The organism is Brevibacillus sp. HB1.1 (assembly GCF_013332445.1).
Classification (GTDB): domain Bacteria; phylum Bacillota; class Bacilli; order Brevibacillales; family Brevibacillaceae; genus Brevibacillus; species Brevibacillus porteri.
In genome coordinates, this window is record NZ_JABMIV010000002.1 from 1 (window position 1) to 461,373 (window position 461,373).

The 461,373-nt window shown below is 46.2% G+C and carries 393 protein-coding genes, 6 pseudogenes, 2 riboswitches and 1 other annotated feature (1 of these 402 only partly in view); of the genes and pseudogenes, 113 read left to right on the forward strand and 286 right to left on the reverse strand.

The window, feature by feature from the left end; all coding sequences use genetic code 11:
* Nucleotides 1-380: 380 nt before the first annotated feature.
* From HPY27_RS05010 to HPY27_RS05020, 3 genes are all read right to left on the reverse strand, one after another.
* Entirely contained in the window at nt 381-704 is a 324-nt protein-coding gene (locus HPY27_RS05010; protein WP_017248943.1) for a hypothetical protein, read from the reverse strand.
* A 156-nt stretch (nt 705-860) separates the two neighbouring features.
* Nucleotides 861-1,451, reverse strand: a complete 591-nt coding sequence (locus tag HPY27_RS05015; protein WP_017248942.1) for an NAD(P)H oxidoreductase — start codon at nt 1,449-1,451, stop codon at nt 861-863.
* Between the two features lie 44 nt (nt 1,452-1,495).
* Complete coding sequence (locus HPY27_RS05020) at nt 1,496-2,299, reverse strand: MerR family transcriptional regulator (protein ID WP_017248941.1); 804 nt, start codon at nt 2,297-2,299, stop codon at nt 1,496-1,498.
* A 157-nt stretch (nt 2,300-2,456) separates the two neighbouring features.
* Here HPY27_RS05020 and HPY27_RS05025 point away from each other — a divergent pair.
* Nucleotides 2,457-2,769, forward strand: a pseudogene (locus tag HPY27_RS05025) (DinB family protein); the annotation flags it as partial.
* A 182-nt stretch (nt 2,770-2,951) separates the two neighbouring features.
* Here the strand turns inward: HPY27_RS05025 and HPY27_RS05030 are convergent.
* On the reverse strand, nt 2,952-3,164 hold the full coding sequence (locus HPY27_RS05030) for a transposase (RefSeq protein WP_174224472.1): 213 nt from the start codon (nt 3,162-3,164) through the stop codon (nt 2,952-2,954).
* Nucleotides 3,165-3,648: 484 nt separating this feature from the next.
* Nucleotides 3,649-4,230, reverse strand: a complete 582-nt coding sequence (locus tag HPY27_RS05035; RefSeq protein WP_017248938.1) for a TetR/AcrR family transcriptional regulator — start codon at nt 4,228-4,230, stop codon at nt 3,649-3,651.
* 212 nt (nt 4,231-4,442) lie between these two features.
* On the opposite strand from HPY27_RS05035, the gene HPY27_RS05040 reads away from it, so the two are divergent.
* From HPY27_RS05040 to HPY27_RS05110, 16 genes and pseudogenes are all read left to right on the forward strand, one after another.
* Nucleotides 4,443-5,714 (forward strand): MFS transporter, encoded by a 1,272-nt coding sequence (locus tag HPY27_RS05040; protein ID WP_173621937.1) that lies wholly within the window; start codon nt 4,443-4,445, stop codon nt 5,712-5,714.
* A gap of 131 nt (nt 5,715-5,845) precedes the next feature.
* Nucleotides 5,846-6,787 carry an alpha/beta fold hydrolase gene (locus HPY27_RS05045; protein ID WP_173621936.1) on the forward strand — a complete coding sequence of 314 codons (942 nt, stop codon included), beginning with the start codon at nt 5,846-5,848 and terminating at the stop codon, nt 6,785-6,787.
* Nucleotides 6,788-7,312: 525 nt separating this feature from the next.
* Nucleotides 7,313-8,128, forward strand: coding sequence for a MerR family transcriptional regulator (locus HPY27_RS05050; protein ID WP_173621934.1), 816 nt, complete (start codon nt 7,313-7,315; stop codon nt 8,126-8,128).
* Nucleotides 8,129-8,150: 22 nt separating this feature from the next.
* A complete protein-coding gene (locus HPY27_RS05055; protein WP_173621933.1) occupies nt 8,151-8,420 on the forward strand; it encodes a hypothetical protein in 270 nt (89 codons plus the stop codon).
* Nucleotides 8,421-8,591: 171 nt separating this feature from the next.
* A complete protein-coding gene (locus HPY27_RS30335) occupies nt 8,592-8,720 on the forward strand; it encodes a hypothetical protein (protein WP_256436619.1) in 129 nt (42 codons plus the stop codon).
* Between the two features lie 179 nt (nt 8,721-8,899).
* Entirely contained in the window at nt 8,900-10,099 is a 1,200-nt protein-coding gene (locus HPY27_RS05060) for an MFS transporter (protein ID WP_017248932.1), read from the forward strand.
* A gap of 242 nt (nt 10,100-10,341) precedes the next feature.
* Nucleotides 10,342-10,500 (forward strand): hypothetical protein, encoded by a 159-nt coding sequence (locus tag HPY27_RS05065; protein WP_158527468.1) that lies wholly within the window; start codon nt 10,342-10,344, stop codon nt 10,498-10,500.
* Nucleotides 10,501-10,781: 281 nt separating this feature from the next.
* Nucleotides 10,782-11,264: a GNAT family N-acetyltransferase gene (locus HPY27_RS05070; protein ID WP_017248931.1), complete on the forward strand. Its 483-nt coding sequence runs from the start codon at nt 10,782-10,784 to the stop codon at nt 11,262-11,264.
* Nucleotides 11,265-11,281: 17 nt separating this feature from the next.
* Nucleotides 11,282-11,383, forward strand: a pseudogene (locus HPY27_RS30030) (class I SAM-dependent RNA methyltransferase); the annotation flags it as partial.
* A 439-nt stretch (nt 11,384-11,822) separates the two neighbouring features.
* Entirely contained in the window at nt 11,823-12,590 is a 768-nt protein-coding gene (locus tag HPY27_RS05075) for an isocitrate lyase/PEP mutase family protein (RefSeq protein ID WP_173621929.1), read from the forward strand.
* A gap of 1,017 nt (nt 12,591-13,607) precedes the next feature.
* Nucleotides 13,608-14,951 carry an enoyl-CoA hydratase-related protein gene (locus HPY27_RS29940; RefSeq protein ID WP_217368472.1) on the forward strand — a complete coding sequence of 448 codons (1,344 nt, stop codon included), beginning with the start codon at nt 13,608-13,610 and terminating at the stop codon, nt 14,949-14,951.
* A 220-nt stretch (nt 14,952-15,171) separates the two neighbouring features.
* Nucleotides 15,172-15,420 carry an ArsR/SmtB family transcription factor gene (locus HPY27_RS05090; RefSeq protein WP_371814304.1) on the forward strand — a complete coding sequence of 83 codons (249 nt, stop codon included), beginning with the start codon at nt 15,172-15,174 and terminating at the stop codon, nt 15,418-15,420.
* 79 nt (nt 15,421-15,499) lie between these two features.
* Nucleotides 15,500-16,681 (forward strand): MFS transporter, encoded by a 1,182-nt coding sequence (locus tag HPY27_RS05095; RefSeq protein WP_174224473.1) that lies wholly within the window; start codon nt 15,500-15,502, stop codon nt 16,679-16,681.
* A 19-nt stretch (nt 16,682-16,700) separates the two neighbouring features.
* Nucleotides 16,701-18,030: pseudogene (locus HPY27_RS05100) on the forward strand (ISL3 family transposase).
* A gap of 292 nt (nt 18,031-18,322) precedes the next feature.
* Nucleotides 18,323-19,111 (forward strand): enoyl-CoA hydratase/isomerase family protein, encoded by a 789-nt coding sequence (locus tag HPY27_RS05105; protein WP_238144441.1) that lies wholly within the window; start codon nt 18,323-18,325, stop codon nt 19,109-19,111.
* Between the two features lie 131 nt (nt 19,112-19,242).
* Nucleotides 19,243-20,413, forward strand: a pseudogene (locus tag HPY27_RS05110) (NAD-dependent succinate-semialdehyde dehydrogenase); the annotation flags it as partial.
* Nucleotides 20,414-20,855: 442 nt separating this feature from the next.
* On the opposite strand, the gene HPY27_RS05115 reads toward HPY27_RS05110, so the two are convergent.
* Nucleotides 20,856-22,163: an aminotransferase class I/II-fold pyridoxal phosphate-dependent enzyme gene (locus HPY27_RS05115; RefSeq protein ID WP_174224474.1), complete on the reverse strand. Its 1,308-nt coding sequence runs from the start codon at nt 22,161-22,163 to the stop codon at nt 20,856-20,858.
* 178 nt (nt 22,164-22,341) lie between these two features.
* Between HPY27_RS05115 and def the strand changes: the two genes are divergently transcribed.
* The 3 genes from def to HPY27_RS05130 all read left to right on the forward strand — a co-directional run bounded on the left by def (nt 22,342) and on the right by HPY27_RS05130 (nt 24,149).
* Complete coding sequence (gene def / locus HPY27_RS05120; RefSeq protein ID WP_174224475.1) at nt 22,342-22,863, forward strand: peptide deformylase; 522 nt, start codon at nt 22,342-22,344, stop codon at nt 22,861-22,863.
* 19 nt (nt 22,864-22,882) lie between these two features.
* Nucleotides 22,883-23,893: a homoserine dehydrogenase gene (locus tag HPY27_RS05125; protein WP_174224476.1), complete on the forward strand. Its 1,011-nt coding sequence runs from the start codon at nt 22,883-22,885 to the stop codon at nt 23,891-23,893.
* A 100-nt stretch (nt 23,894-23,993) separates the two neighbouring features.
* Nucleotides 23,994-24,149, forward strand: a complete 156-nt coding sequence (locus tag HPY27_RS05130) for a hypothetical protein (RefSeq protein WP_017248920.1) — start codon at nt 23,994-23,996, stop codon at nt 24,147-24,149.
* Nucleotides 24,150-24,213: 64 nt separating this feature from the next.
* Here the strand turns inward: HPY27_RS05130 and HPY27_RS05135 are convergent, their stop codons facing one another.
* The gene (locus tag HPY27_RS05135; protein ID WP_173621920.1) at nt 24,214-24,987 is read right to left on the reverse strand and encodes a CAP domain-containing protein; all 774 of its coding nucleotides are present in this window, start codon (nt 24,985-24,987) and stop codon (nt 24,214-24,216) included.
* 7 nt (nt 24,988-24,994) lie between these two features.
* Nucleotides 24,995-25,147, reverse strand: a riboswitch (cyclic di-AMP (ydaO/yuaA leader).
* A gap of 84 nt (nt 25,148-25,231) precedes the next feature.
* Entirely contained in the window at nt 25,232-25,576 is a 345-nt protein-coding gene (locus HPY27_RS05140) for a rhodanese-like domain-containing protein (protein WP_254612827.1), read from the reverse strand.
* A 430-nt stretch (nt 25,577-26,006) separates the two neighbouring features.
* Here HPY27_RS05140 and HPY27_RS05145 point away from each other — a divergent pair, with 430 nt between their 5' ends.
* Nucleotides 26,007-26,210, forward strand: coding sequence for a cold-shock protein (locus HPY27_RS05145; RefSeq protein WP_007729289.1), 204 nt, complete (start codon nt 26,007-26,009; stop codon nt 26,208-26,210).
* A gap of 138 nt (nt 26,211-26,348) precedes the next feature.
* Here HPY27_RS05145 and HPY27_RS30725 read toward each other — a convergent pair whose 3' ends face one another.
* From HPY27_RS30725 to HPY27_RS05155, 3 genes are all read right to left on the reverse strand, one after another.
* Nucleotides 26,349-26,456 carry a hypothetical protein gene (locus tag HPY27_RS30725; protein ID WP_354142434.1) on the reverse strand — a complete coding sequence of 36 codons (108 nt, stop codon included), beginning with the start codon at nt 26,454-26,456 and terminating at the stop codon, nt 26,349-26,351.
* Entirely contained in the window at nt 26,453-26,722 is a 270-nt protein-coding gene (locus HPY27_RS05150) for a hypothetical protein (RefSeq protein WP_020477524.1), read from the reverse strand. The genes HPY27_RS30725 and HPY27_RS05150 overlap by 4 nt, the downstream gene beginning before the upstream one ends.
* A 443-nt stretch (nt 26,723-27,165) precedes the next feature.
* Nucleotides 27,166-27,612, reverse strand: coding sequence for a hypothetical protein (locus HPY27_RS05155; RefSeq protein ID WP_017248915.1), 447 nt, complete (start codon nt 27,610-27,612; stop codon nt 27,166-27,168).
* 114 nt (nt 27,613-27,726) lie between these two features.
* On the opposite strand from HPY27_RS05155, the gene HPY27_RS05160 reads away from it, so the two are divergent.
* The 14 genes from HPY27_RS05160 to HPY27_RS05225 all read left to right on the forward strand — a co-directional run bounded on the left by HPY27_RS05160 (nt 27,727) and on the right by HPY27_RS05225 (nt 41,607).
* Nucleotides 27,727-28,467 (forward strand): 2-phosphosulfolactate phosphatase, encoded by a 741-nt coding sequence (locus HPY27_RS05160; protein WP_371814316.1) that lies wholly within the window; start codon nt 27,727-27,729, stop codon nt 28,465-28,467.
* Nucleotides 28,468-28,547: 80 nt separating this feature from the next.
* On the forward strand, nt 28,548-30,137 hold the full coding sequence (locus HPY27_RS05165) for a catalase (RefSeq protein ID WP_017248913.1): 1,590 nt from the start codon (nt 28,548-28,550) through the stop codon (nt 30,135-30,137).
* A 146-nt stretch (nt 30,138-30,283) separates the two neighbouring features.
* Nucleotides 30,284-30,859: a TetR/AcrR family transcriptional regulator gene (locus HPY27_RS05170; RefSeq protein WP_174224478.1), complete on the forward strand. Its 576-nt coding sequence runs from the start codon at nt 30,284-30,286 to the stop codon at nt 30,857-30,859.
* 77 nt (nt 30,860-30,936) lie between these two features.
* The gene (locus HPY27_RS05175; protein WP_174224479.1) at nt 30,937-33,051 is read left to right on the forward strand and encodes an RCC1 domain-containing protein; all 2,115 of its coding nucleotides are present in this window, start codon (nt 30,937-30,939) and stop codon (nt 33,049-33,051) included.
* Between the two features lie 165 nt (nt 33,052-33,216).
* Complete coding sequence (locus tag HPY27_RS05180) at nt 33,217-33,600, forward strand: BlaI/MecI/CopY family transcriptional regulator (RefSeq protein WP_069844905.1); 384 nt, start codon at nt 33,217-33,219, stop codon at nt 33,598-33,600.
* Between the two features lie 14 nt (nt 33,601-33,614).
* Nucleotides 33,615-35,810, forward strand: coding sequence for a M56 family metallopeptidase (locus HPY27_RS05185; protein ID WP_174224480.1), 2,196 nt, complete (start codon nt 33,615-33,617; stop codon nt 35,808-35,810).
* A gap of 149 nt (nt 35,811-35,959) precedes the next feature.
* A complete protein-coding gene (locus tag HPY27_RS05190) occupies nt 35,960-37,117 on the forward strand; it encodes a diguanylate cyclase domain-containing protein (RefSeq protein WP_173621915.1) in 1,158 nt (385 codons plus the stop codon).
* Nucleotides 37,118-37,338: 221 nt separating this feature from the next.
* A complete protein-coding gene (locus HPY27_RS05195) occupies nt 37,339-37,797 on the forward strand; it encodes a GreA/GreB family elongation factor (RefSeq protein ID WP_035291094.1) in 459 nt (152 codons plus the stop codon).
* Between the two features lie 116 nt (nt 37,798-37,913).
* On the forward strand, nt 37,914-38,180 hold the full coding sequence (locus tag HPY27_RS05200) for a hypothetical protein (protein WP_017248906.1): 267 nt from the start codon (nt 37,914-37,916) through the stop codon (nt 38,178-38,180).
* A 154-nt stretch (nt 38,181-38,334) separates the two neighbouring features.
* Complete coding sequence (locus HPY27_RS05205) at nt 38,335-38,805, forward strand: hypothetical protein (RefSeq protein WP_017248905.1); 471 nt, start codon at nt 38,335-38,337, stop codon at nt 38,803-38,805.
* A gap of 7 nt (nt 38,806-38,812) precedes the next feature.
* Nucleotides 38,813-40,165: a DNA primase gene (locus HPY27_RS05210; protein ID WP_174224481.1), complete on the forward strand. Its 1,353-nt coding sequence runs from the start codon at nt 38,813-38,815 to the stop codon at nt 40,163-40,165.
* Between the two features lie 64 nt (nt 40,166-40,229).
* On the forward strand, nt 40,230-40,418 hold the full coding sequence (locus HPY27_RS05215; RefSeq protein ID WP_017248903.1) for an alpha/beta-type small acid-soluble spore protein: 189 nt from the start codon (nt 40,230-40,232) through the stop codon (nt 40,416-40,418).
* 118 nt (nt 40,419-40,536) lie between these two features.
* On the forward strand, nt 40,537-40,974 hold the full coding sequence (locus tag HPY27_RS05220; protein ID WP_174224482.1) for a MarR family winged helix-turn-helix transcriptional regulator: 438 nt from the start codon (nt 40,537-40,539) through the stop codon (nt 40,972-40,974).
* Between the two features lie 90 nt (nt 40,975-41,064).
* A complete protein-coding gene (locus HPY27_RS05225; RefSeq protein ID WP_174224483.1) occupies nt 41,065-41,607 on the forward strand; it encodes an NAD(P)H-dependent oxidoreductase in 543 nt (180 codons plus the stop codon).
* Between the two features lie 28 nt (nt 41,608-41,635).
* Here the strand turns inward: HPY27_RS05225 and HPY27_RS05230 are convergent, their stop codons facing one another.
* Entirely contained in the window at nt 41,636-42,358 is a 723-nt protein-coding gene (locus tag HPY27_RS05230; RefSeq protein WP_174224484.1) for an EAL domain-containing protein, read from the reverse strand.
* 224 nt (nt 42,359-42,582) lie between these two features.
* Here HPY27_RS05230 and HPY27_RS05235 point away from each other — a divergent pair, with 224 nt between their 5' ends.
* The 9 genes from HPY27_RS05235 (at nt 42,583) to HPY27_RS05270 (ending at nt 50,771) form a co-directional block, all read left to right on the forward strand.
* Entirely contained in the window at nt 42,583-43,197 is a 615-nt protein-coding gene (locus tag HPY27_RS05235; RefSeq protein WP_174224485.1) for a superoxide dismutase, read from the forward strand.
* A gap of 13 nt (nt 43,198-43,210) precedes the next feature.
* On the forward strand, nt 43,211-43,456 hold the full coding sequence (locus HPY27_RS30035) for an ArsR family transcriptional regulator (RefSeq protein WP_254612829.1): 246 nt from the start codon (nt 43,211-43,213) through the stop codon (nt 43,454-43,456).
* Between the two features lie 29 nt (nt 43,457-43,485).
* The gene (locus tag HPY27_RS30040) at nt 43,486-43,848 is read left to right on the forward strand and encodes a helix-turn-helix transcriptional regulator (protein ID WP_254612830.1); all 363 of its coding nucleotides are present in this window, start codon (nt 43,486-43,488) and stop codon (nt 43,846-43,848) included.
* A 218-nt stretch (nt 43,849-44,066) separates the two neighbouring features.
* The gene (locus tag HPY27_RS05245; protein WP_174224486.1) at nt 44,067-44,942 is read left to right on the forward strand and encodes a hypothetical protein; all 876 of its coding nucleotides are present in this window, start codon (nt 44,067-44,069) and stop codon (nt 44,940-44,942) included.
* 98 nt (nt 44,943-45,040) lie between these two features.
* A complete protein-coding gene (locus tag HPY27_RS05250; RefSeq protein WP_069844915.1) occupies nt 45,041-45,802 on the forward strand; it encodes a CsxC family protein in 762 nt (253 codons plus the stop codon).
* Between the two features lie 265 nt (nt 45,803-46,067).
* Nucleotides 46,068-46,280: a hypothetical protein gene (locus HPY27_RS05255; protein WP_017248895.1), complete on the forward strand. Its 213-nt coding sequence runs from the start codon at nt 46,068-46,070 to the stop codon at nt 46,278-46,280.
* Between the two features lie 80 nt (nt 46,281-46,360).
* Nucleotides 46,361-48,874, forward strand: coding sequence for a hypothetical protein (locus HPY27_RS05260; protein ID WP_174224487.1), 2,514 nt, complete (start codon nt 46,361-46,363; stop codon nt 48,872-48,874).
* A gap of 255 nt (nt 48,875-49,129) precedes the next feature.
* Entirely contained in the window at nt 49,130-50,329 is a 1,200-nt protein-coding gene (locus HPY27_RS05265; RefSeq protein ID WP_173621906.1) for an MFS transporter, read from the forward strand.
* 76 nt (nt 50,330-50,405) lie between these two features.
* Nucleotides 50,406-50,771 carry a MerR family transcriptional regulator gene (locus HPY27_RS05270; protein ID WP_069844919.1) on the forward strand — a complete coding sequence of 122 codons (366 nt, stop codon included), beginning with the start codon at nt 50,406-50,408 and terminating at the stop codon, nt 50,769-50,771.
* Nucleotides 50,772-50,818: 47 nt separating this feature from the next.
* Here HPY27_RS05270 and HPY27_RS05275 read toward each other — a convergent pair whose 3' ends face one another.
* Complete coding sequence (locus tag HPY27_RS05275; RefSeq protein WP_017248891.1) at nt 50,819-51,577, reverse strand: SDR family oxidoreductase; 759 nt, start codon at nt 51,575-51,577, stop codon at nt 50,819-50,821.
* Between the two features lie 150 nt (nt 51,578-51,727).
* Between HPY27_RS05275 and HPY27_RS05280 the strand changes: the two genes are divergently transcribed.
* From HPY27_RS05280 to HPY27_RS05300, 5 genes are read left to right on the forward strand one after another with little or no spacing between them, the layout of a single operon-like run.
* Complete coding sequence (locus HPY27_RS05280; RefSeq protein WP_173621904.1) at nt 51,728-52,159, forward strand: hypothetical protein; 432 nt, start codon at nt 51,728-51,730, stop codon at nt 52,157-52,159.
* A gap of 16 nt (nt 52,160-52,175) precedes the next feature.
* Complete coding sequence (locus HPY27_RS05285; protein WP_174224488.1) at nt 52,176-52,634, forward strand: DUF2628 domain-containing protein; 459 nt, start codon at nt 52,176-52,178, stop codon at nt 52,632-52,634.
* Between the two features lie 32 nt (nt 52,635-52,666).
* The gene (locus HPY27_RS05290) at nt 52,667-53,068 is read left to right on the forward strand and encodes a hypothetical protein (RefSeq protein WP_017248888.1); all 402 of its coding nucleotides are present in this window, start codon (nt 52,667-52,669) and stop codon (nt 53,066-53,068) included.
* 32 nt (nt 53,069-53,100) lie between these two features.
* Nucleotides 53,101-53,742: a hypothetical protein gene (locus HPY27_RS05295; protein WP_017248887.1), complete on the forward strand. Its 642-nt coding sequence runs from the start codon at nt 53,101-53,103 to the stop codon at nt 53,740-53,742.
* A 45-nt stretch (nt 53,743-53,787) separates the two neighbouring features.
* On the forward strand, nt 53,788-54,723 hold the full coding sequence (locus HPY27_RS05300; protein ID WP_174224489.1) for a DUF4261 domain-containing protein: 936 nt from the start codon (nt 53,788-53,790) through the stop codon (nt 54,721-54,723).
* A 117-nt stretch (nt 54,724-54,840) separates the two neighbouring features.
* On the opposite strand, the gene HPY27_RS30045 is transcribed toward HPY27_RS05300, so the two are convergent.
* Entirely contained in the window at nt 54,841-55,152 is a 312-nt protein-coding gene (locus HPY27_RS30045) for a hypothetical protein (protein ID WP_254612831.1), read from the reverse strand.
* 56 nt (nt 55,153-55,208) lie between these two features.
* Nucleotides 55,209-55,736, reverse strand: a complete 528-nt coding sequence (locus tag HPY27_RS30050) for a hypothetical protein (RefSeq protein WP_254612832.1) — start codon at nt 55,734-55,736, stop codon at nt 55,209-55,211.
* Between the two features lie 120 nt (nt 55,737-55,856).
* Here HPY27_RS30050 and HPY27_RS05310 point away from each other — a divergent pair, with 120 nt between their 5' ends.
* Nucleotides 55,857-57,794: a hypothetical protein gene (locus HPY27_RS05310; RefSeq protein ID WP_174224490.1), complete on the forward strand. Its 1,938-nt coding sequence runs from the start codon at nt 55,857-55,859 to the stop codon at nt 57,792-57,794.
* Between the two features lie 187 nt (nt 57,795-57,981).
* Here the strand turns inward: HPY27_RS05310 and HPY27_RS05315 are convergent, their stop codons facing one another.
* Both HPY27_RS05315 and HPY27_RS05320 read right to left on the reverse strand, forming a co-directional pair.
* Nucleotides 57,982-59,013 (reverse strand): YkvI family membrane protein, encoded by a 1,032-nt coding sequence (locus tag HPY27_RS05315; protein WP_174224491.1) that lies wholly within the window; start codon nt 59,011-59,013, stop codon nt 57,982-57,984.
* A 155-nt stretch (nt 59,014-59,168) separates the two neighbouring features.
* Entirely contained in the window at nt 59,169-60,563 is a 1,395-nt protein-coding gene (locus HPY27_RS05320; RefSeq protein ID WP_174224492.1) for a hypothetical protein, read from the reverse strand.
* Nucleotides 60,564-60,797: 234 nt separating this feature from the next.
* Between HPY27_RS05320 and HPY27_RS05325 the strand changes: the two genes are divergently transcribed.
* The 3 genes from HPY27_RS05325 (at nt 60,798) to HPY27_RS05335 (ending at nt 64,287) form a co-directional block, all read left to right on the forward strand.
* On the forward strand, nt 60,798-62,099 hold the full coding sequence (locus HPY27_RS05325) for an AAA family ATPase (RefSeq protein ID WP_174224493.1): 1,302 nt from the start codon (nt 60,798-60,800) through the stop codon (nt 62,097-62,099).
* A 12-nt stretch (nt 62,100-62,111) separates the two neighbouring features.
* Complete coding sequence (locus HPY27_RS05330; protein WP_174224494.1) at nt 62,112-63,830, forward strand: hypothetical protein; 1,719 nt, start codon at nt 62,112-62,114, stop codon at nt 63,828-63,830.
* Nucleotides 63,831-63,987: 157 nt separating this feature from the next.
* Complete coding sequence (locus tag HPY27_RS05335) at nt 63,988-64,287, forward strand: MarR family transcriptional regulator (protein WP_017248611.1); 300 nt, start codon at nt 63,988-63,990, stop codon at nt 64,285-64,287.
* Nucleotides 64,288-64,347: 60 nt separating this feature from the next.
* Here HPY27_RS05335 and HPY27_RS05340 read toward each other — a convergent pair whose 3' ends face one another.
* On the reverse strand, nt 64,348-65,226 hold the full coding sequence (locus HPY27_RS05340) for a 5'-3' exonuclease (protein WP_069844931.1): 879 nt from the start codon (nt 65,224-65,226) through the stop codon (nt 64,348-64,350).
* Between the two features lie 248 nt (nt 65,227-65,474).
* Here HPY27_RS05340 and HPY27_RS05345 point away from each other — a divergent pair, with 248 nt between their 5' ends.
* From HPY27_RS05345 to HPY27_RS05395, 11 genes are all read left to right on the forward strand, one after another.
* Nucleotides 65,475-65,681 carry an alpha/beta-type small acid-soluble spore protein gene (locus HPY27_RS05345; protein WP_007729231.1) on the forward strand — a complete coding sequence of 69 codons (207 nt, stop codon included), beginning with the start codon at nt 65,475-65,477 and terminating at the stop codon, nt 65,679-65,681.
* Between the two features lie 186 nt (nt 65,682-65,867).
* On the forward strand, nt 65,868-66,125 hold the full coding sequence (locus HPY27_RS05350; RefSeq protein ID WP_017248609.1) for a hypothetical protein: 258 nt from the start codon (nt 65,868-65,870) through the stop codon (nt 66,123-66,125).
* A 104-nt stretch (nt 66,126-66,229) separates the two neighbouring features.
* Nucleotides 66,230-67,105, forward strand: coding sequence for a M23 family metallopeptidase (locus HPY27_RS05355; RefSeq protein ID WP_017248608.1), 876 nt, complete (start codon nt 66,230-66,232; stop codon nt 67,103-67,105).
* Between the two features lie 14 nt (nt 67,106-67,119).
* Nucleotides 67,120-67,935, forward strand: coding sequence for a GTP pyrophosphokinase (locus tag HPY27_RS05360; RefSeq protein WP_017248607.1), 816 nt, complete (start codon nt 67,120-67,122; stop codon nt 67,933-67,935).
* Nucleotides 67,936-68,006: 71 nt separating this feature from the next.
* Nucleotides 68,007-69,227, forward strand: coding sequence for a D-alanyl-D-alanine carboxypeptidase family protein (locus HPY27_RS05365; RefSeq protein WP_174224495.1), 1,221 nt, complete (start codon nt 68,007-68,009; stop codon nt 69,225-69,227).
* Nucleotides 69,228-69,400: 173 nt separating this feature from the next.
* The gene (locus HPY27_RS05370; RefSeq protein WP_174224496.1) at nt 69,401-70,276 is read left to right on the forward strand and encodes a glycosyltransferase; all 876 of its coding nucleotides are present in this window, start codon (nt 69,401-69,403) and stop codon (nt 70,274-70,276) included.
* Complete coding sequence (locus HPY27_RS05375) at nt 70,236-70,988, forward strand: glycosyltransferase family A protein (protein ID WP_174224873.1); 753 nt, start codon at nt 70,236-70,238, stop codon at nt 70,986-70,988. Before HPY27_RS05370 ends, HPY27_RS05375 begins: the two co-directional genes overlap by 41 nt.
* Before the next feature lie 183 nt (nt 70,989-71,171).
* Nucleotides 71,172-71,879 (forward strand): purine-nucleoside phosphorylase, encoded by a 708-nt coding sequence (gene deoD, locus HPY27_RS05380; RefSeq protein WP_017248603.1) that lies wholly within the window; start codon nt 71,172-71,174, stop codon nt 71,877-71,879.
* Nucleotides 71,880-71,959: 80 nt separating this feature from the next.
* Nucleotides 71,960-72,649: a DUF4241 domain-containing protein gene (locus HPY27_RS05385; RefSeq protein ID WP_174224497.1), complete on the forward strand. Its 690-nt coding sequence runs from the start codon at nt 71,960-71,962 to the stop codon at nt 72,647-72,649.
* A gap of 1,655 nt (nt 72,650-74,304) precedes the next feature.
* Nucleotides 74,305-74,961 carry a UPF0016 family protein gene (locus tag HPY27_RS05390; protein WP_174224498.1) on the forward strand — a complete coding sequence of 219 codons (657 nt, stop codon included), beginning with the start codon at nt 74,305-74,307 and terminating at the stop codon, nt 74,959-74,961.
* Nucleotides 74,962-74,987: 26 nt separating this feature from the next.
* Nucleotides 74,988-76,094 (forward strand): toxic anion resistance protein, encoded by a 1,107-nt coding sequence (locus HPY27_RS05395; RefSeq protein WP_174224499.1) that lies wholly within the window; start codon nt 74,988-74,990, stop codon nt 76,092-76,094.
* A 192-nt stretch (nt 76,095-76,286) separates the two neighbouring features.
* Here the strand turns inward: HPY27_RS05395 and HPY27_RS05400 are convergent, their stop codons facing one another.
* The 6 genes from HPY27_RS05400 to HPY27_RS05420 form a co-directional block, all read right to left on the reverse strand.
* Complete coding sequence (locus tag HPY27_RS05400; protein WP_017248597.1) at nt 76,287-76,574, reverse strand: putative quinol monooxygenase; 288 nt, start codon at nt 76,572-76,574, stop codon at nt 76,287-76,289.
* A 33-nt stretch (nt 76,575-76,607) separates the two neighbouring features.
* Nucleotides 76,608-77,084, reverse strand: a complete 477-nt coding sequence (locus HPY27_RS05405; RefSeq protein WP_173621885.1) for an Rrf2 family transcriptional regulator — start codon at nt 77,082-77,084, stop codon at nt 76,608-76,610.
* Nucleotides 77,081-77,323, reverse strand: coding sequence for a DUF896 domain-containing protein (locus tag HPY27_RS05410; RefSeq protein ID WP_174224500.1), 243 nt, complete (start codon nt 77,321-77,323; stop codon nt 77,081-77,083). The genes HPY27_RS05405 and HPY27_RS05410 overlap by 4 nt, the downstream gene beginning before the upstream one ends.
* Nucleotides 77,324-77,343: 20 nt before the next feature.
* The gene (locus HPY27_RS30560) at nt 77,344-77,958 is read right to left on the reverse strand and encodes an LLM class oxidoreductase (RefSeq protein WP_371814306.1); all 615 of its coding nucleotides are present in this window, start codon (nt 77,956-77,958) and stop codon (nt 77,344-77,346) included.
* The gene (locus HPY27_RS30565) at nt 77,934-78,335 is read right to left on the reverse strand and encodes an MsnO8 family LLM class oxidoreductase (protein ID WP_371814307.1); all 402 of its coding nucleotides are present in this window, start codon (nt 78,333-78,335) and stop codon (nt 77,934-77,936) included. Before HPY27_RS30565 ends, HPY27_RS30560 begins: the two co-directional genes overlap by 25 nt.
* Before the next feature lie 186 nt (nt 78,336-78,521).
* Entirely contained in the window at nt 78,522-79,169 is a 648-nt protein-coding gene (locus HPY27_RS05420; RefSeq protein WP_174224501.1) for a nitroreductase family protein, read from the reverse strand.
* A gap of 200 nt (nt 79,170-79,369) precedes the next feature.
* Between HPY27_RS05420 and HPY27_RS05425 the strand changes: the two genes are divergently transcribed.
* A complete protein-coding gene (locus HPY27_RS05425; RefSeq protein WP_173621884.1) occupies nt 79,370-79,726 on the forward strand; it encodes a winged helix-turn-helix transcriptional regulator in 357 nt (118 codons plus the stop codon).
* A 74-nt stretch (nt 79,727-79,800) separates the two neighbouring features.
* On the opposite strand, the gene HPY27_RS05430 is transcribed toward HPY27_RS05425, so the two are convergent.
* Nucleotides 79,801-80,115: a DMT family transporter gene (locus tag HPY27_RS05430; protein WP_173621883.1), complete on the reverse strand. Its 315-nt coding sequence runs from the start codon at nt 80,113-80,115 to the stop codon at nt 79,801-79,803.
* On the reverse strand, nt 80,078-80,458 hold the full coding sequence (locus HPY27_RS05435) for a DMT family transporter (RefSeq protein ID WP_305852153.1): 381 nt from the start codon (nt 80,456-80,458) through the stop codon (nt 80,078-80,080). The genes HPY27_RS05430 and HPY27_RS05435 overlap by 38 nt, the downstream gene beginning before the upstream one ends.
* 130 nt (nt 80,459-80,588) lie before the next feature.
* On the opposite strand from HPY27_RS05435, the gene HPY27_RS05440 reads away from it, so the two are divergent.
* On the forward strand, nt 80,589-81,443 hold the full coding sequence (locus HPY27_RS05440) for a LysR family transcriptional regulator (protein ID WP_174224502.1): 855 nt from the start codon (nt 80,589-80,591) through the stop codon (nt 81,441-81,443).
* Nucleotides 81,444-81,495: 52 nt separating this feature from the next.
* On the opposite strand, the gene HPY27_RS05445 is transcribed toward HPY27_RS05440, so the two are convergent.
* The 14 genes from HPY27_RS05445 to HPY27_RS05510 all read right to left on the reverse strand — a co-directional run bounded on the left by HPY27_RS05445 (nt 81,496) and on the right by HPY27_RS05510 (nt 93,717).
* A complete protein-coding gene (locus HPY27_RS05445) occupies nt 81,496-82,365 on the reverse strand; it encodes a PhzF family phenazine biosynthesis protein (protein ID WP_174224503.1) in 870 nt (289 codons plus the stop codon).
* 158 nt (nt 82,366-82,523) lie between these two features.
* Complete coding sequence (locus HPY27_RS05450; RefSeq protein ID WP_173621881.1) at nt 82,524-83,030, reverse strand: NUDIX hydrolase; 507 nt, start codon at nt 83,028-83,030, stop codon at nt 82,524-82,526.
* Between the two features lie 62 nt (nt 83,031-83,092).
* On the reverse strand, nt 83,093-83,761 hold the full coding sequence (locus HPY27_RS05455) for a YqeB family protein (RefSeq protein WP_174224504.1): 669 nt from the start codon (nt 83,759-83,761) through the stop codon (nt 83,093-83,095).
* Nucleotides 83,758-84,369, reverse strand: a complete 612-nt coding sequence (locus HPY27_RS05460; protein WP_174224505.1) for a TetR/AcrR family transcriptional regulator — start codon at nt 84,367-84,369, stop codon at nt 83,758-83,760. The genes HPY27_RS05455 and HPY27_RS05460 overlap by 4 nt, the downstream gene beginning before the upstream one ends.
* A 180-nt stretch (nt 84,370-84,549) precedes the next feature.
* Nucleotides 84,550-85,344, reverse strand: a complete 795-nt coding sequence (locus HPY27_RS05465) for a 2-keto-4-pentenoate hydratase (RefSeq protein ID WP_017248584.1) — start codon at nt 85,342-85,344, stop codon at nt 84,550-84,552.
* Nucleotides 85,345-85,356: 12 nt separating this feature from the next.
* Nucleotides 85,357-86,379 (reverse strand): 4-hydroxy-2-oxovalerate aldolase, encoded by a 1,023-nt coding sequence (dmpG, locus tag HPY27_RS05470; protein ID WP_174224506.1) that lies wholly within the window; start codon nt 86,377-86,379, stop codon nt 85,357-85,359.
* Between the two features lie 25 nt (nt 86,380-86,404).
* Nucleotides 86,405-87,292 (reverse strand): acetaldehyde dehydrogenase (acetylating), encoded by an 888-nt coding sequence (locus HPY27_RS05475; protein WP_174224507.1) that lies wholly within the window; start codon nt 87,290-87,292, stop codon nt 86,405-86,407.
* 22 nt (nt 87,293-87,314) lie between these two features.
* The gene (locus tag HPY27_RS05480) at nt 87,315-88,100 is read right to left on the reverse strand and encodes a 2-keto-4-pentenoate hydratase (RefSeq protein ID WP_174224508.1); all 786 of its coding nucleotides are present in this window, start codon (nt 88,098-88,100) and stop codon (nt 87,315-87,317) included.
* Nucleotides 88,101-88,138: 38 nt separating this feature from the next.
* Nucleotides 88,139-89,605: an aldehyde dehydrogenase gene (locus tag HPY27_RS05485; RefSeq protein ID WP_174224509.1), complete on the reverse strand. Its 1,467-nt coding sequence runs from the start codon at nt 89,603-89,605 to the stop codon at nt 88,139-88,141.
* Between the two features lie 10 nt (nt 89,606-89,615).
* Nucleotides 89,616-90,077: a RidA family protein gene (locus HPY27_RS05490; RefSeq protein WP_174224510.1), complete on the reverse strand. Its 462-nt coding sequence runs from the start codon at nt 90,075-90,077 to the stop codon at nt 89,616-89,618.
* Nucleotides 90,074-91,078: an amidohydrolase family protein gene (locus HPY27_RS05495; protein ID WP_174224875.1), complete on the reverse strand. Its 1,005-nt coding sequence runs from the start codon at nt 91,076-91,078 to the stop codon at nt 90,074-90,076. The genes HPY27_RS05490 and HPY27_RS05495 overlap by 4 nt, the downstream gene beginning before the upstream one ends.
* Nucleotides 91,069-91,605, reverse strand: a complete 537-nt coding sequence (locus tag HPY27_RS05500; protein ID WP_174224511.1) for a 3-hydroxyanthranilate 3,4-dioxygenase — start codon at nt 91,603-91,605, stop codon at nt 91,069-91,071. Before HPY27_RS05500 ends, HPY27_RS05495 begins: the two co-directional genes overlap by 10 nt.
* 30 nt (nt 91,606-91,635) lie before the next feature.
* Nucleotides 91,636-92,199 (reverse strand): NADPH-dependent FMN reductase, encoded by a 564-nt coding sequence (locus tag HPY27_RS05505; protein WP_174224512.1) that lies wholly within the window; start codon nt 92,197-92,199, stop codon nt 91,636-91,638.
* Between the two features lie 30 nt (nt 92,200-92,229).
* Nucleotides 92,230-93,717 (reverse strand): 4-hydroxyphenylacetate 3-hydroxylase family protein, encoded by a 1,488-nt coding sequence (locus tag HPY27_RS05510; RefSeq protein ID WP_173621874.1) that lies wholly within the window; start codon nt 93,715-93,717, stop codon nt 92,230-92,232.
* A gap of 335 nt (nt 93,718-94,052) precedes the next feature.
* On the opposite strand from HPY27_RS05510, the gene HPY27_RS05515 reads away from it, so the two are divergent.
* Together HPY27_RS05515 and HPY27_RS05520 are read left to right on the forward strand one after the other, a co-directional pair.
* A complete protein-coding gene (locus HPY27_RS05515) occupies nt 94,053-94,721 on the forward strand; it encodes a Crp/Fnr family transcriptional regulator (protein ID WP_173621962.1) in 669 nt (222 codons plus the stop codon).
* Between the two features lie 18 nt (nt 94,722-94,739).
* Nucleotides 94,740-95,372, forward strand: coding sequence for a Crp/Fnr family transcriptional regulator (locus HPY27_RS05520; RefSeq protein ID WP_017248573.1), 633 nt, complete (start codon nt 94,740-94,742; stop codon nt 95,370-95,372).
* Nucleotides 95,373-95,450: 78 nt separating this feature from the next.
* Here the strand turns inward: HPY27_RS05520 and HPY27_RS05525 are convergent, their stop codons facing one another.
* The 20 genes from HPY27_RS05525 to HPY27_RS05620 all read right to left on the reverse strand — a co-directional run bounded on the left by HPY27_RS05525 (nt 95,451) and on the right by HPY27_RS05620 (nt 117,251).
* Nucleotides 95,451-97,406 (reverse strand): GTP-binding protein, encoded by a 1,956-nt coding sequence (locus HPY27_RS05525; protein ID WP_173621872.1) that lies wholly within the window; start codon nt 97,404-97,406, stop codon nt 95,451-95,453.
* Nucleotides 97,407-98,017: 611 nt separating this feature from the next.
* Complete coding sequence (locus HPY27_RS05530) at nt 98,018-98,491, reverse strand: DUF4358 domain-containing protein (protein WP_173621871.1); 474 nt, start codon at nt 98,489-98,491, stop codon at nt 98,018-98,020.
* Nucleotides 98,492-98,496: 5 nt separating this feature from the next.
* A complete protein-coding gene (locus tag HPY27_RS05535; RefSeq protein ID WP_174224513.1) occupies nt 98,497-99,636 on the reverse strand; it encodes a DHHW family protein in 1,140 nt (379 codons plus the stop codon).
* Between the two features lie 14 nt (nt 99,637-99,650).
* A complete protein-coding gene (locus HPY27_RS05540) occupies nt 99,651-101,057 on the reverse strand; it encodes an MBOAT family O-acyltransferase (RefSeq protein ID WP_174224514.1) in 1,407 nt (468 codons plus the stop codon).
* Nucleotides 101,058-101,078: 21 nt separating this feature from the next.
* Complete coding sequence (locus tag HPY27_RS05545) at nt 101,079-101,765, reverse strand: GDSL-type esterase/lipase family protein (protein ID WP_174224515.1); 687 nt, start codon at nt 101,763-101,765, stop codon at nt 101,079-101,081.
* A gap of 113 nt (nt 101,766-101,878) precedes the next feature.
* Nucleotides 101,879-103,699 (reverse strand): HAMP domain-containing sensor histidine kinase, encoded by a 1,821-nt coding sequence (locus tag HPY27_RS05550; RefSeq protein WP_174224516.1) that lies wholly within the window; start codon nt 103,697-103,699, stop codon nt 101,879-101,881.
* Nucleotides 103,696-104,370 carry a response regulator transcription factor gene (locus HPY27_RS05555; protein WP_017248566.1) on the reverse strand — a complete coding sequence of 225 codons (675 nt, stop codon included), beginning with the start codon at nt 104,368-104,370 and terminating at the stop codon, nt 103,696-103,698. Before HPY27_RS05555 ends, HPY27_RS05550 begins: the two co-directional genes overlap by 4 nt.
* A 415-nt stretch (nt 104,371-104,785) precedes the next feature.
* The gene (locus HPY27_RS05560) at nt 104,786-105,427 is read right to left on the reverse strand and encodes a beta/gamma crystallin family protein (RefSeq protein ID WP_173621865.1); all 642 of its coding nucleotides are present in this window, start codon (nt 105,425-105,427) and stop codon (nt 104,786-104,788) included.
* A gap of 260 nt (nt 105,428-105,687) precedes the next feature.
* On the reverse strand, nt 105,688-105,912 hold the full coding sequence (locus HPY27_RS05565; RefSeq protein WP_017248564.1) for a hypothetical protein: 225 nt from the start codon (nt 105,910-105,912) through the stop codon (nt 105,688-105,690).
* 3 nt (nt 105,913-105,915) lie between these two features.
* On the reverse strand, nt 105,916-106,233 hold the full coding sequence (locus tag HPY27_RS05570) for a heavy metal-binding domain-containing protein (protein ID WP_173621864.1): 318 nt from the start codon (nt 106,231-106,233) through the stop codon (nt 105,916-105,918).
* A 584-nt stretch (nt 106,234-106,817) separates the two neighbouring features.
* The gene (locus HPY27_RS05575) at nt 106,818-107,288 is read right to left on the reverse strand and encodes a hypothetical protein (protein ID WP_174224517.1); all 471 of its coding nucleotides are present in this window, start codon (nt 107,286-107,288) and stop codon (nt 106,818-106,820) included.
* Between the two features lie 264 nt (nt 107,289-107,552).
* Nucleotides 107,553-108,164, reverse strand: coding sequence for a DUF4304 domain-containing protein (locus HPY27_RS05580; RefSeq protein WP_174224518.1), 612 nt, complete (start codon nt 108,162-108,164; stop codon nt 107,553-107,555).
* Nucleotides 108,165-108,202: 38 nt separating this feature from the next.
* A complete protein-coding gene (locus HPY27_RS05585; protein WP_254612833.1) occupies nt 108,203-108,622 on the reverse strand; it encodes a ribosomal maturation YjgA family protein in 420 nt (139 codons plus the stop codon).
* 433 nt (nt 108,623-109,055) lie between these two features.
* The gene (locus HPY27_RS05590; protein ID WP_174224520.1) at nt 109,056-110,492 is read right to left on the reverse strand and encodes a sensor histidine kinase; all 1,437 of its coding nucleotides are present in this window, start codon (nt 110,490-110,492) and stop codon (nt 109,056-109,058) included.
* Nucleotides 110,493-111,146 carry a response regulator transcription factor gene (locus HPY27_RS05595; RefSeq protein WP_174224521.1) on the reverse strand — a complete coding sequence of 218 codons (654 nt, stop codon included), beginning with the start codon at nt 111,144-111,146 and terminating at the stop codon, nt 110,493-110,495.
* Between the two features lie 87 nt (nt 111,147-111,233).
* Nucleotides 111,234-112,019, reverse strand: coding sequence for a hypothetical protein (locus tag HPY27_RS05600; RefSeq protein WP_174224522.1), 786 nt, complete (start codon nt 112,017-112,019; stop codon nt 111,234-111,236).
* 92 nt (nt 112,020-112,111) lie between these two features.
* Nucleotides 112,112-112,897 carry a hypothetical protein gene (locus HPY27_RS05605; RefSeq protein WP_174224523.1) on the reverse strand — a complete coding sequence of 262 codons (786 nt, stop codon included), beginning with the start codon at nt 112,895-112,897 and terminating at the stop codon, nt 112,112-112,114.
* A 257-nt stretch (nt 112,898-113,154) separates the two neighbouring features.
* Nucleotides 113,155-115,344, reverse strand: a complete 2,190-nt coding sequence (gene katG / locus HPY27_RS05610) for a catalase/peroxidase HPI (RefSeq protein ID WP_174224524.1) — start codon at nt 115,342-115,344, stop codon at nt 113,155-113,157.
* 422 nt (nt 115,345-115,766) lie between these two features.
* Nucleotides 115,767-116,519, reverse strand: coding sequence for a GNAT family N-acetyltransferase (locus tag HPY27_RS05615; RefSeq protein ID WP_174224525.1), 753 nt, complete (start codon nt 116,517-116,519; stop codon nt 115,767-115,769).
* Between the two features lie 135 nt (nt 116,520-116,654).
* Nucleotides 116,655-117,251: a class I SAM-dependent methyltransferase gene (locus HPY27_RS05620; protein ID WP_174224526.1), complete on the reverse strand. Its 597-nt coding sequence runs from the start codon at nt 117,249-117,251 to the stop codon at nt 116,655-116,657.
* A gap of 198 nt (nt 117,252-117,449) precedes the next feature.
* On the opposite strand from HPY27_RS05620, the gene HPY27_RS05625 reads away from it, so the two are divergent.
* Nucleotides 117,450-118,241 carry a MerR family transcriptional regulator gene (locus tag HPY27_RS05625; protein WP_174224527.1) on the forward strand — a complete coding sequence of 264 codons (792 nt, stop codon included), beginning with the start codon at nt 117,450-117,452 and terminating at the stop codon, nt 118,239-118,241.
* Complete coding sequence (locus tag HPY27_RS05630) at nt 118,238-118,858, forward strand: GNAT family N-acetyltransferase (protein ID WP_174224528.1); 621 nt, start codon at nt 118,238-118,240, stop codon at nt 118,856-118,858. The genes HPY27_RS05625 and HPY27_RS05630 overlap by 4 nt, the downstream gene beginning before the upstream one ends.
* A gap of 65 nt (nt 118,859-118,923) precedes the next feature.
* Here HPY27_RS05630 and HPY27_RS05635 read toward each other — a convergent pair whose 3' ends face one another.
* From HPY27_RS05635 to HPY27_RS05755, 25 genes and pseudogenes are all read right to left on the reverse strand, one after another.
* Nucleotides 118,924-119,982 carry an NAD(P)/FAD-dependent oxidoreductase gene (locus tag HPY27_RS05635; RefSeq protein ID WP_174224529.1) on the reverse strand — a complete coding sequence of 353 codons (1,059 nt, stop codon included), beginning with the start codon at nt 119,980-119,982 and terminating at the stop codon, nt 118,924-118,926.
* Nucleotides 119,983-120,083: 101 nt separating this feature from the next.
* A complete protein-coding gene (gene pepT / locus HPY27_RS05640; protein ID WP_174224530.1) occupies nt 120,084-121,316 on the reverse strand; it encodes a peptidase T in 1,233 nt (410 codons plus the stop codon).
* A 306-nt stretch (nt 121,317-121,622) separates the two neighbouring features.
* Complete coding sequence (locus tag HPY27_RS05645; RefSeq protein ID WP_174224531.1) at nt 121,623-122,177, reverse strand: dihydrofolate reductase family protein; 555 nt, start codon at nt 122,175-122,177, stop codon at nt 121,623-121,625.
* A gap of 104 nt (nt 122,178-122,281) precedes the next feature.
* On the reverse strand, nt 122,282-123,124 hold the full coding sequence (gene dapF / locus HPY27_RS05650) for a diaminopimelate epimerase (RefSeq protein ID WP_173621854.1): 843 nt from the start codon (nt 123,122-123,124) through the stop codon (nt 122,282-122,284).
* Nucleotides 123,125-123,194: 70 nt separating this feature from the next.
* Entirely contained in the window at nt 123,195-124,178 is a 984-nt protein-coding gene (locus tag HPY27_RS05655) for an ABC transporter ATP-binding protein (protein WP_173621853.1), read from the reverse strand.
* The gene (locus HPY27_RS05660) at nt 124,175-125,170 is read right to left on the reverse strand and encodes an ABC transporter ATP-binding protein (RefSeq protein WP_174224532.1); all 996 of its coding nucleotides are present in this window, start codon (nt 125,168-125,170) and stop codon (nt 124,175-124,177) included. Before HPY27_RS05660 ends, HPY27_RS05655 begins: the two co-directional genes overlap by 4 nt.
* A gap of 37 nt (nt 125,171-125,207) precedes the next feature.
* The gene (locus HPY27_RS05665; RefSeq protein ID WP_069844984.1) at nt 125,208-126,101 is read right to left on the reverse strand and encodes an ABC transporter permease; all 894 of its coding nucleotides are present in this window, start codon (nt 126,099-126,101) and stop codon (nt 125,208-125,210) included.
* Nucleotide 126,102: 1 nt separating this feature from the next.
* Entirely contained in the window at nt 126,103-127,041 is a 939-nt protein-coding gene (gene nikB / locus HPY27_RS05670; protein WP_174224533.1) for a nickel ABC transporter permease, read from the reverse strand.
* 46 nt (nt 127,042-127,087) lie between these two features.
* A complete protein-coding gene (locus tag HPY27_RS05675; RefSeq protein ID WP_174224534.1) occupies nt 127,088-128,389 on the reverse strand; it encodes a serine hydrolase domain-containing protein in 1,302 nt (433 codons plus the stop codon).
* A gap of 31 nt (nt 128,390-128,420) precedes the next feature.
* Nucleotides 128,421-130,064 carry an ABC transporter substrate-binding protein gene (locus HPY27_RS05680; protein ID WP_174224535.1) on the reverse strand — a complete coding sequence of 548 codons (1,644 nt, stop codon included), beginning with the start codon at nt 130,062-130,064 and terminating at the stop codon, nt 128,421-128,423.
* Nucleotides 130,065-130,106: 42 nt separating this feature from the next.
* Nucleotides 130,107-131,186, reverse strand: coding sequence for a M42 family metallopeptidase (locus HPY27_RS05685; RefSeq protein ID WP_174224536.1), 1,080 nt, complete (start codon nt 131,184-131,186; stop codon nt 130,107-130,109).
* Between the two features lie 25 nt (nt 131,187-131,211).
* Nucleotides 131,212-132,783, reverse strand: coding sequence for an AMP-binding protein (locus HPY27_RS05690; RefSeq protein WP_174224537.1), 1,572 nt, complete (start codon nt 132,781-132,783; stop codon nt 131,212-131,214).
* A 20-nt stretch (nt 132,784-132,803) separates the two neighbouring features.
* The gene (locus tag HPY27_RS05695; RefSeq protein ID WP_017248536.1) at nt 132,804-133,574 is read right to left on the reverse strand and encodes an enoyl-CoA hydratase/isomerase family protein; all 771 of its coding nucleotides are present in this window, start codon (nt 133,572-133,574) and stop codon (nt 132,804-132,806) included.
* Nucleotides 133,561-134,445 (reverse strand): amidohydrolase family protein, encoded by an 885-nt coding sequence (locus HPY27_RS05700; protein ID WP_017248535.1) that lies wholly within the window; start codon nt 134,443-134,445, stop codon nt 133,561-133,563. The genes HPY27_RS05695 and HPY27_RS05700 overlap by 14 nt, the downstream gene beginning before the upstream one ends.
* On the reverse strand, nt 134,432-135,094 hold the full coding sequence (locus HPY27_RS05705) for a TetR/AcrR family transcriptional regulator (protein WP_174224538.1): 663 nt from the start codon (nt 135,092-135,094) through the stop codon (nt 134,432-134,434). The genes HPY27_RS05700 and HPY27_RS05705 overlap by 14 nt, the downstream gene beginning before the upstream one ends.
* A gap of 243 nt (nt 135,095-135,337) precedes the next feature.
* Entirely contained in the window at nt 135,338-137,590 is a 2,253-nt protein-coding gene (locus HPY27_RS05710; protein ID WP_174224539.1) for an ATP-binding cassette domain-containing protein, read from the reverse strand.
* Nucleotides 137,591-137,755: 165 nt separating this feature from the next.
* Nucleotides 137,756-139,018: a molybdopterin molybdotransferase MoeA gene (locus HPY27_RS05715; RefSeq protein ID WP_371814308.1), complete on the reverse strand. Its 1,263-nt coding sequence runs from the start codon at nt 139,016-139,018 to the stop codon at nt 137,756-137,758.
* Nucleotides 139,019-139,028: 10 nt separating this feature from the next.
* Nucleotides 139,029-139,893, reverse strand: a pseudogene (locus HPY27_RS05720) (GTP 3',8-cyclase MoaA).
* Nucleotides 139,883-140,035 (reverse strand): annotated as a pseudogene (locus tag HPY27_RS05725) (formate dehydrogenase accessory sulfurtransferase FdhD); the annotation flags it as partial. The pseudogenes HPY27_RS05720 and HPY27_RS05725, both read right to left, overlap by 11 nt.
* A 123-nt stretch (nt 140,036-140,158) precedes the next feature.
* Nucleotides 140,159-140,509 carry a Na-translocating system protein MpsC family protein gene (locus HPY27_RS05730; RefSeq protein WP_026043098.1) on the reverse strand — a complete coding sequence of 117 codons (351 nt, stop codon included), beginning with the start codon at nt 140,507-140,509 and terminating at the stop codon, nt 140,159-140,161.
* A gap of 14 nt (nt 140,510-140,523) precedes the next feature.
* The gene (locus HPY27_RS05735) at nt 140,524-140,919 is read right to left on the reverse strand and encodes a phosphate-starvation-inducible protein PsiE (RefSeq protein WP_017248528.1); all 396 of its coding nucleotides are present in this window, start codon (nt 140,917-140,919) and stop codon (nt 140,524-140,526) included.
* Nucleotides 140,916-141,395: a helical membrane plugin domain-containing protein gene (locus HPY27_RS05740; protein WP_174224541.1), complete on the reverse strand. Its 480-nt coding sequence runs from the start codon at nt 141,393-141,395 to the stop codon at nt 140,916-140,918. The genes HPY27_RS05735 and HPY27_RS05740 overlap by 4 nt, the downstream gene beginning before the upstream one ends.
* On the reverse strand, nt 141,395-144,346 hold the full coding sequence (gene fdhF / locus HPY27_RS05745) for a formate dehydrogenase subunit alpha (RefSeq protein ID WP_174224542.1): 2,952 nt from the start codon (nt 144,344-144,346) through the stop codon (nt 141,395-141,397). Before fdhF ends, HPY27_RS05740 begins: the two co-directional genes overlap by 1 nt.
* 333 nt (nt 144,347-144,679) lie before the next feature.
* A complete protein-coding gene (locus HPY27_RS05750; protein ID WP_174224543.1) occupies nt 144,680-147,343 on the reverse strand; it encodes an IPT/TIG domain-containing protein in 2,664 nt (887 codons plus the stop codon).
* Nucleotides 147,344-147,413: 70 nt separating this feature from the next.
* Nucleotides 147,414-147,839, reverse strand: coding sequence for a VOC family protein (locus HPY27_RS05755; protein ID WP_017248525.1), 426 nt, complete (start codon nt 147,837-147,839; stop codon nt 147,414-147,416).
* Nucleotides 147,840-148,027: 188 nt separating this feature from the next.
* Here HPY27_RS05755 and HPY27_RS05760 point away from each other — a divergent pair, with 188 nt between their 5' ends.
* The gene (locus HPY27_RS05760; protein WP_174224544.1) at nt 148,028-150,085 is read left to right on the forward strand and encodes a LuxR C-terminal-related transcriptional regulator; all 2,058 of its coding nucleotides are present in this window, start codon (nt 148,028-148,030) and stop codon (nt 150,083-150,085) included.
* Between the two features lie 46 nt (nt 150,086-150,131).
* On the opposite strand, the gene HPY27_RS05765 is transcribed toward HPY27_RS05760, so the two are convergent.
* From HPY27_RS05765 to HPY27_RS05785, 5 genes are all read right to left on the reverse strand, one after another.
* A complete protein-coding gene (locus tag HPY27_RS05765) occupies nt 150,132-151,217 on the reverse strand; it encodes a serine hydrolase domain-containing protein (protein WP_174224545.1) in 1,086 nt (361 codons plus the stop codon).
* A complete protein-coding gene (locus tag HPY27_RS05770; RefSeq protein ID WP_017248521.1) occupies nt 151,214-152,650 on the reverse strand; it encodes a serine hydrolase domain-containing protein in 1,437 nt (478 codons plus the stop codon). The genes HPY27_RS05765 and HPY27_RS05770 overlap by 4 nt, the downstream gene beginning before the upstream one ends.
* A 27-nt stretch (nt 152,651-152,677) precedes the next feature.
* The gene (locus tag HPY27_RS05775) at nt 152,678-154,297 is read right to left on the reverse strand and encodes an ABC transporter substrate-binding protein (RefSeq protein ID WP_174224546.1); all 1,620 of its coding nucleotides are present in this window, start codon (nt 154,295-154,297) and stop codon (nt 152,678-152,680) included.
* Nucleotides 154,298-154,394: 97 nt separating this feature from the next.
* Nucleotides 154,395-155,417, reverse strand: coding sequence for a MerR family transcriptional regulator (locus HPY27_RS05780; RefSeq protein ID WP_017248519.1), 1,023 nt, complete (start codon nt 155,415-155,417; stop codon nt 154,395-154,397).
* A 164-nt stretch (nt 155,418-155,581) separates the two neighbouring features.
* Nucleotides 155,582-156,538 carry a PLP-dependent cysteine synthase family protein gene (locus HPY27_RS05785; RefSeq protein ID WP_174224547.1) on the reverse strand — a complete coding sequence of 319 codons (957 nt, stop codon included), beginning with the start codon at nt 156,536-156,538 and terminating at the stop codon, nt 155,582-155,584.
* A 127-nt stretch (nt 156,539-156,665) separates the two neighbouring features.
* On the opposite strand from HPY27_RS05785, the gene HPY27_RS05790 reads away from it, so the two are divergent.
* Nucleotides 156,666-157,223: a helix-turn-helix domain-containing protein gene (locus tag HPY27_RS05790; protein WP_017248517.1), complete on the forward strand. Its 558-nt coding sequence runs from the start codon at nt 156,666-156,668 to the stop codon at nt 157,221-157,223.
* Between the two features lie 67 nt (nt 157,224-157,290).
* On the opposite strand, the gene HPY27_RS05795 is transcribed toward HPY27_RS05790, so the two are convergent.
* From HPY27_RS05795 to HPY27_RS05870, 16 genes are all read right to left on the reverse strand, one after another.
* Entirely contained in the window at nt 157,291-158,217 is a 927-nt protein-coding gene (locus HPY27_RS05795) for a D-alanine--D-alanine ligase (protein WP_174224548.1), read from the reverse strand.
* Nucleotides 158,218-158,263: 46 nt separating this feature from the next.
* The gene (locus HPY27_RS05800; protein ID WP_174224549.1) at nt 158,264-159,754 is read right to left on the reverse strand and encodes an aminotransferase-like domain-containing protein; all 1,491 of its coding nucleotides are present in this window, start codon (nt 159,752-159,754) and stop codon (nt 158,264-158,266) included.
* Nucleotides 159,755-159,952: 198 nt separating this feature from the next.
* Nucleotides 159,953-160,231, reverse strand: coding sequence for an aspartyl-phosphate phosphatase Spo0E family protein (locus HPY27_RS30570; protein WP_035291073.1), 279 nt, complete (start codon nt 160,229-160,231; stop codon nt 159,953-159,955).
* A 310-nt stretch (nt 160,232-160,541) separates the two neighbouring features.
* A complete protein-coding gene (locus HPY27_RS05810) occupies nt 160,542-161,930 on the reverse strand; it encodes a helix-turn-helix domain-containing protein (protein WP_174224550.1) in 1,389 nt (462 codons plus the stop codon).
* A 209-nt stretch (nt 161,931-162,139) separates the two neighbouring features.
* The gene (locus HPY27_RS05815) at nt 162,140-163,465 is read right to left on the reverse strand and encodes an aminopeptidase P family protein (protein WP_254612834.1); all 1,326 of its coding nucleotides are present in this window, start codon (nt 163,463-163,465) and stop codon (nt 162,140-162,142) included.
* A gap of 212 nt (nt 163,466-163,677) precedes the next feature.
* The gene (locus HPY27_RS05820) at nt 163,678-165,309 is read right to left on the reverse strand and encodes a peptide ABC transporter substrate-binding protein (protein WP_174224551.1); all 1,632 of its coding nucleotides are present in this window, start codon (nt 165,307-165,309) and stop codon (nt 163,678-163,680) included.
* 27 nt (nt 165,310-165,336) lie between these two features.
* The gene (locus tag HPY27_RS05825; protein ID WP_174224552.1) at nt 165,337-166,293 is read right to left on the reverse strand and encodes an ABC transporter ATP-binding protein; all 957 of its coding nucleotides are present in this window, start codon (nt 166,291-166,293) and stop codon (nt 165,337-165,339) included.
* Nucleotides 166,286-167,308 carry an ABC transporter ATP-binding protein gene (locus HPY27_RS05830; protein ID WP_174224553.1) on the reverse strand — a complete coding sequence of 341 codons (1,023 nt, stop codon included), beginning with the start codon at nt 167,306-167,308 and terminating at the stop codon, nt 166,286-166,288. The genes HPY27_RS05825 and HPY27_RS05830 overlap by 8 nt, the downstream gene beginning before the upstream one ends.
* A 13-nt stretch (nt 167,309-167,321) precedes the next feature.
* Entirely contained in the window at nt 167,322-168,269 is a 948-nt protein-coding gene (locus tag HPY27_RS05835; protein ID WP_174224554.1) for an ABC transporter permease, read from the reverse strand.
* Nucleotides 168,270-168,273: 4 nt separating this feature from the next.
* On the reverse strand, nt 168,274-169,206 hold the full coding sequence (locus HPY27_RS05840) for an ABC transporter permease (protein WP_083261520.1): 933 nt from the start codon (nt 169,204-169,206) through the stop codon (nt 168,274-168,276).
* Between the two features lie 109 nt (nt 169,207-169,315).
* Nucleotides 169,316-169,420, reverse strand: a riboswitch (SAM riboswitch).
* A gap of 120 nt (nt 169,421-169,540) precedes the next feature.
* Nucleotides 169,541-170,332, reverse strand: a complete 792-nt coding sequence (locus tag HPY27_RS05845; protein WP_017248507.1) for a sulfite exporter TauE/SafE family protein — start codon at nt 170,330-170,332, stop codon at nt 169,541-169,543.
* Between the two features lie 31 nt (nt 170,333-170,363).
* Nucleotides 170,364-171,782 (reverse strand): MBL fold metallo-hydrolase, encoded by a 1,419-nt coding sequence (locus tag HPY27_RS05850; protein WP_174224555.1) that lies wholly within the window; start codon nt 171,780-171,782, stop codon nt 170,364-170,366.
* A 26-nt stretch (nt 171,783-171,808) separates the two neighbouring features.
* Entirely contained in the window at nt 171,809-172,384 is a 576-nt protein-coding gene (locus HPY27_RS05855; RefSeq protein ID WP_174224556.1) for a DUF1641 domain-containing protein, read from the reverse strand.
* A gap of 34 nt (nt 172,385-172,418) precedes the next feature.
* Nucleotides 172,419-173,618: an FAD/NAD(P)-binding oxidoreductase gene (locus HPY27_RS05860; protein WP_174224876.1), complete on the reverse strand. Its 1,200-nt coding sequence runs from the start codon at nt 173,616-173,618 to the stop codon at nt 172,419-172,421.
* A gap of 132 nt (nt 173,619-173,750) precedes the next feature.
* On the reverse strand, nt 173,751-174,395 hold the full coding sequence (locus HPY27_RS05865) for a response regulator (RefSeq protein ID WP_017248503.1): 645 nt from the start codon (nt 174,393-174,395) through the stop codon (nt 173,751-173,753).
* A complete protein-coding gene (locus HPY27_RS05870; RefSeq protein WP_173621824.1) occupies nt 174,373-175,464 on the reverse strand; it encodes a PAS domain-containing sensor histidine kinase in 1,092 nt (363 codons plus the stop codon). The genes HPY27_RS05865 and HPY27_RS05870 overlap by 23 nt, the downstream gene beginning before the upstream one ends.
* Before the next feature lie 291 nt (nt 175,465-175,755).
* On the opposite strand from HPY27_RS05870, the gene HPY27_RS05875 reads away from it, so the two are divergent.
* On the forward strand, nt 175,756-176,973 hold the full coding sequence (locus tag HPY27_RS05875; protein ID WP_174224557.1) for an MFS transporter: 1,218 nt from the start codon (nt 175,756-175,758) through the stop codon (nt 176,971-176,973).
* A 24-nt stretch (nt 176,974-176,997) separates the two neighbouring features.
* Here HPY27_RS05875 and HPY27_RS05880 read toward each other — a convergent pair whose 3' ends face one another.
* From HPY27_RS05880 to HPY27_RS05895, 4 genes are all read right to left on the reverse strand, one after another.
* Nucleotides 176,998-177,630 carry a YczE/YyaS/YitT family protein gene (locus HPY27_RS05880; protein ID WP_174224877.1) on the reverse strand — a complete coding sequence of 211 codons (633 nt, stop codon included), beginning with the start codon at nt 177,628-177,630 and terminating at the stop codon, nt 176,998-177,000.
* Nucleotides 177,631-177,737: 107 nt separating this feature from the next.
* Complete coding sequence (locus HPY27_RS05885; protein ID WP_174224558.1) at nt 177,738-179,558, reverse strand: PAS domain S-box protein; 1,821 nt, start codon at nt 179,556-179,558, stop codon at nt 177,738-177,740.
* 233 nt (nt 179,559-179,791) lie between these two features.
* Nucleotides 179,792-180,361, reverse strand: coding sequence for a cupin domain-containing protein (locus HPY27_RS05890; RefSeq protein WP_174224559.1), 570 nt, complete (start codon nt 180,359-180,361; stop codon nt 179,792-179,794).
* Between the two features lie 103 nt (nt 180,362-180,464).
* Entirely contained in the window at nt 180,465-181,151 is a 687-nt protein-coding gene (locus HPY27_RS05895) for an MOSC domain-containing protein (RefSeq protein WP_174224560.1), read from the reverse strand.
* Nucleotides 181,152-181,277: 126 nt separating this feature from the next.
* On the opposite strand from HPY27_RS05895, the gene HPY27_RS05900 reads away from it, so the two are divergent.
* Nucleotides 181,278-182,174, forward strand: a complete 897-nt coding sequence (locus HPY27_RS05900; RefSeq protein ID WP_174224561.1) for a LysR family transcriptional regulator — start codon at nt 181,278-181,280, stop codon at nt 182,172-182,174.
* 88 nt (nt 182,175-182,262) lie between these two features.
* Here the strand turns inward: HPY27_RS05900 and HPY27_RS05905 are convergent, their stop codons facing one another.
* The 4 genes from HPY27_RS05905 to HPY27_RS05920 all read right to left on the reverse strand — a co-directional run bounded on the left by HPY27_RS05905 (nt 182,263) and on the right by HPY27_RS05920 (nt 185,497).
* A complete protein-coding gene (locus tag HPY27_RS05905; protein WP_174224562.1) occupies nt 182,263-182,877 on the reverse strand; it encodes a MarR family winged helix-turn-helix transcriptional regulator in 615 nt (204 codons plus the stop codon).
* Nucleotides 182,878-182,987: 110 nt separating this feature from the next.
* Entirely contained in the window at nt 182,988-183,227 is a 240-nt protein-coding gene (locus HPY27_RS05910; protein ID WP_017248494.1) for a glutaredoxin family protein, read from the reverse strand.
* 207 nt (nt 183,228-183,434) lie between these two features.
* Nucleotides 183,435-184,799: a sensor histidine kinase gene (locus HPY27_RS05915; RefSeq protein ID WP_174224563.1), complete on the reverse strand. Its 1,365-nt coding sequence runs from the start codon at nt 184,797-184,799 to the stop codon at nt 183,435-183,437.
* Nucleotides 184,800-184,810: 11 nt separating this feature from the next.
* Nucleotides 184,811-185,497, reverse strand: coding sequence for a response regulator transcription factor (locus HPY27_RS05920; RefSeq protein WP_064199512.1), 687 nt, complete (start codon nt 185,495-185,497; stop codon nt 184,811-184,813).
* A 147-nt stretch (nt 185,498-185,644) separates the two neighbouring features.
* On the opposite strand from HPY27_RS05920, the gene HPY27_RS05925 reads away from it, so the two are divergent.
* Complete coding sequence (locus HPY27_RS05925; protein ID WP_017248491.1) at nt 185,645-186,319, forward strand: C40 family peptidase; 675 nt, start codon at nt 185,645-185,647, stop codon at nt 186,317-186,319.
* 127 nt (nt 186,320-186,446) lie between these two features.
* Here HPY27_RS05925 and HPY27_RS05930 read toward each other — a convergent pair whose 3' ends face one another.
* Entirely contained in the window at nt 186,447-187,295 is an 849-nt protein-coding gene (locus HPY27_RS05930; RefSeq protein WP_173621819.1) for a M15 family metallopeptidase, read from the reverse strand.
* 197 nt (nt 187,296-187,492) lie between these two features.
* Here HPY27_RS05930 and HPY27_RS05935 point away from each other — a divergent pair, with 197 nt between their 5' ends.
* On the forward strand, nt 187,493-188,155 hold the full coding sequence (locus HPY27_RS05935) for an S-layer homology domain-containing protein (RefSeq protein WP_174224564.1): 663 nt from the start codon (nt 187,493-187,495) through the stop codon (nt 188,153-188,155).
* A gap of 52 nt (nt 188,156-188,207) precedes the next feature.
* Here the strand turns inward: HPY27_RS05935 and HPY27_RS05940 are convergent, their stop codons facing one another.
* The 9 genes from HPY27_RS05940 to HPY27_RS05980 form a co-directional block, all read right to left on the reverse strand.
* Entirely contained in the window at nt 188,208-189,044 is an 837-nt protein-coding gene (locus HPY27_RS05940; protein WP_017248488.1) for a M55 family metallopeptidase, read from the reverse strand.
* A gap of 24 nt (nt 189,045-189,068) precedes the next feature.
* A complete protein-coding gene (locus HPY27_RS05945) occupies nt 189,069-190,490 on the reverse strand; it encodes a serine hydrolase domain-containing protein (protein ID WP_174224565.1) in 1,422 nt (473 codons plus the stop codon).
* A 265-nt stretch (nt 190,491-190,755) separates the two neighbouring features.
* Nucleotides 190,756-191,904 carry an acyl-CoA dehydrogenase family protein gene (locus HPY27_RS05950; protein ID WP_173621815.1) on the reverse strand — a complete coding sequence of 383 codons (1,149 nt, stop codon included), beginning with the start codon at nt 191,902-191,904 and terminating at the stop codon, nt 190,756-190,758.
* Between the two features lie 36 nt (nt 191,905-191,940).
* A complete protein-coding gene (locus HPY27_RS05955; protein ID WP_174224566.1) occupies nt 191,941-192,732 on the reverse strand; it encodes a citryl-CoA lyase in 792 nt (263 codons plus the stop codon).
* Nucleotides 192,733-192,871: 139 nt separating this feature from the next.
* Nucleotides 192,872-194,746: an ABC transporter ATP-binding protein gene (locus tag HPY27_RS05960; RefSeq protein ID WP_174224567.1), complete on the reverse strand. Its 1,875-nt coding sequence runs from the start codon at nt 194,744-194,746 to the stop codon at nt 192,872-192,874.
* The gene (locus HPY27_RS05965; RefSeq protein ID WP_173621812.1) at nt 194,743-196,482 is read right to left on the reverse strand and encodes an ABC transporter ATP-binding protein; all 1,740 of its coding nucleotides are present in this window, start codon (nt 196,480-196,482) and stop codon (nt 194,743-194,745) included. The genes HPY27_RS05960 and HPY27_RS05965 overlap by 4 nt, the downstream gene beginning before the upstream one ends.
* 240 nt (nt 196,483-196,722) lie before the next feature.
* Nucleotides 196,723-197,544 carry a helix-turn-helix domain-containing protein gene (locus tag HPY27_RS05970; RefSeq protein WP_254612835.1) on the reverse strand — a complete coding sequence of 274 codons (822 nt, stop codon included), beginning with the start codon at nt 197,542-197,544 and terminating at the stop codon, nt 196,723-196,725.
* 191 nt (nt 197,545-197,735) lie between these two features.
* Entirely contained in the window at nt 197,736-198,104 is a 369-nt protein-coding gene (locus HPY27_RS05975; RefSeq protein WP_174224569.1) for a nuclear transport factor 2 family protein, read from the reverse strand.
* Nucleotides 198,105-198,327: 223 nt separating this feature from the next.
* Nucleotides 198,328-199,440: an NADH:flavin oxidoreductase gene (locus tag HPY27_RS05980; protein ID WP_174224570.1), complete on the reverse strand. Its 1,113-nt coding sequence runs from the start codon at nt 199,438-199,440 to the stop codon at nt 198,328-198,330.
* Between the two features lie 441 nt (nt 199,441-199,881).
* Here HPY27_RS05980 and HPY27_RS05985 point away from each other — a divergent pair, with 441 nt between their 5' ends.
* On the forward strand, nt 199,882-200,559 hold the full coding sequence (locus HPY27_RS05985; RefSeq protein ID WP_174224571.1) for a GNAT family N-acetyltransferase: 678 nt from the start codon (nt 199,882-199,884) through the stop codon (nt 200,557-200,559).
* Between the two features lie 272 nt (nt 200,560-200,831).
* Here HPY27_RS05985 and HPY27_RS05990 read toward each other — a convergent pair whose 3' ends face one another.
* From HPY27_RS05990 to HPY27_RS06045, 12 genes are all read right to left on the reverse strand, one after another.
* Nucleotides 200,832-201,260 carry a MarR family winged helix-turn-helix transcriptional regulator gene (locus tag HPY27_RS05990; RefSeq protein WP_017248478.1) on the reverse strand — a complete coding sequence of 143 codons (429 nt, stop codon included), beginning with the start codon at nt 201,258-201,260 and terminating at the stop codon, nt 200,832-200,834.
* 228 nt (nt 201,261-201,488) lie between these two features.
* Complete coding sequence (locus HPY27_RS05995; protein WP_174224572.1) at nt 201,489-203,069, reverse strand: lipase family protein; 1,581 nt, start codon at nt 203,067-203,069, stop codon at nt 201,489-201,491.
* Between the two features lie 51 nt (nt 203,070-203,120).
* Complete coding sequence (locus HPY27_RS06000; protein WP_174224573.1) at nt 203,121-203,849, reverse strand: thioesterase II family protein; 729 nt, start codon at nt 203,847-203,849, stop codon at nt 203,121-203,123.
* Between the two features lie 30 nt (nt 203,850-203,879).
* Complete coding sequence (locus HPY27_RS06005) at nt 203,880-204,587, reverse strand: 4'-phosphopantetheinyl transferase family protein (RefSeq protein WP_174224574.1); 708 nt, start codon at nt 204,585-204,587, stop codon at nt 203,880-203,882.
* Nucleotides 204,584-206,383, reverse strand: a complete 1,800-nt coding sequence (locus HPY27_RS06010; RefSeq protein ID WP_173621806.1) for an ABC transporter ATP-binding protein — start codon at nt 206,381-206,383, stop codon at nt 204,584-204,586. Before HPY27_RS06010 ends, HPY27_RS06005 begins: the two co-directional genes overlap by 4 nt.
* 2 nt (nt 206,384-206,385) lie before the next feature.
* A complete protein-coding gene (locus HPY27_RS06015; protein ID WP_174224575.1) occupies nt 206,386-208,167 on the reverse strand; it encodes an ABC transporter ATP-binding protein in 1,782 nt (593 codons plus the stop codon).
* Between the two features lie 83 nt (nt 208,168-208,250).
* The gene (tycC, locus tag HPY27_RS06020) at nt 208,251-227,714 is read right to left on the reverse strand and encodes a tyrocidine non-ribosomal peptide synthetase TycC (RefSeq protein ID WP_174224576.1); all 19,464 of its coding nucleotides are present in this window, start codon (nt 227,712-227,714) and stop codon (nt 208,251-208,253) included.
* A 104-nt stretch (nt 227,715-227,818) separates the two neighbouring features.
* Nucleotides 227,819-238,588: a tyrocidine non-ribosomal peptide synthetase TycB gene (tycB, locus tag HPY27_RS06025; RefSeq protein ID WP_174224577.1), complete on the reverse strand. Its 10,770-nt coding sequence runs from the start codon at nt 238,586-238,588 to the stop codon at nt 227,819-227,821.
* Nucleotides 238,589-238,682: 94 nt separating this feature from the next.
* Nucleotides 238,683-241,961, reverse strand: a complete 3,279-nt coding sequence (tycA, locus tag HPY27_RS06030; protein ID WP_174224578.1) for a tyrocidine non-ribosomal peptide synthetase TycA — start codon at nt 241,959-241,961, stop codon at nt 238,683-238,685.
* A 708-nt stretch (nt 241,962-242,669) separates the two neighbouring features.
* A complete protein-coding gene (locus HPY27_RS06035) occupies nt 242,670-243,818 on the reverse strand; it encodes an AI-2E family transporter (RefSeq protein ID WP_174224579.1) in 1,149 nt (382 codons plus the stop codon).
* 259 nt (nt 243,819-244,077) lie between these two features.
* Nucleotides 244,078-245,268: an MFS transporter gene (locus HPY27_RS06040; RefSeq protein ID WP_017248469.1), complete on the reverse strand. Its 1,191-nt coding sequence runs from the start codon at nt 245,266-245,268 to the stop codon at nt 244,078-244,080.
* A 3-nt stretch (nt 245,269-245,271) separates the two neighbouring features.
* Nucleotides 245,272-245,688, reverse strand: coding sequence for a MarR family winged helix-turn-helix transcriptional regulator (locus tag HPY27_RS06045; protein WP_174224580.1), 417 nt, complete (start codon nt 245,686-245,688; stop codon nt 245,272-245,274).
* A 74-nt stretch (nt 245,689-245,762) separates the two neighbouring features.
* Between HPY27_RS06045 and HPY27_RS30060 the strand changes: the two genes are divergently transcribed.
* The 4 genes from HPY27_RS30060 to HPY27_RS06060 all read left to right on the forward strand — a co-directional run bounded on the left by HPY27_RS30060 (nt 245,763) and on the right by HPY27_RS06060 (nt 248,915).
* A complete protein-coding gene (locus HPY27_RS30060; RefSeq protein ID WP_254612836.1) occupies nt 245,763-246,143 on the forward strand; it encodes a hypothetical protein in 381 nt (126 codons plus the stop codon).
* A 231-nt stretch (nt 246,144-246,374) separates the two neighbouring features.
* Nucleotides 246,375-246,830, forward strand: a complete 456-nt coding sequence (locus HPY27_RS30065) for a hypothetical protein (RefSeq protein ID WP_254612837.1) — start codon at nt 246,375-246,377, stop codon at nt 246,828-246,830.
* 92 nt (nt 246,831-246,922) lie between these two features.
* The gene (locus HPY27_RS06055; RefSeq protein WP_254612838.1) at nt 246,923-247,663 is read left to right on the forward strand and encodes a MerR family transcriptional regulator; all 741 of its coding nucleotides are present in this window, start codon (nt 246,923-246,925) and stop codon (nt 247,661-247,663) included.
* A 31-nt stretch (nt 247,664-247,694) separates the two neighbouring features.
* Entirely contained in the window at nt 247,695-248,915 is a 1,221-nt protein-coding gene (locus HPY27_RS06060; RefSeq protein WP_174224581.1) for an MFS transporter, read from the forward strand.
* 49 nt (nt 248,916-248,964) lie between these two features.
* Here the strand turns inward: HPY27_RS06060 and tyrS are convergent, their stop codons facing one another.
* The 14 genes from tyrS to HPY27_RS06130 all read right to left on the reverse strand — a co-directional run bounded on the left by tyrS (nt 248,965) and on the right by HPY27_RS06130 (nt 268,000).
* Nucleotides 248,965-250,233 carry a tyrosine--tRNA ligase gene (tyrS, locus tag HPY27_RS06065; RefSeq protein ID WP_017248464.1) on the reverse strand — a complete coding sequence of 423 codons (1,269 nt, stop codon included), beginning with the start codon at nt 250,231-250,233 and terminating at the stop codon, nt 248,965-248,967.
* 58 nt (nt 250,234-250,291) lie between these two features.
* Nucleotides 250,292-250,521, reverse strand: a binding site (T-box leader).
* Between the two features lie 75 nt (nt 250,522-250,596).
* Nucleotides 250,597-252,096: an ATP-binding cassette domain-containing protein gene (locus tag HPY27_RS06070; protein ID WP_174224582.1), complete on the reverse strand. Its 1,500-nt coding sequence runs from the start codon at nt 252,094-252,096 to the stop codon at nt 250,597-250,599.
* A 313-nt stretch (nt 252,097-252,409) separates the two neighbouring features.
* Nucleotides 252,410-254,074 (reverse strand): DUF6138 family protein, encoded by a 1,665-nt coding sequence (locus HPY27_RS06075; RefSeq protein WP_174224583.1) that lies wholly within the window; start codon nt 254,072-254,074, stop codon nt 252,410-252,412.
* 38 nt (nt 254,075-254,112) lie between these two features.
* Entirely contained in the window at nt 254,113-255,174 is a 1,062-nt protein-coding gene (locus HPY27_RS06080; protein ID WP_371814317.1) for a suppressor of fused domain protein, read from the reverse strand.
* A 148-nt stretch (nt 255,175-255,322) separates the two neighbouring features.
* Nucleotides 255,323-255,961, reverse strand: coding sequence for an RNA ligase family protein (locus HPY27_RS06085; RefSeq protein WP_173621798.1), 639 nt, complete (start codon nt 255,959-255,961; stop codon nt 255,323-255,325).
* Between the two features lie 14 nt (nt 255,962-255,975).
* Nucleotides 255,976-256,938, reverse strand: a complete 963-nt coding sequence (locus tag HPY27_RS06090) for an AAA family ATPase (protein WP_174224584.1) — start codon at nt 256,936-256,938, stop codon at nt 255,976-255,978.
* A 110-nt stretch (nt 256,939-257,048) separates the two neighbouring features.
* A complete protein-coding gene (locus HPY27_RS06095; protein ID WP_173621797.1) occupies nt 257,049-257,867 on the reverse strand; it encodes a hypothetical protein in 819 nt (272 codons plus the stop codon).
* Nucleotides 257,868-257,973: 106 nt separating this feature from the next.
* The gene (locus tag HPY27_RS06100; RefSeq protein ID WP_174224585.1) at nt 257,974-259,449 is read right to left on the reverse strand and encodes a protein adenylyltransferase SelO; all 1,476 of its coding nucleotides are present in this window, start codon (nt 259,447-259,449) and stop codon (nt 257,974-257,976) included.
* Nucleotides 259,450-259,769: 320 nt separating this feature from the next.
* On the reverse strand, nt 259,770-260,798 hold the full coding sequence (locus HPY27_RS06105) for an alcohol dehydrogenase catalytic domain-containing protein (protein ID WP_174224586.1): 1,029 nt from the start codon (nt 260,796-260,798) through the stop codon (nt 259,770-259,772).
* Nucleotides 260,799-260,830: 32 nt separating this feature from the next.
* Nucleotides 260,831-262,330: an aldehyde dehydrogenase family protein gene (locus tag HPY27_RS06110; protein WP_174224587.1), complete on the reverse strand. Its 1,500-nt coding sequence runs from the start codon at nt 262,328-262,330 to the stop codon at nt 260,831-260,833.
* A gap of 45 nt (nt 262,331-262,375) precedes the next feature.
* Entirely contained in the window at nt 262,376-264,034 is a 1,659-nt protein-coding gene (locus HPY27_RS06115) for a flavin-containing monooxygenase (protein ID WP_174224588.1), read from the reverse strand.
* Nucleotides 264,035-264,169: 135 nt separating this feature from the next.
* Nucleotides 264,170-265,609 carry a DUF1254 domain-containing protein gene (locus tag HPY27_RS06120; protein WP_174224589.1) on the reverse strand — a complete coding sequence of 480 codons (1,440 nt, stop codon included), beginning with the start codon at nt 265,607-265,609 and terminating at the stop codon, nt 264,170-264,172.
* 24 nt (nt 265,610-265,633) lie between these two features.
* Complete coding sequence (locus tag HPY27_RS06125; RefSeq protein ID WP_174224590.1) at nt 265,634-267,037, reverse strand: DUF1254 domain-containing protein; 1,404 nt, start codon at nt 267,035-267,037, stop codon at nt 265,634-265,636.
* Nucleotides 267,038-267,055: 18 nt separating this feature from the next.
* Nucleotides 267,056-268,000 (reverse strand): alpha/beta hydrolase, encoded by a 945-nt coding sequence (locus HPY27_RS06130; protein ID WP_371814309.1) that lies wholly within the window; start codon nt 267,998-268,000, stop codon nt 267,056-267,058.
* 151 nt (nt 268,001-268,151) lie between these two features.
* Between HPY27_RS06130 and HPY27_RS06135 the strand changes: the two genes are divergently transcribed.
* Nucleotides 268,152-268,844 carry a LuxR C-terminal-related transcriptional regulator gene (locus tag HPY27_RS06135; RefSeq protein WP_174224591.1) on the forward strand — a complete coding sequence of 231 codons (693 nt, stop codon included), beginning with the start codon at nt 268,152-268,154 and terminating at the stop codon, nt 268,842-268,844.
* A gap of 78 nt (nt 268,845-268,922) precedes the next feature.
* Here the strand turns inward: HPY27_RS06135 and HPY27_RS06140 are convergent, their stop codons facing one another.
* From HPY27_RS06140 to HPY27_RS06175, 8 genes are all read right to left on the reverse strand, one after another.
* Complete coding sequence (locus HPY27_RS06140; RefSeq protein ID WP_174224592.1) at nt 268,923-270,119, reverse strand: acyl-CoA dehydrogenase family protein; 1,197 nt, start codon at nt 270,117-270,119, stop codon at nt 268,923-268,925.
* A 128-nt stretch (nt 270,120-270,247) separates the two neighbouring features.
* Entirely contained in the window at nt 270,248-270,655 is a 408-nt protein-coding gene (locus HPY27_RS06145) for a MaoC/PaaZ C-terminal domain-containing protein (protein WP_017248449.1), read from the reverse strand.
* Nucleotides 270,656-270,682: 27 nt separating this feature from the next.
* On the reverse strand, nt 270,683-271,135 hold the full coding sequence (locus HPY27_RS06150) for a MaoC family dehydratase N-terminal domain-containing protein (RefSeq protein ID WP_174224593.1): 453 nt from the start codon (nt 271,133-271,135) through the stop codon (nt 270,683-270,685).
* Nucleotides 271,136-271,172: 37 nt separating this feature from the next.
* Complete coding sequence (locus HPY27_RS06155; RefSeq protein WP_174224594.1) at nt 271,173-271,988, reverse strand: SDR family NAD(P)-dependent oxidoreductase; 816 nt, start codon at nt 271,986-271,988, stop codon at nt 271,173-271,175.
* 25 nt (nt 271,989-272,013) lie between these two features.
* The gene (locus HPY27_RS06160; RefSeq protein WP_017248446.1) at nt 272,014-273,192 is read right to left on the reverse strand and encodes a lipid-transfer protein; all 1,179 of its coding nucleotides are present in this window, start codon (nt 273,190-273,192) and stop codon (nt 272,014-272,016) included.
* Nucleotides 273,193-273,324: 132 nt separating this feature from the next.
* The gene (locus tag HPY27_RS06165) at nt 273,325-274,911 is read right to left on the reverse strand and encodes a long-chain-fatty-acid--CoA ligase (RefSeq protein WP_174224595.1); all 1,587 of its coding nucleotides are present in this window, start codon (nt 274,909-274,911) and stop codon (nt 273,325-273,327) included.
* Nucleotide 274,912: 1 nt separating this feature from the next.
* Complete coding sequence (locus tag HPY27_RS06170; protein ID WP_174224880.1) at nt 274,913-276,454, reverse strand: class I adenylate-forming enzyme family protein; 1,542 nt, start codon at nt 276,452-276,454, stop codon at nt 274,913-274,915.
* Nucleotides 276,455-276,493: 39 nt separating this feature from the next.
* A complete protein-coding gene (locus tag HPY27_RS06175; RefSeq protein WP_174224596.1) occupies nt 276,494-277,276 on the reverse strand; it encodes an enoyl-CoA hydratase/isomerase family protein in 783 nt (260 codons plus the stop codon).
* Between the two features lie 209 nt (nt 277,277-277,485).
* Here HPY27_RS06175 and HPY27_RS06180 point away from each other — a divergent pair, with 209 nt between their 5' ends.
* The 3 genes from HPY27_RS06180 (at nt 277,486) to HPY27_RS06190 (ending at nt 279,386) form a co-directional block, all read left to right on the forward strand.
* Complete coding sequence (locus HPY27_RS06180; RefSeq protein ID WP_174224597.1) at nt 277,486-278,397, forward strand: LysR family transcriptional regulator; 912 nt, start codon at nt 277,486-277,488, stop codon at nt 278,395-278,397.
* Nucleotides 278,398-278,579: 182 nt separating this feature from the next.
* Complete coding sequence (locus HPY27_RS06185; protein ID WP_015891070.1) at nt 278,580-279,014, forward strand: SRPBCC family protein; 435 nt, start codon at nt 278,580-278,582, stop codon at nt 279,012-279,014.
* Nucleotides 279,015-279,386, forward strand: a complete 372-nt coding sequence (locus HPY27_RS06190; RefSeq protein ID WP_017248440.1) for an ArsR/SmtB family transcription factor — start codon at nt 279,015-279,017, stop codon at nt 279,384-279,386.
* A 114-nt stretch (nt 279,387-279,500) separates the two neighbouring features.
* Here the strand turns inward: HPY27_RS06190 and HPY27_RS06195 are convergent, their stop codons facing one another.
* The 7 genes from HPY27_RS06195 to HPY27_RS06225 all read right to left on the reverse strand — a co-directional run bounded on the left by HPY27_RS06195 (nt 279,501) and on the right by HPY27_RS06225 (nt 287,725).
* Nucleotides 279,501-280,076 (reverse strand): hypothetical protein, encoded by a 576-nt coding sequence (locus HPY27_RS06195; RefSeq protein WP_173621782.1) that lies wholly within the window; start codon nt 280,074-280,076, stop codon nt 279,501-279,503.
* Between the two features lie 174 nt (nt 280,077-280,250).
* Complete coding sequence (locus tag HPY27_RS06200; protein WP_174224598.1) at nt 280,251-281,606, reverse strand: M20/M25/M40 family metallo-hydrolase; 1,356 nt, start codon at nt 281,604-281,606, stop codon at nt 280,251-280,253.
* A 35-nt stretch (nt 281,607-281,641) separates the two neighbouring features.
* Nucleotides 281,642-282,607: an ABC transporter ATP-binding protein gene (locus tag HPY27_RS06205; RefSeq protein WP_174224599.1), complete on the reverse strand. Its 966-nt coding sequence runs from the start codon at nt 282,605-282,607 to the stop codon at nt 281,642-281,644.
* A 19-nt stretch (nt 282,608-282,626) separates the two neighbouring features.
* The gene (locus HPY27_RS06210; protein ID WP_026043082.1) at nt 282,627-283,592 is read right to left on the reverse strand and encodes an ABC transporter ATP-binding protein; all 966 of its coding nucleotides are present in this window, start codon (nt 283,590-283,592) and stop codon (nt 282,627-282,629) included.
* A 10-nt stretch (nt 283,593-283,602) separates the two neighbouring features.
* The gene (locus HPY27_RS06215) at nt 283,603-285,147 is read right to left on the reverse strand and encodes an ABC transporter permease (RefSeq protein ID WP_174224600.1); all 1,545 of its coding nucleotides are present in this window, start codon (nt 285,145-285,147) and stop codon (nt 283,603-283,605) included.
* Between the two features lie 17 nt (nt 285,148-285,164).
* Entirely contained in the window at nt 285,165-286,085 is a 921-nt protein-coding gene (gene nikB, locus HPY27_RS06220) for a nickel ABC transporter permease (RefSeq protein ID WP_017248436.1), read from the reverse strand.
* A gap of 29 nt (nt 286,086-286,114) precedes the next feature.
* On the reverse strand, nt 286,115-287,725 hold the full coding sequence (locus HPY27_RS06225) for a glutathione ABC transporter substrate-binding protein (RefSeq protein ID WP_217437914.1): 1,611 nt from the start codon (nt 287,723-287,725) through the stop codon (nt 286,115-286,117).
* A 248-nt stretch (nt 287,726-287,973) separates the two neighbouring features.
* On the opposite strand from HPY27_RS06225, the gene HPY27_RS06230 reads away from it, so the two are divergent.
* Together HPY27_RS06230 and HPY27_RS06235 are read left to right on the forward strand one after the other, a co-directional pair.
* Nucleotides 287,974-289,986 carry a sigma-54 interaction domain-containing protein gene (locus tag HPY27_RS06230; protein ID WP_174224881.1) on the forward strand — a complete coding sequence of 671 codons (2,013 nt, stop codon included), beginning with the start codon at nt 287,974-287,976 and terminating at the stop codon, nt 289,984-289,986.
* A gap of 86 nt (nt 289,987-290,072) precedes the next feature.
* Nucleotides 290,073-291,038, forward strand: coding sequence for a DHH family phosphoesterase (locus HPY27_RS06235; protein WP_017248433.1), 966 nt, complete (start codon nt 290,073-290,075; stop codon nt 291,036-291,038).
* 61 nt (nt 291,039-291,099) lie between these two features.
* On the opposite strand, the gene HPY27_RS06240 is transcribed toward HPY27_RS06235, so the two are convergent.
* Nucleotides 291,100-291,690: a dihydrofolate reductase family protein gene (locus HPY27_RS06240; protein ID WP_174224602.1), complete on the reverse strand. Its 591-nt coding sequence runs from the start codon at nt 291,688-291,690 to the stop codon at nt 291,100-291,102.
* Nucleotides 291,691-291,852: 162 nt separating this feature from the next.
* The gene (locus tag HPY27_RS06245; RefSeq protein ID WP_017248431.1) at nt 291,853-293,331 is read right to left on the reverse strand and encodes an Lsa family ABC-F type ribosomal protection protein; all 1,479 of its coding nucleotides are present in this window, start codon (nt 293,329-293,331) and stop codon (nt 291,853-291,855) included.
* Nucleotides 293,332-293,763: 432 nt separating this feature from the next.
* On the opposite strand from HPY27_RS06245, the gene HPY27_RS06250 reads away from it, so the two are divergent.
* Entirely contained in the window at nt 293,764-294,393 is a 630-nt protein-coding gene (locus HPY27_RS06250) for a hypothetical protein (RefSeq protein WP_174224603.1), read from the forward strand.
* A 129-nt stretch (nt 294,394-294,522) separates the two neighbouring features.
* Here HPY27_RS06250 and HPY27_RS06255 read toward each other — a convergent pair whose 3' ends face one another.
* The 24 genes from HPY27_RS06255 to HPY27_RS06370 form a co-directional block, all read right to left on the reverse strand.
* Nucleotides 294,523-295,371, reverse strand: coding sequence for a VOC family protein (locus tag HPY27_RS06255; RefSeq protein ID WP_017248429.1), 849 nt, complete (start codon nt 295,369-295,371; stop codon nt 294,523-294,525).
* 208 nt (nt 295,372-295,579) lie between these two features.
* Nucleotides 295,580-297,625 (reverse strand): heterodisulfide reductase-related iron-sulfur binding cluster, encoded by a 2,046-nt coding sequence (locus tag HPY27_RS06260; protein WP_174224604.1) that lies wholly within the window; start codon nt 297,623-297,625, stop codon nt 295,580-295,582.
* Nucleotides 297,626-297,710: 85 nt separating this feature from the next.
* Nucleotides 297,711-298,526 (reverse strand): SDR family NAD(P)-dependent oxidoreductase, encoded by an 816-nt coding sequence (locus tag HPY27_RS06265; RefSeq protein ID WP_174224605.1) that lies wholly within the window; start codon nt 298,524-298,526, stop codon nt 297,711-297,713.
* Nucleotides 298,527-298,562: 36 nt separating this feature from the next.
* Nucleotides 298,563-299,714 (reverse strand): acyl-CoA dehydrogenase family protein, encoded by a 1,152-nt coding sequence (locus tag HPY27_RS06270; protein WP_017248426.1) that lies wholly within the window; start codon nt 299,712-299,714, stop codon nt 298,563-298,565.
* 28 nt (nt 299,715-299,742) lie between these two features.
* Complete coding sequence (locus HPY27_RS06275; RefSeq protein WP_174224606.1) at nt 299,743-300,207, reverse strand: MaoC family dehydratase; 465 nt, start codon at nt 300,205-300,207, stop codon at nt 299,743-299,745.
* Nucleotides 300,204-300,947: an SDR family NAD(P)-dependent oxidoreductase gene (locus tag HPY27_RS06280; protein ID WP_174224607.1), complete on the reverse strand. Its 744-nt coding sequence runs from the start codon at nt 300,945-300,947 to the stop codon at nt 300,204-300,206. The genes HPY27_RS06275 and HPY27_RS06280 overlap by 4 nt, the downstream gene beginning before the upstream one ends.
* Before the next feature lie 15 nt (nt 300,948-300,962).
* On the reverse strand, nt 300,963-302,207 hold the full coding sequence (locus HPY27_RS06285; RefSeq protein WP_174224608.1) for an acyl-CoA dehydrogenase family protein: 1,245 nt from the start codon (nt 302,205-302,207) through the stop codon (nt 300,963-300,965).
* A gap of 18 nt (nt 302,208-302,225) precedes the next feature.
* Nucleotides 302,226-302,606: a MaoC/PaaZ C-terminal domain-containing protein gene (locus HPY27_RS06290; protein ID WP_173621768.1), complete on the reverse strand. Its 381-nt coding sequence runs from the start codon at nt 302,604-302,606 to the stop codon at nt 302,226-302,228.
* Between the two features lie 13 nt (nt 302,607-302,619).
* The gene (locus HPY27_RS06295; RefSeq protein WP_173621767.1) at nt 302,620-303,027 is read right to left on the reverse strand and encodes an FAS1-like dehydratase domain-containing protein; all 408 of its coding nucleotides are present in this window, start codon (nt 303,025-303,027) and stop codon (nt 302,620-302,622) included.
* Nucleotides 303,024-304,628: a long-chain-fatty-acid--CoA ligase gene (locus HPY27_RS06300; RefSeq protein WP_173621766.1), complete on the reverse strand. Its 1,605-nt coding sequence runs from the start codon at nt 304,626-304,628 to the stop codon at nt 303,024-303,026. The genes HPY27_RS06295 and HPY27_RS06300 overlap by 4 nt, the downstream gene beginning before the upstream one ends.
* Before the next feature lie 55 nt (nt 304,629-304,683).
* Nucleotides 304,684-305,877, reverse strand: a complete 1,194-nt coding sequence (locus HPY27_RS06305) for an acyl-CoA dehydrogenase family protein (RefSeq protein WP_174224609.1) — start codon at nt 305,875-305,877, stop codon at nt 304,684-304,686.
* Nucleotides 305,878-305,902: 25 nt separating this feature from the next.
* Nucleotides 305,903-307,084 carry a lipid-transfer protein gene (locus tag HPY27_RS06310; RefSeq protein WP_174224610.1) on the reverse strand — a complete coding sequence of 394 codons (1,182 nt, stop codon included), beginning with the start codon at nt 307,082-307,084 and terminating at the stop codon, nt 305,903-305,905.
* A 176-nt stretch (nt 307,085-307,260) separates the two neighbouring features.
* Complete coding sequence (locus HPY27_RS06315; RefSeq protein ID WP_174224611.1) at nt 307,261-308,442, reverse strand: CaiB/BaiF CoA transferase family protein; 1,182 nt, start codon at nt 308,440-308,442, stop codon at nt 307,261-307,263.
* On the reverse strand, nt 308,439-308,855 hold the full coding sequence (locus tag HPY27_RS06320) for a PaaI family thioesterase (protein WP_017248416.1): 417 nt from the start codon (nt 308,853-308,855) through the stop codon (nt 308,439-308,441). The genes HPY27_RS06315 and HPY27_RS06320 overlap by 4 nt, the downstream gene beginning before the upstream one ends.
* A gap of 228 nt (nt 308,856-309,083) precedes the next feature.
* Entirely contained in the window at nt 309,084-310,991 is a 1,908-nt protein-coding gene (locus HPY27_RS06325) for an alkyl/aryl-sulfatase (protein WP_174224612.1), read from the reverse strand.
* A gap of 139 nt (nt 310,992-311,130) precedes the next feature.
* On the reverse strand, nt 311,131-312,174 hold the full coding sequence (locus HPY27_RS06330) for a zinc-dependent alcohol dehydrogenase family protein (protein WP_174224613.1): 1,044 nt from the start codon (nt 312,172-312,174) through the stop codon (nt 311,131-311,133).
* 26 nt (nt 312,175-312,200) lie between these two features.
* Nucleotides 312,201-313,799, reverse strand: coding sequence for a long-chain-fatty-acid--CoA ligase (locus tag HPY27_RS06335; RefSeq protein ID WP_174224614.1), 1,599 nt, complete (start codon nt 313,797-313,799; stop codon nt 312,201-312,203).
* A 32-nt stretch (nt 313,800-313,831) separates the two neighbouring features.
* Nucleotides 313,832-314,974 carry an aldehyde dehydrogenase family protein gene (locus HPY27_RS06340; protein ID WP_217437901.1) on the reverse strand — a complete coding sequence of 381 codons (1,143 nt, stop codon included), beginning with the start codon at nt 314,972-314,974 and terminating at the stop codon, nt 313,832-313,834.
* Between the two features lie 267 nt (nt 314,975-315,241).
* Nucleotides 315,242-316,210, reverse strand: a complete 969-nt coding sequence (locus HPY27_RS06345) for an electron transfer flavoprotein subunit alpha/FixB family protein (RefSeq protein WP_174224615.1) — start codon at nt 316,208-316,210, stop codon at nt 315,242-315,244.
* A gap of 22 nt (nt 316,211-316,232) precedes the next feature.
* Complete coding sequence (locus tag HPY27_RS06350; protein WP_173621759.1) at nt 316,233-317,000, reverse strand: electron transfer flavoprotein subunit beta/FixA family protein; 768 nt, start codon at nt 316,998-317,000, stop codon at nt 316,233-316,235.
* 34 nt (nt 317,001-317,034) lie between these two features.
* Nucleotides 317,035-317,802, reverse strand: coding sequence for a 3-hydroxyacyl-CoA dehydrogenase (locus tag HPY27_RS06355; protein WP_174224616.1), 768 nt, complete (start codon nt 317,800-317,802; stop codon nt 317,035-317,037).
* A gap of 21 nt (nt 317,803-317,823) precedes the next feature.
* Nucleotides 317,824-318,600, reverse strand: coding sequence for an enoyl-CoA hydratase/isomerase family protein (locus tag HPY27_RS06360; RefSeq protein WP_173621757.1), 777 nt, complete (start codon nt 318,598-318,600; stop codon nt 317,824-317,826).
* A gap of 161 nt (nt 318,601-318,761) precedes the next feature.
* A complete protein-coding gene (locus HPY27_RS06365; protein ID WP_174224617.1) occupies nt 318,762-320,012 on the reverse strand; it encodes an MFS transporter in 1,251 nt (416 codons plus the stop codon).
* A 224-nt stretch (nt 320,013-320,236) separates the two neighbouring features.
* Complete coding sequence (locus HPY27_RS06370; RefSeq protein WP_017248406.1) at nt 320,237-322,303, reverse strand: sigma-54-dependent Fis family transcriptional regulator; 2,067 nt, start codon at nt 322,301-322,303, stop codon at nt 320,237-320,239.
* Between the two features lie 212 nt (nt 322,304-322,515).
* Here HPY27_RS06370 and HPY27_RS06375 point away from each other — a divergent pair, with 212 nt between their 5' ends.
* The 3 genes from HPY27_RS06375 (at nt 322,516) to HPY27_RS06385 (ending at nt 325,692) form a co-directional block, all read left to right on the forward strand.
* Nucleotides 322,516-323,709, forward strand: coding sequence for an MFS transporter (locus tag HPY27_RS06375; protein ID WP_017248405.1), 1,194 nt, complete (start codon nt 322,516-322,518; stop codon nt 323,707-323,709).
* A complete protein-coding gene (locus HPY27_RS06380) occupies nt 323,693-325,093 on the forward strand; it encodes a M14 family zinc carboxypeptidase (RefSeq protein ID WP_371814310.1) in 1,401 nt (466 codons plus the stop codon). The genes HPY27_RS06375 and HPY27_RS06380 overlap by 17 nt, the downstream gene beginning before the upstream one ends.
* Nucleotides 325,094-325,221: 128 nt before the next feature.
* The gene (locus HPY27_RS06385; RefSeq protein ID WP_173621754.1) at nt 325,222-325,692 is read left to right on the forward strand and encodes a GbsR/MarR family transcriptional regulator; all 471 of its coding nucleotides are present in this window, start codon (nt 325,222-325,224) and stop codon (nt 325,690-325,692) included.
* Nucleotides 325,693-325,784: 92 nt separating this feature from the next.
* On the opposite strand, the gene HPY27_RS06390 is transcribed toward HPY27_RS06385, so the two are convergent.
* The 3 genes from HPY27_RS06390 to HPY27_RS06400 form a co-directional block, all read right to left on the reverse strand.
* The gene (locus HPY27_RS06390) at nt 325,785-326,279 is read right to left on the reverse strand and encodes a YdhK family protein (protein ID WP_174224619.1); all 495 of its coding nucleotides are present in this window, start codon (nt 326,277-326,279) and stop codon (nt 325,785-325,787) included.
* A gap of 491 nt (nt 326,280-326,770) precedes the next feature.
* Nucleotides 326,771-326,989, reverse strand: coding sequence for a hypothetical protein (locus HPY27_RS06395; protein ID WP_173621752.1), 219 nt, complete (start codon nt 326,987-326,989; stop codon nt 326,771-326,773).
* Between the two features lie 30 nt (nt 326,990-327,019).
* Nucleotides 327,020-327,364, reverse strand: a complete 345-nt coding sequence (locus HPY27_RS06400) for a winged helix-turn-helix transcriptional regulator (RefSeq protein WP_007721669.1) — start codon at nt 327,362-327,364, stop codon at nt 327,020-327,022.
* 167 nt (nt 327,365-327,531) lie between these two features.
* On the opposite strand from HPY27_RS06400, the gene HPY27_RS06405 reads away from it, so the two are divergent.
* Entirely contained in the window at nt 327,532-328,530 is a 999-nt protein-coding gene (locus HPY27_RS06405) for a hypothetical protein (protein ID WP_017248399.1), read from the forward strand.
* Between the two features lie 2 nt (nt 328,531-328,532).
* Entirely contained in the window at nt 328,533-329,123 is a 591-nt protein-coding gene (locus HPY27_RS06410) for an NAD(P)H oxidoreductase (RefSeq protein WP_174224620.1), read from the forward strand.
* 169 nt (nt 329,124-329,292) lie between these two features.
* On the opposite strand, the gene HPY27_RS06415 is transcribed toward HPY27_RS06410, so the two are convergent.
* The 6 genes from HPY27_RS06415 to pdhA form a co-directional block, all read right to left on the reverse strand.
* Complete coding sequence (locus HPY27_RS06415; RefSeq protein WP_174224621.1) at nt 329,293-329,727, reverse strand: hypothetical protein; 435 nt, start codon at nt 329,725-329,727, stop codon at nt 329,293-329,295.
* A gap of 430 nt (nt 329,728-330,157) precedes the next feature.
* On the reverse strand, nt 330,158-330,508 hold the full coding sequence (locus HPY27_RS06420; protein ID WP_017248396.1) for a VOC family protein: 351 nt from the start codon (nt 330,506-330,508) through the stop codon (nt 330,158-330,160).
* Nucleotides 330,509-330,639: 131 nt separating this feature from the next.
* Entirely contained in the window at nt 330,640-332,085 is a 1,446-nt protein-coding gene (gene lpdA, locus HPY27_RS06425) for a dihydrolipoyl dehydrogenase (protein ID WP_174224622.1), read from the reverse strand.
* Nucleotides 332,086-333,387 (reverse strand): dihydrolipoamide acetyltransferase family protein, encoded by a 1,302-nt coding sequence (locus HPY27_RS06430; protein WP_174224623.1) that lies wholly within the window; start codon nt 333,385-333,387, stop codon nt 332,086-332,088.
* Nucleotides 333,388-333,404: 17 nt separating this feature from the next.
* Entirely contained in the window at nt 333,405-334,388 is a 984-nt protein-coding gene (locus HPY27_RS06435) for an alpha-ketoacid dehydrogenase subunit beta (protein WP_174224624.1), read from the reverse strand.
* On the reverse strand, nt 334,385-335,452 hold the full coding sequence (pdhA, locus tag HPY27_RS06440) for a pyruvate dehydrogenase (acetyl-transferring) E1 component subunit alpha (protein WP_173621746.1): 1,068 nt from the start codon (nt 335,450-335,452) through the stop codon (nt 334,385-334,387). Before pdhA ends, HPY27_RS06435 begins: the two co-directional genes overlap by 4 nt.
* Nucleotides 335,453-335,682: 230 nt before the next feature.
* Between pdhA and HPY27_RS06445 the strand changes: the two genes are divergently transcribed.
* Entirely contained in the window at nt 335,683-337,092 is a 1,410-nt protein-coding gene (locus HPY27_RS06445; protein ID WP_017248391.1) for a sigma-54 interaction domain-containing protein, read from the forward strand.
* A gap of 79 nt (nt 337,093-337,171) precedes the next feature.
* Here HPY27_RS06445 and HPY27_RS06450 read toward each other — a convergent pair whose 3' ends face one another.
* The 7 genes from HPY27_RS06450 to HPY27_RS06480 all read right to left on the reverse strand — a co-directional run bounded on the left by HPY27_RS06450 (nt 337,172) and on the right by HPY27_RS06480 (nt 344,413).
* Nucleotides 337,172-337,663: an SRPBCC family protein gene (locus HPY27_RS06450; RefSeq protein WP_174224625.1), complete on the reverse strand. Its 492-nt coding sequence runs from the start codon at nt 337,661-337,663 to the stop codon at nt 337,172-337,174.
* Nucleotides 337,664-337,682: 19 nt separating this feature from the next.
* Nucleotides 337,683-338,510 (reverse strand): carbohydrate ABC transporter permease, encoded by an 828-nt coding sequence (locus HPY27_RS06455; protein ID WP_017248389.1) that lies wholly within the window; start codon nt 338,508-338,510, stop codon nt 337,683-337,685.
* Nucleotides 338,511-338,522: 12 nt separating this feature from the next.
* Nucleotides 338,523-339,833: a carbohydrate ABC transporter permease gene (locus HPY27_RS06460; RefSeq protein WP_174224626.1), complete on the reverse strand. Its 1,311-nt coding sequence runs from the start codon at nt 339,831-339,833 to the stop codon at nt 338,523-338,525.
* A gap of 108 nt (nt 339,834-339,941) precedes the next feature.
* The gene (locus tag HPY27_RS06465; protein WP_174224627.1) at nt 339,942-341,279 is read right to left on the reverse strand and encodes an ABC transporter substrate-binding protein; all 1,338 of its coding nucleotides are present in this window, start codon (nt 341,277-341,279) and stop codon (nt 339,942-339,944) included.
* 17 nt (nt 341,280-341,296) lie between these two features.
* Nucleotides 341,297-342,361 (reverse strand): Gfo/Idh/MocA family protein, encoded by a 1,065-nt coding sequence (locus tag HPY27_RS06470; protein ID WP_173621742.1) that lies wholly within the window; start codon nt 342,359-342,361, stop codon nt 341,297-341,299.
* A gap of 11 nt (nt 342,362-342,372) precedes the next feature.
* Complete coding sequence (locus HPY27_RS06475; RefSeq protein WP_017248385.1) at nt 342,373-343,341, reverse strand: sugar phosphate isomerase/epimerase family protein; 969 nt, start codon at nt 343,339-343,341, stop codon at nt 342,373-342,375.
* A gap of 64 nt (nt 343,342-343,405) precedes the next feature.
* The gene (locus tag HPY27_RS06480) at nt 343,406-344,413 is read right to left on the reverse strand and encodes a LacI family DNA-binding transcriptional regulator (protein ID WP_026043074.1); all 1,008 of its coding nucleotides are present in this window, start codon (nt 344,411-344,413) and stop codon (nt 343,406-343,408) included.
* A 180-nt stretch (nt 344,414-344,593) separates the two neighbouring features.
* Between HPY27_RS06480 and HPY27_RS06485 the strand changes: the two genes are divergently transcribed.
* Nucleotides 344,594-345,481, forward strand: coding sequence for an NAD-dependent epimerase/dehydratase family protein (locus HPY27_RS06485; protein ID WP_173621740.1), 888 nt, complete (start codon nt 344,594-344,596; stop codon nt 345,479-345,481).
* A 22-nt stretch (nt 345,482-345,503) separates the two neighbouring features.
* Here HPY27_RS06485 and HPY27_RS06490 read toward each other — a convergent pair whose 3' ends face one another.
* The 7 genes from HPY27_RS06490 to HPY27_RS06520 all read right to left on the reverse strand — a co-directional run bounded on the left by HPY27_RS06490 (nt 345,504) and on the right by HPY27_RS06520 (nt 352,102).
* Nucleotides 345,504-345,992, reverse strand: a complete 489-nt coding sequence (locus HPY27_RS06490) for a MarR family winged helix-turn-helix transcriptional regulator (RefSeq protein WP_174224628.1) — start codon at nt 345,990-345,992, stop codon at nt 345,504-345,506.
* A gap of 145 nt (nt 345,993-346,137) precedes the next feature.
* The gene (locus HPY27_RS06495) at nt 346,138-347,475 is read right to left on the reverse strand and encodes a serine hydroxymethyltransferase (RefSeq protein ID WP_174224629.1); all 1,338 of its coding nucleotides are present in this window, start codon (nt 347,473-347,475) and stop codon (nt 346,138-346,140) included.
* Between the two features lie 11 nt (nt 347,476-347,486).
* Nucleotides 347,487-348,149 carry a GntR family transcriptional regulator gene (locus HPY27_RS06500; protein ID WP_174224630.1) on the reverse strand — a complete coding sequence of 221 codons (663 nt, stop codon included), beginning with the start codon at nt 348,147-348,149 and terminating at the stop codon, nt 347,487-347,489.
* Between the two features lie 193 nt (nt 348,150-348,342).
* Complete coding sequence (locus HPY27_RS06505) at nt 348,343-348,942, reverse strand: TetR/AcrR family transcriptional regulator (RefSeq protein WP_174224631.1); 600 nt, start codon at nt 348,940-348,942, stop codon at nt 348,343-348,345.
* Nucleotides 348,943-348,949: 7 nt separating this feature from the next.
* A complete protein-coding gene (locus HPY27_RS06510; RefSeq protein ID WP_173621737.1) occupies nt 348,950-349,699 on the reverse strand; it encodes an alpha/beta fold hydrolase in 750 nt (249 codons plus the stop codon).
* 155 nt (nt 349,700-349,854) lie between these two features.
* Nucleotides 349,855-350,787 (reverse strand): response regulator, encoded by a 933-nt coding sequence (locus HPY27_RS06515; protein ID WP_017248377.1) that lies wholly within the window; start codon nt 350,785-350,787, stop codon nt 349,855-349,857.
* Nucleotides 350,788-350,791: 4 nt separating this feature from the next.
* Nucleotides 350,792-352,102: an ATP-binding protein gene (locus HPY27_RS06520; protein WP_035291059.1), complete on the reverse strand. Its 1,311-nt coding sequence runs from the start codon at nt 352,100-352,102 to the stop codon at nt 350,792-350,794.
* A 217-nt stretch (nt 352,103-352,319) separates the two neighbouring features.
* Between HPY27_RS06520 and HPY27_RS06525 the strand changes: the two genes are divergently transcribed.
* Together HPY27_RS06525 and HPY27_RS06530 are read left to right on the forward strand one after the other, a co-directional pair.
* A complete protein-coding gene (locus HPY27_RS06525; RefSeq protein WP_035291144.1) occupies nt 352,320-353,297 on the forward strand; it encodes a glutaminase in 978 nt (325 codons plus the stop codon).
* 43 nt (nt 353,298-353,340) lie between these two features.
* On the forward strand, nt 353,341-354,756 hold the full coding sequence (locus tag HPY27_RS06530) for an alanine/glycine:cation symporter family protein (RefSeq protein ID WP_173621736.1): 1,416 nt from the start codon (nt 353,341-353,343) through the stop codon (nt 354,754-354,756).
* Nucleotides 354,757-354,808: 52 nt separating this feature from the next.
* Here HPY27_RS06530 and HPY27_RS06535 read toward each other — a convergent pair whose 3' ends face one another.
* Together HPY27_RS06535 and HPY27_RS06540 are read right to left on the reverse strand one after the other, a co-directional pair.
* Entirely contained in the window at nt 354,809-357,394 is a 2,586-nt protein-coding gene (locus HPY27_RS06535; RefSeq protein WP_174224632.1) for a metallophosphoesterase, read from the reverse strand.
* Nucleotides 357,395-357,396: 2 nt separating this feature from the next.
* Entirely contained in the window at nt 357,397-358,662 is a 1,266-nt protein-coding gene (locus tag HPY27_RS06540; protein ID WP_174224633.1) for a class I SAM-dependent methyltransferase, read from the reverse strand.
* Nucleotides 358,663-358,840: 178 nt separating this feature from the next.
* Between HPY27_RS06540 and HPY27_RS06545 the strand changes: the two genes are divergently transcribed.
* On the forward strand, nt 358,841-359,545 hold the full coding sequence (locus HPY27_RS06545) for a MerR family transcriptional regulator (protein WP_173621733.1): 705 nt from the start codon (nt 358,841-358,843) through the stop codon (nt 359,543-359,545).
* Here HPY27_RS06545 and HPY27_RS06550 read toward each other — a convergent pair whose 3' ends face one another.
* Entirely contained in the window at nt 359,546-359,944 is a 399-nt protein-coding gene (locus HPY27_RS06550; protein ID WP_238144715.1) for an enoyl-CoA hydratase-related protein, read from the reverse strand. It abuts the gene before it with no gap.
* Between the two features lie 295 nt (nt 359,945-360,239).
* Complete coding sequence (gene gnd / locus HPY27_RS06555) at nt 360,240-361,136, reverse strand: phosphogluconate dehydrogenase (NAD(+)-dependent, decarboxylating) (protein ID WP_017248370.1); 897 nt, start codon at nt 361,134-361,136, stop codon at nt 360,240-360,242.
* Between the two features lie 171 nt (nt 361,137-361,307).
* Here gnd and HPY27_RS06560 point away from each other — a divergent pair, with 171 nt between their 5' ends.
* The 3 genes from HPY27_RS06560 (at nt 361,308) to HPY27_RS06570 (ending at nt 365,266) form a co-directional block, all read left to right on the forward strand.
* A complete protein-coding gene (locus HPY27_RS06560; RefSeq protein WP_017248369.1) occupies nt 361,308-362,174 on the forward strand; it encodes a MurR/RpiR family transcriptional regulator in 867 nt (288 codons plus the stop codon).
* 196 nt (nt 362,175-362,370) lie between these two features.
* Nucleotides 362,371-363,912 carry a gluconokinase gene (gntK, locus tag HPY27_RS06565; RefSeq protein WP_174224634.1) on the forward strand — a complete coding sequence of 514 codons (1,542 nt, stop codon included), beginning with the start codon at nt 362,371-362,373 and terminating at the stop codon, nt 363,910-363,912.
* 25 nt (nt 363,913-363,937) lie between these two features.
* Complete coding sequence (locus HPY27_RS06570; protein ID WP_017248367.1) at nt 363,938-365,266, forward strand: GntP family permease; 1,329 nt, start codon at nt 363,938-363,940, stop codon at nt 365,264-365,266.
* A gap of 75 nt (nt 365,267-365,341) precedes the next feature.
* Here the strand turns inward: HPY27_RS06570 and HPY27_RS06575 are convergent, their stop codons facing one another.
* Complete coding sequence (locus tag HPY27_RS06575; protein WP_017248366.1) at nt 365,342-365,764, reverse strand: VOC family protein; 423 nt, start codon at nt 365,762-365,764, stop codon at nt 365,342-365,344.
* A 192-nt stretch (nt 365,765-365,956) separates the two neighbouring features.
* Here HPY27_RS06575 and HPY27_RS06580 point away from each other — a divergent pair, with 192 nt between their 5' ends.
* Nucleotides 365,957-366,169: a glycine zipper domain-containing protein gene (locus HPY27_RS06580; RefSeq protein ID WP_026043071.1), complete on the forward strand. Its 213-nt coding sequence runs from the start codon at nt 365,957-365,959 to the stop codon at nt 366,167-366,169.
* 99 nt (nt 366,170-366,268) lie between these two features.
* On the opposite strand, the gene HPY27_RS06585 is transcribed toward HPY27_RS06580, so the two are convergent.
* The 3 genes from HPY27_RS06585 to gltB all read right to left on the reverse strand — a co-directional run bounded on the left by HPY27_RS06585 (nt 366,269) and on the right by gltB (nt 374,094).
* Complete coding sequence (locus HPY27_RS06585; protein WP_254612840.1) at nt 366,269-368,209, reverse strand: hypothetical protein; 1,941 nt, start codon at nt 368,207-368,209, stop codon at nt 366,269-366,271.
* A 65-nt stretch (nt 368,210-368,274) separates the two neighbouring features.
* Entirely contained in the window at nt 368,275-369,354 is a 1,080-nt protein-coding gene (locus HPY27_RS06590) for a WG repeat-containing protein (RefSeq protein WP_174224635.1), read from the reverse strand.
* Between the two features lie 126 nt (nt 369,355-369,480).
* Nucleotides 369,481-374,094: a glutamate synthase large subunit gene (gltB, locus tag HPY27_RS06595; protein WP_174224636.1), complete on the reverse strand. Its 4,614-nt coding sequence runs from the start codon at nt 374,092-374,094 to the stop codon at nt 369,481-369,483.
* Between the two features lie 124 nt (nt 374,095-374,218).
* Here gltB and gltC point away from each other — a divergent pair, with 124 nt between their 5' ends.
* Nucleotides 374,219-375,121: a glutamate biosynthesis transcriptional regulator GltC gene (gltC, locus tag HPY27_RS06600; RefSeq protein ID WP_017248361.1), complete on the forward strand. Its 903-nt coding sequence runs from the start codon at nt 374,219-374,221 to the stop codon at nt 375,119-375,121.
* Nucleotides 375,122-375,212: 91 nt separating this feature from the next.
* Entirely contained in the window at nt 375,213-375,647 is a 435-nt protein-coding gene (locus HPY27_RS06605; protein WP_174224883.1) for a VOC family protein, read from the forward strand.
* Nucleotides 375,648-375,699: 52 nt separating this feature from the next.
* On the opposite strand, the gene HPY27_RS06610 is transcribed toward HPY27_RS06605, so the two are convergent.
* Genes HPY27_RS06610 through HPY27_RS06655 form a run of 10 tightly spaced genes read right to left on the reverse strand, consistent with a single transcriptional unit; the run spans nt 375,700 to nt 384,015 of the window.
* The gene (locus HPY27_RS06610) at nt 375,700-376,218 is read right to left on the reverse strand and encodes a GNAT family N-acetyltransferase (protein WP_173621727.1); all 519 of its coding nucleotides are present in this window, start codon (nt 376,216-376,218) and stop codon (nt 375,700-375,702) included.
* 27 nt (nt 376,219-376,245) lie between these two features.
* Nucleotides 376,246-377,088 carry a MetQ/NlpA family ABC transporter substrate-binding protein gene (locus HPY27_RS06615; RefSeq protein WP_174224637.1) on the reverse strand — a complete coding sequence of 281 codons (843 nt, stop codon included), beginning with the start codon at nt 377,086-377,088 and terminating at the stop codon, nt 376,246-376,248.
* Nucleotides 377,089-377,129: 41 nt separating this feature from the next.
* Nucleotides 377,130-377,798 (reverse strand): methionine ABC transporter permease, encoded by a 669-nt coding sequence (locus tag HPY27_RS06620; protein ID WP_174224638.1) that lies wholly within the window; start codon nt 377,796-377,798, stop codon nt 377,130-377,132.
* Nucleotides 377,795-378,580: a methionine ABC transporter ATP-binding protein gene (locus HPY27_RS06625; protein WP_017248356.1), complete on the reverse strand. Its 786-nt coding sequence runs from the start codon at nt 378,578-378,580 to the stop codon at nt 377,795-377,797. The genes HPY27_RS06620 and HPY27_RS06625 overlap by 4 nt, the downstream gene beginning before the upstream one ends.
* Nucleotides 378,581-378,584: 4 nt before the next feature.
* Nucleotides 378,585-379,742, reverse strand: coding sequence for a M20 peptidase aminoacylase family protein (locus HPY27_RS06630; RefSeq protein ID WP_174224639.1), 1,158 nt, complete (start codon nt 379,740-379,742; stop codon nt 378,585-378,587).
* A gap of 4 nt (nt 379,743-379,746) precedes the next feature.
* Nucleotides 379,747-381,096 (reverse strand): LLM class flavin-dependent oxidoreductase, encoded by a 1,350-nt coding sequence (locus HPY27_RS06635; protein WP_174224640.1) that lies wholly within the window; start codon nt 381,094-381,096, stop codon nt 379,747-379,749.
* 24 nt (nt 381,097-381,120) lie between these two features.
* Complete coding sequence (locus HPY27_RS06640; RefSeq protein ID WP_174224641.1) at nt 381,121-381,963, reverse strand: MetQ/NlpA family ABC transporter substrate-binding protein; 843 nt, start codon at nt 381,961-381,963, stop codon at nt 381,121-381,123.
* 30 nt (nt 381,964-381,993) lie between these two features.
* On the reverse strand, nt 381,994-382,644 hold the full coding sequence (locus HPY27_RS06645; protein WP_100169679.1) for a methionine ABC transporter permease: 651 nt from the start codon (nt 382,642-382,644) through the stop codon (nt 381,994-381,996).
* A 2-nt stretch (nt 382,645-382,646) separates the two neighbouring features.
* A complete protein-coding gene (locus HPY27_RS06650) occupies nt 382,647-383,666 on the reverse strand; it encodes a methionine ABC transporter ATP-binding protein (RefSeq protein WP_026043069.1) in 1,020 nt (339 codons plus the stop codon).
* A gap of 58 nt (nt 383,667-383,724) precedes the next feature.
* Nucleotides 383,725-384,015 carry a glutaredoxin family protein gene (locus HPY27_RS06655; protein ID WP_069845492.1) on the reverse strand — a complete coding sequence of 97 codons (291 nt, stop codon included), beginning with the start codon at nt 384,013-384,015 and terminating at the stop codon, nt 383,725-383,727.
* A gap of 346 nt (nt 384,016-384,361) precedes the next feature.
* Here HPY27_RS06655 and HPY27_RS06660 point away from each other — a divergent pair, with 346 nt between their 5' ends.
* Nucleotides 384,362-385,378: an LLM class flavin-dependent oxidoreductase gene (locus HPY27_RS06660; RefSeq protein ID WP_017248349.1), complete on the forward strand. Its 1,017-nt coding sequence runs from the start codon at nt 384,362-384,364 to the stop codon at nt 385,376-385,378.
* Between the two features lie 102 nt (nt 385,379-385,480).
* On the opposite strand, the gene HPY27_RS06665 is transcribed toward HPY27_RS06660, so the two are convergent.
* From HPY27_RS06665 to HPY27_RS06680, 4 genes are all read right to left on the reverse strand, one after another.
* On the reverse strand, nt 385,481-386,272 hold the full coding sequence (locus HPY27_RS06665; RefSeq protein ID WP_174224642.1) for an SDR family NAD(P)-dependent oxidoreductase: 792 nt from the start codon (nt 386,270-386,272) through the stop codon (nt 385,481-385,483).
* A 190-nt stretch (nt 386,273-386,462) separates the two neighbouring features.
* Nucleotides 386,463-387,488, reverse strand: coding sequence for an AraC family transcriptional regulator (locus tag HPY27_RS06670; protein WP_017248347.1), 1,026 nt, complete (start codon nt 387,486-387,488; stop codon nt 386,463-386,465).
* Between the two features lie 76 nt (nt 387,489-387,564).
* Complete coding sequence (locus HPY27_RS06675; RefSeq protein ID WP_174224643.1) at nt 387,565-388,545, reverse strand: ABC transporter substrate-binding protein; 981 nt, start codon at nt 388,543-388,545, stop codon at nt 387,565-387,567.
* A gap of 149 nt (nt 388,546-388,694) precedes the next feature.
* Nucleotides 388,695-389,408 carry a helix-turn-helix transcriptional regulator gene (locus HPY27_RS06680; protein ID WP_371814311.1) on the reverse strand — a complete coding sequence of 238 codons (714 nt, stop codon included), beginning with the start codon at nt 389,406-389,408 and terminating at the stop codon, nt 388,695-388,697.
* Between the two features lie 386 nt (nt 389,409-389,794).
* Between HPY27_RS06680 and HPY27_RS06685 the strand changes: the two genes are divergently transcribed.
* Nucleotides 389,795-390,619: a hypothetical protein gene (locus HPY27_RS06685; protein WP_174224644.1), complete on the forward strand. Its 825-nt coding sequence runs from the start codon at nt 389,795-389,797 to the stop codon at nt 390,617-390,619.
* A gap of 40 nt (nt 390,620-390,659) precedes the next feature.
* On the opposite strand, the gene ybaK is transcribed toward HPY27_RS06685, so the two are convergent.
* The 14 genes from ybaK to HPY27_RS06755 form a co-directional block, all read right to left on the reverse strand.
* Nucleotides 390,660-391,139 carry a Cys-tRNA(Pro) deacylase gene (gene ybaK / locus HPY27_RS06690; RefSeq protein WP_017248343.1) on the reverse strand — a complete coding sequence of 160 codons (480 nt, stop codon included), beginning with the start codon at nt 391,137-391,139 and terminating at the stop codon, nt 390,660-390,662.
* A gap of 115 nt (nt 391,140-391,254) precedes the next feature.
* Nucleotides 391,255-392,832, reverse strand: a complete 1,578-nt coding sequence (locus HPY27_RS06695) for a glutathione ABC transporter substrate-binding protein (RefSeq protein ID WP_174224645.1) — start codon at nt 392,830-392,832, stop codon at nt 391,255-391,257.
* Between the two features lie 373 nt (nt 392,833-393,205).
* Nucleotides 393,206-393,496 (reverse strand): hypothetical protein, encoded by a 291-nt coding sequence (locus HPY27_RS06700; RefSeq protein WP_017248341.1) that lies wholly within the window; start codon nt 393,494-393,496, stop codon nt 393,206-393,208.
* Between the two features lie 24 nt (nt 393,497-393,520).
* Nucleotides 393,521-395,179: a hypothetical protein gene (locus HPY27_RS06705; RefSeq protein ID WP_174224646.1), complete on the reverse strand. Its 1,659-nt coding sequence runs from the start codon at nt 395,177-395,179 to the stop codon at nt 393,521-393,523.
* A gap of 2 nt (nt 395,180-395,181) precedes the next feature.
* Nucleotides 395,182-398,649, reverse strand: coding sequence for a DUF4132 domain-containing protein (locus tag HPY27_RS06710; RefSeq protein WP_174224647.1), 3,468 nt, complete (start codon nt 398,647-398,649; stop codon nt 395,182-395,184).
* A gap of 19 nt (nt 398,650-398,668) precedes the next feature.
* A complete protein-coding gene (locus HPY27_RS06715) occupies nt 398,669-399,808 on the reverse strand; it encodes a VWA domain-containing protein (RefSeq protein WP_017248338.1) in 1,140 nt (379 codons plus the stop codon).
* Complete coding sequence (locus HPY27_RS06720; protein ID WP_174224648.1) at nt 399,793-402,195, reverse strand: DUF5682 family protein; 2,403 nt, start codon at nt 402,193-402,195, stop codon at nt 399,793-399,795. The genes HPY27_RS06715 and HPY27_RS06720 overlap by 16 nt, the downstream gene beginning before the upstream one ends.
* Complete coding sequence (locus HPY27_RS06725; protein ID WP_026043067.1) at nt 402,156-403,256, reverse strand: ATP-binding protein; 1,101 nt, start codon at nt 403,254-403,256, stop codon at nt 402,156-402,158. The genes HPY27_RS06720 and HPY27_RS06725 overlap by 40 nt, the downstream gene beginning before the upstream one ends.
* Nucleotides 403,257-403,455: 199 nt before the next feature.
* Nucleotides 403,456-404,316: a tryptophan 2,3-dioxygenase gene (gene kynA / locus HPY27_RS06730; protein ID WP_106833920.1), complete on the reverse strand. Its 861-nt coding sequence runs from the start codon at nt 404,314-404,316 to the stop codon at nt 403,456-403,458.
* An 80-nt stretch (nt 404,317-404,396) separates the two neighbouring features.
* Nucleotides 404,397-405,392 (reverse strand): aliphatic sulfonate ABC transporter substrate-binding protein, encoded by a 996-nt coding sequence (locus HPY27_RS06735; protein ID WP_173621712.1) that lies wholly within the window; start codon nt 405,390-405,392, stop codon nt 404,397-404,399.
* Between the two features lie 29 nt (nt 405,393-405,421).
* A complete protein-coding gene (locus tag HPY27_RS06740; RefSeq protein WP_174224649.1) occupies nt 405,422-406,177 on the reverse strand; it encodes an ABC transporter permease in 756 nt (251 codons plus the stop codon).
* Nucleotides 406,110-406,952: an ABC transporter ATP-binding protein gene (locus HPY27_RS06745; protein ID WP_017248332.1), complete on the reverse strand. Its 843-nt coding sequence runs from the start codon at nt 406,950-406,952 to the stop codon at nt 406,110-406,112. The genes HPY27_RS06740 and HPY27_RS06745 overlap by 68 nt, the downstream gene beginning before the upstream one ends.
* Nucleotides 406,953-407,140: 188 nt before the next feature.
* On the reverse strand, nt 407,141-408,625 hold the full coding sequence (locus tag HPY27_RS06750; RefSeq protein ID WP_173621711.1) for an amidohydrolase family protein: 1,485 nt from the start codon (nt 408,623-408,625) through the stop codon (nt 407,141-407,143).
* Nucleotides 408,626-408,807: 182 nt separating this feature from the next.
* Entirely contained in the window at nt 408,808-409,419 is a 612-nt protein-coding gene (locus tag HPY27_RS06755; RefSeq protein ID WP_017248330.1) for a DedA family protein, read from the reverse strand.
* Between the two features lie 253 nt (nt 409,420-409,672).
* Here HPY27_RS06755 and HPY27_RS06760 point away from each other — a divergent pair, with 253 nt between their 5' ends.
* Nucleotides 409,673-410,449, forward strand: coding sequence for a hypothetical protein (locus HPY27_RS06760; protein WP_174224650.1), 777 nt, complete (start codon nt 409,673-409,675; stop codon nt 410,447-410,449).
* Between the two features lie 124 nt (nt 410,450-410,573).
* Here HPY27_RS06760 and HPY27_RS06765 read toward each other — a convergent pair whose 3' ends face one another.
* The gene (locus HPY27_RS06765; protein WP_174224651.1) at nt 410,574-411,086 is read right to left on the reverse strand and encodes a GNAT family N-acetyltransferase; all 513 of its coding nucleotides are present in this window, start codon (nt 411,084-411,086) and stop codon (nt 410,574-410,576) included.
* Nucleotides 411,087-411,365: 279 nt separating this feature from the next.
* Between HPY27_RS06765 and HPY27_RS06770 the strand changes: the two genes are divergently transcribed.
* The gene (locus tag HPY27_RS06770) at nt 411,366-413,111 is read left to right on the forward strand and encodes a cysteine desulfurase-like protein (protein WP_174224652.1); all 1,746 of its coding nucleotides are present in this window, start codon (nt 411,366-411,368) and stop codon (nt 413,109-413,111) included.
* A gap of 40 nt (nt 413,112-413,151) precedes the next feature.
* Here the strand turns inward: HPY27_RS06770 and HPY27_RS06775 are convergent, their stop codons facing one another.
* The 5 genes from HPY27_RS06775 to cyoE form a co-directional block, all read right to left on the reverse strand.
* Nucleotides 413,152-414,759, reverse strand: a complete 1,608-nt coding sequence (locus HPY27_RS06775) for a SagB family peptide dehydrogenase (protein WP_174224653.1) — start codon at nt 414,757-414,759, stop codon at nt 413,152-413,154.
* Nucleotides 414,760-414,781: 22 nt separating this feature from the next.
* The gene (locus HPY27_RS06780; RefSeq protein WP_173621706.1) at nt 414,782-416,722 is read right to left on the reverse strand and encodes a TOMM precursor leader peptide-binding protein; all 1,941 of its coding nucleotides are present in this window, start codon (nt 416,720-416,722) and stop codon (nt 414,782-414,784) included.
* Entirely contained in the window at nt 416,719-418,662 is a 1,944-nt protein-coding gene (locus HPY27_RS06785) for a putative thiazole-containing bacteriocin maturation protein (RefSeq protein WP_174224654.1), read from the reverse strand. The genes HPY27_RS06780 and HPY27_RS06785 overlap by 4 nt, the downstream gene beginning before the upstream one ends.
* A gap of 155 nt (nt 418,663-418,817) precedes the next feature.
* Nucleotides 418,818-419,114, reverse strand: a complete 297-nt coding sequence (locus HPY27_RS30575; RefSeq protein ID WP_082192166.1) for a heterocycloanthracin/sonorensin family bacteriocin — start codon at nt 419,112-419,114, stop codon at nt 418,818-418,820.
* 181 nt (nt 419,115-419,295) lie between these two features.
* Nucleotides 419,296-420,213, reverse strand: coding sequence for a heme o synthase (gene cyoE, locus HPY27_RS06795; RefSeq protein WP_017248322.1), 918 nt, complete (start codon nt 420,211-420,213; stop codon nt 419,296-419,298).
* Between the two features lie 180 nt (nt 420,214-420,393).
* Here cyoE and HPY27_RS06800 point away from each other — a divergent pair, with 180 nt between their 5' ends.
* Complete coding sequence (locus tag HPY27_RS06800; RefSeq protein ID WP_017248321.1) at nt 420,394-420,993, forward strand: TetR/AcrR family transcriptional regulator; 600 nt, start codon at nt 420,394-420,396, stop codon at nt 420,991-420,993.
* Between the two features lie 13 nt (nt 420,994-421,006).
* Here the strand turns inward: HPY27_RS06800 and HPY27_RS06805 are convergent, their stop codons facing one another.
* The 24 genes from HPY27_RS06805 to HPY27_RS06915 all read right to left on the reverse strand — a co-directional run bounded on the left by HPY27_RS06805 (nt 421,007) and on the right by HPY27_RS06915 (nt 448,493).
* Nucleotides 421,007-422,203 carry an MFS transporter gene (locus HPY27_RS06805; RefSeq protein ID WP_174224655.1) on the reverse strand — a complete coding sequence of 399 codons (1,197 nt, stop codon included), beginning with the start codon at nt 422,201-422,203 and terminating at the stop codon, nt 421,007-421,009.
* A gap of 23 nt (nt 422,204-422,226) precedes the next feature.
* On the reverse strand, nt 422,227-422,601 hold the full coding sequence (locus HPY27_RS06810; RefSeq protein WP_174224656.1) for a hypothetical protein: 375 nt from the start codon (nt 422,599-422,601) through the stop codon (nt 422,227-422,229).
* Nucleotides 422,602-422,658: 57 nt separating this feature from the next.
* Complete coding sequence (locus HPY27_RS06815) at nt 422,659-422,994, reverse strand: hypothetical protein (RefSeq protein WP_026043065.1); 336 nt, start codon at nt 422,992-422,994, stop codon at nt 422,659-422,661.
* A gap of 10 nt (nt 422,995-423,004) precedes the next feature.
* Nucleotides 423,005-423,187, reverse strand: coding sequence for a WCX domain-containing protein (locus HPY27_RS30730; protein ID WP_483296511.1), 183 nt, complete (start codon nt 423,185-423,187; stop codon nt 423,005-423,007).
* Nucleotides 423,151-423,366: a WYL domain-containing protein gene (locus tag HPY27_RS30080; RefSeq protein WP_254612842.1), complete on the reverse strand. Its 216-nt coding sequence runs from the start codon at nt 423,364-423,366 to the stop codon at nt 423,151-423,153. The genes HPY27_RS30730 and HPY27_RS30080 overlap by 37 nt, the downstream gene beginning before the upstream one ends.
* Nucleotides 423,367-423,558: 192 nt before the next feature.
* Nucleotides 423,559-424,905: an acetyl-CoA carboxylase biotin carboxylase subunit gene (accC, locus tag HPY27_RS06825; RefSeq protein ID WP_017248316.1), complete on the reverse strand. Its 1,347-nt coding sequence runs from the start codon at nt 424,903-424,905 to the stop codon at nt 423,559-423,561.
* 14 nt (nt 424,906-424,919) lie between these two features.
* A complete protein-coding gene (locus HPY27_RS06830) occupies nt 424,920-425,369 on the reverse strand; it encodes an acetyl-CoA carboxylase biotin carboxyl carrier protein (RefSeq protein WP_174224657.1) in 450 nt (149 codons plus the stop codon).
* 20 nt (nt 425,370-425,389) lie between these two features.
* On the reverse strand, nt 425,390-426,955 hold the full coding sequence (locus tag HPY27_RS06835) for an acyl-CoA carboxylase subunit beta (RefSeq protein WP_017248314.1): 1,566 nt from the start codon (nt 426,953-426,955) through the stop codon (nt 425,390-425,392).
* Between the two features lie 4 nt (nt 426,956-426,959).
* The gene (meaB, locus tag HPY27_RS06840; RefSeq protein ID WP_017248313.1) at nt 426,960-428,012 is read right to left on the reverse strand and encodes a methylmalonyl Co-A mutase-associated GTPase MeaB; all 1,053 of its coding nucleotides are present in this window, start codon (nt 428,010-428,012) and stop codon (nt 426,960-426,962) included.
* Nucleotides 428,009-430,180, reverse strand: a complete 2,172-nt coding sequence (scpA, locus tag HPY27_RS06845; RefSeq protein WP_174224658.1) for a methylmalonyl-CoA mutase — start codon at nt 430,178-430,180, stop codon at nt 428,009-428,011. The genes meaB and scpA overlap by 4 nt, the downstream gene beginning before the upstream one ends.
* On the reverse strand, nt 430,180-432,303 hold the full coding sequence (locus HPY27_RS06850; protein WP_174224659.1) for a methylmalonyl-CoA mutase family protein: 2,124 nt from the start codon (nt 432,301-432,303) through the stop codon (nt 430,180-430,182). The genes scpA and HPY27_RS06850 overlap by 1 nt, the downstream gene beginning before the upstream one ends.
* A gap of 31 nt (nt 432,304-432,334) precedes the next feature.
* Entirely contained in the window at nt 432,335-432,850 is a 516-nt protein-coding gene (gene accB / locus HPY27_RS06855; protein WP_174224660.1) for an acetyl-CoA carboxylase biotin carboxyl carrier protein, read from the reverse strand.
* A 240-nt stretch (nt 432,851-433,090) separates the two neighbouring features.
* The gene (locus HPY27_RS06860; protein WP_026043063.1) at nt 433,091-433,738 is read right to left on the reverse strand and encodes a TetR/AcrR family transcriptional regulator; all 648 of its coding nucleotides are present in this window, start codon (nt 433,736-433,738) and stop codon (nt 433,091-433,093) included.
* Nucleotides 433,739-433,818: 80 nt separating this feature from the next.
* The gene (locus HPY27_RS06865; protein ID WP_174224661.1) at nt 433,819-434,721 is read right to left on the reverse strand and encodes a M15 family metallopeptidase; all 903 of its coding nucleotides are present in this window, start codon (nt 434,719-434,721) and stop codon (nt 433,819-433,821) included.
* Nucleotides 434,722-434,817: 96 nt separating this feature from the next.
* Nucleotides 434,818-436,395, reverse strand: coding sequence for a glutathione ABC transporter substrate-binding protein (locus tag HPY27_RS06870; protein WP_174224662.1), 1,578 nt, complete (start codon nt 436,393-436,395; stop codon nt 434,818-434,820).
* Between the two features lie 95 nt (nt 436,396-436,490).
* A complete protein-coding gene (gene msrB / locus HPY27_RS06875) occupies nt 436,491-437,462 on the reverse strand; it encodes a peptide-methionine (R)-S-oxide reductase MsrB (protein WP_174224663.1) in 972 nt (323 codons plus the stop codon).
* Between the two features lie 174 nt (nt 437,463-437,636).
* Nucleotides 437,637-439,016, reverse strand: a complete 1,380-nt coding sequence (locus HPY27_RS06880; protein WP_174224664.1) for a M20/M25/M40 family metallo-hydrolase — start codon at nt 439,014-439,016, stop codon at nt 437,637-437,639.
* A 31-nt stretch (nt 439,017-439,047) separates the two neighbouring features.
* Nucleotides 439,048-441,063, reverse strand: a complete 2,016-nt coding sequence (locus tag HPY27_RS06885; RefSeq protein ID WP_174224665.1) for a S9 family peptidase — start codon at nt 441,061-441,063, stop codon at nt 439,048-439,050.
* Nucleotides 441,064-441,068: 5 nt separating this feature from the next.
* The gene (locus HPY27_RS06890) at nt 441,069-442,871 is read right to left on the reverse strand and encodes a S9 family peptidase (RefSeq protein WP_174224666.1); all 1,803 of its coding nucleotides are present in this window, start codon (nt 442,869-442,871) and stop codon (nt 441,069-441,071) included.
* 80 nt (nt 442,872-442,951) lie between these two features.
* Complete coding sequence (locus HPY27_RS06895) at nt 442,952-444,580, reverse strand: peptide ABC transporter substrate-binding protein (RefSeq protein WP_017248302.1); 1,629 nt, start codon at nt 444,578-444,580, stop codon at nt 442,952-442,954.
* A 36-nt stretch (nt 444,581-444,616) separates the two neighbouring features.
* On the reverse strand, nt 444,617-445,564 hold the full coding sequence (locus HPY27_RS06900) for an ABC transporter ATP-binding protein (protein ID WP_026043062.1): 948 nt from the start codon (nt 445,562-445,564) through the stop codon (nt 444,617-444,619).
* Complete coding sequence (locus HPY27_RS06905; protein WP_026043061.1) at nt 445,565-446,584, reverse strand: ABC transporter ATP-binding protein; 1,020 nt, start codon at nt 446,582-446,584, stop codon at nt 445,565-445,567. It lies immediately after the preceding gene.
* Nucleotides 446,585-446,612: 28 nt separating this feature from the next.
* Nucleotides 446,613-447,557 carry an ABC transporter permease gene (locus tag HPY27_RS06910; RefSeq protein WP_174224667.1) on the reverse strand — a complete coding sequence of 315 codons (945 nt, stop codon included), beginning with the start codon at nt 447,555-447,557 and terminating at the stop codon, nt 446,613-446,615.
* A gap of 3 nt (nt 447,558-447,560) precedes the next feature.
* Nucleotides 447,561-448,493, reverse strand: coding sequence for an ABC transporter permease (locus HPY27_RS06915; protein ID WP_017248300.1), 933 nt, complete (start codon nt 448,491-448,493; stop codon nt 447,561-447,563).
* A 397-nt stretch (nt 448,494-448,890) separates the two neighbouring features.
* On the opposite strand from HPY27_RS06915, the gene HPY27_RS06920 reads away from it, so the two are divergent.
* Both HPY27_RS06920 and HPY27_RS06925 read left to right on the forward strand, forming a co-directional pair.
* Nucleotides 448,891-450,201 carry a helix-turn-helix domain-containing protein gene (locus HPY27_RS06920; protein WP_174224668.1) on the forward strand — a complete coding sequence of 437 codons (1,311 nt, stop codon included), beginning with the start codon at nt 448,891-448,893 and terminating at the stop codon, nt 450,199-450,201.
* Between the two features lie 130 nt (nt 450,202-450,331).
* On the forward strand, nt 450,332-451,273 hold the full coding sequence (locus HPY27_RS06925) for an alpha/beta hydrolase (RefSeq protein ID WP_174224669.1): 942 nt from the start codon (nt 450,332-450,334) through the stop codon (nt 451,271-451,273).
* Between the two features lie 99 nt (nt 451,274-451,372).
* Here the strand turns inward: HPY27_RS06925 and HPY27_RS06930 are convergent, their stop codons facing one another.
* The 3 genes from HPY27_RS06930 to HPY27_RS06940 all read right to left on the reverse strand — a co-directional run bounded on the left by HPY27_RS06930 (nt 451,373) and on the right by HPY27_RS06940 (nt 455,706).
* Entirely contained in the window at nt 451,373-452,260 is an 888-nt protein-coding gene (locus HPY27_RS06930) for a DMT family transporter (RefSeq protein WP_173621692.1), read from the reverse strand.
* A 200-nt stretch (nt 452,261-452,460) separates the two neighbouring features.
* Nucleotides 452,461-454,530: an acyltransferase family protein gene (locus HPY27_RS06935; protein ID WP_174224670.1), complete on the reverse strand. Its 2,070-nt coding sequence runs from the start codon at nt 454,528-454,530 to the stop codon at nt 452,461-452,463.
* A gap of 975 nt (nt 454,531-455,505) precedes the next feature.
* Entirely contained in the window at nt 455,506-455,706 is a 201-nt protein-coding gene (locus HPY27_RS06940; RefSeq protein WP_017248292.1) for a hypothetical protein, read from the reverse strand.
* A gap of 190 nt (nt 455,707-455,896) precedes the next feature.
* Between HPY27_RS06940 and HPY27_RS06945 the strand changes: the two genes are divergently transcribed.
* Nucleotides 455,897-457,507 carry a multicopper oxidase family protein gene (locus tag HPY27_RS06945; RefSeq protein ID WP_174224671.1) on the forward strand — a complete coding sequence of 537 codons (1,611 nt, stop codon included), beginning with the start codon at nt 455,897-455,899 and terminating at the stop codon, nt 457,505-457,507.
* 45 nt (nt 457,508-457,552) lie between these two features.
* Here the strand turns inward: HPY27_RS06945 and HPY27_RS06950 are convergent, their stop codons facing one another.
* The gene (locus HPY27_RS06950) at nt 457,553-459,517 is read right to left on the reverse strand and encodes an ATP-dependent DNA helicase (RefSeq protein WP_174224672.1); all 1,965 of its coding nucleotides are present in this window, start codon (nt 459,515-459,517) and stop codon (nt 457,553-457,555) included.
* 167 nt (nt 459,518-459,684) lie between these two features.
* Between HPY27_RS06950 and HPY27_RS06955 the strand changes: the two genes are divergently transcribed.
* Nucleotides 459,685-460,044: a Lin0512 family protein gene (locus tag HPY27_RS06955; protein ID WP_017248289.1), complete on the forward strand. Its 360-nt coding sequence runs from the start codon at nt 459,685-459,687 to the stop codon at nt 460,042-460,044.
* On the opposite strand, the gene HPY27_RS06960 is transcribed toward HPY27_RS06955, so the two are convergent.
* Complete coding sequence (locus tag HPY27_RS06960) at nt 460,041-460,370, reverse strand: MGMT family protein (protein WP_106834013.1); 330 nt, start codon at nt 460,368-460,370, stop codon at nt 460,041-460,043. The two genes, HPY27_RS06955 and HPY27_RS06960, sit on opposite strands and share 4 nt — an antisense overlap.
* Nucleotides 460,371-460,450: 80 nt before the next feature.
* A protein-coding gene (gene pepF / locus HPY27_RS06965) for an oligoendopeptidase F (RefSeq protein ID WP_173621687.1) crosses the window boundary here: on the reverse strand, nt 460,451-461,373 show its 3' portion. Its footprint extends 877 nt past the window's final position; only the last 923 of its 1,800 coding nucleotides appear in the window; its start codon lies off the right edge, out of view; the stop codon is at nt 460,451-460,453.

A 461,373-nucleotide genomic window follows, 5' to 3' on the forward strand; every position in this document is an offset into this window, starting at 1 on the left:
AGGGCAGGATAGTTGAGAAAATCCTATATAACTCAAGCCCAATTATGTAAAACAAGGGGGGGAGTAAGTGCCGTGGAAATTGATCAGTAAAGGGGAACATAGGGCAATCGTACTTGCTGACAGGCACTACACCCAAAATAACCAGTTTTGTCGACCAGGCAAGAATCTTGTGTTGCTCACTAAGGTGGAGAAGCGCTTTGGTTGTTGAAGTAAGATCTTGAAGGTTTTGAAACTCAGGTAGAGTTTTCTACGGATTAAAAATTATTTTTATTGGGATAGAAGACATCGCATGGTAAAAGAGGTGACCACTTCTTTTCATTTGGATGGGTTCCAAATTGAGAAACCTAAAGATCTGCCCCCTGCCTATAAGGAAGTGAAACTTAATGGTACTTTTGCATACGCGAGGATGGAAAGCCTTGAAAAGAAAAGTCACGATCTGAAAGTTGAGTCACATTGTCGCAAAGCATTTGTTTTTCAGATTCCTGAAACGGTGTATAGGCCCACAATTGGTTGTTCTTCACATAATAAATTCCCATTGAGAATTCATAGGTTTTGGGATCGGAGTGGAAGAGATCAAAAGTAGCTCCCAGTTGAACCACACCTTGATCAGTTATCCTACGTTTCAAGTTTTTATCAACGAATACCAAGTTGTTATTGCCGTCAATGGTGAAATAACCATTCTCAAAATATTGTCCTGGTGCCAAAACTACTTGCTTCGTCTGGGTCTCAACCCTTTTGGGTTTCGTGTAAGCCTTAGTACCTTCTTTGGGAAACTGGGGATACCTAAGGGAGCCGTTTAAGAGTTCCGCGTAGTATCCACTTCTTTATCCATAAATCGCATATTGCTCATCCAATTCAACTTAAAAGGCTTGCCCGATCTGATAAGCCTCGTTCAATAAAGTGGCAAAATGAGCCTCGCTCTTTTCTTTCGAGCTACCATCAAATTTTCCATATGAATTATACATAAAGTGTACATGGGTATCTTGAACGCCGGTATATTGCGCCAAGCCTACGTTCAGGTGATGCTCCACCATCAAATGATAATTGCGTTTTTCAAATTGACTCTGTGTCTCGCCAACCATGGTGATCCATCTTATTTTTTGAACTGGCAATTTGCCTGTGCCATAAGCAAATCCATAGTTCCACACCCGATCGATGTATCCTTTCATGATGGCAGGCATGCTGTACCACCATATCGGGAAAAGAAAGGCCAATGCATCGCTTGCTCGGATCCGATCCATTTCGCGCTGCACCTCGTCTGAGTATGCTTTGTTCGGATTACTCCAATCAGGCTCATCGATTGTATGCAAGATCGGATTGAATCCTTCGGCATACAAATCGGCGATTTCGAATTCATGTCCTGCTTCGGTCAAGCCAGCCGTGAACCGCTTCGCCATGCTCGCTGTGAGCGAATCTGGTCTTGGATGGGCAACGACAACTAGTATTTTCATAAGGGTTCCTCCAAATTGATCTGAGAGTACCCTCAGTCTAAACCCTACAATGATTGTAGGGTCAAGGAGTTTATTTGAACCTGCAATTCCCACACACTGGTGTAACAAAATTCGTAGATGTCGCTCACTGTCTCAATTTTTTGATCCAAAATATGTTGACGCAGCAAACTGTAATAGGTAGGAGAGTTTGCGTGGCTATCTTCGATAAGAAGCGTTAAATAAGTGCCTTCTGCCATGTGATGAGCCCGGAATCCTTCTGGAACGACCGTTGGGTTGACGAGAAATAAATAGGAAGCATTCGTTCGCTCATCAAAGAAAGTGGGCTGTGTCACAATAAAGCCGGGTTCCGTATTGATATAATCAACCTGGTTGGAAAAGGGCAGGAATGAGCGGTAATATTCGGTTTCCTGCTCCTTATATGTAGATACGTCAATCAATTTGCAAAATATTTTTCTTGCCTCGTATCGCCGAACGGAAATCTGATTTTTTGGCTCTGCTCGCAACGCCATGAGACGATTGCGTTTGTCTTCGAGCTCTATTTTCAACGATTGCATCTCTCTCATTTTCTGTTCCAGCCGCTCGAGCTGGACGGCGTAAACATGATCCATCCGGTCAGCATTCCACTGTGTCTTCGCTAACTCTTTTATTTCAGAGAAGGGGATGTCCATGCTTTTAAACTTTTTAATCCGATGCAGAAGCGGAAGCTGATACAAAGAATAGTATCGATATCCTGTTTCTCGATTGATATGGACAGGAGAAAATAAACCGATTTTATCGTAATATCTCAGCGTTTGCAGAGGGATGTTAAACATTGCGGATATTTCTCCGATTCGAAAATAGGGTTCCATTTGGCTTCATCACTCCTCTGTTTTCAATTCTTCTTACGGGCTTCGATTAACTTTTCCAACTTTTACTAAAATGATATAATAAGCGGAAAATAGGTTCATTTACAAGGAGGAGACAAAAGTGGAAGCGGTGATTGAATAGTACGGTCGCGGATCCGTAATGCTCTGTGAAGCCATTGAAGGCTTGGCCGAGGAGGAACTTCGTTTCAAGCCCGCACCTGATAAATTGAGCATCCATCAAATTATTATTCATGTGACGGATTCCGAGATTTTGTCCACACACAGGCTGAGAAAAGTCTTGGCGGAGGTGGAGCCGCTACTAATTTCCTTTGACCAAAACGCATGGGCAAAAGACTTGGGATACGATTTATTGGACCGTGAACAGCATTTGCTTTTGTTCCAATTGCTACCCTAGTATGCAGACAATTCTGGACCATCTGACAGTAGAACAAAGCGAGCGGGTGAGGGAGCACTTCATTGACGTTTTCCAATGACTTGGCGGTAGTGATCGTTGCCTTTTCATTGAACATAGATATCGTCGGCAGCGAAGCCAGCCGTTTCTTCCCTAGCATCGCGGGCAGAAGTGGCTCGTAGCTCGTAGCTCGTAGCTCAAATCATCGGCATGGTCGTCGGTATGATAACCCGCCACATTCTATTAAATTTTCAGCAGAACCACCTCGTCATTCGGATGATTCCGATGGTGAACCGGATCGTCGACCACAAGGATTTGCTTCACAGTCTTAGATAGACCGACTTGATGATCGAATTCTTTATACAGAAGAAGACCAGCGTCCGAAGTCAGATCGCCGCCATCAAAATTAACTTTCATTCGGGAGTTGAAGTTCGTTCGTAACTCTTGACTTGACATCTAAGAACCCCTTGGGAGCGTGTTTGTTGACCAATTAAGGTTACTAAATAACCGGCTCCCTGTTAAGCGGAGCCGGTTTTAACGAGTTGGAATCTGATTTCAATGCGGAACATTTAGTGGCTTAGAACTTTTGTATGCGCCTATTCCAAAGATAAGTAAGGAATGAAACTGCAGCGAGCACCAAACCCAAACTGGCGACACCAGTCCATCCTATTGTATTCCATACGGCACTACCCGCAGCTGATCCAATAGCACCCGTCGCAACTCAGTATAAGTACGAACCAATGTTACAAGAGAGCATTAAATGTTTGTAAGAGTGCCTTTGAAATCATGCCATGTTCAAAGCCACTCCCTGAATATTTCAGGTTTTCTTGTCCTAGGCTGCCGTTGTCTCATTATTCGGGATCAGTTTAAAGCTTTATTTTCTTCGAACACCTCAAAATCAGTTCCAAAGGATCGCTGAGCACTTCAAATGACAAACGATTTACTCCAGAAAGGCGATAATGGTCGCAACAGCGTTGTCCGCAAATGTTCGATCGGGGCGGGATTTCATCAACGTGGTAAGACCGATCATTGAAACGACGAGTGTCTGGGCGAGCGCTTTGGCTCTCACATGATTCCCCAGTTCGCCGGATCGCACACCCTGTTCAATGATTTCCTGAAAGATCGCCGCCAAATACATCTGGTGCTCTCTGGTCAGCTCTTCAAATTTGGCATCATGTGGAGCAAGCTCGACCATGACATTGAGGCAAAAACATCCCCGACTTGGACCTTCCTCGTATCCTTCCGCCACAATGCCCGCAAAGAAAGCGCGAAACGATTCTTTGACAGACGGCACGCTCTGCAGTCGGGCGCGCACATAAGAAGCGTGGGATTGATTGTATTTGCGAAGTGTAGCTTCAAAAAGCTCCTTTTTGTCTCCGAACGCGGCGTAGAGACTAGGGCGTTGAATGCCCATTTTTGCCGTTAAATCGCTTAATGAAGTCGCTTCGTAGCCCTTCTCCCAAAACAGTTCCATCGCGGCATGTAGTGCTTGCTCTTCATTAAACTCCCGAGGGCGAACCATAAGCTATCCTCTTCCTTTTCATATCGTTCAGTACATTAAAATCATATCTTGCGGTAAAAGAATAGTCAAATTTTTTCGGTTTTCCCTTGACAAATTACGGAAGTATAATATATATTTCACTTCATCCAGTTATGTACCGAATGGTATAATATACTTATCAGTATGTAACTGAATAAGGTTAACCAATCCAATCAGAAAGGGTGTGAGGGGATATGAAAAACCTTCAAGACATAGTGGAGGGAGGTGCCGGAGAAAACTGGAGTGCCGGGAAGGCTTCCTCGAGTAAAACCGATGCTCGTGCTTCCACGTCACATTCATCGCTGCCACGTAGGCTCTCGTTGTTGTTTGCCGTTGCTTGTGGGCTTGCTGTAGCGAACGTTTATTATGCACAGCCACTGCTTGACGCTATGGCAGTCGAGTTCGGTATCCGTGAGTCGACTATCGGGGTTGTTGTCACCATCACCCAGATCGGGTATGCACTTGGCCTTCTGCTGTTGGTGCCGCTTGGCGATTTGCTGAACCGCAGACGGTTGATCGTCGGTCAGTCAGCATTATCTGTTGCGGCGCTAGCCGCTGTCGGTTTCTCACCAAACAGCACACTGCTCTTTATCAGCAGCGCTTTGGTTGGGTTACTCGCGGTGGTCACGCAGGTGCTGGTTGCATTCTCGGCCGCATTGGCAACGCCGGCTGAGCGCGGCCGTGTAGTCGGGACGGTGACTAGCGGCATTGTCATCGGTATTTTGCTGGCGCGGACCATCGCGGGGTTCATGGCCGATCTCGCGGGATGGAGGGCGATCTATTTCCTCTCAGCGGCGTTGACGCTGCTCATCACTGTTATGTTGTTTCGTGTGCTACCGCCGCACGACGAGGTGAAGGAAAAGATTGCTTATCCGCAATTGCTGCGATCGGTTTTCATGTTGTTCTTGGAGGAGCCGATTTTGCGCATACGCGCTTTGATCGCCTTTTTGATCTTTACCTCGACTTCAGTCTTGTGGACGCCAATGGTGTTTCCACTCAGCCAACCGCCTTTTTCACTCTCTCATACGGAGATCGGTCTGTTTGGTCTAGCTGGAGCCGCCGGAGCGTTGGGTGCGGCCCGGGCAGGGCAAATGGCGGATCGCGGCTGGAGTCAGAAAGTTTCCGGCACCGGGCTGCTCATCATGTCCCTATCTTGGCTACCAATTGGATTTACTATTCATTCCCTGTGGGCTTTGATTGCCGGCGTAATCGTCTTCGATCTTGGGTTACAGGCCGTACATGTCACGAATCAAAGCATGATTTACAGTGTGCGCCCCGAGGCTCATAGCCGGCTTACGGCCGGATATATGATTTTCTATTCCCTCGGCAGCGCTGTCGGTTCGTTCCTCTCGACGTTCGTTTATGCGTGGGCTGGTTGGAGTGGTGTATGCCTATTAGGCTCAGCCATCAGCTTTCTGGCACTATTATTCTGGGCGTTTACCCGTCAGTTGACGCCCACCGCTTAGACATCAAACGGAGAACTGGCACATACCACTGATTGCCATCATGCTGCTCGTCAATTATGACTGTAGGAAGATTTTATACTGTTTCATCCAGCTAGATTTTCCGAGGCAATTCAAAGGAGGGAACATTTCTCATGACGTATTCTTATAACCTCAACCGCGATCCGTTTGCGGATTGCGAAGGTACCTACCCATTCACACCGCACTTCACCGACGCTCCCGGGTTTGCCATGCACTATGTTGACGAAGGGCCGCACGGAGGTGAGACTGTGCTTTGTCTTCATGGAGAGCCAACCTGGGGCTATCTGTTTCGGCACCTCATCCCGGTCCTGAGCTCGGATTGTCGTGTCATTGTCCCTGATCATATGGGGTTCGGCAAAAGTGCGACTCCTCTGAATCGTAGCTACTGGCTGCAAGATCATATCGACAATCTCGAACGGTTCGTGCTTGCGCTTGACCTGCGGGAAATCACGTTAATTATGCACGATTTTGGCGGGCCAGTGGGGATGGGACTCGCCGCCCGCCATCCAGATCGCATCCGCAGGCTGATCACGACCAATGGGCCGACACCGTTCGGCCAGTCCAGCCTCGGAGACCGGTTGAGCGCCAATGTCGTCGTCTCGCCTTGGTTCCAATGGGTTGTTCAAGCGGAGAAGGACGGGAGTCTCGAGGCCGTGTTGGGCCAACTCGGTTTTAATATTCTCAGCACGCTCAAACTGAACGGTTTTGAGAACCATGCCCTGATTACCGACACCTGGCTGGCGGCTTACGGCTCGCACTTTGCCGATCCGGCAGATTGTCTAGGCGCGATCGGCTGGGCAAAAGGGTATGCTACAGGCGCGCACCAGTTTGAAGTACCTAATGCCGAAGCCATCCGCATGATTTGTACCAAGCCAGCAATGGCCATTTGGGGAGAGTCTGATCGCACTCTGCACGCTGAACATTTTCTGCCACTGTTCACGGAGTTGTTCCCCGACGCTCCCGTTCATCGGCTTGCAGGCGTGGGTCATTATTGCCTGGAAGATGCACCGAATGAAGTTGGACGTCTCATTGCAGACTTCATCTACCGTAACTGAAACGTGGTCTCGAAGGAACCGACTCTCAAAAGAGGATTCTTGTGACTCATTATCGTACGATAGAGATCGACGGACTGAACATTTTCTATCGCGAAGCCGGAGACAACAACAGGCCGGGTTCTGCTTTTACGCATTGCTTTCCCGCTTCTCCTTTATGTTTCGCGATCTGACCGAGCGACTTTCCGATCAATTTCTCATTTTCGTACCGGATTATCCCGGTTACGGGTACAGCGATGCACCGTTTGAGTATACGTTTGACCGGCTAGCAGACATCCGGAGAAAGTATCGTTTCTCGTCGTACAGAACGCTGCTGGCTTTTAATGACCTGTCGTCCCTAGATCCAGCTGCACATCGATGTGCGGCTTTTTTTTCTGTTCGGAAGTCCGCTCAGTCGAATTGGAACCAGAGAACGGCGGCGGAACTGTTCTGAATTTTCTCTGTCTGCTTGACTCTCCCCTTAACGGGAAAGTTATACTTCGGAAGAAGTGAGCAGATTCACAATATTTGCTATTGAGGGGTGCATTTATGTTCAAAATCAGCGAGTTTTCGAAGATAAGCCAAGTGTCTGTCAAGACGCTTCGGTACTACGACCAGCTGAATTTGCTCAAGCCGGCCCATACCGATCCTTACTCCGGATACCGATTCTACACTGCCGATCAGTTGTTCCAGCTTCACCGCATTTTGGCCTACAAAGAACTGGGGTTCTCGTTAGAGCAAATTCGCCGGATGATTGACGAGCAAATTCCGCTTGAGCAAATCAGAGGGATGTTCCGGATCAAGCAGCATGAGATTCAGTCCATTGTGGACAAAGAGCAGGCCAAGTTGGTTCGCATCAAAGACCGGCTACATGCCATCGAGAATGAGGGAAAACAGGAGGTGACGCATAATGTCGTGCTGAAAGAAGTGGAACCGCAATTGGTGGTGTCTTATCGGCAAAGAACTTCTTTTCGGCAAATTCCGGAGATGTTTCGGCAGCTGGACGATTATTTGGGCAATGCCGGTCGGCCGTCCTTGTCGCAGATCGTTTTGTGGCATGACTGCTTGGAAAGCGATGACGATATGGACATTGAAGCAGCCCGGCTACTGACCGATAAAATGGTAAGCCAGCCGCCCTTTGTGGTCCAACGGTTACTGGGTGTTCCGCTGATGGCCACACTGATCCATCATTGTCGGACGACGAGCCGCTGCACTGCAAGCACGGAACTGGCGCTGTGGATTGAGCGAAATGGTTATCGAATGATCGAAAACGAGCCGCGGCGCGAAATTTGCATCCCTCATGAACAGACAGGCGATCCGGAAGCTTATGTCGCTGAGGTGCAGATTGCCGTCAAGAGAGCTTAGTTTACTCGTGGGAGGGGGAGAGGTGTTCACCGCCTTGTTGGGCGCTATCTCCTTGATTTCCAGCTCGGTGACCATTCCCAAGGGGCTGAAAGGGGCGCGGAGTTCCGCAACGGTATATCAGCTTAGTGTTTCTACTCTATGGGGCCGTGTCCATCTTCAGTACGTTGATTGGTGGGAAATTGGCCGCACGGGATGGGAGCAGCAAGCTTCGGTATGTGTTCCTGATTCAGGGCGTCATTCTCGCATCGCTGTATGTTTCCGCGAATACGCTGGTAGCTGGTTAGGGGATTGATCAGCATCTCCTTTATTGCCCTGGTCCTCTATGCCGAGGAATTCCACGATACAATTATATTTCATCGATTTGGCCAACCAGCATTTTCCGACTGCTCGGGATTTAGCCTCGTCTCTTACACCCGTATCCGTCAATGTCGGCATTGCGGTCGGGTCGGCGCTCGGAGGATGGGTGACAACGAACATCAGGCTGATCGATGTATCCTGGTCCGGAGGCATCGTGGCAGTTGCCGCGTCCTTGCTGGCAGTAGTCAGCTATCGTCTCGACCGCAAAGCCATGAGGGACAGAAAGTTTTCGTGAATGGAACGTCTCCAGGGCAGCAATCGGCAGTCAGTCCGAATGCCTACTCGTAACGGCACTCAGCCCACTATTTGCAAGACTTTTGCATCGGATATAAGAGCAGCTGCCCGTTGCTTTTCTTTTATCTAGATTATGTACCAATTGGTATTTAATATGGCTGATCAATACGGAGGGATACTATGTCTAAGGTTGCTTTGAATCAAGCCGAACCGTCGAAAACTAGTATTCGCAGTTGGCTGGCGATCGTTGTTCTCGGCATTGCCATGTTTACTGTTGTTGCCACCGAATTCGCTCCGATCGGACTGTTATCGTCTATCGCTTCCGATCTTGGGCGCAGTCCCGGAACGGTAGGACTCATCGTGACGGCCTATGCGCTGATTGGCGCAGGCAGCGCGCTACTATCCGCCGTACTGCCGAACCGATTTCCGCGGAAGCCGCTACTCATCGGGCTAATGGTAGTGCTGGCTGCCGGGAATGGACTTGCGATGATCGCCCATTCGTTCCCGGTTCTGATGCTGGCGCGGGTTATCGGAGCGCTATCGCATGGCGTTTTCTGGGCAATGGTGGCCGCGCTTGCGACACAGATGGCTCCTCCGAACCGGATGGGACTTGCGACTTCGATCGTTTTCGGCGGCATGTCGATTGCGAACGTGCTGGGTGTTCCGCTGCTCAACCTGATCGGACAGACATGGGGCTGGCGTTTGGCATTTGGCATCCTCGTCGCGGCCTGCATGCTCACGGCGCTGTTAATGGCCATCGTACTGCCGCAAATAAAGGCCGAAGGATCGGTTGGATTCGCCACCTTGGCCAGTGTGCTGCGTAGCAGCAAGCTGTGGCGCGTCTATACGGTGGCAATCTTCACGGTAGCTGCGCATTTCGCAGCGTTCACATACATCGAACCGTTTCTGAGAAACGTCCCTGGCATTGACCCCGCTATGATCGCCGCTCTGCTCTTTGGCTTCGGGGCCGCCGGCTTGCTCGGAAATGTGCTTACCGGGGGGCTGATCGACCGCTTTATGAAGCCGGTCATCGCCGTATCACTGTTGCTTATGTTCGCATCGCTCATTGGTCTGGGCACGATCGGGCTAAGTTCCGGGGTTGGGCCAGTGCTGGCGCTGCTCGTTGTCTGGGGTGCCGCAATCTCGGTACTTTTTATCGGTATCCAGACATGGGTATTGCGAACTGGTGGGAAGGAGGCCATACCGGCGTCTGCCGTGTATACGACCGTGTTCAATTCCTCTTCTGGAGCGGGAGCTGTACTCGGTGCATTCGTCCTTAACAATGCCGGTTTGTCTGCCATTATGACCTCAGCCGGTCTGGTTATCGTCATGGCTTTTACTATCGTAGTATTGGATCGTGGGGTGAGGAAGACATCATAACGCTGGGCAGGATGCAGTGATCCCCCGATTGAACTAAGACATAAGAGAAGGGTGTTTGCAAATGTCCAAATGAGCGGGAAGATAGTCAGTCTTTTATTTGTCGTCTTCTGTACCAATGGCGTGCAGGGTAGCCGGTATGCGGGCAAGTTGTTCGGCAAGCATTTATCGAGAACGGCGATACTTTATCTGATCGATTTGACGGTGTGCTACATTCTTTTTCAAAATGCAGGGGCGTCACTCATATGGCTCGTCGGTATTGTTGTACTATGGGAGCCGTGCATACAAGTGGGCTTATCGTCAGTCAAATCTGGATGACAGCGACAGCACCCGAAGCACAGGAATTTGCAAACAGTCTGTTCGTCTCCTTCTCAAATCTTGGTGTCAAAATCGGTAGTCCGTAAGAGACTGGCTGATTGCTATCTCCGGTACGGGGGAATCGTGTGGGGCGGAATTCTGTTTGCTACGCTTGCCAAATCGCTTACTCATCAGGGTCACACAGTGCTGCATTCCCTATGAAGCTCTTCGCAGACCATTAAGAAAGAAGCGAAAAATCGATGTTCCATTGGGCTGCCACCGTCCAATCATAGAGATTATATATGGTCAAAATTGATTTGTTGACATTGATCAGTCGTTTGGTTAATTCTTTAGTGGAAGTTATACATACAAGAGGAGGAAACATAGCATGCTTGAAACAGTGCTCACGATCACTTCGATGCAGACCCCCGAAGAGGCTCAGGCCTTCAAAACACTTAACGAGGAATGGATCGCCCTCCTCTTTGCCATCGAAGAGGAAGACCAGATTATCCTCAATAACCCAGTGGAGAACATCGTGAACAAAGGAGGAGACGTACTCATCGCACGCGATGGCGATTCGATCGTCGGATGCGTTGCACTCGTTCCGACTGGAGCCGGTGTGTTCGAGCTCTCGAAGATGAGCGTTACACCCGAGGTGCGGGGGCGCGGATACGGACGGAGAATCATCCATGCCGCCATTAACCGCGCACGCGGGCTTGGCGCAACATCGCTCTTTTTGGGCAGTAGCACCAAGCTACCGAACGCTGTTCATCTTTACGAATCGGTTGGGTTCAAGCACGTTCCTGTTGAGCAGATCGGGCCCATGCCCTATGTAAGAGCGGATGTGTTTATGGAGTTGAAACTAAAATGAATATGGAGACAAGATTATCGACGAATCCGTCAGTGTTAGCACGAGATCTGCGCGTGCTGGAATATGGAGGCTATCGTACAGAAAAGGTGCAACCGGTGGGTATGTACCAACGTAGCTGATACGACTTGCAAAAGCATGGATGGAAATGGGAATTTCATGAAATACACTTATAAAGGATGATCAGGTTCCCGTGTCGGGAAATTCCTTTCGAGAAGATTCGTTAGATGGGTGCGACAGGATCGAATCGCCTGATACCGGAAGGAAGCAGTTGGAAGATGAGCTTTAAGTGTTATTTGAACGAGGTTTAGGATGAAAGAGAGTCAGCAAAGTTTTACAGGGGAATCTGTTTTCTTTCATGCGACAAAATTCGAATAACATCTCCACTAAGCTTTGCAACTATATTGCCGATTCATTTTTTTTAGACACGGCGCTTATTAAATCCGTTTGATAGAATATAGAAATTATTGCAAAACTGAATCTGACTGATCAGTATCATTTTGGTATTGTCACGTTCGGACTTACTACAAAGAATTTCAGTGGTGCAGAGGGGATAAAGGTATGAGCAAAATTCAGGAGTTTAAAGTATTACATGAATCAAACGAGCTTTTATTGTTAGGTAACGCTTGGGACTTGTTTTCTGCATTGTCTCTGGAGAAAGCCGGATTCAAAGCTATCGGTACAACGAGTTGGGGAATAGCGAAAAGCTTAGGTTATCCGGATGGTGAAACAATTGAATTTGACACAATACTAAATCGCATAAAAACGATATTGGATCATGTTAACATCCCTGTTTCTGCCGATATAGAGACGGGTTATGGAAAAGATGAGAAAACGATAGTCGAGAATGTATTGAAACTTGCGGATATAGGGGTTGCGGGGATCAATATAGAGGATTCTTACAAGGATCAAGCAGGTCTCAAACCATTGAACGAACAATGCGAGCTTTTATCGAAAATAAGAATGTCACTAGAGAAGAGCGGCTATAAAGATTTTTATATTAATGCAAGGACAGATACCTATTTGCTGAATATAGATCCGAGAAACGAAACGATGGCCCGGGCGCAAGCCTATGTGGAAAGTGGCGCAAGCGGAATTTTTGTTCCTGGATTGAGGGATGATAACGAAATCAAAGCGGCTGCAGTGCAAATTGCCGCTCCTCTAAACCTTATGTCTGCGCCAGGGCTTACAAGATGCAAAAAGCTCAAGGAGCTTGGAGTAAAGCGTCTAAGTCTCGGGGGCGCCTTATATCGCAAGCTTGAAACGTTATTGGACACGTGCGCGGCTCATATTTATGAATCTCAGGATACGTCTTTGCTATTCGATTGAATGCAGAAAGGATAGCTAAATGAACAAGCTTCTAATATGCCATCGAAATGCGATAACAGGTGGAATACAATCATCAACTGTAAAACAACTGCTAGGCATAAAATCTGTAGCAATTGCCCCGTGATCAATTCCTGTTTGAGATGATGCGACCGAGAGCCACTCCTATCCCGAAGAAATTTGAAACTGGTATGGAGTCGTACGGTCAGGGCGGAAGCAAAGGTAATGAAGAAAGGACAAACCGTTGGATTCATTGATTGCAGTGTATTTGACGAGAACCAAAGTCTTGTGGCAGTGTGGTAACACAGGTGTGAACTCGCTTGGCGATGTTTTCAACAGTCTGTATCGGGAAAGGTGTAAGTAAGGTGCACATCATCGTCGGGGGAATGCATTATACAATAACAGCCTGGGCGGGACAGGCTCTATATGGTAGAAGAAGCCCCGAAAAAGGGGCTTCTTCTTTCAAGGATTGGTTATTTTGTAGTATCGCCTTGGATTTATGCTTACGTGAATCCAAGCAGTGCTTCGGTTCAGCTTTCAAATAAACAATTCAATTATACTGAATTTTTCTAAAGAACTAAATAAGCGTCAATTGAATCCCTTCCAAACATAGTGAAGCTAATAAAAATTAGCCTTGGGAGGGGTTTTGTTGTATGAGGCCGCTAAACGCATTCTGGGTTTTAGTCCGCACACTTTGAGAGCGTATTCCCTTCAGATAAGGGTTTAGAGGTCAGGGTTCAGGCTTCAGGTTATGGTCTTTTTCTGTCCCCATTAGCGTTCGATCAGAGGATAAATTATCTTCTTAAATGTGGTATTATCATTTCATACGTGTTTGAATTTTTTGACTGAATAGTCGAGTAGGTGAGGGTGAAAACAGCTTATTATGATTGACTTTTCACAAGTGGAACTATATAGTTCTAAAATAATGATCAAGATGTAAACTATCTGATATATACTTTAGTAACATCATACAGTTGAGTCTTGATAGAAGTGTAAATATTGAGATAACGGAGTGTTTCGATGAACATGAAAGATCTCATTCTTTATTCCCAAGATGAAGGAATAGCAAAAATCACTTTAAATCGTCCTGAATCCTTAAATGCTTTGAACTTAGAATTACTTCTAAGCCTATCTGAAACCTTAGATAAAGTTAAGGTAGATCAGAATGTAAAAGCTGTAATTATAACTGGAGCTGGAGAAAAAATATTTTCTGCAGGTGCGGATATTAAGCTATTACACTCTTTAACTCCCCTTGAGGTAAGAGATCTAGCGAAACTTGCTGTCGAGATTACTCATAAAATAGAATCCTTGGGTAAAGTAGTAGTTGCTGCTATAAACGGCACAGCATTAGGAGGAGGACTTGAGATTGCAGAAGCCTGTATGCTGCGTATTGCAGCATCACATGCGCAACTAGGACATCCTGAAGTTCGGATTGGTGCAGTAGCTGGTTTCGGTGGTACCACTCGCCTCCCACGATTAATCGGAAAGGGCCGAGCAGCAGAACTTTTACTAACTGGAAATTCTATCAACGCGGAACAAGCATATAATATGGGACTAGTAAATAAAGTAGTTGAACCTGGGAAATTACTTATAGAAGCCGAAAATATGATTCGAGGAATTTTATCCCAATCGCCTATGGCAGTAAAATTAACTTGGGAGGCTCTGCACCACGGCCTTAATTTAACATTAGAAGAGTCTGCCCAACTCGATGCGAATTACTTTGGTTTAGTCGCTTCCACTGAAGACTTCAAAATCGGTACGAAATCCTTCATAGATAAGACAACACCGGTGTATAGTAAAATCACAAATAAAGAACACGTGATCCAAGTCGCTGCACAATTATTTTTGAAAAATGGCAATACATCAATGGATGAAGTGATGAAAATAAGTAAAGTTTCAAAATCCAATATTTACTATCACTTCAAAAGCAAAGAAGATCTTCAATTAGCTGTTGTAAAGTATTGGACTAGTTTATATGAATCCTGTCTGATAGAAGCCTCAAAGCAAGATCATCGACCTGTCAGAGAGCGTTTAAGTGATTTTACTGAATTGCTTTTAGGTGGCTTGATAGAAAGAAATGGAGGTGGGAATTGTCCATTCATTTCTTTGTACATCCAGTCTTCCGAACAATCTTCTGATGTAAAGGATGCTATCACTCTTTTTTTCCGTGAAATTGAACCGATCGTCATAAAAATATTTAAACAAGGGAAGGATAATAATGAATTCAATAAAACTGTTCACCCTAGACAGATGGCATTATTATTCTTAAGCACATTAGAAGGTTCTCTTATTCTCGGAGAAATGATGAAGGACCCTTTACTTATTAAACAAACAATAGACAACTTCTTTCTTCTTCTTGATTAACATATTTCTCATTCGCTCACCTCTATATATAAAAAAACAGGCAATCCAGTCTGTTTTTTTTGGGGTATTCGGATTTTTTAGTGGAGACAAACTCAAAACATCTCCCTTATAAATCGGAGAATATGGTGGTATTTTGCTAAAGACTTGATTTGTAGCAATATCTTAGTACAATGGTTTTATGACTACTCAAAAATCATTGAATAATGAGCACAGGGTCAAAATGTTTCAAGCATTAGCTGATGAAACAAGATTGGAAATCATACGAGTTCTATACGCCAAGAAGAAGGAGATGAATTGCGGAGAAGTTGGGGACATTTGCAATACTTCGAAGTCGAATACTTCGTATCATTTGCGTACTTTAAGGGAGGCGAAATTGATTAAGGTACGAAAAGAAGCTCAAACGAAGTATACGAGTATCGACATGGAGACCTTTGAATCTTACTTGCCGGGATTTCTTGATACGTTGTAGAAAGAAATTCTTTTTTTTCTTCATTAGTTCAAAAGTTCTTGTACAACAAAACTAGGATCGATAGGAGAAGGTGAATCGCATGATTAAGTTAACAGCTTTATTTTTTCTCATCATGTTTGTTATCGGTACAGATACATTTTTGATTTCTCCGCTCATCCCCACTCTTCAGAAATTGTTTCATATCCCGACCGAATATGCCGGTTGGATGGTCGGGGCATATGCGTTGGGATATGCCATATTTGCTCTGATAGCTGGACCGCTTTCCGATGGATGGGATCGCAAAAAAGTAATGTTTTCCGGCATGGTTTGCTTCGCGGTTTCAACCATTTTATGCGGCTTTGCGACAGGATTTTGGACGATGTTTTTATTCCGTTTTTTAGCCGGAATCAGCGCAGCATTCACAGCGCCGCAAGTCTGGGCCTCTATTCCTGCTCTGTTCCCTGCGGCAAAGACCGCCAAAGTATCAGGAATCGTAATGGCAGGCTTGGCTGCTTCCCAAGCGTTCGGCATACCGATTGGAGGCATGCTTGCTGCAACCCGTTGGTCTTATCCTTTTTTTACAATCGGTGCGTGCTCGTTGTTGGTGGCGATATTCATCCCCTATGCTTTGCCCGAAATGAAACCGAATCAAGACCAAAGAACCAAGCTTCCGATATTTAAAAGATACGTCCCGTTATTGACAAGCCGAATCGCGAGAAGATCTTTCCTGGCTCATTTCTTATTTCAATGTGGATTTTTTGCTGCCTTTTCTTTCATTGGAAAATGGATGACGGACCGCTATCATCTTTCGGTTGATCAAGTGGGGTACGTAATGTTTTTTCTTGGGCTAGGGAACTTAGTGGGAAGCTTTAGCGGTGCTTATGTGATCAAAATGTTGAATCGTTTCAATACGATGGTTGTGGGCATTCTCGTCTCTATTGCATGTTTTATTGCTTTGCCTCACCTGCCATCGGTTGCGTCTTTCGAAGGGGTATACTTTTTCATATTCGTAAACATGGGAATCGTCTTTCCGCTCATAATGGGAATGCTGAATTCATTAAATCCGACAATTCGTGGCACGATCTCTAGCTTGGCCAATTCGATCATGTACGCTGCGACAACGCTCGGCTCTTGGTTCGCCGGCTTGATTTATGCGACATTTAACGGTTTTTCCGCCGTAGGCATATTTGCGGCAATATGCTTTGCCGGTTCGTTGTTCTCTTTTATAGCAAGTGGTATTTTGACTAATCACGCTAAAACAAAAAAGGACTATGCATCATAAATGCATAGAAGAAATTCATATGGATATTCTAAATCTTCCTAAATTCAACATCCTAAGTATTAGTGAGAATAAATATGATTTTCTAATACAAGTGGTGACGAACTCTCCACCTTCAGCTTGCCCTCATTGTGGATGCAAAGCGAACCTCTACAAGCACAGTAACAGGGAACATGTTTGTATGGACTTACCTATTCACGGTAAGCATGTAGGGCTACTCATAAAGCGTCAGAGGTATCGTTGTCGTGAATGTTCTCAGACCTTTTGGGAACGCTTGGACCACACCATTGACGCAACGCGGAACTGTACAAAGCGTTTGTTGTCCTACGTAGAGAAGCAAAGCCTTAGGCGTACATTCGTCAGTATTTCAGAAGAAGTGGGGCTTAACGAAAAGACGATCCGCAATATCTTTCGCGATTACATTAACCACCTCGAAGAAACATTTCGGTTTGTAACACCTAATTGGCTTGGCATAGATGAAATTCAAATAATCAAGCCTCGTTGCGTATTAACCAACATTGAAGAACGAACATTACTGGACATTCTACCTAATCGAAATAAGGAAACAGTTGTTGGATACCTCTCACGTCTTCCGAACAAAGGGCGAATACAGTATTTCACGATGGATATGTGGAAACCGTATAAAGACGCTGTGAAGGCTGTTATGCCAAAGGCTACTATCATCGTCGATAAGTTTCACGTTGTCCGTATGGCGAACCAAGCGTTAGAAACCATCCGCAAACAGATTAGAGGTGGTTTATCACCAACGGAACGGCGTGGGCTCATGCACGACCGATTTATCCTTCTGAAACGCCATAAAGAGCTTACAGAGATGGATAAAATAACGCTTGAACTATGGACGAAGAATCACCCCACTCTCGGTATTGCGTATAGCTTGAAGGAATCATTCTTCGATATTTGGGATTGCGATTCAAGACAAAAGGCATTTATCAAATATAACGATTGGAAAGCCAAAATACCGAAGGAACTCCAATCCGCTTTTGAGCCTCTTACAAAGGCCATGATGAATTGGGACGAAGAGATATTCGCTTACTTCGACCACCGCATTACTAACGCTTATACGGAATCTCTGAACAGCCTTATCCCTGTCATTAACCGTTTGGGGTAGGGGCTATTCATTCGAGGCCCTGCGAGCCAAATTTCTCTTTACAGAGGGGCTTGCAAAGGATCGTAAATATCAAAAGCGTATGGATGACTACGAACACCGAGATTACAACTTCCCGATGTTCGATAATGCGCCTCCCGTCGGTGTGGTTCGTGAGCGTGGCGAACAGCTTCGTGGTATCTACATTTCCACCTTGATTGAAAAATTAGAGAAGGGCGAATTCTAAGCCCTTTTCCGCTTCTGAGAGAAATTCTCCTCAAAGGTAAATGAAGTAGTACGAATTTTTTGTGTAAAGGGGTATTGACTCCGGAATGTTAGTACTATATATTTCTAATCATACACCAGGATTATCCATGACTCATTTTTTATAGCCTTAAGTAGTACTAAACGTTTCTAAAACACAGAGAGTTCTCAATACTTATCAAGTGAAAAAATTTTATAATAAGAGGTGATTTTATTTTCGAGATTAAATTAGTACCATTTAGTTCCTATAACCTTACAAAAGAATGGAGAGATGTATGATGTCACATAATGATGTCGTTCTTTATTCGATTAAAAATCGTATTGCAACCATTGCGCTAAATAGACCTGAATCATTAAATGCTTTAAACCGAGAAGTACTTGAACAGCTTTCAGTTGCATTAGAAAAAGCAAAAAAAGACCAAGAAGTAAAGGCGGTTATTATAACAGGTACTGGAGAAAAAGTATTTTCTGCTGGTGCTGATATTAAATTCCTTAATTCCGCTACCCCTCTTGAGGTAAGAGATTTTGCAAAACTAGCTGTTGAAGTCACTAGTAAAATTGAATCCTTAGGTAAGGTAGTAGTAGCTGCCCTTAACGGATCTGCATTAGGTGGCGGTCTTGAAATAGCCGAATCTTGTATGCTTAGAATTGCTGTCAATCATGCTAGAATTGGTCATCCAGAAGTTCGTATTGGTGCGGTAGCTGGATTTGGCGGAACTACTCGATTACCAAGATTAGTGGGAAAAGGTCGTGCTGCTGAGTTATTACTAACAGGAAACTCTATAAGTGCAGAAGAGGCATATACGTTTGGTCTTATAAATAGGGTGGTGGAGCCTGAGAATTTATTACCTGAAGCCGAGAACTTATTACAAGAAATCTTAGCTCAATCACCAATAGCCGTTACACTAACGTGGGAAGCCCTTCACCGCGGGCTAAATGTAACACTAGAAGAATCTGCACACCTCGGGGCCGATTTTTTTGGATTAATTGCATCAACAGAAGACTATAGAACGGGAACCAAAGCTTTTATTGAAAAAACCAAACCGGAATATAAAGGGAGATAGAATAGTAACGAATCATAAAAGTTAGAAAATTGAGAAGAAAACACTCATCAGTGAGTGTTTTCTTCATGATAATAACGATTCGTCTAAAAGGAGAGAATTGGATGCCAAGAGTAAAAAGAATGTACATTAACGAAATGGGTAAGCCTATTAAAGAAGGAGTCGTCGAAGTATTAAGTGCTGCAGACAATTTCAATTGGTATGCTGAAGAAGCAAAGAGGGTGTATGGTGAAACAATCCCTTCCACCTTCGCAAACAAAAGGTTACATGTGGGTAAGGCTCCAGTTGGTGTTACAGCTGCTATAACTCCTTGGAATTTTCCAATTAGTATGGTTGCAAGAAAACTTGCACCGGCTCTTGCTCAGGATGTACTGTCATTTTAAAACCTTCTGAGCTATCACCATTAACTGCAATTCGCATATTTGAGCTCATAGAGGAAGCCGGATTTCCAAGAGGTGTTGCAAACGTTGTACTAGGTGAACCAACAGAGGTTGGAAAAGAATTTATGGAAAACAAAATGGTAAAAAAGATTACTTTACCGGATCTACAAGAGTCGGAAAGTTGCTATATCAACAAGCTGCTAATGAAGTTAAACGCGTTTCTTTAGAGCTCGGGGGTCATGCACCATTTATCGTTTTTGAGGATGCAAATATTGATTTAGCCGTAAAAGGTTTAGTAGAAAGCAAATTCCTCAATGCAGGACAAACTTGTATCAGTACAAATCGACTTTATGTTCATGAGAGTATTGCTGATGAGTTCACGAAAAAACTGGTTACACGAATGGAGAGGATCGTTGTTGGGGATGGTCGTAATGCTGAAACGGAAATTGGACCTTTAGTAAACGAAGCCGGATTAAATAAAGTATTAAATCAAATCGAAGACGCAAAGCAAAAAGGAGCTTCCATCATAATGGGTGGACACCGTTTAACAGGTGAGGATTATGAGGAGGGCTACTTTTGCGCCCCTACTGTTCTAGCGGACGTAAGCCCAAATATGAAAATTTTTACCGAAGAAACATTTGGTCCTGTCGTTCCAATTGTTACGTTTACAGATGATGAAGAAGTTATTAACATGGCAAATAACAGTGATTATGGGTTAGCAGCGTATATTTTTTCACAAAATGTTAAACGATGCTTAACCTTTCCAGAAAAATTAGAATATGGGATTATTGGTGTCAATGATTCTGTTCCTCCGCAAACACAAGCACCATTTGGCGGAATAAAAAATAGTGGTCTCGGACGTGAAGGCGGAAAATGGGGGATTGAAGGATTCCTCGAAACAAAATTAGTTTCTTATGGAGTATAAAAGAGTAAGAATAAACATTTCACGTTTTTCTTCCTTCTTCTCTATTTCTACTTGTTGTTTAGCAGTTGAGAGTTTACACATGTATGGGTGAAACAACGTATTATTGAATCTCTTGATCTTCTACAGGCTCCTTTTGGGTAGTGAAGCAACCCACCACGGAACATTAAACGAACGGGCTCATTTAACAAGGATAGTCTAAAACTAATTTTACGAAGGCAGTAGATTTTGCAACGAAAAAAACTGATTAGATCAACAACATCAGTCTAATACTTTATTTTCTTTGAACAGTATACGTTCGTCGATTGAAAGCGAATGGAAATAGCATGATGGAAAGGTCTCGGAAACCCTCGCAAGTATACTTCCTTGGGTATCGGGGTCTTTTTTTGGAAGAAAACGAAAAGCGCCCTGACACGAGATCAAGACGCATTTGCAATAGAGCTTGTTATTTGGTTACTGCATTTTCCAAATCTTTCACACCGCTATAGACTAAATCGAACAAGTCCGCAATGTTTTCTTCTTCGATGCAAGAGAAGGCGATCCGCAAATCAGTTTGACCAAGAGCGATCGTACCGACGCCATACTGTTCCAGCAAGTGCTGGCGCAATGTTTCCGCTTCGACAGTCTTTAGCTTGAGGCACATGAAGTAGCCAGAGTTGAATGGATAGTAAGTCCACACGTCAGCGTATTTTCCGCTGTCGAGCACTTCCTTGACGCGGTTGGCACGGCCTTTCATGATATCGAATTTCTCCTGCTTCTGTGCTTTGTACTCCGGAGCTGTGATTGCATGCAGTACGAACGTTTGGGAAGGATGAGATCCGCTGGAAAGAGTCGCGCGGATGATTCCCATTGTCTTTTGCTCCAAAGCGCTGAGCAAGTCGCTGGATGGAGATGCATACGTAATAAAGCCAACACGGAAGCCCCATACGTAATCCTCTTTGGTAGCCCCATCTACTTTTACAGGCAGAATGCGCGGGTGAACGTCGCATAGGCTAGCGAAGAGAGATTCGTGCATGGAGTCCTCGAAGAACAAGCCGAAGTACGCGTCATCTGTCACTGCGACAATGTTGATTCCAGCATCGGCGCCTTCTTTGAGTGCAGCGACGATTTGTTTTCCTTCCTCTGGACCTGGTGTATAGCCAGTTGGGTTATTCGGGAAGTTGAGTACGACGATGGCTTTGCCTTTGTCTTTTTGTGCGAGAATGGCATCACGCAAAGCAGCAGCATTAAATTTCATCTCGTCGTTATATAATGGATAGTAGACCATTTCCGCACCACGGCGGATCGAAAAAGTAAGCTCGTAGTTTTCCCAGTTTTTGTCCGGGATGATGACACTGTCGCCGCTGTCAGCGAACAAGTCAGATACGATGCTCAGGCCATGCGTCAATGCGTTTGTAACGATTGGGTTACTAAACGTATGGGTAGCCAGTGAAGGCTGTTCCTCAATCATTTTTTTACGCCATGCTGCACGCAGCTCAGGCTTTCCCGCTGGGGGAGCATACTCGTAAATGTCTTTTGGTTGGTAAGCAGACAGGTTATCCTGGATGACCTTAAGGTGCATCGGTTGACCGTTTTCCAGTGCAATCCCGATGGTTGCGTTGTACTTTTTCGCTTTTGCTTTCGCTTCTGCCGACTGGCTGAGAATCCCTTCTTTTGGGAAATAAATCAGTTTCGCGATGTCAGACAGCATTTCATACACGTGCGGGTTTTCCCGCTGGATGGTTTGGTTCAGCGTTGATGCCAATGAATGCATGATAGCCTCCCTCTTCATTTGAAAACATCTATGTTTACCAATAAAGATAGCGTATCTACATGCATTTGTCACCCTTGCCCAGCGGGATATTTCAGATTTTGCGAGGTTCCTTTTGACAGCGAGGAACGGATTTGCTACCTTGAAATCGAAAACTGAGTAATGCGGGAGGGAGAAGGAAATGGCTGAACGCAGGATCGTTCGCCTGGGGGACCCTATCTTGCGTGAAACTTCAAAAAGAGTACCGTCCATTACTCCACAGGTTGAAAAGATTTTGGATGATATGGCCCAAACGATTTACGCTGGGAAAGGTCGAGCAGGCTTGTCCGCGATACAGATTGGCATCCCGAAGCGTTTAGTTGTGATGGATTGTGGTAGCGGCTTGATTGAACTGATCAATCCGGTATGGATGAAAAAATCAGGTGAGCAGGAAGGGCAAGAAGCTTGTCTTTCGATACCGGGTGTGTTTGGAATCGTTCGTCGGGCGAATTATGTCAAAGTTCAGACGCTGAACCGCCAAGGAGAAACAAAGACAATCGAAGCCGAAGATTTTCTCGCTCGGTGTATTCAGCACGAGATGGACCATTTGGAAGGAATTTTGTTTATTGATCATACAGAAGAGCTCTACTCAGCAAAAACAGGAAAGAAACTGAATCGCAAGGACTTGCACCGGATACAGACTAAAAGTAGAAACAGAGCATAAACAGCAAGGAGATTGACTCATGAAGCGTTGGAATATTATGTTAACAGGCTTTGGAACAGTAGGACAGCAGGTAGCCAGACTGCTGGAGCAGCGACGGGACCGATACCGCGAGCTATATCAAGCGGATGTCAGACTCGTGGGAGTCGTTCGTTCGGCTTCCGGTCTCTATGATGAGAACGGAATTGATTCAGGAAAATGGGAAGACTATGCACATACAAAACAAGCAAAGAACCCATCATGGAACGCGCTGGAATTTATCCAATCGGTTCAAGCGGATGTGCTCATCGAGGCTGGTCCTTCTGAAAAAGAGGGAGGACCCGGTCTTACTTTTATTCGTTATGCATTGGAAAATGCTATACATGCAATCGCGATTTCAAAAGGTGCGCTTGTTGTCGATTATGCTGGCTTAGCCGCTCTAGCCAAAAAACATGGCGTCGCGTTGAAAGTGAGTGGAGCAACAGCAGCAGCCCTGCCGACGATCGATCTATTGCAGTATAACTTGGCAGGCTGTGAAGTGAAACGAGTCGAAGGCATTTTTACGGGAACGACTAACTTCGTGCTCACAAAAATGATGGAAGAGGGGCTCACCTGTGCGGAAGCAGTCGAGCTCGCTCAGAAGTTGGGGATTGCCGAACCGGACCCTTCTTACGACATCGATGGTTGGGATACAGCTTCAAAGCTCACGATCTTGGCAAACGCCGCTTTTGGTGCGCAAGTAAATCTGACTGATATCGCACGCGCAAGTATTCGCGAAATAACCTCGTTACAAATCGAGAAATGGAAAAAGCATACGAAGATTCCCAAGCTGATCGGAACCATCCAAAAGGAAGCAAATGGCACATTTTCTATAGCAGTGGAGCTTTGTGCAGTGGATCTTACCCATCCATTTGCATCTGTATCAGGTACGACAAAAGCCATACGGGTAGAAACAGATGTCATGGGGGATTTATTGGTCGTTGGAGGAAAGTCAGATCCTGTCGCGGCAGCAGCGGCTGCCTTAAAAGACCTTGAACATATCATTAGCAGATAGGTTCATTTGCATGTGCTTCCAGTGTTCCTTAGGAATGAGTCCTTTACAACCGCGAGCATACTAAGGATGCACCACAAAAAACGGCAAGGGGGCCATACGGATGAACCAATCGTCTGATGTCAATGCCGAGCTGCAGCAAGTATCTGCTTACCCAACCAAGCAAAAAATGAATCAAAAGAACGTCGCTTTGGTAAATGAGCAGGATAGCTGCTGCTGTACCCCCAAAAAGCAGGCATCCGAAGCACAGCAGGAATGATGCCTACACGAAAAAGCCGGGTCTCGATTAAGAGACACCGGCTTTTCGTTTCGTACAATGCGTTTTATCCGATAAATTCTTGTACCCAGTAGCCATTTGTGACGCCTACACCAATTTTTGTGAACGCAGGGTTCATAATGTTTTGGCGGTGACCTTCACTGTTCATCCATTGTTGCATAACTTCTTGTGGACTCTGTTGACCCATGGCGATATTCTCACCTGCAGTCGAGTACTGAATACCATACTGCTTCATCATGTCAAATGGGGAACCGTACGTTGGACTGTTGTGGTCAAAATAGTTGTTAGCAGACATATCTTGTGCTTTTGCCAAAGCTACTTTGGACAATGCTGCATCCATTTGAACTGGTTTGAGACCTGCTTTTGCACGTTCTTGGTTCACCAAATCCGCGACTTGTTTCGCAAAATCACCAGTTTTTCCTTGTTCCGCTTGATTTACTGGAGCGGCAGGCTGAGTGACGTTATTTCTAGGTTGCGCTGGTGCTGGTTGAACTGGTGTTTGTTGAACTGGTGCTGATTGAAAAGATCCTGGTTGAATTGGGTATGGTTGTACAGGTGTAGCTTGTCCTTGCTTAACAGGTTGCATCGGCTGTACTGCTTGTGACTGGCCAGGAACAAAGCCTTGCTTTTGATAAAAGTTAAAGAACTGTTGTGCATTTGGTGCTTTTTGGAATTGTCCCATATTTTGACCCACATTGAATTGGAATTGTCCGTTCTTCAATGGGCAGTTAGATGCTGCGGAAGCAGAAGAAGCAAACCCTGTCAAAGCCAAGCCTAGACCAAGAGTCATCGCGATTGTAACAGAACCAAAACGTTTCATTAAACAAATCTCTCCTTTTTTTTGCCTACGAGGTTAGTTGTCGGATTCGGGTTGAGGAAACAACCCTACGCCAATTCGGCGATTCACCCCATGTGGAATTGCTCATCCACTAAAAAGTCCCCCGCACTTCCTTTTCAGAAAGTCTCGGCTTATTTCGTTTGGCATGAACAACGATATCAGACAATCCCAATCGAAATAAAGGAGTAATATATGGCAAAAAGCTAGAATCGTTGATAAATTAGGCTCATTTCGCTCCGTTTGATTGTTCCTTCCATGCGGTTAAGCCGCCTTCCAATGCATTTGCTTGAAAACAATGCTCACGAAGAAGAGCGGCAGCTTTTTGAGCTTTGTTACCGGTTGTACATACAGTAACAATCTGCACATTTTGCGCAAGTTTTTCGGTTTCTTCATCGAACGGCTTGTCCTGTTCTTTCATTAGAAGATAGGGTGCGTTTCGGGTCGATGCATTTTCGTGAACGAGGCTGCCGGTGATAAATTTCTCGACGTCGCGTACGTCCACTAATAGTACAGGCACTTTCTTTTCAAGCATTTCTGATAATTGAATGGTTGTCAAAGTATGATTTTGCAAATGAAATCCCTCCCAATGCTATTGTAACAGAGTATCGCCTTCCCATTATAAGGGTGAACGGTTGCTTTTTTTGGACAACCATGGTAGAATGAGATTGCTACTTGAAAAATTGATACCTAATCATTCATCGAGGTGTTTGTATGCTGATGGATAACATTTTTGAATCCCCGATTCACACTGGCGCGGTCATCGGAGCCGCAAGGATGGAAGAGAGGAAGGGCTTTCATTGTTTTAGGTTTTCAAAAGGTTTAGTTTTTAATTTTGCAGTTCCGTCCCATGACATTTGTATATTTGCTGAGTAGGTAAAATTCACGTATCATGAAGGCGTATCATAGCACATGATCTGGTATTCCTTCATGATATGTGAGCTTTATTTGCTTCGGTAAATATGACTAGCATATTCAAATTGAATTTTTGGAGGTTTTTTTAAATGCAAACGAACGGAACAGTAAAATGGTTTAACGCAGAAAAAGGTTTCGGTTTCATTCAAGTAGAAGGCGGAGACGATGTATTCGTACACTTCAGCGCAATCCAAGGTGACGGTTTCAAAACTTTGGACGAAGGTCAAAAAGTTCAATTCAACATCGTTCAAGGCAACCGTGGCCCACAAGCTGAGAACGTAGTAAAACTGTAAGTCTCCTTTTAAAAGAAACTGTCCTTTCGAGGGCAGTTTTTTTTGTCGTGGTCGTAGTAGTAAAATGTAATGCTCCCCGTTGTCAAGACACGATTTTTTGAGGAATAAGTTGTGTCCTCCTTTTCGTAGTCCTAGTGTTTAGGATGCGATTTTTTCGATAGTATGGGCGTAAAATTGATCGGGTTTTGCTTCATTTAGAGATTGATGAGGGCGCTCCTGGTTATAAAATTGGACATAACGAGCTATCTCTCTGAACTCTTAACGAATTTTATCATCAATACACCATCTTGCAGTTCGGCAGAATAACAATTTTCGTTTAAATTTTCAGTTGAATATTGATATTCGAGAATTGCATCTGCCATTTCTTGAGTGAATCTCCCCTTAAAATACGGTATATTTAGCTTAGTTCCAACTTGAAAATCTTCATCACAACAATTGATATCAATGTGTTCTATTATCGTTTTAACTGGATCGCTTAAATCAGCCCATTTTAAATTACATTGATTATTCACCACTTTCTTCCCCCTTAAAATTATCTTTTCATTACATCAGAAGTTAAGTCATAAAGCACATTATTATTACCCTCAAGTACGATATATCGACGATTGAATTCGTTATTTGTTTTTAGGATGCGATTTTTTCGATAGTATGGACGTAAAATTGATCGGGTTTTGCTTCATTTAGAGACTCATTTCGTACTTGCCAACAATTTCGTTCACGGTCTGCTCCTCCCGGAGGACCTCCAGGACAACCTTTGTTTTAAACTCTGAGGTATATTGGTTCCGTTTTTCCATGCTCTTATTATAACTTATTTTTTAACCTCCCGTGTCTCAGTCTATGGGAGCATTATAAAAGGGGTTGGGATCGTCCTCAGCGCCTGTTCCTGCATGCGAATGGATAAAAAAAGGAACTATGGCGTCCCACCATAATTCCTCATTTTCTTCCTACAAAGTAGTTAAATACAAGTTTCGATTTCGACAGTTTGGAATTGACTGTCAAGAACTGAAAGACCAACAACTTGACCGCCACCGATAGAAGTACGGCCATAAGTGGTGAGAAGGACATTTCTGTTGTTTTCTGCTACGGTAAGGCGCACTTCATAGTGGAAAGAAGCGGGGACCAGCGCATTGAAAGCAGTGCGAGTATTCGCAGGGATAAATTGCGTGATGTCAAGCAAGGTGCTAACTGGATTCGTTTGCGTAACTGCATTACCCCAGTTCAATACTTGCACACGTACTTCAACCTCTTCTGTGTTCAGATTTACGAGGTCGAGGTGAGCGGTGAGAGCAACAGCGAGGTTATTTTGCAAAATACCAGTTGTTCTCACAGTATTTCTTCGTGGGCGTCTGTGACTTCTTTTTTCAGTAACACCTTGATCGTCGTCGTATTCGATTTCAGACATCCATGTTCACTCCATTCTTGAGTATTCTAGTGGGACAATAATACGATATTGTTTCTTGCCTTGATTTGTAACGGCGAACGTAAGGGGACGAGTAACTATTTTTGATAGAGGATGGTGGAGGTTTTGGGAGAAACGCCTGTATGCAAACAACTAAACTATACGGCTCGATTTGATTGGGGATACGAAGGGGTGGAACAGGTCGGGGCAGCATCGGATATGATCGTCATTATCGATGTGCTCTCCTTCAGCACGTGTGTCGATATCGTAACGGGACGTGGAGGGATCGTCTATCCTTATCAGGTGAAGGAGGAGTCAGCCGTAGCATTCGCTAAACAAAAAGCAGCGCTTCTTGCTGGAAAACGTGGAGAACCAATCTCCCTTTCACCCGCCTGTCTGAAAATGGTTCCGATGGGAAGTAGAATGGTGTTGCCCTCGCCAAATGGATCGACCTGTACCTTGCTGGCAAAGAAAACAGGTGCGAAGGTAATCGCTGCGTGCTTGCGAAATGCATCATCCGTCGCCAGATACATACAACAGCAGAAAGGATCTGTGACGGTTATTGCTTGCGGTGAACGATGGGGAAATGGAGCATTGCGACCCGCTATTGAGGATATGATTGCGGCAGGTGCGCTGCTTCACGAGTTGGACGAATATCGATTGTCACCAGAGGCCAAAATGGCGGTGGCAGCCTTCCGATCAGCCCAAGATCATCTTCTTGCTTATTTGCAGAAATGTGCTTCTGGCCAAGAACTGATCAGCAAGGGATACCCGGAAGATGTCGCACTTGCAGCGGAATGGAATCAGAGTTTCACGGTTCCAGTGCTTAACGATGATTTTGCTTACGAAGCTAATTAGTCTTTTCGCATAAAGAATCCCTCATTCGGTAACCATGGTTATGAACCATACATGAGAAAAACTGGACAGGGAGGATTCATATGGATGACAACAGCAAGTCCATCAACCAGTCAGAAAAAAATATCCTGACGAATCGCCAAGGCCATCCGATTACAGACAACCAGAACCTGCGGACCGTTGGAAATCGCGGGCCAACGGTTCTAGAGAATTACGACTTTCTGGAAAAAATCACACATTTTGATCGGGAGAAAACACCTGAGCGTGTCGTGCATAGCCGAGGAGCAGGAGCGCGTGGCTATTTTGAAGCATATGGAACCGCTGGTGATGAGCCGATTTCTACGTACACGAGAGCAAAGCTGTTTTCGGAGCAGGGGAAAAAAACGCCTGTGTTTGTACGGTTTTCTACGGTTATTCATGGCACACATTCTCCCGAAACATTGCGCGATCCACGTGGGTTTGCGGTGAAGTTTTATACAGAGGACGGGAACTGGGATCTGGTTGGCAATAACCTCAAAGTTTTTTTCATTCGGGATGCGATGAAGTTTCCTGATCTTGTACATGCGTTCAAGCCTGATCCTGTCACAAACATACAAGACGTGGAACGGATCTTTGACTTTATCTCGAACACGCCTGAGGCCATGCATATGATCACGTTTTTGTTCTCCCCGTGGGGAATACCAGCGAACTATCGGCAAATGCAAGGCTCTGGCGTAAACACGTACAAGTGGGTAAACCATGAAGGAACAGCGGTCCTGGTCAAATACCATTGGCAGCCGTTAACGCAAGGGATTAAAAATTTGACACAAAAACAGGCGGAAGAGATTCAAGGGAAAAACTTTAATCATGCCACACAGGACTTGTACGAAGCGATTGAGCGAGGAGAATATCCGGAGTGGGAAATGTGCGTCCAGATCATGAGTGATGACGATCACCCTGAGCTCGATTTTGATCCACTTGATCCAACGAAAATATGGCCCGAAGATCAATTCCCGTTTCTTCCTGTAGGCAAAATGGTACTGGATAAAAATCCGGACAACTATTTTGCAGAGGTCGAGCAAGCAGCATTTGGGACAGGTGTTTTAGTGGATGGACTTGATTTTTCTGATGACAAGCTACTGCAAGGAAGGACCTTCTCCTACTCTGATACGCAGCGTTATCGGGTTGGCGCCAACTACTTGCAGCTTCCGGTCAACGCTCCCAAAAAGCATGTCGCTACCAACCAGGAAGGCGGTCAAATGCTGTACCATGTAGATCGAGCGCAGCGGCATATTAACTATGAGCCATCGACGATTGGCGGATTGCAGGAAGCCAAGCAAGCCGCTCCTGATCATCAGCCAGAAGTAGAAGGGAAGGTCGTTCGTCAAAAAATTGATCGCACCAACGATTTCAAACAGGCGGGAGAACGTTATCGCCTCATGGAAGACTGGGAAAGAGAAGATCTCATTGCCAATCTGACGGATGCACTCCTCTCCTGTGATCCTCGCATTCAAGAAAAAATGCTTGGATTCTTCTCGCAATGTGACGAAGAGTACGGTCAGCGTTTGAAAGCTGGAGTCGCACAGGGCAATGGCGGAAATAGCAAAGAGATGGGCGGACCGATGGGCGCAACGAATCCCGGGGCGGCTGTCAAGGAAGCCGAACAGAAGTCCCGTCCGTCCAAGCCTTACTGATGACCCGAGTCAACAATAAGACTGAATGAACAGCGGAGCTTTGCCGAAGCCATGGTAAAGCTCTTTTTTGTATCCGGTTGCAATTTGACTTAACAATCAGTAGGCTAAAACGTATGGGATCGATTTGCCAAAGGAGACGTTATTTCATGTCAAAAGATAATAAAACACATCAACATATTGTAAAAGCAGCCTATCAATTATTCGCGGAGCATGGGATTGAAAAGACGAGCCTGACGATGATCGCTACAGAAGTAGGGATCACGAAGCCGGCGATCTACTACCACTTTGCATCAAAGGACGCACTTCTCGATTATTTGTTTGAACAACTGTTTGGAAATTATACATTCTCTCATTTTTTTACGGTTACAGATTTTACAGCTGACAATTTCACGGAACTTCTTATCGAATCTGGGTTGAAGCTATTGCCGAGCGAGGAAGAGGATTATGCCTTTTTACGTGTCTTCAATCAATTTCTGCTGTCTGTCAGTCAAAAAGAGAAGTACCGTGACAAGCTACGTATGATGCAAGAAGATTTTTTGCAGGGCTTTACCTCCTTATTAGAGCGAGGGATAGAGTTAGGTGTCGTCACGCCTGATCGTGTCGTAGCAAAAGCTCATATTCTAGCACTCGTCGTTGATAATATCAGTAATTACATGCTGATGGGGATTGAGCTAGATCAGAGGGATATCTGGACTGAAACAGTGAGAAGCGTGCTAAAGTAATTGAAAAAACAGTGACGCAATTCGAGTTGCCAGCGTCTTACAAATGTTTACATTAGACGATGGCGAGGAGATTCATAATGATACGAAGAGAGAAATGGGTAGTACTGTTGAGCTATGCCGCGGTACTCTCCTTATTGACGACGGGTGGGGTCGTTGCTGCATCCCCTGCGAAGGCAGGTTCCACTAAAGTAGAAACATCGGCTGGCACGATAGGCAATACCGAGGTGAAGCTACAGGCTTGCAGTCAAGATGACACGAAAGCGGATGTTTCGGACATAACTGCGAAGTCTTGGAAATCATTGGAGAATAAGCCGGTGCTGGAAGGGATTACTGCCATTGCAACAGGCGTCATTTTTGATGAAGCAGGCTATGGGTGGAGGCCAGGTATTTCGTATGCCTTCACCGAGGATGGGCAAGTGTGGAAATGGGGCTATCAATCTGACAAGAAGTATGAACCGCACAAGCTAGCAGGGATCAAAAATGCCAAGCAAGTCACGACGGATTATGTCCTGACGGGCGCCGGTGATGTATGGCAGATCGATGAAAAGAAAGCACCAGAAAAACTGGCCGGTCTGGATAAAATCAAGAACATTCAGCAGCTCGATCTTCATGAAGGCGTACTCTTTTTACTGAAAGAAGACGGTACCGTACTGAAATGGGAAAAAGGAGCGAAAGCAGCAGAAAAGGTGACGAAGCTTTCGAATATCCGTGACATGTATAGCTCAGCCTTTTCCTTATTTGCCATAGATGACCAAGGGAAGCTTCTTTATCTCGATGGCAAATCCGGAGAGCTGAACACAGAAAACCTGCAGGTAATGGATATCCCAGGGAAAGTCAAACAAATAGCCGTCGATTACACGGATCGCGCCTTAATCCAAACAGAAAAAGGCGAAGTGTATAGCTACAATACAAAAGAAAATGAAAAAGTAGTGCGTGCCGCTCATGCAGATGGTGCCACACGGATGGCAGTTGGCGGAGAAGGATTGTACTTGATCGTAAAAGCGGACGGAACTGTCTGGGGCTGGGGAGATAATACACTTGGAATGCTCGGTGCGAATCTGGAAAATGAGCTCGAGGAGCCTGTCAAAATAGCGGGTCTTTCTGATATGACAGACGTACAAGCAGGAACCGACCATGTGATTGCTCTCGATAAAAAAGGAAACGTCTATTCATTTGGCAGCAATATGACAGGACAGCTGGGACGAATCCCTGTTACCTTTGACAAATGGACAGAATTGGGCGAATTACGTGATGTAAAACAAGTAGTAACTGAGCTGAATCGACCGTACTTCGTCCGAAAGGATGGTTCTGTATGGAGTTTTGGCGCGGATCAAGTGCCATATGAAGTGAAAGGACCTACGAAAGTAAAAACATTGGATAGCATCATGGATTCTCCGGTTACCTTAAATGAGAACGGACAAATCCAGTTGTGGACCAGTGAATTTAGCAGCTGTGAAACATTGGCACTGCCTTCTCGGATCAAGGATTTCGTTGGTGGAGAGGAGCATCTCTTGTTACGTACGGAAGATGACCAATTCCTGACGGTGGAATTCAGTTTTGATTCCGCTGAACGCGGAGGGGTATATGTCATCACGAACTTGCGCCCACAAAAAGTGGAAACCCTCAAGATCGATTCAAAATTAGCAGCGGATGTGACCAAGCTTTATACCAATCTTTATACGTTTTTTGCTGTGACGAAAAATGGTCAGGTATTGTACGCAGAACGGAAGAATGATGAACCGTTCACTTCATTTGCACAGATAGCTGGTTTGGAAGGAATTCGTGAGCTTGCACCAGAGTATTTTGTCCGTTATACAAAGGAGATCGCATCAGTTTGGGCGATCAACGAAGCAGGTAAGGTTCAGGAAATGCAGGTTTACCCTGAGAGCGAAGGAAATGACGCAGGAGCTATCAAAGTGAAGTTGGAACCCAAAACGGAAGAAGACATTGCCATGATGAGCGGACGTTTGCGGATTACGAAGGATGGGCAAATCTTTGAACACGAATGGGAACCGCTTAAAAAACAAAAAGTGGCTGCGCCTGTTAGACTGATTTCCTCTTCGTACGACTATGCGATCGAAGGACCAGGCTCGCATTATCATGTACTGGTCACTGAAGATGATAAGATCGTATTGATTGGCGATAATCCATACGGAAAAGGTGAGCTTCAACCAGATATGGTCAGACAATAACAGACGGGAAGAATCGGCACAGTGGGAGCATTCATTTTCCACTGTGCTTTTTATTTTGCCGTTTTTAGAAGATATGGAAAAAGATGGTTGACACCTTAAATTTACAATTGTAATATCTTAACAGAAGTTAAATTTACATTTGTAAATCTAAGAGGTGATGACGTGATGAGCAATATTCCGAAAATATCGGAGGCCGAGTGGGAAATCATGAAGGTGATCTGGAGAGATCATCCAGCAACAGCAGAGCAAATCATTGAGCGTTTACCAGCCGATATCGAATGGACAGAGCAGACGGTGCGCACGTTTTTGAACAGGTTGCTCAAAAAGAAAGCAATCAGCTATGAAAAATCTGGCCGTAGCTACCGATATTTCCCACTCGTCCAAGAAGCTGAATGCAAACGGGCTGAAAGCGAATCCTTTTTGAAACGTGTTTTTAATGGGGCTGTAGGCACGATGATGACCAATTTTCTCGAAGATGTGCAGTTATCCAACGAAGAAATAGACAAGCTGCAAAAAATATTGACGGAAAAACAAAAGAAAAAGCAATGATGAGGGACCTGTAAATGGATATTCTAGGGAGTATTTTTTTGTGGATGTGCTACGCCTCGTTGGGGGCAAGCCTGGTAGCTATTTTGTTGGTAGCCATAAAAAAAGGAGTTAGCCAAGCGATTAGCTGGCGCATGCATCATTTGTTATGGTTCATCGTTTTGGCACGCCTAATGATCCCCGTGCTACCGGAGAGTTCATTCAGCCTCTTTACCTGGGTTTTCTGGGCAAGTAACAGCATGTCGGCTGCCCAGCCGCTTTCTTTCTCCGCAGAACCACAACTAATGCCAAACACACAACTTCCTGTCGTCATCTCAGAAGTCTCCCACGAATTAAAAGACAACGAGAAAAATCAGATACAAACCGAAGCAGCTAAGGATGAAGGGATGAATGCAGTTTCCTCGCATCCAGTCTATATCCAAGTTCTCACAGTAGTGTGGCTTGTCGGAGTAGTCTTTTTGTTGGCGAGGCTATTCGCCTATCTGTACAAGATGCACAACAAAGAACGCTTTTTAATGCGAGTGACGGATGAGAGAGTGTTTTCCATCATGGATGATTGCAGAAAGAAGTTTGGGGTAAAAAGGAAAATACACGTCTATACAGGGACACTGGCGAAGGGCCCGTTAATCTCTGGTCTGTTTTCACCTTGGGTTTATTGTCCACGGGACGTATATCAATCGTTGTCAGACGCCGAGTTGTACCACGTCTTCTCGCATGAGCTCGCTCATCACAAACGCAAAGATTTGTTGTGGAGCTTCCTAGGTTCTCTCGCACTCGCCATCCATTGGATGAATCCGCTCGTCTGGTTATGGATTCGCAAAATGAAGGCAGATATGGAACTTGCGTGTGATGAATACGTTTTGGAGGTATTGGGGGAGAAAGAATCGATTTCCTATGGCATGACACTGCTTTCTTTTGCGCGACGGATTTCGGAGAGACGCCCCCTGTCGTATCCACTTTATTTTCACCATTCCCATCATTCTGATCAGATGAAAAGGAGAATTCAAATGATTTCAAAGTTCAAAAAAGGTTCCTACCCGTTATCTGCTTTAGCGGTGGCTTGCGGGTTAGCCATTAGTGTAGTGACGTTAACCAACGCAGCAGAGCCTACTCCACTCCAGGTGGCTGTAAACCAAGACGAAAAATTGCGACCTTTGTTTGGCAATACATCCAGCAAGATGACAAATAGGCTGGAAAAAGCTGAAAAGCTGGCAGGTTTTCCTTTCAAAGTCCCATCTTATTTGCCGTCGGGGGTTACGTACAATTACAGCAATATCCTTAGCTCGAGCGTATCAGAACCTTCGGAAAATACAGTGATACACTCGTTCATAGGTGAGAAGATCTCTCTCATGATCGGAGTGAGCACAGTCGAGAACACGATGGAATCTTTTACAGTGGTATCGGATGATGGGACTTCGAAGAGTAGCGTCGACTCCACACTCTCACAAGAACAGATATCGGTGAAAGGAAAATCTGTAAAGGTTAATACAAGAACGGCAACAAGTAACAGGGGCTCAGTTATTAAAGACGTTGTCTATCTCTGGAGCGATGAGGGTCTCTACTATTATATAAAGGGGGAAGCAAAGGGGGAAGCTTCCTTAGAAAATAAGGAGATCGCAAAAATAATTGAATCGTTTCAAACTCTAAATGAAGAACTGAGAAAAAGGTACGCCAATTACGACCCTCTGAATCATGACGAAATCTATGATTTAGATGATCTGGAGTATTTCTCAGAATTGATCGGTTTTGCACCAGTTTTTCCTTTGGATCTGCCTACCGGTTATAAGGCGACAGAAGCATATGTTAACCAAAGACAAACTGAAAACAAAGAGGATAAACACAAGCGCATCATTAATATGACGTTTGAAAATCCTGAAAAACCAAAAACGTTTGTGTTTTTTGAGCAAATTAAGGACAAATCCATAGTGGAAAACATGAGAAAAACAAAAAAGACCCATTTTGAGAGAAGTGACGGGGAAAAATTTGAAGTGCCAGTCACTTCTTTGAACATCAGTGGACAAGAAGTATTCCGCACAGTGCTGTATAAAATCGATGATACACTGAGTAGTTCTAAGGACAAGTACAACTATACTTATTTTTGGTTAAAAGAAGATGTCTGCTTGAAAGTGACGTTCAAAGAAGTAGAAGCGGACGTGCAACAGCAATTGGTAGCAGCTCTGGTAAAGGAAAAGGCGATTGATCTGAAAAAGTAGCGGGAACATGTAGAGTCTGTACATAAATCGTGCAGACTCTTTCCTTTTCCCCGATGAGAGGACAATGTAGAATTATGTCGAATGAATATTTATGAATAAGCATGAGCCTATAAGTACGTTGGTTCTATGGAAAGGGAGAATCTATGTAAATGCAGAAGTCATCAAATTCGTCCAAGGAAAACAGCGCTGCATGCTGCCAACCGTCGATTTCGCCGGCAGACGATTCTGCACGGATATTAATAGAAGGAAACACCGAAGTTATCGCACAAATGAACATGATTAACTTGACGGAAGAGGATTTGCAATTAATCGCAGCGTTTCGTCCTGTCATTGAGACTGAAATTGAGCAGATTACTTCTTCTTTTTATGAATCGATTCTCCATGTGGACTCTTTGAAACAAATCGTGATGGAGCACACAACCGCTGAACGTTTACGTCAAACCTTAATGAATCATTTAATCGAGATGTTTGACGGCCGGATCGATCCTGCCTTCATTGAAAAACGATTGAAGATTGCAATGGTTCATCAAAAAATCGGGCTTCCTCCCAAGTGGTACATGGGTTCTTTTCAAAACCTGTTAGGCACACTCATGCGAATGATAGATGATCGGAAAGACGATTATCCTGACTCGAAAAAACTGGCTCAAGCCATTACGAAGCTGCTCAGCTTTGAGCAGCAATTGGTCCTGGAGGCGTACGAAGACCAGATACGTATGCTGGAGCATCGCGCGAAATCGATGATGGAATATCAGGCGTTTCACGATGATTTAACCGGCTTGCCGAACAGAAGGAAGCTCCATCAAGCCTTGCAGGAGGCGATTGATAACAATAGCGAACAGGATACGCGATTTGCTGTGCTGGTATTGGACATCGATTGTTTTAAAATGATCAATGACTCTCTGGGCCATATGTATGGGGATCATTTTTTGCAAGAAGTGAGTGATCGGATCAAAAAAAGCGCGGAAGGATTCGATGTGATGATTGCTCGTATGGGTGGTGATGAATTCGCACTGATCTGCCAAAATGTTGAAGATGATCACGAGTTTTCGACGTTGGCTGATCGAGTGGTCAAGGAAATCGAGATCCCCTATCGCTTGCAAGGAAAAGATTATTACGTCTCGGCGAGTATTGGAGTAGCCGTGTATCCCGATCACGGATGTAGTGAAGAGCAATTGCTCAAAAATGCTGATGCTGCCATGTACGGAGTGAAGAAAAACGGCAAAAACGGATTTCAGCTTTTTACCAATGAGCTCGATGACCAAGTGTTGATGCGTATCGAACTGGAGAGGGATTTGAGAAAGCGGTAAAGAATGACGAGCTGGTTTTGTACTACCAGCCACAGATTCAAACGCCCATTACCCGCAACGGAAGTAGAGATTTCTAAACAGTCGATGGAATCATTTTGAAATTATTGATACAATGATGAGAGTCCCTTCGGGGGCTATTTTTTTAAGGAGGGTTTTTCCGATGAAGAACATTACGTTCATCAAACATGTCTATGAAACTCAACTGGGGGGTGAAATCTACTATGAACCCTAGTATTTTGAATGGCACCAGAAATCATCTGATCAACCAGCTTGTCTTTTTTGACGAGCAGTATTCACTCTTTTACGATCAATATGTACGGAACTACGGAAAAGAAAAGCAATCCATCGATGAGATTGTCGAGCGTTACAAGCAAACACTCGAAAGCCTTTTGGCAAAAGAAGACAGTGCACTCTTTCAATCGCTTAAAGCAATTACTTTATTAGGCAGCAGCGTAAAAGTGCTATTTGAAGAAGATCATTTTGAGGAGTCATTTACTGTGGTGTATCCCACAGACATTGACCCGGATAACAACAGAATTTCATTCTTATCGCCCATAGGCAGGCAGCTGCTGCTAGCGGCTCCACACGATTCTGTTGTGCTGGAAAGTCCGGTTGGCAGGCAACAGGTGCAGGTACGGGAGATAAGCTTTACATATATGGGGGGATTCTCGTCACCTTAGAAATCTACCCATCGCATCGATCATGTAAAAAGACACTAACACGATGTTAGTGTCTTTTCTTGTCCATTTAAGTAAAATGCAAGAAAAGCATGCTGTGCGTACAGGAGGAAAAGACGATGAAAACAATTGCCTGTCCAACATGTGATCAGGACGTGCAATGGGATATGAATCACCTGCAGAAGCTGAAGGCGCGGTGGGTGATGGTTTGCGAAAAATGTGGTGACTCGTTATTCAGCGTGTCAGAAGAAGAAAAGGAAATGATTCTGGCAGGCATCCGCTTGACGGAAGAGTATGTACCGGATATCATCCATGCTTATCACAATGAGGATGTAAAGAATCTCCCTTCTAGGGTTTGGTTTGGAGAAATCAAAAAAAGCAAGTGAGAGTAGGACTGATTGCAGGCTTTCATTATACTTCGAGAAACATGGAAAAATGGGTCCCTAGACGCTAGCAATTTGTTAGTGTCTTTTTATATTTATTCAGGTAAAATTTAGTCGAACGATATTTCGGAAAAATAGAGTGAAAAGAAGGGATTTCATGATTGTTCTTGGGATGATGATTTTCATTTGGTTGTTATCTCTCTGGCTACAGCCGATCCTACAACCTTATGTGGAAGCCTTTCTGCTCTCATTATATGGGGACAGATATGAAACGTACATTCCTTATAAAATGACAGCCTTACATTATGGGGTATATGCCATGGCACTTGGTTTCATCCTGGGACTGCCACTTGAAATTAAATACAAAAGGGCAAAGTCAAAATGTCTCAAGAAGCTCAAGTTTTTTGACAGCCTAGAGTCCGAGAATATCCTGTTTATTCTTTCTCTTGCGCGTGATCAGCAGGGCTATGTGACGCCAATGGATATCGCGTCCCAATCTACTCTTACGATAGAAAAAGCCCAAAATATTTTAAGTAAGCTTCAAAAAGACGGTTTCGCTGAGCTAAGTGTAACTGAAAAGGGTGACATTCTCTATTACTTCGCGGGCTTTACTGAAGGTGAGGAATGAGCGGCGAATGATTAAATTTTTTGGTAGGTTAGTGATTCTTTTTTATGTTGTTGGCTTTTTTCTCATCCTTGCTTTGCTTACTGGTTTTTTTGTCATTGATGGAATCTATCGAGTCTTAGACAACACAATCTTCTTAGCAATCTTTATGAGTCTCATTTCCATTGGTTACGCGTTGTTTTACATGGAAGGAAAAAGGCTGGAAAAAAAGCAAATGCAACGAACACAGCAAGCTGTTGCAATGACGGTCGCCAATCGTAATCATGGAGTCGTCTCTGTTGCATCGTTTGCTCTGGAATCGCAGTTGCCGCTATCGCAGTGTGAGAAAATTCTAAAAGAGATGGAACACCGAAAGGTTCTGAGGACTTCCTCCTTACTTGGCAATATGGCCGTCTATCAGTTGGATGATCACGTATATGGACAAATGCCTTATGAAAGTGACGACAACGAGGAGGCTGATGATGAGGACTCAGAGTATGATGATGAGGACACAGAATATGATGATGAGGAAACACAAGAGCTGGAACAATCGCAGCGCATACGCAAAAAAAGAATCGTTCGTGCTGTATTAATTACAGTTATCGGCACATTGATTGTGATCTCCGAAGAACAGATCTTACTAAACGTGAGCGAGTATCTCTATGCTGCAATTACTGCACTTATCTTTCTCGTTTTTATCGGACGTTACCTATTGTCCTCCCATCGAAAAGCGGATCAACGCCATTCGGAACACGATGTTTTGAGGTATGTCATGGATAAGGAAGGGGAACTCAATCCGAAAGAGATTCCTTATTATACGCATGAAAGCTATCAATCGATGGAGCCCATGATCGATAAATGGCACAAAAGAAACTACTGCTCGATTACGCATCAAGAAGACGGGGGAATCATTTATCTCTTTCCGAATTATACGGATGAGTCGGAAGTGTGCGAATATGACGAAGAGTATGATCCGATCCCTGAATGGATCGATAAAAGGTCGAGATTTCTGCTGTTTAGCTGTTTAGCATTTTTATTCAGCTTTGTAGGCGGCTATGCTCTTGTACATTGGAACAGCCTTATTTTCATTCTCGCTTGTACCATCATAGGAGGGATCTACGGTCATTTTGTCTTCACACAAAAACCGGAGCTAGAGAGAATGGAGCGAATCGCACTGCAAGTAGCTACGAAGAAGGGCGGTGCTTTAGCTGTTTACGAGTTGGCTTACAATGCCAGAATCACCATGGATGAAGCGGCGAAGGTATTAGAAAAATGGGAGCAAACGAACATTGCGAGAAAAGTGTATCCGGAGGAAGGCGTGCCAGTTTACATGGTGAGTGGCGTGGTTTCTAAAGAACAAAGATTAAGCTCGGAGCATGTTTGAATACACTCCCATAATCTGCACATACTACCATCACTCCATCAATCACAACCAGAGGTGAACAGCAATGGCACGTTCGAATTCCTTAGTTTCTGGACAAGCTCGCGCAGCACTTGATCAATTAAAGTACGAGATCGCTGCTGAATTTGGAGTCGAGTTGGGTGCAGATACGTCGGCACGCCAAAATGGCTCTGTCGGCGGAGAAATGACAAAGCGTTTAGTACAATACGCGGAACAACAAATGTTTCGTCTGTAATCCCTCCTTGTGAGGGATTTTTCTTTCGCTTACATTTGTCCGAAATATCGCGTATAGTTAGGGGGGAGCGACGAGACAGTCGCATGGACCGAAGAACAGCAATAGGGGGATTCTTGGCTTGAATAGCGACAATTTGCATCACTGTTTGTTTTTCACTTCCAATCGTTTATCCCGTGTGATCACGAAAATGGCGGAGGAATCCTTCCAGCGTTACGGGTTTTCTCCTACTCATGCGTATCTCATGTTGGCTGTAAACGAAAAGGAGAAAGTGACCCCGACCCAATTGGCGCAAATTCTTCATATGACACCATCAACGATTACTCGTTTTGTAGATAAACTCGTTGGAAAAGGATTTCTGGAGCGAGAAGTAGAGGGGAAAAACATCTTCGTTTTGCCTACGAAAAAAGGGCGGGAAGCTCAAGTGAACATAGAGGAAGCCATTACAGATATGTACAAAAGCTATGTGGCATTGCTTGGAGAAGCTCAGGCAAAATCAGTCACACAGATGATTCACGAAACAGTCGAAATGCTGGAAAAGAACGAGTCTGATTCTTGATTCCAGCATTTGTAAGGAGCAGGAGCGTTGACAGTGTCCTGCCCTTCTGGTAATTTGTATGTACAAACAAATGGCGTTTGGAGGATATCCATGAAAACTCTCGTCATCGCAGTACACCCTACCATGTCTCGATCTCGTATCAATAAAGCATGGAAGGAAAGAATGCAAAAAGAAGAAAGCGTAACGGTTCACGATTTATACGCTGCTTATCCAGATTTCCAGATCGATGTTGAACAAGAGCAAAAGCTGATGCAAGAGCACGACCGTATCATTTTTCAATTTCCGCTTTACTGGTACAGCACACCAGCCCTTTTGAAACAGTGGCAGGATGCTGTGTTGACGTATGGTTGGGCTTACGGATCTGAAGGAGACAAGCTGCATGGAAAAGAGCTTCTCCTCGCGATTTCTACGGGCGGACCTGAGGACGCTTATCAACGTGAAGGATACAACTACTATTCCATCAGCGAACTGATCAAACCGCTGCATGCGATGGCGAATTTAACGGGAATGAAATTCTTGAAACCATTCTTGTTCCAAGGGGTATTGGGGGCTTCGGATGAACAAATTCAGCACAGTGCAGAAGAATATGTGGCTCATGCACTGAACGCTTCCATGGAGCCGGTAGGAAAATAATCAGACACGAGAGACGATGAGAAAGTTTTCATCGTCTTTTTTGTATGGCTTGATGTGGTTCTGGGTGCCCCAGCAAAAACCCTTGACCAACAGGTACGCCAAGTGCCAAAGCGACAGATAAGTCTTCCGGCTCCTCGATTCCTTCCAGTACCAGCTGCGTTTGATCTTGGCAGTAATGGACGAAAAGCGAGACGAGCTTTTGCTTATTCGGCATGGAGGACAAGTGCTTGCCGAAGTACCTGTCGAGCTTAACGATATCTGGTTCATACTCCACAATCTTTTTTAATGACGCGGCACCCGAGCCGATATCATCTAATGCGATTAGGAATCCATGCTGACGCAGCTCACGTATTTTTTGTCCCAACAATCTTATCTCCCACATCTTGTCTTCTTCATTGGCCTCGTTAATCTCCAAGACAATTCGACTGTTCCACGACCCAAACAAGCCCTCGGTAATAAACGATAGGAAAGCAGGATTCAACAACGTAGAAGGAAACACATTGATGAACAAGAGCGGGACATGATCGTGAATAGTCACACTCGTAAAGTATGATTCAATTGCTGTTTTCATCGACAACGTATCCAATTCATACAAGTGTCCTTCTGCACGAGCCTTTCGAAAAAGGAATGCTGGTGAGTGGCGTGTAGAGGATCGAAGAAGTGCTTCGTACCCGAAAAATTGCCCTGTCGTCAGATGCACCAGGGGCTGAAAAACAGGATATGGCGGTTCCTTTGCCAATACAACGTTCATGGAATCATATTCCTTCCTGCACCAAAGATTTGACTTGAAGAAAAATTGTTTCCTTAAGGAAAGATAAGTTGTCGATATTTTACAACATAGCGATGTTGTTTGCAATGCAAGCTTCATGCGCAATTAAGTTTTGCATTAAGGAAACAAAATTGGATGTGTACAAAATATTTTTCATCTTGTAAACTAGGCTTGTAACCGACAATCAAGATTGGAGGAAATAGGAAATGGAAGCCTTTACGTTACCGGAACTGCCATATCGCTATGATGAGCTGGAACCTTACCTCGATGCGAGAACGATGGAAATTCATCACGGAAAGCATCATGCAACGTATGTGGCCAACTTAAACAAGGCGCTAGAAAACTACTCGCCGTTCAGGAATGCTTCGGTCGAAGAACTAATCAGTAACTTGGAGGATATCCCGGAAGACATTCGCATGGCAGTTCGAAATCATGGGGGCGGGCATTATGGACACAGCTTGTATTGGTCGATCATGAGTCCGACTGGCGGAGGGAAACCAACAGGGGATATTGCGAAAGGAATCGACATGTATTTCGGAAGTTTTGAGGAAATGAAGGATGAATTGACAAAAGCAGCTGTCAGTCGTTTCGGTTCAGGCTGGGGATGGCTCGTTGTCAACCGAGACAAGTTGGAAGTGACGAGCACGCCCAATCAGGATACTCCTTTTATGGAGAACAAAACGCCGATATTGGTCGTAGATGTGTGGGAGCATGCTTATTACTTGCAGTATCAAAATAAACGCCCTGATTTTGTCTCGTCGTGGTGGAATGTGGTCAACTGGGAGGAAGTCAATCGTTTGTATAACGAAGCAATCCGCTAAGGCAGGTCCAGCCATGAACAGACATGCGGTCTATTTTCAAGAACAGGAAAAACGTCGAGAAATTTTGGTGTTGCTTAAGAAGCGCCGTTCGGTTAGTGTACAGGAACTGTCAAAGCATCTCGGCATAACTAAAGTCGCGGTGCGTAAGCATTTAGATGTTTTGCATAGGGAACGGTATATCGAATCTCGAATCGTTCGCCAACGAACAGGCAGACCAGCCTATGTGTACAATTATTTCCGCGTCACTACAGCGATTTAGCTACAGAGATGGTGGCGGGTATTCAGGATTTGTATGGGGAAACTTTCGTCGATCAATTATTTGAGAAGCGAAAGGCGCGGATGCTGCAAACCTATCGAGAGATAATGAGAGGTCAAGGTTTTGACCAGCGAGTGAAAACGTTGGCGAGCATACAAAAGGAAGAAGGATACATGCCTCACTTGGAAAAAATCAGAGATGGTTTGTATACGCTCGAAGAAGCAAATTGTCCTCTCCTACAAGTAGCCATTGGCCATCGCCAAGCATGTCAATGCGAGATCTCCTTGTTTGAGTCGCTAGTAGACGCGCATGTAGAACGCACTTCGTGTATGGCGGAAGGACAAGTGAAATGCCGTTACCTGATAAAAGATAAGCTCAGCCATGAAGAATCGTAGTGAGCAAGACATCCGTTACATGGGCGGATGTCTTTTTCTTGTAAGCAAGGGGGGCGGTCGGTAATTCATCATTTTGGCAAGGCGGGGCAACGTCTTTCTCGGGTTTTAGGGAGAGGGTTTTTCTTTTTTGACATGGGAAGACGAATTGTTTGCCGAAAGGGCAAGTGTCTATACAACCTGACGGGCGATCACGTATGGATAAAGGGAGGAGTATTTGGATGGAAAGGAGTGAGGACATGCCGATTGACAAGAAAAATCCTAAGAATAGAAAGCCAATTCTTAACCATCGAGGCACCTTGAAAAAGTCGAGTGCATCACTCCCGCTCCTCTTTGTCGCACCGAAGGAACAGATGCAGCGTCAGGTAGGTGCCATGGATAAGCAGAAATTGTATCGCTCCAAGAAACCGAAGGGCAAACGAAACCACGCGCCCCGGATTCCGGTCAATCAGACAGCTACTGAACAAGTCACACCACAGTCCACTTCTCCCACCTCCATGGATGCCAAGGATCTTATGCAAGAAAACAACAGACCTCAGCAAGAACTGATTCAAGCAAAGGTAGTCTACGTGGAAAAGGCGGGTCAATCGTTCATGCAGGTTGCTTTCCTAGAAGAAATTTGGGACGTAGAATGGGTCCATTCCTTACGCGTGCCCTGGAAGCTTGATTGGAAAGAGATGGAATGTCAAAGTAAGATCGATGTCCAACACGTTCGCCACGATGATAGCAAAAAGATTGTCTGGCTGTCAGGTGAGGTGGAAATCAAGGGTTTGGGGTTCACTGTCCATTCGCAAAAAGTAGAGCATGAAACGATTCGCATTCCCTTTACCTCCACAGTATTACGACCTTCCTTGCCCAAAGAAAATGTAGGAACAAGTGCCATTCTCCTTACAGCTCCAGCTTGTCCGACCAATAGATGGGTAGAAACGGGGGACTGGCAAATCAACATCACGGCAGATCCGCTCACCCATTCGCAATCAGGATGGAAGGGGTTCAGCGGCTTGGCAACCATTAGCGGTCGTGTATGGTGGTATCGGAAGCAGCTGGTTCCCGTTCCGCCCCCATACATAACGAAGAAGGTAAACAGTCTGTTCTAGAAAAAAGGGCCGATAACGCTTGGCATTAGCCAAATCCATGTTGAATCTAGTCCATATAATATAAAGAGAGTAGGTGGCTAATAAAGGAGTGAGTAAAAATGGGTATACATGGTGATGGCTGCAAATGTGGCCAAACTGAAGTTACGCAAAATAGCTGCAGGGTGGAAAACGCCCGTATGTTTGGAATGGCTTCAACCGAAACCACTTTTCCTAAAACGATTAAAGTACCTGTAACGTTGGCAGAAACGGCTGCTGTCGTATGTGTGGAGGCTAATGTCCATTTGGAGAAGCCTGCACTGGAGATCGTTCGGGTATTAAAGAGTGTCATTCTAGAGCAATGTGAGCTAGTTCCCACATTCAGCCCGTTGTCTGCAAAGTTGTTTGTCAGTGGTTTTATTCGCAAACATATCGAGTACACCACAGTCGATCAAGCAACGGGAACTGCTGTATGCGGTGATGTACGGCATACAACGGCGCTGATTCCATTCGATTTCTGTACGGATCTGACCTTTCCGGCTACAGGACCGACTTTGCAACTGGCACCAGATTTTGAGTCACACGGCGAATATTTGAATAAATCGGGTCATGCGGCAAAGATTAACGTAGGTTTGTTCGGCAATCGAAAAGTTTACAACGAGAGACCGTTTTGTGAGCTGTTATTCACGGAATTCACCGAATTAGACATCGGTTTGGAAAGTAAGCGTTGCAAAGACACAACCAGAACATTCTCGACCGTTCGTGAAAAAATCGTCCTGCGTATTGGTCTGAAGGTTTTGCAAGATCAACAAGTTCCTATTCCAACAACACCCCCACCAAAACCGACATTTCCGCCACCTTGTCCTCCTAAGAAAAAATGGTAGTACAAACAACATAGAACCTATGAGACTATCCAGAAGCGATAATGGTACTGGGTAGTCTCTTTTTTTATGGAAAGGAAGGGTGACCCAATGAACAAAGCACTTCAGTACGTCAGAATGCAAGCGGAACAACGGTATTGGAAGGTACGCTTCTGATTCCGAATGCTTCAGGTAAACATCCTGCAATTGTGTTGGTACACGGGTCCAACTCTTCTGAACGGGAAAAGTATCGACAAGAAGCCGAAACGGGACATGGGTAGCCTCATTAGTGGCATCACAATCACAGAATGAAGTAGGCTACCTGATTACAGTTGGTGCAGTTGGTGTCAAGCCTGTCCAGCAGCAGTCATGGTTGCTTGAAAACAGGCTGAATGATCAAGGCGTAACATCGAAAGCAATGGTCCGCTCCATCACGCTGCATGGGTTGAAGTTTGCCGTCTCAGCAGGGATGTTTCTTTGTCTAAAGAGTGATTATTCTTAAAATTAACAATTTTATACCCCTCACCTTACACATTTAATTATATAATTACTTAAAAACCAAATTTTACCAGGAGGGGCTTTATGAAAAAAATCTCATTTTTTCTTCTTATTATCTTATTTTTGACTTCTATCTTTATCACTCCAGATCTTACCTATGCCAAACAATTGCCTATATCTCAAAACAATATAACAAAATTGGTTATTCATTCTTCAATCAACAAACTTACGATTCGAGGCACTCCTAATGCTAGTTCTATAGATGCTCATTTAACAACTATCAATAATCCTGATAATATAGACTTTAATTTAACGCAAGATAAGGATATAGCATATTTATCAATAAATCGAAAGGTTGAAAAAAAAGAAATAATAGATTTATTAATTACTTTGCCACCCTACTTAAATATCGAAATTGTTGATAAAAAAAGCATCCTTGAATTATATGATCTTTCTGGAGAAGTATCTATTATGGATAATGAAGAAGACATTTATATTGAAAATACTAGTAATTTATCAATAAAAGACAAATCAGGGAATATAAAAGTCAATAATCGTAACCTTTTGGATGCTCCAAGCTCAAATCAAACATTAGATATAGAGGATGGCTCTGGTAGTATTGACTTAAGAAATATGAATAGTTCCATAAAAATAGCAGATAGATCCGGCGATGTTCATGTTAGCAGAGTCCATGGTCATGTTGATATTACAAATGATGCTGGTAATATAACTGTTAAAGATGTTACACAAAAAGTTATTATTGATGATGGATCCGGTGATATAAATGTTGAAAGAGTTGGGAACTTAATTCTTAAAGAAACTGGCTCTGGAAACGTAACCTATGATAAAGAACTGCCTATCCCTTCTCCCTCGCTTAGACTCAGTTCAATGAGTAATAGGTATGAGGGCATTTATATACAAAAAGATGGTGGCGAAAAAACTCCATTTCATTCACCAACACCAATTGATATAGAACCAAATTCAAATATAGTCATTTCTATTTCAAACTATAAAAATTCAACATTTGATAATTTTCATTTTGATACAGACTCAAGTTCACTTATCCCTAGTTTAATTAGAAATATAGGGGAAGGCGCCTCAGTTACGATAAATATTGATAATAGCGCCAATGTAGAACTTTTCAATACTCTTATTGTAGGAGAAAAAAACTACGATGAAAATGATAATCTTCTTGAAGATACAACTTCTATAGAGCCTGCTTTCATTAAAGATTTAATAATTGGGACGATTGCTTCTAAAAGTAGTGTAAACGTAAATATCAATAATTCAGCAAATGTTACTTTAGCTAATAATGACTCTACATTACATATTGGGGGTGGAAGTTTGATTGAAAGTGTTATAAATGTACTTTCTGATTCAGGTTCCACAACTATTAACTCTGAAGAGATTAATGTGAATATTAACAATAGCGCTAATATTAAATCGAAATCAGGGGGAAATATGGGAATACTCAGTATATATAAAGGGCAATTAATTAATGAAATTGTAGATGGTAGAGTCATCTCGAATAGCAAAATAAATCTTAATATTGAAAATTCTAGCAACGTATCATCAAAATCAATTACCATTATGGATGGTGAATTAATCGATGAATTAATTGACTCTGAAGACATTAATTCTAGTGAAATTGAAGTGAAATTTGTTGATACTGGAAACGTTAATGCACTGACTAAGGTAGAAGTAAAAGATGGTGAACTTATTGATGAAATGCTTGATATGGAAAATATGTATACTTCAACTGTACATGTAAATTTATTAAGGACTTCAAATGTTACTAGTCCCCTATTATCTGTTTATGAAGGTGAGTTAATTGATGAAACCTTAGACGGTGAGGGGTATTATACTTCGAATATTCAAATAAATTTTAATGATTCTTCCAATTTTTATGGGAAACAGTTGTTTATTGAAGAAGGTGAATTAGTTGACGAGGTAATCGATAGTGAAATTTCTAATGCGTCTACCATAAAAATAAATCTGAACAATACTAGTAATATAGATTGTGAAGAAGTAAAAATTATCGAAGGTGAACTTATTGATGAAACTGTGGATATTGAGGATGATTTTACGAATACGGTTATGGATCTTACCATGACCTCATCGGCTAAAGTTTCTGGAAATAAACTTGAAATTATTGGTGGTGAATTAGTTGATGAGATAGTAGATGCAGCTAATGGTATACGAAGTAGCGTTAATGTTTCTATCAATGATACAGGAAATTTCGACAAAAAGGGGTCTCAACTAAGCGAGGTTCTCATAACAGATGGTGAATTAATGGATGAAATTTTAGATGTAAGTGAATCTATTTCTATGTCGAGTGGAAATGTAAATATTGAATCAACAGGAAATGTCACTTCTAATAAAGTTATCCTTACAGACAGCCAATTAATGGATGAAATAGTTGATGGAACTTATGTCGGGGTAAGTGCACTTCATATAAATGCTACCAATTCAGCTAACGCAAAAACTCCTTCGTTAACCCTTCTAGGTGATAGTATTTTACTCCCGCCTATTGATATTGACTCTATAGAACGATCAAATATTATTTATCATGTAAAAAATTCTGGAGTTCACATATAAACTTTTTCTTCTAGCTTATGTTTTCTGGAGAAGAGCACCATTTAAAAGATAGTCCTACACCTTGCAAAAGCAAGTTAGGTGAAGGCTATCTTTTTTTTCAGAACTTCGTGATGGATTTTTATTATTTCCCAAGACTAACCACAAACAAAATCCGTTTCGGGGCATAAACTCTCCGTTCTTAGGTAGTAGCGGTCACGCATTTCTTTTACCATTTTTATTAAAAAGCCGTGCGCTTTGGAAGGAGAAGGATGTGCGATGTTTCGAATCCGTTTTAGTATATTTTTGAGTGTATTTGTGGCGATGGTGGGGTTGATGATTATTGCCCCTGTAATGCCGCCGCTTATACGTGAATTAGGCCTCAGTGAAATTCACTCTGGCCTCATTATTTCACTCGGTTCTATTGCAATGGCGGTGATGGCACCTGTCTGGGGGCGGTTAAGCGATCTCAAAGGAAGGAAAGCGGTCATTGTCATTGGTTTCCTCGGAATGTTTGTGAGTTATGTCTTGTTCACAGCGACTATGTACGCAGGATTATCGCAGGTAATCAGTGGCGGGCTACTCGTTGTATTGCTTATTGTGGCACGCGGATTGATCGGTATGTTTATCCCAGCGGTTCCATCTGCAGCGCAGGCGTATATAGCGGATGTCACGAGCGAAAATGGTCGAGCGGCAGGAATGGCCTTAATCGGTGCAGCCAATGGGATGGGTCTCGTTCTTGGTCCAGCGATTGCTGCCGCCTTTGCGCTAATCGGTCTGATTTGGCCGTTATACATTGGTGCAGTGTTGCCGATTGTCGCATTAGGTATCGTGTGCTTCTTGATTCCAGCTCAAAAACCCATTATTCACGAAAAACCTCCCAAGGTGAAACCTTTTCAGAAAGGTCTCCCCTTATATTTGTTTGCCGGTTTGGCAACGATGCTCAGCATTATCACCTTACAAGTCGTTGGAGGATTTTATTTTCAGGATCAGTTGTCTTTGACAACAAAGGAAACCGCCAGAATGTTATCAGTAGGCCTTATGATTTCTGGTGTAGCGATGATTGTCACACAAGGACTGCAAATGAAAAATCCAAAATGGCAACCAAGATCGCTCATTCTTTTTGGGGCAGTGCTCTTACTAATCAGCTTGGCTCTCTTTCTTTTCTTTATCAATGTGATCGTCTATTACGTAGCATTTTTCTTGTTTGGTGTTGGAGCTGGGCTTATGATGCCAGGGTTTATGGCAGGGGCTTCCCTTGCTGTTGCTCGTGAACAGCAAGGAGGCGTAGCGGGACTTGTGGCATCGGTCCAAGGAATTTCCGCTGTCATCGCACCGATTCTCAGCACAAGCCTGTACCAGCTGAATAAGCACCTGCCTTTTGCCGTAGTAGCATTAGTTGTGATGCTGATGGGAGCGACATTGCTTTTCGTCAAAAGCAGGTCAAAAATCAACGAAAATACAATGATAGATTCGTAATCAAAAACGATATGGATACCTGACATTCTGGCATATAATGGGGATAGCATACTCATACGAGGAGGTCCTTTGCTCCGTGAAAATAAGCGAGTTATCCCAATTAACCAATGTCAGTACCCGGTCGATCCGTCATTATGAAGAAAAGGGCTTGCTACAGGCAGAACGACTGGAAAATGATTACCGCCATTTCAATGAATCGGCAGTCAAGCGCGTCAAGATGATTCAACTTTACTTGAAGCTGGGGTTAACGGCGGATGAAATCAGAACGTTGTTCAGAGGGGAAGCAGCATCTCCCGATGATTACGAATATTGCGAGGAAATGCTGGCGATTTACGAACAAAAGCTCAGCAAAGTGAACGAACAGATTGAGGCACTCCAGGAGTGGAAGAAAACGCTCGAGAGGCAAATATCCATTACCCGTGGAAAAAAGGTTACGAGCTAGTTCATAGTCACGGCCCCGAAGTGATCAGCTGCTTCGGGGCCGTCTTATTACAACGAATGTAGGTTTTGCCCGATACCACCATCCACAGTTAACCTCGCACCAGTCGTAAAGGTAGCGTCAAAGGCGAGGAAAAGCACGGCTTTCGCCACTTCTTCTGATGAACCATGACGTTTCATTGGTGTAACCTTATCGCCAAGCTCCTGGAAGGTAGCGCGTTCTGCATCTGTGAATCCGGCAACTCCCATGGAAGGCGTATCAATGAAACCGGGACTCACGACATTGACGCGAATACCCTTGTCTAGCAGCTCCACCGCAAACCCGGAGGCCAAGGAACGCAATGCCGCTTTGGATGCACTGTAAACGCTCATGCCGGGGTAGCCGCCTTCATCTGCTACAGAAGATGTAAAAACGATCGCACCTCCTTCATGAATAAGCGGCGCCAAGCGTTGGACGGTAAAAAATGCCCCTTTCGTATTTACCTCAAAAATCCGATCGTAGGTCTCCTCAGTGACTTCCAAAAACGGTTCCAGAATGGAAGTGCCTGCATTCACATGGAGAAAATCGATCTTGCCAAAATGCTTTTCCACATCGTCTCCGAATGCTTGCACATCCTTCATGTTCGATACATCAGACACCACAACATGTGCCCGTTCGCCCAGCTCACGTTTTGCTTCTTCGGCATTTTTCGGATTGCGACCAGAGACGATGACCTCGGCGCCACCTGCCAGTAATGCTTTTGCCACGGCCAAGCCCATGCCATGTGTCCCTCCAGTTACGACTGCTTTTTTCCCTGTATAGTTGTTCATTTTTGTTCCTCCTTGAGTGAATGAGTTATCTTTCTGCATGTAGTCTAAACGTTTACGCTAATGTGAAGGTCAAGTGAGATTTGGCATCAGTATTTAGAAGGTAGACATAAAAAGACACTAGGCTCGTCCAACGAGTGTCTGTTTGCGTAGATGGAAAATGCATATCACGATCCCATCAACAATTGGGTTGCAGTCGAATGGCTTGGCTATTTTTGGTATAATGAGTGGGCGTTGCGGCTTGGATTCAAATTTGAAATGGAAGTGGCTGTCGTGTTCATGATCAACCTGGAGGATTTTCCTCACAACAAAGAGAGTCTTCTTCGACTACTTGAAAAATCAAGAACAAGTAAACTTTCCCATGAAGAAATGGCAAAATGGTGTTGGCTGTTTTGGTCTAGATGGCGCTCAGATGAAGAAGATTTATTTACGAAAACAGACGAGGAGACAATCGATACAGCAATTGAGATCGGAGAATGTTGGGTGGACAGACCTCAGAATGGAAGCCAAATCATCATTTTCGATGAGGAACAAATAGAAAAATGGATAAGTCAATTAAAAGAGGATCGAGATAAAGATAAATAGCTTTGGAGGAGAAAGCTTGGAGACACATCTTACCTTGAATTTCTTGTCCGCCTATGTCCACCATCATAAATACTATTTGGAGGCTTGGCGGGCGAAAGGACTCTCATGGAATTGGGGAGCAGCACTTTTTGGCGTAGCATGGTTTGCCTATCGGAAGATGTATGGATGGGCGACCGTTATTTATTTGGTGAACCTCTTTGTGGGTTTTGCCTTAGGTGCAATGGCACTCGATGATGCTACCTTTAATGAAGTGTACATACTCTTTGCATTATTTCAACGAGCGATATTTGGACTAACCAGCAATTTTTTATACTATGTGTCGGCTGTTCGGAAAATAAAAAAAGCGCACAGTAAAAACGCCATGCTTGATATAGAAGATACACGAAAGCTTGGTGGCGTTAGTGTTCGCGGTGTAGTTGTGGTTGTGTTGGTCAATATTGGCTTTAGTCTGCTAGATGTACTACTCACATCGTGAAGAGAATTTTCTCACATGGGGAGGGAGATAGCATGGGTGTAGCTTATAAGCTGCATTGTGAACGTTGCTCATACAACCAAAATGTGTACATGGGCGTTGGATTCAGATATGGTTATTTGAGCGAAATCGAAGAATGGTTCGAGGATCCAGCTGGCAAGGAGCGAATCCGAGAATTTATGAAGGACGATCGTACAAAGTATAACTGCTTCCATGGTCTATATGTTTGCGAAAAATGCAAATACCTGCTAAATGCCCACTATTTGCACTTGCAGTCGGACACTGATTCGTATTTACAAAGCTATGATTGTCCACGGTGTTCAGAGAAAATGCCATCTATACCGATTGACAAGGAGCTGGATCAAGGGTATTCGCCGACTTGTCCCGAATGCGGGGAGGAAAAGTTGTCCGTGGAAGGTTTTTTGGATTGGGATTAGGGGGAGTATCTAAATCGTAAAGGTGGATGCAAATGAAAAGTTGGCCAAATACTTTCCTACAACCTGAAGTATTAAAACAGCGCATGCTCGTCTTGAGTGCTCTGGATATTCTAATGTGCCAGGAGGAATGGCTGCGCAGATATCAGTTCGCTCCACAATGGGACGAAAACACAACATTCGCTAGCATTAACAACGGAGCAGGCGACGATCTTTACATCCTGTTCACCCCCGAGGGCGTTATTGTAAAAGGGTTTGATCATGAATCGGAAATGAGTCCTCATGCCAGGGAAGAATACGAGGTTTGGCCTGGTATCTATGAGCAAGTCCCTCCCGCTTTGCTTCATCGACTCGATGACGAAGCGCTTACCAAAGAGGATGTTACGTTTTGCTTATGGCGAGAATCTACTGATCACGTGTGGAAAACGGGAGACGTACATAATCCGCAAGGGCTGGATGACGGATCAGATTTTCTACTTGGGATGATATATGATATTCCAGAAGACTATGTAGAGTGGGCAGAGGCTTACTACGAGGTGAAGGTTTCGCTTGATGTAGTTGGTTACACGTTTTCAAATACTGCCATTACCGAAGAAATGATTACGGAGCTGAATCCGGAAGTTGATCTGGAACTCGCGATCAAGGAACTTCAAGCGATTGGATTTACAGTTACGTAAAGTACGCCATGACTGATAAAAATACAATGGAAAGAAGATGACGATATGCCAAAAGGTATGTATTCTCAAGGGGTTGCCGTCCTGCTGTCAACGGCGGTTCCGATTCACAAAATAGCAGACATGCTCAAGGATCAATTTGAAATTGCCAACATCATGGAAACGTTCGACCAATGGGTGTTCAGCGGCCCTAGCTTGCTTATTCCGTATCGTCCAGAAGTAAACGGATATATTCAGGTCGATGTCGTCGATAAGCCTTGGCCGGATGCAATGGGAGACCCGGCAGAAGATACGATGCTGTTTGGGGCTTGGTCGATGGGCTTTTTCGGACCGTTTACATTCTCGAATAGCCTGGAGCGGGCAGCTCAGCAGTCGTGGGGATATCCCGAAGGGCGGCAAGCTGCATCCGAGCACAAAGCGTTTCTCCGTATTCGTTCTTCTTTCGTGTTGGGAGAGTCGAACGATCAGGCTCCTGTACTGCCTGAGGATTATGAAGCGCTCCCGGAGTTGATGACTGTCACTGCCATTGCTGAGTCGCTGATGAAAATGCCAGAAGCCCTTTGCTTTTTTAATCCGAATGGGGAGTGCCTCGCGTCTGGCGAGCTGATGCAAGAGCTGAATCTACGCTATGAGCAAATACAGCTCCTTCCGCTGGAGCTGTGGTCCAATGTCCGGTTGTTCAATCTTCCAGAAGGATGGCTCTTGATGGATACCGTCGGCATGCAGCAGTTGGATGCGATCGATCATGAGGCGGTATTTAATGGGGATGCCTACGATCCGAATGAGGTCGCGAGTTTCCTGCGGAATATATCGAACTATGTATATGAGAATGGTCCTGTTATCAATGACGGAGATACTACCGATGGGCCGGGTGAAGAAATTTGGAAGTGTGTCTTGCTGGAGGAAGGGTTGGCAAGCCCACCGCGTGATGTGCTTCGGTGGTATCCGTTGGATGGAAGGGAAAAGCCTGCTGGATTGGAATAATCACTTGGTAGTACAAGGAACTTAATAGGAAAAAGCACGACCATCCCCCTGTTTCAGGGGATGGTCGTGCTTTTATTTGTTAGTATGAGAATTTAAGAGAAGCCAGGCTCACTGTACCTACTTATTTGAAATCTCCTCATAGATCAGCTTGCCGTCATGCGTATACACGCCAATCTTTTTGGTCCCCGAGATGGTGTACTCGATGGCAACGGTCTCATTCGTAGGGGTGATCAGCAATTGATGTGGAAAGTTGAAGCTTTGATTGTTAGCTGTGTTCGCAATGATCTGGGAATCAGTATGAAACAATTGTCCCGTCTGCTTGAGCTCTTTCATTAGTTCTGGCTTATTTAGCACATATTGTTGAGGGGAGACGACTTTATCTGCCGCATTAATTTTGGCAAAGGTATATTGCTTGTTGGCTTTCGTCACAGCGAGAAAGTGACCATCGGGTGTTGGGTGGATAAACGCATACTTTTTGGAAGCAATTAGAATGGATGATCCGCGTCCGAAAACTTCTTGGTAATTTTCCCTGTTTTGGCATTGTACAGATACGGCAGGTTTCCCGGATAGTCCGTGCCCGTAAACCATTCCCCATGTATTTGCTTGAAAGCAACATCGCAACAGGTACCCATCAGTGAAACGTTGCCCTGCTTATCGTAGACCAAATATTCCACATGCTTAAAAAAGCTGCCATTATAAAAATAACCGTACCCATTTCGGAGCGGGTACACTTCACTTTTATAAGCGAGATAATTGCTTTTTATTACTTTTCCAGACGGTGAAACCAATGACATGGTGTAAGCCTTTGGAGGTGAATCGTGCTTGTAAAGTGGTTGCTTCGTGAAAAGAAAGAATGGCTCTGTCAAATGAGACGGGATTTGCAGGTTTTGATACACCACTGGTAATTGCGGTTCGCTTGATGGGTCTTGCTGTTCTTCGGCCTTGATTGGCGAAGTAGAGAAGAAGGTGAGGAACAGAACGAGCATGGTTTTTAATAAGGTAGAAAATTTCACGATAGGTATTCCTTTCTAGTAGGTTGATGAGTTGGGCCGTAATCTATGACGTTTCAACTGTGACAAATGTTACCATTCGTGTAAAAATGAAATCCAAAATCTCGAAAGGAGGCTACGAATATGCCTGACGGTGACAAATTGTCAGAAACAGCGAAGGCTTTTATTCGCCAATGTACGAGAAGGGCAACCATTACGGACAGAGAGCAAGTAAGAAAAATCCTCCAACAGCATGGAATTCCAGCCTTTAACGCTTTGTTGGATGTGCAGGAAAAGTACGGGGGATTGAGCTATTCATTTGGGGGTGAGATCGACAATAGTTTTTGCATAGAAATATGGGGGGATTTTGCTCATCGAGATGGTGAGGAACGGAGAATACCAGCGGTTTTGAATTTTGAAGGACAAACGCTGGTAGAGTGTTTTCATGTGATGGATGATCGGTTGAGTAAGGCTGGTTATATAGATGAGGACGGCAGGTTGTATACGCTACACTATACTAAATTTCAAGTATTTGCCGAAAATATCGAGGAACTGTTAGAGAGTGAAAGTGTCAAATACAGCCTGCTGCGAGAGAAAAAACAATGGGTAGTAAAACGGATAGAACAGTCAGGCGTTGAGCATTGGCTCTCAAGTATAGAACAGAAACCTATTCTTATTGAGCAGGCGAGTCAGGGATATCAAACGTGGTGGAAGAGTCACGATGGCAGGTTATATGTTCATGTTCGAAATGGAAGTGGAATATATGCGGTGGCTTATGCGATGGAAGTCGCTGATCTTACGCAGCTCGGTCTTAGCAGTTATTCCATTCTGCGTGGGTTTCCGTTTGATTGCTCCTACCAATATGATCGTGAATGTGCCGAAGTCAAGAATACGATGGAAATGTTTCATTTTCAATCTCGTTTATACAGAACCTGTGATTATTCCAGGATCACCGTTCCCCAGGTAAAGGAAGCGAAGGACATCTATTTGTATGTCACGGGACAGAAAACCTACGAAAGAGAGCGACCAATCGAAGACTTTTTATTGAAATTTCCTGGGCTTGTACTACCTAACGAAGATTTTGATCAAAGTCTGCTGGAGTTTGCTTTGTGCAATGGAGATGAACGGATTCTAATGCTGATCACGTATATAGCCAGCTTGGCAAATCACCATCATCATAGAAGTACTTCAGCTGAGAACAACGTGGATCATTTACTGTTCCATGAATATTTGCGACGGATCCACGTATTCATCGAAGCTCATCCAATGAACGTGCATCCATTGTACTTTCATCCCTATCGTGCAGCAGGTGTACCGGCTGAGCTTGATATCGATGAGAAAAATACAGTCGTGACAAGAATGAGGGGTAACCATGCACAAACCGTTAGTAAGTTAACGCTGTACTATATGACTTGTGCCAAAGAAGGGAATGAGATCGCTGCTCACATCTATCGAATCTATGAACCTATGCTTTTACTATATGCACTCGAAGGAAGTATACGTGTAGATCATGGACTTATTGAGGTTGGTGGCAGCGCCTTTCATCCCTCAAGTTGGCAGGTGAGGGCTGGTAAAGATCCATTCGATGTGTATCACAGAACAGCTGAAGCCTGGAAAAATCGGAATGTAGAGTATGCCATTGATCAAATCAAACGCGTGAAATGGGATAAGAAAACCGGGAATACGGTGGAGCGAGGCTTTGGTATGGCAAAAAGAAATGACGAAACGTTGAAAGCTGCATTCACTCATTTAGAGAGTCGTCTAGGAAAAGATCTTTCTGAATCACCTTTGGCTTCTGATCATACAGAACTCATTCTGGCAAAGCTATCCCATGACTACCCGCTCCTACAAACTGATGAAGGCGCCATCGCATACTTGATTTGCCAGCGATATCTAGGTTGGGCTCATTTAGTGGACCGAAAACATCCTGTCGCAACCAAAAGCCCGTGCTTGTACGAACCATTTATTGAAATACTTTATGAAGAGGAACAAATCGAGAAATGGGAAAGGAAGACGATGAATTTGATTCGGCTCATGGAACAGGAATCCATCGAAAAGTACGCGGAAGTACTGCGAAAGTAAAAAGATTGAGATAAGAAAACGCGAAATTTATATTTACTATTTCAATATTTGTTCGGTTTTTAATGAGGTTCTTTGTTGTTTGTTAAAAAAATTACGGGGGTAATACTTTTGTGCAGACCTTTCGATCACCTTAAATCCGAACGATATGGAAATGAATCCGGTATCGGGAATGTTCATCGTTTTCCAATCAAAACCGCTTTCTGAGTACATTCCCTGGAACCGAAATCCGACAAATCGTTGACAACCCCAAATACCCAAACAACGGATACAAAAACATGAGCAACTGACTGTACCCAATTAGGCACAATACGAAAGAAGTAGAGAATAAATACAAGTAAAGCCGCGATTCCGGAACGTCCAATAATTCACGCAACTGCTGACCAATCCCGAACACGTTCGAAATCAGTGTGGTAAAAATCTCGGAATAGAGCACGAAAACAAAGAACAGCTGGAGCCACTCGTTCCATTGGTCCGTTACAAAAAGAATGGGGATATTCATGAGACGGACATCGTCCCAGTTGGCCAACATAGCCGTATGGACGACGAGGAGCATGAATCCAAGCACGACCCCGCCAATGACGGCTGCCCGAAACAAAACGACCCTGTCGCGGATCGCATAGCCGATCGGGATGAGAACGGATTGGGCCATGGCCAAATTAAAGGACACGTATAAGACTGTTTTCCATAAGAAGGAGTAATCGGATGGGGTTGAAAGAGGCATGGGAGATTCTGCGGTGCCATCCAGCAAAATGAGAAGAGCGAATAATAACATGGACGGAACAACAATCGCATTCACGACGAGTAGTTGCTCCAACCCTTTTCGCAGAAGCAACAGAGCGAACAAAACGGTGGCTGTGGTCCCGATCAAATACGGAATGTCAAACTGCTCCTCTAAGACCGATCCCGCTCCTGCCAACATGACAGTCGTTACGCCAAAAAGGGTGAGAAAGACCAAAATATTCATCGCACGACCGATCATCGGTCCAAACAGTTTTTGATTAAAGGATTCATAGGAGGGTGTGCGCAATTGATGAGCGATTAGCATCATCTTGTAGCCCAGCCAAACAAAAAGAGATGTGGCGAGCAGGATGCCGATTGTTCCGGCATGGCCGTAGGCGGTGAAAAACGCGAGAATTTCTTGACCGCTCGCAAACCCGGCGCCTACGACGGTTCCAATGTACGTTGCTGCGACCTGGATACTTTTTCCCCACAACTTCATACTGGTTTTTTCCTTTCCCATCCAAATAGATGCTAGTACAAGTGTATGAGTTTCGGAGAAAAACAGAATGAGAAAACTTGTCTATCTCACACCCAACCAAGGAAAAAAAGCGAATGGCACGTGACCATTCGCTTTTTCGTTTAGAAACTGACATTTTACAAAAGAAACATGGCCACGATTGTCGTCACCAAAAGTCCGATCGCCACGGGATACAGATTTCGTCTCGCCAGCTCAAAAGGGTCTACGCCACAAATCGCCGCAGCCGGAATCAATGCCCAAGGAATGATCGTTCCACCGCCGACCCAGATGGCGGCAATTTGTCCTAGCGCTGTTAACGTAGCCGCACCGGCACCCAAAGCAGTTGCGAACAGCTGAGCCAAAGAGCCAGCTAGTGTAATCCCGGAGAAGCCTGAGCCATCCAGCCCTGTAATGACACCTACTGCGGATACAGTAAGAGCAGCTACTTCCTTGTTAATCGGAATCGTATGTGCAAGCGCCACGCCAAGGTCATTCACGATTCCATGTGAACCCTGCGGCAGGACCTCCCCAAACACCTTGATAAACCCACTGTCGCCCATATAAAAGAAGGCAGCAATCGGGATGACCGGACCAAATACTTTAAAGCCGAACTGAAAGCCTTGAATGAGATGTGTGGTTACCTGCTCGAGACCACTTTGCTTGTGCGCGAGCATCGTTGCGATGATGAGAATGAGCAAGGCGGTTCCGCCTACAAGCGCCGTTGCATCGCCTCCGCGTAAATCAAAAGCAAACATGGCCACGACATCGAGGATAAATAATACCGGCACAAGTCCAGCCAACGTACGACGCACGCCATCTGACAAAGGGACTCGTACGGAAGTAAAAACATCATCGGATACGACTGTCTCTTTGGGAGACGCAAGCACGCCGAGCTTCATGTCCTTTTTCAAATACCAGAATGCGATTGCAGTTGTCACAACACCCATAATGAAAACGAGAGGCACACTGGCTGTAATCACGTCCGAGACTGGAATTCCTGCAGCTTTGGCCGTTAAAGTAGGAGCCCCTTGAATAATAAAATCACCGGACAGTGCAATCCCGTGTCCAAACAAGTTCATCGAAACGGCGACACCCATCGTAGGCAAGCCAGCTCGCAATGCCACGGGCAACATGACAGCACCGATCAGTGCGACAGCTGGAGAAGGCCAGAAAAACCAGGAAATGACCATCATGACGATCCCGATCACCCAATAAGCCAATGTAGGATTTCGAACCAAATGGGTCATCGGTCGAATCATCGTTTCATTTACGCCCGTATCGGTCAAAACGTGACTCATGGCAACGATGATACAGATAACTAAAATCGTCGGCAATAGCTCGGTAATCGCATAGATGAAGCTGCCGAATATTCCACCGACGGCCGTTGTCACAGACCCTGTCGCGACGAAACCGAGGATCGCTATGCCCACGATACTAATCAGACTCGTATCTTTTCGCAAAACCATGACGAGAATAATGCCGATCACAAACAAGACGTACACACCATGTATCCACAAAAGCTCGATTCCCATGTCGCACCCTCCTTTTTCGTTACTCCGATGAAAGTACCTTGATGTCACAACATATGCGAAAAATAGGCCATGGGTGAACGCACATCCTAGAGCGGACAAGTGTATCAACGGAGAAACTGGCATTTTTGTCCATGATATGCCACTATTAATGAATGACGAATATTTGGGTTCCAAGCAAGAGAGGGGGATCGGCACATCGACGTCCTTAACCAGTTCGTCGTGCAGCCAACTACGATGAATTCGACTACACCCATCCAACGTAAAATGGACCAAGCAATTGAGCTTTTGGAGCGCCGTTTCCTGGAAAGAAGTGAATTGATTCGCCTTTTAATGCTCGGCATCATGAGCGGGGAAAATGCTTTGTTAATCGGTCCGCCGGGAACTGCGAAGTCTCAACTAGCACGGTCTGTCTCTCAGCTTTTTGGATCGGAACATTGGTTTGAGTATTTACTTACCCGTTTTACGACGCCCGATGAGATATTCGGTCCAGTCTCTCTTCAACAATTGAAACTGGATCAATACGTACGAAAAACAGCAGGCTATTTGCCTAACGCTCAGTTTGCGTTTTTGGACGAAATTTTCAAAGCGAACAGCGCGATTTTGAATGCGCTGCTTTCTATATTGAACGAACGAATTTATTTCAACGGCAGAGAAAAAGAGGAGGTTCCGTTGCAGTTCTTAATCGCTGCATCGAATGAACTTCCCGATGACGATGATCAATTGACCGCTCTGTATGACCGCTTCCTGTTCCGCTATGAGGTTCACTATTTGAAGCATGCTGCAAGCTATGAGCGCATGTTTTCAGTGCCAACGACGCCTCTTCCGGTTGTGTTCTCTCTGTATGACGTAAAGGATATTCAAGCGACAGCGAAGCAAGTGGTCATTCCAGAAACCATCATTTATTTCTTGTACCGTCTAAAACAAGACCTGGAAGCAAAAGAGTATGTGCTCTCCGACCGTCGCTGGAGCAAAATTGCGCATGTATGGCGTACTTCTGCCGCTTTGCATGGACGTGAGCAGGTGACAATCTGGGACACCGTTTTCACTCCGCATATGCTGTGGAATGTTCCTGAGGACTTGACGGTCATGCAAGAAGCGTTTGAACAACAATTTACGGAAATGCTGAAGAATGATATGGAGAACGAATTACCACTCCAACGCTTCGGACAAATTGCAGATAAATGGAAGGAAAAAGAATCGGAGCTGCATGCGTTCCAGTTTAAAAAGGAAGTGGGCGCAAAGCTGGGCAAGGAAGCGATGGAGCACAATGTCCGGTTGTTGGAGGAGAGTCGCGATGAGGTGGAAGAGACGGCGCGAGACTTTCGTAATCGTCTCATTCAGTGGGAGAAGCGGGAACACGATTTGCATGCCTATGTTCTGGAAAAAAACCGCTTGATTCCGCATGTAGAAAAATACGCGGTCAAATATTCGTACCTGCGAATTGAAGGCGAACGGATTTTGCAGCAGCTACAGCGCACGTATCGGACGATTTTTGACAAGGAAATCCCTGGGGCGGATTATGATTTTACGTTGTAGGGGGTAGTTCGTATGATCATTCGCGCTAGTGGTGTTGATCGCTATGTATTTGAAACATACCTCGCCTCTTCGCGCACTGCTCAGGAATGGGTTCATGAGGCGCGAACACGAGCAGCATGGTTTGATTTGGAGCTCTTGGCCGATTTTTTCCTCGTCTTTTATTTGGAAAAGCCGGAGATCGATCTGACGCAAGAATCCACTCCTTTTCATCATTGGATGATTCGTACGCTCATGAAGCAGTATTTTACACGCATGATTCATCCTCGTACAGTCGGGCAGGAAAGTGCGTCGTTCAAAACCGCAATCAAGGCCTTGTTGTGGCTGACAGAGACGTTTTCCGAGGAAGTGAAGCAGCGGGAGAAGGATCAGCGGCCCTCTCCGCTCTTGACTGGCTTAAAAGACCAGCAAGGTCAGGAAGGAAGTCAACAAGCACAGCTTTCCGAGCTACTGACAGAAAAACAAAAGACCAAGCTCGAGTTAGTTGGTTATACGCTTCAACAGGGGAAGCGGGTCGTGGAAGACAAGCAAGAGGCCATGGACACCAAGCCGTTAGTGCGGGCAGAGGTATTGTCGTTGCAAAATCGTATTACTGAGCTGCAAGAAGAAATGAAAGTCCAGTTCACGAAACGGACCAAGCTTCTGCAAAAGGTGAAAAAACTGGAGAGTGACCTCGCTCAGAGGGAAAAGCAGCTGGAACGACTCCAAAAGCAAGAGAAGGAAGCGATTGCCGCTTTTGAAAAAGAGCTGGGACAATGGCTGGAGCAATCGTTAAAGGCGACGCTATCCGCTGAAGAACTCGATACGCTTTTTGTTGAAGAGGTATTTACGGCCAGTCAGCGTTTTGCCAACCGAAGCTGGGGTCATGAGCTAGGCAAGCTGCGCAGGCAAAGCTTTGAGCAGTATTTGAAATGGATTGAGAAATTGAAGAGACATCCTGACCTGGTTGCTTTTCTGAACGAGGTAGGAAGGCAAGTTCATCGCTTTCGTGTGAAGCGCAAAGAAATTCGCTCCAGACATTTTCCTGAGGAATACTATGATTTGCGGCAATCGGGCGATATTGCACACATGCTGCCTGGTGAAGCCGTGCTTCTTGCTGATCCGGACTTCGAGAATTACTTCATGCTCAAATGGCTGGAGCAAAAGCTCATGACCTACGATACCTCGGGATGGGTGGAAGAACCGCCAAAAGGTCCGGTAATCTGTATGCTAGACACATCCCATTCGATGCGAGGAAGTAAGCTGCGGCTTGCGCAAATCTTCCTCATGACGTTTGCCGCCCTTTCGATGCTGGAAAAGCGTGATTTTATCCTCCTCTTGTTCGGGGCAAAAGGCGAGATCAAAGAGCAACCGCTTTATCACAAAAAACCTGATTGGCCTGCCTTCTACGGCTTGGCGCAAATGGCGTTTGGCGGTGGAACTCACTTTGACGCCCCGATGAAGCGAGCCATCGAGCTGGTTGAAAAGGAACAGGCGTGGCGTGGAGCAGATTTTGTCATGGTAACAGATGGAATTGGAGGCATTTCTCCTTATGTCCAAGAAAAGCTCATCTCTTTAGGCCAGCAGAAACAAGTTCGTTTGCACAGCTTGATTGTGGGTTCTGCGAGGCAGCATCTCGTACAAGCGTATGATTTGCTGGGCGTTTCTCACCGTGTCAAATTTGCGACGAGCTGGGAAGCGGATGGGGAAGAGAACACGGGACTACTCCTAGATGTATTTCAAACAGCCAAATAAGTGATTCGACGTCACTTCCAAATCTCGTCTCCTCTCATGGGACGGGATTTTTTTAGGGAAGCTTAAGAAAAATTTTATCTCTTACCTCCTTTTTTCTTTAATAATTTCGCCTATGCTGAGCGTAGCTAACAATAGGAAAGGGGAAAAGGAGGGCACTATGAAGGAACTGATCAAGCTGGCCAAGCTTATACGGGGAGCCAATGTCTTGTTTTCAAATATTGCACAAAAAGAGCTAGAGACAAATGAAATCAATTGGCAACAAGTATTGATTCTCGAAATTCTTGGAAATGGGCCAAAAACGATGGGGGACATTAGCAAGGCTGTTGATTTGTCAAACAGCACAACTTCAGGCTTAATTAGTAGGCTGGAGGAGGAAAATTTGGTACGAAGATTCCGAGACCAAACGGATCGCCGAATCGTGTGGGTTTCACTGTCGGATCGATTATGCAGTGCATAAAGGAATCGGCTGAAAAAAGTGGATAGACCGCTTCTTCTCAGCCGATGATTATGACCCCAATTAGCTGACTCTCGCTGCCATCGTACGTCCGAATTCAAGCTCGTCGAATTTGCTCTGAACGACTTGACGATCGTATTCCCACACGGCATCCTCCAGCGCATACTCCACCGGAACATCCCGGATAATCGTAGCCAGCTTTCTGCTCAAGTACACCTGATCGCGATTCTCTTCCAGCTTGCTGCGCATTTTCGGCGTACAATTTGCCAGATTTACATATAAGTTGTCCAGATCACCATGCTCGGTAATCAACTTTGTCGCTGTTTTCTCGCCGATACCTGGGCAGCCTGGAATACAGTCAGATGCATCTCCCATTAAAGCTTTGACATCAACGACCTGTTCAGGTGAAATGCCACGCAATGCCAAGAGGCTCGCTGGATTATAATGCTCGTGTTTGCCACCATTTTTCAGGATTTTTACACTAACTCGCTCAGATATGAGCTGCAAGCTATCGTAATCACCCGTCGCAATGATGACCTCGTGTCCTTCTTCGGAAAGACGTGTGGAGAGCGTACCCAATACATCATCGCCTTCATAGCCTGGGCAACCTAAGTTTGGAACCGAGAACGCATCCGTTACTTCTTTCACCAAATCGAATTGAGGAATAAGCTCATCCGGTGCCGCTTGGCGATTTGATTTATAGCCGTCATACCATTGACTGCGAACCAATGACTCGCGCGAAGCGACATCCCAGCCCACTACAAGATGAGTAGGGCGCGTCAACTCTGCGTAATCGAGCATCATTTTTGTAAATCCATAAACCGCATTTGTGTACACACCTGTTGAAGTCTGGCGATAGGCTCCACCCCAAGCAGAACCATAAAAGGCGCGAAATAAAAAGCTCATGCCATCGATGAGCAGTACTTTTCCTGAATCACTCACAAAACCTTGCCCCTCTCACTACCAAACTATACGCACCATTATAGCATAAAGGAGTGGGACAACCTTGTCAGATTTTACAACTGAAATATCGTGAGAAAACGTGCATGTACTTTTATTACGGTGGGATGATAGTACCACAAGAGGTCAACACCACCTCTTGAAATCAACTTCCGGTCTCAAGGCGAGAAGCAAAACGCTGACGGTTCAACCCCGTCCCGGGAGAAAAAACGCGTCGGGAGGAATCAATCATGGCTAACAACCAAGGTGGAACCAACAATCTGGTAGTTCCTCAAGCGAACCAAGCTTTGGATCAACTGAAGTATGAGATTGCATCTGAATTCGGTGTAAATCTCGGACCAGACACTACTTCTCGTCAAAACGGTTCTGTTGGTGGCGAAATTACCAAGCGTCTGGTGAGCTTCGCTGAGCAACAAATGGCAGGTCGCCAAGTTTAACGTACTGACAAGTAAATAGCTGGATGAAGAGAGGTCCCTTTTAAGGGGCCTTTCTATGTTTACCATGAAAAGCCCTTTTCTTTCCTGGGTGGTGCAAACACACAAGCACAATCGCGGACTAGTCATATGGTGTAACGAACAGTTAACTATCCTCGTTTGTCCAGTGGAAAGGAGCGACGTCCGGCTATGAAGAAAAAAGAAGTAAAGCAGCTTTTAAAAAAGCATCCCGAATTTGAAGCGTGGGTTCTAGAAGATTCCATGCGGATTAGAGCGGTCAAAACCAACCCCGATATGGCGGAAGAATTGTTTAAAAGATGGAACGATCGAAAAAAAGGGATGCTTGATTTTGAAGGCATCTCGCAAAAAACCAAACGTGCAAGCGAAATGCTGACAGGCGTGCAATCCATCATGGAAATGATGTCGGATTATTCGAAGAAACAATAAGATTACATTTGGTATGATTGGAGAAGGCTAGCTCATTAGCCTTCTTTTTCTTTTTCATTTCGGGGTGTGTTTTGTTATACTAGAAAATGGGAGGGAGCATGTCTATGTTCAAATCAATGGTTAGTCTCATGTTGGTCACAGCATTGACGCTCGTCTCTGGGACAAGCATATTCAGCCAGACAGCAGAAGGGGTTTACGCCCATACAACGAAACAACAACCAGCGATCAGCGTAACACCAGCCAAGACATATCCTGGGGACGTTATTTTTGTACGCAGTAAAGAGCCACAAACCGTAACGGTATTCTCTCAGAACTATCGTTTGCAAAAGACACAGGATGAGTATGCCCGGTTTATCCCGATTCCTTTTAACACGAAAGCGGGCACCTATAAAGTTACATCTGCTGACAAAAAGCTTTCCGTATCAGTGACAATCGCACCGAAAAAATTTGAAGTAGACAAGCTTACGGTAAGTAAACAGCTCAACAAAATGCGACAGGATACGAATCGAATCAATGCTGATCAAAAAAAGATCAATGCAGCCAGATCAAACTCGAGAGCGATTCCGTATTTCTCGGAGCCGTTTAAACAGCCAGCAGTCGGAAAATTAACGACTCCATTCGGCTACCAACGCGTAGTAAATGGTGTACCAGCCAATCGGCACTCGGCGATCGACATCGCGAACAAAACAGGAACGCCAATTTGGGCGAGCAACCATGGGAAAGTGGTTCTGGCCGACTCTTTATACTTAACAGGTAATACCATCATCATCGATCACGGGTTAAATATTTTTTCCATATATGCTCACTTGTCCAAGCTAGATGTCAAGACAGGGCAAGAAGTGAAACAGGGACAGGTGATTGGACAAATGGGTAGCACCGGTTTTTCTACAGGTCCTCACCTTCATTACGGCATGTTAGTGGGTAATACGTATGTAAATCCGCAGCCGTTTTTTGATGCATCACCTTTCCTCTGGAAGTAATTGGAGGTGTCTTCATGAGAGTCACAAATGTGCCAAGCAAGGTGCTCAACAACATGGTTCATTTCTTGGCGCCGTATGAACAGGCAGTTGAAGAGCTAAAGTTAAAACTAAAAGGAATAAAATACGGCTTTCTAAAAAGCGGCCGTTATTCTCCTATTGAATTTGTTGTCGGACGAGTAAAAAAAGTCGACAGTTTAGTAAAGAAGGCGAACGAAAAAGGAATCGACTTTTTGGGAGATCATTGGCAAAGTGACGTCGCCAAGGAAGTCCAGGATATCGCGGGCCTTCGAGTCGTATGTCGCTATGTAGACGACGTGCGCGAGGTGCTCCAGTTGTTGCAGGAGCGGGAGGATATCGTCATTCACGATGTCAAAGACTACATCGCAGCTCCAAAGGATTCCGGCTACAGAAGTATTCACATGATTGTTTCTTATACGGTCTACCACGGCAGCGAAAAGAAAACACTCTTTTGTGAGATCCAAATCCGTACATTGGGCATGAACTTCTGGGCGACGAATGAACACGAACTGCGCTACAAGTATGCGGGCAACATTCCGACAGATGTCTTGGAGCAGCTTCATGAAGCGTCTGTGATCACACATCAGCTAGACGTGTTGATGAACAATTTGCGTCAAGAAATTCTCACACCGGCAGAAGTTGATACGACATTGGAAGAAAAATTGGAAGAAATATTTTCCTTGTATGTCAAGCAGGATTTGGATTCTGCCGCCGCTTTGTACAGAGAACATGTCAGTGGCTTCGAAGAGGCTTTTGCGGACAATCCTAAGTTTAAAATGATTCACGATTTGTTGGGGATCCGGTTGAAATAACGTCTTTTGTTGTCTACAAACCAAATGTAACCTGAAAAAACGCGACAAAGTAGGAAAGGATATAGACTAACATGCGCTTTTTGCTAACGAACCTACTCGTTGTGGTGATGGTTTTGTTCAACCTTGGCATGTCTTCCGCTTTTGCCGAAGAGTCATCAAGCCTGGAGCCTAACACTCTCACTGGACAATCAGCCATTCTGATTGATGCTACAACGGGACAAGTCTTGTTTGAAAAGAACCCTCATGAGAAGCTGTACCCTGCTAGTATTACAAAAATCGCAACAGGTATTTACGCGATAGAAAAAGGGAAACTGGATGACACTGTCACTGTCTCAAAAAAAGCACGCCGTGAAGAAGGTACACGTGTCTATTTGGAAGAGGGAGAACAGATTTCCCTACGCAATTTATTGTACGGACTGCTCATGAATTCAGGTAACGACGCTGGTACAGCGATTGCTGAGCATATGAGCCAGACGACAGAGCGTTTTGCAGTGGATTTGAACGCGTATTTGAAAGAAAAAGTAGGTGTCACCGAAACGAATTTTACCAATCCACACGGACTGCATGATCCGAATCATTACACGACTGTTGCTGACATGGCCAAAATTTCGCAGTACGCGATGAAAAACCCCGTTTTCAGGGAAATTGTCGGTACGAAGCGGTTGCCTTGGCATGGACAAACGTGGGAAACGGTATTGGTGAATCACAACAAGCTCCTGCGCGATTATGAAGGTGCAACGGGTATCAAGAACGGTTTTACTGATCAAGCGATGCATACCCTGGTAGGCTCCGCCAAGCGTGGAGAAATGGAGCTCATCGCTGTCACAATGAAGGCCTCTACAAGTGCAAATGCATACAAAGATGTGAAAAAACTACTGGACTTTGGTTTTCAAGGATTTGAGACCAAACCAATCGCCAAAAAAGGGGATTCTTTTTCAGAAGTAGCTGTTCCTGGCAACAACTCGGTCGTGACTTTTACAGCCAAGGAGGACTTGTATGCGACGGTTCCCAAAGGTGTGGAGCCATTGGTAGAGCTAAAAGCAGATGGGAACCTGTCTGTTAAGGCTGGCAAGCTAGCCGTCTCTTATCCGTTGCTTCGTCATGATCCGCCTGCTCCAGCTCCTACTACTGTGTTTGGGGATATAGAAAGTAGCGACACACATCCACTGGCCCGCTATAGCGTATTGATCGTCTGGTTAGGAATGAACCTTTTCTTAATCGTGTTTACGTTTTCCCGTGCACAGAGGAATAAACGAATCCGCGAGCGCAGTCTTCAACGGCGATTCTATTAATGCGAAAATGAGAATCAAAACAGGACGTAGCAATATGCACGTCCTGTTTTTTTGCGAAATGACGGTGATGTAGGTCATCTCTTGTTGAGTTGTGAGGGATAGATGCCGTGTCCAATCGTGGAAACCGAGCGTACATTAGAGTAATAACTTTTCATCCGGTGAGGGGGAGTGAGATGGACAACCGAATCTATGATCACCCTGCCGTGTCCGTCATCATCCCAATAAGTGACAGCGCCAGGGATACGAAAAAGCTGCTTTCTGCTGTCAAAAGAATAGATCCACACACGGAAGTAATCGTCGTATGCAACGGAGTGAGCTCCCATGAAACTACCCTATCCAATGCATGGGGAGCACAAGTCATTTCAACCGGTTTGGAAGTAGACAGCCATGAGGCAAGAGCGATTGGGTCTGCTCACGCGAGGGGAGATGTTGTCCTCTTTATCGACGAACGCCTCGCCATGCCTCTTTTATACTTGAAGAAATATGTCATGCTAGTCAAAAAGGGTTCAGATGTCATTATCACGACATGCTCGGACCGCTCGTTATCAAGAAGAGGAAAGCGTTCACCAAGAAGTGCCTATTGCTTGTTGAACCATCTTCTTGGTCAAAAAAGAATGGGCTCCGCTTCCTTTGAAAACATTCCATTTGCCTTGAGCCGGAATGCTCTAGAGGCGATTGGTTCCGAGAGTTTATGCAATCCGGCAGTTGCTTTGGTTCAAGCATCAGCCTTGGGGCTCAAAATGACGACAATCGCCCCGTTTTCTCCGGAAAAACAACCAACCGGCACTCGTGATATCGTACGAAAAGACATCCGTACGATTTACCGGGAGCATGCGCAGGCAATCCAGTTATTAACGGGTGGAACGAAGCTCCGACATGCAGATCAGGATGGACAACGACACCGCGACTTGGTGCATTCAACAGACGTTCTGCATTTGCGCTCGGTCTTTCATCTGGAATCGCGCGTAAAGGAGGGCGGTGGATGGGGTGGCAAACGCAAAGCGAAATATGCGAGATCCCACAAAAAAACGCAGAGAAGAGCACATTAATGGCAAAGAAAAATGCCAGAATTTACATCGGTTAAGTGTCATTCTCTCTGTTCACCACGAGCGGACGATTAAAAAAGTACTCAACCAAATTGAGAAGCTCCGGCCCATGGAAATCGTACTTGTTGTGGATGGCTGCCTGGATCAATCGGTGAAAAAGATACTCACGTATTCTTCTTGTCCACTCACAGCGTTTGTGTACCCATTTCCATTAGGGGATGATGTATGGAGAGCAATTGGTGCCAAGGAGGCCACAGGAGATGTGTGGCTGTTTCTCGATGCGGATCACGTTGTAGCTGCAAATGACATGCAGTCCTTTGTCAGAAAATGTTACCAGGGAGCAGACATCGCTTTGAGAAAGCCCATAACACCACTTCGACAACCATCAATAGAACCGGATACCGTTTTGCTAGCGAAGACATTTCTCAATACCTTAGTTTCACGACATGAACTAGGAACTTCCTCGATGTACGATTTACCTTTTGCCATGACGCGACAAGCTGCCTCTATCATCGGCGTTCAACATTTGGTCGTACCTGCCGTTGCGCACGCCATTGCTCTGCACAATCAATTGCGAGTCGAGCCATCTCCTTACATTGCATCAGCAAAGCTTACGAGAAAAAGAGCGACACAAAAAAAGAATAAACCGAGCGTTAACCAGACGATCCTGGGAGATCACTTGGAAGCAATGGATTACGTGATGTCCCTTAAATGAATGAAACCGTTGTCGAGGCGATGCCATCTGTCGGTATCGCTTATTCGTTATTTTCAAAAGTCTCGTGCAAACATGCAATCTTAAGTCACTGGAATCATTTGATCTCTTGACTTTGCATTGTTCGGTTTTTGTAGTACGATAGGCAAGTAGGTCATTTTTTCTTGATAAAGGAGCAAACAGATTATGAGTATCCATATTGGAGCACAGCAAGGTCAAATTGCTGAAACCATCCTACTGCCGGGCGATCCGCTACGGGCCCAATACATTGCTGAAACTTTCCTCGAAGGAGCAGAGTGCTACAACAACGTGCGTGGCATGCTCGGCTTCACAGGTACATACAAAGGTAAGCGCGTTTCTGTACAAGGAACGGGCATGGGAGTTCCTTCTATCTCGATCTACGTCAATGAACTCATGCAATCTTATGGTGTTCAAAACTTGATCCGCGTAGGCACATGCGGCGCGATACAGGAAGACATCAAAGTACGTGATGTGATTATTGGTATGGCTGCATCCTCCGATTCTCAAACGAATCGTCTCCTGCTCAATCAGGTTGATTTTGCTCCGACTGCTAACTTTGATTTGCTGTACAAAGCGTATCAAGCAGCGACAGAGCGCAATCTGTCTGTGAAAGTGGGCAATATCTTTACGAGCGACAGCTTCTATCGCGAGAACCTAGATTTGTACAAAAAATTGGCATCCTATCAAGTGCTTGCTGTTGAAATGGAATCTTCCGCGCTGTACACTTTGGCTGCAAAATACAAGCGCAACGCATTGTCTATTCTCACCGTAAGTGATCACATCCTGACGGGTGAAGAAACATCCGCTGACGAGCGCCAAACAACCTTCAATGAAATGATTGAAGTGGCGCTGGACGCAGCTCTGATCAAGTAAATTAGCATGCAGACGACATCCCACTGGCAAACTATCGTCAGTGGGATTTTATGTAGAGGATAGAAAAAGGGGATGGAATCATGAAACATAATTACCCTGCCTTTTTTGAAACGGCATTTGACGAAGGGTATACGATAGAGCAGGATGGCTATTTATATCGGTTATTCCGCCAAGATATGGGCAAGCTTCAGGTGAAAACAGGAAAAATCGTGGCGAATGATCCGTTTGTCATGTTTGAGACGGAACCGTTTGAGGAGGTTTTCCCAAAGGGGAGATTCTCCGTACAGCTCGCTATCGCGCAAGTTCAATCCCTGTTAAAGGAAGAGCAAACGGATGATTCTCTCGAGCCAGATGAACGGGTAGCATTGGCACGGATTGCCTTCTCAGACAAACCTGTCGTGTCTTGGAAAATGGCTGTTTGGGCAGAGTCAGATGTGTCACAGCTTGGCGAAGGAGAGTTTTTTGGTTACGGTGTGGATGCGGGTACAGGCTCGTTCATGGATGCAGAAGCTTGCGCCCTTTTGGAACGAGAAATGGAGAAGGACGAGATGTTTTATGAGACGTTAACGAAGAAAATGGACCAAACGTATAAACACACGCGTAGTTGGGGTCTGATCAATATAGGGGAAGGCTGTAATGTCGCTATGTTTTCAACAGGATGGGGAGACGGCAGCTACGCGAGCTATATCGGTTACGATGCCGAGGGACAAATCGCACGATTGGTAACAGATTTTTACTTGTTAAATTGGATGGGAACGGCTGAAGAATAGAAGTTGGGGTAAACGGGGAAGAAAGAGAGAAGAAAAGCATATAAACGCCAAAGTAGAGTGCCTCCAGTGGCACTCTTTTTATTGGTTATTTTTTCTTATTTCGTTCAAGGTACTGCGCCAGGTTATTCAAGGTATTTTCGTACGATCTTTTTTTCGGTGTAGAGGTGATCGTTTTGGATTTTGGGATTACTTTGGTCATTTGGGGACCTCCGGGCGTTTTTAGTTATAGTGATCTTAATTATAATATAAATGAATTTACAATAAATGTAAATGGTGTTTTTTATTTAAAATGAATTTTTTTATTATAATGAAATTTAAGTGGAATTATGCCGTTTATGTAGATGGATGATGAATGTCTTAGTGTGTTGTGAAGCTGATAAACATACTGAAAAAGCTCCTTATTACTAATTAGGTTTATATGAGAGCAAGTTTCGGTAATGCATGTATGTCTTATGGCACTGATAGATGGGAAAAGCTATTTATTTTGCGTTATCTTTCAATTTAGATCCATGTAAGAAGGAGTTTGTGACACCTAGCTTATAAGAACAGGTGAGTACCCCTTTCAGAAATTATGCATTTCATTTTGAGTCCGATAATATATATTATGTAAACTGATAAAAAGAGTAGAAATCGGTTAGGTGTAAATGTAATGAGATTTCTGTTGTCTGGCGACACAAACATACTACTAATAAGGTCTGATTTTAGCGTTTAGCAGTATGTTTGTGTCGTATTAATGAGGACACAAACATACTGCTATAACACGCGTGATAATTGCGTATTAATTTCATAGAAGGTTTTAAATTCCACATAGATAAACAAATGTCAAGGCACATTAAAGTACTTAGCGTTCTTTATAAGGTAATTATTCGAGAATAGACTCTCTATGTACTTGTTCCTCTACTAGTGAATGATCCGTTTTCATTTCAGTTCATGAAATATCGATTTTATGAACTGAAAGTCATTATAACGAAATAAATAAATTTTACTGTGATTCAATTTTCAATTTGTGATGAAAAAATTGATTTTTTCATTCAACCTCTGTTTCCTTTTCTCACCAATCCTCCTCTCCATGACTACTTAATTGAACTAGTTATTCAGTCATGATCCTCCACCCTTTAGATGGTGCGGTCAGTAACCTTTTCAACAAGGCAACTATGCCTGTGTGGCCGCGTCCATTCCAACTTAGTGTCCTAGTAGACTATCCGTGGCAGCTCATCCCCCCAAGTTGATATTTCCTGACAATGTGATTATTTACGAATTTGAAGAAATCCCTTTCAGAGAGTTCTCCTCCTTCGTAATCATTTTTGCCAAACAGAAAGATGTCAATCGAGCGATTATCATCAAACTTCACACCAAGCGCAAGCTGCTCGATAGAAAGCTGTGATTCGACCATACAAAGCGTGCCATATATCGCAAAATCATTATCACACTAGCGTTTTCTTGTTTTTTTGTTCTACATGCAATACACACTTTTAGTTGGTCCATAGAAATATGTAGAATCTATTAAACAAAATGTGACATAAAATGCTAAAATCAAGAATATATAGGGAACCCAACTAGGATGGGTCAAATCGCATACCCAACTCATTGTTCCTCCCCAATTGATTATGGTTTACAAGGTTTCCGATAAACAAGTAAGAAAGAGAGGATAAAAGATGAAAAAAAGAGTTAGATACAGAAAAAGATATGCATTCCTTGGTGCTGTAGCGGGATATTTCATAGCTTTACTTGCATCCACGATACTTCCGACTTTTATTATGTTAGCCATACCTTTGCTAACAACAGCCATAGGGTTTGTCTTTGCTGAAAAGAAAGAGCAGCAATTAAGTAGATTCACGGTACCAGAACCGGACCAGAGAATTACTTCTACTGAAGCGGAGAGTGAACAAACGAAAAGGGAACCGGAATCTACCTACTCATCAGAAATACGAGAGTATCTACAAATTATTAAGGAAATTGTGGTTAACGAAAATGACAAGCGCAACCTCGATGATGAAATTTCCGAAAAGACAACCAAGCTTTGTTCTAAGATCGATACTCTCCTCCCCTACATAGAAACGCTCGGTAGTGCGCAAACGAAGCATGATATTAAAATGCTCGTTATGAAAGACTTGAATAGTGTCATCAACCCCTTCTTGAGGCTGAGTGTTGAAAACAAGTTGAATAATAGGCGTAAATTATTAGACGGTCTCCGTGACATTAACCTAAAGCTGAAAGTGATCTCTACATCCATTGAACAACACGACATCTATGAGTTGGAGAGAAAGCTTAATCTTATTACCGAAAAATATAATGCCAAAGAAATTTATTAATTACTGTTAAGGAGCGTGTTATAGCAATGACGACACAGGCTGTCCAATTAGTTAAACAAGAAGACATCATCAAGATCCAATCTGAAGCAGAAAATGTGGTACGCCAGCTGCAAACTGATAATCAAATCCAGATGGATTCAATTTTTGAGCAGCTGGGTAATTTGGGTGAAAGCACCCAACGAAATGCCGCTGAATCTCTCGAAATTCTAAAACGACCTGTGAAAGATCTGATGGATGGGAAAAACAATGATATTCCCAATACACTCTTAAAGCTTCGTTCTTGCACAGAAGAATTGAATCCTAATAAAATCTTTCAAAGCGGTGGGATCAGCAATCTTTTCAACAGAATCTTAGGGAAAAACCCAATTTCCACCTATATTCGAAAATATGAATCCGTTAGAACACAAATTGATAACATCATTGCCTCCTTGCTTAATGGCAGTTACAAGTTAAAAGAAGATGTCATTAACTTGAAATACATTAAGAAAAAATCCGGTGAAAATATTTATGAATTAGAAAAACGGATTTACTTCGGTAACAAGTTGCTTGAGATGCTTGAAGTTGAAAGTAATAAGCCTGAAAATCAACTTCGCAAACCCGAATTTGAAAAAGCAATGGTCAAAGTCGTAACAAGAGTAAAAAATATGAGTCAAATGATCAACATTTTACAACAATCCATCGCTTCTGTTGATGTTATTGCGGACAATAACGAAAAGTTGGATGAAGCTGTCTTTAACGCGATTACAATGACGCAAAACGTTGTCACAGTGTCCGCTGCGATTCAGTTGGCCTTGAATAATCAGAAGAAGGTAATCGAAGCCGTACAAAATACCAATCAAGCCATTGAGGATATGCTGGTAGCCAATGCTCAAAGCTTAAAACAGAATACACAAGAAATCACCTCGATGCTGGAGCAACCAAGTATCGCAATCAATAAGTTGCAGCAGGCATTTAATGATGTGTATAGTGCAATCCAAATTACCGAAGATTCAAATCGGAGAATTATCAATTCTAGTAAAAACTTCATCCAAGAGATGGATAAGCTCAATGCAGACATGAGAGTAAAACTCGGTATGGCAGATCCAAATCAACTTTCTGCACCAGCCAATCAGCCAACCTCACTTCTACAGTAAATAAACAAAAGAGGAAACCAAGTGATCGTTACGTGGTTTCCTCTTTTGTTTACCTCTTTTTGTTCGTTGAAATATTGTATCAGACAGAAGTATTTGACCCTATGCCCAACCAGGGCCGTAAAAGTATTATTACTATCGATATATGTTTTTTCCTGACATTCTTCTAAAAGTCCTTCCTTAGAAAATGACAAATTAATCTACCACATATAAATGATCCCTTACAGATTCAATGAAAGGCCCCATATCTTGAAGCATTTCACAATAATTTTTACTGTTTTTCATGCTCTCCAAAGATTCCTTATCTCTCCAAACACTTACGACACCGAAATAGGGATTGTTCGCTTCTAAGCTAGGTTCCATGAAGTAAACATCTACACATCCTGCGTCTTTGTTGATAGGAACAAGAACATTTCGTCCTATTTGGCGCAGTTTTTCCTCCATTCCCGTTTTGCTGCTGATCGTTACCACTCGAACATACATCTTCTTTCCTCCTTGTTCTAAAATCATTCGCTTTTAACGAATTGCACCTTTTAACCACGAATCCAACTTCATCAAATCATCAGTGGAACAGTTTGCGTTTAATTCTCTGTGTAAAGAAGCGATCGTTTGACGTTTTAATACAGTCTGCCAAGCATCCTCCGCTTCGTCCATCACATCGGATAGCAAGCAGGTGCTGTTTTCATTTAACTGCAACATCCCTTCTAAAATTCCTGTCGAACGATAGAGAGATTTCACGCCTTCTATTGCCATGAACACATCATAAATGGTGATGTCTTCTGGTGAAGCTTGCAGTCGAAAGCCGCCTTTTGCTCCAGGGACGGATAAAACAATCCCGGCCTGTACAAGTCTTCTCATTAACTTTTGCAAATAAGTTGGAGAGACGTGGAGCTGTTGACTTAGGGCTTCACCAGATAACATCGCCTGTCTAGGTAGTCGAGTTAGCACTAGAAGAGCATATACGGCCTGTTCGACGCCAGACTTCATATTCATGATTCATCATTTGTGTTGAACATCTGTTTTTGTTGAGCGATTTTCAATTTTTCTGGTGTCACATCATTACCCAACGGGTCTAATATAGTTAGCCCAGAAAATGTGTGCAAGACTTGGCCTCGGATGATTTTCAGATATTCTTGACGGAGTTGTTTTTGTTCTTCTTTTTCTTTTTGGGTTAGACCATCTTCGCGTTGTTTTTTCGCTAGGCTATTTATTCGTTTTAAAATCGGGATCATCACTTTTTCCACCTTTCAATTTATAGAAGTTCCTTTGCAAGCAACCGGTACGACTGCAATCTCGCCTCGTGACTATGACTGATTGTCCCAAGCACCGCTTCTGTAACCCCGTATTTTTCATCGTGTTCACGCAGCGTATTGGCAACATCTTTTGCACTTCCTACCAGGAAACGCTTGCGGTTGTGCTCAATCTGCATTTTGTCCATTTCGGTATAGGAATAATTCAATGCTTCTTCCGGTGTGAAGATTTGAAACGGCATGCCTTTATCCAGAAACAGCAAGTTCAGATCCAGGCTCGCTGCGTAATATTCAGCTTCCTCTGTTGTTTCCGCCGCCATCACAAAATAGCCAACATTGATTTTGGGTGTCTCCATAAACGCTGAGGGCGTGAAGTTCGTGCGATACGCTTCAAGCATGGGAGACTCTAATTGTCCACTGATAAACTGGGCAAAAGAGTAACCAATCCCGAATCTTCCTGCCTGTGCAGCGCTGCTTCCACTCGATCCCAACAGCCACACCTCTGGAACTGGTGCATCGACTGGTGCAGCCAATGTGCGACTATACACATGGTCTTCAGGCATCGTGTCCGTCATAAACATCATCGTTTCCATCAGCTTATCGTACTGGTTAAGCAAATTGGATTGTCTTCCTTCGTGCAGGGCAAGCGTGGAGAACCGGTCTCCCCTGGAGCACGACCCACACCGAAATCAATACGGTTGGGATAAAGCGTTGCTAACGTTTTAAAAACCTCGGCCATTTTTAATGGAGAGTAGTGCATGAGCATAATTCCACCCGAACCAACGCGAATGTTGTTTGTCACGGAAGCAATGTGTGCAATCCTGATCTCAGGTGAGGCGCTTGCCAAGTTTACAGCCCCATGATGCTCCGAGTACCAAATTCTGTTGTAGCCCAAATCATCCACGAGCCTCGCCAGCTCAATCGTATTTTGAAACGTTTGGGCAGAAGTTTGTCCGTTCGCTGTAGGTGTTTGATCCAAGACACTCAATTTCATAGTAAGACCTTCTTTCGTAGTTAATGAGGACATTTAATATCCGTAATTTTGTTTTATAAAATGACGACAAATCATGTATTTATCGAAAAGGCCCGATAGGTAAACCAAGCTACTCCTTTCAGGGAAACCGCCACATGACCATGCATGTGATGATATGTGGCGGTACTTCCAATTTATCTGTGATCGTTACTTGCCATTCCAGTACGTCACTTCGTCAACACCCAACCTTACAGTCGGGAACCCTGGTTGTGTTGCTTTGCCTACAGGAATCATAAGAATGTTCACCCAGTTATCTGGAACGTCAAATGCTTTTCGGAACTCTTCCGTGTTGTAACCAAGCATCGGTACAGTGTCGTATCCTCTTGCCTTTGCCGCGAGCATCAATTGCATCGCAACAAGACCTCCATCAAGGTGCTGCCACTCTCTCCATACTTGTTCACTCACTGTACCGTAGTACCCTTCCACACTTTCATTAATTCTGTTTTTCACTTCCTCTGGCATAAAACCGGCTTCTACTGCTCTTTGATTGATTTTGTCTGCATTTTCCACGGTATAAGCGTTCATATCTCCTAGCACCACAATGACTGCGGATGCATCAACCACTTGACGTTGTCCCAATGCCATAGGAAGCAACTTTTCCTTGAGCGCCTTTTCTGTAAAAACCATAAAACGCCAAGGATTCAGATTTGTACCACTCGGAGCGAGCATTGCCTCTCCAATCAGTTCTTTGATTTCTTCCTCTGAGATTGTATAAGAAGGATCAAAAGTCCGAACAGAACGACGATCACGAATTACGTCATAAAAATTTGCTGTGCGATTTGCTGTTTTCATCATAACAGTACCTCCTACATATTTTTTGCATGATACTTCTATGGGTATAATGGTTATAGTCCCTATCCCTCATAACTTGGTGACGACCCTATTATGCAAGGAAAAGGAAATATTGCAAAGTACGCACTTTTACGTACTTTAGGAACGCAAACGTGCTATAGGTACGTCGACGTACCTATATATTTATAAAGGAGTTAAAGGAAATGAAACAGTACAACAACAGACTGGAAGTCGTTTTAGAGGTAATTGGTGGAAAGTGGAAGGCTCATATTTTATATCACTTAACAAGGGGACCTATTCGAACAGGAGAATTAAAACGATTAGTAACGGGGATTTCACAAAAAATGCTCACGGTACAATTAAAAGAGCTTGAAAGAGACGGCTTGATCACCAGAAGAACATACGATCAAGTGCCGCCAAGAGTTGAATATGCCCTGACTGAATATGGTGAATCATTAAAAGAAGTTTTAAAAGTCCTATGTAATTGGGGCGGAGACTATCTGAAGCATCGTTATCCGAATGGTGAAGTGTCCGTAAAAAATCAGGATGACATTATTTGATGAACCTAACTGGTGTAACAGAAAGAGGAGCCGCATCCGCAGCTCCTTTTTTGGTCCACCGACGGTCCCTGAGTTTATGATATCCATTTCAGGCCGATCGCGGACACAAGAACTAGGCTGATGAATAAGATGCGTATCCACTCCTTCGGTTCTCCGAAAGCGAACATCCCCAGAATCGTGCTCCCCACTGTCCCAATACCTGTCCATACGGCGTAGGCTGTGCCCATGGAAATCCGCGTCATTGCGAACATCAACAACGAAAAGCTGGCTGTGAACGCTGCGACCAAAAGCAACCAAGATCCCCAACCGCTGCGCTTCGCAACATGTTTGATCGCAAGAACCCCAAGCACTTCACACAGACCGGCGGTCAACAACGCCATCCACTCCATTTTTATTCCCCCTCTTATTGCTTTCCTCACTTTGGGTCACCAGCTTGAGCCCGATCACACCTGCCAAAAGCGTCGCAATGAACACGAGCTTTAGCGGATGGACCGGCTCATTGAGGAGGAGGATTTCCGTCATCACGGTTCCCCCTGTACCCAGTCCTGTAAAAACCGCGTAAACCGTGCCGACGGGTAGTTTTTTCGCCGCGTCGATCAAAACCTTGAAGCTGTACAAAATCGCCGCGATGGTAATAATCCATTCCCACCCCGTGGTTGCATGCTTCAACCCATATACCCATACCACCTCGAAAATTCCAGCTAGCAGCAGAAACATCCACTCTTTTTGCAAGCCTTTCTTCCCCCTGTTGTTGTCGATTTCTTACCAACAGTGTAAATCAGACATCGCATAACGTATAATGATTGATATCGATGTATACATCATTTTTTTTGATACCTTGTGCGAAGGGATGGAAATACAGATGGAATTAACGGATCTTAAAGTGTTTTTGGCCGTTGCGGCGGAAGGCAGCGTATCCGGGGCAGCAACAAAACTGGAATACGTCCAATCGAATGTGACGACCCGGATTCGCAAGTTGGAAGCGGAGCTTGGCGTTCCGTTGTTTCACCGTCATCCCAAAGGGGTGAAGTTGACCGATAAAGGAACCGTCTTCCGGGATTACGCGCTCTCCATCGTAAATTTAGCCGATGAATCGGTGAAAGTGGTGCAAGAAAAGTCCTACCCGAGCGGCCACCTCGCGATCGGGATGATAGAGACAGTCACCTGCGGAAATTTTATGAACACACTGTCCGAGTTTCAAAACCGCTATCCGGATGTGTCTCTCTCCATTGTAACCGGCGTATCGCAGGAGCTTGCGTCCATGGTGCTGAATCATCAACTGGACGGGGCCTTCATAACAGGTGATGTAGAGTCACCTATGTTGACAACTGAGTACGTCATACAGGATGAACTGGTCTTGCTGAGCAAAGAAGCGGGGACCGATCCTTTCGATATGAATAAGGTGAAATGGGCGGTTCATCCAAAGGGATGTCCATACCGCAAAGCGTTGGAAGCATGGCTCACGAGTAGAGAGATTCCTTTTGAAAACATTATTGAAATCAGCTCGCTAGAAACGCTCCTGAGCTGTGTCAAATCCGGGCTGGCGGCGACGCTGCTTCCGGCGACCATACTTTCGGGAGAATATCAAACCCTGGCGGCTCATCCCATTTCAGAGGAGTACGGCATGGCGACCAAAAGACTCGTACGCCGTAAGGACCGCTTCTCCAGCAAGGCCTTTGCCGCTTTTGCCGAGATGATCAATCAAAGAGGGCTGTAGGGACGGAATCTTCGCGATCCCGTCATTCCCACTATAGCCTTCAGATATTTACTTAAATATCAATCCATTTTTCTTGGAATGTAGAAGCAGAACCTCCCACCTGAACATATATAACATCACCTAAGTGAACAGATACATTTACAGTAATTTCTGAGGAGCTGTTCATTGTATACCCTTGTTCAAAATCAAAGGTTCTTTCTCTGCTTTTTTTCTTGTCATTATATTTTACTAAGTAACAAGCTAAAGCAGCATTTGATGTACCAGTAGCACTTTCTTCAGGAATATCGTATAAAGGTGCAAAGTTCCTACAATGAGCTGTGGAATCATGTAGGGTTTCTAGTGTAAATAAATGATACCCCGTTACATTATACTTTTTACTTATTTTAGTGATGCCTTCCATATCAGGGCCTATTTCTAATAAGTCTTTAAGACTTTTTACAGGTACAATGATGTCGCGTAAGCCTGTAGAAACAATTTGGATAGGCATATTAGGCATTAATTGGTCCTCATTTATACGTAATGATCCTATTATCTCTTTAGAAGGAAGTATTTCTAAAAAACTCGGGAGGTTTTGCTGTAAGAAAATCATCTGATTGTCATAAATTTGTACATGTAGTACGCCCGCTTTTGTTTCCGTGGTATAAATTCCTGGATGTACGATTCTGCTTTGAGCTAGTAAGGAAAAAGTTGCAACCGTGGCATGCCCACATACATCTACTTCTTCATTCGGTGTAAAATACCTAATTTTATAATCTGAATTTATAGAAGGGAATATAAAAGCAGTCTCTGAAAAACCTAATGTACTTGCGATAACTTGCATATCTTTCTCTGTGAGATCTTTTGTATCTAGAACTACTCCCGCAGGGTTTCCCCCTTCTCCGTTTTTAGTGAAAGCAGATATAACGTATACTTTAGTTCTCAATGCATTTTCCTTCTTTCGTAATTTTTACATTGATTATTTCCTATGTTACAAAGTTTGGATAGCATTTCGTCAGAAATATTATTAATAATATGAACACTTTGCTTATTTAGCGTCTGAAAAAGGCAGCCTTTAAAGCTGCCTCAGATAAAAGTAAAAACTCACTTAATTATTGGTGGCTGTATTCCATGTAACCAGTCTAAAATAAATGGGGCTTGATGAGGGTTTAGGTTACTTGGCATATCCTTTTTATGTATGAATTGAAGTCGTGTACTTTCCTCATTTCCTTGAACTGTACCTTCGTATTTCGTCACGTGAAAAATGATCTGTACACTAAAAACTTTGTCTCCATTTGCATATTGAGCAAAGCCATTCTTTCCGGAGTATATTCCAAACAACTTTATTTGACTAATTTGAAGATTCGTTTCCTCTAAAACTTCCCTTCTAACAGTCTCTTCGAATGTTTCCCCAATTTCCAGAAGGCCACCAGGAAGACCCCAAATATCTCTTTTTTGTTGTAGTAGAATTCGTCCAGAGTCGTCTTCAATTATTGCCCCACAGCCAACGGTTAATAGAGTTTCATGACCAATGTATTTTCTCATTGTTCCTATATAGTCATTCAAAACAACTTTACCTCCCATGTACTTTTTCCAAGCTGAATTCGTCATACTAAGCTGAACTCCTTGTTAGAATAACCTTGATCATGTTACTCGTTAATACTTGTTGATTTTTATCGATAATATTGCCTTTTGTCCTTTTCTTTTACGGATACTCTTAGTTTCCAAAGTTCTTGAGCCAATTGAAAAGCTTCTTTATCATTTCCTTTTTCAATGGCTATTCCCCTTGCTTTTAATAGAGCATTCGCAGCAGGAGATAGGTCAGGAGAATCCACAACCCATAACTTAAAATCATGTTGAAATGGATCGGTATCGCTCCAAACATAATCATGTTTTCTAAATGCAGCACCTACTGTGCTTTTAGTAAGCTCTTGCTTAGAACGAAATAGTTCTTTTTCATCATTACCTAAAAACACCAATTGCTTTTTATCCATAAATACAAGGGAGATATCTTTCTTTTTGAAAAGAATTTCATCATCTCTAAGTTTACAGGTAACTTTATCATCGTATACAGACGTTTCTAAGCTTTCATGAAAAGAGAGTAGAGTCAAGGCAATGCCCGCAATGAAGCCAAGGATCATTGTAACAATGCCTACCCATGCTCCACTATAGGATGCAATGAGTTTTAAGGGCCCCTGGAAAGGTATCCAAGGCAAAGAACTGCCCCATTTAGCAATACTCGGAAGAAACCAGCCGAACACTAAGCCGATAAGAGGGAAACCAAGCCACAAGATAACCTTGTCCGTTTTTGAAAAATTTAATAATGTATGATTCTCACTCATTTAAAGTCTCCTTTTTTAGATAATACACTTGTAATGGTTTCTCTCCATACAGCTGAAACATCAAGTTCAATGCCAATCATCGGATAATTTGATAAGTTATCAAGTGTTAACGCTAATACACATGCTTTTTCACGTAAGCCTTTTGAATCAGTGTGACCAAATTCTTCACCTTTTTGTAGTAGTCTTAAAAAACCGTCAATAAAGCCTTCCTGTACGGCTTTAATTATTAATCTGTACTCTTTATTATGGGAAGATTCTCGGTTTCCATATAAGAGAAACTCATTTAATACCTGTACAACAAGCATTTGTGTATCTGTAGTCTCTTCACCCAACAATTGCAAGCCGTCACTAATCATCTTCTCTACAAAATTATTTTTCGTATACGCATTAATCTGAAAATATTTTTCAAAACTATATCCTTCTAAAATCCAAGCGAATACAGCGTCTACTAGTTGTTCTTTCGAAGAGTAATAATAATAGATGGATGGCTTCTGTATGCCTACAGAATGAGCAATCATGGAAAGTGAAGCTTTTTCAATTCCATACTGTCCGATCAACCATGTGGTCGTTTCAAGAATTTTTTGTCGTGTTGCTTCGCTTTTATTCATTTCCTCACCATTTTCTACCTAACGTTAGTTAGATAATATCGCCTGCTTTCGCTGATTGTCAAGATGATTCATTAGGGGATTTGCCTATCCCCTATGTGTGGTTGTTTTATTCGCTTCCCAACATAAAAAGAAGCCGAGAGAATACGGAATAACTCCCTGCATTCTTCTCGGCTTTTCGCCTTACTGCCTATCCGTTTTCACCACAAACTCAATGCTTCCGAGGCCACCCCATTTAGCGCTTACGACATCCCCTTCCCGTAGCTGGTGGGAACCGGTAATGCCCCCGGACAAAATCAAATCTCCCTTGTGCAGCTTGCGTCCTTCGCGAGCCAGCATGTTCGCCAGCATCGCGACCGAGTGGGCTGGATGACCGAGAACTGCCGCACCAGCCCCCAAGTCTTTGAGCTCGCCATTGATCGAAAGAGTAACACCTACCAAATCGAGTTCAAGTTCATCAGGCTTTCTCCACGTCGATCCGATAAACACACGGGAAGACGAAGCATTGTCGGCAATGACATCAGGCAAGGTAAACTGGAACTGCGCATACCTGCTGTCGATAATCTCCAGTGCGGGAACTACATAGTCAGTGGATGTCAGGACATGAGCCTCAGTGATGCCGGGACCTTCCAAATCCTCACTCAAAACAAAGGCGATTTCCGCTTCCACCTTGGGATGAATCAATTCATTGATCGGCAGAATGCCGTCCTCGATATTCATATAGTCAAAAATGTAGCCTCGAATCGGTTCGTGCACATTCATCTGCTTCATTTTTGCCTGACTGGTCAAACCCATTTTAGAGGCAAAGATTCGATGTCCCTGCTCAAGCTTGAGGGAGACCAGTTCATTTTGAATACGATATCCATCTTCCACTGTCAGCTCGGGGTATTCAGCCGTTAGTTTTACGACCTCCTCCCTATTCAACTCAGCATCCACCAGCTTCTGAGCCAACCTTTTGTACAATAGCTCCGATTGCACGCTGATCACCCCCTATCTGATTTTGGTAGAGCTATTCAATTGGGCCATTTCCGCTGCGACATCCACGATCATGTCTTCTTGTCCCCCCACGGCCTTTCGTCTTCCCAGCTCGATCAAAATGTCCCGGGAGTCGATGCCGAACTTCCTGGCTGCACGCTCGGCATGAAGCCGGAAGCTGGAATAGACCCCCGCGTATCCGAGAACGAGAGCGTCTCTGGTAATTTCCTGTGGTACTTGAAGAATCAGCGATACGATTTCCTCTGCCAGGTCCATCATTTTGTACAGATCGACGCCCGTCTGAATGCCCATTCGATCCAGTACAGCAAGGAGAACCTCGGTTTGTGTATTGCCCGCACCTGCACCCAAGCACCGAACACTGCCATCAATCCAGGTGGCACCCTCTTGAATGGCGACGAGTGTATTGGCCATGGCTAAAGACAAATTGTTGTGTGCATGGAAGCCGATGGGAATATTCAGACATTGCTTCAATGCCCGGACTCGTTCCCCTGCTTGATCAGGTAACAGAGCGCCAGCAGAATCGACGATGTACACGACATCGGCTCCATAGCTTTGCATAAGTCCAGCTTGCTCCGCCAGTTTTTCCGGGGCAGCCATATGCGACATCATCAAAAAGCCAACTGTTGTCAAGCCAAGCTCTTTCGCCCGATAAATATGCTGAGCGGAGACGTCCGCTTCGGTCGCATGTGTGGCGATTCGTGCCATGCCTACGCCTAGCCCTGCTGCCGTATTTAAATCTTTGATCGTGCCGATTCCCGGCAGCAAGAGCACGCCCACTTTCGCTTGTTTACAAACGGAAACGGCAGCCTCGATCAGCTCCAGTTCATGGGTCCTGGACAGCCCATATTGCAGGGACGATCCGGCCAATCCATCTCCATGGGAGACTTCGATATGCGGTACGTTCGCTTCATCTAATCCTCGCGCTACCTCGACTACTTGCTCCACAGTAAACTGGTGATTGATCGCATGGCTCCCATCTCGAAGCGCTACCTCGGTGAGCACAATATCACGACTCATATGCGGTTCCTCCTTTCATCCGTGGCTATATACCCGTGCCGGTGCCGACAGCATGCTTGGCATATTCCTCTGCTACTCTCACCGCTGTCGCCGTCATGATATCCAGATTGCCTGAATACGTAGGGAGGTAGTCACCCGCGCCTTCCACTTCCAAAAAAACGGTGATTTTGTTTTCATCAAAGATCGGTTCTGAGCGCAGACGGTAACCAGGAACGAAAGATTGAATATAGGCAACGGTCTGGTGAATAGCCTTCACGATCTCCTGTCGGTCCGCCTCTTCCTCCACTATTGCATAGACCGTATCTCTCATCAGGATTGGCGGCTCCGCCGGATTCAGGATGATGATCGCCTTGCCTTTCTTCGCTCCGCCGATCGCTTCGATACCACGTGCGGTCGTCTCCGTAAATTCGTCGATGTTGGAACGTGTGCCAGGACCCGCGCTTTTGCTGGAAATAGTGGCCACGATCTCTGCGTAGCTGACCGGACTCACACTCCCTATTGCATGAACGATCGGAATAGTAGCCTGGCCGCCGCATGTGATCAGGTTGATGTTCTTTTCATTCAAATGCGCACCGAGATTCACAGATGGTACTACATAGGGCCCTACAGCAGCAGGCGTCAGATCGATGGCGAGCTTTCCTGCCTCCTTGAGCGCCTTGGCATGACCAATATGTGCTTTGGCAGAAGTAGCGTCAAAGACGATATCCGCAAGATCCGCATCGCTTTCCAAAAACGGTTTCAATCCGTCGTTAAATACGTAGTATCCAGCTGCTTTTGCTCTACGCAGACCATCCGAATCAGGATCGATTCCAATCATGGACGTCAGTTCAAGAACTGGCGACCTTCCTAGCTTGATCATCAGGTCTGTCCCGATGTTCCCCGAGCCCAGTATTGCTACTTTTACTTTCTTCATGCATGCACTCCTTTCCTATTTTTTATCTGCCAAACCTGACTCCTACTGAACCAAGTCCAGCAATCCGTGTGTGAAATACATCGCCAGGCTTAGCTTCAACCGCTGCTGATAACGCACCAGACAAGATGATTTCTCCTGCTTTGAGTGTAATCCCTAATTCATACAGCTTGTTCGCCAACCACGCCACACAGGATGCGGGATTGCCCAATGCGGCGGCACCCACACCGGTATTGACCAGCGCCTGATTTTTATAAAACGCCATTCCTACTAGGGGAAGATCCAGATCTTGCGGTTTCACGGGATGCCCACCCAGCACATAGAAGCCCGAAGAGGCATTGTCCGCAACTGTGTCTTCTAGTTTGATTTGCCAGTTGGCTATCCGGCTGTCCACGATTTCTAAAGCAGGCACTACATATTCCGTTGCCATCATGACGTCATAGATGGTTACATGTGGCCCTTCCAGATCGCGCTTCAGCAGGAAGGCAATTTCTGCTTCTACCTTTGGCGAAAGGACATACTCGAAAGGCAGTTCTCCGTTGTTTTCCACGACCATGTCGTCCAATAGATGTCCATAGTCTGGCTGATCCACGCCAAGTAGTGTCTGCATGGCACGAGAGGTCAGGCCGATTTTCTTCCCTGTAATCCTCGCGCCGTCTTTCACTTTTCGCTCAATCGTCTTCAACTGAACGTGATATGCCTCTATCTCGCTGAATTGCGGATCCAGTAAAGTGAGTGGCGCTACTCCCACCCCTTCACGACTCGCCGCCGCTAAATGATCGGCGAATCGCGTGATCTTTTCTTTGTCCACACGGTTCCCTCCCTGATTTGCTGTCCTTGTCCTTCTCGCTATAATTTCATGGTGACTGTCTTGACCTCGGAGTAGAATTCGAAGCTGTGACGCCCGCCTTCGCGGCCAATCCCGCTGTCTTTGGCACCGCCAAACGGAGTTCGCAAGTCGCGGACATACCAGCAATTGATCCATAAAAGACCTGACTTCACTCGATCAGCCACGCGATGCGCGCGCCGCAGGTCGTTGGTCCAAACCACTCCTGCCAAGCCGTAAGCCGAATCATTGGCGATCCGAATAGCGTCCTCTTCTGTACGGAATGGAATGATCACGATGACAGGACCGAAAATTTCTTCCTGGGCCACTCTCATTTTGTTGTCTACATCATAGAGAACGGTTGGCTCTAGGAAATTGCCGTCACCCAGCCCGTTGATCCGTTTTCCGCCGTAACCGAGCTTGGCTCCTTCTTCTAGTCCGAGCTGAATGTAGTGCTCCACCGACTCCATGTGACTGCGGGACACCAATGCTCCCATATCCGTGTCTGGTTCCAGAGGATTTCCCACCTTGATCCTTTGAACAGCCGCCACAAATTTGTCCAGAAACTGATCATATACGCTTTCTTGTACCAATAAACGCGATCCCGCCAGACAAATCTCACCCTGGTTGCGGAATATTGCCTCGATCGACCCTATTACTGCTTCATCAAGATCGGCATCTTCAAATACGATATTGGCTGATTTGCCTCCCAATTCGAGCGATACCGGAATCAATTGCGAAGCGGCATTTTGCATGACAGTCTTGCCGGTGTTAGATTCTCCCACAAAAGATATCCGGCGCACATGGGGATGCGTCGTCATCGCAGCCCCGACAGTCCCGCCAGGACCAGTGATGATGTTGAGCACGCCAGGAGGAAGACCTGCTTCATTGGCAATCTCTCCGAGCATCACCGCAGAGAGAGGCGTGTACGAGGCTGGCTTTACAACGACGGTATTTCCTGCGGCTAAAGCCGCCGATGCTTTCCAGGTCATCTGCATGAAGGGCAGATTCCATGGAATGATCAGACTTGTCACACCAGCCGGAGCATATTTGGTGTAGGACATAAAATGACGCATTTCATAATGCTCATGAACCATGTACTTGGCCATTTCGGCAAAGAATCGCAAATTGGCCGCCGCTCTCGGAATATCAAAGCCCCGGCTTTCTTTGATCGGCTTGCCGACATCGAGCGTCTCCACCAAAGCCAGTTCGTCCACACGTTCCATCACCAGGTCAGCCATCTTGCAGAGAATCTTGGCGCGCTCATCTACAGACATCTCACTCCAAACGCCTGACTCAAACGTACGCTGCGCCACGTCGATCGCCTTTTTTACATCCTGTTCACTTGCATTAGCTACAGAAGCCAGCTTGAGATTTGTCGCTGGGTTGATCGTATCAAAGGTTTCACCGGAAACAGCGTCCACGTAATCTCCGTCTATGAATAGCTTGGCGTCTTTTCGTACCCGGTTTTCCTTGGCAGTCTGACTCATGGGAATCCTCCTAATTCTCGATTTCCAAGATCATCTCTACTTCTACGGCGTTATTTAGCGGGAGCTGGGCCATCCCTACAGCGGACCGCCCATGCCTGCCTTTCTCGCCGAATAGTTCCACCAACAAATCGGATGCCCCATTCATGACTTTAGGCTGATCTATGAAAGCTGGATCGCTGTTAACGAATCCGAGTATTTTGACTACTCGTTTGACTCTCCCCAGTTCCCCTAGCTCATGTTTGGCAACAGCTAGCAGATTGAGCATGCACTGCCTGGCAGCTAGGTAGCCTTCCTCTATCGTGACATCCTGTCCCAGCTTCCCGCGATATTCGTTTGTCCCTTGGCCTGCCAGAAAGAGGAGATTGCCCGCTTGGACACAACCGACATAATTACCGGCCGGCTGTCTCGGTTCTGGCAGGTCAAGGCCCATTGCCTGTAGACGTTGTTCCGGCGTTTCAGTCTGATGCTTCACAGTCCATTCATCTCCTTTATGTTCAGGAAGCGTAGCGCGTTTTCACCCAGCAACGCCCGCTTCTGTCCGTCCGTTAGCTCCAAAGTATGATCGATGACATCCCCGGGAGGTATTTCACGAAGCAGGAAGGGATAATCCGAGCCCATCATGATTCTATCTTCGCCAAAGCGCTTCATCATGTATGAGATGTTCAATGGGTCGTACGTCAAGGAATCAAAGTAGAATTGTTTCGCGTACACACTAGGTGGTTGATCGGTCAGACGCAGATGCGGCCATACCGTCCAGCCTTGGTCCAGTCTGGGTAGGATATAAGGAAAAGAGCCGCCGCCATGGGCAAAGCAGATTTTCAGGCGCGGAAACTTCTCGATCACGCCTCCCAAGATAAGACTTGCTGCGGCAAGCGCTGTCTCGCTTGGCATCCCGACGGTGTACATCAGGTTGTGCCGCGGCATCCGTTCTCTGCCCAGCGTCTCCCATGGATGTACGAAGAGTGGCACATCCCATGTCTGACACATTTCAAAAAAAGGAATCAGTCCCGGATCGTCCAGATTGTTGCCATTTACGTTGGTACCGATTTCGATTCCTCTCAGGCCGAGCTCGTGCATGCAGCGATCCATTTCCCGAATGGCTACTTCCGTGTCTTGCAATGGAACGGTACCCAATCCGATGAAATGATTCGGATGTTGGTTGACCGTCTCTGCGATAAAATCATTTTGAATCCGCGCCATCACTTCCGCTTCGGCTGCCGGGGCCCAGTAGGAAAACGTAACCGGAATGGGTGACAACACCTGCATATCCACGCCTTCTCGCTGCATGTCATGAATCCGTTTTTGGGGATCCCACACCTGATCCGTCACTTCGCGAAATACTTTTCCCCCGACCATGATATTTGCCCCGCATGTGCAAGTGCGGTGCAGAACTGGCCAGCGCTCCCCATGAAATCGCTCAGCGAGGTTGGGAACATCCTCTGGAATAATGTGGGTATGGAAGTCTACTCGCATTTCCACTCACTCGCTTCCGGAGACATGACGTGCCCACATTTTTGGCATGTCCGCAGCTCCAAATTGCTGTTGAATCCTTCGATCGCCTCTTTTACCTGCACCTCTATGTTGGTCAGTTGAATCCGTACGCGATGCATTTCGTGGTCGCAGTTTTCGCAGAACCAAGCAAAGTCCTCCAGTTCTCCCTCAGATCTGTTGCGCTCAATCACGAGTCCGATCGTATCCGCGATCCGGTGTGGGGAATGAGGAACATTCGCAGGAAGAAGGAACATTTCGCCTTCTCTGACCGTAATGATCTCACGCTTCCCATCCTGGTTCATGATCTCAACAAAGCAATCACCCTTGAGCTGGTAAAAGACTTCCTCGGATGGATCAATGTGAAAATCCCGCCGTTTATTCGGCCCTCCCACTACCATGACCATTAGTTCTGCATCTTTCCAAATCACCTTGTTATTCACCGGTGGCTTGAGCTGATCGATGTGATCCTCGATAAACTTCCACAAATGGATAGGTGCCAAAGTATGCATGTTCTATTCCCTCCTTTGTTTTTTTAACTCCTAGCGATTATGTGAGAGCGTTTCTCCTGCTGGTTTCAATGCCTTTTGCATATGAACCAGCTCTCGTGCCAATTCGTTGATTCTGCGCAAAACATCTTCGTCTGAAATTTCGTTTTGTGAGTTGAAATGATCGGCGTGTACATACACCGATCCTGGTGCTACGTAAGCGCGAAAGAAGCCCGCAATTGGTTTCAGCTGGTTTTCGATCACGAGGTAATGCTGATACGTCCCACCATTTGCCACGAAGCCCATTACTTTATGTCGAAGAACCTGAGGCTGAATATGATCAAACAAATTTTTCAGCGCCCCTGTCATCGAGCCTTGGAAAATAGGCGTACCAATCAGATAAAAGTCAGCGGATGATACCTTGTCGATCACCTTTTTTGTATCATCCGTGTATGTCGCCGGATCTCGTCCATCACACAGAGACATCCGGTGCTCGCGCAGGTCGAGTAGCTCCACTTCGATTTCCGGTGCCGTTTTTTTCACTTCATCCAGTACGCTTTGCACGACGATGTTTGTTTTCGCCCCAATTACTGTGCCTGCTATGCCCAGTAGTTTCATGGTTTTCCCTTCCTTTTCGTCTGGACTTGTTTAAAGAACCTGTTCCCTCTGCGATGCCGATTTGGCAGCAAAAACACTGAGCGCGTCATCGACCATCGTACATGCATGAGACTTCTTATAATTGTTGTAAAAAATCGCTAATTTGCGCACCGGATCACCGGTATAGTATCGCTCGTATTGCAGCAAACGCTGTCCGAAGGCTTCCCCGCACAGGTCCCAAGCGAGCTTAAACAGGCGAACCCGATCTGTACCGGAAATACCGTCACGTCCCGCATAATACTTTTCCATGTCCGCCGCAAGCTCGGAATGCTCCATGTCACTGTCTGTCGGGGACATGAGCAAACCGCCTGCTCCAATAATTTGGATGACTTCAATCGCCCGTGGGTACAGCTTCGGAAGCAGTCCGCGAATGGTTTCGAGCTGTACGTAACCCGGCATGAGCTCGCCCGACGGCAAGGTCTCGTATTCCAGTTCAGCTGTCCTCAGGAGGGCTCTGATCGATTCCAGCGATTGCGCTAGCTCCCCGAGAATGTTTTGGACATTCGGATAGACGTCTACCCCGATGGAGTCTGCCAGCCGCATGGCAACTTCCGTGGCAAATTGGAGCTTCAACAGTCCTCTCACCCCTGTCTGGTGCGCCGGCTGCTGTCCGATGCCTGTCTTTGGATAGAGCAGGTTGGCTGCTTCTACATTGTTGTACAGGAATAATCGCTCCCAAGGCACGAGTACATCATTGAAGACGAGAACAGCATCCATTTCCTCGAAGCGCGATGCCAAAGGATGGTCATAGACCGAACGATTTCCATCTTGCATGGGCTCCCTGCAAATGATGCGCAAGCCAGGCGTGTCAATTGGAATGGCAAATGCCAGGGCATAACGTTCATCGCCAGGCTTGAACCCAGGGAACGAATAAATGATGACTTCGTCCGTGATCGGTGCCAATGTCGCGAGCATTTTCGCTCCTCTGACAATCAGTCCTTCCGGCGTCTCCTCTACTGCCCCCAAATGGGTGTACACATCGTTTTGTTCGTGCGAGGACTTGCTGCGGTCATTTTGCGGATTGATAATCGCATGCGTTAAAAATAGGTCTTGGTCGCGAACATACTTGTAATAATTCTTCACGTTTTCCGCCCACTGCGGATTGTACTTCTCCAAGAAAGACGCATTGCTGTATAGCGACGTCAAGACGATATTGAGAAAATCCGGCGTTCTTCCCATCAAACCAAAAGTGGCTTCCGCATAAGCTTCGTATATGGCTCGTTTCGCTTGCAATTCCTCAGGGGTCTTTGCAACGAGAAAGGCGTTGTTCACACGCTCGCCAGTCTCCTGACAAATATGGGTAATCTTCGCTTGATACTTCTCGTCATGCTGCATGTCATACAGTTTCGCTATTTCATGAATCGGCTGTCGAAAAACTGCTTCCTCACATACCTTTGTCACCTTTCTTCCTTGCAGCCAAATCTCCGGTTGCCGTGATTTCAAGCCCCGAATGTATTGGTCACCTGTGCGGATCCCCACCACAATTCCTCCCTGTTGGTTTTGGTTAGTTGAGTCGATTTTGTTCTTAAACCGCATTATAGTGTCTGGCTTTTCTGAAAAATGTAACCCGCTTAACATCACGGCTGAAAAATATAAAAGGCCGCTCACCTGATTCGTGGGCAACGGAGGATATGTAAACGAATTAACATCAATTCTGTTTTTCTTTCGACTGCTCGTCATTTTCACGTTGAAATATTGGTAAAGAGCTTTTTATTTTCATATAATCAAAAGTGATGAGTTCAGAAAATTAAGACTTAACATTGAGTGGATGATTGGAAGAGGCAAGATCATTGATGGGGAAAGGAGCGGTGATGATGGTATCTCCTTTTGAAACGGATTTGAAATGGGAAACCCTTTTAGCATACGGCACCCGTCAATTTGTGAAAGGAAAAACAGCTATCTATAAGCAAGAGACGATGGGAGAAGGTTTTTATTATCTACATAAGGGATTAGTCAAGATTGTGACCTCTACCTTCAAGGGGAACGATCGCCTGGTGAACATCGTAGTCCCTGGTCAAATCATGGGATTTCAAACCATGGATCAACAACCTCATTTCACCACGGCTATTGCTGTAAAGAATGCAGTCGTCTACCATTTCTCCTGTTTGCAATTCCTCGAAATGCTGAAGGTACGCCCTGAACTCTTGTCTCTTTTCACCCAAACCATCAATCAAAAAATGCGGATTCTTCTAACCGCCATCAACATGAAGGCACTGACTTCAGAAGAGCAAATCGCTCGTCTCCTGCTCAACATTTGCGAAGACTTTAAAAACCACGAGGTTCCCCTCACTCAACAAGAGCTAGCTGAATGTGCTGGCCTCACCCGTATCACTGTCTACAAGATCCTGAAGGCATGGAAGGAACAAGGCATCATTGAAATCAATAACCGATCCTTTGTCGTCAAACGCCCAGATATGCTGAAGCCTCCACAACTCACAGCAACTCCCTTCCCTTCTATCGAGAAGCGCCGTAACATCCATTAAGTGTGAAAGGTGGTCACAATGGCCTGTCTCCGCTATCAGTGGACCCCGTACCTCATGTATGGCAAGAAGATCGAAATGGGAAAACATACAACGATCTACCATCAAGGCGATGTGGGAACTGGATTTTATTATCTAGACAAAGGGAGCGTAAAGATCACTCTCTTATCTGAGAACGGGCATGAGCGGACTATCGATTACATTCCCACAGGTGGGTTGTTCGGGGAGCACGGCGCCTATAACGGCTCATACCTGACATCAGCCATAACTACATCTCCTTCCGTCATTTACTTTTTCTCCGACGAGGTCTTATCGCGCATATGCCAAGACTACCCACAGTCGGCAGTGATCTTCACCAATTCACAAATCTATAAGCTCCGTCTCCTAGCTGAAATCATCGCATTTACTGACAGTCCAATTGAGCTACAGATGGCTAATTATCTGCTCAAACTGATCGCTGTGCACGGAACTAATCATATCCCTATCGATCAGACGTCTTTTGCACGCTATATCGATACGTCTCGCATTACGGTGAACAAGACTTTGCAGAAATGGCGACAGCAAGGCTTGATTGAGCTATCTGAGCGGAGTGCCATTCGAGTTGTGGATGTAGAGGGACTGCGTGGGATTTATTCTCGCATCCAATGTAAATAGGGCGAAGCCTAATCAGGCTCGCCCCTCCGCATTGAAAATAACCGTTGAAAATCTTGATACAGCCCTGTTCAGTTCTGCTTAGAGCAGATGCATCTTGGCTTCTGCTTCGTCCCATGGTACCGAGTAGCCTGCCCCCTTGGCACAAAAGATCGAGGAGGATGTATAAACCGGATCTGCATCCTTTTCATAGCTTTTCCTTTCCATCACTTCCTCCGCGTTATGGCAGCGATCGTATCCGCCAAATACACAGCGGATGCTGCCGCGTCCATGGGTGAAAGAAGCGAATTCGGTACTGTAATTCATGAATGTTGCTACGGGCACCCTTCCCGTAATCACCGCATGCGTATCCAACATCTGCGGTGGCTCGAACGAACCTGAGGCACGCTGAATATCCGAAAGTACCCTCCCCATCTCGTTCATTCCCACCTTTATTTTGAAGTCATAATAGGGTTCTAACAGCATATTCTCCGCTTTCTCCAACCCCTGCCGCAGCGCGCGGAAGGTGGCCTCACGAAAATCGCCCCCATGCGTATGTTCGTTATGCGCACGGCCTCTTAGGAGCGTAATTTTCATGTCGGTGACTGGCATGCCTGTCAATAGCCCATGATGCTCCCGTTCGTAGAGATGAGACCGAACCAGATTCTGGTAGTTAAAACTCAGTTCATCAGGATGACATACACTATTGACGTGGATTCCGCTGCCTCGCTCTCCCGGTTCAAGCAGGATGTGCACCTCCGCGTAATGCCTGAGCGGCTCGAAGTGTCCATATCCCGTCACAGCAGACTGTATCGTTTCTTTATACAAGATTTCTGGTTGTCCGAAAGAGACCACGAAACCGAAGCGTTCCTTCACAACCTGCTCCAGCACTTCTAATTGGATCAAACCCATGACGCGAATGTGAATCTCTTGCAAACTCTCTTCCCAAACCACATTCAGAGACGGGTCCTCCGCATTCAGAATGCGAAACGCACCGAGCACTTGCTGCACGTGAAGCGAACCGTCAAACTGTACTTTCGACTGTAGTGTCGGCTCAGTCTCATAAGCAAACTTGTCTGAGTAGAGCCCCACCCCTTGTCCAGCTTCGGCCTCGGACAAGCCGACGACCGCAAACAAATCGCCGGCAGCTACTTGTTCAACCGAGTGTGATTTCCTACCATTAAACATGAAGATTTGTGTGATCTTCTCTTCGTATCGCAGTCCACCGCTCTCATAGCTAAGCAGTTCCCGTACCTTCAGCTTGCCGCTCAGCGCTTTGACAAACGTTAGCCTCAACCCGTTTGCAGCGTGTTGAATTTTATAAATGCGCCCCCCGAACGGAGCCGTCTCGTTATAAGACGCAGTCGTCAACAAGGACAGTTGATTCAGGAACTCTACAACGCCATCATCCTGCAGTGCCGAGCCGCAGGTGCAGGGGAAAAGATTTCCATCTCGTATCATCTCCTGCAAGGCACCTAGCCAAAAAGCTTGATCGTCCCTTTCCTCTATGAACGCTTCTAGCAATGACTCGTTCCGCTCCGTCATCATTTCCCGTAGCCCCTCACCGACGAAACCGTTGGCGAAGTTGTCCTTGACGGAACAGACATCCCTTGTCAACTGACTGCGTATCTCCTCTTCCGTCCTGCGGGCATCCGCGCCTATGCGATCTGTTTTATTGATGAAGAAAAATGTCGGTATCCGATGTTTGCGCAACAACTGCCAGACTGTCTCGGTATGACCCTGGACACCTTCTACCGCACTGACAATCACGATAGCGTAATCCATTACCCCAATCGCCCGCTCCATCTCGGAAGAAAAATCGACGTGTCCAGGCGTGTCGATCAAATAATAAACGTCGCCCTTATGGTGCATAACCGCCTGATCGGCGAACACGGTAATGCCTCTTTTCCTCTCGATATCGTGGCTGTCCAAAAAGGCATCTTGATGATCCACCCGGCCCCGTGACCGGATGCTGTTCGTATGATATAGCAACTGTTCGGCGAAAGTAGTCTTGCCCGCATCCACATGGGCAAACAAGCCGATCGTTAGACGCTTCATGTTATCCCTCTTCCATAGCTACTCGACTGCCATTTCTTTTCTCATTAAAACATAAGAATGGAGAAGAAGAATAGTTGACTAACACTTTCTTGTAAATTGCCGTATCGATTCGTACATTTTCAATTAGTATAGGCTCGTATCAGTTGCCAAGCTTCCCCCATTTGCATGCTCTATATCATGCAGAGAGAAGCGAGGTGATTACTATGACTGACGTGGTAGTAATACTATTTAGACGTATCAGAGTGAATGGCGTACGGAGGCGAATTATTCGAGACGTTAGCATCATTGGAAGTGCCGCACCATGTAACCGATTTTTAATGATTGGTAGACGTGTGGGTCCTGCTGCACGTTGTCTTTTGAATAACGGGTTCCAACGTGTGTTATCAAGAGATAATGTTTTGGTGTTTATCCGAGTAAGATAAATGGGTCCGTATGAAAACGGTAGCTAATAGGGTTACCGTTTTCTTTTGTTACAGAATACTACGCATGAGGGCGGTTTGTCAGAAAAAGGACCCACCCTGTCAGAATCAGGATAGGTCCCTTTATCGTTAAGAGTCTCTGTGTAGCTACACTCATTTACATCCCATGCAAAAGGATTTGTCATCGTGACTTTACCTCAGAGCTTCGTCAAACACAGATTCTATTTGATCAACCTCTTTCGACACCGCGAATAAAACAAACGTCCCTTTCGTCTTCAAAACATGTTTTTCGATGAGAAAATACTCCTCTGGGCGATAGTCTTTCAATTTAATTGTTTGTGCCTCGATCCGTTGTTGTATTTTCTCTTTTATATACTCGGTGTCGCTCGCATCGTTGACTTTGATCACAGCCAGTTCATCCGCTTTCACATTGGATGAAGCCGTGTACAGGATGAAATCCTCTACTTTTCCTGCCTCGATCTGATACAACTTTTGCAGTTTCTCCAGATCCCCTTGCTTCATATCCTGAAAACTTACTGTTTGTTGAATTCTTTCTCCCACTTCTGCGGCCGAAAGTTCTTCGGAAGTCCCGCCGCCACTGGAGCATCCGGCCAATATGCCCATTCCGATAGCAAACATAAGCAGTACAGACAAAAATCGCTTCATTCCATTCACTCCATAATGTTCAGAATAGAGGTGTCTTCAAAAAACGTTTTGACGTTGTAAAGGAATAGCATGTCATGAAACTGCCGATCTTGTATGAGCTTTGTTACGGATACCTCATAATAGCGAAGGTCAACGACATCGATCTCTGTGAAGTGTTCGGCCAAAAAGGGAATCAGACTATTGGCGTACGAATCTTTCACGATCAGCAGCTTCTTCCCGTCCGGATGCTCCGTTGTGATTCGGACCAGTGCATGGTTGCCGTTGAGGAATAGCGCATACTTATCCTTTTTGGACAGATTGTCCATTTGGTACAAGGAATCCGCGGTACGGCCTTCGTCCACGTACTCCACTTTCTTTTTGCTTTCCTCTTTCGGCAAATAAAGATTGATACGATCAGGCTGTAAATGGCGGAATCCGCTCTTCGAATAGAGCGATCCGTAGAATGCATCCGTCACCTGTCGGATGTTGAACGCAGCTTCGTCTTTTGGAACAATCCCCATCTGCTTGCACAACACCCGATAAGCATAATAAGCGCCTTTGCTCGTCCAATGATGATCCGTTTTATAAAAAATGGCTTCTTCGCGTCCGGCATACAGCGCGGGATAGACATCAACGAAGCGAATATCAGGTTGAAGCGATTGCCGTACTCGATTCAGAGCAGCATGTTCGTCACCAATTGGTGCGTAGGCGGGCAGTTTATCCCGAAGCAACGCGGCGGCGGTCGGTACCAGCATGATGTACTTGCGAAGGTCGGGCGTTGTCTGGTGAATAGAATGAATGGCTTTCATTCTATCATTCACCTCGGCGTCTTGCGGCGATGAGAAATGTTGAATCAGGTACCCATCCTTCCCCAGATAAACACCGTTGCTATCCTTTTTGCCCATAACACGATCCGCATCCGTTTTTAGTCCGATCCAAACGTCTCGGAAAGCAAATTGATCGGTGATATAGGTCTCGTAATCTGATGTGAACTTCCCCGCCAGTAGTGATCGCAGTAAAAAAGGCGGCCTGGTCTCGAGCACCCTGTTTTCCGATTCCGAAAATGCCTGATCAGGGGTCAGTATGTTCAAAACAGCCACCATGAGGATAAACAGCGAGAACAACAAGCCCGTCACGGTTTGCGTGCGTTTGTCATATCTGGTCAAACTGCTCCCTCCCCTCAAAACCGAAAATATAAGAATGGATTGTAATCCTCAAAGACCAAATAAGCGGACGACAAAACCAAACTGATGATAGAAAGTGCCAAAGCAGCGATCATGCTTACCGAATTCCATCGGGCTTTCATCTGCTGTAATCCTTTCCGGGGCAACGGTGTCGCGCACAAGGCCAACAGAACGAGCAATCCGCCATACGTCGTCAGGTCGTAGAGCGCCTGACGATCCACCCATTCGTGACCCCCGAAACCAAACATCGCACGGATGAACATCCACGCGGAAGGCAAATGTTCAAATTCAAAAAGGACCCACCCGACAACGACAATCGTCAGCGTGTAGAGATGTCCTGCCCAGTTCGGCCAACGCTTCAGCCACTTCAGCAAAAACAGCTTCTCAAACGCAACAAAACAGCCGAAATACAAGCCCCATACGATAAAGTTCCAGCTCGCCCCATGCCACAGACCGGTTAAGAACCATACGATCAAGAGGTTACGGAACTGCTTTCCCAAGCCCACCCGGTTGCCGCCGAGCGGAATATAGACATACTCCCGGAACCAAGAACCGAGGGAAATATGCCATCTGCGCCAAAATTCCGAAACGCTTCTTGAAATATACGGATGCTTGAAGTTTTCTGGGAGGTCGAAACCGAACATTTTGCCGAGCCCGCGCGCCATATCTGAATACCCGCTGAAATCGAAATAGATTTGAAACGTAAACGCTAGGATGCCGAGCCACACGGAGAGGACAGTCAAGTCCTCCATCGGCGTCGACTTCACGTTGGTCCATAGCAGTCCGATATTGTTGGCTAGCAGCACTTTTTTGGCCAATCCCCGGATAAACCATTCCGCCCCTTCTCCGAACTGCTCCAGCGTCACTTTACGAAAGACCAGTTGCTCCGCGATATCCCCATATTTGACGATCGGACCTGCGACCAGTTGGGGAAACATCGTGACGTAAGTGCCGAAAGCGATGATATTTCGTTGTGCCGGCACTTTACCGTGGTATACATCCACTACATAGGACATCGTTTGGAACGTATAGAAGGAAATACCGACGGGCAGTGGCAGATCAGCCACTTGTATATGCAGACCGAATAGATCATTCACATTCGAAACGACAAACCCGGCATATTTGAAGAAACTGAGAATCGCCAGACTGCCGCAGATAGAGCCGAACAACACTGCTCTGGCGATCGGCTTACGGTGACTGTACTTGTCGATCACAAGCCCGTTGATATAATCAAATACGGTTGTAAAAATCATGATGATGATATAAACTGGTTCGCCCCATGCATAAAAGATGAGGCTCGCTGCGAACAGAACAGCATTTCTCAGCTTCTTGGGCGACACATAATAAACGAGCAGCACGGCGGGAAGAAATTGAAATAGGAATATCAGACTGCTGAATACCAACGTTCGCTTCCTCCCGCGCCGCTATTTTGCGTTCTTCTGACGACCCAGCTCATCTTTTACGTAATCGAGCAGGATCGGGTAAAACTCGGCTTGGAAATGAATGCCGTCCGCATCGTACATGTCAGGATGAGCGGACACGATTGACGACACATCGATGAATCCGACTTGTACCTTGCTTGCCAGCTCCTTCAGTCCCTTATTGTAGTCGCCGATATTTCGATAACGGGGCTCCGCTTTTTCTGCCTCTGCCGTAACCGGGGTAACGGATAATATCGTGATGGACGCCTCTGGAAGCTTTACTTTGATGCGATCGACCAATTGGCCGTAATACGACAACGAATATTCCTTGGGATTGTCGGTCGGCCATAAAATGTCATCCGAACCTAGCTGGATAAAAATATGCTCGGGCTTGCGCTTGACCAATTCGTCCACATCTTGCAGCGCGAATTCAGCCGTTTTCCCTGCACCTGCCAGCACGTTCTTGTCTTTCAGCACATCATGGTAAGACAATCCCTCCGTAATCGAATCTCCGAGAAAAACGCTTGTTTGATACTGTGATGCATATGAGGTTTGCTCCGGAGTGGAGATGTCTACGGCCTGCCTAGTCATCTCGGAAGCAGGTGGTTGTCCATTGGTGCCGCATGCCGCAACCGATAAGGCGACCATTGCGATCAGTGTAATACCCATCATTTTCTTTTGCACTTTCATCTTTCCCCTTTCTTCTTGAACAAGGTAAAGAGTAATCGTCGGAGATCAAGATCAGATGCAGATCGTGTGCAGATTGGGTAGAAATGCAATAAAAAAAGTGCAGAACCAAGGTTCTACACTTTCTTTTTCTTTAATTCAAAATAGAACAAGACTCCTTCCTCCGTATTCATTGCCCCATAGAACGACCCATGCAGTTCTAATATCTGCTTGGAGATCGCCAGGCCCAATCCGGTTCCTCCGGTCGCACGGTTACGGGAGTGCTCGCCGCGGTAGAAACGATCCCATATCTTCTCCAATTGCTCGACCGGAATATGGACGCCTTTATTTTCGATGCAAATCTTGACGGTATCCTCCCCTTCAACTGTCGAAATGACAATGTCCTCTTGCTCCGGCGTGTAGCGTATGGCGTTTGTCAGGAAATTCACGATCACCTGCTCGATTCGATGCTGATTGGCGATGACTTCGACTGGGGCGAAACGGTTGTGCAACTGCAACTGCTTGCCGGAGAGGTCCGGTGCCAACTTTAAGCAGATTTGCTCCAGTACCACATCAATTCGGAACGAATCCATCTGCATTCTATACGTACCGGATTCATATTTTGCCAATTCCAGCATATCCGCAACTAGAAGGTTCATCTTCTTCACTTCATCTTCCATCGCAGCAAAATAGTAGTCCCGCTTTGGGCTGTCCGCCTTATCCTTCAAAATGTAAAGGCAGCTTTCCATGACGCTGAGCGGAGTTTTCAGCTCATGCGACACATCAGCTATAAATTCTTTACGCGTTTGCTCCAGCCGCTTTTCTTTCTCGATATCCTGCTCCAGCCGGACAATATGGGCATGCAGCATATCCGAAAGCCGATTAATATTCCGTGACAGGCTGCCGATCTCATCCTCTGTCTTGATCGGAATTTTTTCAGAGAAGTCCAGTTTGGCCATTTTTTGCGTCATGTCGTCCATGCGGAGCAAAGGAGCTGCTATTCTGCGGGAATAATAGAAGGAGGCGAGCAGAACGAGCAGCAAGGTACCTGCAAGGATGTAGCCGTAATAACTTCTCATGACCTCTGTAGCTTCGTTTACAGGCTGCAATGATGTCATGGCGAATAGATAGGCGGGATTCCCTGTTGGATCGGTCACGCGCTCTACGAATATTTTGTAGTCCATATCGTTCTCATTGTAGTCCGTTATGGTGCTTGTTTGCTCCACATAATCCCCGTATAGCAGATCTGCTTGAAAAGCTTTCACCCGTTCAAGAAATAAGCGGTTCGTATAGCGGGATACATCCGCGCCTTGCGGTGTCCGGACCTGTGTGATGGTTCCGTGCACCAGTACGCTGGGATAACGCTCATGGTATTCGGTAGGACTCTTGAATCTCGGGACGACCTCATACTCTTTTTTGACGAGGGGCTGATTCTCTAGTCGATTTTCCTCTCTGAGATTGGAGACACTCCTCCCGATCCGCTGCGGAAACCATTGATTATCGATCATGATCCCTTCCATGGCAATCTGTTGACCTGCTTTCACAAAGGTATCGATGAAGGGGTTATCAGCGCTTACATCCTCCACATCCATGACCGTGTACAGCGGAACGACAATCGAATTGCCAGAAAGAGCAGGGGTGGCGTCTGAGTGCTCCAGACGGACCTCCATCTCGAAATCGTCCGTGTACTTCAAATGACCTCTATCATCCAATCGAGCAAACCAGGCATTCGTCTTTTGATAAAACTCCTGTTCTTTCCTGACTTCATCCTGGGAATCCCCGGCATGAGTCAACTCGTTTTGCCGATAGAATTGAAGGGCTTCCTTCACCTTCTCTACCTTTTGATGCACATAAAACTGCTCGAAAAATACGGTTTGTCCGATAAAAATACTCGCGATCACAAACAGGCATAATCCCGTTGTGAGGAGAAACAGCTTGAGTACAATGCTTGTTCTCATGGCCGATCCTCGAATTTATAACCGGAACGAACAACAGTGACGATATGCTTCGCATGCTCTCCCAGCTTGGAACGCAAATTGCGAATATGGCTGCTGAGCGTACGATCCTCGCCGTCAAAGTCGTAACCCCAGATTTTTGTAAGGAGCTGTTCTCTGGTTAGGATGATGCCTTTGTTTTTCATCAAGTAGGCCAGAATTTCGAATTCCGTGTGCGTCAGGCTATAGTTGTTTCCCTCAATCGAAACGGTTCGGGACGGCAAGTGAATCGTAATCCCGCCGCCGGACAACATATCCCCCGGTTCTTGAATTTGCCGATTTTCCAGCAACCGTTTGGCGCGTGCCAGCAGGATGGGAGGACTGCACGGTTTCACCACATAATCGTCCGCTCCGAGCTCGAATCCAAGCAACGTGTCATCCTCATCCGCACGAGCTGTTAACATCAGAATGGGGACGTTGGAAACTTTGCGAATGCGTCTGCATACTGACCACCCGTCCAATTCCGGCAGCATAATGTCCAGAATGATCAAATGTACTTCATGCTCTTGAAATAACGTCAGCGCCTGACTCCCGTCCCCGGCTTCCAGCACTTCGTATCCTTCGTCCATCAAGTATTCCTTCATAATCTCTCGCAAAACCTGCTGGTCTTCCACTATCAGTATCGTTTTTGTCATGCTAATGACCTCTCGTCCTCTATCTCTCCAAAAGATATTTTTTAGAATGTTATCATGAGTTTGGGGTCGTCACAATATGGCAGTACTGTCAAAGGTCGTTGAGGACGCATTTTCCATAAAAATTTTCCTCGACAGCATCTCGAATGAATCCGCTACTAACTTGATCTCCCTGGTATCGTGATAACAGATGAAAACCTTTCCTGCCGGATTGATGATAATCGGATTTTGATAACCTAGATAGAATACTCGAACAACAAAACCTAAAGGGTGTAACACAAAAAGTGACCAAATGAATGGTCACTTTTAATATTGGATGGTTCTATTATTATCTCGTAGGCTAACGATGGATGTACCTGTTGTTTTATTAGTTGACAATGAAGAAAAATAGAGTGCAAAGACATGAAGAACTTTTTTATTAGCGCTTTGTGATTAATATGCTTGATGTAATGTCGTTAAATCCGTGGGGAACCAAATCGGGAATCGTGGTGCCCTCTAGATAAGCATTACCACTAAAACTCAAACTTCTTCCAGTAAAGTTTGCATGTTCGAATATCGTTATATCATATGGTCCGACGATACGAATGGACGAAATCTTGTCATTAAGTGGGATAGTGTTCGCGCTTGAGGTAACCTTGATCCAATCGCCGCTCATTCCGTAGTTATCGTACAAGTAAACTCCATTTAGCTCTTCTTGATGTCCAGAAACATAAAGAGAAGAAGCTTCATCGTTCCCAATCTTTTCGTCACTCATGTCACGATCACTGAACAAATAAGTAGTGCTACGTCCAGTCCAATTTAAGTGTTCGAAAACAGTTACGTTGTATCGATTATCTAAAATCTTGATCGAGGAAGCTTTGTCATTGAAGAATTTTTCATCAAGTGTATTAATTCTAGTGCCCGCGTATAGACCTAAGCAGTAACCTTGATAGTCTGCATCTTCGCACAAATATGCTACTGGTGAACCTGTCCCATTCGCTGATACTGGACCTGACCCTAATACAATGAATGCCAACACGAACGTTGTTAAAGCACTTATTAACTTGATTACACCTTTCATTTTAAATCCCTCCTATTCGGTAATGTTTCATACAGCTATATGCTATTACTTTTTCCAAAATATGGCAATTAAATAATTTGTAAATATTTTGTCAATGGTTCAACAAACGCCGTTCGGGACTTACACTCTAGAGCTATCGCCCTTGCTGGGCGCACAATAAAAGCCAAATCTTGTCAGCTAACAAGATTTGGCTCATTTCTACTTAATCCTACTATCTCCATATTTTCCTGCTCCATGAGCTGGACAGTCATCCTCATCGCTTATTTTTCAATTTTGTAATAGCGATCCCCGGTCTTCGGATTGAAGTATACACGACGCTTTTCCTGCGTTACCGGATCGATCGTCACTTCATTCGTGGGCTCAAATCCGGGCGGGACGACTTCTCCGTGGTCTTGGTGCAGTCGCTTGTCCTTTATTTTGGAAATGATTAGCAAGGTGATGAAAAGCAAGATCTGAAACACAATGTAATAAACAACATAAATCATTCATTACACCTTTTCAACGACAACTGCTGTACCGTACGCGACAACCTCCCCCATATTTCCCATATTTCCAGAGTCGTAACGACACATTACCACAGCGTTAGCTCCCATGGCAGTTGCGTTTTTAATCATGCGGTCAAGCGCTTGTTTGCGCGCGTCCTCCAAGAGCACCGTGTATTCCTTGATTTCTCCGCCAACTAATGAACGAAGACCTGCCATGATGTCTCCGCCAATTCCGCGTGCTCGAACGATCAAGCCGAAGGTGGTTCCTTTTACTTCAACGACACGATATCCTGGAATGTTTTCTGTTGTGACAACTATCATTTGCTTCTCCTACTTTCTATGTATTTTATTTTTCAAGATCACATGTAGCACGATGACAGCGCTAAAATGACTAATGATCGCAGCTTCTACACCATATCGCCAATATAGGAAGCCAAACAAAATGCCCAAAACAGTCATAACTCAGACGCATGAGCACCCCTCCGTAAAAAGACGACAGAATGTCGTAGAACCGTGATGAAATCGGTTCTTTACCCATTATTGTGGTCGATACCTGTACCAATAGATACCACCCAAAACGATCAGATGGAAAAAGGTAGCTCCACTCCGGACACCCAGTGATGACGATAAGGAAGACAGCCATATGTTGCTTCAACGCCCAAGATAACGCTGATGAAAGTTGATGGAAACCACACGTAACGCATTTTGGCATGTAATTCGTCAAGAAATCGAACATAAATAAGCACTTGAGTTCCCATAACATTTCTGTACTTTCTTATTTGGTTTGGCTAAATATTTTATTACATAGCACTTTTCGAAGTATGTATCATGTCGAGTGACATAAGCATTTTCTGGCAACACACAGTCAGTATTCTTGGTTACATCACTCGACAACAACTTGTCAATTACGATTCGAAACGTGAATATCTAAATGTATGCCAAATTTCATTATCATCCTTAATAGTTAGATAGATTTGCCCCGCACCATAATCCGCCATGGCTGCGTATACTTTTCCAGGGGTATATTCGCCTACATATTTACCATAATAATCGCTATCAAATGTTAATCTTCTTTCCGATATCTCAAAGGTTACCGATGTCCCTGTCGCTGCTATACATTTGACATTTACTTTATCGACTGCTGGCTGTTGATAGGTTTGATCATTTTGAGTTTGCACAGGGCTTTGCAGTCTAACAACTTCTAAATCCTTTTTTAATCCGTCATTCTTTTTCATACATGTTGACAAGGCTTCTTGTACTTCTGCCAAACGTCGCTCTAATCTGGCGATGTGTCTCAGTAATTCGTAATCGTTGTAGCGTCTGCCTTCTCCCGCCGAAATTGGATAATAACCCTCTTGTGGATACCACCCGTACATAATTTCCCTCCTCCATTGGCTTTGATACACTTTACGTTATGGTTTTTCCGCCTATTCGTTCGCCTATTTTACCAGAAACTGGTTTCAGACTAACTCCACAAAATGAAACATCGGCCAGCTAAGACCTGAAAATAAAGTCTTATACTGGCCGCTGTTCTTATTGAACGAACGTTTACATTAGGTTCATGTCATAACGGGGTAAGGCATCATCAAGATTTTTCCACCGCCACCAAATCGTTTCTCACTTGCGATCACAATGCTGACTTATCGCTTATCAAATTCCACGCCGTATTTATGGAAGATGGCCGTGTATTTATTCTCGAATATGGTCCATCGCTTTTCTGTTCCGTACTTTTCCTGCAACGTCTTCCAATAATGTTTAGCCGCTACTACATCATTAGATTGTAAGAGCAAATGAAAGCTTTCTTCGCTCAGATGTAAAAATGGACCTGAAGTGTAATAATCAACAATGGATCTGGCACTGGTCATCGTATCATAGAAATGGATAACCTCTTCTAATCCACTTAGCAGCGTTTTTCTTACATCATCCATATTCGTATCAGGAGTGATTGAAAATCGATCCGGAGCAGACTCAACCATTTCTCCAATTCTTGCTCTGAAATGACACTCCGCTTCTTTAGGTGCTGTTAGAATCTCTCTCGACTGTATTTGTGCCAACTCCGCTGCATAAATGCCGCAGTTCACATAAAACATGACATTGTCCGCTGCATTGCCAGCAGATTTTTGGAAGTTGAACATGTAGATGAGGTTTTCTGTACTCTTATGGAAATTCAAACTCTTCTTTGCGAAGCCATGCTTGGAAAGGAACGGCTTTACGTCCTGTTTAATCATATCGTTAAAGAGCTGCTGCAACATGATCCCTCCTAAAGTCTACGATAGATTTCCACCAAAAATCACGAGCGCTTACGCCAAGGCCAAGCAAGGTCGAGCAGAGAAGAGACGGCAACTCCCGCAGTGTACCGCACAAGGTCCGCCGTCAAAAAGCCTTTTCCTAATACCAACGCCCCCATAGTTGTCGCCCGGAGGTAATTGATCCAATCGGCCTGATACAATTGGCTGCCCTCGATTGCAAAGCAAAACGAGAGGCTCCACCACAGCGCGAAAGAAATCTTTTTATGAGCATAAAATGTGCGAAAGCCGAAGTAGATCATGCACGCCCATAATGCATCGCCAAAATGCTCAGCTACAAAGACAGGCAACACATCAGCGAACGCTCTGGACCCTAAGCCCAAAGCCATGACAACAAAAACGGCCACGCTATAGGCGACCCTCTCTCTCCATCGACACGGGGAGCGCTCGTTACTTATGCTCATAGGTATCGTCCGGTAGTACTTCCATTCGGCTTTGTGCATACACCATCAAACTTCCTCTTTTATGTATCTATTTTTTTCACAGTCTAACATTTTATTTTTAAGTCTAAAACATTATTTTCAGTGAACAACAAGATTGAGCTACGTTATCGCCACCACGTATTTTCGTCTACTTACTACTTTGCAAGTTTTTCACTTTGCGACCTTAAATGATGTTTGGCAACGCTAAAGCTACTTCAGCGCTGGATTCAGGGAATCAGGTTTTTTTAGGATCATCCAACGTTTCATTAATAATGAATCTCTTCATCCTGAAACCAGACTTTAACATTTTCAGATTGTACTCCCTGTCTAGAAAGTTAATAAAGAAGGTGTTCGTGAGTGTACCTACACAATCCGTGATCAGCGATTGGCTCAAGTACGGTAAAGCTTTCTTCATCTAATAGTTAAAAACCAATTGGATAATTGTACCTTCACCGAGCTTACTTTCTATTCTTATTTCAGCGTCATGAATGTTAGCGATCTCCTTACATAATGAAAGCCCGAGCCCGAGGCCTCCTCCATTGGCTCTCGATCTCGATTTGTCGGACATAAAGAATGGCTCAAAGACTTTTGTTATGTCGTCATCAGGAATACCGATCCCTGTATCTTTCACTTCCAGAATAATTTTCGACTCAGCATCTCTGTAAGAACGCAGAAGTATTTTATCGTTGTTCTTCGATGCTTTAATCGCATTGTCTATCAGGTTTGCAAGTAAAATTTTCATCAAATCTTTATCCATTAAAACACTAAGATGCTCCGTCGATATTTCCAGATCTATATTCTTTATGTTCAGCTTTGGAATAAAGGAATGTTTGATTTCCACAAAAAGTTCGTCAAGTTTTCCCTTTTTTAACTCAAAATCTTCTTTTCGCAAAACAATGAGCTCCATAAGCTTAAATGTCAGTTTCTCTAGCCGCTTTCCTTCTTCATAGATAAAGCTTAATGAGTTGATATAAGTCTCTTCATCATATTTATTCGTTCGTAAATAATCCGCATAGCCTATGATCGACGTTAAGGGAGTTCTTAGTTCATGTACCAGGTTATCGATAAACCTTTGCTTGTCTTCTGAAGTTTTTTTAAGCTGGTTTACTTTATCTTCTATATCAACGGCCATCAAATTGAAATTTTCCGCTAACAACCCGATTTCATCATTCGATTTGACCATGACTCTTTCGCTGAAATTCCCGCCTGCAATAATTCTTGTTGACTTGATAAGTTTATTAATCGGTTTTACTATAAACTTGCTCATTGTTATGGTAACGATGACCAAAATTGCTGAGATAAGAGCATTTAACTTGATTAAAAGGCTTAATAAGTCTTTTCTATTTTCATAAACACTGGAAATATCTTTCACGTAAGAAAGCTTATAGTGATTATTTTCCAAATAAATATTCTTAGCTATAAATAAGTAAGTCTTTTCGCCTAGATCCCGTATGATGTAATTTACTTTATCTGATGGTATGTTTAATTCTTCACGATGAGTAAGAGTTATCTTGTTGTTTTTAAAATGACTGAAAATAACCTTATTATTTTCATCTATTACATCCAGATATACATCCTGTTCTCCGAGGTTGTCCAAGTATGTACGAATCATTGAATCGATGTTTGGTTTGCCAACTCCTTCAGCATCCGGGTTTGAAGATTTTTGAACTTTAAGCAGATATAGATTTGATTCTAAAGAGTTAGCAAATCGATCCTGTTCGCTTATCCCGGAACGGATCTCCATATTGAGATTGAGTTCAAAGCTGCTATTAATCAGGTAAATGGATGCTGGTACAAAAAAGATTTCAAATATGATTAATGTACATAAAAATATCCTCTGCCAAAATTTCATTTATTCCTCCAGCCTATATCCCAATTTAAATACGGTTTTAATTTCATCTTTCCATCCCAGCTTTCTTCTTAGCTTTTGTATATGGTTGTCAATCGTCCGCGTCTCGCCAACGTAGTCATATCCCCAAATTTTTTCTATGATTTTTTCCCTCGTTAATACGATGTTTTTATTTTGCACTAAAAACACCAATAATTCGAACTCTTTCAAGGTAAGCTCAATCATTTCACCGTTCTTTTTCACCTTCATTTCTTGCAAGTATACTTCTGTGTCTTTAAAATTTATGATGTTGCTTTTTTTATTGTAATGTCTTAATACATTTTCAATCCTGGCCAGCAATTCAATTCCTTCAAAGGGTTTCGTCATATAGTCATCTACTCCCGCTTTTAATCCATACACCTTATCTGTGACCGAACTTTTCGCAGTTAAAAAAATGACAGGTATCCCTAAAGGTTTAATTTTTTCGAATAAAGTAAATCCATCAACTTTTGGAAGCATCACATCCAAAAGTATGAGATCAAAGCGATCACTTTCAATCACATTTAGGGCTTCCTCTCCATCAAAAACGACTGTACTCTCATAATTTGCCGTATTTAAATTCAATTTTATTAAATTTGCTACTGCGATATCATCTTCAACCACTAAAATTTTTATCATTCAGTTTTTACCTCGTTCCTTTTGTAACGGTTAGATGGAGTATGTACCATTTCGGGCACGTACTCCATCTAATCCATCCTACAATTTTTAATTCACTTTCAGGACTCTGAAATTCTCACGGTAGTCTTTTGCTACGGAAGGTAGAGTGATTAGTCTATCATAATTAATCTCATAACTGGATACTGAATAATTTTTCAGACTAATTGTCATTTTTACATCCCTTCCATCTTCCAGGTTGCAAAGAACACGTATGGTTCCAGAACTAGCACTCTTACTTACCTTCATCGTATTTTCCTTCACTTTTTTCTGTTGTTTCCCAAAAAAGTTGATAACCGCAGATTTAACTTTCGCATCATTGATTGTTGTCTCTTTGCTTCGATCTTCATCAGTGAAAGCAGCTAACGAAACAATTTCGCCTGTTTTTTCATTTATGACAATGTTATTAGAAGCACCCATTGGCTGGTTTAAGTCTTCAGCACGAACAAACTGTACCACGATAACATTTGCCGTATCTTTTTTGGCGTTTTCTTTTAATACAGCTGCATCTTCTTTTGAAACTATACCCATTAAGAACTTAAAGTCTTCTTGCGCGTTCGTTCGCTTTACATGCGCCTCACCAAAAGACTTCGCGTCAAGGCCCCTATAGTCTTTTAGAGCTTTGGTTGCCATTTTTACCGCTTCTGCATCACTAATCTTCCCATTTGCTACTTTGGCTACAGTGGTTTGATTTGTGCCATTTCCTGCTTTGCTTGCCATTGTTACGACGTTGTTTTTAGTAGAAGGAACCGCGTTTTCGCTTGCAAATACAGCTGCAGTAGAACCGCCTACAATGGATAGTGCCATCGAAAAAACGAGAATGTTTTTTTTGTTCATGGTAATGCCTCCTGGGATTTTTGGGTTAGATAGAGTAAGTATCATTTCGGGCACTTACTCCATCTTATCCGTCCTACAATATCTTCATTTACTTACATTTCTCTGAAATTCTCACGGTAATCTTTTTCTTCGGAAGGTAGAGGGAGTAGTCTGTCATAATTAATCTCATAACTAGATACTGAATAATTCTTCAGACTAATTGTCATCTCTACATCTCTTCCATCTTCCAGGTTGCAAAGAACACGTACGGTTCCGGAACTAGCACTCTTACTAACCTTCATCGTATTTTCCTTAACCTTTTTCTGTTGTTGATCAAAAAAGCTGATAACCGCAGATTTAACTTTCGCATCATCGATTGTTGTCTCTGAGCTTCGATTTTCATCAGTGAAAGCAGTTAGAGAAACAATTTCACCTGTTTTTTCATTTATGACAATGCGATTAGAAGCGGGCATTGGCTGGTTTAAGTCTTCAGCACGAACAAACTGTACAACGATAACATCTGCCGTATCTTTTTTGGCGTTTTCTTTTAATACAGCTGCATCTTCTTTTGAAACGATATCCATAAAGAACTTAAAGTCTTCTTGGTTGTTCGTTCGATTTACATGCGCCTCACCAAAAGATTTCGCGTCAAGCCCCCTATAGTCTTTTAGAGCTTTCGTTGCCATTTTTACCGCTTCTTCATCGCTAATCTTTCCATTTGCTACTTTGACTACATCATTTGTAGTGGTTTGAGTTGTGCCATTTCCTTCTTTGCTTTCCAACGTAACGACTTTGTTTTTCGTAGAATTAATTGCGTTATCGCTTGCAAATACCGCTGCTGTGGCACCGCCTACAATTGTTAGTGCCATTGACAAAACGAGAATATTCTTTTTGTTCATGGTAATGCCTCCTGAAATTTTTTGTTTTTGGTTTGGGCACGAAACCCTTGTTACAGGTAATAGAATATAGCGTTCATATGTTAAAAGTATCTTTCAGTTGTCTCCAAGTTGTAAATTCTATAAAAACCACCTGGAGGCTTGCTTCAGATGGTAAGTAGAACATCGTAACCGATTCGATTTCTACTATGACTATAGAAAATATAAAGCAAAGAACAGTATCCAACAACAAATACTGTTCTTTGCTTTATATTTTCAAATTATGCTTCTTTAAGGTCGAAACGATCTGCATTCATTACCTTCACCCATGCAGCAATGAAGTCACGCACAAACTTTTCTTTGTTATCGTCTTGCGCATAAACTTCTGCAATGGCACGCAGAACAGAGTTTGAACCGAATACGAGGTCAACTGCAGTCGCTGTACGCACGACTTCACCTGTTTGGCCATCACGTCCTTCAAATACGCCTCCGTCTACAGGCTTCCACTGTACGCCCATGTCTAGCAAGTTAACAAAGAAGTCGTTTGTGAGTGTGCCTACACGATCCGTGAATACACCGTGTTGGGTGCCATCGTGGTTTGTACCAATAACACGCATACCGCCAACGAGTGCAGTCATTTCTGGTGCAGAAAGATTTAGTAGCTGTGCCTTGTCTACTAGGAGCTCTGCAGGGCTTACACGGTACTCCTTCTTCTGATAGTTTCGGAAACCATCAGCGATTGGCTCGAGCACAGCAAAGCTTTCTGCATCTGTCTGCTCTTGGGTTGCATCGCCACGTCCAGGAGCAAAAGGAACGGTTACATCAAAGCCAGCATCTTGTGCAGCTTTTTCGACTGCGGCACTACCGCCGAGTACAATCAAATCGGCCAAGCTGACTTTCTTGCCGAAGTCCTCTTGAATGACTCCCAGGATCGTTAGCACTTTTTCAAGTTTTTTCGGCTCATTTACTTCCCATTCCTTCTGTGGAGCAAGACGGATGCGAGCACCATTTGCGCCGCCACGCATATCCGAGCCGCGGAAGGTACAAGCGGAAGCCCAAGCCGTTGTTACCAGCTCGCTGACGGTAAGGCCCGAGTCTAAGATCTGTGTCTTCAGCTCTGCTACATCTGCATCGGTTAACTCATACTCAGCAGCAGGTACAGGATCTTGCCAAATAAAATCTTCTGCTGGAACTTCTGGACCTAAATATCTTGTACGAGGCCCCATGTCACGGTGTGTGAGTTTGAACCATGCACTTGCAAATGCATCTGCAAACTCCTCTGGATTCTCATAGTAACGACGAGAAATCTTTTCGTATGCTGGATCCATACGCAAGGCCATATCCGCAGTGGTCATCATGGTTGGAACGCGAACGGATGCGTCTTCTGCATCTGGTGCAAGATGCTCAGCAGCAGGATTTACTGCAACCCACTGGTGTGCACCTGCAGGGCTCTTGGTCAGCTCCCATTCATAGCCGAACAGTAGTTCAAAGAAACCATTATCCCATTGAGTTGGATTCGCAGTCCAGGCACCTTCAATACCGCTACTGATGGTGTCGCGACCTTTACCGGAACCGTGTGTGCTCTGCCATCCTAAGCCCATTGCTTCCACAGGAGCAGCTTCCGGTTCTGGTCCAACAAGAGCAGCATCTCCTGCGCCGTGAGCCTTACCGAACGTATGGCCACCTGCCACGAGTGCAACGGTTTCTTCATCGTTCATTCCCATGCGTTTGAAGGTTTCGCGAATGTCGCGAGCGCTTGCAAGCGGATCTGGATTCCCATTCGGACCTTCCGGGTTCACATAAATAAGACCCATTTGAACAGCAGCAAGCGGATTCTCGAGATCACGATCGCCGGAGTAACGCTTATCGCCTAGCCATTCCTTTTCAGCACCCCAGTAAATATCTTCTTCTGGATGCCAAACGTCCGCGCGTCCGCCTCCAAAACCGCTTGTCTTCCCACCCATGGATTCAATAGCAGCATTACCTGCTAGAATGTACAAGTCGGCCCAAGAGATCTTGTTACCGTATTTTTGCTTGATCGGCCATAGCAGTCGACGAGCTTTATCAAGGTTGGCATTGTCTGGCCAGCTGTTAAGTGGAGCAAAACGCTGTGTGCCAGTTCCAGCACCTCCACGTCCGTCTCCTGTACGATATGTACCAGCGGAGTGCCAAGCCATACGGATAAATAATGGCCCGTAATGTCCGTAGTCGGCAGGCCACCACTCTTGGCTGTTTGTCATTAGATCATAAAGATCCTGCTTGAGAGCCTGATAGTCCAACTTTTTGAATTCTTCTGCATAATTGAAGTCTTCGCCCATAGGGTTAGATTTTCTGTCATGCTGATGCAAGATGTTCAAGTTCAACTGGTTGGGCCACCAGTGTTTATTCGACGTAGCACTTGGGTTGTGATTCGTAGTGCTACCGTGCGAAAACGGGCACTTTCCAGTGTTAGCAGTTGCCATAGAGTCCATTTGTCCCTCTCCCGTCATTTAAATTAAGTATTAAATAATAATACTTCTAATTAATTTATATAGCAGTTAACAATAGAAATCAACATCTTTTTGCTTTTTTCATCTTAAGGATTTATGGACAGTAGTAATTGGCATCGTATTGCAGGCAGAGAGGGAATCGTAAGAACACGATAAAATATATGAACTCTTTCATTTCCGAATGGCTGATTCTAACGTATGCAAGGACCGGCTAGATTATGATCTTGTCACCAGCTCGATAGCCTCTCTTCCATCACAAAATGCCCACCATTCTCCTCTTCACGGAATGTGTGGGTTTTTTGTGCGTAATCGTTTCAACTTCGCATCCTTGTTTATGTTGATCATGTCTTCCTACCATGTGATCAAAAAGAATGGTTCGAGCACTATGACATGACATGGGATTCTCAGTCAGTAGAATCCGGAGACATCACTTCCCATTTTCCAAACAGTGTGAAACCCGCTGCCTTCGCCAAGGCAGTAGACGCATGGTTATCGAGTTGGCATCGGTACTGTGGTTCGTATCCCTGACCATAGGCGTATTTACAGATGGAACGCACCACTTGGCGGGCGTGCCCTTGTCCTCTAAAGGACGTCAGCGTCAGTACGCCGAGATCCGCAATTTGCAGATCCTCTTCCCATGGATACATACTGGCAGCGCTAGCCAGGCAATTTTGCTCAAAAGAGCCGAACACCGCCCAGTGATCCAATTCTACATAAGCGTCGTCCAAGTCTTGTTCCGATGCGGAAGATGTGAACTCGGAGAAAACAGCCTCATCTTGCTCGGTTAGCCGGCGCAAGTTACCTTCCAGATTTTCGTGCAGCAATACGTTTTTATCCGCTTTTGAAAAATAAAAAAGATAATCTGCGCCATGCAGTGTGATGCCCGCTTCATTCAATTTCTGGCGAAAGGTCGACTCAGACAAGGATTGTTGTTGAAAGAGACCTATCTTATCAACCAGCGCAGGTGTCAAGACCGCCATAACACGCCCGTCGGAGGTTTCCAGCATCATGACCCGACTTTCGTCGTCAAGTGTAGGATTTATGGCAACAGTAAAGGATTCATCGCTATAAAGGACGTCACCGTTCAAAAATTGCTCCCGCCAAAAGTCAGTGATCGTTTGTGAAAATACAGGTACACTACTTACTTGATCTGTCATTATGTACAATTCCTTTCATAAGGTCGATCGGATTTATTGCGTATTATAGTAAAGGTTATTTACATCTCTGATTCTTTTGAAAATAGGGTGGATCATGAAATGGATCGAGATTCGGAAGCCCCAGTAGTTTCCGCATCATTTTCGTAATACAAGCTGAATAACATGGGCTAATCCATTGTGGGCCTTACCTGCCACACGCTCTTGTTCACCATAGAAGAAATGGATCACTTCATGACCTTCGCACCAAGCAAGGATATCTTTGGGATCATATAGCATTTCAAGTTCTGGAGGCCCGCCCGTTCCATACTTTATTTGTTCCTTGGAGAAGACCTCAAGCATGAGAATTCCTTTGGGCTTTATCGCCTTTTTCATTTTATTAAGAACGGAGATCTGCGCATCTTTATGAAAATGGCCATATACCATAATCGCGACATCATATTCTTCGCTCGGCACATCCTCTTCCAAAAGGTCAATTTTTTGGGTAAGTACGTCAACGGAATGCTTCTGAGCCAGTATTTTCGTTTTTTGCAATCCGCTCTCCGCATAGTCAATGGCTGTCACTTCAAGATTTCTTTTTGCTAAAAAAACTGCATTCCGGCCTTCACCCTCTGCAAACGCGATCACTTTTTGTCCATGTTCTACCCGATAAGCCTGTTGTTGAATAAAAACGTTAGGTTCTTCCCCATAATAATATTCTTCCGAATGAAAGCGCTCATTCCAAATATTCGCCATACTCACTGGCCTCCTGTCATGAAAATCTATTGTAGATTTATTATATCTACAATATCTCCAAATGCATGGATGTGTCAATATCGCTTGGTATCGAGAGCATCTACAAAAGAGCCTTTCTTTGAACGTACATCTTGACCTTAGGTCTGACCTAAGGTGTATGGTTGAGATATTCCACAACATCCATAGGGAGTAACGTTTATGAAGAGTGATATTACCATTAGCGAATTAGCTAGGCTTATGAATGTGTCTGTTCATCAGATTCGTTATTTTGAAGAGAAAGGGGTTCTTCTACCTGCTTACCTAGATAACAATCAGTACAGGATGTACAGCATGGATCAAGTTTACCAGCTATCCCATATTCTGTTGCTGCGCAAATTGGGGGTGCCTGTCCAGTCGATTAAAGAATGCATGACTTCCTATTCTACTGATCAATACGGGCAGCTACTCAATCATTCTTTGAAAGAAATACATGCAGAGATACTTCGCCTTCAAGAACTACAGCATTTCATAAACAGGGTATTGCATGAACAAAAGAATTTTATTTCGCACTCCAATGACTACCAAATAAAGTGGCGTGAAACCACCTATTTGGCACGTTGGATAGACATGGATTCACAAATAACGCTAAACGCCAAACTGTTGACTGAACAGGCCAAGTCTGTCCCGAACTTGTTCGAATCGGACCTTCATTTCATCGAGGATAATTCCAGTACCATTACGTTATACACGGAAACAGAAGCGCCTGGCGACTTTTCATTGCCCAGCGGCAACTATCTGTCTACCCAAAGGCTAATCCATGAAGAGGATGAGCTTGAACAAGTGATTGAACAGTTTTACTCCTATGCCGGAGCACAGTCTCATGTTATACAGGGACCCTTGATCCTCATTGAAAGATCTTACTTATCCCTATTTAGTCAAAACCAACTGCACTATGAACTACAAGCTTTGATCGAACCGACTACCCATTCCGAAAGGGGAAACCGATCATGACTGGATCACCAATTACAATAGAACCGATGCATTCCACGTACAATCAACAGATTGGTCAACTTCTTGTTCACGGGTTTCGTGGGAAATTCCAAACTCTTACGAAGCTCAATGATGGCGAGCTCGCCATCTTTTTCGAAAAATTATTTGATCATGTTCCTACAGATCGTGCGAGTCAACGAATGGTCGCGCTACAAGAGGGAGAAGTTATCGGGACGATATCCATCAAGTGGAAAACTGAATTTGATAGTAGGCGAATATTTCCCGCATGGAAGAACTTCTACCGTTTTGGCAGATGGAATCTCCTGAAAATGTTCATCGGGTTATCTTTCCTAGACCATAAACCACAGGCTGGAGAATGCTATATTACAGATGTTGTTGTCCATCCGAATCATCAAGGCAAAGGAGTTGGAAACCTGCTATTGCATTGGGCGCACAATTTCGCACAAGCGCAGCCAAGCCTAGACAAGTTAAGCTTGTACGTCGCAGGTAAAAACCCCCGAGCTGAGCAGCTTTACCAGCGATTATCGTTCCATACGCAATTGCGAGAAAGCAGCTTCCTATCACATCTTTTATTTAAAGAGAAAAAATGGAGTTACATGGTGAAGAGATTGAAATGAATCATGACAAAGGGCGAATCGTCTCTACTAGACATCCGCCCTTTCGAAAGTATCGCCTTTTCCCCCTAATCTACTTCACATAAAAATCTGATTAGTCGGCAGCTCTCTAATTCTTTCATTTGTACGTTGTTTATTATCTCATTCGCAGCCAAGCGGCTGATAATAGGAGCTAGTGTAACAGCTGAATGCATAACGGTCAGATAAAGACCCTTTATTTCGTCATGAAATCCAACAATAGGGTAACCGTCTTCAGGCATGGGTCTCAAGCCTACCTGGATGCTTTCCAGCTCCAATTTCTCTCCGCCTTTTAGATTGTGCCGTAGAATTTCAAACGCCCGCTTTCCAACTGCCTCGGGTCCATTTTGTTCAGACTCATCGATATAATCTTCCGCTGCTAGTAACAGAGCATCGGTTAGTTGTCTCGCTTCAAACTTAGAATTTGAAACTAAGGTGCGGATCAACTTTTCTTTCGATTTCATTCGGATCAGTATAGAAGGTGAAGGAGAGACAGGAACATCAAAGCCTAATGGCTTACAGAGTTCGGGTATAGCTGCGCCAGTGGCTACTACAATAACATCTGCTTCTAGAAAACCATTGGAGGTGTTTACCCCAACAACCTTAGAACCCTCTGTGATTATTTGCATCGCCTTTGTATCAAACAGTATGCTCGCTCCATTTTCTTCTGCTTTTTTCACCAAAAGTTTTGCAGTCAAAATTGGATCTAGTGCGCCTTCTTCGTACGCATAATAAGCTTCCTCGGGGTATTCCTTTAGATTCGGTTCTAATTTTATGATTTGCTGCCGATTTAATGGTTGTTTACGAGACTCCTCATAATCTATAGGGACTTCCCAAGTCAGTGCTCCATCCCATTTAATTTCTAGATCAGGTATCTCTTTTTCTAATTCATGATATTCGGCTATCGATGCATCATACAAATGTCGATAATTTTCTGATACCTGATACGATGGATGAATCCAACCGAAAGACTTGTTAGTGGCTTCACATGCAGCAGTTGAATTCGTCTCTATTAAAGTGACATTCTGATTCTGCTTTGATAAGTAGTAGGTCATGGATGTACCAACAATACCTGCACCAACCACTACAATTTTTTGATTCTTCTTCATGAGCGCTCCCTCCTGACAACATCCCCTAAGCAAATTCTACCCCTAGGGTAATCTCAAGTCTTTTTGATAGGAAGATGAGTTTTATTAAGGATACCCCGTGATCAGGATCTTTGCTCATACAGCTTAACGATTTCGATGATGGTGTTTACAGCGTGCATCATGTTGTCAACGGAAACATACTCGAACCGCCCGTGGTAGTTTTCCCCGCCAGTGAAAATATTCGGTGTTGGCAACCCCATGTAGGATAGCTGAGAGCCATCTGTACCACCGCGTATCGGCTGAATAATCGGCAGGATTCCGAGGTTTTCTAGTGCTTGTGTAGCGATGTCCACTACTTCCATTACAGGCTCAATCTTTTCCCGCATATTGAAGTATTCGTCTTTGATTTCGAGCTCAATTCGCTTCTCTCCGTATTTTTTCTGTAGTTCTTCTACGATACGAGCTAGGTGGAACTTTCTCTCCTGAAACCGATTACGATCGTGGTCCCGGATCAAATAACGCAGCTGAGTTTGCTCGACGTCACCTTGTATGGAAGACAGATGATAGAAGCCTTCGTAGCCTTCCGTCTCCTCAGGAGTTTCATGAATCGGCAGCCTTCCATGCAGCTCCATGGCTATTTTAGCAGCGTTAACCATTTTACCTTTGGCAGAGCCAGGGTGAACGTTCTTTCCTTTGCAAGTAATGATAGCTGATGCAGCGTTAAAGCTCTCGTACTCGATCCCGCCAAGAGGACCGCCATCCATCGTATAGGCATATACTGCGTCGAAGGCGGACACATCAAACTTGTCTGGGCCTCTGCCGATTTCCTCGTCCGGAGTGAAAGCTACTCTCACTTTCCCGTGTTTTAGTTCTGGATGTCGAATCAGATAAGCCATAGCGGTCATGATTTCGGCAATACCGGCTTTATCGTCAGCGCCAAGTAATGTGGTACCGTCTGTCGTTATTAACGTGTGCCCTTTGTAGCCAGTCAGCTCTGAAAAATCGCGCGGCGAAAGGACAATAGTAAGTGCTTCATTCAAGACTATGTCTTGTCCGTTATAATTTTCGATGACTTGCGGCTTCACGCCAGCGCCGGTAAAATCGGTGGCTGTATCCATATGAGCAAGAAAACCGATTGTTGGAATCTCTTTGTCTGTATTGGATGGTAGGGTTGCCATTACATAGCCGTTCGAATCCATCGTTACTTCCTGCATACCTATGGCTTGCAGCTCGTCCACGAGCATTTGGGCCAACACTAGCTGCCCTGGTGTTGAGGGGCAAGTTTCGCTGTTCTCATCGGATTGTGTATCAACTTGTGCGTAAGAGATGAATCTATTTATGATCTCCGTTTTCATGGTTTATCTCAGCTCCAATACAATTCGTCAAACCTATTCAAGAAAGAGGCCATCTCGTGACAAATTCTACCACGATCCTCATCGATTCTTCAATCCGTACGCCATATTGACGTGCTGCCACCTGGTTATATAACTGTAAAGTGATGAAACCAACGAAGTAATCTCCATTTTCATAAAAGTTGATTTTGGACTGACTTTGAATAATAAAACAGCGGCGACCCATGACCTGAAAGTCTTTGGCTCACCGCTGTGATGATTGAAATAGCTAACCTCGTTCGTTGAAGAAGTGACATACGATCCTGAATATTACTTCCCATTCAAATGATAGATGAGTTGCACAACGCCAGAGGAGAAAGTTTTTGTATTCACCAAACTCAAATTCACCCTCTGCTTTATATCCATAAACAGCGGTTTTCCTTCTCCCAAAATAACAGGGTGAACAGATAATCGAAATTCATCTACAAGCTCTAAATGGATAAAAGTTGTAATAAGACTAGCTCCACCATATAGCCAGATGTCTTTACCAGGCTTCTTCTTTAATTGATTGACTACTTCAAGAATATGATCGTTGATGAATATTGCTTTATGATCAGTCCCTTTTTGTGTCTTGGAAAACACATATTTTTCTTTACTATGAACCAATCCCCAAATCTCTTTTTCCTTATCCGTATGTTCCATTTCTGGCGAAAATTGTCCCCATAAATCATAACTTTTTCTTCCATATAGAATCGTGTCAATTTGATGTAAGAAATGAACAAACCCCATTTCAGCGTCCATTATGCACCAATCAATTTCCCCATTTTTCCCTTCAATAAAACCATCTAAGGTAACGGCTAGATCTAAAATGAGTCTTCGTTTCATGAATAGTTACTCCTTTCGTTGATCATCTACTCCCATTTTAGACCTTTAAATATGTCACCTTGTGTCTTATTTGTAACAGAAGGGTTTATCACTATAGGGCGTTCTCATGTCCATGCATCGGGCAGCAAATGTCCTTCTGCTACCAGCTTTGAGTTGCCTTCCAAGTAAACGGATTCGGCAGCATAATCTGTGAGATGATAAGAAATTTTAAGTGGTCCCCCTCGAGTAAGCACGTTCACAGAGGTGTCTACATGTCCTAAAATACCGGCAATGATTGCTGCAGCAGTCGATCCGGAACCGCACGCGTAGGTCTCTGCCTCTACTCCGCGCTCATAGGTTCTGATGCTAAGCGTTTGCCTATCAATCAGTTCCACAAAATTTACATTAGTACCATGGGGAAACTGCTGCTGATCATTTCTGACCATTCGTCCCCATTCTCTGAGCTGGTCGTCCGCTATCGCGATAACATTTTCGACAAACCAGACCGTGTGGGGTACTCCGACAACACCGTAGTGGTAGACGCCGCTTGGTCCGTCCCACTCATATGGTTGATTCAGCTTCAGCGCCTGCAATTGAACGTCGGGGAACTTGACATTTACGCCGTTCTGATTGAGCTCTGCCTGATAGATGCCGGCCATCGTTTCGAAACTCATCTTCGTCTTGGCTGCCCCGATGTGGTACGCAAAGCGCGACATGCACCTTGCACCGTTACCGCACATTTCTCCTTCACTGCCATCAGCGTTAAAATACCTCATCTTAAAATCGGCGATGTTGGAGTTCTCCAGCAGCATGAACCCATCCGCACCGATTGAAGTGCCTCGCCTGCATACATTTTGGACAAAGGCTGAAAGCGCAACCTCGTTCAACAGGCCATCGCGATTGTCTACTACAATAAAGTCGTTGCCACAGCCATTCATTTTTTTAAACGGGATCCCAAGATCAAACATTTCTCTCCTCCTTTTATCCGATGTACCGTGCAAACTACAAGTTCCAGAATTATGGAGCAGTCACCTTGCTTTAAGAAGGATCGATTGCGGGAAATGATTGATAGAGATGACAAGCGACCGATTGCCCTTCTATTTCACTCAGCTTTGGCAACTCGACTTTGCATATTTCCATGCTGGACCGGCAGCGCGGATGGAATTTACATCCCTTCGGCGGATTAGACGGAGACGGGAGATCTCCGGACAACACAATTTGCTCTCGCGTATCATCAGGATCGGTAATGGGTTTGGCTGAAAGCAATGCTTGTGTATAGGGATGCAGCGGTCGTCCAAACAGCTTCTCTTTCTCAGCATACTCGATGATTTCACCTAAATACATGACCGCCACTTTATCGGCAATGTGCTCAACTACGCTCAAATCATGTGAAATGAAGACATAGGTCAAAGAAAATTGTTCTTGCAAATCCTGCAGCAAATTAAGAATTTGCGATTGAATCGACACATCAAGTGCGGAGACAGGCTCATCTGCGATAATCAGCTTTGGCCGAAGAATCAGGGCGCGGGCGATGCCAATTCGTTGTCTTTGCCCTCCGGAAAATTCGTGAGGATAGCGAGATAGATGCTGCTTGCTCATGCCGACAATCTCAATCGTTTCTTCCAGTAGCGCTTGTCTCTGCTCTCGAGGAATACCGTGCGAAATCAGCGGCTCCGTCAAGATGTGCCCGATCGTTAGTTTCGGGTTCAATGTTTCAAATGGATTTTGAAAAACCATTTGCATATTTCGCCTTACTGCACGCATTTCGTTTTTGTTCATTTTTCCTATTTCGTTACCTTGGAAACGAATTTCGCCTTGGACCGGCTCCAGCAAACGCAGAATACATTTTCCCAATGTAGACTTTCCGCAGCCTGACTCCCCGACAATCCCCAGCGTTTCTCCTTCATAGACGCTCACATCAATCCCGTTTAAAGCATGAACATCATGCGGTTGTTGAAACCACCCTTTTTTCATGCGAAACAGCTTGCGCAGCCCTTTCACTTCCAGGATTGGAGTCGTCATCCACCTACCACCGAGCTTTCCTGTTCATGATCCTTGTCTTGGGTAAATAACCAGCATCGACAAGAAGAATGCTGATCCACTGGACGGAGCACAGGATTTCGCTCCCAACATATCGCCATCGCTCTATCGCATCGCGGGGCAAACCGGCACCCATTTGGTTTGTTTTCCGGTGTCGGCACACTGCCTTTTATGCTGTGAAGCCTCTTTGTGCGTTGCCTTGGTGTCGATTGGAGCAAACCTACGGTGTATGGGTGCTTCGGATTGCGCAGCAACGACCGTACGTCGGCTGTTTCAATCGCTTGTCCCGCATACATCACTATGACGCGGTCGCACACTTCAGCTACCACCCCTAAATCATGCGTAATCATGATCACTGACATGCCGATGTCCCTTCTGATTTTTTTGATCAGATTCAAGATTTGCGCTTGAATTGTCACATCCAATGCGGTCGTCGGTTCATCAGCGATCAGTAATGACGGATTACATGCGATCGCCATGGCAATCATCACCCGCTGCCTCATTCCTCCTGACAAACGGTGCGGGTAATCCCTGTAAATCTCTTCCGCTCGGGAGATACCCACCACGGTAAGCAAATCCAGTACCCGTTGCTTTACCGCCGCTTTACTTTCATCCTCATGCTCGTGCAATACCTCACTGATTTGTCGGCCGATCGTCAACACCGGATTTAACGAATGCATCGGTTCCTGAAAAATCATCGCCATTTCCTTGCCTCTGAGACTGCGCATCTCGGCTTCACTCAGCGCAAGCACTTCTTTCCCGTTGAATCGAATGCTTCCAGTCAAAGTGGCATTATCGTCCAACAGTCGCATGAGCGAGAGCGAAGTGACGCTCTTGCCACACCCCGACTCTCCGACAATTCCCAGCGTCTCCCCTTTATTCACATATAAATCAAGCTGATCAACAACCGTAACCGTACCCGACTCTTTCGAGAACCGGGTTGTCAGCCCTGTCACTTCCAATACATTGTCCATAAATGGAGTCCCCCTCTCCAATCCTCTTATTGCCCATTTACTTTTGCGTACGAGGATCAAAAATATCACGCAAGGCATCTCCCAGCCGATTTACTGCCAACACGACAATGGTGATGGCCAATCCTGGGTATGTCGCAAGCCACCAGGCATCGGACAAATAATCTTTTCCTTCATTCAACATGGTCCCCCATTCGGGAGTCGGCGGCTGCGCGCCCAAGCCGATAAAGCCCAATGCAGCCGTATCGAGAATCGCTCCCCCGACGAACAATGTCATGTAAACGAACAATACATTCGTAATATTGGGGAGAACCTGGAAAAGAATGATCCACCAGCTCGGCGTCCCGATCGACCTGCTGGCTTCCACATATCCAGACGACATGATGACGAGAGTCGCTGCCCTGATCAGACGCGCAAAGCTGGGAATCGAAGAAATGCCGATTGCGATCATCGCATTCGTTTGACTCGGTCCAAGCGCCGCGACAATGGCCAAGGCCAAAATGATCCCCGGTAAGGCGAGCAAAATATCCATAATCCGCATGAGCAGGTGATCAATAAATCCTCCCATATACGCACTGATGACACCAATCATCGTCCCTGCCGATACGGTGATGCCGACCGCCATGACAGCAACCACAAGCGTAACGCGCGTTCCGTATAAAATACGGGAAAACAAATCGCGGCCGATCGCATCCGTTCCGAGAACATGCTTGGCAGACGGGCCTTGCAAAAAGGCTTCGTAATTACTTTCAGTAGGGTCATAAGGAGCGATCCAAGGCCCGACGATTCCGATCGCAGAAATGAGTAAAAGCACCACCAAGCTTAGTTTTGCTGCTCGCTGATTCTTGATTTTTTCCCAAAAGGCAAGTTTGGGAAAAATCGGGGAATTGGCATGCGTCGCCCCATGTGCGACAGTTTTGCTCACCTCATTCAAGTTACCGCCCCTCCTTTTCCGTAATGAGGTCGACACGCGGATCAATCAAACCATAGAGGAGGTCGACCATCATATTTACCACGACATAGACGAAGCCCATAAGCAGCACAATGCCCTGAATCATCGGAAGATCACGGGCTGAAATCGCACGGATAGCCAATGTGCCGATACCAGGCCAGTTGAACACTTGTTCGATGATAACCGCCCCACCCAGCAGAGTCGCGATTTGCAAGCCTACCACCGTAACAACAGGAATCATGACATTGCACAAGGCGTGTCGAAATAGGATTATCGACTCCCTCAATCCCTTGGCTCGTGCCGTTCGAATGTAATCATGGGAAAGCACTTCGACCATACCTGAACGCGTCAGTCGGCTGATCATCGCGGAAGACAAAACGCCCAAGGTACAAGCAGGCAAAACAAGATCCTTCCATCCCGTACCGCCCGCGATGGGAAACCAGCCTAATTGAACAGAAAATAACATGATTACGATTAACCCCAGCCAGAAGCTCGGCAGCGATAATCCGATCGAAGCTGCTGCCATCAGCATAAAGTCCAAGAGCGTATTTTTGTATTTCGCAGCGATCATTCCCATCGTTAAGCCAATCACGACCGCGATGCCAATCCCAGCGAAGGCTAGCTTGGCCGTTGCCGGAAACCGTTCCATTATTTCCACGATGACAGGTCTTTCTGTTTGTAAGGAAGTCCCGAGATCCCCTTGGATGACTTTTTCCATGTAGGTCAGGTACTGATGAGGAAGGGGTTGATTTAGCCCCATTTGATCACGTAACTGTTCCACTTGTGCTTTTGTAGCCTTTTCCCCTAACATGATCCGTACTGGATCTCCAGGAATAAAATGAACGAGCGCAAACGAAAAGATGGAAATGCCGAGGAGGACAATCACTCCTGATAGCATCCGATTCAACAAATACTGTTTCATGATTCGTTCACTCCTCTCTTCCAGAATGCGTATTCATTGCTTACGGCTAAACTCGCTTGGGAATTTGGCGATAGGAGCCCATCATGCGAATTACCGTTTGACTTCCGTCTCGTATAAAGCGTACGGTTTGATCCGAACCTTCAACGTTCGCGAGAAAAACGTCTTCGTCGATAGCTTTTAAAGAGAATGAGTCCGAATGATCGACCGTTACGATCAGCGTGCCTGCATCCACGCTTACCTGAAGATGAATTCCTTCCATAGATCCGTACTCGCCCGCATATTCAAGCAGACGATCTGTCGGGAGGTCATATTCCTTATACGTGACATGCGTTGATTTCGCAGGACGATTCTCGATGCAGTGAAACGTGCCATGTGCCAATGCGGCAGCCGGCGAACCGCTGAGATTGGTGAGCGCCACGGCAGCCAATCCGTTCTCGGGGATGATGCTCATGTAGGCTTGGATCCCTTTTTCTCTGCCGCTATGACCCAGCATCACAGCACCGTAGAAATTGGGTGTAATCGCTACACCATATCCGTAATATTGGTTTTGTTCGCATCGGAAATAAGGGGTGGTCATCTGCTGCACACTTTCCGTGCGAAGAATTCGTTCCTTGCCAATCAAACCTTTCGTGCGAAACAACTCGGTGTATCTCATCATGTCGGTGAGCGTTGATTTTAATCCCCCGGATGATTGAAACGGCGGTGTCTCAAATAGCGGTGTCCTATCCTCGTACCCGTGCAACTCTTCCAAAGAAAAGCAACTATGCTGCATTCCAGCTGGTTGGAGAATATGCTCCTTCACATACGTCGAATATGGCTTGCCGCTTGCCCGCTCAACAATAGCACCCAGTAGCGTATAGCAATCATTGGAATAACTGAACTCCGTACCTGGTGCGCCCAATAAAGTAAATTCCAGTTGTGCCATATAGGTCATTAATTCCTCATAGGTGTTCATTCCACGCTTGAGTGCTTCATCGACGCAAGATAATGGCGGCAAACCGGAGGAATGGGTTAGAAAGTTGTGAATGGTGATTGCTTCCGTTCCACTTCCCGTTTTTACATGAAACTCTGGCAAAAAACGGGAAACAGGATCGGCAACCGTCAGTTTTCCGGCTTCCTGTAGCTGCATGATCGCAATAGCGGTGAACGATTTTGTAATCGAAGCGATTCCGAACAAAGTATCAACTGTCGCTACCGTACCTTGCTCGGTATCACGATAGCCGAAGCCTTTGGCATAAACGAGCTGTCCGTTTTTGGCCACTCCAATTGCAGCCCCAGGCACCTTGCTTCCCATCATTGTTTCCCGGACAAACTCCTCATAACTCACGATCCATTCCTGATTGTTCATGACCTGTTCTCCTTGTTTTTTGTTTCCTCGTTTACTTAACCCACACGTCCTGATACAATTTCAGTCCGGATGGATCAAGCATCAGTCCCTGAACACGGTTGTTTACTACGACAAACCGTTTTTCCGTGTAAATGGGAATCCAAAACGCCTCCTCAACAGCGCGCTTCTGAAGATCTTCATAAATTTTCGCTCTATCGTCGCTCTTCATCGTCACCTGTCCCTTTTCCAGCAAGGAATCGATCGTTTTGTCATGGATGGCTGAACGATTCATCCCACCGATCTGTGTTGAATGCATGAACGGAAACAAGATATCAGGGTCATCAGCGACGTATCCATCCAGCGCCAAGTCAAATGTGCCGGCAGCAGTTAACTGGTCGACTGCGCTGCCTTCCAGAGTAATGATTTTCACGTCTACCCCAATCGCTTTGAACATTCCTTGCATCAACTGGGCAGGTTGAGACCATACTTCCATACTCAACAATTCGAGATGAAGCGGTTTTCCTGCTTTCTCCCTTATCCCTTGTGCATTCAGTTTCCATCCGGCTTCTTCCAGGAGCTTCACTGCTTCCTCGGGGTTGTATTTGTATGCATATTGGGCAATGGATTGATCGTATCCGAACAAATTTGCTGGTAGCGGACCATCTGCAACAATTCCTTCGCCTTGCAGATGCGACTGCACGATAGCATCTTTCTTTACTGCCATTTGCAACGCTTTGCGTACGTTTTTATCTTGTAAAATCTCGTTATTCAAATTCAGCTCGACAAACAGCCCCAAGCCGCGCTTTGTCTGCTCAAGTACCGTAAAACGATTGTTGTTCTTGAATTTCTTCGCGTCTTTCGCAGGCAGATCAGCGATGTCGATGGTTCCACTCTCCAAAGCAGCGACAGCCGTTTGCGGATTTCGAATCAATTTCAGAACTAATTTGTCCGGCCTCGGTGGTCCTTGATTTTTAAAGAAGGGCGTTGCCCAGCGATACGCATCATTTTGAATCAGCGTGATAGAGTCTCCTGATTTCCAGCTCTCCATCTTCCATGGTCCGACACCGACCGGATTCCTTCCGTATTGATCCCCAAACTTTTGCACCGCGTCCACCGAGAGCGGCTGCATCCAGCTCGCGGAAGTGAAATAGGTGAGGAGCGTGGCAGATGGTTCATTCAACTCCAAAATAAGGGTCTGATCATCTGGTGTTTTGATCGATTTGATGATGCCAAGAACCATCCCTACGCCTTTCGGAGCGATTTCCGGAGCCATGGCCCGCTCAAACGTTCGCTTGTACGCCTGTGCAGTAAGCAGTGTCCCATCATGAAAGGTCACGCCTTGGCGAATGCGAAATGTCCATGTCTTCCCATCTTCCGCAATGGAGTACGATTCGGCCAGATGGGGCTTGACCTCATTTGTTTGGGGATCTCTGTAAAGGAGAGCCCCCCCTAGATTGAGCGTGACCCCCTCCGTGCTTAACGCTGTCGATTTGTGGACATCCAGTGTATCTGGTTCACTGCCGATCGCAACGGTGATCGTACCGCCCTTTTTCTCGGATATATTGGCATCTTTTTTTCCTTCATCCGTATCTGGTTTCGTGGCAAGCGTCCCGCAGCCGACCACGCTTGCCAACAATACGAAACAGGAAAGGACAATGCTCACAAACGTGGTGGTTTCCCGCTTTCTCATCCCCATGAATGACACCACTCTCCCTTGTTTGGGACATATCCTTGCCTCCTACGATCTGAGCCAATCAACCGTTTTTTGATCCAGCTTTTTGACGAGAGCCGTCAGCAATTTCACCGTATTTTCTACATCATCATGATGAAGAATCGAAGCGTGACTGTGAATGTAGCGCGCAGGGATTGCAATAACAACTGATGGAGCCCCTTTGCCAACCATATGTGCAGCTCCTGCGTCCGTACCCGCACCTGCAATAGCACCATATTGATACGGGATGCCTTCCTCTTCAGCCGTATCAAATAACAGTTCCCGCAATTTTCGATTGGGTACGAGCGAGCCGTCGAATAGACCAATTGTAGGCCCGCCACCGCACTTGATATCAGGCAAATTAGGAGAGTCGGCGCTTCCTGGCGTGTCAAACGTTATCCCCGTCTCCAATGCAATGAATATATCTGGCTGCACCATATACGTGCTTGTGAATGCGCCGCGGCATCCCACTTCTTCTTGTGCAGTAGCGCCGCTAAAGACGATGTTGGGGTGATCCGTTTCTTGTAACTGTTTCATTACTTCAATGGCTGTCAGGCAACCGCCGCGATTATCGAGCGCTTTTGCCATATACATCTTGTCATTCGCCATCACCGTGAAAGGGCAGATCGGCACAATCGGATCACCTGGGCGAATTCCCAGCTCCTTTGCCTGTTCTGCACTGGATGCTCCGATGTCGATGAACATCCGCTCGATCTCAACCACTTTCTTTCGTTCTTCCGAAGACAGCAGATGCGGCGGTTTTGACCCGATTACGCCAACGATATCCCCTTTGCATGTTTTAATGTTCACGCGCTGTGCCAGCATCACCTGCGACCACCAGCCACCAAGCGGCTGGAAGGCGATGAATCCATCCTTCATGACACGCGTTACCATGAACCCCACTTCATCCATATGGCCCATCATCATGATTTTGGGTCCATTGGCCAGGCCTGATTTCCGCCCGATTATGCTTCCCAGATTATCTGTGAACACTTCTTCTGTAAGCGGTTCCAAGTACGTGTGCATTAATTCTCGCACTTCCTGTTCTTGTCCGGGAACTCCGGAAGCCTCTGTCAGCTCTTTCAGTACCTTTACCCAACTATTCATCCCTATCTTCCTCTCCATTTGCATGTTATCTCCAGCTATCATCCATGCGATCATAGGAACCGATGCGAAGATCTGCTTTTTCGTTCGCCAGTACATGCTTGGCTATACGCTCAGATGGGGTACGAGGCAATTCACTTCGGAATTCCCAATATCGTGGAACCTTGTAGTAAGCAAGATGCTCGGCGCAATAAGAGATCAACTCATGAGGAGGCACCGTTTGGTCCGCTTTCACTACCACGTATGCCTTGATTTCTTCCCCACGTATTTCGTCTTTCACTGGAAGACAGGCAGCATATTGCACGGCCGGATGCATTTTCATGACTTCCTCAACCTCAGCAGCCGAAATATTTTCCCCGCTCCGGCGAATCATCTCCTTTTTTCTGCCGACATAATAGATGTATCCGCCTTCGTCCATTCGGACCAAATCTCCGGTGTGGAACCAGCCGCCCTGAAAGGCAGCGCAAGTCGCATCAGGGTCTTTATAGTAGCCATCCATCATCCCCAAGCCCCGTAGGACGAGCTCACCAACCTCGCCTCTCGAAACGGGTCGGTTGTGAATATCAACGATGCGGACGGTCCGGTCTTTATCCGGTTTTCCGATGCAGCCTGTTCCGAGCAATCGGTCATGATCGTGTGGTTTTACCGAAATATCTCCACCTGTCTCTGTCATGCCAAAAACCTCATACCATGGCGCGCCCCATCGCTCTTCCAATTCGCGGTGCAGATGCGGGGGAATGGCCGAGCAAAAGATGGTGCGAACGTTATTTTCCCTGTCTAAGGGCGAGCGTGGTGTTTTGACCATTAGCGTGGGCATGATCCCCAGGCAGTAGAAAAAGGTAACGCCATATTGCCGTACTTTCTGCCAAAATGTAGAGGGATGAAATCGATCGAGAACCACAAGCTTTGCCCCCACAGCGATCGCACCCAGCAAATTCCATTGCGGGTCCATATAGTAAAAGGGCTGCGCCGTTAACAGTACATCTGAATGGGTCAAATTGGGATGCTGCTCGATCATCTTTTTTGCTATGGTGAGCCAATATTCATGGGATAGCATACACCCCTTGGGGAAGCCTGTCGTGCCGGATGTATATTGGATGTTGACTAAAGTTTCAGGAAAAACGGTAAGTGCTGTTGGTGTCGTGGGCGCTGTTTCACACATCGTTCTGAAATCGACAGCGTTGGGATCGTCTGATTGGTCTACTGAGAGGATTGTTTGGAGGGTTTGTAAGGAAGGTCTGATCTTCTGTAGCAGGGATAAAAACTCCTGTGAAGTTACGATAACGATTGCTTCGGAGTGGTGGAGGATATACTGAGCATCGTACTCTTTGTAATTTACATTTATCGGCACGATAGTCGCGCCCAGTTTTGCCAACGCCAGCCAAGTAAGCGGGAATTCCGGCTGGTTCCTCAGCATGACGGCTACCCGATCCCCATAGCCTACGCCCAGCACTTGGAGCATGTTGGCGATCTGGTTGGAACGGTCTTCTATCTCCTTAAATGATAGTTGTTCATTCCATTCATCAAAGACAAGCCCGATTTTTTCTCCCCATCGTTTGGCCGCCCGCGCCGTCAAAGACTTGATTTCTTGCAAGTCCAAAAGGTTTCAGCCCTCCTTCTTTATACCGATCCTTTTTTTCGGAACCCTTCAGCCGCCTGCTTGGATTCGATCGATTGCACGGTTGCCAGCGCATGCTCGATCTCCAATTCAAAAGCTGCCTCCAGATCGCATTGTGCCCCGCGATTTAGCGCAAATTTGGCTTTTGCAAGCGCTACTTGCGGGAGCTCAGCTAACCGTTTCGCCCACTTGTCAGCTTCTTCAGCTAACACTTTATGATCCACTACCTTGTTGATGAGTCCTAGATGCAGTGCTTGCGATGCACCAAATCTTTCGCCCGAAAACAGCAATTCTTTCGCCCGGACCAGTCCGATCGCGATGGGAAGGATATGTGAGATTCCTCCAGTAACACTAAGTCCGACACTCACTTCCGGAAAGCCGAATTCGGCATCTTGAGCGGCGATGATCAAATCACATCCGAGTGCAAACTCACACCCAGCTCCTAATGCATAACCATGGACCGCAGCGATCACCGGAAAAGGAACGCGCTGAATCTTTCGCGTTATATCCTGAATTTTCTGTAGGTTAAGGCGTATCTCAGCCTCATTTGCAGGCTTTTCTTCATGACGCAAATCATGTCCTGCACAAAAAGCATTCCCGCGGCCAGCCAGTATTGCCGCCCTTACTCCTTCCCGTTCCAACTTATCGAGCGATCCATACAGCTCCTCTACCAATTGTGGAATCACCGCATTTAACCGCTCGGGGCGATTCAGGTGAATCCAGCCTATCTCTTGATGGATCTCACACTCTACCACCGCCTTACGTGTTGTCATTCTTTTTTACCTCCGCCTTTATTTTGGAAAACAATGCTCTTGCATTCGAACCGAGCACCTTCTCTAGCACCTCGGGCTTTATGCTTAATTCCTTCCATTCTGCAATCGCGCGTTTCAGAGGAAATACAGGCCAGTCTGTTGCAAAGAGGATTTGATCTTGCAAGAGGTTGTTTGCTAACCTGTACATCATCTCCCACCCTGCTCCTTGCACCCCCAAATACCTTGGAGAAAGCCCGCCCAAATCCATCAGAACATTGGGGTGCTTGCGCGCTACGGCAACCATTTCAGGCACCCAGGGCCACCCCCCATGACACGCGATCAATGTTAATTCTGGGAAATCACAGGCGACTTGATCTAGCAACAGCGGGTGTTCATTCCGGATGGGATGAATCATCGAATAATTAATTCCCGTATGAATGGCAACTGCCAAGCCTAACTCGGCAGCCTTTGCGTATACGGGATATAATTTGCGATCATCGATCGGCATCTCAAAAAATGCAGGCTGGATGTTTACTCCCAGAAAGCCCAACTCTCTGATGCGGCTCACTTGTTGGACAGCGCGCATCGGTCTGAAATGCTCCATTGAAATCGTACCGAATCCTGAGAAGAGCTCAGGGTGAGCGGATATGACTTTTGCCAATGCATCATTCAGCGCATCTCCATTCTCGCCGAATTCGTATTCTGCATGCATAATGGCATGGTGTACTCCTGATTCTTTCATTTCTTGAATCAAATCGTCGAGCGTTTTCGCGATAGTCGATCTTACTTGTAACACCGCATCATATTGAGCGACGTACTCATTTCGCATTTCACCGATGCGTGCCTCACGGAACTGCTGTGGCAAGCGGACACGGGCATCAAGAATGTTCATGCGCAGCAGCCCCCAGCCATGGTTTCATAAAAAAACGAGCGGGTTCAGGCAGATCTAAATCGGAGACAGTCAGTTGCTGACCGTTTCGCTTTGCCTGAACGAGTGCAAGCGCCATATCGGAAAAATTCAAGCTGATTTCTTCCAATGAATTTGGGCCATCGGGTGAGTACCAATGGGCGACACCCGTGCACATTTGAAGCAAAGCCAGGACGGTAAGCTTGGTATTTTCTATCGTAAATACGCCCCCCTCTAATCCGTCCGTTAAAATACGATGCCAGAGCAGCTCATATTCACTGCGCAACCTGGCAATTTCTACGCGCGTATTTCCTGTCAGCGCACGGAACTCGGTATCTACTACTAACGCTGTTAGCTTGTCAATGGCATGGCTGGTAACATGAAGCTGTACAAACGCTGCCAATTGTTGTTCGGGCGCTTCAAGCTCAGCGAGCACTTCCTTTGCATTTCCAAGTAGGGTCTGTAACCCTTCTTGCATGATGGCAACGAGCAGATCCTCTTTTGTTTTCATGTAATGATAGAGGGTAGAAGAGGTTACTTCTGCAACTAGAGCGATATCACGTATGCTGGTTGCTTCAAATCCTTTTCTTGCGAATAGTCGTAATGCTGCTTGAAATATTTTTTCTTTCGTCAAAAAAGCGCGCTCCTTTCTACTGATGATTGCAGAAAACTCGAGTCGATCGATCGATCGATAGGTTGCTTGTAATCACCACTTTACTAACCACCTGGTTTAATGTCAAGATTATTTTTTATTTTCTGATATTTTCCTCAGCATAACAAAAATCTCCTCCGGTTTCCCATGAGGAGATCTGAATTCGTTATGCCATAGCAGCTTTTACATTGGGCTCCCATACATTACGAAAGTAGATTAAATGCATTACTTCAAATATCTTCCCGTGATCGACTGTTCCGCATGGATGATCTGCGGAGGCGTGCCCTCGAAGACCACCTGTCCGCCTTTGCTGCCGCCGTCCGGTCCCATATCGATAATCCAATCCGCTTGGCTGATCACATCGAGATTGTGCTCGATGACGATTACCGTATTGCCTGTATCCACGAGGCGGTTCATGATCTCCAGAAGGTGACCGATATCTGACATATGTAGGCCAGTTGTCGGCTCGTCCATCACGTAGATGCTACCCTTCTTGTGCAGCTCGCTTGCTAGTTTGATGCGCTGGCATTCCCCGCCGGAGAGCGTGCTAAGTGGCTGGCCGAGTGTAATATAGTTTAGCCCCACATCACTCATCGCCTGGAGCTTGCGCACAACTTCTTTTAGCTCAAAAAATTCCAATGCCTGCTCCACCGTCATCTCCAGTACTTCTGCAATTGACTTGCCGTTCAGCTTGTATGCGAGCACCTCTTCCTTGAACCGTCTTCCTCCGCAGACTTCGCACGGCAGCTTGACGCTTTCGAGGAATGCAAGGTCTGTATACACAACCCCTAGACCTTGGCAGTTCTCGCAAGCCCCTTTGGAGTTGAAGCTGAACAAGCCTTGGTTGACCTTGTTCGCGGAAGCAAACGCCTTGCGCACATCATCCATGATCCCTGTATAGGTCGCGGGATTCGAGCGTGTTGACACGCCTACCGCCGATTGGTCGATGACGATCGCATCCGAATGGTTGCTGAGGAATACTTCGTTTATCAGCGTACTCTTACCTGAGCCGGCGACACCCGTAACTACGGTCAGCACTCCGGTTGGAATATCAACACTCACGTTCTGCAGGTTGTGCAGTTTGGCATCCACAATGGATAACTTGCCGGACGGCTTCCTGTAATCTTGCTTCAGCTGGATCGGCCGCTTCATATGGGTACCTGTCAGTGTCCCTGTCTCCAGCAGACCTCCAAAGCTACCTTCATACACGATGGTACCGCCGTGGCTACCAGCGTGAGGCCCGACGTCGACGATATGATCTGCCACCTTGATCACATCAGGATCATGCTCGACGACAATGACGGTATTGCCCTTGTCGCGGAGCTTCTGAAGCAATTCATTTAATCGGTGTACATCACGGGGATGTAAACCAACGCTGGGCTCATCAAAAATGTAAGTAACATCCACCAGACTGCCGCTCAGATGCTTCACCATTTTGACACGTTGCGACTCGCCGCCGGACAAGGTATCCGTCTCACGATCCAGCGTCAAGTAGTCTAGTCCGATATCCACTAGATGCTGCAACCGTTCCGTCAACGACTTGACCATCGGTGCGGCGACCGAATCGTCAATCCCCTGGATGACGCGAATGAGCCGACCGACCTCCATGGAAGACATCTCTGCAATGTTGAGGCCATTGATTTTGCAGTTCAGTGCGGCCTGATTGAGTCTCGCACCATGACAGCTGGAGCAAGAACCTTCGGAGATGAACGGCGCAACCGCTTTTTGTGTACGCTCAGATTTCGTCTTTAGATCCTGCTTGATGTATTTGTTGGTGAACTTCTCCATGACGCCTTCTACTGTAATATTCACGGCTTTCCCGGCGAATTGCATCTCCACTTTCCTCGCCTTGGCGTACAACAGCTGCTCTAGCTCCTCATCCGAATAATCGCTCAGCTTCTTGTCAGGATCGAAGCCCGTCTGCACGATCATATTCCATTCCATGCCGTCTACCTTATAGTCCGGCAGCATGATTGCCCCTTCATTCAACGACTTTGACATGTCCAGCGCCTTGCTCATGTCAACGCTCAGACTGCGACCGATCCCGTTGCATTCGGGACACATGCCTTGGGGGTCATTAAAGGAGAACATATGCGCTTGTCCAACATTGGGCTGACCTATTCGGGAGAAGAGCAGGCGAAGAATGGGAGAAATATCGGTAATTGTGCCCATCGTGGAATGGGAGCCGCCCCCCAGTCGCTTCTGGTCCACGATAACCGCCATACTCAGGTTCTCGATCGCGTCCGTATCCGGCTGCGGATAGCGGGGCAAGAAATTGCGCACGAACATGCTGAAGTTCTCATTCAGCAATCGCGTGGATTCTGCGGCGATCGTATCGAAGACGATCGATGACTTGCCGGAGCCAGATACACCGGTGAAGATCGTAATCTTCCGCTTCGGAATGCGTAAGGATACGTTCTTGAGATTGTTTTCCCTCGCACCGGAGATTACGATATACTCCTGATTAGATTCGCTCATGCCAAACATCCTTCCGATAGTATTCATTTCTACTTATATTTACATTGTACCATTCAGAAGGAGATCTTCGCTTCTGGCAGTTCTCGCTTACAACCAAGCACTTCGCCTACCTATTATTTCCAATGGACAGCCGTTACTTTCACCAAAGCACCCGCAAGGTGAGTATTATCCTCTAAGCATCAAGGCACAGACAAGTTCACCTTGTAGCATTCCCTTTCCTCCAGGTGGAATCTTGATCAAGCAATCGGAATCTTTAATGGATACCGTAACGCTTGATTGATCCATCCCAACAGGTTTTACGAACACCTTGCCATCGATTACATAAGACTTTCCGCGAACATACCGAGGATACGCATTTATCTTTGTAAAGTCTTCGCCTAGAAAAGCAGTAAAGTCTCTCATGTATCTATTTTGAATGCCCTGCATACCCAAAATCACAGGACGAACGAAGAGCTCAAAACCAACAAAGCATGCTCCCGGATTGCCTGACAAAGCAAACAAAAATTGATCATTCCAAACCCCTGCGGATGTAGGACTTCCGGGTCGCATCGCTACTTTGTTAAACAGGACCTTCCCTTTCCATTTTTCAAAAATATCTACGAGAATGTCGTAGTCGCCTACCGATACTCCACCTGATGTGATCACGAAATCCGCAACGGAAAATGCTTCAAGAATACGAGTTTGTGCCTGATCCGCTTCGTCTGGGATGGAACCCATCAGTAATGGAATCCCTCCTGCCCCCCGAATAAGTGCCGCCAGCATGTAAGAGTTACTGTTTCGAATTTTACCTGCGCAAAGAGGCGCATCTACAGGTAAAAGCTCTGAACCTGTTGCAAAAATTGCGATGGTTGGGCGCTTATATACTTTGACGCGGGAGAAACCGAATGTAGCCAACAATGCGGTCTCACCAGCGAGGATTTCTGTACCTTTTTGCAGAACACAATGGCCCATTGTGATTTCGTGGCCAATCGGAGTCAGGTTCTGCCCAGGATGGACTTCTTTTTTAATGGAAATGTACGTTTTGCCCTGCTCCTCAAAGTCGTCTGTCATTTCCAGCATGATGACTGCGTCTGCATTTTCAGGTACCATGGCTCCCGTCATGATTCGAGAGGCCGTTCTTTGCGATAATTCTTTTGTAGGTAGAGCTCCACACGGAATATTGTCGATCACTTCCAAAAGGACAGGAGATTCAGATGATGCCCCTCGAGTTGAACTGGACATGATCGCAAAACCATCCATCCCAGAACGCCGGAAATGAGGCATATTGTCTGGCGCAATGATATCCTCCGCCAACGTACGACTGTAGGCATTTTCCAATGAGACTTCTTCCACATCCAGACGGTTCAGATGTTGCTCAATTCTGCGCTGTGCTTCCACAACTTGAACCGCATTTCGATGAAACCGATTCACGCAATCTACTCTATCCATGTCGTCTACACTACCCTCCAATTTGAGACATGCGCCTACCTGTTGGTACATGCGACTGACTCTCATCAACTAAAGCTTTGGCCATTTCGTGATTCAGTGGTTTGATATGCAATGCTCGAAAAAAGAGGTCGCGTACCGCTTCATCATCTCCAATGCACGTACGAACATTAAACTCATCCGACCAATATAGGCATGGCTTTATATTTCCATCTGCTGTCAAACGAAGCCGATTACAAGTTTCGCAGAAATGATCGCTCACGGGATGAATAAGCCCAAAACTCCCCTTGGCGCCTTCTATCCGAAACGTTTGTGCAGGTCCGTTGCCTCGCACTTCATGACTCTCAGCCACTTTCCAGCCCAAATGATGACAGCGTTCCAATACGAAGGACGACGTTCAACTTAATTGGATCTATCCCTACTTGTTGGCATGCAGCTATGCTATCCAAAACGCGATGGACATCTCCACCGCGGGTAATCAACGAAAAACGATCCGCTTTCAATGTATCCAGACTGATATTCACACGGTTCAAGCCGGCTTCTTTTAATTGTTGAGCCTTTCTCGCCAAGAAAATCCCATTGGTAGTCATTGCGATATCTTCGATTCCTCGAATTCCCGCTATCGCGGATACCAAATGTTCAATGCCTTTGCGGACCAATGGTTCTCCACCTGTCAGCCTTACTTTTTTGACCCCCATTTCGGCCAAAACCCTCACAACCTCGGTTATTTCGTTCAAAGACAAGATATTTTCATCAGGTTCAAATTCCATCCCATCAGCAGGCATGCAGTAAACACACCGCAAGTTGCAACGATCCGTTACCGATATGCGTAGATAGTCATGGACACGACCAAAAGCGTCCACCAATTCACTTGGAATCACTGGAATTCCCCCTTTCAACCTCTGCAATTCGTTCGGGCCACGTGTACACATTAAACTTTTGATTTCGAATAAAACCTACCGTGGAAATGCCAAGATCCTGCTCCAGACGAAGAGTCAATTCAGTAGGAGCTGACTTCGATCGGTGATTCTGTCACGATGGAATCTACCACTTCCTTCAAAGTACCATATTCATCATGCAGGAGATGTGATAAAACGCACACCGGTTGAATCATGAGCGTTTCTCTCCTTCCTCCCATCCTGATCAAGAAATTGATCTATCTAAAACATAGACGGTCATGGCAATGTCCTCTTCAATGCTAATATCTGAAAAAATCCGCAAGACCTTTGCGTGGATGATATCTTCGAGTTTTGCTACTACCGCAGGGTCGTTATAGATGTTCTTCACGAGCTTCGTGCGTGCATCGTGTACCATTCGTTTGCCTTCATCAGACAGAATCATAAATTTTTCAACATTTGTCAGGTTCCCTTTCATCTCACAGATCACCCATGGACCACAAAAACGTGTAACGATTTCTTTCGGACCGTTACCGACGTATTCTTTTCGTATCTCACGAACTAGCATGCTGAATTGATGTTCGAGGTTTTTCGTCATTCGATGCTCTCCTTTCATTCCCCTTGTTTGTTCTTACGAGGAGCCAACAATAGGTAACAAATGACCAGGATAAGTATTACTAGCGATAGAATCAGATTATTCATAGCGTCATCACGATTGACGATGATAAAACGTATCGTGCCGGTAATGCCGATATAGATGAGGTATCGTAACGGAAAGTGATACTCTTCCTTGAAATATTTGACGATCATAGCAACAAAAACAAAGTACAGGAAAAAGGCTAAGACTTCCTCCAAAATATCATGAACGTTAGTATTACCAAGAAGTGCAGCTGTCACAATGAAATACAGTTCGCGTACTAGATAAAAGCTCAAGACAAGCCCCAGAATGATGAGTGAAGTATTTAGCATCCGTTGATAGAAGTGCACGATTGATGTCTCTTTCATCATTCCTTTAAACCCTCTCCTAATCCTTTCAGCAGGTTTATACCAAAACCCATCGCCCGATTGATGTCTGGATCACGCAGAGCTTTCATCAAATCGAAGACACCAACCTTTTTTCCAGAGCGAAGAGCATCATCGGCCCTTTGTAGACCCTTTGTAACACCGCCCATCAGCTTTTTTGTCATATCAGGATCTAGCTCTGTTAACCCACCTGCGGCAGCCATCGCATTGTTGATCATAGTAATGACAGGAGGACGTACCATTTGCCCTACGACAATTTTGGCAATATCCTCCTTCGCCTCTACGACGGCGTTGAGTGCTCCAAGAATTCCACTTTCATGGAGTTCCTGGAGCAGCTTGATCGTTGCCTGAATCCCTTCCGGATTTTTGGCGAGCGCTTGTATGACACTTTCTACCGATTGATCTTGTTTTTCTCTTTCAGTAAGAACAGGTTCTACCACTTTTGAAATCGGTCTTGCCATTATTTTTTACCTCCCACCATGTTTACATCTGCAATCGGTTCATAATCGTCTCTCGCCCATTTGCGCTCTACCTGGACACCCAACTGAGGGTTTCGCTTTGCATAGCGGGGATTGTATATGGGCAGTGGAGTCATTCCTTTTTCTTTGAGAAACTCCATACGTACTTTTGCTTGCTTGTAGGCAGGGGTTTGCGTGCGAACGTCCCCGACGCTGCCGGTTAAAAGGTTAATGGCATTTTCATGGCTAACAGAGTGCATGGGTACATACAATTCTTTACCGCTGACTCGATCTGTCACGAGAACACGAAGCTTAATGGCTCCGTATGGAGAGACGAGCCGAACCAACGAACCGTCTTTTAGCCCCCGCTCGCGAGCAAGCTCAGGGGAAACCTCCACAAATACTTCCGGTAGCTTATATTGGATGCCTTTTGATTTATTCGTCATATTTCCTTCATGGAAATGCTCCAGTAGTCGTCCATTATTTAAGGTAAGATTAAATTCCGATGGATACTCCATAGGCGGAACATATTCAACGAGCGAAAGTCTTGCTTTTCCGTCTGGGAAGTTGAATTGATCTTTGTACAGAAGCGGCTCGTGGGTACCATCTTGTTGCACTGGCCAAAGCAAGCTGCTCCATCCTTCTAAACGATCGTAAGAGACTCCAGCATAAATCGGTGCCAGGCTCGCAATTTCGTCCATGATCTCTCCTGGGTGTTGGTAACTCCAGTTTGCGCCCATTCGTTGTGCGATTAGTTGGATGATCGACCAGTCCGGTTTTGATTCTCCCAGTGGTTCCATTACTTGATACAACCGTTGGATACGTCTTTCCGTATTCACAAAGGTCCCCTCTTTTTCCAGGGATGGAGACGCAGGTAAAACGACATCGGCAAATTGAGCCGTCTTGGTCAGAAATATGTCTTGTACGACAAAGAAATCAAGCTTGCTGAGCGTATCATGCACGTGGTTGGCGTTGGAATCGACCCAAGCCATGTCTTCCCCCATCAGGTACATGGCTTTCAGTTCGCCTTTCTCCACCGCTTCCAGCATTTCAATATTGGTTAAGCCTGATTTGTTCGAGATCGTTACGCCATACGCCTTTTCAAATTTGGCCCTCGCCTGATCATCCCTAATTGGCTGATACCCCGGCAGCCAGGTAGGGAGAGTCCCCATGTCGCAAGCGCCTTGTACGTTGTTGTGTCCACGCAATGGATAGGCTCCTGCACCTGGTCGACCGTAGTTTCCTGTTACCAGCAAGAGATTAGAGATAGCGGCTGACGTATGTGAACCCGCGATATTCTGCGTCACACCCATTCCCCACAAAATGCAAGTACCATCCGCTTCGCGAATCATTGTGGCTGTTTCAATTAACTGTTCTTTTGTCAGCCCAGCTACTTCCACAGCATACTCCAGCGTGTATTTTTCAAGCATTTTCCGATAAGAATCAAAATCGTTTACCCGGTTTTGGAGAAAGGCTTCGTCATGCCAGCCTTGATCGATGATGTACTTCGCAACTGCCGTCAGCCAGACAAAATCAGTCCCTTGCTTTGGATGCAGGTACAGATCAGAACGTTCGGCCATTTCATGCTTGCGCAGATCTGAGACAATCAGTTTTTGACCGTGTAGTTTCTTTGCCCGTTTCACGCGGGTTGCCAAGACGGGATGACCCTCTGTTGGATTCGCACCGACGATGATGACTAATCCGGCACTTGCGATATCTTGAATGGTACCCGAGTCACCACCGTATCCTACCGTTGCAAGCAACCCATCGGTGGCAGGTGACTGGCAGTACCTGGAGCAGTTGTCAATATTGTTTGATTCAAATACCTGCCGCGCCAGTTTTTGCATGAGGTAGGCATCTTCATTGGTCGTTTTGGATGAGCTAACAAATCCAAGCGCGTTGCCTCCGTAGTTTTGCTTGATGGAACCCATTCGCTCGGCGATCAGTGCAAGCGCCTCATCCCACGTAGCTGGCACAAATGCGTCTCCCTTTCGAATCAAAGGTGTAGTCAAACGTTGATCACTGTTAACAAAATCCCAACCGAACTTCCCTTTTACACAAGTAGAGACACTGTTGACTGGAGAATCTTCCGTTGGTTCTACTTTTAGAATGTGGCGGCCTTTGGTCCATACCTCAAATGAACAGCCTACCCCACAGAACGTACATACGGTTTTCGTTTTCTTGGTCCTTGTTTCCCTCATCGCCGCCTCTACTTCAGAGATAGCAAAAATGCTGCTGTAGCCAGGCTCGACTTCTTTAATGAGATCGACCATCGGATTCAACAGGTCTTTTTTCATCCCTGACAGAAAGCCAGCTTCACCGAGCATGGATTTCTCCATTAGTGCATTGCACGGACAGACTGTCACACACTGACCGCATGACACACAAGATGATCCATTAATCGATTTATTATCATCCCAGATCACTCTAGGAATCTCTCGTTCCCAATCGATGGTGAGCGTTTCATTTACCTGTAAATCCTGACAAACCTCCGTGCAACGGCCACAGAGAATGCATTGATCGGGATCATAGCGATAAAAGGGATGCGACATATCCACTTCTTCCTTTTTTTCTCGGAACGGGCGTGTTTGGTGCTCAATTTCGAGCAGCTCTGCCGTATTGTGAACCCGACAATTTCCGTTGTTGTTGTCGCAGACGGTACAATACAGCATGTGGTTTTCCAAGATCCGGTCCATTGCTTCTGCCTGTGCACCTTTTGCCCGTTCGGAGGATGTAAGGATATGCATCCCTTCCTCGATAGGAGTCGAGCATGCCCGCATCATTTTCCCATCAATTTCACACATGCATGTATCACAAGTTTGAATGGGCCCTAATATGGGTGAGTAGCAGATGTGAGGATGCTCTATTTCCTGTTGCAGTAAATAATCTAGGATACGGGTTCCTTCCTCCGCTTCATGCTTCACTCCATTTAGTTCAAAGCTAATTTTTTGCATCTTCTCTAAAACCTCCAAGAAAATAATAAAAGCCCACCATCAAACAACCTGAGCATGAACACATGGCCATGCGCAAATTGTTTGATGGTGGGCTAATTTCGAAGCATCCAATGATACTCGTTATCCGTCCCAACATATCTATGGGTGAGATCAGGATGATTGAGCAATTCGTCATTACTCACCATCTATGATCAGCTACGGCAACATTATATCAAAGGATCTACATGGAAATCCAACTTTTTTTATCGAAGGATTGGGCACATGAAAAAGCTGTCAGGGAACATCAGTTCCTCCGACAGCGTATCTGTGTCAATCATCCTATGATTCTACTGCTTACAGAAGAGGCAAGATTGCGTTTGCGTACGCTTGGGCTCCCTTTTGATTGGGATGACCGATGGAGGCACGCTTGCAAATCTCGAAATCCAAGCCTGTGCACCCTGCTTCTGTGCAGGAGACGAGGCGCTCGGCTGCGATCAGGTCTTGAGGAGTCAGGTCCAAATTGATGCCGAATACATAGGGATCATCCGTCAGCGCCGCATGCTCCGGACCAAAATTCGGATCGGCGAAAAAGATACGCGGTTTATCGAGCTCCGCATTTCTCTCATCGATGGCTTTCCGCAAGTAGACCTTTGATTCTGCTTCAAGCTGGGCACAGCGTTTGTATACCTTTTCCAACTCAGCTGCACCCAGAATTCCTCCGGCTGCACCGCCGCCGACACCTCCGACAATGGCCCCTACGCCGATCAATAGTGCTTCTACCACAGCCATATCGCTCTTTTCAGACACAGGTGGATAATAACCGGTAACGATGACCTTGGCTTGTGTAAATTTATTCGTCACCTCGACCAGCAATTTCTTCATGCTCACAAAGAAATAGTCATAATGTAATTTCCCCAAATCGGCTGGATGGAAAGGATTCAGAACTGTCCGAACATCGACATCGTTCATACCTCCATCCAAAAGAATCAGATCCACCAAGTCAGCCTCGCCTTTGAAGAACGCACATTGCTGTAGGATCGTTGGGAATGATTTAGGTACCTCGCCGTCTACGGGGGCCACTACATCATCCTTACCCTCTCCAATAATGGCGCCGGAATGAGCGAGTACTTGTGTATATTGCTTGATATTTCCTTCTCTGGCCTGAACGGCTGCACCCACGATGGAATAAAACTTCTCATGCTCCTGCAAGCCTTGCCCCCAGCTCACGGAATCGCCCATCACGAGCATATGGAAAGTTTCTAGGGTCAGTGGAATTTCATTCGAAGGTGTCCCATCGGAAAGCCGCACTTTCAGGGTCACCTGTTCACCCGCTGGATTGCTCGCAACATCGGCCGGTCGAATCAAGGTAAATTCCATTTGTGTCGAGCTTAACATCCGTACATCGGGCATTTCTTGGTTGTTTACCAAGACAAGTGTCCCTTCGGAAAAGCCGCTTCCGTTCACGATCACTTTTTGTCCGGGCCTCACCCGTGTTTTCACTTGATTTTCCTGTTGGGCTGAAATGACTCGTGGATTCACGAAGACGGATGCCTTGTTGGAAAGAGTCATATCTGATTGTCGTACTTGGAGCGTGCGGGAGCCCCCTTTCACGAAAGGCAAGACAAAATGGAGCATGGTATCACTTACTACCTGAGTTTTCGTTTCCGTGCCATCGATCAGCACGACATCGGTTTTGGTATAACGACTTCCTTCCAGCGTCACTGTATCAGCTGCGAATGCATAGCGCGGAGATACATGGCTAATCGATGGCTCCAAGAGCTTGCGTCTGAATTCATCTGCGTCGATGGCTCGAAAGCTGACAGGTTCAGACAATCGGCCTCCCGCATATCCGACACGACCAGCATCGGCAAATGAACCCTGTTCTCCCGGTTGACCTGCTGTTCTTGGCCCTGGACCGCATGCCGTACCGAATTTTCCATTCTTGGTGTCACCCACCGCACCACCCGGTCCGCCTGCTCCAGGATTACCAGGAATTCCTCCTGCCCCCGGGCTGCCTCCCTCAATCGTAATCGCAAAGCCTTGCGAATAATTTTGGATGATCGTTTGTGGCGCGTACAGGGTCAACCGACCACCAGCGCCTCCATTGCCTCCCGGACCTCCGTATCCTGCTGCACCGCCGCGCCCTCCGTTTCCACCAGCTCCCGCTCCGGCTTTGCAGAAACCTGCCCAATCCAATTCAGCTGGCTTGCCTTTTCCTCCTCTGCCACCATCTCCACCGTCTTGCCCAGGCCCACCTTGTGTGCCATCTTGCCCTTTTAAGTCAAAATGAGGACGTCCCGCCAGATTAAGTACCCATAATTCGAGTTCAGGAGCAGCAGCGCCGTCGTATCCACGGTCTCCGGGCAATCCATGTGTTCCAGGTGTCCCCGGAATGCCGGAGAGCGTCGAAGACATCGGTGCATCAGACGGTGTTATTGGTTTTTGTCGTTTGGCTGGAACATAGCGGTAAGGGCGCTCCCATGTAAACGTAACATTTTGTCCGACCGTCAACTTTTCGGCGATGATGATCAAGTAGCGCTGCGGATATTTCAAAATAACATTGGTTCCATCCTCGATATAAATTTCCGATGCGGCCCAATAGGCAGTGTCCACCGATATATTCAAGGCCGAAGCAGGAGATGGTACCGCTAATGTAGCCGTCATTTTTTTAGGAAACGGGATGGTTTGCAACAGTTCTGCTTTTCCACTCAACATTTGCAACCTTGATGAAGATTTAGCTGAGTCGATTCGGTACGCAGACTGAATCATGGTATTCCCACTGACGAGAGTTGGGCTTGGTTTCGTCAATCCCGACTGAGGTACTACCGTCCCACGGATCTTGAGCGACCCCAGACTAGACAGGGATGTAATTCCGAATGACTCCAGCACCGCTTTGTGATACGTCATTCGATCCTGAACCATTTGGGGGGCTGCTTGGAAGGTTGTCGGATTCACAGCCATGGTCGTAATCCCGAGCGTATTTCCCCCTGCATGGAAAGTGTTTGTAGAAGTTGACATTCTTTTTTCCTCTCCCTTATCACAATGAATGAAATAGTTTGTGCGAGTCAGTCTCCATTGCACGGACGAATCATTCTTGGCTTACGCCGAATTCCTCTAACTCCCGGAAGCTGATTTTTCTTCTTTGTGCATGTGGTGTTTCTCCTCGATGCGCCCATATGATCTCCACATGATTGCCTTCCGGATCAAGAAAAGAAAAACGTGCATATTCGCTCTCCACATAAGGACCATGTGCCAAAATTCCGTGATCCGTCAGCCTCCTCCACACTTCCTTGAAGTGATCCAACGTATCTACCCAAAATGCCAGATGCACATGATGCGGATTGTTTAAGATGAGCAAATCGTGCCTGCCCGATTGCGGATCAATCGCCAAGCATGCCGTTTCGTCGCTATGGTTCACCACTGCAAGATCAAGTGCGGTTTCATAAAAAGAGGCCAATCTGCGAACATCATGCGCATATAAGGAAATGTGACCCATGCGGCTTAGCTTTGACATGTTCCCTCCATCCTTTCGTATTGACTCGCCTGTTTCATCCTAACACCGACTATACGGGGCTCGATATTACTCGAAAGGATACATCCAAAAGGATACCCGTGCGATAAATATGAGTACCCAGTATAAAAGAAGCGTAGTAAAATCGTAGGAAGAAAAAGGAAAAACCTTGTGATGGAGCAGGTGATGCTATGAATTATCAGGATAGCCTTGAAGAGCTGGAAAGTCGTCTGTTGGTAGGACGAACCGAGGAAGTCCTTCATTTTTTGAAGTTGCTTGCGGATGAGCGGCGCTCCAAAAAAATCATGAATCTCTTCGGGACCGCAGGCGTAGGAAAAAGCTATTTGCTCGATGAGCTCAAGCGGCAAGCTCATCTGCGGCAAGCAGCTACTCTCTCTTTAGACAGCGAGCAATTTTGGCACACGCCCTCTGATTTTTGCCTGCATATTTTGCAGGCATTGCATGTCTATCATAAGGGAGAAGAGCAGCATCCATCCCAATTGTTGGAGGAATGCGTTTCGAAGCTGAATGAAAAAGCGGCTGATCAAAGACTCGTCCTCTTTCTCGACATTTACGAGAACTTGGACGGATTAGACCATTGGTTGCGCGAATATTTTTTCAAACGATTAAGCGCGAATATCCTGATTGTGATCGCAGGGAGGCATCCACTGTCTGAAGCTTGGCTTCTTTCGCCCGGTTGGCGGCACTTCATCAGTAGGGTCCCTTTATCCCATCTTCCTTACGATGCTGTCGAGCGGTATGCGCATTACTGTCACATTTTTGAACAGACTATCATCCAAGAAATGTGGCGGCGCTCCAAAGGGCATCCCCTTACCCTGTCATTGCTGTCCTTTACCTTGCAGCCGAAAGATCAGGAAGGAAACGGGGCTTTTCATGAGGAAATGGACACGCTGCCGTTTGTCGTAAGCCAATGGCTGCGCGAAGTTCCCGGCGAGCATTTGCGTCCTCTCGTGGAAGCAGCAGCCGTATTGCGACACTTTAATCAGGATAATCTGTCTTTTTTATTAAAAAGGGAAATCACCGCGTCCGAGTTTTTCCAATTGATCCGATTTTCGTTTGTACGGAAAGTGGACAGCGGCTGGACGATTCATTCCTTGATGAGAGAATCTATTGCCCAGGATATGCGGGCACGGACTCCGCTTCATTTTGCAGATTTGCAAAAGCGGGCCGTTCACTACTATTATGAGAAGTTCACCAAGTCAGCTCATTCGGTCCGTACACCAGAAGCTTTAGAGCTTACCTTCTTTTTAGGTGACGCACTCATCCGAGCCTTTTTAAATTGGTTCGACCCATTACCCAAACCGTTCGAATCAATCCACACTGGTCATCGGGAAGAACTACTGGAGTATATCCGCAATCAGCGGCACTGTCCCTCCCCTAAAACGATCAAGCTATTTGATCCGCACACGAACCGACATTTTGATTTTCACCTGACAGCGGAGCAAACCTTGTACCCATTGAATTGGCTTGATCATGACCGTCTATTCTCGCTGGGATACGACGTGCTTCGCGTTTTGCGCAATGATAACGGAGCGATCTCGGCACTTGCTGCAGTTGTTCCCATCAACGAAAAAACCCTTCCTTACCTGATGGAACATTCCGGTTCTCGTTCCTATTTCACTGCTCTATCCAAAAAAGAGCTAGAACGGTTTCGCGTGCCGGAACACACACGGGCTGGCTGGTTCATCCACACCATTCATCAAGATGATTACGAGGATGTTTCCCAACATACAGCTATTGGCCATATGTTGCACGGTTTGATGTTCTCCGGAGAGTTTTTGTTGTGTTCACCTGCACCATTTCCTTTTTTCAAAGCTGCCCACGAAAGTTTGGGGTTTGATATAGCCGATTTCGCCACCCACACCAACTATGACGGAGTAACACCCACCCTCGTATTTTTCCGTGATACGCAAGGCGAGCATCTTCCCGCTTATTTGCAAAAACTGCTTAAACGATCCGGATTGGATGCGGATTTTCGCCTGGAAGAAGAAGCGACTCCAGATGCTTCTCCACCGACATCACCTGGCATAGTCACAACGATAGAAATGAGTACGCTGACGGCACGAGAACAGGAAGTAGCCAGCCTTGTGCTGGAGGGATTGACGAATGCGGAAATCGCTGCCCGCTTGTATTTGAGCGAAGTCACAGTGAAAAAACATTTGAAATCGATCTTTGACAAAATGGATGTCAGCAACCGGACACAGTTGGTGAAAAAAATGCTTGTGTAGGACGAAAAAAGAGGAACCGTCGATGGCGGCTCCTCTTTTTATATGGCTATGGAATGTCATACGGTCGTTCAAATAAAATATTCTCGATTGCGTCTACAGCCTTTTCTGTCAAATCACGTTCCTGATCCACGTTTGTGAGATAAATAATCGTTTTATCAGTTTGAATATATCGTATCAAGTAGCTTCGATACCCCGGCCAGCCCCCACTGTGATGCACAACTTTTCCTGTCACCTGATTTTCACGCAGCCGCCAGCCATAACCATAATTTGATAAACTATTGTCAGTAAGCTGAACGGGGGAAAACGCTCTCTCTAGCGTTTCTTTTTTTACCAGCTTTTCTGTGTAGAGAGCTCTGTCCCACTTACGCAAGTCATCCAGTGTTGAACTGACCGCGCCGTCTCCCTGAATGCCATCCAGATAAATGACAAAATCGTGCTCACTGGAATCATCCGGTAACACAAATGCTTCAGATTGAGCAGAATACACGTATCCATACGCGTAATGCTGGATCAACTCAGGCGAATATCTTCGGTTGTACACTTTCGTATGCTGCATACCTAGTGGTTGAAATATCTGTTGCTGCAAGAAATCGGCAAATCGTGTATCAGCTACGTGTTCTACGATAGATGCTAATAAAGCATAGCCGGTATTACTGTACGCATACTTTTCATTGGGTTGAAACAAGACGTTGGGTCGATGCTTGATTAGCTGATCGAGTATGTCTTGGTTCGTAGCCACTTGTGTTTTATCCCAATATTGCGAAAACAACTCCATGTAATCAGGCAAACCGGATGTGTGTACGAGTAGATTCTCTACAGTCATATCGGCATAAGGAAAATCTGGAAGGAGGTCGTCAACTTTATCTGAATAGTCGAGCTTCCCTTGCTCTTGCAAGATCATGATTGCCATTGCTGTAAACGCCTTGGAAACCGATGCGAGTTCAAATACCGAATCTGGTGACAATCTTTCAGCCGTTTCTAGATTGGCCAATCCTATGGAATTTTGATAATAAGGTTTCCCTTCTTCCAAAATCAAGATGTTACCGCTCCAATTGTTTTGTTCGGCAAGCGTAGAAAAAAGCTCATCAAGCTGGCGGCATCTCGCATCGCTTACATTGGCTTGTTGGGTCATTTCTCGTTTCCCCCACTCGTTTTATAAAATTGTCTTCCAGCAAAAGACACTCGAACAATCTCATGATTTCTCAATCTGATAAACCGTGCCGAGAAATCTGTTCCAAACGCCTGTACTACAAAGAGATCTTCAGCAAATGGTCTCATTACGTAATTTTCTCCCAAAAAGGAGAGCATCAGTTGACCATTTTCTAATCTGATCGGCAATGTCCCCAACTCACTCGATTGATAATCCCCCACGAATTGATTCATAGCTTCCTCGGTTAAAAAATCAATCTTGCTAACCAGATGAGAGGTTTCAGGAGGGCGGTTTTCCAGACTATTTAGCGCACCCACCATTACCGCCAAAACCGGCGACAATTCTAGATTGGACAGTGCCACTCCGGCCAGTCCTGTTTCGGGAAAGAAGCACATTTGAGCCGTAACCCCTTTAATACCACCACTATGTTCAACTAACTTTTTCCCGTAGTAGTCAGAAGTTATGAGCAAGCCGTACCCGTAAAATTGACCAGGTACCAAGTCAGTCGGAAAGTAAGGGGTTATCATGAGTTGTACACTCTCAGGTGTCAGGATACGATTTTCTCCTGCTGTAAGCCCACCTTTGCAGAACATGTCCGTATATCGCAACATATCCCGCACCGTTGATTTAATAAATCCTGCCGCCCGAGAAGCGGGAGTATCCCACCAATTCGGAGATGGGACCACTTCCTTGTGATCGCCTCTGTCTCGCATGATATACAGATTTGTAATATTCTCATAGCCATTCAGCTCTTCCAGAAAAAAGCTCGTGTGCTCCATCCCGATTGGATCTATGATATGCTCCTTGACATAAGTCTCATACGACTTCCCGCTGACGCGTTCAATGATCGCTCCCAGCAAGGCGAAACAATCATTGGAATAACTGAACTCTGTACCGGGTGGCCCTAAAAGCTCTAAATCTAATGTAGCGATAACACTCATCAGGTCTTCGTACGTATCGATTGGTACCGTAACATCTGTCTCGTTTTGCAGAAATGGATAGTCTTCTGCCTCATTCTCTTCCAAACTTCGCATCACACTTGCAAAAAACGTTGGCAAGGGAGGAATCCCACTCGTATTCGTCATAAAATGATGAATCGTGATTTGTCCCACATCATTATTTTTCAGTCGAAACTCCGGCAAGTATTTGACAACAGGGTCATGTACGGATAACTTACCAGCTTCTTGTAATTGCATGACCGCCACACAAGTAAAGGATTTTGTGATGGATCCAATTCCAAATACCGTATCGACTGTAACTCCTAACTGCCGTTCCACATCACGAAAGCCAAATCCGTTACTATAGAAGATTTGACCATCTTTTGCTATTCCCATAGAAACACCAGGAACCTGACCTTTTGTTATCCATTTTTGAGCATATTTTTCAAAAGACTCAATCCATCCGTTATTTGGCATGCGCTTCTCTCCTTTGTTGACATGTAGTTAGTTCTCGATCCAGCTGTCATTATATGTTGGCATGACAGATGTCCACTTGACTCCTTTTACTCGAGAATTGATGACAGTAAAGGCCTTATCGTAATAGATAGGGACAACATACGCTTGCTCAATCAGATGCTTCTGTACATCCATATACACTTGCTTTCTGGCATCAGTCTGCATGGTAGTACGCCCTTTCAAAAGGAGGGCATCCAGCTTGTCATCTTTTACTCCCGATAAGTTGTAGGGACCGCTGGAATGAAAATAAAAGTATAAAATATCAGGGTCATCATAGACGCCCGATATCAGCGTTACATCAAAATTTCCTTTGACGACTTCCTGCATGTACCCTGCTATTTCTAGATTCTGAATCTTCATGTTGATACCCGCTTCTCCCAGCATGGCTTGAAGCAATTGGGCTTCTTTGTCTAGATCTGCGGTACTCAGCAAATTCAGACTAAATGTTTTTCCGTCCTTTTCTCTCACACCACTTCCGTTTACTTTCCAACCAGCCTCGTCCAACAGCTTCTTTGCTTCGTTCACATGATATTGGTACCCGTACTTCTCTAAGGATTTGTCATACCCTAGCGTAGATGGAGATAACGCCGTATGGGCTACTTCGCCTTCTCCCTGCGTAACAGCTTGGACAATGGCTTCTTTATTGACGAGCATATTAATTGCTTTACGTACCTGAATATCCTGGAACTCCGGTCTTGTCAGATTCATTTCCAACATTAAACCCACTCCAGGACGTAAGTATTCCATCACTTGATATTTCGGATTATTCCGATAACGATTCGCATCTTTCACAGGTACTTCCGTTGCTACATCGATAGCACCACTCTCTAGCGCTGACATTCTGAGCTGGCTGTCAGCAATTGCTTTTATGATAAGTTTGTTTGCTCTAGGAGGACCTTGATTTTCATAGTAAGGCTCTCCCCACTGAAAGGCTTCATTTCTAACATAGGTGACACCTTCGCCTGTTTTCCAGCTCTCAATCTTCCAAGGCCCTACTCCCACAGGATTCCGGCCATAGCTCTCTCCAGCCTTTTCAATCGCTTTCAACGATAACGGCTGCGTTAAATAATTCCCTAGCGCATCGCGAAAGGCAGCATAGGGTTCGTGTAGTTCCAAAACGAGAGTCTGATCGTCTGGCGCTTTCACACTTTTTATTGGAGCCATTAATTCAGCAGCTGTTTTTGCTTTTGTCTGCGGATTGAGAGCACGATCGAAGGTTTCCTTAAAACTTTTTGCAGTAAGAGGTGTCCCATCGTGAAAGGTAATCCCGGAACGAATCGTGAAGGTCCACGTTTTGCCATCCTCAGAAATTTTATAGTCACTAGCAAGAGAGGGCTTGTATTCGTTTGTGGCAGGATCCTTATATAGCAGTGATCCACCGAGCAACCAGGTATAGACCCCAGCAGATGCAACAGACATGTGAGCATCTAACGTATCCGGTTCAAAGGGGTACGCTACTGTAATCGTTCCGCCTGTTTTGGGTTCAGCACCCTCCTGCTGCGCGGCTGGCACAGTTGTTTGCGTGCTGCAACCAACCACCAAGATCATACATAGAATGACAAATCCACGCCAAAAGACACTGTACGTTTTTCGCTTGTTTTTCTTCATATGTCAACATGCCACCTCCTTCCCTTTTCTTTTTGAAAGAGCTTCCGATGATGACAGATGATTTCACCTCCTTCGCAAGCTGTAACAAAGAGTACCTTTACTCTTTATCCATTTGTTGAAGTTTCCACTGTAATGCTTGGTAGAATAATTCATTTGTTTTCATATAGGATTGCAGACTAGGATACAGGATTGAGCAAATTCTTCTGAAACGTTCGAGATTTTCTGATTGGCTTGAAAGCATCTTTTCAGCAAACCGACGGAAAAATGACTGCGAGACAGGGAGTTCGTCAACATCTGCAAACATCAAGACATACTCTTGAACATTCGCCTGTACGACAGGACTGTCTGGAGTTGCATGTTGCTCAGCTGCTTTTAACAACTGTTTAAGGTTTTTAAGCATTCTGGCGCTCCACATCTCCACACTGATCTTAGGCAGGTGAACTATTTCTAGGAAGGACATGACATCTTGCTTCATCTCCCGGACAATCTCTGGATCATTAAACATTTCCTCCAACTCATCTAATGCAGCCGTTTGTGCTGCCGAAAGCTTGCCTTCCAGCAACGACGAGACGTTAACCCCTAATAAAAATATCTCTCGCCATTCAACCGGGAATTGTTCAGGAAAAACGGACGAAATCATTTTTTCCAAAATAAACTTTTCTCGTTCCAATGCATCTGTAGAAATTGATTCAATTAAATCGTGCATATAGCTCAAAGAATCACTGTTACCCTTACTCTGCTTTGTTTGTTCCAAAATGGATTTCATGCTGGCAAGCGTACGCATTTGGATGTCCAAAGCTTCGATTTGCCATTCTATCGCCATATCAACAGGTATATCCCCAGCTAACATTCTCTTAATCTCATCAATACCAAAGTTTAAATAGCGAAGGGTTAGGATCAGTTTTAACCGCCAGATTTCCTCTGCCGTATACATGCGATGACCTCCAGAAGTTATCTCAGAAGGTGAAAGCAGGCCGATCTCGTCATAATAACGAACAGTGGGTACAGAAGAACCTGTCATTTTCGCCACTTGTCCGATGAAGAACTTCACGTCCTTCATTGTTCGATCAGTTTGTTGATTTTGTGTGGTGTCTAATCTGTTCCTCGCCTTTCCGTGCACGTGACAACACCCCCTAGCCAATTATAAAACCTCTAGTAACTTGAGATTCAAGAGGCAATATGCCAACTGATGATCATGCGTTCACCGTCGTGTAATTTGAATAGGAAAAAGCCAGGTGGTTGTGACACTTGGCTTCATAAACTCGCATGATTGGACGGTTGAAGTTATTCATAGAGATCTGTGCTTAAATATTTGAGACCTGAATCATTAATCGTTAGCACAATATTGGCCCCTTTTTCCTTCCCTTTCAAAAGCTGTAAGGCAGCCGCAACATTTGCTCCCGAAGAAAATCCTGCGAATATTCCTTCTTTTCTTGCCAGTTCTCTAGCAACTTGTGTCGCTTCTTCATCTGTAACATGGATGTAGTCTGTAACGAAGTTCTTATCCAGAAGAGGTAAATCCATGGAATATCCCCCACCTTGGATCTTGTGATTGAGGTTAGTAGCAGCTTTACCAGAGTAGAACGGTGCGGTGTAAGGTTCAACTAAATAACAACGAATATTGGGATTATACTTTTTTAACGTTTTTGCACAACCTGTAAAAGTGCCACCAGAACCAGCAAAATCAAGGAAAACGTCTACTTTTCCATTCGTTTGTTTCCAAATTTCTTCCCCCGTGTGAAATTCATGAGCATGAAGATTGCCAATGTGATGAAATTGGTCAGCACGAAACGCATTTCTTTCTTTTGTGATTTGCTGCGCTACTTCTTCCACTTTAGCAAGGTCTTCACCAGAAACTTGCCCTACAGGGGAACCAGGCGCTTGGTCTACTAAAACAACTTCTGCTCCGAGCGCTTGCATCATTCTCGCTCTTTCCATTGAATTTCCTTTTGACATAACAGCAACGAATTTATACCCTTTGACTCCGCAAACAATCGCAAGCCCAGTCCCTGTATTGCCACTCGTTAATTCCACAACGGTGTCATTCGGTTCTAGTATTCCAGCCTCCTCAGCCTCTTCAATAATCTGCAAAGCGATTCTATCCTTCTTGCTAAAGCCTGGATTTACATATTCCAATTTGGCGAAAATATTTCCAGCGAGCTTTTCTGTTAGCCTAGAAAGATGGACCATGGGAGTGTTACCAATCGCTTGATGAACGCCTGATAAAATCGTGTTCTCCATAGACATAGCGCCTCTTTTCGTATATTTTGGACTATATAGTGTCTGCTTCAAACTATATAGAGCTCGATTGTAAAGTATAACGTACATACGTGCAATATAACGTCCAAACTCTATGGAGGGCATTTTGATGGAAGAATTTCACACAAATATCGGAGAGAACATAAAGCGTATTCGGAAAGAAAGAAACTTGAGCTTGGATAAAACTTCTGAATTAACAGGAGTTAGTAAAACGATGTTAGGACAAATTGAAAGAGGCAAGTCTGCTCCAACAATCACAACCCTTTGGAAAATAGCTAGTGGGTTGCGCTTATCCTTTTCTTCACTCGTTAGTCAATACAAGCCCAATGTTACGATCGTAAAAAAGAAAGAAGTAAATCCCATTATTGAAAATAACGGACAATATCGTGTGTATCCGCTTGTCCCCTATAATCCTGAACAACAGTTTGAGATCTTTTCAGTAACTCTTGAACCAGGATGCGAGCATATAGCAGAACCGCATACAACTGGGGTTGAGGAATTCATTCTCGTAAATGAAGGCACGTTAGAGGTTGTTGTCAATGAACAAGTTTATATCGTTGAACCTGAGGATACTCTGATTTTTAAAGCAGACAGGCCACACCTTTATCGCAACACTGGAGATCGTATCGTAAAGTGTTCCGTAGTCATTCACTACTCAAGTCAATGAAAACAAAGAGAAACCCCACTACATGTAGGGTTTCTCTTCCGTTAGACACTTGTATAGATGCTATCCGCTAGCATTGTTCTCCCCATTCCTGTTTCCGTTCATGGAGCGAGCTCGCAATAATACGGTCCAGCAGCTGCGAAAAGGTCATACCTGCTGCAGCTGCACTCTTTGGAAACAGGCTGTTGGCGGTCATCCCCGGTAAGGTGTTCACTTCTAGCACGTAAGGCATATCCTGACACAAAATCATATCGACCCTTGCATAGACCTTACACTGTAGCAGTCGGTAGCTAGCAAGCGCCGCCTCGCGCACACGCTGCTGGGTAACGGGAGGAAGCTCAATCACCTTCTCCTCCGCACCGCCGTCCTCATATTTCGCTCGGTAGTCGAACCACTCTGAATGCGCGGAGCGAATGCCGATAATCGGTAGTACCTCGCCATCCAGAATCGCGCTGGTAATCTCCGTCCCTTTCAAATAGGGCTCAATCAAGATCCCCTGATCCAAATGGCTGGCTTCCTGAACAGCCGACAGCAGCTCCTTCTCATTATGCACGAGCTGGACACCGATGCTGGATCCTCCCGTATTCGGCTTCACAATCACCGGGTAACCCAATTGCTCTACCGCCTGAAGATCATAAACGTCCTTCCAGTAAAGCCCTGCAGGCGTTTGAATGCCTGCCTCCTTCAGCAGCATTTTGGACAGTTGCTTATTCATACATAGGCTGCTTGCCAGGACACCGCTTCCTGTATATGGAATACCCAGTGTCTCCAGCGCTCCCTGTATCGTGCCATCCTCGCCATATTGGCCATGTAGCGCCAATAGCGCGAAATCGATGCCTGCCTGCTGAACCTGTGTGATTAAATCCGCTCTCTGCGTAACGACAATGGGAACTGCCTCATAGCGACTGCGATCCAAATGATTGATCATCTCTTGGCCAGTCTTCAGAGAAACCTCACGCTCAGAAGAAATACCACCCATAATAACGCCTATCTTCATGATGACACCTCATTTTTCTTCAAAATGGTTGTGCGGTTTGTAATCGTTATGCCTTAAGAAAGCGATGCGCCTGTTTGCCGATTATTTGAATACCTCGCTCGATATTTTCTTCCGTTACTCGTGAAAAACCAAGCCGCAACGTATTCGTCCCTGTTCCTTCTTGAATAAAAAATTTGTCGCCCGGTGTAAAAATGACACCATGTTCTGTGCAAGCTTCTAGCAGCTCGCGTGTATTTACGCCTGACGGAAAGGTAAGAAACAAATGCAAGCCCCCATCGCCAGACAACTGCGCCAGAGGGAGATGTGCTTCACAGCATGCCTTTGTCAGCTCATATTTGCGCTTATATTCCATGCGGGCTTTTTTTACATATTTATCAAAGTTTCCGTTCAGCAAATATTGATATAAGATCGATTGATCGATGGTAGATGTATGAATGGTGCGTGCACGCTTAATGCTTTCGAGGTTGTCGATCAGTGCGCTGTCTCCAAGCACCCAGCCCACTCGTAATCCTGGGAACAGTACCTTGGAGAAACTACCAATATAGATGACTCCGTTCCCTTTTCCTGCTGTGGCGATTAATGGCGCAACATGCGCTCCCGAGTAGCGCAGCTCTTCATTGAATCCATCCTCGATCACCGGAATCTGATAGCGCATCAGTAATTTCATAACGGTACTGCGCTTCGCTGGCGACATGACTATGCCTGTCGGATTGTGATAGGAAGGAGTCAAATAGGCCAGATCGAAGCTGTTTGTCTGCTTGTGCAAAACTGCCTCGAGCTGCTCCACATCTATACCATCACTCTCCATCGGAATGCCGGTAATCTCAAATCCTTGCAGCTTCAAATTCTTGATCGCAGTATGATGGGTCGGATTTTCACAAATGGCTGCCCCACGGCGAACAGAAGGGCGCAGTGCCGACAACACTATGTCAAAACCTTCTGTAAACCCGCTTGTAATCAGCATATCCTTGCCGCTTACATCGACGCCCTTATTCTCCATATAACGCATCAAGTAATCAATTAATGGCTTGTAACCCTTGGCATAGCCGTAGTTGAGCAGCACCTGTCCTTCGATTGCCATTCGATCCATAAAGGCTCTCTTTACATCCCCCAGATCAAACAACTGCTCATCCGGCGCGATGCTTGTAAAAGAAATGATTCCTTTTTTGGCGCGAATGCCCTGCTTCATCATGTCCAGCTCTGCAGCGGATACAGCATATTCGTTCATTCGTGCCTTCCAGTCGATCTGCCAAGAGGCGGAACTGTCAGCGCCTCTGTTATCCGCAGCCAAATGGCCCACCATAGTGGTAACATAGCTGCCTTGGCCGGGAATCGCATACGTAAAGCCGTCGTCCTCTAGGCCTTCGTAAGCTGCGATGACTGTATTGCGGCTCACCTTAAGCAAACTGCTCATTTCTCGTGTGGAGGGCAGCCTCTGATCCGCCTGGAGCGCGCCTTTGATTATTAAACGTTTGACGTATTCTTTCACTTGTATCGCAACTGGACGGTCACCAACAAGCTTGAAATCCTGGAACATCCTTCATCGCCCCCATCTATAATGATGGCATGGGAGACGAGAGAAAAAAAGAACCACTGCACTGGATTTTTCATCCTTCGGTGGTTCCTCGGTAGCAATCAGCATCCACCCAGCGGTAAAAATGAAAGTAAAAAAGAACCCATTTATCTTAAGGGTTCCTCTTTTGTAGTCATTTTTAGTAGGCCGATAGTGAATCCTTCACCAGATGCTATCCGCTTTATGGTTGTTTTGCGCCATTACAATATATTTGTCCAATTGCTGGCTTACACCCAAAACTACGTCACTTGAAAGTCCATGTTTTCCTGCCAATTCAATCATTTGCTGTCGTAGTTGTTCGATGCTTGTTTCTAGATCTAAGTGGTGGCGACTTGCTTCTATTCCCGCGCCCCAGATCTTACTCTTGCTTTTCGGGGATGTTCCTGGGTGCACAAGAACGTCCCTTTCTAATGAACTTGCGGTAGCCTTTATGTTAAGCACCTCCTATGATTTACAAAATATGACAATAATAACTATAAATGAATATGCAAGAATTCACCGACTAAGAAAAAATTGAATAGAAAAAAACATCCTATCGAAAGGATGTTTTTTGTTTGTCTTATCAACTCTTTCTAAAAATCTGCACCATGCTGATAATTAATAACGTGTGGTGTGCCAGACTTTTGGGGTTCGTAAACGATGCCACTGCTCAACCCAAACGTTAGAAGAACTGCTAGGAATACATATTTCATTCTTTTTCATCCTCTCTACTTATCATCTTTTTCGTGATTATTGATACATCATCCTACAACTAGTTTATAAATGTAGCTTCGGCCTTCTTCTCTCCAATTACAATAGCTTGATATTGGAGAATTTGTGATGGCGAGGCAAGATGGCGATATTTTTCAAATAACTGCACACATTGCAGAGCATCATAATGGCGATTCATCAAATCCGATTGAACTAAACAGTGTAGGGTTTCATTGAGTCCACTTTCAATGCGTCCCTTTGTAAAATCATATTTTGCTTTTTGATATCGATATTGGAGGTGCTGAACCATATTAACCAACAATGTTCGTTCATGAAATCTAGCAATATCTTTAGAGAGACGTAATAAAACTTCATCCACGCAAAAATGATATTTATTAGCAGCTTCCATAATCGTAACGAGGCCCGGAAGTATTTCAGCAGGCTGTTCCGCTAGATAGTCGGTATATTCCTTAATGATTTCTTCATTCCCCATTAATACTTCCAGTGTGTAACAATTCGCCTTCGCAAAGACTGCAAACCGCTCAACGATTCTTCTCCCTTCATCGTCAAGAAGTTCAAACCAATGTAAATCGGCGTATGTTTGTACATATTCTTTCGATTGGGAATAACCGCCTTGCATCTGTAGGACCAAGCCTTTATATAAATAACCCATTCCATAGTAGTAGACGAGCGGACGTTCTGTTTTTATCAACTCTGCCTCTCGATTTTTTCTGCGTTTTTGCAGCTCATCTTGATAGATAATTTTGGAAAGCACTCTTAGCTCATCTGCGTAAGTTTCCGCTTCACTCCATTTTTGCAAAGTGAAACAAACCTTAGCCAAATTAAGTAAAGCGTCTAATTGATCCGTTTCTGGTAATCGCTTTCGATATGGGGAAAAGCGAATAACAGCCTTCTCATTTTCATCAGCATTTGTCCCGAGTATTGCCTGAAATAACCGGTAGTGACTTATCACAAACTGGGTAGAGTAGCTATCTTTCTCGTTCTCAATTACGTACTCATAGAATGGCACCGCCTTTCCCAGTTTCCCATCCTCGTATAATTGCTCTGCCACAGTAAAAAGGATGGAGATATTTTTGGGATTCTCCAGCAATTGGGAGGCAACTGCTTCAATGCAATCCTTTCGTCCACTCTCGGCGCTTCGAATTAAGTAAGGTATCAATCGGGGGCGCGAGATTTTCCCTTCATATAAACATTCATCGGGGTATAATTCATACAACCAGCCAGGCTCGTAGTCAAACACGGCAGCGAGTGCGTCTAATTGACCAATGGTGATAGCCCGAGGCGGGTTTCCATTTAGAATCTCGCTCAATGTTCCCGGATTAATTCCAGTTAGATCCCCTAGTTTGCTCAAAGTATAACCACGCGCTCGCCGATGTTGTTCGATTTCTGACCGCAGCGACTGGTGCATTGTCCCTAGCAGTCCCCCCATAATGGATCACCCTCTTATTTTTCCTTTATTTTACAATCAAATGATTTATTATGGAAGGTGCACGAAACATTTCTTTATCATTTTAATCGTTTTTGTAAGAGGATGTTCACATGCAAATAACCATAACAGAGATTGCTATGGTTATTTGCATGTGAGCGTGTGCGGCTGCACAGATTCTTGGGATTGTGGGAAGTACCTTAAATTGGAAACTACGAGAGTTCGGAATTGAAGCTAGTGACCGTAATGGATGAACTCATTTGCTCCAAACGTTCCCTATTCCTTTTTCCGATCAACAATTCCACTTCTTCGATTTCCTTCGGGATCTGCGATGAGAGCACCTCGCAGCCGTCTTCTGTTACTAACACATTATCTTCAATCCGAATGCCAATCGCTTCTTCCTCTATGTACAGACCTGGTTCAATCGTGATCACCATACCAGGTTGCAAAGCAACATTGTAATCCGGGATATCGTGCGTATCCAGGCCAAGGTGATGAGACACGGGATGATAATAGTATTTGGACAGCTCACTGCTCTCTTGGATGAGACCGAGACGTAGCAGGCCATCTGTCAAGACATGTTTCGTGACATCATTTAGTTGTGGAAGTGTGACACCAGGCTTCACTGCTTCGATGGTCTTGATTTCTGCTTCGAGCACGAGTTGATAGATCGCTTTCTGACGCTCTGTAAAGCTACCATTCACGGGAAACGTTCGCGAAATATCAGCCGCATAGTAGTTCGATGTTGCACCGAGGTCGAGGAGAACCAAGTCACCATCTTCCGAACGCTGATTATTCGCTTCATAGTGCAAGATAGTAGCATTGATCCCACTAGCAATAATGGGTAAATAAGGTAGCTCGCGAACACCATGCGATTTCAACGCGAAATCATAGTGCGCCTCTAGCTCATATTCCATGATTCCAGGACGTGCATGCAACCACATGCGTCGGATTGCTTCATCTGTGATCGCAATCGCCCGTCTAATTTCTTCGATCTCAGCCGGACTCTTCACCTTGCGCAGTTCTTTCAGCCATAGTCCCGCATCGTGAATCTGCAGGTTCCGGTATTTCTTTTGCGCGTCTTCGGCAAAAGTCTCTGCGGGGGTCACCTCATCGCTCCACAGATAGCGATACAAGTCAAGATAGAGGGAGTACTTGCCTTCGCAGCGCCTCATAAAGGTTCCAAATGACTCTAGCCACTCATCGAGATAGTCGAAGTGTTCGATACCAGACTGCTCCTTCGCCTCTTGATCCGATAAGACGGCCCCTGTCCATTTCGCTTCCCGTTCATTTGGGCGCTGAAGAAATAACGTTTCGGTCACGATGCCAGCGCGTTTTGTGATCATGAGAATGAGGTTGCTTCGCGCAATGCCGGTTAGATAATAGAAGTTGCGGTTTGGGGTAAACGGATATTTATCGTCATGGCTGCGTGTCTTGACAACCCCTGAAAATAGTACAACCGCGCTGTGATCAGGCATTTTTTCTGCGAGTCTTTGACGGCGATTGATGAACTCTTTTGAATCCATGGTTATTGTCATTTGTTTTATACCCCTTCGCCTTAGAGTTCAGTATAGTCTGATAATTATCTGCCGATTTCACTTTTGATAGGTCGTCATATCTCCTCCGTTCTTCTATATTTTAGGATACTTTCATCATTTGGGAAACGACTTTCGTAATAAAGCTATTGTTGAGTCCATAAAACAAGGAGCAGTTGCATTAGGCAAGCTGCTCCTTGTTTTAATAGATTACGTTACTCCGCGACTCTTTTCGCCCAGCGCAGGTCCGGTGTCCCGGTTACACTAAAGCGGATGCCTTCGATCTTTTTGCTGTTGAGGTAGTTTTCGTTATTGAAATAAACCGGGATGACGGGCATGTCCTGCATCAAAATGGTTTCAGCGTCGTGCAAAAGCTTCATGCGTACTTCCTCGTTTTGTTCGACCTTCGCTTTTTCGATCAGCTCGTCAAACTTTGGATTCGCCCAGTTGGTGAAGTTGCGGGAGCTTTTCCCTGTGTACAGCTCCAGCATCGCGAGCGGATCTAGGTAATCGCCGCCCCAACCCATGCGGGCCATCTGGAAGTTTTTCTGCTTGAACGTATCGATGTACGTCTTCCACTCCTGATTTTCCAGCTTCACTTGGACGCCCATGTTTTGTTTGAACATTTCTTGCAGCGCTTCGGCGATCTTCTTGTGGTTTTCCGCGGTGCTGTATTTCAATGTAATTGGAGGAAGCTCTGTCCAGCCTTCTTCCTTCAAGCCTTCAGCTAGAAGTTGCTTCGCCTTGGCTGGATCAAACTGATAGTAAGGGGCCACTTCTTCTCGGAAGTCCTTACCCGAAGGAGTTTTCACCCCGAATGGCGTATAACCGTACGCCGGGAGCTGGCCTCCCTTGGTCACGTTTTTCGTCAGAATATCACGGTCGATCGCGTAGGAAAAGGCCTGACGAATTTTCGCATTAGTAAACGGCTTTTCCTCTACGTTGAACGTGTACGTATAAATGCTGTAGTCCGGGAATGATTTGTACTCTTCTTTTTCTTTTTCCTGCTCAATCACGTCGATCGGCAGGGAGTCAATCAGATCAAGCGCTCCTGTTTTGAACATCTGGTAGTAGGTGGTTGCTTCGTTTACCATCTTGAAGTGGACGGTGTCCATCGTTATCTTTTCTTTCTCCCAATAGCTCTGGCTTTTGGCGATTGTCAGCTGACTGTTGTGGTCCCAGCTCTCTACGGTGTACGGGCCATTGGTCACGATGCCTTTCGCTTCGGCCGCCCAGTTTTTGTCTGGATCCACGACTTTCTTATTCACCGGCAGATAGGCGCGACTCATCATGATTTTCGGGAAATAGGTGATCGGGTCTTTCAGTCCGACGATGAGTGTTCGGTCATCCTTTGCCTTGATCTGAACGTCATCCACGCTGCCTTTGCCCGTGTTGTATGCCTCCGCGCCTTGTATGTAGTAGAGTGCGGATGGTTCATAGGCGGCGGTCTGTGGATTCAGCACGCGCTTCCAGGAGTATTCGTAGTCATGTGCCGTTAACGGATCGCCGTTCGACCATTTCATTTCGGGGCGCAGGGTAAATGTGTAGGTTTTTCCGTCCGGGGAGACGTCCACCTCTTCTGCTGCGCCTTCACTGATGTCTCCATTTTCGCTGTAACGGTACAATCCTTCATACAGATGGTCTATCACCCAGTACGAAGTGGTATCGGAAGCGAATGCCGGGTCTAATGTGTACGGTTCGCCCCGCAGGTTAGTGGTAATGACTTGTTTGACGGCTGCTCCCGTCTGTTGTTCGGAAGACGCAGCCTGTTTATTGCTGCCGCACGCAGAAAGCGCAGGCACAGCGAGCACCAGCAATGCGGCAATAGCGAGTAATCCCTTTTTCATTATGATTTCCTCCTTGTTCTCCTCTATCTACTGTACAAGATGGCAAGCGATCCAGTGTCCGTGCCTCACCTCCTTCCAGACCGGCGCTGTTTCGGCACAAACACCTTGTGCAACCGGACATCTGGTGCGAAACGGGCAACCACTTGGCGGATGAATGGGGCTGGGCGGTTCTCCCTTCAGTACGATCTGCTCCCGCTCTTCGCGCTGGGCTGGATGGGAAACCGGCATAGCCGAGATCAAGGCCTGCGTGTACGGATGTAGCGGTGTGGCAAACAACTGCTCGCTCGGTGCAAGCTCCATCATCTGTCCCAAGTACATCACGCCGATCCGGTCGCTGATGTGCTTCACCATCGACAGGTCATGGGCGATAAACAGATAGGTGATAGACCGCTCTGCCTGAAGATCGGCCAAAAGATTGACGATTTGCGCTTGGATGGACACATCCAGTGCAGAAATGGACTCATCTGCCACGATAAAACTTGGCTCCACCGCAAGCGCGCGGGCGATGCCGATTCGCTGCCGCTGTCCGCCGCTGAATTCATGCGGAAAGCGTTTTGCGTGGCTTGGGTGTAATCCTACTAGCTCCAGCAGCCGATAGACGCGTTCTTCTCGCTCTTTTCCTTTTGCCAATCCATAGGAGTCGATTCCCTCTGCGATAATGTCGCCCACTCGTAAACGCGGATTGAGTGAGGCTTGCGGATCTTGGAAGATCAGCTGCATGTGGCGGTTTGCTTCCCGTCGCTCACGTCTATCCATCCTGGTGATGTCTTTGCCTTGAAACAGGATGCGCCCCGCACTAGCTGGGTACAGGCCCACGATAGTCCTGCCCAGCGTAGACTTGCCGCAGCCGCTTTCCCCAACGATTCCGAGCGTCTCCCCTCGTCTGATTTCAAAAGAGACTCGATCAACAGCTCTTACCTGTTGTCCCCCGCCAATCTCAAACGATTTAGCGAGATTCTCCACCCCTACAATGTTGTCAATCATGTGTCTCCCTCCCTGCCATCATCCACGCTTCTGTTCTCATGGCACGCCGGTCGTTCAGCCAGCAGCTTGCCTCATGCTGATTGAAAAACGAATTCGCTTGTGGCATATGCTCCAGGCAAATTTCCATGGCAAATCGGCAACGGGCAGCGAACGGGCAACCGACAGGCGGACGAAACAGATCCGGTGGTGTCCCTTCGATGGGGATCAGCCGCTCTTTTTTACCTGCATCGAGACGTGGCACAGACTGCAACAGCCCTTGTGTGTAGGGATGGCGTGGGTTGTCAAAGATCTCTCCCACCGGGCCGCTTTCCACCACTACGCCTGCGTACATGACCGCTACATGGTCGGCCACCTCTGCGACGACACCCAGATCATGGGTGATCAAAATGATCGATGTGTTCAATTGCTCCTGTAACTCTTTCATCAGACGAAGGATCTGTGCCTGAATGGTCACGTCGAGCGCAGTCGTCGGTTCGTCGGCGATAACTAACTGCGGTTGGCAGGCCAGCGCCATGGCGATTCCGACACGCTGCCGCATGCCTCCGCTTAGCTCGTGAGGATACTGCTCAAATCGCCTCGCCGCCTCCGGAATGCCTACCCTTACAAGCAGTTTCAGCGTCTCTTCCTTTGCTTCTGTCTTCGTCTGCTTTCGATGTTTGATCAGGCCTTCCGCAATCTGCTGGCCGATTTTCATCGTTGGATTCAGCGAGGTCATCGGGTCCTGGAAGATCATACCGATCTGCGATCCGCGAACCTGCTGCCATTCCAGCTTCGTCAGCCCAGTCAGTTCACGCCCGCGAAACCGAATGCTGCCGTCTTTTACCTGACCGGATCGCGGAGGAATCATTCCCATCAATGCCCGGGCGGTCACACTTTTTCCGCAGCCGCTTTCTCCGACAATTGCCAACGTCTCCCCCTCCTTCACAGAAAAGGAAACCCCTCTTACCGCCTGCACCTCTCCACCGTACGTGCGAAAGGAGACGCACAACTGATCTACTTCCAACAATGGCTTCACGATGTACTCCTCCTCATTTCCTGATCCGCGGGTCCAGTGCGTCCTGCAAACCGTCCCCGAGCGCGTTGCAAGCGAACATGGTAAGGGAAATCATGAATCCCGGAAAAAACAGCCGCCACCACTGTCCACTCAGCATAACTGCCAGCGCGTCGTTGGCCATGGTTCCCCAGCTGGCGGTTGGTGCCTGCACTCCCAGCCCAAGAAAGCTGAGAAACGATTCGGCGAAAATCGCATGTGGTATCGTAAAGGTCAAGTTCACGATGATGACGCCGATCGTATTCGGCAACAGATGTTTCATGATGATTTTGGCATGAGAGGTACCCAGCTTTTCTGCAGCCAGCACAAACTCCTGACGCTTGATCTGCATGATCTGCCCTCTGACCAGACGGGCCATGCCGACCCAGCCGGTTAGTGAAAGGGCAATAATGATCGTTGCGAGTCCAGGCTCCAGAACCACCATCAGCAGGATTACCACCAGGAGATACGGAATGCTGTACAGAATTTCAGCCAATCGCATCAGGATGTTGTCCACACGGTCGCCCAGCTTGTTCCTCCCTGCCATGTAGCCGGATATCCCGCCGATGCAAACACCGATCACTAGGTCGATAGCAGCTGCCGCCACACCAATAAATAAAGAGATTTGACCGCCTACCCAGGTACGTGCCCACATGTCCCGACCCAAGTCATCCGTTCCAAACCAATGCTCGCCCGACAGTGGCAGATTTCCCTTCGTCAATGACTGTTCATGCGGGCTGTGGGGAACCAGCATCGGCCCGATGATGGAGAGGGTCACCACTGCCAAGAGAAGGAAGAACCCGAGCATTGCCAGCTTGTTGCGGAATACTCGCTGCAATACCTCCTGCCAATACCCAAGACTGGGGCGTTCCCGAAATTCCTCGGATAGCCGGGTTCGGTCTACTGGTCGAAACAGCGAATCCAGTTGTGTTGCCTGATTGGCCATAACGCTACTTCCCTCCACTCGTCAATCTGATGCGCGGGTCAATCACCCGATACAGCAGGTCGATGATGTACAACGTAAAAATGAGGACAAAGCTGTAAAATACTGTGGTGCCCAAAATAACAGGGTAATCGCGGTTAAAAATACTTTCCACGAAGTATTTGCCGAGCCCGGGAATGGCAAAAATCTTTTCCACCACAAAGGTTCCGGTCATCAGGTTGGCAAACAGCGGACCGATAAAGGTAAGAACCGGCAATATGGCATTGCGCATCCCGTGTCTAACGACAATAGAAAAGGTGCCAAGCCCTTTCGCCTCCGCTGTGCTTATGTATTCCTGTTGCCAAACCTCAAGCATGCTGGCTCGTACGAAACGAGCGATAATGGCGAGCGGACCGATAGCGAGCGCAAGCGTTGGAAGAATCGAGTGTTCCCAGCTCCCCCACGCAGCAACGGGAAACAGCTCCCATTTGACCGCCAAGTACTTGATCAACAGTGGCGCCAGAATAAAACTGGGGACGGAGATCCCGATGATGGCTGCAAACATAGACAAGAAATCCAGCGTTCGATTGTGATAGAGTGCCGCTACGATTCCCAGTGTGATTCCACCTGCTAGCGCGACAATAAACGACTGGAGTCCCAGAACAGCCGATGCGGGAAATCCTTCTGCAATCAGCGTGTTCACATCCCTCGTCTTGGACTGGATAGAGGGCCCCAAGTCAAATTGCAGCAATCCTTTCAGATAGAGCAGGTACTGTACCGTGATTGGCTGATCCAGGTTGTACTCCGCCCGCATGTTCTTTACCACTTCTTCTGGAAGCATTTTGGCGTCAGACGCAAACGGGTCACCCGGAATCAGGTGCATGGTCACAAACGTCACCGTGACAATGATCCACAGCGTAACGATCATGAGAAGGCCACGCTTGACCGCATAATGAAGCACGTTGTTTCCTCCTTCACATAACACATAGTAAAAAGATATGAATACTAAGAATTATAAATATAGAAAACCCCTCTCCGAAAAGAAGAGGGGCGATTACACGGTTCCCACCTTCTCATCTCGCAGAATAACTCCGCAGGAATTAGCACCGTAAGGTCAATCAGACCAAGGTTGCCGGGTTTCATCGGGCCAGCCCCTCCACCACTCTCGATAAGAATGTTCTATGAAATTTAATTTCATCGTAAAATTCTTTTTTATCTTATCATTTTACTCGGATATGTCAATGCTGTTCAATGACAATTGATTTTTCTTTATAATTTATGGAAAAAGTAAATCTTCACACACGTGTGGATATAAGGATGTCAGCCCAAATCTTAATTGTGGTAGCTAGGATCAACAAGGCAAGAATGGTCTGGAGAATCCGGGTGCCCAAACGTTTGCTGACCTTCGTACCGAGTGGCGCTGCCATGATGCTGGCGATTACCATGATCACGGATGGCCACAGCAATATGTCCCCCGCCATCCATTTCCCTATCGTCGAACCGATGGAAGAAAGAAAAGTGATGGCAAGAGATGAAGCAATCGTAACTCTTGTCGGAATCTTGAGGATGGTCAGCATGATGGGAACCAAAATAAAAGCGCCAGCTGCCCCGACAATTCCGGAGGCGCCTCCGACAATCAAAGCGGATAATACGGCTGTTGGTTTATGAAAGATAACCTCGGTCTGTTCACGTCCGTCCATCCGCTTTTTTGGCAGAAACATCAAGATTACAGCAATGGTGGCCAAGATGGCGTAAACGATATTGATAGCATCTGCCGAAAGAAATTTTCCTCCATACCCTCCAAGCAAGCTCCCAACAATAATGGCACTTCCCATATACGCAACGAGCTGGTAATGAATAAGCTTATCTTTGCGCAGAGTCCAAACAGCAGCTAGGGTGGCAAAAAATACTTGGACTGCACTTATTCCGGATACTTCGTGAGCTGTGTAAGCAACGAATCCAAGGGCGGGCGGAATGTACAGAAGCATCGGATACTTGATGATGGAGCCCCCGATTCCGACGAGACCAGAGATAAATGATCCCGCGAAACCGATAACAAACAGTGTGATCACAAGGTCGATAGTCATACGCTCACCCTTTGCAATACCTCGCTTCGTTTTATCCTCGTTCTACGATTGCCAAGCCGTCTATTTGCCATTTCAAGATTCCGCCGCTCAAATTCATGACATCCTTGAATCCGTTTGCTTTTAGAATGCTTGCGGCAATAGCGGATCGGGCACCGGAACGGCACTGTACGAGAAGCGGCTTATCGAGAGGAATCTCATCCAGCCGCTTGGCGAGCGTACCGAGCATGATGTGCTGTGCATCCGGAATGTGTCCTTCCTTCCACTCAGCCAGATTCCGTACATCTACTACGTGTACTTCTCCCTTTTCCACCCGTTCTGCAATCTCCAACGGTGTTACCTCTTCGATTGTCTCGAGCGAAGACACTTCCCTTTCCATTAACTTGCCACTGTCGATAAAGCCTGTGACATAATCAATCCCTACGGCATGCAAGGCCTGCAAAATCCCGTCCAGATCATCTGGGGTGGCCATGAAGTGAACCGGGCGATCGTAATCGACAATCCAGCCCGCCCAGTTGGCAAATGACTTGTTAAAAGGAATGTGAAGTGTTCCCGCCAGATGCCCCTTCGCAAATTTCTGGAAAGGACGCGTATCAATAATCTGTCCGTTTTCCAGCGATTCCTTTACCTGTTCAAACGAGTTGAACTCTTGAACAACAGGGAGTTCCTTAAGCAAGGCAGGGCCTTCCTTATTCACGCGTTTCATCACTGCAAAATACGTTGGTGGCTCTGGTTGTCCATCCAGGAGTACCTTGACGAATTCCTCTTCACTGGCGTGTGACAGCGCCCAGTTGAACAGCTTTTCATAACCAACGGTAGAAGACGGCACGGCCCCCAGTGCTTTGCCGCAAGCACTTCCTGCGCCATGAGCTGGCCATACCTGCATATAATCCGGCAGTTGCTTGAATTTTTGGAGGGACTGGAACATGGCTCTTGCACCTGACTCGGACGTACCCTCCATTCCCGCCGCTTTTTCGAGCAAGTCCGGTCTTCCGATATCGCCGACAAAGACGAAATCTCCCGTGAAGATTCCGATTGGGCGATCTGCATTCCCTCCGAGGTCTGTCAAAAGGAAGGAGATACTTTCAGGTGTATGACCAGGGGTATGCATGACTTCAAATAGCAAGTTCCCGATAAAAAAGCGATCTCCATCGTGTACAAGCTGATGGTTCAAACCATCCAAGTATTGATACTTCCAATCTTCATCACCCTCATTGGATAAAAACAGCTTCGCCTGATAAGCTGCGCCCAGTTCCCTGGCACCAGAAACAAAATCAGCGTGAATGTGGGTTTCCGTGGCGGCTACAATGGAAACCCCCTCTGCTTTTGCGACTTGAAAATAAGGAGCCAGATTGCGGGCGGGATCGATCACAATCGCCTCTCCAGTTTTTTGGCAGCCGATCAGATAAGATGCATGGGCCAGTTTCTCATCATAAAAGTAACGTAACAACATCGTGCATTCCTCCTTTTACACCTCTATTATTTGTTTGATTTTTCCGCGAGTACTTCGAGCAGCGATTGGGTAAAGCGAAGTGTCTTTTGGACGGTCGGATCCTTCATGAGCTTGTAAAGCGTGAACACGGAAACGGGTTCGCTATTACGTTCGGCTCTTCCTTTTGCTTCTTGGAAGACAGCCATTCCATGCTCCACTTTCGCGGACACAGGAGCCATGTACGTTTTCATACCGTTGAGCAAATATTGCTGCGATTGCTTATCCTTTCCGAGACTTTCCAAAAAATCAGCAGCTTGTTCGAGAACGCTGACATACTTAACGAGCTTTGGCATCTTATCAAGCAAAGTAAACAGGGCGTCTATCGATTCTTTTTGCACAAAGAAACGGGACAGTTGACCATCTACTCGCTCGAACAAATACCGTATTGATTCCTGATCGCGCAAGATCGATGTGGCTACTTCAAGTCCCTCTTCGGCTGCCAGGATCGTATCTTTTATCTTCGGGAGCTTTCGGATCAATATAGTGATCGCTTCCTGAACTTCTGGATCAGATAAATCCTCTAAAAACATGTCAGAGCTTCTCTGTTCCTTCCTGTCATTCAAAATGTTGCTCTCCCCCTCTCTTTCAAAGACTGTCTTACATCAAGCCTTTTAGCATGCCATTCCAATACAGGATGGGAAGCAGCTCTCTTTTCATCAGGTACATACTGAATCTCTCTTCAGATTGGTCAAAAGGAAAGGTTTCACACGGCATGAGGTTGTAATCAAACTCAGCCAGCACCAGTTTGTTGTACCCCGTTACGAGTGGGCAGGATGTATAACCGTCGTACTTGGCAGTCAATGGATTACCATTGATCAGTGCGAGCAGGTTTTTCTCGACGACTGGCGCCTGTTTGCGAATAGCAGCTCCGGTTTTAGACGTGGGAAGATTCGCGCAATCGCCTATGCCGAAAATAGTAGGGAATCTTTTGTGCGCAAGCGTAAATGGATCGACATCGACCCAGCCTCCTGCGTCTGCCAATGCGCTGTTTGCAATGAAATCAGGTGCTTTCATGGGAGGGGTCACATGAAGCATGTCATACTTCCATACGTGCTGCTCTTTGGTGTCCAGATTCTCGAATACGGCTTCTTTGGTATCCGCCCGCACTTCCATTAGGTTATGCTTGTATCTGGTTTCGATGTTCTTGCGACGAATGACGTCATTGAGGGTATTTGCATACGTGGGAACGTCAAAAATGCTTCCCTTCGCCGATGCAAAAATGATTTCTGACTGGTTGCGAACATGTAACTTGCGAAAGTAATCATCGGCCAGATACATGATTTTCTGAGGGGCTCCTCCGCACTTTACGGGTGAGTTCGGATGCGTAAAAATGGCAGTGCCGCCTTTAAAACTCCGGATAGCTTCCCATGTACTTTCTACTGTTTGGTAAGCGTAGTTGCTGCAAACGCCGTTCTTGCCTACGGCATCTTTCAGGCCCTTTACCCCCTCCCACTCTATTTGCAGACCAGCAGCTACAACGAGATAGTCATAGGAGAGGATGGTTCCCTGTTTCGTATGAAGCGTGTGTTGTTCCGGTTGAAACATGGTGACCGCATCGCAAATCCAGTCGACGCCTGCGGGAATCAGAGAGGAAAGTTCACGCTCGGATTCCTCCTTTTTCGCAGCACCCCCTCCGACTAATGTCCACAATGGCTGATAATAATGCTTGGACGCGGGGTCGATGATGGCGACTTGTCCCTTGAGCCTTTTGGAAGCCCGGACAATACGAGCAGCAACAGAGATACCGGCTGAGCCTGCTCCCACGATGACAACCGCATAATGAACTTGTTTTGCCATAGTTCCTCCTTCGACGACGATATCGTTTTCAAACGTGCGATGATGGTTCATGAGGTGTAGTCTCTCTATTCAGTTTATTCCTCTGTTATTTTTTCCATATAGGGGAAGTCCCCTACTTTTTGATCTATGCGATCAAAATGCCAGATCGAGATATCTATTTTTTATGGCGTATTGGATCAATTGATGCTTGGAATCCAGTCCTAGTTTCTGCATGATATTCGTTTTGTGGTTCTCCACGGTTTTGACACTGATTAACAGCTTGTCTGCCATTTCCTTATTGGTATAGCCAAGCACTATGAGTCTGACAAGCTCCTTTTCACGTAGCGTTAAAACAGAAGGCATCGTCTTAGCATCCGATTTCAGCCATAGATGGATGATCTCTTGCGATACGGAAGTCTTGTAAAAGCGCTTTCCTTTGTAGACCTCCACAATGGCTTGAAACAGCAGCTCACCATGGCTGTTTTTTAAAATGTACCCATGGGCTCCTACGGTAATAGCCTTCTGGACAAAAATCTCCTCGTCATGCATGGTCAATATGACGATTTTCACGAAAGGATTCGACTTGCGAATCTCATTACTTGCTGAAAACCCATCCAGCCCATTCGGCAATGACAAATCCATCAGCACCACATCGGGTTCCAACTGATTGGCTTTAAGGATGGCATCGTTCCCTGTATGACTCTCTCCGACAATTTTAATTTGAGAGTAACTTTCGAGAAGCACACGCAATCCCTTCCGAATCATCGTGTGATCATCAACCAAAAGCACTCGTATCACTCTGCTCTCCCTCCTTACCCACTACCGTTACCTTGATCGATGTACCTTCGTGGAGCACGGAGTGAATCTGAAGAGTCCCCTCCATGTGATCCACCCGTTCTTCCATATGTTTCAGACCCAGACCAACCTGCACCTGATCGCGAACAAATCCGATTCCGTTGTCCTGAATTAGTAAAGTCAGTTGGTCGTCTTCCTTGTACAAGATGACTTCAATGAGTGTCGCCTTCGCGTATTTCAGTGCATTATGTAAGGCTTCTTGGATCACACGGTACAAATTGATTTCCAAGATTGGCTGAAAATGATCGCTAACCTTGCTGTAGGAAAAGGTAATGGAAACATCCTGATGTGTTTTGTTCAAGCTAGAAACAAGATGCCGTACTGTAGGAATCAGCCCCAATTGATCGAGACTATGCGGACGCAGCTGTAGAGAATAGAGCTTGACGTCTTGTATCGCTTTTTCCAGCTCATTCACGATCTCTTGCATGAATTCCCGGAAATGCCCTTCCTTGTTGAGGCGCGCTTGAATCGCCTGAATGCCTACCGAAACGGAATACAAGGATTGTCCTACGCCGTCGTGCAGCTCCTGGGCCAAGCGCTTATGTTCGTTTTCCTGGGCTTCTAGCGTTTTTTGCAGCACCTGCTTGGAGATTCTGACCTCCTCTTCTTTTTTCTTGACCGTCATATCTTTCAAGACTAAAAGGACATCCTGCATGTTATGTTCACCATTTTCATAGATGACCGCCGTGCTCATTTCCATGTCGACGTACCGCCCTTCATACGTGGGCATCGCAGAAAGAAAATAGGGAACCTCCCGTTTGGCGAGCAAATAACATCGTTCTTCTCCCGGTTCCAGCTCTCTGTTTTGGCAGTAGGAGCAGAATGGCACCTTTTCTCCTCGTTTCCAACCGGTCATTTTCTCTGCGGATGGATTCATCACCATAATTTTTCGTTCCTGATCCATGAGAATTATCCCGTCCTGCAAGTGGTCGAAGATTTGCTTCAGATAACCGTTATCCATCGCCTTCCCTTCATCGCCAGAGCGTTCAGAATAAGTCGGACTTTGATCCATTATTGGTCCTCCAAGCTACAAGTTTTGTTTTTATCCAATCGTAAGAGACAGAGGGAGTGTTTCAAATAGGTACCTTCCCCTATCTTATTGGGTTTCTGACATAATGCGAATGCCGGATGGATGATCAAAGGTTCTCCTGATAACGAATAAAGCGGTAATTCCTTCTTGCAGGAATTGCCGCTTTTTAAATATATGCGTAAAAAGAATACCTTGACTTAACTATATGGAACAGGTAATCTTTACCCGCACCACAAACGGGATTTCATAATGCAGAAAGGTTGTATTGACTTCATGGCGTTATCTCACACTACTACCAAGAAACAGGTCAACAAGGAAAAGTCTTCTATCTCTTTGCTCTCTCTTACCGTAGGCTCATTTGCCATTGGGATGACGGAATTTGTCATTATGGGTCTGCTGCCGAATGTTGCAGCGGATTTGGATGTTAGTATCTCATCTGCGGGTCAACTCATTACCATGTATGCGCTAGGGGTAGCCATCGGTGCACCGATACTGACAGTCCTCACTCACCGAATTCCCCAAAAGAAGTTACTCTGTCTACTCATGGTTCTGTTTATTCTCGGGAACGGAATCTCTGTTTTTGCTCCCAACTACGCCTTATTGATGGGAGCACGCCTGATCACCGCTTTGACACACGGGACATTCTTTGGAGTTGGGGCTGTTGTAGCCTCCAGTCTTGTAAGTCCTGACAAACGTGCCGCAGCCGTTTCCATTATGATGGCAGGTCTGACGATCGCCAATATTATTGGTGTGCCTCTGGGGACTTTTATCGGTCAACATATGGGGTGGCGAGCTTCATTTGGCTCTATTGCGATCATGGGAGTCATAGCACTGATCGGAATACTCGTTTTCGTCCCAAAAATGCGACAAGAAAACACCGGGAGTATCACTGGGCAAATTACCGCTCTTCTCAAGCCCAAGCTCCTTCTGTACCTCCTTATTGGAGCACTAGGCAACGCAGGTCTATTCACCGTGTTTACGTATATTACGCCACTGCTGACGCAAATCACCGGTTTTGCTGAGTATCATGTAACGTGGATTCTTGTCCTCTTCGGCTTTGGAGTGACCATCGGAAATATCGTGGGCGGAAAGCTTGCGGATTGGAAGCTGATGCCTTCCATACTCGGTCTTTACTTTACGATATGCATCATTCTCACGCTGTTTACGTTTACCGTATATAGTCCAATTGCTGCCGTATTGACCATTTTTCTATGGGGAGCTGCTTCTTTCGCTGTATTTCCAGGGCTGCAAGTACGTGTGATGAACCTCGCTCAGAATGCACCAGCGCTTGCTTCTACCTCCAGTCATTCTGCCGGAAATCTAGGCAATGCAGCTGGTGCTTTCATTGGCGGATGGGTTATTACTCATCTGGATATAACCGCCCTCCCGTGGGTCGGTGCTGTGCTCGTATCACTGGGTTTGATTTTAGGAATCGCTTCTTATATAGCTGAACGCAAGCTGCAACAAAGTGAAAAAGGGTACTCCATTTGAGCACCCTTTTTCTTTTTCTCTGGACTAAGCCGTTCCGTACGGTTTTGCCAGGATTCGCTCCCACATCGGAATAAACTGCTTGATCAGTGGTCCGATCGCAAGGGCCGTCACAAAGGTTCCCACCGAAACGGGCCCACCAAGCAACAAGCCCAACACCATGACCGTGCACTCTATACCGATCCTGACTTTACCGACGCCCCATCCCATTCGCTCATGTAGAGCTAACATAAAACTGTCACGTGGACCGGCTCCCAATCGCGGTGAAATATACATGCCCGTGCCGATCGTATAGATGAGCAGACCAACAGCAAACAAAATGGCTCGTTCTATAACGGTCTCTCCTGTAGGAATCCAGTTCAGCCACATAAATAAGTCAATAAACAGCCCGAAGAAAAACATGTTTAAAAACATACCCACGTTAGGCCGGATCTTGCCAATGATGTAGGAAGCGAGAATGATCATGGCTCCCACGATTTGCGACCATATGCCGATGGTCAGTCCAAATGTCTTCTGTAATCCGATATGCAGTGTATCCCACGGTGCAACACCTAAATGAGCCTCAATCGTCATGCCAATACCAAACGCCATGACCGCAAGTCCGATCATAAACACACTGTATCGAACGGCAAGCGGATGAAGTAGTAGCTTCCTCCACATCATTTTCTCCCCCTCTAAAAATTCTGGATTTTTCAGCACACGTAGGTGGGGATTTGGTGAATGTTACCTTATTGGCAACGATTAAATTATTCACTAGGATCACCTTCCTATTTCGAAATGGGCAACATGATTTCCACGATGGTACCCTTGTTGATCTCACTTGAGATGGTGATGGTGCCTTTATGATCTTTCATTATTTTATTGCTGACAAGTAAACCTAAGCCTGTTCCTTTCTCTTTCGTGGTATAAAAAGGTTCACCGAGTCTAGGTAGCAATTCTTGGGAAATGCCACATCCATTGTCGGTAAAGCGAATCAGCACGTGGGTTTCATGTAGGCATGTGGTTTCTATGCTGATTTCGCCATTCGCCGTGATCGCATCCAGAGAATTCTTCAAAATATTGATAAAGACTTGTTTTACTAGATTTTCCTCTCCATTAATCGCTATCGGAATATGGCTGAATATGGTGTTGATCGTAATGTTGGTTAGATTCGCTTCTGATTCGAGAAACTTTACCACACTTTCAATGAGAGGATGTAAAAGAATCCGTTTCACATTCAGAGTTTGCGGTTTAGCCAATACAAGCAGCTCACTCACGATAAAGTTGATGCGATCTAGCTCGGCCAACATAATGTCTGTATAAATGACGCCATCTGATAGTGTTGGACGCAAGTACTGAATAAAGCCTTTTAATGACGTAAGCGGATTTCTTATTTCGTGCGCGATACTTGCAGCCAATTCACCAATTACGGACAGCTTTTCTGTTCTCCTGAGAAGTTCTTCATTTTGCTTCCTCTCCGTAATATCACGTGTAACGTTGATGAAATATTGTCTTTCACTATCCGAACTGAAAAAAGGCATTCCTTTTGATTCGAGGTAGATCCATTTCTCGTTTTCCAGTTTGTATCGATACTCACATGTAATAGGTATATGGAATTGAAGCATAGTGGAAAATCGCTCACAAACGAGTGATGCATCTTCTGGATGTATGTTTCCAATGATAATTTGGCTCGTCCCTAATTTCTTCAGATGTGAAGGTGAACTATACAATACGTGACCATTCTTATCAATCACGGAGATGAAGTCTGCTGTGTGTTCGGCAATGAATCGATACTGTTCCTCGCTCTTGCGCAAAGCTTCTTCAGACTGTTTTCGCTCCGTGATATTGCGTGAAACGAATAAAAAGCTATCGACCTCTTTGTTCTCAGACATGATCGGAACACAACGCGACTCCCAGTACACCCACGATCCATTTTTATGGCGTATTCTGATCTCCATTTGTACATTTTGGGGATTCGAGGAGAGTAAGTAACGCAGGTCTTGCACGATTTTCACATCATCGGGGTGAATGAGATCAAAACTATTCGTTTGCAGAAATTCATCCGGTGTGTATCCCAAATGGTGCTCGATAGAAGGAGATACAAAAAGATTATTCATGTGTACATCATGTTGACAAATCACATCGCTTGTATTTTCTACGAGGATACGGTACTTTGCCTCGCTTGTCACGAGAGCCTCTTCCGCCATTTTGCGGTCCGTAATATCCCTTGCGATGACGGAAGTGCCTACGATCGTTCCTTCTCGATCTCTTATAGGGGAAGCTGTTAGACCAACCTGCACGATCTGGCCATTTTTTCGTTGACGCACGGTCTCATAGCCCGTAATATTTTTTCCTTCATATTTAACCTCGTGGAAAATTTCCTTTGTTTCGTTAATGAGATCTTCAGGTACAAGACAGTACGGGTCATTCAAGAGGTCTTGATATGTCCAGCCATAGATTTTTTCAAAAGCACTATTCACAAAAAGTATACTACCCTGCATATCCCTAATTGAAATCGCGTCCGTAGTCGTTTCAACAAGTGACTGAAGCAGCTCTTTCATATTGAACTGTTCTTGTCTAAGGTCGATTCGCTGAGTTTCTTTATCCATATGTTTATACCTTCCTTAAACGAAGATTGTGAATAATGATAATATTCTATGCTTGTTGAAAATATCCTTGAGAAAATATCTATGCCACTAAAAAAAATACCGCCCCTTAAAAAGGAACGGCATCGATCATGATACCCGGTTAACCTTTCTTAGGTATCAAACAGAAAAACCACCTGACCAATCCTAGAGGTGGTTTCTGTGATGTCTGGTACCATTTCCTATCGACTCGATTCTTATTCAGGGCTTTGCTCAGAAGCCATGGCACTGGCTTTCGTCTCATGAACGGTGCCAAATGGATGATGAGGTGGTGCGTAGATGGAATATACTTTAAGCGGCGTATTACCCGTATTGATAACATTGTGCCATGTACCCGCAGGGATCATGATGGCATCGTTATCGTTGACTCTTTGTTCAAAATCTAAATGATCTTTGCGATCCCCCATCCGAACAAGTCCCTGACCTTCTTCCACTCGGATGAATTGATCCGTATTCGGATGATTTTCTAAACCAATGTCGTCTCCAACATTTATACTCATCAGCGTCACCTGCAAGTGCTTCCCTGTCCATAATGCCGTACGGAATGCGTTGTTTTGCTTTGTGGCTTGCTCAATATTCACGACAAACGGCTTTGGTCCATAATCTCTTAATTCGATGGTACGCTGATAAGGATTTCGGCTTCTATTCCAATTTGCATGGTTCCCATTGTAATAATGAGGACTCCATCCATAGTGAAAATGGTTGTTATTCCAGCTGGCAAGCATGGGATAGTGCCATTGATAGTAATAGTAAGAGTTGTTGTACATCTCCATCCCCTCTTCAGTGTATAGGATTTACCCTTTAGCCTATGTGGCTACCTGATGATAGGTAACTATCCTGAAGAGCAATTTCAGATGGTTCTTACTTCGTCTATTGCGATTGGTTGCCGGTCAGCCTTTCACGGGTATCAATTTCCACGCCAGATAATCGTTTGGTAAAGGTCGCTCGCCAATTTGTGGACAGTTCCTCTACTTCCAACAGCTTTTTCATGCCAGCGATATTGTCTTTCTCTTGATGCATGATTCGGTTTGCGTACGACACCGTTATTGCCTTTGGATGGCGAGAGAGCCTTGTCAAAACATCTGAATGAGATACCAGCCCTTCTTTCAACACGCGAAAATAGAAGCCGGTATAGCCTGTCTCTTGTACCTTTAGCAGCATGTCAGGTACGCCGTATCGTACAGACAATTTGTAACAGGGTTGCCTCGGTTGACTAACTTGTACGACCGCTTCCCCTAGCTGAAAGGTATCACCGATACAAACATCCGTTTCTACTAACCCACGGATCGTCAGATTTTCTCCGAATGCACCGATTGCCAACTCTCTTTGTAATTCAGCCTCCCAAAATGGGTAGTGCTCATACGGATAGACGCATACAGCCTTTTCCTTCCCTCCATGGTGGACAAGATCTGCCTGCCCATCTCCCTCCAAGTTCAAAAAGGATAAATAAAGAGCTTTTGTGGTCGGGGCTTTGTAAATGCCGGTAGAAACCTCTTTGTTTTGATACTGTACCTGTTTGGGTTTCCCTACATTTATGGAAAGGATTTCGATATTCACAAGAGATCACCTCATTCTTTCATGGAATATGCATTGTGCCCTACATCCATATAAATTGATAATGATTTGTTCTATAATGATAGGAAAATCCTATTATTAGGTCATAAATCGCTGGAGGGATGGTCGTTGGAGCTCAAGCAATTAGAATACTTTATGGCACTGTGCCAGGAGTTGAACTTTACTCGCGCAGCCGAGAAATTGGGCATTGCGCAGCCTTCACTCAGTCAGCAAATCCGTTTGCTTGAGCATGAAATCGGCATGCCCTTATTTGATCGTGTAGGCAAACGAACGGTTATGACGGAAGCAGGCAAAACATTGCTTCACCATAGCTATAACGTGTTTCATGAGTTGTCACAGGCACGTGCAGCCATTAGTGAGCTGCAAGGCTTAAGCAGAGGCGCTTTAAAAATTGGCGTACTGCTGACAGTTGTCAATTACTTGCTCCCGCCTACTGTTATCGAGTTTCACCAGCGTTATCCAAAGGTTGAATTGTCTATTTTCGGGTTAAGAACAGGTGATATTTATGAAGGACTTTTGAAAAACGAACTCGATCTCGGCATTGTTTTTTTGCCGATGGAACATGACGATCTGGAAACCATTCCACTCTTTACAGAAAATCTGGCCCTAGCAGTACCAGTGGATCATCCAATCGCGAAGGAACCATTTGTTTCGCTTGCGCTATTAAAAGAAACCTCCTCCATTTTATTGCCCAACACGTACTTTTTGCGTCAGTTGATTGATGAAAAGTGCCAGGAGCTGGGCTTCTCGCCACAGCCTGTTTTAGAGATGACCACAATGGAATCGATTACGAATATGGTCGGACAAGGTGTCGGTGTCACAGTACTTTCAAAAGGCTACCTCGACTATCTCGATGATAAACGGATTCGCACAATTCCGATCCAACAGCCCACTATCACGGCACAAATCGGTATCGTTTACCGGAAAAACAAGTATTTGTGTGCAGCAAGCCGCGTTTTTATGGAGCACTTGATTGCCACAGTAAAGCGTGATGATGTTCGCTGATGCGGAGGTCAAGATCAGTTTATGACGGGGCAAATCATTGTTCAATAGCATAGTTGTTATCATTACAATAGGTATTGCCTATCATTATTTAGTTGTTCCCAGAGGAAATATGCTCGGGGCATTCTTTCAAGGATGCTTCGTGTGTGAGGTACTTTTCCATGAACGAGCAATAATGGGGTGTAGTGGAATCGCCTGTATTCGGCCGAAAATGAATGCACCCTAGACAGGGCTCTGCTACAACGAGATGGCCACGTCTTTGCATTGCTGTTATCACGGAGCCGAGCCCGTTCTCAAAATCTTCCAGTATCTCATCTGGAATAGAATGAAGGGCTTCCTCCAGTGTATACCCCCATTTTTCAAGGCTTGATGCAGCTTCTTCCCCTTTTGCAGTCAGTTGAAGCAAGGTCACTCGACGATCTTCTTTTTTAGGTACTTTCGTCATGTGTCCTTTTGTTACGAGCCCATTGATGATCTTAACAGCTGTCACATGCGTCGTTCCGATTGCTTTAGCAAAGTTACCAATGGAAGCCACGTCGCTTCTCGTATACAAAGTGAACAGTAACGCCTGAATTTGTACGGGTGACAATCCCTGTTCATCACTCTCTGCCTGGGTCACCTTTTTTATCGCCTGGGACATACGAAATAGCGCCATCATGATACGGGCTGAGCGATTTTCCTTACGTTGTTGGGGATCAAACATCATGAGCTTACCTTACCTTCCATGTTCCATTCTTCTATCCATTGTAAATGGAAACATGGTCGTGTAAAAGCAGAGGAAAAAGGAGGCGCCTCAAAAGCACCTCCTTTTCTCATTTAGCCGTTTTTCACATCTTCCAAGCTTGCCCCAAAGTTAATGTGGTAGACGTTTCCGCCAATCACGAGAGCAGGTACTGATTGAATACCAGCCTTCTCTGCTTCTTCAAGGCGATTCCGCTCTGTACCAAGGTGAACAATTTCGAGATCGATCTTTGATTGATCCAGGTAATCAAGGACGACTTGCTCTGCATCTACACATACTGGGCAACCTGCATGATAAAAAATGGCTTTCAACATTTGGAATCAGCTCCTATTGATTTTATGTAGCATTGCTACGTAATTTATTATAGGAGCGACCTTCTTTCGGAACAATTACAAATTCCCTATGATTATCATAGGGAATCACGATAAGAAACGAAGGCTCTGGAATACACGCACGCCCGATCTGACCTGTTTCTAGGAAAATGCAAACGAACAGAGCCCCATCGGTATTCATTCCTGTCGTTAGTCCATTCCTGCTTTTTTCAACAAAACATGAACAATCAAGCCTCTTTCCGCGGAAGGAGCAATAGTGATGCTTCCCTCGTGATCTGCGACAATCGCTTGGGCGATGGCCAGACCGATCCCGCTACCTCCCCTTTTTCGTGTACGGGATTTGTCCACACGATAAAATCGCTTAAAAAGGTGGGGAATCTCTTTTGCTTGAATACCGATCCCTGTATCCTCTACCACAATGTGCACGGCCTCTTCGTCCCCATATGCTCGTACCTTCACTTGACCTTCATCTGTGTATTTCCGTGCATTGTCCAAAAGGATGTCCAATAGCTGTCGAATCCGCTCCCGATCCATCAAAAGGACAAGAGCTTCTTCCCATTCAAAAAGCAGCTTAATTTGTGGAGGGAAAATGGGTACCCACGCTTGCTTTACTTCAAGTAACAGAGGGGTCAATGGCTGCACGATTTTCGTTGAGCCTACTTGTGAGGTATGCTGCAATTTGGCTAGCGCCAACAGGTCATCAATGAGTTTGAAAAGTCGTTTACACTCTTGTTGAACAGCAGCGAGTGCTTCGTCCCTTACTTCTGGCTTGTGCTGCCCCCATCTTTGCAGAAGACTTACATACCCTTCAATAATGGAGAGCGGTGTACGCAACTCGTGAGATGCATCTGTGACGAATCGCTGCTGATAGACCATTGCTTCTTCCATACGATCTAACAACAGATTAAAGGCATGAATTAGCTCGTAGATTTCAGTCTCTACGTGATGATGGTGAATTCGTTGGGAGAGACGTTGAGGGAAAATGGAATGGATTTGCTGGATCAGATGATCGAGAGGCTTAAGTCCCCAGTTACTCAACCAATAGCCTCCAATCCCCGAAAGTAGCAAGGTAAAAAAGGAAGAGAGGAAAAGAATCGTGAGCAAGATGGAAAAATACCATTCCAGCGCTTCTGTCGTAGTAGAAATTTGCACAAACAAAAGCTCCGATGTAAACGGCAGCTGCACAGGTTCTTTTGCGACCAATGTCCTTTCATAATAGTCTTCCGGCTCTTTTGTCCAATTGGCTCCCTGTATCGAAGCGATTTCCTTGCCGTTTTGGTCGCTGATGTTTATGAATTGATTGACGTCAGCGTAATTCGTTAACAAACGCGTCAAATAGGTAATGGTCAGCGATGCTTCTTCGGTGATTTCTGTTTTCAAATCGGCTGCAATGGCCGTTGCCTTTTGATTGAGCAATTTTTGCTCATGTTGATGGACGAGATTAGAGGTGCTGAAAAAAATAAATATAGACAAAAAGAGAAGCAAGACCAGCATCCCGGAGCTAAAAAACAGCGTGAGTCTCCATTTGAGTGAGTATCTGCGATGTGTAAGCACTGCGTTCTCCTTTAATCTCGTAGTGTGTATCCAATTCCTCGCACGGTATGAATCAGTTTGACGGATGGATCACTTTCAATCTTGTTCCGTAAATACCGGATATACACATCCACGATGTTGGTATTCCCCATAAAGTCAAAACCCCAAACGGCTGTGAGAATTTGCTCTCGCGAGACCGCTTGCTCCTTGTTTTGAACCAGATAATAAAGCAAATCGAATTCGCGCGGTGTCAACATGATTTCCTCTTCATCGAGGAACACTCGCCGCGCGTTGGGCTGGATACGCAATCGGCCAACCACTATCTCCTGGTTCGCTTTTGATTCCCGCTGACGCAATAAGACCCGAATCCGGGCGAACAACTCCTCGATTGCAAACGGCTTTGCCAGGTAGTCGTTTGCTCCACTGTCTAATCCCGTCACGATATCCGGAACCTCTCCACGAGCCGTGATCATGATAATAGGGACATCTTTGGTTTCCCGAATTCGTCGGCATAATTCTATCCCCGATAATTCGGGCAGCATGACATCCAGGAGGATGAGGTCGTACTCAATCGTTAGTGCCTTTTCTAATCCAGAAAGCCCATCGTATTCAATATCCGTCGAAAACCCTTCATTCTCCAACTCCAACTGTAAGTATCTTGCTAAGTTATGCTCATCTTCCACGAGTAGCAAATAGCCTTTTCCATCTGGTGTAGGCATGTATATCATCTCCGTTTGAATATCTTACCAACAGTTTTCTCAGGAAACTCTCATGAAATTCTACCGGGAATCTTAGTTTTGTTCTGTACGATAAGAGCGTGGATGAGAAACACACAACAAGATCAACCATTCAGAAGGGGGAACATCATGACAAAGCGAAACTGGAAAGGTACAACTACTACGGTCGTAGCTATTCTAATGGGGACTTCTCTTCTCATGAACGGACAAGCCTACGCGGCTTCTGAGACAAGTCTCACCTCCACAACTACACAAAATCTGGATCAACAGTCAGTTGACGATCAGAACAATCAACAGGCTGAAAATGTGCAATTTGATCAAATGGTGCAAGATGGTACGAATATCGACCTGACAGCCAATGAGGAAAGTACTACTGTTAGTAATCAGAATAAACAGTCAGATAGTAACACTGCTTCCTCTTCCGACATTGCCGATCAGGTCATTTCAGAAGGATTGAAGTATAAAGGCGTACCTTATAAATTTGGTTCGAGCAAAAAAACAACACGTACATTTGATTGCTCTTCCTTTACACAGCGAGTGTTTAAAGAGGTCGGAGTAAGTCTGCCGCGAGACTCACGTCAACAGTCCAAAGTCGGTCAAAAAGTCTCGAAGAATCAGCTGCAAAAAGGAGACCTCGTTTTCTTCCGCAGCTACGGTAGCTCTTCTTCTCGCATTACCCATGTTGCTATCTACGCTGGAGACAATAAGCTGCTGCATACGTATGGTAAGCCGGGAGTTACGACAACCAAATTCAAAGGGACTTCCTGGGAAAAACGCTTTGAGCTTGGAAGACGTGTGATTTAATCATCTTCTGGGGCGCAACAAAAAAAGGCTGCTGAGCACTTCAGCAGTCTTTTTTCATCATCTTCTTAAAACTAACGCTTGATTCCCTCGCCGTGACGAAGGAAGTGGGAGTAAAAGAATGAGCAAACTACAAGAACTCTGTTACAATGACACCACCCTGATTGTCGCCAGAAAGCACATACTTCCCATTGGTAGGCACTTGAATCATGATACTAGTCGCCACTGGATAATAATAAATTTTGTAGTCACCACCATTTATCGTCCCTGACACTTCCTTGGCCTCCCGCAAGCTATTCACGTACTCCTCCAAAGATAATTGACGCTCTTGCATAATGGCGCTGTGCGGCAAACCTACAAATCGGTAATGCATAGGATTGTAAGGAACACCAGTAATTGTGACCTTTTCCTTCGGATAGCGCAGAATGAACCCGTATTTCCATGCGTTTTCTTGTAGCCACTTCCCTTCTGGGGATTGGTCGATTTTCATTTGTGTGGATGTAACGTCCAAGGCTGTACCCAGATGATGTTCGTGAAAACAATCTGACAATGCATCGTGGGCATGTCCCTTCTCTTCAGCCAGTTTTCCCGGTTTTCCCAAGCTTCGATAGCCGCTTTTGATCATAAAATGCTTTACATTGTCACTGCTTGCTGCATGGACCATCTCGTTGAACGCCTCCGCTGCGTTCTCAGACAATTCAATGGAATTGTCTTGCAAGCGATAGCCCTCCACTAAATATTTGTGCGAAGACAGAGGGATCACATCGGATGGCACCGCCTCTGAATGGATCGGATTGTTCTTGTTGACCAGTAACAGATCGCCCTGATAAATCTGGTCTTGTTCAACGCGAATCTCTTTGTATTTCGGGAAAGCTGTAGCATCCGGCTCTGTTTGCCATACGTCCTCTACAAGAGAGTGCAAAAATGGATAACCCAGTAGCAATAAAAGGATACTTAGTAAGAGAAATTGCTTTTTCATTTCCTTTTCCTCCATGGTTCAAACACTATTCTTTTTCAATATGATGATAATAGGCAATGATAAATGAAATCGTGGGCAAAAAATAAAATTTTCCTTAAATCATTTTGTTGTAAAAGGAGTGCGAAAGAAAACTGAAACGTTGTCAATTATTCCTCGTCAAATGGAGTGAAACTTCAAAAATTGACGAGGTGACTACCATGAATGTCAGACAAAATATGATGTCTCTTTCTATCATTGCTTTGTTAACTGTGTCTTTCGCCCAACCAAGCTTAGCTGCAATGACTCCTTTTACGGATCTTGCCCACTCGGGAGCGAAAGATAAAATTCTTGCCTTACAGCAACAAGGTGTGATAAAAGGCGTAGATGATAGCAAATTTGCCCCTAACGAAACGATAACGGCTGCTCAAGGTGTTCAACTGATTGTAAATGCCTTTGATTTGAGTCTGGCAGCGATCCGTTTTGTAAAGGCGCCACAAGCCACTGACTTTTTTTCCAAAGCAGATAACAATGCTTGGTATGCAGAGAGTCTGATCATAGCGGCTGCGAACGGATTGGAGTTACCAGCTGATCTCGATCCGAATGCAGAATGGACGAAAGAGCAGTTCATTCACCAGCTAATGAGAGTCATGGAGACCAAGGGTAATCTGCCCATGATCAAACTAGTACCGGTAGAAATCCAAGATAATCATGAACTCACCGTAGATTACCAAGGCTCCATTCAACGAGCTTTGGCAAGAGATATTATCGAATTGGATAAGGAAAACAAGCTTCATCCGCAAAAGCACATCACGCGTGAAGAGGCAGCCGAAATGATATATAATGCCCTTGCGTATTTGAAAAGCCATAAGCCTCTGAACTAAAACGAAAAAAATGCAGCGATCCTCGTGATGAGGAGCTGCATTTTTGGTTTACTTAACCAGTAATCATCCGATTCACTTGCCCCGTTACCAATAGCATCGCTTGCAAAACGGGCATCATGCTAACAAGATCAGGCGAATGGAAGCGTACCGTCCGTCCTTCGATGAGTTCAATTCCTGGCATCCAGCTGACTGCTGTGGCAAATTGTGATTTCGTAAACTCTACTTCTATCGTATTCTCTACTCTTTGCTCGAGCGGTTTCACTGTACTGCGATGGAGCAATGCTTCCTTTGCTTGCTGACGGATCAACTCTCTCGCACGAACGGGATGCATCGCTTGCGACGAGAGTCCCGTTATTCCTGTCTTCACAGCGACTGTAAAGACTCCAGGGATGTCTTCTTCGACCTCTTTGGATGTTTGGGAATCTCCGGTAACGAGTACGACAGGAACACCAAAGGCTCCCGCGATTGCTGCATTTAAACCTGCTTCGCCCACTTCTTTGCCATTTAAGATAAGCCGATGGATAGCGAGCCCAGACAACGTATGATTGAGTACCGCATCTCCTGTACCCGCTTTTCCATGATAACCGATGAAAAATGCGGCATCGCAGCTACTGTCGATCCCCTGCATCATACAGAGAGGCTTGAAAAAACCACGGATGACATCTGCCTGTGGGTGCAATTCTTCCAGAATGATATTGTTCATCGGTCCATGAGATTCATTGACGATAATTTGGGTAGCTCCTGCTTCCAGTGCACCCTCAATTGCCGCATTAACATCTTGGGTCAGAAGTCTTCTCCCCGCTTCGTAATGTCTGCGTCCGGGGATAACATCCTCCCATTCGCTTAGTCCAGAGATCCCTTCCATGTCCAACGAAATAAACACCTTCATGAGAAACTACCTCCCTATCTTTGATTAGGTTTCTTTCGGTATTTGGCGCGATCCCAACGACAAGCGCTTGATCTCACCGTCTGGTTGGCGAACAAAGCGGATGAGTGAATCGACGTTGTGACGCGTGAACAGAAACGTATCTTCGCCAACAGAACGCAGCGGGAACACATCACTGCCTAGAACGAGTACGAGCTGTCTCTGTGCTTCATCGAATCTGATCTCTACTACGTCTCCTTCTCCGGATTTATATGTACCGGGACATTGCTGCAAGTAAGCAAGCGGCACTTCACAATCGGAAAACGTGGCGAACTGCGTCTCGAGCGGGCGACCGAACATGCTGTTCAACAAACCTAATGTCAGATTGGAAATGGGGGCATCATCCATGTTGGTCAAAAGAATGCCGGTTACTCCCGCCTCTGGAACGATGAACATTTGCGCGGTCATCCCTTTTAAGCCGCCGGTATGGGTAAGTAAGGTGTAATCTTCGGAAAATGGAAACACGCCGAGTCCGTAACCATAGCTGCGGCTCAAGTCAATACGGACATGAGGCGTAGTCATTTGGGAGGCGCTATCTCCCGAGATGATTCTCGCTCCATTTGAAAGCCCGCCTGTCCGATAAACATCCGCATACCGAAGCATGTCACGTGCGGACGATTTGAGGAAGCCTGCAGCACGCATGGAAGGTGCATCCCACCAACCAGGGGCACGTACTACTTCACGAACTCCATCATTCATGCGCCGTGTGTACAGCATGGTAGTATTGTCGTCCTCGCCTAATTCCTCCACATGAAATACCGTGCGTTCCATGCCAAGTGGCTGTAAAATATGCTCTTGGACAAAGGCTTCGTATGGTTTGCCGCTGACACGCTCAATAATCGCCCCAAGCAAGCCAAAAGCTTCGTTCGAATAGCTGAATTCTGTCCCAGCAGGTCCCAACAATTCAAAGGGCAGCTTCTCTATATATGCCATGAGGTCTTCGAAGGTATCGATTGGGTGTTTACATTGCGCTTCAAACTGGTGAAGTAATTTTTCTGCTGTCGGATCGGCTTGTAAGCTGGGTAGCATTGCGGGAATGAGAGATGGAAGTGGTGGAAATCCGAGTGTATGTGTCATGAAATGATGAATGGTGATCCTTTTCGTTTGGGCTTCATCCGGTGTGAGAAACTCCGGCAAATAGGTGATAACCGGATCATGCACGGAAAGCTTTCCTTCTTCCTGAAGCTGCATGATCGCCATGCATGTAAACGACTTCGTAATTGACCCGATGCCAAATACCGTATCCAGATCGATGAGAGCTTGCTTTTCACGGTCCCGATAACCAAACGCTTTTTCATAAGTGAGTTCTCCGTCTTTGGCTACGGCAATAATTGCACCGGGGACTTGAAAATCATCCATCAGCCTTTGGACGTATGCTTCAAACGACGCTTCCCACTCATTCATCTTCATGTCATGCCTCCTTAGGTTCATTTCTTACAAACAGGAAAGCAATTTCAGGTTTCATTTCGAAGTATACACTTCAAAAAAATATGGATATGAAGTTTGCGCACTAGTAGAATTATAAGCGGCAGATGAAAAAACAACAATATATAATTCTGAAAATAAAAAATATTGATAACAAATCGCAGTCAAATAAAAAATGGCCCTTCGTCTTGTATGACGCCGGGCTCTGAAATGTCGCTGGTCAAATCCAGCATTCCCTCTTTTCACTTGATTACGAGTATTCCTTACATAAACGACCTGCGATGATGTTCTTTTGGATTTCCGAGGTGCCTTCATAAATCTTAGTAATTCTGGCGTCCCGGTAATAACGCTCGATCGGGTATTCTTTGATGTATCCGATCCCCCCATGTATTTGTACCGCTTTATCTGCCACACGGTTATAGACTTCGGAGGCAAACAGTTTCACCATCGCGGCTTCTTTGATTACATGTTTGCCTTGATCAACGAGCGATGCGACATGATACGTAAACGCTCGCAGTGTTTCGCAGTCCAGTGCTATTTCTGCCAAGTAGTGCTGGATAATTTGTTGTTCAAAAATCGGCTTGTCAAATTGGATGCGCTCCATCGCATATTTCATAGACATATCCAGTAGTTTTTGGCAAGAACCGAGATTTCTGGCTGCCAATCCCGCCCGTCCATTCGCCAAAATTTTAAGAGCATTGGTATAGCCCATTCCCTCATGGCCAAGGACGTTTTCTACAGGCACTTCACAATCTTCAAAGAATATCTCAGCCGAATGGGAGCCCCGTAAGCCCATCTTTTCTTCTATTTTTCCGATCTGGAAGCCTGGGAAATCTTTCTCGACTAAAAAGGAGGTGATCCCTTTTGCTCCCTTGGAAGGATCGGTGACAGCCATGACCGTGAAAATGCCAGCGATGGGCGCATTCGTGATGTAATGTTTGGAGCCATTCAGGATGAACTTGTCTGCTTTTCGTACAGCCCTTGTCTTTAAATTAGTCGCATTTGAACCTGCACTTGGTTCTGTTAAAGCAAAAGCGCCAATCATTTCACCGGTAGCCATACGCGGCAAATATTTTCGTTTTTGCTCCTCCGTGCCCATCTCGACAATCCCTACAGAACCGATGCCATTATGGCAACCAATGACGGTCGTAAACCCATTGCTTGTTTTCCCTACTTCTTCAAAAATGGCGCATTTTCCAAACATATCAATACCGAGTCCGCCGTATTGTTCTGGGATGCTCAGGCCAAACAATCCCACTTCTTTGCACATATCCATGATTTGAACTGGTATATGATCTTCGCGTTCAATAAGATCAGCGACTGGTTCGACCTTCTCGCTGATAAAACTCCTCACAGCTTTGCGCAGCTCTTCTATTTCACTGCTGAATGTAACGCTCATGTCATCCGCTCCCCTTCTTACCGTGACGTCGGTTTACTACTTCACTTCGTCTGGTATGTGATTGGTGTAGAGGGTGTTCTCCTCCACAAAGTCGTATAGCTTCTGTGCCATGCAATCTTTCCTGCCGGATTCGATTTCTTCCACAATGTGGGCAATTAGTCCGACGGCCCTCGCCGCGACTGCAAATGATTTCACGACACTGTAGTGCAACCCCATATCCGACAGCACAGCTCCAATCGCGCCTGCCGCATTTAGTGTGATCCGTTTGCCTTTTTTCGTGCTGAATTGTTCGTGAATTTCTTGCATGATAGCCGTATGGTTTCCGGCAAACCCTAGCTCCTCTGCCAATGCAAACAATTTTTCAGTGCGTGGATCAACAGGTCTATGAATCGGATGTCCGAACCCTGGCATTTGCAGTCCTTTTTCTTCACGTTCCTTCAGGATTCGTTTGGCGACCTCTTTTCTGTCGCAATCGGCACCGTACTTTTGCAACGCTTCTTGAAGCATTTGAGCAACGTATTCCATGGCTCCTAGATAGACTGAACCCGCCCCCAACAATCCGGCTGCGACTGCAGCTTGCACAGCTTCCGGTGCTCCCAGATAGGTCAAACGTGCGGAAATCGAACTGGGCGTAAATCCATGTTCACATATGGCAACCATGCATGCATTCAACATCTTTGATTCATTCTGGGTAGGCTTCCGGTGTGCTGCTCCTAGGAATGCCATATCCGCCAACGTGATCTGTCCCATTAAATCTTCTGTCAAATCATAGCCATGAACATAAATCTTGTCTGATTTTGATACACCGATGTTTGTCTGAAATTCCATTCTCTTTCCTCGCTTTCGTATTCATAGAGCTGGTTTACCTGTTTGACATATTAACAAGCAATTACCATGCCACCCTGTACACTTCCTCTCCCAACAATAAAACCGCCCTTACTTGGCGGTTTCGTGTAAAGCATCGATTTTAGCCTGCTGATGTGGACTCTGCAAACTGACTGTTGTATAAATCAGCATAAAAGCCCTCTTGCTCCATCAACTCGTCATGTGTTCCTTGTTCAATGATCGTTCCCTTGTTCATGACGAGGATCAAGTCTGCATTTCTAATCGTAGACAGTCGATGGGCGATCACGAAGCTAGTACGTCCCTTCATCAGTTCATTCATCGCTTCCTGGATATGCACTTCGGTCCGTGTATCAACGCTGCTTGTTGCTTCATCCAAAATCAGAATCGTAGGGTCTGCCAAAATAGCACGAGCGATGGTCAACAGCTGTTTTTGCCCTTGGGAGATATTGGAGGCCTCTTCATTTAACACCGTCTTGTATCCCTCTGGTAGCGTGCGAATAAAGTGATCGGCACGAGCCGCCTTCGCTGCGCGAAAGATATCTGTATCAGAGGCCTCAGATTTTGCATAGGCCAAATTATCATGGATCGTTCCGTTAAACAGCCACGTATCTTGCAGGACCATGCCGAACAGAGAGCGAAGATCGCTTCGTTTCATGCGTGTAATATCAACGTCATCAATCAGAATCGCTCCGCCATTGAGCTCATAAAAGCGCATCAGCAAATTAATCATGGTCGTCTTACCCGCACCTGTTGGGCCCACGATCGCAATCTTTTGTCCAGGTTCTACTACGAGATTGATGTCTTGCATCAGTAAATGCCCTTCTTTATAACCAAACTTGACATGCTGAAATTCCACTTTACCTTTAGGCGCTGCGATCGTGACTGGTTGCGTGCTTTCAGGCACTTCCTCTTCTTCATCCAAAACCTCAAAGACCCGCTCCGCTGAGGCGATCGTCGACTGGATCAGGTTGGCGATGTTCGCGGTTTGCGCAATGGGCATCGTGAACTGACGAGTATATTGGATAAAGGCTTGGATATCCCCGATTTCAATGGAACCGTTCGTAGCGAGAATCCCGCCGACAATGCAGACGAGCACGTAGCCAATATTTCCGATGAAGCTCATTACCGGCATGATAATCCCTGATATAAATTGCGCCCTCCATCCGGCTTCGTACAGCTTGGCATTGATTTGATCAAATGTCTGCTGTGACTTCTTCTCATATCCAAACGCCTTTACAACCTGATGCCCCGTAAACATTTCTTCCACATGCCCATTCAATTCACCAAGGGAGCTCTGCTGTCCGATGAAATGCTTTTGTGATTTCGAGGCGATCTGTTTCGTAGCAATGGCACTGAGCGGCAACGTCAAAATTAGAATGAGAGTCAATAATGGGCTAATCGTCAGCATCATAATGATGACACCGATGATCGTCACGATGGAAGTGATGAGCTGTGTCAGGCTTTGCTGGAGCGTGTTGCTGATATTATCAATGTCGTTCGTGACACGGCTCAAAATATCCCCATGCATTTTCGAATCAAAGTATTTCAGCGGCAGGCGGGACAATTTCTCATTTACCTGCTCACGCATGTCATAGACGATCTTCTGAGATACTCCTGCCATCACGTATTGCTGCAAATAGCTGAACAGCGCACTAATGACATACAAGACGATTAATAGGAGCAGGATATTTGCAATATACCCAAAGTCAAATACGATTTCCTTAGGCTGTCCCTGCATGAGACCGATCATGCCTGCGAAAAGACTCGTTGTCGCCTTCCCCATCAGTTTGGGACTAACAATGGCGAAGATCGTACTCAAAACGGCAGCCAGAAACACGATGATCAGCTGTATACGGTGTGGCCGAAAGTAGCCGATCAAACGCTTGAGTGTACCTTTAAAGTCCTTTGCTTTTGCTCCTGGTATCACCATTCCCATCGGTCCACCCATGTGGCCGCCACCCTTTGGAGCTTGCTTACCTCCTCGCGGTTCACTCATGCGATCTCCTCCTCTGTCAGTTGGGATCGTACGATTTCTTGATAGACTTCGCAGTTTTGCATGAGCTCTTGATGTGTACCCATACCCGCAATCGAGCCTTCATCCAGCACGATAATCTGGTCTGCGTCCATCACAGTACTAACCCGCTGAGCCACGATGATTAACGTGGATTGGTTCTTCTCGATCTCTTCTTTTAAAGCTACTCGCAATAACGCATCTGTTTTGAAATCCAACGCAGAAAAGCTGTCATCAAACATATAGATGGCCGGTTGTCGGACAATTGCCCGCGCAATCGATAACCGTTGTTTTTGTCCACCGGACACGTTCGTACCGCCTTGGGAAATGTGTGCCTCGTATCCGCCCTTCATACTCGCAATAAAATCGCCTGCCTGCGCAATTATCGCGGCATGCTCGATTTCGGCGTCTGTCGCGTCCTCTTTACCGAAGCGAATATTGTCAGCGATCGAGCCTGAAAAGAGCAGCACTTTTTGTGGGACATAACCAATTTTTGCTCGCAATTGCTCTAGAGGCAGGTCACGTGTATCAAGGCCGTCTACCCGTATGGCTCCGGAAGTCACATCGTAGAATCGCTCAACCAGATTGAGTATCGTCGATTTACCGGAGCCTGTCCCTCCGATAATCGCGGTGGTCTGCCCCGGACGAGCTGTAAAGGTGATCGAGGTCAATGCGGGATGTTCCGCACCAGGATAAGAAAATGTCACATCCTGAAACTCCACCGTGCCTGGCGTTGTTGTTTTCGTTTGCGTCACAGGCTCAGAGCGATCATAAATGGTCGAATGTAAATCCAACACTTCGTTAATTCGGATAGCGGATGCAGAAGCACGCGGAACCATGACGAAGATCATCGACAGCATAACCAATGAGAACATAATCTGCGTCGCATATTGGATGAACGCCATGAGATCACCAACTTGCAGATCCATATTACTGACACGAATGCCACCAAACCAAAGAATGGCAACGGCAGACAAGTTAAAAGTCAGCATCATAATCGGCATCAAGGCTGCCATGATTCGATTCACGTTAATCGCTGTCTGTGTCAAATCAGTATTCGCCTCGTTAAAACGCCTTTTCTCCAAATCTATACGGTTAAACGAGCGGATCACACGAATTCCCGTCAAGCCTTCCCTCACGACCAAATTCAGCTTATCCAGCTTCTTTTGCATGGCTTTAAAAAGAGGCATCCCCTTGCGTGCGATCAGGAAAATAGCTAAAGCTAGAATGGGAACAACTACTGCAAGAACAAGCGTCAGCTTGGCATCCTTGGATGAAGCCATAATAATTCCACCGATACACATCATGGGAGCAGCCACCATGATACGCAAAATCATGATCAAAACCTGCTGGACTTGATTGATATCGTTCGTTGTCCTCGTAATGAGCGAGGCTGTACCAATTTGGTCGATCTCCTGCATGGAATAGTGTTCTACTTGGTTAAACACCTTGGCACGCAGCTCACGACCAAAACTCATGGCAACCTTGGATGAGAAGTAACTGGCTCCGATGGCACATAAGCCCCCACCAGCAGCGACGAGCAGCATAAAACCGCCAACCTTCCAAATAAAGAAGGTGTCGCCATGCACAATCCCGACATCAACGATATCCGCCATTAATGTTGGTAAGTACAGATCGGATAACGATTGGACGAATACAAGCACCAATATCGCTGTGATCGGCCATTTGTAGGACGTCAAGTATCGAAACAGCCTCATCATACAGATACACGCTCCCTTTCCTGCCTCTTCCATACTACAATTCCAATCGCCTTACGGTTGTATGCATGTATTTGCGATGTACGCTTGATTGCTGCCTGCACTTACCATAGGGACTACCGAAGGAGCTCTTACATCTGGATTTGCCCATGCGCTTTTCCACTGGTTCTTTTTTTGTATCCCACCAACGAAAAAAACGACCCTTTATCAGAATCGTTTCGTAGTTTGTTCTTATGAATGGAACTACATCGTTCTTTTTAGCCCACTTCCTTTTTTGAGTTCGGAAGGGGGAAAACCAAATCTGTCCTTGAACACTTTTGAAAAATGTGCAGCGTTTTCGAATCCAGTGGAGAAACAAACATCTGTAACGGATAATGACGTATTTGTAAGAAGTTCTTTGGCTTTGTCTAGCCTGCGGTTACGAATCCATTTTATAGGGGATGTATTGTACATAACTTGAAAATCCCGTTTGAACGTCGACAAGCTTCGTCCAGATAAATAAGCCAAATCGTGAAGAGAAACGGGATTCATCAGGTTTTCCTCTACTACCTTGTCAATGTTATTCCATTCTTTTCTCTTAGGTTGCAAGAGCTGGGATGAGATCTGTTCATTTGCATCAATCACATGAAACAACAGTTCCATTACTTTCACCTTAACAAGACCCTCTACGATTTCATCTGGATTATCAAAATAGGGCTCTAATGATTCGACGTATTCCAAAATACACGTATTAACCGGATTCACCGATACTGGTACTGGTGATTCAGGGTAAGTGGGCTTTATATCGCCTAATTTGATGAAATCATCCAGTATCTCTTCTTTTAGGAAAAACATCAAACCATTCAATCCGTCCCCTGAATTCAGCTCGCCCGATTTTTCAAATTCGATTGCAATTGATTTCTGCAGAAACATCATTTCATTACTGCGGACCTTGTATACTTGATCACCGTACCGAATCGTGTACACTCCCTGAAGAACGATTAACAAAAGATGATCCTTTAGAAACATCGTCCCTGTTGTGGCTTCTGCGTCAAAGCAGAAGTCGATCACAGATATCCCTTTCATTTTTAGACTTCCAATTTTAAAATCTGTTTTCGTTAACCCTTGCGGCGCCTTGATTATCCTAGTGGTTCCTACAGACAAAAATAGTCGCCTCCTTCCCCTTCCGATCAGAATGACAAACCCGCTGCCTTGCACGGAAGCAAGATTAGACGGGTTTGTCTTTTTCTGACGTGATCGGCTTTTAAGAACTGGGTTTACGTATGACGGTGGAACAGTTTCGCAATCACTTTCCATTCGCCGTTTATTTTCAGCAACTGCAGAAAGTCAGAGTATACCGCGCCATCTGAACTTTCTAAAACGACACGAACGCAAGCGGCCGTGCCTTCAATATCAAGGATATCCACTCTTGCTTGAAGATTTTGTGCAGGACCCGCTTGATCCACATAATCATACAAATATTGAATAGATCCTTCCACCAAACCAATAGGTTCGTATCCATACATAATCGCATCTTTATGGAAGCTTGGTTTCATGACTTCGCTTTTTCCAGTGGCGATTCCTTCCACATACTTATTCATCACTTCCAGAATTTCCTCGTAATTTTTGATGGGTGCTCTGCTCATCTGGCAATCCTCCTCAATTGATTTTCCAGTATGAAGGGAATGTTTTATCGACATTCCCTTCATGCATCAAGAATATCAGGGGATTACGATCATTCCTTTGCTAATAAGCTCAATGAATTTGTTTATTTAGCTCAAAAATGGAGTGGTGAATGGTAATTGGTCTTGGAGCACGAACACAACAGGCAGCTTCTATTTACAGAAGCTGCCTGTTATAAAATAGCGATCAGCTCAATGTTGTTAATGCTTCTCGCGTAAATGGTTGAAGTTCTTCGGTATTCCCGTTACGAATTTTTGATACCCAAGCCGGATCACTCAGTAGCGTACGTCCAACTGCCACAAGATCAAACTCTTCTTGCTCAATACGCTCAATCAGATTATCGATGTTAGCGGGCTGACTACCCTTGCCTTCGGTGAATAGACTCAGGAACTCAGAGTCCAATCCAACAGATCCAACGGTGATCGTGGGTTTTCCCGTCAGTTTACGAGTCCAGCCTGCCAGGTTTAGTTCAGAGCCTTCAAACTCCGGCTCCCAGAAGCGTCTGGTGGAAGCATGGAAGATATCCACACCGGCTTCGGACAGAGATGTAAGGAAAAGCTTCAATTCCTCAGGCGACTTTGCCAGTTTGGATTGATAATCGCTCGGTTTCCATTGGGAAAATCGAAAAATAATCGGGAAGTCTGGACCGACTGCATCCCGCACAGCCTTAATCACCTCTACAGCAAATTTGGTGCGGCCTACGAGATCACCGCCATATTCATCTGTACGCTTGTTGGTGACTTCCCAGAAGAACTGGTCAATCAGGTAGCCATGTGCCCCGTGAATTTCCACTGCGTCAAAACCAATTTTCTTAGCTTGAGAAGCAGCTTGTGCGTAAGCCCGAATGAGATCGTTGATTTCTTCGATGCTGAGTGGTTCTGATACCTTTTCACCAGTAAGACTTAGACCAGAAGGACCGATTGGTTCGGCATCTGATTCTGGGAATTTCTCTTTTTGGCGAGCCATGCCGGTATGCCAAATCTGCGGAGCAATTTTTCCTCCCGCCTCATGTACTTCTCGAACAACTCGTGCCCATCCGTCCAGTGCTTCCTCTCCATAGAAATGGGGGACATTCTGGTCTGCACCCGCAGCTGGATGCTCGATTAGCGTTCCTTCGGTGATGATTAAGCCCACCTCGTTCTCTGCGCGGCGACGGTAATAGTCAGCTACATTGGGCCCTGGAATCCCTTTCGGTGAAAAACTGCGGGTCATGGGTGCCATAACAAACCGATTTTCAAGTTTCAGTCCTTTGTATTCAAACGGGGTGAATAACGCTGTTACAGATTTTGACGAATTCATGTGATTCCCTCTTTCTTTTCACTATTTTTTCATACTAATTTTTCCTTATCACTCTTGTGCAATAGATGTAACATCACATTATATTAGGATTTGTTAACTCTACACCTTTGAAACCCCCACTCCATTACTGATTTTTGTGAGTAGAGCTTTCTAATGTTTTTAAATGCATGCGCACGCATCTAATTTACCATCATCCTTTTTCACCTGTCAACCGATAAGTGTAACGGCGATCCCTATAACTAATGGGAGATTAGTTTAAGATCAAACGGAGAACCGTATCTCAAATGACGGCAAGTTTATTGGTTGAAACGTAAAGAAGACCATTCAAACTGCTTCTGAAAGATGATATCTTGAATACAGATTATGCCGAGAGCGAGTGATCTTTGATGATAATTAAATTGTACAGCGAAAGGGTGAGTGATCAATAGAGGAGGTAAGCATTTGTACAACCATTTAGAACTAATGAGCATTCAAGCAAGAGTACTCTATATTCATGATCATGCTGGACGTATCACAACGATTAATGAGCCAACGAACCAGCCTGCTCCTCGATTTTTTTGGGGACAGACCGTTGCTGGCAGTATTGTAAGATTTCACAGCGACGTACCAAATCACATAATCCATGGCATCATACAATTCCTGAATCAGGGTGATTCAACCAAGCGACTGCCTAATGTTATTCACGCGTTGGAGAAAGACAGAGAAATTAGAGACTTATGGATGGGGCCGGCTTTTACATTTCATGAAACCGTAAAGGATTACACAGACGCCACCTTGGTCACTGAAGAGAATAAATACTGCTTGGAACCAGGGTTTCCTACCCTTTTATCGGAACTGAAGTTTCGAGGACCTTGTTTTATGGTGACGGAAAACAACATGGCCGTATCTGTCTGTTTTAGCGCAAGAAGTAACGATAAGGCTGCAGAGGCCGGAGTCGAGACATTGAAAGATTATAGAGGAAAAGGATATGCAATGCACGTAACGTCCTCATGGGCCCAAGCGATAAGGCGGTCTCAAAGGATTCCTTTATATAGTACATCATGGGATAATTATTCTTCGCTGTCCATTGCAAAACGCCTGCGTCTTCACTTTTATGGAACGGATATTTCAATCTATTAAGGTTTACATCAAAATGAAAGGCCATATTCCGGAAAGCATGGCCTTAAAACTTACCGTTTCAGACAGCGTGGTGAAACGTATCACATGTTAAAGCAACGAGTACCTTAGTTGAATAACACGCTGAAACAGCAGGGGCTGTCTAAGACTTTACTTTCATGGTCATAAACCACCGCTTTTTCTTTAAATAGATCAATCTAAAACATTATCTTCATCAGACATATACGAAAAAAAGCCGCTATTTCCGTTGGGTAGGAAATGGTGGCTTTTTGCAATTACTTCTTTTGCACTAACAATTGTAATGCTTCATCAAATTTTCCATCTGAAAAAGCAGATTGGAGAATTTCATTCATCGTCACGAGGTATCTCTGGAGTTTTTCTTCACCTAATTCGGTCAACTGAGTATAAACGCCTCTACGGTCGTCTTCACATACATTCCTCTGTAAAGCTCTGCAATTTTTTGCCTCCAGTCTTCCAACCAGCCTTGATATCGCACTTTGACTTAATCCAACCCGTTCCTGTAATTGTTGTAACCTCAGTGTTTTATTACTTTCTTTCGATAAAAAGTAAAGGACGTAAAACTCTTTTAAAGAAAGATTGTAATTTTCTCGTAAATCTTTTTCAAGCATATTGGAAATACTTTCAGTAATGTGAGTAAGAGCCAACCAATCGTTTATAAGTTCATGATTAGGGTCGGTTTTCATAGTAAATTCCACCTGTTCTCGACTATATATCATGTTAATCCGTTTCATTATAATACAGAAAGGTATCACGCTCCAAACTCTCGTCACGAATACTTCTTTTGTTCGATTCTATCGGACTGGAAGCCAAAACAAAAAAGCCCTCACTTTCCATGAGGGCTGTGAAAAAATGAAAGCGAAATCTAGACTTGGTTAACTCGTTCAAGTATCGCCAATAGCAAAAGATGCTTCTTATTGGTCTTCGATTTCGCCATCACGATCTGTTACCGCAAAGTTGTAATTAATAGAGCGTGTAAATGGTTCGCCGTCCTCATTGATGCCAGTTACGTCAAAGGAGAGATTATAAACACCTGGTTTAGTCGGCACATTAAAATTGCCAGTAAGCTCATCTTCTTTTATGGCAAACTTCACTTCATCAAGGACGCTTGCTTTTTCGCCGTTCAGTGAACGTGTCAGGTTTGCTTTTTCCAGTAGCGATTGATCTATTTCGTTTTTACCCAAGTCGACGGAAATCTTCGCCTTGTCGCCTTTCTTGAATACCTTTTTGCTCGCCTTTACTTTCGCTTCTTCTCCGCCATTCACGGAACCCACCATGAAAAAGGCATCGTCAGAGCCCTCCACTTCAAGTGTCCATTCGCCTGCTTCAGGCTCCTCAACTTCAATGAAGTGATGAACAGCACCTTGGAATATCTCGGATTCATCCTCCGATTCGCTTTTTTCACTGCGGTCCGCTTCATACTTTTTGCCAGACGGACTGATCAGGGTCACAACAGTGTCTTCCGACGAAGTCATCGTATCCACATTGAACTGATCGATTCCGCTCTCCAGGAAAAATGTTTCCGAGACGTTGTCTTCCACTTCGCCACCACGGAGAATAACGGAGCTCTCTTCCAAAGTGCTTGATTTTGACTTGTCTTCGCTTACTTTATTTGCACGTAAAGAAGCCTTTTGCAATTTCGGTTCGACCAGATCCCATGTTTGCGAGGCTTTCGCGATTTGACCGTGGGAAATATCTTTTGTAAAGCTCTTGATCCCATAAGTCAAACCGAAGGCAGAATCAACGGAAACAGCGCCATCATCTTCACCGGGAAGAACCGCATGACCAAACCAGGTAGGACTAAACATGCCATCATCCCCTGTTCCGGCAGCCATGTATGTCTTGGTTGAACGAATTTCGGTACGGTTGTCAGTCTGGGAACGGAAGTTTGCCATGTATGACGTTTGCAGGGAATACACCGCATCGTCTTTTTTGCCAAGAATATCAGCAAGCCATCCTGCCCAATTGCTGTAAGCTAAGTCAGCCAATTCTGAACCTTTGTTTGGCGTGGAAAGCTGGTGAACAACATTGACATACGGATGCGCGCCATAGTGGACGAGCGCTGCCTGTGTATCTATGCCACCTTTGGAATGTGCAATGATATTGATTTTGGAGACACCATAATAATCTGCGACCTTTTTAATAACTTCGGCGAGCTTGGCTCCGTTTGTCCACATGTTGCCACCAGTACCATCCGCGTCCTTCAACTGCACAAATGCGGTACGATACCCGGCGTTATAGGCTGCATCATAATATCCGTCTGTTGTATACCAGGTTTTGTAGGTGGAGTGCAGACCTTGAACAAACAAGATCACGGGCTTGTCTTTGGATGCATTGGGAGGAACCGCACCAGTGTACCAGTCACCAAAATGACCACTTGGGTTGTCATCATGCAGAGCCGGAGGTGGAGCCGCTGCGCTTGCCGCTTGCGGGTAGACCAGCGCCGTTGATAATGTAACGGCCGCCAGCAAACGAGATAGTGCTTTCTGATTCATAAAAAGAACACCAACCTTCACCTTAGGATTTATTGTTGCCGTGCACAATCGTTAGAATTGTGCACGGATTGCAACTGCCCGGTCTACATTCAATGTGTCTTGAATGATTGCTAGGATCGGATTCATTTGGTGATGAATAAAGAAATGCCCACCAGGCATTGGAAAGAATTTGCATTCTCGCCCGCAATAGTCTCTCCACGCCACAATATCTTGGATTTCAATAGAATCTTCTTTCCCAAACAAAACCGTCATGTTGACAGGGATTTGCTGAGGAAGCTCGTTATTCATTTCGTAAGTTTGCACGGCTTGGAAATCAGCGCGAATCGTTGGCAAAAATAGCTCCAAGAGCTCGTGATTATCCAAAACTTCATCGGGTGTGCCACCAAGTGTTCGTAGTGATCCGATGAACTCGTTATGCGGCAGGTGGTATGTTTTCGCCAGTTTGTGATACGCATGTGGCACGCGGGATGCAGACAAGAACAAGTGCTGGGGCAGTGGCTTTCCATTCTGCAACAGCTTTCGTGTCAGTTCAAACGCGATTAATCCACCCATGCTGTGACCAAAAAAGGCAAAAGGTTCTTCCCCCAGCTCTGGTGTGATCCGTTTGTATACATCCTCCAAGACCTCATAAAACGAGGTGAAAAGAACCATGCTATCACTCTGAAATGAAGGCCGTACCTCGAATGGATCAATTTCCAATAACGCTGGCGACAATCCCCGTCTCCAACTGTAATAAATGCTGGGAAGTCCACCTGCGTACGGAAAGCAGAACAATTTCATCTCTTTCCCCGCCCTTTCTTCATTACGTAATTACCTCGATATCTTTCTATGAAAAATGGACTGATACAAATCTTGTAAATCCTTCATGACGACTTGAGCAGCAAACTGATTGGTAGTCGCGCATACTGACAATTTATAGCCTGGATCGATCTCATACTGATGAAATGTCCAAGCATCGCGCGAATCATTTTGCGATATCGTAATCGATTCGTCTAGTTTTTTTCTAATGGCGAATGATTGTAGTGGAATAGACAGTCCCATGCCTCTTGCTTTGATATAGCTCTCCTTCAAGGTCCAAAGGTCGAAGAAATACGTAAGCTGTTCATCCGGATGTTTTGCCAAGAGATCTTCTACTTCGGCTGGTGCAAAATAATGAGTGGCAATATCCAAGTCAATCGGACATATTTGCTCCACATCAATCCCCACTTGCGAATCATGCGTGGCGCAGACCACCCATTCTCCGGAATGTGAGACGTTAAAGCAGAAGTTGGGAAATGATTTCAAAAAAGGTTTTCCGTATGCATTGTAGTCATACTCGATTTCGTCATTGGAAATCGAGTATGCTTCACAAATGAGAGAGCGTACGAGCACGTCGGCGAGCAACGCCCGATAGGAATCAGCCGGATTTCTGAAACGGTTGATCCGTTCCCCCTTCTCTTCGGGCAGTGCTTGCAAAAATCGGTTGAATAACTCTTTCTCCATGACAGCTGGACATTTCAAAGTGTAAATGGCAATCACGTAGCACTCACTCTTCTTTCTGTCAGTTCAAGGCCACTAACTTGTTCTGCTCGATCCTTTCGCTGCTGCACTTCATACAATTTGGCATACGTGCCGTTGTGCTCCATTAACTCTACATGGCGACCTTGCTCGATGACTTTTCCTTGATCCATCACGTAAATCACATCGGCATCCTCTACAGTCGACAGGCGATGAGCGATGACAAGTACCGTTTTATCTTTCATAAGTGCGGTTAATGCTTGCTGCACCCAATATTCCGATTCTGCATCCAAAGCGGAGGTTGCTTCATCCAGTAGAAGAATCGGCGCATTTTTCAGGATGGCCCTGGCAATGGCAATCCGCTGACGCTGTCCGCCAGATAGCTTGGCACCGCGTTCTCCTGTTTTTGTCTGGTAACCATCTGTCAGTTCCATAATAAAATCATGCGCATACGCTGCTTTGCTTGCTTTGATGACATCCTCTTCCGAAGCATCCAGGCAGCCGTAACGGATATTGTCTTCGATGGTTCCTTCGAACAAAAAGGCATCCTGAGGCACGTACGAGATCAAGCTTCTAATTTCTGCAAGAGAATAGGCTCCCATGGGCTTGCCCAGTAAATAAAGAGAGCCGCTCGCAGGTGGGTAATACCCCAACAGAAGTTTCATGACGGTGCTTTTTCCACTTCCACTCGTTCCGACTAGCCCAGCCATTTGGCCTTGCTCGACTCGCAACGAAACACCATCCAGCACGTTTGTAGCTTCGTTGTATCCGAAAACGACCTGCTCCAACTTCAGCATACTTTCGCATGGCCGGTATTTGTCGGAGCTCTTCTGATACTCTTCTGGTTCGAGAGGTTCATTCAGAAAATCGACGACCCGAGAAGCGCCTGCTAGCGAGCTCTGTAACGCTGTGATGACTTGGCCAAGCTGGAGAAATGCCAGTGTCACAAGCATCTGTTGCTGAACCAAAGCGACCAGCACACCCAACCCGATCATTTGTTTGGATACCATCATGATGCCAAAAACAAGCATTCCCCCGAAGCTTAAGAATTGGATGAAAAAATTGGTCCCTTCCAATAATCCGTGTTTATGCCCTTGCTTGATCGCAGACGAAGCTACTTCTTCGTTTGCTTCCGTGTAACGTGCGGTGACAACGTTATGTAAATGGAACATTTTAATGATGGGCAACCCTGACAAAAAATCGTTTAATCTTTCTGTCCCCATTCCCATCTGCTTCTGCATTCGGTCTCCAATGCGCCGGACTGACTTGGCAAACAGCATATTCACATAAAGAGTCAATGCGCTTACGAGCAACAGGACGACGGCAATTTTCCAATCCATCGCAAACATCCCGATGATCGAGCCGATCAGTGACAGCAGGATGATGCTTAACGTTTTCAATTGCTCAGCATACGCGTTTTCCATGAGGACAACATCGTTGCCCAGCCTCGACATCGTATCTCCCGAATGGTGCTGCTCATAATAATCGAAAGGCAGCTTGCTCAAACGTTGATAGACATGAAGCCGAATGTTGGCAATGAGCTCGCGGACACATCGTCGATAGATGTAGCTAAAAAATGGAGACAAGATACTCAGCAAGAGGAACATCACAGCCATGGTGGCAATCGCTCTCGTTAATAAAACAGGGTCTTTTGTGTTCGCAAAATCCGTCAGATCCTTGAACACGAAAGGTAAAGATACCAATACAGCTGCTTGACCGATTCCGTCACCCACGAGTCCCAAAATATACGCTCGCTTTTTCGATTTCATAAACGACAGCAGTTGAAGTAGTTCCCGCATCAAATTCTGGATGAACATGCCTATACCCCCCCTGCAGCCAGCGTGCTGTGCATCTCTGTGGCAAACTGTTTTTGATACAATCTGGTGTAAACGCCGCCTTGTGCAAGCAAATCGTAGTGTGTACCTCGTTCTACAATTTGTCCTTGCTCCAAAACAAGCACTTCATCCGCGTCTTTTATCGTAGACAGTCGATGAGCAATGACGAGAACACTCCGATTTTTCATCACATTTTCCAACGCTTCCTGGACCAAAGCTTCCGATTCTGTATCTAAGGCAGACGTTGGTTCATCCAGCAGAAGAATCGGGGCGTCCTTCAAAATCGCTCGGGCAATCGCGATACGCTGTTTCTGTCCTCCGGATAAACGAGAGCCTCGTTCTCCCACTTTTGTTTGATATCCTTGCGGCAGCTCCATGATGAAGTCATGCGCATTGGCCGCTTTTGCCGCTGCAATGATCTCGTCTTGTGTCGCATGAATGCGTCCATACGAGATATTTTCTGCAATAGATACGGGGAATAGCGTCGTATCCTGAGAAACCATGGAAAGATAGCTCCGCATGTCCGTCATATTCCAATCAGTCATGGAATGCCCGAAAACATTCAGTCTTCCGTTGCCCGGCTCCATTGGATAAAACCCGCACAGCAATTTCATGATGGTACTCTTTCCACTCCCGCTGGCGCCTACTAAAGCAACGATCTTGCTCGGATGTAACGTAAAGCTAACGTTATCAAGAATCCTTGCCTGATCGTAGGCAAACGTAACGTTTTCAAACTGTACAGGAATCGCCTCTGGATCAACAGGAATTTCAGGCTGATCATTTTGTTCGACTGGCTGTGTAAAAATTTCTTGCAGTCGCTTTGCCGCACCTGATGTCTCTTGTACTTGGGCAAACAAAACGGGTGCGAGTGAAAGTGGTTCGATAATAAAGTGAAGCAAATAGCTGAAGATGACCAAGCTGCCCAGATCCAATTCTCCCGCCTGAATCAAGTACCCACCATAAGCGACAAAAAACAGGATTGGGGAAGAAAACAATAAAATCCCTGGTGCCGTCATCCACGCGCGTTTTTTCTCTGCCTGGAACGCATTTTTCAATACCTGCTTCATACCCGCATGGTATTTACGATACAGAACGCCTTCCAATTGAAAAGCTTTGACCATGTGAATCCCGGAAAGCGTATCCTGAGCGATGGCGTTCGTTTGACCCAGATGGTCCTGCATTTGCTCCGAATATTTTTGAAGCGGTCTGCTCATCCACCCTGTGATAGCGATGGCAACGGGAAGGATTGCGACGCTGAAGATGATTAACTTCCAATTGATCGTCAACAACAGTCCAAGAGCTCCCACAAAAACAACTGGCAAATAAAAAAGCTGGAAAAAATGCTTTTGCAAAAAGCTTTGCAAGATTTGGGCGTCTGTTGTTAAGCGAGAAACGAGATCGCCGGAATGATATTTATCCATGGTGGACATGGGAACTTTTTCGAGATGAGAAGCCATGCTGTTTTTCAAATCTCTCATGGCTCTTGAACTGAATCTAGCTGCCGAATACGTGATGAAATATTTTGAGAGAAAACCGACGATGGTCAGACAAAAAATGATGAGAGCAATACTGACCAGCTTGTCGAAGTTGTTCGTATGTTCGACCATGGTTTTGATCAGGATTCCCATCCAAATGTTTGCCACAGCCACAAGAAGCGAGGCAATGATACAGATTATGACCCAACCTCGATAAGGCTTTACATATGAGAGTACCCAGCCAAACACGGGCGCTTTCTTTCTGTGCTGAGCTTGCTTGGTAAAAATCATTTGCTGCTCCTCTCCAAGGATGTAATGGATGAACTCCCCTTGGAAAACGTGTTCCCAAGGGGAATCATCACAAAGCCGCGACCTTATTTCAGAATGAACAGCTCTTGCAGGATGTCTCGGAGGATGGAGGCATTCATAGACACGTAATTTCCTCCCAGCATTCTGGAGTGGATTCCGTACCCTTCGTACGTCATCAGTCGTTTCGTAGCCTGTGCCCAAGCGGCTTCATTCCATTTGACTGCGACTAGATCTTCCTCGCCCGATTCCAGCTCTGATTGAATGAGATGGATCTCTGCGTTCGTTGCACCCGTATTGATCAATTGATTGTGGTGCATGACGTAGCTGACCGTTTTTCGAATGAAGCTTTGCTTGACGAATTCATTGGCAGCGTACAAATTGAAGTCTTCTTGTGTCATGTTGAACATCTCGATGTTTTCTCCAATTTCGGCAAATAACTGGGCAATGTCACTCTCTGTTTCCGCCAGAGTCCTTTCCATCACCTTGTCTTTCCAGTATGAATCGAACAAGATGAGGTCGGTCACGACATATCCTTGGTTCTCCAGTTCTTTTGCAACATCAAACGCCAGATTGCCTCCTGATGAATATCCCATGAGCGTATACGGACCTTTTGGATCAATCGCCACGATGGCTTCGATGTACTGCTCAAGTCGATTGTCTTCTTCGATAAAATCAAAGCTATGCAGGGAAACGCCCTTGATTTCATCAGCAAGCTTCTGGTAATAGACGCTCTGGGCACCAATTGGCGTAAAGCAGAATACCTTTCTAGCCGTCTCTTCATTTAAGAGAATGGCTCTTCCGGAGTTGCCCTCAAAGTTCTTGTTCGTGATGAAATCCGCTACCTTCTCAATGGTTGGATGCTGGAAAATGAGGTTCAACGGCAGTTCAATCTGCATGTACTCATACACCTTTGCAACCAGCAACGTTGCTTTCAAGGAATGTCCACCCAGTTCAAAGAAATGGTCAGTAATGCCGATCGGTTCGATTCCCAAAACTTCCTGCCAAATGGATGCCAATTGATGCTCAGTCGCAGTTCTTGGTGCCACGAACTCACGTGTGGTCGCATCTGATGACTGTGGCTTCGGTAACGCTTTGCGATCCACTTTTCCATTGGCCGAAAGCGGCAGTTGATCCAACTGGACAAAATAGCTTGGAACCATGTACGCAGGCAGTTCCTTCGCCAGATGCCTTCTCAGCTCAGAAACGGATACCTCTGCTGCTGGAACAAGATACGCGCAAAGATATTGTCCGGCCGTTACGTCATCCTCATGCACAACCACCACTGCTTGATCGATGCCATCGTAAGCAAGTATGGTGCTCTCGATTTCCCCTATCTCGATGCGGTACCCTCTCACCTTCACCTGTTCGTCAGCCCTACCGATATAATCGATCGTGCCATCTGTCCGCCATTTCACCAAGTCACCTGTTTTGTACATGAGCTCTCCTGGGACAAACGGATTCGGAACGAACTTCTCTTGTGTGAGCTCTGATTTATTCAAATAACCTCTTGCAAGTCCGGGTCCTCCGATGCATAGCTCTCCCACTACGCCGATCGGTTGCAAGTGATGTTGTGTATCTACGATGTAAACCTGTACATTGGCTAGCGGTCGCCCAATCGTGATGTCTTGCCCTGCTTCGATCGAACGAGAGATGGTAGTGACGACGCTGTTTTCTGTCGGACCGTATTCATTGTTGATCTCGATTGCTGGATGTTTTTCTTTCGTTTTTTGCACAAGCTGAGCAGGTAGTTTCTCGCCTCCCAATGTTACGCAACGCAGAGGAGTGAAATCTGCAGCAGTTGAGCAATCCAGAATCGCTTGGAACAGACTCGGTACACCGTAATAATGTGTGACTCCCGTTGAGGCAATCAGCTTTTTCAGCGCTACTGGATCTTTGGCTTCTTCCTCTCTCGGCAAGACGCAACTAGCACCACCGAGAAGCGGAGCGAACAAGCTGGCTACAAACCCATCGAAGGCAAAAGAGAATACCTGCAACGCCTTGTCACCCGGTCCGAATCCATACTCATCTTTTCTCCACTGCAAGCAATTGACGATTCCCTGATGTGGAATCATGACGCCCTTCGGCTTACCGGTCGTCCCCGATGTATAGATCACATAGGCGAGATCAGTCGGTTGATTGAGTGATGCGAGATTGGCGCCATCCATCTCGACGTCATGCTCTGCGTTCAGATCGAGCCAATCAAGCCCGCTCGACACGCGAGACAATAGTTCTGACAGATGAGACTGGCAGAGAAGCAGTGCTGCGTCGCTGTCCTCCAGCAAGTACTGAATGCGTTCTTGCGGATACGCCGGGTCGATCGGAACATACGCACCGCCTGCCTTTAAAATACCGAGGATGCCAATGATCATCTCTGGTGAACGCTCCGCCATGACTGCTACAAGACGATCAGGTCCAATTCCTTTGGTGCGCAGAACCCTTGCCAGTCTGTTGGCTCGTTCATTGAGCTCGCTGTACGTCAGTGACAGACCGTTAAAGAGAATAGCTTCCTGATCTGGCGTCTTCACAACTTGCTCTTCGAATAATTGATGCAGCGTTTTGTCTTGTACATAGCTGACAGCTGTATCATTGAAATGCTCGAAAATTTGCTGCTTCTCCTCCGCCCTGAGCATGTCGATTTCACTCAAGCGGATATGCGGATTTTGCACAACGATTTGGGCAATAGCCATGAAGTGGTTGCTTAACCGTTCAATCGTCTCTCTCGTAAACAAGCTTGTGCTGTACTCCACGCCAATGCTAATCTCTTCACGCTCTTCTGTGGCAATCAGCGTCAAATCGAATTTGGAATGGTTGCCAGCCTGATCAGTCATGAAAGGAGCAAGTGTCAATCCGAGCAGATCGATGGAATCATCCGTGTTGTTCTGCACAGTAAACATAGTGTCAAAGAGCGGGTTTCTGCTTAAGTCTCGCGGAATGTCGAGTTTTTCCACCAGCTCCTCAAACGGATAATCCTGATGGGCGTAAGCGTCTAATGCATTCTGCTTGACTTCCAGCAACAACTCGGTGAATGTTTTCCCAGCATGCGGCTTGTTTCTCATCGCCAATGTGTTTACAAACATACCGACGATTGGTTCCAAATCAGCATGGGATCTGCCTGTAATCGGCGTTCCGACGATGATATCCTCCTGCCCGGAATACTTGGAAAGCAGTACGTTGTACGTCGCAAGGAGCACCATGTACAGCGTCGTTCCCGTTTCTCGAGCCAGCTGGTTCAAGCCTTCCATGAGTTGTTTACCCGTTCCGATGGTAAACTGATCCCCTGCGAAATTTTGAATGCTTGGTCGGGTGAAATCCGTTTGCAGGTTTAGTACTGGAATTTCGTCTGCAAACACTTGTGCCCAGTGCTCTTCTTGCTTGTTGAAAGCATCGGATTGGAAAAGCTCCTGTTGCCATACGGAGAAGTCCTTGTACTGGATTCGCAGTTCTGGCAAAACGTCCCCTTGGTACAGCTGCACTAAATCTGTCAGGAGAATACCAGAAGATACACCGTCGGAAATGCTATGATGCATGTCGGTAAAGAGCACATGACGATCTTCTCCGATTTGCAGCAGACGGACGCGAAGCAACGGCGCTACTCCCAGATCGAATGGCTGAACGAGGGTTGAAAGGACCTCTTGTGCCTGGTCTTCTGTGATCGTTGTATACGAAAGTTCAAAAGAAACTTCCTCGTGAACCTTCTGAACAGGTTCTCCATTTACAACGGCAAAAGACGTACGAAGACTCTCATGTCGCTCTATCAGCTGCTTGAACGCTGTCTCTAATCGTTCCGGTTCCAGCTTCCCTTCGATCAGCATGGTCGAAGGCATATTGTAGCTAATACCGACCCCTTCAAATTGATGGAGGATATACATGCGCTTTTGAGCCGATGAAACAGGATAATACTCTTGCGCAGGTGCTGGTTGAATCGAAATGACATATCCTCTTGCTGTCTCTTCGATGTGTGCAGCCAACTGTTGAATCGTCGGTTTTTCGAACAAAACACGAAGCGGAATATCGACTTGATATTCGTTATGCATGCTCGAAATCACACTCATCGCACGCAGGGAGTGACCGCCAATTGCAAAGAAATCATCCAGAATCCCTACTTGCTCCATATTCAGCACTTGCTCCCATACGCGGGCCAATTGCGCTTCCAACTCCGTACGAGGTGCTACATACTCCGTCGTTCTAAGCATGGATACATCTGGCGCCGGCAAGGAACGTCTGTCGATCTTCCCATTTGCGGTTAGCGGCAGCGCTTCAAGCGTTACGAAATACGATGGAATCATCGCTTGAGGCAAATCTTTTAGCAATTCCTGGCGTATTTGTGCTGTGTCGATCTCGTGCTCTGCCACCATGTACGCGCATAAATACTTTTCTTGTCTGTGATCCTCTCTTGCGATGACAACTGCTTCCAAGATTCCGTCCAGCTTGCGTAGCTGTGTCTCGATTTCGCCCAGCTCGATACGGACACCCCTGATTTTCACTTGATGATCGTTACGACCCAAGAATTCCACATTGCCATCCGCGCGCCACTTCGCCAAATCACCCGAACGATACAGCAGCTCACCTGGCGCGAAAGGATTCGGTACGAACTTCTCCAGTGTTAGATCAGGTCTGTTCAAATATCCGCGAGCGACCCCTGCTCCACCGATGCACAACTCACCCACGACTCCAACAGGCTGAAGATTCAATTGTTGATCCATCACATACATCTGCATATTCGGCAGCGGTTTTCCGATCGGTACCGTTCCCGAGCGAATGGATGAGACATCGGTTTCTTCGTAATAGCTGGAATCGATGCACGCCTCTGTTACCCCATAACTGTTAACAATGCGTAACGAATGGCTGAATCTCGTCAGCAAAGTCTTGAAGTCTTCTGCTGGACAACTGTCTGCTCCGAGAATCAGGAGCTGCATCTGACTGATGTCGAGCTTGTTTTCGTAAATGTAATGCATCAATGGCATGATCAAAGCTGGTGTCGCTTCGAAAATAGTGATTTCATACCGCTTGATGATTTCGTACAAGGAAGCAGGGTCCATTTTAACCTCATTCGGGCAAATGACCAGCTGCCCTCCTGTGAGCAATGCTCTGGCAAAATCGCCAGTCGATACGTCGAAGGCGAAGCTCGCCATTTGCAGCAAGCGAACCGGGAAGGTGTCCAAGTGATACTCATCCTGCCAGGCAAACGCGACATTGGCATAGCTCCGGTGTTCGATCACGACCCCTTTTGGCTTGCCAGTCGTACCAGAAGTATAAATGATGTAAGCCGCCTGTTCCGGCAGTGCCACAGGCTCCAGATTGCTCGCTTCTCCCTGGTACAGCCCCTCTGCATCCAGATAGAGAGTCTCGTGAGGGAATGCAAGCTGCGTATTCAACTTTTGCAAGGTAAGGAACAGCTTCGCATCGCTATCTTCCAAAATGAATGTTTGACGCTCCAATGGATAGTCTGGATCAATCGGAACGTAGGCGCCGCCGGCCTTCAAAATACCGAGCGTCCCTACTACCATGTGCAACGAGCGGTCTACCATGATGCCGACCGTGCTCTCTGGCTTGACTCCCTTTTGGCGCAAAACACGTGCGAGCTGGTTTGCTTTTTCATTTAATTCCCGATACGTTAGCTGTTCATCCTCGAAGATGACAGCTACCTGGTTCGGTGTTTTTTCGACCTGCTCTTCGAATAGCTCCTGGAATGTTTTATTCGTTGGATAAGCGGCTTTTGTTGCATTGAAATCATGCAGCATTTGCTCCATCTCATCTTTTGACAAAACACTGAACTCTGCCAGCTTGCTATCTGGATTCGCGATGATCGTCTTTAGGAGGTTGACGTAATGAGTTGCCATGCGATCAATCGATTCTTTTGCAAACAACTTCGTGCAATAGCTGAACTGCACGAGAAGCTCATCCTGTTGTTCCATTGCATCCAAAGCGATATCGAATTTCGCGATATTTCCATCTACCGGGTAAGGAGACATGTTGAGTCCTGCAATTTCTAATGCAGATGAGTCCGCAAGCCCCAGACTGAACATCGTATCGAACAGTGGATTTCGGCTCAGATCGCGCCGCACTTGCAGCTTATCTACGAGATGTTCAAACGGATAATCCTGATGTTCAAACGCATGTAGCGCATTCTGTCTCACGTCACCCAAAAACTCGCGGAAGGTCAGGTTGCCTCCTGCCACATTTTTCAAAGCAAGCGTGTTGACGAACATGCCGACGATTCGTTCCACATCTGCGTGGGATCGACCTGCGATCGGTGTGCCGACTACGATTTCTTCCTGTCCTGCGTATTTGGACAGCAGCACATTGTAGGCTGCCAAAAGCACCATGAACAGTGTGGAGCCTGTATTTGCAGCGAGTTGTCTTAATTCCACAAGCAATTCATTTCCTGTACCGATCGCTACTGTGTCGCCTTCGAAGCTTTGAACAGTAGGTCTTGGGAAGTCATTTGGCAGGTTGAGTAACGGGATCTCCCCTGCAAAGACATTCGTCCAATAATCCTCCTGTTTTTGGAAACGCTCAGACTGGGACAGTTTTGTTTGCCAAGCAGCAAAATCTTTATACTGAATGCGCATGTCAGGGAGCTGCTTTTCTTCGTACAAGCTCGCAAACTCCTTGGCGATGACTGCAAGCGATACACCATCCGAGATAATGTGGTGCATATCCATGAAGAACAAATGTCGTTCTGCTCCCAGTTTGATCAAGTCAACCCGGAACAACGGAGCCACTTCCAGATCAAACGGCTGGACCAACTCCTGAATGCGTTGCTCTACTTGGTCTTCTGTCGCCTCGGAAATACCGATGAGAAGTGCGACATCCTCATGTACTCGTTGTACGGGTTCCCCGTTTATCGAATGGAAGGATGTTCGCAAGGATTCGTGTCGTTTTACCAGTGTTCGAATCGCATGTTCAAAGCGTTCGTAATCCAGATGGCCATCTATTATCAGCACATTTGGCACGTTGTAGCTAATCCCGCTTCCTTCAAACTCATGCAGGATGTACATTCTTTTTTGTGCGAACGAGACTGGATAATAATCTGCTTGCTCTACTGGTTCAATGGTCTCGAACTGTTCAATCTCACTCGCGGTGATATACCCAGCCAGTTCATGGATCGTAGGAGATTCAAACAGTGCTTTTAACGGAAGCTCAACCTGAAATGCTTTGTGCACCTGCGTGATCACATTCATGGCTTTCAGGGAATGTCCGCCCAGTTCAAAGAAGTTGTCGTGAATGCCTATCGCATGAATACCCAGTACCTCTTGCCAAATTTCAGCCAGCTTCGTCTCAGTCGCATTTTGTGGAGCGACATATGTGGAGCTTTGAACCCGATCACCATTTGGTTCCGGCAATGCTCTTCGATCGAGCTTTCCGTTTGCAGTCAAAGGCAGTTTATCCATTTGGACATAGAAGGCTGGCACCATGTAGCCTGGCAATTCTTTGGAAATCGCTTCTCTCAACTCTGCTGCGTCGAGTTCCGTTTCTGGAACAAAGTAAGCGCAGAGAGCTTTTTGGCCGTTCGTATCATCCATCACCGTAACGACAGCTTCTTTTACCTTTGCCAGATTGGTGAGAACGGTCTCGATTTCCCCAAGCTCGATCCGATAGCCTCTGATCTTTACCTGTTGGTCGATACGTCCCAAATACTCAATTGTTCCATCCGCCTTCCATCTCGCCAAATCCCCTGTGCGGTACATGGTTTCACCAGAAACAAACGGATTCGGAACAAACTTCTCGGCAGTCAATTCTGGCTTGTTCAAATAACCTCTGGCTACCCCGTCTCCACCTACGCACAATTCACCCGGCACCCCAATTGGCTGCGGCTGATTGTAGCGATCCACGATATACGTAGTGGAGTTCGTGATCGGCTTCCCAATCGGAATATTGTCTTCGAATTCCTTCTCAATCAAATAGCATGTAGAGAAAGTAGTGTTCTCTGTCGGGCCATATCCGTTCCAAATTTCCAGAGCGGGATGGGCGCTGTTAACTTTGTTGATGTGTCTCGGAGACAGTGCTTCGCCACCGACGATTAACGCACGCAAGCCATCAAACATCGCCGGGTTATCTTGCGAAAGCTGGTTAAACAGTGGTGAAGTTAACCACATCGTTGTAATCCGATTCTCTCGCAGGAAGCTGCCTAGCTTCTCCGCATCCAACAGAACATCCTTGGTAACCAGGAACAAGCTAGCACCATGCAACAGAGCTCCGAAAATCTCAAACGTCATGGCGTCGAAGCCAATAGCGCCCGTTTGAATCATGCGATCTTCTTCGCGTACTTGAACGTAATTCGTATTTTTCACCAATCGGGTGACATTGCGATGCTCGACCATGACCCCTTTTGGTTTGCCCGTTGAACCCGACGTGTACATCACATAGGCCAAGTCTTTGGCGTCATTGAAATTGGCCAGGTTGCTGGCATCTTCTTTCTCCAGGCTCTCGTCTTCCAAAATGATTGGAATGAGACCTTCTTCGACGAGATGCAACAGATGTCTTTGAACAAGGACAACCTTCACGCCGCCATCTTCAAGCATGTAAGAAATGCGCTCGGATGGATGCTCTGGATCAATCCCCAGATAAGCGCCTCCCGCTTTGATGATCCCCATTATGCCTGTGATCATCTCGAGAGAACGATCGGCGATCAGTCCGACCACGGAATCCTTCCCGATTTCCTCACGGCGAAGAGCACTTGCGATCTGATTCGCTTTTTGGTTCAGCTCCCGATACGTCAGCATCTGTTCGTTCATCACAACTGCAGTATGCTCGGGCGTTCTTTCCACTTGCTCCTCGAACAGCTCTTGAATCGTGCCTTCGCGTGGATACGCGGCAAACGTATTGTTGAATGCAACAGTTACAAGGTGTTTTTCTTCCTTACCGAGCAAGTTGATTTGACGCAACGCCGATGTTTGGTCTGCAATGACTCCTCGCAGTACCTGGAGGAAATGACCTGCCATTCTTTCAATCGTGTCTCTTTGGAACAATTTCGTGGAGTACACGAGACCAAAATGAATTCCTGTCTCATCTTCATGCGCTTCCAGTGTGAGATCGAATTTAGCGTTGCCTTGCTGCCCATCTCCGGAGTAGGCTTCAAATTTCAGCCCATCCAGCTCATAAGCTTTTTTGTCCAGGTTTTGTAAAATAAACATGGTGTCAAACAGCGGGTTTCTGCTGAGATCCCTCTGGATTTCCAGTTTTTCGACCAGTGCTTCAAACGGATAATCCTGGTGGGCGTATGCTTGCAGCGTATTCTGTTTGACATCTTCCAAAAATGCCTGGAACGATTTCGTTCCGTCAGGGTAGTTACGCAAAGCCAATGTATTGACAAACATCCCCAAGACTTTTTCTACATCCGCATGAGATCTGCCAGCGATCGGCGTTCCCACTACGATGTCTTCTTGGCCGCTGTATTTGGAAAGGAGCACATTGTAAGCCGCTAGCAAGACCATAAACAGCGTGGTTTGGTTCTCATGAGCGAGCTTGTATAAATCGTCCATCAGCGTTTTGTCTGTTTGGAACGAAATGCAATCTCCCTCAAAGCTTTGAACCATCGGACGAGAATAATCGGCAGGCAGATTCAGTACCGGAATGTCACCCGCGAAGGACTTCAACCAGTAGTTCTCGTGCTTTGTATAGATGTCTGTTTGGAACAGCTCAGTCTGCCAGACAGCAAAATCTTTGTATTGAACAGCAAGCTCTGGCAAATTTTCGTTCCGATACAGCTTCGAGAATTCTTCCATGATGATTCCGACAGAGACTCCATCCGAAATGATGTGATGCATATCCATCAGGAAGAGATGCCGCTTCTCTCCCAAGCTGAAGAGTCCGACCCTCAACAACGGAGCCTTCTGTAGATCAAATGCTTGCACAAATGCTTCGATGGTTTGCTCGACTTGGTCTTCCGTCAAATCCTCATAGCGCACATCCAGTTCGACTGCCTCATGTACACGCTGAACAGGCTCGCCATTCACTGTGTGGAAGGATGTTCGCAACGATTCGTGTCGATTAACTAGCCCATGTATCGCGGTTTCAAAGCGTGCACGATCCAGATCGCCTTCGATATACATCACGCTTGGCATGTTATAGACTGTGCCGGTGCCTTCAAACTGGCGCAGGACAAACATCCTTTTTTGTGCAGAGGAAACAGGATAATACGCTTGCCGCGGTACAGGCTGAATCGGTACATGTGTGTCTTTTCCACTTGTCTCGATATACTGGGCCAATGCCTGGATGGTAGGTGTCGCAAAGAGTACTCTGAGTGGAAGCTCGACTTGATACTCTCGATGGATCTGTGCGGCGAGCGACATGGCTTTCAAGGAATGCCCACCTAGCTGGAAGAAGTTGTCGAGAACACCAATGTCGTTTACCCCAAGCACACGTTCCCAAATCTCTACCAGACTGCTTTCCACAGGACTTGCTGGAGCCACATATTCTGCTCCCGTTACAGGTCTGCCTTCTGGTTTTGGCAAGGCTTTCCTGTCGATCTTTCCATTAGGCGTAAGCGGGAGAAGATCGAGCTGGACCAAGTGCGCAGGAATCATGTAAGACGGCAAGCTTTGAGACAGATACGACCACAGACTCGAGACTTCAAGCTTTTCTTCTGCCGTGTAATAAGCAGCAAGCGACGATTGGCCCTGTTGGTCCTCATGGACAATCACAACTGCCGAAGTCAGCTTTTCAAAGGAGAGCATAACCGACTCAATCTCGCCGATTTCAATCCGATATCCCCTTACTTTTACTTGTTCATCTAAGCGACCGACAAATTCAATCGTTCCGTCAGGGAGCCACTTTCCAAGATCGCCAGTCTTGTACATGCGATCGCCTTCCAAATAAGGATGGGAAACGAACTTCTCTGCTGTGAGTTCCGGCTTGTTCCAATATCCACGTGCCAAACCGTGGCCACCGATGCAAATTTCCCCGACGACGCCGATTGGCTGTAGCTGATGGAATTTGTCCACGATATAGATGCTGGTATTAGCAATGGGACGTCCGATCGTTATCGCAGAATCCAGTTGCGAAATTCGCTGCCAGGTGGCGACGACGCTGCTTTCAGTCGGACCGTATTCATTGACGATGACCAATTGCGGATTGTGCTGATTGCTCTTCTCAACGAGCTGAGCAGATACTTTTTCGCCCCCAAGTGTGACTGTTTGTAGAGAACTGATATCCGCAGCAGAACTGCATTCCAATATAGCTTGGAACAAACTTGGCACGCATGTCATTTGGGTGCATCTCGCAGCTGCAATGAGGTTTCTGAGAGATACAGGGTCTTTGGCTTCATCATCCTTCGCCAAGACAACGGTTGACCCGGAAAGGATCGGTGTAAAGAAGGAAAGAACAAAGGCATCAAACGCAAAGGATAGGGGCACCAGACTTCTATCATCGACGCTAAACTGATACTCCTCTTTCTTCCACAACACGCTGTTGACAATGCCACGATGCTCGATCATTACTCCTTTTGGCTTGCCTGTTGTCCCTGATGTATAGATGACATAAGCCAAATCGGAAGCGGTTTGAATCGGCTCGAGATTCGAACAATTGGGAGAATAGTTCTTCTCCTCCTCTAGGTACAAGCATTCCACGCTCACACTAGAAGCTAGCTTAGCTCCAAGATGTTTTTGGGTAAGCACGAGACGGGCTTCGCAATCCTCCAGCATGTAGGCTACACGATCTTCCGGATATTCAGGATCGATCGGCACGTAGGCTCCACCTGCTTTCAAAATGGCCATGATTCCCACAACCATTTCCACAGAACGGTTTGCCATGATTCCTACGAACTGGTTAGCCTTTACTCCCCGTTCACGCAAGGTAACGGCAAGCTGATTTGCTCGCTCATTCAATTCGTGATAGGACATCTGCTTATCGCCGATTTCCACCGCAGCAATCTGTGGTGTTTTTTCCACTTGCTCCTCAAATAGCTCATGGAGTGTCTTGTTCTGCGGATATTCCTTATGCGTATGGTTGAATTCTACTAATAAGCGATGCTTTTCTTCATCGGAAAGCATCGTGATTTCAGACAAGGTAATGGCTTGTTGCTCAATAACGGCATGAAGGATTCGGATGAAATGTACCGCTATTTTTTCAATTGTTTTTCGTGTAAACAATTTGGTGCAGTAATCAAGACTAAAGACAATCTCCTCATCTTCTTCATACGCCTCTAATGACAGATCAAACTTGGCCTGATTCACTTCTGCCATATAAGGTGTAAACGTCAGTTGCTCCATTTCGAACGGCTTTTGATCCATATTTTGCAAGATAAATACGGTGTCAAACAAAGGATTGCGGCTCAGATCCCGTTGAATGTTCAGCTTATCGATCAGCTCATCCAGTGGGTAATCCTGATTCTCAAAGGCTTTCAGCGTATTGTTTTTCACTTCTGCCAAAAAGCTAAGGAAGGTCTTATCCCCCACAGGCTCGTTTCGCAAAGCCAGTGTATTGACAAACATACCGATGATCGAATCCGTTTCTGCATGGGACCTGCCAGCAGTAGGCGCACCGACAATAATGTCCTCTTGTCCAGCGTATTTGGAGAGAAGTACATTGTAGGCAGCCAAGAGAACCATGTAGAGCGTAGCTCCTGTACCATGGGCAAGTCGATTCAATTCTTTTTTCAAAAGGGCACCAGAGCTGAAAACAAATCGCTCACCCTCGAAGCTTTTCACAGTAGGTCTCGGATAATCCGTTGCAAGATTCAATACAGGAATTTCTCCCGTAAAAGTATCGATCCAATAGGCTTCCTGCGCAGCAAACTCTTCTCTCTCGAACCATTGATTCTGCCAATGGGCAAAGTCCTTGTACTGAATGCTCAGTTCTGGCAGCTCTTCCCCGTGGTAAAGCTGAGCAAGCTCTTGAACAAGAATGCCAATAGATACACCATCCACCACAATATGGTGCAAATCCAGCATGAAAAGATGGCGTTCCGGATTCAGTTTGACCAGTCCAGCGCGAATCAGAGGAGCTTTTTCCAAATCAAACGGTTGAATAAATTGCTCGACGATTTGTTTAAGCTCTCCCTCTGTTGACTCCATCAACGAGATTTCCAGCTCGACATCTTCATGTACACGCTGAACAGTCTCTCCTTTCATGGAGTGGAACGAGGTACGCAGAGATTCATGACGTCTCACCAGACTCTTGAGCGCTTGCTGCAAACGCGCTGTATCCAGCTTGCCATCGATGTACAGGATACCCGGCATGTTGTAGCTGATGCCTGCACCTTCCATTTGTCGGAGAATAAACATTCTCTTTTGTGCAGAAGACACCGAGTAATACTCCTGCTTTTGGACAGGTTCAATCGTCGTATACTTGCCTTTGCTAGCAGTCGCGATGTATAACGACAAGTCAGCGATCGTAGGCGATTCAAACAGTGTTTTCAACGGCACATCTACTTGAAGGGTGCGATGGATCAAAGAGATGACGTTCATCGCCTTCAAAGAGTGTCCGCCCAACTCGAAGAAATGATCGTGGATCCCGATTTCGTTCACGCCAAGTACACTTTGCCAAATATCTGCGAGCGTGGCTTCCACTTCATTGCGCGGCGCTACATACACGGTTTCAGATGAAGATGCTCCCTCAGGTTGAGGCAATGCTTTGCGATCTACCTTGCCATTTGCCGTGAGCGGCAGCTTCTCCAAATAAACAAAATAAGAAGGAACCATATAAGATGGCAAATGGGATGCCATGTAAGCTCTCAGGTCGGCTGTCTTGATTTCCTGATCGGAAACGATATAGGCGTACAAGTTGTTTTGCCCTTTTTCATCTGGACGAGCAAGGACAATGGCCGTTTTTATCCATTCATGCTGCAAAAGCCTTGCTTCGATCTCACCCAGTTCGATCCGGTGGCCTCTGATTTTGACCTGATGGTCGATGCGTCCGAGATATTCCACGTTGCCGCAGGCTAGGTACCTAACCATGTCGCCAGTACGGTACATCCTGCTATCCGGTTCAAACGGATTGTCAATGAAGCTGGCTGCTGTCAGTTCTTCACGATTCCAGTAACCGCGGGCCAAACCATCGCCAGCAATGCACAGTTCCCCTGCTACCCCTACAGGCTGGAGCTGGTTGCTCACATTTACGACGTACAAACGGACGTTATCAATCGGTTTGCCAATGGGAATCACGCCATACTCCGGCAAACGAGGGCAAATCCAGTATGTCGCATCAATCGTGGACTCGGTTGGGCCATAGAGGTTAACCAACTGTGCCGTTTGAGTCTCGTAAAAGCGCGAAACAAGTGCAGGTGTCAATGCTTCTCCACCGCAGAAAACGCGTTGCAAGCTCGTGCAAGAGCTCCATGCCGGTTCGGTCATGATCAGGTCCAGCAAGGAAGGAACCATCTGTAATGTCGTGATCTTCTCCTCGCTGATCATGCGAGTCATGTACTCGATGTCACGATGTCCGTCTGGCTTTGCAAGTACCAGGCGTCCCCCTGTGATCAGTGGCAAATAAAATTCCCATACGGAAGCATCGAAGGAAAACGGCGTTTTTTGCAAGACAGCATCCTCTGTAGTCAGTGGGAAGGCATTCTTCATCCAAAGCATGTGATTGCAAATCGCTTGATGCGCGATCATAACCCCTTTGGGATTTCCGGTCGATCCAGATGTATAGATGACATAGGCCAAGTCATCCCGGCCAGAGACATGGTCAAGATTGGTGTCGTCACCTGCATAAATCGCTTCATCATCTACGTCGATGATTTCTCCTGCATACTCTACTGTTTCTTTCAAATGACGCTGTGTCAGTAGAATCGGAGCTTTGCTGTCGCTGAGCATGTATTGGATTCTTTCTGGCGGGTAAGTAGGATCAATTGGCGTATACGCGCCACCTGCTTTTAACACGGCCAACATGCTCACGACCATCCCGATAGAACGGTCTACCATAATTCCGATCAACGTATCTGGTTGCGTTCCTTTACTCCGCAGCAAACGAGCTACTTGATTGGCTCGGGCGTTCAACTGTCGATAGGTCAAGGTGTATCCGTCATAGGCTACAGCTACTTGATCTGGCGTAAGCAATACTTGCTCTTCAAACAATTGGTGCAAAACCTGATCAGCGGAACGTTCGACAAAAGTATCGTTGACATTCAGCATGAGAGCACGTTTTTCTGCTTCTGTCATCATGTCGATTTCTGCTAACTTGGCATTCGGTTGTGCACTAAGGGTACGCAGGATTTCCAGATAATGATGGGCCATTCTTTGGATGGTTTCTTTCTTGAATAGCTTCGTTCCAAATGCGAATTGGAATTGAATGTCAGATTGCGATTCACTCGCATTCAAAGCAAGATCGAACTTTGAAATTTTGTTAAATATCTCATACGGAGCTGCTGTCAGTTGCTCGATTTCCAGCGATTGCTGATTCGCATTTTCTAAAGAAAACATGGTGTCAAACAAAGGATTTCGGCTAATGTCACGTTGAATGGCCAGCTTTTCCACCAGCTCTTCAAATGGATAATCCTGATTGTCATAGGCCGCTAGCGCATTTTGTTTCACTTCTTGCAAGAAGTGGGTAAAGGTTTTGTCGCTCGCAGGATGATTTCTCATGGCCAACGTATTTACAAAGATCCCCATGATGTTTTCCACATCGGCATGAGAACGACCAGCGACAGGCGTACCCACAATGATATCCTCTTGGCCGGAATACTTAGACAGCAGTACATGGTAAGCCGCGAGCAAGACCATATACAGGGTTGTACCCGTATCTGCTGCTACCTTGCGCAAACGCTCGGTCAATTCTTTTCCTGTATCAAAAAGAACAAGATCCCCTTCAAAGCTTTGAATGGTTGGACGCGGATAATCAGTCGGCAGATTGAGCAAAGGAATTTCATCAGCAAACGTATTCAACCAGTGGAGCTCCTGCTTCTTGTACACGTCCGTCTGGTACAGCTCATTTTGCCAGGCAGCGAAATCCTTGTATTGGAGAGAAAGAGGCTGCAAGCCTTCCCCTTGGTACAACTTGGCAAATTCACTCAACAAAATTTGGGATGAAACACCGTCCGAGATGATATGGTGCATGTCGAGCAGGAACAAATGACGGTCTTTGCCCAACTTGACCAAGCCTGTTCGAATCAACGGAGCGATTCCAAGATCAAATGGACGGACAAAATCGCGCATGATCTGCTCCGCCTGGTCTTCCGTTGACTTCAGCATCAGGGTTGGTACTTCTACCTCATCATGCACTTTCTGTACAGGCTCACCATCGATACGGTGGAAGGAGGTGCGCAAGGCTTCATGGCGCTCCGCCAGTCGTTGGACCGTGCTAGCAAAACGATTGTAATCCAGCTTTCCTTCTAGCAACATTGCTCCCGAAATGTTATAGCTGATGCCACTTCCTTCAAATTGCTGAAGGATGTACATTCTTTTTTGAGCAGAAGATACGGGATAAAATTCTTTTACCTCAACCGGTTGAATGGCTGTGTACTTGCTTTTCCCCGATTTCGAGATAAAAGCAGCGAGCTGAGATACGGTCGGATTCTCGAACAGTGCCTTTACTGGCAAATCCACTTCCAACGCTTTAGAGACTTGAAAGATGACTGTCATAGCCTTCAGTGAATGTCCGCCCAAATCAAAGAAATGATCGTGAACGCCTACTCGGCTAACCCCCAGGGCCTGCTGCCAAATTTCAGCCAATTTTGTTTCCGTTTCATTCTGAGGAGCAACGTACGCTGTTCCCGTTACAACTGCACCGTCAGGCTTCGGCAATTTCTTCCGCTCTACTTTTCCATTGGCTGTCAGCGGAATTTCCTCCAAACGGACAAAGAAGGACGGGATCATGTAGGAAGGAAGTGTACTTCCCAGATGCTCTCTCAACTCCGATACGGTCAACTCCTGCTCGGAAACAATGTAGGCATACAGCACATTTTGACCACTGTCATCCTTGTCAGCGATGACAACGGCTTCCTTGATCCATTCATGCTGCGTCAAACGCGTCTCAATTTCGCCCATCTCAATCCTATGCCCACGAATTTTGACTTGATGGTCGATTCTTCCCAAGTATTCCATATTGCCGTCGGGCAGCCATTTCGCCAGATCGCCAGTTCGATACATTTTGGTCCCCGGACGGAACGGATTATCAATGAACTTTTCCTGAGTCAGATCTGGTCTATTAAAATATCCTTTGGCTACGCCATCTCCAGATATATACATCTCGCCAATGGAGCCAACGGGTATTGGCTGCATAGAGGAATCGAGCAAATAAAGCTGGACGTTGTCTGCAGGGACTCCGATTGGTACCGATTCTTGGATGGGTTTTTTAGGGTCATACAAATAAATCATGCAGCCCACAACCGTTTCGGTAGGTCCATACTCATTGAAAATCTTGACATTCTGTCCAAAGTTCTCATAGATTCTCTTCGCCAATTGGGTTGGCAAGTTCTCACCACCGACAATAAAGCGTCGGATGCTGCTGTTTGTTCCATCTATTTCTTCAATCAGCTTCAAATGTGTTGGCGTCAGCTTGATGATTCCCACTTGATTATCTTGGATGATGTCTAAAATGACCTGTACTTTATCTGTTCCCCTGTAGACATAGATCGTATTGCCTGACAGAAGCGGCGTGAAGATCGAGGTGACAGTCAAATCAAACGAAATGGAAGAGTATAGCGGAAAGTCTACAGCTTCCCCTTGGACATACTCCTTGTTAGCCCACCATATGTAATTGACTAGACCTCGGTGGGTAATCATCGCGCCTTTTGGATTCCCCGTGGACCCGGAAGTATAAATCATGTACGCCAAATCGTCCGGTGTGCATGCTGTGTCAAGATCTGTACTGTCTCCTTCAAACATGGAAGGATTGTCTAGGTAGAGGATGTCACCTTCAAACTCGACTTTTTCTTGAAGATGAGACTGTGTCAAGAGAATCGTCGTCTGACTGTCATCCAGTAAATACTGAATTCTCTCTATCGGATACTCGGGATCAATCGGCAAATAGGCGCCGCCTGATTTTAGAACTGCCATAATAGCCACGATTAGCTCGAGTGAATGCTCCGCCATAATGGAGACGATACTGCCTTGGGTAATTCCTTTCCCACGCAGAGCTCTGGCCAACTGGTTGGAACGCTCCTGAAGCTCCCGATAAGTAAAGCGATCTTCACCGCAAACAACCGCAACTTTCGAAGGCGTCTGTCTTGCTTGCTCCGCGATCAGCTCGAAAATCATTTTGTCGCTTGGATAATCGGCGGTCGTGTCGTTATACGCTACCAGCAATTGCTGTTTTTCCTCATCCGTGATGATTCCGATATCTTCAAGCAGTACATTCGGATTGTGAATGACCTGCTCTATGATCGTTTTCAAGTGCCCTTCTACTCGGTTCATGAATGACTCCTCATAAACCGCTGCATTATAGCTCAACTTCACATACATCTCATTCGAAGGTGCAACCGCGACTACAACGTTAAAATCATAGGAGGTCTGTTCTTCCCCATTTTCCACGTTGAATTGAAAGCCTAAGGAATCCTCGAGATCATTCAAACCACTATCCGGGTAATTTTCATACGTTACCAAATGATCGATTAACTCCTGCTTCAGTACCGTCTTGCTCTGAATTTCGTACAGCGGAGCGAAATCATACGAAGCAGAAGCCAAGGCTTGCTTCTGAACTGTTTTTAGCAGCCCACTAAAGGTTAGTTTTTTATTCGTTTGTACGCGGGTTGGAATCGTGTTAATGAACAATCCAACCATGCTCTCAATCCCCTGGATCCCTGGCGGACGACCTGACACAACCGAACCAAATACCACATCGTCCGAATTTTTGTACTTGCTCGCCAAAATACCCCAAAGAGATTGAAACACGCTGCTCATCGTAGCCTGATTCTGATTGGCAATCTGCATCAGCTGCTGAGTCTTCTCAGGTGCGACGGTGAAAAGATTCTCCACATGGACATAATGGCCATCTTCCGCTACATTCTTCTTTTTAGGGAAATCAGCCTGATGGTCATAGCCTTCCAGGTAGTTCTGCCAGTAAGTAAGTGCTTCTTCTTTGTTTTGCTTATCCAGCCATTTGATGTATTCGCTGTATGGTTTGGTCGCTTCTCGCGGAACAGCCTCGCCTTTACGAATTGCGGCATAGTACCCGAGTAGCTTATGGAGCAACACTCCCAAAGACCAACCGTCGACGATGATATGGTGGAATGCCCAAACGAACTGATATTGGTTCTCCCCCGTTTGGAAAATGGCTGCTTTCATCAAGACGTCTTTCGTCAGCTCAAATGTATGATGCTGGCTGGTATACGCTTTTATGTATTCGTTCTGATCATCTATTGGCAAATGCGCAATGTTTTCGAAATGAACGGTAACTTTTCTCTCTTTAAAAACAACCTGTCGAGGTCGCTGCAGATTTTGATAAACAAACACAGTGCGCAAAACCTCATTGTTCTCTACGAGCTTGTTCATGCTCTCTTCAAAAATGGGCAGGTGAAAATCACCTTGGAGCTTTGCGGACATCTGCAGGCAGTAGGCGCTGCTGTCCGTATCTTTGACAGCATGAAACAACATACCCTCTTGCAATGGGGTTAACGGGTAAATTTTTGCAATATTCTCTTGCTTATTCATTCTGCACCTCAACTCTGTGATTTATCGATTTATAGAGGGTTCCTCCAATAAAAGCGAAATGACACAGCTTTTATTGGAGGAATAGCATTTCTTATGTCGCCTGATTAGATTAATTCCAGGATGTTCTCCAGTTCTTCCATGGAAAGGTCATCATCTCCGAGATCGCTCGGGGTCAATTCTCCATTTTCTTTTGACATGCAATGCCCAATAATGCTGAGCAAGTGATTCCGATAGCTGTCTGCCAATTTCAAAATGGTTTCTTCCTTATACTGGAGACTGCTGTAACCAAAACTGATCTGGAGCTTTCCATCCTCGATCATGCCGGAAATATCCAACAAGAATGCTCTCTCCGATTCTGGACTGAAAAGCTGACCCGTACCAAGTGGCGAGAAAGTAAGTCCGCCTGATTTTACATCCGAATCAAATTGTCCGAGGTAGTTAAAGCTGATTTCCGGTTGCAGGCTAAATTGCAGGGATGGACGCAGCTTATCCGCCGTCATCGTGCGTAAAATCTCGTAGCCAATTCCTTTTTTCGGAATATGGCGTAAGTCCTCTTTGATTTGCTTGATTTGGTATGACAAGTCCTTTGATTTTTCCATATCAAGCACGACAGGGAACTGGGATGTGAACCACCCAATCGTTCTGGTCACATTCATTTCATTCTGAATATCTTCGCGACCGTGACCTTCCAGGTTGATGACAGCGTAGTTGGTATTTGCCCACTCTTTCACGGTTAATCCCAACGCAGTCAGCAACAGGTCATTTATTTCGGTGTGATAGGCATGATGAACGTGACGTAAAAGGTTTTCTGTCTCTTGAGCTGTCAACTCGATCTTCGCTGTACGGGTGTGCTTTTGTTTACGATCTGCTGTAACAAAATCGGTTGGCAACTTTTCTGCCGTGGTCACGCTCTCGAGGTTGTGCCAATACGCAGCTTCACGTAAAAGCTCGTCACTCTCTGCATAATCTTGCAATTGAGCCGACCAATCCTTGAATGAATCTGTCTTTTTCGGCAAGACGATCTCCTGATTGTGGAGAGCCTGCGAATAGGCAGATGAAAAATCTTCAAACAAGATGCGCCATGAGACACCATCCACGACCAGATGATGAATGGCAATCAGTAAATGGTCCCCTTCAGTTGTAGAGAAGAGTGCCAAGTGGACGAGTGGTCCCTGTTCCAAATCGATACTGCTTTGGATATGATCAGACAACTCCAAAATACGAGCTGCGCTATTTGCATGATCTTTCAAGTCATACGAATGGAAGCGGAATCGCTCACCTGTCAGCGCTCGATTGATTTGCGTGATTGTCTCATTCTCCAGTTTGTAAATCATGCGCAACGCATCGTGGTGCTCGACGATTTTGTAGAACGCCTGCTGAACAAGTCCCGGATCAAAGCCATCCTCTCGGAACAGCATGACAGCCTGATTCCAGTGATGACGGTCAGTGAAATTGCATTCGAAGAACCACTTCTGGATGGGCGTCAAGCCAATCTCGCCTTCTACTACTCCCTGATCGCTCTCTCTGGTGTTCGGTATGACATGGGCAGCAACTTGTTCAATGGTCGGATATTGGAACAGTTCCTTCATTGCCAGCGTCCACCCTGATGCGTGCAATCGCGTGGATACCTGAATGGCTTTGATGGAATCTCCGCCCAATTCAAAGAAGTTGTCTTTCATTCCCACTTGCTGAATTCCCAATACCTCTTCCCAGGTCGTTGCAAGTAAATGTTCCAGTTCGTTTTGCGGTGCTTCATATTCTCTGCCCGATTTCTCTTCGTGGCTTGGCTTCGGCAATGCTTTGCGGTCAATTTTGTCATTTGGTGTCAACGGCATTTTATCCAACTGAACAAAGAAGGAGGGAACCATATAATTTGGCAATTCTTTTCCCATGAATTCTCGCAGTTGAGCCGGACTTGCTTCCCCATCAGCTACATAGTATGCGCACAGGTAAGGTTGCCCCTGGTCATCCAAATGTGTGATGGCTGCTGCCTCAATAATCGTCTCAAATTTCAACAGAGCACTCTCGACTTCGCCAAGCTCTACCCGATGACCGCGCACCTTCACTTGATGATCGATTCTGCCGAGATACTCGATATTTCCGTCTGGAAGCCATTTCGCCAGATCCCCGGTGCGATACATTTTCTCTCCTGGCACAAACGGATTGTCGACGAATTTTTCTGCCGTCAATTCTGGTCGATTCCAATATCCTCTGGCGAGCGACACCCCGCTGATGCACAATTCACCTATTTGACCGACTGTCTTCAATTGCATTTGTTCATCCACGATGAACAGCTTCGTATTCTGAATAGGTTTGCCAATCGTAATGCTCTGACTAACTGGTTCATGCGGCAAAGCTTTCCAGAGTGTCGCGCAAACCGTACTCTCTGTCGGGCCGTAGCCATTGATATAGGTCACTTTCTCTTTCCATTGCTCTACCAATGCGGTAGATGCTGCTGATCCAGCAGTAATCAGGATACGCAATGACGGCATACGGTCAGGCTCAAGATAAATGGCATACGTCGGCGGCAACGTGAGAATAGTAATTCCGTTTTTGTGGACGTATTCCTCAAATTTGCGGAAATCATTGATCGTATCGCGGGAGATGATATACAAGCTCGCTCCTGTCAAAAGAGCTATAAACATATCCCACACCGATGCGTCAAAAGAGATACTTGCAAAATGCCCTGGCCGATCTTGTGGCGTTACGCCAAGTTGATTCCTGAACACCGCTTGCAGATTGGCCGCTCCTTTGTGCTCCAGCATGACGCCCTTTGGATTGCCAGTGGTACCGGACGTGTAAATGATATAGGCAAGATCAGACGGCTTGTTGATGCAAAGCAGATTGTCTGTATGCCACGAATAGCTCCCTGCGTCGTCCAAATCGATAATTTCTGCCTGACTGGACACCTTGTGGGTCAGATGATTATGAGTTAGCACGTGCTTCGCTTGACTGTCCTCGATCATGTACCGGATTCTTTCCTCGGGATAATCCGGATCGACCGGCAAAAAGGCGCCGCCAGCTTTTAAAATGGCGAGTGTGGCAATGGCCATTTCCAAGGAACGTTCTACCATCATGACGACGATTTGCGATGGCCCTACTCCTCTTTCACGCAATACGGTGGCTAGCTGGTTCGCTCTTTCATTGAGCTCTTGGTACGTCATCTGATTCTCTTCGAATACAACGGCCGTTTGATCAGGCGTATTTGCTGCCAGTTCCTCAAAGAGCTGTTGTATGGTCTGGTTTTCCGTGTACTCTCTGTCTGTATGATTGAACTCCACCAGCAACAACTGCTTTTCTTCTGCCGTCAGCATTTCAATCGCTTGAAGTTGCTTATCAGGTTCTGCCGTAACATTTCGTAGAATTTGCATGAAATGACGCGACATTCTGTCTACGGTGTCTCTTCTAAACAGCTTGGTGCTGTACTCCAGTCGCAGCAATAGGTCTGTTTCCCGTTCAGTCAGGTGAAAAGACAGGTCGAACTTTGAAATGGCAAGCGCGCTCGTCGATTCATAAGGATGATAGGTCAGTTGACCCAGTCTTTTTTGGTACAGTTCGTCGGTTTGCAGAATGAACATGGTATCAAAAAGTGGATTGCGTCCCGGATCACGTTGAATGCCAATCTTTTCAACCAGACTCTCCAACGGATAATCCTGATGATCATAGGCATCCAGGGCATTCTGCTTGACTTCCATCAGAAACTCCTTGAAGGTCTTCTCTGCTGTCGGTTTGTTTCTGATTGCTAGCGTATTGACGAACATACCGACAATCGGTTCGAGCTCAGCACGTGTCTTGCCGGAGATTGGCGTTCCGACAACGATATCATCCTGCGCCGTATACTTCGAAAGCAGCAAATTGTAGGCGGCTAGCAAAACCATAAACATTGTCGTTTTCGTTTCCGCAGCCAGCGCGTGTAAAGCTTCCAGCAGAGGTCTATCGGTAGCAAGTACGATTTGATCACCCTCAAAGCTTTTCACAGCTGGGCGTGGAAAATCTGTCGGAATCTCCAAGACAGTGTTATGCCCCTCAAACGCATGGCGCCAATATTCTTCCTGCTTTTTGAAGTCATCTGACTCGTTAAAGCCTTTTTGCCAGACAGAAAAGTCTTTGTATTGGATACGCAGCTCCGGTAATTGTCTGCCTTGGTACAATTCCGCCAATTCATTGAAAATAATCGTGATAGACGAGGCATCCGAAGCAATATGATGCATGTCATACAAGAGAAGATGACGTTCATCCGAGATTTGCACGAGCCCCATGCGCAGCAGTGGCGGAACAGCCAGATCAAATGGACGGACAAACGCATGGAAAATTTCATCGATCTGATCTTCTTCTGCACGCTGATACTCCATTTCCACTTTCACGTGGTCATGAATTTTTTGGACTAGCTGATCTCCTACCATCTCAAAGGAGGTTCTCCATATTTCGTGACGATCTACCAATGCTTGCAGTGCATGCACCAATTGATCGCGATCCAGTTGACCCTCTAGCATGATCATCCCAGGCGTATTGTAGCTGATACCCGCGCCTTCCAACTGATGGAGCACGTACATCCGCTGTTGGGCAGATGCTACCGGGTAGTAATCTTGTGGTTCTGCTGGTTGAATCGATGCATCTGGCGCATTCTCACTGTTTGCTATCAGACTGGACAAGGCTCGAACGGTGGGCTGTTCAAAGAAATGCTTCAAAGGAAGATCGGTTTGAAACTCCCGATGCACATGCGCCACTATCGTCATAGCTTTTAAAGAATGTCCACCCAGCTCAAAAAAGTTATCCATCACTCCGATACCGGAGATGCCAAGGACGTTTTCCCAAATCTTTGCCAGTGTTGCCTCTACTTCATTAGCAGGCGCGACATACTCCACACCTGTTGTAGGCTTTCCTTCAGGCTTCGGCAGTGCTTTGCGATCGATCTTGCCATTTGGCGTGAGCGGGAAAGCATCCAGTTGAACGAGATAGGTCGGTACCATATACGCTGGCAGTTCTTGAGATAGATGTGTTCGAAGCGCCGCTTCCGAGATGTTGTCTTTTCCGGTGAAATAGGCAGTCAGATACGCGTCTCCGCTTCCATCCTGATAAGCAACGACAATCGCTTCATTTGTCGTTTCATAGCTGAGAAGAACCGATTCTATCTCCCCGATCTCAATCCGGTATCCTCTCACTTTTACTTGTTCATCCAGGCGTCCTGCGAATTCAATCGTGCCGTCAGGGAGCCATCTGCCAAGGTCGCCGGTCTTGTACATGCGTTCACCTGGCTCAAATGGATTGGAAACAAACTTCTCTTCGGTAAGTTCCGGTTTGTTCCAATATCCGCGTGCCAAACCGAGTCCGCCTATACATATCTCTCCCACTACACCGATTGGTAGCAGCTGGTGCGAATGGTCCACGATGTATATGCTTGTGTTTGCTATTGGCCGTCCAATGGTGATCGGAGCATCCGGGAGCGTATCGCACAGATAGGTGGCGATAACACTGCTTTCTGTCGGACCGTACGCATTGACAGCAATCATCTGCGGATTCATCTCTTTGCACATCTCAACTAACTTCGGTGATAGCTTTTCTCCCCCGAGCACGGCCATTTTCATCGGACTGATTTCATCGGTGGTGCTGCATTCCAAGATCGCTTGGAACAAACTTGGCACGCATAACGTGTAGCTGCAGCTCCATGTTGAGATTAGGTTTTTGAGCGCTATCGGATCTTTGGCTTCTTCATCCTTCGTCAAGACAACAGTTGAACCGGATAGAATCAACGCAAAGAAGGTAAGGACAAAACCATCAAAGGCAAAGGATAGAGCCAACAAACCTCTGTCATGGACAGATAAGGCAAACTCTTCTTTGTTCCACGTCACACTGTTGACAATACCGCGGTGCTCCACCATAACGCCTTTTGGCCTACCTGTCGTACCCGATGTGTAAATGATATAAGCCAAATTGGTAGCCGTATGAATCGGGTCAAGATTTGTGGTGATCCGAGAATAGTTACTCGTATCCTCCAGATACAGGCATTCCACTCCAGCAACAACCATTGTTCCAAGATGCTCTTGGGTAAGCAGCAAACGAGCTTCGCAATCTTCGAGCATGTAAGCAATGCGATCATTCGGATATTCTGGATCGATAGGCACGTATGCTCCGCCAGCCTTGAGAATGGCGAGGATTCCGATCACCATCTCCAAGGAACGATTTGTCATAATCCCAACTCGTTCGTCAGCCTTTACTCCTTTTTTCCGTAATGTACGAGCAAGCTGATTGGCTTTCTTATTGAGCTCCAGATATGTCAACTGTTTGTCCCCGCAAACCAGCGCGATTTGATCAGGGGTTTTCAGTACTTGTTCTTCAAATAGCTGTGGAAGTGTGCTTTCCAACTCAACAGGCTTGAATGTGTCATTGAAATGGACCAGCAATTCCTGCTTTTCTTGCTCGGTGAGCATCTCCATCTGATAGAGAGCCAAGTCCGTGTTCGTGATGACTTGTTGCAAGATTTGGATGTAATGACGCGACATTCGTTCGATGGTCTCCTGCTTGAACAGCTTGGTGCAAAATTCGAAGCAGAACATGAGACCTGCATGGTTTTGGGTTGCTTCGAGCGACAAGTCGAATTTCGCCATTTTGCCCTCTGGCACGAAAGGTGTCACTGTCATGCCTTCGATCTTGATCGGATCGGCATCCATGTTTTGCAAAATGAACAAGGTGTCAAACAATGGATTGCGGCTTCGATTTCGATTGACCGCCAGCTTTTCAACGAGTTCCTCAAACGGGTATTCCCCATGCTCAAATGCAGCGAGTGTATTGTCCTTCACTTCTCGTAAAAATTGCTTGAAGCTTTTGGTTGCCACCGGCTGATTTCTCATTGCCAGCGTGTTGACGAACATACCCGTTATGCTTTCGGTGTCAGGGTGCGTTCTTCCAGCTGTCACGGTTCCGACTACCATGTCTTCTTGCCCGGAGTATTTTGCGAGTAAAACATGATAGGCTGCCATGAGCACCATGTAGAGCGTAGTCCCCGTATCGGCCGCCACTCGTTGCAAGCCATCTAGCAGCTGTTTTTCTGTGCGGAATGAATAACGTATCCCCTCAAAACTTTGAACAGACGGTCGAGAGTAGTCCAAAGGCAGATTCAAAACAGGAATTTCACCAGCGAATCGCTCGGTCCAAAACGCTTCCTGTTTTCTGTATTCGTCTGTCTGTGCCAGACCCTTTTCCCAATCCGCGAAGTCTTTATATTGAATGCGTTGCTCTGGCAAGGATTTGTCTTGATAGAGCTGTGCAAGATCGTTCAGGATGATTTGCGAAGACACTCCGTCTGAGATGATATGGTGCATATCGATGATCATGACATGGCGCCGCTCTCCCAGTTTGACCAGTCCAACCCGACTTAATGGAGCCTTTTCCAAATCAAACGGACGCATGAAATCCGTGATGACTTGATTCAAACGTTCTTCTGCCGCTTCCATGTAAGTGATTGGCAGTTTGCATTCCTGATGGATGCGTTGAACCAGCTCACCGTTGATGGTATGGAAGGAGGTTCGCAGCGATTCATGACGACTCACCAGATTGGAAATGGCATACTCCAGCTGCTGCACATTCAATTCCCCATCGAGTACCGTCACAACGGGCAGATTGTACACCGTACTATCCGGATCGAGCTGGTTTAAAATCAGCATGCGTTTTTGCGCTGAGGATACAGGATAGTGCTCTTGCATGACGACCCGCGGAATAGCGAGATACGTTCCTTCCTCTTCACCTTCCACATACTTGGCGATTTCTTGAATGGTTGGTCTATCAAACAACACGCGAAGCGGAACATCTGCTTGGCAGTCTTTTTGCATCCGGGAAATGAGATGAATCGCCTTTAGCGAATGACCCCCCAGTGTGAAAAAATTATCCCGAATGCCAATCGGGGACACGCCGAGTACGTTTTCCCATATGGCTGCCATTTTCTGTTCCAGTTCGGTTGTCGGAGCGAGGTAATCCGCTCCCGTAAAAGCATTCCCCTCAGGTACGGGCAAGGCTCTTCTGTCTGTTTTTCCATTAGGTGTGACTGGAATCCGCTCCAAGTTCATAAAGAAGGAAGGGATCATATACTCTGGCAGCGTTCGTGATAAGTAAGCACGCAGCTCCTCGTTACTGACTTCGTCTGTCAAAACGACATAGGCGCACAAATACTTTCCGCCTGTCTCATCCGTTCTATCGATGACCACGGCTTCCTTAATCAATGCGTGGTTGAGCAAGTGCGATTCAATCTCTCCCAGCTCGATACGATGACCCCTGATTTTTACCTGATGGTCGATTCGCCCTAAAAACTCGATATTGCCATCTGGCAGCCAACGAGCGAGGTCACCCGTTCGATACATTCTTTCTCCTGATTGATACGGGTTCTCGAGAAACTTCTCCGCAGTCAGCTCTGGATTGTGCAAATACCCTCGCCCTACGTTCGCACCAGAGATATACAGTTCCCCAACAATGCCGTCTGGTTTCATCTGCAGCTTTTCATCCAGGATATAAATGCCTGTGTTACTGATCGGTTTTCCGATTGGTGGCAGCTCTGGAATATCCATGCTTGGGTCCATCGTGTAGGTGGTTACCACATGTGTCTCCGACGGCCCGTAATGATTGTGTAAAAATACGTAATGGTTCCGCAGATATTTCTGTAGCTCATGAGTGACGACGAGCTGTTCCCCGGCTGTGATAATGTGCTTGACACAACGCGGGAAGCTTTGCGCATAATCTTTTTCGTTAAAGATAAATTTCAAGAAGGATACAGGGAGGGACAAAATGCTGATCTGTTTTTCCTGGATAAAGGCAAACAGTTTTTCTACATGACGTCTCATCTCATTCGTGATGAGATAGAGCTGTCCCCCGGAAAGCAGCGTGGAGAAAATCTCCTGGTAGCAAACATCAAAGCTGCATGTGGTATACTGCAATACTTTTTCATGAAAATCGATGTTGGTCTTGGTAAACGTAAAGTGCATCAGATTTGCCATGTTTTTATGCTCAAGCATGACGCCTTTTGGTTTCCCTGTCGTTCCTGAAGTGTAGATAATATAAAACAAGTCATCTGGATGATTGATCGTTTCGACAGATGCACTACTCTCTTCCCAGATGGCTGGAGCGCTGATATCTATTTTTTCAGTAGAAGTAGTGACTTTCTCTAGTAGATGATGCTGGGTCACTACCAATTGAATCCCGCTATGCTCGAGCATGTAGGCAATTCGTTCTTCTGGCAGTTCTGGATCAATCGGTACAAACGCACCACCAGCTTTCAAAACCCCAAGAATTCCTACAATCATCTCGATGGAGCGATCCATCATCGTACCAACCAGACTGTCTGCAGCAATCCCTTTTCCTCTCAAAAATCTGGCGAGCTGATTGGACTTTTCATCTAGCTCCCGATACGTCAACTGCTGTTCTCCGAATATGACAGCAACCTGATCGGGTGTCCTTTCCACCTGTTCCATAAAGAGCTCGTGCATGGTTTTTGCTGGATAAGCCGCTGAAGTATCGAGGTTTCTGTCCATTAGCTGTTGTTTTTCAGCTTCTGTCAGCAAGGTAACCTGTTGAATCGTGACCTTCGGATTGTTTGCCACGCAAGCCGCAATCTGATTGAGATGTCCAGCCATTTTTTGGATAAAGGCTTCATCGAAAACAGCAGCATTATAATCAAACCGCATCGCAATCTCTTCTTTGGGCATTACCATGACAGTCATGTCATAATTGGTAGGCTCAAACATCTCGACATCAGAAATAGTAAAGCCTACTTGCTGTGTCGAGGCCTTTTTCTGCAAGGCCTCAACCAACGGATAGTTTTCGATGACCATCAGGTGATCGATCAAATCTTGCTTCAATACGGAATCGTTTTGAATATCGTACAAAGGCACATGCTCATATGACTGGGATTGCAGTGTTCTTTGGTGCACAGCCTGTATCAAGTCGGCAAAGGTTTGATCGTTTTTCGCTTGAATGCGGAATGGAATGGTATTGATGAACAACCCAACCATTTTGTCGATTCCGACGATTTCAGTTGGTCGCCCGGCTACAACAGAACCGAATAGCACATCATTCGTAGCGTTATAGGATTGGAGGAGAATCCCCCATAAGGTTTGAATCACAGTCGGCAATGTCACTTGATTTTGACTTGCGATCGCAGAAAGCTGCTGCGTCAGCATGCTGTCCAGCACAAAACGATATTGTGCAGGTAGAAAGGCATTGCTAGAAGACTTCCCAAACTTCGGCAAGGAAGTTTGCTGTTCAAATTGTCCCAGATAGTCTCTCCAATATGCGAGAGCAGCCTCTTTATCTTGCTTTTCCAGCCAACGAATAAATTGGCTGTATGGCTGCACCGGATCGAGGGCAATTGGAGCCCCGTTCTTTAAGGATAAATAGACGGAAAGCAGGTCATCAAAAATAATGCTAAAGCACCAACCATCCATGAGTATGTGATGAAAGCTCCAGATGATTTGGAATTCGCTCTCCGTCATTTGGAAAATAGCCACTCTCATCAACGAATCTTTCGCCAGATGAAAGGTTTTCTCTTGGTCATTCCTTTTGTATTGTGTGTAGCGATGCTGCTTTTCTTGCTCGTCGTATGCAGTTAAATCGCAAAATAGGATGGGAATGGGCCGTTCCTTCAAGACAACCTGCAAAGGCTGCTTTATTTTTTCATAGAGAAACAGCGTGCGGAACACATCATATCTCTCTACCAGCACATGCAAGCTATTGGTAAACAAACCAACATCAAGATCGCCCTGAATCGAAATGGACATCTGTACAAGATGAGAGTTATGTTCTTCATCTAGCAAGGCGTGAAATAACATTCCCTCTTGCATGGGCGTCAATAAATACATATCTTGTACTTGTTCTTTGCTAAAAACACTCATTCCGGCACCTCGATATCAACTGTATTTGTCATATTTTCATAATAATGTAAGTCAAGAACATGTTTTTGCCCACAAAATATTAGCAAGCGCTTATTTAGTTAAGTGTATTGGCAAGTAATTCAAAGATGTCGTCCATTTCTTCCATTTGAAGTCCTTTCATACTAAAGTCACTGGGAGTCCGTTCGACTTCTTTTTTCTGCAAGCAATGAGTGATGATCGCCCGGAGATGTTTTCGATAGCTCTCACTCAGTTGATGAATGGACTCTTCTCTAAACTGCTCCTCGCTGTAAGTAAACGTGATGAGAAGCTCTCCACCTTCCATTCTTCCTGTAATATTCAAGGCGGTATAAATCTCGGAATCGGGACTCAGATTGTTCTTTCCATCAGCACCGAGCGAGTTACCTGAACTATACGGAGAACGGGTAAACAATTCGTTGTTAAGGCCTGAGTCAAATTGACCCAAGTAGTTAAACGTCACTTCGGGAGACAAGGAATAGGACAAGGAACGTCGTTTTTCCGGTTCTGTCATATATTTTAAAATTTCATAGCCAATGCCTTTATTGGGGATCTTCCTCAAGTTTTCTTTCGTGCATTTGATATGTTCAGGTAAGTGATTCATTTGACTCAAATCTAGTAAAACTGGATATTGGGACGTAAACCATCCGATTGTTCTTGTCACGTTAGCGTGTTCGATCACATCCTCGCGTCCGTGCCCTTCCAGATTAATCACGATTTGGTCAAGCCTGCTCCACTCTGCAACGGCCAGCCCCAACGCTGCCAGTAACAAATCATTAATTTCTGTTTGATAAGCAGAATTGGCCTGCTTCAACAATTGTTCGGATTCCTCTGCTAACAATCCGACCTGTATGTTGCGGATACTCTTCTGTTTGCAGCCATTCGTTTCATAGTCTTTCGGAAGGGAAGCATGCCTAGCTTCTGATTCAAGATTCTCCCAATACGGGATTTCTCTCACCAACTCATCACTATTTGCATACTCGTTCAGCCATACTGCCCAATTTTTAAAAGAATCCGTTTTTTCTGGGAGAACGATTTCTTTTCCTGCTAGAACTTGACTGTAGGCAGTTGCTAGATCCTCAAACAGAATGCGCCAAGAGATTCCATCCACGACTAAATGATGGATGGCCAAAAACAAATGATCGCCTTGGAGCGTATGAAACAGCGCTGCCTTTACCAACTGTCCCTCTTCTAAATTCATGCTGCTATGCAAACGTTTCGTCTCTTCTTCGATTGCTTGCTGGACATCCGAATGCGAGGTCAGATCATATTGAAGGAAATCGTATAATTCGCTACCCAATCCTCGATTCTGTTGAACGATTCTCCCATTCTCGTTCCGATAGACCATGCGTAGCGCGTCATGATGCGAAAGGATTTTATCTAAGGCCTTACGGATGGCTTCAGGCTCAAATCCCTGTTCACGATACAACACATACGATTGATTCCAATGAAACATATTTGTAAAGTTCTTTTCAAAGAACCATTGTTGTATGGGCGTTAAGGTAACAGGGCCTTCGATGATTCCCTGCTCGCTTCTCCTCGTCGTACTTTTGACATAGAGAGCAACCTGCGAAATTGTCGGGTAATTCAGCAAATCTTTCGTGTCTAGTTTTAGTTGATAGGCATGCAAACGAGCAGCGACCTGGATCGCTTGAATGGAATCCCCACCAAGTGAGTAAAAATTATCGCGAATTCCAATTTTCTCGATTCCCAATACCTCTTGCCAAACGGTTGCGAGAATCGATTCTGTCTGATTTCTGGGAGGTTCGTAAGCAGGATTTGTCTCAGCAGTAACATCAGGTTCTGGCAATGCTTTGCGATCAATTTTGTCATTCGGCGTGAGCGGCATTTTATCCAGCTTCACGAAATAAGAAGGAAGCATGTACGCAGGTAGCTTTTGAGCGGCAAATTCTCTGATCTGCGCAGGAGTTACTTCCAGTTGCGAAATATAGTAAGCGCACAAATAGGGTTGATCGTGTTGGTCTTCCCTAGCGATTACCACTGCCTCTTTTATTTGTTCATGTTTCAGCAAAACGGACTCGATTTCTCCCAACTCAATCCGATGACCCCTGATTTTCACCTGATGATCGATTCTGCCGAGAAACTCGATTTCTCCATTCGGCAGCCATTTGGCCAGGTCACCTGTCCTATACATCTTCTCTCCTGGAACAAACGGATTATCTACAAATTTTTCGGCGGTCAAATCTGGACGATTCCAGTATCCTCTGGCTAAGCCTACTCCACCTATGCATAATTCGCCTTCACTGCCAATTGGCTGCAAATGTAGCTCTTCATTGACAATATAAGCGTACGTATTTTGAATCGGTTTACCGATTGGGATCGTTTGGTTGAGGAGCACATTGGAAGGTGCTTCCCATATGGTCGCGCAAATGCTTGTTTCCGTAGGTCCGTATGCATTCACGTACCTAACTTTATTTTTCCATCTATTTACTAAAGGGAAGTTAGCAGCTGAACCTGCCGTAATCATGATGCGAAGTGTTGTAAAATGATCTGGGTTGAGGTGAGTCAAATAAGTGGGTGGCAACGTGATGATGGTCAATTCATTTTTATTCAAATAGTTTTCAAAACTGATGAAATCATGAATCGTCTGTTTGGAAAGGATGTAGAGGCTGGCACCGGTTAGTAAAGCCATGAACATTTCCCATACCGATGCGTCAAAAGACATGCTGGCAAACTGTCCAATCCTGTCTGCAGGTGTTACACCGAACGTATTTTGAAAGAATGATTGCAAATTAGCGATCCCTTTATGCTCCAGCATGGTTCCTTTCGGCTTGCCGGTTGTGCCTGAAGTATAGATGACATACGCCATATCAGTAGGTTTGCTTGGCAAGTGAAGATTGGAATCCGAGCGAGAATCCAGCTGTTCTTCCTCGAGTACGACTACAGGACCACGGTATCCGACGTCATAAACAAGGTTACTGACGTTTTTCTGGGTGATGACGATTTTGGTTTGACTGTCTTGCAGGATATATTGAATCCGATCTCGGGGATATTCGATATCGATGGGAACATACGCTCCGCCAGCCTTGAGGATGGCCAGAATAGCTATCACATTTTCAATGGATTTCTCCATCATCACACCGACGATGCTATCTGTTGTTATCCCTTTTTCGATCAGTGCTCTTGCTAATTGGTTAGCCTTCCTGTTGAGCTCCTGGTAAGTTAATCGCTCATTTTCATAAACGATGGCAACTCGGTGTGGCACAGCTTCTGCCTGTTCCTCGAACAACTGATGAATCGACTTATCCTGTGGATATTCAGCCTTTGTATCATTAAACAAGGCTACCTGTTCTTTTTCCCGCTCCAAGTCGATGAGATTGGTATGATTTCCCAACATGTGTCCCCTCCGATAATTGGCAAACTTTTGTCTATCATGAAGTGTGACAATAAAATGTGATGGCCAAACAGGTAAACGAAACTGCAAGGAAATGGTCCGCTAAATCTGAAGATGAAGCCTCAGTGACGAATGGATCACATGGGAAACTCCCTCATCAACACCATTTAATATAATGGCCAAATGTAACAAAATATGTGGGTTTTTGTATCTTTTTTGTAAGTATTAACCATTTCTATATTACTATGGTCATGAACCAATTTTCACCTACAAATTCTCCTCGATTTTACATTTTTTCACAATGGGGATAATTCCCTGTTTGCTCAAAGCGGTTTTCAGGACAAAAGTCACTTTCCACTTTTTGGTCGAAACATGTGCGCTGGTACTCTAGACTAATGGAATCAGGACATGAATCCTGACCAATTCGAATGGAAAAAATACATTACCTGAAAACTAATGTGCTGGCCTGCACACCTCCTTACAATCCAGCAGAATAACGTATTCATATGCACCTGTTTGAGAAACTGTTATTCATTATAACAGAGAGTGTTTTGGAAATCAGTTAAAAATTAGGTATTTTTTGTTAATTGTGCTACTTTTTACCCAAACCACTCTTCAATCCCTGCAAAAAAGGCTCACACTTTCTGGTTTCATTCGAAAGTGTGAGCCTTTAGATTTACGATTTCATTGAGGAATTGAAACGGTGGACACCTATTCTTTCAGGATAATATTCTTGTCCTTCAGTCGCTTATTTGTCGTGCTTCTGACGAGGGTATATACGACGGCAAAGGCAGGGATTCCTAGCAGCATTCCCATCAACCCGAACAATGCTCCCCCAACCAATAAGGCTGCTATCACCCATAAGCCATCCAATCCGATTGAATTACCTACCACTCTTGGATAGATAAAATTACCTTCGATTTGCTGCAAGACAAGAATAAAGACAAAGAACCAAATAGCCTTCACTGGATCGATCATTAAAATAATAAAGGCACTCGGAATCGTCCCGATATAAGCACCAAAAATCGGAATGATGCTCGTTACACCAATGATCACACTCACAAGCAGTGCATACGGCATGTTAAACGCCCACATCCCCACAAAACAAAGCCCGCCAAGAATGAGAGCCTCTGTTAGCTGGCCTGAGATAAAGCCACTAAAAGCTCGATTGGTGATTTGTCCAATTTCTACAGCCCGATCCGCCTTTGCTTTTGACGAATAGGCATAAACGAGTTTTTTCGCAATGAGCGTCAACTTTTCCTTATAGAGGAGCAAATAGACGGACAACATCAGCCCCATGATGACATCGATAAAGCTAACAGTAAACATTTTCGTATACGTCAGTAATACAGGGATGGAAGTCAGGAAAAAATGGCCGAACTTATTTACAATTTCATTCCACTTCTCCATAAGTGTATTCCATAAATCGCCGGACAAGTTAAATCTCTCTGCAAAACCATCGACGAAAGCCTTTAATGATTGCATGTCATTCGGAATACTTGACGCGAGCATGGAAATACTCGTGAGAAGCTGAGGGACAATAAACCACATGAGAAATGTAAAAAATACCAGGACAGTCGCCAGCGTTAACAGGATTGAAAAAGGACGCCTTACTTTTAACCAGATTCGATTGTTACCGCGGTTAAGGGGTGAGAAAAGTCTTTCTTCATAAAATCTCATTAAAATGTTCAAGATGTAAGCAATGGCAATCCCATAAATCACAGGATCTAATAAGTCAAATATTTCATAGATAAATGACTTTACAGAAGGAAAATTCCAGACCACAGCAAACAGCAATACGGTGTAAGTCGCGATCATTATGTACTTCTTTATATCTCGCCAGTGTACTTTCTCCATCATTTTCTAGTTGACTCCTAACCTTAGTGAGTTCTAAGTTGATCTGTTTGTTCATAAACTTTTCCATTAATATGTCCACCCAAAAGTATACTATGATTTTCAACCGTTCGTTATCATTTTTCTACTTTCACTAAAACTTCCCTCGAACTTTCCACAATCATGCGTATCAAAAAGACTGCGGAAAAAATAACAGGCTACCGACTAAAGGCAGCCTGCATATCTTCTATAGGGGGCCAAACTCCCCCTTTTTTACTTGGATGAGTTAGGCAGCACGCATCAATTCCCGATCTCGTTTTCCGTGTAGCCAGTAATAAAGCGGGATACTGAAAAGGATGAAGGCAACCATCCCGACGAAAATCGTACGATATCCTGTATGCGGTACGATAAAACCGAGCAGATAGGGCCCGATTCCTAATCCTAGATCATACAAAATGTAGTACGTAGAGGTTGCTAATCCAAAGCGATGCGGAGCTGTTACCTTCACAGCTACGGTTTGGGCAATGGAGTTAAAGTTACCGAAGCCTACTCCAATTAATGCAGCAGATAGCAGCAGCATCCAGGAAGTTGAGGTTTGACTGAATAGAAGCATCCCGAGCGCAAATATCACCAGGCTTGGGTATGTCACGATGTTCGCCCCTCTTGCGTCCATTAGCTTTCCTGAGAATGGTCGCGAAAGGATAATGACAATGGCATACACCAAGAAGAAATAACTGGAAGCTGAGGACAGATTAATTTCTTCCGCATAAAACGATAGAAATGACAAGACACCCGAATAGCTGAAGCCGATTATTAAGGCGATGAATGAAATCGGCAAGGCTTTCGGCTCGATGAATTTCGAAAGCAGAGAACCTTTTGCTTCCTCTTTCACATTTGCGGAAGCAAGCGGAACATTGATTTTTGCCATGGCATAAAACATCAAACAAATCAGGGAAAACACAACATTCATCGTAAAGATCCAGGTGAAACCATTTTCAAGCCGCAATAAGATCATGCCGAGAAAAGGACCAATCGCAGTGGCTAAAATCGCACTTAAACTGTAATAGCCAATCCCCTCACCCTTGCGAGACGCTGGCAAGATTTGAGCAATAATGGTACCTGTTGCTGTACTGGCAATACCAACGGCAATCCCTTGCAGCAATCGATTGACCAGTAAAAAGCTGATATGGACTGCAAAAAAGTAAAGCAACGAAGTGACAGCAAAAAATCCTAACCCAATCCAAAGCGTTTTTTTCGTACCAATATGACTAATAGCTCTACCGGTTAGTAATCGACCAATCAAAGCGCCAATGATAAAGATACTGGAAACCAATCCTGCTGAACTAGTTGAAGCGTGAAATTCTGTTTTGGCATAAGAAGCAATCGTAACCATTAGTAAGAAAAACATAAGTGTCAAAAGAAAATTGATGAAAGAAACAATAACGAACTCTTTCGTCCAAAGCCTATCCTTTTTCACTGCTTACCCTCTTCTCTTTAGGTTCATGATTATTTTTTCGAGTACTGTGGATGCTGCGTCTCTTTCTTCTGGTGAGATGCCCTCCAATATTTCTTCCAAGAACGGATCAGTCGCTTCCATAATCGTCTTGTGTAGCGCTTCACCTTTCTCTGACAAATACATAATTTTTTGCCGTTTGTCTGATCCAGATGAAATCGAAATGATTTCACGAGCGGCTAATTTTTGCGCAATGGGTGTTATGGCCGGCTTCTCTACTTGCCAATAATCGGCGACGTCGCTAAAAGTAGCAGAACCGTTATTTTTCAAATAACGAATTAACGCCCATTGCGTGACGGATATACCGAATGGAAGTAACTCCTCTTGCAATTGGTTATTGTACATACGATGTGTGAATGCGACTTTTGAAAAGAACGGGTACATGTTAGCTCCTTTGTATTAGTTAATTAATTTAATTAATTATATATCTATTCTTGCTGTTTGAGAAGGTCTAAATCATGCTGGCAAAAAGGTTTTTCGCCATTCCCTTCTTATTATTGCTATTCTTGGTACTTTCTTTTCCAATACCTACGCTTGCGAAGGAGTCCTCCTTTCAAAATCCGTATTATGTGTTCATCTGGGATGAGGCAGGCAATGTCCGCATTACTGATCTGGCGAAAAATGAAATCCTCTCTTCCATTCAGTACCAAGCCGAATATGGCACGATTTACAATGCAATGACTCCTTCCCTTCCGAAAGGAGCCACTCAAATAACGTTGGATCAAAGTCCAGCATTTCAACCAGGAGCAGCCATCGAAATTTCGCTCCGAATCGTTTGGCGGCAGAATGAATACTCCGCTTGTCCATCAGGCAAAAGTAACTGCCGTCCGTGGAAATGACGTGTACTTCTCGCCTGCTACGACGAAAGTTATCGACCGGAACATTTTTATCAAACGGGGCAGCCACTGAGTTCGCAAATGGGATGACGTAAAGGTGGATCACAGAAGACGGCTACTGGTAACACAGTCATCGTCACAGCTCATACTCCGATTTCAGTGGTTACTACACAATATGAATGGCAAAAAAATAGCCCTGCCATCGATATCACTGTAAAAACCAGCTACAAGCAAGTGGCAAAGGTTTTTCGAGAGGCGTTCGCCCTGCATTTCAAACCAAATGTAACAGAGGTATACCGCAAGAACCGGAAAGTGGACACACAGAAGTTCCAAGCTTCTTACTGGCTGGATCGCCAAGGTGCGAAATTCGGTCAAGGGAAGCAATCAGCTTTTTTGTACCATGCTCCCAACGTATCGTCACTTGAATTGAATGCAACGCAAAAACAGCTCATCGTCAATCTGGATCACATGAATGATCACAGATACGTACAGCAAGGCTCTACGAATCAAGTCGGAAAAGTCCGCCACGCTTCCGAATATCGTGCAAACGATGAACGGACCAATTCATTCTCACATCGGTCACATCCGGTGGTATCGAAACCCACCGGTTTTTTATTGCCCATTCCCCTTCCCTTGCCGCTTGACTCTCCCCTTAACTGGAAAGTTATACTCGGTACAGAAAAAACGTAAGTATGGAGGTTGCCCCATGTTTTAAATCAGTGAATTTGCGAAGATTAGTCAAGTCTCCGTCAAAACACTTCGTTTACTATGATCAAGTTCATTTGCTTAAGCCAGCTCATACCGACAAATTTTCAGGCTATCGGTATTATTCGGCTGACCAAATGTTTCAGCTTAATCGGATTTTGGCTTATAAAGAATTGGGGTTTTCCTTGGATCAAATTCGCCAGATGATGAGCGAGCAAATCCCACTCGAACAAATCAGGGGGATGTTTCGAATCAAGCAAAGCGAGATTCAATCCATTCTGGATAAGGAGCAAGCAAGACTGAATCTGATCAACGATCGTCTGTATGCCATCGAAAATGAAGAGAAAAGCTTGTCTTCGCATGACGTTATTCTAAAAAAAGTAGAACCTCAACTTGTCCTATCCTATCGTCAAAGAACGCCGTTCAATAAAATTCCGGAGCTTTTTCAAAAGCTGGACGATTATATGGGGCGTTCAGGTCAATCTTCTCTCTCCAGAATGGTTCTTTGGCATGGCTGTGAGGAGTACGATGACAACATGGATGTGGAAGTGGCGCGTTTGCTTACTCACGATTTGCAGACCGAACCACCTTTTACCGTTAAGCGATTGCCGGAAATTCCGTTGATGGCTACACTCATCCATCATTGCCGGACGACATGCCGTTGCACTGCGAGTGTCGAATTGGCGATATGGATTGAACGAAATGGATACCGGATCAAAGAGAATGAGCCGCGTCGTGAAATTTGTGTTCGTCGTGAAAATCCCAAAGACCCGGACTCTTATGTCGCCGAGCTCCAGATTGCCGTAGAAAAAGCTTAACAATCGAACATGTGGAGAGGAGATTCAGCTTTTGAACAGACAGCAAAAGTCCTTAACTTTTACCTTATTTATATTGACCTTCGTTCTAGGTACGAGTGAATTTGTCATCATCTCGCTGCTTAGTGATGTGGCATTCGAGTTGGGCATTTCGATTTCAACAGTAGGATCGCTCGTATCAGCCTTTGCCATTTCATTTGCCATCGGTACACCGATCTTAACTGCGATATTCAGCCGATTTGCCAAGTATCCACTCATGCTTACGTTGATCGGCATCTTTATTACAGGGAATATTCTAACTGCCCTATCCGAGACGTATGTATTGCTTCTTGTTTCCAGAATCTTGACTGCCGTTGTGACCGGGGTTTTGATTGCACTTGCCATGGCGGTTGCCAGTGAAACGATGCCTGCTGAGAAAAGGGGGACCGCTATTTCGATCATTTTTTCGGGCTTCACGATCGCCAGCGTTATTGGGGTGCCACTTGGTACTTTTATTGGGCAATGGGGAGGTTGGCAAATGGCCTTTTGGTTTGCGGCTCTACTAGGCGTCCTATCTCTCCTTGCCAGTGCAGTGACCATCCCAAAAGGATTGAAGGGATCGAGCAGTTCCTTGCAAAAACAAATCGGGTTACTGACCCATACACGTATCATCATCGCTTTTTTTATCCCGGCTTTAAGTATCGCAGCAACCTATACGGTATATACGTATTTAACTCCTTTGCTGCAAGAAGTGCTCTTCGTGCCGGACCAAACGATTAGTCTCGTATTTTTACTGTACGGGGTAATTTCGATCTTTAGCACGCTGATTGGTGGAAAACTGGCAGCTCACAACGGGATTGGAAAGCTTCGGTATGTGTATCTGATGCAAGCCGCTATTCTCGCATCTCTTTATGTTTCGTCCCATACCCTTCTCGGTGGATTCATCAGCTTATCATTTATGGCCTTGGTCGTTTATATCATGAATTCCACGATGCAATTGTATTTTATTGATTTGGCCGATAAACATTTCCCGGCTGCCAGAGATTTGGCTTCCTCATTAACTCCTGTGTCAGTCAATGTTGGGATCGCCCTCGGATCAGCTTTGGGTGGATTTATTACGACAAACCGGGAACTCATTGATGTTTCCTGGGTTGGTGCGATTGTCGCGATCGTAGCATCGTTGCTGACTTTTATCAGCTATAGTTTAGATCGCAAAGCGCTGTCCTTCCACAATCATACGTTGGAGGACTGTCAAACACGAAAATCATGCAATTAAAAGAAGAAGCTTCCCTTCAGGTTTCCAGGGAAGCTTCTTATTCCTTCATCTATTGAGACAATTTTACCAAGCTGTAGTTTTTCTTGCCTTTGCGGATAATGATGAAGCGACCGCCGATAGCGAGACTTGGCGTTACTTCCAGTTCCAGATCGGAAACCCGCTCGCCATTCATCGAAATAGCGCCTTTTGTAATATCCTCACGTGCTTGACGCTTGGATGGCTCAATGCCGATCTCAACAAGCCAGTCAACGATGTTCTTCGTTTCGAGCGTAGATTCGTACGTCGGCATTTCTTTGAAACCTTGCTCGATCTCATCTGCCGATAGCGATTTAATATCACCAGTAAACAAAGCTGCTGTAATACGCTTCGCCTGCTCCAGCAATTCCTCACCGTGTACAAATCTCGTCATTTCCTCCGCCAGCGCTTTTTGCGCCTCGCGTTTGTGTGGCTCAGTCTGTACTTTTTCAGCCAACTCGTCAATTTCCTCTTTAGAAAGGAACGTGAAGTATTTCAAGTATTTCACAACATCGCGGTCATCGGTATTTGCCCAGAATTGGTAGAATTCGAATGGTGTTGTTTTGTTTGGATCAAGCCAGATGGCTCCCCCTGCTGTCTTCCCGAATTTCGTACCATCTGCCTTCAGCATCAGAGGAATGGTGAGACCGAATGCTTTTGCTTCTGATCCTTCTTTTTTGCGAATCAGATCGAGACCGCTAGTAATGTTGCCCCATTGGTCGGAGCCGCCAATTTGCAGCTGAACATCTTCATGTTTGTACAGATGCAGGTAATCCAGCGATTGCAGAATTTGATAGGAAAACTCCGTAAACGAAATGCCGCTTTCCAGTCTGCTCGATACAACATCCTTGGCAAGCATCGTATTGATGCTGAAGTTTTTCCCGTAATCCCGCAAAAATTCAATGACATTGATCTTATGCGTCCAGTCGTAGTTGTTCACCAAACGGATTTGGTTGTCGCCTTCTGTAATGAACAGCTTTTTCATCTGTGCGGTGAGTTTGTCGACGTTTTCCTGAATTTGTTCCAGTGTTTGCAAAGAGCGCTCGGATTGACGGCCGCTCGGATCGCCAATTGTACCTGTTGCACCACCGATCAAAATGACCGGACGATGACCAGCTAGTTGGAAGCGTTTCAGTACCATGAAAGGAATCAAGTGACCGATATGCATACTGTCACCTGTTGGATCTACACCACAATATAACGAGACTGCTTTTTCATTCGTTAATTCTCGCAGTCCTTCTGCATCTGTTTGCTGATTGATGGCATCGCGCCATTCGAGTTCGTCGATAATATTCACTGCCATACACTCCTTCAATCTCCTATGGTAAAAAAACAAAAAATCGCCCCTTGTCTATTGTAGACATAGGGACGATTGAATAACCGTGTTACCACCCATCTTGCACCAATGGACCCAAGCGTTAACGCAGGCCATTCATGCCACTCGTAGCGAGTTATCGTTCGCGATTCCGCTCGGCATTACCCGAGATACTCCAGAGTGTAATTCGCTCGCTTATTGTGTACCGGGTTCCATCAACCCCCGGCTTTCTAGAACAGGGAATAAGCTGCTACTGGGCTCTTTCAACGTATGTTTCATATGAAATTAAAGTCAGTATATTGAATTCAAATAGCAATGTCAACCATGTAGCAATGATTCCGCCACTATCCTTTATTTTATTTTCATGAGACCTTCGGCAGTTAGCTCATAAACAGTTGTTGCGACTTCATGTAAATACCGTCGATCATGCGAAATACTGATAATCACACCGTCAAAAGCCGTTAAGGCGCGGCACAGAACAGGAGTCGTCAAAGGACTAAAGTTTCGGGTCGGTTCATCCAGTATTAATATTTCGCACTGATCCAAAATCATTTTTACCAGAAGCAATTTCGCTTTCTGTCCCCCAGATAAGTTTTTAATGGGGTGATGCATCTCCTCTTTTGTAAAATTCATACTGCCTAAATGCGTATACGCTTTGGTAATCGCATCTTTATTCCCGGTTCTTTCCAAGAATTCAATCGGTGTTTTCGTTGAAACCAGTCGGTCTTCATAGTTTTGGGGCATGTAACCGATCTTTAATGACGAGTGCTGGACTAGCTCATCCATGATCTTTTTCAACAACGTCGTTTTTCCGATTCCATTTTCCCCAATAATCGCGACTTTTTCTGGTCCCTTGATCGATAAATGAATCTGTTTCGATAGCTGTTTGTTCGCTATTTGCAGTACTTCCAATGAAAACTCGAGGATTTGTTTACTACCAGGCACATGTACCGCAGAATCAAATCGGAATTCGCTTGCTTCTTCTACACTTGGTGCCTCTAGAAACGTTTCCGATGCTTTCTCCATACGCTCTCTTTGATTTTTCAGAGACTTGATTTTCTTTTGCAGTCGCGGGTCTGAGCGGGATACGTTCCGATGTTGATGTTCTGCCTTATTCCAAACGTCATGCCATTTCTCCATTTGCTTTCGATGATCAGTAGCTTGCTTTCTGGCTATCTGCTCTTGTTTGTTCAAGTGGCTCTCACGATTCGCGAGGTAATTCTCATATGGTTCTCTTGAAAACGTATATTTGGGTACTTGTTTGCGCTTCGTCAGTTCCATATGAAGGATACCGTTTGCTGTATTCGCAATAAATGTTTCGTCATGCGATACGTATATGACAGGAATAGCCGTCTGTTGGATAAATTCTTCTAGCCATTCCATTGTTTGAATATCCAAATCATTCGTGGGTTCGTCCAGTAATAGAACATCAGGCTTCTGTGCCAACAGACTTAAAAAGCGGTATTTGAAACGCTCACCACCGGACAGAACACCCATCCTTTTATCTGAATCCAATGCATGAATGCCGAGATCATCCATCGCTCTTACCAGTTCTTTGGTCCATTGATTTTCGGCAAAGAAGTCGGCAATGGTCATTTGTTTTTCTTCGTCCGATAGCTCCTGTGAAAGAAAACCCATGGAACATTCGTTTCTCAACACTTTCCCTTCAAATGTGCAATACTCGGCAATCATTTGTTCTGCGTAAATCAATTTTAATAAGCTGCTTTTTCCATTTCCCTCTTCCCCGATGATGGCAATCTTGTCACCGTTTTGCAGGGTCAGATGCAAATTTTGAATGAGAGGCCTGCCGTCTTTTTTGGTGGTGATCGTGATATTGTGCAGTTCAACCATTTGGATTCCCCATTTCGTTTTTCCATTTCTCGTCCTTTACTCTTTGTTCATCTGTATCACCCCCTTTTTTGACAACAAAAAAAGATGCTTCTGTCCAATAAACAGAAGCATCTTGCTCTCGTTCTAGAAAACGCTATATGGAAAATAAACCATACAGGAATTCAAGATATAAATTTGCGGGTGAAATTGGCTTCTTGTTTATTTATTATAGGATTGGCTTTTCCAATAAATAAACAATTGCGCAAATGATTCACCCTCCGTTCCATGTAGTTGAATTCAATATAGCATGGCCTTCTAAATATTGTCAATGAAGCTATTCGACCAAGGCTAGCAGTTGTACAAGCTTGTCTTTGATCGGGGAAGATTCCTTCTTTACCGCCTGTGCGAGCTTCTTATTCCCGCCGAAAAGGCGATAAATAACGGTTTCCCGCAGGTAATCTTCCATCGCTGCAAGCTCCCCTATGAGTGCGTCCACCAGTTCTGCACGATCGATGGTGATATTTTTCAAAGGCTTCGCCGAGTCGCTACTGCCAAGCACCAGAGAGACGAGTACTGGCATATTCTCTACGGTTACACCATGCGCCTCGATAAACGCAATAGCAAAATCGTCCTGAGCAGACTGATGCTCCGTGTCGACCAGCTCCATATAGCGACGAAAGAGTGGAAAATAATCGTTGCTAGACAAGCCGAGAGCCAATACCGCATAGGTGCCAGGCATGACGGATTTCTCACTAGGCTCTACATCCCCATACCACGCAAACTCCTCCATCGCAAGCTCGGCATATTCTGCGATTTTCGGGTATAAGACAGGATAACGGGACGCATTCGCAAAAAACTGGTGGAGACCTGACTTCGCCAGCTTTTTTACTGGTAGGTAGTGCTTTTCGCTGCTCTTCAGCTTGAGCTTGTACCCTTTGGGAAAACCTTCACGCAAAAGACCGTTGATAAAATCTAGTGCTTCACCGTAGGCGGCTTCTTCTTCAGATACGATACGGATGTCGATCGCTTGCAAAACGTCATTGGCGCTTGCTTGAATCAGAGTGCCTTTATACTCGTTTTCAAAGCGACCGCTGCCCCGTTTTACATAGTCCGTAGCCTGCTTGGAACCGAGCTGAACAGCGAGGTCCAGAAACTTCTTGCGGGTGTCTGGTTCCTTGTTACCAATTGCGAGAGCGATGTACAGGAAAAAGTCCAGCTCCTCCATTTTTGGTTCTTGACGCTCCTGCTCAGGTTTCAAAGCCCAATCCAGTCCATAATGCCCGGTACGATCGAAAAATTTGACTAAAAAACGCTCATCCGCCCAGCCTTTTAAAGCCAAAGTAAAGTAGTATGTCCATGAATCACTGCGTTCTTTATTGGAGCGCAGCTTTTCGCTAAGACGCTGGATAAGCGGTTCGATAACTTCCTGCTTTTGTTCCATCAAATCGGGATTGACGAGACAATGAGCAAAGAAAAAATCATCTCTTTCATTCGGACGTACGGGAAGCTCCTGCTTAATTTTTGTCTCAATAAATTGATCCAATGCTTGTTTTAGACTCTCGCGTTTTTGTTCGTTTACGAAATGGTGAGTATGGCATTGCATCGATTGTTCCCACTCGAATTCGAAGACGAGCTCGAAGCGGTAATTAAAAAAGTGAGAAGCATAGTCGGTGGAATGAAAAAGGGATTCCATGCGTTCACACAGTGCGGGAAAAAATTCTTGCATGAGAATTTCCTCTGTAAGCTCCTCCATGTAAGGACCCGCGTCGTATTTGTACGAGTCGTCACTCCAACTGTAAGGTTCATGGACATCCACGTGGATTTTGCCATTGGCCCAATTGAGTTTTCCTTTTCTCCATGCCACTCTCAGGTAGTCTTTGATCCCCACCTGCAGTCGACTCCAGTCTTTGATCTCGTTGATCCGCTGGTTCTCTTTTTTGTAAATTTCTTGGATGGAAGTCCATACTTCGTTTAGAAATGCTTCTGCTGCCTGATTCATTGACTGACTCTCCTCCTCGCCAAAACAGCGCTACGGTCTTAACCGATGACCTTGACGACATTGCCCTCGCTATCGGTAATATTGGTTTTCACAATGTTTATGGCAATTCCTTTCAGGGAAGGCATCTCAAAGCTGCTTTCCTTTGGAACCAACTGCTTGGTAAGCGCAATCGTTGTCGCATCATCGAGGACAAATCGAATGACGTCCTCTTCTGGAATACATTCAGGCTTTTCTCCTGCCTCAAATACAACCCGGACATCAGGTCCCAGCAGGCTCAGGCTTTCCCCTTTTCGCATACGTCCGCGGAGAATCTTTCCGATGACTTCCGCTTGCTTCGCTCCCAGCTTTAAGGTCGAAGGTGTTTTTTTCAAAAAGCCTTTTTTACCTGACTCCCATCCTAGCTGGCTGACATACAAAAAAGCAGTGTTGGAGCCTTCTTGTTCCATTCCTTTTTGAACAGCATCCGAAACTGTAGAGTTGCGAAGGAGAGAATCTCGCTCGAGATCGGTTATGTAGGAAGGCATGTACGGCAAGCCAGATTGGAGTACGCCACGTGTATTCCAAGCCATCATCGCATCGAGTTCATCACCTGTGATTCCGACCATTTGCAAGAATTGCACCCGACCATGCGGCGTATCGATTTCGGGAAGCTGTGGGTCCATGACAAAAGCGAGCGCAGTCAGTTGGGTATCGGCACCCAGGCATATCGGACCGTTTGCATCCAAATGATCACCAGCTTGAAAAACATTGCCGGTGTTGAATACGTAACGCGCCATGTTTTGAAGCAGGTTCAGCGCCCAAGCAGGCGGCTCTTCCTCGTCGTCCTTTCGTGCCAATCGAAACGTCAATTCAAAGCCAAAGCCGCTTTCCTCTTCATTCTCGGATTCCTTTTCATATAACTCAGTAAAACCATATGTGACAAAATGCCAATGCGGGTAAGGCTCGTCCGCTTTGTAGGCGCTTATTCCATCCAATGGATCCTGACCACCCAGCGCATACGAGATGAGCGTCCCGTAATGCTTAGGCTCCTGCTCTCCATAAATCTTTCTCATCTCCTGATCAATGGCATCCCAGCCCGCTGACATCATTTCTTCATTCACTTCTTCGTTCATTTCTTCGTTCATCTCTCTCGCCTCCTATGGAATGACTGTCTTAACAATAGCCAAAATGGAATTTGGATACTCTATTAGACGGTCAATACCACTTAGCAAATTACATTGTTCTCATTCCCTTCTATATCAAAAGTCTTTAACTGGTTTGTGTTATCCCATTCGGAACAACTGGCTTCGATAACCAGTGCTGGTCGGTTTGCACATGATTTTTACGCACAAACTTGGCGGCAGATTGTTTAAAATCTTCGTACGGAAACCTCTCCGTTACTCGTACCACGTAGCCCTCTTGTTCCCCGCCGTAGACAGATTGTTTGGTGTAGCAACTTTTTATGGTCTCTTCCTTCCAAATCCCTCTATATAAGACAGGCGCTGTTTCTAAGCCAAGTAGTTCGGCCCATTCTACCGTTTCGTCCCAAGACAAGCATTCATTGTTTTCATTCCAGATAGAGAAAACGTAGAAATAGCTCGTTAGGTGTTCGTAATAGATGGAGTGCAGCGCAAATACATTTTCTCCGCAAATTCTCCAGCCTTCCGGGATATGAAACGAAATCGTCCCGTGCAGCATCTTTACCCAATGTCTAGATGCGTGGTCTTTGCTATCCATTGACCTTGCGTGGATATGATTTCGGTAAAGAGTGGTATTTTCGCCATCCAACTTCTCTGTCACGACTACTTCTTTTCCCTCGAAATGATGAACCGTTCGCAAAATTTTATCATCGTCGGTTCTACTTCTTGACCAGGGTAAATGAAAGGTTCTCGGGTATTTTTTCAACATCGTTATTCACCTCCTTATTTCGCATAAGCATCACCTTCCTTAAAGAAGTACAGCTTCCATAGGTACTCATCGCCCAACAAATGATAAATCTCGGAAATATCTTGCTGCGTTCCGTAGTTAATCTTCATGTGCATTTGAATCAGGTTGACGACTTCGAAGATAAAATCATCTTCGAATCCTAATTCTTTTAAAAAATGGCAAGCAATTTGCGCAGAAACATGCTCATGTCCGTAGTAGGAGTAATGGCCTTTCATCGGCTTGTAGGTTTTGCAAAATGGTTTTCCTGTATCGTGAAACAAGGCGACCACTTGCATGAGAAATTTATCTTCTTCCGTGTAAAAGGCGTTTACATAATCGACAACATGATAGGTATGCTTGCACAAAGGGTACTGATGATAAGGGTTTTCCTGATTAAACTGATACATCTCTTGGAAGATCGGAATGGCATTCAACTTGGCAAACAGCTCTTCATAGGAAGGTTCATTTTGAAGCAATTGAACAAACTCTTCTTTTCCAATGGCATAAGGAGCTGGTTCGTGCAAGAGATGAATGTGATCCCAACCTTCATTCTTAATAGGAAAATGGAAGTTCTTCCGCATCTTCGCCAAGATGTATTCGTCTACGGTTCTCTTTCGGGATCGATTGCGTTCTAGGCAAACAGAATAGGGAACATCGAAGTAATAGCATACCTTTTGGACATCGGGAAATTTGGCAAGGACTTTCATTCTTTTCTCTCTGTCAATATTGGTTGCGTCTAAGATGACATTCTTTCCAGTCGCCAGCTCGGTTGCGATTTTCGAATAAACCTCAAAAAATACTTGCGCTGACCTTTTTTGCTTTCGCTCATCACCGAATAAGTTTTGGCGAATTTCATCCGTAGACACGATGGTTGCCCGTTCCTTTTTGGCAATTTCTTGTGCCCACTTGCTTTTGCCACTGCCCGCAATGCCTGACAGGACGATTAATTTCTTTTTCACTTATATCTCACCTCCTTTCAATAGAAACTAACTTTTCGACTTACTTTTCCAATATTATACACACTTCGCGTATAGATGGCACCCTTCTTTGTTCCTAGATTTTCTGTTCTTTACAGCCACGGACCAAAGAAGTTCTGGACAGCTTGCTCGGAATAGCTATCTTCACCGCGCCAATTCACGACAGCGAAAAAGTCGTTCTTCCCGCCACGCCCTGGTCTGTCCTTGCTTGGAGCCAAAATTCCAGCGGATGCAAGAATTTCCATGAAGACATCCCGTTCATTCTTGCTAGACGGAAAGGCTCCAGTAAGGCGCTTCTCCAGTTGACGGGCGGCATCGGTTGGCTCACTGCTGGCGATGATGGCTAACACCTGACGGAGGATGGCTACATCTTCTTCCTGTACCGTAAGATTTTCTTCCTTGCTTAACAGCTCCAGATCAAGCATGAGGTACGGTAGATAATTCAGGCGGATGCCTCCCCATTTGATTCTTTCGAAATTCAGGACATTCATGTCTTCATTCGTATACTGCTCTCGACTTGCAATATGATAGCGGTCGCAAAGATGGCAGTCTCCGTACATGGCGAAATAGGTACCGTTTTCTGGATTTATATACTTGCCGACGTTACTTTCGAATGTATGGGCTGTCAAAGACTGAGTCAAAGCCCAACTAGACAAGGCGCTGCGCAGGTACACCTTTCGCGTCGAGAGACTGTGTAAAAATGCTGCGGCGACTTGTTCTTTCGTCACTTTTTCATGCTGAGCAATGATTTTCTCTATGCACTCCTCATGACTGATCGTCAGCGGGTCAAACATGAGGCCTTTGCTTTTGGCGTATTCAAAATCTGCTCCCGAAAAATCGAATGGGCGACTCTTCCATCCGTTGCTGCTCCAAAATGTTTTCACCAAGATTTGCTTTGCTTTTTTATCCATAAAACGATTGCTCCTTTTTTCTTTGCTTTCCATATTTTAACGCGGATCGGATGTATGAAAAAAGAGTCCAACGTGTGAAAGATCGTTGGACTCTGATTGCTTGCTATCACGTACCGCAAAACGTTTGGTAAGGACGTGCCGATTCCGCTGGTAAAGTCGTGTATGCTACCTGTTCAGGCGTGTACGCATATGGATCAGAAAGGACTGCCAAAAGCCGTTCCATCACAGTGTTGTCGCCCTCTTTCCATGCTGCTTCCAACGCTTCTTCTACACGATGGTTTCGAGGGATGACTGCCGGATTGCTGTTTTTCATTACCTGTTGTACCGCTTCGATGTCTTCTGGCTGTCTTGTTAGTCGTGCTTTCCACTGCTCATGCCATTCCGTGAATTCGCTCGTGCCAAACAGCACGGTACCTTCTGGTTGATTGATCGTGAGCGCACGGAATGTATTCGTATAGTCTGCACCGTGCTCCTTCATCATGGTGAGCAGACCTTCGATCAACGCTTCGTCTTGCTCCTCTTCGTTAAACAGTCCGAGCTTTGCCCGCATTCCTCTGAGCCAATTGCTGTGATACAGCTTGCTAAATTCGCCAAGGGCATCTTCGGCCATTTTCACAGCCTGCGCTTCATTTTCATGCAGCAACGGCAATAAGGTTTCCGCAAAACGAGAGAGATTCCACACAGCAATGTACGGCTGATTTCCGTAAGCATAGCGACCTTGAACGTCAATGGAGCTAAATACCGTTGCGGGATCATACGCGTCCATGAAAGCGCAAGGACCGTAATCGATGGTTTCGCCGCTGATCGCCATGTTGTCGGTGTTCATGACTCCGTGAATAAATCCTACGAGTTGCCACTTGGCAATCAACTCCGCTTGACGCTTGATAATTCCCTTCAGTAGGAGGAGATAACGGTTTTCTTCTGTTTCGATCTCTGGGAAATGTCTTTGCAAGGTGTAATCAGCTAACGCGCGGAGATCTTCAATCGAGCACCATCTTGCCGCGAATTGAAACGTGCCTACTCTGATATGACTGGCTGCAACACGCGTCAAAATGGCACCAGGCAGCTCGGCTTCGCGATAGATAGACTCGCCGGTTGTCACTACTGCAAGGCTCCGAGTGGTAGGAATTCCGAGTCCATGCATGGCCTCGCTAATGATGTATTCGCGCAGCATCGGGCCAAGGGCCGCTCTACCATCGCCGCCGCGTGAATAAGGTGTTCTGCCTGAACCTTTCAGTTGGATATCAAATCGCTCTCCGGAAGGTGTAATCTGCTCTCCAAGCAGAAGGGCCCGTCCGTCGCCCAGCATGGTAAAGTGACCGAATTGATGTCCGGCATATGCTTGCGCGAGAGGCATTGCGCCTTCTGGAGCCTCGTTTCCCGCGAGCATGGCTACAGCATCGGCGCTTTGAAGGGCTTCGGCGTTCAGCCCGAGCGACTTTGCCAATGACTCGTTTAGAATGGCGAGCTTCGGTAAATGCACAGGAGGTGGGCTCATTCGGGAATAAAATGATTTCGGCAGCGTTGTATAGCTGTTGTCGAAGTTCCATCCCGGTTCAATCGTTACTTTTTTGTCCGTCATTGTATCTCCTTTTATCCATTGGTGTATTTGAATGGAAGTAACTGTACACTTGATACATTTTGCCAGTTTATTATACCCTTTTCACGCAAGATTGGAGCACATTGGTCAGGTGAAAAAACAAAAAAAACGCCGGATTTCCCCTCGACGTTTTCCTTCGGTGTTAACAATAGGATGCTCACTAAAGCCATGAGAACCATCGTAATAAAAATCAAACTGGCAGATTGGAATAATCAATTCTTGAGATAACATTTCGTTTGCTAAAAAGAGTCTGCTGTGATAACCAGCAGACCCTTCCCAATGTTCGCAATGACTAGCTTGTCTTATTCGAATTTTGTGACAACAAATGTTCCGGTCAGCGTATTTTGGGTCATTCCTTCAAAAATGTCGTTCACTTCAGAAAGAGAAACCTCGCAATTCACCATTTTGCTAGGAGAAAGTTTTCCTTGCAACACAAAAGAGAGCAAAGAGGAGTAACCATGAACCGGCATGCCAAAGGTAGAAAGGAAGCGAATCTCTTTCTTGACCATTTCAGTCACAGGGATCGTAACATTTCCACCATCGTGTGTAATAAGCCCCCCTTGCAAGTGACGTCCGTCCTTTTTGAGGCTGAGAATCGAGTTTACACATGTTTCGGAATGGCCCAGTGCATCTACAGACACGTCGGCTCCACCCTTCGTGAGTTCCATGATGGCTTCGACGGGGTTCGTTTTACGGCTGTTAATGGTATAAGCTGCTCCCATCTGCTTGGCTAACGCTAAATTCGTATCTTGAATGTCCACACCGATTACATTTGCTCCCATTGCTGAGGCAATGTTGATCGCAGAAAGTCCAAGTCCACCACATCCATAAATGGCCACCCACTCCCCAGGCATAACTTGTGCCCGATCGACCAGACCATGGAAAGCGGTCATGAAGCGGCAGCCCAAGGCCGAAGCATCGAGGAAGTCAATTTCCTCTGGTAAGTGGATGACATTCCGGTCTCCTTTTGGAACGGCGACGTATTCTGCGTAGCCGCCATCATAGGACATCCCAGGGAATGACCTGGAGTCACACAGGTTTGACTTCCCACTGAGACAAAAAGGGCACGTTCCATCACTTCCGATAAATGGGACAACTACCCGATCTCCCTTTTTAAAATGGGTCACTTCCCTACCCACTTCTTCTACGACGCCGCAGAATTCATGACCCAAAATACGGTTTGCCGGTTGTCCATGCAGCCAAAAATGCAAGTCACTCCGGCATACTCCATTTGCCATTACTTTAATAAGAATCCCGTCTTTATCAGGTGTGGGATCTTGAACATTTTTCACTTCACATTTCTGTTTATCTACGAGTACCAGTGCCTTCATTCTGTTTACCCCCTGATATGGTTTTGATTGATCTAATTGAGGCTAATTAAGACACTTTTCGTTTTTGTGTATGCTTCAATACCTTGATAGCCCATTTCCACGCCAATTCCGCTATGCTTATGCCCACCAAAGGGAAGACCATTATCCGATTTAAGGTAAGTGTTTACCCAGACAGTTCCTGCTTCTAACGCATCAATGACTTTATGCGCAGTTGTCAAGTTTTGTGTCCATACACCGGCAGCCAATCCGTATTCGGTTTCGTTAGCTCTTTCAATGACTTCCTCTATCTGTTCAAACGGCATGACGCACAAGACCGGGCCAAATATCTCCTCTTTTACGGCAGTGCAATTTTCTTCGAGATCAGTAAGAATGGTAGGCTCCAAATAATTACCGCCTGCCAGCTCGCCCTCTTGTAGAACGTTCCCACCTATTAAAACGGTAGCTCCTTCTTTTTTGGCGATTTCAATATAATTTTTCACCGATTGCAAGTGCTCTTTGGAAATCAGCGGTCCCATCTGTGTAGCCGGGTCTAGTGGGTTCCCCACTTTCATTTTTTGTGCCATTTCAACCAATCTTTCTGTGACCTGTTGAAAGACTGACTTTTCCACATAGAGCCGAGTCCCTGCCACACATATCTGGCCCTGGTTGGTAAACATTCCCATAAACGCACCTTGAATCGCTTTGTCTAGGTCAGCATCCGCAAAAATAATGTTTGGTGATTTCCCGCCTAATTCCAGTGTGATTTTTTTCAGAGTGTCAGCGGATTTTCTCATGATGCCTTTGCCCACTTCCGTTGACCCTGTGAAACCGATTTTGTCGATATCAGGGTGACTCGTGATCGCTTCCCCAATTTTACGGCCGGAGCCTGTTACAATGTTCACCACTCCTGCGGGGAAACCCGCTTCCATGATCAGCTCACCAAGTAGCAAAGTTGTAAGGGTGGTTTGCTGGGAAGGCTTCAAAATCACGGTATTCCCTGCGGCCAGCGGAGCAGCTAACTTCCAGACAGTCCCCAGCAAAGGATAGTTCCATGGTGTGATTTGTCCGCATACCCCTAAAGGCTCTCTTCGTGTATAGGCATGAAAATTGCCACCTGATGTAAGCGGTATCGTTTGTCCTGTTAATTTTGTCGCCCATCCGGCATAATAGCGCAAATGAGCGACTGCACTTGGGACGAAGCCGTAGCGTGTTAGCGTAATCGTATTTCCGCCATCCAGCGTCTCGAGATAAGCAAATTCTTCGACGCGTTGTTCCAGCAAATCGGCGAGCTTATTGAGGAATTTTGTTCGTTCTGCAGGAGAAGTTTTGGACCAAGGCCCGTTAAATGCTGCTCTTGCTGCACGAACTGCCTGATCTACGTCTGCCTCGTCTCCTTCATAAATTTTCGCAATGACATCCCCATTTGCTGGATTGATAGAGTCATAGGTTTTGCCGGAGAGAGAAGGAACCCATTCACCGTTGATCAGCATTTGTTTTGTGCCGGAAAGGAACTGTGCTAAGCTTTCTTGCGGTACACCCAAAACTTTGGACATGCTTTTCATCTCCTGTCATTTGCTTTTCTTCATTTGCATCTACTTCTAGGATATGGTTTCTCTAGTGGACGCCGGTGTTAAGGAGAAGCCCTCATAGCCCTTGGCTGCGACCTCGTTGCAAATTTTGCGATAAGCTCCAACACCGCCTACATAGATGAGGAATCCACGTGGTTTGCCCTCTATATTTGCACCTGTGTACCAGGAATCTGTTTTCGTGTAGAGTGTCGAATCAGCCACTTCACTACAATGCGTGCTCCAAGCCTCCTCTGCCTCCACTTTCGCCTCAATAGATGCAATCCCATGTTCGCGCAAATATTCTATGCAATCGCCAATCCATTCCACATGCTGCTCAATGGAAACAGGAACGTTGGACAAGGAGGAAGGACTCTCAGGACCCGTAATCATAAACATGTTCGGGAAACCAGTGTTTGCGATGCCAAGGTACGTTCTCGTTTGCGGACCTCCCGCCCATTTTTCTTTGAGTGAGATCCCGTCTTTTCCACGAATATCAATCTTAAACAACGGCCCGGTCATCGCATCGTAACCCGTTGCAAAAACGAGGATATCCAGTTCATACTCTTCTTCCGTCGTTTTGATTCCCTTGGGTGTTATCTCGGTAATCGGCCTACTCTTCACATCGACTAGCGTGACATTGTCGCGGTTATATGTCTCATAATAATTGGTGTCCAGAACAGGCCGTTTCGCAGCGAAATAATAAGTTGGTTTCAAAAGCTCGGCCACCTTGGGGTCTTTTACAACTTCGCTTATTTTGGAGCGAATAAAATCGGCTGCTGTTTCGTTGGCTTCTGCGTTTATGATCAAGTCATTGTAAGTGCTGCCTAACCCAAAGCCTCCCCGATCCCAGACCTTTTGATATTCCCGCTGGCGTTCTTCCGGTGTATCTTCCAACGCAGATCGATCATTTTGCACTTTGTGAAGATAGCCAGTTGCAGATTCACGTGTTTGCCGTTTTATCTCGCTATAGTTGGATTTCGTCTGGCGTATAAATTCCGAATCATAGGGATGGTTTCTCGCTGGCGTGCAATACCCTGGTGTCCGCTGAAAGACAAACAGATGCGCTGCCTCCTCGGCAATGACCGGAATCGATTGGATGCCGCTTGAACCTGTACCGATCACGCCAACTCGCTTCCCCTTGAATTCTACTTTTTCATGTGGCCAATGTCCGGTGTGGTACCACTCGCCTTCGAAGCTATCAAAGCCCTTGAACTTGGGAATATTGGAGGAGGAGAGATTACCGACCCCCGTAATAAAATACGTCGCCGTTACATGTGTGCCATCTTCCATTTGGAGTCGCCACATGTTTTGTACCTCATCGAAATGGGCCGCCGTTATGCGCGTATGAAACTGGATGTCACGCCGCAAATCGAATTTGTCCGCTACATAGTTGAGGTAACTCAGAATTTCTGCCTGTTCCGGGTATCTAGAGGACCAAGTCCATTCCTGATAGAGCTCCTCAGAAAACATGTAATTGTAGATGATGCTTTCCGAGTCGCATTTCGCTCCGGGATAACGATTGGCATACCATACGCCTCCCACATCTGGAGCGGCCTCGTAGACTTGTACAGAAAATCCTGCTTCACGCAAGCGATAGAGCATGTATAGTCCTGAGAATCCTGCGCCGATGATCACTGCGTCGAAGTCGTTATTCGAATTCACCTGGGCTTTGTGCTGAGTTGATGTCATTCCTGTTCCAACCTCCCCATGAAATCATTTAGTAGAATAGTTGAAGCAACTACTTAAAGTTTATGGCTTTGTTAGTTATCCGAATATTCCTAATTCCACACGTGGACATTCCCTCAAAAGGAGAGGTTCAAAGCTTTACTCATTCACTACTTTGATAGCCGGTATGACAAAGGTATTCTCCTGTAAAGACTCATCCGGGGTGTAGATTCTTACTACCAAACTAAAATTTGGAGCTGTCGTTGAGGTAGGCGATGGCAGCCAGTTAGTCTCTTTGCCCTTCGGTGGTGTGCTCTGAATGTAGATATCCAGCGAACCATCCTCATTGTATTTCAGCCCTTCCGTGCGATCGCCAATGGAATAGCGGTCCAACTCATTATCGATAAAGTGATTTTCAAAATTGTATAGGCTAATCGACCAGAACGATTTTGTCGGAGGGATCTGCTCTTTTTCAAAATGAATCACGTATTTTTTCTGTCCGACCAACGGAGTCCCGCCATCATCCACACGAGTTGATGCATAAACAGCTTCTCCCGGTGTATTGGCACCAATTCCACGCATGGCAACCATGGCTCTATTTAAATAATAGGTATCATAAATACCCACTCGCTCATTGTTTACTCGCCAATTTCCATTGTTGGGTCTTTGCAGAATACTGATGGAATTTTTTATGATCTCTTTTGCATCTTTTCCTGCTTTCGTCAAACCTTCCCATACAACAGGATCATCCTCTGCGTGAAATGTCCCTGCCTGATAATCCAAGCCGATGAACTCCAGCTTGCTTAGAAAAGCTTCGTCCCTTTTTGGTGGCGGGTAAAGCTTCATCAATTCAGCGAGTAATGGGTAAAATTTTGACGGATCATCGAAGTCAGCCGATTCTATTTTGGGCAGATCGATCGCACCTGGTTTCTGGTTAGCATCCAAGGGCGCTAGCGTATACCCTTCTTGAATGTTATAAACGTTGGGCAAGTCTTTTTCGCCATTCACAAATGTTCTACCAAGAATCCAAAGCATGTCCGTAGGCGCCCGAACGACCTCTACGTTACCTGGCAGCTTTCCTTCCCAATTAGGCCCCACAATCACTACTTTTCCACCTTTGTAATCATCCAAATTGGACCCGCCAATATACTTGAAGGAGTTGCTGTATGCATCCATCATTTGTAAGGTGAAATATCGATCGATTTTGGGATAGCTCAACACTTGCGGACCTTTTGATAAATCCAGCCATGCTGTTGAGTACAACGTGTCATTGTTCGGTTTGACAAAATCTTTGAAGCTTGCATCTGCCAGCACCTTGTCGTGATGGAATGTGTTTAAAGGCGTTTTCTCAGTGAACTGCTGCATCGTTCTTGCCATTTCCACTAGGGTATAACCGTAAATGTAAGCATCCACCCCTACACTGTACGCCAAATTGGTACGGTACGGAGCTTGCACGAGTGGCGCCGAATTTCGTGTGGCCGAAGTCTGTGGCTGAACACTTCCTGCATGATATTGCTTGTTTTCGTTTGCATATGCACTACCCGTTGCCATGGACGTCAGTACACTCAATGCTGTAATGAACAGTCCTGCCTTTTTCACAAGCACTTCCTCCTTTGCTGTTTGTCAGTTTACTTTTTGCACCGTGGGGATTTCGTAATTGCCTTCCAGAACAATCGGCTTGGGTAAATACAGTCTGAGCATCAAGTTAAAATCTCCTACTGGAGTCGGTAGCCAGTTCGATTCTTTTCCTGCAGGCGGATCTTTCTGGAGGTAAATATCGAGAGACCCATCTGCATTGTATTTCAGTTCCCTCGTGCGGTCGCCAATGGCATAACGGTTGAGACGGTTTGGTACGAAGTAATAATCTGCTCCATACAGGGTTAATGACCAAAAAGCATCAACAGGAGGAAGGTTATCTTTTGAAAAGCGAATGACATAACGATTCTCTCCGGATAGTGGGTTTCCATCGCGATCCACATCCGTCCTTTGGTATACGCTCTCACTCGGGATGTTGGCACCGAAGGCCGTACGAGCGACAACTGCTCGCTTTAGGTAATCCACCCCATATGTTCCGTAATCGAGGTTTAGACTCCATGTATTTTGTCCTTGTCCTTTTACAGCACTTGCCATTGCAATGATTTCTTCCCCATCTTTTACAGCGCGCCTTAATCCTGCCAGAGTCGTTTCATCCAACGTAGTTTCATCAAAATCATCGGTTGGGGTAATTCCAATGTGTTCGAACTGCTTGACGTGAGCTTCATCCGCTGAAGCTGGCTGATTGGATTTCATGGAGCTGGTCAGAAGGCGAAAGAACGACAACGGGTCCTTTTCGTCCAATATCGCAGCAGATGCATTCGAGGAAGAGCTGATCTTCGTTGATTGGACAAGGGGTGTAATCGTCATCTGTTTTTGAAGGGCGGTTACATTCGGAATATCTGTTTCTCCATCTATTAAAATACGCCCACCAGCAAGCACTGTATTGGTCGGGGACTTGATGACTTTCCTATTTGCTGGCAGATCGCCTTTCCAGTTTGGTCCGACGATTAAAAATTTTCCTTCTTTTGTGCCAGTGGTTCTCGTCCCGATATAGTCAAAAGAATTGGTCCAAGCGTCCATCAATTGAATGGTATAATATTTTTTTCCGAAATCAGGTACGTGCAGAACCAGTGGACCTTGGGTAAGGTCAAGATAGGCAGCCGAGTACAACGTATCGTGATTCGGGGAGACCACGCCTCTATAATCAGCAGCAGGCAGCGCTTGAAGATGAAAAAACTGATTCAAGGGCCTTTTATCTTGTAAAGCACTCCTCTTCTTTTTTTCCAATGTCACAAGAGGATAACCGTAAATGTAGGCTTGGATACCCAGGCTGTACGCAAGATTCTCACGTGACTGTTTCGTTGATACCGTTCCCTGCGACACCATAACGTTAGCCTGTGCATGAGCTGTTAAAGCAGGGGTAATAACAGAAAAGCATAGCGTTGTCAGAACAGTAGCCAGTGATAAAATCAATCGTTTTCCTTTCAACATCGTTCCAAGCCCCCTACCCTACTTGGTTACAATCTGATCGATTGTATGCAGAAATTCCGTTATGCGAGAAATCGTCGCTTTTATCTGCTCCGGAAATACGGCCATATTCGTAAAATATCCGTGTACTAACCCCTTCTCGCATACCGCTTCAACCTTTACTCCTGCATTCTTCAAGCGTTCGGCATATGCGATTCCCTCATCGCGCAATACATCACATTCGGCAGTGATCACGATAGCAGGAGGAAGATTGCTCAAATCTCTCGCTGATAGTGGAGCTACATACGGATTGCCTTTATCATACTCATGATTGATATAATGGTTGGAAAACCACAACATCAGGTCCCGATTCAGACCAAACCCTTCTTGAAATTCCATGTAAGATGGAGAGTCAAAGCGCATGTCCGTCACTGGGTAAATAAGGACCTGTGCCTTTATTGCCGGGCCGTTTTGGTCTTTTGCAAGAAGCGAGAGAACGGTAGAAAGATTTCCTCCTGCACTATCACCACCAACTACCAAATCGGAAGCGCTTCCATTAATAGAGGAAGCATTTTCACTCACCCACTTTAACGCTGCATAGGAATCAGCGACGGGAACAGGAAACTTATGCTCCGGCGCCAATCGATAATCGACCGATACGACGATTCTTCCTGATAGATGAGCCAGCATCCGGCAGCTAGCATCTACGGTTTCAAGATCACCGATTACCCAACCGCCACCATGATAATAAACAAAAAGCGGAAACGGACCTTGACCCTCCGGTGTGTACATCCTGATGTTTATTTCGGCATCCGCTCCAGCAGGAATCAGCTTGTCCTCAACTTTTGCGAGCGGTGCAAGCTCTACCTCGACAGCAGGAATCTGTGCAAATATGTCTCTTACTGCTTGCGGCTCCAATTTATGAAGGGGCGGTAATTGGTTAATCCTTTCCAAATAAACTTTTGCTCTTGGATCTATATTTGCCACGAAGCATCCATCCTTCCCTTGATATGATGTATACTTGAAGGAAATAGATTCAGAGAAGAGCTATAATCCTTATCTTAAGCCTACTTTTTTCTGTATAATTGGAATATTCCCATTTTGTAGCGCATCGATTCCCCCAAAAGGAGATGACAAAGTGATTGCAACCTATACCATTGAAGAACAAGTTCGAAAGCTGGATGCCATAACGAATCATGAAGAAAAATTATATAAAATTCTTGAGCACTATATGGAGCTATTTCCAGTCCAGGATGCGTCTTTATATCGCTATTCGCCTATTGGCTATTTTGGAGAAGGAATTATCTCTCTCTCAGCAAAAGGATTAAGTCATATACGGGAAAAACGTGATGATATTCGGGGATACAGCTTTTTGCAGGATGTCATCCGTGAAAGAAAGGCCAAGTACTGTTCTGGCATTGATTTTTTTAAACAAACCAGCAGCAATTACCCTCATTCCTCCAATGCGCATGCCGTTTTAGTTTCCCCCATTTGCTACGGTTCGGTCGTCATTGGCTTTATATCCTCCAAAGAATTCCATACGGGAGCAATCATTGATGACGAAATCCTTGCGTCTGTCACTCTGTATGGCAAGCTCGTTGGGAAGTTCATTGAAGACTATCAGCGGGTAGAAAACTCTTTGCAGCTAAGCAAACGAGAACTGGAAGTGATGAAAAAAATCGCGTGGGGTGAGAGTACGAAAGAAATGGCAGATTCCATGAATATCAGTGAATTAACCGTAAAACAATACGTAAAATCCGCGATTCAAAAGCTGGGCGCTAACAATCGTTCCCATGCAGTTGGAGAGCTCTACCGCCAAGGGATTATTTGATAGGATGAGTACAAGGTCACATAAAAGCCGACAGGGCTATCTGTCGGCAGTCTGTTCTTTGTGAAAATTCCTTTCCCCCTATAAGCCAAGGTTTTTGGCGATAATATTTTTCATAATTTCTGTTGTGCCTCCATAGATTGGCATCACGGCAACATCCCGATAACGACGGGCTATCGGATATTCTTCCATAAATCCGTATCCGCCATGAAGCTGTAAGCAACGGGCTGACATCTTCCTTGCCATTTCTGTAATGAACCATTTTGCCATGCAAATTTGGGTAACGATATTTTCGCCTTGCATATGTTTTTCTGTTAAATCATCAAGGAAGGTCTGCGCTATTTTTAATTCGGTTGCCATTTCTGCTATTTCAAATTGTGTATTCTGAAAGGAACTGATCGGTTTCCCGAAAGCATGTCTTTCTTTTACATAGCTCATGGTTGACTTGAGCATCTCTTCTGCTATGACCATTGCACCCAAAGCAATCAAAAGCCGTTCCTGCTGCAATTTTTCCATCAAGTAGTAGAAGCCTTGGCCTTCTTCTCCTAATAGATTAGGGACAGGAACACGCGCATCCTCAAAAATCAGCTCAACCGTATCTGTAGAATGCTGGCCCAGCTTTTTCAACTTGCGTCCGCGGGAAAATCCGGGTGTATCCGCATCCACCAAGAGGATGCTGACACCTTTCCGAGCTGGAGTTGCTTTTGGATCGGTTTTGACTGCAACGAAAAACAGCGATGCATTGATACCGTTGGAGATAAAGGTTTTCTGCCCGTTTACGATATAGTGATCGCCCTCACGAATAGCCGTTGTACTCATACTCGCCAAGTCCGATCCGATCCCAGGCTCTGTCATCGCCACTGACGTCGTTACCTCTCCACTCACACATTTGGGCAAATACCTTTTCTTTTGCTCTTCGTTTCCAAATCTTTCGAGGTAAGGGACGATAATCGAAGAGCTCGTGCTTGCCAACGTACCTACGCCAACACGGTGTAACTCTTCCGCCAAGACGAGATTAAAGCCGAAGTCGAGGCCAAGACCGCCATATTCAGGCTGCACCTGCGGACAAAGAAACCCTTGCGCACCCAGCTTCTCATAAAATTCTCGTGGCGTGTATTTTTCTTCTTCCCATTTCTCGATGTAAGGGACAGCTTCTTTTTCGAGAAATTTTTGCAAAGAAGTTCGGAACATATCATGTTCATGGGTGAGAAAACGTCTCTCTCTCCTAAATAAATCAAATGTATTTGTTTTAGATGAAGTCGTTGAATATGACACCATGCACCCCTCCTCTTTTTTGAATTGTTCATACATATAGGAAAGACCGTCTATGAGAACCGTGAGGGCTATAGTGGCAACCAATTTCACGGTACTCAAGCCGGTCAGTTAGGAAACGCAGACCAAATCTATTACCTTGATGGCAATTTCGCCTCAAAGATGCCTGAAACTTTGACTTCTCCTTCGCTGTTCTTTGCCAGTACTTCTCCCACTACAGTGTTATCCAACTTTTTTTCCAGAACTTTTCCGACAATCTGGATCGATTCGCCAGGAAGTGTCATTTTGCTAAAACGCACTTGAATTTTCTGGATATTCTTTCGAGAAACCCAGGAAGTAACTCCTTGGGACAGCATCCCCATGACCAGCATTCCGTGAGCGATGATCTTCATGCCTGCTTTCTCTGCGAACTCTTCCACCAGATGCAGCGGGTGAAAATCGCCGGAAGCACCTGCAAACCGAACGAGCTGCACGCGGGTGATCGGTTCTTTTTCCAGAACAGGGAACTCGTATCCTTCACTTACATCCTCATAAAATATCATGGCGTTCTCCTTTCTTCTCATGCCCCATTAATGACGATGCACGATCGTGTTTCTCGTAATAGCTACCAGTTCTCCTCGCTGATTTCGATACTGATTTTCAGATGTGACCAAGTCCATCGATCCGCTGCTTCCTGTCTTCGTTTCGGCATCGACAACCTTGCTCGTGACTGACAGCACGTCTCCCGTGACAATGTCACCCAAGTATTCGTAGGATTGCTGTCCATGCAAAACTCTCGCCAGTTTTAATCCCAACTTCTCCATTTTTTCAACGGAACCCATGCCGCCCCACAAGTCAATAACTTGCAAAAAGGTTGACGGGATAGGAATGCCATCGTAGCCTTCTTTTTTAGCAGCCTCTAGATCGTAATAGATCGGGTTGTCATCACCGATAGCGAGTGCCAATTCTTTTATTTTTCCTTTTTCTACGGGCATGGTGTAAGGTTTAAACTCCAGCCCGATCAAATCTTTCACATTTGACACGCTCATTCACCTCATCTGCATAAATTGGACGAAATGATTACGTCAAAGAACCGCCGTTTACCCCAAGCACTTGTCCATTGATATAGTTGGACAAGGGGGAGGCGAGGAATAAAATGCTTTCAGCTGCTTCCCTTCCGCTGCCAACTCGTTTTTGCGGAATGTTACTGATTAACTTCTCCCTTACTTTTTCTGGGATGCCCGCTGCTTCTCCGTTGACAATAAGACCTTCCTCTTTGGGACGAGTAAGCCTAGTATCGATGAAGCCAAAGGCAACTGCATTGCTGTTTATGTTGAATTGCCCCCACTCTTTCGCTACCACCTTGGTTAATCCAATGACACCTGCTTTTGCAGAAGAATAATTGGCTTGCCCCATGTTTCCTCTCACCCCGGAACCGGAGGAGACATTGATAATCTTGCGGTGATAAACGATGCCTTGTTCGATCTCTTTTTTGGCGACATCGCGCATGTATGGGGATGCTTCACGAATCAATCGGAAGGGAGCGATCAGATGGATGTCTAGCATTGCCTGGAATGCTTCGTCCGTCATTTTATGAAGAAGGCCGTCAATACAATAGCCAGCATTGTTCACCAAAATATCCAGTCGGCCAAAGGCAGAAATCGTCGCATCTACCAATTGCTTCGGATAGACTGGATCTGTTACGTTTCCGCAAAATGCGATCGCATCGCTTCCGAGATCCTTGATCGTAGAAACTACTTCTGCTGCCGGTTCTTCATCTCGATCTGCCACAACGACTCGCGCGCCATTTTCAGCTAATACCAATGCCGTTTCACGGCCGATTCCACGTCCAGCCCCTGTAACGATCGCTACTTGGTTTTCCAACATTTTTGCCATTTCCACTCTTCCTTCCATTTCGTTTTTATCCAACTCGATACATAGTTACGACGCAAGCACCACCAAGACCCAAGTTGTGATGCAAGGCAACTCTTGCATTTTCCACCTGCCGTTTCTGTGCCTGCCCGCGAAGCTGCCAGACAAGCTCCGTGCACTGGGCAAGACCCGTTGCTCCAATTGGATGTCCTTTTGACATCAAGCCACCAGAAGGATTGACAACCACTTTGCCACCGTATGTGTTATCGCCATCATTGATCAATTTCTCTGCTCCACCTTCCTCACATATCCCCAGGCTCTCATAGGTAATGACCTCATTTGGGGTGAAGCAGTCATGGAGTTCCAAGACATCTACTTCTTCTGGGCCGATGCCTGCTGCCTCATAGACCTGTTTGGCGGCACGACGTGTCATATCTGCTCCCACCAGATTGAGGATATTGTCGTGACTGACATTCATATCCGTTGTCAGCGCTTGCGCCACGATCTCGACTGCGTTGGAAATACCGTGCTTTTTGGCAAATTCCTCACTGCAAACAATAGCCGCTGCCGCGCCGCAGGTTGGTGGACAGGCCATAAGACGTGTCAGTCTAGGCATCAATTCCGGAGCACTCATGACCTCTTCTACTGTCAGTGTTTGTGTGAATAGCGAGTACGGATTTTGAACGGCATGATTCCTTGTTTTCACGGAGACTTTTGCAAAAATGTCTGGATTTGCTCCATACTTCTCCAGATACTCCTTACCTGCTGAACCAAACAAGCGGATGGCATTCGGAGACTGCGGTACTTCTGGCCACAATTCCTTCAAGCGATCCTGCAACCAGCCAGTTGCTGGTGTTCGATCATCCCAATGAGATTTCAATGCGCCCGGCTTCATTTCTTCAAAGCCAACTGCCAGTGCGCACTCTACAGCGCCAGACTCTACTGCTTGTCGTGCCAGGAACAGCGCATTGGAACCAGAGGAGCAGTTGTTGTTGATATTAAAAATCGGAATCCCGGTCATCCCCACCTGATATAACGCTCTTTGACCACACGTGCTGTCACCGTAAACGTAACTTGCATATGCTTGCTGGATCTCGGAATAGTCAATTCCCGCATCTTCCAGTGCACCTTTTACCGCTTTTGCTGCCATGACTTCATACGGCTCGTGTGCTCCAGGTTTTGTAAACGGTATCATATTGACACCAATTACTTTTACTTTTTTACCCAATAGTCTCGCCTCCTTTGGTAGATTGATGAAGTCACTTTTCATATTTGCGAATAATTAGAATCTTTAAATGAATAATAAATTTATGCTCGTATTTCATAAAGTTTAGAACGCAAAAGGTACATTAAGAAAATATTAATGGGTACGATTTTCCTCAACCAATGTACGGCGCAATATTTTGCCCACTGCCGATTTCGGCAATTGCTCCCTGAATTCGATCAATCTGGGCACTTTGTATTTCGCCAACCGTTCTTTGCACCATTCCACAATATCTTCTTCTGTCAGCGAATGGTCTTTCTTCACAACAATAGCTGCTTTGACGGTTTCTCCACGGTAGGCATCCGGGACACCGAATGTACACGCTTCTGCAACGGCTGGATGCATGTACAGGACCTCATCAATCTCGTTGGGATAAATATTGTATCCTCCTGCGATGATCATTTCCTTCTTTCTTCCGACAACATACAAGAAGCCATCCTCATCCAGCATGCCCGTGTCACCCGTAAAGAGCCATCCATCACGGATCGTTTGCGCTGTCTCTTCTGGTTTTTTCCAATATCCTTTCATGATTTGCGGACTTTTCAAAACAATTTCACCCGTTGCTCCCGGTGGCATTTCTTTCAAACCTGTTTCCATATCCACGATTTTTACATCGGCATTTGGGACTGGTAACCCTACGCTCCCTGTTTTTCGAACACCTTTTCCAAATACCCGAACGATAACAGCGTTGGATTCTGTAAGTCCATACGCTTCAGAAATACGGACGCCCGACTTATGTTCAAAGGCTCGCAATACTTCTAACGGGATCGGAGCAGCACCTGATCTGCATATTTTCAATGAACGCAAATCATCCTCCCGAAAATCAGGATGATTCACTAATGCGACAAAGACAGTCGGTGACGCTGAGAGATGAGAGGGACGATACTTGCGGATGATGGGAAGAGTGTCATGGATGCGAAAATGCATGATGGGAATGTAGACACCTGCATGGAAGATAGAGGCGATCATGACCATCAAGCCTGCACCATGGAACAACGGGAAAACACCAAGAAACCGTTCGCCGGGACGCTGAAGTGCCCCTTCGTCTGTGATCGAGGTATGGTACGTGGTCGCTACCGTGTTGTAATGCGTAATCATTACCCCTTTAGGTGTTCCTGTCGTCCCCCCTGTGTACTGTAGGACAGCAATATCTTCCTTGCTATTGATTTGCAAAGGAGGGAGTGTATTGTTTTGTTCTTCGATCCACTGATAGAAGTAGGCATATCCAGCTGGATTGTGATCTGTGGTTACGATCGTCAGCTTATGGTGATAGCCGGTACTTTCTAGTTTCTCGATCTGACTGCTATCACAAATCAACCAACTCGGCTCCGAGTCATCCAGCATGATAAGCAATTCCCGCTGCTGAAACATGGGATTCAGTTGGACGACAATCCCCCCTATTCGTTGAACTGCGAAATAGGCGATGATATATTCTTTGCAATTGTACAGCATGATTCCCAAGCGATCTCCCTTCTTGCATCCACGTCGATGCAAGGCACCGGCAAAACGATCCACTGCGTGCTTCAGTTCGGTATAAGTAAACGCCAGATCCGCTTCGATAATAGCTGGATGATGAGGGAAATCTTGTGCAGCTCGCTCAAGGAAATGGTAGATGGAGCACAGAGGAATTTCCATTTCAACGGGGATCGTTTTCGGATAAAAGGCGTGCCATGGCTTTTTCAAACTACCGACTCCTTTCATTTGAAGAAGTGGATTCGGATTGATGTTTTATGTAACGGCTCCGCAATTCATATTTCAGTATTTTCCCAGAAGGATTTCTTGGCAAAACGTCCGTGAAGATTACTGCGCGAGGAATTTTGTAACCAGCGAGATGCTTCCGACAGAATTCAATTAACTCGGTTCGATCGATGGTATAACCAGGTTTTGCGACGATTACCGCTGCCACTATTTCGCCCCACTTCTCATCGGGAACTCCTATCACTGCTGCTTCCCATACACCATCAAAAGCGTAAAGAATGTTCTCTACTTCAACGGAATAGATGTTGCTGCCACCCGAAATAATCATATCTTTTTTGCGATCAACAAGTGTTATGAAGCCATCTTCATCAACGGAACACAAGTCTCCCGTATATAGCCACCCGTCACGAATTGCCTCAGCAGTAGCCTCTGAATTTTTATAATACTCCTTCATGATCATGTCGCTCCGAAGAAGCAATTCCCCAATTTCTCCAGGGGCAATTTCTTTTCCATCCTTGTCAATGACTTTGGCTTCCGTCAAAAATCTTGCCTTTCCGCTTGTCCCCAGCTTTTCCTTATGATCCTCCGGATATAAGTAAATCCCGGAAGGTCCGCCTTCTGTCAATCCACAGCGGTTGTTAAACTGATCCGTCTTAAACAGCTCCATGCTTCTCTTGATCAGTTCTGGGGACATCGGTGCCCCACCATACCTTAGACTTTCAATCGAGGATAAATCGTATTGGTCTGCATCTGGGACTTGCAGCATCATGTTATACATCGTTGGAACGGCAATAAATGATTGAATTTTGTATTGATCAATTGCTTTTAGAACTTCAACAGGATCAAATTTTTGTTGAATGACAATTGTTTGTCCCAAAAATAAATCCTTGAAGAGGATACTGAATCCTGCACCGTGAAAGAAAGGCATGAAATGCAAGATTCGGCTGTTCATTGTTTCCCCACTCAAACCAAGCGAATGAAAAATGAACAAAATAGCTCGATGATGATCGAATACGGCTCCTTTGGGTCTTCCAGTCGTTCCGGATGTATACAGGATGTGAGAATCATCATGCTGTTCAACCACTACATCAGGTTCATTTTCATTTTCGGTCAGAACCTGTTGCAACGACAAATGTCCTTCTACTTGCGCATGATGAACAGCAATACAATGAGCGACCTTGGCAGATCGAGCGTGTTCAATCAACGCTCCATACTCTTCATCATAAATGACCAGCTTGGCATCCGAATGATCGATGAGGTATGCTGCTTCTGATTTCGTCAGGCGAACGTTAATCGGAACCGTGACAGCACCGATCTTGGCGGCCGCAAACAAAGCGATCGGGAAGATATTGGAGTTTTTCATCATGAAGCATATTTTTTCACCTTTTGTAATCCCAAGTGAAAGCAAGCCATGTGCCAGTCGATTTACGATTCGATTTAGCTGTTCATACGTGTATGTCTGATCCTGATAGATGATCGCGACTCTATCCGGCATCATATTCGCGTTTCTGACAAGTGAACTCCCCATATTCACGATGACGCACCTCACCAACAAGGAAATCTCACATTATTTCCCTTTAAATTGTGGAGCCCGTTTTTCAAAAAATGCAGTAACTCCTTCTTTCAAATCTTCCGTCTGAAAACATACTCCTTGACCAAAGGCTTCCAACTCCAAAAATTCTTCTAAGCTGACATTTGCGCTATAGTGAACGAGTTGTTTGATCAGTCCAATTGACAAACTTGGCCCTTCTGCAATCTTTTGCGCTATGGAACATGCCCGCTCCAGTAAGATGTCATCATCGACTACTTCATTCACCAACCCGAGTTGGTATGCTTGTTCTGCCGAGATGCGCTCTCCCAACATCATCAGTTCTTTTGCTCGGTGAGGCCCTAATGATTGTGTTAAAAAATGAATCCCACCGAAATCGGGAAGTGCCCCCACTTTCACGAAACTTTGAATGAAGAAAGCGGAACGGGCTGCAATCACCAAGTCACAGGCTAATGCCAGACTGACTCCTGCTCCTGCTGCGGCGCCATTTACTGCTGCTATCATGGGTTTTTCCACTTTTCTCATCATGTGGAGCAGCTCATAATACTGTTTCATTCTTTTACGGGTAGAAAAGGCATTCGAGTTATCGCCCTGAACGTTCTTCAAATTGCCACCAGCACTAAACGCACGTTCTGTACCCGTGATGATAACCGCTTTGACTTGGTCGTCATATTGAATTTCCCTAAAGGTATCGAGTAGTTCCCATGCCACTTCCGTTAAAGGATTTCTGATTTCTGGCCTGTTCAATTTGATGATGCAGACTTTGTTTTCCATAGTAGTCACGATGTTTTTTTCCTTCATACGACTCACCTCTTTGCGTACTCGGACCAAGTTTGGTCAAATGTCATTAAAACGATAATTCTGATTGTTCGGAATCTTGTATTCATGATATTCTGGTATTATCTATTTTGAAAGTTTAGAAATGAAAAGGTTCGTTATGTAAATATTAATGGCTCATATAAGCAAGCCTAAGCAGTCTACTTGAAAATCAATGGTACTGAGGTGAAGCTATGCGAATCGAGCAACTAATCTACATAACTGAAATAGCAAAAACGGGATCGATTGCGAATACAGCCGAACGACTTTTTGTATCTTCTCCAGGTATAAGCCTTGCGATTAGCAGTTTGGAGGAGGAGCTGGGTGTAAAGATTTTTGATCGTTCTCGAACAGGATTAGAGCCAACTGAACTGGGGAAAAAGCTGATCGCTCGTGCACAGGAAATATTAATCCATATCGAGGAATTTAAAAACGAGGCGAAATATGATTCTTCCAAGTTTGAAGGACAGCTATCCATCTCAACTGTCCCTGGCATCTGTAGAACCATCATCCCAAAAACATTGGCTTCTATTAATTTGAAATACCCAAAAGTCCATCTTCATGTGAAAGAAGCACATCTTACGCAAGTTCGAAAAGACGTTTTAAATGGTGATGTCGACATTGGCATTATCTACTCATTTCCCTCCTCCCACGAAGAAAACCAACTACTTACCTCAACACATCTCACCGATACCTCCATGATGGTTTGCTTTCGAAAGGATTCGGAATTGGCATCCAAAGACATTCTTTACATGGAGGATCTATATAACTACCCGCTTGTTGGATCAACCAATTTGAGTGACACAAAAAAATTTCATGCCTATATTTTTGGGGAGTTTGATAAAATCAATTTTTTGGTTCAATCTCAAAATTATGAAACAAAAAAACATTTCATCTCACAAGGATTGGCATTGGGCTTTGAAACCTACCTAACGACGAAAGCTGATCCATTTTTTCAAGGGGAAGATATTATTTGTAAGCCCGTCATTGCAACAGAGCCCGTGGTCTCCTATTATTGCATCAAACGAAAAAACCAATACTTTTCCAAAGTCGGTAAGGAATTTTTAAAAGAACTTCAAGCCCAGGCGAATCAATATAAAGAATAAGTAAATAATGCGTCGATGCATGAATATGACAAAGGAGCTTCAGTAAATCTGATCTCCTTTTTTTGTATAAACGTTGATCATTGGAGGAAAAATACCATTTACATAAAACCAAATGGTGTTATATCATCATGAAGTAAAACCAAAAGGTGTTATATTTTCACTACGAAACGGAGAGATTTATCGTGGAACAAAACAATCAACAAACCGTAGAAGATATTAAACAAACCATTGTTTTCGACGCCCCTATTCAAAAGGTATGGGAGAAAGTATCCACTGCGGAAGCTATTTCTGCTTGGTTTATGCCGAATGATTTTCAACCAGTGGTAGGTCATGAGTTTCATATCCAATCCCCTTTTGGACCGTCCCCATGCAAAGTGTTGGAAGTAGAAGCACCTCATCGCCTTTCTTTTGCTTGGGATACAGACGGTTGGGTAGTCTCGTTTCTTTTAAAAGACCTGGGAGATAAAACGGAGTTTACCCTCATTCATGGTGGATGGAAAGCGGCAGATGAGATCATCGAAAAAGCAAACGCGAAGAGCGCAATGATTCGTGAGAAGATGAATCAAGGTTGGGTTGGAATTGTACATGAGCGTCTGAAAAAGGTTGTGGAAGGCTAAATGTCTGCTTCAGCAGAAAAGGTTGATGTATTTCAAGCGATCGCTGACCCTACTCGTCGAGAAGTACTTCGCTTGCTAGCTGAAAAAGAATTGCCTATCTCTGCAATTACCTCTCATTTCCCCATAAGCCGAACGGCTGTGGTCAAGCATCTTCATATACTTGCTGACGCAGATTTGGTTACGGGACATAAGGTAGGTCGCGAGAAAATCTATCGGTTGCATCCCGGTCCCCTAACAGAAGTAAAGCAATGGCTTTCCTTTTACGAGCAGTTTTGGAACAATAAGCTCTCTATGTTGAAGCATCTGGTGGAAACCGATGGCGATACGGCATTAACTGTCGTGCAATCGGAACCGGATCAAAAAAGGAAATAGTTTATCATGCCCTTCCCTCTTGATCGATTGACCCAAGATCAAGAGGGTTATCTTTGATCAGACATTTCTTATAGCAAAAAGACTGCCGATTGCTCGACAGTCTGGGTAATTGGCTTACTTATTCAACAGCTCGGTCAGTTCAGTGGATTCGGTCAAGTGCAACGGTGCTGTTCCATAAGCTTTGCCATCTTCTGAATCAAACATATGGTTTTTGTTGTCTCCGCTCAATACGAAGAACAGTGTCTTCGCCTTTACTTCTGCTTTGTTATCAGTTCCAACAGTCGCTGGCAAAGTGTTTGTCGTTACTTCAGCGTAGTTGAATTCAACTGCCAAAGCCTCTTTCTTGTCCTTCTCCACCGCTTGGGTGCTGTCATCAAAACGCATTTGGTCCGCAGGTGTTTCAAAACGTTTATTCATTAGCGCAAGAATTTCCTTGAACTTGTCATCTTCCGGCTTCAGGGATGTTTTTTCCCCTTGCTTGTACACAACGATTTCTTGTGGAGCAACGATCACCTGTTGCTCTTCTTTTTTCGCTTCTTCAGGTTTTTGCGTAGTTGCTTCACCTGCTGGTTGTTGGGTACCTGTTGCCGCTTGATCTTGTTTTGCTGGTTGCTCTGCAGTTTGCGTGTTGCCGCAAGCAGTCAGGACTGCTAACAGAAGTGCAGCTGGGATCAATGTAGACTTTTTCATGTTGAGGACCACCTTTTCTATATTCTCTCTCCACTGTTTTATTCGCGTATTAGAAATAAGGGCGATCGCGAACAATCGCGAACACGCCCGTGCCGTTACTGATACGTGGAGTGCTATTAACCCAAGCATTATATTACATATGGATATGAATAGCAAATTACTACTTATTGATTCTTACTTTGAAAGCTCCCCTAATCGATGAATCACATGGCATGTACATGAAATGCCCTGATAAAAAAGGTCCACTACCATATTTTCATTCGGCGCATGATTCGCCTCATCTGCGTTCGCATACGGGACCATCACGGATGGGACTCCGAGAATCTGAGTCCAGACATAATCGGGGAGGCTCCCGCCGACTCCAGGTACAAGAAGAGGATCTACTCTGTACGCATCTCTGACTGCCTGTGTAACCACTTTCACGATCTCCAGTTCAGCAGAAGTACGTGAAGGTTTCATTTCTCCATGATGCAAGACCTCTATGGAAGGATTGTGTTTTTTCACATGTTCGCAAAGCTTTTGAAAAATATCGTCTGGGTCTTGATCGATGACTAGCCGTATATCCATTTTCACACGCGCAGTGGCAGGAATAATCGTCTTGGAGCCGTCTCCCCCGTATCCACTGTGAAAACCGCAAATATTGAAAGTCGGTTCCAAGGATACCAAGCGATAAAAGGTTTCGGCGTCCGCTTCGATATCTGGATATCCGATCTGCTCGATTAACACCTCACGTTCAAAAGGAAGCTTGCGAAGCAAATCCAGCTCATAGGCAGTCGGTTGGCGGATATTATCGTAAAATCCTTCGATTAGCACCCTCCCTTGCTCATCACGCATCGTTTTTAACAAGTCAATAAGCATCCATGCCGGATTGGGTGCGATATTTCCCATATTTCCCGAATGATGATCCCATTTTGCTCCGTGTGCTACCAGTTCGACACCAAGAATACCCCTGACACCTAACTCAACAGAAGGGATACCACTTCCATGCATGGGCCCATCTGATGTGTAAACAAGGTCACATGCCAATAGCTCTTTATTCTCTTCAACGAAAGTCGCGAGATGAGGACTACTGTTTTCCTCCTCCCCTTCAAATACCAGCTTCACATTGACTGGCAACTCACCAAAGCTGTCCAAATACGTTTGAATCGCCAGTACCTGAGCCATTAACTGACCTTTGTTGTCTCCTACTCCTCGACAATAAATCCTTCCGTCTCGTATGTTCGGTTCAAAGGGTGGCGACAGCCATTCCTCGAGCGGCTCAGGGGGCTGGACATCATAGTGACCATAGATCAATACTGTGAATGCATTCTCAGCCTTTATCCATTCTCCATATACAATTGGATGTCCCGCTGTTTCCATTAGGCGACTCTGTATCCCACATGCCTGCATCATCTCATTCAACAGCTCCGCACATTCTCGTACGCCTACATTGGTTGTACTTATGCTTTTCTGTTTCAACAAGGCAAACAGTTGCTGTAAATAAAGTTCTTTACGCTCCACTATCAGACGCTGAACAGTAGCTAAGCTCATGCTATATTCTCTCCTATCTATGGTTTCCTTTTTGATCAGACATAGAGATGACAAGCCACACTATGCGAATCGGTTACCTGCTGCATATCTGGTCTGATTTCTTTGCATATCTCCATCACATTCGGACATCTACTGGCAAAAGCGCAGCCCAGTGGAGAGTTGGCTGGTAAAGGCACGTCCCCTTGCAAAATGATTCGTTCTTTCCTCAATCGGGGATCTGCCACTGGGATGGCGGATAACAACGTCTTGGTATAAGGGTGTAATGGATTGGCGTACAATTGTTCCGTTGTCGCAAGCTCCGCCATTCTCCCTAAATACATGACTCCTACACGATTGCATATATGCCGAACTACCCCGAGATCATGGGAAATGAACAAGTAAGTCAGTTGAAATTCTTCTTGTAAATCCTGCATGAGATTTAAGATTTGCGACTGGATCGATACATCTAGTGCAGAGACGGGTTCATCAGCCACTACTAGCTGTGGTTGAAGAATCAGTGCACGAGCAATGCCAATTCGTTGCCGCTGCCCACCCGAAAATTCATGAGCATACCGCTCAGCATACGTGCGATTTAACCCGCAAACCTCCATCATATGATGTATTTTTTCCAAACGCTGATGTTCATCACCCAATCTATGGGCTTTTAGCGGCTCATCTAGAATTTCCTTTACCGTCAATCGTGGGTTAAGCGACGAGAATGGATCTTGGAACACCATTTGAAAATGCTTGCGCTGTTGCCTCAGTTCACTCGCTGATAAGGAGGACAGACTCCTGCCTGCAAAGCTGATATCTCCTGAAGTTGGTTTTGTCAGGTGCAAAATCGCCCTGCCCATCGTCGATTTTCCACATCCGGATTCTCCTACCAGCCCGAGCGTCTCTCCTTGATTGATGGTAAACGAAACATGATCGACGGCCTTCACTACACTCTTCGTTTTTTGCAGCAGCTTGCTCTTCCCTGGATAAAACACCTGTAACTGTTGTACTTCTACTAATGGGTCCATCCCAACACCTCCCGTTCTCCTAGGCATGTAACCAGCAGCGGCACGTATGATTATTGCCGACCGAAACGATCGCGGGGTCTTCCACCCAGCAACGGTCAATAACACGATCGCACCGTTCTGCAAAGCGACAACCCTTGGTGATCGACCCTGCTGGCGGGACTTGCCCTTTGATCGTATATAAGCGGCTTCTCTTTTCTACTGAAGAGGGCATGGATTGCAGTAGACCAATGGTATAAGGATGCTTAGGATTATGGAATAAATCATCGACGTCAGCTTCTTCCACGACTTCTCCTGCATACATCACCAGAACGCGATCACACATCTCAGCGACCACCCCCAGGTCATGAGTGATTAGCATGATGGCTGTATTTTCTTTTTCTTGCAATTTTTTCATCAGGTCTAAGATTTGCAATTGAATCGTTACATCCAGCGCCGTTGTTGGTTCATCCGCAATCAACAGCTTTGGCTGGCATGCCATCCCAATCGCAATCATTACCCGTTGCCGCATTCCACCCGACAATTCGAACGGATAGCTTCGGTAGATTTGCTCAGCACGGGATATACCGACGCGCTTTAGCATCTCAATGGATTGTTCTTTTGCTTCCTGTTTGGATGCGCACGTATGAAGTAGAATAATCTCATCGATTTGTCGGCCGATCGTAAAAACAGGGTTTAAGGAGGTCATCGGCTCCTGGAAAATCATCGCGATCTCGTTTCCTCGGACCACACGCATTTCTTCCTCGGAGAGTTGGGTCAAATCCCTGTTGTTATAAACAATTTGTCCATTCGTAATGCGGCCGGGTGGGCTGATCAGGCGCATGATCGATAGTGAGGTAATGCTTTTGCCGCAACCGGATTCTCCGACGATCCCCAAGGTTTCACCCGCATGAACAATAAAGGAAATACCGTTGACGACAGTTATCTCTTCCTTTTCTTTCTTAAAAGAAACCTGTAACTGGTTGACCTCTAAAATAGGCGTATTCATTCGTTCACTTCTACTCCTTTAGCTTGGGATCGAGCGTATCTCGCAGACCGTCGCCAAACAAATTGAAGCAGACGACAGTCAGTACAATGGCGATCCCAGGAAAAAATGTTGGGTAGAAAAAATTCCGGCTGTTGTCTTTGGCTGCGCTCAACATCGCCCCCCATTCCGGAGCTGTTATGTCACCACCTAGACCGAGAAAGCTAAGAGCAGCTCCAAGCAGAATCGCTGTACCAATTCTCATCGTCAAATAAACCATGACCACAGGAAGCATACCGGGCAAAATATGCCGTATGATAATCACAAAATCCTGCACACCGATTGATTTAGCCGCTTCCACATACGTCATTTGCTTTAACGCTAAAGCACTCCCTCTGACGATGCGGATGAAGATGGGAACCGTAAAAACTGCTACTGCAAAAATAATGTTAACCATCCCAGCCCCTAGCACGGCAATCACTGCGATCGCGAGCAATATCCCCGGAAACGCCAACAAAATATCGGTTAGACGCGTAATGATCGAGTCAATCCACCTTCCGTAATATCCAGCTAATAGGCCAAGCAGCGTCCCAATAACAGCACCGATCCCGACAGATACGAAACCAATGAACAGTGTTTCACGAGTCCCAGCCAAGACACGACTGAAGATATCCCGATTTTGATGATCGGTTCCGAACCAGTGCAGTAGGGATGGCTGTTGATGTTTCCTATTGTCCATAAGTGCGATATGCGTCTGACTAGGCTGTATTTGGACGAGTACAGGCTCTTGCATCGATGTTTCAACAGCTATCGGGACAATGGTAGATACAGGCCCGATTGATACTTTCACTTGCCCGATACCCTGACCAAGTGCGGTCACCATCCCATCAGGCGTTACACGTACTACTTTTTCATCTGTCGACTGGTAATGAATTTGTCCGTCCTCTTCCGATTGCTTTTTCTTGGCTGTTACGAACCCGTTGTTTTCTTGTGAGACAGCCTTGTTCGCCCCCACTACTTGTTTCAGGTTGCTACGAATTTGTTCTAAGCCGATCAGCTTAACATCATTAGAAAGTCTGGCCTCTAGCTCAAGCTGGAAGATGTCCCCCTTCTTTACCATGCCTGCCGGACCTTGAAGCAGCAGCTGCGTAAGAATCGGTGGGGAGTCCTCTGCAGAAACGTCTAGCTTGATCTGCGTAGCGACATCTCCTTTTGCCATCAGCACCGTTGTGCTTCCTTGCCCGACTGGTGTTATGGTGATCGAGCCATTCGATTCACTGACGGTGGAAATCTGTCGGTTCGTACTTTGCAGCATAAGCTCAGACACAGGGCGTTCTGTACCATCACTCATGATCCCGCTTATTTGAATCGATCCGGTCAATTCTTTCGTTTTGTCGATTCCCTTTTCCTCATACTGCTCTGTCACAGGCCGATTCGGATCATAGGGTGTGATCCATGGCCCTGCCAACCCTAGCAGAAAGATGCCGATTAATATCCAGAAGGCTACTACCGCCATCGTCTGTTTCTTGAACTTTTTCAAAAATAGCTGAATGGGAGAGTGAGTATTCTGACTTTTCATTCGTCTGCTCCTCTTTGTTATTCATAACGGATTTGCGGATTCACAAGACTGTAGCTGATATCTACAAGAAGATTGACGATGAGAAACTGGACGGAAAAGAGCAGAATGAGCGCTTGCATGGCCGGATAATCGCGAGCGAGAACGGAATCAATCAAATACGATCCCAGCCCTGGCCAGGCAAAAACTTGCTCAACTACGACTGCTCCTCCGAGCAAAAAGCCAAATTGCAACCCTGTCATCGTGATCACGGGAATCAGCGCATTACGCAATACATGCGTCCAAATGATGACTGACTCTCGCTGCCCTTTTGCCTTGGCTGTGCGTACAAAATCTTCCTGTAATACTTCAAGGACACTGGAGCGTGTAAAGCGGGCAATGATCGCAGACACTCCGAATCCTAGTGTTATCGACGGAAGCAGAAGGTGCGCAAAGGTTCCGCTGCCACTGGTTGGGAACCACCCCAACTGCACGGCAAACATTTGCATGAGCATGAGTCCGAACCAAAACTCCGGAATGCTAATGATCGTCGTGGTTGAGATAATCCCGATGCGATCCCAAATCGACTTGCGCCGAGCCGCTGAATAAATTCCGACAACCAGGCCTATAATCAGCGCCCAGAACATGGCGGCAAACGTTAATCCAAGCGTGTATAAGAACCGCTTACCGATCTCGTCAGACACATTGGTCTTTGTTTTATAGGAAACACCGAAATCGCCGGACAAAATTTGCTGAAGATAACGACCGTACTGCACATAGAGTGGATCATGAAAGCCTAGATTCGCTTTTACTTTCTCATAGGTGGCCATATCCATTTCCGCACCGTACATGATGCGGATCGGGTCGCCAGGGGTAAGATGTACGAACAAAAAAGAAAGGATCGAGATGATCACTAAAATGGGAATCATGCCCAATATGCGACCAAAAATATATCTAGCCATTTCCTACACCTTCTCTTTAGAAAACTAACTTATTGTTTGTATGCAGCCTGGAGACGAACTGTATCAAGAGTAACCCCAACATCCAAGACATTTTTCCGTTTTGCGATCACCACATCCGGGACGTACAGGAATATCCATGGGGCTTCCTCCATGATGACTTTTTGTGCTTCGGTGTATTTTTGCTGTGCCATGCTGTTGGCCGTTGCTTTCAATGCTTCATTTAGCAGCTGATCGACTTGTTGGTTCTGATAATAGCCAGAGTTATTATAGTTCGGTGGAATTCGGTCAGATGCAAAGTTCGGTCGCATTCCCCAATCCGCTTCCGCTGTACCCGTACCCCATCGCCCAATATAGAGATCCGTTCCCTCTCCGGCATCCAGCCTTTCAAATAGCGTGCCGCTCTCGTAAGCTTGCACCTCTACTTTGATCCCTACAGCTTGCAGCTGCATTTTGATATTTTCAGCAATCGCGACGAATTCCGTTGAATTGCGCGTCCACAACGTAGCTGCGAAACCATCTGGATAACCAGCCTCTGTCAAAAGCTGTTTCGCTTTGTCAACGTTGTACGGATAGCCTTGCTGTTTCGCGTAGCCTTTTACCAATGGCGAAAGCGGTGAATCGGCAGCTGTGCCAAAACCGTCAGCAACCTGACTGATCAATTGTTCTTTGTTGATCGCGTAGTTCATCGCCTGCCTCACCCGCTTGTCCTTGTACTTATCCAGCTTTGTATTCATACCGACATAAATCATGTTGAGCGATGGACCGGAGTAAACATCCAGATTCGGATCTGTTCCCATACTCCGCGCATCCAGGGTCGGCAAACTTGTCACAATGTCTACTTCGCTGGCTTTGAGCATATTGACCCGCGTACTCGCCTCCGTCACAGGCTTAAACAGAATCGCTGCTAGCTTTGCCGGCTTCTCTTTATCCCAGTAACCATCAAAGGCAGCTACCTTCACAAACTGCCCGTTCTTCCATTCGCGGAATTGGTAGGGTCCTGTCCCTACTGGATTGCGGTCCAAGTTGTATTTCGGATCATCGATCTTTTTTTGCAATTCTTTCAGCGATTTAAAGGTGGCAGAAGGATGTGCCATATAGGCAACCATCGCAGAATTGGGTTCTTTCGCCACAACAGTGATCGTGTACGGGTCTACTACAGTAACCTCCTTGATAAATCCAAAGAAGCTCGCTCTTGCCATGCCATTCTCCTTGTTGCGTACGTAATCCAGATTCTTTTTCACTACTTCTGCATCAAAGGGTGAACCGTCATGAAAAAGGATTCCTTTGCGTAAATGAAAAGTCAGAGAAGTTGCATCAGCGCTTAATTTGTAATCGGTTGCAAGAATAGGGACAACCTCCCGATTTTCATCCAGCGTAAGCAATCCTTCGAACATCGTGGACAAAATATGCAGCGTGTTGCTATCCGTGGAATTCCAAGGATCAAGTGAGGTGGCCTCCGCTTCAAGAGCCACTGTTAATTCCGCATTTCGTACTGCCTTTGCTGGTACTTCTTGTTGTTGAGCATTTCCAGGCGCTGGTCCGCTTGTTGGCGGGGGTTGACCAGAATTGCTCGTACAGGCAGATAGCATGGCTGTTGCCATCAAAAAGCTGACTGTGAGTAATCTCACTCTTCTTCTCATCTGCACGTAAATCTCTCCCCTTTCTATCAATGAAGTGAAACTACTGAATTAATTAGCATGATCTATGCCAAAAAAATAGGCAGCAGTCTATGCTGCTTCCTCGTCCTGAACCGTTGATATTTGCTGGTTTTCTCCATCAATTAATCGTGCAATGAAATACTATTTGGTTTACGATATAGAATATTCTGTTATTTCTTGCAATTAATTCAACCAAACACACCCAAATAACCAAAAGCGAGGAAGGCATGATGAACGAATTCATTTTACTAGCTGGCAGCAAAGACACCCGAATCGCGCTTGTCAATCAACTTCAGGAGATTATGGACGGGTATGTGCGGATGAGTAGTTATTCCGTCGAGGAGGAGCTTCCAACAACCCTTCATAATCAATTGGTCGTCCTCTCCCACCCGCTCGTATTAGAAGAGCCAAAAATAAGAGCATGCCTTGGAACAAATTGCAAGCTCATCATCGCCAATAGGATCATCAATTACGAAAACATCGACAGGCTCTTATACTTACCAGCTGGAACCAAAGCTTATTACGTCAATGACTCCTTAGAAACATGTTTGGAGTCCATTGAATCACTGAAAAAGCTGGGGATTGACCACATTCATTACATACCGTATTATCCCGGCATTCCGCACGTAGAAAAAATTGATCTCGCAGTGACACCAGGGGCGTTCGAGCTAATCCCTGACCATGTTCAAGATGTAGTGAGTATCGGTCCCCGCCTGATGGACATCTCGACAATTCATCAAATACTCGACCATTTCCAACTGAACGAGCCAGGAGATGTGATCTCTCAGCGCTATTTGCGTAAAATCATTCAATTGAGCAAGCGGCTGGCTGATGCCAACCAGATCGCCACAGATTTGAATAAGCATTTGAATGAGGTGCTGGATGGCGTAAACGACGGGATCTTGACAATTACGCAAGATGGCAAGATCACGGTCTTCAATGAGGAGCTCGGCCTTCTGCTCGGTGTCTCTGCCAAGCGTGTTATTGGCAGACATATTCGTGATGTCATGGATCATCCTGAGCTTATCGACTTTTTATTTGCCCTCTCACAGGAAGAGGATCGCTGGTTTACGTTCGGTGAGGTTGAAGTCATTGTTCACCGCTTCCCTTTAAACAATGACCAATCACTCGTCGCTACGTTCAAGAATGCGAGAAAGACAATCGAGTTGGAAAGATCGCTGCGCTCCGAATTGAAAAAGAAAGGCTTTGTGGCCAAATACACATTTGACGATATGATTGGGGAAAGCTCAATCCTCACGCGCACAAAGGAAAAGGCAAAAAAACTGGCAAAAACAGACCTCACCCTCCTGATCCAAGGAGAGAGCGGCACGGGCAAGGAACTTTTTGCGAGTGCCATCCACAACGCATCGCTGCGGGATAAGAGGCCGTTTCTCGCTGTCAATTTCAGCGCCATTTCTGAGGATTTGATGGAAAGCGAGCTGTTCGGCTATGATGACGGTGCATTCACAGGGGCTAAAAAAGGTGGAAAAGTTGGCTTGTTCGAGCAAGCAAACGGCGGCACGATCTTTTTGGACGAAATCGGTGACAGTAGCCTGAAGCTACAGGCACGACTTCTGCGGGTCCTGCAGGAAAAAGAGATTATGCGCATCGGGGGAAGCCAAATCATTCCAATCGATGTTCGAATCATTGCTGCCACTAACAAAAATTTGCTGCATATGATCGAACAAGGGACTTTTCGGGAAGATTTGTATCATCGGCTACGTGTTCTCTTTGTCGATCTCCCCTCCCTGCGAACTCGAACCGATGACATCCCGCTGCTCGTTCGGCATTTTATCCGACAAAGCGTACACCCACAAGTGACTATCAAGCCGGAAGTCATCGAGAGGCTCACTACCCTACCGTGGTTTGGAAATGTGCGGGAGTTAAAGAACACCATCGATTACATGCTGGCTGTCTGTGACGAGGATATCATCCAAATTGAGGACATGCCGTGGGAAAATAGCTTTTTAAAAAGCGATCATTCACATACCGAAGCGCCGGTCATTCCTGATGAAGAAGACGAGCTGCTGCTTATCTTACGGAGTATTCAAACCATCGCTGAACGTGGCGAAAGGCCAAATCGACGGAAAATAACCGAGATGAGCAAGGATTGGGCAAAGCCACTGAGCGAGCAGCAGATTCGCAGCAGATTGGATGTACTTGAATCGCGTGGATATATTGTGAAAAGCCGGGGGCCTTTTGGGACGAGGTTAACCGATGCTGGATTGAGGGTATTGAAATAAAGATGGTCTATCTATTGCGGTCCTGGGAAAAATGATTTATGGTAGTGAACTACGAAATCTGGACTCATTTGATAAGGAGATGCTCAATGAATCATCAAAAAATCGTCCATTTCAGTGATAAGGACTTGGATGGCGTATCCTGTGCGATCCTGAGTCAAATTGCTTTTTCCAATCAAGAAGTCGATTCTCGCGGGGTAACTCCTTACACTGTCAATCAAGACGTACAAAAGTTTGTCGAAGAAGAGCTTACCTCCGAGATGTATGTCGTGATTACCGATGTAAGTGTCAATGACGAGGTCGCAACGCTCATTCAGAAAAAAGTCGATCAGGGACATGCGTTTATCTTGATCGATCATCACCCAACCGCCCTGCCACTGGCTTCCAAGTACGAGTGGGCACAGGTTATTACAGAAGAATCAGGGACAAAGACTTCGGCAACGAGCCTTTATTATGATTACCTGGTAAACCAGGGATATTTGACCCCTACTGGCGTTCTCTCTGACTATGTGGAGCTGGTTCGTGCCTTTGATACGTGGGACTGGGATGCAACCGGCACTGTACAGGCTAATCAACTGAACATTTTATTCTATATGGTCGAGCGAGACACGTTTGTTCAAAATGTGCTGGGACGCTTGCGTGGTGAAGGTGCTGATACGGATCAATTCGTATTTGACGAAGTAGAATCCATCCTCATTTATACAGAAGAAAAACGAATCGATGAATTTGAACAAAAAAAGCTGAAGCAAATGAAGCTGATTCCGGTAGAAATCGATTTAGACGAGCCAAAAACGTATCAAGTGGGTGTGGTTTTCCTCGAACAATATCACTCCACGACAGGCAATTTCTTATGTAAGAATGCGGAAATGATTGATTTCGTCGCGATGCTAGATCCTGGGAAAGGCAGAATCAGCTTTCGAACCATTCGCGAAGACGTGAATCTGTCTGTGATCGCCCAGCATTACGGTGGTGGCGGTCATCCAAAGGCTTCTGGATGTTCCTTTACGGGCGTTACGTTAAAGTCTTTCGTGTACCCTGCTTTACGAACGAATTAGAGCAAAAAACAATCAGTCCAATTTCTCCATCCGTGAAATGAGAAATTGGACTTTTTTTGTTTTATTCTCCTTGTGCCTCTCCGATCTCATATCGCAGTTGTATGGATCCACTTTTTCCGTAAAGCTTGGTTTCTATCAACTTCATGTCGTGACGTGTATGGATGTTGTCAAAGTAATATTTGCCGCTGCCCATTAAGACCGGATGAATAATGATTCGAAGTTCATCAAGTAAATCAGCATTGATCAAACTTTGAACAAGACCCGCACTTGCAGGAACAATGATATCACCCTTGATTTGTTTTTTTAGCTCCTTTATTTTCGTCATGACATCAGAATAAAGGAGTGTAACCTTATTGGCGTAGTCCCCCCAATGAACTTCCGTTAGCTCACTATTATTGGTTACGACAAACTTTTGTGTCTTATTCATAGCATCAGCCCAATCACCCTCTTGGAACGGCCAATAGCTTGCAAAACCTTCATAGGTGACTCGCCCCATCAAGATTGCGTCGACCTTCTGGAAGAACGCAAGACCATCCTCTGTGGCGTCCAAGATTCCAGGCAACGCCCAGCTAACCATATTGTCCTCTTCTCCTGTCGGTCCCGTATAGATACCATTCAATGTGCTGCTTACGTTTGCAATTATTTTCCCCATCAGATCTCCGCCATTCTTTCGTATAGTATTATCTAAAAATTACCACATTTCACTACTCAGTATTTCTTCTCGATTGCTCAAATTTCCCTTTCGACAAAAAAGAAGGTGAGGAAAACGAAACGGTTTTCCCCACCTTCTTCCTTTTAGACGCTTTTCGTCCTATTACAGTTCAACGATCTTTGTCGCGATGTTATTGCAAAATTCCCTGTCATGCTCCACAAAAAGAATCGTTGGCGAGTGTTCGAGGAGCAGCTCTTCGATTTGCATGCGAGAAATGACGTCAATAAAGTTTAGCGGCTCATCCCAAATATGAAGATGTGCTTTCTCGCAAAGACTTTTCGCAATGAGAACTTTCTTCTTCTGCCCGCCACTAAAAGCAGAGATATCCTTCTCGAATTGCACCCGGGAAAAATCCAGCTTGCGCAAAATTGATTTAAACAAGCTCTCTTCGATCCCGTTGTCTCGCGCAAAGTCAGTGAGATTGCCCTTTAGATGGGAAGTGTCCTGAGAAACATACGAGATTTTCAATTGACTCCCCTTTCTGAAGGTCCCCGTTTGTTCGATGTTCTCCCCGCAAATGAGCTTGAGAATGCTGGATTTTCCAGAACCGTTCTTTCCCGCCAGCGCAATGCGCTCGCCTTGCTCAATCGTAAAGTTGACATCTGCGCATACGAGCTTCTCTCCGTAATAAATGGAGACCTTCTCCAGTTCGGCTAGTTGATTTTTATGATAAGCAAGCTGTGCAATTTTTAAGCTATCTTGGTTTTCAATGTTCTTCAGCAGCTTCGATTTTTCATCAATGGCGGATTGCTGTCTTTGCTCCATCGATTTGGAGCGCTTCATCATTTTCGCAGCCTTGTGGCCAATATACCCTTTGTCTACTTTGGAACCGGAATTCAACGTTCCATTTTTCGTCTTTTCCACAGCATCTGACCAGTTGCTTGTACGTTTGGCTGCGTCCGACAATCGTTTAATGTCTTTTTTGAGCTTCTCATTCTCAGCGAGTTCATAGTTATCCTGTCGCTGTTTATTTTCCCACCAATCAGAGAAATTCCCTTTTTGCACCTCGATGTTCGTCTTGTTGATGGACAGGATGTGATCGACACAGTTGTCTAGAAATGCCCGGTCGTGGGACACCAAAATATAACCGCTTTTGGAATGGAGATAATCACTGACGAGCTCCCTTGCATGCATGTCGAGGTGATTGGTTGGCTCATCAATTAACAAAAAACTGTTTTCCTTTAGAAATAAGGCAGCTAACATCACTTTCGTTTGCTCCCCGTTAGACAAAGATTCAAAGGGACGATATAGAACATCCTCTGAAACCTTTAAGAGGGAGAACTCGCGCATTAATTCCCATAACTGATAGTCAGGGACAATGTCTTGAACGATATCAATGGTAAGATATTCTTTGTTCTCGACTTGGAAAGGAAAGTATTCAAAGCTGACATGCGCACTAATCTTTCCGCTGTATTCATATTTACCAAGCAACAGGTTGAGGAAGGTCGTCTTCCCTCTCCCGTTTCTTCCCGTAAACCCTAATTTCCAATCCGTATCGATTTGGAAGCTCACGTTTTCAAAAATGTTATCGAAACTGCCTTCATAGGCAAACGTCAAGTTATTTACATTGATTAATGACATACAATCATCCTCCTGTATCAAAATAGAAAAGCTACAAGAAAGTTACCCTCTCTTGTAGCTCAAATAAATACAGCAAATCCAACTCAAACAAGAGTTAGATATGGATATATTGATTGAGTGAAAAGATAATGTAACTTTCTTGCGTATAAAGAATAAAACATGCGAAGGATTTCGCTTTTTTGTTTTATTTTTTAGGCAAGAAAAGAATCCATTATACCTTTCAGCTCCCGTCATTAATTTAACAGCATTGTATCATATCCAAATTTTAGTTTCAACAGGTTTCACTTTTTATCATTCCGACGACACGACTCCCTCGACCACTTAGTACCAAGAATTTTTTTCCATAAAAAGAAGGAATTTAAATTTTTGTTTTGAATTCTCATACTTATTGAAATTTTTTTACTTATTGCATTCATATGGAGGAGTTAAGCTATGAAAAAAGTGGTAAGAAGTTTGGGTATTCTCGTCTTGGCATCATCATTCCTGTTCGTCCCGACTCAAGCAGCAGATGCGGTAGGAAAAGGAAAAGACTCTATCGTCCGTCCACAAAAATATATCTTTGAAGGAAACTGGCGGTACGGTGATACGTTAGTAGTGGCATACGATACTTTCTTTCCGAATGGATGGATTTCGATTGAAAAAGAGCCACATCGCGGTACACAGCTTGGATATGAAATAGCGAAATATATTAATGGCGCTAATTATGGGCAAGTGGAAAGAAGCTTAAGCTTTAACATCCCTTCTGGATGGGTAGAAATCGGTCGAGGTTATAACAACAAGAGACAGGCTTATATAGATATCCGAAATGAGAATAAAAAACGCTACCAACCTCAAGAGCTGGAGAATAAATGGGTCGGTACCGGCCAGCCTGTACCATATGGCTGGGTCGTGGTAAATGTAAGTCTCTATGAAAAACATATCGTAAATATCACCAGTATCCCTACTGAATCCAGTATTGAAGCGGTCAAGCATCCTTCGCCAGCCTTTGCTTATGAAATCCCAAGAGGCTGGGAAATCACTGTAGATGGAGAGCATTCTCGAATTCTTACAAGAAAGTACTAATCATTACGGATACAATTTATTACGAAATGAGATAATGAAACGACCTGTAGGTAGCACGATGGAAAACCATTCGTGCAACCCACAGGTCGTTTTCGTTAATCGAAAGGAAAACTCTCCTGCGGTTTCCAATCAAATGTGCAGTTGAATCCGATTGCCAGAAGGATCCTCTGTTACAAAATGACCGCTCTCCTCCTGTACTGATGCGCCGATGTCTCTTAACTGAGTGATTACACGATTTCTCGCTTCCTCATTCGGGAACACCATGACAAACGATTCAAGTCCTGGGCTCTTAGGATGTGGTTGTGGAGCACCGACACCCGCCCACGTGTTCAACGCGATATGATGATGGTACTTTCCAGTGGAAATGAACAGTGCCTGTGCTCCATATCGGTTCACTACCTCAAAGCCAAGTCCTTTGGTATAAAAATGTTCAGCTTCATTCAACCTCGATACATGCAGATGAATATGTCCCATGATGGTACCAGCAGGCAGACCCTTCCACGCGCTTTCTTCCCCACTGGACAACAAATCTGTAAAATTCAATGGTTCCGTTGCCATGTCTACGGTGCCCTCATGCCAACTCCATTGATCAGAATCACGATCGGCATAAATTTCAATCCCATTTCCATCCGGGTCCGATAAGTATAGCGCTTCACTAACGAGATGATCCGAAGACCCGATACGCATATTCAACGCAGAGAAGTGTCTCACTACGTTTGCCAAATCAGAGCGTTTTGGCAACAAGAGCGCAAAATGATACAAACCTGTCGTATGATTTTGTTTTGGTAATGCATCATTCAGTTGTTCGATGGAGAGCAACACAGTTTTGCCGTCAGTTGTCAGTTCCGCCTTTGTGGCAGATTGGTTCAAGATTTTGAATCCGATCACTTCCTGATAATAAGCCAGGGAGCGATCCAGGTTTTGCACCTTGAGATTGACTTGTCGGACAAACGTATGGGGACTTTGATGAAATTTCATAAGCGTGTTCCTCCTCGTTTATACAAATGAGCGTTCTTCGTACTACTGTCAAGCTGACCATAAAAGACCGTCTCTATTCAATGGTGAAGGTGCGTTTTTAACTTACGATTTGTAATAAAGTTACTATATTATATCTAATGCCAATTGTCACGAAAAATCCTCCCCAAATAAAAAAAGAGCGGTTTCTCGCTCTTTTTTCGTCGTTCTTTTAGATCGCTTTCTCCACGATTTCTGCAATGTCCAACGTTTTGACGAGATGCTCCATCTCCTTTGCCTTTGTCCCGTCACTCATCATCGTGAGACAGTATGGACAGTTACTGCCGATTGTCGTTGGATTCAGACGGAGTGCCTGCTCCGTACGCTCAATATTTACCCGTTTTCCTTGTGTTTCTTCCATCCACATCATCCCGCCGCCTGCCCCGCAGCACATCGCATCTTGTTTGTTGCGCGCCATCTCCAACACTTGAACGCCCGGAATGTGGGTAAGGATTTGCCGCGGGATATCGTAAATATCGTTATAGCGCCCAATGTAACAGGAGTCGTGATAAGCAATGGATTCTTCGACTTCCTTCGTCGGCTTGATCCGCCCTTCCTGCATCCACTTCCAGATCAATTCTGTATGATGATAGACTTCTGCCTCCAAACCGAATTCTGGATATTCATGCTTAAACGTGTTGTACGTATGTGGGCAAATCGTGACGATCTTCTTTACGCCATATCCTTGGAAGTTCGCGATGTTTTCCTGGCAGAGCTGCTGGAATAAAAACTCGTTCCCCATCCGGCGGGCTGTATCCCCGGAATTGCGTTCCTCATTGCCCAGAACAGCAAAGGAAATACCTGCCGTATTCATAATTTTGACGAAAGCCTGTGCGATCTTTTGGCTGCGAAGATCAAACGATCCCATGGAGCCGACAAAGAACAAATATTCGAACTCCTCTACCTCACTCACGGTAGGCACATGGATGTCTTCCCGCCCCTCTCGCCACTTCAACCGTTCTTTACGGTTAATCCCCCACGGATTGCTTTGTCGTTCGATATTTTGGAAATAGCGAGATGCTTCATGCGGCATACTGCCTTCCGTTAACACGAGATAACGGCGCATATCAATCATTTTTTCCACATGCTCATTCGCTACCGGACATTGGTCCTCGCAATTTCTGCACGTCGTACAAGCCCATAGCTCTTCTTCTGTAATGACATCTCCGATCAGCGCGGGAGCTTGTTCTGCGGTAACAGCCACTTCATCGTGCATCGGAAAGCTCCCTTTTACCTGCGCAAACACAAAGGATGGCATCCATGCTGTACGTGATGTAATTGCTGAACCTTTTTCCGTCAAATGATCGCGCATTTTCACAATCAGATCCATCGGCGATAACGTTTTGCCTGTACCTGAAGCAGGACACATGCTGGTACATCTGCCACATTCTACACAGGCGTACAGGTCTATCAACTGATTTTGCCGGAAATCCTCGATCTTTCCGACACCATAAGTCTCTTGCTTTTCATCCTCAAAATCAATGGATGTGAGCTTCCCAACAGGTTTGGTATCGCGCAACATGATATTTACAGGCGCGAATAGTACATGCGCGTGCTTGGATTGCGGGACATAGACCATAAACGCAAGTAGCGTAAGTAGATGAACCCACCAAAACAGATAGAACAGTGCACCAGCTATTTCAGGGCGCATGCCAGTGAAAAAGCTAGCGATCAAAGATGAGATCGGAGCATACGCCCCAACTGAATCTCCCTGCCATAGATGCTCAAAGGCCAAGGTAAAGAAAATCGAAAGCATCAGTGTTGTTAAAAAGATAATCACGAGCCCCGATTTAAACCCTCGTTTCAAACGCTTTACTTTCTCGATATAGCGTCGATAGTAGGCATACCCAACTGCCAGAAGCACGAGAAAAGTCGTAATCTCCTGACTGAGACTGAAAAACTTGTGAGCCTCTCCCATCGGGTATTCAAAGCCCTTGACGAACCCTTTGATAATGAGTTCAATCGCCCCAAACTGAAGAATGATGAAGCCATAAAACATGATGATATGCATGACACCGCTTTTCGGATCTTTCAGCAGCTTGGTTTGGCCGAATACTTGCGTGAGAAATTCATTGACCCGTATCGCAGCATCCTTTTTCAGGTTCGCTTTTTTGCCGAGCTTGATAAAGACGATTCGACTGTACACGATTTGTACGAATAAGTATGTGGCATACCCTGTTATGGCGAGAAATGCTACAAAGTTTAGGAAGGATAACATAGATGAACCTCCTCAAGTCAGACAGGCATATAATCGGAGCGACTTTTCATGCGCCAATGATATGCTTGGGAAGCCTACTCTCTCCTTACGTATAAGAACCGCCGTTGATTTGCAGGACTTGGCCGTTGACATAATTGGAGAGCGGAGAAGCCAAATACAAAATGCCAGCGGCAGCTTCCTTCGCATCTCCAGGGCGCTTCTGCGGAATTTTATCGATAAACATACTTCGGACTTTCTCCGGAATGCCTAGCTGTACCCCGTCTATGACCTCAGCCTCTTCCTTCGGCTTTGTCAGTCGTGTATCAATAAAGCCAAAAGCAACCGCGTTAGTATTGATATTGAATTTTCCCCACTCAAGGGCAACGACTTTTGTTAAACCGATAACGCCTGCCTTGGCAGATGCATAATTGGCTTGTCCCACATTCCCCCGGATTCCGGCTACGGAAGAAACGTTGATAATTTTTCTGTGATGAACAATGCCTTGTTCGATCTCTTCTTTGGCTGCATCCCGCATATAGGGGGCCGCTTCGCGGATCAAACGGAAGGGCGCCACGAGATGGATATCCAGAATGGTATAAAATTGTTCATCCGTCATGTTATGAATCATGTTGTCTAAGGTAAGTCCGGCATTGTTGACTAAAATGTCTAGTCTTCCAAATTCGGAGATGGTTGTTTCGGTTATCTTTTTCGCGAAATCTGCTTCCGTTACATCCCCGCAAAACAAGACCGCTTCTCCGCCTTTTTGCTTGATTTCCGAGACGACTTCGGTTGCAGGTGCTTCGTCTTTATCGCTAACGACAACGCGAGCACCCTGTTCTGCAAGCATCAAGGCTGTCTCTCTTCCAACACCGCGTCCTGACCCTGTAACGATTGCCACTTGATTTTCAAGCATGTTCTTCATAGAGACCTCCTTTTGGTATGTAAAATGAACTCCCCTTTATGAAAATGCTGATATCCCTAGGATCTCTCTTCCCATGATCAGTTTTTGAATCTCATTTGTTCCTTCCGCGATCGTAAAATAACGGATATCACGGTAGTAGCGTTCAACCGGAAATTCTTTTGTATAGCCGTAGCCACCGTGAATTTGCAACGCTTCTTCTGCGACTTTTAGTACCTTTTCTGTCGCGAAGTATTTGGCCATCGAGCATTCTACTTTGCATGGTTTTCCTTCATCGAGTAAATGACTCGCTTGGAGACCGAGCAGACGCATGGCACTCGTCAGCGTCACCATTTCACTGATTTTGGCTTGAATCAGTTGAAAGCTGCCGATCGGTTTACCGAATTGAACGCGTTCCTTGGCATACTTCACGGAAGCGTCTACACATGCTTGAGCAATTCCAGTGGAGATAAAGGCAACCATCGCCCGTGCTCCATTGAGGAATTTCAGCCCCTGTCTCAAACCATCTCCGACGGTACCCAGCAGGTTTTCTGCCGGAATCTCACAATCTTCGAAAATGAGCTCAGCAAACGGGCAGCTCGTTGTTCCCATTTTTTCAATCGGCTTGGCTTGATAAGGAGAGATTTCTTTTTCAATGATGAAAGCGGCAATACCTTTATTCCCTTTGGATTTGTCCGTTTGGGCAATGACGATGCCGATTTCCCCTTCTACTCCGTTGGTGATAAACATTTTGGAGCCATTCAGGACCCATTTGTCTCCTCGTCGCTCTGCCCGGGTTTGAATGCTGGATGTATCGGAACCGACATTCGGCTCAGTCAAGGCAAAGAACCCAAATTTTTCACCCTTCAGTAATGGTCCTAAAAACTGCTTACGTTGTTCTTCTGTTCCGTATTCGTAAATGTGCGTCAACACCGAGTTGGAGAGTCCCACTGTTGCGCGCAACGACGGCCAGACTCTTGATAGCTCCTCGATCATCGTGAAGTACGTCGTGTAAGTAAGCCCGTGGCCACCTGCTTCCTCAGGCAGTTGCCCCCCGAGATACCCAAAAGGAACAAGTCGTTGCACAATTTCTTTTGATACTGCTTTGCCTGACTTCTCATAGCTATCTACCATTGGAAATATTTCTTTTTCCAAAAATTTGCGCACCGTATCTCGAATCATCGTTTGCTCATCGGTTAATGCAAGAGACATTATGTTCACCTCTTTGTATCAGGTTGGTCTACTTTCTTCGGATCAACATCGGCGTGGTTCCCTCTTGGACAACCTCTCCTCGCTGATTGAGCATTTTGCGTTTGAAAAAGACGATTCCACGATCAGGCTTGCTCGTTTCTTCTTTTTCTACAATTTCGACTTCCAATTGGATGGTGTCGCCTATTTTGAGCGGTCCGAGAAATCGCCAGGATTGAATACCTAACAAAGCAATCAGGGACGGGGCCATCCTTCTATTCAGCTCCGTCCTCGTAAACAATCCGGAGGAAACAGCCAATCCTAACAGACCATGAGCAACCCGTTCACCATAAATCGAGCTCTTGGCGTATTCCGCGTCCACATGGAGTGCGTTATAGTCCCCTGACAAACCAGCAAAATTAACCACATCTGCTTCCGTAATGGTTCGAGCAGGGGATGTAAAGCATGTTCCTACCTCGAAGTCTTCAAAATATAAGATTTGTTCTGATATATTCAACCGAATCGTCCTCCGGTCACATGCAGAATATCACCTGAAATATAGGAAGACTCGTCAGAAGCAAAAAACAAGACGGCGTTCGCTACATCCTCTGGTAAGCCAACTCGTGGAATCGGCGTGTCTCTTTTTTGCAGTTCCTTGATCTTTTCGTATTTGGGATGGCTTTTTAACGTCTCTGTTTCAATAAGACCAGGTGCAATCGCATTCACATTTATGTTGTGCTTTCCTAGCTCCTTGGCAAGTGATCGGGTTAAGCCAATGATTCCTGCTTTTGCGGAGGAATAGTTTGCTTGGCCTGGATTCCCCAGGTAGGCGCGGGATGAAATATTGACAATCTTCCCGTATTGTTGCTCGATCATATATGGCGCAGCATATTTCGCGCAAAGGAAGGCACCTTTCAGACATACATCCAGTACTTGATTCCAATCATCCTCATGCATGTCTGTGATTTTCATATCCCGTACGATTCCTGCGTTGTTGATGAGTATGTCCACTCTACCATACGCCTGTACGGTCTTTTCGATTAACTTTTTAGTATCCTCGGATTTAGTTACATCCACTACCGAAGTGATGGCACGTCCCCCAGCCCGATTGATTTCGAAAGCAGTCTCTTCACAAAGTTGGCTATGAATATCTGCTACGGTAACCAGTGCTCCCTCCTGGGCGAATTTTTGGATGATCGATTTGCCAATTCCTTTTCCTGCGCCAGTGACGATAGCAACTTTCCCTTGAAATCTCATTTAGTTCCTCCAGTTCTACTGAAAGCTTTGATCGCCTTGGAGCAAGCGTCTGGCAATCGTACGCTTTTGAATTTCCGTCGTACCGTCAGGAATTCGCAAGGTTCTCGCCCATCTCCATACTTTTTCCAGCTTCATCTCATTCGTTAAGCCCATGCCGCCGTGGATTTGCATGCACCGATCGACGACGTTTTGCACCATTTCTGTGCAATAAGCTTTGATCATCGAGATTTCCTTAAGCGGGAGCTTTTCTTGATTTTCCATTTTCCAAGCGCAGTGAAGCAGCATATTTCGAGCCGCATAGATCTCCATCGCGCAATCTGCAAGCATGATTTGGATCGCCTGATGGTTCCCAATCGTGACGCCAAACGTCTTTCGTTCATTGGCGTATTGGATCGCTTTGTCCAACGCCCATTGTGCTGCACCCACACATAATGCTGCCATGACGATCCTTCCGAGATCAACGCCGTGCAAGGCTTTGCCGAACCCTTGATGCAAATCCCCGATAATAAACTTTTCATGTACTCTCGCATTTTCCATGGAGATGATGCCTATTCGAGAGCCTAAGTGTCCCATATACGGAATAGATGAGGTAGCTACACATGTTTTTCCATCAAACGGTACAAGGAAGCAGGTAATTCCGCCCTTTCTTTTTTCCACCAATTCCGGATCGGTCACAGCGAAAATAATCGCGTATTTGGCGTAATGCGCATTCGTAATCCACTGCTTCGTACCATTCAGAATCCAGTAGTCGCCATCCTTCACCGCTTTCGTTTTGATTGCCCATACATCTGAGCCTGCGTCTGGTTCACTCAGACCAAAGCATAAGGTAGCCTCACCTTTTGCGATACTGGGTAAAAGCTCTGCCTTGGTATCAGGGTGCATGCCCAACAGCACTGGTGTCAATCCCCCCGTAAACAGACCAGCAGGGAAAATCTCCATGACTAGTGGGTCTAGCCCGTATTTTTTCAAGATGGCTTCATGAATCAACGCAACAGCAATAGGTCCAAATTCATCTCCCGTTCCCCCCAGCTCAGGATCACCAAACATCGTGTAAAATCCAGCTTCTGCTGATTTTAAGCGAACTTGTTGCAACGCTTCTTGTATCCCAGGTGAATACAAGCCGTTTTCGTCGTAAAAATATCTTTCATTTTCCAGCTCTTTTTGATATTTCTTGCGAAGCGGTTCAATTTCTACTTCAACGAATCGATAAATCGCAGAGATTACCTCTTTGATGTCCTCCGAAACCTGAAAGCTGATCATGAGTGATATCCTCCTTTGTTACCCTTTTCTAACTTCAAACTGGGCACTAACCTTTACTTCTCCTCCTTCATTGACAGCTTCTGCTTCACATAGCCAACGATCTTCCTTTTCAGCTACTACGGAGCCTTTAACGATGATTTTTTCTCCTGGTCGCGTCATGCCTCGAAACCGAACGGAGAACTTCAGGAGATCATCTGCATGAAACCACGTATGGATGGCTTGCCCGACAAAGCCCATGACCATCATGCCGTGTGCGATGACGCCACCAAGCCCTACTTCTTCGGCAACGGGCACTACCGTATGAATAGGATTGAAATCACCTGAGGCCCCGGCATATCGTACGAGTTGGCTATGTGTGATTTCCTCTTTATATAGCGGTTCGAATGGTTTACCGATCATGTTCATTCACCCCCTAGTGCCTTTCGATGATGGTCGAGCGTCCAACGACGACGGTTTCACCATGTTGATTGACGAACTCTTTTTTGATGACGACGAAGGTCATGGCCGCTTTTGTGTATACGTCCTCCACTTCTCCATAAACAGTTATGTCATCCCCGATTCTGATTTTGCCTCGGTACTCATATTCCTGTCCTCCGTGGAGAACTTTTTCAATTTTCAGACCCAAAATCTTCGAAATGGACGTTTGCGAACCCCAAAATTCGATGATAGTAGGAAAAGTTGGGGGAATGAACCCGTCCTCTACGTCAACGGACTGATTATTATCGAGTGCGCACAATAGCTCCCTGACTTTGCATCGCTCCACTTTATAAGTAAAGGGCTCTAGCTTGATCCCAACTCGATCGTCTTTTTGTTTGTTCATGAGTCTCCTCCCGCTCTAACTTCTTCGTCCACCAAAACTCTGCGGAGAATTTTCCCGACAGCCGATTTTGGCAGCTCATCTCGAAATTGGATGACGCGCGGTACTTTATAACGAGCCAGCCTTTGATGACACCACTCGAGAATCTCCTCTTCCGTGACACCTGGATACTTCCGTACGATGACCGCTTTTACCGTTTCTCCTCGGTATTCGTCTGGTATGCCGAAAACGCAAGCCTCGCTGACTGCCTCATGCTGGTAAAGTACTTCTTCAATTTCCGAGGGATATACGTTGTAGCCGCTTGCGATGATCATCTCTTTTTTTCGTCCCACAATCGAAAAGAAGCCATCTTCCCCCATCGTTGCCAAGTCACCCGTGAAGAGCCATCCGTCCTTCAATACAGCCGCTGTTTCCTGTGGATTTCGCCAATATCCCTTCATGATGCTTGGCGCTTTGACAATCAATTCCCCGGTTTCGCCTGGGGGCAATTCGTGCCTGCCTGTTACTACATCCACGATCTTTGCATCACACTCTGGGAGCGGAATGCCAATCGTCCCTACTCGTATGGCGCCTGCAGTCGGTGTGCCATGTGTGACCAGACCCTCTGACAAACCATACCCTTCTATGATGTTCAGTCCGGTTTTTCGCTTGAATTGCTGCGCCACCTCAATTGGCAATGGCGCAGTTCCGGATTGGCACAGTTTGAAGCTGGATAGGTCATCTTTTTTCAAGTCTGGATGTTGCAGCAGCGCAACATAGAGGGTAGGCATGCCCGGAAAAATGGTTGGGCGATACTGACGGATGACTTCTAATGCTTGATCGACTTTGAAACGACGCACAATGATATACGTGCCCGCTAACATTATGATTCTGTTCAAGGTCACGATGCCAAATATATGAAACAAAGGTGCAATACCTAACAATCTTTCGCCGGGGATTTGCAATTGCTTTGAAATGACAGGAAAGTTCTGAAAAACATTGCTGATCAGATTGGCGTGAGTGAGCATGACACCCTTTGAGCGACCAGTCGTTCCACCTGTATATTGCAGAAGTGCTACATCTTCACTTGGCGCAATCTCCACATTTGTAGCGTCTGCGTGGTTTTCCGAAATCCATTGGTAGAAGGTTCCGCTCTCATCGGACAGAGTGTCAACTTGAAGGAAGGTGATCGATTCAGCCATTCCGGTTTGCTCCAGTTTAGCCCCTTGCACTCCCTCGCTCACGAACCAAATCGCACCGGAATCTTCTAGGATGTGCTTCAGTTCGTGAGTCGTATACATCGGATTTACCTGTACCACGATTCCGCCCAATCGGAGTATAGCGAATAAGGAAATCACATACTCGACACTGTTAGGTAGCATGATGGCTAGTCGATCTCCCTTTTGAAAACCCCGGTGCTGGAGGGCTGCTGCCAGCCGATCCACGACCTCTTTCAATTGGGAGTAGGTAAACGTTTTTCCTCCGTCTATTACTGCTTTTTCATCGGGATATTGACTTGCCGTCCGCTTGAAAAATTCATACAAGGAGATGGACGGAATTTCCACGAGGGGGGAAACTCCGTCTGGATAAAACGCATGCCAGGGTCGAATCTCAGCTTCCTTCATGCTAACTTCTCCTCCTAAAGCGATTTTCAGGTGGTTAAGTCTAACAGTTTTTTGCCTACAACCCGAGATTTTTCGCGATAATGTTTTTCATAATTTCTGTCGTACCACCGTAGATCGGCATGACAGCGACATCTCGATAGCGGCGGGCAATAGAGTACTCTTCCATGAAGCCGTATCCGCCATGAAGCTGTAGGCATCGTGCGGACATACGCCGCGCCATTTCGGTAATCGACCACTTTGCCATGGAGACTTGCGTCGTTACATTTTCGCCCTTCATATGCCGGTTTGTCAGATCATCGAGAAAGGTCTGTGCCATGGTGACTTCGGTCGCCATTTCGGCAATTTCGAACTGAGTGTTTTGAAAGGAACTGATCGGTTTTCCGAAAGCATGTCTTTCCTTTACATAAGCCATCGTCGACTTTAGCATTTCTTCGGCAACAGCCAAAGCCCCGATTGCAATTATGATCCGCTCTTGTTGCAGCTTATCCATCAAATAGTAAAAGCCCTTGCCTTCCTCACCAAGCAGATTGGATACAGGGACACGTGCCTCCTCGAAGATCAGCTCTGCCGTATCAGTAGAATGCTGCCCCAATTTCTTCAATTTGCGACCGCGAGAAAAACCCGGTGTATCGTCCTCAACCAAGAGGATGCTGATCCCTTTGTGAGCAGGAGTGGCAGTTGGGTCTGTCTTGACGCAAATGAAGAACAGCCCTGCATTGAATCCATTGGAGATGAACGTTTTTTGCCCATGCATGATGTAGTGGTCTCCATCTCGCACGGCTGTTGTCCGCATTCCCGCCAAGTCGGAGCCGATGCCTGGTTCCGTCATGCCGATCGCTGTCGTAATCTCGCCAGATACGCATTTGGGCAAGTACTTTTTCTTCTGCTCCTCGGTACCATAGCGTTCCAAATAGGGAACGATGATCGAACTGCTCATACTTGCTAAGCCGCCTACTCCAACCCGACTCAATTCTTCGGCCAGAACCATATTAAAGCCAAAATCGAGTCCAAGTCCGCCGTACTCAGGAGCAACTTGCGGGCAGAGGAATCCTTGTTCGCCCATTTTTTGATAAAACTCGCGTGGAGTGAATTGCTCTTCCTCCCATTTCTCAATGTTCGGTACGGCTTCCTTTTCCAAAAACTTGCGAAGAGAAGTGCGAAACATTTCATGCTCTTGCGTGAGAAAAGGTCGATTTCTTTTGAATAAATCAAACGTCGCTGGTTTCGATGCTGGAATGGTTTGAGACATGAATCATCCCTCCGATTTGTATGGATTAGCCGATACGATACATCGTAACGACACAAGCTCCGCCAAGGCCCAAGTTATGTTGGAGAGCGACGCGAGCCCCTTCTACCTGCCGTTTGTCTGCCTGACCTCGCAACTGCCAGACCAGCTCTGTGCATTGTGCGAGACCGGTTGCTCCCAGCGGATGACCTTTTGACATTAAACCGCCAGATGGATTGACAACGTAGGTTCCCCCGTATGTGTTATTGCCATCGTGGATGAACTTCTCGGCCCCGCCTTCTTCACACAAGCCCAAGCCTTCGTAAGTGATGACCTCATTGGGTGTGAAGCAATCGTGTAGCTCTACCACGTTGACCTCATCCGGACCGATCCCGGCCATTTCATAGACTTGTTCCGCTGCACGTCGGGTCATATCAGCACCAACTAGATTGAGGATAGATTCATGTGTAACATCGGTATCTGTTGTGAGCGCCTGACCCACAATTTCTACGGCATTCGTAATCCCGTGCTTGATCGCGAAGGCTTCACTGCATACAATCGCTGCCGCTGCTCCGCAGGTTGGAGGGCAAGCCATCAGACGTGTCAAATGAGGCATTAAGGCTGGGGCGTTCCATACCTCTTCCACCGTCAGCGGCTTATGAAAAAGAGAATACGGATTTTGAATCGCGTGACTTCTCGTTTTCACGGATACTTTGGCAAAAATGTCTGGGTTAGCTCCATATTTTTCAAGGTATTCCTTTCCTGCTGAACCAAAAATCTTGATCGCATTCGAAGCGGAATCCGGCACGTCTGGCCACAGCTCTTTTAAGCGATTTTGTGTCCAGCCTAACGGAGGAGTCCGATCAGTCCAGGCACTTGCCAATGCGCCTGGCTTCATTTCTTCAAAACCAACTGCCAGTGCGCAATCTACCATACCCGATTCGACTGCTTGCCTCGCCAAAAATAGAGCAGTTGAACCTGAAGAGCAGTTATTGTTGACGTTAATGATCGGAATCCCTGTCATCCCGACCATATACAAAGCTCGTTGACCACATGTACTGTCTCCATATACATAGCTCGCATAAGCTTGTTGGATGTCCGAATAGTGAATGCCCGCATCTTCCAATGCGCCTTTGACTGCTTTGGATGCCATCACCTCATACGGTTCATGCGAGCCAGGCTTTGTAAACGGTACCATATTAACACCGATGACTTTTGTTTTTCGACTCATGCCTCTTCCCCCTTTGGACGATCACTAACCATTTCACATTTCACAACTATTAGGTTTAGCAAATGTCGTGCCAACACGTTTTTTCGCCAATGATCGACTCTGTCAAAGCCCCTTCGTTCATTGTGTATGTGCTAAATACAAAAATAATGATAGAACTGTATAAAATCCATACACTTTCAATACGAAAATACCTCGTTTTCTTTAAGCGTTGCAATTTGTTCGTCGGTATAACCTAGAGATTTCAGTACGGGAATCGAATGCTCACCGAGTTTGCTTCCGATATGCTTATATTCTGGTTGGGCGGCGGAAAATTTGATCGGAAAACCAAATTGTCGCTGTGTGGTTCCGTCCGGCTTCGGTACATCCACAATCATCTCACGTGCTTTCAATTGCGGATGCTCGCACGCTTCTGCAAATGTAAGTACGGGTTCAACACACGCTTCTACCTCCTGAAAAATGGCTGTCCATTCCGCGAAGGTTTTCGCTCGAAATGCGTTACGAACGTAATTTTTAAAAGCTTGGACATCGTCTGGAGATTCACTGAAAGACAATGGCAACAGATCCGCGCCACCTATCGCTTCGCATAGCAGCTTACGGAATTGAGGTTCGAGACTGCCTACAGAAAAATACCGTCCATCTTTTGTTTCATAGTAGTCGTAAAAGATCCCGCCGTTTAACCGCATGACCTCTGCCTGAGGCTCTACTCCGCACGCAAGATAACCAGCTCCATGAATCGTATTCAGTACGAATGCAGCATCCGTCATGCTGACGTCAATGTATTGACCTTCGCCCGTCCGCTCGCGATGCAACAAAGCAGCCAGCATCCCAATCACGGAGTGGAGCGAACCACCCGCAATATCTGCGATATGAAAACCATGCGGAGACGGAGGCGAGCCTTTTCTCCGGGAGTACTCATTGATTCCTGCAATGGACAAGTAGTTGTTGTCATGCCCAGGTCGATAATGGTACGGACCAGTCTGACCATATCCGGTGATCGAACAGTAGATCAGTCGCGGATTAATCGCTCGCAGTGCCTCAAATCCAAGGCCAAGTCGTTCCATGACCCCTGGACGGAACTGCTCAAGGACAATGTCGTATTCTTTCACGAGTTCTTTTACGATATCTACCGCTTCTTGTTTTTTGAGGTCAAGCGCGATGGAAGATTTCGAGCGATTCAAGTAGCCATGGGCTGCCGTTACACCCCCATCTACTTGTTTGCCTTGCCTGATACTGTCCGGTCGGGTGAACGATTCCACACGTAGCACTTCTGCTCCCAGATCTGCTAGCATCGTCGTTGCATAAGGTCCTGGCAGCAAAGTTGAGAAATCGAGAACTTTATAGCCACGCAACAAGCTCATTTTTTCACCTCATTCAAATTGGTAGATAAAAGCTTAAAGGTAGCACTCGCTATCGCCAGCAGTTTGCCTGTACTGTTTCGTACCTCTCCCTCACCTGTTGCAAGGCTTTTGCCTATATGGCGAATTTTTGCTGTTCCAACAACGAGATCACCCTCTTTGGCAGAGGCCAAATAATGAATGTTTAAATTGACCGTTACCAGGCTGTACTCCGTCTGAGATCGGATTGTCAAACCCATCACGTGGTCGAGTAAGCTCGCTATGACACCTCCGTGCAACAAATTACCGGCGTTCAACAATTCGGATGTAATTGGCAGCTCGACTACCACATGTCCTTCTTCCCTATGCGTAATTTGAATGCCGAGATGTCGTTCAAATCCTGCTTGTATCCGTTTTGGGGGTTCCGTAATGGACATACTCTCACCTCGCTTTGCTGTTGCACTATGACACTGTTGGTTTATCTGAATTGCAAATGCCGTGCCAAAGAAACCTTCCGTTCTTATTTGAATGAAATGCATGCGATATAAATTTTATGCGCAAGTAAATCGTACACATCTAGAACAGTTGTACAAAATCTATACACATCAACACTGGACGAACAAAGTAAAAACCCTTGATTTCTCAAGGGTTAACTCGCTGAGCTTTTATTCAGGTGTCACAATAGCGGGAAATGGATCAAATTCGTCCAATAATGCTATAAACGCATTGATTGGCGTCGCATCACCGGTTACTTCTATTTTTCCCGTTGCCATGGCTTGCTCAAGTGATACACGACCAAGCATCAATGCAAAGAAAGTCATTCGATCCGTTACAAACGAAACGTCTGGATGTGCGTCCAGCTTATTTAGCTTGTTCACGAGAACGGAATTTTCCAAGTACATGGCAAAGGATAGGTCTGCATCTATGATCGTTACATTCATCGTAAACTTTTTGCCTTCTGCTTTCGGACCGTTGAGTTTCACAGCTAGCAGTGTTAAGAAATCCGAAATGGGCATGTAGGTAATGATTCCTGATACATCAGTTGGAGAGTTGTCCTTATTTACCCCATTGCGCAGCTCAGCGGCTCCTACCAAATACATGTTTCGCCAGTTCGCGGATTCCGCTTGGTAGCCCAATTGTTCAAACGCATTGGCCAGCAAATTTTTGGCTTCAGTATGAGTGGGATCAGCCATGACCACATGCTTTACTACTTGCGCAACCCAACGATACTCGCCTTTTTCAAAATCAGCCTTTGCCTGTTGCAAAATGTTACTTGCGCCACCCATGTACTGCACATATTTCTCGGCAGCTTCCACCTGTGGTAGCGGATCTAGATCAGAAGGATGCGCGCTATAATAGCCGAGATAAAAGTTGTAGATTCCTTTTACGTTATGCTTTAGCGTTCCATAGTACCCTCGATTTCCCCAGTATTTATCCAGTGCGTCCGGAAGCTGGATCGTTTCTGCTATTTCATCCATCGTATATCCATGATTGGCTAAACGCACCGTTTGATCGTGCATATATTTATACAGATCGCGTTGCATTTTTAGATGGGCAATGGCGTTTTCTTTGCCCCATACAGGCCAAGCGTGGATCATCAACAGGGCATCCACCTCTTCTGCCTCAAACAAGTCAATCGTCTTATCCAGGGCGTTTGCCCATAACAAAGCATCTCGTGTTTTTGCTCCTCTTACGGTGTAGATTTGATGCATGGATTTATTGGCATTTTCCGAGACAAACAATGCTTTGTAATCGCGGATATAGAAATGCATTTCTGCAGGTGCTTCTGTATGGGGTGTTAATAAAAATTCGAAGGTCATTCCGTCGATTTCCATGGTCTGCGTCTCGTTCACGATATCAACTGTGGGCAGCGCAAAGCTGAACTTACCCGAATTGGTCACCGGGCCAATCCCGACAGAAACCGTTCCTGTAGCGTTGACCGGTAGATTTTTCCCGAATTGAAACCCTGCACGCCGGGCCATGATCGTACCAAGCAGTACATTTTCGCTCAACGCTTCTTTTGTAAAATGCTGTGGTGCGATAATGGGGATTTCGGGATTTTTCGCATACTGAAGTGCTGCTTCGGTACCAGCAAAGTGGTCTCCATGACTTTGGCTGATAATAATCGCGGTAACCGGTTTTTTAGGTCGATGCTGATAATATAACTCCATCGCGGCTTGCATGGATTCTACACCGGCTAACGTATCGACAACAATGACTCCCTCTTTTCCTTCGATGAAAAAGGTCGTGACGATGGATTGTCCACGTATTTGATAAACGCCCTCTACCACCTTGAACAACCCTGTAATCGCATGTAACTGCGAATTTCTCCACAAGCTAGGATTGACTGTATCGGGTGCGGGCTGATCAAGGAATCCGAGCTTTTCGATGTCCCAAACAACTTTTCCAGCCTCATTTTTTATGACTTTTGCTTCTATGGGGGCGAGGAAACCTCTATTAGCATCCTCGAAATCTTGCTTGTCTTCAAAAGGGAGAGAGGCATAAACATCCTCCTGTGCTTTTTTCGTAAAAGACGTGGCAGGTAATGACTGATTGACTTTCAAATCTGCCATTTATATACCTCCAGAATGTTTATTTTTTGAATTTTCATTGGATATTTTGTCCATGAGCTCCTAGTTGTATGCATTTGGTAAAAGCAGCAAGACCATCACTACGGCAAGAGCGATGGCCCGTAAAGTGCGGCGCTTCATCCTAAAATTTATTAATTACTGTAACTCCTACACCGGAATACGTATTCATTTCTTCGAATGATGCATTTATCTCTTCCAAGGAGATTGTTTTCGTTACCAATCTCCCAGGTGAAAGGCGCCCGCTTTCTACTAAGCGAAGCATCGTTGAAAATTCAGGCAAAGGCATGCCGATCGATCCAATAATCTGCGCTTCTTGCCGGAGTAAAAAGTTAATAGGGACGGAAGTAAGACCTCCATTCGGATTCGAACTCATACCAATCTGGACATGTCTTCCTCGCTTCGTGAGACTCAGGAGAGCATTCAAAAACGTTTCCTGGATACCGAGCGCTTCAATGGAGACGTTCGCACCGCCCTTTGTTATTTCCCGCACAGCCTCTGGCGCGTTCACTTGCTTGCTATTTACGACAGCCACTGCTCCCAGCTCTTTCGCAAAGGCCAGTTTATCATCCGCGATGTCCACCGCAATGACATTCGCTCCTGAAGCAGCAGCAATTTGAACAGCAGATAGTCCTACACCACCAGCGCCATACACGGCTACCCACTCACCAGGACGCACATTTCCTTGCGTGATGACTCCGTGGTAGGCAGTCATGAAGCGACATCCCATTGCACTTGCTTCAACAAAATCAATGTTTTCAGGTAAATGCATGAGGTTTTGGTCTGCCTCTCCGATATGAATATACTGCGCAAACCCGCCATTCAAATCGAAGCCGACCAATTTGAGGTTATCGCATACATTGTGGTGACCTGCGACGCAATGCGGACATACCCCATCGCCGATATGAAATGGCACAATCACTCGATCACCTTTTTTGAAATTGCGTATGTTTTTTCCGACCTCTTCCACCACTCCACTCATCTCGTGCCCTAAAATATGCGGAAAGGATTGAATCATACTCATATGTCCTGTCCACCCATGCCAGTCACTCCGGCATACGCCTGTTGCTTCTAATTTAATGATGACCCCATCCGGAGTCAGTGTCGGATCGGCGATTTCCCTTACGACCAAAGGCTCGTTAAACGCTTCTAAAACAGCAGCTCTCATGTGCATACACCTCCCATTTCTATTGATCAGATATTTTGTTTATTCCGTTCTTCTACCAATTTGCTACGCAGGATTTTACCTACATGCGTTTTTGGAAGCGCTTCCCTAAATTCGATCAAGCGAGGAACCTTATATCTGGTCAGGCGTTCTCTGCACCAGCTCTGAATATCTTCTTCCGTCACATTTGCTTGTCTAACGAGAACAATGACGGCCTTAATCGTCTCGCCACGATATGGATCAGGAACACCGTAGACACACGCCTCCAACACGGCCGGATGCTGGTAAATGACCTCTTCTACTTCTACCGGGTATACATTAAAGCCGCCCGTGATGATCATATCTTTCTTTCGTCCTACAATATAGAAATAACCCTCACTGTCCATGGTCCCGATATCACCTGTATACAGCCAGCCATCACGTATGGTACGCTCTGTCTCTTGTTGATTCTTCCAGTATCCTTTCATGACCTGTGGGCCTTTTACAATCAGTTCCCCTGATTCTCCCACCGGCATCTCTTTTGTTCCGGTAACTGTGTCTACAATTTTTGCATCTGAATTGGGAAGCGGTAGACCAACACTCCCTACTTTTCGTTGCCCAATCAGTGGATTGCGCATCACTGCACATGTCGCTTCCGAAAGGCCATAACCCTCGATAATCGGAACGCCTGTTTTTTGTTCAAAATTTTTCATCACTTCAACAGGCAAAGGAGCTGAACCGCCTATACACATTTGAAAACACAAAAGGTCATCTTTCTGCAAGTCCGGGTGGTTTAAGATCGCAATATACATCGTAGGCGAACCAGTAAAATAGGTAGGCCGATGCTTGCGGATCAACTCCAGAATACGATTCATCTCAAATTTTGCGACAGGAACGTACTTCGCCCCCATTTTGACAAATTGAACGAAGCTGAACAGCCCCATACCGTGGTAGAGTGGACTAATTCCTAGCTGACAATGACCAGCTTTACTTAATACGGACTTATTTGTTTCGTATGATTGATAGAGATTCGCTATCATATTTGTGTGTGTGATCATGACGCCTTTTGATCTGCCGGTGGTACCTCCTGTATACGTTAGGACAGCAAGCTCTTCAGGTTGTACATCCTTTTCCGGCAGGTCGGGACTCTCATGAAGAATCCAATGATGCAGATTGTCTTCCTCAAAAATCTCCCGATCTGCTGCGATGAATGTCACTTGATCAGCTAATCCGATTTTCTTCAGCTTCTCTTTCTGTTCTCGAAAGGCTATGACCCCTGTCGCTTCTGAATCTTTGAGCAGATGTTCCAACTCGGCAGGCTGAAAATTCGGGTTGACCTGAACAACCACTCCCCCTAAACGCTGAATAGCAAAAAAGGATAGCCCATATTCCATGCTGTTTGGAACCATGATCCCGATGCGATCACCCTTTCGATAACCGCGTCGATAAAGTGCAGAAGCAATCCGTTCACACGCTTCCTTTAGTTGTAAATAGGTGATTTCTCTCTCGCTGTCAGAGATTGCGATATTAGAAGAATGTAGACGAGCCGTTCGTTCTAGCACATCATAAATGGTTATGGATGGAATCTCTACTTCGTGCGAAACTTCTTGAGGATAAAATGCGAGCCATGGTTTATTCAAGCCACTCACCCCTCGAAAAGAACGTAATCATGCAGATCCGATTATTTCAATCTTTTCATCAACGTCTCTAGCTTTCCTTTATAGGGAGCACGTGCAAATTCCTCCATCGGATTGCTTCCCACTGGTGCTTGGAAGAGAACACCGCGTTCGTGCGAAAATTCCTTGAATCCAAAAACACCTGTATATCGTCCAATCCCGCTCTCATTGATTCCGCCAAAAGGAAGATTCGGTTCCGCCATATGCCGCATGACATCATTCACGGTTGCTCCTCCAGAAGTTGTTCTGGCTAGCAGATTGTCCACAGTACGTTGATGATCACTGAAGATGTACAAAGCTAAAAGCTTGGGCTTTGAATCCATATACTCGATCACTTCATCCAAATCGGTATACGTCAGGACTGGCATAATCGGTCCAAATATTTCTTCTTGCATGATTTTCGCTTCTAGAGGGACATCCGTTACGAGTGTTGGGTGAATTCTTCCATCTTCAATCGTACCACCAAATCGTACTTTCGCCCCTCTGGAGACAGCATCCTCCAACAAATCTTGCAAACGCTGCAAATTACGTTCATTAATAATTTTGGCCATATCTGTTTGGGTAAGCTGTCCATTTTCAAAATAGCTACGTTGGACATACGCTTCAACATGCTGTACAAATTCTTCAAGTTGATGCTCTTTGACAAAAACATAGTCTGGAGCAAGGTAAATTTGTCCTGCATTCGCAAATTTGCCAAATGCGATGCGAGGAGTCATTTTCTCTAAATCAACATGCTCGTCGACAATCACAGGGCATTTGCCGCCCAGCTCCAACGTAACGGATGCCAGATGTTTCGCAGCTGCCTGCATGACATGCTTGCCAATCGAAGTACTCCCGGTAAAGAAGATATGGTGAAATGGAAGGGCTAGCAAAGCTTCTGAAACATCCACTCCCCCTTCAAAGATGGCAACCTCAGATTCCTCGAACACCTCGCGAACGATTTTCGACGCAAGTCGGCTGGTTGCTGGCGCCATTTCAGAAGGCTTCAAGATACATACATTCCCTGCCCCAATCGCAGGAATTAACGGAAGAAACAGCAAGTAAAATGGAAAATTCCACGCAGAGAAAATCAGGCACTGTCCTTTTGGCTCCCAAATAATTTTCGCAGTTGCTCCCATGCTTTGTGTAGCGACTTCGACAGGCTGCATCCATTGTTCCAAGCTGGCGATAAAACGATCAATCTCATGAATGACACCGTTGCGGACGAATGATTGTTTTTAGTTTCTGTAATTTTTGTATACGTTCTGCGGCACTGGTTCTTTTGACAACATGCTGATGTTTCTTTTGTAACTCGAATATTTGTTGAATATGATCCGTACCATCAACCATCAAGAAAGCCCTCCGATCATTCGTTCACGCATTTTCATCATCAAAATGTCGATCTTGGTGAGGAATTTTTCCGACAGTTCCTGGGATTATGATACGAGAACTTTCTTCAATTCTTCTGTCAGCAGTGGAACGACTTCAAACAAGTCTCCAACGATTCCGTAGTCGGCAATTTGAAAGATCGGTGCTTCCGGGTCTTTGTTAATGGCCACGATAATTTTTGAGTTGGACATTCCCGCCAAGTGTTGAATAGCCCCTGAGATGCCGCACGCAATATACAGATCGGGTGTCACTACTTTTCCTGTTTGTCCGATCTGCAAGGAGTAATCGCAGTAATCAGCGTCGCAAGCTCCACGGGACGCTCCCACTGCACCGCCAAGTGCCTGAGCCAATTCTTGCAGGGGTTGAAAGCCTTCCGCGCTTTTCACACCGCGTCCACCAGCGACGATGATTTTGGCTTCGCTGAGATCGATACCGCTTGCTGTTTTTCGCACGACTTCTTTGATGATGGTACGAAGATCAGTGATTTCTGGCTGAAAATCTACGATCGCGGTTTGCACAGCTGTCTCTATGATTTCAAAATTATTGGGACGCAGGGTTGCGAACACCATTCCTTCTTGGAAGTTCTTTTTTTGAAACGCTTTCCCCGCATAGATCGGACGAACAAACGTGATTTGCTCTCCGTTTGTCTCTACAGCCGTACAATCTGAAATGAGTCCCGCTCTGCATTTGGCTGCTACTCTTGGTGAGATATCTTTTCCCAATGAAGTATGACCGACCAAGACGACATCTGGCTGCACTTCATGAATGAGTTGCGTAAATGCTTGGCTATACGCCTCGGTAGTGCCAGTAGATAGCGCTTGGGTTTTCGTTACATACAAGGTATTGGCTCCGTATTTGCTGATATCCTGCACATACGCTTCCGCATTCGGCGAGAACAACGCCGCGATGACTTCTCCTCCTGCCGCGACCTGATTCGCAACAGTTAATGCCTCGAGAGATACATTTCGTAATTTTCCATCCTTTACTTCGGTAAGCACCAGAACCTTTTTGCTCATGGTTAATCCTCTCCTTTTTTCTTTAGATGACCTTCGCTTCTGTACGCAGCAGTTGTGCCAATTCGATTACCTGTTCCTTGATTTCTCCGTTCAATAGGCGACCTGCTTGCTTCTTGGCAGGCAAATACTGCTCGACAATCGTTGTGCGGGCCTTTCTCTCATCGTTTGCAAGAGCCAAATCTTCCAGAGTCAAACGCTCCATTGGCTTTTTCTTCGCTTTCATAATGCCTGGCAAAGACGGGTAGCGCGGCTCGTTTAACCCTTGCTGAGCTGTTGCCAAGAGTGGAAGACCGACTTCGATGATCTCTATATCGCCTTCTACGTCTCTTTCGACGGTTGCTTTGTCGCCATCGATTGTAAGCTTCGTAATCGTAGATACGTGTGGGATACCTAATGCCTCTGCAACCCGAATCGCAACCTGTCCTCCCCCGGTATCTACTGACATATTGCCCCCGAGAATCAAATCGAATGATTGATCCTTAATCGCTGCCGTAATCAAACTAGCAATGGTGTATTCATCCGCTTCGTTTTCACCTGGATCGACGAGTATCGCTTTATCTGCTCCCATCGCAAGTGCGGTTCGAAGAGCACCCTCCGCACGCTCTGGGCCAACGGTGATCACGGTGACCTCTGCTCCGTTTTCTTCCTTGAGCTTGACTGCTTCCTCGACAGCATACTCGTCATAAGGATTCACGATAAACTCGATGCCTTCTTCATTGATCTGACCGTTCTGTATCACGATTTTTTCTTCTGTATCAAAGGTTTGTTTCAACAAGACTAAAATGTTCATCTGTATTCTCCTCCAGACTTCGTTTTATTTTCGATTATTTTGGCTGCATACGCAGTGCACCATCTAAACGGATGACTTCCCCGTTTAACATCGGGTTTTCGATAATGCTTTGAACGAGATGGGCAAATTCATTCGGCTGACCCAACCGCTGAGGAAACGGCACCATAGCGCTTAGTGCTTGCTTAACATGCTCGGGAGCCCTGCCTAGCATCGGCGTCTCAAAAAGACCTGGCGCGATCGTAACGACACGAATGCCAAGCGAGGATAGATCCCTTGCAATGGGAAGCGTCATCCCAACCACTCCGCCTTTTGACGCACTGTAGGCAGCCTGACCCATTTGTCCTTCAAAGGCAGCAGCAGATGCCGTATTGACGATAACCCCTCTTTCCCCTTGCTCGTTCGGTTCGTTCTCGCTGATTTTCGCTGCCGCTAACCGAATGACATTGAAAGTTCCGATCAAGTTGACCTGAATAATTTTGGTAAAAAGTGCAAGATCGAATGGACCGTTTTTTCCATACGTTTTTTGTGAACCGCCGATACCTGCGCAGTTAACGGCCGCTGTTATTTTACCGAATTTTTCAACCGCTTGGTCTAATGCTGACCTGACATCCGCTTCTTCGACGACGTTTGTATTTACATAAAGAACCTGGTCGCCTAGTGCTTCGGCTAACTGGGTTCCCTTCTCATCATTGACATCCATCATGAGTGCTTTTCCACCATGCGCTACGATATTTTTCACGGTAGCCTCTCCCAGACCTGAAGCACCGCCGGTAACTGCTACCACACTGTTTTTGAAATCCATTGCCCTTCTCTCCTCTATTGTCTAGTTCCCTTGAAATTGCGGGCTCCTTTTTTCTAAAAACGCTTGTACGCCTTCTTTTACGTCTTCTTTCAAGAACAAATCTTGGAATAACTCAGCCTCTAGCTTGAGTGCCTGCTGAAAAGGTAGCTCCATCCCTTCATCCACTGCTTTTTTTATATGCTGAAGAGCAGAAGGCGAGTTTTGGCAAATTTTTTGCGCAAGAGTCAGCGCTGCTGCCAGTCCCTCGCCAGTGGGTACGACACGATTGATCAAGCCAATCCGCATGGCTTCATCTGCGGTAATATGCTCACCTGTAAACAACAATTCTTTTGCTTTCGCCTCTCCAATCAGGCGAGGTAAACGCTGTGTACCGCCTGCCCCGGGGAGCAGCCCAAGCTTCACTTCTGGCACCCCAATAAATGCGTGCTGTTCCGCAATGCGCAGATCACATGTCAAGGCAAGCTCGCAGCCACCTCCCAGTGCGTATCCATTTATAACAGCAATCGTCAGTTTCGGAGAATAATCAATGCTGTTAAAAAAGTTGTGATTCTCCATAAATTGAGGAAGCAAATTTGGATTTCCGATTCGTTTTGGCAGCTCTTTGATATCGGCTCCCGCCACAAATGCTTTTTGCCCAGCTCCTGTCAAAATGATTGCCAGCACGTCGACGCTAGCATGGAGCTCAGCGAATATGACTCGCAATCCTTCTTTGACCCCAGCACTCAATGCGTTCATCGGTGGATTGTCGATGCTGACAATCGCGATTTTCTCCCGTTTTTCAACATTGACCAGACTCATCGCTGTCTCTCCTTCCCTGTCGATTTTGTTTTGTAAAAAGAGAAAGCAAATGTCATGCCAACACCAAAAAAGTAGTTCCTTATACAAAATCAACACGAAAAATATCGGATTGTTTGATTTTCAAACAGGTAATTCAACGCAATTATCTTGTTTTCAGACACCTACACAGACTCCACTTGAAGCGGAATATCTTTGGACGGTTGATCCGGCCTGACAAACACCAAAAAGAGAATCCCCGTTACAATGAAGAGTCCCACGTTGACGTAAAGCGAGTAATGAAATCCGAGCACAAAGTTATTGCCCGCTGCTTGCACTAAGATTCCTGTTATGAGCGGAGCAACGATGGAGGCTATATTGGTAATAAACGAATAGATACTTGTCATGAAACCAGCTCGTTCAGGCATGAGCTTAATCAGTATTTGCGGTCCAACTGCAGCAATGCTGTAACTCGATGTTTTTGCTAAACACAAAGCAACAAATATCCAGATAAAAGAATCAAATACCGGCATAAAGGCGAGCGATAGTCCACCAATAAGCGTAACGATCCCTGAAACCAGAACCCGCGATTTGAAATCGCTCTTAGACTTCTTATAAAGATGATCGGAAAAGGATGATAGTACCAATACCATGACTGTAGCTGCAACACCGCTTCCAGCGACGGCATAAGCCATGTTCATCGCCTCTAAGTGCAGCACTTTTGTCAAGTACAGTGGAAGCCAAATAAGCAACCAAGTGGATAGCCAAAAAGCAGAGAACGCCAATGCAAGGGTGAGAAAACATGCTGGATTGCGCAACACGGGAGAAATATCTGCCCATCTCAATTTTTTCACCTTGGATAGAGCCATTTGATTACTCGGGTGATTCTTGTTTTTTCGATCAACAAACAACCAGATGAAAGCCAAAACCAGACTCACTACACCTAAGAGTGCAAAGGTCAAACGCCAGCCATACTTTTCTATCATCGCGACAAGGATGGGCGCTGAAATAATTCCGCCAACACTGGCACCAGAGACGATGACTGCAAAGGCTATTCCTCGTTTTTCGGGAGGAAACCATTTGGCAGCATGGCTCATCACAACCGGCCCAAATGGCCCCTCAAACGCCCCCAACAATAATCGATACAAGATCAGCATCGGCAAGGTCATGATGGCATAGGAGCCAAACTGCAGAACGGTCCAAGCAAGCAATAGAACTACGATCATTTTCGAAGTGCCAATCCGATCTGACCATGTCCCTCCAAGTAAAGCTGCGATCGCAAATAACCAGTAAAAACTGCTCCCGACCATCCCCCATTGGGCACTATTTAAGCCAAGCTCCTTCATCAAAGGGTCTGCTGCATACCCAATGATCGCCTTATCCGCATAGTTAATGACGTAGGCAAAAAACATGAGTGCTAGAACTATCCATCTCATCCCAAAACTCCCCTCCTTCGTAGTAAAAATGATAATCAGACGCAAAATTCAGAAAAAGCAAGTGTTATGCCAATCATTACATGAGTCTTTTCTTATTCTTCCTTACCGTTTGGATAGATGTTGTTATGTATGGCGACTAAACACCCCTTACAGACAAATGTAAAAAATACAGACACGTAGCCATAAAAAAATGACTTCCGTTTCATCCAGAAGTCATCCATGATTTACTCTTGTACACTTAATTGGTATTTTTTCAGACGATCATATAACACAGATCTGCTTACTCCCAGTAATTTAGCTGCCTTGGATTTGTTACCGCCCGATTGCTCCAACGCTTGCTGTACAGCAGCTCTTTCTGCCTTTTCCATAAGAGTGCTCTCTGAATCAAATGAGAATGCGGTCATTTCATTTTTTCCATGACCCAACATGTATTCGGGTAAATCCGCTAGCTCAACTTTTCCGTGTTCACTGAACAGCATAGCGCGCTCCATTACGTTTCGAAGTTCACGTACGTTGCCAGGCCAATCATAGTCGATCATGGCTTTTACCGCCAGCGGGTCAATTCCGATAATGCTTGTCCCGTTCAGGCGATTTAATTCTTCCATGAAGAAAGGAATAAACAACAAAATATCTTTTTTCCTTTTCGCCAGTGGCGGAATTTCAAAAGAGATGACGTTTAATCGATAAAACAAATCGTTTCGGAATTCCCCATTTCGGACCATTTCCTCCAGGGAACGATGCGTTGCTGCGATAATGCGCACATCGACCTGGATACGCTCTGTTCCACCCACACGGTAAAATTCCTTTTCTTGGAGGACACGAAGCATTTTCGCCTGAAGCTGCAGCGACATATCTCCCACTTCATCTAGAAACAGGGTTCCCCCATTTGCCAAATCAAACTTTCCTTTTTTCCCTTTTTGCCTTGCCCCCGAGAAGGCTCCTTCTTCATATCCAAAAAATTCTGATTCTAATAAATGCTCCGGGATCGCGGCACAATTGACTGTTACAAATGGGCCATTGCTACGCCAGCTCATGCTGTGAATCGCATGGGCGAACAACTCTTTTCCTGTTCCACTCTCGCCTCTGATCAGAACAGTCGAGTTTCCTTTGGCTGTCTTCATGGCGCTGCGTATAATTTTCTCCATCTGAGGGTCCTGTGTGAGAATCTGCTCAAACGAGAATCGGGAGGTCTCGTGCTGCGCTTGTGGGGCTTGCTTCTCTTCTTTTTCACTCTTTTCCAGTCTACGTACGACTTCTTTCATTTCGTGCAGTCCACGGAACGAGATTTTCCCGATAACCCCGATGATTTCGTTGTCTTGCATAATGGGGACGCGATGCACGGTATATCGGATGCCTTTTACCTGCATCATCTCGCTATATTCTGGTAGACCTGATTTCATGACGCGCTCGAGTCCCAATTGAGGAAGAACGTCATGGATTGGCTTATATAAAATTTGCGATTCTTCAAACTCAAAAAGCTCAAGTAAAGATGGACTCACGAAGTTAACTTCTTTCCATTCATTGATCATGATCAGACCTTCATACGCATTATCGATGACCGTCTGCAAAATACTCTTCCATTTGACTACGCTCTGTAGCTCCTGAGCCATTTTTTCCACTTGCGATACATCTTGAAACAGAAGGATGCACCCTTTTTTCCCAAAGCGAGAAATACGAGTAACGGCGTGACTATTCCCCAGTTGTAGCCGATAATGATCGGAAGGCTCCATGGACTCTAATTGAATACCTGAAATGAGCGAAGTTACCTCACGCTGGAGCAATTCTGCTTGTGTCAGCCCTATCATATTGCAAATTTTCTGATTGGCGAAAGTGATCCGTTCAGAATCATCCGTGATGATCGCGCCGAGCTCTGATCGTACCAGAATTTCTTCTAGTTGATCCTTCAAAGAACTCGTTGCTCGAAACAATGTGAAAATGATGTCCGTTTTGGTAAGCATTCCGGTTACTTGGTGGTCATCATTCAAAATGACGATGTTCCCCACTTCTGATTTTTGAATGATTTCTTGGATGTCTCCTACTGAACTGTTAATGTGAGTCCAAATGACGTCTTTTTTAATGAGGGAATGAATGGCGCTCGCTAATGGTTGTCCATCCAGAATGGCTTGATTGAGGCTGCTTCTGGTCAATACTCCATGCAATTTTTGATGCTCATCGGTAACAGGAATCGTATCCCATTTTGTCCGCTGTACGAATTGAATAGCATCAGACAAGGTATGTTCGGGGGAAAGACACTCATGTACGGGAGTAATGATATCCCTAAGCTGGGGCATTTCCTTCAACTCCATACATATAATTAGGGGCTGTTTTCATTTCTAACACATCTTGTATAGTGGAAACAAATCCCTTTTCATATTGTAACATGGTTTAAGAGTTGGCTAAGGAGTTTTTTCAAATGACTCTTATTTCAGTAATTTCAGTATTGACTAAAATAAATGAAAATAATTAAGATAATACACATAACATCTTTTAGGAAGTGATGCACATGAAAAAGTCTGCTTCGATTAGTGCTGTGCTCTTGTTTCTCACTATACTCGTAGGGGTTCTTGGCTCGTACAGCATCATTATGGCACTACCACTTATTGGAGAGGAATTTCAGCTGAATCCAGTGGAGCAAGGTGCGATTGTCAGTGTTTATTTCTTAGGCTTCGCGATTTTTACCATTCCGGGAGGGATCATTGCTGATAAACGAGGATCGAAGCAAATTATTGTAATCAGCTTGGTACTGTGGGCAATATTGACTGCGCTTACAGGGGCGGTCACAGGTTTTGCTGCCTTACTCGTTGTCCGTTTTTTGTTGGGGTTTATCGATGCCCCACTAATGCCTGCTATGTTAAAAGCGATTGCCGAACGAACACCTGCAAACATCCGTACGACCACATTATCCATCGTTTCATCAGCCGAACCAATTGGGACTGGACTTGCCCCTTTTCTGGTAGCACCATTGATTGCGATACTGGGATGGCAGGAAGCTACTTTTGTTACAGCATCAATCGGCCTGCTCTTGGCCCCCATTCTCTGGATATTCCTTCCCCGTCCTTTCGTAATTGAACAACCTTCAAGCTCAGTATCAAAATCGAAACCTATCCCTTTCCTATCTCTTATACGTAACGGGCATTTGTGGAAACTAACAAGTATGCTCTGCGGAATTCAAATCGTGATGGTTGGATGCTTGACATGGGTACCTACCTACTTAACAACTGAAAAACATCTCGCTATTACCCAATCAGGCTTATATGCATCGCTTCCTCTTCTCATTTCGATGCTTGGCTATTTGGCAGGCGGTTGGTTGTTTGACCGTTATTTTCATCAAAAGTTTCGAACGATGGTCATTCCGTCCCTTCTGTTCTCAACGATTTTTCTTACGCTTATGATCCTATCTGACAATGTCAACCTGTTTCTGTTGTTTGAGTCGATCTCTTTGTTTTTTCTATCCCTTACCACTCAACCTATTCTTGGACTAACCATGCGTATCATTCCCTCAGCTGCTTTGGGCACTGCTAGTGGAATTCTGTTAACCGGAGGAAAACTGGCAAGTATTTTTACACCAATCGCGATGGGCGCATTCATTCAGGCGTACTCCTTTCAAGCTGGTTTTTCCCTGTTGCTAGTAGGTGCAGGAATCGCTTTTGTTTCATCCTTTCTTATCCATCTCAAAAGGAGTGAGGAGCTTGACTAATTTCATTCAAAAACTGCTGCAAGACATGCCTGATTTCTCACATTTTCTAACCATTGAGGAATTGGACACCTCTTCCCGTGAATTAGCAGCCACCTATCCACATCTCGTTACCCTCAGTACCGTTGGTCACTCTACTGACGGACACCCCATCCTCATGCTGCGAATCGGAAATGGTCAACATCGGGCGCTGTTCGTCGGTTGTCCGCATCCAAATGAGCCGATTGGAGCTCTATCGCTAGAGTATCTCAGCAAAAAGCTATGTGAGGATACTGCCCTATTAGAGCAAATGGATTATACCTTTTATATCATCAAGGAAATCGATGTAGATGGCTGCCGACTGAATGAAGGTTGGTACGGTGGCCCGTTTTCTCCAGATTATTACATCCGCAGCTACTATCGTCCCAGTATACTCGAACAAGCTGAATGGACATTCCCGTATGCGTATAAAACGTTCAGCTTCAGCGAGCCCATACCGGAAACCGTTGCATTTATGCGGGCGATTGATGAAGCCAAGCCGCATCTCCTCAACAGCTTGCACAGCTCCGATCAAACTGGAACGTTTTATTATGTATCGACTCCTCTTCCCGATGCATTGTGCCAACAGATCATAAAACTGACCCATGATCATCAATTACCGCTGATGATCGGCGAACCTGAGGCACCATTCATGCCCCCTATCCAAGACGGTTTTTATCAGCTGCCTGAGCTGTCTACCATGTACGATTACTACCAAAGCATCCTACCTACTGGAGAAGACCCTGCGAAAGCAATCCTCATGGGTGGCTCATCCCGCGATTATGCTGGGTCACGTTACCGTACCTTTTGCCTTGTTTCGGAAATATCGTTGTTTACGGATCCAAGGATGGGAGATAAAACTGAAACCACTTATAGCTACAAGGATGCTATGCTGGACATAGCCAAACTGGAAGGGGAACAGATTGCTTTTTTATCCAAACAATACCAAAGCGCACAGGCATCCATAACGGTACCAACCAGATTTCAGCGATCTGTAGAGGATTTCCTGATCGGTATGGAGGAAACTCGCTCCCATCATTTAAAATTAGCGGAAAGTGATGCAGCTTTAGCGCGCTTCGCAACAGTAGCTGAAATGTTTGACTTGAAACTACGCACTCTATGGAGCTCTCTATGCTGTTGCAGCATGATGATCCGCATGCTGGACGCCCAGCCTGACAACATCACCCTTTCAGAGATTCGAGCAGATTCAGAAAAATGGCTGGATCAAGGCTTGCAAGAGCTACTCTCCTTTTTTAACTGGTCGATGCGTCCACTGCGCGAATTGTGCGGTGTCCAGCTAGGTTCTGCCTTGATGATCATGGAGTACCTTCGTCAAACCCATGAAAGCACTGCCACGCCACTAAAATAATGAGTGACATGAGCGCCTGTCAGCAGAGCAGGCGCATTTTCTTTTGGTATTTTCTGAAGAAAGCGATGACTATTGGTAGTATAATAGACAAAAGCATGGAAATCGGGAAAAACGAGGAAAAAGGAGTCATGAAGTTGGACAAATTAACGGCAGAAACGATGCAATTGATTGAAGAAATGGCTCTCCATCACGAAAATCAAGGATTATCCAGAATTGCTGGCCGGATTATTGGACTATTGATGGTCTCACAGGAACCACTTTCATCCGAGCAGATTGCCACTACATTGCAAGTCAGTCTAGGAAGTGTGTCTACCAATATACGCATTCTTTTAAAATTTGGATTCGCGGAAAAAAAGAGTGTGACAGGTGACCGTGTGAGCTATTACATCATGGCACCAAACGCCATTGAAGAAGAGATTTTACAGAATTTAGAGCGAATCCTATCATTGAAGAATGTCATAGAAAAAGGAATACAAATTGACAGCTTGAAGCAAAGTGAGCTCGTTATCCAGCGATTCCATGAGACGCTGGAAGCCATTGACCTATACAAGGAATCTCTCACCCAAATGCTCGCTGAGTGGAAGTACCGTCGCATGTAACATCAAACAGCTCGTATCAATGGAAAAGTAGAAAGGCAGCTTTGGCGCTGAAAAAGCCAAGGCTGCCTTTTTTCATAAGAGGATGGCATCGATCATTTGACAGGCGATATCTCATCTTCCGTCACCCATTTGTAGTTCTTCACTTCTCCTCCCCCTGTCGTGGGGGTGTAATCGATCATATAAACCGTCGTTGTATTTGCCGTATCAAGCTTGCCTGATGCATCGAGCATCCCTTTCACATGATCCGCCTTCAAGAAGACTTCCGTTCCCGGATCATACGGTTGCTTGATGTGGTTTTTGATTTCCTCTTGAATAATCCATTTATAACCCTTCACAGGGGGCTCACCCGTTGTAGGCGTATAGGTCACTGAATAGGCCGTTGTGTCATAAGCGCCCACAATCTTTGCTTTAGCCCCTTGCATCCCCGGTTGGTGACTTGCTTTCAAGATGACTTCACTCCCTACTGTAAACGTAGGTTTCGGTACAATCTCTACTTGCTCCAGTACATCCGGTGCAGCAGGACCTCCACATGCACTTAACCCCATCGCGGTAACCAGCATGAGCGATAACAGTTTCCATCTTTTCATTCTAAACACCCCGAATTCTTAGTTGTCTGTCAAAGGTATTATGGGTACACAAGACCTTCCTTATCCACTTGCATCCTGCTCGTTGCTTTACTTGAATGCATCCTTGGACGGAATGGACAAATCCTTGTTTTCAATCAACTGTAAGAGCAGAGCATAGAATTGCTTCCTCTGCTCACTTGGTAGGTCCTTGAGAATACTTTCGGCGCCAGCAAAACTCTTGTCCATACAGACGAACCGTCCAAGTAAAATGTTTCATGTAAAAAGAAACCAGTTCTATGGACCTGCTCGTGTCCTGAACTGGTTTTCGTTCTATTCCGCTGCAAGTATGTACTTTCTGAATAAATCAAGCGGGTAGAAGTTGTCCTCTGACCAACTTTTCCTTGAATCGATTCTTTCACTCCACCAATCCAAGCCGTAAGACCCAATCCTCTCGTATCTGGCCAATCAAATCCAGGAGTCATCGACAGCAAGTGAACAGCGTAATCGTGCGTTTAACGGGATCGACCGTTTTTTGCTCTAAATGGAAAATAGGAATAGATAGGAGTTTCTAAATCAGCAATCAGTCCTTGTTCGTATGCAAGATAACCGTCTTGAATGATGAGGCAGCTGGCGACCTTTTCTTTTCTGATCTTTCTGTCAAATCCATTGAAAAGCTCTGTATCGAATCGCGTTTTTGCAGGGTCTGAAAATGGAAACAAGGGTGAATGCACGTGATTGTTCCTCCTTCCACCGACTGGCTTTTAAGACTCTTTCCCCGGTATTTCCCCCCGAAGGTAACGTTCGCCCCATTCACACATGAGATCCATGATTGGTTTGAGCGTTTCACCCAATTCGCTTAATTCATACTCGACCTTTGGCGGTACTTGGCTGTACACGGTCCTGATGACAATTCCGTCCTCTTCCAGCTCGCGAAGCTGCTGTGTCAGGATTTTTTGGCTAATATCCGGCATTTGTTTTTTCAATTCGCTCGTTCTTTTTGGGCCGTAGTATAACTGACATAAAATCAAGGTTTTCCATTTGCCACCTAAAACATCTAGCGTTGCTTCAGAAGGAATCTGGTATGTATGTTTGAGCTTTGGCCTCATCGATTGGCTATCCTCCCTCATTCTTACGATTTTTACAGGAACCTTTTTGTTCCTATGTTACTTTTTGGTATCGAAAGCACAAAAAAGTGCGTACTTTTCACATTCCATTATATGGTGCATGATTCGGATATACCAGCACCTTACTTGTAAAACGGGAGGGAAGAAACATGGCAAATCGCCTACTGATCGCAGGAGGCTACGGTGTCATTGGCAGTGCAATCGCTCGCCTAATCCGGAGCATCAACAAAAATGTCGAGATTGTACTGGCAGGTCGCAATCCGGAAAAAGGGGCTCCTCTCGCTCGTGAACTCGGCCATTCTCAGACAGCTTACCTTGACTTGACGAGCGGTCAAACGATAGAGAATCTTGGCGAGCTGGATTTGATTGTCGTTGCCTTGCAAGATCCTGGAGATGTGCTCCTACAAGCTGCTTTGACAAAAGGGATTGCTCACATTGGGATTACGAAGCTTGCAGATGAACTATCCACACTCACATTTGCAGCCCTGCAAACACCACCGAAACGACCTATTGTCCCACTTGGTCATGCGCAGACGGGTATTCTAACATTTGTCGCGGCACAAGCAGCTATGGACTTTGCCCTGGTGGAATCCATTGAATTGGCGAGTCTCCACGACGAACGCGATCTGATTGGACCTTCAACACTGGAAGAGTCAGAAGGCTTTATCAGTCGAGCTCTCTTGCGACAAGATGCCCAATGGAAATGGGTCGATGCTACCCAACATGGAAGATTGGTGCGATTATCTGGTGATTACTCGGTGGAAGGCTTCCCGATGGCGATCTTGGATGTACCTAATTTGGCATCGATCACAGGTGCTCCGAACGTCCGCTTTGATTTTGTTTTGGGCGATTCGATTGGTACACGCGCAGGTAAATCGGCATCTCAAGATTTATATATCGAGATGAAGGGATTTTTGAAAACGGGAAAACCCGCCTCCTACCGTATTAGCATCTCTGATCCAAAGGGTCACGCCCATATGACAGCCCTTGGGGTTTTGCTATCGATTGAGCGCATTCTCGGATGGGATGGCAATCCACCCGCTGATGGAGGAGTTTATCTGCCTGACACCCTCCTCCCCATCGACACAGCTATCGCGCGCATCAAAGATTTTGGCGTACAAATTACTACAGAAATGGAGGGTGTATGAAAATGAAAGTACTGACAGTTGTTACCCATCCACGAACCAATTCCTTAACCTTTGCCGTTGCAGAACGTTTCGTTCAGGGACTAAAAGATGCAGGACATGAGGTTGAAGTTTTGGATTTGCATCGCATGGGGTTTCATCCTGTTTTATGGGAGGAAGATGAGCCAGATTGGAACAATGGGGATAAGAAATATTCCGAAGAGGTCGAGATTGAAATGGAGCGCATGAAAAAGCACGATGCGTTAGCCTTTATTTTTCCGATCTGGTGGTTCAGCATGCCTGCCATGTTGAAAGGATATATCGATCGCGTCTGGAACAACGGGTTTGCCTATGGTTCACGTAAACTGCATCATAAGCATGCATTGTGGATCGGTCTCGCAGCTGCTCCTGAAGATCATTTTCAAAAAAGAAATTATGACCAAATGATGGTTCACCACCTCAATGTCGGGATCTCCAGTTACGTCGGAATCGACGATTCGAGGGTTGAGTTCCTTTATGACACCTTGGCGCAAAATCCTGCGCATATCGAGCAGCTGTTGGACCGTGCTTATCACATGGGATTCCATTTTGGAAAAAAAGAGAGCCTGTCTATTTAAATTTATCTGAGCTATCGGTGGGCAAATTAATGTTCTCAAAATGACCTTTCCAGACAAAGATGAGGAGTACTGGACAAAGGGCGAGGATGGAACCGTTGCCTAATGAGTTCATTTTGTAAAAGAAAAAGCACCTCGTGGGTGCTTTTTTGTCTATCTATTAAGTAGGTAACTATTTCAACCAAAAATTAATAACCGTATCCCAACCTTTTTCCCCTCTAATTTCCACCGGGTCTGATACTGCGAGAATTCTATTGTTTGAGTCTACAGCATAAGCAGTTAATCTGTATAGTTTTCCAATTCTGAAACTATAAATTTTTGAGATAGTAGTGTACGAGGTACCAGTCATATCCTCATATCCATCGGTAATATTGTAACGAACCCACTTATATCTATCTACACCTGGAATATAATTAAACTTCACCCCAATATCTTGAAACACATCTTCATACTTTTCGTCTTCATTAGGAGATATTGATAAAATGGTTGATGACGAATATTGTGTGGATGCAGTAGTTACAGGTGTTTGCTGTCCCTCCTGTGCAAATGCAGGAACTGCTGAAGTCAATAATGCTAGTGTTGCTAAACTAGTCATAAACTTTTTCATCGTAAAACACTCCTTCTTACTCTTCTTTTTACTCGCCCTCAGAAGAGAAGCAAGTTGACAGGGGAATAGACTTGGTAGCGACATTCGAACATTACAAAATATACACAATTTCCATCTCCTTCCATTTTTTACAAAAACATCATAACACGCAATTTTAAATAATACAACTGTATCATTTTAAGTTACTCTGGCATTTTTTTCGGCTAGTGTCTCCGCAGAGAGCCACCCCTCCCCGTTTATTTATCTTCCAATCGATCCGATACATTACTTCCCGCACCCGAAATTCCCCCGAATATTTCGGTGATCATTGACAGTCATCTTTTCGCGTTTTGTCTCTCATTTCTCAAGCCAATCACATCTATGAGCACGAAAAGAGAAAGCCCCCTTTTTCTTATGAGAAAAAGAAGGCTTTCGACTATGTGTATACGCGTTACGCAAGTACCTCAACTGTGAAGCCACCAGGAGCTTTCACATAAAACGTCCATCCGTGCGATCTTACTGGCGGAGCTACTTTGTAACCATCTTCTTTTAAGCGTTGATTGATTTCATTTACTTTCTCTTCGCTCTCCTGGATGAAGCCGATATGAAATGTCTTGGGATATTGGACTTCGGCACCCTTCATCAAGGTAAACACCAGGCCGTTATCGTCAAATAGGACCCCAAAATTATCGCCACGGGCATCTGCCGACGTATCTAACTTTTTCAGGCCAAAATATTTCTCCAAGAAATCAGAAGCAGCTGGAACATCCGTAACGGTAAGATTGACGTGATTCAATTTCATAATGACCACACATCCTTTGCACGAGATTAATTCAAGCGTAGCACATTCATGCAAGTGCTAATCTTGACAGGCTCTGAGGCTGATCATTGTCATGAATATCCGTCACTTATCTTTAAGGTTTCACGATAAACCTATTTGTTCACAGCTACTTTTGATTTGTTTACGATATGAATGGCATGACCTAACACCGCTTCGGCAGCCTCCAGCCATAACTCGCTTAAAGTGGGATGCGGATGCATGGTTAACGCCACATCCTCTACACGTGCAGCAAGCTCAAGTGCAAGCACACCCTCCCCGATCAGGTTCGATGCATCAGCACCTACAACGTGCATTCCCAACAGCAAATGACTTTCTTGATCCACGATCACTTCTGCAAAACCTTCTCCTTCATCCATGGCGAGTGCTCTGCCATTCGCTCGATAAGGGAAGGCTGCTACTTTGACTTTATACCCTTGAAGCTCTGCCTCTTCTCGTGTCATCCCCACACCCGCAATTTGCGGCTCGGTAAAAATCACATAAGGGACATAAGGGGAATCTACACTGCTAGGCAGCCCTGCGATCACCTCGGCTGCCACAATCCCTTGCTTCGTCGCACGATGGGCTAACGCAGGGCCAGGTGTTACATCGCCAATGGCAAAAATATGCGACTTGTTCGTACTACCAGTCGATGTCACCGGAATATAGCCGCGCTCGTCCATTTCTACTCCCGCCTGCGCAAGGCCAAGTTCACCTGTGTTAGGCACTCGCCCAATAGTGACGAGCGTTTTATGTGCCGTGATACTTTCAGAACCGTTCTTTTCCGAAGTACATACGAGTGTGACTCTTCCGTTCGCTACCTCAGCCTTTTCTACTTTTGTCGCGATCTTTACCGTCGTCCCGAGCTGTTTTGCCTGCTTGAGCACTTCTTGGGAGAGATGGGCAGCTGTTTGCGGCAAAATGCGCTGGGTTGCCTCAATGACGGTCACCTGTGATCCAAGCTTGGCAAACGCCATCCCGAGCTCCATTCCAATATAACCCCCGCCGATAATAGCCAGTGTTTCCGGTACTTCATCCAATGCCAGCATATCAGTAGAATCCAGAATATATTCTCCATCTGTTTTCAAAAACGGTGGAATGAATGGACGTGATCCTGTCGCGATAATCGCTTGTTTGAATTTGTACGTTTCAAAATCGCCACTCGTCTCTACGCCAATCCGATCACTCGAGAGAAATGTCGCTGTCCCCTTTACGACTGTAACCCCATTGGCCTGGCAGAGATAATCGACCCCATTGTTCAGTTGAGCAACGACAGAGGACTTCCACGTCTGCCAGCTCGACATATGGAAGGTCGATTTCCCTGTAGGCAGTTGGATTCCAAGCTTATTCAGACTACTTAGCTTGTGGTATTCACCTGCTGTATGAATCAATGCTTTCGACGGAATGCATCCGCGATTCAAGCAGACTCCACCCAGTACTTCTTTTTCAATTAGAACGACCGATTTCCCCAGCTGCCCGAGACGAATAGCGGCTGCATAACCTCCTGGCCCACCACCGATGACAACCACATCTGTTTCGACTGCTACTTCGCCGACTACCATCTATACCATCTCCGCAAACAATAGATTCGGATCTTCCAGCAGCTCCTTGATCCGGTTGGTAAAACGCACTGCCGTCACACCATCGATCAGGCGGTGATCAAACGAAAGTGACAAGTTCATCATCCAGCGAATGACCCCTTCATCCTCACGCACAACCCATCGTTTCTCCATTTTGTGCAAACTGATAATGGCCACTTCGGGGTGATTAATGATGGGAGTTGCTTGCAGTCCCCCGATTGGACCTACATTGCTGATCGTGAAAGTGCCGCCTGTTATGTGTTCCATGGTCAATTTGCCTTCGCGAGCCAAGCGAGCCAGTTGATCGATTTCTTCTGCGAGTTGAAAAATCGATTTGTGGTCTGCATCCTTGATGACTGGTACGATCAATCCCTCAGGCGTATCTGTAGCAATGCCGATATGGTAAAAGCGCTTGAGCAAGATTTCATTCGTATGCTCGTCAATCGATGCATTAAGCGTCGGGAATTCCTTCAGTGCAATAACCAACGCCTTGATAAAGAACGGCAGGAAGGTCAACTTGATATTTCGCTTATCCGCATGTGACTTTAACTTTTCACGCAAAGCACGCAGCTGATCCATCTCCAGCTCATCGACAGAAGTAACATGCGGAATGATTGTGACTGATTTCACCATATGCTCGGCAATCTTTTTCCGGATGCCTTTTAACGGTAGCCGTTCGATATCTCCCTGTGACGAGGTGGCTACACGCGTAGCGGACCCTGTTTTCGGCTGAACAACTGCTTCAGTCTCAACCGCGACTGTACATGCCTCTAACAAACGCTCATTGCCAGTAGCCGTCGTTGGAAACTTAGCTGGTGCAGATTTTTGCAGTCGATTGGCGAATTGGCGCAAATCTTCTTCCGTCACACGCCCCGCTGCTCCTGTACCCGTGACCAACTCGATATCCAGCTTCATCTCCCGTGCTAGCTGCCGAACGTATGGCGTGGCCAATGAGCGTCGGTGATCAGCACGAGCTGGTGCAAAATTGACTGTTTTTTCCGGGTTTACGACCTTTTCTGGAAGCTTTGTCTCTTCCTTCTTTGCATCCGTTCCTGCATCGATCACGAGAAGGGTAGTTCCGACCTCTACTGTTTCCCCTTCCGCTATGAAAATTTCACGAATGATACCAGTCACTGGCGCAGACAACTCGGCATTCACCTTGTCAGTCTGCACCTCCAAGAGTGGCTGATCCTGTTGAACGGATTCACCCGTTCGTACCAGCACTTTTACGATTTCTCCTTCATGCATACCTTCTCCCACATCAGGAAGCTTGAACTCAACCATATGACTCGCTCCTTCTCTTAAAACGTAGCCGTTTCCATAATTCCGTCCTTCACGCGTTCAGCTGTTGGCAAATAGTCATCCTCGATGCTAAATTGCGGGACGGGCACGTCATATCCGGTAATCCGTTTCACGGGAGCCTTCATGTAAATCAATGCTTCATCATTGATGATGGAGATGATCTCTGCACCCAAGCCAGCAGTCTTATGCGCTTCGTGTACGACAACTGCACGTCCAGTCTTTTTGACCGAGGCTATGATCGTATCCCGATCCAATGGATAGAGCGTGCGCAGATCAATGACTTCACAACTCAAGCCGTTTTCACGCTCGATCTGTTTCGCAGCATCCTCTGCGACACGAAGCATCGCTCCCCAAGCAAAAATGGATACATCCGAGCCTTCCTGGACGACCTTCGCTTTTCCGATGGGCACACGATACATTTCTTCCGGAACCTCTTGTTTAAATGCGCGATACAGCTTGGTCGGCTCTAAAAAAATGACTGGATCAGGATCTTCCATTGCTGCAATCAGCAAGCCTTTCGCATCATAAGGTGTGCTTGGTGCCACAACCTTTAAGCCAGGGACATGGGCAAAAAACGTTTCGACACTCTCCGAATGAAGCTCAGGACCGCGAATCCCTGCCCCGTACGGCGTGCGTATGACCATCGGTACATGGTACTGTCCGCGAGTCCGATAGCGCATGCGTGCAGCATGAGAAACAATTTGTTCAAAGCCCGGATAAATAAAAGCAAGGAATTGAATCTCGACCACAGGAATTTTCCCGTTCATGGCAAGACCGATTGCCGCCCCGATTATTCCCGCCTCAGCTAGCGGCGTGTCCACTACACGGTCCGGACCGTACTTGTGAATCAACTCTTCGGTCGCCCGGAACACGCCACCATTTACGCCAATATCCTCGCCGAGCAGCATCATGCGTGAATCATCTGCCAATTTTTGATCCATGGCTTCCGTGATTGCTTGAATCATCGTCAGTTTGCGTTTCATGCTGGGATTCCCTCCTGCTTCGATGGCTTGACGAGTTCGCTCTCCTGTTCCGTTGCCATCCACGATGGTTCAGCGTAGACGTGCTTGAACATGTCTTCCGGCTTGGACTTCGGATAGCTTTCTGCTTCGACAAGAGCGGCGTCGATTTGTTCATTCACCCGTGCGATTAGCTCTACTTCCTTCGTTTCATTCCACAACCCTTGATTCTCCAGATATACACGTAGCCGTTGGAGTGGGTCGCGTTCTTGACGCCATTCCTCGGACAAGCTCTCTTGATCCCTGTATTTCTTCGGATCATCTGCGGTTGTGTGCGCGCCATAGCGGAATGTCACCGCTTCGATCAACGTCGGTCCTTTGCCATCTAACGCACGTTGCATGGCTTCTTTCATGGTCAGCCAAACAGCAAAGATATCATTACCGTCTATCCGAACCCCAGTGATGTCATACGCGGCCGAACGTTGTGCAATCGTTTTCGATGCAGACTGCTGCGAAAACGGAACGCTGATCGCGAAGCCGTTGTTTTGACAGAAGAAGATGGTCGGCGTTTGAAACACACCTGCAAAATTCAATGCCTCATGAAAATCGCCTTCTGAGCTTGCCCCGTCACCAAAGTAGGCGATGCTGACATGCTTTTCGTTTTGCAGCTTGCTCGCCCAAGCAGTCCCTACCGCATGAACCATTTGAGTCGCGATCGGTACACATGGCGGCATGATGTGCAGATGTTTCGGGCTGATACTCCCTTCCATGTGGCCCATCCAATAGAGAAACACCCGTGCCATGGATTGACCATGGACGATTGCTGCCGCATGGTCTCGGTAGGTCGGGAAAAGCCAATCTCCAGGTGTCAGTGCCATCGCGCTGCCTACTTGTGAAGCTTCCTGCCCTTCAAAGGGAGCATACGTGCCCATTCTGCCTTGTCGCTGCAAGTTAATCGACTTGCGGTCAAACTGGCGAACCAGCACCATATTTTCATACATCTTGATCATCGTTGCCTCGTCTAATTGCCCCTTGAGATCGCCTACCAGCTCACCCGCTGGACTCAATACCTGATATAATGAAGACATGGAAACATCCCTCTCTTTTCGCTGAAAAACACCTTGGTGTCTTTCGATATTGTGACTCTGCTCGTCATGCTTCTGCTTTCCTCCCTATAGAAGAGCAAGTAGCATGCCAATCATTTGAAAGCGATTTCACAACAATACGATTCGAAAATGCTCATTTTTGCATATGCATGATTGCACACAGATGATTAATTCTGATTATTCCGTTTACAAGCCTACTTAGGAGGACTTCGATGTATCAAACCAAGTATTTCCAGGCCAGTGACAATCATGAGCTGGCAAAATTGCTGACAACCATTTTCAGTACGTCCCACGATGGATTGGCGATCTGTGACCGTAACGGCTACGTCCTGCTCTACAATGAGGCGTACTTGAACATCACGGGAGTTCCCGCCGACATCTTGAATAATTTTAGCTTTATGGAGCAAAAAGAAATGCATCTTGTTCCTGACTCTTCTGCTGTACGTACGATTTTGACAAAACAAACCCATAGTGTCGTGATCGATTATGCAAACGGTCGGCAAGCGATTAACACGGCTACTCCGCTGCTCGATCCAAACAAGGAATTATTGTTTGTCGTGGGAAATGTGCGTGACGTCACAGAGCTGAATCAGCTTCAGAAGGAGCTGGAGGAAACACGTCAAATCAGTTCGGCATATCAAAGGGCGCTGGAGCATATCCAAACCGATGGTGACTTTGACGAGCAGATCATTTATCGCAGTGGGCTCATGCATCGAATCGCTTCACTCGCCAAACGCTTTGCGACCAACGACTCCCCCGTCCTTTTGCTAGGCGAGTCGGGTGTCGGTAAGGATGTCATGGCGAATTACATTCACGCCCAAAGCGGACGTACAGGGGAATTTATTAAGATAAACTGTGGGGCCATTCCCGAGCATTTGCTCGAGTCCGAATTGTTTGGCTATGAGAAAGGCGCCTTTACGGGGGCAAGTCAATCGAAGGAGGGATTGTTTGAGCTAGCGGATCGAGGAACCATTTTTCTCGATGAGATTGGAGACCTCCCTTTTCCTTTACAGGTGAAGCTCTTGAATGTATTGCAGGATGGGCGGATTCGCAGACTCGGGGGAAAAACCTCGCGTCAGGTTAACATGCGAATCATCGCTGCCACCAATAGCGACCTGGAATCGATGGTGGAACAAAAACGGTTTCGGCAGGATTTGTTCTACCGGCTAAATGTACTTGCTCTCACCATTCCACCCTTGCGTGAACGCCGCGAGGATATTCCGGCTCTCATTTTCTACTATTTGAAAAAGCTCGAATGGAAGTACCAGCAAGAAATGCGCATCGAAACAGATGCGTTAGAGGCACTGATGGATTATGACTGGCCAGGGAATACACGCGAGCTGAAAAATGTGGTGGAACGTTCTTTCCACATGTGTGAAAATGGGCGAATTACATTTGATCAGTTACCGGTGTCCATTCGCAATACCCAGCAGACAGCCCTGCCGCTCCATCTCGCCAAAATGGATGAGCTGTTGCCGCTAAAAGAAGCGGTCGAACGGTTTGAACGTGCGTATATCCAACGCCTCTTGAAAGAGACAGACACCATGCAGCAGTGTGCGGATAAGCTGCAAGTGAACATATCCACGCTCGTGCGAAAAAAACGCAGCCTCAGAATTAAATAGCGCAAAAGGAAAAGCCCGATACGCGTAGGTTCGGGCTTTCTCGTTATTTCAGAGTGTGGTCTCGCAAAACATCCGAGGGCTATTTCACAAGCCCTTCTCTTAATGTGTGGATCCCATGCTCCAGATACCCCTTCAAACAGCTTAAGACGTACACCCAGCCTTCTTTGTTGTCGACTATTTTTTGAAGGAGCGCAGGATCATTTTCTTGAAAACCCTCTTCGTTCACTTCAATGATCGTCGTGGCTTCATCCAACGCTTTTAAGGTAATCGTTACGGTATTTTCTTCTCCAGCCCACTGGAAAAAGATGCGCTTATTCACTTCGATTTCGTGAACGGTAATCCCTACTTCTGCGTTGTAAATATCGAAGAATAACGTAATGTTCTTCCCTTCCTCCCACCTTGCCGAGCTGGAAGAGAACCAGAAGTTGCCGATTTTCGCCGGGTCCACGAAAGCTTCGAACACTTCATGCGCAGGTCTGTTAATCTGAAATTTTGTAAGATTATTCATGCGTCCGTCAACTCGCTTTCTGATTGCTGCTTCCACCGTATCATAATCACATTTGCGAGACAAACGATAGAATGACTCCCTTTTATTCTTTTACTGCCCCAGAAGTAAGGCCAGAGATAATTCGCCTTTGGAAAATCAACACCATTACTACGAGAGGGATCGTCACGATGATGGAGGCAGCAGATATTTCTCCCCACGGAATTGTAAACATTCCCTGAAACATAACGATTCCCACAGGCACAGTCTTCATCGCTTCCTGTGTATTCAACGTCAGGGCGAACAAAAATTCGTTCCACGCTGCTATAAAAACGAGGATGGCCGTCGTAAAAACCCCAGGCATGGCGAGTGGGAAAAACACTTTGGTCATCGTCTGCCAAATGCTCGCGCCGTCTACTTTGGCTGCTTCGCCCAAATCACTCGGTATTTTGCGAAAAAAGATGGTCAAATTCCAGATCGCAAGCGGCAGCGCGAAAGTTGTATAAGGAATGATCAGACCGATGTAGCTGTTTGTTAAGCCCATCGATTGCATGAACATAAAAATAGGCGAAATAGTAGCGATCTGCGGAAACATGGACACAGCCAGTACGACACCCAATATAATTGTCTTTCCCCGAAAGGACAGCCAGGCAATCGCATAGGCAGCAAAAGAAGCGATCGTAATGGAGTAAAGTGTGGTTAACGTCGCCACGACAGTCGAATTCCACAAGTAACGGGCAAACGGTCTTTCCGTGAAGACGCGGACAAAGTTGTCAAACGAAGGATTTTGGATGATAAAATGAAAGGCTCGCTCTCCAAACAGCTCCGCTGGTGGCTTCAATGCTGCGAGGAGAATCCATAAAAACGGGAACATCACTAGAAAGACGAAAAGCAGTAAACCCACGTAAAACAAGGGACCCGTATGTTTGCGCATCCAATCACCTCCTTATTTGCCACTGCCATCACTCAGCAGATCAGCTCCTAATATTTTGACATAGCCGATGGAGATCAGCGCCACACATAAAAAGACAATGACTGCGAGCGCGGAGCCTTCTCCGAAGCTCATTTGAGCAAACATCGTTTTGTACGCGTAAATAGAAATGGTCTCGGTCGAGTTCCCAGGTGCCCCACCTGTCAGCGTGTAAATCAAATCAAACACACGAAATGCATCCAATGTACGGAACAATAATGCCACCAAAATGGTTGATTTCAGCATCGGAAGCGTAATACGAAAAAATTGCTGGGTGCGGGTTGCACCGTCCACAGAAGCTGCTTCATACAAGCTTTGCGGGATCGTTTGCAGGCCAGCGAATAAGAGCAAGGCCATGAATGGCGTCGTCTTCCACACATCTGCCAAAATAACGGAAAACATGGCGCCAGCCTTAGTCGTCAAGAGCATCCCCATATCTGAGATCAGCCCTGCCTGCTCAAAAAGATAGGCGACGATGCCATTTTGCCCGTCGTACAAAAACTTCCACATCATCGCGGAGATAACAGTTGGAATCGCCCACGGTATTAACACGGTTGCTCGAACAAGACTCCTTCCATGAAAAGGTCGATTGATCAACAGGGCAATCAATATACCGAGCACCAATTCAATGGCAACGGAGATAACGGTAAAAAACGCCGTATTGTACAGAGCCCCCCACATCCGAGCGTCTGTAAAAAACTTCTTGTAGTAGGCAAAGCCAACAAAGTTGGGCTCGATAATCGAAGCTTCAATGCCTTGGATTACGCCAAGAGCACCCTCTGGCTTTGCAAGCAGCTTTTGTTCACTCATTTGCAAAAGAACCGCCCTGACTTCCGCCAAGCTAGTTTTGATTGCGTCTGTTTGTTCGTTCGAGAGGCTCACATATTTGAGTTCTGTGGGGACTGGTTTAAATTCCAGCAATAGCTGGTCGATCATTTGGTATCGGCTCGCGATCTCGCCTGTTTGGTTGAGGGAAGTGTTCATTTGTTCGATTTGCGCTTGGAGCGCGTTCAATTTTTCCTTTGATGACCCTTCTGCAGAGTCCACCTCCCTCTTCACATACCGGAGCAGATTGGGTAACGTACTGACGTAGCGCTCCATATCTAGTCCGTATGAAGAGTGAATCTCTGATTTCGTCGGATCGTTCAACCGGATGTCGTGCAGACTGATCCAAAAGGATCGCATGACAGGCCAAATCGCGATAACAAGTATGATGAGCAGTGCAGGAAAAATCAGCAAATACCCCATCTGTTTTTCTGAGAGAGACATTTTGGTTGATCGATTCATCCGTTCACCACCTTCCTTCCCACTAGAAGCTTGCTTGTGATTGCCCGATCGTTTTGTAACTTCCAAGGAAGCCGGTTAGACCCCCTTGGAAGCCCCACATGTTGCCGCTTATTTTTTCATCAGGTCGTTCATCTGCGTTTCCATGTTTTGCACCGCTTGCTCGGCTGTTTGCTGCCCTGCAAGCGCTTTGGATACTTCGATCTGGATCACTTCCGAAATTTTTGGATAGATCGGAGTCGTTGGACGAGATACAGCAGCGCTTACGCCATCGACGAAATCTTTGTTGGCAAACAACGGACTGGCTTTTTGAACATCAGCATCATCGTAGGCCGGCAAATAGGTTGGTGCGAGCCCACCTTCTACCGCGGATATTTTCTGACCCTCTGGACCTGCCATGAATTTGAGGAATGCCCACGCTTCTTTCGGGTGCTTCGAGAACTTGTTGATTCCGCCCATCCAACCGCCGAGTGCTGCTGCGGAGCCTGCATCGCCAGCTGGCAGTGGAGCGATCGCGACTTGACCGACGATTTTGGACTGAGCCTGATCCTGCGCCAACGCGAACTGATACGGCCAGTTGCGGATAAACGGTGCCTGCCCCTCGAGGAATGCCGTATGTGATTCCGGCTCCATGAATGTGGTGATATTGGTTGGGACGAAATCGGATTTGACGACCTCGATCATTTTTTTCAACCCTTTGATCGTAGCTGGATTGTTGACCGCTACTTTTCCTTGTTCATCCAAAATTTTTCCACCGTACGATGCACTGAACTCGACAAAGTTACAAACCAAACCTTCATATTGCTTGGCTTGCATCAAGTAGCCGAACTTCGTGCCGCCCTTGCCCTTCGTTGCTTTTGCTTGGGCAATCAAGTCATCCCACGTCTTTGGAGCTTCAGTTACGAGATCTTTGCGGTAGAACAAGAGACCCGCGTCGATAAACTTGGGCATGGTCCATTGCTGGCCGCCAAAGTTCCCAGCATCCATGGCCCCTTTGATATATTTTCCGGTTTCAATTCCATCTTGCTCCATCAGGCGATCGAGCGGCAGGAGATAACCCGCTTGTGCGAATTCAGCCGGCCAAATGACATCGAGGTCAAACACGTCGATCTCCGACGATTGTGCACTGAACATCGTGACGTACTGGTCATGGCTTTGTCCTGTATCCGCAGGCATTTCGCGAATCTCAATCTCGATATTCGGATTTGCTTTTTGAAACGCCTCCACGAGCTTTACAGTGGAATCCGTTGAGTCTTTGCCCCGTGCGTAGACGAGCTTGATTTTTTCTGCTGGTTGCTGTGCTGGCTCTGTTTTGGGTGCGGATGGTGTTGCAGGTTGTGATGGGGTTGTATCCGTAGAAGCTTGCTGTGGTGTGGAGGAACATGCTGCCAATGAAAAGGCCATTACTAAGGTAAGTCCAACGGATGTAAGTCTTTTCACAACTTTCATCTAAGTAACCCCCTATGCTATGTTTTAAAACGCACTGCTTCACCTTTTTGTGCGGATGCGTAGATGGCTTCGATCAATCTGTTGATGTACAAGGCTTGTTCCGGTGTGCAGAGAACCTCTGCCTTCCCTTCGATGGCGTCGATGAAATTACGGAATAAGAGTACGCGTTCTTTTTGAGGCTTTGGTTTTATTTCTGTCGAGGCAGTTACGCCGTTCCACTCGTGGTAAAGCGTGAACTGGTTATCCAATAAACGCAGGGATGCCCCGCCCTCTTGTCCATACAGTTGAAGGAAAACGTTTTCCTCTTCAATGTGAGAAGCCCAGCTTGCATCAAGCGTAAGCGACAATCCGTTTTCAAAAGTGATCATCGCTACAGCCATATCTTCCACGTCAAACTTCCCGCTATCGTCGATCCTGCCCCACTCTGACAAGCCACGTTTGTGAGGCCCGAATTGCGCGTACGTTTGCCCGAGGACGGATACAGGCTTTGGATGATCCAAGAGCCACAAGGTCAAATCGAGCATATGTACGCCGATATCAATCAACGGACCGCCGCCTGCCCATTCTTTTTGTGTAAACCAGCTTCCCCATCCTGGAATTCCATTTCGTCTGACCCAACCGGTCTTGGCGTGATAAATGTTTCCCAGCTTTCCTTCTTTCAGCCACGTTTTGACTTGTAGGGAATCGCTTCGGAATCGGTTGTTTTGTGCGACCATGAGGATTTTATCTGCTTTCTTCGCGGCTTCGATCATTTCTGTTGCTTCCTGGGCATTCATCGCCATCGGCTTTTCGCACAGCAAGTGTTTGCCTGCTGCAAGCGCACTTTTGGTTGCTTCTGCATGCAAGTAGTTCGGGACACAAACAATGATCGCGTCTGTATCAGACTCTTGTAGCATGGCCTCGTATTCGGTGAAAACCTGTGGGATGTCATGCCGCTTTGCACGATAGGAAGCCATTTCTGCGGAAATATCTGCAATGGCAACTACCTCTGCTCGCGGCTCTTCCTTGATCGCCTCCAAGTGTGCTTCTGTAATCCCACCTGCACCGATGATTCCGATTTTCCATTTGCGCCGATTCGTCATTTTCTCCCCTCCTACACCCACCATAGATTCTGGACTGGTTCTCGCAAGATGACTTGCTGTAGATTTTGAACAGCGCGCGAAAAGCCTTCTTCAATCGACATGATGGCATCCTCGTGCTCGATGCTCACGACATAATCGTATCCATTCATACGCAGTGCACTCATCATATCGGCCCACGTCTGCTGCGAATGCCCATAGCCTACGGTTCGGAAATACCAAGCACGTTCATGTAGATTGGCGTAGGAATTCATATCCGTCAGCCCGTACATGTTCACTTTTTCCTGGTCAATATACGTGTCTTTCGCATGGAAATGATAAATGGCTTTTTCTTTGCCCAAAATTTTGATCGCAGCTACCGGATCAATCCCTTGCCACCACATGTGACTTGGATCGAAGTTTGCCCCAATCCCCTCGCCTACCTGTTCCCGCAGCTTCAGCAGTGTCCCTGGCGTGTGTACGAGAAAGCCGCCATGTAGCTCCAACGCAACCTTGACATGATGCTCAGTCGCATAAGCGGTCCATTCGCGCCAGTACGGGACGAGCTTCTCGTTCCATTGCCAATGGAGAACGTCTCGATACTCATTGGGCCAAGGAGCAACCGGCCAGCTCGGGTACTTCGCTCCTTCGTGGTCGCCTGCCGTGCCAGAAAAGCAATTGACCACAGGCACCTCCAGCATCTCGGCTAGCTGTACCGTTTTCACAAACGTATCATGGGATTGCTGCGCAAAGCTTTTATCTGGTGTCAACGGGTTGCCGTGACAACTAAGCGCACTGATTATCAATCCCCGATCCTCTACTGCTTTCTTGTACGCTCGTCTTTTTTCTGGACTTTCCAACAGCTCATCCAAATTGCAGTGTGCATTGCCCGGATAGCAGCCTGTGCCGATTTCCACCGCCTCTAAACCTGCTGCCTTCACATGATCCAGCATTTCTTCGAACGACTTCTCGCTAAAAAGAACGGTAAATACGCCAAGCTTCATATCTCTTCACCCCTTTTGAATGCGTAAACTCGTTTGCTTCTTCTATATGGTAAGACTTGTTGCCTCACTCCAATAAAGCGCTTACAGTTTGGCGAATCACGAGATGGTGTGGGACGGCGCTCATTCTCTCTACAGGTTCATGGCGGATTTGTCTGAGTAATTGCTCTGCTGCGGCTTTTCCGTACATGAACGGGTCATTGTGCACGGTGGTGAGCATGGGGCGTGAAAGTGAGGCAAGCTCCAAATTGTCGAAGCCCATGACGGAGATGTCTTCTGGTACACGAATGCCATGATCGTACAAGTAATTGAGGACGCCAACCGCCATCAGGTCTGTGGCGACAAAAACAGCTGTCGGACGAATTTTTTCCTCACAAATACGGCGCATGGCTTCGTAACCGCTCTTGGCTGTGAACTCTCCTTCCACGACGAATCCTTCATAGATGGGCAAATCATGTGCCCGCATGGCTTTTCGGTAACCGCCCATACGATCCAGACCGCACGGCGGGTCCCATAACGGACCAGATATACACGCGATTTTTGTATGGCCTTGCGAGATGAGATAGGCGGTAGCATCATAGGAGGCTTGCACATTATTGACGTTGACAGTAGGAATCTGATAGCCGGGCAAATCGTGCCCGGTAACAACAAGGGGAACTTGAATCTCTTGCAGCGTCTGGATATTGCCCTCCAGGAAATGAATACTCGCGATAATGACACCATCGATTTGTTTTTCTTTGAACAGTCGCAAGTACTTCAGCTCTTTGTCCACCACTTCATCGGATATGGCCAAAAACATGCTGTAGTCGTACTCGCTAATGACGCTGTCAATTCCGTAAATGAGATTGGAGTAAAAATTGTTGGAGATATCGGGAATCATCACCCCGATGATGCGGGTTTCTTTGCTAACCAAGCTCCTGGCAATCGCATTCGGCTGAAAGCCCGTCTCTTGCACGATTTTCAAGACTCTTTCTCGCAGCTCTGGACGGACTGGCTTGGAATTGTTCAGCACGCGCGAAACAGTCGCGATGGAAACGTTGGCGAGTTGTGCGATGTCTTTAATGGTTACAGTAATGGTTCTTCACTCACTTTCTATCTAACGGGTAAACGTTTTCCTAATCTGAAAATAACACCCAACTTTTGTTTTGTCAATATTCAGTTAATTATAAATGCTGTTGACATCACGAGAACGTTACTAAATAATGTACCATATAATTTAGTTACTAAATTAATTATGTATGAAGGAGGTTTTGTCATGAATGTTTTGCTTACAGGAATAACAGGTTATGTTGGATCTGTAGTCGCCGAGCATTTTCAGTCTCTGGGGTATCAGGTTGCTGGACTTGTTCGATCGGAAGAGAAAGCGGAGCTGTTGCTCTCACAAGGGTTCACCCCTATTGTTGGCGATCTTGCGGATACCACACTGCTAACAGAAAGTGTTAAAAAATTCAATGGTGTCATTCATATGGCGATCTCGCACACACCTGATATGGAAAAACTCGATGTAGCAGCGGTTCAAGCCATGCTGAAAGGTTTGGAAGGCACTGGGAAGCCATTTATTTATACGAGCGGTACGCTGATCTATAACGATACGTACGAGAATGTCGTGAATGAGGACTCTCCTCTTGATCCGTTGCCTTTTCTCCAATGGAAAGCGAACCAGGAGCAGGAAGTTTTAGGAGCAGCCGAGCGTAATATTCGTACGATCGTCATACGTCCAACGCTTGTATACGGTCGAGGCGGTGGACTCGTCCAAGCAACGATTCAAAGGGCGAAGCTCTCTCAATCAGCCAACTATATCGATGACGGGCAAACCGCATGGTCTACGATCGATGTTGATGATTTAGCGAGACTTTACGAATGCGCTTTTTTACGAGCACAGCCAGGATCATTATTCAATGCAACTTCCAAGGAAATGATCACGACGAAAGAACTCATGACTTCGATTGCTAAAATAGCTGGGATAGAAAAAGTAGAATCATGGAGCTATGAGGATGCGGCCAAAGCATTAGGACCAGCCGCTTGGGGGGCAAGCATCAACCAGAGGATATCTGGATTGCGTGCGGAACAGCAGCTGCAATGGAGCCCCTCTGCGAACTCGATCCGCAAAGAGCTGGAGCAAGGTACTTATCATAAACAATAAAAAACCATAGTCCGTCATCGAACTATGGTCTTGCTTCATCGCTATCCTGATACGTATGCAGGAATCTGATTGATTTCGTTAAAATCCGTATGAGTGCCTGCGCATCATCTGTACCAAGATGCTCATGCAATTGCTGAAAACGATTAAACAGCTCTTGCTCTCTCGCTGCCACAAAATCAAAGCCCTCTTTCGTAGGGGCTACAAGAATGGAGCGTCGATCCTTTGGTCCCACGGTACGGGTGATAAACCCAAGCTGTTCGAGTGATTGAATGACATGCGTCACAGCTGCTGACGTTATTTTCAACTGCTTGCCTAGCTCGGAAACTCTGATGCCGTTCGTGCCTGGGGGACTTACGTAGGTCAAGTGAACAAGCAAATTCAATTCGCTCTGACGGAGGTCTTTCGACGGACTGAAAACATGTCCGATCCGCTTTAACTGACCAAATACGAGAGCCAGCTCTTTCGTCGTATGATCAATGGTAACATCCGAGTTTGTATGGTCTGTACTCATCCGTTTAGACTCCCATTCTTTGATGGTATCAATCGATTATTTACGAAAAGAAATGACATTGTCAAGAATGAGAGTCCACATACGACTCGAAAAAGCACCGTATGCCAGGTCTGAACTCTGACATACGGTGTTTATCCTACCTACTCTATTCTGGGAAGCAGAACTGCATCTTGCTAAACGATCTGCGCAATTCGATCACCTTAGACTGGACTACCTCGGGCTTTTCCCTGCCTGACAACACACTTACAATCAGCTCTGCAATCGTGTTCATCTCTTGTTCCTTCATGCCAAAGCGAGTGACTTCTGTCGTCCCGATACGCAGACCGCTTGGAAAGTCCCAATCCTCTGGTCCGTCACCTGGAATCAAATTTTTGTTCGTGATGATGTTCGCTTCTGCCAACCGCTTGCCTACCTCGTAACCACCGCCAAACTCTTTTACGTTCAAAATGACTTGGTGTGTACGTGTATAGCCTTTGTGCGCGCAAAGCACACGAATTCCCCGTTCATCGAATGCTTTTCCCAGTGCTTGTGCATTCGTCACAATTTGCGCCATGTATTCCTTGCCAAACGCCAAAAACTCGGCCGCCGCTGCAGCCAATGCCGCTACTCGGTTGACTTGATGCGTCGCGGCAAGTGCTGGAAAGATGGCATCTGTAATCGGTACCGATAGTTCCGGGTCGTTCCAGACGATGATGCCGCTTTGTGGACCTCTAAACGTTTTGCCAGCAGAGCCAGTTATCACACATGCCCCTTCTCGCAACGGGTCCTGAAATTGACCGCCACCGATCAACCCCAGCTGGTGTGCACCGTCAAAATAAATGCGACCGCCCCATTCTTTCACGATCTCAGCCATCTCCTTCAGTGGAAATGGAAATAAGGTCATTGAGGCGCCTAAGGTAACGAGCTTTGGCCTAACTTGTCGTGCGACCTTTGCGAACTCGTCCAGATCAACGGTAAGCTCAACGGGGTCCATTGGCACATCGACAATTTGCAAACCGCGAATGCCAGCAGGCCCGTCTACCCGATTGCTGGAATGCCCCCCAAACGGTTGCGAGATCGTCATAATCGTGTCGCCCGGTTGCGTTAACGCCGCGTAGACTGTCATGTTACCGATCATGCTCGCTACCAATCGATGGTCAGCAAAATTGGCTTGGAATACTTTTTTCAATAGCTCAACACATAACGCTTCGATTTCATCGATATATTTCGTGCCAGCGAACCATCTCTGTGTGCTGCCGATATGTCCTTCCGCAGCGCGAGTACCAACCTCAGAAGCGAGCAGTTGACGTACGATGGGCGTGGTGGGTGCTTCTGGTGCGAGCAAATTCAGGCATTCCTCGCCTCGCCAAATCGCATTGCGGTTGACAGCATTCACGATCTCTTGCTGGATCAGACGGTGGGACGGACTCTCTTCGATAATGGAACGCGCCCATTGCAAAACACGTGAATCATGTACTTCCCCCTTCATTTCAACCGTACTCATGCCATTACCCCCTATTCATCATTGGAATGGTTCGTAAGCAATTTGCCGAGGTTGATCCAGTTTTCTTCCATCAAGGAAGAGGCAAGCTGACTGTTGTTGTCTCGAATCGCTTCGATGATTCTGCGGTGCTGTTCTACTGATTCCACCCCTTCTAAGGAACCGAACCGAGCAAATTCCAAACGCCGAATTTTCGGTACAACTCGCTCAAGTGCCAGGTAGATTTCACGATTCCCCGCAGCCTCGAGGATCAAGTCGTGAAAGCCGTCATCTGCTTCGATCGCTTTAATCACATCTTGCTGTTCGAGTGCGACCTCCAGCTTTTCATTCCACTCCTCCAGACTACGGATGACCTCTGACTCAAGTGGCATCGCCAAACGTGCTGCCAACCCGTGCAAGGCCGCAACAACAGGAAAAGCGTTCTTCGCCTCCTTTTCAAGTAAGGGGGTCACCCGTGTTAGAGAGCCCGGAACGGATTCAATAAGCCCTTCGTCCTCCAACCGTTTGAGCGCTTCTCTCACAGGTGTTCGGCTGACGCCAAATAAAGCCGCCAGCTCGTTGTCGTTGACTCGTTGTCCTGGCTTTAGTTCTAGCATGATGATCGCTTTCTTCAAGCCTTGGTATACTTGTTCGCGTAATGTGGGGCGTTCGATTTGTTTGATTAGGTTTGTGTCCATGAAACCAATATATTGGTTTTGTTTATTTCTGTCAATTTTAAATATTTAGATATATTTTCCGCGCGCGTGATTTTGAAAATCGAATGATTTTCCCCCTCTAACTATTAGCAGTTATACCAAACGTACAGAAAAAGAGACTGCCCCACCAGTATCATTTACGAATGGGATAGCCTCTTCATTTTTGAACGTAACGCTATAATTCTGCTGGAGGACAACAATACTCCCGTACAATCTGCTCCTTCATCTCTTCAACCGGAAACCCTTCCGGATAAGTCGTCATCATCAGCATTGCGCCTTGGAGCGCGGAAGAAAAATAGAGCGATCTCAATCTGGGCTGCTTTACGCCTAACTGTTTGAATATCTGGCACTGGACTTCATACTGCCTGCGTGACTCCTCATTTAATTGCTCTCTGTAAGAAGCAAGTACCCGATCATCTTCGGGCTGCGTCTGCAAATTCAAGTAAAAACGATAGACATCCGGTCGCTGGTAAACGTTATCAAGCGCACCGTCGACAATATGGCGCAGCTGTTCGTGCGGCGTTGCGAGCTTCGTAGCAGCCTCCATCACTTCTTTTACTTCCTCGATCCGTACCTGGACCATCGCGGCGAGAAGCTCTTCTTTGCCTTTGTAATAATTATAAAGCAGTCCCTTTGATATCTGGGCCTGTTTCGCTACATCGTCGATTGAGGTCGCGTGGTAGCCTTTTTTTATGAAGAGCGTCATCGCAGCTGCATGGATTTTGTCTTTTGCGGCTTGGCGAATACGTTCATTTTCAGCTGGGGTACGAGGCACGGTTTAGTCAATCCTCCAAAAATTCAGTGATAGCGCGAGCGATTTCTTCAGGATGCGTCAACGTCGGTTTATGATCAGCACCCGTAATCTCGATAAACCTTCTCTCTGGTAATACTTCTTTAAAATATTCAGCAATCCGCTGCGCATCCAGGGCATCTTCCTTCCCGATAATGAAGCATGCCTGATTGGCTAATTCTTTGAGCCGCTCAATGGCAGGGGGCTGCGGCCATACGGACTCCCATGTCGCCCACTCGAACATTTTCGCTAGATTATGCTTCGCCATCTCTACCAGTAGGTCCTTCTGCGGACTTGCCATCACGAAGCGGTACGGGCAGGCCGATAAGGACAGCTCTACCATTCGGTCAACATCCGGTGCTGCTTGGATTTTCTGCATCCATTCCGTGAACGGCTGACTCGGTGTATACCCTGTCACATCAGGAGCAATCAGCACGAGCTTGCTCACTCGCTGCGGATAAGTCAGCGTAAAATCCATAGCAATTCGACCGCCTATCGAGTGCCCTACGAGCGTGGCTTCGTCCAGCTGGAGATGGTCCATGACAGCAAGTAAATCATCGACGTAGTTCGCTGTCTCTGTTGGAGACGGCGATTTCCCGCATCCGCGTCCGTCGAAAGCGATGACCTGATAATGCTTCGCCAGAATCGGCGCGACGAACGTCCAATCTCGCAAATCAGCACCGCCACTGTGCAAGAGAATAACTGGTTTTCCTTCTCCTGTAACCTCATAGTACAAATCCATCGGTGATCCCTCCGTGAATTGTAGATTTGGTATATGATCCCAGTTTATTATTGAATGAACGTTTAGTCAATAATAAACAATTGCATTCCCATACAAAACAAAAAGCCCTAATCAACATGATCAGGACTTACCTCTTCACGTCAGACACAGAACAATCACGCTTCCGACTGAATACGCTTCGCCTCTGCATACAGCACTTGAATGAACTTTTTCATATTAATCCGAATATCTGAACCAGGCGATGCGGCATTGCTCTTTAACTCCGCCATCTTCTTCCACACATATGTAAAATCAAAAAACTGCGAAGCGTAATTTTCGAACTTCCAATTCGAGAGGTCTGCAAGCCCAAGAGACGCCAAATGATTCAGCGACTGATAGATCGCTCGACGGACTCTCTGCTCAGAAGCTTTGACAACCTTGGCGACTTGTGGATCGTCCACTGCTACTCCGATCCTGTCCTGTGCAACTGCCACAAAAATCTCTTTCAGGGCTGGAAATCCATTTTTAAACGTATGCGTCTGTTCGTATCCATGCAAGAAGTCCAAAATATCTAGCAAATCGTTGCTTCCATTGTCTCCCGCGATACCCAGCTCCGTTAACAGAAACTGACCCGCCTCTCGAAGGGGTTTGCCCTGTGACGGACGAAGTTGTCCGGAAGGCTGCTGGTCCACTTGCATGACGGCATTCAGCGATTTGTGGATGTCCCGTATCGAACGCTCTAGGCGAATTTTCTCGATTACTTTTTGGAGGATGGTCACGACTTCGATCTTGTTTACGGGCTTGATAATGTAGTATTCACTTCCAAGGGCGTAAGCTTGGGCAATCAAATCTTTCGTTTCTGCCTGAGAAATCATGACGATCTTTCCTGTGAATGTCGGCTTCACTTGTCGAATCGTCTCAATCCCATCCCGGTTGGGCATGAACAAATCGATCAGCAAAATATCTACGTTGCGTGCGGTTAACGTATGACCGTCTACCATCGAGCCGTCAGATGCTTCCCCCACGACTTCGCCCAGATTCTCGTCTTCAATGATTTCTGTCAACATGAGACGTACCGCATCATCGTCATCAACTAAATAAAACAGCATCTTCTCACTCTTTCTTCGTTATCGGATCAATTGGTAATCGCATGAGAAATGTTGTCCCCTTCCCATCTACTCCATCCTGTAAGGAGATTTCTCCTTGCCATTGTTCCACCAATTGTTGTACATAAGACAGTCCGATCCCTGTAGAGGGGTTGCCGGTTCGATCGTATTTCGTAGTAAAGCCAGGCTTGAACAGCAAAGCCTTTCGCCGCGGAGGTACCCCCGGTCCGTCATCGTTGATTCTGATTTCCACAACATCGCCTATCCGATCAATTTCAATGGAAATAGCTCCTGTTTGCTGGATGGCTTCCACTGCATTTGCCACCAGATTATTGATTAGGGAAAGCATCATGAAAACATGGTAGAGCGGATGTGTCCCCGAAATGGAAGCTGTGATTTGTATGTCCTTCTCCAACAAAGTTGCATACTTCATATTGCTTCGATTAATAATGTCCACGAGCTGATGGATGTCCATGTAGTCCGAAATGCTTTCATCGGATATCAGCTTGTGAAGCCCAGCAAAAATACGTTGGTTGTCCTTTTTAATCTCGTGAACCTCGCCTGCGACAATCAATGCACGCTTGGCGAAGCTCTCTACATTCGAAGATACTACCTGTTCTTTATGAAGCTCATGCAAGCCCTGGTATAGCTCGAAAGACTTCATACTGATACTTTCGGCATTTTGCAGTGTTTTTTTCAGATGAATCGATTCCTCATACAGGTTTGAAATCAGCATCAGCATATGCTCGTTCTGTTTTCTTGTCTGTTGCTCCCGCGACTGTGCTTCGTACAGCTTCATCATATTGAGAAAACTAATCACGATAAAGCTGTGGGATAGCGCGATGACAAGCATCTCTTGCACCGCTCCCCAAGTGAGGACAGTATCCAGTAGCACATATTGGGATAGAACCTCCAACAGATCAGCCAATACCTCAATGACCATCCCCATCAATCCAACCAGAATCGTCCTGTTGTGAAAACGGCGCATTCCGGTTAGATAAAACAGAACAGAATAGGCGAAATAAAAGAAAAAGCTAGAATAATGCGCTTGGAGGGAAGCCTCCCATGCTGTATGATTCCCCGCGATGAGGTCGATCACAATCCGAAAGCATACGACCGTCATCCCCGTCAAAAAGCCAGCGAGCACAGATGGAATTCGTTGAAACAGTAATAAAAAGAAGAAAAAGGTAGGAGCTCCAAAGCTAATTCGAAATGTCTCATTGACGGGATAAAATTTCAACTCTCCTGCCAACGGGACCGTAATGAGCATGAGCGCCAATATATACCAATCTCGTTTTACTTGTGTCTGAACACGCATGCCTCTCACTTCCCATGTTGTTTCTTGATGCCCCTATCTATTTTTATCGAGAATGTGTAAAAAGCACAAGTCTCAAAAAAAATGTGAAACTCACATGAAACAATCTGTGAGTTTTTGTTTTATTTTGTAGGGTGGTTGTAAAGTGATCATTATATGTATTTCGCGAAGCATGGAAGCGCTTTCTATACACTTCGCGTTAGAGCAATGTATTCGATTTTTGGGGGGAAAGGCGTTGATTCAACAGGTTTTACTCGTGGATGAATTACAACAATGGGTGGAACAATATCGTTCCAAGGCATCTGAAGGAAAATGTGCCAGTTATATCCCTGCTTTGGACAGAACGGATCCGAATCAGTTAGGTATTTGTATCATCGAGCCTACAGGAAAAATGCACACGGCGGGTGACTGGGAAGTTCCTTTCACGATGCAAAGTATTTCCAAAGTAATCAGTTTTATTGCTGCTTGCTGCTACCATGGTATCCCTTACGTGTTGGATCGGGTAGATGTAGAACCGACTGGAGATGCATTCAACTCCATTATCCGTTTGGAAATGAACAAACCAGGTAAGCCTTTTAATCCGATGATCAATGCGGGAGCGATTACGACCTCTTCACTTCTCCCTGGTCAAACACCGGATCATAAACTGCGTTACTTGTATGCATTTTTCAGTAAAATTACTGGTGTAACGCCAACGGTGAACGAGGAAGTGTTTCTTTCCGAATGGGAAAACTCTCACAGAAACCGGGCACTCGCCCACTATTTAAAAGATACTGGCTATTTGGCGTGCGAAGTGGAAGACGCTTTGGAGGTCTATCTCACCCAATGCTCGATTGAAGTAACCACCGAGCAAATTGCCTTGATCGGTCTCCTTTTGGCACTCGATGGCTACCATCCAATGCGCAACGAACAAGTTCTCCCGAAAGATGTCGTCCGTTTAGCCAAAGCACTGATGCTCACCTGTGGCATGTACGATGCATCGGGCAAATTCGCCGCGAATGTTGGCCTGCCAGCAAAAAGTGGCGTCTCTGGCGGAATCATGACACTGGTTCCTCCTAACCGCAAACCACATTCACCGTTTCAAGATGGTTGTGGAATCGGTATTTTTGGACCTTCCATTGATGGTTGTGGAAACAGTGTAGCGGGCGTTTCTTTGTTAAAACATATGGCTCAGGAATGGGATGTAACGATTTTTTAGAGAATACTAAGGAAACATTCATAAAAAAATTCGAGGTGACACGATGCAACAATTCCTACTTGATGTAACAGCTTCCATAAACGATTTTTTGTGGTCCTATATTATCATTGTCATGCTAATCGCGTTAGGCTTGTTCTTTACCTTCCGAGGTAAATTTTTGCAAGTACGTATGTTGCCGGAAATGATCCGTTCCATTAAAGAAGGCAGAGCGAAAGACGATGGTGGCATCTCCCCTTTTCAAGCTTTCGCTATTAGTATGGCCGCGCGTGTCGGCACAGGGAACATTACAGGAATTGCCATTGCCATTGCTTTAGGTGGTCCTGGCGCCGTATTCTGGATGTGGGTCATTGCCATTATCGGTTCGGCATCCAGTTTTGTTGAGAGTACGCTCGCTCAGATTTATAAAATCAAGGATAAAAACGGTTTTCGTGGCGGTCCGGCTTATTACATGGAAAAAGGGCTGAACAAACGTTGGATGGGAGCACTGTTTGCTGTCCTCATCACCCTTTCGTTTGGTCTTGTATTTAACGCCGTGCAATCCAATACTATCACGATTGCCTTTGAAAATTCGTTCGGTACTGACCGATTGACAATCGGAATTATCATGACGATCGCATTTGCATTGATTATTTTCGGTGGTGTGAAACGCATCGCAAAAATGTCTGAGTACATCGTGATTGTCTTGGCAGTGTTGTACATAGGTATGGCCCTGTTTATTGTGATGATGAACATCACCGAGATGCCTGCACTGATCGCGTTGATTGTGAAAAACGCGTTTGGATTCGAGCAATTCGCTGGTGGTACCCTGGGTGCAGCCCTGATGCACGGCATCAAGCGTGGTTTGTTCTCTAACGAAGCTGGTATGGGTAGTGCCCCGAACGCTGCAGCTACAGCAACGACAAGCCATCCAGTGAAGCAAGGTTTGATTCAAGCATTCGGTGTTCTATTCGATACCCTCGTGATCTGTACAAGCACAGCTTTCATTATTTTGCTGTCCGGCGCATACACGCAACAAGGACTGAGTGGCATTGAGCTGTCCCAAGCAGCACTGAGCATTCATATTGGTTCTTGGGCGTCTGGCTTCCTTGCTATTATGGTATTCCTGTTCGCCTTCAGTACATTGATCGGGAACTACTATTATGGCGAGACCAACATCGAGTTTTTAAAGACAAGCAAAGCATGGCTCATGCTATATCGTTTAAGTGTACTCGCCATGGTGTTGTTCGGATCAGTGGCAAAGGTACAGCTCGTATGGGATTTGGCCGATTTGTTCATGGGCCTCATGGTCATCGTCAATCTGATTGCTATCGCCATGTTGTCAAAAGTCGCCTATGCTGCGCTACATGATTATTTGGAACAGAAAAAAGCAGGAAAAGATCCTGTGTTCTACAAGGACAGTATTGAAGGTCTCGATAATATTGAAGCCTGGGATAATGCTACTCCTTCCTCCAACAAATAGCTCTACGAATAAAAACGAGAAGCCTGTGTGGTAGCGGCTTCTCGTTTTTCATTTACAATCGCGGATCGATCTCTTTTTCCTTCGCCACTTCAAAGAGCATCGTTGCGACTACTTTTTGATATTCCGTATTTTCTGGAGAAATGTCGTCGAATTTGAACCCAAGCATCCGCTCCCCCAGCCTGTGTTCCTTCATCGAAGTCTTGAGCTTTTGCGTAATATTTTTCTGATTGAACAGCTTTCGGTACTTGTGTGGAAAACGGTAGTCGTAGCCATAAATAATCGCCAAGTACTCCGGATTGCGAACCTTCATGGCAGGAACGACCTTCTGATCGATAACCTCTGGCTTGATCACGATTCCTTCCATCTTGTTTTCCAGTGTAATCGTGGAAAAGTAACGTGTCGCTAGTTCATATGCATTCGGCTCAGACAAATCGATGTCGAGAAAATGATCGTCATTTACGAAGCGATACATATCGGATGTATCCCATTTCGGCAATTGCTCCTCCCCATTCAAATAGATGGCCTTTAGAATGGAAAATGGCTTGTAGGCTAGCTCCCCTTCTCCTGCATAGAGCTCCATCTGTTTTTGGTAAATGTGATAGGCCTCCAAATGCTTGTCGACAGGAACGTAGCTCTCTTTGATTTCTCGTACATACTTGTAGTTTTGATACAAGCTCGATCCGAATTTTTCCGTGAGCGCACTCTTGGAAAGGTGGAACTGGTCTTTTTCGAATCCGCTCTCGTCATAGTTGTGAATGAGTTGGTGAAGCGCCTCTTCAAAACCATTTTCCTGCAAAAATGCAAATTCACTGTGCAGCGCGGATTCGATTGGTTTGAACTGCTTTTCGATCAAGCCCTTCCCTATTGCACTCCACGGCAACAATTCGCCATCCAAGATGAGCATTGCCATTTCATTCTGCTCCATGTATTCGCGGAACCTTGCATGTAGCTTGTCATAAATTGGTGTCAAATCAACTTGATTGATGGCATAACCGTTTCTGCTGATCGCAAAGCATTTGTCGCGATCATGATGGAGATAGAGATTGCATCTCGAACCCATGTATTTCGGCTGTAACACGACTTGCTGAATGCCTTGACTCACGAAATAGTCCAGCCCTGCCTTCAAAGACTCCAATTCCTGAGTCGCCTGATCCTTATCCGCCGGAGGCATCGTTCCGGAAATAAAATTGACCTTATTTTGCGAGCAGTAACGGAGTCGACGGAGTTCTTCCTCTTCCAAATCTTCCATGGATACTTGTTTTTCTGCATGGAACAAGGTCGGCAGCTCATCAGTCATCACCCGATGCTCAGACTGAAACGATTTGAAAAACGGCTTGTGTGCGATCACGACGGAGGTCAAAGCATTTCCGTGCACACATCCTGTATCGAGATGGAGCTTGTTCTTCAGGCGAAACGTTTTTTGTGCCGCAATATGTCCAAAAATATGGTACGGATGGTTACTGACCGCTTCACCCGTCAAAAATGCGAGTTGCTCTTCCAATGAAGCTGTTCGATCTATCCGAAAATTACGTTGGCGCCGCATCGAATGTGTATCAAGCTTTCCCATATACTTCTTTTTGCAGGGAGCGTGTGTTACATAATAGGACGGACCAGTCAGTGCGTTCGATCGATAAAACGGCTGAGCGAGCGTATACAGGTGATTGAACATCGCTGTTAATTCAGCATCTTTTTCCAGGACGTGTGTGGAATCAAAGTAATTCTCCAATAGCTGCGGGTCTACCCCTTTTAATTCCTTTCGCAAGTACTTGTAGACAAAATTTTCGTGGTTCCCGACAACAAACAAGAAATGCTGTTGATTTTCGTATAGAAACTCGATGATCTCCCTGGTTTGCGCTCCTTTGTCGATCCAGTCCCCTGCTACGATGATTTTGGTATGCTGCACCTTGTCAGTCGAGATGAGACGATTGTCCTCGAGCTTGAATCCGTAGTTTTGCAGGAGACCTTTTAATTCGTGGACGCATTCGTGAATGTCTCCGATGATAATGTATGTTTGGTCTTTGGGAAGGATCGTAGCCAGATAGGCATCCTTATTTTCGATCTCGACCTCATAACGTGGATTAGCCACCCCATCAGCTAGTGCGTAAAAATCTTTGTGCCGTATCCGGTGTATGTTGTGGTACCCTTCCTTGGATAATGCCCGAAGCACTTCTTGCTTTAACCGGAGAATATGGTTGGTAATCAGTTTTTTTGACCGCTCGGATGCATAGTAATCTTCCCGATTGCGATAATCAAAGAGGATCACCTCCAATCGGTAATTGTTCTCGGCTGCAATTTCGCGGACTTTCGAACGGAAGTCTTCTGCTAGTCCTGTTGTATCGACAACCACGAATTCGGCGTTGATCGGAAACGATGTCACCAAGCGTAGCTTTTCAAACAGGAGCTGAAATGCCTGCTCGCTGGCCTCAAGCATCACCTGATCATACTTGTCGTAATCATAGCCCAGCAGTTCCTGGCGAATGCTATCCGAGGAAATGTATTGGACATTTGCTTTTGCGTTTTTTTGTTCATCTTCAAAAGAAAGCCTCGGCATGAGTACTTCCTTGGCAAAAGTCGTTTTCCCACACTCAGTGGGACCGACGAGCATAAAAATCGTGTGAACCTGCGTCTGTAACAGCATCGTTACGCCCCCTTTCTCTGGACAATGACGCCTTGTGTGGTGTGTATGTCATTCACGCCGTCACCAATGGATACAAATTGGCCCTGCACCCCGGCTTCTTCCATGATCTCAGTCATCCATGCCTGGAACTCTTCTTGTCCCATTTCCCATTTATGATCGTCGTGGCGATAGCCTTCCAGTTCATAGAACGGATTGAAATCCGAGTTCGGTGTAGTTATGACAAAATGGTCAAAATCCAATCGACTACAGATTTGCTTAATGAGCACTCTCGCTTCTTCCTTGCTCATATGCTCGATGACCTCAGTCAAAATGACATCTACCTGCTCACCGTTGTAATCCTGCAAAAACTGATCAAGCGAGCGGAACAAAATCAGATTCGAGATTTCTTTTTCCTCAGCCCTGCGTCTGACTACTTCCAGCGATTGTTCATCGATATCGATGGCATAGTAATACTGCGGCAGCTTGGTAGCGAACGGGATCGCATAAAAGCCTTCTCCACATCCGATATCAACAATAGATTTGGTAAAAGGTAGCTTACTCGCGATGTAGTTCCTTCTCTGCAAACCGGTGCTGCCGTACTCCAATTGATTGGGGTAGCGGTTCGTCTTCTCGATCTCGGTCTTGTACTTGCGATAGCGCTCTCTCGTTGTTAGGAAGTTGCGAGCGAACAGGCTTCGTATGTAAAAAGGTGCGTCGATAACATGGATGCTTTTGATGTATTTATCCAGGATGTTATCGGATATGTCGATGTACTCTTTTCCAAACATACTCAAGAATAGACAGAGCACACTCACAACGTGGAGAAGCTGATGCAGACTCGTTCTCGTTGTGATGGTCAGAGCGTAGCTTTTATCGGCGTGGTGCTTGAGTTCAAAGATAAAGTCCTTGAGGTGCTTCTCAAAAAATGTCAGATACAGCAGTCGTTCGATGTGAATCATGTTGATGAAAAAAACATGCTCATACCCTTCTGCATCCCGCTCGTCATGTTGCTTCATCGGAGCGGAAAAAAACTCATTAATCGCGTTTAACGGAAACAAGGGTGTATTGTACCGGGAGACATTCAAATATTCAAAATGCTCCTGTTCGGTTTGTTTATAGGAGACCTCATTTTCTGCGTCTTTAAAGTAAACGTTGTATGTATCCGTATTGGAAAACCACCCGTATGCGATGCCTTTTCGAATGGATCGTAAACTCAGTCCGGAATTCGGATTTTTCTTGATCATGTACGAAAAGTCCGGATTCTGTGATCGTAGCTGAACAATGGCCATACGTTGTCTCACCTCTGTAAAAGAAGAATGAATACCTACTGACAATATTCGCCTTTCCATCTACCTGCTGAACAGGGTAAAAGTATTACGACTTTCCCATTAACAGAAGCATTTGATTCAATTTGCTGTTCTTGGTATAGTGAAATCCGCGATAACAAACCAGCGGGAGGTGCGTCAGATGCCTTATTACAAGCCGATTGAGATCGCTCGCGAGTTACATATTAGTACGAGTGCTTTGCGCCATTATGAATCATGGGGAGTCGTTCCTGCTCCTGATCGTGCAGACAATGGGTATCGAATTTATACAGAAATCCATCTTGCCTATTTTCGTTGCCTGCGCGCCATGTTTCCCGGCTTTGGTGTCGCTGTCACCTGTGAAGTCCTTCGATCGCTTCAAAAAGCGGATATGGATGCTGCCTTTTGGCTCGTGAATAAAGAACAGGCCAACCTCCAACAAGAGAAGGTCGCAGCAGACCAAACACTCGAGCTTTTGGAAAATCTCGATCTCCCCTTGCCTCCAAACAAAAAGTGGCGAAACCGCATGACGATTGGTGAAGTCGCTGCTTACACAGGAGTCACAACGTCTGCGATCCGCCATTGGGAAAAAGAAGGCTTGCTTGTACTGCCACGAGATCCTGAGAATGGCTACCGCCAATTCACTCCCATGGATATACGGAAGATTTTGCTTATCCGCACATTGCGCAATACGGTGTATTTTCTAACGAACATGAAAGAAATTGTACAAGCAGTAGAAAATCAAAGTATTGAACAGGCCAAAAAAGTGACGACGGATGCGATCAGAAGCATTCACGATCGCAATCGCCATCAGATGTACGGAGTTAGGCGGTTGGTTGAATTGTGTGAGGTATTGAAGCTCGTATGATTATCTTCCTGTAAAACGCGGTGGAGTCTTGTCTAAGAAAGCTTTGGTTCCTTCCCGGAAGTCTTCGGTGGATGCCACGAGTCCGAAGTAGTCTACGCCTAGCAGTGCGGACTCCTCTACTGTCAGGTTACTCCCTCGATGAATCGCGTCCCACGTTAGTTTCACTGCCAGCAGCCTAGGGAGTCTGGTTGTTCCACCAAAGCCCGCCACTGCTCCAATTCGTACTTCTGGATGTCCCATTTTGGCATGGTGAACCGCAATACGCAGCGTGCACGATTCAGCGATCTCAAGGCCCCCGCCCAACGCATAGCCGTTTATTGCTGCAACGACTACTTTTCCCAACGATTCGATCTGACTCGTGACCGAAACGGCCAACTGAGCAAAATCCCTTACTTCCAACGGTGTCGCTTGATGCAGATACGAGATGTCAGCGCCGGCCGAAAATGCTTTTTCTCCCGGTCACGATTCCTTTCTCATTCTTGTACAAAACAACCTCTTCAACGCTCATCTTTCCATCCTCCCATCGTTTTAGAAGCTACTAAATAAAAAAGCACGTTTCGACCAGGCAAACTTCTGGGCGATACATGCATACTTTGCTTTCCAAATGAAAATTGCTTCTTCTTCCATATACAAAACAAAAAAGGATGACCCCGGAGCTTCAACCACCGAAGCACCTTTACGGTCATCCCATTTCTTATTTCTTTTCTACGGCATGTCCGCCAAATTCATTGCGCAAGGCTGCGACCACTTTTCCGTGGAACGTATCCTCGTCCAACGAACGGTAACGCATCAGTAAGGACATCGCAATCACGGGTGTGGCTGCCTGTAGATCCAGCGCGGTTTCCAGCGTCCATTTTCCTTCCCCGGAAGAATGCATGACCCCACGGATTTCATCGAGCTTGGCGTCTTTTCGAAAAGCTCGCTCTGTTAAGTCCATCAGCCAGCCACGAATGACGGAACCATTTGCCCATACGCGTGCGACCTCGGCAAAATCGTAGTTATACTGGCTTTTCGCAAGTACCTCAAAGCCTTCCCCAATCGCCTGCATCATACCGTATTCGATCCCGTTATGAATCATTTTCAAGAAGTGGCCGCTGCCCGCTTCCCCAGCATACAAATATCCGTTTTCGACGTTAATGTCGCGAATCATTGGCTCAATATGTGTGAAGGCTTCTCGATCTCCACCAATCATCATACATGCTCCGTGGCGCGCTCCCTCCATGCCTCCGCTCGTACCTGCATCCATGAAGTGAATGCCCTTTTCCTTTAAGCGAGCATAGCGATCTAATGATTGCTTGTAATGAGAGTTGCCACCGTCAATGACGATATCCCCTGCAGCAAGCAAGGTAGAGAGTTGATCAACCAATTGATCCACAATCTCTCCTGCCGGTACCATCAGCCATATTACGCGAGGTATCGGCAGCTTCGCCACAGCATCTTCCACCGAAAATGCTGGAATCGCGCCTTCATGACTCAACTCTTCTGCTCGCGTAGAATCTACATCATAGGCGACGACCTCATGCTGATGCGAGAGCAAATTAAGCGTGAGATTGTACCCCATTTTTCCTAATCCGAGGATCGCAAGTTTCATATCGTGTACGTCACTCCTTTTTGGATCATATCCGTTATCACGTATTATAAGATAAAAATTTTCATCTTTCATCAAAAATGAAGAAAATTTTTTCGAACCTATGAAAAGGAGTCTGATTTTCCTTATACTATCAGTACAGATCCACAATGGAACGTTAGGAGGTACCTATTGATGAACGCTTCCACCCCGCCTGCTCCTCGCGTGCTCACGCAATTACGCGCCATCTATACGCAATTAAGCGGGAAAGAACAACAGATCGCCGACTATATGTTGGAGCATGCCAGTGAAATTATTCACTTCTCGATCACGGAGCTAGCCGACCAATGCCAGTGTGCAGATGCTACCGTATTTCGTCTGTGTCGCAGACTGGGCTTTCGCGGCTACCAAGCATTCAAGATCGCCTTGGCGAGTGAAGTCACGAATCCGAAGCAAACCATTCACCAAGAAATCAACCTCGACGACGATGACGTCAGTGCGATTGCTGAAAAAATTTTCACAGCGAATATCGAGACGATTCGAGATACACAGCAGATTATCAATAAAGATGAGTTAATGAAAATCGTCTCCTGTTTGGAAAACGCAAACCGGATCGAGTTTTATGGCTCGGGAGGCTCAGCCGTCATCGCACAGGATGCGTACCACAAATTTATGCGGACAGGCATCCCTTGTCTCTATCATTCTGATGCTCACTATCAAGTAATGTCTGCCTCTCTGCTTACCAAAGGTGCTGTCGTCGTAGGCATCTCCCACTCTGGGTCCAATAAAGATATTTTGGCAGCCCTCCAGGTTGCCAAGGATGCCGGAGCAAAAACAATCGGCATTACGAGCTATGGAAAATCTCCTCTCGTGCGTCTGGCAGATATGTGCTTGTACACGACTTCACGCGAAACGGTATTTCGTACAGAAGCCCTGTCGTCCAGGCTTGCTCAGCTTAGCTTAATTGATCTGCTCTATGTAGCCGTATCCTTACGGAGGCAGGATGATACGATCGCCAATATTCAGCACATCCGCGAAGCCATCTCACTCAAACGCCTGTAAATCAGGCGTTTTTTCTTTTGCTTACCCTCCTCTTGCAACTTGCAGGAGAAAAATGCAAATCATACAAGCATCGTGTGAAGTGTTCAATTATGAAATAATTTTTTTCTTAATGCTTAACAAATGAAAAAAATTTCGATATAATCGCGTTATCTCCATGACAACACGTTGAAAGCGCATTCAATTAGGGGTGACTTCTATGACGCAAACCTATTTTATCGGGCTTGATATCGGGACAACCAGTACCAAAGCAATTGTATTCACTCCTTCCGGCGCCATCCGCGGTACGGGTAATATCGATTATCAGCTACTCGTTCCCCAGCCGTCTTGGGCTGAGCAAGAACCGGAGACGATTTTTGCTGCTGTCATCCAGGCATTGAAGCAAGCGCTGGAGCATGCAGGCATTGCCAAAAGCGAGATCGGTGGTATTGGCTTCTCTACTGCCATGCATAGTCTGATCGCTGTCGACCCGAGTGGCAATCCCCTGACGAACAGCATCATCTGGGCTGACAATCGGAGCGTGGCACAAGCAGATCGACTAAAAGCAGACGGTGTCGGTCATCAGATTTACTTAGCGACGGGCACGCCTATCCATCCCATGTCTCCCCTGCCCAAAATCATGTGGCTACGGGAGAATTTGCCTGATACGTTTCGGCGGGCAGCCAAGTTTATTTCGATTAAGGAGTACGTCATTTATCGGCTTTTTGGTGAGTATATCGTCGATTACTCCATTGCTTCCGCTACGGGGCTGTTCAATCTGAGAAAGCTCAGCTGGGATGAGGACGCGCTACGAGTCGCAGGCATTTCCAAGCAACATCTCAGTGAGCCTGTACCGACTACTCATATCCTGCGAGGAATGAAGATTCGTTATGCGGAAGAGATCGGAATCGATCCAGATACGCCTTTCGTTGTCGGTGCTAGCGATGGGGTTTTGGCAAACCTCGGCATCGGAGCCATTGATCATGGACAAGTAGCCATCACGATTGGCACGAGTGGCGCTGTAAGAACCGTAGTTCCAGAACCGATCACCGATCCAAAAGGACGGACATTCTGCTACGTGCTGACGGAAAATCATTGGGTGATTGGCGGACCCTCGAACAACGGTGGGATCATGCTTCGCTGGTTCCGTGACGAATTCAGTTGGCCCGAAGTGGAAAAAGCCAAACAGCTCGGCGTCGATCCCTATGAAGTCATGATCCAAGCTGCTGAGCATGTTCGAGCTGGTGCAGACGGGTTGCTCTTTCTCCCCTTCCTATCCGGCGAACGAGCTCCGTACTGGAACGCCCAAGCAAGAGGCTCCTTCTTCGGTATCGGCCTCCATCATAAGCGCGAGCATTTTATCCGAGCTGTACTTGAAGGAATCTTGTTTAGCGTCTACAGCATCGGTATCGCCCTGCGCGACCTGGCAGGTGGAGCCAAGGAAATCCGTGCATCGGGTGGATTCGCCCGCTCGCGGGAATGGCGCCAGATTATGTCCGACATGTTCGGGTATGAGGTGCTGATTCCGGAGAGTCATGAAAGCTCGAGCTTTGGTGCCGCTCTCTTGGCGATGCATGCATTGGGGGCAATGGATCATTTGCAAGATGTGAAAAAGATGATTCATATTTCCCATCGCCATGAGCCTGATTTGGAACGATCCAGTGTCTATTTGGAGCTTTTCTATATATACGAGCGTGTTTATTACAACCTGCTGGAAGAGTACAAGCTGATAGCTGAATTCCAAAAGCGGTTGAACAACTAGAGACAACAACTAGGGAGGGTTCATCATGCCACTCGTCATAACACTGCTGTCTATCATCTTTCTGCTCGTTCTCATTACTCGCTTCAAACTGAACCCATTTATTGCGTTGTTATTGGCCGCTGGATTTGTGGGAATCGCATCCGGCATGCCGCTTGTAAAAGTTGTGGATTCGATCAAGGATGGAATGGGTGGCACACTCGGCTTTATCGCGATCGTGCTTGCCTTGGGAACTATGCTTGGCAAAATGATGGCAGAATCTGGCGGTGCCGAACGCATAGCCCGTACTCTCATCAATCGCTTCGGTGAGCAAAACGTACATTGGGCCATGATGTTCGTGGCATTTATCGTAGGGATTCCGGTATTTTTCCAGGTTGGTTTTGTTCTCTTGATTCCACTTGTGTTTACGATTGCCAGACAAACAGGTGTCTCCCTAGTCAAAATCGGAATTCCGCTCGTAGCCGGCCTGTCCATCGTCCACGGGATCGTGCCACCGCACCCTGCTGCTATGGCCGCTGTCGATCTGTTCCAGGCGGATGTTGGTAAAACGATTTTGCTCTCGATCATTGTCGCACTGCCTTCCGCGATTATTGCAGGACCACTCTACGGCAGTTGGATTAGCAAACGGGTCAAGACCAGTATCTCTCCAGAGCTTGCTTCCCAGTTGGCGGAACCAAAATCCGAGCGTGATTTGCCTAGCTTTGGGATCACCGTCTTCACCGTCTTGCTCCCCGTGCTGTTGATGCTGTCTGCTACGGTTGCAGATGTGACGCTGCCAAAAGAAAATACCATTCGCCAATGGGCTGATTTTATCGGTAGTCCGATTACGTCTTTGTTGATTGCCGTGATTGTTTCCTTCTGGACGCTCGGGTTTAACCGCGGCTTTACCAAAGACGATATTCTCAAATTCACAAATGATTGCTTGGCCCCAACCGCGACAATCTTGCTCGTCATCGGTGCAGGTGGCGCATTTAACAAAGTACTGCTGAACAGCGGTGTGGGTGACTATATTGCTGAGCTCGCTACTGCATCTGCGATCTCCCCTATTTTCCTGGGCTGGCTAATCGCGGCCTTGATCCGTGTAGCAACTGGCTCTGCAACCGTCTCCATGATGACGGCAGCCGGTATCGTAGGTCCGATCGCGATGCAAATCCCTGGAACAAGCCCAGAGCTTTTGGTACTGGCAACAGGTTCTGGCTCCCTGATCCTGTCTCACGTAAATGATTCCGGTTTCTGGCTGATCAAGGAATACTTCAATATGTCCGTGCAAGATACACTGAAAACGTGGACAGTGATGGAGACCATTCTTTCTGTTGTGGCAATCATCTTGATCATGGGACTATCCTATATCGTGTAACCCGAAATGAAAAACAGGTCTTTCCATCCACATCACTGGAGGTAAGACCTGTTTTTTGTCTGGCTGGGTAACTCACTACTTCATTCGTTTGGCAATTGGATGATCTTCATTCAGTTCTAGCAAATCCCACAGGTTGCCATATAAATCCTGAAAGACCGCCACCATTCCATACGGCTGTTCGCTTGGCTCTCTCACAAATTGGATTCCTTTTGCGACCATCTCATGATAATCTCTCCAAAAATCATCTGTGTTTAAAAAGAGAAACACTCTCCCGCCAGCCTGATTCCCGATAAACCGCTCTTGCTCAGGTTTGGATGCTTTGGCAAGCAAGATCGTAGTGCCAACAGAACCAGGTGGGGATACGACAACCCACCGCTTATCCTGCTCTGCCTGATACGTATCTTCTACTAAGGTAAAATGGAGCTTCTGGGTATAAAACGCAATGGCTTCATCATAATCTTTGACCACTAGCGCGATATGGACGATGGATTGAATCATTTGCTCAATACCTCCAGCTTCAAGGTTATTTTTGGAATGAAATGATTTGTTTGGGGCATCCTATGCCTTGGGGCTGCACGTTTGATATAGCAGAACTTCCCAACACTAATCGAGGGAGTGACAATCTTGACTACTAACAACGAACGCAATCACAACGATGCTGTTGACAACGTTGACAACAACGAAGCAAACATGTCAGGCAGTGGAGCTTCTGAAGCAGTAGGAACAGTTGGCGGTGCGGCAGTAGGTGCTGCCGTAGGTTCTATTTTAGGGCCGCTTGGTACCATTGCAGGTGCGGTTGCCGGGGGTGCACTTGGCAACGAAATGGGAGAGAATGTAGCGGCTGACGGCAATGACACATGGGATGTTGCGAATAATGAGGCCGATAGAGACCGAGCAGAATAAAGCAAGCTTCATCTATGTATGACAATTACGAGGTGCGGGTGCAAAAACCTGCACCTCGTTCCCATTACTTCCCGCACATGTCTATTGCCTTACTCCTCATTACTTCTTATTTAAATAATCTTCTACTGATTTTCGCTTATACTTGCTTGTTGCTAATTCGATCATCTTTTTATATTCTTCTTGTTGTTCCTTATCATCTTTACTTTTTTTACGCTTATCTTCCCTAGCCTCCAGTGTTCTTTTCCCATTCATATTCATTTTGTTTTTACTATCATGATATTCGATGTCAGAATCATAACCAGTTATCGATCGTAATACTTGTAAGCTGCGCGATATTTTCTCTTTATATTGTGGATAGATCTCTTCTACTGTTTCCTGGTATAAATTCCTTCCTATCCGATGGTTTTTTATCCATGTCAGAGCTAGGGTCTGTGCCTCTAGTATTTTGCTATACTGGGCCATTTTTTGCTGAATACTTTCAATCTCATCCTCTTCTTTTTTGTCTAATTCCTCCATCCATGTAGCGAACTCATCTGCTATGGTATCGAAGTCCTCCTTTTCTTTCTCAAACCTTTCCTCTTCTTCTTGTTGTACATCAAAAAATGGGTAGTAATCCGCCTCTATTTTCTTAAGTGCCATGTATTCGTTTCGAATTTTGTTTTTATCTAATTGATAAATAAATACACATTTTTTCTCGTCACGTTCGTCTAGATGGGAAATCCCTTCTGGAATAAATCTCATTTTTTCTGGCTTCTTTACATCGTCAATTTCTTCAATCTCATCGATAAGAATTTTGTTTCGCTTCAGTTTAGCTGACATGATTTCCAAAATATTGGTGGACGAAGCTTTCCCTTTTGTAACCTCACCAAAATGAGCAATTTTATTTGCTTCGTTCCCCATCCAATCTACCGGATTTTGATTTTTCAAAAAATCTGTAGGTAAAGATTGATGCATGGAGTAGCGAATCCCTTTCACTTTCTTAGCATCGAAATTATTGGAATCAATGTCATAGAGCTCCTCATTTCCGTCCTTATCGGAAAATGCAAGATTGAATCTTGCTGTGTGACTTTTTCTCGTAAAATCCAAATTTCCTTCATCCATTGTTTGAGAAAATTGTTCGAAAGAAGATTCACCCTTTGTTGGACTACTAAATTTCCAATTCTTTTTATCTGTCTTGGTCATATCCGCCTTCGCATCCCATTTAAACGGAATTCTGACTGGCAGCTGAATTTCCCATGGCTTCGTTGAATCAACCTGTTTCAATGCACCTAATTTTACCAATTGTTCTTGATCCACACTAAAGTTCCATTGATCGTATTTCACTTCAACGTTGTACACATACTCTGTACCTTTTCCCGCTCCACGTAGCATTTTTTCAATCGTATTATTATAGGAATGCTCGTTGTTTTTCACATCTTGCGGGGCTATATTCCACGCTTGGTTCGCTTCGATTCCTCGTACAATCTGATAACCGACCAAGTGTCCCCCATCGTATGCGGTTTTGGCTGCATCATTTTTTCCATCCCGTAGCAATCGCTCTTCTGTACCCAAATTGCCGATCGCACTTACAAAAGAATCGCCTTTACGATCTTTTCTCGATGTGCCTTTTTTTACGATAGCAGAAACAGAATGAGGACGATCACATGTATCTCCTAATTCAACTGTCTTGGAAAAGAATCGTTTATTTACGTTGTCCTCACCATATGTATCTTTCAACACGCCAAAAAAGGTGGGGAGGCCTTTATCTGCTCGCACAGCAGTAAATTGACCTTCATTATCCGGATCGTTATCATACTCATCTGTTGTGTAATCGGTTGGTTCAATACCCTTGAATTTGCCTTGTATCACAGGTTGGTTATTTTTTTGCTTTTGGAGTAAATGGATCATGGCTTTATTTCCGACTTTTTTGGCGAGCTGTAAGACATGTGGCGTTGAGTTTTTAGTGCTTGGGGATAGAGAAGAATTTTCAGGGGTTTGTCGATAACTTGATTGCGAATCTTGATTCTGGAAAAACATCACATCACCTGCCAGTACGATCATTTATCGAATCTTTTCTTATCATATCAAATTCTGTCTTCTTTCCCAATCAGATTGAAAAAAAAACGCTACTGGACACCGACCACAGCAAAGCCAGCGGGAGAAATGCTCCTCACCCAAGCAAACTGAGGTTTCATGACCCATACTCCTTTTTTGTTGATAAAGCCCCATTTACCGTTCAACAAGGCCGGTGCCAAGCCATTTGACTGAAAGTCGCCTGCTCTTGTATCCATTCCATAATCGGGTTCGAAGCTAGGCTTAATCACTAGTTTTCCCTTGGTGTCTATATAACCAACCTTCCCGTTTGACAAAATCCACGCCAGACCTTGATGGAAGTCGCCTGCATCTGTATAGGCGGTTTTGAGCAAAATCTTTCCGTTTTTATTGATATAAGCCACCTTGCCATTGATCATCACCTTGGCTATCCCGTTGACGAATTTGTTAGCTTGCTCAAATTGGGGTTTGATCACCCAACTTGCTTTCCCGTCCATATAGCCTAATTTTCCATTCTGATCCGCAACTGCCAAGCCCTCTGCACTGAACGAACTCGCATAGGTGAACTGCGATTTGATCGCCCATTGGCCCTTTGTATTGATAAAGCCGACTTTTCCATCCTTGTATGCCCAGGCTAACCCATTCGCGGAAAAGGAACGGTCCACAACCATGGACTTCTCTTGCTCGATAGGATGAAACTGCGGTTTGATGACCCAATGTCCCTTGCCGTTGATATAACCGATCTTACCGTATTCCGTGTTTCCTTTTATGCGGGCCTCAGCGAGTCCATTCGCGGAAAAATCGGCGGCATAGTCAAACTGTGGCTTGATGACCCACTGTCCCTTTTTATTGATGTAACCGTATTTCAGGTTTTGTGCAGCAGGCGCAAGTCCGTTTGCAGCGAAGGAACCCACGTACGAGAATTGAGGCTTAATTACCCACTTTCCTCTTTGATTAATGAAACCCCAGGATTGGTTGGCTGGACTGTCTCCCAGTGTTGCAGCGTAGAGTCCACCCGTGTCCTTCACTTCCTCGGACGTAGGTGCCACGATCCATTCTCCCTTGCTGTTGATCACGCCTTCCTTGGCGTTGGCGATGACTGGCGAAAATAGCAGAGCAGCGATGGATACAGCCATGATGGTGAATCGTTTCATCCATGATCCCTTCTTTCGCTGGCTTATTAGCAAAATCTAATACCTAATCCTATGACGTCATGGACAAGGGATTGGTTACCAAAAGAAAAGCCGACGACTCACAGCATAAGTCATCGGCTTTTCTCCTTATTTGCCCACAGAGACAAAGGATTGCTCGGGCGCTTTCTTTTTCGGTGCTTTGGCATCGCCTTTCTTCTGGCTCATCTCAAAAGCGGCCAAAATCGCCTCTTGACGCTTCATACCGGATTTCTCCAACTCCTCCATCGTGGAGACGATTTGCTTGTAATCTTTTGGAATGACTTTGACAAACTGTTGGACGGTACGTTCCCACTCATCGAGCAAAGCTTGTGCATGACGGCTGCCTGTGTGGCTGACGTGGTTTTCTAGCAAGCGTTTGACTCGAGCGATTTCCCGTTGATCTTCCAGTGTCTCCAGGAGTACCATCTCCTGATTGCACATCGCGGCAAACTTCTCTTTATCCTCCGCCAGAACGTAGGCAGTACCGCCTGACATGCCTGCTGCAAAGTTTTTGCCGACGGGGCCGAGAACAACGACACGTCCTCCTGTCATGTACTCGCAGCCATGGTCGCCTACTCCTTCAACGACTGCAGTCACTCCGCTGTTGCGAACGCAGAATCGCTCACCAGCCATCCCGTTGATATACGCCTCCCCAGAGGTCGCTCCGTAGAACGCAACGTTTCCGATAATCATGTTGTGCTCGGGAGTGAATTTGCTTTTTTTCGATGGTGCGACCGAAATTTTTCCGCCCGACAACCCTTTTCCTACGTAGTCATTCGCATCTCCCTCAAGATGAAGCGTGATCCCTCGAGGAACAAATGCCCCGAAGCTTTGACCTGCCGAGCCAGTAAAATGCAGGCGTATTGTATCCTCCGGCAGACCGTGTTCGCCAAAACGTTTGGTTACCTCGCTACCCAAGATCGTACCGACCACGCGATTCGTATTGGTGATAGCGAGCTTTGCCTCTACCTGCTGCTGTTTATTCAATGCTGGCTTGCACAGCTTGAGTAGTTTTTGACGATCCAGCGTTTCTTCCAGCTTGTGATCTTGGTTGCGTTGATGATAGCGGCCCACTTCCTCGGAAACATCCGGTTGGAACAAGAGCGTAGACAAATCAACGTGCTTGGCTTTCCAATGTTCTTTTGCCTTGTCGCTCATCTTCAGCACATGGCTCTGCCCGACCATCGACTCGATGGAGTGATAGCCCAGCTCCGCCATAATCTCACGAACTTCACGGGCAACGAGACGCATGAAATTCACGGCGTGCTGCGGATCTCCTTTAAACCGTTTGCGCAGCTCGGGATTTTGTGTCGCCACACCCACTGGGCATGTATCGAGGTGACATACGCGAGCCATGACACACCCTATGGAAACAAGTGGTGCCGTAGCGAAGCCGAATTCCTCCGCACCGAGTAGAGCTGCAATGACGACATCGCGTCCCGTCATCAGTTTGCCGTCCGTTTCCAGAACCACACGGTCGCGTAATTGGTTCAGCAAGAGTGTCTGATGTGTCTCAGCAAGACCGAGTTCCCATGGCAGTCCTGCGTGCTTGATGCTTGATTTTGGGGAAGCGCCTGTGCCTCCATCGTGTCCACTGACCACAATGACATCTGCAAGACCTTTCGCTACACCAGCCGCAATCGTTCCGACTCCAGCCTTGGATACGAGCTTCACGCTGATTCGCGCACGTGGATTCGCATTTTTCAAGTCAAAAATCAGCTGTGCCAAATCCTCGATTGAATAAATATCGTGATGAGGCGGCGGCGAAATGAGTCCAACTCCTGGTGTCGATCCGCGCACTTCGGCAATCCATGGGTAGACTTTGCTTCCTGGCAATTGACCGCCTTCGCCCGGCTTTGCTCCTTGTGCCATCTTAATTTGGATCTCTGAGGCATTGACCAAGTAATGACTGGATACGCCAAAGCGTCCTGAAGCGACCTGCTTAATGGCACTGCGTCGCAAATCTCCGTTTTCATCCATGATGTACCGTGCCGAATCTTCGCCACCTTCCCCACTGTTGCTTTTTGCACCCAAACGGTTCATGGCGATCGCTAAGGTCTCATGCGCTTCTTTGCTGAGAGAGCCGTATGACATCGCCCCCGTTTTAAAGCGATGAACAATGGAGTCAACAGATTCTACCTCGTTTAGCGGGATCGGGTGTCGATTGGACTTGAAATCGAGCAAATGTCGCAGAGCTACGAATTGTTGTGCTGTCGCTTGCTCCGCATAGATTTTGTATTGCTCATAGCTGCCTTCCCGACAAGCTTTTTGCAGGGCATGAACCGTCTTCGGATTGAACAGGTGGAACTCACCGTCACGGCGGAACTGAAAATCGCTGCCTGCCTCCAATGCTTCCTCGGAATGCTCTGGCAAAAATGCTTTCGCATGGCGAATCAACGTCTCTTGCGCAATTACATCCAGTCCGATCCCCGAAATCTGAGAAGGCGTACGGCTAAAATAGCGATCGATGACGGTAGAATGGATGCCCACCGCTTCAAAAATTTGTGCGCCGCGGTAGCTCTGAATAGTCGAAATGCCCATCTTGGACATGACTTTTACGACACCCTCTACAGCTGATTGCAGGTACACTTCGACTGCTTCGTCGCTGGTGAGATCCTTCAGCTTACCCGATTCAACCAGACTGTTTACAGTTGAGATGGCGACGTATGGGTTGATCGCGTCGGCACCGTAACCAATCAGCATGGCGAACTGGTGTACATCACGTGGTTCTCCGGATTCGATGATGATGCTCGCTTTGGTACGTGTTCCTGCGCGGACGAGATGATGATGAAGTCCACTTCCAGCGAGCAAGGCAGGGATCGCAGCCAAATCTTGATTCATTCCGCGATCTGATAAAATCAGCAAGGTGTAGCCAGCAGCAATTGCTTCATCCGCCGAAGCGAACAAGTGATCAAGTGCCAGCTTCAGTCCTTGCTCTCCCCCTTGCGCCGAGAAGAATATCGACAATGTTTTCGCCTTGAACTCTTGGTATGGGTTCGCGCGAAGCTTCGCCAGCTCTTGATTGGAGATCAAAGGATTGGTCAAACGAATTCTGCGGCAATTGCTCGCATCCGGTGCCAAGAGGTTTCCTTCCGCGCCAAGCACAGTATGGGTCGAAGTTACGCAAGCCTCCCGTAGCGCATCAATTGGCGGATTCGTGACTTGGGCGAATGACTGTTTGAAATAGTGGTACAAAAGCTGTGCGCGATCTGACAGTACCGCGAGTGGTGTGTCTACGCCCATCGAACCAATGGGGTCTTTCTGCTCAGCAACCATCGGGGCTAGTACCTTGTCGACTTCCTCCTGGGTATAGCCAAACGCTTTTTGGTGCGCAAGCAGGCTATCTCCTTGCAGCTCCTCCGTGCGACCTGCTGCCGGTAAATCCTCGATAGCATGCAGGTTATTTTTCACCCACTCCTTATATGGCTGTTCGCTTGCGATTTTTTGCTTGATTTCCTCGTCAGATACGATTCTGCCTTCTTCGAGATCGACGAGCAGCATCCGTCCAGGGCTAAGCCGTCCTTTCTGGACAATCGTTTCATCTGGTACTTCGAGAACTCCAACCTCTGATGAGAAAATAATCGTATCATCTGATGTCACATAGTATCTCGCTGGTCGCAATCCGTTTCGATCGAGAATCGCACCGATATGTCTGCCATCCGTGAAAGAAATAGCTGTTGGACCATCCCACGGCTCCATGAGGCAGCTATGGTACTCGTAAAAAGCTTTCTTATTTTCGTCGATTCGCTCATCCTGATCCCACGGTTCAGGAATCATCATCATCGCGACATGCGGCAAGGAACGACCTGCCAGCGAGAAAAACTCCACACAGTTATCCAAAATCGCTGAATCACTACCCGCCATATCAATGACTGGCACCACTTTTGCCAAATCAGCACCAAACGCCTCGGACTGGAACATTTTTTCACGAGCCATCATCCAGTTCATGTTTCCTTGTAAGGTGTTGATTTCCCCGTTGTGAATCAAATAACGATTCGGGTGTGCCCTCTCCCATGTAGGGAATGTGTTCGTGCTGAAACGCGAGTGAACGACCGAGAAAACAGAAGTGTAAGAATTATCTTGCAAATCAAGGTAAAAAGCATCCAGTTGTCCTGGTGTGAGCAATCCTTTATAGACAATCGTACGCGAAGACATGGAAGCGGCGTAAAAATCAGCACCTGTTGCCTGTTCCACCTGCTTGCGAATGATGTATAGCTTCCGTTCAAATGCTATTTGGTCCTGTATATTCGAGTTGGCTCCAATGAATACTTGGCGGACATAAGGCTGACTCGCTACAGCCGTTTTGCCAATTTTCGTCGCATCGACAGGAACTGTTCTCCAGCCGAGCAGCTTTTGTCCCTCAGCTGCGACAATCGCTTCCAGCTGAGCTTCATACTTTTGCCGCTTCGCCTCATCCATCGGAAGAAACAGCATACCTACACCGTATTTGCCTGGCGCTGGCAGCGTGATATTCAGCTCTTTACAGGTCTTTTTGAAAAAGCTGTGTGGAATTTGCGTTAAAATCCCTGCACCGTCTCCCGTTTCCGGATCACTGCCTTGACCGCCGCGATGTTCCAATTGGCACAGAATTTTCAGACCCTTTCGGACCATATCATGCGTCGATTTCGATTTCAAATTTGCAATAAAACCAATTCCGCAAGCGTCATGTTCGAAAATCGGATCGTATAACCCTTGCTTAGCAGGCATTCCTTGTGTCGTCATGTATCTCCACTCTCCTTGCTCTCTCTGGTATGTTAATTTTAGATTGAGTGAAACGATACAAACAATATATAATTTATGCAAAATCTATCTCAAATCGAGATAAATGGGTAAGGTGGGGGTATTCATGGAGCTACGACAGATTCAATACTTCATCGAGGTTGCCAAACGAGAGCACTTCACCGAAGCCTCACATCATTTGCACGTCGCCCAGTCTGCCCTCAGTCGGCAAATCGCCAATCTGGAGGAGGAGCTCGGTGTGTCGCTGTTCCTCCGCGAAGGTCGCAATATCAAGCTGACGGCAGTTGGAAAAATCTTTTTGCAGCACGTCGAAATGGCGATGAACGAAATCGAGAAGGCAAAAGAGAAGATTGAGGAGTTCCTCGACCCGTCATGTGGCACGATTCGTGTTGGTTTTACGAGCAGCCTCGCCGCCAATCCCCTGCCGACGGTCATCTCCGGTTTTCGAGCTCGGTATCCGGACATCGGGTTTCAATTAAAGCAAGGCTCTTATCAGGGGCTGATCGATTCGGTCATCAACGGTGAAATCGACTTGGCTTTTCTTGGACCTGTTCCCACTCAGGAAAAAAATGTACGCAGCCACATCTTCTTCGCTGAAAATATCGTCGCGCTGCTGCCCGCGAAGCACCCGCTATCCAAGCAACCGAGCTTGCGTCTCAGTCAGTTGCAGGAAGATACTTTTGTGTTGTTTCCACCCGGTTTCATCCTTCGCAATATCGCTGTCAATGCTTGCTCGCAAATGGGCTTTTCTCCTCAAGTTGCTTTTGAAGGGGAAGACATCGATGCCATTAAAGGTTTGGTGGCGGCAGGCTTGGGCGTCACATTATTGCCAGAGCTTACATTAACGGATAACGTTCCCCGTGAGACAGTGAAAATCCCGATCAGTGAGCCGTTGGTGACGCGAACAGTGGGCATTATCATCCCCAACAACCGTGAGCTCCCCCCTTCTGAAAAGCTGTTTTATCATTTTCTGAAAGAGTTTTTTGATGTGCTGAGTAAGTACAGTTAAGGGGAAAGAATGGCAAACTACTGACAGACTGTTGTCAGTAATTGGTCCTTATAATCGGAAGTACCATCCATGTAAAGGAGGAACTTCGATGATGAGTCACAACCAAACCTTGCGGGGCTTTGCTACGATCAGTTATTGGGCGGATGATGTGCAGGCGGCAAAAAAGTGGTACACGGAACTACTGGGCATTGCACCGTACTTCGAGCGGTCTGGACCAGATGGACAGCTCGCCTATGTCGAGTTTCGCATTGGAGACTACCAGCACGAACTAGGCCTCATTGACCGCCGTTTCGCACCTGTTGCTGCGGTACCTGGTCCGGGGGGCGCTGTGATGTATTGGCACGTCGACGATATTGAATCCGTACTCGATAAGCTTTTATCCATGGGAGCAAGAGAGTACGAACCCCTGATCCAGCGTGGTGACGGATTCATAACGGCTTCGGTCCTTGATCCATTTGGGAATGTCCTCGGCATCATGTACAATGCACACTACCTGGAGATTTTCGGTTCGTTCCAAACAGAGTAAGCAAAGACAAAGTCCTGATGAACAGTGGCATCAGGACTTTTGTGAATCTTCCTTACAGTCGCAGCCAGTAGCTTTTCACAAGTGTCTCCCCGTTTGAAAAGTCTTTCTCTATGGCTCGCGTAAATCCCAGGCGTTCGTACAATTTGATTGCGGATGCCATCATGTCTGTTGTATGGAGATGAAGCGTCGTTGCTCCTAGTCTTTCCATGCGATGGATGCTTTCCGCAATTAGCTGTGCCGCAATACCATGCCCCCTCGCTTTCGGTGAAACGGCCAGAAACCGTATGATGGGGGAATCGATGCCGAGTTCTGGCTTGGCATAAGCGGCTTCTGAGGAAACAAATAGCTGAACGCTGCCTACTATTTCGCTGTCCAAGACCGCAACGATGAAGGCGAGAGTCCTACTGTTTGTTACGGATTGCCTGATTTCTTCTTTATATCGCTCCCATTTCACGGTGGATAAATGCTGCTCATATTGCTGGTAGGCTTCGAGTAGATGCTCCTCAATCTGATCGCGGTCCTCGACTCTTGCATCACGAATGCATAGATTGCCTATGTGGATTCCTCTCATGTCTCACGCGCACTCCCATTCGATGAGTTAAAAGGCGGGTACGACGGCAACTCCATATTTGTCCTCGATGAACTTTTTGACCTCGGCTGAAGTCAAAGCAGCGTCCAGCTTTTTGATTTCTTCCCGATTCTCGTCTCCTTTTCGCACCGTAATCACGTTCGCATAGGGGGAATTCGCACCTTCACGAAATAAAGCGCTTTTCGGATCAAGCTTTGCTTCGAGAACGATGTTCGTATTGATGACGGATCCCGCGAGATCGGGTAGCACCCGGGGTAAGGTAGCTGCTTCTACTTCTACGAATTCCAGTTTTTTCGGATTATCTGCTATGTCTTTCGGAGTTGCGGCGTAATTGGTTAGACCGTCTTTTAACTTGATCCAGCCTTGTTCTTGTAACAGAATCAACGCCCGGTATTCGTTGGACGGGTTGTTTGGAATGCCGATTTTCGCACCTTCCTTGATTTCGTCCTTCGAACCCAATTTGTCCGAATAGAATCCGATTGGTTCCACGTGAACTTTCGTCGTGACGACAAAATCATAGCCTTGTTCATTTTTGACCGAATCCAAATACGGCACGTGCTGGAAAAAATTCGCGTCGATTTGCTTCTCTTTTAGGGCGGGATTCAGTTGCCCCTCGTCGTCTAGCACGACCACTTCCAAGTTCACCCCTTGCTCTTTGAGCTTTGGCTTGATGAACTCCAGTATTTCAGCATGCGGGACAGGCGCGGCTCCAACTTTCAAGGTGACTTCTTTCTTCGGTTCTGTCGCTTGACCCGTGCTGTTGCTAGAGGAGGCTGATGTTGAGCACCCTGCGACCGCCAAGCTAACAGCGGTAAATAATCCAACGATCATTCCGAGACTCTTTTTCCCCATGCTTTCCACTCCCCTGGTTTCATACAGCTTGAATCCTTGCTTTATTCAAACTTGTAGCGTTTCTTATGGATCGCTTTGACGATCGAATCCCCTGACCATTGAATGACTTGGACAAGCAGAATGATAATGATCACGGTTGCGATGAGAACATCTTCTCGAAAACGTTGGTAGCCAAAGCGAATGGCCAAGCTGCCTAGTCCCCCAGCACCGATTGCCCCAGCTACTGCGGTAAATTCCGTAATGCCGATAATCCCAATCGTGACACCTCGCACTAAGGCTGGCATCGCTTCCGGAATGAGCACGCGGAAAATGATTGTGATGGGCGAAGCTCCGACGGATTTGGCTGCTTCCATCTTCCCTGCACTTACTTCCTTGAGTGAGTTTTCAATGATACGCGCCAAAAATGGTGCTGCACCAATGGATAAAGAGACAATAGCAGCTGTCGGCCCGAGCGAAGTTCCCACAATGAGTCTCGACAACGGCAGTAGCAACACGATCAGAATAATGAAAGGAAGAGACCGAACGCCATTTATTATTGACCCGATCACTTTACTCAGTTTTGGTGATTCGAGAAGGCCGCCCTTTTCCGTCACGACGAGGGTGATTCCCAAAACCATTCCGATCAAAAAAGCGAACAAGGATGACCAAAATACCATGTAAAGCGTCTCAAGTAATCCTTCCCATAGTAAGTCAACCAAATCTGCGTTCATATACCCGCCCCGACTCCTTCCATTACATGGCGCTTGTCACGGTAATAGTCGATAATATGGACAAATCGCTTAGCGGTATCACTTTCCGGATGAAGGAAAAACTTCTCCACACTCCCGGTCTCGACGATTCTGCCGTTTTCGATGACCGCCATGTTGTTGCATACGTGCTGAAGCACATCCAGCTCGTGCGTGATGAGCACAATCGTCAGCTTTAACTGGCGGTTGATCTCCTTCAACAGCTCCAGAATCGAATACGTCGTCTGCGGATCGAGCGCGGATGTCGCTTCGTCACTTAGCAGTAAATCAGGGGAATTGACCAGCGCCCTGGCTATCCCGACACGCTGCTTTTGACCGCCGCTAAGCTGGGACGGATATGTGTTTTCCTTGTCTCCGAGTTGTACGAGATCTACTATTTCTCTTACGCGCTGATGAATGTATGGCCTCGGATGACCAGCTACCTCCAAAGGAAAAGCGACGTTTTGATAGACCGTTTTTGCATCCAGCAGATGAAACTGCTGAAAAATCATGCCGATTTTCTGCCTTGCCTGTCGCAGTTCTTTCTCGGCTAAATCAGTAATCACTCTTCCTCCGATCTCAATCGTCCCAGAATCTGGCTTCTCCAGCCGATTGAGACAACGAATCAGGGTTGATTTACCCGCGCCTGAAAACCCGATGATCCCGAAAATATCTCCTTTTTCAATTTGTAAATGGATGTCCTGCAAAACAGGGATGTCTCCTTTTGAGGTTTTGTATGATTTCGTGAGGTTCTGGATGTTTACCATTCGTTCACCTGTCCTTTAATGCGCTAGCAGCCAGTTCGGCAAAATAATGAGCGCCAGGTAAAAGTGCCCGTTCATCCAGCGTAAATCCGGGATGATGCCATTCCTCGGTACCAGATGTACCGAAAAAAACGAAGGAGCCCGGTATTTTCAATTGATAGTAAGCAAAATCTTCTCCAGCAGCAGACGGATCGGGCGTTACGACTTGCAAGCCTACCTTTTTTGCTACATCGATGGACAGTTTCGTCAGCTTCTCGTCATTGTGAACAGGTGGTGGTCCTGCAAACCAGCGCAGATGAACTTTGGCACCATAGGCTGACGCCACTCCCTCGATAATCGCACGCAAGCGATCGGGAATTCGCGCACGTACCTCCTCTTGAAAAGTACGGATCGTACCGCCAAGAACGACTTTATCAGGTATCACATTCCAAGTCGTTCCGCCGTGAATGGTCGTCACGCTCACGACAGCGTTATCCAACGGACTTACATTTCTACTGACAATCGATTGCAAAGCCGTGACGATTTGCGAAGCTGCCACGATTGGATCGACCCCGGCATGTGGGATAGCTGCGTGCGTACCGATCCCTTCCACATCGATCTCGAAGCCATCTACGCTCGCCATCAGCGGTCCCGGTTTAATCCCGATGGTCCCGACTTCCAGATCAGGTTTGTTGTGCAAGCCAAAGATCGCCTGAACCCCTTCCAGCACGCCCCTCTCCACCAATTGCCTCGCACCTGTTCCTTTTTCTTCTGCGGGTTGGAAAAGAAGCCGCACTGTTCCTGCCAGTGTCTTTTCCTGTTGCTTCAATAGATAAGCAGCACCGAGGATGACCGCCGTGTGAAAGTCATGACCGCAAGCATGCATTTGCCCTGGGATTTTCGATGCGTACGGCAAGCCTGTTTCCTCTTGAATCGGCAATGCATCCATATCTGCGCGTAGGGCAATGATCGGCCCGCTATTGTTCACGCCTATTTCTGCCACTACGCCTGTTTGCAGCGGGAGATCGATGATACGAATATCCGCTTCCTCTAGCCATTCACGAATAGCGCGAGTGGTTTCGAACTCTTCGTAGGCAACCTCGGGATATTGATGCAATTGTCTACGTATCGCAATCAGCTTTGACTCCAGTTCGGTTGATCGTAATGCCTCTATGCCTGTTCCCACTGCACTATCTCCTTTCTGTCAATTGTTTGCTTCGGACCTGGAACCGATTGAGCGGCTTTTTCAAATGCAGATGATCTCGTAGCGTATCGCCCTCGTACTCGAGACGATAAAGCCCTCTTTCTTGCAAAATCGGGATGACCTTGTCGACAAACACCTCCAAGCCATGCGGGAGAATCGGAGCGATGAACATGAATCCATCTGCCGCCCCTTGGGCAAACCATTTTTCCATCGCGTCTGCGATTTGTTCAGGGGTTCCGATCCATTCCCGATTGCTTCCTCCTTCAAGTAGCGCATACAACTGGCGCAAGGTCGGATTCTTTTCGCGAATCAGCTCTGTCATCCATTCGAAATGACTCTGGATGCCATTCTCTTCTGGAAAAATGACTTCCGCAGCTGGCGTATCGAGCGAATATTTGCTGAAATCGACTTTGCCTAAATAACCTGACAAAAATCGCAAGCCTTGTTCAGGAAGCAATAAGTCATGCAACTGCTCATAAATCGCCTCTGCCTCTTCCTTCGTATCCGCAATGATCGGGGAAATGCCTTGCAAAATGTGCAATTCATCTGGCGTGCGACCGTAATCAGGCAGCTTACTTTTCAGGCTGTGATAAAACTTCTTGGCACGCTCGAAATCTTTAACGTGCGAAAAGACGACTTCTGCTGTTCGTGCTGCCAGTCGTTGTCCTGGATCCGATGCTCCCGCTTGCACGATGACAGGCTGTCCTTGCTTGGACCTGCCGATATTCAGCGGTCCTTGTACGGTGTAATGTTGCCCTTTGTAATGAAGTCTGTGCATTTTTTCTGGATCAAAAAACACACCCGTCGCTTTGTCTTGCACAAATGCGTCATCTTCCCACGAATCCCACAAGCCCTGCACGACATCGATGAATTCTTCTGCTTGCACGTAGCGTTGATCGTGTGGAACATGGGATGTACGGCTGAAGTTGCGCCCCGTTTCTCCTGTTGCATCACCCGTTGTGACCATATTCCAGCCTGCGCGACCATTGCTGATATGATCGACAGAAGCGAACAGCCGAGCCAGATTGTAAGGCTCATGGTACGTGGTAGATGCAGTCGCGACGAGACCGATTTTGGACGTAGCCCCGGCTAAAGCTGCCAATAACGTGATTGGTTCAAAACGGTTGAGAATATTCGGATGCGAAGCTTCATTGACTGCCAAGCTGTCTGCAATAAAGGCGATGTCAAACTTCCCACGCTCTGCCGTCTGAGCCAGTTGCCTGTAATAATCGATGTCGATACTCGCATTTCTTTTCGCTGTCGGTAACCGCCATGACGCTACATGTATGCCCGTACCAACTAAGTAAGCGGATAAGTGAATTTGTCGCTTTTCCATCTGCTCTTCTCCCATTCGTTCGCGTTATGGTTTAGACTTAAACGATTGTTTAAAATCGTTCAGTTCTTCGACAGTTACTTGCGTCGGGATGTAGTTTCCTTTATACGTCTCCGTGATAAAATCCGATACGATTTGGGACTGGTAGATCGCCACCAGCTTTTTTACGTCCTCCCTGTTTGCCTTTTCTTTTGTCGTCGCAATTACGTTGATGTATGGCTTCGCCGTTTTGCTTTCGTGAAACACAGCGTCTTTTAATAGAAAACCAGCCTCGACTGCTACACCGTTATTGATAATGGAGGCCGCCACATCCTTCATGACACGAGGAGTCGTTGCACCATCGACGGGGACAATTTCTAAATGCTTGGGATTCGCCTTGATCTTATCCGCCCCACCAAATCCATCGAAATTGTCCACGACTTGAATCAGTCCAGCCTCTTGGAGCAGTAGCAAGGCACGTCCCCAGTTGGAGTCATCGTTCGGTACGGCGATCTTTGCCCTGTCCGGTATTTCTTCGATTTTTTTGAACTTATCGGAGTAGATTCCGAGGGGTGCAATGATCGTGGAACCAACGGGCACGATTTGCGAGTTGTTTTTCGTATTGAATTGGTCTAAAAAAGCGACGTGCTGAAATGCATTGGCGTCAATTTCCCCATCGAGCAAGACGTTATTCGGATTGACATTCGCGTTGAATGAAACCAATTCAATTTGCAATCCTTCTTTTGCCGCCTGCTCCTTCACGAAGTCCCACGTACGGCTTTCCGACCCGCGAATGCCGATTGTAAGCCCTGTCTGTTCCTCAGTTTTTCCGCAACCGACTGCGAGCATGGCTATCAAGGTGCATAGTAGGGTAAGCGCTACATTTTTCATCGATGGCTCTCTCCTGTCTCTTCTGTTGCCTTAGTTCCGGCGAATTTTACGGGCAAGCACGTTGCCGAATGATTGAATCCCTTGGACTAGCACGACGAGGATGACGACGGTCGCAACAATTGTCACGGTGCTGAACCGCTGATATCCGTATGTAATCGCCAAGTCTCCAATCCCTCCGCCACCGATTGCACCAGCCATGGCTGTGGCTCCAATTAAGCCGATGGTAGCTGTCGTGATGCTGAGAATAATCGACCCGAGTGTTTCCGGGATGAGAAAGCGAAAAATAATCTGTAATGGCGTTGCTCCCATCGCTTCTGCTGCTTCGATGATCCCTGCGTTTACTTCCAGCAAGGAGTTTTCCACCAAGCGAGCCATGTAAGGTCCGCTGTAGATGACGAGCGGCACAATCGCCGCTGTCGTGCCGATAGAGGTCCCGACAATCAGCCTCGTCAATGGGATAATTGCCACCAGCAATATGATAAATGGAACCGAACGAAGGACGTTGATGATCGGATTCAAGATCGAAAAAATCAACGGATTCTCTAAAATGTGGCCCTTGCGCGTGACCACGAGCAAAACTCCGAGCGGAAGGCCTATCAATGTCGCAAACACGAGCGATACGCTCACCATGTAAATCGTTTCGTATACGGCTTGGATGACTTGGTCGAATGTGACTTCCATCGTTATGAAATCTCCTTAACCGTGACGTTTTGTTGCAGGATGTATTGGTACGCGCGGGCAATTTCCCGTTCGTTGCCCTGCAATTCGACAATCAAGTTGCCAAATGGTACTCCTTTCAGCTCGGTGATGTTTCCGAATAGGACATGGACGTCACTGGCAAATCGCTTCGCTACTTGCGAGAGCATCGGTTGACCAGAGCTTTCTCCGATAAAACGAATATGGAGGATCTTGGATCTTCCTTGATTCGCTTCAAGAAGCTTGTAGACACTAGATGGAATGTCGTCACGTACTACTGATTTGACAAAATGGCGAGCCGTCTCTGTCTGGGGATTCGCAAATACTTCCAAGACATTTCCTTGTTCCACGACAGCGCCTTGCTCCATGACCGCAACACGGTTGCAAACCTCTTTAATGACATTCATTTCATGGGTAATCATGAGAATGGTGACGTTGTATTCCTCGTTCACTCTTGTGAGTAATTCCAGAATGGACGCGGTCGTTTGCGGGTCCAATGCCGAGGTTGCTTCGTCGCTCAGCAAAATGGACGGATTGGTCGCCAGTGCACGTGCGATCCCGACGCGTTGCTTTTGTCCGCCGGATAGCTGATTGGGATAGCTCTGCGCTTTTTCTGTTAAGCCTACAAATGACAGGAGCTCGCCTACGCGTTCCTGGATTTCCTTGTGCGAAGTGGTTCCGAGGCGCAACGGCATGGCTACATTTTCAAATACGGTCTTCGTAGAGAGCAGATTAAACTGCTGAAAGATCATGCCGATGTTTTTCTTCAGGCTCCGCAAATGTTTGACCGACAAAACAGACAAATCATTCCCGTCGACAATCACTCTGCCAGATGTGGGCTGCTCCAATCGATTGACCGTGCGAAGCAACGTACTTTTTCCAGCGCCGCTTAAGCCAATCACACCGAAAATGTCGCCTTTGTGCACGTTCAGCGTAACACCTTTTAATGCCTCAATCGTCGCGCCGCCACTTTCATATGATTTATGGACTTCGTGAAACTCAATCATGCTCTCTATCGGTTCAATCTTCTTCCCGTTGGACGGAAGAGATGCATGTGTCTCCTCCCTAATCGCTTGTACGCTCCCCATGTTGATCCCCCCTACCGACTGACAATCGCGATTGTAACTGATCCAGTTCTGTATGAAGCAATGCTTCGTATTTGCCATCCCCGCCGATTTCCACCACCGGGACCAGGCGCGTGCCGTATTTGACTTCCAGCACATCGCGGAGCACGTCTTTTCCTTCTACATCAATCCATTCGAAAGGGCGTTGATTCGCTTGTAAAATAGCCTTGACGTCTGTACAAAATGAGCACCCGCTTCTTCCCCATACAATCACTTTTTGTTTGGCTGACATGTACAACTCCTCCTTCTCCCCACGCTGTCTTCCGGCGCGATCCAAAAACAAAAAGACCCCCTACCCATTGGCAGGAAGTCTCCAGTTGTCTGGTCGACATTTTTAATTCACATCGGATTACTTGGGATATTATCATTCGCAGCTTTGCCACGTCAACAGCTAATTTCACTGCATCACGATTACCAAGGATTGAAAAAGTCATTGACAATGAAATGGGGTTACCGATAAAATCCTAGCAAATAACTATGAAATTAGCCGACTGGACATCCAGAGGCCCCCTTTGTACATGAAAACGTACGATCAGGGGGCCTCTATTTTTACTTTACGAATAGGAGCGAACAACAACATGACGCTAAAACTAAGCATTTTGGATCAGAGTCCCATCCAAGAAGGAGAAACGGCAACAGAGGCCTTTTTGCATACCATTGCCTTGGTCAAGAAGGCCGAAGAACTCGGCTATCACCGATTTTGGGTGTCTGAGCATCACGACTTAGATCATGTGGTCGGCTCATCACCAGAGGTGCTCATCGCCCATTTGCTGGCGAAAACAGAACGTATCCGTATCGGTTCCGGTGGAGTAATGCTACAACACTACAGCCCGTATAAAGTAGCTGAAAATTTCCATGTACTGGCTTCCCTGGCACCTGGTCGCGTCGATCTCGGTATTGGCAGAGCTCCCGGCGGGCTTCCGTTATCGACAAAAGCACTGCAACAGGAGAGCACAGGAACCAACCGAACTCTTGCAGAAAAACTTGAAGAACTCGAGCACTTTCTCCATGACGAGCTAATACCTGCGCATTCCCTTTATGGATTAAAAGTCATTCCGACTCCGCCCGAGCCTGCTGATCTATTCTTATTGGGTACCAGTATCGAAAGCGCAGAATTAGCCGCTTCCCGGGGTATTCCATACGTATTTGCCTTGTTTATCAACCATGATAAGACGGTGAGTCAAGCCGCCATGGAAGCCTACCGAAAACAGTTTCGTCCAGGCAGAATCGCCAACCCGCAAGCACTCCTTGCTCTTTCTGTCATCGTAGCCGATACCGAAGAAGAAGCGGCTCAATTAGCAAAGGAAAGCAAGGTCGCCAAAATCCATTTGCAAAGCGGAAAAACCGTAACCGTCACCAGTCTGAAAAAGGCGGAAGAATTCGGGCTTCAATCCGTCGAGCCGTATACGATTGAGGTAAAGGAAGCGAATGTCATTCACGGAACGAAAGACACGGTACGTAAAAAGCTCATCGCCATCCAGGATCAGTACGACATCGAGGAAGTCATCATTACAGCACCTATCAAAGACTTTCAAAAACGAGTGCTGTCGTATGAGCGGTTGCGGGAAGCATTTTCGGAACTGACTGTTTCCTGATTGGCGCAAGACAGATTCAAAAATGAATTTATCGTGGCTGACCCGCTTGTGTGGATATAACGGGTCAGCTTTTTTCCTATCCTTCCCTTTTGTTCCAACCTGTTAAAAAATAGTTGGCACCATGCCCCCGTCTATACGGATTGGTGAACCTTTAAATGCGGTTGCATAAGGGCTGGATACGAATGCTACGAGCCTGCCTATTTCAAAAGGCTTGATAAACCGCTGTAATTCGGATTGGGGCAGGTTTGCTGCCATAAATTGCTTTTCTTTTTCCGAAAATGCCCTATCATCAGGAAACAAACGATCGATGATTTGATATACATTTTCGGAAAGCGTTGGTCCTGGCATGATTGTATTGGAAGTGACTTCTGTTCCTACCGTTAATTTAGATAGACTTTTTGACAGTGATAATAGCATCGATTTCGTCATGCAATACTGAGGCATTTGCCCTGAAGGCATGATCGCTTCTTCACTTGCTATAAAGATGATTCGTCCATAATTGTTCTTCAACATGTTCGGTAAGTAAAATTTAGATAATCCATTAGCGGCAAGGACATTTGTTCGGAAGTATTTTTCCCATACTTCATCGTCAACGTCTTCATAGGACATGATTTCATAAATACCCAAATTGTTAACGAGAATATCCACGTTGGGATATTTCTCAAATATAGCTTCTCTTTGCAGCCTATCCACAATATCAGCCGTAGCATTCTGAGGAGAAGTAGCCGGGAATTGCGACTTCAATTCATGTACGATTCGTTCTACCTCTTCATCATTTCGTCCATTAACGAGGACATTGACGCCTTCTCTGGCAAGCTCTATGGCAATTGCTTTCCCAATACCTTTCGTCGATCCAGTAACGAAAGCAGTTTTGTTCCTTAATCCCATATCCATAACACTTGTCTCCTTTGTAGCCATTCACGGCAAGCTGACTAGAAGTTAATCTTGGAACATCCTTATGCTCCGGATTGAGATTATCGTACTTTGTCTGGATCGTTCGGTAACTAGCGTACAACGCCAAATTTCTTGCTTTACCCGCCACAAATAGTGAAACCGGGAAAATGGTAGCCCCGCTTGGGACGGGTTAGCTTGGGAATTCTTTGACGGCGGGGTTGACCCTAAAGTATTCGGAACGCCAATTGGAAGGTGTATCGCCTTCCCAAAGGCGAAAGGCCCGGTAAAATGAGTTCTGATCTTCGTATCCAATTAAGAAAGCCACTTCTTTTATATCGAGCTTGGGGTCGGCCAAGTATTCTCGTGCCTGTTCATGCCGAGCCTGTGTCAACAGTTGCTTGAACGTTGTGCATTCATCCGTAAGACGGCGCTGCAAGGTACGATCGCTCATGCCCAACTCGCTGGCAACAGCTCGAATATCAAGGCGGCCTCCTGTTAGACTTCGCTTCAAGATCCACTTGACCATCTCCGCAATGGAATGACTGCACTGCTCATCCAATGATCGGTTCAATACAGGTGTCAATATCTCCAACAATTCTTTGTTATACGAAAGAAAGAGGCGGTCCAGATCGCGTCGATGGAGTGTTAATCGGTTAACGGTGGCACCAATCCGTATCGGGCAACCGAAGTAAGCTTCGAGAGCAGTGACATCCCCCATCGAGTGAGAAAATTCCACGGACTGTGCAGTTAAACGCGTGCCAGTGCCCCGTCGCCCAAGTTCTAGAAGAAAGGCTAGCGTGGTTCCAACCAAGACTGGTGGACCGGGTTGCTCGCTGTGCATCCACTCCAATTCGATTGTACAGCGCTCGCCCTCCTCTGTTATACGCAGCCTTTCCGGAGGGCACAGTTGTTTGTATCGGGCCATTCGATTAAGCGCGTCGCGATAGTCACGAGCATGGTAGGTCGCTAAAACAGTCGGTGGGTATTGTGCCGCTTCAAAGGTGGTGGAAAGCTTGATGATTCCCACAGCAGTATCACCAATTAGATCGGCGTATGTTTGCCAGATTCTGAAATATTGGGCAGTGGTGACTACAGCTGGTTCTGTAAAAATGGTGAGCGGCAGGCGCGCTCTGTGAGCTAGGTCGAGGGGGGCAATCCCTAGTTGTTGTAAACTCGCCCAAAATCCCGCCGGGAAATTTATACGGTCTGCTTTCATTACGTATGGATCTCCTTTAGTTGCTTACCGATTCGTTCCGATTATGATTAAGTATACAGGAAGGTGATCGTACCCGTTATTTTTGCTTTCCCATCGCTTTCATGATTTCTTCAATCCCATCTATTTTCGCTAAAGCCATCGGTCCAGGTAACGACGGATCTGCCAATTCATAGACCCGGTTGTTTTTGACGGCGTTCAAGCTATTCCAGACGTTGCTTCCTTTCAAGGCCTCTTTCACTCCACCTTGGATCGGCGCTTGCCAATTATTGATGACGAACAGATGGTCTGGATTTAATTGAGCGAGGCTCTCCAATGAAAGCTGTCCATTTTCATTGGCCCCTTCTGTACGTCTCAAGCCAAGTCCATCATAAAATGGATCGAAACGTCCATCGTTCCAAGTAATGAACTGCTCTTTCCCTCTGTACATGATGAACATGACTGACTCCTGACTGCGAAAGGCGAGCTCTTCTTTGTATGCCGCCGATTTCCGATCAAACTCAGCTAGCACATTCGTAGCCTTCTCCTCTTTTCCAATAATGGCTGCCATTTGTTGTATGGTTTCACGCCAATCACCAGCCTGTGGCAAGATGACAGTGGGTGCAATTTGCGATAATTTTTCGTATTGGTCGCGCATGTCATTAGCGGCAATGATGACATCAGGCTGAGCAGCCAGCAGCTTCTCCAGATCAACCTCCATCCCCAGATCGATCATATTTTTATCCGCTACTCGTTTACTGAGACTGGGAAAATTCGCTGTAATCGTCGATACACCTTGGGCAGCAATCGGATACTCATCCAAAACGGCCAAATAGTCAACAAAAGCAATATACGGCGTTGCGATTTTTATTGGTTTTTCCTGAATGACCGTTTCACCTGATAGATGCGAGATCGTCCGTGGAAAAGCACTCTCGCTCTTTACAGGCGTTGAGTCTTGGTGTTCCTTTTGTTTGTTCGTAGTTGGTGCAGTTGTTTTTGGGCTCGCTCCTCCACTGCATCCTGTTATCATCAGAACGAAAATGATAGCAAGGGCCATAAAAATAGTACCTTGTCGCTGCATACTCCGTCTTCTCTCCTTTTTGAGGCTCTCCTACATAAAACATTATGTAAATGAGATTCGTTATCAACGTCCCAAATGATACTACTGGCCGGTCATCCATACTACCTGTAGACGGAATAGTTTGCTGGTTATCGGGATACTGAGCCTACCTACTTAGAGGAACGTCTCACGAATACGCTTGGATTGACTCCATATTTCTCCCGGAATGCTTCCGCAAAGTAGCTCGTATTCGTATATCCGATAGCACTCGAGGTTTCGGTCACATTCATTTCCCCTTGTTGAAGTAAAAATAAGGCTTTTTCTAACCTCTTTTCTCGCAAGTAGCCAAAAACGGTCGTACCAAACATTGCTTTAAAACCTGTCTTCAGCTTGTAGTCGTTTATACCAATCATTCGGGACAGCTCAGGTAATGAAGGCGGGTCTACCATGCATTCCAACATGATCACCCTTGCCTGCGCGATCTTTTCTTTGTCTCTTTTCGATAAGGGAACAGACGCCATTTCGCTATCAAGCAGAAAGGATTGAAACGCCATCGAAAGCAGTCCCAAAACGCCTGTTTCCATCTCAATCTTTTTCGTTCCCGGTTTGGCAACGTACTGCATCACACGCTGGAGGGCAACGGAAGCGGCAGGAGACAGCTTTTCCTGAAAGATACGAAACGATTGTTTTCCAAGAACTTGTCCGAATTCAATGGAACGCTGTCCATTCGACTCCTCCATAAAATGATGAAAGGTCGACACAGGAATACCGATGCCAATCATGTAGAACGGCTCATTTCCAACATATTCAAACCTTGCTTCCACTTCTGACATGAATTGAAGCGAGCAAAGTCCTGGCAGCAGCTGGTGCTCTTTGCCTTGCACGCTTATGCCTCTCTCCCCTTTTAAACAAAAATTAAGCTCTACCATAGGGCTTTTCGTAGATAGAGAGATGCTCTGTGATCGGTAAAATGTATAGTCGGATACAACCACTTCCATATCATACCGAGGAAGAAATCGACGAACATACCCCTCACCCATCTCTGGATGAAGGGTCAGTTTTGTTTTCTGATCCACATTTTGTGATTCCAGATTCATTCTGTCGAAAAAAAGATGAATGTTTTCTTGAATATTTGTAGAACTCAACTCTGTCCACCCCATCCGATGCGTAAAACGCACATGATAATCATTCTCAAATTATAGCGGAATGAGGAAAGTTTTACTATGATATGGGAATAGTGGCTCATTTCAGCAAGAGAGGTGATGTTCTGATGCTAGATTTAGCAAGTCCTATATGGGGTAAGCTACAAGGTCCTTATGGTTTGTCTGATGGCGTCCCTGCGCTCATCCAGCATGTTCAGCACGACTATTTTTCCGAAGAAAAAGAAGAGTTGTATTGGGAGCTTCTGTATCATCAAAATACAATTTATCCATGTACATATGCTGCAGTTCCCTATTTAGTAGAGATCGCTTTAAAAACAGAGAACCCTGATATTCTGTTGGACATCTTCATAACCTGCGGCATGTTCGAAGCCAGTAGCGAAAATGCTCCTCATATGGATGTGCCATCGGAGTTTTTACGAGATTCCACACCCTTATTGGATCAAGAGACCATCAGAGAGATCTACCGTGAATACCACCGCTCCATTCTATCACTGACAGAGCAAACAGAATTAATCCTTCACCTAGCACAGATGGGAGAGCATGATGCAGACAAGCGCTACATACTGGCTGCGGACGCTGCGTTTCGTGGGGACAAAGACATTGCCAACATGCTTCTCACCTTTTCAGCAGGAGACGAATATGTAACGGTGTGTCCGACGTGCGATCAGTCTATCTACATATGGCCCGATGAGGAGGAGGAGATCTTGTTCGCTTACGAAGACGATCCCGTTTCTCACGGTACAGCGAAACGATTTTCAATCATCGCCAAAAAACCGGACATGACAAATGACAGCGGACTTCAGAAATTATACCGCCGTGCGCTTGAGATTGAGGATAAAGAGCTGCTTGCCCATCTTCCTTATCTTGCTGGTGAATTGAACTGCTGCTCATGCGACACCCCTATTCAGGTTTGGACGGGACTCTTTCCATAAATAGCAAAAAGGCCACAGCTAATGCCGTGGCCTTTTTGCTTTAGATTGCAGATACATCTGCCAAGGAGCCTTTCGTTGCTTGTAACAAGCCCTCTACTGCCATCTCGATCTGGACGCCAATGTTTCCGCCACTGACGATGATCGTCTCTAACGACTGAGCTCGTTGATCGATCACCGTTGGAAACAATTTCTTCATCCCCACTGGCGAACATCCACCACGAATATAGCCAGATACTTTGGTGATCTCCTTCACGGGAATCATCTCGATCTTCTTCTCTCCGACTGCTTTGGCCGCTTTTTTGAGATCAAGCTCGGCTTCAACGGGAATGACAAACACATAATACGATTTGCTCGTCCCTTGCGAAATCAATGTTTTATAGACAACATTCTTTTCGCGACCGATCTTTTGGGCGACGGCAATTCCGTCGATTTTCCCATCATCCGTTGCATATGTCAGCATAGTGTATGCGATTTTTTCTTTATCCAAAATCCGCATCGCATTCGTTTTTCCTTGCTTCACGCCAGTCCACCTCCGCTACACGCTGGTCAACAAAATATAATCTATCTTAGGGGATGGCGTTCTACTTTTCAACCAAAAAACGCCACTGACACAAGCATGTCAGCGGCGTCTCGTATTATTGAATCGTTACTTCATCTATCTCGATATGGCCTGCAGGGCTAATCCATACACCCTGTACATTCTTTTGAATCGCCGCCAAGTTCTCGGAGAATCGGAACGGAATAAGCGGTGCTTCGTTCATTTCGATTTGTTGTGCTTTTTCATAGATTTGTTTGCGTTTTTCTGCGTCTGGTTCTCTGCGTCCTTCGTCAATCAGCTTGTCTACTTCCGGATTGTTGTAGAAGGAATGATTTCCTGGTGCGCCATGTGCTTTTGAGTGATACAGGTTGGCCTGGTTGTAATCGGGATCGCCCGTAGCATTCCCCCATCCGCTCATGAACAGGTCTGTCTCCCCTTTGGATGCTGCTTCGATATATGCCCCGAATTCCATAACATCCAGTTGCAGGTCAATGCCGATTGGCTTCAGTTGTTGTTGCAAAACCTCGGCTACGCTAATGCGGGCCTTGTTGTCATTCAACGCGATTTTTGCTTTGAAGCCGTTCGGATATCCAGCCTCTGCGAGCAATTGTTTGGCTTTCTCGACGTCATACCGAATGTCTTTTACATTCGGGCTGTACCCAACCATCGCTGGTGTAATCGAGGAGTGAGCTGGCGTTCCTACGCTATTGTAAACGCCTTCAATAATGGTTTTCTTGTCGATTGCGTGGGCAATGGCTTGGCGGACACGCACATCATCAAAAGGCTTTTTCTTTGTATTCAACCCGATGTGATCGACAGAGAACCCAGGGTATCGCCCCAACTGCATCGATGGAGAATTTTGCACGCGATCGATGTCCGTCACAGGCAGGTTTTCTGCCACTTGAACTTCACCTGTCTCAACCATGGCGAGGCGAGTCGTGTCTTCTGGTACGGTTTTGAAAACGACTTTATCCAAATTTGGTGTACCGCCATAGTAGGTATCGTTTCTCACGAGAACCACTTCTTGGCCCGGCGTCCATTTTTCGAATTTGTACGGACCCGTACCGGTTGGATGCTTGCTCAAATCTTTTCCATATTGTTCAATGGCTTTCGGGCTGATGATGCTTCCCTCTGCACTCGCCAAAACAGACAAGAGCGGTGCGTACGGGTAATTCAGAAGAAACTGTACTGTGTACTCATCTACTACTTTCACTTCTTTGATTGCTTCAAACATATTAATCCGGCTGGAGCCAACGGCAGGATCTTGAACGCGAGCGATCGTTGCCTTTACCGCTTCCGCATTGAAAGGTGCTCCATCATGGAACGTCACGCCTTGGCGCAGCTTGAACTCCCACGTCAAGTCATCGAGCTGCTTCCACTCACTTGCCAGAGATGGGACATATTTGCTTTCTTTATCCATGCGGACAAGCCCTTCGTATACTTTGTGATGAACGATTGCTGCTGAAGGGATTTGGGACAGGAAATGCGGATCGAGGTTGTTCGCATCGGACAGACGAGCGATGACGAGGGTTCCTCCTGTTTTGCCAGCTTCTGCAGTACCCCCTGCTTGTCCAGCGCTAGTGGACGCATCCTGCCCCGACGAACACCCTGCCAAAGCCGCAGATACCGCGATTGTCATGGCAATCAGCGTGTGATAAAAGCTCTTCTTTTTCATCTGTGTTCCCCCAATTCTTGTTGCAAATGTTTTAGCATTCAAACATGTTTTATTTTAGATAATATTCAGTCATTATATTTTCACTTTGTTTACCTTTATTTTCAGTTTCTTTACAACTTTGTATATAAACAAAAAACTCTCCCCTGTGGCAGCGAGAGAGAGTGATTCAAAGATTATCTGACAAATTCACTTTTTAACAGCCCATATATGTATTCATCAAAATGTCATACCCTCTACGGATGATAGTCGCGGAAAATGGCCACCCCATATTGAAAATTTCCATCCCGGGGATCGCAGTGAGTCTAGTTATACGTACCGACCATAGAAAAAAGAGAGACTCTTCAAGAATCTCTCTCCTTATCCTACACCCGAATTACAATGATCGAGTCATAGGCTTTTTCATCATATTGACGTACTGCACCACATACAAATACTGCTGCGTTAACAACTCCGCATCCGCTTTTACTTCCTGCAAATAGCGATTGCCTTCCACTTGTAGGTCTTCGATCAATGAGGCGAGGAAGCTCATATCGTATTCGGTCGCGAGTTCTTGCAGCTTTTTCAGCTCCTGCAAATCTTGCCTGTCAAACTTATGGATTCCTTTGAGTAACAAGCGTTCCTGCCAATCAGTCAGGTTTTCGGTAAAGGAATATAACTCCTCCATGATTTTACGTCCACTCCCTCACCGTTATAGGTCTAACTTAAAGCTCGTCAGCGATTTGCCCTGCATGATGCTGATCGGATAAAGCCCATCTCCTATTTTTTGCACAAGCAAATACACATCGCGCAGCTCTAGCAGCCGCTTGTTTTGTTCGAGATGACGTATATTGCGGGCGAATTCCCCCTGATAGGAGATGCTCAATTGGAGGGAATGACATTGTTCGTCTTCGATCGTCAGAAGCAACTGCTGTGTCTTCTGATCGAATTCGACTTGATTGAACTTGTTCGCTTTCAATATAAAAACCGAGTCCAACGCAGTCTCAAACATATCGCCTGCCGTGTCCTTCCAGTCACTTGACCAGTCGCCAACAAGCACCTTGCCGAGATCCAACTCTTCGATATTGTCCCTAGGAACGATGGTTAGCCGTGTATCCTCGCTGGAAGACAAGCGCTGCTCCCGATTCGTCTTCGCCTGTGTCAGGATGACCTGTGAATGAGAGAGCTCCTCCATCGAGATCAACTCGCCCCAGGGTACCTTGCCTTTATAGCTGTCCTTAAAGGAAAAGGATATGCCTTCATAATACACGGGGCGCGCTTCTGTATACGTGTAGATGTGCTGATCAGAGAGCGAATAAAAGTAATACGTAATCCCCTTGTACCCTGACCGCGTCTCCCATGGATTTGCTCCCAAAGCATACAAACTTAACTGCGGAACCATATGGTACTTACTTTTGAAGCTGCCGAGCAGCTGCTTTTTCGCTTCGGTGTGATCGATCTTCTCTAGAGCAATCAAACTAAGATACACCCTGGAAAGTCGATCGAGCAGCGCTTCCGTTGAAAACTTGACATGGCGCTGAAAAAATAAGTTCAGCTCCCCATGAATGCCGCGAATGTCCTTTTCCACGCGGGGAAGATTGCCGTTATGCGCAGCAATAGCAAGCAGCTCCAGCCGTGTACAAATTGTCTGGGATAGCTTCGCCAAGCCGATGCCAAGAATCTCTGCGATCAGCGATTTGGCTTCCGCTACAACATCTGTTTCGTAGCTGACATCGGTTACGGATGCTTGTAACTGCTCACGATCCTGTAACTGATGCATGGCCCGATAGCGCAAAATGACCTCCAGCTTGTGCAAGCAATTGCCTTTCGCCTTGCAGGAGCACATGCTTTTCCCGATCTCCGATTCACTGTCAAAAGATACGGATATATCTTGGGTGCGCAATGTCATGGTTAAAAAGGATGTTTCAACGATCTCCATTTCCTCGAAATAGTCGAGGCGAAACAACACTTCTTCCAGCTGTGCTGGGGTAAAAGTCTTGCTAATGTGAGTCGGCTGCAATTGCAAGAGCCAGCTAAAGTCAGGCTTGTAGGTCTCCAGCTCTTCCGCGGTCTCTGCTCCTGCTTGCAAATGGTTTTGGGCATAGTAGACGATGGAGATGATGATATGCTTGCATATCTTGTCAGATGGACATGAGCAGGAAAAACGATTAATATCTGCATGAAGTCGGCATACGCTGTCATCTGACAGCGCACACTCGACGTAATCGTCCCCGAACTCGTAGGAAACGTTCATTCCTTTTTCCATTTCCTTGATGGAACGATTGTAAATTCCTTTGTTCGCGTATTTGATCAGATACTCTTCGTTGCACAGCGCGATAAACCGATGAAATTCTGATGTAAAATCCGCCATCGTTATTTTCCTGCTGCTCGCATGACATCATAGACGGTTTCGCTGAAAATGCGTGTTGGAATATCGGTGAGCTTCAGTCGATCCACTGGCTTGAAGTAAAAATGCTTGTACTCGGCATCTTTATTTGGGAAGAAAGCCAACGCTTCCAGCTTCACATCCTCCATGCCCTCCCAATACGAAATGCTCGCCCCGCTGATTTTCAGCTCAGCCACCATTCCGTCATACAGTTTGTAAAACTCATAATAATAACCGGCATCGAGCGGCGTACCTTTGACCCAGCCGAATTTCTCCATCATTTTCGCAAAAGCGGTAGGTGAATATGATTCAACAGGTAGGCGGAGCAATTCATTGGCTTTTATTTCTTCTTCCGTAGGCAGGAACGCTTCACGATTCAACTGCTCGAATGGTTGAGTAATTTCGTAATCTTCCAGCTGAGTACGCCAACCGTTCAACATCTCTTCGTCCAGCTCCAGTGGGTGAATCAAACCAATGAGCTGCTCATCTGCCAACTCATACTCATCCTCGTCCACGGTGTTAAATGTCCCATCGTCCATATAGCGGAACGTATCTACGAGCTTACCATCCTCGTATACACCCCAGATGAGCCCGATTGCGAATTTTTGCATCAAAACGTTCTCCACAAAGAGACGTTTCCATGCTGCCGTTGACCAATAACGCGATTTGGACAGGGACTCCTCCAGACGAAGAGATTGCACTTTCACCATATTTTTTAGGTCTTTTTTTAATTGAGCAAAAGTCAAACGTGCTTGTTCTGCCTTCTCCTGATCGTCTTTCGCGGACGGTGCAGGCAGATTTTTGACTGCTTTTCCTGTGCTGTCGTTCGTGACTTCCAGCTCCAGCTCGTTGCTGACTTTGACCGTGAAGGTGCGGTCCCCGTAGTCAAACACTTGCTTGCCGGACGCATCGAAGCCAAGCGTGGTAACCAGTCGGTCTTCCAGTTCCATCGCAGAAATGTTCTGATTCGCAGCCGCCATGGACAGCGCCTCTTCTGCTGCTGATTTGACTTGCCTGTTTTTGATCGTACGCTTGATCTGGTCAATTAGACGCAGCGCCGTCAAATCATTCGAGAACGACAGAGCACGCACGCCATCCGCAGCCAAAGCACCGCGAGAGTGATCTGTCCAATCCTTGATCATCTGACCAATCGTATCGACTATACGTCGATCTCCGAAAGCGACGCAGAGCGGCATGACCCATTTTTCTTTGGCGACTGCTCCATTATCGAGCCATGTGCGCAAAACTTCTACGGTAAAGTCAGCAACAGATGCCGCTTGCAGAGACGGTTTCAAGTCAAGTACCAACTGGTTTGGCGCTGTCGGAAAATCGATGGAAGCGGTTAGCATGTACTCCATTACTTCCTGACCCAGCTCGTTGCCGTCTTGGTCACGAAGGACTGGCATGCGCTCCAGTGGCATCCATTTAATTCGTGTGAGCTTGCGCTTGTCGGTCAGGTTGCCTAAATGGGTCAAGCTCGCATCTGGCCCTTGCTCCTCGGCGTCGATAAATGTTTGTAGCAGCGTTTTAAATTTGCTACTCTTTTCTGTTGTCAACAGCTCTTGGAAAATCTCCTTGTTATTGTCCAGGGAGCGAATCGCATCAAGCGCCATTTCCTTGACCTTTGCTTTTTTCTCGGTTTGATAGACGTGCAAATAAAGCTCCTTGTCTTTGGCCTGAAGAAACGCTGCACCAGCAAGGCCGCTCACTTTCTTCGAGCTGTCACCCAAACCGAGCAGAATCGCTTGGTTGCGCAATTCCTCTGACAGCTTCTCCTTTGCCGCTAATAGGGTCTGCATCACAAACACGCGAAGCTCTGTATCCAGCTTGTCAAAATGAGCCAGACTCATTTCCGGATTCGCTACGACCAACGAACGATACACCTCTTCATTGACGTCTGTGTAATAATAGTGCGTCTCCTTGATCGACAAAATCTGGTAGAAAAGTGTCTCGATATCTACAGCTTCGTCCTTCTGGTAATGATCGATGATACCGGTCAATCGATCCTGGAACGCATGAGCGAAGCACATATGGCCTACTCTGCGATTGGACTTGTCTTTGTATTGGCACATGAACGGAATCAGACGAGCAATAAACGGATGGTCCACAGGCAAGAAGCTCAGCAGGATCATCTGCTGCCTTACAAGTTGTAAGTCTTCCAGATGCACATGCTCGAGCACATCCTCTAGGACAGCTTTGTCATCCAGATAGTTCGCCAGCTTTGTCGAGCCCTTCGCACGTCGCAGTGCGTCTTGAATAATCCCTTCCAAAGAAGGCTGGAAATCGGAGAGATCCACGCCTTCTGCCGCCAGCGTTTTGTGTAAAAATCCTTTGACCATCGGAATCGAAGCAAGCTCAAGCGCTCGTCTTGATTTCGTTACGTCTTCTTGCACCAGCTGCTTCACTTGCTCCCAATTTGTCGGCGGGGATAGCAAATGCTCGCGCAGTCCCAGCAGTAGATCGTAAGGCTCATCCATGTGTACGAGTCCAAACAGTCTCTTATCTTCGGACAAGATATCAAGCGGGAACATGTCAAAAAGGATTTGCAAGGTGTTGTGCAGCTCCCGATCCATCTCCTCTTCCTTCTTCAGGAATGCACTGATCCCGCCTTTGACGTGAATGCGGAAGTACAGCAAGCTGATGACTAGCTCCATAAAACGTTTCAAATGTTTCTGGTTCAAAAGGGAGCCTTCCTTGACCTGCTCTCCTGGATAATACTTTTCTCGCAATGCAGCCTTTTTCTCTTTGACGTATGAAGGATACAACGACTCGTTGGTTAGCAAATTGTTGCTCGAAAACTGCATGGTCACGACTTCTTTGGCAATGGTATGCAGCTCTTTTATATATTCGCGCGTATCACCTGTAACCAGGTAATAATAGATCGGCATTAGCTTTTCTTTTGCTTCTTCCAATAAGCTCGGAGAAATCGTGTACGCATACGAAATGAATAGCAAAAATTCGGCCCTATCAAATGTCGAGGAGTAATCACGGCTGATGCTTGCGCGATAATCCTCTGCAGCTTTTAACAAAAATTCGCCAAACAACGTATGTCCGAAATGCTCGACCGTTTTTCTCATGGCCTCCAATGCCTTCTGATCTTTTGCACGGATGTCAGCATCATTGATTTCCTTCATACTTTGCAGTTCGATCTGGTCCAGGAAGCATTCATCCATCACATTTTTCTTATCGTAAAAACGGTTGCTAGCCTTGTAGATCAGCACAGCTGCTCGATAGAAGGCCAGCTCTTCTCCGCGTTTTTTTAGCTTGTCAAATTCGGATCGAACCGTATAGCTGTAAAACCGCGGGTCCTCTACGATTGCCGGGCATTCGTCTGTGTCACCTGCAACGTAATCAGCCACTTGATCGTACAAATGCTTGTTTCGATCACTTGCACTGATAAATTCCTCCACAAATTTCTTCGTAACTGGATTCAGATCTGTCTTTCGTAAAACCATTCCTTACTCCTCCTTCTCTCTATTTGATAACCTTACCAATCCACTGCGCGAGCTCATCAGGCGTAATCGCGGCGACATTTGCTCCCATATCGCTCAATACCCTTGCAGCATGCTGGTTGTACGTAGCGTTGCCCTCGAAATCTAAAGCCGTCAGCACTAAAAACTTGCAGCCTGCGTCTATAATTTCCTTGCTTTGGCGATACATTTCCTTGATCGGATAGCCCTCCTCCAAATCGCTGACGAGGATAAATATCGTCTTCGATGGATTTTCGAGCAGTGTTCTTCCGTATTTGAGCGCTTGGGCAATATGAGTCCCCCCACCAAGTTGCACACTCATCAGCACATCGACCGGATCATCCAGTCTATCGCTCAAATCAACGACCTTTGTATCAAAAATAACCAAATGCGTCTTCAAGGCAGCGAGCTTGTAAAAAATACTTGCCATAACCGAGCTGTAAATCACAGAGTCCATCATACTGCCGCTCTCGTCCACGACAATGACGATGTTCCATTTGTTGTGATGCTGGATATTGCTGTGGAAATACAGCTCATCGATGATAAAACGGCTTTTTTTGCGATCGTAGTTTTTCAAATTTTTGCGAATCGTTTTATGCACATCCAGATTTTTCATCGACTTCGTATAGCCGCGTTTGTGGCGATTGCGTTTGCCGACAATGCTGGTCTGCACCTCATTTTCCAGCTGACGCCGCAGATCGTCTACGACCTTGCGTACAATTTCCTTTGCACTTTTCACGACCTCTCCTTTCATCCTGCCTTTAAATTGGAGGATGTTTTTCAAGAGGGTCATGTTGGGCTCCATGCTTTCCAACACTTTTTTGTCTGTCAACAGCTCTTTCATGTTATAGCGGTCCAGAGCTTGCCGCTCGAGGATTTCTACCGTCTTTTTGGGAAACAGCTTGCGGATTTTATTCAACCAGACGGGAACCGTCAATGCCGAATCTCCCCGGCCACCTTCTTTTCGATAGCCTTGCTCTTCGCCGTATTCACGGTTGTATAAAAATTCAAGAATCGAGTCTAGTTCCTGATAGGAAAACTCGGATGATTGATAGACCCCGCTGCCTTCCAATGATTCCTCGGCATGAGAGCCCAATAACAACCGCCAGCGGTTCAAGGCTTCGCGGCTCAAATCAGGTTCCATTTGGCAAACTCCTCCTTGATCGCTTCATCGAGCATGCGGGCATCACGCAAGGTACGCTCATCGATGACTGGATTCGTGACTTGATCCACCGTCGTTTGGAAGAGAGCTGCCACTTTTTCCGAGAGCATACTAATTTCCATTGGGCTAAAATATGTAAACGCTAATCGCAGTTCAGGCACCACTTGCAAAAAGTCGTCGTAGGCCAAGGATGTAATCATCTGATGCAGATCGCGCAAGATTTCTTCTTGATGAAAGAGGTAGTCACGAGCCACGATAAAAACGCCATGTAAATACGCGGCGGTATGCAGCATTTGCTCAGGCGAGCCGAACATATAGGCACGCGCACGTCTGGAGATTTCTGCGCGTTCGATCACTTCGAGATTGCACAAGATTGCGACCACCACCCCCTCCAGTTTCGCGGGGAGCTTGTCGTTACGCAGCAATTCCAGCAGTTGATCACTGAATACCTCTCGGGAATCATCCGCCTGTCTCTTCTCACTCAGCATGTACAGGAATTTGAGCTGATCCGCCAACTCATCCAGTTCGTTGGGGTTCGGGTTTCCCTGCTCGACGATTTTGGTCACAGCCTGGTAATATACTTCTTCCACCAGGTTCTCCAGCCGTTCTGTCTCGATCAGACCGAACAACCTTTTTTGCTCCAAAAGAATCGTGAGTGTCTTCAATGTTTTGCAAAGAGAGAGAAAATGTCCATCCTGCCTAACGGACCCTTCTACAGATTCAAAGAGCCTTTCCGACAACTCTTCCAATCCCATGACGACCGCCATCATAAGCCATTTTGCCAGCTCATGGCTCTGGTGCTGCGGCATTTCTTTTACCATATCGGCTAGCTTTTGCGCAGCTGCCTCCTTCACCGTCCCACCGTAAACTGAGCTCTCGATCAGACGGGCTTCGACGAAGGAGGAATAGCTGTAGCGCCATGTTTCTCGGACAAGATTGACATTTCGATTGTTCATCCAGTCTGGTCCGGATTCTTTCGCGCAAAATTCTGTACCCAAGAACTGCATGCAGTGAAAAAACTGGCTGGCTTCGCGATGTGACTTCTTGGCATACAGCTCTAGCACCTTCTGATTGCGCCCTGTTGTCGTGATCGCGAGCTTTAGAGATTTACATCTGTCTTTGCAATCGCGAACGATAGGCACATCCAGTGAATTTGGAGCAACCTCACCAATTCCGTCTCCTGTCAACAGCTCTCGCAATGTCTCGATCGGCTGTGAGGTTGCAATCGAGCGCTCGCCTTTTGTAAAAGCAGAGAGAACGGAATCGATCAACTCATAGGCGCCGCCCTCGGCCTTTTCCCGCATGACTGCCATGCCGTTCATGAGGCTGTACGCTTCAATCGCATCCGCAGTCGACGTCGTTTCTCCTTTATCACGCAGCCTTTTAAGCAGTTGCGGGAGGTACACCAAGGCGCTTTTCGAGAAGGGAGCACGCTCCTTCTTCTCCAGTGCCTTCCACACACTCTCGTAGTAGTGAACGTACGGCATCCCGCTTGCGTATCCATTCAACTGATCCGCTTCCTGGTACGTGTACACCATCGGATATATTTTTTCTTCCTGCACCTTTTGTATCTTGTAGGAAGTCTTGCGTTCCTCGATGAGTCCGTATGTATGAAATCCCCCGGTAACCACGAGAATTCTCGCATGCTTTTGCTTTGCCTCTGCAATTTTTTGACGCATGTGCGCCTCGCGAATTAAATCGCCTTCCGCTTCCAAAGTAGCGTCATCATAGCATTTTCGAGACAGGTAGCAGTAGGCAAAGACATCCTTGACGAAATCCTGCGTCTGTTTGCGGATACCATCAATCTCAAAAACCTTTTCCCACAGCTCATCGAAGTTCCGGCATTTCATCGTCTGGCACAATCGCTGAATAAACTGCGAGCCTGACAGCATGCGCTCATCGTGATAGGACAGCTTTTCATTCTTCTTTTTCAAATCATGGCCGTCTTCCAAGCTTTCCAATCGACTTCCGTAGCTTAGATCAATGAAAGCAGCAGGTATCTGCCGGCGTTTTGCTTCAACCAAGGCTACATATTCCGGCGAATACAGAAGAAACGGAAAGTAACAGACGTATTTTTGCTCCCCTGAGGCGTACGCGTAATAAATGCTCACAGGAGGCTTCGTCCGTTCATCCGTCAAGATCGGAATGATATGATTGCTATGGTCCGGGCCTTCAATCAGAATGATTTCCGGTTGATACTCTTCGATCGTTTTTTTCAAATGAAACGAGCAGGCAGGACTATGATGACGAACCGGGAAATAGACGACCTGTTTGCTAAGGTTGTAGACCTCTTCTTCGACGAATGATTTTATGAAGCGGTCTTGACCGTTTATTTGATCCATTTCTTCTCGCTGTAATAAGTTCCCCATAGACCCTCTTCCTTTGCCCGTTCTTTGACCACTTTGGTAAAGTAGGTTTTCAGGATATTTGCGTCCTTTTGGTTTTCCTTGACGACCGCTCCCAGCATGTTCTGTACCAGTCGATCCATGGAAATGGGCCTGCCATCATAGTAATGGGAAGTCATTGCACTTTGGACATAGACGGATACGGCTTCGGCTGTACTCATCACGGATTGAGGGGAATCGATTTTGAATCCTTCCTTGGTCTCGCCCATACGCAGTTCCATGAAGGTCGTCGCCAATATCTCAACCACATCTCGATCGATTTCGATATTCACGCCACTTTGCTCCAGAATTACTTTTGCTTGGGATTCGATAATTTGTGCTTCCATTTTCACATGATTAATCGGCGCGATCGTCTCGAAGTTAAAACGGCGTTTGAGCGCGCTACTCATTTCATTGACGCCTTTGTCCCGCAAGTTCGCTGTTGCAATGATATTAAAACCGGGCTTGGCAAACAGGATGCCGTCTGACAGCTCGGGAATGTTCATCACCTTGTCGCTCAAAACACTAATCAACACGTCTTGAACCTCAAACGGACAACGGGTAATTTCTTCGAATCGCGTAATAATTCCTTTGCTCATACCGGTGTATAGCGGCGAAGGAACCAGCGCTTGCAGAGAAGGACCTTTGTCCAGCAGCATCGCGTAGTTCCAAGAGTATTTGATCATATCCTCTGTCGTGCCAGCGGTGCCTTGGATCGTATTCGTGCTCGTACCGGAGATGGCCGCAGACAGCAGCTCAGACAGCATCGTCTTTGCCGTTCCTGGTTCACCGACGAGCATCAAGCCGCGATTGCCTGCCAACGTGACGATCGCACGCTCAATAAGCACATCGTCTCCATAGAACTTCTTCGTAATCGGTATACTTTCGCCCTCATAAGAGAGAGGTTCATCCGTTCCTAAAATAAAATCGCGCACAGCTCTTGGCGACATCAGCCAATTGGGAGGTTTTGTCCCTGTGTCATGGGAACGCAGCGCATTCAGCTGTTTTGCATATAACACTTCCATAGGTGGTTTCATTGTTTCCATCCAAATGCCCACTCCATTTCTGGTTGTTCTTGAAATATATGTATACCACTAAAAATGAAAACATATGTTTGTTAGGAAAAGAAGGGTATTTGTACCCAATATTAGGAAAGATATGTGAAAAGATGTGAAAAGAGTACTACATGCTAAAAAGCGCCCTGGGTCCCCAAGACGCTTTTCTCGCTTTTTTTGAAGAGTTTTTTTACAACAGTGTCCGCAAGCTCCAAAGCTCCGGGAAAAAACGGTGATCGAGTGCTCTGCGTAAGTACATGACGCCTGATGACCCTCCTGTTCCCGGCTTTTGGCCTATGATGCGTTCGACTGTCGTCATATGGTTAAAACGCCATTGTTGTTGCTGGCTGGCGATATCCACCAGCTTTTCTGCCAACTCGTACAGATCCCAATACTGGTTCACATTTCGATACACGGTCAGCCAGGCATGCTCTACACTCTGATTTGGTTGATATGGTTGTGACCAATCGCGATTCAAACATTCCGGATCAATCGGCAAGCCACGAGCAGCCATCTCCCTGATCGCCGCATCATAAATGCTAGGCTGCTGCAAGGCCGCACTCATTTGGGAATGAAGCTCTGGTTGATGTGCATACACCGCTAGGACATGCTGGTTCTTATATCCTAGCGTAAATTCGATGAATCGGTTTTGATAGGATTGAAATCCGGAGGAATGACCCAGCTTGTCACGGAACTGGAGGTAATCAGCTGGCGTCAATGTAGAAAGGACATCCCACGATTTAATCAATTGCTGCTGGATACGCGAGACTCGCGCGAACATTTTGAAAGCAGGCTCCAGATCATGATTGCAGATGCATTCATATGCTGCTGACAGTTCGTGCAAAATTTGTTTCATCCATAGCTCACTCACCTGATGAATGATAATAAACAGCATTTCATCATGATGCGTGGATTGACATTGTTGACTCGACAAAATTTGATCAAGCTGTAAATAATCGCCGTACGTCATTTCTTTTTGGAAATCCGTGTGAATCTGTGTCTCCAATGAGGTGTCGTTCGGTTGATTACTTCCTTGTTCATGTGGTCTCATCGCGGCATGACCTCCTTTCCCATCTAATTCCTTTCTACCTCTCGTTACTCCTGCTGAATCTCCATCCTTCTCACCCGATATTATTTCGCTGCTTCTAAATATTTCAAATCGATCAAGCCGTCGATTTTATTACTGGAAATATAGCCGGCTTCCTGACTAATATCTGCCATTTCCTGAATAACTTTATCATTGACCTCCGTTGTTACTTCCAAACGGGAAAAGGCTGCCTGCACTTCTTTTTTGCTCAGCTCTTTGCCAGTCAGATTTTTCAAATGCTTGATGATCAGTTCTTGGCTTTCTTCGGGATTTTCCTGAATGAATTTGACTGCTTTTTTATGTGCTTGCAGATAGGCGGTTGCCAATCCTTCTCTTTTCAGAAATTCATCGCTGGCTGCTACCACCGTATTGGTTGATTCTTTCCCCCAAGCGAATTGATCCCAATCCAGAAGCAATTTTCCTTCGGCCTGATTTTCCAGTACATATCCCCACGGCTCCTGAGTTGCTGCACCATCGACGGATTTTTGCACGAATAATGCTGCCGTATCTGCTGGAGCCGCAGCATACAGTTCCACATCTCCACCATTCGTCGTCGGTTTCAGACCAACCTCATTCAGTGCTTTTCTGAGCATGACATCCTGCGTGCTTCCGATTACCGGAATCGCGATTTTTTTACCTTTTAAATCTTTTAGTTCCGTAATATTGGTTGAACCATTCATGACGAGCACTGCTCCACCATTAACCGCTCCTGAAATCAAACGATACCCAGGATGCTTGACATAAAAGTTCAATAGCGGCCCTGGCCCGACTGTCCCTACGTCAATCGCCTTCGTTGCCATTGCTTCCATAAACAATCCGCCATTGGCGACCGTTTTTGTTTGAATCTGCATATCAGCACCGAAGGCTTCCTTAAAATAGCCTTTCTCCAGCGCGATGATCGTGGCGCTATGGGTCAGATTTGGGAAATATCCGATCCTTACTTCCTTCTCAGAGGATGCTGCTCCGCCAGTAGAGCAGCCGCTTGCAATCCCCATCAATAATAGAGATGCGATAACAGTACTGAACACTTTTTTAAGCATGTGACGACACACTCCTTAGCCATTTTTCTTTATGAATGGACTCCCCACTTCATCTGAACGTTGCGTTCGATGCGTGAAAAGACAACATTATCGACGATGGTACCGATGATCGCAATAATGATCATGACTGATATCACCAAATCCATTTGTCCAAGTGAACGTCCCATCTCGAGCAGTTGCCCAAGACCACCGCCACCCCCGAGCAATTCACCAGCCATGAGTGCCCGCCAGGAAAATGCCCAAGCGATTCGAAGTCCGGAGATGATCTGCGGGACAGATGCAGGAAGAATGACTGTTCGTACAAAGTGAAAGCCAGACGAACCGTAAGTCTTGGCCACTCGCTGATATAATGGCGGGACATTTTTAAAACCGCTGGTCGCGTTGACTGTCATCGTCCAGGTCGCCCCGATCGTCACAATGAACAAAATGGAGAAGTCATTTAAGCCAAACCAAATAATCGCAAGCGGGAACCAAACAATGCTCGGGATAGACTGAAGCGCCGTCACCACAAAGCCAAGCGTATCTTCTACGAGTTTGTACCTCCAAATGAAGTAACCCAATATCAGACCGACAATAATGGCAATGAGAAAGCCCAACAGGATTCGTCCCATGCTTTTTCCAATCGCAGCGGTAATTTGTCCGCTTATCAATCCATTTACGAGTGTTTCGAAAACCTGGGTCAAGCTGGGAAACATGAAAGATGGCAGCCCAGATAATCTAGATGTGACTTCCCATATCGCCGCTATCATAGCGATGAAGATGACCCGTCTTAAAGCTATAGTCATTGCCCATTTCCTCCTTCAGCACCTTTTCTATCTCTTCTTGCAGGATCGACAGCACCTTCTGCTCCGTGTTTAATGTCACACTGTCCGGCATGACTCCATCGCGCAAGGCAGGAACCGCAATGATTTCCTTGATTTTTCCGGGGCGTGTGGCAAAAACGACGATCCTCTCCGCAAGCTGAACGGCCTCCCGGATATTATGGGTGACGAAAAAAATCGTGACCTTGGTCGTCCGCCAAATCTCAAGCAACTCCTTATGAAGAACCATCCGCGTCTGTTCATCCAGCGCCGAGAACGGTTCATCCATCAGCAAAATATCGGGTTCCATGACAAGTGCCCGAGCTATGGCTACACGTTGCTTCATCCCTCCTGAGAGCTGATGGGGATAGGAATGAACATACTTGCTTAAATGAACCATTTTGAGTACTTCCAACGCCTTTTCGTTGGCTTTCGCTGTAGACATTTTCTTCAACTTGAGCCCGTATGTAACATTTTCTAAAACCGTCAACCATGGAAATAATCCCGCTTCTTGAAAAACGACGACTCTTTCGGGCCCGGGCTTATTCACTTTGTTGCCAGCAACGTATATGTCACCGCTGTCCGGTTGATCCAATCCGGCAATTAAGTAGAGCAGCGTCGATTTTCCACAGCCAGAGGGGCCTACAATAGAAACGAAGCTGCCCTTTTCCACTTCCAGATTGATATCATCCAGCACCTTTACTTTTTGTTTCTGCTGATTCACGAAATGTTTCGTAACATTATCAATAGTCAGATACATGGCTGCACCTCTTTTTATTCCAACTTTGTCGATGGGGATTATGAATAAATAATGATTAATCCTATCGTTTTTGTCAACTATAATCCAATAAAAAAGGGAAGGCGGCGGGCACCTTCTCCTATTCAATGCGAGATCCAAGTTTTATGTGCAGCATTAGACGTCGTCTTCTTTACCTACTCCTTTTCCCCCTACAACTTCGTCGGATCAAATCTTCTCTCATCCAAATAAGCTCGCGCATGCCCCCAGAAATACTTGCTTGGCTGCATGTAGATTTCTAGTCCTGCCCGCTCGATTGTCCGATTCGCCTCTTCATTCGCTTCTTTGAGAATTTGCTTTTCATCCACAGTCAAAACACGGCGCTCGTCCATAATCAGCTCACCATCGACAATGACATGGTTCACATCTCCACCGACTGCCTGATAGACAACACGATGGACGTGCATGTTCTCTGGATTTAAGTGGGCCTGATGCATATTTACGGTAATGACATCCGCTTTTTTACCAGCCTCAAGCGACCCCAGCTCGTCATCCCAGCCGACACAGCGTGCCGCATCAATCGTTACCATTTCCAGCAGCTTGCCCGGCGGGAGGTAATAATAATCCCGCAGCGCCGCTTGTTGTAGCAGCTGCATTCTGCGCATGGCCTGGAACATGTCAAAAGGAGTCATCGGCGAGGTGCCATCTGTCGTGATCGCAACAGTCGCTCCCATCTCCAGTAATTCCGTAATAGGGGTGCGTGCATTGATTTGACCAAAACCAGGAGAAGCACTCACATTCGTTCCTGTTTCGGCCAAAATTTTCGCCTCGTCAAAAGAAATTCCCCGACAATGCTGCAAGTGTACGTCTGGACCGAGCAGCGCGTACTCTTTGTCTTGAATCGCTAGGTGAATCATGCCTCCAAAAGCATCGGAATGGATGCGCGTGTCGTACTTTTTCGCAATCTCCCTGATTTTCCGTGCTTGGTACCGGTCGAAATCGGTTAAGCCAAACAATTGGTCAGCAGGTGTCGGATAGGACGGATTGACAGAGGTCACGATGACAAATGGAGTTATGTAAGCTCTGGTTTTATCGTTATTCGCGTGATTCAGGGCTTCGATCACGGCTTCTGCTCCAGCGAGCACCTGCTCATAGGTGACTTCCTTCGTTATTTTTTGTCCATCGACCCAGCGGCTGAAGGGATGCGGCCAAGGTGGATTACATGGACCTGTCGCTACGATTTCCCGAACACCGACCTCGTTGTACGCTTTGGCGTGATTCAAGGCAAAGATCGGATCATCTGAGCGCGGCATCGAGCCCAAGACGCTAACACCTGTCGTAATCCCTGCTTTAAGCCGCTCCAGTGCTGACAGCTTTCCCTCGTAGTACCAGAAATCGTCTGTCACGTAGTGCTTGTATGTGTTGGTCATGATTGGCATCCAGTCGTTAATATTGTCCGTCGCAATCGTTTTGAACAACGAATGTCCGCCATGACCATGTGCGTCAATGAAGCCTGGCAGTATACAATGATGCGCGCAGTCGACTACCTTTTGCGCGGGATACTTGTCTTTTAGAAGTGGAGTGTCGCCTACCTCCAAAATTCTTCCTTTATCGATGGCGACTGCCCCGTCCTGTAATACTCGACGGTCTTTGTCCATCGTAATGACTACGCCGTTTACGAGTAACAAATCGATCAAGTTGCATCTCCCCCAGCCTCAAGAATAAGGGCGGTGCCCATGTCACCTACTTCCCTCCCTACACCTTACCGCAATTTCGACATCTTGTATTTGCAAGAAAATTACAACTTTTTATAATATGTTTACCTGTTGGTTCTAAATGAAAAAACCACCTTTCCTAAAGGAAAGATGGTCTGAAGGTTTTAGGCATCTGCTTTTCGTTTGCGGAAGAAAAAAATGAGAAAGGCTATCCCCGCAAATGCGAGTACAACATAAACGACATTGGAATATAGATCGAAATAGTACAGAATGTCTTCCCACGATTCCCCCAATAAATGACCAGCCATCACTAGGACGATGTTCCAAATAAACGTACCGAGTGTTGTAAACAGCAAAAACAGCGGGAAATTCATTTTGGTCATACCAGCAGGAACGGAAATCAGACTTCTGATTAATGGGATCATGCGGCAAAAAAAGATCGTCCAGTACCCATATCGGTCAAACCATTCGTTCGCTTTATGGATATCTGCCGTTTTAATGCGCAGAATATGCCCCCATCTCTCTACGATCTTCTCTATTTTTTGGACGTCTAGGTAATAACCGATTCCATAAAGCATGATTGCTCCGATCACCGAACCGATTGTAGCTGACAAGATTACACCAAAAACCGTTAACGATGATTGCGTCGTCATAAATCCACCGAAGGTCAAGATCACCTCAGAAGGTATGGGTGGAAATATGTTTTCCAGTGCCATCATGAGTAAGATACCGAAGTAACTATATTGTTCAATAATTTGGGTCATCCAGTTCTGCATGCTATCCCTCACAATTATTTGCCAATGCTTATCTCTCCAGTATAGAGACACGCGTTGTATAGTTCAATGAAAAGCAATAATCTTTTCCTTTATTTCAATACGAAAGAAGGAACTCTTGGGTTACCTTTCCTTCGAAACTTTTCATTTCGACTTTTTTTGATCGAAAAATATTACAAAGAGAGTTACTATATGGAATATAGAAAAGGTGCCTCCATGCCCATTTTATAAAAACGAATCGTTAGGGGTGAACTGTGTGTTTCGCAAGATTGTCCAATCACTCGTATGTCTTTTACTGGTTATGACTGCTAGCGCCGTTCATGTAAACGTGGCCGAAGCAAAAGAAACCGGCATGCTATTCATTGAGAAGCCATTCAAGAAAGAAGGACTTCGGTTTCAAGTTACTGTTACCGAAAACGACAATCCAAAATACGACTCACCAGTGTACCACGTAAATACGATTGTCACGAATATTTCGCGGAAACCGATCACATACACGACTGGTCATTGTTATGGTGTGACAACACGACTAGAAGCGTATGCCTCTGGAGACTCTTGGGAGCTTCCCTACCCTGAAGACGAACCTGCCTGTACCCCGGACATCAAGGAGAGAACCTTAAAACCTGGAAGAACGATTGAGCAAGATGAATACTTCCGAACAGATGAACTGCCGGATGATCTTACCCCAGACTATTTTCAATTGAATTCTTCCATACGTATCCTCGTTGGACCTGAAGATAAGGAACGCAAAAAGGAAATCGTAAAGATGCAGACGAAATTTCTTCCAGGGCTGGCCCTCAATCCAGATGAAATCGAGCTACAGTCTGAATCGAGCGAGCTCTCTAAATCGTATTACGAACTCAAAGTGACAGGGAAAGCCTCCAATAAAGATATCAAACGCGTATCGATTCAGGTCTTCCATTCGACCATTACGTTGCGAATCGACTCGAAGTCAGGAGAGTTTTCCACAAAGAAAAAAGTAAAAGCAAAAGGCCCGTCCCTTCCATCAGGTGTACTCGAAGTGACGTATTAAGATGGAACGAAACACATCTACAACATACCCATAAAAAATACTAGCAACTGATGTTCTCCATAAAAAAAGGACTGCCATGTGTGCGTCCTTTTTTTCGTTTTATATCTGATTCTATTCTAGCTTGCTATTGCTTCTGCTTAGACCAGTAAATCATGGTGTCGTCTCTCTTTATTTCTCCAAAGCCCATTTTGACTAATATTTTTGCGGAATCTATGTTATCTAGCAAGCACTTCGCCGTAATCGTTTTCACATCTGGCTGCAACAACGCCCAATTCGCTAGGCCTTCAGCCGACTCGTACGCGTAGCCTTTTTTTCGCTCGGCTTCAATAATTCCATAGCCGATGTCCACTTCTCCCGCCGCATTCGGGACTCCCTTGAACCCTACATCCCCGATGATCTTCATGCCCTCTTTTGAAATGATCATCCACGATTCAAATCCTGTCGGTTCCCCTGTGAGTTCGAGTGCTTTGATGATTTTGGGTATCGTTTCCATCGCATCTGCATCAGGCCAGCCTTTGCCTAATGTAAGCCGCATATCCAATAATTCTTCGTAATTTTCTTGCAAAATATTCGTCGCTATTCTATGCGTAAATGGAATCAATATGAGCCGTTGTGTATGGATGCTTTTTTCATTCATGAACAGGTACCCCTTCCCTTTCCCTTCAATGTCCGTGACGATATTTACGTTGGATTTACTCTCCAAATGTTTTTTCAGAAAGGGTCTATTCCTACACCTCAGCTACTTTATACATACTCCGATAATAAGAATCACTCGGGCACCAACCATTATAGCATAATTTTCCACCCCGTTTTCTCAAACGAATTGAAGATTGATTAATTGGAATCTTTTCCGAATAATGAGAGATAACGAATGATGATGGACACCACGGAAATCCAGTTGGTAAGGAGTGAGAAAATGTCCACAACGCTAAATACTGAGCTTGTCCGCATTCAACCCTGGGCCGATCACGATCTTCCCTTGCTGCGTTATTTGAATGCACCAGCCATGATGGAACATCTTGGAGGCCCGGAGACAGAAGAGCAGCTACTTGCTCGGCACGAACGATACGTCAATAAGGACGGACAGCTAACGAGCAAGATGTTCAGCATCGTACTGCTGCCAGATCACACCCCCGTCGGAAGCATCGGCTATTGGGACCGCATCTGGCAAGGAGAAAACGTATACGAAGTAGGCTGGAGCGTCCTGCCCCCCTTTCAAGGGAAAGGCATCGCCTCTGCGGCTTTAGCCTCACTCATCACACGCATCAACCAAGAACGAAGACACAAGTTTATTCATGCCTATCCCTCTGTGGACAACCCCGGCTCCAATGCCATTTGCCGTAAGCTAGGTTTCACGCTGCAGTCAGAATGCGTCTTTGAATACCCTCCTGGAAGTTTTATGCGCTCCAATGATTGGCGATTAGAAGTTGCATCGGAACAATTCCCCATTGAAAAAGTTCGGGAGCAATTCCCCGCACTACAACGAACGTACAAAGGCAAACCAGTTGCTTATCTGGATGGCCCAGGCGGCTCGCAAGTCGTAAAATCCTCCATGGACGCGATCTATCGCTATATGGCGAACGGTGGGGCCAATTTACACGGCTCTTTTCCAACGAGTAAGGAGACAGAAGCTATCCTCGCAGATGCCAAGCAAGCTATAGCAGACCTCTTCCACGTGAAGCCGCTGGAGGTAGCCTTCGGTGCGAATATGACCACCCTGACCTTTGCCATTGCGCGTGCATTAGGTCGACATTGGAATGAAGGGGATGAGATCATCGTCTCCGAGATGGATCACCGTGCTAATGTAGACCCGTGGTTGACTGTTGCTGCTGATCGTGGAATGACCGTTCGGTGGTTAAAGGTGAATAAAGAGACACTTACATTACAATTAGATAAGCTCGACACCATACTTACTTCCAGGACCAGACTTGTGGCAATCGGGCTTGCTTCTAATGCTGTCGGAACGATCCATGATCTCGCTGCCATCTCCCAAAAAGCACGTGCAAAAGGAATCATTGTCGCTGTCGACGCCGTGCATGCGGTCCCTCACTTCTCTATCCATCGGGACGAAATTGGAGCCGATATCCTACTCTGTTCCGCCTACAAGTTTTTTGGCCCTCATGTGGGAATCGCTGTCATCCGCAAAGAAATTTTTGAAGCACTCGATGTTTACAAATTGGTTCCCGCCCCCTCTTTTTATCCAGATAAATTGGAGACCGGAACACAAAATCATGAAGGAATCGCAGGAATCAGACCCGCTATCGAATTTGTTGCTTCGCTTGGTTTCGGTGATAGCTTCTCCGAAAAAATCCGCTCTGGCTACGAATGGATTGAAGCCTATGAAAATCAGCTGGCAGAAAAGCTGCGAAAAGAACTAGGCTCAATGAATGGCGTCACACTCTATCAAGCGGGTGAAGATGTACCGAAAACACCGACGATCGCTTTTCGGATCGAAGGGTTTTCTCCCCAAGAAATATGTGAGCGATTGTGTGAAGAGCATAGCATATTCGTTGCGGACGGGGACTTCTATGCGACAACACTCGCCAATTGTTTGGGAATCAATGAAAGTGGCGGTTGGATACGAGCGGGGCTGGCACCGTACAATACCCACGAGGAAATTGACCGTCTCATTCAAGGTATCCAAGCCATCATTAGGGCATAATTCAAGACCCGGGTCAACGCGACTCGGGTCTTCCACGTTTTTATCCATGAAGCCCGCCCTGAAATCTGGCGCGGGGGCGATAGTGCCCGACCGGAATTTGAATCAGGCAGGTTTTCTCTTCAGTCTTTAGGTTGTAAAGGTCATCGCAATTCTCCACGTCAAATCCGAGTAGCGGATGGCCGCCCATTCCACACGTGAATGCTGCCAAAAGCAAGTGATGCACGACGATTCCCGCCTCCATCTGCTGAATGCGATACCCTCGGTAACCTAACTGGTTGATCAGATGATCGCGTTTACCCACCACATGAAAGCAGAGCGGCACTTGATACAAATTCACGTTGTCCAGTGTCATTCCGTCTTGAAGACGTGCTCGAAAATCTCCATAGACAATCGGATAAAGAGCGTGCTCCAGCGGTTCGTACGCGTATGCGCCATCTTGTATCCCTTCTACCTGATGAATGCTTACGAAGAGAGAAATCCTACTCCACGCTACCTCCAGATTATTTCCTAAATCATTTCCATACGATAGAGCACTCATCGTCATTTCCATGATACGCGCTACCTGATTCTGGTCTGTTTTCCTCCTGATAAAATCCACTTCCGGCGAAAAACGCTCCCGGCAATATTGCGCCAGATCGTAGTTTGGTTTCTGCGAACGAGGGAGAAGGATTCGCTCATCGGAACGACGAGGCCACTTGCTTTCCAACTGATCCGAATAACGTGTAAACGTATGGGTAGATTCCTGCATGGCAGCCTCATTCATTTCCAGGAGCGCAGGATATTGTCTCATTCTTTTTGAGCGCATCACATGCACATGCTTTTGCTCAGGCAGCTCTCTGATTAGCTCGATTGCCGTCTTCTCTCCTCGCTCTGTCCATTGTGCCGGTGAATGCGAATGCCTCTCCCCTTCTGTTTGGAGCGATAAGGGAACTACCGCGTATACACTCTCTTGATCGGCAGACAATCCTAGCAGTGCATTCATCGCTCTATCTAGGAACTGGTAATGTATTGCGGTCGTCACACCGAGTTGGTTTGCCATTTCCTGCAATTGTCCTAACAGTACACCAGCATCGAGCCCCTGCAATCGATAAGAAAACTCATCGTACTTAAAAAAGTTCTTCCAAAAATAGATGGATACGAAAGCAACTCCAAAACATGCATGTACCGGACAACTGCCATCAAGCGCTCGGCTAAGGACGTGATCAAAATTCCCTTCGCGCAATTGCACGAGTCTGTGATGAGCCACATCGTAGTGGTATAGACCTGAAGGAATACTCGACAGCTTCAAATACACGTACAGCTCACTCGGATAGAGCCCTCCCCCAGACGGAACCGGTCTTCGATTCGTTACAAGCGGCAAAAACGACTCAGATCCTGCATCTGCCGTAGTCGTGGTTAAAAACGATTGGCTGATTTGGATGAGTCCGTAGCTATACCATAGCCAAGCGCCCAATTGAGGTAGAGACATCTCTTGTGAAACCGTTTGATCTACGAGCGATAGAGGCACATCTTCTGGCAGTGGAATGACAGGTAGTCCCCTGTACAGCTTGTATGTCAGTGGCGCATCCCCCCAATCCACTTCAAGGTCACTTGGTCGAGAGTTTTCTGTATCAAAATGAAGGCGGTACAAGAAATTTTCGAGACTCATCCGGCTCACTCCCAGATGCATGTTATGGAAACGGATGCGGAAAAGGATTCAACTCGTCTACACGCAGTGGTTGTTTCGCGTAACCCAGCTTCACAGGGACCTCCAATACTCTTTTCAATCCCGTTACTCGCGTGAGATGATGGCCAAAAGTCATCGGAAGCATGCCAGGAATCAATACGCGCACGCAAGATAAGCCATGGCGCCCGACCTCTGGTGTCGTTTGATCTACCACAATGACATCGAGATCTAACTTTTGGAACACGTCGAGCAACTCACGCAAATCGTCTGTTAGATCACGATGCTGGTCTCTTTTAGGAAATTGTTCAGCGAAAGAGACCATCGGACGTGCATCATCCAAAAGAAAGGATAAGCGCTCTGCTGCTTCTGGCAAGCTGTAAAGCATCGCATGATCGTCCATCTTTTTCACCAAGGACGAATCCTGGAGCATACGCAAATATTTGCCTCGGTTCGCTTCGTACTTGTCTGTCAAAGGCAGGAGCATGGCAGCTGTCTCGTAAATAGAGCTTTTTACAGCGCGGATGGGATCTGGGTGCGCTCCTGCTGCACAAACAAGGTGTATTCCTTCCTTGCTTCGGTTTTTCGCAATCGTCCATACACTCGGGATGCCATTTTCCATCGTCGCATCGAACAAGTACAAATCGTAATTCGCAACTGTCTGCATTCGATCGATCAACAAAAGCAATTCACGATCATGAATTGTAGCCGGATCCAGGCGTGGCAATGGCAATCTAGCATACCAGGTCAACAAAAATGCATCACGCTCAACCACTTCCAGGATGCCGTAAAAAATCGCTTCCTCCAAGCTGCCACCCAACGCACAACCATTTGAAGTCTCAAATACAACTCCCTCCCCGAATCCCATACTGTAATAGGCCATGAGTTCAGGTACGAGAATGGGTCGCTCTTCCTTAAAGGAATAACCCCATACCCAGTTCATTTCTCGCTTGGGATCAAACGGCTGAAACGGAAAATCAGGAAGGGCATACTGTTCTTCTGAATGGGTTCCTGCCGTCGTCGGATCAAGGGCATGGGGTGCAAGATTTGCATAGCAATCGCGAACCGTCGTCCTCTTACCACGCGGCATTACACCGCAATATCTTTCCATTCCCTCCAGAATCGCCGTTAACTCGCTATCCGCGTACGAAACGGATCTGCCTGCTGTGCCCTCATTATGCGAAAATAAAGGCAAATTGACACTTACATCTGCAAAAACAGACACGAGATCACGGACTTTCCCGTTCAAAAATCCGGTTCGGGAATCCAAATACTCGGAGGTAAGTGCTTGTTGCAACTCAGCAATGGATTTTGTGCGGTAACTATCAGGACTTCGCTTTATGTTGGGCTTCAAGCGTATTCTTGCCCGATCCTCTGAATCCTCAGGCAACCGATTACATACCGAACATAATGGATTTGGCAGAAAGAAATGGCGGGTACTTGTCAATGTTTGTAAATCAATGAATTGGATATGCTCCGATAAGTGGGCTTGCCTGCCCTCTACGAAACGTAACACCTCCGCGATTACGTGGTGTGCCACCTGTAGCAAGCCAGAGCGAGATGACCACGGATCCCGATGTATTTCGCCTTTTTCGCTCAGCATTTTTTGTACCTTCCACATCTCTTGCCGATCGCGTCCCGCCATCAAACGACGCATATCTGCGCACTGGGAGCACCCTGTTTGACCTGGTCGTACCAACGGGCCTACAATCGCTTCTCCGAATGAAACAAAACCGCGCAGCCATGGAATATTCGCTTGTTGGAAATGTTTCTCTGCATGCAGATACAAGGAGGGATGATAGGTATCGTGTAACAGAAGTGCCAAGTCTGCTACCCTTGTCGCTGATTCCATTTTCTCACTCCGCCACACGCGGTAATCCGCCATGAGACGTTCTGAAATCAGCTCTGCTAATACACCATCTCCGATTACAAGAATGTCAGCACTCATTGAAGCACCTCCCGAGAGAGCAGCAAAGCGAATACCCCGCCAAGGTCTTCCTCCAAGAAAGGCTCTATCGCCGCATTTATGATCAGAGGTTTTTTGTGATGAAGCGCTAAAACTTCGACAGCGTGCTGCCAGACTTCATGTTCAGATTCTTCTTTGCTAGGGATGAATGCCAATTCCAATGTTTCACCCGTCAATGCTACAGATTGCGCTGTAAGTACATACTTAGACAATGGTGTTGCTGGATTCTGGATACGATGCAAGGCATACATCAACGCTTTTTGTAAAGCGTCTAGCTCCTGTAAGCCAACACTCCCAAACCAACCGGAGCGCGTTCCCACCCAAACAACCGGAAAACCGCATACATCATGGCCTTTGGCAATCTTCGGTTCTTCACCCCATGTAGAGAATGACCGCAAATAATACTGAGACTGCTCATCCGCAATCGTTCCAGCGTGCACAGGTCTAGCTGTTGGTTGTCGTCCTTTCATTTCTGACACATACGTGAGTGTTAAATAATGCAGTAACGCCCGACTTAACCCTTCTGCTGCCGTTTCTCCTGCTCCAATTCCGATGTTTCCATCTATCCCCATTTGAAAAGCCATGTTTTGGGTAGCGAGATGGTTCACCATTCTTTCGACATACATCTCTGCCCCAAGTAATCCTGCTTCTCTTCTCGCCTCGTCATGGTTATAACCCGCGCATACAACCGATGGTAAAAGCTCTGCGGGTCCATCTGCGACGGGATCGACTGCCGTAACGATACACTGAGTGAGCGGCAATTGCGTTAGCTCACCCTCATCCCAACTGTTAAAAATTCCCGTACCCGATGAGGTCCATGATGGGAACAGAGACAGTAGACTTTCCTTTTGTTCTGCCTCTTTTGATAGACGCGATTGGAGATCACGTTCATCCAATACCTTCATGCTCATCTCTTCACTCAGCATCGGATGCCGCATGAATGACTGCCAGCTTCCTTCTAATGTCTCTAGATTTAGCAAATAAACCTTGTTGGGGACCTCTGTTTCTATGGACCCTGTAACGTATTTGAACCATTCAAAAACAGCGATATTCGCCAACATGGCTGCTGCGGTCATAGAAAATGCATGATGATCAGGGTCCGCACTCAAAGCCTGTCGATGCAACCGACGCCAAGCCGATTCAAAGCAAGCCTCTGATTGCGGATGAACCAGCGGCCCTACCATTCCTTTTTGGAGTACGAAAAGCGCCGGAATAAACACCTTCTCTTGCTCTCTGCACACAGAATGAATGACACTTATTTCATCCTTGTTTGTATGTGCCGATGTGTACAAAACAGCAGTGAATGGCTCGATTGCCTCCGACCACTCTACCTTCCCCCATGGCGCTGCTTCTAGCTCTTCCAGCTTTACATGCGGGTCTTTCCTGCGCGAATTCTCGATGATCGTCTCTAGCCGCTCACGATCAGTCGGAGTCTCACCCGTCATTGCATAATGGAATTGAACGCATCCCGATTCTAACAATGCATGGATGGCAGAAAGGAGAAATGGGCCCGCTCCGATTACCAAAACGTTCTCTGCTCGATATTTTTGAAACCGATACCCTCCCGAACCGCCAAACTGGTCCAAAAATTCAATCTGCGCTGCATACGTTGACATCATTTCTCGGGATAAATCATGTGGTTTATCCTGACTCACATCTTGGAGAAATCCATTTTGCAAAAGAGTGCCCGCTACCTGGTATATTTGCTGTTGGTATTCATCCGGCAAATCGTCGGTCAATTGTTCCAGTGTATGCTCGCCATTAAACATGGGCATTAATTGGTCTACCCATTGTTCGATCATGTCACCCTTCATGCGGAAGGTCCCAATGTTATTGCGAAAAAATACACTTCCATCTGCATCGGGTATATAAACGGTATCCCGTTTCACTTTTATACGCATCGAAGGATTCAACCTATCCATTCTCCTCCCCCTCCCTTTGCGAAATCAATCTATTTGTGACGAGACATGTCACTCCCATTTTATGTAGGACTATTTGTCTCACATTCCTGTTCGTAAAAAACAAAGCTCCTGCCAAAACAATACTGTTGGCAGGAGCATAATTCGGGGTGTGATCATTAATCGTTATCAAATATGACAAAGCATGGGAAGAAGCAAGAGCAACTGCAAGAGCAACTGCAAGAACAAGAGCAACTGCATGAACAGCTACAGACGCAAGAACAGGAGCAAGAGCAACTGCAACGACTGCAACGACTACAACTGCATCTACTGCAGCCACCGCATCTTCCACATCCGCCACACCGTCCGCGAACGAGCGTAGCTTCATTCATTTTTTCTTTGTCCCAACGCTGTACTTTATCCGATTTTATTTCAGATGCCTTTAGTTTTTTTAGCTCTTTTTTGAAATCATCCATTCATTTTCACCTCCGTCACATCATGGGAGCTACTCTAGATTTATGAAGTGACATTGGGTATTTGTTCCATGATCATGCGCCCATTTTTGGTTAAACATGAGAAGAACCCGCTATACTGCAAGGTTCCCAGACAAAAAAAGAAGCCGCCCTCAAAGTGAAGGCAGCTTGTATGATCACTGATTTACAACTTGAAAATAATCCCCATCAGCGAGTAAATAATCACCGTCGAGAACAGCACCGTCATATGAATCAGTGAATAAATAAACATCGTTTTTGACCATTTCTGCGAATCCATTTTCCGGTATCCAAATACACTCAGAACCAGCCATAAAATATTCAGGAGCAGGGCCATCAACGTAAGACCAACGCTTAATGACCAGAATAAAAAACTGCTAGCAATTAAAATAACCAAATAAACATTTGTTTGAATGTAGGTACGTCTTGCACCTTTGACCACAGGCAACATAGGAACTCCAGCCGCCTTGTACTCATCATACTTGCGAATCGCGATCGCATAAAAGTGAGGCATTTGCCAAATGACCATGATGATAAACAGACCAAGGATAGCAGGATGCGTGATATCTGGGTGAATAGCAGCCCAACCGATGAGCGGCGGCATTGCACCAGAAATACTCCCTACCTCCGTATTGTAAACCGTTCTTCTTTTTGTCCACATCGTATAAGGCACGACATAAAAAAACAGTCCGAGAAATCCCATAATAGCAGCCAAAGGTGATGCCAAGACGAGCGCCACCAAGCCAAAAATCGTCATCAGGGATGCTAGCCATAAAACTTTCTTCGTTGATATTTCTCCTGTCACTGTAGGTCTGTTCTTCGTCCTCTCCATGACAGAATCGATATCGCGATCATACACGTTATTAAAAGCACCTGCTGCACCCATGATTAAAATAGAGCCGATTGTAGCAAATAAGATTTCTGGCAACTTATCTATTAGACTGAAGTGATACGTATATAAAGCTAATGTTAATCCGGCAAACATCGGAATCAGATTCGATTTGATAATCCCCGTCTTAACCGTTTGCGCCAAAATATTGGACATAGGCCGATTCCGCGTTGCTACGCTTTCTTCCCTCTGCATTCGTACACTGTCCCCTCTTACTAGATGATCTATATCTATCGTACTCCAAAATAGCATGACATAGTAGACGGTTAAATCCTACAAAACTGCCATTTGTATCTTACATACCAATAAGGATTTAAATACTATATGGAATGTTAATTCTATATGGTATGCTTGTCAAGAGAAGGAGGTGGACGAATGAACAGACGCAGGTTAACCCAAGCAGAGCGTAAAAAGGAAACACGGCAATTGCTCATTGATGCAGCCATTGAAACCTTTGCTCAGTTAGGCTTCCACGGGGCTTCCGTTGATAAAATCGCAGACCATGCTGGATTTACCAAAGGAGCTGTTTATGCTCATTTTCAGTCCAAAGAAGATCTCTTTCTCGCTATTTTGGAAGGTCAGATGCAATTACATGTGTCCAATATCCATCACGTAATTGATCACCAGCCATCATTATCGCATTTTATAGAAGCCATGGACGCCTATTTTATGTCCGTTCAGCAACAAAATCGCACGTGGAGCATGCTGAACCTAGAATTTTTGCTTTATGCCATGCGCGAAGAGTCAGTTCGAAAGCGATGGTCAAACATGATCTTAGAGTCGGTACAGCATCTTTCCAAGGCGATACAAACATTGATGCCAAAAGAAAGTGACTCTACTCTATCTGCGGATGAAATGGCATGGACGATTCTTGCTCTAGAGAATGGCATGACCATCTTTTCTTACATTAGCGGCGACCAGGCACCCCTGTCTTTATACGGAAAAGCTTTGCAAAACATGCTATCGTCAAAATAGCAAGTGCCTTATGTTAGAGCGATTCTAACTGGGCGGCCCGTCGCTTCATGATTCGATTGACTCTCTCAGAACCATAAAGCATGAACGCAATATAGAAAGCGATAAAAAACGGTAAAATGGAAACTGTCGTCTGTGCAGCAAGCCACCCTAGCAACGGAGGCAAAAGTGTGGCACCCGTGTACGCAACCGCCATCTGATAGCCCATCAGCTTTTGTGTTTGCTCTTTCCCAAAGCGTTCAGGGGTATCATGCAGCATACAGGGATAAATCGGAGCGAAGCCTAGCCCGAGTAACAGAAACCCGATGAGCGAACAGAAGGTCGGTAATGGCAACATCAACAGTGCTGCCCCAGCGAATGATACGAGAAGTCCACTGCGAATCAGGACGCGGTTGCTCACTTTGAAGGTAACAAAGCCCGAAATAAATCGCCCCACCGTAATTCCACCGTAATACATGGCTACCCACACCGCCGCTACAGACGCTGGTAGCTCTTTCACATTTACCAAAAAACTGCTCCCCCATAATCCCACCGATGCTTCAGCCCCACAATAGAAGAGAAAGGTCAACAAAGTCAGCTTGACGCCTTTTGTCCGTAACGGTTGTTCGCTCTGCCTACGAAACGGCTCACCCTGTGACTCTTTGACAACATGGCTCTGCAGGTTCTCCATTCGTTTCCACAAAGGAAGTGTAAACGCTAAAAGTACGACTAACGCGAATTGAATGAGCGAAATGGTCAAGTAGCCATTCCGCCATAAATCATGATCGCGCATAAAGCCAGACATAATAATAGGGCCAAGCGTAGCGCCCACACCCCAGAAGCAATGCAGCCAGCTCATGTGATGGGCTTGAAAATGCGTGGCAACATAATGATTCAATGCTGCATCCACAGAACCAGCTCCTAGTCCCAGTGGCAATGCAAAAATCATTAACCATAAAATCGAAGGGGCAAAAGAAAATCCGAGCAAGGCTGCCGCCGTCATCAAGCAGCTGATCAGCGTGATCCGTCCAGTTCCCAATCGTTTTAATAATGCACCACTCATCAAGCTAGAGACGATCGTACCTGACGCAATCGCAATGTTGATCACACCTGCCATACCAAATGCCGCGCCATATTCTGCTTGCATGACCGGCCAAGCTGCCCCCAGTAACGAATCAGGAAGGCCCAAGCTGATAAACGACAAGTAAATCATGATCAAAAAGAATGTTGCCACTATCCCCCGCCTCCTGCTCGTTTTTACATTCTTCCTGTGAGTCTATTCAGCAATTTCTCTCCCTCTGTTTTGAACTGTTTGTTCTTTTCGAGAAATTCGTTCACTTCATGTAATTGGGCTGGCCGGTAGCCTGGGCCATCACAACCACAAGAATGATAGGTAAACCCATGCTGATAGAGGATTTCAACCTTTTTCCACTGCTTCACATCCGTTTGCTTCGGAGCCTTGAAATCATGCCCCATCGCCTTCATTCCCTCACCACATTGCGGACAGCTATGCTTGATCTTGTTCCATTCTTCCTCCGTCAGCTCATTCTTGGAGGTTTGCTTGAACACTTTTCTGCAAGGGAAACAGGCGTATATTTGTTTATAAGGACCATACATCCCATATCGACACATGATGGATCAACCCCTATCCATTGTTCTTCAATCTAGACAATTCCCATTTCGGTATTGCTATGTATCCCCTTTTTTGACGAGCGTACTACCGATGAAGTCAAAGCTCAAAGGCGCCCCTTTTTTGTCGGGCTGCCATCCCAGCTTGATCGCCTCTTCAATGATAGCCGCGACGTCAGCTGGCTTTATCGCTCTCATATCCAAATGCTGCACATGTGGAAACTCCGTCCAAAAATCATTTACATCTGATTTTACATACACGCGAATCAATTGACCCATACCTTCGTTGTGCTGGATCGTCAACGCGAGCAGCCCCTTTGCTGCTGGACTAATCACCCAACGATATCGCTGCTCTCCTACCGTGATTCCCCGTGTTCCTTTTTTGGGTAATGCCATAGCTACCTCCTCAGAACGAGTACATGTTTATCAATTCTGCCAAATACGTTTTTATGCCGTCCACGATTTCGGGTGAATGCTGCACAGTTACTTCTTTCCCCAACCCAATCAAGAACTTTGCAAAATATAAAATGTCTCTTCTCGCTACACTTCCTTCTAACCAACCACTTCCATCCTGCCGCACATGCAGCATAGATGCAAGCCAAAGTTCAGCCTCACAAGCCTGCACACCTTCAGATCCAACGGCTTCGATGTCGAATGTTCGACGGCATGAATACGGTCACAACGAAACACGCGAATATCTTGATGTTGATAACAATAAGCCGGGCTGTACCATAAACCGTTTTTTGTATAAATGCCAATCGGCTGCATCTCCCGCTTGGATTGTTGTCCGCGCGTTTCATAAGTGATAAGGAGTACTTTTTATTGGATGGCAGCATCCAGCAATATGGATAAATGCGAAGAGCTGCTCATTTACATGGCTCCTTTTCGCAGTTTACCTCGTTTTATGATAAAGAAAAACAAGCCACGATAACCCCGCAGCTTGTTCCCTCTTTTCTTTCTTTACAATTCCAGCTTATGTTTCTCCAAGAAGTTCGTAGCAAAATTCCCTGCGACAAAGTCAGGGTGCTCCAGCAGCTTCTCATGGAAGGGAACCGTCGTATGCACGCCCTCGATGACAAACTCACCTAGCGCCCGCTTCATACGAGCCAATGCTTCGTTGCGATCTGTACCCCAAACGATCAGCTTGGCGACCATCGAATCATAGAAGGGAGAGATTTCGTAGCCGGGATAAACCGCACTGTCCACGCGTACACCGTAACCGCCAGGCGGCAAGTAATTGATGACCTTACCTGGTGATGGCATAAAGTTTTTCGCAGGATTCTCCGCATTGATTCGGCACTCGATCGCCCATCCATTGATTTTCACGTCTTCTTGTGAAAAGGATAACGGATTGCCTGCTGCGACAGATATTTGTTCTTTGATCAAGTCGATTCCTGTGATCATCTCTGTCACGGGATGCTCTACCTGAATCCGTGTATTCATTTCCATGAAGTAAAATTGGCCATGCTTGTCGAGCAAAAATTCAACAGTGCCCGCTCCGTGGTACGAAACCGCTTTGGCTGCCGCCACCGCAGCTTGCCCCATTTGCTCGCGCAGTGTTTGGTCTAGCGCAGGAGATGGCGCTTCTTCTACCAGCTTTTGATGACGTCGCTGAATGGAGCAATCCCGCTCTCCCAAGTACACTGCACTGCCGTGCTTGTCGCCCATGATTTGAATCTCCACATGCCGTGGCTCTTCCACGTATTTTTCCAAGTACACGCCAGCGTTACCGAATGCCGTCTCCGCTTCTTTCTGGGCTTGCCGAATCGCCTTAGACAAGTCATCAGCGTCAAAAGCGACACGCATGCCTCTGCCGCCACCACCAGCCGTTGCTTTTACGATGACAGGATAGCCGATTTTCTCCGCCACCTGCAATGCCTCATCGATGTCATCAATCAAGCCGTCTGTGCCCGGGACTAATGGTACATTCGCTTGACTCATCGTTGCTTTTGCTACGGATTTGTCACCCATTTTTGTGATCGCTTCAGGATCGGGACCGATAAAGGTAATCGAGCAATCTTGGCAAAGCTGGGCAAACGAAGCGTTTTCCGCCAAGAAGCCATAGCCCGGATGGATAGCGTCTGCCTTCGTATAAAGAGCGACCGTCATAATCCGTGCCATGTTCAAATAGCTGTCCTTGGACGCCGTGGGTCCGATGCAATACGCTTCATCCGCCAATTCTACGTGCAATGCTTCCCGATCCGCCTCAGAAAAGACAGCGACTGTACGTATCCCTAGTTCCTGACAAGCGCGAATAATGCGGACAGCTATTTCGCCGCGATTGGCAATCAATACTTTCGTAAACATAGGCGCACTCCTTCCTACTGAGTTTTGACAACGAGCAATGCTTTTCCGTAATCGACAAATTGACCATCCACGACGAGAATTTCCGTAATGATGCCGCTAACTGGGGTCGTAATTTCGGCAGATAGCTGAAGAGCATCAGCCGTGCAGCGTCCAACCTTTTCGCCTACTTGAACAGTCTGCCCTATTGTCACTTCCGCATAGAACAGTCCTACTCCCGGCGACATGACTTGCTGTGTCACTTCCTTGGGTACCTCAGCAACGACATCGACGGACTCAGCAGTGGCGGCTGCCTCCTGATAGCCATGCTCCACTTCGCCCACCTGTACAGGCGCATGGATTGCCACGACTTCGACTGGTGCGCTTTTCTTGATCACGATGCGGGTCTTGCCCTTCTCCCATTCCAGCTCCTCAATGGAAGACTGATTCACCAGCTTGATGAATTCACGCAGCTCATGCAGCTTCATAGCACGATCAGAGCTCCTTTCTAAAGTGGGATATTCCCGTGCTTTTTGTACGGACGATCTTCTTGTTTATTTCTGAGCATTTCCAAGGCTTGCGCCACCTTTTGCCGGGTTTCGCGCGGATCGATGACATCATCCACCATCCCAAGACTTGCCGCGACATATGGGTTGGCGAACTTTTCTCGGTAGAGGGCAATTTTCTCTGCGCGAGTCGCAGCCGGGTCCTCACTTTGTTCGATTTCCTTTGAAAAAATGACGTTAGCTGCTCCCTCGGGACCCATCACGGCAATTTCTGCATTCGGCCAAGCATACACGATATCTGCACCAATGGACTTGGAGTTGAGCGCCACATAAGCGCCTCCGTAAGCTTTGCGCAGAATCACGGTGATTTTGGGAACCGTAGCTTCTGAGTATGCATACAAGATTTTCGCCCCATGACGGATAATCCCGCCGTGCTCCTGATTGATCCCCGGGAAAAAGCCAGAGACATCTTCAAAGGTCAGCAGCGGAATGTTGAAGCAGTCGCAGAAACGGATGAACCGTGCCAGCTTATCCGATGAATGAATGTCCAGTCCGCCTGCCATGACCTTTGGCTGGTTGGCGATAATGCCGACACTGTGTCCATCGATACGCGCCAGACCGATAACGATATTGCGGGCAAAGTTCGGCTGTACTTCCATGAAATCACCGTGATCCACGATTTTTTCGATGACCTTGCGCACATCGTATACTTTGGTGCTTTCAGCAGGTACTAGCTCCAAGAGTTCCTCCTGCCAACCATTATTCTCCTCTGCTTTTATCACAGGTGCGCGATCGCGATTGTTTTGTGGTAGGAAGCTGAGCAACCTGCGTACTCCTTCCAACACTTCCTGTTCGGTCTCTGCCGTAAAATGGGCATTGCCGCTCACCGTAGAATGGACTTTGGCTCCGCCTAGATCCTCCGCGGATATTTTTTCACCTGTAACGGTTTCGATGACTTTTGGTCCTGTGATGAACATTTGACTCGTCTTCTCAACCATGAACACGAAATCCGTAATCGCTGGAGAGTAAACCGCTCCTCCTGCACACGGACCGAGAATGACAGAGATTTGTGGAATCACACCGGAGTAAATGGCATTGCGGTAAAAAATCGTGCCATAGCCATCTAGCGAGCTTACCCCTTCTTGAATGCGTGCGCCGCCAGAGTCGTTCAGACCGATAAAGGGAGCGCCGTTTTTCGCTGCCAAGTCCATCACCTTGGCAATTTTCATCGCGTGCATCTCACCCAGAGCACCACCAAACACCGTGAAATCCTGCGCGAACAAATAGACAGGACGACCGTTGATTTTACCATAGCCCGTCACAACACCTTCGCCTGGTGCCTCCATCTGGTCGAGACCAAAATGCGTAGCACGATGCTCAACAAACGGATTCAGCTCCATAAAGGTGTCTGGGTCAAGCAGTAGCTCGATCCGCTCACGTGCGGTCAACTTACCGCGGTTATGTTGGGCATCGATACGAGCATCTCCGCCACCAAGCTGGATTTTATATTTCCGTTCCATCAATTCATCAATTTTCTCGTACATATTGTTGCTCATAAGGGCCACCATCTCTCTATTCCTTTTTCATGATCGCATTCTCGTAGATCGCCACTAATTGTTGCACGGCACTCGTCGGTGAAATCTCGCCACTCGCAACGGCTCCTTCAATGGAGGGAAGCAGCTCGGCTACTTGCTGGTTGCCGAAAAAGGTCGCGCGCAAGTAGTCCTGAGCCATACTGTGCATCCAATCGAGTAGCTGCGCTTTGCGTCTTGCCTCGAAGCCGCCTGATTGGATGGTGGTTTCACGAAATTGACCGATGACCTCCCAAATACCTTCAATGCCTTCCCCTGTCAGGGAAGAACACATATATGCCTTCGTTTCCCAGCCAGTGGTTGCCGGCTGCAAGTAATGCAGAACACGATTGTATTCACCTTTGGCGATCAAGGCACGCGTGCGATTTTCCCCATCGGCTTTATTAATCAGAAGCGCATCTGCGATTTCCATGATGCCTTTTTTGATTCCTTGCAGTTCATCGCCCGCCCCTGTCAACATCAGCAGTAAAAAGAAATCAACCATGGACCTGACTGTCGTCTCACTCTGTCCAACCCCTACCGTCTCGACCAAAATCACATCATAGCCTGCTGCCTCGCAGATCAGCATCGTTTCCCGCGTCTTCCGATTGACACCGCCTAGCGTGCCCCCCGTGGCAGAAGGTCGGATGAACGCCTGTGGATTGCGTGACAAAAGCTCCATCCGTGTCTTGTCGCCGAGAATGCTCCCGCGAGTAACCGTACTGCTCGGATCAACAGCCAAAACAGCGACACGATGACCTTTTTCACAAAGCATACTGCCGAATGCTTCAATGAACGTGCTCTTACCTGCACCTGGCACACCGGATATACCTATGCGTATAGATTGACCTGTATGAGGAAGCAGCTGCTTAATCACCTCTTGGGCCATATCCATATGAGCGGGAGCATTGCTCTCAACCAGCGTGATTGCCTGCGCCAAAACCGTTCGGTTACTATCTCGTACGCCTGTGACGTATTGATCCACTGATAAGCGCGGGAGACGTGCCTTGGAGGAAACGTTCAAGAAATTCTTGTCAGCCTTGCCCCCGGTCATTGTCCAGCAGCCTCCAGGCGATACACGATCTCTTGCAGAACGTGCTGGGCTGCTACAGGAATGACTGTTCCTGGACCAAAGATAGCTGCGGCACCATGCTCTCGCAAAAAGGCGTAATCCTGCGCTGGTATAACACCGCCTATGACCACAACAATATCCTCTCGTCCTAGCTTCTTGAGCTCTTCCACCAGTTGGGGCAGCAAGGTTTTATGCCCTGCCGCAAGCGAGCTGAAGCCGATTACGTGCACATCATTTTCTATCGCCTGCTTCGCTGTTTCCTCAGGTGTTTGGAACAACGGACCGATATCGACGTCAAAGCCTAAATCCGCAAAGGCAGTAGCAATTACTTTCGCGCCCCTATCATGTCCGTCTTGACCCATTTTCGCGATCATAATACGGGGACGTCTGCCTTCCCACTGCTCGAATTCGTCTGCCATCTTGCGCACAGCCGCTACCTCATCGGCATCTGCGTATTCGGAACTGTAGACGCCGCTAATGGAGCGAATGACCGCCTTGTGTCTACCTACGACCTTTTCATAGGCATCCGATATTTCGCCCAAAGAAGCTCTTGCCCGCGCCGCTTCAATGGCCAGTTCCAACAGATTGCCTTCGCCTGATTTCGCACATTCCGTAATCGCTTGAAGAGTTACTTGCACTCTCGCCTCATCTCGGTTACTGCGCAGCTCCTGCAAACGTCTGATTTGCGCTTCCCGAACCGCTGTGTTGTCCACTTCGAGAATCTCCAGCGGATCTTCCTTGTCCAGACGGTATTTGTTCACGCCAATAATGGCTTCCTTCGCCGAATCGATATGGGCCTGACGGCGTGCAGCCGCTTCCTCGATCTTCATTTTCGGCAATCCCGTCTCTATTGCTTTTGCCATACCACCAAGTGCTTCGATCTCTTCGATGTGCGCCCACGCTTTTTCCACGAGCTGCGCAGTCAAGGACTCGACGTAATAAGAACCTGCCCACGGATCGACGACCTTGGTTATCTCGGTTTCGTCCTGCAAAAACAACTGTGTATTTCGCGCGATTCTGGCTGAAAAATCGGTCGGCAACGCAATCGCTTCATCCAGAGCGTTCGTATGCAGAGATTGGGTATGCCCCAGAGCCGCGGCCATGGCTTCGATGCACGTCCGCACCACGTTGTTATACGGGTCCTGCTCCGTCAAACTCCATCCAGATGTTTGCGAGTGTGTCCGCAGTGCCATCGACTTTTCGTTTTTGGGATGGAATTGCTTGATCAGATTGGCCCAAATCAAGCGGCCTGCACGCATTTTCGCCACTTCCATGAAGTAGTTCATGCCAATCGCCCAGAAAAAGGACAGTCGTGGCGCAAACGCATCGATGTCGATGCCTGCTGCAAGGCCAGTACGAACGTATTCCAAGCCATCTGCCAACGTGTAGGCCAATTCAATATCCGCGGTCGCACCCGCTTCTTGCAGGTGATAGCCTGAAATACTGATGCTGTTGAATTTGGGCATGTGCTTGGAGGTGTAGGCAAAAATATCGGAAATGATCTTCATCGACGCTTCTGGCGGATAAATGTAAGTATTCCGAACCATGTATTCCTTCAAAATGTCATTTTGGATCGTTCCGGTTAGCTCGGCCTGCGATACCCCTTGCTCTTCTGCTGCCACGATATAGAACGCCATAATAGGTAAAACGGCTCCGTTCATCGTCATGGAGACGGACATTTTATCGAGGGGAATGCCATCGAACAAAATTTTCATATCAAGAATGGAGTCAACTGCTACGCCTGCTTTCCCGACATCACCGACTACCCGGGGGTGATCAGAGTCATAGCCGCGATGTGTCGCGAGGTCGAAGGCAATCGACAGCCCTTTTTGTCCCGCAGCCAAATTCCGTCGGTAAAATGCGTTACTCTCTTCCGCCGTAGAAAATCCGGCATATTGCCGCACCGTCCAAGGCTGAGTTACGTACATCGTCGGATATGGTCCACGCGTATACGGTGGCAAACCAGGCATGTAGCCGAGGTGATCCATGTCCTCCACATCTTCCATGGTGTAAAGAGGTTTTACAGGGATCTGCTCCAGCGTCTGCCACATTTGCTCGTTTCCTGGTGGGTTTGCATCCAGTTGGGGAAACAAATCAGACACATCTCGTTTGGACTGATAAGTCATTTTTGAAAAATCAGGTCGCTTCATTATGAGCTCACTCCTATCCGCTCCTGAAGTTCTCGCAACATCTCGTAGCAATTGGAACGCATGTGGATGCAATCATCTACACCGGCCGCCTTAAAAGTAGCCAGCTGCTCTGCGTCAGGCAAGCCAGCCAACAGAACCGTCATCTGAGCTACACGTTGCTTGATTGCTTGCGCCAAAGGTGGAACCTGCTCTGGATAACTCGCATCGTCCGAACAAATGACCGTGATCAACGCACCCGATGCCACCGCAGCTTCGGCCGCCTCTACAGTGGTAGAGAATGCTTGCTGACGCAATACGTCAAAACCGCCAACTGCAAAAAACTCTGATGCGAAATCTGCCCGTGCCTTATGCTTTGCCACTGAACCCATCATAGCCAAGAACACAGTCGGTCTCTTGCCTGTCGTTTTCAAGAAATCATCTGCCTGTATTCTCAAGGATTCAAAGCGTTCGGATGCCCGGTGAATACGGAGTGGTTGGATGATTGTCTCCACTGAATCTTCACGTTTCATGGCTTTGGCGATATCACCCACAGTCGCTCCATGAAGCACTGCTGTTACTGCACGTTCCACGAACTCCTCCGTACGATTCGCCAACTCATCGAGCGCTGTGGAGACGAGAGTCGCGTTTTGTTTCAACCGGAGGGATCGTGCTTCCGCTGCTCGCTCTTCGTGAATGCTCGGAAGACTCTCGGCCTGCAGTGGCTGCTCAGCCGTATTGGCATACATGTTGGTTCCAACCAAACGCTTTTTACGCGTATCGATGCTCGCTGCTTTTTGATCCGCGATCTGGGCGATCAAGCCTTGTGGGAAGCCTGCTTCTAATGCGCTCAGCATGCCACCGTGCGCTTCAACCTGCTGGAACAGCTCCCATGCTTTTTTCGCTAATGCATCTGTGAGCCATTCTACGTACCAAGAACCTCCGGCAGGGTCGATCACTTTTGCCAAATGCGCTTCTTCTTGCAAAATGATTTGCGTATTTCTGGCGATTCTTCTTGAAAACGCATTGGCAGGGCGTATGGATTCGTCAAATGCGGATACATGCAGACTGTCTGCTCCACCAATGACCGCTGAGAACGCTTCTGTCGTGGAACGCAGCATATTGACATACGGATCGTAAATCGTCTTCGTCCAGGCCGAAGTTCTGGCGTGCATCGTCATCTTTTGCGCTTCCAATGATCCACCGTAGGCTGCCACGATGTTTGACCAGACCATTCTTGCAGCACGCAACTTCGCGATTTCCATGAAGACGTCTGAACCGATCGAAAATGAGAACTGCATTCGTGGTGCAACTTCCTCTATAGACAGCCCCCGCTCAAGCATCGCTTGCAAATAGTCGACACCTGTGGCCAGTGAAAAAGCCAGTTCGGTTACTGCGTTTCCGCCACCGTCCTGATAAGGATGGCTTTGAACCAACATCGTTTTCAGCGCGGGCGCATGATCTTTTGCCCATTTCGTCATGCTCGCCATGGCGTGATAAGCTGTCTGCAAAGAACAAGGGAGCTTGCCCTCTGTGAGCAGAACCGCTATAGGGTCTTGCCCGATACAACCGCGAAGTTCGGAGACTTGCTGACCTGTCGCTTCAACATGTGCCAAAAGGAGCGAAAGAATGGGTAAGCCCATCGCTCCCGTGTTCACGAAAAGAGGGACCTCTGAAAGCTTCACCCCTTGAAGTGCCTGCTCTACATCCTCTCTGCAAAAAACAGATACGCCTTTGTGACCAATCGAATCTGGCAATGCTTCGTCCGGATCAAGTCCATCCAATGTCGCTTGATCCACCAGCAGATGTAGCATCGTTTGCCCGCGCTCCAAATCGTCTACGGCTGCCTGATTGAACGCCTCGGCACTCGTTGCGATGATTTCCTGACAGACATGCCATTTGTGTTCCTTTTGCTCGCCATGCTGTTGACTCCCTCTATGAAAAGGTGCCTCTCCTGGTAGCGCTTCCAGATGCGGCAATGTTTTGACATCTTCGTACCGATAGATGGGCTGGCGAACAATCCCCTCGTACGAATGCGTCAGTAACTTGGCATCAAAAGAGGCACCCTTTAGCGATTTTTCTGCCGCCTCCCGCCATTGCTCGTACGTGGGAACGGAGAATTCCTTGAACCATGTATGTTTGCTCACTCTTCCAGTCCTCCCCTTAAAAGCTGCTCCATTACGCTTGCTTCACCAGGAATAACGGCTGTCCATGCTCGACCAACTGACCGTTTTCCACCAAGACTTGGACAATCTCTCCTTTTACTTCTGCTTCAATCTCGTTAAACAGCTTCATGGCTTCGACAATACAGACAATGGTAGTTGGCTCTACCCGATCATTTATGGATACGTATGGTGCTGCGTCAACGGCAGGTGCTGCATAGAAGGTTCCCACCATGGGTGAAGTGATTTTGTACAAGTTTTCCGTCACTTCCGCCGATTTCTGAGGCGCTTCCACAGGGACCTTTTCGACCGGACGCTCAATCATTTCTTTTTTAGGCAAAGGGACAACGGGTGCCGCCGTCACGATTGGCGCGCTTTTTGTTTGTACGGGAGTCTGGTGTATGGCTGTGACTTGATTCCCATTTCTTCGTTTGATTCGCAATGAAGAATCTTCATCATTTACCTCAAAAGATTCTATGTCCGTCTGCTCCAATAGCTTCACAAGTTCTCGTAATTCGTAAATGGTAAGCACGACTATTCCTCCCCTATTCCCGCATCTGACTGGCACACTCTCACGAACCGACTAGTTGGTCTGTTGTGACTGTGCAAGACCGACCAGTTGGTCTTTTTGATAGTATAACAAATGTCAGAATACTAGTACAGACCAACTAGTTGGTCTGATCGAAGAATATGATAAGGGACCATCAAGCGACTATGCCCCTGTCTCCTATCGAAAAGCTTGAGTGTAGCCGCATGATCCTTGTTAGCGCCCCTACAATGGATTGAAGGAATTTCCTTCTGATTGCAGGAAAAAACGTTGAAATGCCGGGTTTTCCATCGATTCTGATTTCAAAACGGAATGAAGAACCATATCTGCATAAATATCCGCGATTTGCTCGATCGAGTACGTCCCTGACTTTTGATACCACTTGTAAATCCAGTTCACCATACCAAAGATAGCCATGGACACAATCGGCACAGGCAGCTCCGGGCGGAACTCACCCGATTCGATTCCGTCCGAAATGACGGTGAACATGATTTTTTTATAGCGATCCCGTTTTGTTTCAATATCCGTGTAGTACTCTGGTGCTAAAAACAGACTCTCCTGATAAAAGATCGTAACCTGCGAGCGGTACAGATCAATCATCATAACGAAGGATTTTACGATTGCTTGGAGTCGCTCAGTCGGGGTGTCCCACTTCTCGTAAGCTTCCTCTGCTTTCTCCAACACATACGTAATAAATTGATCATGAATGATATAGAGGAGTTCATCTTTTGATTTGAAGTTGTGATAAAATCCTCCCTTCGACGTGCCGCTTTCTTTCACAATTTGATCCACAGTCACTTTGTGGTAGCCATTTGCTTCAAACAAGCGCATGGATGTTTCAATAATACGTTCTCTGATTGATTTTTCGGCCATTATCTTCACCCGTGACCATTATAGCATAACTACATAGCAAAAACGCCGATTCTCTTCGGTGAGAGATCGGCGTTTCTTCCTTAATTCGTTGGTGTGGAAACAGGCACGGCACCTGAATATTCTTCGAGCGTAATCCCTTTTTCTCCAATTTCTTGCGCAATCTCGGCACCTACATAGCGCAAATGCCACGGCTCATAAATATAGCCAGTAATCGCGTCTTTTCCCTCTGGGTAGCGAATGATAAATCCAAACTTCTCGACGTTTTCATCCAGCCACTTCGCTTCTTTTGTTCCACCAAAGCAGCTCGTTGCTGCGCATTTGCCATCCTTACCGGAGACGTCAATCGCGAGTCCCGTCTCATGCTCACTCGTCCCTGGAACGGCACTGTAGGTCCGTGCCTTCTCTACGCCGTCTTTTTTTACATAGCGATTAAACAGCGTTTTCTGGTAGGCGTGGGAGCGATAGGCAGATACGCCAGCCAACTGGACGCCGTCAGCCTGGGCTGCCGCAAATAACTGTTCAAGCGCACCAGCTGCTTCTTTGCGCATTTTTCGTTTCTCGCTCTTTTCCGGGAGCAGGTAGGGAACGTTCGGAAACACTAAATCATTTGGCTGATAGTTCTCTGGAAGCTTGCGTTGTTTGTTCACCAGTACAGCAACACTCTCAGGCTCACCTACGACCTCGATGTCCGGGAACGACAGCTCAGGTGGCTGACCCGCTGGTGGCTTTTCTGCCGGCTTCGTTTCCGTAGGCTTCGCTTTCTGGGGTTGCTCCGGTTCTTCTTGCTTTGGTGTTTCAGCCGGTGTTGGCGTGGTCTCTTCTTTTGGCTTCACTTCTTCTTTCTTTGGAGGAGTTGGCGTCTCCACGGATGGTGGTGTCTGTGGTTCTTGTGGAGCAGCTGTACTGTTACATCCAGACAACACAAATGTCATTGCCGTTACGAGTACGAGCGGATGCAAAAGTCGGTGTCGAAAACTTCTCATTGTAACGTTCCTTTCGTTTTGGAGCTGATCCAATTATGTAGGTAATAAAAGTACGTACTTATTATGACATAATTGACCGGCGTTTCGTTACATGTTTTATCGAGAAATCACGACCTGATCGATATTCAGGTAACCCGCTGGACTGATGGAGAAGCCCTGAATATGGTTGCTAATCACAGCTAAATTCTCCAGATTGCGAATCGGCACGACCAAAGCATCTTGCAGCTCCACTTCTTGTGCTTTTGCGTAGATGGCGAGTCTTTTGGCAGGATCTGTTTCGATACGACCAGCCTCGATGAGACGATCCAGCTCGGGATTGCTGTATTGAAAACTGTTGCCAGCCCCGCCACCCGATGTATGAAATAAATTGTACTGATTGTAGTCGGCATCCCCGGTTGCATTTGCCCAGCCACTGACAAAAATCTCATGATCCTTCGTTTTCTCAATGGTTCGGACAAACTCATCGTAGCTGACGACTTTTAGCTCCGCGTCGATACCGATCCCTTTTAATTGCGACCGTATCACTTGGGCAACCAAGATTCGGTCCCGTCTGTTGTAGGTAATCATTTGAATAGGAAAACCATCTGGATAGCCCGCCTCTGCGAGCAAACGACGCGCTTGGTTGATGTCGTACGGGTAGCTTTTCACAGTCGGACTGTAGCCAAACACATGCGGTCCAATCGGTGAGTTCGCCTTGGTTCCCACATTGTTATACACCCCTTTAATGATCGCTCCCGTCTCGATCGCCATACTGATGGCTTTCCTCACACGGATATCATTCAGTGGTGGACGTGAAACATTAAACCCCATAAACTCCGTCCCGAGCGCATCACTGCGGTACACCCGCATCTGGTTGGACGCTTGAATCCGATCCAGCTCCATGACAGGGATGGACTCTGCAATATGTGCTTCTCCATTCTCGACCATCGCAATGCGAGCCGCATCATCCGGAACAACCTTGAAGAAGACTTGATCAAGCGTAGCAGCCTCGCCCCAATAGGACTGGTTTTTGCTCAACGTAATTTGACTGCCAGGCTCCCATGATTGGAACTGATAAGGGCCAGTACCAACCGGGTGATGCGATAACTCCCGTCCGTATTTATCGATCGCAGTAGGGCTGATGATGCTCCCCTCATGACTGGCCAAAATAGAAAGCAAAGGCGCAAATGGCTTATGAAGGATGAATTGCACTCTGTACGGATCGATGACCCTTACCTGCTTTACTTTTTCGAACATGGCTGCCCGAGGAGAAGCCACCGCTGGATCTAATACACGATCAAATGTTTTCTTGACCGCCTGTGCATGAAAGGGAGTCCCATCGTGAAAAACAACACCTTGACGGAGAGTAAACTCCCAAGTAAGATCGTCGATTTGTTTCCATGACGTTGCCAGCTGTGGCTGAATGTTCATGTTCCGATCTCGTTTGACGAGCCCTTCATACACTTTTCCTTGGACGACACTCGCCTCATTAATCGTCAAAATAAAATGGGGATCGAGATTTGCGGCATCCGACATACGTGCAATGATTAACGTCCCACCCTCAACAACGTTTTGGGGTGTCGGTACGATTTGGTTGCTGTGAGGCGGCTCCTGACCGAAGGAACAGCCTGCTATAGCTATGATTGCTGCGAGTAACAGTCCAATTAGTCTGTGAAAGGATATCTGCGTGTACATTGGACCCTCCCTGCATGCTCTTATGTTTGCCTAGTTGTATGTTTAGCAAAAAGACCGCCTTCTCCCATGTTTCCCAGAGAGTAGCGGTCCACGCACTATTCTTTTTCAAATAATCGCTGAAACTCCCCGAAGCCTTCTTCCTCCAAACGATCCTTCGGAATGAAGCGCAAGGCGGCTGAATTGATGCAGTAGCGCAATCCATTTTCTCCAGGACCGTCCTCGAAAACGTGGCCGAGATGAGAATCTGCATCTTTGCTGCGAACCTCTGTACGAATCATATTATGTGTCAAATCCACATGCTCGGTTACGTTTTCCTCTTGCAATGGCTGGGTAAAGGATGGCCACCCGCAGCCGGAATCGAACTTGTCCAAAGAACTGAACAAAGGCTCGTTGGAGACGATATCTACGTAGATGCCCTCTTCCTTATGATCCCAGAATTCGTTCGTAAATGGACGTTCTGTCCCGTTATTTTGCGTCACCTCGTACTGGAGCGGGGTCAAGGTTTTTTTCAATTCTTCTTGCTTCGCACGGTCTCGCCAGGCTTCCTTGGTGAATTTCGCTCTGCCTGATGCCGCCCGATAGTATTGGTAGCGAACCGAATTTTTCTTATAGTAGTCCTGATGATATTCCTCCGCCGGATAGAACGGCTTGGCTGGCAAAATCAGCGTTGCAATGGGCTTTTGGAAACGACCGCTCGCATCCAGCTCTTGCTTGGATTTCAACGAAAGCCTTTCTTGCTCTTCATTATGATAGAAGATCGCTGGCGCATACGATTGACCTCGATCACCGAATTGACCACCAGCGTCAGTCGGGTCGATTTGTCTCCAAAACATTTGCAGCAATTCCTCGTATGTGATGAGCGACGGATCATATGTGATTTGGACCGCTTCATAGTGTCCCGTCGTATCAGAGCATACCTGTTCATAGGTTGGGTTTTCGACATGACCGCCTGTATAGCCGGAGACGACTTTTTCAATGCCTGGCATCTTGTCAAACGGACTGACCATGCACCAGAAGCACCCGCCTGCAAAGGTTGCGATTTCGAATGGATGTGTATCGCTGTTCACGCATTTCGCCTCCTGTAAATGTATGTACATTATCATTTACGATTGTACATGGTTTGCAAAAGCAAAGTCCACTCTGGAAGTGCTGCGAGAGGGTTCCAAATAGGAAAGGAGACCTTTTCACTTGAAAGGTCCCCTTTTCGCTATAGAATTGCCTGATTCTTCACTCGTATGTCGCTACTCTGACAGCGCTTTGGCAAATCCAGAGAGCATGACAACCATATGGGCAATTCCTTCCTCGAAGTCTTTCAAACGGATGGATTCGTTCGGTGCATGTACTTTGCAGCCAACCCAGCCTACTCCTGTACTAACAACAGGAAGCTTCAGCTGTTCACCGAAAATATACATCGGCCCCGTGCCTGCCGCGTTTGGAGAAAGCACTGGTTCATGTTCGTAAATGACGCGAGCCGAATCCAGCACGTGAGCAACAAATGGATGGTGGAAATCGGAACGGTACGCTTTTTGTCCGTTAATCATGCTGACGGTAATATCCGTAAAACCATGCTTCTCCAAATGGTTCTCGATGCAATTCATGATGTGCTGTGGATCTTGTCCTGGGACAAGGCGGCAATCCAACTTGGCCTTCGCGCTTTTCGGCAGTACCGTTTTCGCACCCTCTCCTGTATAGCCGCTATCCAGACCACAAATGGTCATAGTTGGGTGGAAAACCATGGCTTCTCGTGGGTCCACGTTGTTTGCTGCGGTAATCAGTGGGCGTTTCAAACCGTATAGCGCTGCTGTCGCTTCTTCACTGAACGGCAATTCGGAAACGACTTTCTTTTCATCCGCTGTCGGTTCCTCGATCCCGTCAAAGAAGCCTTCGACCAAAATCTCGTTTTGCTGATTTTTCATCGTCGCCAATGCCTGGACCAAGCGCCATGCTGCATTGTCTACATACGCACCGACAGAGGAATGCATGTCGATCTCTGCCCCAACGCATGTCAGCTCAAGGTACGCCATTCCTTTGATCCCGGCAACCATGCTGATTCGCTCATTTTCGTCCTTTCCACCGAATTCCCAAATGCAGGCATCCGCCTGGAAAAGATCCTTGTACTCTCGAAGATATGGCTCCAGATTCGGGCTGCCGATCTCTTCTTCTCCTTCGATCAGGAACTTGATGTTGCAAGGCAAACCGCCCGCTTGCTGCTGCAAAATGTGAATCGCCGTCAGACGCGCAACGAGGTCACCTTTATTGTCAGCAGCCCCACGCGCATACAGCTTTCCATCGATGATCGTAGGGTCAAATGGCTCCGTGTTCCACTCATGAAACGGCTCAGGTGGTTGAACATCGTAGTGATCGTAAAACAGAATCGTTTTGCTGGCGTCTCCTTCACTGCCTGCTGCAAAAGACGCATACAGGACTGGATTGCCGCCAAGATTGTCGAGTACCTTTGTCTCTCCGCCAACCTCATGAATCATCTTGACCACGTATTCAACCGTCTCTGGGATGGCCTTATGCTGTGCGGATACGGTAGGAAAACGCAAATATTGCTTCAGCTTCTCGATTGCCTGTGGCAAATTTTCTTGCACGATACCTATCACTTGTTCTTTGTTCACGATCAGGCACCTCCTATTGGCATTTAGCTGCCTATTCCACTTTCTCTTTTTGGTGTACAACCAAATAGCTGTCAAACCAATCCGTCGTATATTGCAGTCTCAACACGCGTTGTTCAGGATCACCACTGCGGGATAGCTCATGACTGGCTCCCGGGAAACGGACAAATGACACCGGGGCCTTGCCTTGATGCTTCAACGTTACATAAAGCTGCTCGGCCTGTTCGATTGGGCAACGGTAGTCATGTTCCCCATGCATGATCAGCAGTGGCGTCTCGATGTTCTCTACCAAGCGAATCGGTGAATGCTGCCACATTTTTTCCGGATTCGTGAATGGATTTGCCTGAATCTCTTCGGCAGTGAAGTAATAACCGATATCACTGACACCGTAAAAGCTTACCCAGTTGCAAATACTCCGATCTGTTACACCCGCTTTGAATCGATTGGTTTTACCGACGATCCAGTTCGTCATGAAGCCACCATAGCTGCCACCTGCGACACCCAAGCGGTCCTCATCGACAAAATCGAAATGATCGCATGCATATTGCACGGCCGTCATCAAATCGCGATAATCGTTCCCTCCATAGTCTCCGCAGCACGCCTGAACAAAACGCTCTCCGTAGCCAAAGCTCCCTCTCGGATTTGTATAGAGTACGGCGTAGCCTTTTGCAGCGAGCAGCTGGAACTCATGGAAAAACGTATTTCCGTACATAGAGTGAGGCCCGCCATGAATTTGCAGAACCATCGGATATTTTTTTCCTTCTTCAAAACCGACAGGCTTAAGCATCCAACCGTGCAGCTTCCAGCCATCCATCGCGACAAACTCCATTTCTTCAGGAACAGGGAGCTCGATGCCTGCAAATAGCTCTTCGTTCAGTGCTGTCAAACGTTTTTCTTCGCCGTCTTTCAGACTTACTTGATACAAGTCTCCGGGCGTAAACGGATCACTGATGGCAGCAACCACCGCTTGTTCGTTTTCATGCAGCGAAAAGCCGTAAATATTCCGGTTGCCCGTTACAACACTCGTGACTTGTCCGTCCAGCGTTACGTGATAAATGCCAGAATTTCCTCGTTCGCTGGCGATGAAATACATGCCTCCTCCGTCCGCTGTCCATACAGCCCCTGGATTCGGGTGACCTGGCGAGCGCATGTCTCCGATGGTGGAATCGCCAACCTGAACGTCCCAATCCGCTGTGATGCAAGTATAGTCGCCCTTTTCCAAATCATATACCCAGATGCGCTTCTGTGCTGCGTACAAATGCGTGTCCAATTCACTTCCGATATACGCTAGCTTGTTCCCATCATGTGACCAGGTTGGATAGGCAAAAATCCCTTTGCTGTTGGTCAGCTTTTTCCATTCTCCCCCTTCAGAAGGGATGAGAAAAACGTCAACACTATGCTGAAAATCAGGGTCTTCTGCTCGGTTCGCCGTAATGGCGAGCCATTTTCCGTCCGGCGACCAGGAGCCAAACGTATGATTGTACGGGCCATCGCTGAGTGGAGTAACCTCGCCTGTTTCTACATGAACAATGGCCAGCTGCTTGTTTTTCTCGTAAATGAACCCGAGATCATCGGATTTGTACTTCATTCTTCCGACATGAATGGCTTTGGCCTTTTCTTTTTCCTCGGTTCCCTCGAGGTCTGCGAATGTTTCACCCTCATCCAAGATCGACGAGAAGACAATATATGTGCCGTCAGGTGACCAAGTCGGATTGCTGACGCCGTTTTTGCAACGCGTGAGCTGCCTTGCTTCTCCTCCCTTTGCATCGATCAGCCAAATCTGTGGTTTTCCAGATCGATTCGAAACAAAGCTAATCTTTGAACCATCCGGCGACCAGCGTGGGAAGGTATCGCGGGAGCCAGACGTCAGGGGCTGTGGATCATCTGCATCCAATTTGCGTAAAACCAAGTGATTTTGGTAAGCGGGGGATTCATCGATGAGATTTTCCACATAGGCAAGCGTTTTTCCGTCTGGTGATAGCTGTGGATCGCTCGCGTACCGCATTTGATACAAATCTTCAGCCGTTATGCCTCTTTTTACTTGCGTCATCCTAATCACTCCTCGATTTTATTGGTGGATGCCAGTTGCTCCAAAAAGAACTGGGAAATTTTTTGATTCAACGTGATGTGATTGTCCAGCTTTTCGGTAAAGTGGCCTTCATCCTCAAAAATGTGCAAATCGACTTCTTGTCCCCTGCCTCTCATGTCTGCTACGAGCTGCTCTGCTTCGCTGACAGGAACACGCGTATCATTGCGCCCGTGGAATACGAGAAGCGGAGCCGAGATCTTATGGGAATGATTCAAAGGAGCAATTTCTTCAAAAAAGTCATCGTCTTCGCCGAGGAACCCGTACTCCACCTCACGCAATCTCCGTCTCCATGCCCCGGTGTTCTCCAGAAAGGTTTTGAAGTGGGAAATCCCCACAATATCAACACCTGCGGCCCACAGGTCAGGGTAATGCGTGAGTGCCGCCAGTGTCATGAAGCCTCCGTAACTGCGACCCATGATGCCGATCGCCTTCGGGTCAACGCTTGGGCGATTGCCTAAATCTTTGACCAGCCAAGCCAAATCGGCTACAGAATCCATCCGCTTGCGGCGATCATCGAGCTGGACATATTCCCGACCGTAACCCATGCTGCCGCGAACATTCGGTGCTACCACCGTAAAGCCTTCGTTCGCCAAAAACTGAAAAACGGGATGATACTCCGGTCGAATTTGGCTCTCTGGCCCGCCATGGACGTAGACGACGACTGGTTTTATCTCTGCATCATTAGCTGTATCTTTGGCATAGAGGAAATACGGTACTTCCAAGCCATCAAAAGAGGGAAAGCTGCACAATTTGGGCTCGATGAGTTTATCTTCCAGCGCATCGGATTGACCAATGTTCGTCACACGTCTGCTGGTTTGCTCCGAAATGGTATACGTCCAGATGTCGCCTGGAAGTGTAGGACTTTTCAGTGTATAGGCGAGCTGATCATCACTCACCCACGCCAAGGAAGAGATCACTCCATGTGGTGCTTCCTCCACCCGCTCCCAGCGTTGCTCTGTCAAAGAATAGAGAGCAAGAACGGAGTAGCCTCCTTCATTGATCGTGAAGGCAAGTCGCTTCTCATCTGGAGATAATTTGACCTCCTCAATGTCCCATTTCGCATCGTGCACCAGTTTGTTCAGCTCTCCTGTATGCAGTGAAAAGCGGCACAACGCTTTTGTGTTTTCATCGCGGTCGGTTACGAGATATCCCGTTTGGCCGTCTTTTGACAGTACCAAGGAATGATAGCGCGCATGTTTGCTGCAAATGGCGAGCTTTTGTGCTTCCTTCGTTTGCAGATTCAACACATACAGACAATTGTCAATGTTGGTCTCCTGTACGCTGAAAATGAGTCCTGTCCCGTCTGGCAGCCAGCCGATTGGATCTGTGCGCCCATCAGAGCGGAAGACTTCCTCATACGCACCACTCTCGACATCCTGTACAAAAATATCGAAGCTGCGCGGATTGCGACGATTGCTGGACCACGCGATCTTTTGCCCACACGGAGACCAGCCTCCTAAATAGTGAAAATAATCGGGAGCGTCTGTCAGCGGCTTCACAACCGCACCATTTTCCGTTAGCAAAAAAAATTGTTGCCGCTCGTCTCCCTTGTTGTCCATCCCCACAATCGTTTTCGTTCCGCACGGGGAATGGTCAACAGCTACCACACGATCAGGCAAAAAGGTCACTTGCTCCGAGCGGTTGGAATCTTCATTCCAGCGCCACAACTGCGCGATACCTGTCTGTTTCGTTAAAAAGGTAATCTCTCTACGCTGCGGTACCACCTTCAATTGATACGCGGATTTCACTTGCAGATAGTCCAAAATCAAGAGAAATCATCCTTTCCTCTTTTGCTAGATGTATATTGGAGTATGTAAAGAGAAAAAAGAGGAGAAGCTCCTCTTTTTTTCTATTTTTTGGTTGCCCAGCGAGCGCTCGGGAACGCGTTGACTGGGAAAGTGAGACCTTCTACATTCGGTTTCACCAAATAGTTTTGCTGGTAGTGGTAGACTGGAATGAACGGCATGTCATCCATCAAAATGGCTTCTGCCTGATGAAGCAGTTCCATACGCTTGTTCGGATCTTGCTCAACTTTTGCCGCCATATTCAACTGATCATACTCTTTGTTTACCCAACCAGTACGGTTGTTCGGACTTTCACCCAAATAGTAGTCCAGGTTAAATGCAGGATCGTTGATTTGACCTACCCAGCCCATACGGCCCATTTGGTAGTTCTTTTGTTTCGTTGTATCCAGGTACACTTTCCACTCTTGGTTTGTCATTTTCACTTCTACGCCCAAGTTTTTCTTGAGCATTTCTTGGATCGCTTGCGCTATTTTCTTGTGGCTTTCATCGGTGTTGTACATCAGCGTAACGTCTGGCAGTGTGGACCAGCCTTCTTCTTGCATACCTTCAGCCAGCAACTTCTTCGCTGCTTCGTAATCTTCTTTGAAGTAATCTCCGCCTTCTTCTCGGAAGTCTTTTCCGTTTGGTTGCATCGCACCACGCGGAACCATGGAGTAAGCTGGTGTCTCTCCACCTTGGCTCACCATTTCGGACAGGGCTTTACGATCAAGCGACATGGCGAAAGCTTTGCGGACCTTTTTATTCGTAAACGGTTCTTTCGTTACGTTAAACATGTACATGTACGTACCATAGTAAGGAACGGATTTGAAATCTGGGCTCGCTTTTTCTTGCGCGAGGATGTCAGACGGCATCTCTTTGTTGAAGTCGAGCTCACCACTCTTGTACATCTGATAAGCAGTCGTGGCGTCATTCACCATTTTCCAGGTGATCTTATCCATTTTTACGTCAGCCTTGTTCCAATAATGCTCGTTCTTTTCTACCACGAGCTCGGAGTCATGCTTCCACGAAACAAGCTTGTAAGCACCGTTGGAGATGTAGGTATCCGCATTTGCTGCCCATTTTGGATTGGCTTCCGCCTGCTTCTTGTTGATCGGGTGCCAGTAACGGGTAGCCAGCATTTTGTCAAAGTATGAAGTAGGTGCAACCAGCTCGATTTCGAGCGTTTTTGCATCCACAGCCTTGATCCCTACATCTTCTGCTTTTCCTGTGCCCTTGTTGTATGCCTCTGCTCCTTTAATGTAATAGAGGAGGTAAGCCGTAGTCGAAGCAGTTGCCGGATCAAGGTGTTTCATGTACGTAAAGGCATAATCCTCGGCTGTCACTGGCTCGCCGTTGGTCCATTTCACATCATCGCGCAAAATGAATGTATACTTCAGCTTGTCATCCGACAGCTTCACTTCCTTGGCTTGTCCCAGGATCGGATTGCCGTCCTTATCCTTGGTGTACAAGCCTTCGCCCAAGTGATCCATGATCCAGAAGGACGTGGTATCCGTCGAGGTGAGCGGGTTCAAGTCTGGTGGCTCAGACTTGGCATTGAACACAACTTCTTGTTTGGCAGCAGCGCCTGGAGTAGTGGTACCTCCAGTCGATGCTGACTCGCCGCTACCGCCGCAACCAGCTAGAGCCGGAATGACGAGCGAGAGCGACAGGGCAAAGGCAGCTAATTTCTTCACGTTGTTTCCCCCTATATATTAAGATAGAAAATCGAACTACTGATAGAGATGACAAGCAACCCAATGGTTCGGTGCGGCTTCCTGCCATTGCGGAATCTGTGCCGCGCATTGCTCCATGGCCTTCGGGCATCTTGTTCGGAAAACACAACCGCTTGGCGCGTTGGCAGGACTCGGCAAATCGCCCTGCAAAATGATGCGCTCCCGCTTGATCGTCGGATCAGGAATCGGAATCGAGGACAACAATGCTTGTGTATATGGATGAAGTGGCTTTGCATACAGCTCGAAGCTGTTTGCCATTTCTACCATTTTGCCGAGGTACATTACTCCGATTCGAGTGGAAATGTGCTTCACCATGGACAGATCGTGGGCGATAAACAAGTAAGTCAGCCCCCTGTCCTGTTGCAAGTCTTCTAATAGATTCACGACCTGCGCTTGAATCGACACATCAAGCGCCGAAATCGGTTCATCCGCGATGATAAATTCCGGTTCAACCGCAAGTGCTCGGGCAATCCCGATCCGCTGTCTTTGGCCTCCGCTGAATTCATGAGGGAATCGGTTCGCATGTTCCTTAGACAAACCAACCAGCTCCAGCAATTCTTTGACCCGATCCGCTCTTGCACCACGGGACAAGCCGTGAATATCCAAGCCCTCCGCAATAATGTCCATGACAGTCATGCGCGGATTCAGACTTGCTTGCGGGTCTTGAAAAATCATTTGGACGTCACGGTGGAACTGCTCTGCATCTTTCCCTTTTAGACGGTGTGCATTTTTGCCTTTGAACAAAACTTCTCCATCTGTATTTTCATAGAGGCGAATCATCGTTCTGCCCAACGTCGACTTACCGCAACCGCTCTCTCCGACAAGCCCGAGCGTCTCGCCGCGATTAATGGTGAAGGTCACGCCGTCGACTGCCTTTAGCGTAATCCCATTGCCGATCTCAAAATGCTTTTTTAGATTTTTGACTTCAACCAACGCTTGGCTCATCTACGTCTGCCTCCCTGCTGCCACCAATTCTTCCAGCTTCGGTGCCCGTGGATCATGTAGCCAACATGCAGCTTGGTGACCCTCGGTGAATGTGGAAGCGTCCGGCATTTGCTGCTCGCATATTTCCATCGCAAACTGACAGCGCGGAGCGAACGGACAACCTTTTGGCGGGTGGAATAAATCTGGCGGCGTTCCCTCAATCGGTACCAGTCGTTCCTTTTCCACACCATCGATCCGCGGCAGAGAGCGCATCAAGCCCCATGTGTACGGATGCTTCGGATTTGCGAAAATATCCTCTACCTTGCCTGTTTCCACCACAATTCCTGCATACATAACCACGGCCCGGTGCGCGATTTCGGCTACGACACCCAAGTCATGTGTAATCATCACGATGGAGAGCTGCTGCTTTTCCTGTAATTCTCGGAGCAAGTCCAAGATTTGTGCTTGAATCGTTACATCCAATGCTGTCGTCGGTTCATCTGCAATGACGAGCTTTGGATTATTGGCGAGTGCAATCGCGATGACGACACGTTGCCGCATTCCCCCGGAAAACTCATGCGGGTATTGATCGACACGTTTTTCCGGATCGGGGATACCGACCAGTCGAAGCATCTCCATCGCTTTTTTACGCGCCTCTTCTTTGCTGACCTGATGGGTACGAACAAATCCCTCTACAATCTGAGCGCCGACCTTCATCGTCGGGTTCAGTGCTGTCATCGGGTCTTGGAAGACCATCCCGATCTCAGCTCCACGAACCGAAAGCAATTCCTTCTTGTTCATCCCCGTGATGACTTTTCCGTCAAAACGAATCTGACCATCCACGATTCTTCCCGGCGGGTTCGGGATCAAGCCCATGATCGCTTGGGCGGTTACACTCTTCCCACAGCCGCTCTCTCCTACTACCGCAAGCGTCTCGCCACGATCAACATGAAAGGTAACTCCCCGTACAGCCTGTACCTCTCCACCGTACGTTTTGAAATGTACGCGGAGGTTTTCTACTTGTAGCAAATGATCCGCCATGTCTGATCCTCCTATCTTCGTGGCGAGGTTACTCGCGAATTCTTGGGTCCAATGCGTCCTGCAAGCCATCACCGAAGACATTGAAGGCAAACATCGTCAAAGAAATCATCAGGGCCGGGAAGAAAAGTCTCCACCAATCCCCTGTCAAAATGACGCCGAGTGCGTCGTTAGTCATCGTGCCCCAGCTAGCGATTGGTGCTTGCACACCCAACCCCAAAAAGCTGAGGAAAGATTCTGCAAATATCGCCGACGGAATGGTAAACGTCAAGTTCACGATGATGACTCCGATCGTGTTCGGAATCAGGTGGCGTAACAGAATGCGAGGGAATTTGGCACCCAGCACTTGCGCAGCCATGATGAACTCCTGGTTTTTCAATTGCAGGATTTGTCCCCGAACGAGACGAGCCATCCCTACCCAACCGGTTGCAGATAACGCGATGATGATGGTAATAATTCCAGGCTCCATGACAACCATCAGCATGATCACCACGAGCAGGTACGGCAGTCCGTACAAGACCTCGATCAATCGCATGATGATGGTATCGATTCGGTCTCCCTTTTTGCCTCGACCGGCCATGTATCCAGCAATACCACCGACAGTCACTCCGATGACCAAATCAATTAACGCTGCCGATATTCCGATAATCAGTGAAATCCGCGCTCCGTACCATGTCCGTGAAAACATGTCACGACCCAGCTCATCTGTTCCGAACCAATGCTCGCTCGAAATTTCCTGATTCGCATTCAAGAGACTCTGATCGGAATAGCTGTACGGAACGAGATGTGGTCCAATGATCGCCATGGCAATCAGAAAAACAATCAGGGTAAAACCCACCATTGCCAGCTTGTTTCTGACGAGCTTTCTCGTAACTTGTTGAAAATGAGTCAGGCTCGGTCGCATCTGGGCGATCTGTCCATCTGATTTTTGAGCTCTAGGTCGAAACAACTCATTTACCGATTGATCTACCGCCATTGGCTACCTCCCCCTACTCGATAGTTTGATTCGTGGATCGATGAACATATAGGCCAGATCAATCAAGAAGATAATGAGCACCAAGATGGCACTGTAGAATACTGTCGTTCCCAGAATAACGGGATAATCTCGATTGAAGATGCCATCGACGAAGTACTTGCCGATCCCTGGTACCGCAAAAATCTTTTCGACGACGAACGTTCCAGTTAACAACCCCGCGATAAGCGGTCCCATAAACGTGACGATCGGCAAAATAGCGTTGCGAATTCCATGCTTGATCACTATCAGAAAAGTCGGAATTCCTTTCGCCTCAGCGGTCCGTATATAGTTCTGGTTCATCACGTCGATCATGCTGGTACGCATATAGCGTGTAATGATCGCTAATGGTCCAAAAGCAAGTGCGAGTGAAGGCAGAACCGAGTGTTTCCAGCTGGTAAGCGTAGCTACTGGGAATAACGGCAATTTGATTGCCAAGTAATTAATGAGCAATGGCGCCATGATGAAGCTGGGTACAGCAATTCCTAATACGGCCATGACCATTGCCGTATAATCAATCCAGGTATTTCGGTTTAATGCCGCAATTGTTCCGAATAAAAGTCCGAAAAAAAGCGCAACCGCTATCGCCTGCAAACCGATCAGTGCAGATGCTCCGAAGCCATCTTTGATCATATCATTGACACCGCGTGTCTCCGACTTAATAGAAGGTCCTAAATCGAGCATGACCAAACTTTTTAGATAAAGTAAATACTGCATCGGAAGCGGTTCATCCAGATTGTATTTCGCACGCAGATTCAACAAAATTTGCTCGGGCAACTGATCTGACTCTGACGCGAATGGATCACCAGGGATCATGTGCATCAGGCTAAAAGTCAACGTTACAATAATCCACAAGGTGAGTACCATCATCAGAATTCTTTTAAGTAAATAACGCGACATCTATACGACCCCCTAGTCCAGACTTGCAAAAAGATTAAGAAAATTCAATGCGCCCTCCTTTTGAACAACCTCTTTAACGGAAATTGACCTAAAACATTCCTTAATTCAACAATATAGTGCCGTAATTATTTAATGTCAATTCTGATTTTTTTATTTTTTGCATCGATTCATAAAGGAATTTGCCGAAAGTTGTCAAATATACAACCATTAATACGGAATTTTTCCCTAAAACATCCCTATTTACAGCTTCGTGGTCGCTACAGCTCGCTTGCCCATCCGATGGGTTATATTCTATATATATAAGAAAGACTGGCATACTAAAATGCCGAAAAAAGGATGGCTCTCCTTCCTAACGAACTGTTTATCCCGTAGTTTAACTTTTTTGGAGGACATTTTGATGATAAAAGTTGGCATAGTCGGTCCAAAAGATTCAGTAGATGCAATGGTAGCTGTGGGACGTGAGTTTTCCGATCACATCCTGCTCACCTCCTTTATTTATCAAGGAGTGGAACAAGTACCTACCTATGTAGCCGAAAATGATATGGAAACAGACATCTGGTTCTTCTCTGGAGTCGCCCCCTATTCGATGGCAAAAGCGCATATTGGCAAGAAAAAATCCTTTTATCCACAAGTCAATTCAAGTGTCCTGACCAAAGTATTGCTCGAATTGGTATACCGTGATGGCTTTTCTTTAGATCGCGTGAGCTTCGATACCATTTCGGAAGCACATTTTCGTGAGACTTTAGAGGAATTGGGCCTGCACTGTGAGAATCCATACCTAATGCCATATAAAGAATTCAGACAGAGATCTGAATTGGTAGCCTATCACACCCGCCTTATTCAGGAACGCAAGGTAGACGCTTGTGTCACGGGAACGCTTTTCGTCACCGAGGAATTAAAACGACAAGGAATCAGAGTATACCGAATGGGCTTCACGCGCTTCATATTTCGAGAGATTTTCAAGCAAATTTTGCAGGAGGGCGAAACGCTCCATTTCAAGCGCTCCCAAATTGCTGTTCAATTGATTGAGGTAACCGACATGGAAAAGCTCGAAAATGAACCTGCAAACGCCTACGAACTACGCCGCCTCGACCTGAAGCTACAGGAGCTAGTGCTGGATTACACGGAGTCGATATCAGGCAGTTTCGTCGCCGTTGGCAATTCCAAGTTCATCATTTTTTCCACCCGGGGTTCATTCGAAGAAAATCCAGAATTTCACCCCACGATCCTTTTGGAAAAAATCAAGCTGCTCACCAATTCGCATGCCAATATGGGAATCGGCTTTGGTGTCACAGCATTATCTGCTGAGCGCAATGCACAGCTCGCTCTCGGCCATGCAAAAAACCATAGAGATGCCGCCATTCTTGTCGACCATGACGGTTCGATTGAAGGACCACTGCGTCAAACGAACAGCATCACCTACGAATATTGGACACAGGACAAGGAAATCAGTGAAAATCTGAAAAAAGCCGGTGTCAGTATTACGACGTTTAACAAAATCATTTCCGTTCAAAAAGCGTTGGGGCAAAAATATATCAGTGCCTCGATGATCGCAGAATGGATGGGCATGACCCCTCGCAATGCGCGAAGAATACTAAGTGATTTAGCAGAACACAACATCATCGAGCTCATTGGGGAAGAAACGCCAACGAATCGAGGGCGCCCACGGAAGATTTATCGTATACTCCCCTCCCCACAAACCACTTAATTGTTTCTCCATGAGAAAAGCGTAAGCTTGTGATTTCCAGAAAACTTCTTTTGTGGATCATTGCTTACGCTTTTTTCTTGCGCTGTTTCTGTAAACCATCCAAATATCATACGAATTGGGGGTCATACACATGCCGGTTCATCCACAGATTCAACAAATATTAGATGTCTTCAACCGCTCACGCAATGATGTTGATTTCAGCCAATTGACACCACAGATTATGCGAATGGCGACTGATCAAAATCGAGACTCAGGCGTAGAACCTGAACAGGTAAAAAAGGTTGAGAATCTTTCGCTTCCCTTAGAAGGCCGTTCTATTCCGATTCGCATCTACACACCAGAAGGTCATGCACCCTTCCCTGCACTCGTGTACTATCATGGGGGCGGATTCGTGATCGGTAATCTCGAAACAGTAGACTCGGTATGTCGCAGCTTCGCAAATAACGCAAAATGTGTGGTCATTTCTATCGATTATCGGCTCGCTCCTGAGCATCCTTTTCCTGAAGGATTGGAAGATGCCTATGATTCTCTCCTCTATATTTCAGAGCATGCCGATCAGTTTGGCATTGACCCATCGCGGATTGCCGTAGGCGGAGATAGTGCAGGAGGTAATTTTGCAGCAGTAGTGAGTCTCATGGCGAAAGAACGTCAGGCCCCGTCTATCGTTTTTCAATTATTAATAAATCCAGCCGTAGGAATTGTGGACACCGATCTCTATCCATCCATGCAGGAAAATGCGAGTGGCTATTTGCTAGATGTGAAATTGTTGAATTGGTTCCTCGGTCACTATATACCTCCGACTGCCGATAGACAAAATCCATATCTTGATCCGATCAACGGAGCCGATTTCACTGGTCTGCCTCCTGCCATGGTGATTACAGCCGAATACGACCCTTTGCGAGATGGCGGAAAAGCGTTTGCAGACAAGCTACGTGAAAGCGGTGTCGATGTCATCTATCGAAATGAACAAGGCATGATCCATTCCTTCACTGGATTCCATACGTTTATCAAGCAAGCTCAAGAATCGCTGGATGAGATGTCGGCACAATTGCGAAAAGCTTTCAAAATGTAGGTCATATTGGATAAAAAAAGCGTAAGCATTGATTCGGGCAACTCTCACTTCCGAATCGAAGCCTACGCTTTCCTTTTCATCTTTTACAAGCAGTATGCTCTATACCGTCTTCGATGGCTGAACAGATTGTTTCTTTTGAACACTGGCAACAATCACACCCACGACAATCAACAAGGAGCCTCCCACTTGAATCGACGTTACCTGGGAACCAAGCAGTAAAAACCCGACCAGCATCGCTACAAAGGGCTGCAAGTTAAGAAAAATAGCTGCTTTACCCGTCCCTACCACTTTTAATTGTTGATTCCAGACGATTCCACATATTCCTTGCATCAGGATCGCGGTCAAAATGAGCATCGCCCATGCCCACACTTCGTGGCTGATCTGCGCCCCTGGCTCGATCGTCAACAGCGCCGCTGGAGTCAAAAACAAAGTGCCAACTGTCGTCGAGTACACGGTGGCAATAAACGGCTGCATGGTTTGCGTCAGTTTGCGAATGATGATCATGGAAGACGAGAATGTGACCATGGCAATCACAATGAGTAAGACTCCTTTGGAAATGGAGAGTCCTGCCCCAATTCCGACTACGAAGAATGTTCCCAATAGAGCCAAGCCAGACCCAAGCTTCATACGCAAGGTAAACTGTTCCTTCAAAAACAATGAAGCCAGCACTGCAGTGACGATCGGCGCCAAGGAAAGAATCAGCGATGCCGTTGTCGCATCTGTCGTCAAGAGCCCATTGAAATACGCCGTTTGATTCGCCAGCGTTCCGATCAAGCCAAGCAAGACAAGAAGTCCTAGCTCACGAGCAGTGATTTTTACGAATTTTTTGGTCAGCCACGCGTAAATGATCAGAAACATAGACGTGAAAAGCAAGCGTACATCTGCCAAAAACAGTGGCGGAAACTCTTTGACCAACATGCTTCCGAACACAAAATTACTGCCCCACAGCGTCACACAAAAAAGCAATAGCAAGTACGACCGAATCATGATTGTTCCTTCTTTCACCCGATGCATTATTCTTCCGTTAGCTATCGTACAGGAGAGTGCGCAAAAAGTCCATGAGCTGATATGCTATCGTTTGATGGAAATTATGTTTGGTTGTACACACTGTCACATAAAAAAGACCAGCGAACGACTTGGTTCACTGGTCTTCCCTTGCTTTGTTTCAGTCAGCAATTGTTCTGGTATTATTGTACCATTTCTTCCATAGGGGTTTCCTCAGTTGCCTCCAGTGCCCCTTCCATCTGCCCTGCCTCTTCTACTGCCGTCTCTGCCGCTTTCTCTTCCTCTTTCACTTCCGGCTTCTTCTCTGGCTCCGTCGGCGCGATTGCACTCGCCACGAGTGCCGCGTATTTTTGCGAGCCTTCCTTATTCGGGTGAACACCGTCTTTGTAAAAGTAAGAGCTTTGCCCTTCACTTGCGGCATACCAATCCACAAGCACGACATGCGGATGGGCTATAGCAGTTTCCGCCAGCATCTTATTCACAACACTTTCCCACGGCTTAGGTACGCGAGAATTGACGAGAATGATTTGCTCTACGCCATCCAGCGATTGCAGCAGCTTATCGAGTTGCCCTTTACTAAATGCGCCGTTCGAGCCTAATTCAATCACAACACGATTTCCCAATTGTCCTTTTGCTTTAAGCTGCGCAATCACGTCAGGAGCTTGCGACATTTGCCTTCCGATTTTGGCATCCACAACGATCCCTGGCATTAGTTTCTCCAGATATGGAGCCACATCAAGCATGACTGAGTCACCAATCACCGTGATTCCTTTTCCGGAGCCTATCGCTTTGATCGGTTCTTGTTTTTGATCAGGCTGTTTGGAAGCATTCGAATCTTTCTGCTTCTCCACAGGCTTCTGCTTTTGTGCGTTGTTATTTGGTTTCTGCTCGTTTTTCGGCTTTGTTGGTGGAGTAGCTGGTTTTTGAGGCGTTTCCGGTTTCTTTTCTACGATTGGCACCTCAGGACCATGTGGCTTGTCGGGGACCTTCGTCTCGGTGACCGTCTGCGTTGGCTGCGTCACATTTCCAGCGGTCGCATCTGACGTGAGCGAAGCGATCCCATAATACGTGACACATAGAGCGATCGCGCAACCAGTAGCCAATACACGGTTTAACCGTTTTGTTTTCTGCCCAGCCTTATTGGAACGATGCCAGATTCTGCCTAATGCACCGTAACGAATAGGCTCTTCTAGATATTTAAATGACAACGATGCCAGCAAAATGCTTGCGAGGAGCTGTAAAACCGCTCCAGGTACCGCCATCCACTCCCTGTCCGCTAAAAACGGATTCGTCCAAACGATAACAGGGTAGTGCCACAAATAAATCCCGTAAGATCGAACGCCGATCCAACGCAATGGCTTGCAGCCCATCCATTTCGCCAAGCTGCTGGCCGGATGTGCGAGTACTGCGACCAGCACAGCACTGACAACTGACAGGAGGACGAGCCCACCCTCGTACAAATAATCATCATACTGATTCGTGTTCCAAATGCTGTACAAAAGAATTCCTAAGCTCAAGAGACCGCTCAGATCAAGCGTCAATCGCGCTTTTTGGGAAATGTTCGTCGTAAGCAAGCGACTCGGCCACATCATGGCGAGTGCGGCACCGATCAGCAACCCGAATACCCGTGTGTCCGTTCCGTAATAAACACGACTCGGATCAAGACCTGGCTCATACATGACGGCCATGGAGATGGCGGATAGTGCAGCCAGCACCAAAGTAATGATCATAATTGGCCCCCTGCGCTTCAGGAAGCGGAGTCCCAGAGCGAGTACCAGCGGCCAAATGACATAAAACTGTTCTTCTACTGCCAATGACCACAGATGGCCTAGTGGTGAAGGCGGACCGAATTTTTCAAAATAAGATACGTCATGAAAGACCAGCCACCAGTTACTCACGTAAAGAACGGCTGCTCCAACATCTCCGCGGATGGTGTCCAACTGCTCTGGCGAAAAGATAGCCACCCCTGCCATCACCACAAACAGCATGAGGAAAAGCGCTGGGAGCAATCTTCTAGCACGGCGCAACCAAAAGTCTTTCATGTCGAGTCTGCCATTTCGATTCCATTCTGCAATTAATAAGTCTGTAATTAAATATCCCGATAAAACGAAGAAAATACCGACACCCAACAATCCCCCGGGTGCCCAGTCGTAATTCAAGTGATAAATAATGACTGCGAGTACCGCCAGCGCACGAAGCCCGTCGATCCCAGCCATGTATCGGCTGCTTACAGCTTTGATCGGTTCAGGCATGCTGGTGGCCTCCTATCGTTGCATGTTGGCGAGTGATTAATTCGTTCTGATTATTAATTCTTTTCGTACCCATCGTCCTTTTCGTATTTTTATGGTGATTCTTCGTGCTCGCCATGCAAAACATCTGCATTCTCCCCTTTTACTTCCGTTCTGTTTTCTTCATTTGTTGTTGGGGGCAGTCATTACACATCGGGAATTGCGTGCTCTATGAATGCAAAAACCCCTGTTTCTGGAATCGTGAGAAAACGGGGTTTGGTCTCGTTCATTATCTTTATGGAAAATGAATTCTTCCCATCATCGTTGCCCGTATTCAGGATGTGATGAACTACTCACTATCTCGTTGTTTTCTGTTCACTTACTCCCTTATATATGCATCACACCTTCCTTATTGTGGATGGTTTCACAAGGAAATTACCCGGTCCTTGTCTTACGTTAGACGCTTGCTGAATAGTTGTTTGTAACCGTATTATATGACGGTTTCGGGGGATAACTCGTTACAAACTGTTTACATTCTGACCATGTTTTTTCCCGGTAGAAACGCGGAACAAAAAAGAAGCTGCTGGTATACTTTCCCCCCATCAGCTTCACGATTGTAGATCATCGCAGACCACCACTGTCAGATGCAAAATGCAACGTGTTTACTTGTCACAAAAGATTTACTGATCAACAGCCTGCATCAGTTCGTAATTTTTTGCGAGTTGTATTGACATTCCTGATTGTCATTTGTTGATAAACCTTTGAGCCAATAAGTTTCTGCTTGATGTACTGCCAAATCCAAAAGCTTGTATGTATCGTCTCTTCCAATTTGTGAGGAATGGTTGCTTTGGAATCGGTATCCCCCGAAGGAAAGCGACATCAATCCGATTATTCCCCTATCACTTCCATTTTCGCCAATCGAAACGGGAAACACAAGACAAAAATAAAATCCCCATCGATTACCAGCTCCGACGAGGATTTTCGCTTGATTATCCAATTTTAAATGTGATGAGTAAACAAATAATTCAAGAAAAAACCACCGCTGACAACTGCAATCACCATGCATACGATGCCACTTTTCACCCGTTCCGAAAGCAATCGCATAAATCCAAGACAGAAAAAGACTCCTGTGACCAAAAAGTAAGCGACTCCAACCCAAAAAACATTCCAAGGCAAGCTCGCAAAATCTACGTTACCCAAACGTGAACACCATCCCTGTCCGATTCTACTGATTCCTTCTATGTACTATACTCCATTATAGCATTTGTTCACGCTTACTTTCCCATTTTTGCAAAATGCGTAACAGAAGTGTCATACATCCCGTCTTCATGTTTTCTACACAATCGTTTGGTACGCTTTCCCCAACAGCTCAAAGGAGGAAAAAGTGCACATGAACAAACGGAAAATACGCCCATGGGCTTATCCCTTGGTTCTAGGTGGCGTTTTGCTGTTAGCCGCCTGCTCCACTGACAATACCACAATGGATCATAATGGACACAACATGAATTCTTCACCCCAAACAACAGCAGAAACGCAACCGCAGCAGATGTCTGCTTCCAGCGACTCGTCGATGGAGGTGCTTACAGGCAATACATTTACCCTCACAGCAAAAGAAAACATGCTCCACCTCGATGACAAGACCATGAAAAACGCATGGACGTACAATGGAACCGTTCCAGGTCCACAGCTTCGTGTCAAACAAGGAGAAACCATCAGCGTGACATTGAAAAACGAATTACCCGAGCCGGTCACCATTCACTGGCATGGCTTACCCGTCCCGAATAACATGGACGGAATCCCTGGTGTGACCCAAAATGCCGTAAGACCAAACGAAAGCTTCACCTACAAATTCAAGGTGGACGTTGCCGGGACATACTGGTACCACTCGCATCAAAACAGCGCCAAGCAGGTAGACAAAGGCTTGTATGGTTCACTTGTGGTAGAACCGGCTACACCAGAGCCAGCTGATAAGGACTTTACCCTCGTTCTGGATGAGTGGATGCAGGACGATAGCATGGCGGAAATGCACGGAAGTGGCATGAGCCATGGCATGAGTGCCCCTTCTTCCGATAGCTCGTCCTCTGGTGGTCACAACATGGCCGGTATGGAGATGCCCATGAGTGACGCTGAGATGATGCCGTTGATGTATACGATTTTTTCCGTGAACGGAAAAACAGGCCCGGCAATCCAGCCGCTATCTGTTAAAGAAGGAGAGAAAGTCAGAATCCGCCTGATCAATGCTGGATACTTGAACCACAAGCTGAACCTGCAAGGTCATGAATTTAAAATCGTAGCAACAGACGGGCAGCCTATTAATAATCCGCCCCTTGTAGGAGGCCAGCTCCTCAATATCGGGCCAGGAGAACGATATGATCTCGAATTTGTCGCAAACAATCCTGGCAAATGGTTATTAGAGGAGCGCAGCACAAATCTAGGCGCCAAGTCCCTCGTCGTGCCTATCGTCTACGAAGGCTCAGAAACAAAAACAGCCAAATCCGAAGCTGGCGATATGCCAACGATAGACATCACGAAATACGGCGAAGCGGCAAAAAGCAGCTTTACGCTGGATCAGAAGTATGACATTACGTATCAAATGGATCTGAACACGGAAACGTCAGATGGAAAAATGGCCTTTACCATCAATGGAAAAACGTTCCCGGATGTCCCTCCGCTCAATGTCAAAAAAGGTAACCTAGTCAAAGTCACAATGGTGAACAAATCACAAAAAGATATCCACCCGATGCATTTGCACGGACATTTCTTCCAAGTATTGAGCAAAAACGGACAGCCTATCTCAGGCTCCCCTCTGGTCAAAGATACGCTGAACATTTTGCCAGGTGAATCTTATGTAGTCGCCTTCGAAGCTGACAATCCAGGTGATTGGATGTTCCACTGCCACGATTTGGGCCATGCTGCGCAAGGAATGGTATCCGAAGTAAAATATGAAGGCTTCAAGCCAGATTTCGTCGTCGATCCTACCGTCGGCAACATGCCGGAATAACCATAGAAAAAAAAGCAGGAAGCCACAATGGCTCCTGCTTTTTCCTTACGCCAATACACCGTCCAAAGACGTTTTCCACTCTACCCCAGCTGGGAAAACATCCTGTACTTGCTGTCTCAGCTGGTCATTTTCGCTCAATTGCGGACTCAAGATCGATACCAGACCGCTATCCTCTCTCGAACGGATCAAACGCCCGATGCCTTGACGCAGTCTCAGCAGCATGTAAGGCATATCTACCTCGTCGAAAGGATTCGCTGCACTTTTTCGTTTTGCTGTAAACACCGGATCATTCGGCGGGAATGGCAGTGACCAAATGATCACATTGGACAGCGAAGGCCCCGGAACATCTAGCCCTTCCCACAGGCTCACCGCACAGAGGCTGCTTTTCTCGTCGTTTTGGAATTGAGAGATCAGATGGCTGATTTCCGCATCTCCTTCAAACAAGAATCGCAGATCCGTACAGGCAGGCTCGTTTTTGATGGCGGTCTTGAATTGCTGTAATTCCTCCATGGAGGAAAACAACAGCAGCGCACTACCCGCTGTTTTTTGCAGCAATTGGGTAGCCTGTCTCATTTTTTCCGCAAATGAGTCGGTCGCAGAAAGTGTCGGTACGTATACCTCCATTTGCTTGTCGTACTCGTACGGAGAAGCCACCGAGAACGACAGGTATTGCTCAATACCCAAGCTGTCCGCCACATACTTGAACGATCCATCAACAGATAGAGTCGCTGACGAAAAGACAATCGGCATCTTTTGTGAGAATACGCGCTCTTCCAGTACTTCCTGCACCTTCTTTGGCATGACGACCAAGGTAGGTCCTGTAATCTCTTCACTCATCCAGGAAATGACGTGAGCCGGGTCTTGGAAAAGTCCCAGTGCCAGCTGCATCATTTCCAAATGCTCTTCGACAATTCGCAGCTGGAACTCGTCCAACGTATACAGACCACCCTCTAACGCCAGCTCTTCTTCAATCCAACTGACGAGACTCGTAAAACGGTGGATGGTTGCAATGAGTTCAGGATGGAAGTGAATCTCTTTGCGGTTAGAGCCCATCACAGCCTTGCTCTCTTCGTTTAATCGGGAGAACATTTCTTCGCTCTGAGCAATGGCTTCTTCAATGGCAATGGCGAGCTCTTCTCTTATCTCACCCTTCAAGACACGCGTAATCGTTTCTTCGAACACGGAGTGATTCAGCTTGTACGTTAATGCTTTTTGGGCAGCAGGCTCCAGCAGATGACCCTCGTCAAAAATGACCGAGCTATGCGGTGGCAGCAACGGCAGCTGACCTCCGCGCTTGCGGATCTCATAGGTCCACACATGCTCCATATAAAAGTCATGGGAACAAATGATCAAATCGGCCGACTGACGGTAATGATTTCTCGAAAGGGTCTGCCCACAGCGGTGCTGTCTGTCGCACACAAAGCAATCTTGAAAAGTATCCCAATTCATCTGCGCCCATTCTTGATCATCCAGGTCAGGATATGTGCTGCGATCCCCGTACGGATAAAACGACTGCAAGGCCTCATGTGTGTGAACAAATGAAGGCAACTCTTGATAAATATGCTGGAAAGCTTCGCCTGTCTCAGGCTGGAATCTCGCCTCATCCAGCTTGCGCAAACAGACATATTGGTCCGGAGATTTACCGAGTCTCGCGTCAATCGTCAGGTTGAGATGACGAGCCAGTTTGGCAATATCGCCTTCGGGTTTTACGAGCTGCTCAATCAACGACTCATTCGCACAGGCAATGATGGCGGGCTTTCTGGTATATCGTGCATAGCAGATGGCGTACAACAAGTAAGCCAATGTTTTTCCCGTGCCCACTCCCGCCTCTGCAAAAATCGTTTGCTTTTCTATAAAAGCCCGTTCAAGCTGAAAGGCCATGTAGATTTGCTCATCACGCACCTCGAATCCAGCCTCAGGCAATACTTCATAAAAAACGTCCGCTACCCAATCACTCACCTGAGAGATGAACGGCTGGGACGGATCGTAGGCAAAAGGATAACGTTCCAATTGTGACCTGCCTCCAATAATGAAAAGAATCGTCAATCATAGATACCAACATGTTATGATGACATGTCTTGACGATAAACACAATACAGATGAGAGAAAAAACCATTCCTTTTCGTGGTAAGATAAGGATGGTAGAAAAGTAGAATGAAACAGGAGTGAACAAGCCAATGGAAAAAGTAATGTTTATTGAAATAGGAATGGGCATCGACATGCATGGACAAAACGTCACCAAAGCCGCAGTCCGCGCTGTTCAGAATGCCATCCATCATAATTCGATGCCTGGACTGCGTTCTGTCCTGCCAGGAAACGATATCCATAACATGAAAGTAAATGTGAGGCTGGCCGTTCCTGCTGACAAGGACAAGCTCGACTTGGAAACGGTTCGTAAAGCACTGCCTTACGGGGAAGTCTCCTTCGAAATCGTAGAGGGTGGCATGCTGACGAGCAGTGGAGTCGTGATCGCTGAAAAAGAGGACAAGAACGACCTTGCCTATATCGTCATTGCTTCGGTAGAAGTAGGATACTAGAATAGCGGCTCATCCACTACATGTGGGTGAAACTGATAACGTTCCAACTCTATTTCTCCTGCTGCTGACACCACTATCCCTTCGCTTTCCAAGGCCATTTTTTGCAGCGTGAACGAATCCAAATCTTGCAATCCGATCTTTCCTTGGGCGTTGATGACCCGATGCCAAGGAAGCTGGTGCTTTTTGGACATGGAATGAAGGATGCGAACGATTTGTCTGGCAGCCCTTGGACTCCCGGCCAACGCAGCAATTTGCCCGTACGTCATGACATGGCCCGCTGGAATCCCGGCAATAATATTTAGTGCGCGCTGCGTAAATTCGGTCATGATGACTACTCCTTCTTGCTTGATCAAATCAAAAGGCTTGTGATTTCTTGCGATCACAAGCCTTTTCTGCTTTTATCAGGTTAAAACAGACTTTCCAGCTCGTCAACCAGACTGCCGACGTATGCGACAGCCTCGCGGATTGGCTGCGGATCTGACATGTCCACGCCAGCTTTTTTCATCAGTTCCAGCGGTGTTAGTGTTCCCCCGGCTTTGAGCACCTCGATCCAGCGATCAACAGCAGGCTGTCCCTCTTCCTTGATGCTCGCTGCCATTGCTGTAGAAGCGGTCAAACCAGCTGCGTATGTGTAAGGATACAGCCCCATGTAATAGTGCGGTTGGCGCATCCATGTAAGACTCGCTGCCGCGTCCAGATCAACTGCATCACCCCAGAAGTCTGCGAGCACTTGCCCTTTCCATTCGGAGAGCTGTTTGGCAGTCAAAGGTACGTCTTTTTGCGCTGCTTCGTACACTTTTCGTTGCATTCTCGCTTCTAACAGATGCGTGACAAAGTTGTGATAGTACGTATTCATCAATTGCAAAATGACCCAACGCTTCAAACGCGGATCGTCGGATTGCTCCACGATGTGCTGCGCGAGCAAGAGCTCATTGAGTGTGGAAGGCGCTTCGATAAAGTACAGCGATGGACGAGAGTTCGTAAAGCTTTGCTCTCTTGTCGCCAGCATAAAGTGTCCGCAATGACCCAGCTCATGTGCCAGCGTGAAAGCACTGCGCATATTTCCCGACCACGTAATGAGAATGTAAGAGTGCTTGCTATATGTCGTTGAGCAGAACGCACCTGTCGATTTGCCCACGTTGTCTACGTAGTCGATCCAGCGTTCATTCAGTGCTTTTTCCATAATGGCTGTATATTCAGGACCCATTACTTGCAAGGAAGCCAGTATCTTTTGCCCAGCTTCTTCAATCGTAATCGGTGGGCTGAATTCTGGATCAAGCGGCGCCTTCAAATCACAAAAGGCCAACTTCTCAAGACCGAGCTCTTTTG

Excerpts from the sequence above, each read along its gene's own strand:
- HPY27_RS05015 (WP_017248942.1), bottom strand. The coding sequence starts at position 1,451 with ATGAAAATACTAGTTGTCGTTGCCCATCCAAGACCAGATTCGCTCACA.
- HPY27_RS05020 (WP_017248941.1), bottom strand. The coding sequence starts at position 2,299 with ATGGAACCCTATTTTCGAATCGGAGAAATATCCGCAATGTTTAACATC.
- HPY27_RS05030 (WP_174224472.1), bottom strand. The coding sequence starts at position 3,164 with ATGTCAAGTCAAGAGTTACGAACGAACTTCAACTCCCGAATGAAAGTT.
- HPY27_RS05035 (WP_017248938.1), bottom strand. The coding sequence starts at position 4,230 with ATGGTTCGCCCTCGGGAGTTTAATGAAGAGCAAGCACTACATGCCGCG.
- HPY27_RS05040 (WP_173621937.1), top strand. The coding sequence starts at position 4,443 with ATGAAAAACCTTCAAGACATAGTGGAGGGAGGTGCCGGAGAAAACTGG.
- HPY27_RS05045 (WP_173621936.1), top strand. The coding sequence starts at position 5,846 with ATGACGTATTCTTATAACCTCAACCGCGATCCGTTTGCGGATTGCGAA.
- HPY27_RS05050 (WP_173621934.1), top strand. The coding sequence starts at position 7,313 with ATGTTCAAAATCAGCGAGTTTTCGAAGATAAGCCAAGTGTCTGTCAAG.
- HPY27_RS05060 (WP_017248932.1), top strand. The coding sequence starts at position 8,900 with ATGTCTAAGGTTGCTTTGAATCAAGCCGAACCGTCGAAAACTAGTATT.
- HPY27_RS05065 (WP_158527468.1), top strand. The coding sequence starts at position 10,342 with ATGGCTCGTCGGTATTGTTGTACTATGGGAGCCGTGCATACAAGTGGG.
- HPY27_RS05070 (WP_017248931.1), top strand. The coding sequence starts at position 10,782 with ATGCTTGAAACAGTGCTCACGATCACTTCGATGCAGACCCCCGAAGAG.
- HPY27_RS05075 (WP_173621929.1), top strand. The coding sequence starts at position 11,823 with ATGAGCAAAATTCAGGAGTTTAAAGTATTACATGAATCAAACGAGCTT.
- HPY27_RS29940 (WP_217368472.1), top strand. The coding sequence starts at position 13,608 with ATGAACATGAAAGATCTCATTCTTTATTCCCAAGATGAAGGAATAGCA.
- HPY27_RS05090 (WP_371814304.1), top strand. The coding sequence starts at position 15,172 with ATGTTTCAAGCATTAGCTGATGAAACAAGATTGGAAATCATACGAGTT.
- HPY27_RS05095 (WP_174224473.1), top strand. The coding sequence starts at position 15,500 with ATGATTAAGTTAACAGCTTTATTTTTTCTCATCATGTTTGTTATCGGT.
- HPY27_RS05105 (WP_238144441.1), top strand. The coding sequence starts at position 18,323 with ATGATGTCACATAATGATGTCGTTCTTTATTCGATTAAAAATCGTATT.
- HPY27_RS05115 (WP_174224474.1), bottom strand. The coding sequence starts at position 22,163 with ATGCATTCATTGGCATCAACGCTGAACCAAACCATCCAGCGGGAAAAC.
- def (WP_174224475.1), top strand. The coding sequence starts at position 22,342 with ATGGCTGAACGCAGGATCGTTCGCCTGGGGGACCCTATCTTGCGTGAA.
- HPY27_RS05125 (WP_174224476.1), top strand. The coding sequence starts at position 22,883 with ATGAAGCGTTGGAATATTATGTTAACAGGCTTTGGAACAGTAGGACAG.
- HPY27_RS05130 (WP_017248920.1), top strand. The coding sequence starts at position 23,994 with ATGAACCAATCGTCTGATGTCAATGCCGAGCTGCAGCAAGTATCTGCT.
- HPY27_RS05135 (WP_173621920.1), bottom strand. The coding sequence starts at position 24,987 with ATGAAACGTTTTGGTTCTGTTACAATCGCGATGACTCTTGGTCTAGGC.
- HPY27_RS05145 (WP_007729289.1), top strand. The coding sequence starts at position 26,007 with ATGCAAACGAACGGAACAGTAAAATGGTTTAACGCAGAAAAAGGTTTC.
- HPY27_RS05155 (WP_017248915.1), bottom strand. The coding sequence starts at position 27,612 with ATGTCTGAAATCGAATACGACGACGATCAAGGTGTTACTGAAAAAAGA.
- HPY27_RS05165 (WP_017248913.1), top strand. The coding sequence starts at position 28,548 with ATGGATGACAACAGCAAGTCCATCAACCAGTCAGAAAAAAATATCCTG.
- HPY27_RS05170 (WP_174224478.1), top strand. The coding sequence starts at position 30,284 with ATGTCAAAAGATAATAAAACACATCAACATATTGTAAAAGCAGCCTAT.
- HPY27_RS05175 (WP_174224479.1), top strand. The coding sequence starts at position 30,937 with ATGATACGAAGAGAGAAATGGGTAGTACTGTTGAGCTATGCCGCGGTA.
- HPY27_RS05180 (WP_069844905.1), top strand. The coding sequence starts at position 33,217 with ATGAGCAATATTCCGAAAATATCGGAGGCCGAGTGGGAAATCATGAAG.
- HPY27_RS05185 (WP_174224480.1), top strand. The coding sequence starts at position 33,615 with ATGGATATTCTAGGGAGTATTTTTTTGTGGATGTGCTACGCCTCGTTG.
- HPY27_RS05190 (WP_173621915.1), top strand. The coding sequence starts at position 35,960 with ATGCAGAAGTCATCAAATTCGTCCAAGGAAAACAGCGCTGCATGCTGC.
- HPY27_RS05195 (WP_035291094.1), top strand. The coding sequence starts at position 37,339 with ATGAACCCTAGTATTTTGAATGGCACCAGAAATCATCTGATCAACCAG.
- HPY27_RS05200 (WP_017248906.1), top strand. The coding sequence starts at position 37,914 with ATGAAAACAATTGCCTGTCCAACATGTGATCAGGACGTGCAATGGGAT.
- HPY27_RS05205 (WP_017248905.1), top strand. The coding sequence starts at position 38,335 with ATGATTGTTCTTGGGATGATGATTTTCATTTGGTTGTTATCTCTCTGG.
- HPY27_RS05210 (WP_174224481.1), top strand. The coding sequence starts at position 38,813 with ATGATTAAATTTTTTGGTAGGTTAGTGATTCTTTTTTATGTTGTTGGC.
- HPY27_RS05215 (WP_017248903.1), top strand. The coding sequence starts at position 40,230 with ATGGCACGTTCGAATTCCTTAGTTTCTGGACAAGCTCGCGCAGCACTT.
- HPY27_RS05225 (WP_174224483.1), top strand. The coding sequence starts at position 41,065 with ATGAAAACTCTCGTCATCGCAGTACACCCTACCATGTCTCGATCTCGT.
- HPY27_RS05230 (WP_174224484.1), bottom strand. The coding sequence starts at position 42,358 with ATGAACGTTGTATTGGCAAAGGAACCGCCATATCCTGTTTTTCAGCCC.
- HPY27_RS05235 (WP_174224485.1), top strand. The coding sequence starts at position 42,583 with ATGGAAGCCTTTACGTTACCGGAACTGCCATATCGCTATGATGAGCTG.
- HPY27_RS30035 (WP_254612829.1), top strand. The coding sequence starts at position 43,211 with ATGAACAGACATGCGGTCTATTTTCAAGAACAGGAAAAACGTCGAGAA.
- HPY27_RS05245 (WP_174224486.1), top strand. The coding sequence starts at position 44,067 with ATGGAAAGGAGTGAGGACATGCCGATTGACAAGAAAAATCCTAAGAAT.
- HPY27_RS05250 (WP_069844915.1), top strand. The coding sequence starts at position 45,041 with ATGGGTATACATGGTGATGGCTGCAAATGTGGCCAAACTGAAGTTACG.
- HPY27_RS05260 (WP_174224487.1), top strand. The coding sequence starts at position 46,361 with ATGAAAAAAATCTCATTTTTTCTTCTTATTATCTTATTTTTGACTTCT.
- HPY27_RS05265 (WP_173621906.1), top strand. The coding sequence starts at position 49,130 with ATGTTTCGAATCCGTTTTAGTATATTTTTGAGTGTATTTGTGGCGATG.
- HPY27_RS05275 (WP_017248891.1), bottom strand. The coding sequence starts at position 51,577 with ATGAACAACTATACAGGGAAAAAAGCAGTCGTAACTGGAGGGACACAT.
- HPY27_RS05280 (WP_173621904.1), top strand. The coding sequence starts at position 51,728 with ATGGAAAATGCATATCACGATCCCATCAACAATTGGGTTGCAGTCGAA.
- HPY27_RS05290 (WP_017248888.1), top strand. The coding sequence starts at position 52,667 with ATGGGTGTAGCTTATAAGCTGCATTGTGAACGTTGCTCATACAACCAA.
- HPY27_RS05295 (WP_017248887.1), top strand. The coding sequence starts at position 53,101 with ATGAAAAGTTGGCCAAATACTTTCCTACAACCTGAAGTATTAAAACAG.
- HPY27_RS05300 (WP_174224489.1), top strand. The coding sequence starts at position 53,788 with ATGCCAAAAGGTATGTATTCTCAAGGGGTTGCCGTCCTGCTGTCAACG.
- HPY27_RS05310 (WP_174224490.1), top strand. The coding sequence starts at position 55,857 with ATGCCTGACGGTGACAAATTGTCAGAAACAGCGAAGGCTTTTATTCGC.
- HPY27_RS05315 (WP_174224491.1), bottom strand. The coding sequence starts at position 59,013 with ATGAAGTTGTGGGGAAAAAGTATCCAGGTCGCAGCAACGTACATTGGA.
- HPY27_RS05320 (WP_174224492.1), bottom strand. The coding sequence starts at position 60,563 with ATGGGAATCGAGCTTTTGTGGATACATGGTGTGTACGTCTTGTTTGTG.
- HPY27_RS05325 (WP_174224493.1), top strand. The coding sequence starts at position 60,798 with ATGAATTCGACTACACCCATCCAACGTAAAATGGACCAAGCAATTGAG.
- HPY27_RS05330 (WP_174224494.1), top strand. The coding sequence starts at position 62,112 with ATGATCATTCGCGCTAGTGGTGTTGATCGCTATGTATTTGAAACATAC.
- HPY27_RS05335 (WP_017248611.1), top strand. The coding sequence starts at position 63,988 with ATGAAGGAACTGATCAAGCTGGCCAAGCTTATACGGGGAGCCAATGTC.
- HPY27_RS05345 (WP_007729231.1), top strand. The coding sequence starts at position 65,475 with ATGGCTAACAACCAAGGTGGAACCAACAATCTGGTAGTTCCTCAAGCG.
- HPY27_RS05350 (WP_017248609.1), top strand. The coding sequence starts at position 65,868 with ATGAAGAAAAAAGAAGTAAAGCAGCTTTTAAAAAAGCATCCCGAATTT.
- HPY27_RS05355 (WP_017248608.1), top strand. The coding sequence starts at position 66,230 with ATGTTCAAATCAATGGTTAGTCTCATGTTGGTCACAGCATTGACGCTC.
- HPY27_RS05360 (WP_017248607.1), top strand. The coding sequence starts at position 67,120 with ATGAGAGTCACAAATGTGCCAAGCAAGGTGCTCAACAACATGGTTCAT.
- HPY27_RS05365 (WP_174224495.1), top strand. The coding sequence starts at position 68,007 with ATGCGCTTTTTGCTAACGAACCTACTCGTTGTGGTGATGGTTTTGTTC.
- HPY27_RS05370 (WP_174224496.1), top strand. The coding sequence starts at position 69,401 with ATGGACAACCGAATCTATGATCACCCTGCCGTGTCCGTCATCATCCCA.
- HPY27_RS05375 (WP_174224873.1), top strand. The coding sequence starts at position 70,236 with ATGCGAGATCCCACAAAAAAACGCAGAGAAGAGCACATTAATGGCAAA.
- deoD (WP_017248603.1), top strand. The coding sequence starts at position 71,172 with ATGAGTATCCATATTGGAGCACAGCAAGGTCAAATTGCTGAAACCATC.
- HPY27_RS05385 (WP_174224497.1), top strand. The coding sequence starts at position 71,960 with ATGAAACATAATTACCCTGCCTTTTTTGAAACGGCATTTGACGAAGGG.
- HPY27_RS05390 (WP_174224498.1), top strand. The coding sequence starts at position 74,305 with ATGAAAAAAAGAGTTAGATACAGAAAAAGATATGCATTCCTTGGTGCT.
- HPY27_RS05395 (WP_174224499.1), top strand. The coding sequence starts at position 74,988 with ATGACGACACAGGCTGTCCAATTAGTTAAACAAGAAGACATCATCAAG.
- HPY27_RS05400 (WP_017248597.1), bottom strand. The coding sequence starts at position 76,574 with ATGTATGTTCGAGTGGTAACGATCAGCAGCAAAACGGGAATGGAGGAA.
- HPY27_RS05405 (WP_173621885.1), bottom strand. The coding sequence starts at position 77,084 with ATGAATATGAAGTCTGGCGTCGAACAGGCCGTATATGCTCTTCTAGTG.
- HPY27_RS05410 (WP_174224500.1), bottom strand. The coding sequence starts at position 77,323 with ATGATCCCGATTTTAAAACGAATAAATAGCCTAGCGAAAAAACAACGC.
- HPY27_RS30565 (WP_371814307.1), bottom strand. The coding sequence starts at position 78,335 with ATGAAATTGAGTGTCTTGGATCAAACACCTACAGCGAACGGACAAACT.
- HPY27_RS05420 (WP_174224501.1), bottom strand. The coding sequence starts at position 79,169 with ATGATGAAAACAGCAAATCGCACAGCAAATTTTTATGACGTAATTCGT.
- HPY27_RS05425 (WP_173621884.1), top strand. The coding sequence starts at position 79,370 with ATGAAACAGTACAACAACAGACTGGAAGTCGTTTTAGAGGTAATTGGT.
- HPY27_RS05430 (WP_173621883.1), bottom strand. The coding sequence starts at position 80,115 with ATGGAGTGGATGGCGTTGTTGACCGCCGGTCTGTGTGAAGTGCTTGGG.
- HPY27_RS05440 (WP_174224502.1), top strand. The coding sequence starts at position 80,589 with ATGGAATTAACGGATCTTAAAGTGTTTTTGGCCGTTGCGGCGGAAGGC.
- HPY27_RS05450 (WP_173621881.1), bottom strand. The coding sequence starts at position 83,030 with ATGACGAATTCAGCTTGGAAAAAGTACATGGGAGGTAAAGTTGTTTTG.
- HPY27_RS05455 (WP_174224504.1), bottom strand. The coding sequence starts at position 83,761 with ATGAGTGAGAATCATACATTATTAAATTTTTCAAAAACGGACAAGGTT.
- HPY27_RS05460 (WP_174224505.1), bottom strand. The coding sequence starts at position 84,369 with ATGAATAAAAGCGAAGCAACACGACAAAAAATTCTTGAAACGACCACA.
- dmpG (WP_174224506.1), bottom strand. The coding sequence starts at position 86,379 with ATGAGTCGTGATATTGTGCTCACCGAGGTAGCGCTTCGAGATGGGAGC.
- HPY27_RS05475 (WP_174224507.1), bottom strand. The coding sequence starts at position 87,292 with ATGAAGAAAGTAAAAGTAGCAATACTGGGCTCGGGGAACATCGGGACA.
- HPY27_RS05485 (WP_174224509.1), bottom strand. The coding sequence starts at position 89,605 with ATGAGTCAGACTGCCAAGGAAAACCGGGTACGAAAAGACGCCAAGCTA.
- HPY27_RS05495 (WP_174224875.1), bottom strand. The coding sequence starts at position 91,078 with ATGCGAGTAGACTTCCATACCCACATTATTCCAGAGGATGTTCCCAAC.
- HPY27_RS05500 (WP_174224511.1), bottom strand. The coding sequence starts at position 91,605 with ATGCATACTTTGGCACCTATCCATTTGTGGAAGTTTATCGAGGATCAC.
- HPY27_RS05505 (WP_174224512.1), bottom strand. The coding sequence starts at position 92,199 with ATGAAACTACTGGGCATAGCAGGCACAGTAATTGGGGCGAAAACAAAC.
- HPY27_RS05515 (WP_173621962.1), top strand. The coding sequence starts at position 94,053 with ATGGTATCTCCTTTTGAAACGGATTTGAAATGGGAAACCCTTTTAGCA.
- HPY27_RS05520 (WP_017248573.1), top strand. The coding sequence starts at position 94,740 with ATGGCCTGTCTCCGCTATCAGTGGACCCCGTACCTCATGTATGGCAAG.
- HPY27_RS05525 (WP_173621872.1), bottom strand. The coding sequence starts at position 97,406 with ATGAAGCGTCTAACGATCGGCTTGTTTGCCCATGTGGATGCGGGCAAG.
- HPY27_RS05530 (WP_173621871.1), bottom strand. The coding sequence starts at position 98,491 with ATGAAGCGATTTTTGTCTGTACTGCTTATGTTTGCTATCGGAATGGGC.
- HPY27_RS05545 (WP_174224515.1), bottom strand. The coding sequence starts at position 101,765 with ATGAAAGTGCAAAAGAAAATGATGGGTATTACACTGATCGCAATGGTC.
- HPY27_RS05550 (WP_174224516.1), bottom strand. The coding sequence starts at position 103,699 with ATGAGAACAAGCATTGTACTCAAGCTGTTTCTCCTCACAACGGGATTA.
- HPY27_RS05555 (WP_017248566.1), bottom strand. The coding sequence starts at position 104,370 with ATGACAAAAACGATACTGATAGTGGAAGACCAGCAGGTTTTGCGAGAG.
- HPY27_RS05560 (WP_173621865.1), bottom strand. The coding sequence starts at position 105,427 with ATGAAAGGTGTAATCAAGTTAATAAGTGCTTTAACAACGTTCGTGTTG.
- HPY27_RS05565 (WP_017248564.1), bottom strand. The coding sequence starts at position 105,912 with ATGATTTATGTTGTTTATTACATTGTGTTTCAGATCTTGCTTTTCATC.
- HPY27_RS05570 (WP_173621864.1), bottom strand. The coding sequence starts at position 106,233 with ATGATAGTTGTCACAACAGAAAACATTCCAGGATATCGTGTCGTTGAA.
- HPY27_RS05575 (WP_174224517.1), bottom strand. The coding sequence starts at position 107,288 with ATGTACGGGTGGTATCCACAAGAGGGTTATTATCCAATTTCGGCGGGA.
- HPY27_RS05580 (WP_174224518.1), bottom strand. The coding sequence starts at position 108,164 with ATGTTGCAGCAGCTCTTTAACGATATGATTAAACAGGACGTAAAGCCG.
- HPY27_RS05585 (WP_254612833.1), bottom strand. The coding sequence starts at position 108,622 with ATGAGCATAAGTAACGAGCGCTCCCCGTGTCGATGGAGAGAGAGGGTC.
- HPY27_RS05590 (WP_174224520.1), bottom strand. The coding sequence starts at position 110,492 with ATGAAATTTTGGCAGAGGATATTTTTATGTACATTAATCATATTTGAA.
- HPY27_RS05595 (WP_174224521.1), bottom strand. The coding sequence starts at position 111,146 with ATGATAAAAATTTTAGTGGTTGAAGATGATATCGCAGTAGCAAATTTA.
- HPY27_RS05600 (WP_174224522.1), bottom strand. The coding sequence starts at position 112,019 with ATGAACAAAAAAAACATTCTCGTTTTTTCGATGGCACTATCCATTGTA.
- HPY27_RS05605 (WP_174224523.1), bottom strand. The coding sequence starts at position 112,897 with ATGAACAAAAAGAATATTCTCGTTTTGTCAATGGCACTAACAATTGTA.
- katG (WP_174224524.1), bottom strand. The coding sequence starts at position 115,344 with ATGGACTCTATGGCAACTGCTAACACTGGAAAGTGCCCGTTTTCGCAC.
- HPY27_RS05615 (WP_174224525.1), bottom strand. The coding sequence starts at position 116,519 with ATGACAGATCAAGTAAGTAGTGTACCTGTATTTTCACAAACGATCACT.
- HPY27_RS05620 (WP_174224526.1), bottom strand. The coding sequence starts at position 117,251 with ATGGCGAATATTTGGAATGAGCGCTTTCATTCGGAAGAATATTATTAT.
- HPY27_RS05625 (WP_174224527.1), top strand. The coding sequence starts at position 117,450 with ATGAAGAGTGATATTACCATTAGCGAATTAGCTAGGCTTATGAATGTG.
- HPY27_RS05630 (WP_174224528.1), top strand. The coding sequence starts at position 118,238 with ATGACTGGATCACCAATTACAATAGAACCGATGCATTCCACGTACAAT.
- HPY27_RS05635 (WP_174224529.1), bottom strand. The coding sequence starts at position 119,982 with ATGAAGAAGAATCAAAAAATTGTAGTGGTTGGTGCAGGTATTGTTGGT.
- pepT (WP_174224530.1), bottom strand. The coding sequence starts at position 121,316 with ATGAAAACGGAGATCATAAATAGATTCATCTCTTACGCACAAGTTGAT.
- HPY27_RS05645 (WP_174224531.1), bottom strand. The coding sequence starts at position 122,177 with ATGAAACGAAGACTCATTTTAGATCTAGCCGTTACCTTAGATGGTTTT.
- dapF (WP_173621854.1), bottom strand. The coding sequence starts at position 123,124 with ATGTTTGATCTTGGGATCCCGTTTAAAAAAATGAATGGCTGTGGCAAC.
- HPY27_RS05655 (WP_173621853.1), bottom strand. The coding sequence starts at position 124,178 with ATGACGACTCCAATCCTGGAAGTGAAAGGGCTGCGCAAGCTGTTTCGC.
- HPY27_RS05660 (WP_174224532.1), bottom strand. The coding sequence starts at position 125,170 with ATGGACAATGTATTGGAAGTGACAGGGCTGACAACCCGGTTCTCGAAA.
- nikB (WP_174224533.1), bottom strand. The coding sequence starts at position 127,041 with ATGAAACAGTATTTGTTGAATCGGATGCTATCAGGAGTGATTGTCCTC.
- HPY27_RS05675 (WP_174224534.1), bottom strand. The coding sequence starts at position 128,389 with ATGAACAATCAGGAATGGATCGTGAGTTATGAGGAGTTTGTCCGGGAA.
- HPY27_RS05680 (WP_174224535.1), bottom strand. The coding sequence starts at position 130,064 with ATGGGGATGAGAAAGCGGGAAACCACCACGTTTGTGAGCATTGTCCTT.
- HPY27_RS05685 (WP_174224536.1), bottom strand. The coding sequence starts at position 131,186 with ATGAATAGTTGGGTAAAGGTACTGAAAGAGCTGACAGAGGCTTCCGGA.
- HPY27_RS05695 (WP_017248536.1), bottom strand. The coding sequence starts at position 133,574 with ATGACAACACGTAAGGCGGTGGTAGAGTGTGAGATCCATCAAGAGATA.
- HPY27_RS05700 (WP_017248535.1), bottom strand. The coding sequence starts at position 134,445 with ATGAACATTCTTGATGCCCGTGTCCGCTTGCCACAGCAGTTCCGTGAG.
- HPY27_RS05710 (WP_174224539.1), bottom strand. The coding sequence starts at position 137,590 with ATGAGCGAATCTAATCAGGAGTATATCGTAATCTCCGGTGCGAGGGAA.
- HPY27_RS05715 (WP_371814308.1), bottom strand. The coding sequence starts at position 139,018 with ATGGATAGAGTAGATTGCGTGAATCGGTTTCATCGAAATGCGGTTCAA.
- HPY27_RS05730 (WP_026043098.1), bottom strand. The coding sequence starts at position 140,509 with ATGACGAAAAACCTCGAACATCAATTCAGCATGCTAGTTCGTGAGATA.
- HPY27_RS05735 (WP_017248528.1), bottom strand. The coding sequence starts at position 140,919 with ATGATGAAAGAGACATCAATCGTGCACTTCTATCAACGGATGCTAAAT.
- HPY27_RS05740 (WP_174224541.1), bottom strand. The coding sequence starts at position 141,395 with ATGGCAAGACCGATTTCAAAAGTGGTAGAACCTGTTCTTACTGAAAGA.
- fdhF (WP_174224542.1), bottom strand. The coding sequence starts at position 144,346 with ATGCAAAAAATTAGCTTTGAACTAAATGGAGTGAAGCATGAAGCGGAG.
- HPY27_RS05750 (WP_174224543.1), bottom strand. The coding sequence starts at position 147,343 with ATGTCAACTTCTACAAACACTTTCCATGCAGGGGGAAATACGCTCGGG.
- HPY27_RS05755 (WP_017248525.1), bottom strand. The coding sequence starts at position 147,839 with ATGTCAAAGCTAAGCCGCATGGGTCACATTTCCTTATATGCGCATGAT.
- HPY27_RS05760 (WP_174224544.1), top strand. The coding sequence starts at position 148,028 with ATGAATTATCAGGATAGCCTTGAAGAGCTGGAAAGTCGTCTGTTGGTA.
- HPY27_RS05765 (WP_174224545.1), bottom strand. The coding sequence starts at position 151,217 with ATGACCCAACAAGCCAATGTAAGCGATGCGAGATGCCGCCAGCTTGAT.
- HPY27_RS05770 (WP_017248521.1), bottom strand. The coding sequence starts at position 152,650 with ATGCCAAATAACGGATGGATTGAGTCTTTTGAAAAATATGCTCAAAAA.
- HPY27_RS05775 (WP_174224546.1), bottom strand. The coding sequence starts at position 154,297 with ATGAAGAAAAACAAGCGAAAAACGTACAGTGTCTTTTGGCGTGGATTT.
- HPY27_RS05785 (WP_174224547.1), bottom strand. The coding sequence starts at position 156,538 with ATGGAGAACACGATTTTATCAGGCGTTCATCAAGCGATTGGTAACACT.
- HPY27_RS05790 (WP_017248517.1), top strand. The coding sequence starts at position 156,666 with ATGGAAGAATTTCACACAAATATCGGAGAGAACATAAAGCGTATTCGG.
- HPY27_RS05795 (WP_174224548.1), bottom strand. The coding sequence starts at position 158,217 with ATGAAGATAGGCGTTATTATGGGTGGTATTTCTTCTGAGCGTGAGGTT.
- HPY27_RS05800 (WP_174224549.1), bottom strand. The coding sequence starts at position 159,754 with ATGTTCCAGGATTTCAAGCTTGTTGGTGACCGTCCAGTTGCGATACAA.
- HPY27_RS05810 (WP_174224550.1), bottom strand. The coding sequence starts at position 161,930 with ATGGGGGGACTGCTAGGGACAATGCACCAGTCGCTGCGGTCAGAAATC.
- HPY27_RS05815 (WP_254612834.1), bottom strand. The coding sequence starts at position 163,465 with ATGACAATAACCATGGATTCAAAAGAGTTCATCAATCGCCGTCAAAGA.
- HPY27_RS05820 (WP_174224551.1), bottom strand. The coding sequence starts at position 165,309 with ATGAAAAAGGGATTACTCGCTATTGCCGCATTGCTGGTGCTCGCTGTG.
- HPY27_RS05825 (WP_174224552.1), bottom strand. The coding sequence starts at position 166,293 with ATGATTGACAACATTGTAGGGGTGGAGAATCTCGCTAAATCGTTTGAG.
- HPY27_RS05835 (WP_174224554.1), bottom strand. The coding sequence starts at position 168,269 with ATGGCCAATCAGGCAACACAACTGGATTCGCTGTTTCGACCAGTAGAC.
- HPY27_RS05845 (WP_017248507.1), bottom strand. The coding sequence starts at position 170,332 with ATGACTATCGACCTTGTGATCACACTGTTTGTTATCGGTTTCGCGGGA.
- HPY27_RS05850 (WP_174224555.1), bottom strand. The coding sequence starts at position 171,782 with ATGTTGTTACGTTACTTTTATGATGAGAAACTGGCCCATGCATCTTAT.
- HPY27_RS05860 (WP_174224876.1), bottom strand. The coding sequence starts at position 173,618 with ATGGCAAAACAAGTTCATTATGCGGTTGTCATCGTGGGAGCAGGCTCA.
- HPY27_RS05870 (WP_173621824.1), bottom strand. The coding sequence starts at position 175,464 with ATGGATCAAAGTCCGACTTATTCTGAACGCTCTGGCGATGAAGGGAAG.
- HPY27_RS05875 (WP_174224557.1), top strand. The coding sequence starts at position 175,756 with ATGGCGTTATCTCACACTACTACCAAGAAACAGGTCAACAAGGAAAAG.
- HPY27_RS05880 (WP_174224877.1), bottom strand. The coding sequence starts at position 177,630 with ATGTGGAGGAAGCTACTACTTCATCCGCTTGCCGTTCGATACAGTGTG.
- HPY27_RS05885 (WP_174224558.1), bottom strand. The coding sequence starts at position 179,558 with ATGGATAAAGAAACTCAGCGAATCGACCTTAGACAAGAACAGTTCAAT.
- HPY27_RS05890 (WP_174224559.1), bottom strand. The coding sequence starts at position 180,361 with ATGTACAACAACTCTTACTATTACTATCAATGGCACTATCCCATGCTT.
- HPY27_RS05905 (WP_174224562.1), bottom strand. The coding sequence starts at position 182,877 with ATGATGTTTGATCCCCAACAACGTAAGGAAAATCGCTCAGCCCGTATC.
- HPY27_RS05910 (WP_017248494.1), bottom strand. The coding sequence starts at position 183,227 with ATGTTGAAAGCCATTTTTTATCATGCAGGTTGCCCAGTATGTGTAGAT.
- HPY27_RS05920 (WP_064199512.1), bottom strand. The coding sequence starts at position 185,497 with ATGCCTACACCAGATGGAAAAGGCTATTTGCTACTCGTGGAAGATGAG.
- HPY27_RS05925 (WP_017248491.1), top strand. The coding sequence starts at position 185,645 with ATGACAAAGCGAAACTGGAAAGGTACAACTACTACGGTCGTAGCTATT.
- HPY27_RS05930 (WP_173621819.1), bottom strand. The coding sequence starts at position 187,295 with ATGAAAAAGCAATTTCTCTTACTAAGTATCCTTTTATTGCTACTGGGT.
- HPY27_RS05935 (WP_174224564.1), top strand. The coding sequence starts at position 187,493 with ATGAATGTCAGACAAAATATGATGTCTCTTTCTATCATTGCTTTGTTA.
- HPY27_RS05940 (WP_017248488.1), bottom strand. The coding sequence starts at position 189,044 with ATGAAGGTGTTTATTTCGTTGGACATGGAAGGGATCTCTGGACTAAGC.
- HPY27_RS05945 (WP_174224565.1), bottom strand. The coding sequence starts at position 190,490 with ATGAAGATGAATGAGTGGGAAGCGTCGTTTGAAGCATACGTCCAAAGG.
- HPY27_RS05950 (WP_173621815.1), bottom strand. The coding sequence starts at position 191,904 with ATGAGCGTTACATTCAGCAGTGAAATAGAAGAGCTGCGCAAAGCTGTG.
- HPY27_RS05955 (WP_174224566.1), bottom strand. The coding sequence starts at position 192,732 with ATGGAATTTCAGACAAACATCGGTGTATCAAAATCAGACAAGATTTAT.
- HPY27_RS05960 (WP_174224567.1), bottom strand. The coding sequence starts at position 194,746 with ATGAGTGAACCGCGAGGAGGTAAGCAAGCTCCAAAGGGTGGCGGCCAC.
- HPY27_RS05965 (WP_173621812.1), bottom strand. The coding sequence starts at position 196,482 with ATGATGAGGCTGTTTCGATACTTGACGTCCTACAAATGGCCGATCACA.
- HPY27_RS05970 (WP_254612835.1), bottom strand. The coding sequence starts at position 197,544 with ATGAAAGGGATATCTGTGATCGACTTCTGCTTTGACGCAGAAGCCACA.
- HPY27_RS05975 (WP_174224569.1), bottom strand. The coding sequence starts at position 198,104 with ATGAGCAGAGCACCCATCAAAAATTACGAGGAAATTCTGGAAGTGATG.
- HPY27_RS05980 (WP_174224570.1), bottom strand. The coding sequence starts at position 199,440 with ATGAATTCGTCAAAATCTGTAACAGCGTTATTCACCCCGTTTGAATAC.
- HPY27_RS05990 (WP_017248478.1), bottom strand. The coding sequence starts at position 201,260 with ATGAAAACCGACCCTAATCATGAACTTATAAACGATTGGTTGGCTCTT.
- HPY27_RS05995 (WP_174224572.1), bottom strand. The coding sequence starts at position 203,069 with ATGAATCAGAAAGCACTATCTCGTTTGCTGGCGGCCGTTACATTATCA.
- HPY27_RS06000 (WP_174224573.1), bottom strand. The coding sequence starts at position 203,849 with ATGAAATTGTTCTGCTTTCCGTACGCAGGTGGACTTCCCAGCATTTAT.
- HPY27_RS06010 (WP_173621806.1), bottom strand. The coding sequence starts at position 206,383 with ATGTTCATCCAGAATTTGATGCGGGAACTACTTCAACTGCTGTCGTTT.
- HPY27_RS06015 (WP_174224575.1), bottom strand. The coding sequence starts at position 208,167 with ATGATTTTTACCAAGCAAGCTCAGCACAGAAAGAAAGCGCCCGTGTTT.
- tycC (WP_174224576.1), bottom strand. The coding sequence starts at position 227,714 with ATGAATAAGCAAGAGAATATTGCAAAAATTTACCCGTTAACCCCATTG.
- tycB (WP_174224577.1), bottom strand. The coding sequence starts at position 238,588 with ATGAGTGTTTTTAGCAAAGAACAAGTACAAGATATGTATTTATTGACG.
- tycA (WP_174224578.1), bottom strand. The coding sequence starts at position 241,961 with ATGTTGGGAAATCATACCAATCTCATCGACTTGGAGCGGGAAAAAGAA.
- HPY27_RS06035 (WP_174224579.1), bottom strand. The coding sequence starts at position 243,818 with ATGATGGAGAAAGTACACTGGCGAGATATAAAGAAGTACATAATGATC.
- HPY27_RS06045 (WP_174224580.1), bottom strand. The coding sequence starts at position 245,688 with ATGTACCCGTTCTTTTCAAAAGTCGCATTCACACATCGTATGTACAAT.
- HPY27_RS30060 (WP_254612836.1), top strand. The coding sequence starts at position 245,763 with ATGCTGGCAAAAAGGTTTTTCGCCATTCCCTTCTTATTATTGCTATTC.
- tyrS (WP_017248464.1), bottom strand. The coding sequence starts at position 250,233 with ATGGCAGTGAATATTATCGACGAACTCGAATGGCGCGATGCCATCAAT.
- HPY27_RS06070 (WP_174224582.1), bottom strand. The coding sequence starts at position 252,096 with ATGGTTGAACTGCACAATATCACGATCACCACCAAAAAAGACGGCAGG.
- HPY27_RS06075 (WP_174224583.1), bottom strand. The coding sequence starts at position 254,074 with ATGAATCAGGCAGCAGAAGCATTTCTAAACGAAGTATGGACTTCCATC.
- HPY27_RS06085 (WP_173621798.1), bottom strand. The coding sequence starts at position 255,961 with ATGTTGAAAAAATACCCGAGAACCTTTCATTTACCCTGGTCAAGAAGT.
- HPY27_RS06095 (WP_173621797.1), bottom strand. The coding sequence starts at position 257,867 with ATGGATAAAAAAGCAAAGCAAATCTTGGTGAAAACATTTTGGAGCAGC.
- HPY27_RS06100 (WP_174224585.1), bottom strand. The coding sequence starts at position 259,449 with ATGACGGACAAAAAAGTAACGATTGAACCGGGATGGAACTTCGACAAC.
- HPY27_RS06105 (WP_174224586.1), bottom strand. The coding sequence starts at position 260,798 with ATGAAGGCACTGGTACTCGTAGATAAACAGAAATGTGAAGTGAAAAAT.
- HPY27_RS06110 (WP_174224587.1), bottom strand. The coding sequence starts at position 262,330 with ATGTCCAAAGTTTTGGGTGTACCGCAAGAAAGCTTAGCACAGTTCCTT.
- HPY27_RS06115 (WP_174224588.1), bottom strand. The coding sequence starts at position 264,034 with ATGACATCAACTCAGCACAAAGCCCAGGTGAATTCGAATAACGACTTC.
- HPY27_RS06125 (WP_174224590.1), bottom strand. The coding sequence starts at position 267,037 with ATGTTGAAAGGAAAACGATTGATTTTATCACTGGCTACTGTTCTGACA.
- HPY27_RS06140 (WP_174224592.1), bottom strand. The coding sequence starts at position 270,119 with ATGGTGTCATATTCAACGACTTCATCTAAAACAAATACATTTGATTTA.
- HPY27_RS06145 (WP_017248449.1), bottom strand. The coding sequence starts at position 270,655 with ATGATATTTTATGAGGATGTAAGTGAAGGATACGAGTTCCCTGTTCTG.
- HPY27_RS06155 (WP_174224594.1), bottom strand. The coding sequence starts at position 271,988 with ATGGCAAAAATGTTGGAAAACCAAGTAGCGATCGTTACAGGGGCTGGA.
- HPY27_RS06170 (WP_174224880.1), bottom strand. The coding sequence starts at position 276,454 with ATGGGGAGTTCACTTGTCAGAAACGCGAATATGATGCCGGATAGAGTC.
- HPY27_RS06175 (WP_174224596.1), bottom strand. The coding sequence starts at position 277,276 with ATGAAGGAAAAAAACATCGTGACTACTATGGAAAACAAAGTCTGCATC.
- HPY27_RS06180 (WP_174224597.1), top strand. The coding sequence starts at position 277,486 with ATGCGAATCGAGCAACTAATCTACATAACTGAAATAGCAAAAACGGGA.
- HPY27_RS06190 (WP_017248440.1), top strand. The coding sequence starts at position 279,015 with ATGTCTGCTTCAGCAGAAAAGGTTGATGTATTTCAAGCGATCGCTGAC.
- HPY27_RS06195 (WP_173621782.1), bottom strand. The coding sequence starts at position 280,076 with ATGAAAAAGTCTACATTGATCCCAGCTGCACTTCTGTTAGCAGTCCTG.
- HPY27_RS06200 (WP_174224598.1), bottom strand. The coding sequence starts at position 281,606 with ATGAGCTTAGCTACTGTTCAGCGTCTGATAGTGGAGCGTAAAGAACTT.
- HPY27_RS06205 (WP_174224599.1), bottom strand. The coding sequence starts at position 282,607 with ATGGACCCATTAGTAGAAGTACAACAGTTACAGGTGTTTTATCCAGGG.
- HPY27_RS06210 (WP_026043082.1), bottom strand. The coding sequence starts at position 283,592 with ATGAATACGCCTATTTTAGAGGTCAACCAGTTACAGGTTTCTTTTAAG.
- HPY27_RS06215 (WP_174224600.1), bottom strand. The coding sequence starts at position 285,147 with ATGAAAAGTCAGAATACTCACTCTCCCATTCAGCTATTTTTGAAAAAG.
- nikB (WP_017248436.1), bottom strand. The coding sequence starts at position 286,085 with ATGGCTAGATATATTTTTGGTCGCATATTGGGCATGATTCCCATTTTA.
- HPY27_RS06225 (WP_217437914.1), bottom strand. The coding sequence starts at position 287,725 with ATGAGAAGAAGAGTGAGATTACTCACAGTCAGCTTTTTGATGGCAACA.
- HPY27_RS06230 (WP_174224881.1), top strand. The coding sequence starts at position 287,974 with ATGAACGAATTCATTTTACTAGCTGGCAGCAAAGACACCCGAATCGCG.
- HPY27_RS06235 (WP_017248433.1), top strand. The coding sequence starts at position 290,073 with ATGAATCATCAAAAAATCGTCCATTTCAGTGATAAGGACTTGGATGGC.
- HPY27_RS06240 (WP_174224602.1), bottom strand. The coding sequence starts at position 291,690 with ATGGGGAAAATAATTGCAAACGTAAGCAGCACATTGAATGGTATCTAT.
- HPY27_RS06245 (WP_017248431.1), bottom strand. The coding sequence starts at position 293,331 with ATGTCATTAATCAATGTAAATAACTTGACGTTTGCCTATGAAGGCAGT.
- HPY27_RS06250 (WP_174224603.1), top strand. The coding sequence starts at position 293,764 with ATGAAAAAAGTGGTAAGAAGTTTGGGTATTCTCGTCTTGGCATCATCA.
- HPY27_RS06255 (WP_017248429.1), bottom strand. The coding sequence starts at position 295,371 with ATGAAATTTCATCAAAGTCCCCATACGTTTGTCCGACAAGTCAATCTC.
- HPY27_RS06260 (WP_174224604.1), bottom strand. The coding sequence starts at position 297,625 with ATGTTATCCTTCCTAAACTTTGTAGCATTTCTCGCCATAACAGGGTAT.
- HPY27_RS06265 (WP_174224605.1), bottom strand. The coding sequence starts at position 298,526 with ATGAAGAACATGCTTGAAAATCAAGTGGCAATCGTTACAGGGTCAGGA.
- HPY27_RS06270 (WP_017248426.1), bottom strand. The coding sequence starts at position 299,714 with ATGTCTCTTGCATTAACCGATGAGCAAACGATGATTCGAGATACGGTG.
- HPY27_RS06280 (WP_174224607.1), bottom strand. The coding sequence starts at position 300,947 with ATGAGATTTCAAGGGAAAGTTGCTATCGTCACTGGCGCAGGAAAAGGA.
- HPY27_RS06285 (WP_174224608.1), bottom strand. The coding sequence starts at position 302,207 with ATGATCAGCTTTCAGGTTTCGGAGGACATCAAAGAGGTAATCTCTGCG.
- HPY27_RS06290 (WP_173621768.1), bottom strand. The coding sequence starts at position 302,606 with ATGATCGGTAAACCATTCGAACCGCTATATAAAGAGGAAATCACACAT.
- HPY27_RS06295 (WP_173621767.1), bottom strand. The coding sequence starts at position 303,027 with ATGAACAAACAAAAAGACGATCGAGTTGGGATCAAGCTAGAGCCCTTT.
- HPY27_RS06300 (WP_173621766.1), bottom strand. The coding sequence starts at position 304,628 with ATGAAGGAAGCTGAGATTCGACCCTGGCATGCGTTTTATCCAGACGGA.
- HPY27_RS06305 (WP_174224609.1), bottom strand. The coding sequence starts at position 305,877 with ATGTCTCAAACCATTCCAGCATCGAAACCAGCGACGTTTGATTTATTC.
- HPY27_RS06310 (WP_174224610.1), bottom strand. The coding sequence starts at position 307,084 with ATGAGTCGAAAAACAAAAGTCATCGGTGTTAATATGGTACCGTTTACA.
- HPY27_RS06315 (WP_174224611.1), bottom strand. The coding sequence starts at position 308,442 with ATGAGCTTGTTGCGTGGCTATAAAGTTCTCGATTTCTCAACTTTGCTG.
- HPY27_RS06320 (WP_017248416.1), bottom strand. The coding sequence starts at position 308,855 with ATGTCCATTACGGAACCCCCAAAACGGATACAAGCAGGATTTGAACGA.
- HPY27_RS06325 (WP_174224612.1), bottom strand. The coding sequence starts at position 310,991 with ATGGCAGATTTGAAAGTCAATCAGTCATTACCTGCCACGTCTTTTACG.
- HPY27_RS06330 (WP_174224613.1), bottom strand. The coding sequence starts at position 312,174 with ATGAGAGCTGCTGTTTTAGAAGCGTTTAACGAGCCTTTGGTCGTAAGG.
- HPY27_RS06340 (WP_217437901.1), bottom strand. The coding sequence starts at position 314,974 with ATGCAGCCTGTCGAAGTCGCTACACAAAGCATGGGAGCAACTGCGAAA.
- HPY27_RS06345 (WP_174224615.1), bottom strand. The coding sequence starts at position 316,210 with ATGAGCAAAAAGGTTCTGGTGCTTACCGAAGTAAAGGATGGAAAATTA.
- HPY27_RS06350 (WP_173621759.1), bottom strand. The coding sequence starts at position 317,000 with ATGAACATTTTAGTCTTGTTGAAACAAACCTTTGATACAGAAGAAAAA.
- HPY27_RS06355 (WP_174224616.1), bottom strand. The coding sequence starts at position 317,802 with ATGGATTTCAAAAACAGTGTGGTAGCAGTTACCGGCGGTGCTTCAGGT.
- HPY27_RS06360 (WP_173621757.1), bottom strand. The coding sequence starts at position 318,600 with ATGAGTCTGGTCAATGTTGAAAAACGGGAGAAAATCGCGATTGTCAGC.
- HPY27_RS06365 (WP_174224617.1), bottom strand. The coding sequence starts at position 320,012 with ATGAGATGGATAGTTCTAGCACTCATGTTTTTTGCCTACGTCATTAAC.
- HPY27_RS06370 (WP_017248406.1), bottom strand. The coding sequence starts at position 322,303 with ATGCCCCAGCTTAGGGATATCATTACTCCCGTACATGAGTGTCTTTCC.
- HPY27_RS06375 (WP_017248405.1), top strand. The coding sequence starts at position 322,516 with ATGAAAAAGTCTGCTTCGATTAGTGCTGTGCTCTTGTTTCTCACTATA.
- HPY27_RS06385 (WP_173621754.1), top strand. The coding sequence starts at position 325,222 with ATGAAGTTGGACAAATTAACGGCAGAAACGATGCAATTGATTGAAGAA.
- HPY27_RS06390 (WP_174224619.1), bottom strand. The coding sequence starts at position 326,279 with ATGAAAAGATGGAAACTGTTATCGCTCATGCTGGTTACCGCGATGGGG.
- HPY27_RS06400 (WP_007721669.1), bottom strand. The coding sequence starts at position 327,364 with ATGAGGCCAAAGCTCAAACATACATACCAGATTCCTTCTGAAGCAACG.
- HPY27_RS06405 (WP_017248399.1), top strand. The coding sequence starts at position 327,532 with ATGGCAAATCGCCTACTGATCGCAGGAGGCTACGGTGTCATTGGCAGT.
- HPY27_RS06410 (WP_174224620.1), top strand. The coding sequence starts at position 328,533 with ATGAAAGTACTGACAGTTGTTACCCATCCACGAACCAATTCCTTAACC.
- HPY27_RS06415 (WP_174224621.1), bottom strand. The coding sequence starts at position 329,727 with ATGAAAAAGTTTATGACTAGTTTAGCAACACTAGCATTATTGACTTCA.
- HPY27_RS06420 (WP_017248396.1), bottom strand. The coding sequence starts at position 330,508 with ATGAAATTGAATCACGTCAATCTTACCGTTACGGATGTTCCAGCTGCT.
- lpdA (WP_174224622.1), bottom strand. The coding sequence starts at position 332,085 with ATGGTAGTCGGCGAAGTAGCAGTCGAAACAGATGTGGTTGTCATCGGT.
- HPY27_RS06430 (WP_174224623.1), bottom strand. The coding sequence starts at position 333,387 with ATGGTTGAGTTCAAGCTTCCTGATGTGGGAGAAGGTATGCATGAAGGA.
- HPY27_RS06435 (WP_174224624.1), bottom strand. The coding sequence starts at position 334,388 with ATGAAACGCAAACTGACGATGATTCAAGCAATCACGGAAGCCATGGAT.
- pdhA (WP_173621746.1), bottom strand. The coding sequence starts at position 335,452 with ATGTCTTCATTATATCAGGTATTGAGTCCAGCGGGTGAGCTGGTAGGC.
- HPY27_RS06445 (WP_017248391.1), top strand. The coding sequence starts at position 335,683 with ATGTATCAAACCAAGTATTTCCAGGCCAGTGACAATCATGAGCTGGCA.
- HPY27_RS06455 (WP_017248389.1), bottom strand. The coding sequence starts at position 338,510 with ATGCGCAAACATACGGGTCCCTTGTTTTACGTGGGTTTACTGCTTTTC.
- HPY27_RS06460 (WP_174224626.1), bottom strand. The coding sequence starts at position 339,833 with ATGAATCGATCAACCAAAATGTCTCTCTCAGAAAAACAGATGGGGTAT.
- HPY27_RS06465 (WP_174224627.1), bottom strand. The coding sequence starts at position 341,279 with ATGAAAGTTGTGAAAAGACTTACATCCGTTGGACTTACCTTAGTAATG.
- HPY27_RS06470 (WP_173621742.1), bottom strand. The coding sequence starts at position 342,361 with ATGACGAATCGGCGCAAATGGAAAATCGGAATCATCGGTGCAGGTGGG.
- HPY27_RS06475 (WP_017248385.1), bottom strand. The coding sequence starts at position 343,341 with ATGAAGCTTGGCGTATTTACCGTTCTTTTTAGCGAGAAGTCGTTCGAA.
- HPY27_RS06485 (WP_173621740.1), top strand. The coding sequence starts at position 344,594 with ATGAATGTTTTGCTTACAGGAATAACAGGTTATGTTGGATCTGTAGTC.
- HPY27_RS06490 (WP_174224628.1), bottom strand. The coding sequence starts at position 345,992 with ATGAGTACAGACCATACAAACTCGGATGTTACCATTGATCATACGACG.
- HPY27_RS06495 (WP_174224629.1), bottom strand. The coding sequence starts at position 347,475 with ATGAGTACGGTTGAAATGAAGGGGGAAGTACATGATTCACGTGTTTTG.
- HPY27_RS06500 (WP_174224630.1), bottom strand. The coding sequence starts at position 348,149 with ATGGACACAAACCTAATCAAACAAATCGAACGCCCCACATTACGCGAA.
- HPY27_RS06510 (WP_173621737.1), bottom strand. The coding sequence starts at position 349,699 with ATGGATTTGTACTATGAGGTTACAGGAGAAGGAAAACCAGTTATTCTC.
- HPY27_RS06515 (WP_017248377.1), bottom strand. The coding sequence starts at position 350,787 with ATGCTGTTTTATTTAGTTGATGACGATGATGCGGTACGTCTCATGTTG.
- HPY27_RS06520 (WP_035291059.1), bottom strand. The coding sequence starts at position 352,102 with ATGCGTGTTCAGACACAAGTAAAACGAGATTGGTATATATTGGCGCTC.
- HPY27_RS06530 (WP_173621736.1), top strand. The coding sequence starts at position 353,341 with ATGCAACAATTCCTACTTGATGTAACAGCTTCCATAAACGATTTTTTG.
- HPY27_RS06535 (WP_174224632.1), bottom strand. The coding sequence starts at position 357,394 with ATGCTGTTACAGACGCAGGTTCACACGATTTTTATGCTCGTCGGTCCC.
- HPY27_RS06540 (WP_174224633.1), bottom strand. The coding sequence starts at position 358,662 with ATGGCCATTGTTCAGCTACGATCACAGAATCCGGACTTTTCGTACATG.
- HPY27_RS06545 (WP_173621733.1), top strand. The coding sequence starts at position 358,841 with ATGCCTTATTACAAGCCGATTGAGATCGCTCGCGAGTTACATATTAGT.
- gnd (WP_017248370.1), bottom strand. The coding sequence starts at position 361,136 with ATGAAACTTGCGATCCTCGGATTAGGAAAAATGGGGTACAATCTCACG.
- HPY27_RS06560 (WP_017248369.1), top strand. The coding sequence starts at position 361,308 with ATGAACGCTTCCACCCCGCCTGCTCCTCGCGTGCTCACGCAATTACGC.
- gntK (WP_174224634.1), top strand. The coding sequence starts at position 362,371 with ATGACGCAAACCTATTTTATCGGGCTTGATATCGGGACAACCAGTACC.
- HPY27_RS06570 (WP_017248367.1), top strand. The coding sequence starts at position 363,938 with ATGCCACTCGTCATAACACTGCTGTCTATCATCTTTCTGCTCGTTCTC.
- HPY27_RS06575 (WP_017248366.1), bottom strand. The coding sequence starts at position 365,764 with ATGATTCAATCCATCGTCCATATCGCGCTAGTGGTCAAAGATTATGAT.
- HPY27_RS06580 (WP_026043071.1), top strand. The coding sequence starts at position 365,957 with ATGTCAGGCAGTGGAGCTTCTGAAGCAGTAGGAACAGTTGGCGGTGCG.
- HPY27_RS06585 (WP_254612840.1), bottom strand. The coding sequence starts at position 368,209 with ATGATCGTACTGGCAGGTGATGTGATGTTTTTCCAGAATCAAGATTCG.
- HPY27_RS06590 (WP_174224635.1), bottom strand. The coding sequence starts at position 369,354 with ATGAAACGATTCACCATCATGGCTGTATCCATCGCTGCTCTGCTATTT.
- gltB (WP_174224636.1), bottom strand. The coding sequence starts at position 374,094 with ATGACGACACAAGGAATGCCTGCTAAGCAAGGGTTATACGATCCGATT.
- gltC (WP_017248361.1), top strand. The coding sequence starts at position 374,219 with ATGGAGCTACGACAGATTCAATACTTCATCGAGGTTGCCAAACGAGAG.
- HPY27_RS06605 (WP_174224883.1), top strand. The coding sequence starts at position 375,213 with ATGAGTCACAACCAAACCTTGCGGGGCTTTGCTACGATCAGTTATTGG.
- HPY27_RS06610 (WP_173621727.1), bottom strand. The coding sequence starts at position 376,218 with ATGAGAGGAATCCACATAGGCAATCTATGCATTCGTGATGCAAGAGTC.
- HPY27_RS06615 (WP_174224637.1), bottom strand. The coding sequence starts at position 377,088 with ATGGGGAAAAAGAGTCTCGGAATGATCGTTGGATTATTTACCGCTGTT.
- HPY27_RS06620 (WP_174224638.1), bottom strand. The coding sequence starts at position 377,798 with ATGAACGCAGATTTGGTTGACTTACTATGGGAAGGATTACTTGAGACG.
- HPY27_RS06625 (WP_017248356.1), bottom strand. The coding sequence starts at position 378,580 with ATGGTAAACATCCAGAACCTCACGAAATCATACAAAACCTCAAAAGGA.
- HPY27_RS06635 (WP_174224640.1), bottom strand. The coding sequence starts at position 381,096 with ATGGAAAAGCGACAAATTCACTTATCCGCTTACTTAGTTGGTACGGGC.
- HPY27_RS06640 (WP_174224641.1), bottom strand. The coding sequence starts at position 381,963 with ATGAAAAATGTAGCGCTTACCCTACTATGCACCTTGATAGCCATGCTC.
- HPY27_RS06645 (WP_100169679.1), bottom strand. The coding sequence starts at position 382,644 with ATGGAAGTCACATTCGACCAAGTCATCCAAGCCGTATACGAAACGATT.
- HPY27_RS06650 (WP_026043069.1), bottom strand. The coding sequence starts at position 383,666 with ATGATTGAGTTTCACGAAGTCCATAAATCATATGAAAGTGGCGGCGCG.
- HPY27_RS06655 (WP_069845492.1), bottom strand. The coding sequence starts at position 384,015 with ATGTCAGCCAAACAAAAAGTGATTGTATGGGGAAGAAGCGGGTGCTCA.
- HPY27_RS06660 (WP_017248349.1), top strand. The coding sequence starts at position 384,362 with ATGACGCTAAAACTAAGCATTTTGGATCAGAGTCCCATCCAAGAAGGA.
- HPY27_RS06665 (WP_174224642.1), bottom strand. The coding sequence starts at position 386,272 with ATGGATATGGGATTAAGGAACAAAACTGCTTTCGTTACTGGATCGACG.
- HPY27_RS06670 (WP_017248347.1), bottom strand. The coding sequence starts at position 387,488 with ATGAAAGCAGACCGTATAAATTTCCCGGCGGGATTTTGGGCGAGTTTA.
- HPY27_RS06675 (WP_174224643.1), bottom strand. The coding sequence starts at position 388,545 with ATGCAGCGACAAGGTACTATTTTTATGGCCCTTGCTATCATTTTCGTT.
- HPY27_RS06685 (WP_174224644.1), top strand. The coding sequence starts at position 389,795 with ATGCTAGATTTAGCAAGTCCTATATGGGGTAAGCTACAAGGTCCTTAT.
- HPY27_RS06695 (WP_174224645.1), bottom strand. The coding sequence starts at position 392,832 with ATGAAAAAGAAGAGCTTTTATCACACGCTGATTGCCATGACAATCGCG.
- HPY27_RS06700 (WP_017248341.1), bottom strand. The coding sequence starts at position 393,496 with ATGGAGGAGTTATATTCCTTTACCGAAAACCTGACTGATTGGCAGGAA.
- HPY27_RS06705 (WP_174224646.1), bottom strand. The coding sequence starts at position 395,179 with ATGGCGGATTTTACATCAGAATTTCATCGGTTTATCGCGCTGTGCAAC.
- HPY27_RS06710 (WP_174224647.1), bottom strand. The coding sequence starts at position 398,649 with ATGGTTTTACGAAAGACAGATCTGAATCCAGTTACGAAGAAATTTGTG.
- HPY27_RS06715 (WP_017248338.1), bottom strand. The coding sequence starts at position 399,808 with ATGGAACCTGATTTGAGCCGCGAAGCCTTGAACCGCTGGCGGTTGTTA.
- HPY27_RS06720 (WP_174224648.1), bottom strand. The coding sequence starts at position 402,195 with ATGGGGAACTTATTACAGCGAGAAGAAATGGATCAAATAAACGGTCAA.
- HPY27_RS06725 (WP_026043067.1), bottom strand. The coding sequence starts at position 403,256 with ATGGAAACAATGAAACCACCTATGGAAGTGTTATATGCAAAACAGCTG.
- kynA (WP_106833920.1), bottom strand. The coding sequence starts at position 404,316 with ATGAGACCACATGAACAAGGAAGTAATCAACCGAACGACACCTCATTG.
- HPY27_RS06735 (WP_173621712.1), bottom strand. The coding sequence starts at position 405,392 with ATGCTTAAAAAAGTGTTCAGTACTGTTATCGCATCTCTATTATTGATG.
- HPY27_RS06740 (WP_174224649.1), bottom strand. The coding sequence starts at position 406,177 with ATGACTATAGCTTTAAGACGGGTCATCTTCATCGCTATGATAGCGGCG.
- HPY27_RS06745 (WP_017248332.1), bottom strand. The coding sequence starts at position 406,952 with ATGTATCTGACTATTGATAATGTTACGAAACATTTCGTGAATCAGCAG.
- HPY27_RS06755 (WP_017248330.1), bottom strand. The coding sequence starts at position 409,419 with ATGCAGAACTGGATGACCCAAATTATTGAACAATATAGTTACTTCGGT.
- HPY27_RS06765 (WP_174224651.1), bottom strand. The coding sequence starts at position 411,086 with ATGAATGAAAAAAGCATCCATACACAACGGCTCATATTGATTCCATTT.
- HPY27_RS06770 (WP_174224652.1), top strand. The coding sequence starts at position 411,366 with ATGTCCACAACGCTAAATACTGAGCTTGTCCGCATTCAACCCTGGGCC.
- HPY27_RS06775 (WP_174224653.1), bottom strand. The coding sequence starts at position 414,759 with ATGAGTCTCGAAAATTTCTTGTACCGCCTTCATTTTGATACAGAAAAC.
- HPY27_RS06780 (WP_173621706.1), bottom strand. The coding sequence starts at position 416,722 with ATGAGTGCTGACATTCTTGTAATCGGAGATGGTGTATTAGCAGAGCTG.
- HPY27_RS06785 (WP_174224654.1), bottom strand. The coding sequence starts at position 418,662 with ATGGATAGGTTGAATCCTTCGATGCGTATAAAAGTGAAACGGGATACC.
- HPY27_RS30575 (WP_082192166.1), bottom strand. The coding sequence starts at position 419,114 with ATGGATGATTTCAAAAAAGAGCTAAAAAAACTAAAGGCATCTGAAATA.
- cyoE (WP_017248322.1), bottom strand. The coding sequence starts at position 420,213 with ATGCAGAGGGAAGAAAGCGTAGCAACGCGGAATCGGCCTATGTCCAAT.
- HPY27_RS06800 (WP_017248321.1), top strand. The coding sequence starts at position 420,394 with ATGAACAGACGCAGGTTAACCCAAGCAGAGCGTAAAAAGGAAACACGG.
- HPY27_RS06810 (WP_174224656.1), bottom strand. The coding sequence starts at position 422,601 with ATGTGTCGATATGGGATGTATGGTCCTTATAAACAAATATACGCCTGT.
- HPY27_RS06815 (WP_026043065.1), bottom strand. The coding sequence starts at position 422,994 with ATGGCATTACCCAAAAAAGGAACACGGGGAATCACGGTAGGAGAGCAG.
- HPY27_RS30730 (WP_483296511.1), bottom strand. The coding sequence starts at position 423,187 with ATGCTGCATGTGCGGCAGGATGGAAGTGGTTGGTTAGAAGGAAGTGTA.
- HPY27_RS30080 (WP_254612842.1), bottom strand. The coding sequence starts at position 423,366 with ATGCAGCCGATTGGCATTTATACAAAAAACGGTTTATGGTACAGCCCG.
- accC (WP_017248316.1), bottom strand. The coding sequence starts at position 424,905 with ATGTTTACGAAAGTATTGATTGCCAATCGCGGCGAAATAGCTGTCCGC.
- HPY27_RS06830 (WP_174224657.1), bottom strand. The coding sequence starts at position 425,369 with ATGAAGCTGCATGAGCTGCGTGAATTCATCAAGCTGGTGAATCAGTCT.
- HPY27_RS06835 (WP_017248314.1), bottom strand. The coding sequence starts at position 426,955 with ATGGTGGCCCTTATGAGCAACAATATGTACGAGAAAATTGATGAATTG.
- meaB (WP_017248313.1), bottom strand. The coding sequence starts at position 428,012 with ATGACCGGGGGCAAGGCTGACAAGAATTTCTTGAACGTTTCCTCCAAG.
- scpA (WP_174224658.1), bottom strand. The coding sequence starts at position 430,180 with ATGAAGCGACCTGATTTTTCAAAAATGACTTATCAGTCCAAACGAGAT.
- HPY27_RS06860 (WP_026043063.1), bottom strand. The coding sequence starts at position 433,738 with ATGGCCGAAAAATCAATCAGAGAACGTATTATTGAAACATCCATGCGC.
- HPY27_RS06865 (WP_174224661.1), bottom strand. The coding sequence starts at position 434,721 with ATGAGAAGTTTTCGACACCGACTTTTGCATCCGCTCGTACTCGTAACG.
- HPY27_RS06870 (WP_174224662.1), bottom strand. The coding sequence starts at position 436,395 with ATGTACACGCAGATATCCTTTCACAGACTAATTGGACTGTTACTCGCA.
- HPY27_RS06885 (WP_174224665.1), bottom strand. The coding sequence starts at position 441,063 with ATGACGCAAGTAAAAAGAGGCATAACGGCTGAAGATTTGTATCAAATG.
- HPY27_RS06900 (WP_026043062.1), bottom strand. The coding sequence starts at position 445,564 with ATGAGCCAAGCGTTGGTTGAAGTCAAAAATCTAAAAAAGCATTTTGAG.
- HPY27_RS06905 (WP_026043061.1), bottom strand. The coding sequence starts at position 446,584 with ATGGCGGATCATTTGCTACAAGTAGAAAACCTCCGCGTACATTTCAAA.
- HPY27_RS06910 (WP_174224667.1), bottom strand. The coding sequence starts at position 447,557 with ATGGCGGTAGATCAATCGGTAAATGAGTTGTTTCGACCTAGAGCTCAA.
- HPY27_RS06915 (WP_017248300.1), bottom strand. The coding sequence starts at position 448,493 with ATGTCGCGTTATTTACTTAAAAGAATTCTGATGATGGTACTCACCTTG.
- HPY27_RS06920 (WP_174224668.1), top strand. The coding sequence starts at position 448,891 with ATGATAAAAGTTGGCATAGTCGGTCCAAAAGATTCAGTAGATGCAATG.
- HPY27_RS06925 (WP_174224669.1), top strand. The coding sequence starts at position 450,332 with ATGCCGGTTCATCCACAGATTCAACAAATATTAGATGTCTTCAACCGC.
- HPY27_RS06930 (WP_173621692.1), bottom strand. The coding sequence starts at position 452,260 with ATGATTCGGTCGTACTTGCTATTGCTTTTTTGTGTGACGCTGTGGGGC.
- HPY27_RS06935 (WP_174224670.1), bottom strand. The coding sequence starts at position 454,530 with ATGCCTGAACCGATCAAAGCTGTAAGCAGCCGATACATGGCTGGGATC.
- HPY27_RS06945 (WP_174224671.1), top strand. The coding sequence starts at position 455,897 with ATGAACAAACGGAAAATACGCCCATGGGCTTATCCCTTGGTTCTAGGT.
- HPY27_RS06955 (WP_017248289.1), top strand. The coding sequence starts at position 459,685 with ATGGAAAAAGTAATGTTTATTGAAATAGGAATGGGCATCGACATGCAT.
- HPY27_RS06960 (WP_106834013.1), bottom strand. The coding sequence starts at position 460,370 with ATGACCGAATTTACGCAGCGCGCACTAAATATTATTGCCGGGATTCCA.